A 446681-nucleotide genomic window follows, 5' to 3' on the forward strand; every position below is an offset into this window, starting at 1 on the left:
CCGAGCCGGTCGCGGTCGTCGGGGTCGGCTGCCGGCTGCCCGGCGGGGTGCACGGCCCGGACGGCTACTGGCGGCTGCTCAGCGAGGGCGTCGACGCGATCCGGCGCGTCCCGGAGGACCGCTGGCGCGACTTCACCGCCTTCCCGCCCGCGGACGCGCACCCGTACGGCGGCTATCTCGACGACATCGCCGGGTTCGACGCGGACTTCTTCCGGATCACCCCGCGCGAGGCCGCGGTGATGGACCCGCAGCAGCGGATCCTGCTGGAGGTCGTCCACGAGGCGCTCGACCACGCCGCCGTACCGGCCGGGTCCCTGGCGGGCACCGCCACCGGCGTGTTCGTCGGTGTCTCCGCCCCTGAGTACGGGCAGCTCACCGGCGCCGACCCGGCCGCCGTCGATCCCTGGGCGCCGGCCGGGGGTGCCCTGAGCGTCGCCGCCGGGCGGCTCGCCTACGTCCTGGACGCCCGGGGGCCCAGCATGGCCGTCGACACGGCCTGTTCGTCCTCGCTGGTCGCCGTGCACCACGCCTGTGTCAGCCTGCGCACGGGCGAGAGCGACACGGCGATCGCCGCCGGGGTCAACCTGCTGCTGTCACCGGCCGTCTCGGTCGCCTTCCGGCGAGCGGGCGCCCTCGCGCCGGACGGGCGGTGCAAGCCGTTCTCGGCGTCGGCGGACGGCATCGGGCGCGGCGAGGGCTGTGCCGCCGTGATCCTCAAGCGGCTGTCCGACGCCGAGCGGGACGGCGACCGCGTCCTGGCCGTCGTCCGCGCCACCGTCGTCAACTCCGACGGCCGCTCGAACGGCCTCATGGCACCCAACCCGGCCGCTCAGCAGGCGTTGCTGCGGAGCGCGTACGCACGGGCGGGGCTCGCCGCGGCGCACGTCGACTACGTGGAGGCGCACGGCACCGGCACCCCGTTGGGCGACCCGATCGAGGCGGGCGCGCTGGGCGCGGTGCTCGGTGCTGACCGTGACCCGGACCAGCCGCTGCTGCTGGGTTCCGTCAAGGGAAACCTCGGTCATCTGGAGTCGGCCGCGGGGATCGCCGGCCTGGTGAAGACCGTGCTGGCCCTGCACCACGACAGCATCCCGCCGTCCCTGCACTGCGCGGAAGGCAGTTCCCTCGCAGATGACCGGCTGCGGGTGGTGACCGAGGCGGAGCCCTGGCCCCGCTACGGCGGCACCGCTGTCGCGGGGGTCTCCGGGTTCGGCTTCGGCGGCACCAACGCGCATGTGGTGCTGGAGGAGGGGCCACCCGGCCTGGTCCCGGCCCGGCCGGCCGAGGAACCCTCGGCCCGCCTGCACCTGCTCTCCGACCTCGACGCCGAGCGCCTCCGCGACACGGCGGGCCGACTGGCCGGCTGGCTGCGCGAAAGCGCCGCGCACCCCGCCGACGTGGCCCGGACCCTGGCGGGGCGCACGGGCCGGGGCCCCGTACGCGCCGCCGTGGCCGCCCGGGACCGTGCCGAACTGGCCGATTTTCTTGGGGCGTTGGCGACTGGGTATCCGGACGCGCGGGTGGTGACCGGTGACCGCGACCGCGTCGGGCACGGCACGGTATGGGTCTTCTCCGGCTACGGCAGTCAGTGGCCGGGCATGGGGCGCCGGCTGCTGGCCGAGGAACCCGCGTTCGCCGCCGCCGTCGAGAAACTCGACCCGCAGCTCGCCCCGGAGTGCGGCCTGTCGCTGTACGACCACCTGTCGTCCGGTGCCGGTCTCGACCGCCTGGAGGTCGCCCAACCCGTGCTGTTCGGGCTGCAATTGGCGCTCGCCGAGCTGTGGCGTTCGTACGGGGTGGAGCCCGCCGCGGTGATCGGGCACTCCATGGGCGAGGTGGCGGCGGCCGTCTGCGCGGGTGCGCTGGACGTGGCGGAGGGGGCGCGGGTCATCGCCGTACGGGCCCGGCTGCTGAGCGGGCTGAGCGGCGGCGCGATGGCCGTGGTGGACCTGGACGACGCCGAACTGCGATCTCTGGAGCGGGACTTCCCGGGTGTGCACGTCGCCGTGCACACCTCCCCCCGGCAGAAGGTCGTCACGGGCGAGGAAGCGGCGGTTGCCGGGCTCGTGCGCCGGCTGGAGGGGCAGGGCCGGGCGGCACGGGCCATGCGGGTCGTGGGTGCCGGACACTCGCCCCAGGTGGACGGGCTGCTGCCGGAGCTCGTCGACGCGCTGGCCGGTATCCGGGGGCGGCGGCCAACGGTCCCCGTCTATTCCACCGTCCTCGACGACCCGCGCGGCGACTGCGGGTTCGGCGCGGACCACTGGGCGGCCAATCTGCGGCGGCCCGTGCGTCTGGACCGGGCGCTCGCCTCGGCCGCGGCCGACGGTCACACGGCGTTCGTCGAGATCTCGCCCCACCCGGTCCTGACGGGGGCCGTCGCCGACACCGTGCCCGGTGCCCTCGCCCTGGCCACCCTGCGCCGGGACGCCGACGGTTCGGAGGCGTTCGCGGGACAGCTCGGCGTCCTGTACGTCGCGGGCCAACGGCTGCCCGTGCCGCCCGGCCGGGTAGTCGACGTGCCCCTGCCCCGGTGGCGGCACGTACGGCACTGGTGGACGGACGGCCGGGCACACACCGAGCCGGTCACGGAAAAACCTCCCGTCGAGGTCGCGGAGCCCTCTTCGGTCCTGGCCCGCCTGATCCATCACATCGCCGCCGTCACCGGTCACCCGCCCACCCGGGTCACCCCGGGCACCGCCCTGGCCGGCCTGGGTCTGGACTCGCTGATGGCCGTCCGCGTCCGTACCGCGGTGGAGCGCGAGTTCGGCATCGCACTGCCCCTGCGCGACCTGTTCGCCGCCGTCACCGTCGAGGACGCCGCCGACCGGATCCGCCAGGCCCTCCCCCGCGAGGACACGCCGCTGCGCCCGCTGCGCCCGCTGCGTGCCTCCGGTTCGCGGCCCCCGCTGTTCCTCGTCCACGCCGCCGGCGGGCCGGTCACCGTCTACCGCACGCTCGCGGAACGGCTCGGGGACGACCGGCCGGTGTACGGGCTGGAGCGGATCGAGGAGGCCCGGACCGTGCCGGAGAAGGCGCGGCGCTACGCCGAGGCGATCGACGCCGCTCACCCCGACGGGCCCTGTGTACTGGGCGGCTGGTCCTTCGGCGGCTTCGTCGCCCAGGAGACCGCGCGGCACCTGACCGCCGCGGGGCGGGAGGTGCGGCTGGTCGTGCTCATCGACTCCGTACGCCCTCTCCCCCGGCCGGGACTGACGCGGGCCGATCGGATCCGGGCGCATTTCGAGGGCTTCACCCGCCACGTCGCCGACACCTACGGCGTGCGGCTGGAGTTGCCGTACGACGACCTGGTGGCCATGGACGACGACGGGCCCCGCATCGACACCGTGCTGCGGGCGCTGCGCGAGGCAGCCGACCTGCCACCCGCCGCGCTGGAGCATCAGCGGGCCTCCTACCTGGACCTGGGCATCGGGGAGTCGCACCGTCCCGGGGACCACGACGGGCCGGTGGTTCTCTACCGGGCCACCGAGCCCGCGCCGCACACCGTGCGCGACCCGGCGTACGAGCGGGACGACGAGGCGCTGGGCTGGGACGAGGTGTGCCCGCGCCTGGAGGTCGTGCCGGTGCCCGGTCACCATCTGTCGCTGCTCGACCCGCCGCACGTCGACGAGATCGCCGCCCACCTGAGCCGGGTGCTCGCCGAGCGGGCCCCCTGAAACCGGAACCCGAGGAGCCGCCATGTCCGACCTGTCGCCGAAGCCCGCTGCCGGAGTGTCCCGGCGCACCGTCGCCAGAGCGACGGCCGCCGCCGGCCTCGCCGTCCTGTTCGGGGCCGCGAGCGGCACGGCCCGTGCCGGGGCCGCCACCCGGCTCGGGCCGCGCACCCTGGACGTGTCCGTGCCCTCCGCCGCGCTCGGCCGGAGCGCGCCCGTCCGGCTGATCCTGCCGTCGGACTTCGGCACGCGGCCCGAGCGGACATATCCCGTGCTGTACCTGCTGCACGGCGCCCACGACGACTACACGTCCTGGACCCGCGAGACGGACATCGAGGCCTTCACCGAGGGCCGCGGCCTGATCGTGGCCATGCCGGACGCCGGCCCCACCGGCATCCCCACTGTCTGGCGCGGCGGCCCCGACTACGAGACCTTCCAGGTCAAGGAGGTGCCGGCGCTGCTCGCCCGGGACTACCGGGCCTCCGGCGTACAGGCGGTCGCCGGGGTCTCCACCGGCGGCTACGGCGCGATGGCCCACGCGGCCCGCCACCCCGGCGCGTTCAAGGCCGCGGCCTCCTACAGCGGCATCCTCGACACCACCGCCCCCGGTGTTCCCGCCATCATGGACGCCATCGTGGCCCGGGAGAACCTGCCGGCCCGGTCCCTGTGGGGTCATCCGCTGCTCAACATCCTGACCTGGCGTGACTTCAACCCGCGGACCCGCGCCACGGGGCTGCGCGGCACCGCCCTGTACGTGTCGCAGGGCAGCGGAGTGGGCCCGGGCAGCGGCGGCGATCCGCTGCCCGGGGTGCTGGAGAGCGCCCTGTGGCCCTCGGCCCAGGGCTTCGCCCGCGCACTCCCCCTCCTGGGCATCCAGGCCACCACGCACTTCTACTCGGGAGGAGGACACGACTGGCCCTACTGGAAGCGGGAGTTCACCGCCTCGTGGCCGATGCTCGCCCATGCGCTGGGCGTGCCGGAGTGACGGGGGTGCCGTCGGGGCACGGAACGGAGCGGAGGGGACGTCCGTCCAACACAGGACGTCCCACTCTTCCCACTGGCAACAGCCCGCGGGTGAGCCGCTTCCGGTCGAAAGGAGTGTCCGTGATGGCTGTGCCCACCCCGCACGGCGTGCCGGACCACCCCGGCATGCCACCGGTGCCGCCCGAGCTCGCGGAGCTGCTGCGCGCCCAACTGGCCTCCGTCGCCGACCTGGTGGAGGAAGAGGTCTGCCGTCAGGTTCCCGAGTACGCGCGGCCCGCCGACGGGACGTACCGCAAGAACCTGCGGTCCGGGGTGGTCCAGGCGCTCACCCTGTTCGTCGACCACATCGCCGACCCGCGCGACGACGGAGGCGCGATCGCGGCGACGTACTACGAACTCGGGCGCGGCGAGGCCCTGGAGGGCCGCAGCCTGGACGCGTTGCAGTCCGCCCTGCGGGTGGGCGGGCTGCACGCCTGGCGGCTGATGGGCTCCACGGCGGAGGAACTCGGCCTCGACTCCAGCGTCGTCGCCGCGCTCGGTGAGCTGGCGTTCCGGACCGTGCACGAGGTCGCCGAGGCGGCCGCGGCCGGCTACGCGGAGGCCCAGCTGCGCAGCACCGACGAGCTGGAGCGGCGTCGCAGGCGGTTGCTCGACCTGCTGCTGGAGGACGGCCCGGTGGCGCTGGAGGCCGTGCAGGATCTGGCCCACGCCGCGCGCTGGCCGGTGCCCCGGACGGTCGCCGTGGTGGCGCTCGCGGCGGGGCCGGACCGGCGGGAGGAGGACCGGCCGCTGGCGGCGGCGGGCGCGCTGGTGGACATGGAGTCGCGGCCGCCGCGCATGCTGGTGCCCGACCCGGACGGCTCCGGCCGCTTCGGCCGGGCGTTCACGCTCGCCCTGCGCGGCCGGCCCGCCGCGATCGGCCCGACGGTAGCGGTCACGGAGGCGGCGCGATCGCTGCGCCTGGCCACCAGGGCGCTCGGGCTGATGGGGCGCGGCATCCTGCCCCGCCAGGGCGTCGAGCACTGTTCCGACCATCTGTCGACCCTTCTGCTGTACGGCGACGAGCCGCTGCTGAAGCGGCTCCAGGCGCGGGTCCTGACGCCGCTCGACACGGTCTCGGCGGGGCAGCGCGACCGGCTCGCCGAAACGCTGCTGGCCTGGCTGCTCAGCGGCAGCAATGTGCCGGACGTCGCCGCGCGGCTGCACATCCACCCGCAGACGGTCCGCTACCGCCTGCGCCAGCTGGAGAAGCTCTTCGGCGACGCCCTGCACGATCCGGGCACCCGCCTCGATCTCATTCTCGCGTTGCGCGCGGAATCCCTGCACACACGGCCGAGCTGACTCCCGCATTCAGCGGCGTACTCAATCGGCGACAAAAAACCGCGGGGATTCCATAATCCCGTCCATAACTCCCGGCGGGAGAAAGCGAATACGTTCGGGCCGTCCTTTTTCGCAGGCGCTCGACGCGCCTCACACGCGGAGGATCCCCCATGCGTATCCGTTTGTGTCTCGCCGCGCTCTCACTGGTCGGCGGGGCCGGGCTTGCCACCCTCTCCTCTTCCCCGGCTTCGGCCGCGGCCTGCTCCGACGTGGAACTCGTCTCGGCACGCGGCACCTTCGAGCCCGGGACGCTCGGCTTCATCGTCGGCGACCCGGTACTTTCCGCGCTGCAGAAGAAAGCAGCGGGCAAAAGCCTGTCCAGCTACAAGGTGAATTATCCGGCAGACCTCTCGCCGACGTCCGCGGCGCAGGGCAATCTGGACCTGGTGAACCATGTGAAGAGCCAGGCCGCCGCCTGCCCGAACCAGAAGTTCGTTCTCGTCGGCTATTCGCAGGGCGCGAACGTCGTCGACAACTCGATCGGCATCAGCAGCGCGGGCGCGGTGGTCGGCAGCCCCATCGTGGCCACGCTGCCCGCCGCGCTCGAGCCGAAGGTCTCCGCGGTGCTGCTGTTCGGCAACCCGATCCGAGCCCTCGGCAAGAGCGTCACCGGCACCTACCAGAGCCGCACCCTGGACCTCTGCGCCAAGGGCGACCCCGTCTGCGAGAACGGCGGGGGTGACGTCGGGGCGCATCTGAGCTATCGCGACAACGCCGACGCGGCCGCCGCGTTCGCCGCGGGCAGGCTCTAGTCCGGCGGCACACCAAGGGGCCCGGGAGGATCTCCTCCCGGGCCCCGTTCCGGTGTCTAGCGGGGTGAGCGGGCGAAGCCGGCGAGGCTGGTGGAGACGATCTCGGGCCTGCCGTCGTTCTGCGTGGGCGCGGCGGTCAGTACGTCGATGTGCTGGTAGCCGTCGGCGACCACGGGACGCAGCTCCGGCGGCACCCGGCCGGCCAGCAGTCCCTCCCCGGCGAGGACGGTGAGCACCGGGTTGGCGGTGAGACCGCCCGGATGGGCGACGAGCTTCCTCACCTGCGGCGAGGTGCCCAGCTGGATGTCCGTGACCAGTTTGGTCGGGAAGTACTGCTCGGTGAAGTCCAGCGGCTGCTCGGCCAGACTGCGGGCCAGTTGCCGCACGTCGGTGACCTCCTCGCCCGCACCGGTGAACGGCGTGCCGTCGGCCGACCGGTAGCCGGGGTCGTCGGGGTCACCGACGCGGTCGTAGGTGCGCCAGGTGTAGAGCGGGCCCTGGGGCCGTTCCGGGATGGCCTTGTACGCGGTGCCGTACAGACCGGGCTGCCGCGCACCGCCGTTGGCCACGGGAAAGCTCTTGTCGGCGATGGGCCCGCCGTCGAAGAAGCCGATGCTGGTCTGCAGGAACGCCAGCGGTACGGAGTTGTCGTCCAGCAGCGCTCCGAGCACCGCCCCGTTGGTGAGCCGGAAGTCCTTCACCGACGGCGAGCCGCTGAGGAACGCGACGGTGTCCTTGGCGAACAGGAAGCGGTTGGTGGCCTCGACGTTGAGGTTGGAGGGCAGATAGCGGGGCAGGTCGGCCTCACCCTCCAGATCCTTGAGGGCGCCGAGGCCCGCGATGCCGAGCAGGGTCATGGTCTCGGGGTTGAGCAGCACCGGCGCGGACAGCGTGCGCGACAGCAGTCCGCTGTCGAGTCCGGCCTGGACCACACCGTAACCGAGGCCGATGTCGGGCAGGTTGGTGTCGTCGGGCAGGTTGCCACTGAGGTCGGCGAGCGAGGTGGAGACGGTGGTGTCGAGGGCGAAGTAGCCGGCGCACTGGTTGTACCCGGCGTCCGCCGTGGTGGCCCGGTCGCCGTCGAAGTCGGCGGCGGCGAAGTACCCGGTGATGACACCGCCCAGCGAGTGCCCGCCGCACAGCACCTTCCGCTTGCGCTGCGCCTGGTCGGGCAACTCGGCGGTGAGCAGGTCGTACTGGTCCCGTACGGTCTGCTCGATCCCGAGCTTCGCCATCCAGCCCAGCTCTGCGTTGCCGGCGTAGCCGTCGAATTTCCGGCCGTCGACCTGCTTGCCGCGGTAGTAGTAGTCGACGGCGCTGTGCTGGTCGCCGGAGGCGATGCCGGTGCGGTCCTCCAGGCAGTTGGAGCGCCGGTCCAGCGCCCAGAACTCGATGTGCGCGCCCTGCTCGGCGGCCCTGGTGACAGTGTTGCGGGCGACGCTGTCGAACGCCCCGGCCCCTTCCAGGATGCCGGGCTGGGCGATGAGGATCCGGTCCGCGCCGGCCGACGCGGCGGGCCCGTCGGCCGAGCGGTAGCGCAGGTACGACAGCCAGTCGCACGCGGCCGGACGAGGCCCGGCCGACTCCGGCAGCGGTACCTTCACCCGTACGACCGACTCGGTCACCCCGGTGACGGGTGACGTCGACGCGACAGGCGTCTCGGTCCGCGCCTCGTCGGCCCGGGCCCCCGGGGCGGCGGCCGTGAGTGTCCCGGCGGTCAGCAGTACCGCGAGCGCGGCACCGCGCCACTTCCCTCTGCTCCTACGGTTCATGTCCATGCCACGGACGCTAGGGTTGTGGCCGGAGAGCTCTCAGGGGGTGCTGACGAGAATTCAGTTTCCCGGTCACGCCTTGTCACCGGCGCACAGAGCACCCGGCGCCGCAGGCTCGGACCCCTGGGCCGTACCGGTTCGTCCCGCGTATGGTCGAGGCCGAGCTGCGAACCGCCCGTTTCGGAGGCATGGTGGGGCTATGGACGGTCAACCCCCCGTGGTCGTGCAGCCGCCCGCGTCGGACGGCGGACGGCTGGTGACCATCCACGGCGAGCGCATGGGCGTCGCCTACAGCCTGTTCGACGTACTGGACCTCCTGCACCGCGAGGGCCTGCCCACCGCCGACACGGCCGTCGACGACACCGAGCTGATCGAGTGGCGCGGCGGAGGCCCGTACGACTGGAACAACGGGGAGTCCGGGTCCGACGAGGCGTGAGCAGCGGCGATACCTGGTGGCCCTGCCTCGGTCCACCCGGGTTTCGAGACAGGACTCCGCCTGGTTTCAGGGCACGGCTCCGCCTACTCCGACCCTGATTCCGCCCGTGTCCCCTCGGCCAGCCGGTCGAGGCGGTCGCGCTGGGCGGGCGTCAGGCCGAGGTCCGCCGCGGCGAGGTTCTCCTCCAGGTGCCCGATCCGGGCCGTACCGGGGATCGGCAGGACGACCGGTGCACGGTCGAGGAGCCAGGCGAGCGCGACCTGCGTGGGCGTGGCCCCGAGGTCGGCCGCCACCGCGGTGATCTCGGCCTCGGCCCCCGCCTTCCCCCACGCCACGGGCCGCCACGGCAGGAAGGCGATGCCGGCCGCCGCACACGCCGCGAGAACGGGCTCGTGCTCGCGGTCGAGCAGGTTGTAGCGGTTCTGCACGCTCGCGACGTCGACGATCTCCCGGGCCTCGGCCAGCTCGGCGACGGTGACCTCCGACAGCCCGATCCGTCCGACCAGGCCCTCGGCCTGAAGCTCCCGCAGCGTGCCGAGCTGGTCGGCGAGCGGCGTGTCGGGATCGATGCGGTGCAGCTGGAGCAGTTCGATTCGCTCGACCCGCAGCCGGCGCAGGGCCTGCTCGACCTGGGCGCGCAGGATCTCGGGCCGCCCGTCGAACTTCCACTCGCCTCCCGGGCCGGTACGCGCGACACCGACCTTGGTGGTGATCAGCAGCCCCTCCGGGTAGGGGTGCAACGCCTCGGCGAGCAGCTCCTCGTTGGCTCCCTCGCCGTACAGGTGCGCCGTGTCGATCAGCGTGACGCCCAGCTCCACGGCCCGCCGGGCGACCGCGAGGGCGTTCTCCCGGCCGGGCCCGGGCTCGACCGGCAGATGCATGGCTCCGAAACCGAGCCGGCGTACGTCCAGATCCCCGCCGATGCGGAAGGTGGTCGTTGTCATGAGCTGTCTCCGTCCCCCTCTGCTCAAGGGCCCACGCTAACAAGTCGGTTGGCGTCCACTCCGGCCTTCCGGCGCCCGCCTCGCACCCCGCTCCCCGCCCCCTGCGCGGCGCGCTCGGCGAGCCGTTGTCAGTGCCCGGCGCTACGCTGCGCGCAAATGACCCTTTTGCCCCTCCTGGAGGTTCACATGGTCACGCGCCTCAATCCGTACCTCACCTTCAACGGCGAAGCCCGGCAGGCGATGGAGTTCTACAAGGAGGTCTTCGGCGGCAACCTCACCCTCAACAGCTACGGCGACTTCGGCCAGGCGGACGCCCCGAACGCCGACAAGATCATGCACGGCATGCTGGAAACCACCAGCGGCTTCACCCTGATGGGCGCCGACAACCCGCCGGGCATGGAGTCCGCGCCGGGCAACCCCTTCTCCGTGAGCCTGAGCGGTGACGACGACGCCGAGCTGCGCGGCTACTGGGAGAAGCTGTCCGAGAACGGCTCGGTGTCGGTGCCGCTGGAGAAGCAGATGTGGGGCGACGAGTTCGGCATGTGCACGGACCGCTTCGGCACCCCATGGATGGTCAACATCGGCGGATCGGAGAGCTGAGCAGGACCGTCCACCAGGGTCGCCCGTACTACGCCGTCCACCGCCGGCTGTACGGGCGGCCCTGTTTTGTTGGTACGTCCTGACAAAGCTGTTGACATCCCCAGAAGGCGGCCGCATAGTACCTGCCACTAGAGCGCGCTAGTAACGCGCTCCAGCCACCGAGTACGCAGGGGTCCGTACCCTCCCCGGCCCGGGCGCGGCACCCTCTCCCCGCACAGTGAGGTGCATCCGACATGCGCAGACACCACAGACCCGCCGCTCTGACCGCCGCCGCCCTCGTGGGCGCGCTGCTCGCCGCCGGCTGCTCCAGCGGCACCGGCGGGAAGCAGTCCGAGACCGGGGGCACCGACGCCGCGGCGGGCAAGGCCGCCACCCCGCGGATGACCGTCGCCATGGTCACCCACGCGGCACCCGGCGACACCTTCTGGGACCTGATCCGCAAGGGGGCGCAAGCCGCTGCCGCGAAGGACAACATCAAGCTCGTCTACTCCAGCGACCCCGTCGCGGGAAACCAGGCCAACCTGGTGCAGAACGCCATCGACCAGAAGGTCGACGGCATCGCGCTCACCGCTGCCAAGCCCGACGCCATGAAGGGAGCGGTGGCCAAGGCCAAGGCGGCCGGCATCCCCGTCGTCGGCTTCAACTCCGGCCTGGACAACTGGAGGGACCTCGGCATGCTCGAGTACTTCGGCCAGGACGAGAACATCGCGGGCCAGGCCTTCGGGGAGCGCCTCAACCAGCTGGGCGCCGAGCACGCCGTCTGCGTGGTCCAGGAGCAGGGCCAGGTCGCGCTGGAGGCACGCTGCGCCGGGCTGAAGAAGGGCTTCAAGGGCACCACGGAGAACCTGTACGTCAACGGCACCGACATGCCCTCCGTGAAGTCGACACTGACCGCCAAGCTCCAGAAGGACTCCACCATCGACCAGGTGGTCACACTCGGCGCCCCGATCGCCCTGACCGCCGTGCAGTCGGTACGGGACGCGGGCAGCGAGGCCAAGGTCGCCACCTTCGACCTCAACAAGGACCTCGTCGCCGCCGTCCGGGGCGGCGACATCGAGTTCGCCGTCGACCAGCAGCCCTACCTCCAGGGCTACCTCGCCGTCGACGCACTGTGGCTGTACAGGACGAACGGCAACTTCAGCGGCGGCGGCACGGCTCCGGTACTCACCGGGCCGGCGTTCATCACGAAGGACAACGCCGACACCATCGCGGAGTTCGCGAAGAAGGGGACGCGCTAGAGCGGCCTTGAGCGGCCGGGGCGGCGTGACTGCTCCGCCGGGGCCGGGCCGCTGGTCCCCCGTACCACCAGCTTCGGATCCAGCACCGCTTCACGCGGCTGCAGTTCCCCGTTCTCCAACCGCTCGACGGCGAAGCGGACGGCGTGTTCGGCCATCAGGACCGCGTCCTGGCGGACCGTGGTCAGGCCGATCGGCATCAGGTGGGAGAGGTGGCTGTCGTCGTAGCCGACGACGGACAGATCGCGCGGGACCTCGATGCCCGCCCGGGTGAGGGTCATCAGCAGACCCATCGCACAGCGGTCGTTACCGGCGAGGACCGCTGTCGGCAACGGCCGCCCGCCGTCGCGCTCGGCCAGGAGCAGACGGCCGGTCTCGACACCGGAGTCCTCGGTGTGATGGCCGGGAATCACCCGTGCCTGGTCCTCCAGCCCGTGGCGGCGCATCGCGGCACGGTAGGCGCGCCGCCGCTCCGCCGAACCGGGACCGCGTCCACCGTCGATGTGCACGATCCGGCGGTGCCCCAGCTCCACCAGGTGGTCCATGGCCTGCCGGACGCCCTTCCCCTCGGCGGAATGGACGAAGTCGACATGGGCCTGGGGCACGCGGCGGCTGACCGAGACGGCGACCGTGCGCTGCCCGAGCTCGCCGAGGTAGCCGGGCTGGGCGTCCGGGCCGAGCAGGATCACCGCCTCGCAACGGTGACTGAGCAGCGCCTCGACCGCCTTGGCCTCACTGCGCCCCTGGGTGGAACCGGAGAGCAGGACGTCGTACCCGAGCCGCTCGGCCTCGGGATAGATGCCGGTGATGAGATCCGTGTGGAAGGTCTGGTGCACGGTGAACATCACACCGAGCGTGCGACTGCGGCCACGGGCCAGCAGCCGGGCCGCGCTGTCGGGCCGGTAACCGATCTCGTCGGCCACGCGCAGGACCCGCTCCCGCGTCTCCCGGCCGGCTCCCGCCTGGTTGCGGAAGATGATCGAAACGAGCGCGCGGGAGACGCCCGCCTTCTCGGCGACGTCCGCCATCGTGGGCCGCTGCCTGCCCGATGCATCCACCTGTGAACCCACCCTCCGACGGCGCCCACCTTACGGGGTGCCCCACGCGGGGATCCGGCGATGGGGCCCCGCAATCTCCCGGCAACAACCTATTGACATGACATTTGGACAGGGGTCATCGTACTCGACTAGAGCGCGCTAGTAGCGCGCGTCACATCGCTCAGGCACCCTCCCCTCTCCCCTCAAGGACACTGACCATGGCAACGGCGCCAGTCCCTCTCCGTACCACCGTCGGCAACCTGTGCCTCGGCTCCGCCCCCGACTCCTGGGGGGTGTGGTTTCCCGAGGACGAGCACCAGGTGCCGTACCCCCGTTTCCTCGACGAGCTGGTCCAGGCCGGCTACGAGTGGCTGGAGCTCGGCCCGTACGGCTATCTGCCCACCGACCCGCAGCGGCTGAAGGCCGAGCTGGACGCCCGGGGGCTGAAGGTCTCCGGCGGCACCGCGTTCGGCGCGCTGCACCGGCCCGAGGCATGGGACGAGACGCTCGCCCATGTCCGGCGGGTCGCCGCGCTGACCGCGGCCGCGGGGGCGCATCATCTGGTCCTCATTCCGCCCATGTACCGGGACGAGAAGACGGGCGCGTTCACCGAGCCGCCCGAGCTGACCACCGAACAGTGGGCCGGGTTCGGCCGGGCCGCCGACCGGCTGGGCAGGCTGCTGCTGGAGGAGTACGACGTACGGCTGGTCGTCCATCCGCACGCCGACAGTCACCTCCAGACCCAGCCGGAGATCGAGCGGCTGCTGAACGCGTCCGACGGCCGCTACACCAACCTGTGCCTGGACACGGGGCATGTCGCGTACGGCGGTGGGGACAGCGTCGACCTGATCCGCCGGTTCGGTGAGCGGGTCGGCTATGTGCACATCAAGCAGATGGATCCGGAGATCCTGGCGCAGGTCGCGGCCGAGGACCTGTCCTTCGGTGAGGCCGTGCGGCGCGGGGTGTGCGTGTCGCCGCCTGCCGGGGTGCCCGATCCGGCCGACGTGGTGGGCGAACTGGCCGGGCTCGACGCCGAGTTGTTCGTGATCGTCGAGCAGGACCTGTACCCGTGCGCTCCCGACGTGCCGCTGCCGATCGCGGTCAGCACCCGCGAGCACCTGGCCGGCTGCGGTCTTTCGGGTACCCTCCGCCCGGCCATCGACAGGTAAGGAGCGGCCATGGACGTCAGGGACGACACGACACCAGCCTCCGACCCGGCCCCGGCCACCGGCGTCGCGGACGATACCCCGCCGGCGGTCTCCCGGCGGCTGCGGATGATCACCATCATCGCCACGTTCGGTGGTCTGCTCTTCGGCTACGACACGGGCGTCATCAACGGCGCCCTGCCCTATATGACCGACGACCTCGGCCTGACCCCGGTCACCGAGGGCATGGTCACCAGTTCGCTGCTGCTGGGTGCCGCGCTGGGCGCGGTGACCGGCGGCCGGTTGTCGGACGCGCGCGGCAGGCGGCGCAACATCCTGCTGCTGGCCGTGCTGTTCTTCGTCGGCGCGCTCGGCTGCACGCTCGCCCCGACGACCGAGGTGATGATCGTCGCGCGCTTCGTGCTCGGTCTCGCGGTCGGCGGTGCCTCGGTGACCGTGCCGGTGTATCTCGCGGAGGTGTCGCCCGCCGAGCGGCGCGGTGCCCTCGTCACCCGGAACGAGCTGATGATCGTCTCCGGTCAGCTGCTGGCGTTCACGTCCAACGCGATCATCGCGCGGCTCGGCGGCGAGTCCGGCGGTGTGTGGCGCTGGATGCTGGTCATCGCCACGCTGCCGGCGGTGGTGCTCTGGTTCGGCATGCTGGTGATGCCGGAGAGCCCGCGCTGGCTGGCCTCCCAGAGCCGCTTCGGCGAGGCCCTCGAGGTGCTCAGGCAGGTGCGGTCGCGGGCCCGGGCCGAGGCCGAGCTGAAGGAGGTCTCCGCACTCGCCGTCAAGGACGAGCGGGAGAAGCTCGGCGGCTGGCAGGACATCAAGAGCACGCCGTGGGTGCGGAAGCTGATGTTCGTCGGGTTCGGCATCGCGATCGTGCAGCAGATCACCGGCGTCAACACGATCATGTATTACGGCACGCAGATCCTCACCGACGCCGGTTTCGCCGCCGACAGCGCGCTGACCGCGAACATCGCCAACGGTGTGATCTCCGTCCTCGCCACCTTCGTCGGCATCTGGCTGCTCGGGCGGGTCAACCGCCGGCCGATGCTGATGACCGGCCAGCTCGGCACGACCGTGGCCCTGTTGCTGATCGGCGTGTTCTCCCTGGTGCTGCCGTCCGGTGATCCGCGGGCGTTCGCGGTGCTCGCGATGACGGTCACGTTCCTCGCCTTCCAGCAGGGCGCGATCTCGCCGGTGACCTGGCTGATGCTGTCGGAGATCTTCCCAATGCGGATGCGCGGCTTCGGCATGGGCGTCGCGGCCGTGGTGCTGTGGCTGACCAACTTCGTGATCGGTCTTGTCTTCCCATCCCTGGTCTCCGGGATCGGGATCTCCAACACCTTCTTCCTGTTCGTGGTGGCGGGCCTGCTGTCCCTCACCTTCGTGAAGCTGTACGTCCCCGAGACCAAGGGCCGCACCCTCGAGACGCTCGAGGCGGAGCTCCGGGCGCGCTTTTCCTGACCTCTTCTAGGAGTTCACCATGACCGTACGTGTAGGCGTCATCGGCGCCGGGATGATCGGCCAGGACCACATCCGGCGGCTCACCGAGGTCGTCACCGGGGCGAGGGTCACGGCCGTGGCCGATGTCGACACCGAACGTGCCGCCGAGGTGGCGGCCCGGCTCGGTGCCACCGCGCTGCCCACCGGCGCGGATCTGGTCGCCTCCCCCGACGTGGACGCCGTCCTCGTCACCTCGTGGGGGCCGACCCACGCCGAGCACGTTCTGAACGCGATCGCCGCCGGCAAGCCGGTGTTCTGCGAGAAGCCGCTGGCCACGACCGCGGAGGACTGTCTGCGGATCGTCGACGCCGAGCGGGCGCACGGCCACCGGCTGGTGCAGGTCGGCTTCATGCGCCGTTTCGACGCCGGGTACCGCCAGATGAAGGAGGTCCTGTCGACCGGCTCGCTCGGGGCCCCGCTGATCGTGCACTGCGCCCACCGCAACCCGACCGTCCCGGAGTCGTACCACTCCGCGATGGCCGCTCAGGACACGGCCGTGCACGAGATCGACGTGCTGCGCTGGCTGCTCGACGACGAGATCGTCTCCGCCCAGGTGGTCACCCCGCGCGCCACGAGCAAGCGGTTCGGTCACCTGAAGGACCCGCAGATCATGGTCTTCGAGACCAGCGAGGGCGTCCGTATCGACCTGGAGGTCTTCGTCAACTGCCAGTACGGCTACGACATCCAGTGCGAGGTCGTGGGCGAGGACGGTCTGGTCCGGCTGCCCGACCCGGCGGCCGTCGGGATCCGCACCGCGGCCCGGCACGGCACGGGTGTGCTGCAGGACTGGAAGGACCGGTTCGCGGAGGCCTTCGACACGGAGTTCCGCGAGTGGGTCGCCACCGTGGCCGCCGGCACCGAGCCCACCGGGCCGTCCGCCTGGGACGGTTACGCCGCCACCGTCATCTCCGACGCCGCCGTCCGGTCCCAGGAGGCCGGCGGCGGAGAGATCGTCACCGTCGACATCAAGCCCCGTCCCGCGTTCTACGGAGGCACCGCGTGAAGATCGCCCTCGACCCGTACATGTTCCGTGCCCTGCCGATCGACGAGATGGTGCGCACGGTCGCCGAACTGGGCTACGAGCACATCGAGTTGTCGCCGCGTGCGGACTTCATGCCGTTCTTCCTGCACCCGCGGGCGGACGACGCGCGGGTGGCGGAGCTGAAGGAGTCGCTGCGCAGGTACGGTGTGCGGCTCTCCTCGGTACTGCCGCTGTACAAGTGGTCCTCGCCGGACGAGACCGAGCGGCAGACGGCCGTCCGCTACTGGAAGCGGATGATCGAGATCACCGTGGATCTCGAATGCCCCCTGATGAACTCGGAGTTCAACGGCCGGCCCGAGCGCGCCGCCGAGAGCGAGTCCGCCTTCTGGCGTTCGCTGGAGGAGTTGCTGCCGGTCTTCGAGCGGGAGGGCATCGCCCTGAACCTGGAGGCCCACCCGGACGACTTCTGCGAGGAGAACACCCCGGCCGTCGATCTCGTCCGCGCGATCAACAAGCCGTGGGTGAACTACCTGTACTGCGCCCCGCACACCTTCCATCTCTCGGGCTCCGACCCGACGGCGGACATCGCGGCGATGATGCGCTACGCCGGTGACAAGCTCCAGCACGTGCATGTCGCGGACTCCTTCAACCACAAGGGCTCCAGCGGTCTGCGGTACATCCTCAACCCGCCGGGCACGCCGGCCCGGATCCATCAGCATCTCGACATCGGTCAGGGCGAGGTCGACTGGGACACCTTCTTCGGCACACTGCGCGAGCTGGGCTTCGACGGTGTCGCCACGGCCTGTGTGTTCGCCTGGGAGGAGCGGGCCCGGGAGTCGTCGGCGTTCATGCTGGACCGCATCCGGAAGGAGCTCGCGGGGTCGTGAGGATGACGAGCTGCCGGGTCGCCCTGGTCATCGCGACATAGCGGTCGACCGCTCCTTCGACGCCGGTGCCGAAGTCCTCCGGGTCGACGAGGACGACCAGGTCGAACTCCAGCCCCTTCGACAGCTCCGGGGTCAGCGACCGGACGCGGGACGAGGGGGGCTGGAACGCGGGATCGCCGATGACACAGGCGATCCCGTCGGCATGGGCGGCCAGCCAGGTGCCGAGGACCGAGCTCAGCTCCGCGACCGATCCGTGGACGACGGGGGCGCCGCCGCTGCGGATGGAGGTCGGCACGTTGGCGTCCGGCAGCACGGTCCGGATGACCGGCTCGGCCTCCGTCATGATCTCCTCGGGCGTCCGGTAGTTGATGCTCAGGGAGGCGAGGTCGATGCGGCCGAACCCGACCCGTTCGAGCCGTTCCCGCCACGACTCCGTGAACCCGTGCCGGGCCTGGGCCCGGTCCCCGACGATGGTGAAGCTCCGGGACGGGCAACGGAGCAGCAGCATCTGCCATTCCGCGTCGGTCAGTTCCTGAGCCTCGTCGACGACGATGTGTGCGAAGGGGCCGGCGAGCACGTCCGGTTCGACGGTGGCCAGTTCGGCCTCGTTGACCAGGCTGACCTGGGCGTCCTCGCCGCGCAGCATGGACACCAGGCCTTCGCCCTCGTCACCGTCGGCGCCCGAGTTGGCCGTGGCCTCGATCAGGGTGTCGACGACGCGCCCCATGTGCTCGCGCTGGTCGGCGAGGATGGCCTTGTTCCGGCGCTTGCGCCGGGCCGCCTCCAGGTCGCCGAGCCGCTGCCGTGCGGCGTCCAGGATCGGCAGGTCGGGCACGGTCCAGGCCTGGGCGTCCGCGCGCTGCAGCTTGCGGACCTCGTCGCGGCTGAGCCAGGGAGCGCACATCCGCAGGTAGGCGGGCACCGACCACAGGTCCGACACGAGGTCGGTCGCTTCGAGCAGCGGCCACGTGCGGTTGAACACCGTGCGCAGTTCCCTGTTCTGCGACAGCGATCTGCGGAGCAGGCCGGCCGGCACGTCGCCGTCGTGCTTGTCCTGAAGGATCGTGAGCAGTTCCTCCCAGACCTGGTCGCGCGCCTCGTTGTGCGGAGTGCCGGGCTCGGCCGCTTCGAAGGCCACGGCCCAGTCCTGGGCGCTCAGGTGGATGTCGGACCAGTGGGTCGTGACCGTCATCCCCTCGGCTGGCGGCTCCTCGTAGAACCTGACGGCCTTCTCGATCGCCCGCACCATGTCCGCGGACGACTTCAGGCGTGCCACGTCCGGGTCGGCCTCGGCCCTCGCCGCGGCGCCCTCGGTGACGAGGTCCCGCAGGATGCACGTCTGCACGCCTTCCTCGCCGAGGCTGGGCAGGACGTCGGAGACGTAGGACAGATAGGGCCGGTGCGGGCCGACGAACAACACGCCCCCTTTGCGGTGCCCGAGGCGCGGGTCGGAGTAGAGGAGGTAGGCGGAGCGGTGCAGGGCGACGACGGTCTTGCCGGTGCCCGGCCCGCCGTCGACGACGAGGGCGCCACGGGAGCCCGCGCGGATGATGGCGTCCTGGTCCGCCTGGATGGTGCCGAGCACATCCCGCATCCGGGGCGAGCGGTCGGTGCCCAGGCTGGCGATGAAGGCGGACTGGTCGTCGAGCGCGGCATGCCCGGAGATGCCGTCCGCACTGAACATCTCGTCCCAGTAGTCGCTGATCCGGCCGCCGGTCCAGCGGTATCTGCGGCGGCTCGCCAGGCCCATCGGGTTGGCGTGAGTGGCTCCGAAGAACGGCTCGGCTGCGGGGGAACGCCAGTCGACCAGCAGTCGGCGCCCCTCGCTGTCGGTGAGGCCGAGTCGTCCCACGTAGACGGGCTCGGAGTCGTCGGCAGCGACCATGTGCCCGAGGCACAGGTCCAGTCCGAAGCGGTGCAGGGCGCGCAGGCGGGTGGTCAGCCGGTGGATCTCCGCGTCCCGGTCCATCGCCTGCCTGCCTGTGCCGCCGGGCGCCTTGCGCTCGGCCTCGAGACGGTCGGACAGTTCGGCGATCGACTGCTCGAGGCACTCGGCGATGGCCGCGAAGTGCTGATCGTCGCCGCCGATCAGCGCAGGGTCGGCCTTGTGGGAGAGACGGTCGGGAAGATCGAACGCGCTGGTGGTCAGGGGGGTCAACGTCATGCTCCCGTTTCCGCAGGTCCTAGGCTTAGGCCGGACAGTCTGCGGCACCATGGGGGCCTTGCCGCAAGGCCCCCTGTGCGCTATAAGTTGAGAGTGGCAAGGAGACAACTCCTTGCCTTTCTTGTTGTGTGGCCCTCCCGGTCGCCGGTCCCTGGCGTGTGGCACTCTCTTCGTTCAGGCACCGTGGAGAGGCGGCGGCATGCGGATAGGACTGCTGGGCACCGGACCGTGGGCGCAGATGGCCCACGCGCCCGCACTGAGCCGGCACGAAAAGCTGGACTTCGCCGGGGTGTGGGGCCGCCGCCCCGAGGCCGCGAAGGAGCTGGCCGAGCGGCACGGCGTGCGGACGTACGACGATGTCGACGAGCTGTTCGCCGACGTGGACGCGGTCGCGGTGGCGCTGCCTCCTCAGGTGCAGGCCGGGCTTGCCGCGCGTGCGGCGCGGGCCGGGTGCCATCTGCTGCTCGACAAGCCTCTCGCCCCGACGGTGGAGCAGGGGCGGGCCGTGGTCGAGGCCGTCGAGGAGGCGGGTGTCGCCTCGGTCGTGTTCTTCACGACCCGCTTCCAGCCCGAGCCGGAGGCGTGGATCACCGAGCAGGCGGGGGTGCCGGGCTGGTTCACGGCCCACGCGCACTGGCTGGGGGCGGTGTTCACCAGCGAGAGCCCCTTCGCGACGCCGTGGCGGCGGGAGAAGGGCGCCCTGTGGGACGTCGGGCCGCACGCCCTGTCCGTGCTGCTGCCGGTGCTCGGCGACGTGCGACGCGTGGCGGCGGCCGCGTACGGTCCCGGGGACACGGCGCATGTCGTCCTCGACCACGCCGACGGCGCGTCGAGCACCCTCACCCTGAGCCTGACGGCACCGCCCGCCGCTTCCGGTGCCGCACTGGAGCTGCGGGGAGAGGCCGGGGTCACCGCCCTGCCGGAGAGCTCCGACGGGGCGGTTCCCGCCCTGATGCGGGCCGCGGACGCCCTGCTCGCCTCGGCCCGGACCGGCAGCCCGCACCCGTGCGACGCGGCGTTCGGCCTGCGTGTCACGGAGATCCTCACGGCGGCCGATGACCTGCTGAACGGCGGCGCACGCTAGTTCCCGTCGTCGCTGAACGGCTCGTCGCTCCAGCGGAACCAGGCCCGGTCGCCCTGGATGTGCAGGAGGAACTCGGCGACGGGACCGTCCGGGGAGGAGAGGGAGACGCGTCGCCCGATCTCGGCGTAGACCCGCTCCCACTCCTCCCAGTGGCCCTCGTCGTCCCGTTCGGCGAGAGCGAGTTCGCGGGCGAACAGGCCCCGGACGGCGCCGAATCCGGGACCTGCGGTGAAGCGGCCCGAGAGCCACGGGAAGTCGGCGTCGTCGATCAGGATCTCCCCGACCGGTCCCCCCGCGCTGTGCACGCGCCAGACCTCGCCCTCGCACCCCACGGTCCCCTCCGTCTCCCGTCGCCGGTCACTGTCCCCCACAGCCTGCCACCCCGGCCGGGGACGTTCCGGCTGCTGCACCGGCGCGGTTACCGCACCGGGTGGAAGTTGAGCCGTTCCTTGACCACCGGGAAACCGGCCTTGGCGAAGTTCGCGGCCATGGGGAAGTTGCCCTGGTCCGTGGCGGCGGCGACGAACTCCGCCCCCTGTTCGACCAGGAAGTGGGTGCACTCGGCCAGGAGGTCGTAGGCGTAGCCGTGGCCTCGCTGGTCCGGCAGGACGCCGATGAAGCCGATGCACGGGCCCGACGGGTTGCGGGCCGGGATGTGGATGCCGACGGGCTCGCCCTGCGGTGTGCAGGCGACCTGCCACCACTCGCGTGGCGAGGGGCACCAGTGGAAGAAGTCGAGTTCCTCCTGGGCCGCCCGGTCGAGTCCGCCCTCCTCGATGGCCTTGAGCGCGTGGGCGTCCAGGGTGACGGAGTGGATACGGCGCAGCGCGTCGAAGAACACGGCGTCGTCCGGTTCGGCGCGGAACACCAGGCGCCCGGGCCGTTCGGGCAGGCCGTGCTCGGGGGTCCACCGGTACAGGAAGCGTTCGACCAGGAGGTCGTAGCCGGCCTTCCGCGCGGCGGTGAAGCGGGTCTCGGCGGCGGCGCGCAGGGCCGGGGCGTCGCGCCAGCCGGAGGGCAGGTTCAGTTCGAGTTCCACCTGCCAGGGGGCGGAGCGCAGGAGTGCGGCACCTGCTTCCTCCTCGCCTTCCGCCACGTCGAACCAATTGAGGCTGAGGGGCTCGGTGTCGTCGGGGCCGCCCCACCAGGCGCCGCGGGCGACGACCCTGCCGTCGCGCAGGGCCACCCGTTTCCAGTCGGGGCGGTGCCGGGTCAGCCGGTGGCCCTCACGGGCGCCCAGCGGGTCGGGCAGGGTGTCGAAGAGATCGGCGTCGCTCGAGTCGAGCGCGCGGATGACCACATCGGTCATGGAATTCCTCCGGGACGCATGCTGCGAAAGAGCGCTCCCGGTCAGGTCAGTCGAGGCACGCCGGGACGGTAGGCAGGGAGCGCTGGAACGGTGTGAACTGCACGGCTCCGCCCTCCTTCCACGGGTCTCGGGGCGTGGCTCGCCACAGGCTACGGGATCACGAAAGGGGCCGTCCATCGAATTCCCGGCACGGCTCAAGTGGCCCTTGAGGTCCCGGAGTTCGCGCGGCTCGTGGTGGACGGCACGCAGATCACCGCCCCCGGCCACGGCTTGGACGCCGGTCTGTTCGCGAGGACTGTTTCGCGCCCTCCATCGACGAGGCAGGCCGTCCACCCGGGACGTGCTGTTCCGCGACGGTGCCCTCGCCGCCCCCAACGACGGAACGACCGGGCCGGTCGCCGCCGTGCTGGGCGCCGGATTCAACCGCTCGACGCTGGGGAGCTCCGCGGCCCAGCCGACGACCGACGCCGCGTCCTTCTCGCCGGTTCACGGGCACCCGCGCGGGCCCGGCGTGCGGCGCCCGGCCGGGCGTAGCAGCGTGGTGGTGTGAGCAGTGTGCGCGGCCGGCTGCCGCGCCGGGACCGGGACCGGCGCGGCTGGTTGCGCGGCGCGCCCCCGCCGGGCTGGGCTCGGGTGCTGCCGTCCGCGCTGCTGGCGGGCGTGTGCGCGGCGGAGCTGATCAGTCCGGAACCGCTCGACATCGGCTTTCTGCTGGGCGCCATCCCGCCGCTGGCCGTGCTCGCACACGGTCCGGTGGCCACGGCGGTGCTCGGCGCGCTGGTGGTGGTCGTGCTGAGCGTCCCGGTCTTCAGCCTGAACGACCCCGGCAGCACCGATTTACTGACCGTGTGCTTCGTCGCGGTGCTGAGCGTGCTGCTGTCGTTCGTCCGCAGCAGGCGGGACGCCCAGCTGGTCACCGAACGGGCGGTCGCCGAGGCCGCCCAGCGGGCCGTCGTGCCGCCACTGCTGGAGCGGGTCGGGCCGGTACGGTGCGCGGGGCTGTACCGGGCCGCGCAGAGCGGGACGCTGGTCGGGGGCGACTTCTTCGACGTACGGGCGGGCCCCTACGGCGTACGGGCGGTCATGGGCGATGTTCAGGGACACGGGCTGTCTGCCGTCGCCACGGTCGCGTCGCTGCTGGGGGCCTTCCGGGAGGCGGTGCTGGACCAGCCGGATCCGGAGGCGGTGGCGGTCCGGCTCGACCGGAGGCTGGTGGTGGACTCGGCGGGCGAGCCGCACGCCGAGTTGTTCGCGACGGCGGTGCTCCTCGATTTCTCCGCCGACGCCGGTGTGGTGCGGATCGTGGCGTGCGGGCAGTCAGGTCCGCTGCTGCTGCGTGACGGGCGTGCCGTCGAGCTGGACATCGAGCCGTGCACCCCGCTCGGTCTCGGCCTCGCCGAGGCCACCGCGCCCCGGGTCGTCTCGGTGCGGCTGCGCGCCGGTGACCGGCTGTTCCTCGCGTCCGACGGCGTCACCGAGGCCAGGGACGCCGACGGGGCCTTCTACCCGCTGGCCGAGCGGCTGCCGGGCTTCGCCGAGGAGGCCCCGGCCGCCCTGGCCGAGCGGGTGTGGGCCGACCTCGTGCGGCACTGTCCGGACGTACGGGACGACGTCACGATGCTCGTGCTCGCGCCCTGTCCGCAGGGCGGGCCCTGACGGCGGCCGGCGGCGGCCCGCGATGCTTCGCGGACCGCCGCCGGCGGGGCCGTACACCGGTGCGTCAGTCCTTGATCGAGCACCTGTTGCCGATCGCGGGGTTGAACGCGCCGATGAAGTTGACCGAGTTGCCGCAGATATTGGCATCGATGTCGATGGGGACCTGTACGACGTTGCCGGAGAGGACGCCGGGACTGCCGATGGCGATGGCTTCGGCCTCCGCGTCGGCGCTCGCCGTACCGGCACAGGCCAGGAGGGCGGCGCAGGCCAGGCCGAACGCGGCGGTCACACGTGTGCGCATGGGAAAGCTCCTGTCGGTTGCGGGGACACGTGTCTCCACCGTCACCCGGGGTACGGGGACGCGACATCGGTGAGCGTCCGAACGGGGTGCCGGGGTCTGCCCGGCCCGCGTCCGCGCTCTCCGGATGCACGCCGCGCTTCCGCGGTGAATGGTGATAGCGGACCCGTTTTTCAGCACCGGGGCCGCACCAGCGATCCGGACCCTAGGAGCAGAGAACATGTCGACGTCAGAGCCCCACGCGTCCCGGCCGCCCGAGGACCGCGCCACCCCGGACCGCCTGCTCCACGCCCGCACCGGCACCGACGTGTCACCCGAGGACCTCGTCCTTGCCTCGGGCAAGGACCTCACCCCGCACAACCTCGAATGGGCCAGGCGCAAGCTGGCGGCCGAGGGCCCGGCCGCGCTCGAGAAGCTGCTGCCGTAGCCGACAGCCACACGCGAGGCCACCGGCCCGGCGCGGGCGCGCGACGGGTGCGGTGGCCTCGCGTGTGCGGGCGCCGGCCTCGGTTCAGGCCCTGTCGTCCTCCTCGAGCAGCGTGTCGTCGTCCTCCACCACGTGTACGGCGGCCTCCTCCGCTCCGGCCGCTCCGCCGTCGATGCCGATGTCGGTCGCGACGGTCTCCTTCGTGGTGTCGGGATGGGCGCCCTCGTCCGGGGCGACCAGGCGGCCGGCGCGGGCGGTGCCCGCCTCGGGGTCCACCGGTTCGCCGTCGCTGTCGGGGCTGTCCCCCACGCCGTCCCCGCCAGGCTCGGCGGACACGTCGGGCACCTCCTGGGACAGCCGCTCGTCGAGGGTCTCGCCCTCGTGCTGCTCGGCGGCGGTGGTGCCGCTCTTGGTGACGCCGAGCGGCTTCTCCGGCGGGGAGTAGCCCTCGTCGAGGGTGTCGTCGTAGGTACGTTCGCCGACGGCGTCCTGCAGATCCAGCGGCGCGGCGTCCGCCTGCTCCTCGTTGGTCCCGGTGGGCTGGTACGCGTCGTCCGCCATCGGTTCGGGGCGCATCGGTTCCGTGCCCATCACTTCTGCCTCCCTGTCGCGCTGCGTCGACTCGTTCGTCTCAGGTGCCCGTTCCGCGTTTCCCGTTACGCGCTCTCTAACCTCGGCGGTTGCGGAGATCACCCACCGTTAATCTTGAACCCTCAATGAGTGGTATCCGCCGGAGCTGCGGCTGGGCGCGCGAGGTCTTTCAGTCCGCGGTCCGGTCCGCCGGAAGCAGGCCGGTCGTCCACTTCTCCTCGATCCGCCCGAACCTCCACACCATCAGCGCCACCACCCAGGTGGCGACGAAGAGAGCGACGACGGCGTAGCCGAGGATGTTGAGGTCGAGGCCGGAGATCCAGTCCCAGAAGGGGCCGTGCAGGCCGAACTTCTCGGTGAGCAGGCCGAGGAGTTCGACCGTGCCGATGAGCAGGGCCACGGCGACGGACAGGCCGGTGATCGTGAGGTTGTAGTAGACCTTGCGGACCGGCTTGGAGAAGGCCCAGCCGTAGGCGAAGTTCATGAAGGAGCCGTCGACGGTGTCGAGGAGGCACATGCCGGCGGCGAAGAGGACGGGCAGGCACAGGATCGCGTACCAGGGCAGGCCGGAGGCGGCGCCGGAGCCGGCCAGGACGAGCAGGGCGATCTCGGTGGCGGTGTCGAAGCCCAGCCCGAAGAGGATGCCCAGCGGGTACATCTGCCAGGGCTTGGAGACCGACTTCATGACGCGGCCCAGCAGGCGGTTCATGAAGCCGCGCTTGTCCAGTTGCTCCTCCAGGGCGGCCTCGTCGTAGCGGCCCGAGCGCATGGCGCGGAACACCTTCCAGATGCCGGCCAGGATGACGAGGTTGACGCCCGCGATGAGGTAGAGGAACGTCCCGGAGACGGTCGTACCGATCAGGCCGGTGACGTTGTGCAGCGCCGATCCGTCGTGGCGGACCGGGCCGGCCAGGGTCTTCACGCCGAGGGTGAGCAGGAAGGCCAGGACGAAGACGACGCTGGAGTGTCCGAGGGAGAACCAGTAGCCGACCGACAGCGGCCGCTGCCCCTCACCCATCAGCTTGCGGGTGGTGTTGTCGATGGCGGCGATGTGGTCGGCGTCGAAGGCGTGCCGCAGGCCGAGCGTGTACGCGGTGACGCCGATGCCGACGCCGAAGGTCTGTGTGCCGATGGCGCGGTGCTCGGGGGCGACGATCGCGACGAGGATGAACCAGCCGATCACGTGCAGGGCCAGGGTGAACGCGGCCATCCCCCCGACCCTGATCCACTCCTGCCGCGTCATGGAGGTACGGACGCGGTGCCAGGCCGTGCGCTGGGCGGCAGCCGGGGCGGGGAGGGGCGGAGTGGACTCAGGAGCGGCCGTCATCGGGGGGATGGTCTTTCTGTCGGGCTGGACGGCTGCACCGCACAGCCTTGTGCCATCCTCGGGTACTTGCAACTGGCGTGCAGTAAAGCCCGCGGCAGGTCTTGTCCACGGAACCGAAAACTCCGCACGGCCCGGGGCCCCGCGGCCGGTGTCACACCGCGGCGTTCGGCCCGTCCGGCCGGCTGCGGCGCTGCTCGACCATCTCGCGGCTGAGCTCCTCCGTCTCCGTCTCGGCCAGCCGCTCGAAGCCGTCCTCGGTGATGACGGCCGCGATGGGGTAGATGCGGCGGGTGATGTCGGGGCCGCCGGTGGCCGAGTCGTCGTCCGCCGCGTCGTACAGCGCCTGGAGGGCGGCCAGGGCCGCCTCGCGCCGGGACATGCCGGGGCGGAACAGCTTCTTCAACGCGCCCCGGGCGTACGGCGAGCCGGATCCCTCGGCGTGGAAGCCGAACTTCTCGTAGCGGCCACCGGCGACGTCGAAGCTGAAGATGCGGCCCCGCCCGCCCTCGGGAGCCGCGGGGTCGTAGCCGGCGAGCAGCGGGACGACGGCGAGGCCCTGCATGGCCTGGCCCAGGTTGTTCCGGATCATGGTGGCCAGCCGGGTCGCCTTCCCGGCGAGGGTCATGGGGACGCCCTCGACCTTCTCGAAGTGCGTCAGCTCGACCTGGTAGAGCTTCACGAGGTCCACCGCGAGCCCGACGGTACCCGCGAAGGCCACCGCGGTGAGGTCGTCGGCGGGGTGCACCTTCTCCAGGTCACGCTGGGCGATCAGGTTGCCCATCGTCGCCCGCCGGTCGCCCGCGATCAGCACGCCGTCGCGGTAGGTGAGCGCCAGCACGGTCGTGCCGTGCGGGGCGCCCTCGACGCGGACGCCGTCCGGGAGGATCCGGCGGGTGCTCAGCAGTTCGGGGCGGTGAGCCGCCAGGAACTCCGTGAAGGAGGAGGAGCCCGGAGTGAAGAACTCCTCCCCCAGCCGGCCCTCGTGATCGCCCGTCACCATCCGGCTTCCCCCCTCGTCCGTGACCGTCAACCGACTCCTACCTGAACGGGGCTCACGGGAAACGCCGGTGGGGGCAGGAGCCCCGCGTGGGGTCAGGGGCCGTCCCGCTGCGGCCGAGGTGCGACACGGACGTCCAGGTCCGAGATCCGGTGGACGGGCCAGGTGCGGGCGTAGCGGGGCGGAGTGCCGTCGGCCGGTGCGAGGTGGGCGACCGGTAGACGGTCCGCGGTGCGCAGGATGTCTCCCACGGTGGTGTTCTCGTTGTTGCCGGACGTCGCGCCCGAGGAACAGCCGGTGTAGTAGCCGATCGGGATGGACTCGTGGCCGGTGAGCAGGCAGGGCGGGCGGACGCCGAGCCGGTGCAGTGCGCCGGCGGTGCGGTCCCAGTCGCGGCGGCTCTCTGTGTTGCGGGACACGGCGCCCTCCAGGACTGCCATCTGCACCGCGAGGTGCGCGGCCAGACCGAGTGCGACCAGCACGGCGCCCACCGGCCGCCATTTCCCACCCGGCTTCCTGACCAGGTGCCACAGGGCGTCGGCGACCGGGATCGCGAGCAGCGCGTAGGCCGGCTGGAGGAAGCGGGGCGCCGCGTAGCCGATCATGAACAGGTACGGCAGTGCGGCCGTGGCGGCGCAGGCCAGCGGAACCAGGGTCCGTCCCAGGCGCCGGGCCCGGCCCGCGACGACCAGCCCGAGGCCGGCCAGTACGGGCAGGACGAACCACCAGAGCATGACCAGGGGGTTGGGCATCGGCCCGGTGCACGGCCGGCACAGGGCCCGGCCGCCCAGGCTGCGCAGCTGGTCGTCGACGGCGATGTGCCAGCCCAGCCCGCCCTGGATGCGCGAGGCTTCCGACAGCCGCTCCCCCAGGCCGCCGTGGCCGACGTAGGCCTCGATCACCCAATCCACGGCGCCCGCCGCGAGGCCTGCCGCGAGCACGAGGAGGAGTCGCCAGTGGCGGCGCACCAGGGCGAAGACCAGCAGCGGGACGGTCACGTAGACCGCGTCGGTGGGCCGCATCCACGCCATGAGCGCGGCTCCTGCGGCGACACCCCACAGGGCCGCTCGGGCGGAACGTTCCTCCCTGACCCGCAGGAAGCAGCCCGCGCAGATCAGGGCGCCGATCGCGACCCAGTAGTTGGGCATGGCCTGCGGACCGTAGAAGAGGGTCACCCACAAGGAGGCGAACAGGGCGCCGCCGACGACCAGGACGCGGGTCGGGAACAGGCCCCGCCAGGCCCGCAGGGCCAGGTAGAGGGCGAGGCCGGACAGCACGGCGAGGTAGACGCGCAACAGCGGGACGGACGACGACCAGGACGCCACGGGCGCCACGAGCAGCGAGACGCCTCGGGAGCGCGGTGCGCTGAAGAAGGCCGCCGGAGTGTCGGAGGTGACCTGGCTGACGTAGACGATCTCGTCCCAGCCGAGGCCCAGCACGGGCCGGACGAGGACGAGCTGCGCGAGGGTGAACACGCCGGCCACCGCGGCGAGCGCCCGGTCGCCACGGGCTCCGCGGAGCGTGCCCGACGCGGCCGTCTGCTCGCGTCTTCGCCTGCGAACGAGGATGGCGTTCGCGCCATCGACCATGTTCCGCCCCTTAACTCTGATGATCAGAAAACACGATCAAGCTAACCCGTGGGGCGGGGGTATGCAGGGCGAAATACAGCCAATTGCCTGATTCCGGGTGAGCGTCAGCGAGCGTTCGGGGCGCGGTGCTGGGGCTGGCTCGGGGCCGGGCGTTGTGTCAGCGAAGGAATGGGGCGGTCCACGGGGGCGCCTTCACTGACCGTCAGCTCGGTGCCGTGGTGATGGAGCGTCAAGGGGGGACCGGAGCTCAGGGTGTAGGTGGCGCGGTCGGCGGTCAGCTCCACGCGCAGGCACCGGCCGAGGAACCCTACCGTGAAGGCCAGCCGGCTGAACCTCTCGGGCAGGCGCGGCGCGAACCGCAGGGTGCCGTCGGCGCACCGCATGCCGCCGAACCCGGCGACCAGCGCCATCCAGGTTCCGGCCAGCGAGGCGATGTGCAGTCCGTCGCGGGTGTTGTGCTCCAGGTCCCCCAGGTCCATCAGCGCGGCTTCGGCCGTGTAGGCGTAGGCCAGGTCCAGGTGACCCGCGCGGGCGGCCATGACGGCCTGGACGCACGCCGACAGGGAGGAGTCCCGCACGGTCAGCGGCTCGTAGTAGGCGAAGTTGCGGGCGATCTGCTCCTCGTCGAAGAACTCCTCGAAGAAACTGCCGCAGGTGTACATCGCCAGCACCAGGTCCGCCTGCTTGATCACCTGCTTGCGGTACAGGTCGAAGTAGGGGAAGTGGAGCATCAGCGGGTACTGGTCCGGGCCCGTGCGGGCGAAGTCCCAGCGCTGGTAGCGGGTGAAGCCGGCGTGCTGTTCGTGCACGCCGAGTTCGTCGTTGTAGGGGACGTGCATGGCCTCGGCGGCGTCCCGCCAGGCGGCGCTCTCCTCCTCGTCGGCGCCGAGCCGGGCCGCCTGGTCGGGGTGGCGTTTGCAGGCGTCGGCGGCGGCCAGCAGGTTCGCCCGGGCCATGAGGTTGGTGTACGTGTTGTCGTCGGCGATCGCGCTGTACTCGTCCGGTCCGGTGACGCCGTCGATGTGGAAGGCGCCCCGGTCGTCGTGGTGACCGAGGGAGCGCCACAGCCGGGCGGTCTCCACCAGAAGCTCCACACCGACCTCGCGTTCGAACCTCTCGTCGCCGGTGACCGCCACGTACCGCACGACGGCGTCCGCGATATCGGCGCCCACATGGAAGGCGGCTGTGCCGGCCGGCCAGTACGCGGAGCCTTCCGAGCCCTCGATGGTGCGCCAGGGGAACGCGGCGCCGCGCAGGCCGAGTTGGGCCGCGCGTTCCCGGGCGGCGGGCAAGGTGTCGAGGCGCCAGCGCAGTTCCTCGGCTGCGGCTTGCGGCGCGGTGAAGGTCAGCAGGGGCAGGACGAACGCCTCGGTGTCCCAGAAGGCGTGGCCGTCGTAGCCGGACCCGGTGAGCCCCTTGGCGGGGATGGCGCGCTGTTCGGCGCGGGCGCCGGCCTGGAGGACGTGGAAGAGGGCGAAGCGGACGGCCTGCTGGATCTCCTCGTCGCCGTCGATCTCGACGTCGGCGCGTCCCCAGAAGTCGTCGAGGTAGGACCGCTGGTCCTTCAGCAACCCCCACCAGCCGCTGTGCGCGGCCGCCGCCAGCGCCGCCTCGACCTGGTCGCTCATCGCGGGCCGGGAGCGGACGCCGGACCAGCCGTGTGCGACCAGCTTCTCCACGCGCAGCCGCTCTCCCGGTTCCAGCACGGAGGTGACGGTCAGCCGGGCCACGTCCACGTTGCTCTCACTGCCCGTCGTGGTCCGTTCGGGGCCGGTGACGACGTGGTCGGCGGCCACGGCGACCCTGAGGCCGCTGCGGCGGGTGCGGTGGACCAGGCGCAGCCGGCTGCCCGAGGCGGCATCCTCCTCCGGTTCCAGTGGCGACTTCAGCGCCTTGGCGGCGCGCGGGTCGCCGTCCGGCTCGGGCAGGCTCTCGTTGGCGACCAGCTCAGACTGGACGACGACACGGGTACGGCTGTCGACGGGCTCCACCTCGTACGCCACGGCGGCGATCGCCCGCTGGGTCAGGGACACCAGCCGCGTGGAGCGCACCCGGACGGTCGAGCCGGCCGGGGAGGTCCACTCGCAGACTCGTTCCAGCACGCCCCGCCGTAGATCCAGGGTCCGCTCGTGGGTGACGAGCCGTCCGTAACGCAGGTCGAACGGCTCGTCGTCGACCAGGAGGCGAAGCACCTTGCCGTCGGTGACGTTGATGGACGTCTGGCCCGACTCCGGGTAGCCGTACCCGGCCTCGGCGTACGGCAGCGGATGCAGTTCGTGGACGCCGTTGAGGTAGGAGCCGGGCAGGCCGTGGGGTTCGCCCTCGTCGAGGTTGCCGCGCCAGCCGATGTGGCCGTTGGACAGGGCGAACACGGACTCGCTCTGTGCCAGGACGTCGAGGTCGAGTTCCGTCTCGCGCACGGTCCACGGCTCGACCGCGTACGTCCGTTGCTCGATCACTCCCGGCCTCCCAGCTCGTCGAGGTCCTTCACGACCACGTCGGCGCCGTGCGCGTACAGCGCGTCGGTCTGTCCGACACGGTCGACGCCGACGACGTATCCGAACCGGCCCGCGCGGCCCGCGTCCATGCCGGCCAGGGCGTCCTCGAAGACGGCGGCCGCGGCCGGTTCGACTCCCAGGTCCCCGGCGGCGGCCAGGAACGTGTCGGGGCGCGGCTTGCCGGGCAGCTCACGCTCGGCGGCGACCACGCCGTCGATCCGTACGTCGAAGAAGTGCTCGGCGCCGATCGCGCGCAGCACGTCCCGGCAGTTGGCGCTGGAGGAGACGATGGCGGTGCTCAGGCCGTGGGCGCGGACCGCCTCCAGATAGCGCAGGGTGCCGTCGTAGGCCTCGACCCCGTCGGTGCGGATCTTCTCCAGGACCAGCTCGTTCTTGCGGCTGCCTAGCCCGTGGACGGTCCGGGCGCCCGGTGGGTCGTCCGGGTCGCCGTCGGGCAGGTCGATGCCCCGTGAGGCGAGGAACGTGCGCACACCGTCGGCGCGTGGCCGGCCGTCGACGTACTCGTCGTAGTCGGACGCCGCGTCGAACGGCCGGTAGTCCTCGCCGTCGCGCTCGCGCAGGAAGGCGTCGAACATCTCCTTCCAGGCGGCCGCGTGCACGACGGCCGTCTTGGTGACGACGCCGTCGAGGTCGAAGAGGCAGGCGTGGATGTCTTCGGGAAGACCGAGCTGCGTCATACAAGTCCGGTTCCCCGACCGGCGATGTCCAGTGAGTGGCGCACGCCACAAGCACGAGGTGACACACTCTGCCGTGTGCCGCTCGCCTTCGACGAACTCGTCCACCGCGCCCGCGCCCTCCCCCGGGGCGGCCGGCGCGCGATCCTCGGCATCGCCGGCAGCCCCGGCGCGGGCAAATCGACGCTCGCCGAGCACCTGGTGCGGGAACTGAACGGATCCGGCGAACCCTGGGTCGCGCACGTCCCCATGGACGGCTTCCACCTCGCCGACACCGAACTGGAGCGGCTCGGCCGCAGGGACCGCAAGGGCGCGCCCGACACGTTCGACGCGGCCGGGTACGCGGCCCTGCTGGGGCGGCTGCGCGAGGAGAGGCACGACGACGTCGTGTACGCGCCCGGCTTCGAACGGGTGCTGGAGCAGCCGCTCGCGGGGGCGATCCCGGTCCCGCCGTCGGCCCGTCTCGTCGTCACCGAGGGCAATTACCTGCTCCTGGACACCGACGCCTGGGCCCGGGTCCGCCACCGGCTCGACGAGGTGTGGTTCTGCGAACTCCCCGAGCGGGAGCGCGTCCGCCGGCTGGTCGCCCGCCACGAGCAGTTCGGCAAGTCCCACGCGGAGGCGGTGGCGTGGGTGTCGCGCTCGGACCAGCCCAACGCCGAGCTGGTCGCAGCGACCCGGGGCCGGGCCGACCTGGTGGTGCCGGAGTCGGCGCTGCCGCGCGTGGAGACGTGACCATGGGCCTGGACCTCACGGTGCTGGCGGTCGACTGGGAACGGCTCGAGAGGACGCCGTTCGAGGAGCGGTACGCGCTGCTCGAGGATGCCGCGATGCCCGAGGACGAGCTCGACCGGTACGCGGAGCCGCAGCGGGGCTGGGTGTGGCCCGCCGCGTCGAACGTCCCGTGGTGCGGCCGGTACGAGTTCCACAGCACCCCCGGCTCCTACAAGCCGCACTTCTGGGCGGGGCAGGCCTGGGAAGACGTACGGGGGCATGCCGGCCCGGAGTCGCGTGAGCGCCTGGACGCGTTCCTGCGGGAGCTGATCTGGGACACCGACACCGAGGACGCCTCGGTCTCCGGCCTGTTCCCCGCGGACCCCGACCCCTGGCACCGTCGGCTGCTCCTCGTCTGCCCACCCGCGACCGTGTCCGCACTGGCCGGGCACTGGGCACGAGCCGAGCCCCTGCTGGAGGACCTGCGCGTGCCGTACGGCACGCATGCCGCGTGCCCGGGGCGGTGGATCGAGGACTTCGACGAGTTCTCGGTGCTGCTGCGGGAGTGGGGCGTGGTGGTGACCGAGGCCGAACGGCGCGGGTGGGGGCTGGTCGGCCTGCCCCTGTGAGGCCTGGGCCGCCTCACGCGGACAGCGTCAGCTCCGGTTCCCCCGCGGCGTCGCCCGCCGTGTCTCCGATCACGGCCGTGAACGCCTCGGTGCGGATCCTGAGGCCCGTCCCGGCGCGCTCGAACACGGGGGTGAACGCGTCGTCGCCCGGGCCGTATCGCACGGCGAAGACATGCAGGTCCTCGGGGGCACCGGGGGCCGGTTCGGCCTCCAGGGCGGTCGAGGTGAGCAGGTGACTCCAGCCCTCGTCGGGGTTGCCGTAGCCGCGGGGGTCGGCGGCCAGGGCGAAGGCGGCCCGCTCCTGGGTGAGGTCCGTGCGGGCGTCGAAGTGGTGCGGGTCGCCGGGGGCCGGGTGGGTCAGGCGCAGGTCCGCCGCCGCCGTGGCCCGGGGTTCGGCGGTCCTGCGGACCCTGTCGCCGTCGTCCGTGGCATACGGCAGGCCGGCCAGCAGGTACGGCGTGCCAGGGAGGCGCTCCACGGCCACCGTCGTCCACAGGTTCGTGCCGTCGGTGACGTACAGGGACCGGACGTGGCGCAGGACGTGGTCGCGGCCGACGACCGGCTTGGTGACCAGCTTGGCCGTCAGCCCGCCGGCGCGGACGTCCCGTACGCGGACCTCGCCCATCGGGCGGCACATCAGGAAGCCGTCGGTCACCGGACCGAAGCCGTGCTGGCGGCCCACGGCTGCCGGCAGGTAGTAGGTGCCCGCGGCCTCGACCAGTGACGGGGTCATGCGGCTGTCGAAGGCCACCGACACCGTTCCGGCGCGCAGTTGGTGACGGGCCGGGGTCGTCGAGGGGGTGCGGTACCAGCGCGTGGGGTCCTGGATCTGCCAGACCAGCATCCAAGCGAAGTGGCCGTCGACCCCGCCGTCCGCCTTGCACGCGTGGCGGGCCCAGCGGCTGTCGCCCCGGTAGCGGCCGAGGTCGGAGCCGATGCGGGCACTGAAGTAGCGCAGGCCCAGCACCGACTCGAAGGCGGAGTGCTGCTCGCTGTAGCGCGGGCCGCCGTTGTCGAAACCGCCGTTCGTCAGGCGGGCGTCGAGGTAGCGGGCGAGCGCGTCGCCGTCCTCGGCGAAGATCTCCTCGCCGCTGACCCGGTGGGCCTGGGCCAGGAAGGACAGCGAGATCGGACCGTAGTTGTTGTCGTAGGCGCCGCCGTGCTCGGGCGGCAGAAGCGCGCCCCGGTCGCGGACCCGGTGGGCTCGGATCTTGTCCTCGTAGAGCTCTATGGCCTGGCGCCGCAGCGACTCGCCGTCCGGGGAGGGCAGGTGGCGGGCCAGCATCAGGCCGCCGACGATACAGCCGATGGCCTGGTTGCCGGCCTCCTGCGGGTTGAAGAACGTCGCCTCCGTCAGCCAGCGCCAGTAGCCGTGCGCCACGTCGAGGAGCCGGGTGCGCTGTTCGTCGTCGACGAGGCCGTCCGCCGCGTCCAGGACGTTGACCGCCTGGAGCAGGGCCCACACCGTGCTCGGCCAGTCGCCGATGGGGTGCGCTCCGGCTGCCAGGGTGTATCGGGCGTACGGCAGGCCGGAGTCGCGTACCCGCAGGTTGGGGTAGCCGGGGTTGTCCTCGGTGTACACCCGCTCGTCCAGGTGGAAGGCGAGGCTGCGGCGTACCGCCTCCGGCAGGCGGGGGTCCTTGCCCCGCTGCCAGGCGAGCGCCAGCAGGGCGGTGATGCCCAGGGAGGTGTCGCCGATGTCGTCGACACAGTCGGGGTGCTCGAGGTTGCCCTCCGGCGTCATGCGGGCCAGGGCCTGCTCGGTGACGTCGGCGAGGACGGCGTCGTACGCCTCCGGGGTGTCCGGGAGGTCGTGCAACGGGCCGCGCTGGTGAGGGAGGTGCACGGGTGGGTCAGCCCTTCATGCCTGAGGTGGCCATGCCGTGGGTTGTCGGGGTCAGTCTTTCAGTCCGGCGTTGATGTCGGCGTTCATGACGTAACGCTGGAAAACCAGGAAGACGACGATCAGAGGGATCATGGAGATGACCGATCCGCCGAGCACCACCGACCAGTTGATGTTCTGCGCCCCGACGAGGCTCTGGATGCCGATCTGCACGGTGAACTTTCCGGGGTCGTTGAGCATCAGCAGCGGCCAGATGTAGTCGTTCCACCGCCACTGGAACGACAGGATGGCGAGCGTCAGCATGATGGGCCGGGAGATCGGCACCATGATCCGCAGGAAGATCGACAGTTCGCGGGCGCCGTCGATGCGGGCGGCCTCGATGAGCTCGTCGGGGACCGTCAGGAAGAACTGGCGGAACATGAAGCACCCGGTCGCGGTGAGTACGGCCGGGAGGATGATGCCGGCGAGCGAGTTGTAGAGGCCGAGGTCGCGGACCACCAGGAACTGCGGGGCGAGCATGACCTCGGACGGCAGCATCGTGGTGGCCAGAATGCCGATGAAGAAGACCTTGAGCCACTTGTTGTCGTACTTGGCCAGCGCGTACCCGGTGCAGCAGCTGACTCCCACCGTGAGGATCGTCGCGATCACACACACGATGGTCGTGTTGATGAAGTACTGGGAGAAGTTGGCGCTGTCCCACGCCGCCTTGTAGCCCGACACGGTGGGGTTTTGCGGAAACAGCGTCAGCGGAAGGGAGAACAGGTCTCCCGCCGGCTTGAAGGAGCTGAGTACGAACCACAGCACCGGCAGCCCGTAGAGGGCCGCCAGGACCCAGAGCAGTGTCGTCGCGGGCACCGCGCGCCGAAGCCCACCGCCGACCGCGCCGCGGGGCCGCTTCCTGGGAACAGCCCGTCCGGGCTCGGAGTCGACCGGGCGTGGCATGTCTGTGGTTTTCATCGGTTCTCCACCCGCCGGTTGACGATCAGCTGCATGAACGCGACGGCCATCAGGATGAGCATGAGCACGAACGACGCGGCGCTCGCGTAGCCGATCTGGCCCGACTTGAAGCCGGTCTGGTAGATGTACTGGACAAGCAGGTTGTTCGACGTGCCGGGGCCGCCGTTGTTGAGGGAGGCGAACAGCGGGTATTCCTTCATCCCGTGGATCGTGTTGAGCAGGATGACGATGAAGGACGTCGGCGCGATGCTCGGCAGTGTGATGCTGATGAACTGGCGCCACGGACCGGCGCCGTCGAGCGCGGCCGCCTCGTAGTACGACGTCGGTACGTTCTTGATCGCCGCGATGAACAGCAGCATCGAGAAGCCCGTCCAGGCCCAGGATGCCGCCACCACGACCACGATCAGTGACAGGTCCGCGTTCGACTGCCACGGAACGGCGCTTCCGCCGACCTTCTCGATGAGGTAGTTGACCAGTCCGAAGTTCTCACCGAACAGCCACCGCCACAGGACACCCACGACGATGGGCGACAGAAGCCACGGGATGAAGAAGAAGACGCGGGCGACCGACACGCCCTTGGCGTGCTTGCTCACCAGCACGTTGGCGATGAGCAGCGAGAACACGAAGTTCAGCGGCACGAAGAGCACGGTGTACAGCAGCGTCCGGGTCAGCGCGTCGAAGAAGATGGAGTCCCCGAACAGGTGGCTGTAGTTGTCCAGTCCGACGAACTGGAACGCCCCTACGCCCGTGTAGTTCGTGAAGGAGTAGACGAGCCCGATCACCGCCGGCCAGACGAAGAACAGCGCGAAGAGCACGGCGTTGGCCGCGATGAGGACGAGCGGCGCAAGGGTGTACTTACTGCGGCTCCTGGGCGGGCTCGCGGACACGTCCGGGGCGCGTTTGGTCATCTTCCTGACTCCGTGCTGGTGGAATGGGTTCCTGTGGGCTCAGGCCATGAGCCCGGCATCGCGGGGGTCCCGAGGGCCTGTCCGGCCCTGGGCCGGGCGGCGGTGTCTCGACCCCGCCGCCCGGGCCTGTCGGCCTGCGCTCAGCCGCCGACCTGCTGGTTGTAGCCGGCCACGATGTTGTCCAGCGCCTTGTCGACCGACTGCTGGCCGTTGATCGCCTTGCCGAGCTCCGTCTTGGTCGGGTCCTCGGTGAGGCTCTTGCCCTTCAGCACCCAGTTCGTCTGCGCGGTGTTGAAGTAGCCGGAGATCGGGGCGTACAGCGGGATCGACTCGTTGTACAGCTTGAACGCCGCCTGCGCCGCCTCGGACTTGAAGGGGTACTTCGGGTTCAGACCGCTCTCGACGGGCAGGAACCCGGACGCCTCGCACAGCGCCTGGTAGTGGGCCGGCTCGTACAGCCAGGACAGGAACTTCGTCGCGGCGGCGGCCGCGTCGCCGTTGTTGTTGAAGCCCACCGTCATGCCGCCGCTGTTGACGTCGCTGGCCTGCACCGGCTCGGCGGGAGTCGGGACGCTCGCCCAGTCGAACTTCTTGATGCTCTCCGCGAAGGCGGGCACCTGCCACACGCCGGACCAGTAGGCGACCACGTCACCGCTCTGGAACATGGCCGACGGGTCGGCGCCGCTGGTCCACACCGACTTCGGCATGGTCTTGTCGTCGTTCATCTCGACGAAGCTCTTCACGGCCTTCTTGGTCGCGGCGTCCACCGAGAACTTGCCGGAGGAGTCCGCGTGGACGTACTTCCCGCCGAGCTCGTACACCATGGCGCGGAGCCGGGAGGGCGACTGGTCGAACGTGAGGGAGTACTTGGCGCCGGTCTTCTCCCGGACCTTGTCCGCCGCCTTGATGAATTCGGTCCAGGTCCAGGTCTTCTGGGGCGAGGTCGGGACGGAGACGCCGGCCTTCTTGAACAGCGTCTCGTTGATGAACAGGCCGGACGCGGTGATGTCCGAGGGGATGGACAGCACCTTCCCGGACGAGTCCTTGGCGATGAAGTTCTTGTTGATCTTGTTGCTCTTCTTGTTGGCGATGGAGCCTAGGTCGATCAGCTTGTTCGCCCAGATCGGGTCCAGCTTCGGCACCGCCGCCACGTCGGGCAGGGAGTTCGCCTGCGCGGCGTTGCGCAGCTTCGCGTCGTAGCCGTCGTAGGGGATGTTGACGAGGTTGACCTTGACGCCGGTTTCCTTCTTGTACTGCGCCACCATCTTCTTCCAGCCCGCGTCCTGCCCCGGAACCGTGGAGATCCAGAACGTCAGCGACTTGGAGGTCCCGCCCGAGCCGGAATCCGACCCGCAGGCGGAGAGCAGAAGGGCACCTGCCGTGGCCACGGCAGCGAGGGGAACAACGCGGCGTATGCCGCCGCGGCCGAGCCGGCGGGAGCGCCGCACACCCAGACTGGTCATCTTCAATCCCTTTTCGTCGTAGCGGAAGAAGCACGGCGCCAGCCGAGGCGGCACGGGTGCGTTTTGCGGGAAATTTCGCTTTCCGGGGGCACGGCCTCGCCCGGCCGCGTCGCCTTGACGGGTGGGGTCCCCGGCCATGACGGCCGACGTCGCACAAGCACGCCCTCGTGCGACTGCCGTACTTCGTGTACGGGCGGGAGGCTCACCCGGAGTCGGCGTCCCGGCCGACTCAGAAAGCGCTTGTCCGGACATTGGCAGACCGATGGCGCAGCCGTCAATGCTTCGCCCGCACAGCTCCGGTCACGGTTTGAATTCCATGGGCGACCGCGAGCCTGCCGGCGCCCGCGACCGTGCCGGTGTCCCCCACCACGCTGCTGACCACCTCGGTGGGCCAGCTCAGCCGGGCCAGCTCGGCCCGCACCCCGGGCAGGAGCTGCGGATCCGCGCCGGTGGCGCCGCCCAGCACGATCAGTCCGGGGTCCATGACGGCGACGACGGCGGCGGCGAGCCGGCCCACGTCGGCGGCGTGCGTGTCGAGGACGGCACGGGCCGTGGCATGCCCCTGCCCGGAGAGGGTGAGGAGCCGCTCGGCGGTGCGCGGGCGGGGGCCGTCGGTGTCCTGCCAGGTCTCGGCCGCCCGGCGGAGCAGGGTGCGCGATCCCATGCGCTGTTCCAGGCCTTCGTAGTGCGGGGCGCGGCTCTCGTCCCAGGGGTAGGGCAGCCGGGCCACCTCGCCGGCGGCGCCGTTCGCACCGCGCAGGACCCGGCCGCCGATGACGACGGCGAGGCCGATGCCGACGCCGATGCGCAGGTAGCCGAAGGTGTCGCGGCCGACGGCGGCGCCCTCGTGCAGTTCGGCGAGCGCGGCGCAGTTGACGTTGTTCTCCAGGTGGACGGGCACGCCCTCGGGCAGGGCGACGGCCATGGCGTCGAAGACGGGGCCGGCCTTGGCGGTCGCGGGGCGTTCCCCGGCGCCCTCCCCGTCGCGCGTGGTGACATCACCGACGGCGACGACGACGGCCCGCAGCGGGGCGCCGGCGGGCAGCGCGTCGAGGACCTCGCGGACGGTGCCGGCGGCCTCCTGCCGGGAGCCGGTGCCCTCGGCGAGCAGCGTGCCGTCCAGCGCGCAACCGCGCACCCGCGTCTTGGCGGGTCCCAGGTCGACGGCGAGCACGGCACCGGCGGCCGGGCCGAGGCGGTAGACGGCGGCGCTGCGACCGGTGCCGCCGGAGGCCCGCCCGGAGTGGGCGGCGAGCTCGACGGCCTCGAGCTCGGCCACGGCGGTCGAGACGGTCGGCTTGGAAAGGCCCGCACCGGCCGCCAGCTGGGGGCGGGTGGCCGTGCCCGCCTCGGCCAGTACGTCGAACACCACACGGGCACTCTCACTCAGGTGCATGGTCTCCCCAGGTCGTGCTGCGGCCGTGCTGGGCGGTCGCAAGGGTGGCGCGGCATCGGGAATTCCGTGCCTCTTGACGCACCCTACTTCGTTAGTTAACTTCCTAACGAACTTCACGGTACTCGCCTGCCGTGGTCGGCAGAAGCCCGTCCCGGGGCTTCCCTACCTCTTCAACTGCCGTGGTCCGACGGATACTTCGCCTGCCGTCCGCCGTGACCGCGCAACGACGAAAGAGGCTCCGTGCAGGACTCCACGCCTTACGCGGTCGGTATCGACGTGGGCGGCACCAAGACGCATCTGCGCGCCTTCGCGGGCGGCGCGGACGTCGTCGATCATGTCCGCAGCAGTACGGGATGGCGACCGCACGACCCCGGGGCCGCCGCCGACTGGCTGGCCGGCCTGATCGCCGACGCCCTGCCTTCGCCCCTGGGCCCGTCCGCTCTCGCCGTGGGCGGTCACGCCTGCGAGACCCCACGCCAGTGCGCGGGCATCCGGGCCGCTCTTCAGGAGCGGCTGGGGGTGCCCGCGCTCGTCGTGGGCGATGCCGAACTGCTCGTCCCCGCCGCGGGGCTGGACAAGGGCGTCGGTCTGGTCGGCGGTACCGGTTCGGTCGCGGTGGGGCGGTTGCCCGACGGCGGTCCGGTCCAGGTCGGCGGCTGGGGTGCCGTACTCGGCGACGAGGGCGGCGCGGCCGGCCTCGTCCGCGAGGCCGCGCGGGCCGTCTGGGCCGCGCACGACCGCGGCGAGGAGCCCGACGCGCTGGCCGCCGGACTGATCACCGCCTTCGAGGTGGCCGAGGTGCCCGCGCTCGGCGCGGCGCTGGAGGCCGCCACGGACGTCTCCGCCGAGTGGGGCCGGCACTCCCCCGTGGTGTTCACCGCCGCCGAGTCGGGCTCGCCGCTCGCCCGGGCCGTGATCACCGAGGGCGGCCGCGCCCTCGCCGCGCTCGTCGTACGGCTCGCCCGGCGCGGGGTCGCGGTGGACGACGTGGTGGTGGCGGGCGGCACGGTGCTGGCCCAGCCCGCGCTGTACGAAGCCTTCACCTCCGCTCTCGCCGAAACCCTGCCCGCAGCCCGGCCGCACCCCCTGCGCGTGCCGCCGGTCGAGGGCGCGGTGGCGCTGGCCCGTTCGCTCCTGTGAGCCGGGCGGCCGCCGTTCATGTTCCGGACACCGGCCCGTGGCCGTTCCCTCTGCGAAGGGTCACAACACGGCCGTAGATCTTCGCTCGTACGCAACAGGTGCCACAGAAGTCGTCAGAGGCACCCTTTGTCGCACACGCAGCATCACCTCCCGGCCGTACAGCCGAAGCACCCGTCGCAGAACTCAAGAGAGAGAGGCGCACCCATGCCGTCACCGGCCGGGCACCGCACCACCGCAACCGTCGACAGGCGGGGCTTCCTCAAGACCTCCCTCGGGACCTCGGCGGGCCTGCTCGCCGCGCCGACTTTCGCCACGTGGCTCACCGCCGCCGATGCGAAGGCCGCCACCGGTCCCGCCGCGTTCGTCGACGACTACAAGTCGAACGTCACGACGAACCCGACCCCCGAGACCAACGCGGTCGTCCGGATCCTGGGCGGCATGGCGAAGGTGTGGAAGACCGGCGGCGTCTGGGACACCGGCCGGGTCCTGGACCGCGAGGTGCTGCGCGCCAACATGCGCTACTGCGCCCGGATCACGACGGCCCGCACCGAGGCGCAGGCGAAGGAGGCCTTCCTCTACGACCGCCAGCACCAGAGCTACGCCATGATCGCCGGTCTCGGCCCGCTCGCCGAGCTGTACAAGAACGGCTCCAAGGCAGTCACGTCGATCACGAGCGCCCCGGACGGCACGCCCGCCGGCAAGATCAACGACGCCGTGCCCGCCGATGCCCCGGCCGGATCCGCGCTCGGCGCGGGCTCCTACGACTCGGAGCTCGGCAAGGTGGCCAAGCTGGTCGACACCGTGCGCGGGCCGTTCGCCTCGGGCAACCCCGCCAAGTTCGCCTTCCAGTACCCGCGTCCGTGGCGGATGAACGAGGACAGCGAGGTCGTCGACACCGGGAAGAAGGACGCCCTCGGCTACCCGGTGTACGACTCGGAGGTGGTCGTCGCCACGCAGCTGCTGCGCCAGCGCTCCGAGGACCCCAAGGAGGACGGTGGTTTCCCCAGCGGCCACACCAACGCCTTCCACCTGGCCGGACTCGCCTACGCCTACGCGGTGCCCGAGCGGTTCCAGGAGCTCGTGACGCGGGCGTTCGAGCTGAGCCACACCCGGATCATGTCGGGCATGCACTCCACCGTCGACGTCATCGGCGGCCGGATCATGGCCACCGCCCTGACCGCCGCGACGCTGGCCGACCCGGCGAACGCGGAGCTCAAGGCGGCGGCACGCGCCCAGGCGCTGGCGTACTTCACGCAGAAGACGGGCACGACGCCGGACACGCTGTACGACTTCGCACACGCGGACGCCGGTGACGGGTACGCCGACCGTGAGGCCAACGCGCGTACCGTCGGTCCCAAGCTCACGTACGTCTTGCCCCGGCGCGGCCGCAAGGACCCGCTCACCGTGCCGAAGGGCGCGGAGGCACTGCTGGAGACGCGGCTGCCCTACCTGGACGCGGCCCAGCGGCGCGAGGTGCTGCGGACGACCGCATTGCCCTCCGGGTACGTCCTGCTGGACGGCTTCGAGCAGTGGGGCCGGCTGAACCTGTTCGCCGCCGCGGACGGCTACGGCGCCTTCGACCGCGACGTCGCCGTGACGCTGGACGCGGCGGCCGGCGGCTTCCACGCGGCCGACACCTGGCGCAACGACATCGAGGGCGACGGGGGGCTGACCAAGCGGGGCACCGGCGCGCTCACCCTCACGGGCCACAACCGCTACCACGGCGGGACCGTCGTCGAGGACGGCGTGCTGGTCGCCGCATCGCCGGGCGCCCTGGGGCAGGGCGACGTCCGGGTCACGGGCGGCACGCTCCGCGCGGGCGAGGTCCTGCGGGTGCGCGGCTCCTACGTCCAGGAGGACGAGTCGACGCTGGAGCTGCCGCTCCGCAAGAACCACGGCCCGGCGCTCACGGTGAGCCGGCGGGTCCTGCTGGACCGGGGCAGCGTGCTGTCGCTGCGGCTCGACACCGAGCGCCCGCCGGTCGCGGGGACGACCGTCCCGGTCCTGTCCGCTCCGGCACTGCGGGGCGGGTTCGCCCGCGTCGAGCTGGATTCCGACACGCTGCGGGCCGTGCCCGTGCACACGTCGGAGGGACTGTCGGTACGACTCGTGCGGCGGTAACGCCGTGCGCGGCGGGGGCTGATACAGAGTGGGTCCATGAGGGACCTCCGGTTCGCTCCCGCCGTCCCGCGGCCGCTGTCGCTGTCGCCCCCGTCACCGGCGGGGGCCACGCGTAGGCCGGCCGGACGGTGGCCGGTGCCGCTCCTGGTGGTCGTGCTGCTCGCGCAGATGGCCTTCGCGATGGTCACGACCGCCGTGCGGCAGACCCCGACCATCGACGAGCCGGTGTACGTGGGCGCGGCCGCCGAGTACACGCACGAGCACCGGTTGCGCCACAATCCCGAGCATCCGCCGCTCGGCAAGCTGGTCATCGGCGTCGGGGTGGCCCTCGCGGATCCGCGCATCGACCCCTCCTTCACCGGAGACCAGGGCAGGCTGGGACGGCACCTGCTCTACGAGTCGGGCAACGATCCGTGGCGGCTGATGCTGTGGGCCCGCCTCCCCGTGATCGCGCTGACGCTGCTGTTCGGTCTGGTCGTGTTCTCCTTCGCCCGTGAACTGGCCGGGGCGGCAGGGGCGTTGACCGCGCTCGCGTTGTACTGCTTCTCCCCCGACGTCATCGCCCACGGCTCACTAGCGACGCTCGATGTGCCGGCCGCTGGTTTCGTGCTCACGTCGGCGTGGCTGCTGTGGCGGGCCCGCCACAGACCCCGGCTGTACGTACCGCTCGCCGGGGTGGCGCTGGGGGCTGCCCTGGCGACGAGGATAAGCACGCTCCCCGCCGTACCGGTGTGCATGGCGCTGGGGGCTGTATCGGTGTGGCACGCGTCGGCGGGCAGCCGGGGCCGGGCTCTGGCGCGGGCGGTGGCGGGCGCGGGTGTCGTGGCCCTGGCCGCGGTCGCGGTCGTGTGGGCCACGTATGTGATGGTCGATCCGCGGCTGCGGTGGGCTCCCGAGCAGCATGTGCCGACCGTGCGGGGGGTGCGAGGGCTGCTGGTCGAGATGTTGCCGTTCCCGGAGGCGTACCGGGACGGGATGCGGGTCCAGTTCGGTCTGGAGAACCGTCCGTGGCGGGGCTTTCTCTTCGGCCGGCTGTACTCGGGCTCGCTCTGGTACTACCTGCCGGCCGCGCTGCTGGTGAAGACGCCGCTGGGGATGCTCGGCCTGTGGGTCTGCGGTGCGGTGGTGGTGATCGCGGTGCGGCGGCTGCGGCCGGCGGCGCCGTATGTGCTGGCCGCTCCTGTGGTGCTGCTGCTGGTGGCCATGCAGGGGGCGCGGGACTTCGGCACGCGGTACGCCGTCTTCCTGCCGCTGTTTCTCGCGGTGGCGGCGGGTTGCGTTCTCGTGGTGCGACGGCTGTGGGTGTCCGGTCTGGCGGGGGCGCTGGTGGTGTTCGTCGCGGTCAGTTCGGTGCGTACGTTTCCCTGCTATCTGCCGTACTCCAACGAGGCGTTCGGCGGACCGGGCAGGACGCGGGAGCTGTTGCACGACTCCAATGTGGACTGGGGGCAGGATCTCGGACGGCTCGCGGAGCGGTTGCGGGAGGAGCGGTATGCGGGTGAGCGGGTGTGGCTGGTGTACAAGGGCAGTGGGGTTCCGGCCTTCTACGGGATCGAGTCCGCCGATCCGCGTCGCCTGCCCGTCGGTGAGGTGCGGGGGTTGCTGGTGGTGTCGGACTCCGCGGCCGCGAAGGCTACGGGGCGGCTGGCCGGGTTGATCCGCAGCAGCCGCCCCGTTGACGATGTCGGGCACTCGATCACGATCTATCGCCGTTGAGCGTGCGTCCAGTTCTCAATGTCCGCGGCATTCTCAATGTGCCGCGTCGAAGAAGCCGTCGACGCTCACGTGCTCCAGGACGCGACTGGCCACTCGGTAGCGGCCGTTGGGGACCTCTGGGCACCTGGCGACGTGTACCGCCAGCGGGCCCGCGAACTCGTAGCCCTTGCGTTCCGCGTGGCGAGCCAGGCTGTCGGTGAGGGCCTGGCACACGTGGGTGCTGTGGCTGGCCAGTCGGTCGTGCACCTCGTCGGCGAGTTCCACGTCGTAGGCGTTGGGGACCATGACGCGGCCCTGCCCGCACACCACGGTGTTGTCGTCGCACTCGCGTCGCAGGGCGTCGACGACCTCGACCGGGTCCTTGTCGAGGACCCGCGCCCACAGGGCGTCCCAGCGATTTTCCAGTGTCTCTTCCAGCGCACTCAGCGCGCCCATACGGTGTCACCTGCCGGAGCTTCGTCGGTTCGGTCGGAGTGGCCGGGGGTGGTGCTACCGCTCGTCGTAGTCGTCGGGGCGCACCTCCGCCTCCTCCAGGGCCTCGCGCAGCGTGCGGCCGGTAGCGCCCGGCGGCCGGGACGGGTTCTCGTCCCGGTGCTCCAGGAACTCGTCCGTGGTCTGCGTCTTGGGCCGGTTCTCCTCGGGGACGGTCATGCTGGTGGCTCCTTTCGGGATCTTCTGTGGCGGCGGGTTCCCGCGCCGCCTTCGGGTATCCACGCGCCGGGCATCTCATGTGCTGTCCGGAGAAGCCCTGGTCACCACGGTGCGTGGGCTATGTTGAACGCAATGGGAGACGAAGGAGGCGCACCGGTGCCATCGCCGCAGCAGGCACGCGCACAGGCATCCGCGATCACCTCGGGGAAGGCCGCACCCGAAACGGAGGTCTCCCCGTCCTCCCAGCTGCGAACGCTCTTCGACCGTCCCCGGCTGTCCCCGGGCCAGCGGCGCATCGCCCAGTACCTGATCGAGCACATCACCGAAGCGGCGTTCCTGTCGATCACGGATCTCGCCGACCGGGTCGGCGTGAGCCAGCCCTCGGTGACGCGGTTCGCCTCGGCCGTCGGCTTCAGCGGGTACCCGGCGCTGCGGGAGAAGCTCCAGTCGATCGCGCTCGGCACCCTCGCGGGCGGCCCGGCCGAGGAGATCCGGGGCAACGAGCTGCAGGCGGCGGTCGACGCCGAGATCGAGAACCTGGAGAACCTGCGGCGGGACCTCGCCGATCCGAACCTGGTGATCGACATCGGCCGTCAGCTGTCGTCGTCGACCCCGCTGACCGTTCTCGGCCTGCGCATCTCCGTCTCGCTCGCCGAGTACTTCGCCTACGCGGCCCGGCGGATCCACCCGGACGTACGGCTCGTGACCCGGGGCGGCAGTGTCGCCTACGACGCGCTGCTGCAGTCGCGTGAGGCGGGCGGTACCTGGGTGCTGGCGTTCTCCATGCCCCGGCACGCGCAGGAGACCCTGACGGCCGTGCGCGTGGCACGGGGTGCCGGGCTCAAGGTCGCCCTGATCACCGACCTGGCGCTCGGGCCGCTCGCGGACGAGGCCGATGTCGCCTTCGCCACCGGCACCGGATCGCGCCTCGTCTTCGACTCCTACGCGGCCCCTGGCGTGATGTGCTCGGCGCTGTTGCAGGCCATGACGGACGCGGACCCGGAGCGGACGCAGGCCCGTCTGGAGGAGTACGAACAGGTCGCCGACCAGCACCATTTCTTCCTCAGGGACTGAGGGACAGGCAGCGGGACCAGACAAAGGGGCCATCCACAACAAAGCGCGCATGAATGTTTTCATGCTCCTTGCAAACCGGATGGCATATATAAATACTGCTCACGGATCGCGACCCGGCCCTTCCGGATCCGTTCCGCACCCGAGGAGGCCGGGGCCTACCCACTCCGGCGTCCCGGGTTCCGTGGCGGCCCCGGCCATCCCCTAGGCCGGGGCCGCCCCGACCCGTCGTCCACCCTCACGACGCCGCACACCCGGAAGCGATGATCATGCCCTTGACGTCCACGCGCATCAGCCCGGACTGGCCCTGCCAGGTCAAGACCCCCGGGAGCTACGACTGGGAGCGCTCGGCGGCCAGGTGGCTGCGCGAGCTGGTGCCCACGCGCTACGGCGGCTACCCCGTGTTCATCCGCCACCCCGTCCTCCTCGCACGGCACGCCCAGATCCAGGTCCAGCAGGAGATCCGGGTGGCCCGGACCGCTCTGCAGACCGCCCGCGCCGACCTGCCCGGTCTTGGCCTGCACGAGGGCGTCATCGAGCACACGATCAAGCTGTACGCGGCCGAGGTCATGCAGTTGCAGCACATCGCGCGCAGCGTCCGGGCGGTCACCCAGGCACTGGTGGAGGCGAACCGCCAGCCGTGACCCGGGGGCATGACCCGCGTCGTGCGTGGCACACGTGAGGGAATGAGCACCACCGACGTCCGGCGCGTAGAGCCGGTGACCACGGTCCTGACCTGGCAAGTGCGCCCCGGCCATGAGCGGGAGTTCGAGGAGTGGACGCGTGGCATCACCCGCTGCGCCAGGCAGTTCCCGGGCAACGAGGGCGTCTCCTGGCTGACACCGGAGGACGGCCACCGCTATCACGCGGTGCTGCGCTGGTCCGACCAGCACCGGCTCGCCGCCTGGCTGGAGTCCGAGGAGCGGGCGCACTGGCACCGCAAGATCGAGGACATCGCCACCGAGGTCAGCAGCGAGCGCCAGTCGACCACCGGGATGGAGACGTGGTTCAGCCTGCCGGGCACCACGGTGCAGGCCCCGCCCCGGTGGAAGATGGTCCTCACGACGTTCCTCGGCGCCTATCCCTTCACGCTCCTCATCCAGTGGCTGGTGACGCCGCAGACCACCGGCTGGCCGCTGCCGCTGCGGGCCGCCGTGTTTCCCCTGATACTGCTGCCGGTGCTGACCTACCTGGTGATGCCGCGGCTCAGCCGGCTGCTGCGGCTGTGGCTGTATCCGCGCGACGGCCACTGACCAGCGCGGGGAGTCGGCTGTGACGGGCAGGACGCCGCGGACCCTACGGCGGTCCGTGCGCACAAGACGGTCTTCGAACAGGCCCGGGTGTGCGATGCTCAACGCGTGACGAGCGAGCCTGTGACGCCGACGCAAGCCGGTGCCGCACCGGACCTGGTCGAACTGGCCAAGATCGTCGCCAGGCAGCGCGCCGAGCTGGACCGGCTGCGCGACCAGGCGGCGATGTCCGCTGTCGTTGAGCGGGCCACGGGCGCGGAGATGGCGCTGACCGGGTGTTCCGCGGACGCGGCCGGCGAACAGTTGCTCCAGCGGGCCAAGGCGGCCCGTCACACCCTGCTGGAGGAGTGCTGGATCACGCTCGGGAGTCTGGCGCCGGCCTCGCCCGGCCCGGGCGAGGCGGCCGGTCCCGTCGGCACCGGCACCGTGGGCCCCGGGTCCGGAGCCCCGGAGGAGACGGCCACGCCGGACGACGTCGCCGCCGCCCTGGCCCGCCTCGGCCAGACCCTCGTTCGGGTGACGACACCGCACGACCTCGCCCGGTGTCTGCTGGAGCACCTCGCGCCGGACCTGGCGGCGGACGCGATCATGCTCTACGCCCGCAGGCCCGACGGCGGCCTCGAACTGATCGGGCACGCCGGCATCGAGGACAAGCTGGCCGCCCAATGGAGCCAGGTGCCGCCGCTGACCGGGATCGCGGCGCTGGACGCGCTGCGGGCGGGCGAGCCGCGCTGGCTGGAGGACTTCGCCTCGGACTCCCGGCGGTACCTGCTGATCGGGGAGCCTCCCGAGCAGTGGCGGTCGTGTGCCTGGCTGCCCGTGACCGCGGCCGGCTCGGCCGAGGTCTGCATCGGCGTACTGCGCGGCCGAGCCGGGTCGTTCACCCCACGCGACCGCGCTCACCTGCACGGCGTCACCGGGCTGTGCGCCGGTCGGCTGCGCGCCTTCGACGCACCGCCGGAGCGGCCCGCCGACGCCGCCACGGACGTGGTGCAGACGCTGTTCGACGCGCTGCCGCTCGCGGCGATGCTGCTCACCCCGCTCAGCTCCGCGCCGGGTGAGACCGAGGACTTCCGGGTCGAGGCCGCGACCGTTCAGGCGGGCGACCTGCTGGGCCGTCCCGGTGAGGAGCTGGCCGGGCGGCGGCTGCTGGAGTTCCGGCCTGCCCTGGTAGGCGAGCCGCTGTGGCGGGGCTGCGTGCACACGCTGACCACCGGGGAGCCGTACGAGAGCGAGCCGTTCGCGCACGAGGAGGTCCTGGCGGGCATCGCCGAGCTGTCCACGTACTCGGCACGGGTGGCACGGCTGGGCGACGCGCTGGTCGTCAGCTGGGTCCGGCACGGCTCCTCCGACCGGCAGGAGCAGCGGCTGGCGGATCTCCAGCGGCTGGGCAACCTCGGCTGGGCGAACTGGAACCTGGCCACGCTGGAGGCCTCCTGGTCGACCCAGGTGTTCGCCATCTTCGGCCGCGACCCCGCGCACGGCCCGGTGGGTCTCGCCGGTCTTCCGGAGCTCGCGCTGCCCGAGGACGCGCCCGCGCTGACCCGCGCCGTCCGCGCACTCGTCCAGGACGGGCGGGCATTCGACCTGCCGTTCCGCATCAGGACGTCCGGCGTCATCCGGCACCTGCGCCTGGTGGCCGAGACCGTGGCCGACATGCACGGCACGCCCGTCGAAGTGCACGGTGTCGTGCAGGACTTGACCGACCGGCGGCGGGCGGAGCTGGCCCTGGTCGAGAGCGAGCAGGCGATCCTCACGCAGAACGACGTACTCCGGGCCGAGCGGACCCTGGCGTCCCGGCTTCAGCACGCGCTGCTGCCGATGGCCAACCGGCCGGTGCAGCTGGCGGGACTACGCGTCGAGGTCGCCTATCTGCCCGCCCAGTCGGGTGTGCACGTCGGCGGCGACTGGTTCAGCGCCGTGGAACTGCCCGACGACGGCGCGCTGCTGGTGGTCGGCGATGTCGCCGGGCACGGCGTCGGCGCCGTCGCCACGATGGCGCAGCTCCGCTTCACCGCGAAGGGCATGGTCATCACCGGCTCGTCGCTGACCGGCGCGCTCGCCCGGCTGAACACGCTGCTGCTGCACTCCCGCGACTCCCATGCGACGGCCACGATGGTGCTGGCCCGCTACAACCCCCGGCAGCGGCGCCTGGTCTGGGCCCAGGCCGGGCATCCCCCGCCCCTGCTGCTGCGGGACGGCGAGGCGCGGTATCTGCGCCGGCCCCGCGGCATGGTGCTCGGGGCGACCGCCACGCCGGTCTACGAAGAAGCGGAGTGCCGCCTCGAACCGGGCGACCGGGTCATCCTCTTCACCGACGGCCTGGTCGAGCACCCTCCGGAGAGTATCGACCGAGGTCTGGAGCGGCTCGCCGAGGCCGTGGCGGCTCCGCACACCGACGGGCCCGGGTCGTTGGGACCGTTGCTCGCGCGGATGCTGCCGGACGAGCGGCGGGACGACGTGTGCGTCGTGGACGTCCGGGTGCCGAGGGTGCCGGAGCGGTAGGGCATACGCGAGATCAGTCGACCGGGTGCCCGGGCGCGATGGTGTGGGCGTCGGACAGGCGCAGCAGGGGACCGTCGTGCGCCTCGTGTCCGCCCCATTCGACCGGGTCGAGAACGAAACCGATGTGGTCTCCGCCGCCGGTACGCGTCACGATCCGGCCGACGAACCAGGCCGGCACATCGTCCAGGACGACCGCCCCGCCGTACGCCTCCCGCGATCGCAGTCCCTGGAACTTGTCCGTCCGGTCGCCGGTCTGACCGCCGAACAGCTCGGCGAGGCCGCGCTGTTCACGGTCGAGCAGATGCACGGCCAGCACCTCGGCGTTCCGGGCCACCCGGAACGTGTGGTTGAGCTCGGACAGCCACACCACGAACCGCACGGGCCGGATCGAGCACTGCGAGGCGAACCCGACCAGACAGCCCGCCCGTTCACCCCCCGCGACGGCCGTGACCACGCACATGTCGGGATCCAGCCGACCGACGAACGCGTCCATGCCCACACCACTACTCCTCCACCACCGTGGCTGATGCCCCTCGGCATCACCTCACCATGCCGGGGGTGGGGGTGCCATCCCGGGACACGGCCCCGCCCGGGCACGGTGCCGCCCGGGCGGGGCCGATGCCAGCCGACGGCCGACGCGGTCGGATGATCGGCGCCTGCCTGGCCGATGGCGTCGCGAGGCCGGCGCCCTGCCGGCCGCGAGGCAGTCTGGCCGGCCGACGCTGCCGACCGGGTGGGCAGGCGCCATCAGGCGGGCGGGCCGCTCTGGGCCGAAACCGGCCGGCGAGCACCCCAACCAGCAGGCGGGCCGCCGGACGGCGGCACCATCCAGCACCTGCCCGGTCGACCGGCAAGCCACGGGGCGGACGACGCGGAAGACGCCATTCGGCGAGCAGCCTCGCCGGGCGGACCCTCTCAGGCGAGCAGCCTCGCCGGGCGGACCCTCTCAGGCGAGCGGTCTCGTCGGCGGGCCTTCGCACGGGCGGCACCCCCGGCCACGCGGGCCGACCGACCGGCGACCCGCCCAGGGACGACGCCACCGAGCGGCGAGCGCCACCCGACGAGCGGCCTGACCGACCAGCGGTACCGGTTGGCCGGTGCTCGGTCCGACCGCCGAGTGCCCCGACTGAGGCGAACGGCCGACCGGCCACCCAGGCCTCGCCGGCGGACCCTCTCACGGGCGACATCCCCGGCCACGCGGGCCGACCGACCGGCGACCCGCCCAGGGACGACGCCACCGAGCGGCGAGCGCCACCCGACGGACGGCCTGACCGACCAGCGGTACCGGCCGGCCGGTGCTCGGTCCGACCGCCGGGTGCCCCGACTGGGGCGAGTGGCCGACCGGCCACGAGGGAAAGACGCCGCGAGGTAGGCGATGTCATCGGGCACGCGACCCGACCGCCGGGGTGCTCGCGGCCCCCGGGCAGGCCCGGCGATGCCTGTCAGCTCGTGTTCGGTGCTGTGCGGGACTCCAGCGCCGTGCGGGTGTCGTTGCCATAGACGCCCGTTTCGTCGCCGCGGATGCCGTACCAGAGTTGGAAGCGGGCCACCGCCGCGGTCAGGGTGGGGTCGTAGCTGCCGCTGGTGGAGCCGTCGCGGTAGACGTCCGGGATGCGCAGGAGGCGTTCCTGGAGTTCGGTCACTTCGGGGCCGCTGGCTCCCTCGCGGAGGGTGCCGGGACCGTCGGGGTCGACCGGGGCCGCGGCGGGTGGGGTCGGTGTGGGGGTGGGGGCGGGGGCGGACGCGGTCGGGCGGGGCGCGGGGGCCGTGTTGTCCTCGGTCTTCTCGCCGCGGAGCAGCAGCGCACCACCGAACCCGATCACCGCCGCCGCGACGACCGCCACCGCGATGGCGGCGCGACGCAGTCCGGATCCGGGGCGTGCGGCATGGCTGTCACGGTGGGAGCGGGCGACCGGCGGGAGTTCCTGCGTCAGGGCCTCGGAGCCGGGCGGCTGTCCCGGCAGAGCGAAGGATTCGTAGCCGCCGGACTCAGGACCGCCGGATGCGGGGGAGGTCTGCTCCCGGTACTCCCGCATCAGTTCCGCCAGCGCATCGGTGCGGCGGGGCCGCAGGACGCGGATGGGTTCGAGGGCCGGGCCGTCGTGCGGCTGCCGGGGCTCGGACGGTGTCGACACGTTGCTCTCCTTCCGTCCGGGCTCGGAGGCGCCCGTCTTCGAGGATCTTTCCGCCGCTAGATACGCGGCTGTGGCGTCAGGAGTTCAGAGAGCACTCAGTTCCTCCCTGTGACAGCACTGAGTGCCATGAGCGGCCTTTCGGGTGCTACGTTCCAGCCCATGAGCTCCGAGAAAGCCGACCTCGGGAACGGAAAGCCGCCCATGCGGGACGCCCTGGTGGCGGCGGCGTTCCAGCTGTTCCTCGAGCGGGGGTACGAGCAGACCACCGTCGACGACATCGTGGCGCTCGCCGGCGTCGGACGGCGCTCGTTCTTCCGCTACTTCCCCTCCAAGGAGGACGTGGTCTTCCCGGACCACGAGCGATGCCTGGCCGACATGACGGCCTTCCTGGCGGAGGGCTCCGATGACGACGAGCCCGTGCGGCGGGTCTGCGACGCGGCCCGGCTCGTGCTGCGGATGTACGCCGAGAACCCGACGTTCTCCGTGCAGCGCTACCGCCTGACCAAGCAGGTCCCCGGGCTGCGCGCCTACGAACTCTCGGTGGTGTGGCGCTACGAACGTGCCCTGGCCGAGTACCTTCGGCGGCGTTTCGCGGTCCGCCGGGACGGGACCCTGCAGGCCGACGTGATCGCGGCGGCGGTGGTCGCGGCACACAACAACGCGCTGCGCTCCTGGCTGCGTTCGGACGGACAGGACGAGGCGAGCGCCACGGTGGACCACGCGCTGGCGTACGTGCAGTCCGCGTTCGGCGACGCGCCGGCGCCCCTTGCGGAATCGCAGCCGGAGGACGTGGTGGTGGTCGTCTCGCGGCGCGGAGCACCTCTGTGGCGGGTCGTGCAGGAGATCGAGTCGGCCCTGGGCCGGGCCTGAAGGTCCGCACATTTGAGGGTACGGAGTGCCTTTACGAGTGGCACTGAGTGCCATACGCTGTGCTGCGTGCACGGTGGCACGGCCAACCGGGCACGCGTGTGCGCGGGGGACCGCGCACCCGGGATTCCGGCCGAGTGCAGGGAGTTGACCAGCGTGTACCACCACTCAGGAAGCGTCGCTCAGACAGCCGGCTCCTCGACGGGTCTCCTCGACCCGAGGGGCCAGGACACGGATGCCATCCTCTTCCAGCGCTGCACCTGGTGCGGCACCGCCATGTTCCACCGCCTGCTGTGTCCGGTCTGCCGGGGCAGTGACCTGCGGACGGAGCGCAGCGAGGGCACGGGCACGGTGCGCCACTCCACGGTGGTGCACCGCAACACGCCCGCGGCGCGCAATGTGTCCATGATCGAGATGGCCGAGGGGTTCGTCGTGCGCGGCCGGGTGATGGGCCCCCCGATCGGCATCCACAGCGGGGACCGGGTACGGCTGTCCACGGCCAAGGACCCGGTACGGAGCGAGCCGGTCTTCCAACTGCTGGACGAGCCGTACCGGGCCTGGAGCTGACCGCCTTTCAGCCAACGACTGCTACGTCCCTTCAGTCTGCGATTCCGACGCCCCTTCGGCCTGCGAGCAACTCGTCCGTGCGCACCGGCCGTCCCGTCTCGAAACTTCGGTTGGCCGCCAGACCGACCGCCAGCGCCCGTGCCCCGTCGCGTTCGGTGGCCGTCGGATGGTCCGCCACCGCGGTGTCCGCGGAGCGGGTGGGGTCGATGGGGCCGAACAGCGCGTCGAGCATGCGCGGGTCGCCGCCGCCGTGGGCCTCGTGGGCGACCGCGAGCGGCACGTCCACCGGAGGCTGCCACAGCGGGCGCAGCGTGAGGCGGGCGCCGCCCGCGTGCTCGGCTGCCGTGTCCCCGTGCAGGGCTCCGGCGGCCGACGTGACCCGGGTGAGGGCCGGCTGCCACCGGCTCTCCTCGACCTCCAGCTCCAGCCGGCCCGCGCTGCCGTTGAACATCACCCGGTAGCCCTCCCACGGGGAGTAGGCGGTCAGGTGGTACGTCATCGTCGCGCCGCGCGAGTAGCGCACGAGGACGGACATGTCGTCCTCGATGCTGATCGGCCCGTCGAAGACGTTCCGGTCGCGCAGGTATCCGTCGTCCCGCTCGGCATCCAGGTAGAGGGCGCGCAGGGTGTCGTTGGCCGCGAGGTCCAGGGCGAAGGGGTCGTCGGCGGCCCGGTCGGCGCCGTGGGCACGGTCGTACTCCCGGCGCAGTCCGTGCCGCTCCCCCGCCGCACGGCCGTAGAAGCCGAGCCGCCCGTAGCCGAAGGCCTCCCGGGGTTCGTCGGCGAGCCACCAGTTCACCAGGTCGAAGTGGTGCGACGACTTGTGCACCATCAGGCCGCCGCTGTGGTGTTTCTCGCGGTGCCAGCGGCGGAAGTAGTCGGCGCCGTGGCGTACGTCGAGCAGCCACTCGAAGTGGACCGACAGCACCTCGCCGATCGCGCCCTCGGCGAGCAGGGCGCGGACCTTCTCGTGCACGGGATTGAAGCGGTAGTTGAAGGCGACGGTCAGGGAGTTGCCGGTCTCGCGGACGGTGTCGAGGATGCGGGCGCAGCGCTCGGCGTCGACGGTCATCGGTTTCTCGGTGACGACCCGGCAGCCCGCCTTCAGGGCCGGGACGATGTAGCGGTCGTGCTCGGCGTCGACGGTGGTGACGACGACCTCGTCAATGCCCTCCTTGGCCAGCAGGTCGGTGAAGCGCTCGGGCTCCCACGGGGCGGCGGCCGGTTGTCCGGCCTCGGTCAGCAGGCGGTTGTGAAAGGCCATCCGGGTCGGGCTGGGGTCGCACAGCGCGGCCACGACGTGGCCGGGGCGTTCGGCGAGGCCCCCGGTGAACAACTGGGCCCGGTGGCCGGTGCCGACGACGGCTGCGCGCAGGACGGGAGTTCGGCTCATGGCAGGTGGCCTTTCCCGGGGAGGGGCCGTCCACTCCCCCGGCGCCGAAAGCGCTTACTGAAACCGGGGCCGGCGAGTGAAGCCGGGGTCAGCGAGTGAGGGTGACGCGGATGCCCACGGTGCCGTCCAGGCCCCGGCGCAGCCGGCTGCCGAGCAGGGTGAGCCGGCCCGTGAGGCCGTACTTGCGGGCGATCAGCTGCCGGTAGCGGGCGGTGGTGGCCGGGTCGCAGATCTCCGCCGTCGCGGGGACCTGGTCGCCTGTAGGGTTGCCGCGCAGGTCACAGGGGCCGACCAGGACGTTGGCGCGGTTGCGGATCCGCTTCACCTTCCAGGAGTCGGCGGGCGTCCAGGCGCCGAGCGCGTCCCCGTCGCGTACCACCCAGACCGGGGTGGCGACCGGCGTACCGTTCCTGCGGTAGCTGGTGATCAGCAGGTACTTGCCCGCGCCCAGGTCGTCCAGCGCACTGTCGTCCATGACGGGCAGTGTACGAGCGCGACCCGCGCGGCGGGCGCCCCCGGGTCAGCGCAGCGCGGCGGCCATTCTCCGTACCGCTTCCGTGATCACCTCGGACGAGGCCGCCAGGTTGAGGCGGACGTGCCCGGCGCCGCCGGTGCCGAAGGGCAGGCCGGAGTTGAGGGCCACGCGGCCGCGGTGCAGGAAGACGTCCGCCGGGTCGTCGCCGAGGCCGAGCGCGCGGCAGTCGAGCCAGGCGAGGTAGGTGGCGTCACCCGGGCGGTAGCGGATCGCGGGCAGGTGCTCGGCCAGCAGGTCCGCGAGCAAGCGCCGGTTGGTCTCGAGGCCGCCCAGCAGGGCGTCCAGCCAGGCGCCGCCGTCGCGCAGGGCGGCGGTGTGGGCGATGATGCCGACGTGGCTCGGACCGTGCCCGACCTCCTCGGGCATGCGCGCCAGGTCGGCGGCGGCCGCGGGCCCGGCGATCGCGAGGGCGGCCTTGAGTCCGGCGAGGTTCCAGGCCTTCGAGGCCGACATCAGCGACAGGCCGCGCTCGGCGCCCGGCACGCTCAGGTACGGCACGAAGTCCGTGCCCCCGACCACGAGCGGCGCGTGGATCTCGTCGGCGACGACCCGCACGCCGTACCGATCGGCGAACGCGGCGACGGCGGACAGTTCCTCCGCCGTGTGGACGGCGCCGGTCGGGTTGTGGGGGCTGCACAGCAGATAGGCGGCCCGGCCCCCGGCCGCGACGACCTGCCGGAACGTCTCCTCCAGGACACCGAGGTCGATGCGCCCGTCCGCCCCGAGCGGGGCCTCCACCACGCGCCGGTCCATGTGCGCGACGAACTGGAAGAACGGCGGGTACACCGGCGGATTCACGACCACCGCGTCCCCGTGCCCGGTGACCAGCTCGATCATCTCGACGACGCCCAGCATGACGTCGGGCACGATCGCGGTGCGCTCCACGGCGAGCCCGTCCCAGTTCCACCGCTTCTCGGCGAAAGCGGCCAGCGCCTCCGCGTAGGCCGTGCCTGCGGGGTAGCCGGTGTCCCCCAGGTCGAGGGCGTCGGTGACGGCCCGCACGACGGGCTCGGCGAGCGGCACGTCCATCTCCGCCACCCACAGGGGCAGCACGTCCTCGGGGTAGGTGCGCCACTTCATGCTCGTGCGGCGGCGGAGGCGGTCGAGCGTGAGGGCTTCCAGGGGATTCGGTTCACCGGACGTCTCGTGCGGGATCCTGGTCATGGGCACACGATAGGGGGCTGTGCGGTGAGCGGGAATCTTGCGGACGGGGTGCGGGGAGGGCCGGCGGGCCCGTTCCTGGAGATCGCCTGCGACGAGTCGGGGTCGGACGGCGAGAACCTCACCGGCGGGAACACGGACGTGTTCGCGCACGCCAGTGTCTCGCTGTCCGAGGCGTCGGCCGCGGCGGCCGTGCGGGAGATCCGGGACCGCATCCGTTCGCCCGCGGAGGAGTACAAGGCGAACCACCTGCTGCGGGAGAAGCACCGCGCGGTGCTGGAGTGGCTGCTCGTGCCTCAGGGGCCGATGCACGGGCGGGCGCGGGTGCATCTCATGGAGAAGACGTTCTTCGTGGTGGACCGGGCGGTCGGCCTGCTGCTGGGCGACCCGGCCGCGGCCGTCGTCCTGTTCCGCGGGGGACGCCGGACCTTCGGGGAGGAGGGCTGGCGAGCGTTCCTGGAGGCGGCCAATCAGTTGCTGCGGGTCCGCAACAACGGAGAGCCGGGCGCCCCCGTCGAGGGGTTCTACGACACGGTCGACGCCCTGCGGCAGGCGCATCCGCGTACCGACGCGGGGAGGGTCCTGACCCGGCTCGCGGCGACCCGGTCCCGCGCGGTGTCCTATCGGGCGGACTTCCTGGACGGACCGCCCCTGATCCCGGTGCTCAACCCGCTGCTCCCGGCGATCGTGCGGACGGCCGCGCTCTGGAGCGGGGACGGGCACAAGGTCCGTCTGGTGCACGACCGGCAGAACATGCTGACGCCCGACCGCATCGCGTGGATCGAGGAGGCGGCCCGGCGGACGGGGGCCGGCCTGGCCGGGCTGCGGCTCGTCGTCGCGCGCGAGGACGCGCGGGTGCAGGTGGCGGACTTCCTGGCCGGGATCGCCCGCAAGATCGCCTCCGACGAGCTGAACGGACGCGGGGACCCCGCGCTCACCGCCCTGCTGCGGCCCTACGTCGATCCGGCCTCGGTGTGGGGTGACACCCGCAGCCTGGCCCTGCTCGCCGCCCCGGCCGCTCCGGTCACCGGCCGGCGGTGAAGAGATCCCGCGCGCACTGAACGCGGCACGGCTCCGCTCCGTATGGAGAACAGGGCGCTCAACTCAAGGAGGGCCCCGCGGTGTTCGCACCGCGATGTTCGGGTTCGGGAGCCATGCATGAGGCACGCACGACGACGGGTCGTCCGGCGAGTGACACAGCTGGCGGCCGTCGGCGGACTCCTCCTCGGAGGAACGATGGTCACCAGCGCTGTGGCGAGCGAGCCCCCCGACCCATCCGTGGGCGTCCCCTACTCGGCGAAGCCGGGCACGGGCATGGGCACCGACCTCGTGTCCCGGCTCGGGACCTCCCGCACGGCGGGCAGCTGGGTCGACTCGTCCGGGCGGCCGGTCGTCGCGGTCACCGACGAGGAGGCGGCCGCCGAGGTCAAGCGCGCCGGTGCGCAGGCGAAGATGGTGGCCCACAGCATGAGCGACCTCAAGTCCGCGACGTCGACGCTGCGTTCGGCGCCGCGGGTGTCCGGGACCTCCTGGTCCCTGGACTACCAGAGCAACCAGGTGGTGGTACGGGGCGACAGCACGGTCTCCTCCTCGGACTGGTCCCGGATGACCGAGGTCGCGGAGAGCATCGGCGGCTTCGTGCGCATGGAGCGCACCGAAGGCACGTTCACGACGCGGATCAACGGCGCGGAGCCGATCCTGTCGACTGCCGGGCGCTGTTCGGCGGGCTTCAACGTGACCGACGGGACGACCGACTACATCCTCACGGCAGGACACTGCGGACCCGACGGTTCCGTCTGGTTCTCCGACGACCGGGGCCGCGATCAGGTCGGCACATCGCTGAAGGGGAGCTTCCCCGGCGACGACTACTCCCTGGTGAAGTACGACAGCGGCAAGGCCGGCAAGGGCGCGGAGGTCGTGGCGGTCGGCGAGGACGAGGGCGTGCGGATCACGGGTGTGGCCGATGCCGAGGTCGGGGAGAAGATCTTCCGCAGCGGTAGCACCAGCGGGCTGCGTGAGGGTGAGGTGACCGCGCTGAACGCGACGGTCAACTACCCCGAGGGCACGGTCACCGGGCTGATCGAGACGAACGTGTGCGCCGAACCGGGCGACAGCGGTGGCCCGATGTTCGCCGACGGCATCGCGCTGGGCGTGACCTCGGGCGGCAGCGGGGACTGCGCGGCGGGGGGTACGACGTTCTTCCAGCCGGTGACGAAGGCGCTGACCGAGCTGGGAGTCAAGCTGATCGTGGCCAAGCAGGCCGGTGGTGCCGCGCCGGCGCCGTCCCAGGGCGCCGCCTCGCCGGGCTCGTCGGCGCCGGTGACGGGCGAGGACGTGTCGGGCCTGCTGACCCGCGTCACCGACCCGCGCAACGTCGGCCCCGGCCTGCTGGTCATCGCGGGCAGCCTCCTCGCCCTGGTGGCGACCCGCTGGATCCGCACGGAGCAGGACCGCAAGGCGTATCGGCAGTACTACTCGGCCACTTGGGGGTGACCCCCGCCCGCGGGAGGGGGCGTCGGCGAGTGTCCCTCTCAGCCCAGCGTGAGCAGCACTGTCGCAACTCCCGCTCCCAGCAGCCCCATCGCCTGGCTGCGACTGATCCGTTCGTGCAGGAGGGCCACGCCGAGGATGACGGGCAGGGCCGGGTAGAGGGAGGCGAGGACGACGGCGACGGCCAGCAACTGCCGCTGGGCAGCGAGCAGATACAGCACGAGGCCGAGGGCCGCCCCGGCCCCGATGAGGAGGGCCTGCGCGCAGCGGACAGGCGGCAGCTTCAGCCGGCGGGCATGGCGTGCGGCGTCCGGCAGGAGGACGAGGACTGCGGCGACACGGCCCGCGGCGACGGGCCACAGCCCGCTTCCCGGGCCGGCCTGTCCCAGGGCGAGGTACTGCACGGCCACGCCCGCGCTGGCGAGCAGTCCGTCCGCCGCCCCCTTTCCCGCACCGGCCGCGCCTCCGCTGACGAACCACAGCGCGGGTACCGTCACGGCGATGCCGAGCCAGGCCAGGGCGCCCGGGCGGTCACCGAGGACGAGCACCCCGCACAGCACCGACAGTGCGACGCCGGTGACGGCGCTCACGGGCACCACGACACTCATCGCGCCCGTGCTCAGCCCGCGGTTGAGGAACCGCATGGCGACGCCGCTGCCGACGCCGGACAGGGCGCCCCACAGCAGGTCGGTGGAGTCGACGGCGGCGGGCATGAGGAGCGCGGCGGCGCAGGCGAGCAGCAGCCCGCCCACCTGGCCGAAGAAGGTGACGGCGGTGTGGTGGATGTGCCGGGACAGCAAGCCGCCGGCGAAGTCGACGATGCCGTAGCAAATGGCCGAGGTAAGTGCGAGAAGGGCACCCATTCGATCAGGGGTGCCCCGGGACGAGGGTCCGATGCGTCAGCGGACCTATGGTGCACAGGCCGCCGGCACGGACTGCGGGGCCGCGGCGGCCCACTCCAGGACGAGCCGCCGGTACTCCTCACGCTGCTCGACGCTCAGTGTCCCGCCCGACCGGCGCCACAGGGCCCGGATCTCCTCGTTGACCTCGTCAGCCGATCGCTCGGATGAGGATTCAACAGTGGTGGACATGATGTGAAGCATACGGTCCCGGACGTGAAGGCGATGTGAGTAATCACGAGCCAAACGGGCATTCCGGACAGTGTTGCTGATCACGTCCATCTCCCGGTAAACGTGAGGCTGTTCACGCTTCGGCCGATCCCAGGACCAGCACCTTGATAGCCAACACTGCCGCGCCGCGCGCCCAGTCGTGAAAATCGGACACCTTCGTCTCGAGGTCGACCGGTGCGGCCAGGGGATGCCGGTTGTCGCGGATGGCCTCCTCGACCGTCTTGCCCGCCACATCCATCAGCCCGACCCCCTCCCCCGCGAGCAGGATCCTCTGCGGCATCACGAAGTTGGAGATCTGGGCGACGAGCGTGCCCAGCGCGCGTGCGGCCTCACCGATGACCCGGGCGGGCATCGGGTCCCCGGCGGCGGCCAGCGCGAGGATCTCCTCGTAGGTCCGGTCGCGGCCGGTGGCGGCCTGGACCTGGTAGCGGATGTTGGGGATGGTCAGCAGCGAGACGGCGCTGCCGCGCCGGCCGTCCGGGGTGAGCGGGCCGCTGGGGTCCACGATCCAGTGACGGCCGAAGCCGCGGTCCTCCTCGGCACAGGACACCCGCTTGCCGCCCAGGACGAGCCCGTAGCCGATGCCGGCGCCGATGGTGAGGACGGCGAAGCGGTCCAGGCCGCGTCCGGCGCCGAACCAGGTCTCGGCCTCGACCAGGGCGGCGACGTCGTTCTCGACGACCACGGGCAGTCCGGTGCGCTCCTCGACGAGGTCGGCGAGGGGGACATCCCGCCACAGCAGGAAGGGGGACTCGCCGACCACGGCACGGTCCTGGACGAAACCACCGACTCCGATGCCGATCCCGGCGAGCCGAGGGTGCTCGGCGGCCAGTTCGGCGGTCATCTCGCCGAGCATGTCGGCGACTTCGGCCGGGTCGTGAGTGGTGAGGGGACGGTCGTGGCGGGCGACGATGTGGCTGCGGAGCGTGGTGACGACACAGTAGACCGTGTCCTCGGTGATCTTGAAGCCGAGGAAGGACCCGGAGTCGGCGACGACGTCCAGCGGCTGTGAGGGGCGGCCCTGGCGGGCCTCCGTCGGCGCTCCCGCCTCGGCCACCTCGATCAGCAGGTTCGACTCGATCAGCGGCTTGGTCAGCCGGGTGAGACTGCCGGCCGACAGACCCAGCCTCCGGGCGAGCTCGGTGCGCGAGAGCGGGCCGTGAACGAGCACTTCGATCGCCACCGAGCGCTCCCCCGCGCTCAACGGCAGCCAGCCGGCGGTGCCTGCGGTCATGTACGTCCGACTCCCCTCGGCCTTTTTTTCGCACTGAAACCAACATGACCACTCTAAGGCGATGATGGTTCCTGGGAAAAGATGTTTGCGCACCCCTTGACGCAGCAATTGTTTCGCACCAAAAGTAAGTCCCGCCAGAGGACGAGCCGCCGTATGCGAGGGAGTCGCCCGATGACCATCGCCTCCAGCAGTCCTCCGTCGCGTCTGCCCGCGGGCGACGCCGCGGAGGCACGCAGCAAACCCAGGACACGCCGGACCGAGGTGGGGGACAACCGGGGAGACGGACGGCTGGCCGCGGTGTTCATCGCGCCGGCACTGCTCGGCTTCGTGGTCTTCCTGCTCTGGCCCACGCTCCGGGGCATCTATCTGAGCTTCACCCGCTTCAACCTCCTGACGCCGGCGGAGTGGGTGGGCCTGGACAACTACGTCCGCATGGTCAACGACCCCATCTTCTGGGACTCGCTGTGGGTCACCGTCGAGTACGTCGTCATCAACATCGGCGTGCAGACGGTCGCGGCGCTCGCCATGGCCGTCCTGCTGCAGCGGCTGACCCAGTCGGCGATGCTGCGCGGGATCGTGCTCACGCCGTACCTGATGTCGAACGTCGTGGCCGGCCTCGTCTGGCTCTGGCTCCTCGACACGCAGCTCGGCATCGGCAACGAGATCATCAGCGCTCTCGGCGCCGACCGCATCCCGTTCCTCGCCGACGAGACCTGGGCGATCCCGACGATCGCGCTCATCAACGTGTGGCGGCACGTCGGGTACACCGCACTGCTGCTGTTCGCCGGTCTCCAGGCGATCCCGAGCGACATGTACGAGGCGGCCAGGGTGGACGGCGCGAGCGAGTGGCGGATGTTCTGGCGGATCACCATGCCGCTGCTGCGGCCGGTGCTCGCGGTCGTGCTGATCATGACGGTGATCGGGTCGTTCCAGGTGTTCGACACCGTGGCCGTGACCACGGCGGGCGGCCCGGCGAACGCGACCAACGTGCTCCAGTACTACATCTACGGCTCCGCCTTCGGACGCTTCCAGTTCGGCTACGCCTCGGCCATGTCCGTCGCCCTGCTGGTCGTGCTGAGCGCGATCACCGTCCTCCAGTACCGGCTCACCCGGGCCGGCCGGACCGACCTCGGCTGACGGGAAGGGAGACACCGACATGGCTACCGTGACGACAACGACGCCCACAGCCCTGCGACCGGTCCGGCGCAAGTTCCCCTTCGGGCGGGCCGCCGCCTGGACCGTGATGGGTCTGATCATCCTCATCACCCTGCTGCCGTTCTACTGGATCCTGCGCACCGCGCTCTCCACCAACGCGGGCCTGAGCGCCGACCCGACCAATCCGCTGCCGGTGGACCTCACCACGAGCGGCTTCCAGCGCGCCCTGGGGATGCAGTCGGCCGAGGAGGCCGTCAAACAGGGCGGAGCCGGCGGCGGGCTCGACTTCTGGCGCTACCTGCTCAACTCGGTGCTGGTCTCGACCCTGATCACCGGCTGTCAGATCTTCTTCTCCGCGATGGCCGCGTACGCCTTCTCGCGGCTGCGCTGGCGGGGCCGGGACAAGGTGTTCGGGCTGTTCCTGGCCGGGATGATGGTGCCGGCCATCTTCACGCTGCTGCCGAACTTCGTGCTCATCAAGCAACTGCACCTGATCGACACGCTCCTCGGTATCGCGCTGCCCACCATGTTCATGACGCCGTTCGCGGTGTTCTTCCTGCGGCAGTTCTTCATGAACATCCCCCAGGAGGTCGAGGAGGCCGCGCTGCTCGACGGCGCCGGGAAGATCAAGATCTTCTTCCGGGTGGTGCTGCCCATGGCGTCCACGCCGATCATCACGCTGGGCGTGCTGACGTACATCACCTCCTGGAACGACTACTTCTGGCCGCTGATGGTCTCCTACAGCGACAGCTCGCGCGTGCTGACCGTGGCGCTGGCGGTCTTCCGGGCGCAGACCCCGGCGACCGGCGTCGACTGGTCCGGGCTCATGGCGGCGACGCTGATCGCCGCGCTGCCGATGCTCGTGCTGTTCGCCTGCTTCGCGCGCCGCATCGTCAGCTCCATCGGCTTCACCGGGATCAAGTAAGGGGACTGTGATGCGAATTCGTACGCTCGTCGCGGCGACCGGAGCGCTGGCGCTGTCCCTGGTCAGCGGATGCGCCCAGGGCGGCGCCGCCGGATCCTCGGCGAACACGGTCACGTACTGGCTGTGGGACGCCAACCAGCTGCCCGCCTACCAGGCCTGCGCGAAGGGGTTCGAGAAGGAGAACCCCGGACTCAAGGTGAAGATCACGCAGCTGGGCTGGAGCGACTACTGGACCAAGCTCACCGCCGGGTTCATCGCGGGCACCGCGCCGGACGTGTTCACCGACCACATCCAGAACTTCGGCCAGTTCGCCGATCTGAAGGTCCTCGAACCGCTCGACGACCTCGGTATCAAGAACTCCGACTACCAGCCGGGCCTCGCCGCCAACTGGATGGGCAAGGACGGCCATCGCTACGGCGCTCCCAAGGACTGGGACACGGTCGCACTGTTCTACAACGGGAAGATGGCCAAGGACGCCGGGCTCACCGCCGAACAGCTGGGCGACCTCTCCTGGAATCCGAAGGACGGCGGCACCTTCGAGAAGGCCATCGCACATCTCACGATCGACAAGAAGGGCAAGCGGGGCGACGAGCCGGGCTTCGACAAGAACAACGTCAAGGTGTACGGCCTGGCCACGGGCGGCGGCGGCTTCGGCGACGGCCAGACGCAGTGGAGCCCATTCACCGGCTCCGCCGGGTGGAACTACCTGGACAAGGCGCGCTGGGGCACGAAGTACCAGTACGACAGCAAGACCTTCCAGTCGGTCGTCAAGTGGTACTTCGGCCTGGCGAAGAAGGGCTACATGCCGCCGCTCTCGGACTACAACATCCAGTCCAACCAGCAGAACACACAGATCGCGGCGGGGAAGGCGGCCACCGCGTTCGACGGGGCCTGGATGATCTCCACCTACACGGGCTTCAAGGGCCGGGACATCAAGACCGCCCGGACGCCGGTCGGGCCGACCGGCAAGCGCGCCACCATGATGAACGGCCTCGCCGATTCCGTCACCAAGTCCTCCAAGAACAAGGCGGGAGCCAAGAAGTGGGTGGCGTATCTGGCCTCGGACCAGTGCCAGACCGTCGTCGGCAAGTACGGCGTCGTCTTCCCCGCCACCGCGGCCGGGACCGAGGCCGCCGTCGCCGCGTACCGGAAGAAGGGCATCGACGTCTCGTCGTTCACCGAACCCGTGGCCGACAAGAAGCACTCCCGGACCTTCTCGTACCCGATCGCCAGCTACTCGGCGGACATGACGGCGCTCATGCAGCCTGCGATGGAGGACATCTACGGCAACGGAAAGCCCGTGAGCAGCCTCGACCAGACCAACGAGCAGATCAATCTCATCCTCTCCCAGTGAAGGGCACGCGCTCCATGACCTTCTCCATCGGTATCGTCGGCGCCGGCCAGTTCTCTGGCCAGTTCGCCACCCTGTTCCAGGCCCACCCCGGCGTCAGCGACGTCTACGTGACCGACCTGCTGCCCGACAGGGCCGAACAGCTCGTCGCCGCGCAGGGCCTCGCCGGCGCCTTCCCGTCGTACCAGGCCATGCTGGAGTCGGAGGACGTCGACGCGGTCGCGATCTTCACCCAGCGCTGGACGCACGGCCCGCTGGTGCTCCAGGGCCTCAACGCCGGCAAGCACGTGTACTCCGCGGTCCCCATGGCGATCAGCACGGAGGAGATCGCGGCGATCATCGACACGGTCAAGGCCACCGGCCTGACGTACATGATGGGCGAGACCAGCGAGTACAACCCGGCGACCGTCCACGCCCGCAACCAGATCGCCGAGGGCGCCTTCGGGCGGCTCTTCTACGCCGAGGGCGACTACGTCCACGACATGGATCTGGGCTTCTACGAGGCCTACCAGTACAGCGGCGGCGAGAACTGGAAGGCCACCGCCAGCTATCCCCCGCTGCTGTACCCGACGCACGCGATCGGCGGGGTGCTGGGCGCCTGGCGGACACACGCCGTCAGCGTGTCGGCGATCGGCGTCGTCGACGACCGGGACGACGGCGTCTTCGACCAGGACATCAGCCAGTTCGGCAACGACTTCTCCAACGCCACCGCGCTGTTCGAGGTGGCGGGCGGCGGCTCGTTCCGTACGAACGAGTTCCGGCGGGTCGGCTACCCCTCGCACATACGGGAGTCACGCTTCCGCTTCTTCGGCACCGAGGCGAGCATGGAGCAGCTCGCGACGTTCGCTCTGTGGCAGGACAAGCAGGGGGTGAAGGACATCAGCGAACTGCTGGAGCCCAAGCCCACCATGGCTCCCGACGACCCGTCGCTGCAGCACATCGCGCCGGAGCTGCGGGCCGCGTTCACCTCCGGGTCGGCGCCCGTGCACGACCGTGCCCGGCTGCCGAGGGAGTTCGACAACCTCCACAACGGCCACGAGGGCAGCCACCACTTCCTGGTGGACGACTTCGTGACCGCCGTCAACTCGCGCACCCTGCCGTCGGTGAACGCGTGGGTGGCCGCCCGGTACACCTTGCCCGGCATCATCGCGCACGAGTCCGCGCGGCAGGGCGGGGTACGGCTGGAGATCCCGGACTTCGGGGACGCGCCGCAGTAGGGGGCGGTGCGGAGCCGGGTGCCTATCAGGTGCCCGGCTTGCGGCCGTACACGAAGACGTCGTCGTTCTTCTTCAGCAGCGACCAGTACTTCTTGGCGTCGGTCTTGGTCATGTTGACGCAGCCGTGCGAGCCCGGCGGGTTCCACATGCTGACGCCGACCGAGTGGAAGGCCTGGCCGCCGTCGAAGAACTGGGCGTAGGGCATCGGCACGTCGTAGATGGACGAGACGTGGTCGATGTTGCGCCAGTAGACCTTCTTCAGGCCGGTGCGGGTCTCGTACCCGTCGCGGCCGGTGCGGACCGGGACGGGACCGTAGACGAGCTTCTTGCCGTCCTGGATCCAGCTCAGCTGGAGGGTCAGGTTCACGCAGGCTATCCGGCCCTTGTTCACCGGGCACTTGCCGTCCTTGTTGGGGTTCGTCCCGACGGCCTTCTGCTTCTGCATCAGGTCCATCACGCCCCAGGTGACGGGCCCGGCGTAGCCGATGTTCGGGGAGATCCCGTGCTTGGTCTGGAAGGCGCGGATCGCCTTGCAGTCGGTGGCGGACTGCTTGCCGTCGACCGGACGGCCGAGGAACTTCTCCACCTGCTTCTGGTACGGGCCGGTCTGCGTGGTGCAACTCGCGGCCTGCGCCGGCGTAGCGCCGAGCGCGAGTGTGAGCGGTGCCACCAGGCCGGTGATCCCGAGTGCGACGGCTCCCCGTCTGCGTACGTCCCCCATGGCTGGTCAGCCCTTTCGCGGAGTTTGGTCTGCGGTGTTCTGCCAGCTAGACGGGCGAAGGGCGGCTTCGGTTGTGCGGGGAGTCGGCCTGCGACGAAACGGTGACATACCTCACCGCACAGCCGACCGGGCGGAAGGCGCTGCTGCGAGGGGCCGGCCCCCTCTATGGACGCAGGGCGTCGTGAAAACCCGTGTTGACGGCGGTGAGGCCGCCGCGAGGCCCCCTGTTCGCCGACCCGGCCCAGGGGGTAGAGCCGGCGCAGCGCTTCCAGGTCCTCGTCGCGGCGCCTGCGATCAGGCCCTCGTCCCGCAGCGCCCGCGCGGCCTGAGCCGGGTCCTGGTCGCCGACCAGGACCCGCGCTCCCTCCCGGGCGAAGCGCCGGGCGGTGCCAGCGCCGATGCCGCGTGCCTCACCGGTGAGGAGAACCCCGTACCGTTCCTGTGGGCTCAACCCTGGGGCGGCGACACGCATCCCGTGCGTGATCCGAGCCCGGGAGGCCGGTTCCCTTTGCGACCTGGCCACATGGGTATGGCCAGAGGCGACGGGGTGCCCTGAACCATCGCTCCGGTGGAGCAGGGGCCCCGCTCGCCGGCGCCGTACCCGGCTCCCAGACCGGCCGACCGTTCCGCCCCGGGGGTGGCTCAGCGATAGCCGCTCGTGTCGGCCGGCTTGCCCGCGTCCTGGACCTCGACCACGTAGCGCCAGGCGTCCGGACGGCTGCCGTCGAGGTCGGTGAAGCCGTACACCTGGGCGAGGCCGCCGCTGGAGAGGGACTGGCCGTTCCAGCGCGCCACGTCCGGGTCGGCGGCGAGCGCGGCCACGGCCCGGCCGACGTAGCGCGGGGTCTCCGAGATGGCGAAGTGGGGGACGCGCTCCAGGGCGTCGCGCCAGTTCTCCTCCTGTACACCGAAGCCGTCCAGCATGATCTCCGAGCGCATCCAGCCGGGCGTGAGGGCGACGGCCGTGGCACCGCGTGGACCGAGCTCGTGGCCGAGGGCGAAGGCCATGCGCAGGACGGACGTCTTGGCGAGGTCGTAGAAGAAGCTGTTGCGGTAGGTGTCGCGGTTGTAGTCGGCGGTGCCGTCGGTGATCTCGACGACCAGGCCGCCGGGGTTGCGCAGCAGCAGGGGCAGGGCGTGGTGGCTGGTGATCGCGTGTGTCTCGACGGCGAGCCGGAGCAGGTGCAGGCCGTTGTCGAGGTCGTGCTCCCAGACCGGGACGTCCCACCCGAAGAGTTTCTCGCCGCCCCAGATGTCGTTGACGAGGACGTCGAGGCGGCCCTGTTCGCCGTCGATCCGCTCCACGAGAGCGCGGACCTGCGCCGGGTCGAGGTGGTCGGCGGGTACGGCGATGCCCTGTCCGCCGGCCTCGGTGACCAGGTCGGCGGTGTCCTCGATGGTCTCGGGCCGGTCGTACTCCGAGCGGCGGGTGCGCGTGCTGCGTCCGGTGACGTAGACGGTGGCGCCTGCCGCGCCGAGTTCCACCGCCATGCCCCGTCCGGCGCCCCGGGTCGCACCGGCGACCAGTGCGACCTTGCCCTTCAGCGGAGCTGACATGTCCGACCTCCCGTTGCAGTGAATGCGTCGTGCTTCGAGGGTGACGGGTAAGCCGGACATCTTCTGTCTTCTTTTCCTGACGACATGCCGTCAGTGGCCGCGGGCGATCCACTCCTGCAGATGCGGGGCCTCCGCGCCGATGGTCGTGGGGTCTCCGTGACCGGTGAGGACCTTCGTCTCGGGCGGCAGCGCGAGCAGCCGGTCGCGGATCGAGTCGATGATCGTCGGGAAGTGCGAGAAGGAACGGCCGGTGGCGCCGGGGCCGCCCTGGAAGAGGGTGTCTCCGGTGAAGACGGTGGCCAGCCCGGGGTCGTACAGACACACCGCGCCGGGCGCGTGCCCGGGGGTGTGCAGGACCCGCAGGTCGGCGCCGCCGGCCTCGATCGTCTGGCCGTCGACCAGCCAGGCGTCGGGCTCCCGGCCCGGGTGGGTCTGCTTCCACAGCGGCAGGTCGTCATGGTGCAGCCAGATCGTGGCACCGGTCCGCTCGGCGAGGGCGGGGGCGGCGTCGATGTGGTCGTTGTGGGCGTGTGTGCACACGATGGCCGTGAGCCGGCGGTCTCCGACGGCCTCGGCGATGGCGTCGGCGTCGTGGGCGGCGTCGATGACGATCGCCTCGTGGTCGTCGCCGACGATCCACACGTTGTTGTCGACGTCCCAGGTGCCGCCGTCGAGGCTGAACTGGCCGGAGGTGACGAGGTGTTCGACGCGCGTGGTCATCAGAGCACCACCACCGAGCGCAGCACGTCACCGTGGTGCATCCGCTCGAACGCCTTCTCCACCTCGTCCAGCTGGATGGTCTCGGTGACGAACGCCCCGAGATCCAGGCGCCCTTGCAGATGCAGGTCGATCAGCATGGGGAAGTCGCGGGAGGGCAGACAGTCGCCGTACCAGCTCGACTTGAGCGATCCGCCGCGGCCGAACACGTCGAGCAGCGGCAGTTCGAGCTTCATCTCCGGGGTGGGCACGCCGACGAGGACGACCGTGCCGGCGAGGTCGCGGGCGTAGAAGGCCTGCTTGTACGTCTCCGGGCGGCCGACCGCCTCGATGACGACGTCGGCGCCGAATCCGCCGGTGAGCTCGCGGATCGCCTCGACCGGGTCGGTCTCGCGCGAGTTGACGGTGTGGGTGGCGCCCATCGACCGGGCGGTCTCGAGCTTGCGGTCGTCGATGTCCACGGCGATGATCCGCGCCGCTCCGGCCAGCTGCGACCCGGCGACGGCCGCGTCACCGACGCCGCCGCAGCCGATGACGGCGACCGTGTCGCCACGGCCGACAGTGCCGGTGTTGATCGCGGCGCCGATGCCCGCCATGACGCCGCAGCCGAGCAGCCCGGCCACCTGGGGGGCGACGTCCGGGGCGACCTTGGTGCACTGCCCGGCCGCGACCAGCGTCTTCTCGGCGAAGGCGCCGATGCCGAGAGCCGGGGAGAGCTCCTGGCCGGTCGAGGCGAGGGTCATCTTCTGCTCGGCGTTGTGGGTGTCGAAGCAGTACCAGGGCCGCCCGCGCAGACAGGCCCGGCACTTCCCGCACACCGCACGCCAGTTGAGGATCACGAAGTCGCCGGGCTCGACGTCGGTGACGCCGTCGCCGACCGCCTCGACGACGCCCGCGGCCTCGTGGCCGAGCAGGAAGGGAAAGTCGTCGCTGATGCCGCCCTGCTTGTAGTGCAGGTCGGTGTGGCACACCCCGCAGGCCTGGACGCGCACGACCGCCTCTCCGGGGCCGGGGTCGGGCACCACGATCGTCTCGATCCGCACCGGCTCGTCCTTGCCGGGTGCGATCACACCGCGTACTTCCTGCGCCATGGCGCTGACTCCTTCGTCGGCCGGGGTCCGTCCTTCCGACCCTACGCGCGACTGATCGGTAAGGGGCACGGATCGGCCACCTCAGGCGCATGATCACGAGTTCGCCCATCGCCGAAAGGCGGGCACCGTACGAGGCCGGCGCCGTAGCCTGAACGCTCCACCCGACGCCCAAGGAGCGACGTGAGCATCGCAGAGACCGAGACCGCCGCGCCTCCCTGGCGGCTGCTCCTCGGATACGTTCGGCCGCATCGCTGGTCCCTGGTCGCCGGTGCCGTGCTCTCGCTGGTCACCGGGGCGACCGGGCTGCTGCTGCCGCTGGTGGCCAAGGGCCTGATCGACGATCTGTCCCACGACCGGGCCATCACCGGAGCGCTGCTGGCGATGTCAGCGCTGGTGATGACCAACGCCGTGGTGGGCGCGCTGGGTTCGTACGTGCTGCAGCGCACCGCCGAGTCGGTGGTGCTCGGCGCGCGGCGCGCCCTGTCGTCGTATCTGCTGCGGCTGCGGATCACGGCCGTGGACCGCAGCGAACCCGGGGACCTGATGGCCCGCATCACCTCCGACACCACCCTGCTGCGCCAGGTCACCACCAACTCGCTGGTCGGTCTGGGCACGGGCGGTCTCACACTCGTCGCGACGGTGGTGATGATGGGCCTGGTGGATCTCGTGCTGCTGGGCGTCACCCTGGCCGTGATCGCGGGTGCGGGTGTGATCCTCGGCGTGATCGTGCCGCGCATCAACAAGGCGAGCCGGCGGGCGCAGGACGCGGTGGGTGTCATGGGTGCCTCGCTGGAGCGGGTCCTCGGCGCCCTGCGCACCGTGAAGGCGTCCGGTGCCGAGCACCGGGAGGAGAACACGCTGCACGAGGCGGCGCACGAGTCCTGGCGGCAGAGCGTGCGGGCCGCCAAGTGGTCGGCGGCCGCGGGCAACACGGCGGGGCTCTCCATGCAGATCGCCTTCATCACGGTGCTCGCGGTGGGCGGTGCGCGCGTCGCGACCGGCGCCGTCGACGTGGGCACGCTGGTCGCGTTCCTGCTGTACGTCTTCTACCTGATGTCGCCGATACAGCAGGTCGTCGGCGCCATCACGCAGTACCAGACGGGCGCCGCGGCCCTCACCCGCATGCAGGAGGCACTGCTCCTGCCCGCCGAGCCGTCCGCCCGTTTCGCACCGCTGCCCTCCCCCGGCGCCCAGCCCGCCGCCCTCGCCTTCGACGACGTCCGCTTCCGCTACGCCGACGACCTGCCGTACGTCCACCACGGCGTGACGTTCGCCGTGCCGGCCCAGGGCATGACGGCGTTCGTGGGCCCGTCGGGCGCCGGCAAGACCACCGTCTTCTCGCTGATCGAGCGGTTCTACGACCCCGACTCCGGCGTGATCACGCTCGACGGCCGGGACCTGGCCGACTGGGAGCTGCCCCAACTGCGCGCCTCGATCGGCTACGTGGAGCAGGACGCCCCGGTCCTGTCGGGCTCCCTGCGGGACAACCTGCTGCTGGGCAATCCGGAGGCGGGCGACGACGCCCTCGCGCGGGTGCTGAAGACGACCCGTCTCGACGGCCTGATCGCCCGGCTGCCCGCAGGGCTCGACACGCTCGTCGGGCACCGTGGCACCAAGCTGTCGGGCGGTGAGCGGCAGCGCGTCGCCATCGCCCGCGCCCTGCTGCGCCGCCCCCGGCTGCTGCTGCTCGACGAGGCCACCTCGCAGCTGGACGCCGTGAACGAGGCGGCGCTGCGTGACACCGTCGCGGACGTGGCCCGTACGACCACGGTCCTCGTCGTGGCACACCGGCTGTCCACGGTGACGATGGCCGACCGGATCGTGGTGATGGACGCGGGCCGGGTCCGGGCCGTCGGCAGCCACCGCGAACTCGTGACTTCCGACCCGCTCTACGCGGAGCTGGCGGCGACCCAGTTCCTGGCCGCGGCCGACTGAGCCGTCGTGTCGGGGCCGGTGGCCCGGCTGCGCTTGCCGAGCCCGGCGGGCGGGAGGACTCTCGGGAGAGAGACTTCTCGCGGCCCGCTCCCTGTCGGGTCGCGGCCCCTCGAAGGAGGTCATCATGGGAACCGCGGCAGACCCCGCCTTCGACCGAGACACCCTGCGCCGGGGCGTGGAAGGACAGACCCCGGACATTCTGCTTTCCCTCTACGCCGACGACGCGGAACTCCGCATCGTGGACCGCACGACCCAGCCCAGCCACCCCAAGGTCCTGCACGGCCGGGACGAGATCGGCCGGATGCTCGAGGACGTCTACAGCCGCGACATGACGCACAAGATGGAGCGGTGCGTCGTCCAGGGCGACGAGGCCGCCTACAGCGAGAGCTGCGAGTACGCGGACGGCGTGCGCGTCCTGTCCGAGTCCATGATCTCGCTGCGGGGCGGCAAGATCACCGAACAGACCCTGATCCAGGCCTGGGACGAGTAGTCGACGAGCGGGCCGCGCTGCTGGAGCAGACCGGGAACGCCGCAGCCCGGCAGCTCGGTCTGCCCGGGGTGTGATCAGCGCATCCAGGCGCTGTACGACATGACGGCTCCCTTCTCCACCCCGTACTGGGGGTCGGGGCGTGTGAGGGTGCTCTCCAGACCGAGCACGGCGCCGGTGACCGGGTCCATGATCAGCATCCGGCGGAGGCCCCGCGTGTCGTTCACGTAGGCCTGGCCGCGCCGGCCCAGCCGGTCGGTCACCTGGCCGACCGGCCGCAGCCCCTCGGCGTCGGCGAGGAGCCGGGCGAGCGTCGCGCTCTCCCTGGCGCCGAGGGTCCAGTGGTCCAGCAGGGTCGCCATGGCGTCCAGCAGCTCGGGCGTGGTCAGCGGCGTGTCGGTGAACCGCGCCTCCGTCAGGTAGGCGCGCAGCCGGGCCGGATCCCGCGGCGGGGGTGAATGGGGCGGTGCGTCGCTCCAGCTCGGCGGGTAGGTCCGGTCGCTGATGACGTGCCCGTCATCGACGAGGTGTGGCTCGCCGCCCGCGTCGGAGAGGACCGGGCGGCCCGGGTGCCTCGGGTCGGTGGCCACGACGAGCTCGGTGTGGCCGGCATCGGCCCGCCAGCGCACGATGCGTTCCTCGGGCAGGGTGATCGGGGGCTTGTCGTCCGACATGCCCAAGCTCCAGGACTGCACGTGCGTGCCCTTGCGCAGCCGGGGCGAGCCGTCGGCCGCGGCCTGCTCGGCACGTTCGGCCAGCCGGCCGAGGGGCACGGGGGTGGAGCCGGTCTGCACCACCAGCGGGCGGGGTGCGGCGACCGCCGGTGTGGTGTCCGGGCCGCTCAGCACGAGGGTGAGGGTCAGGGCGGCGACGACGGCCGTGGCCACGAGCCCCCAGGCCAGCCGGGGCCGGCCCGGGCCCGGCAGCAGCCGGTCCCGCAGACTGCGGAAGGGCCGCTCACGCAGCAGACTCTCGAGGCGGCGCTCGGCGTCGTGGTCCAGAGGCCCGTCGCCGAAGTGGGGGCGGGGGTGCGGCACCGGATTGGCGCTGCGCAGCAGTTCGAGTTCGTCAGCCATGGCCGTGTTCCTTCGGGGCGGTCATGCGGGCGGCGGGCAGGGGGTACCGGGCGCGGCGTCGCCCGCCGTGAGGGCCGAGGCACCGAGGCGGATCCCACCGGCCGTCACTTCCCCGCTCCTGAGGCAGGCTCGGGCGGCGCAGGTGCGGCGTGGCGGGCGGGGGCCGCCGGTCGTCGCGGAAGACGCGTCAGTCATCGTCCCGCCCTCCCAGGGAGTGTGCGTCGGCCTTGGCGCGCTCGGGGGCCATGCGGTCGATCTCGGATCTCAGGCGGCGGCGGGCCCGGTGCAGCCGCATGGCGGCGGCCCGGCTGCCGCAGCCGAGGGCCACGGCCACCTCGTCGACGCCGAGTTCCTCCCAGGCCGTCAGGCGCAGCACCTCCTGGTCGGCCGCGGAGAGGCGGGACAGTGCCTCATGGACCCAGGCGCCGGGTGTGTCGGCCTCGGGACCTACCGCGATGTGCCGCCCGTGGGCCGTGTCGTCGTTGCCGAGCCGGTCGACGAGCCGGCGGCGGCGTCCGTGGCCGCGTACCGCGTTGGCGAGGCAGTTGCGTGCCACGCCGTACAGCCAGGGAAGCGGGGAGTGCGGCAGGTCGGCCCGGCGCCGCCAGGCGACCGTGAACACCTCCGCCACCACTTCCTCCACCTCACCGGCCCGCCCCTCCAGTCGCCGTGCGACATAGCGGCTGACCGCCCAGTAGTGCTCGCGGTAGGCAGCGGCGAAGATCTCGTCGTTGCTCATGTCCCGTTCGTGTCCGGCACCTTGTAGATCGTCACACCCGTTTTCGTGATTCTCGTCGCGTCCGTGCAGTGTGACGTCCGGGCGGGGCTCGGACACAGGCGGGGCATGAGGCACCTCAAGTGGCTGACGACCACAGATCACAAGACGATCGGCACGCTGTACCTGGTCACGTCGTTCGCGTTCTTCGTCATCGGTGGCGTGATGGCGCTGTTCATGCGCGCCGAGCTGGCCCGGCCGGGTCTGCAGATCATGTCGAACGAGCAGTTCAACCAGGCGTTCACGATGCACGGCACGATCATGCTGCTGATGTTCGCGACGCCGCTGTTCGCCGGCTTCGCGAACTGGATCATGCCGCTGCAGATCGGCGCGCCCGATGTGGCGTTCCCGCGGCTGAACATGTTCGCCTACTGGCTGTACCTGTTCGGTTCGCTCATCGCGGTGGGCGGCTTCCTGACGCCGCAGGGCGCGGCCGACTTCGGCTGGTTCGCCTACAGCCCGCTCTCGGACGCCGTCCGCTCCCCGGGTATCGGCGCCGACATGTGGATCATGGGTCTGGCCTTCTCGGGCTTCGGCACGATCCTCGGCTCGGTCAACTTCATCACCACGATCATCTGCATGCGCGCTCCGGGCATGACGATGTTCCGCATGCCGATCTTCGTGTGGAACGTGCTGCTGACCGGTGTGCTGGTCCTGCTCGCCTTCCCGGTCCTCGCGGCCGCGCTGTTCGCCCTGGAGGCGGACCGCAAGTTCGGCGCCCACATCTTCGACTCCGCCAACGGCGGCGCGTTGCTGTGGCAGCACCTCTTCTGGTTCTTCGGGCATCCAGAGGTGTACATCATCGCGCTGCCGTTCTTCGGCATCATCAGTGAGGTCATTCCGGTCTTCTCCCGTAAGCCGATGTTCGGTTACACGGGTCTGATCGGGGCGACGATCGCGATCGCGGGTCTGTCCGTGACGGTGTGGGCCCACCACATGTACGTCACCGGCGGTGTGCTGTTGCCGTTCTTCTCCTTCATGACCTTCCTGATCGCGGTACCGACCGGTGTGAAGTTCTTCAACTGGGTCGGCACCATGTGGCGCGGAAGCCTGTCGTTCGAGACGCCGATGTTGTGGGCGATGGGCTTCCTGATCACGTTCGTGTTCGGTGGGCTCACGGGTGTGCTGCTGGCCTCGCCGCCGATCGACTTCCACGTCTCCGACTCGTACTTCGTGGTCGCGCACTTCCACTACGTCATCTTCGGGACGGTCGTGTTCGCGATGTTCTCCGGCTTCCACTTCTGGTGGCCGAAGTTCACCGGCAAGATGCTCGACGAGCGCCTCGGCAAGATCACCTTCTGGACGCTGTTCATCGGCTTCCACGGCACGTTCCTGGTCCAGCACTGGCTCGGCGCGGAGGGCATGCAGCGGCGGATCCCCGACTATCTGGCGGTCGAGGGCCTGACGACGCTCAACACGGTGTCGAGTATCTCCTCGTTCCTGCTCGGCATGTCGATGCTGCCGTTCTTCTACAACGTGTGGAAGACGGCCAAGTACGGCGAGCAGGTCACGGCCGACGACCCGTGGGGCTACGGCCGTTCCCTGGAGTGGGCCACCTCCTGCCCGCCGCCCCGCCACAACTTCCTCGCCCTCCCCCGGATCCGCAGTGAATCCCCGGCGTTCGACCTGCACCATGCGGACGTCGCGGCGGCGGAGAAGGAGCTGACGCTCCGGTGACCGCGAGGGAGGGTCTCCCTGTGGACCTGCGGGCGTTCCATCACGAGGTCGAGGGCCACCTGCTCGCCGCCGCCGCGCGCGAGGAGGCCCGTACGGCCGCCGAACGCTTCACCGCCGGGCTCGACTGGCTGCCGGAGACGCAACGGCGGGAGGTGGAACGGTTGTTCACGGTGGAGCACCTCGCCCTCGCCCGCGCCTCGTGGCAGCGAACGGCCCGCCGCGGGGAGGAACTGCGGGGCGAGTACGAGGCGGTGTACCGGGGGCTCCGCGCGCGGCTGCTGGCCGCTGTGCTGCTGGGAGGCACCCTGGTCGTGGCTGTGAACCTCGTGGTCTGGGTGTCGGGCTAGCCCGCTCAGTCCCGCGCCGGGGGTCGCAGTACCTCGATCAGGCTGGCGTAGCTGTCCTGTCCGTGACCCGCCGCGCCGGCCTTCTCCATCGCGGCCTTCAGCAACTCGGGCAGCGCGTTGTCGATGCCCCGGGCCGCCGCAGCGTGGATCAGGTGGTCGATGGCCGCGATCTGCACATCGACGGTGGCGTCGTCGCCCGGGTAGCGGCCGGCGTCCACCTGGGGCGCGTAGGTGGTGAGGAAGCCCGCCACGGCGGTCAGCCAGCGGGTGGCGACGGGGGTGAAGTCGGTGGCGGGTGTCCCCTCGGCGCCGACCAGCGCCGTGCCGTGCAGCCAGCCGGTCATGGTGGACCACATCAGACCGAGCAGCGCGGCGTCGTAAAGGGAGGCGAGGCCGGGGTCGGTGCCCAGGTACAGGGGGTCGCCGAGGGCCGTCAGCGTGGGGCGGTGGGCTTCGAAGACCTGCTGGGAGCCGCTGTAGAGGAACATCATGGCGGGGTCGCCGACGCCGGGCGGGGTGGTCATGATGGCGCCGTCGAGGTAGTCGGCCCCATGGGACCCCGCCCACTTGACGGCCTCGTGGGCCTGCTCGGGAGAGCCGGAGGTGAGATTGACCAGGGTTCTGCCCGCGAGGTCGCCGGCCGCCGGGTCGAGGACGGTGTGCAGCGCCTCGTAGTCCAGAACGCAGGCGATGGTCAGCGGGGAGGCGGCGACCGCCTCCTGGGGTGTCGCGGCCAGGTGGGCGCCCCGGTCGACCAGAGGGCGGGCCTTGTCCGGGGACCGGTTCCAGACGGTGGTCGGATGGCCCCGGTCCAGCAGTGCGGCGGCCAGTGCCGATCCCATCGAGCCCAGTCCGATGACGGTGACGGCCCGGTGTTCTGCGTTCATGCCCAACTCCTCGTGAAGCGTGCGTAGGTGATGCGTGATCACGTACGGCCACGTTCGCAGGGCGTGAAGATCGGGAACAGTGACAGTGCTGACGGCGTCCACCAAATTCCTGCCATACGCTTCTGGGTATGGGTGCTGGTTCTGTCGCCGTGGTCGTGACCGAGGAGATCGGGGTCCCGTCGTGGGATCTGTACGAACTGAGCATCCCCTGCACGGTGTTCGGCAAGCCGCAGCCGGATCTGGCCGATCCCTGGTACGACCTGCGGCTCTGCGGGACGGGAGCGGGGACGCAGGAGGGTACGGAGGGCCACGGGCTGACCCTGCGGACCCGCTACGGACTCGACGACCTGGCGGACGCGGACACGGTCATCGTGCCCTCGGTGCCCGACCCCTGTGTCGACGAAGGCAGGCCGCTGCCGGAGGGGTTGGTCACGGCCCTGCGTCGCGCCCATGACGCGGGTGCCCGCATGGTCTCCCTCTGTACCGGTGCCTTCGCGCTCGCCGAGGCGGGGCTGCTCGACGGACGCCGCGCGACCGCCCACTGGCTGCACACCTCCCAACTGGCCGAGCGGTACCCGAAGGTGCACGTCGACGAGTCGGTGCTGTACGTGGACGACGGCGATGTCCTCACCAGCGCCGGGCTCACCGCCGGCCTCGACCTGTGCCTGCATCTGGTGCGGCGCGATCTGGGCGCGCACGTCGCCAACCAGCTGGCGCGCCGCATGGTGGTGCCCGCCCACCGGCCGGGCGGGCAGGCGCAGTTCATCGAGTTGTCCGTGCCGCCCAGCGACGACGAGGGGCTGGCTCCCGTCCTGGAGTGGGCGAGGGCCAACCTCGACCGGCCGCTGACCGTCGCGGATCTGGCCCGGCGGGCCTCGATGAGTCCGCGTACGTTCTACCGACGCCTCCAGGCGGCCACCGGCACGACTCCTCTTCAGTGGCTCCTCGACCAGCGGCTCGGGCGCGCCCGGTCACTGCTGGAGTCGACGGACCTGCCGGTCGAGAAGGTCGGGGAACTGAGCGGTCTCGGCACGGCCAACAATCTCCGTCACCACTTCCTCAAGCACCTCGGGGTGTCGCCGAGCGACTACCGGCGGGCCTTCCCCGGGGCGCCCACCGGCGGACGCGGCCGGACGCGGGTCTGACTCACCTCGGGGGGAGTCCATCCCGGCGGCCGCAGGATCCCCAGCAACTGCCGGACCAGTTCCTCGACCACGTCGTCCAGGGTCGCGTCCACCCACCCCGCGCTCCAGTCGTGCAGCAGGCCGTTGACGCTGCCGATGAAGCCCGTCGCCGCGAGGCGGTAGTCGCGGGGTGCGGCCTCCCCGCGCGCGGCGGCCGCGTCGGCCTCGGCGCAGATGAGGCCGACCCAGCCGGCCCGGCGGGCGAGCCGCTGTTCCTCCAGGCGCGGGCTGACTCCGATGATCTCGACGAAGGTGATGCGGATCCGGCGCGGGTCGGCGGCGACGTTCCCGGCGTAGGCGCGGAAGATCGCGGTCGCGCGCTCGACGAGCGGCAGGTCGGCCGCGCCGGCGGCCGCCTCCAGGACCGCCGCCTCGGCCCAGTCGTTGACCTGGAGGTGCAGCGCGGCGAGCACGTCCTCGAGGGCCCGGAACTCCTCGTAGAACTGGCGGGTGGACAACCCGGCCGCCTCGCTGAGCGCCGCGACCGTGGTGGAGCGGAAGCCGGGGGTGTCGCCGAACAGGTGGAGCGCGGCGTCGAGGAACCGGCGGCGGCGCTCGGCCTGCCGTTCCTCGGCTGTCTTGCCGCCGTAGCGGCCGGTCGGCGCTCTGAGTCTGCCCGGCACCGGCTCTCCCTTCGTCGTTCGAACACCGATTTTGTCGTGCACGCGGTCTTGTGGAGAAGGCCACCCCTTCCTTACTTTGCAGTAAGTTATTTCTGAAAGCACGCGTGTTCAGATTCCACGCGCTCAGTCTTGGCATGTCCCACTCACACACCCCGATGCATCGCAGAGGAGGGAGCAGTCATGCCCGTCTTCCGACGACGGCACCTGTGCTCCGTAGCCGCCGGCCTCGCCCTGACCTTCACCGTTCCCGCGACCGCCGCCCACGCGGACGCCCCCGACGCCTCCGCCGCGCTGCGCGAGGTGCTGTTCGTGGGCAACAACTGGGAGGGCACGGCCGAAGTCATCAAGTCCACCGGTGACTTCGCGAAGATCGGCCGGATCAACGTCGTCCCCGACAAGGACGAGCGGATGGCGGAGATCAACGCCGACCCGATCAGATGGATCGCCTTCATGACGATCCGCAACAGCGTCGGCGAGGGCCACGACCAGTTCGTCGACGACATGTACTCCACGCCGGACGGGAAGTCCGTGGTGGTCTCCCGGCCGAGCTTCGCCGACGTCGTCTCGATCGACCTCGCCTCCGGGCGGATCAACTGGCGTTTCCCGGTGTCCGGTTACCGCGCCGACCACATGGCGATCTCTCCCGACGGCAAGCGGGTCGCGGTGTCCGCGTCGACCGGCAACACCGTGCACGTGCTGGACATCGAGACCGGCAAGCAGCTCGGCAAGGCGGCCACCGGCGACAAACCGCACGAGAACATCTTCACCAAGGACGGCAAGTACATCTACAACATGTCGATCGGCGAGGTGAACACGCAGACCGACGCCCCGTGGCTGGACTGGACGAAGGGCGACCGGCGCATCACGGTCATCGACGCGACCACGTACCAGCAGGTCAAGGTCATCGACATGCGCCCGCGCCTGGACGCGATCGGTCTCAAGGACTACTCCGACGCGGTCCGGCCGGCCGTGTTCTCGCCGGACGAGTCGAAGCTGTACTTCCAGGTGTCGTTCTTCAACGGCTTCTTCGAGTACGACCTGGCCTCCGACAAGATCACCCGCACGAAGACCCTGCCGAAGAATCCGGCGACCAGCGACGACCGCACCACGTTCGTCAACGACTCCCGCCACCACGGCCTCTCGATGAGCCCGGACGGCAAGAAGCTGTGTGTCGCGGGGACCATGGACGACTACGCCACGGTCGTCGACCGCGCCACCCTCCAGGAGGGCCCGCTTGTCACCGCCGCCAAGCCCTACTGGGCCACGGTCAGCGGTGACGGGAGGCAGTGCGTGGTCTCCGAGAGCGGCTCCGACCAGGTCACGGCCATCGACTTCGCCACCGGGAAGAAGGTCGCGTCCGTGCCGGTCGGGGACCACCCGCAGCGCGTCCGGCTCGGTCATGTGGAGGCCGGCTGGACGAGCCCGTCCGCTAGCTGACCTCCTTCGCCGCCCACGCCGCCAGCTCGGAGCGGGCGGCGTTCAGCAGATCGGCCGAGGGAGCCGTCGCCCCGTTGGTCACCAGCGCGTAGTGCAGGACTCCCGAGTCCTGCGCGGTGAGCAGCAGGCGGCGGCTTCCCGTGCCGCCCGGCTCCTGGGCCACGCCGACCGGGGTCGTCGAGGTGTACGCCGGCGGGCCGTGTGCCGCGCCCAGGTCGGAGACGACCGTGGTGGACGAGGTCGGGAAGCTCGCCGGCAGGTGCAGTTCGGTGGGCGCGGAGCCACCGTCCGAGCGCCACAGCAGCAGCCCGTACTGCCCCGACCCCACGAGCCGCCGCACATTCGGCAGCGCACTCGGCACCGGGTTCCAGGTCAGCGTCGTCGAGCCGTCCCGGGAGCGGTCCTCGTAGGTGAAGCCGACGGTTCTGCCGGCCGTGGCGCTCGGGTAGAGGCGGTCCAGGAGCCGGGCGTCCTGGCGCAGCACGGGCTTGCCCGAGTCGTCGAGACGTACGGCGGACAGGTCCTCGTCGTTCCAGGCGTCACCGGCGGTGAGCACCTTGTCGGGGTTGCCGTTCATCGGCTCGCGGTGACGGCCGTTGTAGATGTCCCACTGCCATTGCGAGCCGGAGAGCACGGACCCCGAGGCGGCCGGGTCGGACCACCAGTCGGCCCCTTTCAGGCGTGAGTCGAGGGCCTGGTACATCCCCTTGAGGACGGTCGGCGCCTTGTCGGAGACGTTGCCCGCCAGCGGATGCCCGAACTCGCTGACCACGGCGGCGGTCTGCGCGGAGGCCGCGCGGTCGCGGACGGTGCGGAAGTCGTTCGCGTACTGGCCGTCGGCCGCCTTGCCCCACATGAAGACGCCGGAGATGGCCTTCTGGTCGTAGAAGTGGGTGTTGAACACATAGCGCGGTCCGAGTGTGCCGGCGTCCAGCAGGCCGCCCTCCTGCTTCTGGAAGTCGAGGTTGGCGTTCCAGAAGAGGTTCGGCTCCACGAAGGCGGGCTTGTCCCGCCAGCCGGCCGTGTCCATGCGGGACCGGAACTTCTCGTAGAACGGCCACAGCACGTCCTTCTCCCAGGCGCGGCTGGTCTGCCCGGAGTCGTAGACGCCCGCGTGCGGCTCGTTGTAGGGGTCGAAGCCGGCGATGCCCTTGAAGCGGTCGGCGCCCAGGTGCTGCCGTACGTACGCCATGGTCTTCTCGGCGGTGGCGAGGAAGGCGTCCTGTACGCCGTGCGCGTTGTGCCAGAAGTCGTAGGACGCCCGCTTCACGGCCTCGTTCTGGGTGATGTTCTGCCCCCAGAAGAGGCAGATCCCGCAGGACTCGTCGGGATAGTTCCCGGCGTCCACCGCCCACTTGGGCGCGCCGTCGCCGGTGTACCAGCTGTCGGCGTCGAACAGGTGCCGGGAGTAGAGGTCCTGGTGGAAGTCGGGGTAGACGCGGATGCCGGCGTCGAGGAAGGCCCGCATCTGGTCGGTGGCGGCGGCCAGGTAGGCCGTGTCGACCTGGCCGCGCTCGGGCTCGGCGTAGGCCCAGGAGAGCAGGAAGCGGACGGTGTTGCCGCCGCCGAGGGCGCGCAGGGCGTTCGCCGACTTCTTCGCGTCGGCGACCGAGGCGAAGGGCAGGCCGCCGTTCTCCGCCAGCTTCGTCTCGCCGGAGACGTTGTAGCCGCGGAGCACGATCTCGCGGCCGGAGGCGTCGGTGAAGCGGCCGTTCCGCACGGTGACGGTCGGGTCGTCGAACCAGAGCGAGCCGGGAGGGGGCGCGGCGGTGGCTGGCGGGACGCCCGCCACCGTCACGGAGCCGAAGAGGACAGCCAGGACAACCAGGAGACGTGCCCGAATAGTTGGCATGTCCACTACAGTCCGGCCATTTCAGGACACCGTCAACACCCCTGACTCTGGAGTAAGTTCCCTCTCTGCCGGCCCGCACACGTCATCCGCCCATCCTTCGTGTCACATTCAACAAGTACTCCTTCCTGTTCAGCGGGTTGTGGTCGGTGCGCGAGCGCATCGGAACCGTGCCGTAAGTGACGGGCGCGTAGTGGTCGAAGACGCTCTCCAACTCGCCCTCGCCGCGGGTGAGCCCGGGCAGCCGCTGTTCCAGTTCGTGCACCCGGCCCGCGGGCACCGTGCCCGCCAGGATGCATCCGGCGCCCCGGGTCTCGGTCGTCTGCGGTACGGCGGCGAGTGCGGCCAGCACCGGCAGCAGCGCGCCGAGGGTGTCCGCCGGGGCTTCGACACGGAAGCGGTGCATCGGCTCGTGCACCCGGGTCCCGGCCCGCCGCAGCGCTTCGACGAGCACCAGCGGGGTCAGACCGCGGAAGTCGGCGCCGGTGCTCGACATGCTCTTGTCGAAGCCCTGATGGGCGTGGCTCTGGCGGGGCGAGTAGCCGCTGTGGGTCATGGTGACCGTGCAGTCGGGGACCTGCCAGCCGTGCAAGCCCTGGTCGAGGGTCTCGCGCACGGTGTCCTCGACGGCCTTGAAGAAGGCATACGGCATGGAGCCGAGCTCCACCTCCAGCCGGAAGCCGACGCCGGAGCCGACCGGTGCGGGGTCGACGCGCAGGCCGACCGTCGCGAGGAACGGGTTGGCGTCCTTCTTGTTGAACTCCACGGCCTGCCCCGTGCCGACGAGCCGTTCGACGCACAGGGGCGTGGTCTCACGGAAGGTGACGCCGAGTCCGTACTCCTCGGCGAGGGTGGCCTGGATGACCTCCTTCTGCACCTCGCCGTACAGGGACACGGAGGTCTCCTGCCGCCGTTCGTCGTGGCGCAGGCCGATCAGCGGGTCCTGTTCGGCCAGTTGGGTGAGCGCGAGGTGCAGTGCGCCGCTGTTCACGTCCGGGCCCGGGACGACGACGGTCTCCAGGGTGGGCGGGGCGAAGAAGTGCTCGTACGCCTTGTGGGGTTCGCCGATCGCGTCGCCGATCCTGATGTCGCCGAGTCCCCAGAGCCGGGCGATCTGTCCGGCGACGACGGTGTCGCCCCGGGTGTCCGTCCCGTGTCCGAAGACGCTGATCGCGGTGATCCGCCCTTCGGCGCCGTCCGTTCCGAACGGAATCCGGTCGCGGGTGCGCAGGGTGCCGGAGAACAGCCGGGCGTAGGCGGCCTTCTCCCCCGCCGGGCCCCGCTCGACCTTGAACACGGTCCCGGAGAGCGGCCCGTCAGCGTCCCCGTCGGCCGGGGGCAGCAGGTCCCCGATGCCCGCCAGGAGCGCGTCCACACCGGCGCCCGTGGCGGCGGAGCCGAAGAAGACGGGGTGGACCAGGGCCTCCCGGGTCTGAGCGACGAGGGAGGTGTGCAGCAGGGCGGCCGTGACGGTGTTCTCGACGTACGCGGACAGCAGCGTGTCGTCGTGGCCGGCGAGGACGTCGAGCGCGGCCGGGCCGAGACCGGGCGTGAAGCGAGCCCGGCGCGTGCCGAGGCCGGTGGCGGTTCCCATCGGCACGATCGCGGGTGTCAGCCGGGCCGAGATCGCCCGCAGCACCTCCTCGTACCGTGCGCCGCGCCGGTCGATCTTGTTGACGAAGAGCAGGGTCGGGATGCGCAGCCGCTGGAGCGTGCGCATCAGCACCCGCGTCTGTGCCTGCACCCCTTCGACGGCGGAGACGACGAGCACGACGCCGTCCAGCACGCCGAGCACGCGCTCCACCTCGGCGATGAAGTCCGGGTGACCGGGAGTGTCGATCAGGTTGACCGTCACACCGTCGAGGGGGAACGAGACGACGGCGGACTTGATGGTGATGCCGCGCTGGCGCTCCAGCGCGAGGGTGTCGGTACGGGTGTTCCCGTCGTCGACGCTGCCGATCCGGTCGATCACCCCGGCCGAATGGAGCAACCGCTCGGTCAGGCTGGTCTTACCGGCGTCGACATGGGCGAGGATTCCAAGGTTGAGCACGTGCACGAAGCGTCATGTCCTTCGGAGAGAGGTCCGTTCCTGGCTGGGGGGACATGAACGCAGTGCGCATCTGCTGCTCCTCGGGACTCGGTGACGTCGCTGTCCAGTGCAGTGCAGCAGAAGGGCCCGAGGGGCCACAACGGGAATAGGGGCCTTCCGGGGTACCCGGTGCGGTGCGTGGAAGGAGCGGATCGTGCGTGACATCCTCCCGGCGCTGGGCCGCTGGTACGCGGCCCGGCTTCCGTTCGGCCTCGCGACGGTCGTCGAGGTCAGCCGCAGCGCGCCGCGCGACCCCGGCGCGGCGATGGCGGTGGGCCCGGACGCGGAGGTCGTGGGGAGTGTGTCCGGCGGCTGTGTCGAGGGTGCCGTGTTCGAGCTGGCGCGGGACGTCGTGACGAGCGGCGAGGCGCGTCTGGAGAGTTTCGGCTACAGCGACGAGGACGCCTTCGCCGTCGGGCTGACCTGCGGCGGCGAGATCACGCTGCTCGTGCGTCCCGTGACCCCCGAGCGGGACCCCGCCTTCGGCGTGGTCGCCGACTCCGTCGCCGCGGGTGAGCCGGTCACCCTCGCCACGGTGACCGACGGCCCGGCGCCGCGCGGGGCGACGCTCGCCGTCCGGCCGGACCGGGTCTCGGGCACGCTCGGCGCGAGCGGCCTGGACGCGGCCGTCACCGCCGACGCCCGCGGCGAACTCGCCCTGGGCGCCACTGGACTACGGCACTACGGGCCGCAGGGGCAGCGCCGTGAGGACTCCGTCAGCGTGTTCCTGGAATCCTTCGCGCCGCCGCCGCGGATGCTGGTCTTCGGCGCGATCGACTACGCCGCGGCCGTGGCCCGCATCGGGGACTTCCTCGGCTACCGGGTCACCGTCTGCGACGCCCGCCCCGTCTTCGCCACGTCCCGGCGCTTCCCCGAGGGCGTCGAGGTGGTCGCCCAGTGGCCGCACCGCTATCTGCGCGACACGGACACCGACGCGCGCACGGTGATCTGCGTCCTCACCCACGATCCCAAGTTCGACGTGCCGCTGCTCCAGGAGGCACTGCGCCGGCCGGCCGCGTACATCGGGGCGATGGGCAGCCGCCGCACCCACGCCGAACGGGCGCAACGGCTGGCCGAGGCCGGCCTCACGGAACACGAGCTGTCCCGGCTGCGCTCGCCGGTCGGCCTCGATCTCGGGGCCCGTACCCCCGAGGAGGTGGCGGTGTCCGTCGCCGCCGAGATCGTCGCGCTGCGCTGGGGCGGCAGTGGCGCGCCGCTGACCACCACGGAGGGGGCGGTGCACCCGCACCGCTCCTCCTGACCCGCGCCGCTGCCGCGCTGAGCTGCTCGTTCACGACGACATCGCGGTTGAGTGCCGGCACGCGTCCCTGTAGTCCTGGAAGAGCGCCCGCTCGCGCCGTCCGCCATGACCGCGACGTGTCCGGTGTCGTGGGGTCCACAAGCCGGCACCGGCAAGCCGTGTTCGTACGATCGTGTCGCCATGAGTTCTGTTTCCGACGGCGCGGCACCACGCAAGCACAGCCCGCCTGACACCTCAGCGAAGGGAACCCCATGATCTTCATCACCGCCAAGTTCCGAGTCCGTCCCGAGCACGCCGACCGCTGGCCCGAGATCACCGCTGACTTCACCCGGGCGACGCGCGCCGAGCCCGGCTGCCTGTGGTTCGACTGGTCGCGCAGCGTGGCCGAGCCGACGGAGTACGTCCTGGTCGAGGCCTTCCGCGACGACGAGGCCGGGGCCGCACACGTGCAGTCCGCGCACTTCAAGGCTGCGCAGCAGACCCTGCCGCCCCATCTGGTCGAGACGCCGCGCATTGTGAACGCGACGATTCCGCAGGATGACTGGGCGCTTCTTGGGGAGATGGCGGTCCCAGGACAGGAGTAGCGCGGGGGCGTACCGAACGGCCTCGTTGCCGAACCGCAGCGCGGTGAGAGTGGCAGGCGATACGGGGCGCGAGTGGGGGCGGCCCCGCAGGAGCCGTACATCGCACCGGGTCCCCTCTTGTCTCGGACGGCGCGGCACCCGTACGCTCCCCTCGCATACCGACTAGCCGGTATGTGCCGTGGACATGTCGGTACGTGCGTGACGACAGCAACCTTCGGCCGTGCCGACCGCCGAACCAACGCCACCGTCGAAGGAGCCGCCGGAAATGAGCACAGTCAACCGCCAGGTGCGCCTGGCCGCACGTCCCGTGGGAGAGCCGCGCCCCACCGACTGGGAGCACGTCGAGGAGCCGGCCGGACAGCCGGGCGACGGGGAGTTCCTGGTGCAGGTGCTCTGTCTGTCGATCGACCCGGCGATGCGCGGCTGGATGAACGCGGGCCGGTCCTACATCCGCCCGGTGGAGATCGGCGAGGTGATGCGCGCCGGCGCGGTGGGAAGGGTGATCGCCTCCCGGCACCCCGGATTCGCGGTCGGCGACCATGTGTCGGGCTCGTTCGGCGTGCAGGAGTACTGCGTGTCGGACGGACGCGACGTGACCAAGGTCGACCCGGAGGCCGCCCCCCTGCCGACGTATCTCGGCACGCTCGGCATGTCGGGCCTGACGGCCTACTTCGGCCTGATCGAGGTAGGGCGTCCCGAGCCCGGGCAGACCGTCGTGGTCTCCGGAGCGGCCGGGGCCGTCGGCAGTGTCGTCGGGCAGATCGCCAAGATCCTGGGCTGCCGGGTCATCGGTATCGCCGGCGGCGAGGCCAAGTGCCGGCTGGTGGTGGACGAGTTCGGGTTCGACGCCGCGATCGACTACCAGACAGAGGATGTCCGCAAGGCGCTGCGCGAGCACGCCCCCGACGGTGTCGACGTGTACTTCGACAACGTCGGCGGAGACGTTCTGGACGCCGTGCTGCTGCGGCTGGCGCGCGGTGCCCGCATCGTCGTGTGCGGCGCGATCTCCCAGTACAACAGCACCAAGCCGCAGGGCCCCGCCAACTACCTGTCGCTTCTGGTGAACCGCGCGTCCATGACGGGCATCGTGGTGTTCGACTACGCCGAACGGTACGCCGACGGCATCGCACAGATGGCCACGTGGCGGGCGGAGGGCCGGCTGAAGTCCCTGGAGGATGTGGTGTCCGGCGGAGTCGAGGCCTTTCCCGAAACCCTGATGCGGCTGTTCCGTGGTGACAACCACGGCAAGCTGGTGCTGAAGATCGCGGACTGACCGGGCAGAGGGGAGGGAGAAATCCGATGAAGGCACTGACCTACCACGGCCGTCACGACATCCGCTACGGCGATGTCCCCGACCCGGCCGTCACCAGCCCCACCGGCGCGGTGGTGCGCGTGACCGCGGCCGGCATCTGCGGCAGCGACCTGCACATCTACCACGGCAACGCGTTCAGCCCGGAACTGGGCTACACACCGGGACACGAGTGCGTCGGCGTGGTGGCCGAGACCGGCGGCCAGGTCACCCGATTCAAGCCCGGCGACCGGGTTCTGGTGCCCGCCTCCGTCGGCTGTGCGCACTGCCGGTCGTGCGCGGCCGGGTTCACCGCCCGGTGCGAGCACGCCAAGTCGAGCACGGAACTCTGCTACGGAGTGAGCCCGCAGCTCCCGGGCAGCCAGGCCCAGGCCCTGGCCGTGCCGTACGCCGACGTCAATCTGGTGCACCTGCCCGAGGACATCTCCGACGAAGCCGCAGTCGTCCTCACGGACAACGCCCCCACCGCCTGGTACGGCTGCCGTCGAGCCCGCATCCAGCCTGGCGAGACCGTCCTGGTCGTCGGCCTCGGCCCGGTCGGCCTCATGGCCGCCCAGTCCGCCTTCGCGATGGGCGCGGCGCGGGTACTGGGCGCGGACCTGGTCGCGGAGCGCCGCGCCTTCGCCGCCGGCCTGGGTGTCGAGCCGGTCGAAGGCGATGACGCGCGAACGGCCATTCGGGACATGACAGGCGGACGCGGGCCGGACGCCGTGGTGGAGGCCGTGGGCTCGGACGCCACCATCGAGCTCGCCCTCAAGGCCGTCCGGCAGGCCGGCCGGGTCAGCGTCATCGGAGTCAGCCAGAGCAAGGCGTTCCCTTTCCACATGGGGCTGGCGCAGATCAAGGAACTGGAGTTCGCCATCGGGCTGTGCTCGGTGCACTACGAGCTCCCTCCCCTGATCGCCCTCACCCGTGCCGGCCGGATCCAGCCCGAGGTCGTGGTCTCCCACCGCCTCGCCCTCTCCGAAGGCCCTGCGGCCTACGAACTGTTCGCAGGCCGATCCGACGGCGTCCGCAAGATCCTTCTCGATCCGGCCAACTGATCACCTCGCGCATTCACTTGCTGCGCGTTCAGCCAGTCTCCTAGGGTGAGCCCCTCGGACACTGGAGGTCGCCATGTCACAGCGCGACGAAGCCGCCCGGCGGACCCGTCCGCGGCTGATGCCGCTCCCCGAAGCACAGTGGGATGCACGGACCCGAGAACTGCTGGCCACCGCGATTCAGGACCCTGGGGGCCGGATCCCGAACATCTTCACCACGCTCGTGCGCCATCCCGATCTCTACGAGCAGTTCATGCCTTTCGGCGGCCAGTTGCTTCTCAGGGGCCGACTGCCGGAAGAGCTGCGCGAGTTGCTGATCCTGCGCACCGCATGGAACACCGGCGCACGGTACGAGTGGGGACGGCACCTTCCCCTGGCCAGGGCAGCGGGCGTCACGGATGCGGACATCGACCGCATCGCCGAGGGGCCGGAAGCACCCGGCTGGACGGACCTCCAGAGGCACCTGATCCGGGCGGCGGACGAGCTGAACCGCGAGGCAACGATGTCCGACGCGACCTGGGAGGCTCTGGCCGAGCACTTCGGCGACGCCGAGCTGATCGAGATCGCCATGCTGGTGGGGCAGTACCACATGGTGGCCTTCTTCCTGAACGCCACCGGTGTGGAACTGGACCCCGGTTTCGAGAGCACTGGCTTCGCGGAGGGGGAAGGAAACCACGAGTGAGGGGCGCCTGGTGACGCCACGCGGCCTGTTCGCTCACCCGCCACGTCGCCGAAATCACGGGCCAGGGCATGGTGGTGGTCGGCGGGCTCAGTGCCGTATGACGCGCGACCGGGAGATCAGTCGTCGCCCCGCGTCGACGTGAGTCCGAGCACCAGCGTCTCGTGGGCGGCCCGTGCGATGTCCGCCAGGCGGGTGCGGGCGGAGTCCAGTTGATACTGCAGGAGCACGCCGCGAGCGACGCTCTCCACCAGGAACGCCTGCGCGACCGCATCCAGGTCCGGGCGGATGCTTCCGTCCGCGATCCCCCGACGGATGTCCTCCTCGACGCCGGTCCGCACGAGGCTGAGATGCTCGGCCATCACGCCCTTGATCCCGTCGGCGCTGCCGACCGCCTCGACGAGGAGCACCAGCAACGCGCGCGCCCGTAGCCCCGGCTCGGGCTCGGCCAGATGGACGAAGAACTGGTCGACCTTGGCCAGTACGGCTTCGAGCCCGCTCATCCGCGCGTATCCGGGCCGGGCCCGGAGCACGTCGATGAACGTCTCGCGGATATCGGCGACCACGGCCTCCACGAGCCCCGCTTTGGAGGTGAAGTGGTAGTTGACCATGCCTCGGCTGACGCCGGCACGGTCGCCGACCTTCTTCACCGTCAGACCGCGGTAGCCCTCCTCCGCGAGGATCTCCACCGCCGCCTTCAAGAGCCCGCGGCGGGAGGCTTCTCGCTGCACATCACGCTTGGTCACGGGGCGTGCGGCCGCCTCGGTTGGTTCGCTCATCGGACCAGCAGTATGCCATTGCCGGTTCGGCTCCCTGCCCCGTGGCCGTGGCGTCCCCATTCGGCCATTCCCGGGTCCGTCGGTGGACACAAGGCGGTCTGAATGGAACGCTCCCTCCAGACCGTCGGCGGTACCGGAGAGGCGCGCCGCCGGACGCGCCGAAGCCCGTTCCCCGTACGAGCCGCGCATCGCTCACCAGCACGAAGTCCTCGCAGAAGCCGAGTCCTGGTACGCCCGGATGCCTCGCCGAGAGGGGTTCCACATGAAGTGCACAGCCGTCACGGCCGCAATCGCCGTCGTCCTCCTCGCCACCGCCGCACATCCCGCCGCCCCTGCCGCCGCTCCCGTGGCCTCCGGGCCCGCGGAGTTCACCGTGGACACCACGTCCGACGCGGTCGACGCCGACGGGGCGGACGGCCGGTGTCTCACCGCCTCGGGCGGGTGCAGCCTGCGTGCCGCGGTGATGGCCGCCAACGCCCGGCCGGGCAGTACGATCACGCTGCCTCCCGGCCACTACCGGCTGACGATCCCGCCCGACCCGCGGCTGATCATCGGCGACCACCCCGACCCCACCACGGGCGACCTGAACGTCGCCGCCCCCACCACGATCAAGGGCGCCGGCGCACGGACCACCGTCATCGACGCCAACCGCCTGGACCGGGCCTTCCGCATGCAGGGGGACACCCGGCTGTCCGATCTGACGATCACCGGCGGGGTGACCAGGCAACGCGAACTGCCCATCACCGACACCGGTGGGGGCGCGATCGCCAACGGACATCACATGACGCTGCGACGGGTCACCGTGACCGGGAACTCCGCGGGTTACGGCGGCGGCATCTTCAACGTCCCGGACTCCCACCTCGACCTGATCGAGAGCACCGTCAGCGGGAACGTCGCGGGAGAGGCCGGCGGCATCAGGTTCGACGACACCGGCACCGTGACCAACTCGACGATCGCGGACAACCGGGTGACGAACCCCGGCGACCGCCCCGGCAGCCTCGCCGGTTACGGCGGAGGCATCGACATCAGGGGGACGGGGCCCGTGAAGATCCTCAACTCGACCATCACCGGTAACAGTTCCAGCGACGGCGGGGGCGGGATCAACATCGCCCCCGCCTACCTCGACAGCCTGCCCTCACCGATTCCCGACATCGTCGATCTGCCCCTCGGGCGCATGACGCTGCGCAACTCCGTCATCGCGAACAACACCGTCGACGGTGCGCCCGCGAACTGCAAGAGGGCCTTCGCCACCATCACGTCGCAGGGCCACAACCTCGACGGCGACGGAAGTTGCCGGCTGACCGCCGCGGGCGATCTGCCCAGCCGCACGCCCCTGATCGGACCGCTCTCGGACAACGGCGGCCCCACCGACACCGTCGCGCTGCTGCCCGGCAGCCCCGCCCTGGACGCGGCCGACGGCTGCCCGGCCACCGATCAGCGCGGCGTCACCCGCCCCCAGGGCGCCACCTGCGACATCGGCGCCTACGAGCACACGTCATGACCCCGCGCCACAACCCCTGCCCGCGCCGGGCAGCGGGCACGGCCGCCCGGGGCCCGTTCCCGCGCCGACGGGCGCGGCCGATTTCGCGCTACGGCAGGTACCGGGGCGTCATTGCCTCTTCGTGACGCCCCGCACGGGAACGCCGTGGTGGGTCGCCAGCGCCAGCAATGCCACGCGCAGCGGTTCGGTCTCCAGGACCGCGTCCGGCTCGAACCAACGGGCCACCGCGGTTCCGCTCGTCATCCTCAGCGTGAAGCGCGCCAGTTCGTCCGCCACCTCGGGGCGGTCACGCAGTGCGAAGACCGAGCTCACGGAATCCCGGGCCCAGGCCACCAGCGCATCGCGGTAGTGACGCACCTCGGCCACAGCCGCCGCACTGGCGTCCTTCTGCACCATGCCCAGCCCCAACAGCAGCTTCACACCTCGCGGGTGGCGCCGGAACGCGCCCGCGAGCTCTGTGAGAAAGGTGTCCAGACGCTGCGCGACGTCGGCGCCCGGCACCTCGGCCGGGGGCAGGGCCGCCAGCAGTACGGTCCTGGCGCGCTCCAGCACCGCGACGTAGATCCCGTCCTTGCTGCGGAAATGCCAGTAGATCGAACTGACCGGCAGACCGCATGCGGCGGAGATCATCGAGATGGACGTGGCGGCATAGCCGTGGCGCGACATCAGCTCGCCGGCGGTGTCCAGTATCGCGTCACGGGACCGCGCGCCACGGTCCAGGGCCGGTGCCTCCGTCATAGGGCCGACTCTAGAGGAGGCACCGGCCGACGGTGCCTCGAGTTCAGCTCTACGCGAGACCGGAAAAGACGACTGGCCGCCTGGATCAGGGCTGCGAGCCGTCGCCGACCGGCCGACGGCCCCACGCCGAGATCATCGGGGAGGTGGCGAGGTCGAGGCGCCCGGCCGCGATGTTGGCCAGGTGCCGCTCGATCTCCTCCTCCGTGGCGAGGCCCTCTGTGACGAGTTCGTCGCGTACCTGCTGGACGGTGGCCGTCTCGAGGACGTCGCACGCGGGCGAGGTGATCGGGAAGTAGGCGTCGGCCTCGACGTCGGCCAGGCCGGCCTCGCGCAGCAGGCGCGGCAGCCTGCGTCCATAGGAGAGGTCGGCACCACGCTGCCGCAGCAGCCGGCGGAAGCCGGTGCGGAGCCGGTTGGCCAGCTCCTGCTCGGGGCCGTGCTCGTCGGGCAGATCAGCGGTTGCAGAGCGGGGTCGGCGTCCTCGACCAGCAGCCACCCGCCGGGGCGCAGCGCCCGGACCATGGTGCGCAGCGCGGCATCGCGCTCGGCCACATGGACCAGGACGAGACGGGCGTGGACCAGGTCGAAGAGCCCGGCCGGGGGTGCGTCGCGGCCCACGTCGTGGCGGACCACTTCCACTCCCCCGGTGGCGGCGGTCTCCGCCCAGGAGACATCGATGTCGGTGGCGAGCACGCGCCCGCGCGGCCCGACGCGTTCACGGAGCCACGCGGCGACGCTCGGCCCGCCGGCCCCGACCTCCCAGCACCGCCATCCCTCGTCGATCCCGACCGTCTCGAAGTGCCGGAACGCCGAGGCGTCGAAGAGGGCCGCCAGCGCCTCGAAGCGGGTACCGGCCTCGACCTGCCGGTTGTCCAGGAGATATCCCTTGTCCCGCCCCATACGCCGATCATGTCACGGCCGTTCCCGGAACGATCGGGGGCAGGCCCGGTCTAGCGCGGCGGCAGGCGGTGCAGTTCCACATCGGTGAGCCGGCCGTCGGCGGCCGTGGCGGTCATGTAGGTGCAGTGGGGCTGGCGGCGGCGGTCCGTCGGGGAGCCCGGGTTGAGCAGGCGCAGGCCGGTGGGGGCCGTGGTGTCCCAGGGGATGTGGCTGTGGCCGAAGACCAGCACGTCGAGCTCGGGGAAGCGGGCGGCGCAGCGCTTCTCCCGGCCCTGGGCGGGGCCCGTCTCGTGGATCGCCCCGAAGCGCAGCCCGCCCACTTCCGCGTACACCACCTCGGGCAGCCGGGCCCGCAGGTCCGGTCCGTCGTTGTTGCCGTACACGGCGACGAGCCTGCGGCAGCGGCTCTCCAGCAGGTCGAGGGTGGCCGTGTCGACCCAGTCCCCGGCGTGGAACACGACATCGGCGTGCGGAAGTTCGGCCAGCAGCGGTGCGGGCAGTTCCCTGGCCCGTTTCGGCAGGTGAGTGTCGGACATGAGAAGAAGACGCACGCCCTCAGCCTAGAGGCAGCGGCCCGCTCCACCCGGGAATCGACTTGACCGCGAACAGACAGACCGTGCAGCTCAGTTGTCGTATCGACGCAGATGATCACGGCCAGGTCTCGAAAGGTGAGGCAGCGTTGTCTACCGGGTTAGCATCGGGCAACACGCAGTAAGACAGGACGTCTACGGCAAGCGACCCGAAGGGGCCCGGAAACCCGATGCCGGTCAAGGTCAGCGTCATCATCCCCGTCTACAACCCGGGGATCTACATCGAGGACTGCATCACCTCGCTGCAGAGGCAGTCACTGCCTCCCGAAGAGTACGAGGTGATCTTCGTCGACGACGGCTCCACCGACGCCACCCCCGCCCGGCTCGACGCGCTCGCCGCCGAGGACCCCCGGATGAAGGTCATCCACCAGGAGAACTCCGGCTGGTCGGGCAAGCCCCGCAACGTCGGCATCGCTGCCTCCCGGGGCGAGTTCGTCATGTTCGTCGACAACGACGACTACCTGGGCGACGAGGCCCTGGAGCGGATGTACGACTACGGCGTGGCCAACGGTGCCGATGTCGTCGTGGGCAAGATGGCCGGCAAGGGCCGCGGCGTGCCGGTGGAGCTGTTCCGCCGCAACCACCCGCGTGCCACCGTCGAGAACGCCCCGCTCATCGACAGCCTCACCCCGCACAAGATGATCCGCCGTGCCTTCCTCGACCGCACCGGGCTGCGCTTTCCCGAGGGCAGACGGCGCCTTGAGGACCACGTCTTCATCGCCGAGGCGTATCTGCGCGCGGAGAACGTCTCCGTGGTCAGCGACTACGTCTGCTACTACCACATCCGGCGGGACGACAGCTCCAACGCCGGGTTCGTACGCTTCGATCCCGTCGGGTACTTCAAGAACCTCCGCGAGGCCCTCGACGTCGTCGAGCGGTACACCGAGCCCGGCCCGGTGCGTGACAAGCTCTTCCGCCGCTGGCTGCGCGTGGAGATGGTCGAGCGACTGCGGGCCCGGCGCTTCCTGAACCTGCCGGATGACTACCGCAAGGAGCTGTTCGGGGAGATCCACGAGGTCGTCGTCGAGCGGTTCGGTCCCGGTGTCGCGGACGGGCTGCAGCCGACGCAGCAGGTCGTCGCCGCGCTGGCCGCGGCCGACCGGTACGACGACGTCGTGTCCTTCGCGGAATGGGAGGCCGGCATCGCCCCCAAGGCGGCCCCCGGGCACGTGGAGTGGCGGGACGGCTCCCTCAGCATCGGCTTCACGGCCGAGTACACGTCCGGTGGCGAGCCGATGACCTTCCCCGCCGACGCCGAGGCGGCCCCGCTGAACGACGTGCCCAAGGACGTGACCGAGGCGGTGGAGTGGGTGGCCTCGGAGACCGCCGCCCGTTTTGGGCAGGCCACGGCCGATCTGCTGCTGCGCGAGCGCTCCAGCGCCGCACAGTATTTCCAGCCGGTGAAGTTCACGCGCGAGACCGTGTCCGTCGGGGACGGCGAGGAGGTCCGGCTGGTGCTGCGGGCGACCGCCACCGTCGACCCGGCCGGCCTGCCGGGTGACGGCGTCTGGGACGCGGTCGTGCGGGTCAAGCTGGGCGGCTGGACCAAGGAGTGCCGCCTGGGCCCGGCGCCGCGGGCGTCCCGGCCCACGCCGGACGTGGGACTCGTCGGCGACAGGCCGGTTCTGCCGTACTGGACGGAGCCGCACGGCAACCTCTCCCTGGAGCTCGGCGCGCGGGGCAAGCGGCTCGGTCTGGGCAGCGTGCAGCCGATGGATGTCACCGTCTCCGGGGACCGTTTCCGTGCTCCGCTTCCGCTGCATGTCGAGGGCGACAGCGAGGTGCGGCTGAGGTTCGTCTCCTCGAGCCGGATCCTCGACGCGTCCGGCACGCTCTCCCCCGCCCCGGACGGGCGCGGGGCGGTGCTGGAGGCGGCGATGCCCGCCAAGGACCTCTCGCGTGACACCTGGCGGGTGGCTCTGTGTCTGGCCCCGGGCGCCGACCGGCCCCGCTTCACCGGGCTGCCGTTCGCGCTGCGCGCCGCCGACGGTCAGGTGCTGGTCGTGCCGGCGCCGGGGCCCGGTGTCGCGCTGCGGCTGGCGCGGCGGGCGCGGCGGGTGGTCGGTACCGCGCGTCGGAAGGTGGTTTCCCGTATCAGGATCGGAGGGCAGTGACAGCATGCGACCACTGGGGATAGAGGGCGCCTGGATTCTGGAGCCCAAGATCTTTCCGGACGACCGGGGCAGCTTCAACGAGTGGTACCGCGGCGAGGAGTTCCGTGAGGCCACGGGCCACGATCTGGCGCTGGCCCAGGCCAACTGCTCGGTCTCCCGGCGGGGCGTGCTGCGTGGTGTGCACTTCGCCGATGTGCCGCCCAGCCAGGCCAAGTACGTCACGTGTGTGCGCGGTGCCGTCCTGGACGTGGTGATCGACATCCGAGTGGGCTCCCCCACCTACGGCCAGTGGGAGGCCGAACGACTCGACGACGACACCCGCCACGCGGTGTTCCTCGCCGAGGGGCTGGGCCACGCGTTCATGGCACTCACCGACGACGCCACGGTGGTCTATCTGTGCTCCACCGGCTACGCCCCGGAGCGCGAACACGGCATCCACCCCCTCGACCCGGCCCTCGGCATCGCCTGGCCCGAGGGGATCACCCCTCTCCTCTCCCCGAAGGACGAACAGGCCCCGACCCTGGCCGAGGCGGAACGCCAGGGTCTGCTCCCGTCGTACGAGACCTGCCGTGCGTACTACGAGGAACTGAGGGCCGGTCGGGGAGACGGCTGACGCCCGAGTGATGCGGCGGGTGTGCCGGGCGCAGCGAACCTGGGCGCGGCGCACCCGCCGCCGCTCAGGTCCGGCAGGCGCGCTGCGAGCCCGGGCCTGCCGGGAGGCCAAGCCGGACAACCGCCGCCCATCCCAGCCGACCGGCCTACGGCCCAGAAGAATGAAGCACTGAGGGGCAGCGGCCCGGTCGGAACCCACCGCACTGCGAGCCCGGGCCCGCCGGGGGGCTGAGGCCGACAACCGCCGCCCAGCCGAGACGACGGGCCTGGCAGCCCAGGGGGCTGAGCACTGAGGGGAGCAGCGGCCCGAGGCCGGAACCCGCCCCACTGCGAGCCCGGGCCTGCCGGGGGGGAGCCGGACACCCGCCGCCCAGCCGAGACGACCGGCCTGGCAGCCCAGGGGGCTGAAGCACTGAAGCGGTGAGGCACGCTCCGCGCACGGGGACGCGCAACGCACCGGACAGGTGCCCGTGGCACGCCCGGAGACTGACCGCGACGCACAGCGAGTGCTGACACACCCGCCACCTGCGCGCCCCGCGCCGGGGGAACCACAGCGGGCTCGGCGAGCAGCGGCGCACGACCGGTGCCCGAGGCTCGCCGCAAGCGCAGCCCCGCACCGTCCCGGCCCCGCCGCCCGCAGCGGCCCCGAGACTGATACCGCCACACACCGGGAGGCAGGCACCGCGACACGTCGCAGGCTCGTTCGCGCCCGGGGCCGGTGACGCCGACCCGGGAGAAGGTGGCGGCGCCGGTCGCCCCCGGGCGGGCCGGCGCCGTGGGGTCAGCGGCTGACGCCCACCTGTTCCAGGGACTTGCGCAGGGGCTCCCAGCCGATTCGGCGGGGCAGGCCGCGGTTGCGGGCCTGGGTGAGGGGGCGCCAGAAGCCTGCTTCCACGAGGGCCTCGGGGCGTACCGCGCCGGCCCGTTCGAGGATCGCCTCGGGGACCTTCTGCGGGTCGGGCACCTTGTACTCGGCCATGATCTCGTCGTACTTGTCGTGCAGGACCCGGTTGTTCGGGTCGGCGCCGAAGACGACGAGCTGGCCGGTGGGCGCCGTGTCCACCTGGATCGTGACCAGGTCGGGGCGGTAGCGCGCCAGCACCTCGGTGATCTTGTAGACGTCGCCGGTCCAGGCGTTGGTGTGCCGGTCCCGGGCCGCCTCGTCCACACTGCGCGGCAGCATGTCGTCGAAGACGATCACGCTGGACCAGTCGGAGTGCTTCTCGACGTTCATGAAGTCGCGCAGGGCGTACTCGAAGATGTGCATGCCGTCGATGAACGAGAGATCCAGCGTGGTGCGGCGCCAGTAGCCGATGGGGCTGCGGCCGCGACGCAGGTTGCGCAGCGGGTGACGGCCGCCCTTGAGGTGCTGGAGGGGGTTGTCACGGGCGAAGAAGTCGTCACTGGTGGCCTTCACCAGGTGGACGTCGCACTTCAGCTCCGAGACCACCTTGAAGGCGGGGTCGATCGCGATGCTGGGGACGCGGGACAGGCGCAGGCTGCGGCCGTCGTTGACGCCGATCTCCAGGTAGTTGCGATTGGCGCTGACCTTGTGCAGTTCCCGGAGGAACTCATGGCGTTTCACGAAGGGGGACCTTCCTTGCGGATGCGGGGCAGTGCTTCGTGCAGGGCGGAGCGCCACTCGCGCGGCAGGGGCAGGCCGATCTCCTGCCACCGGCCGTGTGCGAGCGCACTGTACGCCGGGCGGGGCGCGGGCCGGGGGAAGGCCGCGCTGCTGGTGGGGCGCACCCGGTCCGGGTCGGCGCCGAGAAGGGAGAACACCTCGCGGGCCAGCTCGTACCAGGTGGCCTCGCCGGAGTCGGTGGCGTGGAAGACACCGTGCGCGTCGGGACCGAGCCGGGGTCCGAGGTCGGCGATCCGCTCGGCGACGTCCGCGCTCCAGGTGGGCTGCCCGCGCTGGTCGTCGACGACGTCGAGGGTGTCGCGGCGGGCTTCGAGACCGATCATGGTCCGCACGAAGTTAGTGCCGTGCACCCCGTAGAGCCAAGCCGTGCGCACGACCGCGCTCGCCCCGGGAAGCTCCTCCAGCACGGCCCGCTCGCCGGCCAGCTTGGTGCGGCCGTAGGCGGTGCGCGGTGCCGGCGGATGGTTCTCCGGGTAGGGGGTGGTACCGGCTTCGCCGGAGAAGACGTAGTCGGTGGAGACGTGGATCAGCCGGGCGTCGTGCGCCGCGCAGGCCCGGGCCAGCAGACGCGGTCCGTCGCCGTTGATCTCCAGGGCGCGGGCCTCGTCGGTCTCGGCGTCGTCGACGGCCGTGTACGCGGCACAGTTCACGACCAGGTCGGGGCGGTGCTCCCGCACCGCGGCGTCGACGGCCTCAGGACGGGTGATGTCCAGGGCGGAGCGGTCCAGGCCCACCACGTCCTCGCCGCGCCAGGTGAGTTCCTCGACGACGTCGTGGCCGAGCATTCCGCCCGCGCCGGTGATCAGCCACCTCATGCGCGCTCCTGGGCGACGCGCCGCTTCAGGGGCTCCCACCAGGCACGATTGTCGCGGTACCAGGCGACGGTCTCGGCGAGGCCGGTGGTGAAGTCGTGGGCAGGGCGGTAGCCGAGTTCGTCGCGGGCCTTGCTCCAGTCGACGGAGTAGCGCAGGTCGTGGCCCTTGCGGTCCTCGACGTACTCCACCCGGTCCCAGTCCGCGCCGCAGGACTGAAGGAGCAGGCCGGTGAGTTCCTTGTTGGTGAGTTCGGTGCCGCCGCCGATGTTGTAGACCTCGCCGGGCCGGCCCTGGGTGCGGACGAGGTCGACGCCCTGGCAGTGGTCGTCGACGTGCAGCCAGTCACGGACGTTGCGGCCCTCGCCGTACAGGGGCACGGTCCCGCCGTCGAGGAGGTTGGTGACGAACAGCGGGATGACCTTCTCGGGGAACTGGTGCGGGCCGTAGTTGTTGGAGCAGCGGGTGACGCGCACGTCCAGGCCGTGGGTGCGGTGGTAGGCGAGAGCGAGCAGGTCGGAGGAGGCCTTGGAGGCCGAGTACGGCGAGTTCGGCTGCAGCGGGTGGTCCTCCGGCCACGAGCCGGATTCGATGGAGCCGTAGACCTCGTCGGTGGAGACGTGCACGAACGGGCCCACGTCGTAGCGCAGGGCGGCGTCCAGCAGGGTCTGGGTGCCCAGCACGTTGGTGCGGACGAAGTCGGCGGCGCCGGTGATCGAGCGGTCCACATGCGACTCGGCGGCGAAGTGCACGACCTGGTCGGCATCGGCCATCAGCTTGTCGACGAGTTCGGCGTCGCAGATGTCGCCCTGGACGAACTCCAGCCGGGGGTGGGTCAGTTCGAGGTTGTCGAGGGTGCCGGCGTAGGTGAGCTTGTCCAGCACGGTGATGCGCGGCGCGTCGGGCGCGTCCGGGGCGAGCAGCGCACGGACGTAGCGGGAGCCGATGAACCCGGCGGCACCGGTGACGAGGAGGTTCATGAAGTGATCTGCACCTTGCTGTGGTCTCCGAGGACAAGTCGGTGGGCGCTGGGGACGCTGGGGGCCGGGGTCACCTCGACATGCCGCCCGATCAGCGAGGACTCGATCCGGCCGACGCCCCGGATCGAGGAGTCCCGCAGCACGATCGAGAATTCCAGTTCGCTGTCGGTGATCCGGCAGTTCTCCGCGATCGAGGTGAAGGGGCCGACGTAGGAGTCGCTGACGAGGGTTCCCGCGCCGATGACGACGGGCCCGACGATGCGGGAGTTGACGATCCGGGCGCCCTCTTCCACGACCACCCGCCCGATGGTCTCCGAGGCGTCGTCCACGGCGCCGTCGATGCGGCGCTCCATGGCTTCGAGGACCGTACGGTTCACCTCGAGCATGTCGCCGACGTTGCCGGTGTCCTTCCAGTAGCCCTTGATGACCGTGCTGCGCACGTCGGCGCGGGAGTCGATCAGGTGCTGGATGGCGTGGGTGATCTCCAGTTCGCCGCGCCACGACGGTTCGATGGCGCGCACGGCCTCGTGGATCAGGGGCGTGAACAGATAGACGCCGACCAGGGCGAGATCGCTCTTGGGCTGCTCGGGTTTCTCCTCCAGGCCGGTCACCTGGCCGGACGGGTCAAGTTCGGCGACACCGAAGGCGCGTGGGTCGGCCACGCGCGTGAGCAGGATCTGGGCGTCGGGCCGGCTGTCACGGAACTCGTCGACGAGGTCGGTGATGCCGCCGACGATGAAGTTGTCGCCGAGGTACATCACGAAATCGTCGTCGCCGAGGTAGTCCTGGGCGATCAGTACCGCGTGGGCCAGCCCGAGGGGCCGCTCCTGGGGGATGTAGGTGACCTTCAGGCCGAACTTCGACCCGTCACCCACCGCTTCCTCGATCTCGGCGGCCGTGTCCCCGACGATCATTCCCACGTCGGTGATGCCGGCCTCGGCGATCGACTCCAACCCGTAGAAGAGCACAGCCTTGTTGGCCACTGGCACCAGTTGCTTGGCCGACGTGTGTGTGATCGGCCTCAGTCTTGTTCCTGCGCCGCCGGACAGCACGAGAGCCTTCATTCGGTTCACCTTAGTCGTGATCCGGCGGATGTGAACATCACTTCTTTTGGTTGTCGATGCGCGGAGTTACTCGGCTCGTCACCGCGCGGCCTTCCGGGGAGCGGTCAGTCCTCGCCCCTGACGATGTTCCACTCCGCCCCGGAGCGTGTGATTCCGGGAGTGGCCCGGTTCTCGACGGCGGGGAGGCAGGTCCGCAGCGCGGCCTTGCCGCGCAGGCGGCGTGCCTTCGACCAGCCGGTCTCCGGCCGACGGACGGCGGGCTTGTCACTCAGGTCCATGGACGTCACGACTCATCATCTTCCTTCTGGGTCCGCTGCTGTTCGGGTATCCAACGGGAAACCGAACAAACGCGCGTCGTGACGCCTGGACCGAGGCTCTCAACTCGTCTGCGCGGCAGAGCTGTTCACACCTGTCACGTGTTGGGACGGGCGGCGCTGATGTCGCCCAGCGCGGACTCCGGGTCGCGCTCCATGGCCATGTCGCCCAGGGAGACGATGCCCACGGGGTGGCCGTGGTCGACCACCGGGATACGGCGCACGGAGTGCTCACGCATCAGCTCCACCGCGTGGACCAGGTCCTCGTCGGGGCCGATGGTGACCAGGTCGTCGCTGCACGCTCCGGCCACGGTGGTCCGCTCCGGGTCGCCGCCCTCACTGACCGACCGGATCACCAGGTCACGGTCGGTGACCAACCCGCGCAGATCGTCGCCTTCCGTCACCAGGACGACTCCGAGGTCCTCGTCGCGCATGATGCGGGCCACCTGGGCGACGGAGGTCTGCGGCTCGACCGTGGCGGGATCACCGGTCATGATGTCGCGGACATGCTGAGCCATGATGGGCCTCTTTCCTCGGCTCGTGGCGGTTCTTCCTTCTAGGGTCGCTCCGGGTACCCGGTGAACCCGAGCGGTCACAAGGAACTCGCGGCTGCTCAGCGCCCCAAGGCCAACTCCGCCCACACCTGCTTGCCGCCGCTGACCGGCAGTGTGCCCCACGTCGCGGAGAGTGCCTCGACGAGGAGGACGCCCCGGCCGCCGGTGGCCTCCCAGCCGATGCTGGCCGGTCTGACCGGAGAGCGCGGTGAGGCGTCGGCGACGGCGACGCGCAGACGGTCGTTGACGAGGGTGAGGTCCATGCGGACCTGGCCGTCGGTGTGGACGAGAGCGTTGGTGACGAGTTCGGAGACGACGAGGAGGGCGGCGTCGAAGTCCTCGGTGACGCCCCAGGAGCGCAGGGTGCGCCGGGCGAAGCGGCGGGCGTGCCCGACCGCCTGCGGCACGCGCCACACCGTCCAGCTCTCCCGCAGCGGGCGCAGGTCCATGCCGTCGTAGCGCAGGAGGAGCACGGCGACGTCGTCGCTGCGCTGGGCGCTGCCGAGGAGGGCGTCGGCGACGAGCCCCAGGTCGACGGGGGCGGACGCGGCCAGCTGGCCGGCGAGGCGTTCCATGCCCTCGTCGATGTCGGAATCGGGCGTCTCGACGAGCCCGTCCGTGACCAGGGCGATCAGGGTGCCGGGCGGGAGCCGGAGCGGGCTCATCGGGAAGTCGGCCTGGGTGATCACCCCGAGGGGCGGGCCGCCCTCGGCCTCCGCGATCTCGGTCGTACCGTCCGGGTAGCGCAGCACCGGCGGCAGGTGCCCGGCGCGCACGCACCAGGCGGAGCCCTCCTCCAGGTCGATGTCGACGTAGGCGCAGGTGGCGAAGAGGTCGCTCTCCATGTCCATGAGCAGCCGGTTGGCGTGGGAGACCACCACGTCCGGCGTGTGCCCTTCGACGGCGTAGGCCCGCAGGGCGGTGCGCATCTGGCCCATGAGGGTGGCTGCGGCGGCGCTGTGGCCCTGGACGTCACCGATGACGAGGGCGACGTGGTTGTCGGGCAGCGGGATGACGTCGTACCAGTCGCCGCCGAGCTCCAGCCCTGCCGTGCTGGGCAGATAGCGGGTGACGGCCTCGGCGCCCGGCAGGCGGGGCAGGCGGCGGGGCAGCAACTGGCGCTGGAGCATGCCGACGAGTTCGTGTTCGGCGTCGAAGGCGCGGGCCCGCATCAGGGCCTGTCCGGCGAGGCCGGCGCAGGCGGTGAGCAGGGCGCGTTCGTCGGAGCCGAAGTCGTGCGGCGTGTCCCAGCCGATCAGGCAGGCCCCGGCCATGCGGTTCCCGGCGGGCAGCGGAAGGACGGCGAGACCGCCGGGGCCGACCTCGGACAGGCCGCGTTCCAAGGCGCTGCCGGCGGGCCAGATCCGGGCGCGGCCCTCGCGCAGGGCGGCGGCGAGGGTGGGCATGGCGCGTACGGGCGCGTCGGGCCATTCGGTGCGCCACTCCCGGCGCCACAGCTCGGGCCAGGCCTCGGGTTCGGGCGGGTCGAGGACGGTGACGACGAGCCGGTCGCTCTCCAGCTCGGCGAGCGCGATGCGGTCGGCTCTGAGTGGCCGGCGCAGGGCGGCGACCACGGCCTTGCCGACGTCGCGGACGGTGACGGCGGTGGCCAGCGCGGTGGCCAGGCGCTGGACGCGGGCCACGTCGGTGACGTCGGAGCGCAGCGTGGAGGCGTCGTCGACGGTGCCCACGAGCCGTGCGGAGTGGCCCACGCCGCCGGGCAGGAGGCGCCCGCGCAGCCGGATCCACTTCGGGGGTCCGGTGGGCTGGAGCACCCGGAACTCCAGCTCCCGGTCGCCGATGGACATGTGGTCGGCCTCCACCACGGACATCAGGGAGGGCAGGTCCTCCGGCACGGTCAGGCCGAGCAGGGTCTCGACCCGGCCGTCGAACTCCACGGGGTCCAGGCCGAACAGGTCCAGCAGGTCGTCGCCGGCCCGGACGCGGCCGGTGTCCATGGCGAGGCTGAACGCGCCCGGCGGCAGATCACCGCCCTCGGCGGGCGCGGCCGGTGCGGGGAAGGCGACCGCCTCGGAGATGAGGTGCAGGCACTCGCGGTCCTCGGTGTCGAATCCGTCGGGGCGCTCGCACACGGCGAGGAGACAGCCGCCGCCGTCCCCGTGGACGGGCAGGGCCGTCAGGAAGAAGTCCCGGTACGGCACGCGCCGGGCCTGGACGTGCTCGGCGAGTTGCGCTGGGCCCAGCGAGACGGGGCGTCCGCCGCGGTGAGCCTCGGCGACGGGGGAACGCCCGGTGCGCGGATAACTGTCGCGCAGTCCGTACAGCGTCCTCGGCGCCCCGGCCGACTCCACCAGGCGCAGCAGCTCGCCGTCCTGGCCGGGTGTGTACAGGGCGGCGAACGCGGCGCCGGCGAAGACGAGTGCCTGTTCGAGGACACGGTGCACGCGTTCCGGCGATTCCTGATCGACCGCGATCGCTTTGAGGGCACCTTCGACACGCAGCGTTCGCGTTCTGCGTTCTTGGGGTTCTCGGGCGCCCTCACTGACCACGTTGGCCATTACAGCGCTTATGCGACACCTGCGCAGCCCCTGTGAGCGTTCCGTGGGCCGGCCCGACCGGGTGCTCGAACGGAACCGAACATGTCTTTACCTATGCGTTCCGCACGCTGTTCTCGTGACAGCCGTGACTGTCCTGGCCCGGCGCGTGGCTGGAAGGCTCGGTGCCGATCACGGAGGGGGACGCATGGACAAGCGGTACGAGGTGTACGCGCTGGCCGACCGGCACTTCTACGAGACACCGGACCGGCTGGCGCGAGACGGGCAGGAGGCCTCGCAGGGGGCGGCCGCGCACCTCTATGAGACGGCCCGCCGGCCCGTGCCCGAGGGCTGGGAGACGGCACGGATCGGGGACTGGCTGACGATGACGCCGCCCGGCCCGGACGGCGAGCCGCCGCAGGGTCCCGCGCAGGGCTGGAAGATCCACGCCTCGGCGACCCGGGCGAACGCGGAGAAGATCGCCGGGATCGTCTGGGACTACTGCGTCGAGCGGCGCGTCCCCTTCAAATTCGTGCCCGGCCCGCATCTGCTGCACCTGCGCAACACCAAGTACGCGCCCCGCGACGGCAGCGGCAAGTTCGTCACCGTCTATCCGGCCGACGAGGAGCAGCTGCACGAGGTGCTGCGCGAGCTGGGCGCGCTGCTGGAGGGGTTCGAAGGCCCGTACATCCTCACCGACCTGCGCTGGGGCGAGGGTCCGCTGTACGTCCGCTACGGCGCCTTCGCGCGCTCGTTCGTCGTGGACGAGCGAGGCTCGCTGGTGCCGGCGGTGCGCGACGGCGCGGGGGAGCTGGTGCCGGACCGGCGGACGCCGTCCTTCCAGGTGCCGGAGTGGGTGACGCTGCCGGCGTTCCTCCAGCCGCATCTCGACGCGCGGAACAACACGACGACGGGCGAGCTGCCCTACCGCATCGAGAAGGCGCTGCACTTCTCCAACGGCGGCGGCGTGTACGCGGGCACCGACACCCGCGACGGTCGCAAGGTCGTCCTCAAGGAGGGCCGGCCGCACGCGGGACTCGCCTCGGACGGGGCCGACGCGGTCGCCCGGCTCGAGCGGGAGAAGCGGGCGCTGGAGCAGGTCGCGGGCACGGGCGTGGTCCCGGAGGTGCGCGACTGGTTCGAGCTCGGCGGCCACCGTTTCCTGGTGATGGACTTCCTGGAAGGCCGTCCGCTCAACTCTTTCTTCGCCGAGCGGCATCCGCTGCTGGCCCAGGATCCCGACACGGGGGCCGTCGCCGCCTACACGGCGTGGGCGCTGCGCATCCACCGCGAGGTGGAGGAGGCCGTGGCGGCGGTGCACGCCCGCGGCATCGTCTTCAACGACCTGCACGTCTTCAACATCATGGTCGCGCCGGACGAGGAGTCGGTCTTCCTCCTCGACTTCGAGGCAGCGGCACCGGCCGAGGAGAACGGCCGCCAGGTCGTCGCCCACCCGGGCTTCTTCGCGCCGCCGGACCGCCGGGGCGCCGATGTCGACCGCTATGCGCTGGCCTGTCTGCGCCTTGCCCTGTTCCTGCCCGTGACGACACTGTTCGTGGTCGACCGCGGCAAGGCGGCGCATCTGGCCGAGGTGATCTCGGAGCAGTTCCCTGACGTGCCGCGGGAGTTCCTCGACGAGGCGGTCACGGAGATCACGCGGGAGGTGTCCGGCCGTACGCCAGCCGCTCCCTCCGCACCGGTGAATCCCGGTGACTGGCCGTACAGCCGCGACTCGATGGTCAAGGCGATCCTCGCCTCGGCCACCCCGGAGCGCGACGACCGGCTCTTCCCCGGCGATGTCGCCCAGTTCTCCGACGGCGGCGGGCTCGGGCTCGCCCACGGCGCCGCCGGGGTGCTGTACGCGCTGGACGCGACCGGTGCCGAGCGCTACGAGGAGGGCGAGCGCTGGCTGCTCACCCGGACGGCACCGGCCCCGGTCGGTACGCCGCTCGGCCTGTACGACGGGCTCGCGGGCGTCGCCCTGGTCCTGGACCGGCTCGGGCACCGGCAGCGGGCGCTGGACCTGGTCGAGGGCATCCTCGCCGAGCGGTGGCAGAACCTCTCCTCCGACCTGCACGGCGGACTGGCCGGACTGGGGCTCGTCCTGGGCCGGCTGGTCGAGACGACGGGCGAGACGGAGCTGCGCGACCGGGCCGACGAGGCCGCGCGGATCCTCGTGCAACGGCTCGCCGAGCCGCTCCCGGCCACGCCCCGGCGGCGCGCCGGACTGCTGCGGGGCGCGACCGGGCCGGCGCTGTTCCTGCTGCGGCAGTACGAGTGGACCGGCCGGGCCGTATGGCTGGAAGCCGCGGCCGTGGCACTGCGCCGGGACCTGGAGTCCTGCGCGACCCGCGAGAACGGGTCACTGGAGGTCGACGAGGGCTGGCGGACCCTGCCCTACCTCGGCGACGGCAGCGCGGGCCTCGGCATGGTCCTCGACGACCTCGTGACCCACTCCCCCGGCCTCGCCGGGGAGTTCGAGGCGGCCCGCTCCGGCGTCGTCACCGCCGCCACCTCACGCTTCTACGCGCAGCCCGGGCTCTTCCAGGGCCGCGCCGGAATGATCCTGCACCTCAGCCGCACGACCACGCCGGGCGCGACCGCGGACCGGCTGGCCGGACAGATCGCCGGGCTCGGCTGGTTCGCGATGGCGTACCAGGGCCAACTGGCCTTCCCCGGCCACCAGATGATGCGGCTGTCCATGGATCTCGCCACCGGAACGGCAGGGTGCCTGCTGGCGCTCGGCGCGGCCCTCGACCCGGCGACCGACGCCCATCTGCCGTTCCTCCCGCCGCCGAACCGGCGGCCCCACTGACGCGGTTCCGCGATCCCGCGGAGTCGTGACACCACCCCGTCCCCACGGATGACCACGGACGGACACCCAACGGAAGGACACACCATGGCACTTCTCGACCTGCAGACGATCGAGTCCGAGGAGCGGACCGACGGCGGCGGCAACAGCACGGTGAGCCTGCTCTCCTGCATCAGCGCGGCGAGCGTCCTGCTCTGTCTCTGACCGCGTCCGCGGTACGGCACCGGGCGGCCTTCTCCCTTCGGGGACGGGGCCGCCCGGGGTCCCTCCCGTCCCACGAAAGGCCCCTATGAGCACGCGTGGTGACGAGGACCCGGCGACCGGACACGCCCGCACACTGCTGCGTACGGCCACCCGGTACAGCTGGACCCGATGCGTGGCCCTGTGCCTGGTGAGCACCGCCGCGACCGGCGCCGGTCTGCTGCTGCCGGCCGCGCTCGGCCGGGCCCTCGATCTTCTGCTGGCGCAGGCTCCGGCGACCCGCTGGGTGCTCTACTGCGCCGGCCTCGTGCTGCTGCTCGCCCTGCTCGACGCGGCGCAGACCGTCCTCACCGGCACCGTCGACGCCCGCAGCACGGCGTGGCTGCGCCGCCGGCTGACCGGGCACGTCCTGGGCGTCGGCCCGCGGGCCGCAGACCGATTCGGCTCCGGTGACCTGGTCGCGCGCCTGGTCGGCAACGCGGCCGAGGCGGGAACCACGCCCGCGGCCCGTGCGGCGCTGCTGGCCGCGCTCGCCGGCCCCGTCGGCGGCGTCGTCGCACTCGGCCTGATCGACTGGCGGCTCGCGGCCGTCTTCCTCGCCGGAGCTCCCGTCCTGACTCTTCTGCTGCGTGCCGTCTCCCGTGGCACCTCGCAGAGCGCGGCCCGGTATCAGCAGGCCCAGGGCCGGATCGCGGCCGCGCTGGCGGAGGCCGTCGAGGGCGTCCGTACCGTCCGGGCGGCGGGTACGGAGGACAAGGAGACCGCCCGCGTCCTGCGCCCGCTGCCCGATCTGTCCCGGGCCGGACACCGCATGTGGCAGGTGCAGGGGCGGGCCGCCGCGCAGGCGGTCGCCGTGGCGCCGCTGCTGCACCTCGGGGTCGTCGCCGTGGCCGGTGTGCTGCTCACCCGGGACCGGCTGTCGGTGGGGGACGTCCTCGCGGCCTCGCGGTACGCGGTGCTCGCGACGGGCGTCGGCGTCCTGGTCGGCCGGCTCGCGGGCCTGGCCCGGGCCCGGGCGGCGGCCCGGCGTCTCGGGGAGGTCCGGGCCGAGCCCGCGACCGGGTTCGGCGTGCGCAGGCTTCCCGACGGGCCCGGCCGGCTGGAGCTGCGCGGCGTGACGGCCCGGCGCGGCGGACGCACCGTGCTCGACGGAGTGGACCTCGTCGTGCCGGGCGGCACGACACTGGCCGTGGTCGGCCCGTCCGGCGCGGGCAAGTCGCTGCTGGCCGCGCTCGCCGGGCGGCTGGCCGACCCGGACGCGGGCGAGGTGCTCCTCGACGGGGTGCCGCTGCGCGACCTGCCGCACGCCGACCTGCGCCGCGCCGTCGGCTACGCCTTCGCCCGCCCGGCTCTCCTGGGCGGCACGGTCGAGCAGGCGATCGGCCTCGGCCTGCCTGCCCCCTCCCCCGCCCGCGTCCGTGAGGCGGCCCGCACGGCACTCGCCGACGACTTCGTCCGCCGTCTCCCCGACGGATACGACACGGCCGTGGCCGACGCACCGCGCTCCGGCGGCGAGTCCCAACGGCTCGGCCTCGCCCGGGCGTTCGCCCACGGTGGTCGGCTGCTGATCCTCGACGACGCCCTCTCCAGCCTCGACACGGTGACGGAACGCCACATCACCGACGCCCTCCTCGGCGACGGCCCGGGCGGCACCCGGCTGCTGGTCGCCCACCGCAGCGCGACGGCGGCGTGCGCCGACGCGGTGGCCTGGCTGGACGACGGTCGGGTGCGGGCGGTGGGACGGCACGAGGAGCTGTGGCGGCTTGCGGCGTACCGGGCGGCGTTCGGGGAGGGGGCGGCTTCGGCGAGTACGGGTGCGAGTGCGGAGGGGGGTGTGCCGGCATGACGAACCGGATCCGCGCGGACGGCCGGCGTGGGCAAGAGGCCCCCGGGCAGGACGGAGCGCCCTCCGACGCCGGCCTCCCCGCCCGGGGCCTGCGCTTCCTGCTGGCCCGCCGGCGGGTCCTGCTCCGCCTGGCCGCCTGGTCCGTGCTCGAGACCGGGCAGACCTTCCTCATCGGCTACGGTCCCGCCCGCGCCCTTGACGAGGGGTTCCTGCGCGGGCGGGCGGATGTCGGGCTGATCTGGCTGGCGGTGACCGGGCTCGGTGTGCTCGTCGGCGCGTGGGGGACCGCGCGGGTGTACGCCGCCGTCGCCGCGCTGGTCGAACCCCTCCGGGACCGGCTCGTGGAGCGGGTCGTCTCCCGCGGGGTGCGGACCGGTGACAAGGGGTCGTTGTCGGGGCTCACGCAGCAGGTGGAAATCGCCCGGGACACCTTCGCCGGACTGGTGATGGTCTCCCGCTCCTTCGTGTTCACCGCCGCCGGTGCCCTGGCCGGCCTGTTCGCCCTCGCCCCGCCGCTGCTGCTCGTCGTCGGGCCGCCCCTCGCCGCCGGAGTGGCACTGTTCGCGGCGACACTGCGGCCGCTCGCCCGGCGGCAGGAGACGTTCCTCGTCGCCGACGAGGCGCTGGCCGGTGAGCTGGGCGCCGTCTGCCCTGGCCTGCGGGACATCACGGCGACCGGCGCGGAGGCGCACATCGCCGCCGGGACCGGCGAACGGGTCGAGGCGGAACTGCGCGCGGCGCGTGCCCTGGCCCACTGGGGTGTGCTGCGCGTGGCGTCCCTGGCGATCGGCGGCCAGCTGCCGATCGTGCTGCTGCTGGCCGCCGCCCCGTGGCTGCTGGCCCGCGGCGTCACCACGGGCGCCCTGGTCGGTGCCCTCGCCTACGTCACCCAGTCCCTGCTGCCCGCCCTGCGCAATCTGGTCCACGGCCTGGGCACCAGCGGCTCCCGTCTGACGGTGGTGCTGCGCAGGCTGGCCCGGGCGGACACCGGCATGCCCACGAGGCAGCCTGGCCCCGGGCTCCCCGCGCCGGAACCCACCGAAGGCACTCCCCCGGCCTTCTCCCTCACCTCCGCCACCTTCGCCTACGGCCCCGCCAGTACCCCCGTGGTCCAGGACCTCGACCTCACCCTCCCGGCCGGCTCACACCTGGCCGTCGTCGGCCCCAGCGGCGCCGGCAAGTCCACGCTCACCGCCCTGGTCGCCGGGCTCCTCACACCGGACCAGGGGACGATCACGGTGGGCGGGCACAACGTGCCCGGACCGGAGGCGGCCGCCGCACGCGTGCTCATCCCGCAGGAGGCGTACGTCTTCGACGCCACCCTGGCCGAGAACCTCGCGTACCTGCGGCCGGACGCGGTGCCCGAGGAGGAACTGCTGGCCGCGGCGGAGGCGGTCGGCCTCGCCCCGTTGGCCGAGCGGCTCGGCGGTCTCGGCGCGCGGGTCGACCCGGCGGCCCTGTCAGCCGGTGAACGGCAGCTGGTGGCACTGACCAGGGCCTATCTGTCGTACGCACCGCTCGCCCTGCTCGACGAGGCGACCTGTCACCTGGATCCGGAGACGGAGGAGCGCGCGGAGCGGGCCTTCGCCGCGCGGCCGGGCGGGACCCTGGTGGTCGTCGCCCACCGCATCAGCTCGGCCCGCCGCGCCGGCCGGGTGCTGGTCATGGACGGCAGGAACACGGCGTACGGCGAGCACGAGGAGCTGCTGCGGACCTCGGCGCTCTACCGGGACCTCGTCGGCAGCTGGGCGCCCGGCCCGTCCCGGCGGCGGTCAGAGCCAGCCCTGTCCCTGCGAGATGCGGATGGCGTCGATGCGGTTGCGGGCCCCGGTCTTGCGGGTGATGGCCGCCATGTAGTTGCGCACGGTCCCGTGGGACAAATGCAGGCTCCCGGCGATCTCCGCGATGGAGGCTCCCTCGGCCGCGAGGGTTAACACGCTCAGCTCTCTGCGGGTCAGCGGCATCTCGGCCGCCCTGAGGAAACCGAAGCCCAGCGAGTCGTTGACGAAACGTTCCCCCTGAGCGACGCGGCGGATTCCGCGCAGCAGGTTCTGCGGCGAGCTCTCCTTGTCGACGTAGCCGAGCGCCCCCGCCTCGACCGCCCGTTTCAGCAGTCCGGGTCTGTTCGCGGTGGAGAGGACGAGTAATCGCGGGCGGGCCCGGTCCGGGCCCGGCCGGCACAGCTCGCCCAGCGGAGGGATGCCGTAGGAGTCCGCACACTCCAGGTCCGCCGCACAGACGTCCGGGCGCACGGACCGCACCAGGGCCGGGGCGCCGCGCCAGGGCGTGTCGTGCACCGCCAGATCAGGCTCCCCCCGCAGCCACTCCGCCAGGACCGATCGCACCAGACACTCGTCATGCACCAACAGCACCCGGATCACTGCCACCCCCTCGGCTCGCCGTACGCCCCCCTCGTCGTGTTGAGCGTCTGCCCCATTGTTCGTGACGGTGACCCTGCGTGGGCGCGAAGATCCAGCCATCAAGGTGCGTGGGGGCGCACGTGCGGAGCCCGTACGCCCGGCCGCGCTTCGACTTCGGCGGCATGGGACACGGCGGTCGGGGTACGCGCGTTCCCTCGACGGAGCCGGAAGGCTGTAACCGACGGTAACCGTGAGACCGTCCCGGCGCCGCTCGTCGTGCGCGACGGGCCGCCAGGGTGGAGATTTGTTCCTGAGCCCGGGAGATTCGTTCCTGAGCCCGGTCGCGCGGCCGTGCGAGGAGGTGGTCGGCGTGTCCGACGCGCAGTCGTCCGCGCAGGCGCCGGCATCCGCCAGGACGCCGGTCGGCCGTCCGCTGTTGTCCCTGGCGCTGGCCTCGATGATGGACGAGGTGCATGCCCACTCCGGCGCGGTGTACCTGATGGCACCGGATCAGCCGGTGCTGGAGATGGCGGTGATGGCCGGGCTGCCCCGCGCGTTCGCGGCGCCCTGGGAACGGGTGGGGCTGAGCGCGCCGATCCCGGTCGCGGACGCGGCGCGCGAGCGGCGGCTGGTCTGGGTCGGCGGCGAGGAGGAGATGGCCCGCCACTATCCGCGCATCGCCGTGGTGCTGCCCTATCCGTTCGCCCTGGCCGCGGTGCCGGTGGCCACCGCGTCCACGGTCTACGGCGCGGTCTTCGTGACCTGGCCCGGCGCGCATCCGCCAGACCTGTCCGACCATGAGCGCGAGCATCTGACCGCCGCCTGCGGCCGGCTCGCGGTCCGGCTCGAGCGGGCGGCCGAGCTCAGCATCCCGCCGCACCCCGAGACCGACATGCTGGCCTCGCCCCTGGTGAGCGGGATCGCCGGCACGCTCGGCACGGTCGAGGCGGCCCGGATGGTGAGCCGGCTGCCGTACGGGCTGGTCTCGCTGGATCTGCACGGGCGGATCGGCTTCGTCAACGCGGCGGCGGCCGAGCTGCTGAACGTCCCGGTCAGCCGGCTGCTCGGCACCCAGCTGTGGGCATCGGTGCCGTGGCTCAACGACCCGGTGTACGAGGACCGTTACCGGGCCGCGCTGCTGAGCCAGCACATCACCTCGTTCGTGGCGCTGCGGCCGCCCGGCGAGTGGCTGTCGTTCCGACTGTATCCGAGCACCACGGGCCTCAGTGTCCGGATCACCAGGTCGAGGGCCGTGTCGGAGATGAACCGGGCGGCACCGCCGTCCGACGGCAAGCCGTCCCGGCTGGTGACCATGTCGCAGGTGCTGGACCTGGCCAGCGCCCTCACCGAGGCGGTGGGGGTACAGGACGTGGTGCAGCTGGTGGCGGACGAGATCGCCCCGGCCGTGGGCAGCCAGGCCCTGGTCGTGCTGGGCTCGCGGGCGAACCGGCTGCGCGTGCTCGGGCATCGCGGGTACCGGGACGCGCACGTGGTGGAACGGTTCGACGGGATGCCGCTGACCGAGCCGATGCCCGGCACGCAGGTGCTGCGCACGGGCGTGCCCGCGTTCTTCGAGTCGCAGGAACAGCTGGAGCGCCTCTACCCGGCGCGGCTCGCCACCCCCGACGGGTTCGCTGCCTGGGCCTATCTGCCGTTGATCGCCCAGGGACGGCCGGTGGGGACGTGCGTGCTCTCCTACACCGAGCCGCACCACTTCCCGACGGAGGAGCGGGCGGTGATGACCAGCCTGGCCGGGCTGATCGCCCAGGCGCTGGAGCGGGCGCTGCTCTACGACGCCAAGCACCGGCTCGCGCACGGCCTCCAGGAGGCACTGCTGCCGCACTCGCTGCCGTCGCTGCCGGGGATCGAGGCGGCCGGCCGCTATGTGCCGGCCACTCAGGGCATGGACATCGGCGGCGACTTCTACGACCTGGTGCGCACCCAGGGGATGGCGGCCGCGGTGATCGGGGACGTGCAGGGGCACAACGTCACGGCGGCCGGGCTGATGGGGCAGGTCCGCACCGCGGTGCGCGCGTACACGACCGTGGGCCAGGCGCCGGAGGAGGTCATGCGCAGCACCAACCGGCTGCTGCTCGACCTGGGGGCCGAGCTGTTCGCCAGCTGCCTGTACCTGCGGCTCGACCCGGCGCACGGCCGGGCCGTGATGTCCCGGGCGGGTCATCCGCCGCCGCTGCTGAGGCGGCCGGACGGGCGGGTGCGCGTCCTGGACCTGGCCGGGGGCCCGCTGCTGGGCATCGACGCCTCGGCGGTGTACCCGACGACGGAGGTCGCCCTCGCCCCCGGCTCGCTGCTCGTCCTCTACACCGACGGCCTGGTCGAGTCCCCCGGCACTGACTTCGAGGAGGCCCTCGCGGACCTGGGCCGGCACCTGGCCGACGCCGGCGACCAGCCGCTGGACGAGCTGGCCGACAGTCTCATCCACCAGGAGCGGCGCCACCGGGACGGGGAGGAACGGCTCGACGACATCGCCCTGTTGCTGCTCAGGGCTGTCGGCTAGGGGAGGCCGCGCGCGGCATGCGGACGGGCCGGTCCTCTCGCGGGAGGTCCGGCCCGGTGCACCGCCGGGCGGTGGTCGAAAGCGCCGGTGGGCCGGCCCGGTCCCGCCAGGAAGGGGGCGGAACCGGGCCGGCATCGTCGGACCGGCTCCGACGCTTTCAGGTCAGCGGGACTCGGTCAGACCCGAGTTGTCCTCGACGCCCTGCCCGGCGTCCTGACCGGCACCGGCACCCGCACCGGCTCCCGCTTCCTCGCCTCCGGCCTGCTCGCCGGCACCAGCACCGGCCTCTTCACCGGCACCGGCTTCCTCACCAGCACCCGCACCAGCACCGGCCTCTTCACCAGCACCCGCACCAGCACCGGCCTCTTCACCAGCACCCGCACCAGCACCGGCCTCCTCGCCCGCACCGGCCTCTTCACCGGCACCGGCACCGGCGCCCGCGCCGAGGGTCGCGCCGACCGCCTCCAGGGCGGTGGTCACCGGCTGGAAGAACGTCTCGCCGCCGGCCGTGCAGTCGCCGCTGCCGCCCGAGGTCAGACCGATCGCGAGACCGTCCTGGGTGAACAGCGAGCCACCGCTGTCGCCGGGCTCGGCGCAGACGTCGGTCTGGATGAGGCCGGTGACGGTGCCCTCCGGGTAGTTCACCGTGGCGTCGAGTCCGAGGACCTGGCCGTCGTTGAGCCCGGTGGTGCTGCCCATCCGGATGACCTCCTGGCCGACGGTCGCCTCCGCGGCCTCGGTGATCTGGACGGTCTGGTCGCCGGTGTTGACCTCGCTGGGCGCCTCGGTCGCCGGGTCGTCGTACTTCACGAGCGCGAAGTCGCCGTCGCCCGGGAAGGTGGACTGGTCGACCGTGGCGATCGGCTGGCCGCCCTCCGCGTCCGACCACTCGTTGCCGCCGAGGGTGCAGTGGCCGGCGGTCAGGAAGGCGGGCGAGCCGTCGCCCGCGGTGACGTTGAAGCCGAGGGAGCAGCGCGAGCCGCCCGCGAAGATGGCGTCGCCGCCGGAGACGAACGGCTTGAAGGTGCCCGCGGACTTCGTGAGGGTCGCCATGCCGGTACCGAGGCTCTTGACCGTCGATTCCAGTCTGTCCCACTTGGCACCGGTCACCGTGCTGTCGGCGGTGACACGCAGCTTGTTCGTGCGCGGGTCGATCGACCACGAGGTGCCCGCGATGGTCGCGTCGGACTTCAGGGTCTGCGAGCCGCTCTGCAGCTCCGACCAGCTGTTGTCGACCTCGCGGACCTTCGCGCCGGCCGCCTTCGCCTGCACGATCACGTTGTTGTTGTCGCCCGGTACGACGTTGACCACGAGCTGCTGGCTGTCGCCGTCGTAGTAGGAGCCGCCGAACGCCTCACCGAGGAGCCCGGAGAGCTGCGAGGCGAGATCCGAGGCGTCGCCCGCCTTCAGTGTCTTCGGCGCGGCGGCCGCGTCGTCGGACGAACCGTCCTGTGACGCGTTGGCGTTGGGGAGCAGGATCGCGGCCGCGCCGAGCGCCACCACGCCGCCCACCGCTATCGCGGCCTTGCGCTTCGGAATTCGCTTGTGACTCAAACTTCTCTCCTCCTGGGGGGACGGAGCCTGTGCCGCCGTCCGGCGGCTTGGGGGGCGCCTGGATGGCTGTTGGTACGCACGGGCCGCGTGGGGCGTTCAATCGCGTTTGCAAGTGATCCCTTCGCATCGCGGATTCAGCCAACTCCCGCTGCCCGCGCACCGACCACTCGGTCTGCGCCCGGCCTGGTCACGGCGACGGGACCAAGAGGAGGTGCCCCGTCCGCCCGCGGAGGTCCGTGGCCGGATGACGGCGTTTCAAAAACGGGCCTCGTCCCAGCCCACCGAACCAACACGATCCGTATCCGACCGGAAACGATCTGTTGCGAACACCGAGTCGAATCCCGACTTCAGCGAATCTGCACACCGAATGCTCAACCCAGTCACCAAGCGGAGGGTTATCCACAAGCGGGAGGTGTCCGACACGCCTTTGGGGCGGGAGTGCCGGATTCGCCGCCCTGGGGAGCAAGGCGCCGGATGAGTCGATGCCGTGACGCATGTGAAGAACTCGCCAGCGAGTCGTGCCCACTCCTGCACGGATGGGTGCGGTTGGGGCGCAAGTTGCCTGGTGAGACGGCTGGTTGATTGGAAGCACGTACCCGCAGCGTGCTTTGATCCATCGCATCGCGGGAGCCGCCAAGGGCACTCCGGAAACGGGTGCCCGGCGCTCGCGGTCGCGGCCGTCATCTGTCCCCAGAGGGGGCCGCTCCCCCCTTGTGAGATATCCATATGAAGGGAAGTTCCATCATGAACTCCACCCCCCAGGTTGAGACCGTCGAGATCGCTGACGCCCAGCTCGACGCCATCTCCGGCGGCCTGTCCGTGAACGCCGTGAACACCGTCACCGACACGGTTGACGGCATCGCCCCGGTCTCCGGCGTGGTCGACACGGCCGTCGGCACCGTCGAGGGTGTCACCGGCCTGAACACGGCCCCGGTCACCGGCCTGGTCTCCGGCCTCTGATCGAGCCTTGTGCCGTTGACTCCCGGAACCGCAGCCGGCGGTTCCGGGATCTTCGGGTGCCGTGACCCTTTCCCTCACGGCGACAAGAACCTCTTCTACGGGTGAGGGAAGTTCCTTGCAGTTCCGCCAACAGGCCCTCGCCAAGCTCCAGTCACCGGAGGAACTCGACCTCCCGGTGCGTTTCGCCCGCCCGCAGGGCTGGCTCGTGCTCGCGGTGACCGTGGTCGCGATGGCGGCCGCCTCGGTGTGGGCGGTGACCGGCTCGGTGGCCTCCACCGTCAGCGCACCCGCCATCCTCACGCACGGGCAGGGCAGTTACCTCCTCCAGAGCCCCGTCGCGGGCCAGGTCACCGCGGTGCTCGCGAAGCAGGGCGAGCAGGTGACCGCGAACTCCCCCGTGCTCAAGGTCCGTACGGCCAAGGGCGAGGTCGTCGTCCGCGCGCTCGACGCGGGCCGTGTCTCCGGGCTCGCCGCGACCGTCGGGCAGATCATCCAGACCGGCGCGAACGTTGCCGCCGTCGAGAAGGTCGCCCACACCAAGGACGCGTTGTACGCGACCGTCTACGTCCCCGCCGAGAACGCCGCCTCCATTCCCGACGACGCCTCCGTGGATCTGACCGTGCAGTCGGTGCCGACCCAGGAGTACGGCGTGCTGCGCGGCCATGTGAAGTCGGTGGACCGCGCCGCCCAGTCTTCGCAGCAGATCGCCGCGTTCCTCGGGGACAGCCAGCTCGGCGAGCAGTTCACCAAGAAGGGCAGGCCCGTGGCCGTGACGGTCCGGCTGGACAAGTCGTCCGGCACGAAGAGCGGATACAAGTGGTCGTCCGCGGACGGGCCGCCGTACAAGCTGACCTCGATGACGATGGCCTCGGGTTCGATCCGGCTCACCGACCAGCGTCCCGTCGACTGGCTGCTGCCATGAGCGCCACCGCACAGGAGCCCCGGAGCAGGCGCCGCGCGGCCCCGCCGAAGCGTAAAGTGCCCAAGGCCGCCGCGAAGACCGTCCGCACGCCCACCGTGCTCCAGATGGAGGCCGTGGAGTGCGGCGCCGCCTCCCTGGCGATGGTGCTCGGCCACTACGGCAAGCACGTCCCGCTGGAGGAGCTGCGCATCGCCTGCGGCGTCTCCCGCGACGGCTCGCGCGCCAGCAACCTCCTCAAGGCGGCCCGCAGTTACGGCCTGACGGCCAAGGGCATGCAGATGGACCTGGCCGCCCTCGCCGAGGTGAAGTCGCCGGCCATCCTGTTCTGGGAGTTCAACCACTACGTCGTCTACGACGGCATGGGCCGCCGCTTCGGCCGCCGCGGCGTCTACATCAACGACCCCGGCAAGGGCCGCCGTTTCGTCCCCATGGAGGACTTCGACGGCAGCTTCACCGGTGTCGTGCTGGTCATGGAGCCCGGCGAGGACTTCGCCCGGGGCGGCCGCAAGCCCGGCGTCCTGGGCGCGATGCCCGCCCGGCTGCGCGGCACCGCGGGCACGATGCCCGCGGCGGTGCTGTCGAGCCTGCTGCTGGTGGCGGTCGGCGCGGCGGTGCCCGCGCTCAGCCGCACCTACATCGACGAGTTCCTGATCGGCAACCAGACCTCGCTGCTCAGTGTGCTGTTCGCGTCGATGGCGGCGTGCGTGCTGCTCACCGTCGTGCTGACCTGGCTCCAGCAGGCCAACCTGCTGCACGGCCGCATCATCTCCTCCACCCTGTCCAGCGCCCGCTTCCTGCGGCATCTGCTGCGGCTGCCGGTGACGTTCTTCTCCCAGCGCAGCCCGGCCGACCTCGTGCAGCGCCTGCAGTCCAACGACGCGGTCGCCGAGACGCTGTCCCGCGACCTCGCGTCGGCGGGCGTGGACGCGATCGTGGTCGTCCTGTACGCGGTGCTCCTGTACAGCTACGACCCGCAGCTGACCTTCGTCGGCATCGGCGTGGCGCTGCTGAACATCGTGGCCATGCGGGTGGTCGTACGGCTGCGCGCCACCCGTACGGCGAAGCTGCGCGCCGACACGGCCCGGCTCACCAACACCGCCTACACCGGTCTTCAGCTGATCGAGACGATGAAGGCGACCGGCGGCGAGGACGGCTACTTCCGCAAGTGGGCCGGGCAGCACGCCACCACGCTGGAGGAGCAGCAGCGGCTCGGCGTGCCGAGCGCCTGGCTGGGCGTGGTCGCGCCGACCCTGGCCACCCTCAACAGCGGGCTCATCCTCTGGATCGGCGGCATGCGGGCGGTCGAGGGCCACATCTCGGTCGGCCTGCTGGTCGCCTTCCAGGCCCTGGTCGCCCGGTTCACCGCCCCGCTGACCCGGCTCAACGGCGTCGCGGGCCGCATCCAGGACTTCGCGGCCGACGTGGCCCGGCTGAAGGACGTGGAGAACTTCAAGGCCGACCCGCTCTACGGCCGGCCCGACTCCGGCGAGTCGACGCGCCGCCTCCAGGGCCACGTCGAGCTGGAGAACATCAGCTTCGGCTACAGCCCGCTCGACAAGCCCCTGCTCACCGGCTTCGACCTGACGGTCGGCCCGGGCCGGCAGGTCGCGCTGGTCGGCGGTTCCGGCAGCGGCAAGTCCACGGTGTCGAGGCTGATCTCCGGCCTGTACGCGCCGTGGGAGGGCGTGATCCGCATCGACGGACAGCGCATCGACGACATTCCGCGCGGGGCACTGGCCGCCTCCGTCTCCTTCGTCGACCAGGACGTGTTCCTCTTCGAGGGCACCGTCCGCGACAACGTGGCGCTGTGGGACCCGTCGATCCCGGACGACGCGGTGGAGGACGCGCTGCGGGACGCCGCCCTGTACGACGTGATCACACGCCGCCCCGGCGGCATCCACAGCAAGGTCGAGCAGGACGGCCGCAACTTCTCCGGCGGGCAGCGCCAGCGGCTGGAGATCGCGCGGGCGCTGGTGCGCCGGCCGAGCATCCTGGTGCTCGACGAGGTGACGAGCGCCCTGGACGCGGAGACCGAGCTGGTCGTGATGGACAACCTGCGCCGGCGCGGCTGTGCCTGCGTGGTGATCGCGCACCGGCTCAGCACCGTGCGCGACAGCGACGAGATCGTCGTCCTCGAGCACGGCACGGTCGTGGAGCGGGGACGGCACGAGGAGCTGGTGGCGTGCGGCGGCGCGTACGCCACGCTGGTCAGGGAGCGGTGAGATGACGGCCGTTCAGGGACATGAGGGTGACCTCGTCCTCAACGCGTTCGGGCAGATGGGCTCGCGCATCGACTGCGCCGGGTTCAACCGTCTCGACCTGGAGGGCCCGCAGGTGCTGTGGCTGGTCGCGGCGGGTGCCGTCGACCTGTTCGCGGTGGACGCCGGCCAGCAGGGCCACTGGCACCATCTCGGCCGTCTGGAAGCGGGCTCGCTGGTGCTCGGACCGGTGCCGGGCCCCCAGCACACCCTGGTGGCCCGCCCGCTGCGGGACTGCGTGGTGCACCGGATCGGCCTGCGCGAGCTGTACCAGCCCGCCAACACCGCGACGTGGTCGTACGACGAGTACGGCAATCCGCAGTACGTGCCTCCGACGACGAGTCCGCTGGAGTACGCGCTCGCCCTCGGCGTCGGCCGCAGCCTGTCCATCCTCTTCCAGGCGCCGATGGCCACCGAGCGGGCCGCCGCGCCCACGGACGACGACGTGTTCTGGATGCAGGTGCCGCCGGGCAGTGTGCAGTACGGCTCGCTGTACGGCGCGGAGGCCGCGGCCGACCTGCTGATGGACCCGGGCCTGTGGCAGAGCATGGTCGACCAGCAGTACCGGCTGCTGACCACGCTGGACCGCTGGATCGAGCAACTGGAGCGCACCCACGAGACGCGCACGGCCGAGGGCATCAAGGCCGGTGAGGCGGTACGCGCCCAGGCCGACCAGACGCTGCTCGCCTCCATCGGCAAGCGGTCGTCGAAGCGCACCACCTCGGCCGATGCCGACGCCTCCTACGCGGCCTGCAAGCTGGTCGGCCAGGCGGCCGGGATCAGACTCACCGAGCCCACGCAGAAGGGCACCGGCGGCGATCGCCTCGACCCGGTCGAGCAGGTCGCCCTGGCCTCCCGCGTCCGCACCCGGGCCGTGCGCCTGGACGGCCGCTGGTGGCGGGACAACGTAGGGCCGCTGGTCGGCCACCGGGCCCTGTCGGGTGCGCCGGTGGCGTTGCTGTGGCGGCGCGGCGGATATGTCGCCGTCCATCCGTCGACCGGCCGTGAGACGCCCATCGAGAAGGCCAACGCCGACGAGTTCGAGCCGCGTGCGGTGATGTTCTACCGCCCGCTGCCCGAGCGGGGGCTCAGTCCGCTGGGGCTGCTGCGGTTCTGTATGCAGGGCATGCGCGGCGACCTGACCGGTCTGCTGCTGAGCGGCCTGGTCACGGTGGCGATCGGCGCACTGGTGCCCGTCGCCACCGGCAAGGTGCTCGGCGAGTTCGTGCCGAAGGCCCAGACGGAACTGATCGTGCAGGTGTGCCTGGCGGTGATGCTCAGCAGCGTGGTGGCGGCGGCCTTCATGCTGTTGCAGAACCTCACCATCCTGCGGATCGAGGGCCGGATCGAGGCCACGCTCCAGCCGGCCGTGTGGGACCGGCTGCTGAGACTGCCGACGCGGTTCTTCACCGAGCGCTCCACCGGCGAGTTGGCCAGCGCGGCCATGGGCATCAGCTCGATCCGCCGGCTGCTGGCGGGGGTCGGGCCGACGGTCGCCCAGTCCGTGACCATCGGGGCGATGAACCTGGGGCTGCTGCTGTGGTTCAGCGTGCCGATGGCGATGGCCGCGATCGGCATGCTCGTCGTCATCGCGGCCGTGTTCCTGGGGCTGGGACTGTGGCAGGTGCGCTGGCAGCGGCGGCTGGTCGTGCTCTCCAACAAGCTGAACAACCAGGCGTTCCAGACCCTGCGCGGCCTGCCCAAGCTGCGGGTGGCCGCCGCCGAGAACTACGCGTACGCCGCGTGGGCGTCGGAGTTCGCGCGCAGCCGTGAGCTCCAGCAGAAGGTCGGACGCATCAAGAACCTCTCGACGGTGCTGGGCGCGGTGTATCTGCCGCTGTGCACGCTGCTGATGTTCATGCTGCTGGCCGGCCCGGCCCGGGGCTCGATGTCGGCGGCCGCGTTCCTCACCTTCAACACCTCGGTGACGATGGTGCTGACCTCCGTCACCCAGCTGACCGGCTCGTTCGTCTCCGCGGTGGCCGCGCTGCCGTTGTTCGAGGAGATCAGGCCGGTGCTGGACGCCACACCGGAGGTGCGGACGGCGAGCACCCGGCCGGGTCCGCTGTCCGGCGCGATCGAGGCGCGCCGGGTGTCCTTCCGGTACTCGGACGACGGTCCGCTGATCCTGGACGACGTGTCGTTCGAGGTGAAGCCGGGCGAGTTCGTCGCGGTCGTCGGTCCCAGCGGCTGCGGCAAGTCGACGCTGCTGCGCCTGCTGATCGGCTTCGACCGGCCGCTGTCGGGCAGTGTGCTGTACGACGGGCAGGACCTTGGGGCCCTCGATCAGTCGGCGGTGCGCCGCCAGTGCGGTGTGGTGCTCCAGCACGCGCAGCCGTTCACCGGCTCGATCCTGGACGTCATCTGCGGCACCGAGCCGTACACGCCGGAGGAGGCGATGGCGGCGGCCGAGATGGCGGGCCTCGCCGAGGACATCAAGCGGATGCCGATGGGCCTGCACACCATTGTCTCCTGCAGCGGTGCCGTCTCCGGTGGTCAGCGCCAGCGGCTGATGATCGCGCAGGCGCTGATCCGCCGGCCGCGCATCCTCTTCTTCGACGAGGCGACCAGTGCTCTCGACAACGAGACCCAGCGCACGGTCATCGAGAGCACCAAGGCCCTCAACGCGAGCCGGGTCGTCATCGCGCACCGGCTGTCCACCGTGATGGACGCCGACCGGGTCGTGGTGATGGAGGACGGCAAGGTCATCCAGCAGGGCGCGCCCGACCTGCTGCTCGCCGACACGAACGGCCGGCTGCACGAGCTGGTGCGGCGCCAGATGGCGTGACGGGTCACTCCAGCCCGGGCACCGGGGCGCCGGAGGGCACCCCCGCCGCGACGTAGGCGGCGTAGAGCTCCTGCCAGGGCGCGTCGGACCCGGCGTGCGGACCGGCGACCTGCTCGCCGCGCGCCCTGGCGTCCAGCGTGGTCAGGCACACCTCCCAGCCGGCGCCGTTGCGGGCGGCGGTGTCCTCGGCGGTGAGGACGTTGGTGAGCGTGAGGCGGGTGCGCTTGTCCTCGGTCTCCTCCAGGTCGAAATGCAGTTCGTCCCCGCCCCACTCGAACGACAGGTGCCGGGGCGCGTCGACGGCGATGACCCGGCCCGTGGAGTCCGCCATGTACGGGTCGCCGCTGAACCTGACCGTGCCGCCGGGGCGCAGCTCGATCTCGGCGCGGGACGGGAACCAGCGCTCGAGTTCGTCCGGATCGGTCACGAACTGCCAGACGCGGTCGACGGGATGGTCGTAGGTGCGGCTGAAGCGGACGGCGGAGCGGCCGTCGTCCAGGGTCAGATAGGTGCCGGTGGGTTCGGCTGCCATGGTGGATCAGTCCTTCGGTGCGGGTGGTTCCGTGGTCTCCGGCGTCTCGTCGAGGCGGCGGCCCAGCGCGTCGAGGCTCTCGTTCCAGAGCTTGCGGTACGGGGCGAGCCAGGCGTCGAGTGCGGCGATCGGGCCGGGGTCCAGGGCGTAGACACGGCGCTGCGCGTCCTGCCGTACCCGGACGATGCCTGCCTCCCGCAGCACTTTCAGGTGTTTGGAGGTGCTCGGCTGGCTCAGTCCGCACGCCTCGACGATCTCACCGACGGCCCTGGGCCGCTCCAGGAGCAGCGCGACGATGGCCCGCCGATGGGGGTCGGCCAGAGCGGTCCAGAGGGCGGCGTCGGACATGACTTCAATATGCCTCAGCCGTTATATGCCCGTCAAGGAATATTCTTCGGAGGTGCTCTGTCCGATGGCGCGTCTTCGCCGTACTCCGCGAGCCGCTCCGTTGCTCCGGGGCGTAATTGGGTACCCACGCCGCATGCGAATCAGCGTGGTGGACGTGGGATCGAACACGGTCAGACTCGTGGTCTCGGACGCGGAGGACGGTGTACCGCTGCCGGTGCACACCGCCAAGTGGCGACTCAGGCTGTCCGAACAGGTCACACCGGGGGGACCCATCCCTGAGCAGGCCGTCGGGCAACTTGTCGACGCGGTCGCCGAGGCGAGCAGGACCGCCACCCGGTGGGGCGCGGCCGGTCCGCTGGCGTTCGCGACCGCCGTGGTGCGCAACGCGCCGAACCGGCACGAGGTGCTGCGCACCGTCCGGGCCCGCACGGGCGTCGACCTGTGCACCCTGCCGGGTGAGGTCGAGGCCGAGCTGACGTTTCTGGGGGCACGGCGCTGGATGGGCTGGCGGTCGGGACCGCTCGCCCTGCTCGACATCGGCGGCGGATCACTCGAAATCGCCTTCGGGCGCGGGAGGTTGCCCGACTTCGTGGCGTCGTTGCCGCTGGGCGCGGGGCGGCTCACCCACGAGTTCTTCGAGGACCAGGACCCGCCGTCGCCGGAGCGGGTGCGGGCGCTGCGCCGCAGGGTCCGCCATCAACTGCGGGACGTCGCGGCGCGGATCCGCTGGGAGGGCCCGCGCACCGCGGTCGCCACCTCCCGCACCTTCCAGCAACTGGGCCGGCTGTGCGGCGCCGCGCCCGGACGCCACGGCCCCTTCGTGGACCGGGAGTTGCGCCGCGTGGAGCTGCGGGAGGCGATCACGACGCTGGCCGCCCTGCCCGCCGCCGAACGCGCCCGCCTGCCCGGCATCTCCGCGCCGCGGGCCGCGCAGAGCCTGGCCGGCGCGGTGGTCGGGCACACCGCGCTGAAGCTGACCGGCATCAGGTCCGTCACGGTCTGCCCCTGGGCGATCCGCGAGGGCGTGCTGCTGCGCCACATCGAGGACGGCCCGTCCTGGTGGGCGGAGGTCACCCGCCGCAACGAGGAGGCAGCCCCTCCTGACCCGGTGCCGCTGCGCATCGCCACCGCCGCGGCCAACTGAGCACGGCGGACGGAACCGACGTACCGAACTGAGGAAGGAGACTCCCGTGTCCCAGAACAACAACCGCGACGCCTCCGACAAGCAGCCCGAGACGGCGCTCGAGGAGGTCCTGCGCGAGATCGAGGACGCCGAGAACCGCGCCGAGGACCCCGCCGAGCAGCGACGCCACCGGGGCGAGGCCGGCGATGCCATCACGCCGAACGAGCGTGCGCAGGAGGAGTCCGAGGGAGAGTGACGCGGGCGGGTGACCTGGCCCCGCCCGGGTACCCGGCGCGCATGGAGCACGACCACGACGAACCGCCCCTGCCCACCCCGCGGGGCCCACTGAGCAGGGGTGTCGAGGAGTATCTGCGGGGGGCGGGCCGGCTCCCCCGCCCCGAGGAGATCGCCCGGGCCCAGGTGTACGGCGACGACCTCCAGCTCGCCCTGTACCTGTGCTACGAGCTGCACTACCGCGGATTCGCGGGCGTGTCCGCGGAGCGCGAGTGGGACCCCGACCTGCTGCGCACCCGGGCGGCCCTCGAGCACCGCTTCCTGTCCGCGCTGCGCACCGACGCCCGGGTCCACGACAGCGTGGACGAGGCACTGCGCGGCCTGCTGGTCGAGCCCGTCCACGGCACGGGCGTCACGCACTTCCTGCGTGACGAGGGCGAGCTGTGGCAGGTGCGCGAGTACGCGGCCCAGCGCTCCCTGTACCACCTCAAGGAGGCCGACCCGCACGCCTGGGTGCTGCCGCGGCTGTGGGGCCGGGCGAAGGCGGGGATGGCGGCCGTGGAGTTCGACGAGTGGGGCGGCGGCCGCGCCGACCGCGTGCACGCCCAGCTGTTCGCCGACCTGATGACGGACCTGGGCCTGGACACCACGTACGGCCGCTACCTCGACGCGGCGACCGCCGAGGCCCTGGTCACGGTGAACCTCATGTCCCTCTTCGGCCTGCACCGGGCCCTCAGGGGCGCCCTGGTCGGCCACTTCGCGACGGTCGAGATCACCTCGTCACCGGGGTCGCGGCGGCTCGCCGAGGCGATGCGCCGCACGGGCGCCGGGCCCGCGGCCGAGCACTTCTACGACGAGCACGTCGAGGCCGACGCGGTCCACGAGCAGGTGGTGCGCCACGACGTCATCGGCGGCCTGCTGGAGCGGGAGCCGCACCTGGCCCCCGATGTCGCCTTCGGGATCGACGCCACCGAGTTCGTCGAGGACCGCTTCGGTGCCCGGCTGCTCGGCGACTGGCACGCGTCACGCTCGTCACTGTATGCGCCGCTTACTCCTGAGATGACCCATACCTCCTGATGGCCGGGGTACCCGAGCAGCGTGAATCCATTGGCACCCCCGGGCGTCTACGCCCCGCAGGACGACACCGAGCTGCTGGCCGGCGCCCTGTCCGACGAGCCGCTGCCCCCGGGCGCGGAGGTCCTCGACGTGGGCACCGGGACCGGCGCCCTGGCCCTCGAGGCCGCGCGCCGCGGTCTCCGGGTGACCGCTGTTGACGTGTCCCGGGCCGCCGTGTGGGCCGCGCGGCTGAACGCCCGGCTGGCGGGACTCCCCCTCCGCATCCGGCACGGCAACCTCTTCGATCCCGTGCGCGGAGAGTCGTTCGATCTGATCCTGGCCAATCCGCCGTACGTGCCGGCGCCGGCGGGCGACAGGGAGCCGCGCGGCCCGGCCCGTGCCTGGGACGCGGGCGGTGACGGGCGGCTGGTCGTCGACCGGATCTGCCGGGAGGCGCCCGGCCTGCTGCGTCCGGGCGGGGTGCTCCTGCTCGTGCAGTCGGTGCTGAGCGACCCGGAGCTGACCGTCGGGCAACTGCGTGCGTCCGGCCTGAAGGCCGCGGTGACCCGCCGGCACCGGATCGCGTTCGGGCCGGTGCTGCGCGGCCGGGAACGCTGGCTGCGGCAGCGCGGACTGCTGCCCGCCACCGAGAACAAGGAAGAGCTGGTGGTCGTCCGTGCCGAACTCCCCGTCTGACCGGTCCGCGCCGCCGCGGCGCGTCACCGTCCAGCGCAAGGGTCCGCTCCTGGTGGAGGGCCCGGTGGAAGTGGAGCTGGAGGACGGCTCCGTCGTCCGCTCCGACCGCTTCCGCGTGGCCCTGTGCACCTGCCGCCGCAGCCGCCGCTACCCGTGGTGCGACACCAGCCACCGCGACCGGGCGTGACCCGGGGCCCGACACCTGCGCAACGCCCAGGGGCCGACGGGCGGCCCCACTCCGCCCGCCGGCCCCCTTGTACGAGATCGCACATCCCCGCGACGGCAACCCGGCTCCCCAGCAACGGGCCGCCTGCTTCACGGGAACAACGCGATCCCGGTCTCAGAACGCGAAGAGGCCCGAACCGTGGGCGTTCTTCACGCACTCGTTGGAGAAGGTGCGCTCATAGGAGACCCTCTGGCCCTGCCAGACACCGTCGACGGTGATGACCACGGGGTCGTACTGCTTGGTGCACATCACTCCGTCCCTGGCGCTCAGGGCGTCGATGTTCCCGCCGACGCCCCACAGTTCCGCACAGGCCGAGCCGGCGGCCGGGTGCGTGCCGCTGGGCCTCGGGGCACAGGTCAGGGTGACCGCGCGTTCCGGGGTCACGGCGATCGCGCTCTCACCGTGGCCCACCGTGAGAACGAGGGCCGACGGGGCGTAGAGCGCGGTGGGGGCCTGACCCGGACTGGCGAGCGCGGACCCGGTGAGGGGTCCGCAGACGGCGGTGGCCGTCAGGCCGAGGGTCATGGCCCAGCGCGCGGTGTTCCGCATTGTGTGCATCCTTCCGCTCGATTACAGGGTGTGCCGACCCATGCTCGTTCGGTGCCGGATCGGCGAGCGCGAGTCTGCCGAGTCCACCGCCGGAACACACATCGACCCCACCGGTTTCAGTAACATTGCGTATTGAATCAGTGGCGTGAAGTTACGGAATTCGGACGGAAGAAGCCCGTAACCGCACGGCCTCCGGGGATGCGATGCGGCCAGATGGCTGATTTCCGGCTGCTCGTTAATAGGCCTGAAACATTCCGATTTCGCTCTCGGCCGACCACTTCGCAGCCCCTTGTGTTCATGCTCAGGCCGAGTAATCATCATTACATGATTACGAATGAGCAGAGAGAGAAGCTGCGCGGCTGGTTCGCCGGCCGTCTTCCCGACGACCTCTTCGAGGAACTGACCGAGCTCACGGTCGACCGCGAGGAGATCACCGTGATCGGCCGCATTCCCGAACCCCGGCTGGCGGAGGACGCTTCGGACGCCGAACGGGAGGCGGCCCTGGAAAGCCGGGTGCAGGAGTTCCGGGAGCGCACCCGCGAGGACCGGATGGCCGTGGCCCGGGACGCCGAGCACCGGTTCCGCCGGAAGGTGTCGTGGGGTGTGGAGTGCGGCGGGCGGCGCGCGCTCTTCACACACGTGGCCGCGCCCGTCATGACGCGCCTGCGCCAGCCGGAGCGCCAGGTCCTCGACACCCTGATCGCCGGCGGCGTCGCCCGCAGCCGCAGCGACGCGCTGGCCTGGTGCGTGCGTCTGGTCCAGCGTCATACGGACGACTGGCTCGCGGAGTTGCGCGACTCCCTCGAACACGTGCAGCGGGTGCGGGCCCAGGGGCCGGACGCCGAGATGGACCACACACCGCCCGCGGACGACGAGGAGTGACCGAGGAGTGGAGGAATCATCCAGCGACAACGCCGAGAGTGGATGAACCGTCCTCTGGCGTCGCCCGCCCGTGATCATTTACGGTCGGCAGACCCCATGAGGACGGCATCCGCTCGCCGCCGCACACCCAGGCGTCCGGTGAGCGGCCGTCCGCCCCACGACCGCGCCACGCCGCGCTCCACAGACCCGTCCCCGCTGGAGCCCTCTTGCCCTCGCCGGCCGAACGCCCCGCAGACGCCCAACGCCCCTCCCCCGCCGCGTCTCCCCCGTCCCTGACGGAGGTCGAGACGCACGGCGTCGACCGGATCCCCGACGCCGAGCGCTCCGCGACCCCGCTGGACCTGTTCCGGCTCGCCTTCGGCGGCGCCAACACCTTCTCCACCTGCGTCCTCGGCGCCTTCCCGATCCTGTTCGGCCTCTCCTTCTGGCAAGGCCTCGCTGCCACCCTCCTCGGGGTCGTGGCGGGCGCGCTGATCCTGTGTCCGATGGCGGTGTTCGGCCCGGTCAACGGCACCAACAACGCCGTCTCGTCGTCCGCGCACCTCGGCGTGCACGGCCGGGTGGTCGGCTCGTTCCTGTCCCTGCTGACGGCCGTCGCGTTCTTCTCCCTCTCGGTGTGGAGCTCCGGCGACGCCCTGGTCGGCGGCGCCCACCGGCTCTTCGGACTCGCCCGGGACGACCTGTCCTACGCCGTCGCCTACGCGCTGTTCGCGGTGCTGGTCCTCGCCGTGTGCGTGTACGGCTTCCGGTTCATGCTGTTCGTCAACAAGATCGCGGTGACCTCGGCGAGCGCCCTGTTCCTGCTCGGCGCGGTGGCGTTCGGGGGTGACTTCGACCCGTCGTACGCGGGCGTCTTCACCGACTCGGCGGACGCGGCGACGACGGCTCTGTTCTGGCCGTCGTTCATCGGGGCGGCGCTGATCGTGCTGTCGAACCCCGTGTCGTTCGGGGCGTTCCTCGGCGACTGGTCGCGCTACATCCCGGCGAGTGCCCCGCGCCGTAGGGTGGTCGGGGCCGCGTTCCTGTCGCAGATCGCGACGCTGCTGCCGTTCCTGTTCGGTCTGGCCACCGCGAGCGTCATCGCGGACAAGGCGCCGGAGTACGTCGATCCGGCGGCACCCGACTTCGTGGGCGGGCTGCTCGCGATCTCCCCGGGCTGGTTCTTCCTGCCGGTGTGCCTGCTGGCGCTGATCGGCGGCATGGCGACGGGCACGACGGCGCTGTACGGCACGGGGCTCGACTTCGCGTCCGTGTTCCCGAGGCTGTCCCGGGTCCAGGCGACGCTGCTGGTCGGCGCGCTGTCCATCGCGTTCATCTTCGCCGGCCGGTTCGGGCTCGACCTCGTGCGCTCCATCTCGACCTTCGCCACGATGATCATCACGTGCACCACACCGTGGATGGTCGTGATGATGCTGGGCTACTGGACGCGGCGCGGCTGGTACGACCCGCAGGCGCTCCAGGTCTTCAACCGCCGTCAGCGCGGAGGCCGTTACTGGTTCGCGCACGGCTGGAACTGGCGGGGCATGACCGCCTGGTGGGTGTCGGCGCTGCTCGGCGTGCTCTTCACCAACATCCCCGGGCAGTTCGTCGGCCCGCTCGGTGACCTGGCAGGCGGTGTCGACATCAGCCTGCCGCTGTCGCTGGTCGTGGCGGCGGTGCTGTTCCTGACGCTGCTGTGGCTGTTCCCCGAGCCCCGGGCGGTATACGGGCCCGAGGGCTCCCGGCTGGCCCGGACGGTCGAGGTGCCGGTGCCACCGATCACGGGGCCCGGCGCCGAGGGGGCGTTGTCAGACCCCTCGGCTAAGTTGCCGGCATGACCGATTTCGTGCTGGTGGCAGGGACTTGGCTCGGGGCGTGGGCGTGGGACGAGGTGGCGGGCGAGTTGCGCGCGGCCGGGCACGACGTGCATGCCGTGACGCTGTCGGGCCTCGCCGAGAAGCAGGGGCTGCCCGCGGGGCAGCAGACGCACGTCCAGGACATCGTCGACGCGGTCGAGCGGCTCGGTCCGCGGGACGTGGTGCTGGTCGGGCACAGCTACGCGGGCGTCCCGGTCGGGCAGGCCGCAGAGCGGATCGGCGATCGGCTGGCCCGGGCGGTGTTCGTGGACGCCATGGTCCCGGTCGACGGCGAGTCGGCCCTCTCGGGATGGCCGAGCGGACCGGTGCGGGAGGCGATTGCCGCGAGCGGCTTCTGGCCGCCGTTGACCGCGCCCGACTACGCGGGACAGGATCTGACGGACGAGCAGATCGCCCGGATCGTGAACGGCTCGACCCCGCACCCGGGCGCCACGGCGACCGAGCCGGCCGTGCTGCGGGGTGACCTCGGCGAGCTTCCGGTGACGTACATCAAGTGCCTGCTCGACGGCGACGAGCCGATGCCCGTGGTGGCGGAGCTGCTCAAGAGCGACCGCTGGGAGCTGATCGAGATGGACACCGGCCACTGGCCGATGTTCTCCAGGCCGCGCGAACTGGCACGCGTCCTGCACGAATCGGCGACCCGAACCTGATTACTCCCGTCCTGCCTACCGGTCGGTATGGTCGGCGTACTGCGCGTTCTCAGCGACGAGAGGCGGGACGGACGACATGGCGAAGCACTGGGCGGACTTCCAGTACGAGATCTATCTCCACGGGATGACGGGTGCCGTGCCGCGCCTGCCCACCGATCTGACCCGGCTGGAGGAGCTGACCGAACAGCGGCTCGGGCACGGCCCGGTCGGCTACGTGGCGGGCAGCGCGGGGAACGGCAGCACCGCCCGCGCCAACCGGCAGGCCCTGGAGCGTCGCCGGATCGTGCCGCGCATGCTGCGGGACGTGCACGAACGGGATCTGTCGGTCGAGGTGCTGGGCCGCGCCCTGCCCGCCCCGCTGGCGCTGGCCCCGGTCGGCGTGCTGTCGATCATGCACCCGGACGCCGAACCCGCCGCTGCCCGGGCCGCCGCCGCGCAGGGCGTGCCGTACATCCTGTCGTCCGCGTCGAGCACGCCCATGGAGCAGGTAGCCGAGGCCATGGGCGACGCCGAGCGGTGGTTCCAGCTGTACTGGCCCAAGGACCCGGAGGTGGCCCGCAGTTTCCTGAGCCGGGCGAAGGCGGCCGGGTTCAGCGTGCTCGTCGTCACCCTGGACACACCGCTGCTGTCGTGGCGTCCCCGCGATCTCGACCAGGCGTACCTGCCGTTCCTGCACGGCGTCGGCACGGCCAACTACTTCTCGGACCCGGCCTTCCAGGCGGGTCTGGCCAAGCCGGTGCACGAGGACCCGAACGCGGCCGTGATGCACTTCGTCGGGATGTTCTCCGACCCGGCCAAGTCCTGGCCGGACCTGGCGTTCCTGCGGGAGAACTGGGACGGCCCGATCGTCCTCAAGGGCGTCCTGCACCCGGACGACGCGCGGCTGGCCGCCGAGGCGGGCATGGACGGCGTCGTCGTCTCCAACCACGGCGGCCGCCAGGTGGCGGGGTCCGTGGCCGCCGCCGACGCGTTGCCCCGCGTCGTGGACGCCGTCGGCGACCGGCTCACCGTCCTCTTCGACAGCGGCGTCCGCACCGGCGACGACGTCTTCAAGGCCCTCGCGCTGGGCGCGCGGGCGGTGCTCGTCGGACGCCCGTACGTCTACGGTCTCGGCCTCGACGGGCAGCCCGGCGTCGAACACGTCATCCGCTGCCTCCTGGCCGAACTCGACCTCACCCTGGCCCTGTCGGGCCACGCCACGCCTGCGACGCTCGGTCCGGCCGACGTGACGGAGGGGCCGGACTGAGGCGTGGGCGGGGACGAGGCCGAGTTCACCGCTCGGTCGTTCAGCCGTTCGGCGCTGTCACCTGCCGTGCGGTCGGGGCGTCCTCCTCCGCGATCGACAGGGAACCCGCCGCCGTGGGCACGGGTTCCGCCTGCCAGCGCTGTTCGTCGGACCGGTCGCGGACCTTGACGACGATGTCGGCGTCCGGGTCGTCGTTGGTGGAGGTGAGGGCGAGCCGCTCGTCCCAGCGGGGCAGCAACTCCCCTTGCACGGTGAGGTCGTAGCGCACGTCCTCGCCCCGCTCGGCGTCCTCCTCGGCGCAGGTGCCGAGCACGACGACGCCGGCGTCCTTGTGCGAGTCCAGGCACAGCCCGGGATCGGCGACGCTGCGCAGCAGCCCGTCGTTCTCGTACGTCCACTGCTGGGTCCACGCCGTCGAGCACGAGGCCAGTTTCGCCCCCGAGCCCTCCTTCGGCAGGTCCCGGATGTCGAGGCACAGGTCGGCGCCCGCGTTCCGCAGCCGGGTCACGCCCGGGGCCGTGGGCAGCCCGGCCGTGTCCGGCGGTGTCACGGAGCCGGTGCCGTTGCCGCCGGCGGCGCTGTTGGAGCCGGCCGGGTCGGCCTGGCCGCCGTCGTACGACGAGGCGCTGATGATGAGCACCGTCGCCAGCACTCCGGCCGACACCGCGCCGATGCCCGAGAGCAGCGCCCGGGAGGACCGCAACGCGTCCGGGATCCGGACGCCCGGGACCCGGCGGGCGGGCATGGGGATCCGGGACAGCAGACGGTGGCGTGCGTTTCCGGACCGGCCGCCGCCGCGCCGGCCGCCGCGACTGCCGCGCGTACCGTGTGAGGCCCGGCCCGGACGCGAGTCGAGGTAGCGGCGCGCGCCCCAGCCGAGCACCGCTTCGGCGATCAACGGGCCAAGACCGCCCTCGAAATGGCTCAGTTGTTCGGCCGCGTTCCGGCAGTAGCGGCACTCCGCCAGATGCTGCTGGACGTCCGGCAGCAGTGCGCCGCCCCGACGGATCGGGACGTCGAGGAGGCGGTTGTAGAACCGGCAATCATGGGTCGGCGCGAGTTCACGGTGGGCATGTACACACCCCTCGCGGAATTTGTCACGCGCCTGTTCGAGTGCGGCCGACGCGATGTCGGTATCCATGCCCAGCAGGCCGGCGGGGACGCTTAAAGGATCTGCCTCGACGTCGACATGCCAGAGCAAACAGCGCGCGGCGGCGGGAAGTGCCTGGAATGCCCGCTCCGCGAGTACCCGATTTTCGGGCGTCATGGACGTTGCCGCGCGCAGCCCCCGCCCTCCGGCCGGTTTCTGCAGCGCCGGCAGTACGGCGGATATTCGATCGTCGCCGGACCACTCGCGGATCGTGTCGCGCACGGTCACCAGAAGGACCGGGCGCAACGCGACGGCTGAGTCGCCGAAGGCGACGCGGTTGAGGGTCCGGTGGAACGCGGTCCCGGTGACCATGGCGGCGACCTGCGCCGATGAGGCGAGACAGATGACCGCGTAGTCGTACACCGGCTGCCAGTGCCGCGCCATCAGCAGCGCGACGGAATGGGCGGCGACCTCGCCCTCCGGGCTGCCTCTCAGCGGGGCGGCGAGTGATTCATCGGATTCCCCGGGATCCCCGCCGGGCGGGGGATACGGGGGACGAGGGGGGTGGGGGGTGGGCACTGAGATGGTTCCTTCCCACGCGCAGGTGACACACAGAAGTCCTGCCGCCGAAAAGGAGCCCGGTTGGTGCGAACCTTTTCTGGCGCTGCGCGGGAGGTGCGAATTCATCGGTGGCGAATCAGACCCGGTCTGCAAATCACGTGCGACACCCGGCCATTCCCCCCGCACGTGTGTTTCACTCTTGCACAACCCCCACACGACCAACAAGGCGCCCGTGCAACATCCGGCCCATTGACAGAAAGTCAGAAACAGGGAACGCGCGTACGCCTATCGCACCCGTTTTCGACATTTCCGTGCGCCCTGTGTGAATCGGGTCAGATCTGCCAGGACCGCAGCCGGTCCGCCGCGCCGTAGACGTCGGTCGTGTTGGACATCAGGTCGCGGGCGAGGTCGACGAGGGCGCCGTAGGGCGGGTCGATGCCGACGCCACTGACGAACATGTACGCCACGGCCGTCGCGCAGGCGAAGCGGGCGTTGGCGGTGGGCAGCGGCCGGAGCACGGCGAGGGTGTGCAGCAGCGCGGCGGCCCGCCAGGCCGGGTCGGAGTTCACCCCGAGGCGCGGCGGGTCCACGCGGTGCCGGGCGACGGCGGCAACCAGCGCGGAGAAGTCGTTGACGGTGGGCTGGTCCGGCAGGACCTCCTCATGGCGCTGCAGCAGCCAGGGCACGTCGATATGGATGACGGGTGCCATCGGTCAGGCGGCCCGCCCTTCGTCGTTCGCGGGCGGTTCGTCGTCGGGGAAGGCGGCGGCGAACTCGTCGGCGTGGGTCGCGAAGAACCTGCGGAAGGCCGCCGCGCCCTCCTGGAGCGCCCGGTGGCGCGCTATGTCGGCCGCGGCGGCCTCCCGCACGAGCGCCTTCATCGACGTACCGCGCTCCTTGGCGATCTGCCTCAGGTCCTCAAGTTCGCGGTCGCTGAACTCCACGTTGAGAGCTGGCATGCCTTCACGGTACCGCTCGGGTACTGACTCGTAAATACACCCAGGTCAGAGAGGTAATCAGACGGTACCGGCAGCGGTGCGCCGCCGATCGGCCGCCGAAACCCGCGTCACATGGCACGCCGGCGATGTCACATTCCGGGGCCCCCACGGGGTCCCAGTGGTGAGTCGTCTCTGGGAGGCCCACGTATGACCGAGATCACCGCACCCGGCACCGACGCCCCGATCGACGAGGCGACCGGGGTGTTCGTCGACCATCGCGAGCTGCTGTTCGGCGTCGTCTACAACATGCTCGGCAGCGTCGCCGACACCGAGGACGTCCTGCAGGAGACCTGGCTGTCCTGGACGGCCCGCGGCGGCGGCGCTCCCCTGGCAGGCGTCGACAACCCCCGCGCGTATCTCGTGCGGGTGGCGGTCAACCACGCGCTGCGCCGCCGTGCCACGATCTGCCGCAGGCGGGAGACATACGTCGGCCAGTGGCTGCCCGAGCCCCTGGTCGCCGAGGGCGAGGCCGAGACCGCCGAGGGGCCCGCCCTGCGCTCCGAGTCGGTGTCGCTGGCGATGCTGGTGGTCCTGGAGTCGCTGACCCCGCTGGAACGGGCCGTGTTCGTGCTGGGCGAGGTGTTCGGCTACCCGCACGCCGAGATCGCGGAGGTCATCGACCGATCCCCCGCCGCCGTACGGCAGTTGGCGCATCGGGCCCGGGAGCATGTGCACGCGCGGCGGCCGCGGTACGACGCGCATCCGCGGGTGCGGCGGGAGGCGACCGAGCGGTTCGTGCGGGCGGCGCTCGGCGGGGACATCGCCGCGCTGATGGAGGTCCTCGCGCCGGACGTCACGGCGTGGACGGACGCCGGCGGCAAACGCAGGCCGGCGAGCCTGCGCCCGGTGCACGGACGGGACAAGGTGGCCCGCCTGCTCACGTCCGGGCGCGGCGGTCCGCGCAACCCCGTCTGGCGCTACCGCCGCGTCAACGGCGACGACGCCGCCGTGCTGTTCGACGGGGACGCGCCGTTCGCCGTCCTGGTGCTGGACCTCACCCCGGAGGGCGACCGGGTGCGCGGCATCTATGTCGTGGCCAATCCGGACAAGCTCGCCCACGTGCCCAAGGAGGAGGCGTGAGCGGCCGGGGCCGGTCCGCTCAGGACCGGGCGCGGCAGAACTCCCGGACGGTCCGGTTGAAGGGCTCCGGGGCTTCGATGTTGCTGAGGTGACCGATGCCCGGAAGCACGACCAGCGTGGCGTGCGGGATCGCCGCCAGGAACGGGTGGGCGACCTGCTCCACCGGGGAGCGCTTGTCCAGCTCGCCCCACAGCAGGAGCGTCGGCACCTTGATCCTGGGCAGCAGGTCGCGCTGGTCGGCCTCGGCCATGACGGTGAGCTCGGTCCGCATGCTCTGGCGGCGCGTGTCGGCCGACATCACGGACAGCAGGCGTACGGCTTCGGCGGGGGGCGCGCCCGCGAACAGGCCCGGCATGGTCGGCGCGAAGTCCTCGGCCGGGACCGCGAGCATCCGCTCGGCCCCCTCGACCCGTGCCCGTACCTCCGCCGCGGGCAGCGAGCCCTTCCAGCCGGCGTAGGTGTCGACGAGGAGCAGCGTCCTGACGAGATCGGAGTGGTGCCGGTAAAGCTCCAGCACGATGGTCCCGCCCCAGGACAGGCCGAGGACATGGGCCGGGCCGAGGCCCACGTCCTTGATGACCGCCGCCAGACAGCGGGCGTAGTCGGCCAGGGTGAAGGAGGGCGGTACGTCGGAGGAGCGGCCGGCTCCCGGTTCGTCCCAGGCGACCACGGTGAACGCGTCGGCCAGGTCGGCGACCTGGCCACGCCAGAGACGGGCGTCCGTGGTGGCGCCGTGCACGAGCACCAGAGGCGGGCCCGAGCCCACCCGGTCGTAGGCGATCTCGATGCCGTCTACCCGCACCGCGTGCATGGGACCAGGCTACGCGCGGGTGCCGGGGGCGTCCTGTCGGCGGACTCCCCCGGCACCGGACACGTTCCCTACCCCTGGTCCGCCACGAAGGCGGCCATCCGGGTCAGGGCGGCGTTCCAGTTGATCGTGTGTTCGTTGGTCGACCAGGACTGGATGTCGTCGATGTAGCAGAACTGTCCGACGCAGCCCTGGAGTTTGCTCTGTGCGTAGGGGTCCTGGATGCTCGAGTTCGGCCCGCCGGCGAGGGTGCCCTTCGGCGGGTTCGGCAGGTCGGGGTCGAGCTGGCGGGCGTACCAGCGGCTGTGCTGGTTCTCGGAGCTGACCTCGCCGTAGCCGGTGACGTAGGAGATGTTCAGCGCGTTGCGGCCGAGGATGTAGTCCATGCTCTGCAGCGCGCCGTCCCGGTACTTCGAGGCGCCGGTGATGTCGTACGCGGTGGCGAGGACGACCGCGTTGTTGAGCACCTGGTGGCTTGAGCCCCAGTCGTACGTGTTGCCGTCCGGCGCGTACGGCATGCCGTAGGGGTGTGCCTTCAGCGTCGCCAGGTAGCGGTCGGCGCCCTTGACGACGGACTGGCGGACTTTGTCCCGGCCGGGCAGCTTGTTCGGCACCGTGGCGAGGTCGAGCCGTCCCGCCGCGCCGGTGCGTGCCCAGTCGAAGCCGATGGGCTTGAAGATGTCGGCCGTGTGGACCGGGGACTTCAGGACGTGGTCCTCGAACTGCTTCTCCCCCGTGCTGAGATACAGCTCGGCCGCCGCCCAGTAGAAGTCGTCGGTGACGTCGCTGTCGGCGTAGGCGCCGCCGCCGATGCCGTCGCTCTCGGAGGCGTGGCGGTCGGGGTGGGCGAGCGCCGCCGACCAGGCCTTGCGGGCGGCCGCCAGCGCCCTGTCGGCGAACGCCTTGTCGTGGGACCGGTAGAGGCGGGCCGCCTGCGCGGCCGTGGCCGCGAGGTTCAGGGTGGCCGCGGTGGACGGCGGGTGCAGCTCCCGCTTCTGCGGGTCGTCGCTGGGCAGCAGCGGCAGCCCGGTCCACTGCTCGTCGTGCATCTTGTGGTGGGCCATGCCGGCCAGCGGCTTGCCGTCGGGCACCTGCATCTTCAGCAGGAACTCCAGCTCCCAGCGGGCCTCGTCGAGGATGTCCGGGATCTTGTTGCCGCTCTCGGGGATGGCGAGCGTGCCGTCGCCGAGCTTGCCGGCGTCGCCGGTGCGGGCGTGCAGCGCGCGTTCGTGCGTGCTCAGCACCTCCCAGGTGGAGATGCCCCCGTTGACGACGTACTTGCCGTGGTCGCCGGCGTCGTACCAGCCGCCGCTGACATCGAGCGTGTAGTCGCACACACCGGGCTGGCACGGCACGGCGGTGTCGCCCTGGTTGGGGGCCACGCCCACGTGCCCGGCCGGGCGGCCGTACCCGGGCCGCAGGTCCTCGCGGATCTCGATGCCGCTGCGCTGGGTGTAGTAGTACTTCGCCGAGTCCAGCCGAAGTCGTTCGTACGCACTCGCGCCGACGTCGAAGGGGCGGCTGGTCTCGCCGTCGGTGACCAGGGTGAAGCCGGTCCCCTTCTTGCGGTACGCGCCGAAGTCGATCGAGTGGACGTTCTGCCCGGACGAGGCGTCGACGCCCCGTGGCACGGTCGTGCCCCGGGCGACCACGGCACCGCGGGCGTTCTTCAGCTCCCAGGGCAGTTTCGCCGTGGCGTCGGTGACCAGGGTGGCGTTCTTCGGCCCGGCGGGCAGGTAGCCGACCTGATTGACACGGACCCGGGGGCCGGTGTCGGGCTCGTACGGCTCCGGCGCGACGCCGCCCAGCAGCGAGACGTCGTCCATGCAGAACCGCCAGGCGTCCGCGCTGCCGCCGAGCTGGAAGCCGACCTGGCCCTGGGCGGTGTCGACGGGCGAGGTGAAGGTGTAGGAGTAGCTGTCGCCGGAGACGCTGAGCTGCGGTGTCACCTCGTAGTAGGTGTCGTACGGGGACACCGACAGGCCTACGATCGCCCGCACCACGTGCCCGGCGGGCGTGCCGGTCGCGCTGAAGGAGAAGCGGTACGACTCCCCCTTCACGAGGGTGATGTCGTTCTGCCCGACGGCGGCGTCCCAGCGGTTGGTGGTGCCGCCGGGCACGTCGGCGCAGAGCCGGCCGTCGGACAGACCCCCGGTGACGTTGCTGGTCGTCCACCAGGGGGCGGTGGTGGTGTCGAAGGTACCGTTCTTGACCTGTTCGAGCTCTTCGGCCCCGGCCGGTGCGGAGGGCAGCGCGGTGAGCGCGGCCGCCAGGAGGGCCGTCAGGGACAACAGGGCGGTTCTGCGTCGTTTCACGTCTGGGCTCCTCTGGAGAGGTGCGGGTGGCGCTCGTCGTGGGAGCGCTCCCAGATGCGGGTGCCGCCATGGTTGTTGCTGATGTGACACCCCGTCAACGGTCCGGACGGGACTGGCTGTCCGCCACCCGTCCGGACCGGTGCGGTCTAGAGGGTGTCCAGCCGGCTGATGCGGATCGCGCCCCGCGCCTCGTCGGGGTGGCGGCTCGTCAGGGTGAGCCGGATGCGGGAGCCGCGGACCGCCTTGAAGGTGATCACGGTGGGGGCGTCGGAGGCGGTGGCCCAGTCGATCGCGGTGTCCCGCACGGCCCGCCACGCCCGGCCGTCCCACACCGCCACCCCGATCGCCGCGGGCAGGCTGTGCGTGGCGTCCACCGTGAAGAAGACGTCCACCCGGTCGAAGCCGCGGATGCGTCCGTGGTCGACCGAGACCCAGTCCTCGGAGCGGGCCCCGTCGAAGGCGGGCAGCAGAGCCGTGGCCTGCTTGAAGAAGCCGTTGGACCAGCCGGTGGCCGGATCGCCGTCGAGCATGGCGGCGGGCAGGGTGTCCGGACGGCCGGAGTAACTGGCGTCCGCGTGCGGGTGGTCCACGGGCGCCGGGTGCTCCGGCTTGAACACCGGCGGGGCCGTCTCGACCCGGTCGCCGGCCCGGGTGGCGCGAACGACCGCCGTCCCGGTGCGCAGGCCGTCGGCGCGGGCGGTCACCTTCACCGTGCCCGTCCTCGTGCCGGAGCGGACGATGGCGAGTGCCTTGCCGTGGTAGGCGGTGCGGGTGCTCGCCTGGTAGCGCTCGGCGCTCTCCTGCCGGCCGTTGTCGAGCCCGGCGAGGGAGCCGCCCGCCACCTCGAAGGAGATCAGGTGCTCAGCGTCGGGCACCACCACACCGCGCCGGTCGACCACCTCGGCGGTCACGAAGACCAGCGAACGGCCGTCCGCGGCGAGGGACTTGCGGTCCGGTGTCAGGCGTATCACGTGCGGGGCACCGGCGGTGCGCAGCACGTCGGTGGCGACCGTCCTGCCGTCCTTGCGCGCGACGGCCTTCAGCACGCCCGGCTCAAAGGGCACCTTCCAGGTCAGGTGCAGCTTGCCGGCGCTGCCGTTCGGACTGGTGTAGCTGCCGGGATAGGGGCCGTCGGTGAAGGTTTTGTCGTCGCCTGTCGCCTCGGTGGTCTCCAGGTAGGCGCGGCCGTCGACGGTCTTCTTCGTGTCGAACCGCCGCACGCCCAGCGACTTTCCGTTGAGGAACAGCTCGACGGTGTCGACGTTGGCGTACGCCCAGACCTCGACCGTGTCGCCCTCGGCGTGGTTCCAGGTCATCGGGAGCAGGTGGACCATCGGCTTCTCGGTCCACTGGCTCCGGAAGAGGTAGTACATGTCCTTCGGGAAGCCCGCGGTGTCGACCGCGCCGAAGAAGGACGCCTTGACCGGGAAGACGTCGTACGGCGTGGGCTCGCCGATGTAGTCGATGCCCGACCACAGGAACTGCCCGGCGAACCGCTTGCGGTCCCGGTCCTTCTTGTGGCCGTACTCGCCGCTCATGGTCCAGGAGGCGAGGTTGTTGTCGTAGGAGGAGGTCGCGCGCCGGCCGGGCGTGTAGTTCTCGCCGGTGTTGAGGTGCTCGGGCTCCTGGTAGGCGCCGCGGGTGGAGGTCTCCGAGGAGGACTCGGACTCGAAGAGGAAGAGGTGCGGGTAGGCCGCGTGCAGCTGGTCCACCGACTTGGCGGTGTTGTAGTTGAGGCCGAGGCCGTCCAGCTTGGCCAGCATCAGGTCGGCCGCGGAGCCCTTGGCGGGGAGGCGGCGGTACTTGTCGGAGCCGATGATCAGTGGACGGGTGTCGTCCACGGCGCGGATCGCCTCGATGATCCGGTCGGCCATGGCAAGGCCGGCGGTGGAGGTGGAGTCCGGGACCTCGTTGCCGATGGACCACATCAGCACGGCGGGCGAGTTGCGGGCCGCCAGCACCATCTCGGTGGTGTCCTTCTCGCCCCACTCGTCGAAGAACCGGCCGTAGTCGTAGGGGTTCTTGCCGGTGCGCCAGCAGTCGAACGCCTCCACCAGCATGACGATGCCCAGCTCCTCGCAGACCTGGATCACCTCGGGCGCGGGTGGGTTGTGAGAGGTGCGCAGGGCGTTGACGCCCATGGACCGCATGATCTCCATCTGCCGGTGGATGGCGTCGATGCTGACCGCGGCGCCGAGTGCGCCCAAGTCGTGGTGGAGGTCGACGCCCTTGAGCTTGTAATGGGTGCCGTTGAGGAAGAAGCCCTCGTCCGGGTCGAAGCGGAAGGTGCGGAAGCCGAAGGGCGTGCGGTAGGTGTCGGTGGTCCGGCCCCCTACGCGCAGTTCGGTGTGCAGGGTGTAGCGCTGCGGGGCGTCGATGTCCCACAACTCGGGTCGCCGAACGGTGAGTTCGTGGGTCTCGGTCGTCTCGTCGGTGACGGCGACCGTGGAGGAGGTACGGGCGACCGTCCGGCCTTTACGGTCGACGATCCGGGAGACGACCTCGACGTCCGCGCCCGCGCCCGACTCGTCGACGACCGAGGTGTCGATCCGTACGACGGCCCGCTCGGCGGAGATCTCGGGCGTGCGGACGCGGGTGCCCCAGCGGGCCACGTGCACCGGCTCGGTGATCACCAGGCGGGCCTCGCGGTAGATGCCACTGCCCGAGTACCAGCGGCTGCTGGGGAGCCGGTTCTGGACCTTGACCGCGATCACGTTCTCGGTGGTGCCGTCGGTGTGCACCAGGTCGGTGAGGTCGAAGGCGAAGCCGGTGTAGCCGTAGGGGTGGCGGCCGGCCTCCTCGCCGTTGCAGTAGACATGGGAGTCCATGTAGACACCGTCGAACTCCACCGAGATCCGCTTCTTCGCGAGGGCGGGTGGCAGGGTGAAGGCGAGGCGGTACCAGCCGAGGCCGCCGGGCAGGAAGCCGGTGCCGCTGGTGGTGCCGTGCTCGGTGGTGGGGGCCTGCTCGATGCTCCAGTCGTGCGGGACGGCGACCTCACGCCACCGGGAGTCGTCGTAGCCGGGAAGCGCGGCGTCGGCATAGGCGCCGGTCGGGTCGGTGATGCCGCCCGGGTTGACCAACGCGAAACGCCAGCCGTCGCGCAGGGCGACGGTGCTGCGGCCGGACGCGCCGCGCGCCTCCTCTGCGGCCCACGCCTCCGGGGTGCCGAGCAGCGCTCCGGCCGCGGGCGCGGCCGCGGAGGCGAGCAAGACCGATCTGCGCGTGACCGACATGACGGCTCTCCCTCATTAAGGCCCAGAAGTACTCACAACTGATCGTGAACAAACAGATTCTGTCGAGGTGTCACACAGGGCCGTCAAGGGTGCGGCAACATCCTTCTGTCCCAGGCGTCACATCGGCCGGAATCGGCGCCCCGACCCCACACAGCCGGGCGCCGCCGGGGTTACCGGTTCACGTCGGGCGCCTACGGACTAGGCTGGAACTCAAGCGACCTCTCTGATAACTGTGAGTGTCCGTATGGAGTGGCGACGATGATCCCGGACGAGCCGTTGGACGATGGCGTGGCCGCCCGTGCCGTCATCGCCGCCGACGGCACGCTCACCGAGTGGAGCGAGGGTGCCCGCCGCCTCCTGGGCCACACGTCCGCCCAGGTCGTGGGCCGTCCGGCCGCCGAGCTGCTGGCCGACGACGCGGACGCGCCCCCCGCGCCCCACGATGCCCGCTGGAGCGGCACGCTCGCGCTGCGTCACCGCGACGGCCGTACGGTGTCCGTCTGGGTGCTCGCCCACCGCAGACCGCCGGAGGGCGAGACGGCCGAGTGGTTCGCCGTGTCCCCGCCGGAGGCCGCCGGTACGGAGCCGTCGGACGACCCGCTGGTGCGGGCGGCCCTCACACAGTCACCCTGCGCCACAATGATCTTCGACGAGGGGCTGAGACTGCGCGGCGTCAACGACGCCATGGCGGACCTCCTCGGGATGCCCGCCGGCCGCCTGCGGGGTCTGAGACCCACCGACATCGGCAGCCGGCCGCAGAACACCGAGCTAGAGGAGAATCTGCTCCGGGTGCTGAGCACCGGCCGGCGTCAGGACATGCAGACGTACATGAAGGCCAGCGGCGAGACCCGGGGCGCGCACGCCTGGCTGGCCCGGATCGCCCCGCTCACCGACGCGTCCGGCCAGGTGCGGGGCGTGTGCGTGACCGCCCACGACTTCAGCGACCAGTACCGGTCACGGGAGCGGCTGCAGCTCGTCAACGAGGCGAGCGTGCGCATCGGCACCACCCTCGACGTCACCCGTACGGCCCAGGAGCTGGCGGACGTGTGCGTCCCGGCGCTCGCCGACTTCGTCAGCGTCGACCTGCTCGACACCCGGGAGCACGGCGGCGAGTCCGCAGGGCCGCCCGTCCCGCCGGTGAGTCTGCGCCGGGCCGCCCACCAGTCGGTCAACTCGGGCAGCCCCGAGGCCGTCGCCAAGCCGGGGCAGGTGGAGATCTACCCGGCGTCCTCCCCGCAGGCCGCCTCGCTGATCGCGGGCCACGCGGTGGTGGCCTCGGGTTCGGAAGAGGACCTCGAGCGGTGGCTCGCCTGGGACCCGGCTCGCTTCCGGCGGGTCCGCGAGTACGGCATCCACTCCACGATGTCCGTCCCGCTCCAGGCCAGGGGCACCATCCTCGGGGTCGCGGTGTTCACCCGCTTTCGGCGCGCCGAGAACTTCACGGACGACGATGTGCTGCTGGCCGAGGAGGTCACGGCCCGGGCCGCCGTCTGCATCGACAACGCGCGCCGCTACTCCCGCGAGCGGGAGACGACCCTGACCCTGCAGCGCAGCCTGCTGCCCCGCCACCTGCCGCACACCGCCGCGGTGGAGGCGGCCTCCCGCTATCTGCCCGCCACCCGCTCCGGTGTGGGCGGCGACTGGTTCGACGTGATCCCGCTGTCCGGGATGCGGGTCGCCATGGTCGTCGGGGACGTCGTCGGCCACGGCATCCAGGCCTCGGCCACCATGGGCCGGCTGCGCACCGCCGTCCGCACCCTCGCCGACATCGACCTGGCCCCCGACGAACTGCTCACCCACCTCGACGACCTGGTCGTCCGGCTGTCCCAGGAGTCCGGCGGCGAAGAGGCGGCCGGCACCGGGGAGGTGGGCGCGACCTGCCTCTACGCGGTGTACGACCCGGTGTCGCGGCGGTGCACTCTGGCCAGGGCCGGGCACCCGCAGCCCTTCCTGGTGCCACCGGACGGCCCGGCCCGGCAGCTCGACCTGCCCTCCGGTCCCCCGCTCGGTGTCGGGGGGCTGCCGTTCGAGAGCGCCGAGGTGGAGCTGCGTGAGGGCAGTGTCCTGTCGTTCCACACGGACGGGCTGCTCGCGAGCCGCGAGCGGGACATCGACACGAGCCAGCGGATGCTCGGCGACTCCTTGTCGGTCCCCGCCGGCTCACTGGACGAGATCTGCGACCGCGTGCTGCAGGCGCTGCTCCCCTCGGGCGGCTCCGCCGACGACGTGGCCCTGCTGCTCGCCCGCACCCGGGGTCTGCCTTCCTCCCAGGTCGCGACCTGGGACATCCCGGCCGACCCGGCCCTGGTGGCCCCGATCCGCAAGCAGGTCGTCGAACAGCTCGAGCGCTGGGCGCTGACCGAGGCCACGTTCACCGCGGAGCTGGTGGTGAGCGAGCTGGTCACCAACGCCATCCGCTACGGCGCCAAGCCCATCCGGCTGCGGCTGATCCACGACGCGGCCACGCTGATCTGCGAGGTGTCCGACACCAACCACACGGCACCGCACCTGCGCCGGGCCAAGGCCTGGGACGAGGGCGGACGCGGTCTGCTCCTGGTGGCCCAGCTCACCGAGCGCTGGGGCAGCAGGCACACCCCCGAGGGCAAGACCATCTGGGCCGAGCTGACGTTGCTCGACGCGCTGTGACCGGACGGTGAACTCGGTGGCACCGCCGGCCACTCTCCGGCGCGGGCCGTAAGAAAGCCCGGGCACAGGTTCTTACCGGAGCCTGGTTTCATGGGCGGGCACCGCCTGCGTACGCCCCCGGAGGACCCCGCCCTGAACACCCCGCTCGCCGAAGTCCTGTCCGTGGCGCTGCTGGCCGCTGTGCTCGTCTGGGCCGTCGTCCGCCCGAAGGGGCTGCCCGAGGCCGTACTGGCGGTTCCGGCCGCCGGGCTCGCCGTCGCCGTCGGAGTGATCTCGCCCGCTCACGCGTGGGAGGAGATCCAGCGGCTGGGGCCCGTGGTCGGTTTTCTCGCGGCCGTGCTGGTGCTCGCCCACTTCTGCGACGTCGAGGGGCTGTTCACGGCGTGCGGGGCGTGGATGGCCCGCTGGGCGGCGGGGCGTCCCGGGCGGCTGCTGACAGCGGTGTTCGCGCTGGCCTCCGTCATCACGGCCGTGCTCAGCCTGGACGCCACGGTCGTCCTGCTGACACCGGTGGTGCTCGCCACCGCCACCAGGATGGGCGTCCAGGCCCGGCCGCACCTCTACGCGTGCGCGCACCTGTCGAACACTGCCTCGCTGCTGCTGCCGGTCTCCAACCTGACCAACCTCCTCGCCTTCACGGCGAGCGGACTGAGCTTCACCCGGTTCACGGCGCTGATGGCTCTGCCCTGGCTGGTCGCCATCGGCGCCGAGTATGTGATCTTCCGGCGTTTCTTCGACCGTGAACTGGACGCCCCTCTCCCCTCCGTCGACCCCGCGCGGACTCCCGAGCTGCCGCTGTTCGCCCTGGTCACGGTGGGCTGCACGCTGGCCGGATTCGTCGTGGCCTCCGCCCTCGGGATCGCACCGGCGTGGGCCGCGCTGGCGGGTGCGCTGGTGCTGGCCGGGCGGGCGCTGCTGCGGCGGCGGGCCACCCCGCTGACGGTGGTGCGCTCCGCGGCACCGGCCTTCCTGGCGTTCGTGCTCGCGCTCGGCGTCGTCGTGCGCGCGGTCGTCGACAACGGGCTCGCAGACGCGCTCCACCGTGTGCTGCCCGGCGGCTCGGGCCTGCTCGCGCTGCTGGGCGTGGCCGCGCTGGCCGCCGTCCTGGCGAACCTCATCAACAACCTGCCCGCGGTGCTGGTGCTGCTGCCGCTGACCGCCGGGGCCGGTCCCGGTGCCGTGCTGGCGGTGCTGCTCGGCGTGAACATCGGCCCCAATCTGACCTACGCCGGATCGCTGGCGACCCTGCTGTGGCGGCGGATCGTGCAACAGCACGGGCACCGCGTCGAGCTCGGGGAATTCACCCGGCTCGGGCTGCTCGCGGTACCCGCCGCGCTGGTGCCGGCCGTGGTGGCGCTGTGGCTGTCGCTGGGGGTCGTGGGGGTCTGAGTCGCGCCCGGTCAGCGGCCGCGACCGCCGTAGCCGTCGCCGTGGCCGTAGCCATCGCCGTAGCCGTCGCCGTGGTCGCCGTTCCAGGAGCAGTAGTAGCCGTAGTAGTGGCACGTGGTGCTGGGCGAGGGGCTCGTGGGCGCCGGCTGGGACGTCGTCGGAGTGGCGGTCGGGGTGGGGGTCGGCTCGGGTGTCCTCGACGGTGTGGGGGTGGGGGTCGGGGTGGGCGTGGGCTGCGGCACCGGAGCGGCGGCTTCCCAGTTGACGACCTCCATCTGGAGATCGGCCTTGGAGGTGTCGATCACCCAGCGCTGGACCTCGTCGTCCGCCCGGGTCTTGAGGACCAGGGTCCCCGAGCCGTCGGTCGCGGCCGGGGCCAGGGCGAGCTCCTGGTCCCGGCGGGGCACCAGGGCGCCCTGGAGGATGAAGTCGTAGCGAATGTCGTTGATGTCGGGCCGGGACGGACCCGTGCAGGGGGCCAGCCGCACCGAGTAGCCGAGCCGTGAGTCCAGGCACAGGTCGGGGGCGGCACCGTTGCGCAGCAGCCCGTCGGTCTCGTACGTCCACTGCTGGGCGGGGGCCGAGGAGCAGGCGGTGAGTTCGGCTTCCGCGTCCTCGACGGCCTTCTTGCCCTCGACGCCGACGCACAGGCCCGAGGCGACGTTGTGCAGCCGGCCGCGCAGAGCGCCCTTGCGGGGCTCGCCCGCCCCGACCCAGGACGGGTCACCGGTCGGCTTGCCCGCGCCCGGGCCTGGTGCCTCGGAGGGCCGGTCGGAGCCGGCCGGTGGGGCGACGTCGCCGGTGTTGCCGATGGACCACATGACCAGCGGGAGGACGACCAGGCCGCTGGCGGTCAGGACGCCCACGGTGAGGTTACGACGGCGGGCGGCACGGCGGGCCGCCTTGTGGGCGGATCTGCGCGAGGCGGTGCGGGGGCCCACGGCGTCCGGGCCGGTGGCCGTTCCACCGGCCGGTGCCGGCGCGCCGGGTGGGGTGGTGGGGAATGCCTCCTGGGCGTGGGCCAGGGCCTGCGCCTGGTCCTGCGTCCGGACCCGGACCTGCGGTGGGGCACCCGCTTCCCCTCCGGCTGCGGGGGCAGGTGGCGCGGCCACCGGGTCGACGGGGTCGGTGAACGACTCCCCGACCGCGCCGGCGAGGGCGACGGGGTCCGGGAACGCCGCACGCGCGGCACCGGCCGGTTCCGTGCCGGCCATGTCCCCGGGAACGCCGCTCTCCGGGGAGGCCTCCACGGCGCCGCTCGACCGGCTCTCCACGTAGTCCTGCCCGCCCCAGCCCAGCACCGCCTCCGCCAGGGCGACGCCGAGCCCGTGGTTGAACCGGTCGAGTTGGTCCGCGGCGACGCTGCAGTGCCCGCATCCCTCGATATGCGCGCGTAGATCGGGGTCGAGGTCGAGGGCGCCACGTCGATACGTCACATCGAGCAGGCGCAGGTAGCGCCGGCATTCCTCGTCGGGGGCGAGTTCGCGGTGCAGCTGGAGGCACTCCTCGCGCATCCGGTCGCGGGCCCGGGCCAGTTCGACGCGGGCGCCCTCCTCGTCCAGGCCGAGCAACCCGGCGGGAGCCGTGAGCGGTTCGGCCTCTACCTCGATGTGCCACAGCAGGCAGCGGGCCGACTGGGGCAGCCGCTGAAAGGCCCCGGACAGCAGGCGCCGGTGCTGCGGCGGCAGCAGCCGTGCGGCCGGCCGCTCCCCGTCACCGGCCCCGGAGAGCAGATCCGGGTGGAGCATGTCTCTTCGGTGGTCGGTGGCCCACTCGGCCGCGATCCGCCGTACGGTGACGAGCAGTTGGGGCCGCCAGGCGGATGTCGGACCGTTCTGGCGCAGGCTTTCACCGAAGAGCCGGGTGAAGGCGGCGGTGGTGAGCATTCCGGCGAAATGCGGACCGCCTGTGCACAGCCGGGCGTAGGCGAAAGCCGCCTCCCAGTGCCGGTCCAGCAGCTCGCCGACGGGATGAAGTGCGGGCGTCGCGCCCGTCCACTTCCTGAGCTCGGCACTCAGTTGCTCGTCCGTCGGGCCGAACCTGCGGGCCGGGGCCGGGGAATTCGACGGACTTGCGTCGTTCACGGCTGCATTCCTCTCAAGGACATGCGGAATAAAGTCCATACCAAGGGGTATGCCAGCACGGCGGCTCGCGCATACGAAAGAACGGCGCGCTGTCCGCACGCCGACAGGGCACACCTTTGCACAGGTCAGCGACAAGGAACAAGGGATCTCGCGGTTTCGTGCATTACGTAGGCGGCCAGAACTTTTTGACAAAATGTCAATCAGCGCTCCGAAAGGGATTTCCGGGCTCCCCGCTCGGTTTTTATGGCAGGTATTCGCCCGGTTCCCGTCGCCGTCCGGAAACCGCTGGGCCGGACGGGTCGCCGTACTTTGTCCGGTACGCCCCGGGCGGCATCCCGTAGCGCTCGCGGAAGACGCGGTTGAAGTGGAACGGGCTGGCGAAACCCGAGGCAGCGGCCACACGTTCCACGGGCAGGTCGGTGCCCTCCAGCAGCCGCGCGGCGTGCCGCAGCCGGGCCTCACGCAGGGCGCGCATGGGCGACTGGCCGAGCTGCCGGCTGAACAGATGGGCGAAGCGGGACGGCGACAGGGCGACGCCCTCGGCGAGCGAGCGGACGGTGTGCGGGGCGCCCGGGTCGGCGGCGATCAGCTCCTCGGCCCGGCGGATCCGTGCGTCGAGACCGGGGCGGGGTGCCACCGGCCGGGCGCCGGCGGTGGTGAGGAGGACGATCTCCTCCAGCGCGCACAGGGCGAGTTCGCGGGCCGCGCTGCCGTGTGCGACGGCGACCTGCCCGTCCGGGGCGGCCGGTGCGGCCGGTGCCTCCGTCCCGGTCCAGCGGGCGTCGGTGTGCATCCGCCGGAACGCCGACTCGACGCGGCCGTGCACACCGGCCGGGGCGGCTGCGACCACGTACACCCCGTCGCCGGCGTCGTACGGCCGCAGCCACCCGGCCCACGACGGGCGGGCCTGGCAGTGCGTCCACCAGAACCGCCAGTGCCGGGCGCCGGGCTCGACCGCGTAACCGTGCGGGACACCCGGCGCGAGCACCACGAGGTCACCTGCGCCGACCGAGGTCTCCACGGCGCCCTGCCGCAGCCGGCCCCGGCCTCCCGTGGTCCAGGTGAAGAGCCAGCTCGCAGAGCCACGCGGACGGTTGACGGCGTAGCCGGGCGGCTGGTCGAAATGGCCGAGCACGACCAGGCCGGGCGGCGGGGCGGAGACCCCGTCGTTCCCGTTCTCAGCAGGCCCGGGCAATCCGTCAGCACGCACGGGCATCCTCCTCGACGACAGGGCGACCTAGTGTCGGACCGTGGACACCCGACCGAGGAGTGCGCTCATGACAGTCACGGGCAACGGCGCCGCCGACGCTCCCATCCTGGACCCCGCCGGGCTCCGGCGGTACCGGGAGGGGTTCGAGGAGAACGGTTTCACGGTCGTACGCGGGCTCTTCGGGGCCGACGAGATCGAGCGGCTGTGCGGCGAGTTCGCGGCACTGCACGCGGCCGGCCCGGTTCCCGGGCACTTCGAGCCGCGTGCGGCCGGGCCGGACGCCGATCCGCTGCGCGTCTGGCCGCGGGTGATGCACCCGCACGAGATCAACGGCCTCGCCCGGGACGTCCTGCTGGACGCCCGGCTGCGCACGGTCCTGGAGGTGCTCCTCGGGGAGGAGGTCCTGGCCGCGCAGAGCATGTTCTACTTCAAGCCGCCGGGCGCCCGGGGCCAGGCTCTGCACCAGGACAACTTCTATCTGCGGGTGGAGCCGGGCACGTGCGTGGCCGCGTGGCTGGCGTGTGACGTGATCGACCGGGAGAACGGCGGGCTGGAGGTCGTGCCGGGCACGCACCGGATGGAGGTGTTCTGCCCGGAGGAGGCGGATGCGGGGGTTTCCTTCGCCCGGGAGTATGTTCCGCCGCCGCCCGGGCTGGCGCCCGTGCCGGTGGACATGTCGCCGGGGGATGTTCTGTTCTTCAACGGCAGCCTGGTGCACGGGTCGCAGCCGAACCGTTCGGGTGATCGGTTCCGGCGGTCGTTCATCGGGCACTATGTGGGGCGGTCGGCGGAGCGGATCGGGAGGTTCTACCGGACGTTGTCGATGAGTGGGGGGCGGGTGGCTCTGCCGGAGAGTGAGGGGGCGGGGCCCTGCGGGACGGAGTTCGCGCCGCAGGGGCCCCACTGACCGCTCCGCGGGAAGGCTGTGGTTCGTCTGCGGCGCCGTTGTGGCTTGTCGCGCAGTTCCCCGCGCCCCTAAAAAGGCAGGGCGATTCAGTGTCCCGCGATGGGATGGGGCGTGTAGGGACGCTCCAGCTCCTCGAGCTCCTTGTCCGTCAGCTGGAGTTCCACGGCTGCCAGCGCGTCCTCCAGATGCCGGGGCTTCGACGCTCCTACGATCGGCGCTGTGACCGTGGACTGGTGGAGCAGCCAGGCCAGGGCCACCTGGGCGCGGGGGACGTCGCGGTCGGCCGCGATGCGGGTGACGGCCTCGACGATGGTGCGGTCGCCCTCCTGGTACAGGTTGCTCCCGAAGGTGTCGGTGGCGCTGCGCTCGGTCGTGGTGTCCCAGTCGCGGGTGAGACGGCCGCGGGCGAGCGGACTCCAGGGCAGCACGCCCACACCCTGGTCCGCGCACAGGGGCAGCATCTCGCGCTCCTCCTCGCGGTAGACGAGGTTGTAGTGGTTCTGCATGGAGACGAAGCGCGTCCAGCCGTTCAGCCGGGCGGTGTACTGGGCTTTGGAGAACTGCCAGGCGTACATCGAACTGGCCCCGATGTAGCGGACCTTGCCGGCCTTGACGACGTCGTGCAGGGCCTCCATCGTCTCCTCGACCGGGGTGTACGGGTCGAAGCGGTGGATCTGGTAGAGGTCGACGTAGTCGGTGCCGAGGCGGGTCAGGCTCTGGTCCAGCTCGGTGATGATCGCCTTGCGGGACAGTCCGCCGCCGTTCGGCCCGGGCCGCATGCGGCCGTGCACCTTCGTCGCGAGCACGATCTCGTCGCGGCGGGCGAAGTCGCGCAGGGCACGGCCGACGATCTCCTCGCTGGTGCCGTCGGAGTAGACGTTGGCCGTGTCGAAGAAGTTGATCCCCGCCTCGATCGCCTGCCGGATCAGCGGGCGCGAGGCCTCTTCGTCGAGGGTCCACTCGTGACGGCCACGGTCGGGCAGGCCGTAGGTCATGCACCCCAGACAGATCCGGGAGACGTCCAGGCCCGTCGAACCGAGCTTCACGTACTGCATCGTTGCTGCTCCTGCCTTCGGGAGGGGTTTCCAGGGGGAGCGTACGTGCTCGTGTGCGCTCGAAGGCAGGGTGCGCCGGACCGGCTGACGGGCCGTCATCGTTGCTGCCCCCAGGTGACCGGACGGCGTGGGAGCGGCGAGGCGGCGGGGCCGCTGCCGCATCCTCGGCGCAGGTGACCGGCGCCCGGCCGGTCGGCGGCGTACGGGAGAACGCGTGGCGGCACGACGGAGGACACTCAGGATCCTGACCGGGGCGGCCGCGGCGTCCCTCGCCCTGGTCTCGACCGCCTGGAGCCGGCCGGACCCGCCCGGACACGAGGTCCGGGCCCAGGCTCCGGCGGCCGAGGGACCGGCGACGCTGTGCGCACCCGCGGGCGTCCTGCGCGGCGCGGACGGCGAGCGGGCCACGGTCAGCCTGTGCGCGGGCAGCGGCACCCCGGTGATGGCGGTCTCGGCTCCTGCGAACTGCAGCCGTCCCGGCACGTCCGTCCGGTACGCCTGTCTGACCTCCGGTACCTGGACGGCGAAACGCCAGGGCAGGACGGTCGCCTCCGGGACACTGCCCGGTTCGCAGCCGTACCCCGGCCCTGGGGTCTACGACGTCACGGCCACCGTGCACGTCCGCTCCACGCCGGGCGGTGTGGACCTGCGCGGCACGGTCCGGGCCGTGCTCACCCTGAGCGCGCCGAAGCAGCGGCCCACGCACCGCGTCGAGGTCGACCGGACCGCCCTGCGTCGCGGGGCCACCACCACGCTGACGTACCGGGTGTACCGCGACAGCGAACAGGGCGACGGCAGTGCCCGCTTCGGTCTGATCGGCGAGGAGAGCACGGGGGTGCGGATCAGCACGGCGGACGCCCGGTGCGTCAATCCGCTCATCGGACGGGCCCCGTCGAAGGCCAGGCTGACGTACTCCGTGGACTGTGCGCTGACCGATCTCCAGCCGGGCCGTCCGGCCACCGTGCGGGTCCAGGTCACACAGGGGTCCGCCTGCTCGACGGTGGTCTCGAAGCTGGGCTACTGGATGCCGCGCGGGCAGGCGCTCTACACCGGCGGCATGGTGGAGGGGCCCACGGTCGGCTGCGGCTGACCGTCAGCCCTGTTCGACCAGGTCCAGCGCCCGTTCCCACCCGAACTCCGGCCGGCCGCCGTCCTCGCCCGGCTCTCCGGTGTACGGCTCCCCGAACCGCACGCCCATCCCCCGCAGCCGTTCGAGGCTGTCCCGGTAGGCGGGGTGGGCGGCCAGCGCGTCGGCCACGCACGGCAGGACGGCGATCGGCACGCCGAGCCCCGCGGTCTCGCACAGGGTGCCCAGCGCGAGGGTGTCGGCGATGCCGGCCGCCCACTTGTTGACGGTGTTGAAGGTGGCGGGTGCGACGACCACGGCGTCGGGTGCCGGGAACGGGCGTGGATCGCTCGGGGTGCGCCACGCCGAGCGGATCGGTCGGCCCGTCTGGGCTTCGACGGCGGCGGTGTCGAAGAAGCCGTTCATGGCTACCGGCGTCGCGATGACTCCGACCTCCCAGTCGCGCTCCTGCGCGGCGGTGATCAGTTTGCTGACGTCCGCGGCGATTCCGGCGGCGCAGACGACGACGTGGAGGAAGGGTTTGCGGGCGGCCTGGTCGGTCATCCCGGAAACCTTAGCGACTCCCCCGGGGTCACCGGAGCGGGAAGGTGTGACCGCGCTCCGGTTCCGGCCGCGGTCCGAGGATGCGGCGCTCGTTCTCCTCGATCGGTACGTCGTTGATGCTCGCCTCGCGGCAGGTCATCAGGCCGTGCTCGTCGAACTCCCACAGCTCGTTGCCGTAGGAGCGCCACCACTGTCCCTCGGCGTCCCGGCACTCGTACTGGAAGCGGACGGCGATGCGGTTGCCGTCGAAGGCCCACAGGTCCTTGCGCAGCGCGTACTCCCGCTCGCGCTCCCACTTGCGGGTCAGGAATTCCACGATCCGGGCGCGGCCGGTGACGAAGGTGTCGCGGTTGCGCCAGACGGAGTCCTCCGAGTAGGCGAGGGCGACCTTGTGCGGGTCGCGGGTGTTCCAGGCGTCCTCGGCGGCCTGGACCTTCTGTGCGGCGCTCTCGCGGGTGAAGGGCGGCAGGGGCGGTCGGTCCGTCATTGATTCTCCCTGGTCACAGCGGGGAACGAGCGTTCTCCCGGTGGCTGCTACGGTAGGAGAACGTTCGTTCTCTCGCCAAGGAGTGGTGGTCCATGGACAGCGCGGTGGCCCGGGAGCGGGCGCTGGACGCGGCCGAGGAGCTGTTCTACGGGCGCGGCGTGCAGTCCGTCGGGATGGACGACGTCCGCGGCACGTCCGGGGTCTCGCTCAAGCGGCTCTACCAGCTGTTCCCGGGAAAGGAGCAGCTGGTGGAGGCGTATCTGGAGCGGCGCGACGCGCGCTGGCGCGGGCAGCTGGCCGAGTACGTCGAGCGGCACGGGGAGCCCCGGGAACGGATCCTGGCCGTGTTCGACTGGCTCGGCGGGTGGTTCGGCGAGCCGGACTTCCGCGGCTGCGCGTGGCTCAACGCCTACGGTGAGCTCGGCGCCACGTCCGCGCGCGTGGCCGGCCAAGTGCGTGCGCACAAGCGGGCGTTCCGGGACTACCTCGCCTCGCTCGTGGACGCGGCGGGGCTGCCCGACGCGCTGGCCGGGCAGCTGTTCCTTCTGGCCGAGGGTGCCATGGTCACGGCGGGTGTCACCAGGAGCGCCGAGCCCGCTGCCGAAGCGCGCGAGGCGGCCCGGCTGCTCCTGCGGACCACGTGAGGCCGGGCTTCAGCTCACCCTCTCCGAGACGGTGATTGCGCTCACCGGACAGGCCCGGGCCGCCTCCCGCACCAGCGGGCTGCCGCCGCCGTCCTCCTGTCCGGGCAGCAGGGCGCTGTAGCCGTCGTCGTCCTGGGTGAACACCTCCGGGGCGGTCAGGGCGCACTGGCCCGCGCCGATGCAGACGTCCGTGTCGATCTCGATGTCGATGTGCATGGCGGAAGCCTCTTACCAGGTCACGGGGAGTTCCAGCATCCCCTGGATCGTGTCGCCCGGCTTGAAGGGGATCTCGTCGGCCGGGGCGGCCAGGCGCAGGCCGGGCAGCCGGTCGAAGAGGGTGTGCAGGGCGATCTCCAGTTCGGCGCGGGCGAGGTTCTGACCGAGGCACTGGTGGATGCCGAAGCCGAACGCCACGTGGTGCCGGGACGGGCGATTCCAGTCGAGCGTGTCCGGCTCGGGGTAGACCGTCTCGTCGCGGTTGATGACGGAGGTCGCGAAGACCACGCCCTCGCCCTTGCGGATCGTCGTCCCGGCCACCTCGATGTCCTCGACGGCCAGGCGCAGCATGCCGTCCGCGATCGACAGCATCCGCATCAGCTCCTCGACCGCGGTCGGCAGCAGCCGCGGGTCCGCGCGCAGTTCGGCGAGCCGCTCGGGGTGCTGGAGCAGGGTGAAAGTGCCGAGCGAGATCATGTTGGCGGTCGTCTCGTGGCCCGCGACCAGCAGGATGAGAGCCATGGCGATCAGGCCCTCGCGGTCGAGTGCGCCGTCGCTCAGCTGCCGGTGGACCAGGTCGTCCAGCAGACCGGTGCCTCGGTCCTTCTGCTTGCGGTCGATCAATTCACCGAAGTACGCCTCCAGCCGGTCGCGGGCGTCCAGCACGTCGGCGGTCTCCGGGCCGCGCAGCAGCCGCCGCGACTGGGTCTCGAAGAAGTCGTGGTCGGAGTACGGGACGCCGAGCAGGGCGCAGATCACCATGGACGGCACGGGCAGCGCGAAGGCGGTCACCAGGTCCGCCGGCGGGCCCTGGGCGATCATCGCGTCGAGCCGTTCGTCGACGATCTGCTGGATCCGTGGCCGGAGTTCGGCGGCCCGCTTGAGGGTGAAGTCCCCGACGACCATGCGCCGCTGGGTACGGTGTTCGGGATCGTCGACGCCGAGCAGGGCCGTTCTGCGGTTGCGGATCCCGGCGAACCTCTTGGTCGGGGCGGGGAAGCCGGGCCGGTCGCGGTTGGACGACAGGCGCGGGTCGGCCAGCAGCGCGCGGGCGATCGCGTGCCCGCTGACCAGCCAGGCCTCTCGGCCGTCGAAGAGGGTGATGCGGGTGAGGGGACGCTCGGTGCGCAGCGAGTCGTAGGCGGCGGGCGGGTGGTAGGGGCAGGTCCGGCTCTGGGGGAAGGCGACGGGTGCGGTCGTTTCCGTCATGAAGACCTCGCAGACGAGTAGTGCGTCGTGCCGATCATCATTAGATGCCCCGGGCACCTATAGGGCGACGCGAAGTTCGGCCAGATCGGTGGCGGCGGCAACATGGCCGGGGAATGCCGTCTTCACGTTCGAAATCCGGGGCCTAGGCCTGTGGTGCGCTGCCATGGCCCCTGCCGGGAGCCGGAGGCTCCGGGGACGTCATGGCGGCGATTCGAAAACCGGTTGTCGATGCGGCGGGACAGGACCCAGGATCCAGCCATGGCTAAGTTCGATGTCCTTCCGCCGTCGCTGCCGCTGTCCGTCGCCGCTTCTGCCGCGCGCCGACAGCAGCGGTCCGGCCGCCGTGGAGGGCCGACGCCGACGCCGTCATGACGGCCGCGCTCGTCGCGGGGCTGCTCGCCGGGTACGGCATCGCCGTCCCCGTGGGCGCGGTCGGGACCTACCTCGTCTCCCTCACCGCCCGCACGTCCCTGCGGACCGGTGTCTGCGCCGCGCTCGGCGTCGCCACCGCGGACGGGCTGTACGCCCTCGCCGCCACGCTCGGGGGCACGGCCCTGGCCGCCGCGCTGCGGCCGGTGCTCGGGCCGCTGCGCTGGGTCTGTGTCCTGGTGCTGCTCGGGCTGGCCCTGCGGGGCGCGGTCACCGCCGTGCGCGAGTACCGCGGGCACCGGCTCGCCACGCGGACGGCTCCCGCTCCCCCGAGTCCCGCCCGGGCCTACACAGTGCTGCTCGGCATCACCCTGCTCAATCCCACCACCGTGATCTACTTCGCGGCGCTCGTGCTCGGCTCCCAGGCCACGGGTCCGGCCGGGCCGATGGAACAGGGTGTGTTCGTCCTGGCCGCCTTCGCCGCCTCCGCCGGCTGGCAGGTGCTGCTCGCCGGGAGCGGAGCCCTGCTGGGCCGGGCGCTGACCGGTCACCGGGGCCGGCTGGCGACTGCGCTGGTGGCGAGCGGGGTGATGACGGCTCTGGCCGTGCGGATGGCCGTTTCTCCAGGATGATTCCCGGGTGTACCGGTGTTGAGGGCTGGTACCAGTTACCAGTCGGCCTCTGACACGACGATGGGACGGATTGCCATGCCTCTCGAAGGCGAGTACGAACCCAGCACGACGCAGTGGGTGCGCAAGCAGGTGGAACTGTACGAGAGCTCCGGCGGCACGGAGGGGACGACGCTGCAGGGCTCCAAGATGCCGGTGGTGGTCCTGACCTCACGGGGCGCCAAGAGCGGCAAGCTGCGCAAGACACCGGTGATGCGGGTGGAACACGAAGGGCGTTACGCCGCTGTCGCCTCCCTCGGCGGTGCGCCCAAGCACCCGGTCTGGTACTTCAACCTCAAGTCCGACCCGCATGTGGAGCTCCAGGACGGTCCCCGGAAGCAGGACATGACCGCCCGTGAGGTCACGGGCGAGGAGAAGTCCGAGTGGTGGGACCGGGCCGTCGCGGCGTATCCGGCGTACGCGGACTACCAGAAGAAGACGGACCGCGAGATCCCGTTGTTCGTGCTGGAGCCGGCCGAGGGCGGGTGACGCGGAGCCGACCCGCCCGACTCCCCGGGAAAGGCCACCGGGCAGAAAATTTCTGCCCGGTGTGCATGAACCGTCGGGGTCGGGGCACGCGTGGTTCAGGCCCCGCCGCGTTCCCCCGTCGCGGCGGGGCTTTCTGCTGCCTCGTGGGCGCGGTGGTCCGTGACGTCGAGGAAGATCTGGTGCGCCTCGGGCACCGTCCGGGCGATGGAGCGCTTGATGCGGACGGCGACGTCCTCGACGTGCTCGCTGTCCAGGCCGGGCACCAGGTCGACGCGGGCGGCCACGAGGGCCGAGTCGAGGCCCGTCTTCATCGTGAACAGCGCCTCCACGCTGTCGATCTCGGGCTGCGCCCGCAGCAGCGCCTGGATCCGCCCGCTCGCCTCCGAGTCGGCCGCCTCGCCGATCAGCTGGTCGCGCGCGTCCCGGCCCAGCCGGAAAGCGACGTAGACCAGCAGGGCGCCGATCGCGAGTGAGGCGGACGCCTCCCACACCACCTGGCCGGTGACCATGTGCAGTGCCATGCCCACCATGGCCAGCGAGACACCGAGCACCGCGGTGCCGTCCTCGGCGACTACCGTCCGCAGGGCCGGATCGCGCAGCCCGGCTCGCGTACCGCCCTGCCGGCGCACCTGATACAGGGCGCGCAACAAAGAACCGCCCTCCGCGAGGAGGGCGATGCCGAGCACGATCAGGCCGGCGACATAGCCGCTGAGTTTCTCCTCCGATCCGCTCGCGAGTGCCTCGAAGCCCTGGAAGAACGAGAAGCAGCCGCCCATGACGAAGATCCCGACCGCCGCGAGGAGCGACCAGAAGAATCGCTCCTTGCCGTAGCCGAAGGGATGACGCCGGTCGGCGGGGCGGCGGCTGCGGCGCAGCGCCGCCAGCAGGAACACCTCGTTCAGGCTGTCGGCCACCGAGTGGGCCGCCTCCGACAGCAGTGCGGGTGAACCCGCCAGCAGGCCGCCGACGGCCTTGGCGACCGCGATCACCAGGTTGGCCGCGAGCGCCACCAGCACGGTGACGCGTGTCCTCCGATCAGATCCTTGTTCAGTCACCCACGCCGATTGCCCCGGTCGGCGGTGCTCACACCGTGCCGTCGGCGGAAAAAGGGGAACGCGTTCACCAGGGCACTCGCACGACCAGCAGGTCACGTACGACAAGGAGGTCACCGCCATGAGCCGCGACGACGGCGACGGCAACAGCGCCTATGGCAGGAGGACGTTCAAACGGTCCAAGGCGCATTTCGCGGACCGGATCACGACGGACGGCCGGGACGGCTGGCCGGTGGAGGCAGGCCGCTACCGTCTGGTCATCAGCCGCGCCTGCCCGTGGGCGAGCCGGTCACTGGTCTCCCGGCGGCTGCTCGGCCTGGAGGACGCGCTGTCCCTGGCCGTCGCCGATCCGATCCAGGACGACCGCAGCTGGCGCTTCACGCTGGACGAGGACGGCCGCGACCCGGTCCTCGGCATCCGCTACCTCTGCGAGGCCTACGACCGGCGGGAGACCGACTATCCCGGCGGTGTCAGCGTGCCGGCGATCGTGGACGTGCCCAGCGGGAAGCTGGTCACCAACGACTACCAGCAGCTCACGCTCGACCTCGCGACCGAATGGACGGCCCTGCACCGGGAGGGTGCACCCGACCTGTACCCGGATGCGCTGCGCGACGAGATCGACGAGGTGATGGCTGACGTCTACGAGGACGTCAACAACGGCGTCTACCGGGCGGGGTTCGCCACCGAGCAGGAGGAGTACGAGAGCGCCTGTGCGGGCGTGTTCCGGCGGCTGGAGCTGCTCGCGGGCCGGCTGGAACGGCAGCGGTACCTCGTCGGCGACACGATCACCGAGGCGGACATCCGGCTGTTCACCACGCTGGTCCGCTTCGACGCGGTCTACCACGGCCACTTCAAGTGCAACCGCTGGAAGCTGACGGAGAACCAGGTGCTGTGGGGGTACATCCGTGACCTGTACCAGACGCCCGGGTTCGGCGACACCGTCGACTTCGACCACATCAAGCGCCACTACTACCAGGTGCACACAGGCATCAACCCGACCCGGGTCGTGCCGCTGGGCCCGGACCTGTCCGGATGGCTGACCCCGCACCACCGCGAGGAGCTGGGCGGCCGGCCGTTCGGTGACGGCACGCCGCCGGGGCCGGTCCGCGCCGAGGAGCGGATCCCGGCCGCGCACACCCCCTGACCATTTCCATCCACCCCCCTGAGCGACCAAGGAGACCCACGTGGCGAAGAAAAAGAAGATGCCCATGGCCTACCAGCCCCTCGGCTTCGTGCTGGGCTGGTCGAGCGGCTGGCTGGCCGGGCTCGCCTTCCGCAAGACGTGGATGGCGATCCGGCACGAGGAAGACGCGCCCGACGCGCTGGACCGGGACCGCGGCTGGGGCGAGATCTTGCTGGCCGCCGCGGTCCAGGGCGCCATCTTCGCGGTGGTGCGCAGCGCCGTGGACCGCGCGGGCGCCAAGGCCATCGAGCGTTCGACCGGCACGTGGCCGGCCGACGAGAAGGGCGGCAGGGACTGACAAAGGCCCCGGCCCCGCCCGGCCTGTGCGGCGGGCGGGGCCGGCCTGTGCCCGCAATCCGCTCAGCCGTCCACCTTGATCGTCTTCATGGTGAGGTGTGACTCGAGGCGCAGGACGGCGGGCAGTCCGCTGAGCTTGCCCATCATGAAGGCCTCGTAGGCGGCGTGGTCGGCCACGGGTGGAGACCCTCCGGCCAGGGCGTCACCAGCACCGTCCTGCACGACCTCACCGGCCCCGTCGGGCACGCCCAGCAGATCCTCGCCCTCCGGCCCCTGCCGACGGCGTCCTGAACGGCGCCGGGGGAACGCCGCCTTCAACCCTGCTTGGGTGCCGTCGGCGCGGTGCGGCGCAGGGTGAAGGAGTGGCCTGCCGGGTCGGCGTAGCCGCGTTCCTCCAGGGGGCCCGAGGCGTCCTTGGCCTCCAACGGACGTCCGCCCAGGCTGATGACGCGGCGTTCCACCGCATCGAGGTCGTCCACCACGAACTCAAGGTGGGCCTGGAGCGAGTTCTCGGGGCGCGGCCAGCTGGGCGGGGTGGCGTTGACGTCCCGGCGCAGGGCGATCCGGAAGCCGTCGGCGCTCTTGATCTCCACCCGGTTGGCCGTCGCGTCCGACTCCTCCCCTTCCAGCAACTCCTTGTAGAACACGGCGAGCTTCTCGGGCTCGGCGCAGTCGAGCACCAGAACACCCGCTTTCACCAGGGCCATGTCTCCTCCGCAGGATTCCGGCCGCGGGGCGTGCTGCCCCGCTGCCTCGTACTGTGCGGTTATCCCGGTACGGCCGATTCAGTCGGCCGTCCACCACCGTCCGTCACGCATGAGTTCACGTCCGTCCAGTTCGTCGGCCTCCCGCCAGGCCTGCACCCGCCGCGGTACGACGCGGAAGTAGAGGTACGGCGTGGCCAGCCGGCGGGGATCGAACCCGGTCTTGGCGGCGAAGAGTTCGGCGTCCTGTTCCGTCAGCTCGCCGGGCTGGACGGTCTCGACGGTGCCCTCGACGAGGACGACGTCACGGGTCGGCCCGATGCCCACCCGGGCCCGGCCGGTCGCGGTCAGGTTCCGTCCGGTGGGGCTGGACGCGGGCGTGGCGAACAGCAGATAGGAGCCGTTCCAGAGGAAGGACAGCGGGACTAGGTACGGCGTCCCCGACGCGGTGCCGGCCGTGGCGACCCAGGCGTCCACGTCGTGGTCCAGACGGTGCAGGGTGTCCTTCTTGCGCAGCTCAGCGCTGCGTACGGGTGGGGACGTCATCGTCGGTGCGCCTCCTGAAGAGTCGTCAGAACGGACGGGGTCCAGTGTGACGCCACGAGGCTGGGGAGGCCCGGCGGAGGGGCCGAGCAAGGTGAGGGACGAGGGAGACTGGGCGCTGACCACCGGCCGCTACGCCGCGGCGAAGGAGGGCCCGGTGGCCATGGCCGAGCAGGCCGGGCGGGGCTCGGTGGACGACCTGCTGGCCGTGTGACCACGTGCTGGTGCCCGGCCGGACGGCCGGGCACCGCCGTTATACGGCGAACTCGACCGGCAGGCTGTCCAGCCGGGACTCCCACGTGGAGGCGGTCGAGGTGAGCTCATCCGGCGGAGCGGCCAGGCTCAGGCCCGGCAGGCGGTGCAGCAGGACGTCCACGGCGATCGCGATGATGGACTGGCCGATGCTCTGGCCGGGACACTCGTGCGGACCGGAACTGAACGCCAGATGCGCCTGGTTGCCCTGGACCGAGACATCGGTATCCGGCCGGACGTCGGGGTCGAGGTTGCCCGCCGCGAGGCCCAGCAGCAGCAGGTCGCCCTCCTGGATCTGGTGACCACCGAGTTCCAGGTCGCCGGCGGCGAACCGGCCCGGCAGCACGGCCAGCGGCGGGCTGTTCCACATGACCTCCTCCACCACGGCGGAGATGTTCAGCTGCCCGCTGATCAGTCCGGAGAGCCGGGCGGTGTCGGTGAGGACCAGCTGGAGGACCCGCGCCAGCAGGTTGCTGGTCGTGGTGTGCGCGGCGATCAGCACGAGACGCAGATGGCTGACCACCTCCTCCTCGTCGAGCCCGGCCGTGTGCTCCAGCAGAGCGGTGGTGAAATCACCGCCGGGTTCGGACCGCTTGCGCTCGGCCAGTTCGCCGAGGATCACCATGATGCGCTCGTTGTGCGCGAGGGCGTCCTCACCGCCCTTGAAGACCTGGGCGCAGGACTCGACCAGATCCCGGCCCTCCGCCTCGGGAAGCCCGAGGATGCGGGAGAGGACGAGCATCGGCAGGTACTCGGCGTAGTCCTTCACGAGGTCGGCGCGTCCGGCGTCCGCGAACGCGTCGATCTGCTTGTTCGCGAAGTGGGTCGCGTGGCGTCGGATGCCCCGGACCGCGGCGGCCTGGAGTCCGTCGGTGACGGCGGCCCGCAGTCTGCGGTGCGGTTCTCCGTCCTGGGACACGCAGTCCGGCCGCCAGCCGAGCATCGGGATCAGGGGCGAGGTCTCCTCCACGCGCCCCTCCGCCCAGTCCCGCCAGATGCGCGCGTCCCGGCTGAACTGGCGGGGGTTGTCGAGCACCCGCCGGTTGTCGCGGTAGCCGAGGACCAGCCAGGCGGGCACGTCGCCTTCGAGCAGGACGGGCGCGATCGAGCCGTGTTCCTTGCGCAGCCGCTCGTAGATGCCCACCGGGTCGGTCGCCGCCTCCGGCCCGTACAGCCGGGCCAGGTCGGCCCCGTGATGGGCGACGGGGCAGCCGCGCGGGGCCTGAACGGCGTTTTCGGTCTGATCGTTCATCGGGGCTCCAGGGCCACGGCCGAGCGTTCCTTCAGATGGTGGATCAGGGCGACGAGGACGTCCCGGCTGGAGGCCCGGTCGCGGGCGTCGAAGGCTATGACCGGGGTGTGCTCGGGGATGTCCAAGGCGTCCCGGATCTCCTCGACCGGGTAGTTGCTGGAGTCGGGGAAGACGTTCAGGGCGACGACGAAGGGGACTTCCTGCCGCTCCATCTCCTCGATCGCCCGGAAACTGGATTCCAGGCGGCGGGTGTCCACCAGGACGATCGCGCCGAGGGCCCCTTTGAACAGCCCGTTCCACAGGAACCAGAACCGCTCCTGGCCCGGCGTGCCGAACAGGTACAGCACCAGGCTCTCGTTGATGCCGATCTTGCCGAAGTCCAGGCTGACGGTGGTCTGCGTCTTGTCGGCGACGCCGATGAGACGGTCGACGTCGGCACTGGCCTGGGTGAGCGTCTCCTCGGTGGTGAGCGGCTTGATGTCGCTGACCGACCGGACCATGGTGGTCTTCCCGGTGCCGAACCCGCCGGCGATCATCACCTTCACCGAGCGGGCGTCCCCGCCCGCCCGCCCTCCGGGTTGGTCAAAGCCTTTCAAGTCCACTGAGTACCTCCTCAAGGAGCGCGAGGTCGGGCCCGCGGCCGGCGTCGTGTGCCGGGATGGGGTTACGGGCTTCGACGCGACCTGCGACCAGCAGGTCCGACAGCAGCACCGCGAGAATGTTGAAGGGCAACCCGAGGTGAGCGCCGAGTTCGGCGACCGACAGCGGATCGCGGCAGCGGCGGAGAATCTCCTCGTGCTCGTGCTGCATGCCAGGTAACGGGGCGGCGCGGGCGACGACAAGGGTCGCCACGTCGAGGCTCGACGCCGAACCGCCCGGTCCGCTGCGTCCTCCGGTGAGGACGTAGTAGCGCTCGAGACCGGACGGGTCCGACGGTCTGCGGGGAGCACTCATCCAGAGTGCTCCTCCAGGCGCGGAGTGGTGCCGAGGAGCTCACCCATCCTGCGGGCCAGGTCTCTCATCTGGTGCCCGAGCAGGCCCTGGTCGAGGCCTTCCCTGGCGAGGACACCGAGGTACGTCTCCACACCGGCACGGACCACGAAGAGGTGACCGCCGTCGACTTCGATCATCGCGAGGCGCAACTGCCCGGCGTACTGGGGGAACTGCTCGGCGACCGGCTGGGCGAGGGCCTGCAGGCCGGCCACCACGGCGGCGAAGCGGTCGACGTCGTCGGGGTCTTCTGCGCCGTAGGAGGTGATGGCCTTGCCGTCGCTGGAGGCCACGAGGGCGAAGCGGATCTCCTGGATGCTCTCGACGAGATCGCGGAGCGCCCAGCTCACATCGGTTCCTTGTTGCGTCATGAGGACTAGTCGCTCTCTTCGGTGCGGTGCTCGGTGGACTCGCGTCCGGCGTGGGGGTCGCGGTCGCCTGCCGCCCGGTACGCCTCCTCGGCGTCGCGTCCGGCGGTGGCGAAGGCGGCGAGACCGGAGAACGAGGCGTCCGGCGGGACGGCGGCGACGGTGCTCCTGTCGCTCCGCTCGGCCTGCCCGGTCTCGGCCGCTTCGTTCCGCTTGCTGCGGCGCCGGGGCAGTCCGCCGGGCGTGGTCTCCGCGGCCTCGGCCGGTGCCGGTGCCGGTGCGGTGACCGTCTCGCGCGCCGGGGCCGCGCTGGCGGTGCGGACCTCCGGGGCGGGCGCGACCGGTGTGGCGGCGACCGCGGGCAGGGGGCTGAAGTACTTGTGCGGAACCACGACCACCACGGAGGTGCCGAGCCACGGGGAGTCCGCGAAGGTGACGCGGATCCCGTAGCGACGGGCGAGGGCACCGACGACGCGCAGACCGATGTTCGCGTCCTCGGTGATACCGCCGAGGCCCGCTCCGGGAGCGGTGCCCGCGAGGGCGTGCTCGGCCTCGCGCTTCTTCTCCTCGCTCAGGCCCTTGCCCGAGTCCTGGATCTCGATGCCGACGCCGTTGGGCACCTCCTTGCCGGAGATGAGCACCGGCTCGGTGGGCGGCGAGTAACGGGCCGCGTTGTCGAGAAGGTGAGCGAAGATCAGCGTGAGGTGGTCCACGAGACCGCCGTCGACGCCGAGTTCGGGCAGGTGGCGGACCTGGATCCGGTGGAAGTCCTTGATCCGTCCGATGCCGCCGCGCGCCACGCTCAGCAGCCGCTGCGGCTCCTGCCACTGCCGGCCGGGCCGGTCGGAGCCGCCGAGCACGCCGATGCTGGCGGCGAGACAGTCGGCGGGGCCGATCTCCTGGTCGAGCTCCATCAGGCCCCGGGCGACGGCCGGCAGCCTGCCGTGCTCGCCCTGCATCTCGTGCAGGCGGCCGCGTAGCTTGCTGGTCAGCACGTGGATGCGGTTGCCGATGCTGATGACGGCCTGCTCGGCGGAGGTGGAGCGGTCGAACTCCGACTCGAGGCCGATCAGGGAGGTCCGCAGCACCTTGCGCAGCTCGGCCTGGAGGTCGGCACTGACCTTGGCGCACTGATTGACGGTGGGCAGGACGTCGTCGATGGCGTCGCCGGAACGCAGCCTCGCCATCGCGTCGGGGAGCTGCTCGTCGGCGAGCCGGGCGACCGCGGCGAGCTGGTGGGAGAGTTGTTCCTGCCAGACCTCGGCCTGGTCGGCGAGCTGGGCCTCGTACGACGTGGCCTGCTCGGTCAGCCGTTCCTCGTAGGCCCGGGAGGTGTCGGAGAGCTGCGTCTCGTACGTGGCGCTCTGGTCGGCCAGGCGCCGCTCGTAGGTCGCGTTCTGCTCGGTGAGCTGGGACTCCAGGGTGGCGCGCTCGGCGGAGAACTTCCGTTCCAGGCCGGCCACATGCTGCTGCCACTGCTGGTTGTGCTCGGCCTGCGTGGTACGGAAGGAGTTCTCCGCCCGGTGCAGTTGTGCCCGGGTGCGCAGCAGCAGGCGTACGCACAGGGTGCCGGCAGCCGTAGCCGCGAGACCGGCGACGGCCGCGGTTATTCGCTCCGAGCTCATGAACGTGGCGGCAACGGCCCCGCCTCCCAAGCCCAGCGGCATCAACCACCAGCTGTACCAGGCGACAGGGGCCCGCGCCGCCGGTGGCGGAGTGGCGAGTTCCATCTGCATCCTTCGAAGCAACACGAATGAACAGGGGGGTGTGGACCGCACTCATGAGTACGCACCGCGAGCCGACCGGACGCGATCGCGTCAACTCGCAGCGCCGATCGGAACCTTATCGGGTTTAGACCCGAAAGGATCAAACCCGTCGGTCTGCGGACGTGAGGGTTCCGTCACGCTTCGACAGAAGGCAACAGGTCGACAAATACCTTTGCTGGCTTCGGGAGTTGGCCGCGTACAAGGCCGCGGGATGTCAGCGTGCGGTCTGGAAGGTGCGGCGGTACGCCTGCGGGGACACCCCGATCGCCGCTTGGAGGTGCTGGCGCAGGGACGCGCCCGTCGCGAAGCCCACGCGGCCGGCGATCTGGTCCACCGTGAGGTCGCTGGACTCCAGCAGATGCCGGGCCCGGGCCACGCGCTGCTGGATCAGCCAGCGGCCGGGGCTGAGGCCGACCTCGTCGTGGAAGCGGCGGGCGAAGGTGCGCTGGCTCATCCGGGCGTGACCGGCGAGGTCGGCCAGAGTCAGGGGTTCGCCGAGGCGTTCCAGAATCCAGGCGCGGGTGGCCGCGGTGCTCGCGGCGCCCTGTTCGGGGACGGGCTGTTCGATGTACTGGGCCTGGCCGCCGTCCCGGAACGGCGGGACCACGCAGCGGCGGGCGACGGTGTTGGCCAGCCGGCTGCCGTGGTCCTTGCGGACCAGGTGCAGGCAGACGTCCACGCCGGAGGCGGCTCCGGCGGAGGTGAGGAAGGGGTGGTCGTCGACGAACAGCACGTCCGGGTCGAGGTCGACGAGCGGGAACATGCGCCGGAACCGGTCGGCGACCTGCCAGTGGGTGGTCGCCCTGCGCCCGTCGAGGAGCCCGGCGGCGGCGAGGACGAAGGCGCCGGTGCAGATGGAGACGATGCGCGTTCCGGGCCGGATGAGCGCGAGGGCGGTGAGGACGTCGTCGGGCACCTCGTCGGTCAGGTGGGCCGGCGCGACGGGCGCGATCACCACGGTGCCTGCCGTGGCCAGGGCCTCGGGGCCGTGTTCCACGGTGACCCCGAAGTCCGCGTTGGTGCGCACCGGACCGCCGTCGACCGAGCAGGTCAGCACCTCGTACCGGCCGTCGGCGGCGCCGAGGATCCGGCTGGGGATGCCCAGCTCGAAGGGGTACACCCCGTCCAGGGCCAGGACCACCACTCGTTCACGTCGCATGGCACGATCCTATCGAAGGTTGGCAATCTTGCCATTGGCGAGTCGGGTGTGAACCGGCACGCTGGATGACCATGAGCACACAGAACACGATGCGAGCCATCAGTCAGGACGTCCTCGGCGGTCCCGAGGTCCTCAAGGAAGTCGAAGTCGAGCGCCCGGTACCGGGGCCGAACCAGGTGCTGGTCCGGGTGCGGGCCGCCGGGGTCAATCCGACCGACTGGAAGCACCGCGCGACCGGCGGCTTCCTGGGCGACGCGCCCTTCGTCCTCGGCTGGGACGTCTCCGGGGTGGTGGAGGCGGTCGGCATCGGCGTCGTGGCCTTCGCGCCCGGTGACGAGGTCTTCGGCATGCTGCCGTATCCGTACGGGCACGGCTCGCACGCGGAGTACGTCATCGCCCCGGTCCGCGCCCTCACCCGTAAGCCGGCCGGCATCGACCACGTCCAGGCGGGCGCGCTGCCGCTGGTCTCGCTCACGGCGTGGCAGGCGCTGGTCGAGCACGCGGACGTGCGGCCCGGGCAGCGGGTGCTGATCCACGCCGCCGCGGGCGGGGTCGGGCACGTGGCGGTGCAGATCGCCAAGGCGCGCGGCGCCTACGTGATCGGCACCGCGAGCGCGGGCAAGCACGAGTTCCTGCGCGGGATCGGCGTGGACGAGACGGTGGACTACCGGGAGACGGACTTCACCGAGGCCGTGAAGGACGTCGACGTCGTCCTGGACACGATCGGCGGCGACAACGCCTTGCGCTCACTGCGCGTCCTGCGCCCCGGCGGTGTCGTGGTCTCGATCCTCCCGGGCGGCTCGAACGACTTCTACGAGGAGGCCGAGCGGCTCGGCGTCCGGGGGCTCCGCATGCTCGTCGACGCCGACCGCAGCGACATGCGGTCGATCGCGGAACTCGCCGGGACGGGCAAGCTCCGCGCCACGATCGCCGGCACCTTCCCGCTGTCCGCCGCGGCGGAGGCCCACGCCTCGGGCGACACGGGCCGGACGACGGGGAAGCTGGTGCTGGTGAACGACTGAGCCGGGCCGGCCGGCGCACCTTCCGCCCGGCGTGTGCGGGCCCTGGCCGGGCGCCGTCCGGCGGCACGCGATCAACCGCGCCCGGTGCGTGCCGGCCGGCGCCGTGCGCTCGAGGCGGCTGGTGAGGCCGCAGGGGCTCCGCAGGGCCAGGCGTCGGGGCGGACCGGGCGTGCAGCGGCCGGAGAGACCCCGGCCCGGCAGGTCCCCACCCATCCGGCCGGCCCTCGGGCCACGCCCCTGCCCCTGTCGACCAGCCTGCAGGCGGCGGGAAGGGGGGCGAACCATCAGGTCCCGCCCGGCCACCGTCCAGACCCGCACCAGCCACTCGGACTCCCGACCACAGCCCGGCCGGCGGGGCCGTCTGCCGGTCCGCCCGGCCCGGCCGACCGCGTCAGAAGGTCAGCACCGGCTTGATCGTCTTGCCCGACTTCATGTCCTGGACCGCCCGGTCGATGTCCCCGAAGGGATACGTGCTGATCAGACGGTGCAGCGGCAGGCGGCCCTCCTTCACCAGGCGGACCAGGGCGGGGATCATGGTCTGGGTCTCGCTGTCGCCCAGGGTGAGGCCGACGATCCGCTTGCCGCCGAGCAGGCCGTTGACGTCCAGGGCGACCTCGGTGCCGAAGGGCGGGGCGCCCACGACGACCAGGGTGCCGCGGGCGGCGAGCGCGTCGACGCCCTGGCGCAGGACGCCGACGTTGCCCGTGGTCTCCACGACACCGTCCGCGCCCTGGCCGCCCGTGATGCCGGCGAGGGCCTCGGCCAGGTCGTTCCGGCTGGTGTCGACGGTGTGCGTGGCACCCAGCTCCGTCGCCAGGGAGAGGCGTTCGGCGACGCGGTCGACGGCGACGATCCTGGTGGCCGGGGTGAGGGCCGCCGCCATCACGGCCGACAGGCCGACCGCTCCGGCGCCCAGGACGACGACCGTGCCGCCCGTGCCGGGCTTCAGGACGTTCCACACGGCGCCCACACCGGTCTGTACGCCGCAGCCCAGCGGGGCGATCGACTCCAGCGGCACGTCCGGGTCGACCTTGACCAGGCTGCGCTCGTCGGCCAGTGCCCGCTCGGCGAAGGAGGACTGGCCGAAGAAGTGGCCGCCCAGGGCCTCGCCGTCCCGGCTGATGGTGTTCGACCCGTCGGCCCGGCTGCCGCCGAGCAGGTTCAGCGGCAGCCAGGTCGCGCAGTACGCGGGGTGCCCGCCGCGGCAGTTGCGGCAGTCTCCGCAGGAGGTGAAGGAGAGCAGGACGTGGTCGCCGGGCGCGACGCCGGTGACGGCGGAGCCGACGGCCTCGACGACGCCCGCGCCCTCGTGGCCGAGGACCCCGGGCAGCGGGAAGGGCAGTCCGCCGCTCGCCACCCCGAGGTCGGTGTGGCACAGGCCGGTGGCGACCATGCGGACCAGCGCCTCATGGGGGCCGGGTTCGTCGAGGACGACGTCGGAGAGGGTGAAGGGCGCGCCGCCGGACTCGACGACCGCGGCACGGGTGGTGGTGGGCATCGCAAGAGCTCCTTGACGGTGTCTCAGTCGAGCGAGACGACAACGGACTTGACCTTGGTGTAACCGGCGAGGGCCTCGGGCCCGTACTCGCGGCCGTAGCCGGAGTCCTTCACACCGCCGAAGGGCACGGCGGGGTCGAGCATCGCCCAGTCGTTGATCCAGACGATGCCGGCCTGGAGCCGGCCGGCGACCCGGTGGGCGCGGGCGAGGTGGCTGGTCTGGATGCCCGAGGCCAGGCCGTAGGGCGTGGAGTTGGCGAGGGCGACGGCCTCGTCCTCGTCGTCGAAGGGCTGCACGGTGAGGACGGGGCCGAAGATCTCCTCCTGGATCACGCGGGAGTCGTTCGACAGGTCGGCGATGACCGTGGGCTTGTAGTAGTAGCCGCCGCCGAGGTCGAGCCGCTCGCCGCCGCAGACGATGCGGGCGCCCTCCTTGCGGGCCAGGGCGACGTACTCCTCGACCTTCTTCAGGTGCTTCTCCGCCGCCATGGGGCCGATGACCGTGGCCGGGTCGCGCGGGTCGCCGATCGGCACGCCAGGCACGGCCTCGGCGAGGATGCCGAGCAGCGTCGGGTACACCGAGCGGGCCACCAGCAGGCGCGGGCCGCCCATGCAGAACTGGCCGGTGTTGAAGACGAAGCCCTTGATCACGGCGCCGACCGCCTTCTCCAGGTCGGCGTCCTCGAAGACGATGTGGGCCGCGTTCCCGCCGAGCTCCATGGTGACGGGCTTGAGCGCCTCGCCGGCGACGCTCGCCACGTGCCGGCCGATCGCGGTGGAGCCGGTGAAGGCGACCTTGTCGACACCGCGATGGCGCAGCAGCGCCTCGCCGGCCACCGGGCCGCTGCCGGTCACGACATTGACCACACCGTCGGGTACGCCCGCCTCCTGGAAGAGCCGGGCCATGTACAGGGCGCTGAGCGGGGTCTCGTCGGCGGGCTTGTGGACGACGGTGTTGCCGGCCGCGAGCGCGGGGCCGAGCTTGGAGCCGGCGAGGATCAGCGGAAAGTTGAACGGGGTGATCGCGGCGACCACACCGAGCGGCTCGCGCCTGGTGTAGGCCAGGGCGTTCATGGGGGTGTCGCGCAGGGCGCCGTCCTGGCTCTGGGCGAGGTTCGCGAAGTACTCGTAGTCGTTGGCCGCGTTCGTCACGTCGACCGCGCCGCACAGCGTGATCGGCTTGCCGACGTCCAGGCTCTCCAGGGCGGCCAGCTCGTCGGCGTTCTCGCGGATCAGCCGGGCGACGCGGTGCAGCACCCGGCCCCGCTCGCGGCCGCTCAGTCCGGACCAGGCGCCGTCTTCGTAGGCCTCGCGGGCGGCGCGTACGGCCGCGTCGACATCGGCGGCCCCCGCCTCCGCGACGGTGGTGACGACCGCGCCCCGGGACGGGTCGACCACCTCGGTACGCGCCCCGTCGGCGGCCTCGCGCCACCGGCCCCCGATGAACAGCTGTCCGGGGTCCCTCTCGAAGGTGGTCATCGCCGCTCCTCAGCGTCGTCGCCAAGATTTCAACAAACAGGATTCCTGTTGGTTCGCAGTCTCTTTACAGACAGGTTTCCTGTCAATGCTCTAGCCTGCATCCATGCTCGACACACAGGTGACCAAGGCGCCCCCTTCCCTGCTCTACATGGTCAAGCAGGTGGAGCTCGTCGTGCGCTCCCACCTGGACGAGCTGGTCAGACCGTCCGGGATCACCGCTCTCCAGTACACCGCGCTGACCGTCCTGGAGCGACACGACGGACTGTCGGCGGCCCAGCTGGCGCGCGACTCCTTCGTCACCGCGCAGTCCATCGCCGATCTCGTCCGCTCCCTGGAGGGCCGCGGGCTGGTGCGCCGGGAGCGCAACCCCCGCAACCGCCGCGAGCTGCTGATCCTGCTCACCGACGACGGCCGGGAGCTGCTCGCCCGGCACGCCGGGCCGGTCCGGGAGCTGGAGGAGCGCATGGTGCGCGACCTCACGGCACACCAGACCGAGCAGTTCCGCCAGGCCCTCACCAAGGCCTGGCACGCCCTGTCGTAGTCCGGAGCGCACGCCGTCGTAGTCCGGCGCGCACGCCTGGAATCGCGCCGGCGCTCACGCCCGCGCACTCCCCCGCGCGAACCTCGGCCAACTCGCCCGCAATTCAGAGACATATGTCAATCGAACATGCTCAAATTCACTCGTTGGAGGGTAACTTGCGGGGCGGGGAACGGTTTTGAGGACCGTGGCCCCTCCCCACGCACGGAGCAAGCTGGAGGCGATCTCGTCGTGCGGCAGGAACCTGCACCGCTCACCCGGCATCTGCGCGTCCGCCAGGAACGGGGGCACACCGTGCTGGAGTTCCGCGGCGAGATCGACCTCGCCGCGGCCACGGAGATCGCCCCGCACCTGGACCGGGAGACGAACCGCCGCGCCGCCCGGGTCGTGATCGACCTCAGCAGGATCGAGTTCTTCGACTGCTCGGGCCTGCGGTTGCTGTACCGGGCCAGGAGCCGGGTCCTCGACCGGGACGGTCAGGTACTCCTCGTCTGCGCCCACCCCCTGACCCTGCGGGTCCTGCGCATCACCGGCCTGTCCCGGCTGCTGCCGCCGCAGCCGACGCTGGACGCGGCCCTGGAACAGCCGGAGGCCACGTCCGGCTCGATGTGACGCCCGGGCACACCGTCCGTCCTTCCCTCCTTCCCTACGTCCCTTCCTGTCCGTGTGCGCCCTTTCGTGCTTCTGCCGGAGTCGTCCCCTCCTCAACCGGCCGGTCTGGCAGGGGATGTGGCGGGCATCCGGACAGTAGGAAGGAGGGCCGTCGCATGACGACTCCCGTCAAGCACCTCCCCAGGCGCATGCCCGGCTGGGCCAAGGTGGTGGGCGCGCTCGTACTGGTGCTCGTCGTGTTCTTCGCCGGGATCCGGCTCAGCGTGATCCCGGGCCTGAAGGACCTGTTCGGTACCGACACCCACGACCGGTCCGGCCCCGCACTGCTGAAGTCCATCCAGGACATCAGCCGTTACGACGCCGCCTCCGGCAACTTCCAGGTCGTCGTGGACCTGGAGAAGGACGCCAGGTTCCTGCCCGACGCGATCCGCGGCACCCGCACCCTGTACGTCGGTGCGGGGACCGTCGACGCCTACGTCGACCTGGGCAAGGTCGGCGAGAACGACGTGCGGGTCAACGGCGACCGCACGTCCGCCACGCTCCGGCTGCCGCACGCGCGACTGGGCAAGCCGGCCCTCGACCCCGACCGCTCCTACGCGGTCTCCAAGCAGCGCGGTCTCTTCGACCGCCTCGGCGACCTCTTCTCGGACAACCCCAACGGCGAACAGGCCGTGCAGAAACTCGCGGTACGGCACATCGGCGACGCGGCGAAGGAGAGCGAACTGACCGCACGCGCCGAGAAGAACGCCACCGGCATGCTCGAAGGCCTGCTGCGTTCGCTGGGCTTCAAGGAGGTGCGTGTCTCGTACGGGAACTGATCAGCCGCCGAGGACCCCGGGCAGGGCGAGCGCGCCCAGCAGGGTGGTGCCCACCAGGAGCCACGCGACGTAGTCCCCGACGTGCCCGGACTGCAGGCGCCGCAGCGGTTGTGCCCGGTCCGGGACGGCAAGGAGCCGCGGCCGGGTGACGGCCACGGCCGCGAGGGCGAGTCCCAGGGCGGTGGAGGCGAGGCCGAGCAGGACGCCGACCGGGGTCCAGTGCACGGAGACGTGCACCAGACCGCCGGTCCGGCAGCAGCGTGTTCGCCAGGAAGGCGGTGCCGCCGAGCAGCGCGGCGACGCCCGTGACGAGGTAGGCGCAGACGGCGACCGCGTCGCCCACCTCGTACAGGCCGAGGGGCCGGACGCGTTCCAGGGCGCGGTAGTCGGCGCCCAGGTACAGCAGGTGCAGGGCGGTCGCGGCGACCACGCCGCCCTGGAAGCCGCCGCCGGGGCTGAGCTGCCCGTGCGCGACGACGTACAGGCCGGTGAGCAGGGCGACGGGCAGCACGAGCAGGGCGTAGCGGCGGACGGGTGGGGCGACCTCGGCGGGTTCGGGCGCGGCGCGGTGTTCGTCGCGCGTCTGCCGGAGCAGGACGACGCAGCCGAGCACGGCGGCGAACAGGATGCTCACCTCGCCGAGGGTGTCGTAGGCCCGTTGGTCGAAGTTGACGGAGGCGATGGTGTTGGCGGTGCGGTGCGCGAGGGACTCCTGGACGGCCCGGTCGCCGTAGGGGTGGCGGTCGCCGCCGAAGGCCGGCAGGGCGAGACAGGCCGCGACGAGCAGCGCGGCGAGGCCCGCGCCGCCCACGGCCACCAGCCACAGCCGCGTGCGGGGGCTCATTCGTCGCTCCCCTGGCGCTGCCGACGGCGTTTCACCTTGCGGACCGTCAGCAGCAGCAACAGCGGCGTCAGCGCGGAGCCCACCGCGAGCTGCGAGAGGCCGACGTCGGGTGCCTGGAGCACGGTGAACAACACGGCCAGCACAACACCGAGGACGGCCAGGACGAGGGCTTGGCGTGCGGGGTCGCGGGTGGCCACGGCGACCGTCGCGGAGGCGGCGACCAGCACCAGGGCGACGGCGATCAAGGCTTGTTCCACGGCAGCGGTCCTCTCCCCCACGCGCCGGGCTCTCCCCTCGCGCCGGTCAGCGCGCGCGAGGCCACGACGTTGCCGCCGGTCAGCAGGGCGCCGGTCACCAGGAGCTTCGCCATCTCCCGGCCCGGTCCCGTGACGGCGCACAACGCCAGGACGACCACGGCCCCGAGGCCGGCCGCCGCCCAGGTGACGCCCCGGGCGCGGGGCGGGTCTTCGGCCAGTTCCGTGGCGAGCAGCTGGGCGAAGACGAGCGTGCCGACGGGTCCGAGCAGGGCGAGGACCAGGGCGACATCGACGTAGGCGGGGCGGTCGTAGCCCTGGGCGAGGAGCAGCATGCCCGGGCAGGCGACCGCGGTGGACAGGTTCTGTGCGACGACGCGCCGCCGCAGCGGTCCGCCGGCGACGCCCCACAGGGCCGCCGCAAGGCCCACAGCGAGGGTGAGCGCCGCGGCGAGGAGCCAGCCGTTCACCGCCAGGCCACCGCCCGTCGCGCGGCCCGCGCCGCGAGCGCGCCGAGGAGGGCGGCGCCCCCGCCGACCGCGAGTTCCAGCGGGTCGACGGTGCTCACGAACACCAGCCACAGCGCGGCGAGCGCGGCCCACCAGAGCAACACCTCGGCCACCGCGAGGAGCGTCGTACGCCGGTCCACGCGCCACCTCCACGGACACTGATCATTGTGGCGGTCATCCAAGCACCGCCCCGTCGGTGGGACGTGGCGGCGCGCTGCTGCTGCCAAGCCGGAGTGCCCCGGCACAACGCGGGGAAACCGAGGGTGGGTACGGGCGGCGCCGGCATCGTCGGCGCTTCCGTGGGTAACCGCCCTGTCACGCAGGGCAGTTGAAGACTGGAGGACAGAATGGCCAGTGCAGCCTCACGTCCCAGGACCGCGGGATCGGGGAGCGAGCGACGCCCGCTCCCGTGGCCCGTCCGGCTGCTGGCGACGCTGTGCGCCTTCACGTTCATGGTCGCCTTCGCCGTGGTGCTGGCGCGGCTGACCCTTGAGCCCTCGCCCGCCTCGGAGGCCCTGACCCACACCAACCTGCGGCCCGGCGATTCCCTGAAGGCCTATCTCGACCAGCCGGAACTGCGGGACGCCGTCCGGCAGATCGGCGGCAACATCCTGCTCGGTGTCCCCTTCGGCATCCTCGTGCCCGTCGTCGCGCCGCGCACGCGCGGTATCCTGCGCGTCCTGCTGATGACCGCGATCGTGATGCTGCTGGTGGAGTTCGCCCAGGGCGCGCTGGTCACCGGCCGCGCCTTCGACATCGACGACGTCATCCTCAACACGACGGGCGCGCTGATCGGCTACCTGCTCCTGGGCCGCCGCCTGAGCCGGGCGGTCCACGCGCGCAGGCCCGGGCGCGGCCGGGCGGACAGGAAGCCGTCGGCCGAGAAGGCTTAGTGCAAGGTCCAGGTGTACTTGTCTCCGCCCACCCAGCGGACCACGTCCGGATCGTCCATGTCGTGGACCGTGATGCCGAACGCGGCCGCCGCCGTCAGGACGTCGGTGGCGGCCCTGGCCTCCCCGACCACCTGGCCGTCGATCTCCACGATCCGGAACGGCGGTGTGCCCGGCTGCACCCCGAGCACCAAGATCCGCGGGTGGGATATGTACGGGCTCGCGCTTTCGGTCATGCATCGAGCGTAGAGCGCGACCGGCGGTAGCGCGGGGTGCAGTCGCCGGCCGGGCCGCTCAGGGCCGTCGCCAGTCGTCGGCGGTCAGGTGGGAGCCGGCCTGGGGGCCCATGCGGAGCATGCCGCCGTCGACACTCCAGGAGGCGCCGGTGACGTACGAGGCGTCCGGGCCGGCGAGGAAGGCGATGACGGCGGCGACCTCGCGGGCGTCACCGGGACGGCCCAGAGGCACGCCGGGGCGGCTCTCGGTGTGCGGGTCGGTGTCCTCCTGGCCGGTCATGGGGGTGGAGATCTCGCCGGGGGCGACCGCGTTGACGGTGATGCGGTGCTCGGCGAGCTCGAGGGCCATGACCTGGGTGAGCAGGCCGAGACCACCCTTGGCCGCGCAGTAGGGGGCGGCGCCCACGCGCGGCTGGTGCTCGTGGACGGACGTGACGTTGACGATGCGGCCCCCGTCGCCCTGCCGGATCATGTGCCGGGCGGCCTTCTGCCCGCACAGGAACGGCCCGACGAGGTCGACGTCGAGGACCTCGCGCACGGTGGACAGCTCCAGGTCGAGGAAGGGCGTCATGGTGCCCGTACCGGCGTTGTTGACCAGCACGTCGACACGGCCGAGCCGCTCGCACAGCTCGTCCACGGTGTCGGCGGCGGCGGGCAGCCGGGTGAGGTCCATCCGGGCGACCTCGGCCCGCCGCCCGTGCGCCCGTACCTCGTCGGCCGTCTCCTCCGCCCCCTGCTCGTCGCTGTGCCAGGTGATGCCGAGGTCCATGCCCGCCTGGGCCAGGCGTACGGCAGTGGCCCTGCCGATGCCGGAGTCGGCGCCGGTGATCACGGCGGCCTTGGTGCGGGGCTCGGTGCGGGCGGACATGGCGGGCCTCCTCGTCGACGCGGGCGGGGCATCGCAGTACCCGGGCGGGGCGCGGGCAAACCGGCCGCCCGTCGTGCGGCCCGCCGGGCGCTGGGGAACCCTTGGGGTGGAGGTGGCGATGGATCCTGTCGAGGCACTGGACCGGATCGCTTTCCTGCTGGAGCGGTCCCTGGCACCGACGTACCGCGTGCGCGCCTTCCGTACGGCGGCCCGGGTGCTGAAGGAGCTGGGCGACGACGAGGTGCGCCGGCGGGCGGCGGACGGTTCGCTGGAGTCACTCAAAGGAGTCGGTCCGAAGACCGCGCAGGTGGTGCGGGAGGCGCTGGCCGGGGAGGAGCCCGGTTATCTGCGCACGCTGGAGGGCGAGGCCACGGAGTGGCCCGCCGTGCGGGGCGGCGAGGCGCTGCGGGAGCTGCTGCGCGGGGACTGCCATCTGCACTCCGACTGGTCGGACGGCGGCAGCCCGATCGAGGAGATGGGCCGGGCCGCGGCGGCGCTGGGCCACGAGTGGGCGGCGCTGACCGACCACTCGCCACGGCTGACGGTGGCGCGCGGCCTGTCGGCCGAGCGGCTGCGGGAGCAGTTGGACGTGGTGGCGGAGCTGAACGAGACCTGGGCACCGTTCCGGCTGCTGACCGGCATCGAGTGCGACATCCTCGAGGACGGCTCGCTCGACCAGGAGCCGGAGCTGCTGGACCGGCTCGACGTCGTGGTGGTGTCGGTGCATTCCAAGCTGCGTATGGACGCCCGGTCGATGACCCGGCGGATGGTGGCCGCCGTACGTGATCCGCACTCCGACGTGCTCGGGCACTGCACGGGGCGGCTGACGACCGGGCGGGGGCGGCCCGAGTCGGAGTTCGACGCGGACGAGGTGTTCGCGGCGTGCGCGGAGACCGGCACGGCCCTGGAGATCAACAGCAGGCCGGAGCGGCTCGACCCGCCGCGGCGGCTGCTGCGCCGGGCCGTGGACGCGGGGGTGCTGTTCTCCGTCGACACCGACGCGCACGCGCCGGGGCAGCTGGACTGGCAGATCAACGGGTGCGCGCGGGCGGAGGAGTGCGGGGTGCCGCCGGAGCGTGTGGTGACGACGTGGTCCCTTCAGGAGCTGCTGGCCTGGACCCGCGAGCGGCGGGTTCCGCCCGGCGTGGCGGGCGGCTGAGGTGGTACCCGGGCGTGCCGGAGAGTGAAGGGAACGCACCTATGGGAAGCGCGGAACGGGCGGCCGTGTTCGACGTCGACGGCACGCTGGCCGACACCAACCACCTGCACGTCGTGGCGTGGTGGGAGGCCCTCCGGCAGGCCGGCCAGCAGGTGCCGATGCACGCCGTTCACCGGGCCGTGGGCCTGCCCTCCACCGACCTCGTCGCCCATCTGCTCGGCGACGACCGCGACAAGGACCAGGACGCCGGGATCAGCGCCGCCCACAAGGCGCTGTACGGGCAGTACTTCGACCGGCTGCCCGCGCTGCCGGGGGCCGGGCCGCTGCTGCGGCGACTGCACGGGAACGGCTGGACGGTGGTACTGGCCACCTCGGCGGGCGGCGCCGAGCTGAGCGCGCTGCGCCGGGCCATCGACGCGGACGACGCCATCACCGCCACGGCGAGCGCCGACGACGTCGACGAGGGCAAGCCGGCACCGGAGCCGGTCGAGCACGCGCTGGAGCTGGCCGGGGTGCCGGCGGAGCGGGCGGTCTTCGTCGGCGACACCGTGTGGGACATGCTCGCGGGCAGCCGCGCGGGGGTGCGCTGTGTGGGCGTGCTGTGCGGCGGCATCCCGCGCACCGACCTGGAGAAGTCCGGCGCGGACGCGGTCTACGCCGACCCCGCGCACCTGCTGTCCTCCCTCCGCGACAGTCCGCTGGCATGAGGCCCGCATGAGGCGGTATGAAACCCCCGGCCACGCGGATACTCGCAGCGCATGACGCGAGTGACGAGTGCGGTACGGCGGACGGCTCGCGCCTTCCGCCCGGGGAGGGACAGAGGTACCTCGGCCGGTGAGGGGCAGGGACGGATCCGCGCACTGGAGCAGGGCGTCCGCGGTACACGGCCGGTGGATACCGTGCGGCGGGAGACCCGGGCCGGCTGGGACGCCCTGCGTGCCGCCTGGAACGAGCCCGGGCGGGAACGCGATCTGGTCGTCCAGTCACTCAAGGCCGCCGCGGCGGCGGTGCTCGCCTGGGCGGTGGGCGGCGTCTGGATGGGAGACCCGCTGGCGCTGATGGCGCCGTGGGTGGCACTGGTGCTGGTGCAGGCCACCGTCTACAGCTCGCTGGTGCAGGGCGCACGGCAGTTCGGGGCGATCTGCGTCGGCACCGTACTGGCCTCGGCCGCACAGGCGATCACCGGCGACACGACGGGCGCGCTCGCCCTCTCCGTCCCGGTGCTGATGCTGCTCGCGAACTGGTCCCGCTTCGGCGACCAGGGCATCTACGCGGCGACCACCGCCCTGTTCACCCTCACCGCGGGCTCCGTGAGCATCTCCAGCGTCGGGCACCGTGTGGGGCAGGCGGCGCTCGGCGCCGTGATCGGGGTCGCGGTCAACGCGCTCGTCCTGCCGCCCGTCCACCTGCGGGACGTACGGGAGAACCTCGCGGCCCTCGCCCGGGAGGCGGGCGATGTCCTGCGCACCGTCGCCGCCGACCTGCGCGAGGGCGAGTGGGACGCGCAGACCGCCGCCGGCTGGCTCAGCGCGTCGTCCCGGCTGGACCACCGCCTGGAGGCGCTGCGCTCGGCGCGCCGGTGGAGCCAGGAGAGCCTGCGCCTGACCTACGGCCCGCTGCGGCGCCTGCACCGCGTGCCGCACGGGGGCGCTTTGCCCCCGGTGGACGAGGACGAGCGGTTCGGCCGGGTCACCGGGCACGTGGCCGCGCTGACCCGGGCCCTGGCGGTGTCCGTGGACGACAACCGGACGCCCGCCCCGCCCCAGGGCCCGGCCCTCGGCGCGTACGCGCGGCTGCTGGAGCTGATCGGGGAAGCCTGCCACACCGAGGCCGACAGTCTGCTCCACGGCAGCGTGCGGCCCCGTCTGGACAAGGAGACCGAAGAGGCGATGCGGGAGCTGCACCAGGAGTTGCAGGAGAAGCTGCGCCGGCACGCCGGGGAGGGGGCCGCGCACACGGCGGTCCTGGGCACGCTGCTGCTCCAGGCGGAGAACCTGTGGGCCGAGACCGTGCCGGACGACGGGGGGCAGTGACACACCGGACGGAAGGTCCGAGCGCGGAACACCCAGCGATGGTTGCCCGTTGAACAAGGTGTGGGCCGGTGCCCACACCCTGAGCCGCCCCGGCCGTGATTCCCCCGTCCGGCCGGGGCTTCCTTCTGCCCACCTCCGCCCACGCGCGGTGGACCCGCCCACGTGCAATCCGCACAGCGCCCGGGTACTCGGTCACCGCTCGCGGAACCACGCGGCCGAGAGGAGCGGAAGGTGAACAGCACAACCGGCAAGAGGATCGTCGTCACGGGCGCCACCGGCAATGTGGGCACCAGCGTGGTGCGCCTCCTCTCCGAGGATCCGGAGGTCGCCTCCGTGCTGGGCCTGGCCCGGCGGATCCCCGAGTGGTCACCGCCGAAGACGGACTGGTCCGCGGTCGATCTGGCCTTCGCGGAGTCCGACCTCGTGGAGCGGTTCACGGACGCCGACGCGGTCGTCCATCTGGCCTGGGCGTTCCAGCCGACTCACGACCCGGCGGCGACCTGGCGCACCAATGTGCTCGGCAGCATGCGGGTGTTCGAGGCGGTGGCCGCCGCGGGGGTGCCGACGCTGGTGCACGCCTCGTCGGTCGGCGCGTACTCGCCGGGTCCCAAGGACCGGACGGTGGACGAGTCATGGCCGACGCACGGCTGGCCGGACGCCGCGTACTGCCGGGAGAAGGCCTACCTGGAGCGTGCGCTGGACACGTTCGAGCGCGATCACCCCGAGACGCGGGTGGTGCGGATGCGGCCCGCCTTCCTCTTCCAGCGGGAGTCCGCGAGTGAGCAACGCCGTATTTTCGGCGGGCGTTTCCTGCCGGGCCCGTCGGTCCGTCCGGAGCTGCTGCCCTTCCTGCCCGACATCGCGGGGCTGCGGGTGCAGGCGCTGCACACCGACGACGCGGCGCACGCGTACCGGCTGGCGGTGCACTCCGACGCCCGGGGCGCGTTCAACCTGGCGGCCGAGCCGACGGTCGACGCGGAGCTCCTGGGCAGGATGTTCGGTGCCCGCCCGGTGCGGCTGCCGCGCACGGCGGCCCGTTCGGCGATCGCCGCCGCCTGGGGACTGCACCTGCTGCCCGCCTCACCGCACCTGTTCGACGCGGTGCTGCGGCTGCCCCTGATGGACTGCGCACGCGCGCGTACGGAACTCGGCTGGCAGCCGGAACACACGGCGCCGGAGGTACTGGAGCAGTTCCTGCAAGGACTCCAGCAGGGTGCCGGGGCGCGGACGGAACCGATGCAGGGACACAAGGTGGGCTGACCCCGGGCCCCAGGCCACTCCGCACCCCGCACCCCGCACACAACCGATGCGCCCGCAGACAACCGATGGCCGCAGCCGGCCCCCACGGTCGGCTGCGGCCATCGGCGCTCAGGGGGTGCTCAGCCGGCGGGCTCGTCCGGCACCGGATGCTCGGGGTGCACCGTGTCCTGTCGCGGCGACTTCCCCTGCCGGCCCGTTCCCGCCTCGTCCGTGTCGGGGACGTCGTCGGCGGACTCGTCGGCGTGGTCCTTCCCGGCCCCGTCGTCCTCGCCGGTGCCCGTGAAACGCGGGGCGACCTCCCACGGGTCCTCGCCGGTGTCGGCCTGCTGGTCCGGCATGTCCCGCGGGACGGGCTCACCGTTCTCGCCGGGTCCTTCGAGGCGGTGGTCGGTCACGGCGTACTCCCTTCGTGGTCCGGGCGCCACGCGAGTACCTCCGCCGTGACCTGCGAAACCTCAGCGCGGTGCCCGGTCCTGAAGCGCCGTGCGCCACGCGGGGAGCGGACTCTCCGGTGCCGGATCGGGCCGCCGTCCGCCGCGCGCGAAGAAGTCGGCGAGCGGCAGGATCGCGGCACCGACCGTGACCGCGTCGGGCCCGAGCCGGCCCAGCTCGACGGTCACCTTCCCGGCCGGGTGGCGCAGGGCATACGCCCTGGCGTAACGGCGTACGGCGGGCAGGAAGCGGGCGCCGAGCGCCAGGCCCGCCCAGCCGCCGATGAGGATGCGCTCGGGCTGGACGAGGTTGATCAGGTCGGACAGACCGGCGCCCACGTACTCGGCGGTCTCCTCCAGGACGGCCAGCGCGACCGGGTCGGCCTCGCCGTCCCCGGGCGGGTACGCGGCGGCGAGCATCGCGGTGAGCGCGGACTCCTCGTCGGTACCGTCCTGGCCCCGGCCGCCCTCCTCCCGCCAGCGGGCGAGCAGCGACTCGGCGCCCGCGTAGGCCTCCAGGCAGCCGAGCGCCCCGCAACGGCAGCGGCGGCCGCGGACCCGGACGGTCAGGTGCCCCCATTCGACCGCCCGGCCCTGCTCCACCTCGGGGGTGACGAGGCTGGCGCCGACGCCGGAGCCGAGGAGGACCACCACGGCGTTGTGCGCGCCGCGTCCGGCGCCGAACCACATCTCAGCCTGGCCCAGCGTCCTGGCGCCGTTGTCGATGAAGTACGGGACGGTGTCCGGCAGCGGGGTTCCGGTGCGGAGCAGGGCCTCCAGCGGTACGGCGTCCCAGCCGATGGTCTGCCCGTGCACGAGCACGCCGCGGTCGGGCGTGCGCTCGACGATGCCGGGGACGCCGATGCCTGCGCCGAGGAGGCGCTCGGGCGCGAGGCCGGCGGTGTCGAGCACCTCGGCGATGCCCTGGCGGATGTGGTCGACGATGACCTCGACCTCGTACCGCTGGACGGCGAGCGGGCGCTCGACGCGGGCCAGCTCGGTGAGGGTGAGGTCGAACAGTTCGACACGCACCCGGGTCTCCCCGACGTCTACGCCGATCATGTGGCCGCTGCCGGGCGCGACGCGCAGCAGAGTGCGGGGGCGGCCGCCGTCGGAGTCGACGCTGCCGGCCTCCTCGACCAGCCCGTCGGCGACCAGATCGGCGACGACGTTGCTGACGGAGCCGGAGCTCAGTCCGGTCGCCGGGCCGAGTGCGAAGCGGCTGAGCGGGCCGTCGAAGTAGAGCCGTTGCAGCACGGCCGTGCGGTTGGCCCGCCTGAGATCGCGTACCGTGCGCCCGTTCCGCCCCGCCATGTGACTCCTTCCGCCCCTTGTGCGACCTGCAACATACCGCCGGGGCAGGCTCGGCGCGATTTTCCTCCAGCCCTTATTTCACGCCGTGAGATTTCTTGCCGAGGAGTTCCTCGATCTCGTCCAGGGCCGCGACGAGTTCCGGGGCGACCGCCTCCTGCACCCAGCGCTCCTGCTCCTCGCCGACCTCGCGCGGAATCGTCTCGGTGAGCATGATCAGCTACAGGTAGGCGCGGTACAGGGCGAGGCGGAGGCGGGCCGGGGCGTCGAAATCGGCCCGGCCGCCGGATTCCCGGTAGCCCGCCAGGAACGCCTCGTCCTTCTTGATGTCCCCCAGCAGCGCCAGGGAGACGAATTCGGCGAGTGGGTCGCCCCAGAACATGCGCTCCCCGTCGATGAGGCCGCCGATGCGGGCTTCTCCGGCCGAGCGGTCGACGAGGATGTTGCCCCGCCACAGGTCGAAGTGCACGAGGCAGGGGACGGCGACCTCGTCGAGGGCGCCGTACGCGGAGCGGGCGGTACGGGCCACCGCGTCGACCGGGCGGGGCAGCCGGGCCCCGTAACGCCGGGCGTCGTCGAGGACGGCGTCGAACATCGTCGTGAACGCGGTCCGCCAGTCGGGGGCGAGCGGGCCGAGGGCGCCGGAGGGATAGCCGAAGCCGGGGCCCGTCACGCGGTGCAGACGGGCCGTCTGGCGTCCCAGCTCCGTACGCAGCGCGGTCTGCTCCGCGGCCGTGAGGGAGTCGTCCCAGGAGTCGCCCGGGCAGGCGGTCATCAGCAGGAAGTCGTCCCCCATGGACACCAGCCGCGGCGTGTGGACACCGGCGTGGGCGGCCGAGCGGTAGAACTCGGCCTCCGACACGAGCAGTCGGCGCTCGTGCCGGAGGCCGGGGACGACGGCGGCGGGCGGGATCTTCAGCACGTAGCGGGTTCCGTCGGTGAGGCGGAGTTCCTCGACGGTGTTGTACGTGCCGCCGGTCAGCGGGCGGAGGTGGGCGAGGCGGCCGGGGTCCAGGCCCGCCGCCTCCAGGATGTGCCGGGCCCGTTCCCAGGAGTCCACCACCGTGCGCCCACCCCTCCCCTACGGCTTCGGTCAGCCGGCCGCGTACACGTCCTCGACGTAACGCCCGTCCGCGATCAGCCCGTCGAGCCACTGCTCGGCGGCGCTCTCGTCGGCGCCGTCGACGGCCTGCGTGTGCTTGCGGTACAGGGTACGGAACGCCTCCCGCACCCCGGGCGCCATCCGCGAACCGTCGCCGCACACGTACACCCGTGCTCCGGCGTCCAGCAGGCCCCAGACCTCCTCGGCCTCGGCGGCGATGCGGTGCTGCACGAACCGCACCTCGCCCTCGGGGGTCTCGCTGAAGGCGGGGCGCAGCGAGACGGCCCCGGCGGTCTCCGCGGCGCCCAGTTCGTCGGCGTGCATGAAGTCGGCGTCGGGCGCGTCGCAGCCGAAGTAGCAGACGGCGGGGGCGAGTTCGGCGCCCGCCGCGAGGGCGGCCGTGCGGTCGGCGATGGCGCCGCGGAACGGGGCGAGGCCGGTGCCCGCCGCGACCATGACGACGGGTGCGGCTCCGCCGGTGGCGTCGATGCGGAAGGCCTCGCGGCACGGCTGCACGCGCGCGTAGACCGTGTCGCCGGGCTCCACCGTGTTGAGGTGGCCGGATCCGGTGCCGCGGTAGACACCCTTGCCGGAGCGGGCGGGTGCCTGCAGCAGCGAGACCATCAGGTCCACGTGGCCGGGGTCGACGGCGGGAGAGGAGGAGATGGAGTAGTGGCGGGGACGCAGCGGGGTGAGGAGGTCGAGGAGCCGCGGCCAGTCCAGGGCGCCCCGCAGGGCCGGGTGGTCCTCGAGGATCTCCACGAGGGTGCGCGGGTCGTCGGTGAGGTCGGCCAGGGCCATGCGCTCCGGCGGGCACGGGTTGGCGGCGGCGAGCGCGGCCAGCTGCCCGGCGCTCGGGCGCTCCTGCAGCTCCACGTGGTGGGTGAGGAGCTGCCGTACCGTCACGGGCCGGTCGACGGCGATGCCGTCGCGGCGCGGGCGGGTGGCGCGGATGTCCAGGACCGTGTCGAGGTCGAGGCCGAGCGCGGTGGCGGTGCGGGTGACGAGGTCCGGGTCGTTGGCGGGCAGCACGGTGAGGTGGTCGGCCGTGCGGTAGGTGACGCCATCCGGGAGGGCGACGCGGAGGAACCGCTTGCGGCGCGCGTAGCCGGGCGCGGTGAGGTCGTAGGCCTCGGTGACCCGCATGGGGACGAGGTCGTGCCGCTCGGCGAGGGCGTCCAGCGGGCCGCCGGTCAGGGTGCGGACCTCGTAGGCGGCCGTGGGCTCGAGGTCCGGGGTCGTGGCGTCCGGGTCGCCGTACTGCCGCAGGAGGGCGGTGCGCAGGGCGGTCGTGAACTCCCGGACGGTGCCGGTGAGGTCGCCGGAGGCGTCGGCGGCGGCGCGCTCCAGCAGCCGGGTCGCGCCGGACTCCGCGAGCCGCTCGTCGATCCGGGTGGGGACGTGCTGGTAGGTGGCGGCCCAGTTGCGGTCGCCGACTCCCAGGACCGCGTACGTCACGCCGGAGAGGTCGTGGTCCTCTTCGAGGCGGGCGGCGAAGGCGGTGGCGTCGTCGGTGGGGCGGCCGTTGTAGGAGGCGGCCGCGATGACCACGGGCCGGTCGGTGGGCAGGCCGCCGGCGTAGGCGTCCAGGGACGCCACCTGGGTCTCGCAGCCGACGGCGGCGGCCTCGTCGGCGAGCTGGGCGGCGAACTCGCGGCAGGTGCCGTAGTTGCTGCCGTGCAGGAAGAGGGCGGCGGTGCCGGGGCGGACGCGCGCGGGCAGGTCCTGCGGCTCGGCCGCGCCGGTGTCCTGGAGCGGGGCGGCGCCGGGCAGCGGCGTGTGGACGCGGTCGGCGGAGGTGCGCGGGGTCAGCGCGAGGGTGAAGCCCTCGGGCTTGAGGGTGAGGGTCTCCTTGATGTCGAGCCGGTAGTCGGCGTGGTCGCCCAGCCGGTAGCGGTGCACGAGCATGGCCAGCAGCATGGTCGCCTCGTGCAGCGCGAACTGGCGTCCGATGCAGGCGCGCTCACCGGTGCCGAAGGGCTTGAAGGCGTGCACCGGGCGCTCCGCCTCCGCCTCGGGCGTGAAGCGGGAGGGGTCGAACAGCTCGGGGTTGTCGCCCCAGACGGGCTGCCGGTGCAGCATCGGCGTGAGCACCAGGGCGGAGTCTCCGGCGCGCATCGGGATCCGGCCGCCGAGCAGCGTGTCCTCACGGGCCTGCCGGGCGAACACGGCGGCCGTGGGCCAGAGCCGGAGCGCCTCGTTGAGGACCTGGCGGGTGTAGGTCAGCCGGCCGACCTCGTCGTACGTCGGCTCGACGTCGGCCGCGTCGCCCCACAGCTCGTCGACCTCGCGCTGCACCAGCTGGAGCGCGGCCGGGTGCTTGGCGAGGTAGTACAGCGCGAAGGACATGGCGCCGGAGGTGGTCTCATGGCCCGCGATGAGGAAGGTGATGACCTGGTTGCGGATGTTGGCCGTGTCGAGGGTGGTGCCGTCGGCCGGGTGCTCGGCGGTGAGCATCAGGCCGAGGAGGTCGTCGGCCTGGCTCTGGTCGGTGCCGGTGCGGGCGGCGATGACCTCGTCGACGACCTGGGCGAGGTAGGCGGAGTCGTCGCGGAAGGCCGCGTCCCGCGCCGAGTAGTCCTCGCCCGGGACGCGGGCGAGGCGGGTCATGCTCCATTCGAGGCAGCGGACCATCGACTCGACGAAGGGGTGCGGCTCGGCCCGCTCGAAGGAGCCGAAGTCGTATCCGAAGCCGGCGAGTCCGATGGTGTCGAGCGTCATGCGGGTCATGTCGCCGGGCACGTCGACGGGCTTCCCGGCACCGGCGTCGCGGTCCCAGGACGCGATGAGCCGCTGGGCGACCCGCAGCATCACGGGGTGGTACGTCCGCATCGAGCCGAGCGCGAAGGCGGGCATGAGGATGTCGTGCGCCTTGGCCCAGTTGGGCTCGTCGTTGTAGGCGGTGAACAGGCCGTCGGCGGCGAACTCGCGGACGTTCTCCAGACCGGGCCCGATGTGCTTGGCGAACCGCTGCTCGTCCGCGAGGTCGGCGACCAGGTCCAGATCGCCCACGAACAGGGTGTCCCGCCCGTACAGCCGCCGGACGAACGCGGGCCCGCGCTCGCGCATCAGGTCCATGGCCTGCTGGATGGGCGCGGGGCCGGGGCCGGTGGCGGTGATGTCGGCGACGGGGAGGTCGTCGCGGGTGTCTGCGGGGCGGGAGGTCTGTCCGGTGGGGGGCATGACGCGGCAACTGCCTTTCGCGGTACGGAAGTACTGCGATCCAGCGTGATCCACGGGGCCCGGCAGGCGATGCCGTACCCCTACATGATTGTGTAGTGCAAGCAGATGCGTCGCTCTTGCGCGGGAGCGGCCCGGCGTGGCAGGAGATGCTCGTGGACCTGGTCCGGCAGGAGGCCGTGATCTGGCGCAACCGCGCCCTGCTCCTCTTCGACCGGGTCGCGATGCCGGTCGCGGTGTGCGACGTGTACGGCGCGGTGCTGCTCGCGAACCCGGCGATGGCCGCGGAGTGCGGTACGACGCCGGGGCAGCTGCGCGGCCGTGACGTGCTGGAGCTGTTCAGCCCGCGGGAGGCGACGCAGGTGGAGCGGATCGCCGAGGCGCTGCGACTGCGGCATCGCTCGCGGTACCAGGTGTCCGTGCGCTGGCGGGCACCCGGCGGAGCGGAGCGGTACGGGGAGCTGACGGCGGACCCGGTGAGCGACACGGTGGAGGAGACGCCCGCGCTGCTGGTGATGCTCCGGATGGACGGCGAGCACGAGGCCCGTGGCACCCCGCCCGGCGAACGGGTCACCCCGGCGGAGGCCCGCATCCTGGCCCTTCTGGCAGCGGGCGCCACCACGGCCCGGGCCGCCCGCGAAACCGGCCTCACCACCGACGGCGTGACGTACCACCTCCGCCGTCTGTCCTCCCGCTGGCACGCCGCCAACCGCACGGAACTGGTGGCCCGCGCCTACGCACTGGGGGTACTGGCCCCAGGGGTGTGGCCGCCGGAGGTCTCGGCGGCGGAGCCGGGGTGAGACGGCCTTCCGGAAATCCGCTCGCCCCGTTCGTCGCGGCTGTCTAACCTGACCTGGCACCCAAAACCTAGGACCCCTAGGTTTGGCCGGAGACAACCAGGAGCCCTCCCATGAAACCGCTCACCGAGCAGGACATCCGCACCTCGTTCATCAACTGCTCGAAGGGAGAGGCCAAGCGTCTGGCCGTCCCCCGGGACCTCGGGGAACGGCCCTGGGACGATCTCGACTTTCTCGGGTGGCGGGATCCGGGTGCGCCCGATCGGAGTTATCTCGTGACCGAGCGGGAAGGCCGGCTCGTCGGGGTGACGATGCGGTTCCAGCCCGCGCGGCGAGGGCCCCTGCAGCGCAGCATGTGTTCGCTGTGCCTGACGACGCACCCGCGGGGCGGGGTCTCTCTGATGACCGCGCGGAAGGCGGGGGCGGCCGGGCGTGAGGGGAATTCCGTCGGCGTGTACATGTGCACCGACCTCGCCTGTTCCCTCTACGTACGCGGGAAGAAGGTGCCGGAGAGCGGGTCCCGCCTCGAGGAGAGCCTCACCCTGGCGGAGCAGATCGACCGGACCACGGACGGGCTGGCCGCCTTCCTCGACAAGGTGCACGCCTGAGCGTCCACGGTCGCCCCTGTTTTCCCGCGGCGTTAACGTCCTTCATGGATGCCTTCGATGCGCCAGGGGAAGGGGAAAAGCCCGAGGATGCGAGAGGTACGTGAGTGGACGGCGCGCGCCACGCGGATCATGCACAAGCGCCGGGATCCCGTGGTCGTCCAGACGTTCCGGTCCGCGACCGCGGCGACGATCGCGTACGTCATCGCGCTCCGGCTGAGCCCCGAGCCGGCGGCCGCACCTCTCACCGCTCCCCTGACCGCGCTGCTGGTCGTCCAGGTGACGCTGTACGCCACGCTCACCAACGGCTTCCGCCGGGTGAACGCCGTGGTCACAGGAGTCCTCGTCGCCATCGCGTTCAGCATGCTGGTGGGCCTGACCTGGTGGAGCCTGGCGATGCTCCTCGTGGCCGCGCTGGTCGTGGGACGGCTGGTCCGGGTGGAGGAGTACGTCCCCGAGGTGGCGATCAGCGCGATGCTGGTCCTCGGGGTCACCACCGTCGGGAACACCGCCTGGGCCCGGGTGGTGGAGACGCTGATCGGCGCGAGCGTCGGGCTCGCCTGCAATCTGCTGCTGGCTCCGCCGGTGTGGGTGGAGGAGGCCGGCGAGTCGATCGAGGATCTGGCCCGCCGGCTGCGGCAGCTGATGCTGCGCATGGGCGAGGAGGCCGCCGGCGGCACGCCCGTGGACCGCGCGGCGGAGCGGCTGCACGAGGCGCGGCGCCTGGACCACGACATCGTCGAGGTGGATGCCGCCCTGAGGCAGGCCGAGGACAGTCTGCGGCTCAACCCGCGTGTGCAGGACAGCGTGCTGCACCGGGTGGTGATGCGCACGGGCCTGGACACGCTGGAGATCTGCACCGTCGTCCTGCGCGTGCTCGCGCGTTCCCTCACCGACCTCGCGAAGGAGCGCGAACCCAAGCCGCTGTTCGAGGCCGAGACCGGCGCCGCCCTCGAGCAGCTGCTGTCCGAGATCGCCGACGCCGTGGTGAGCTTCGCGGTGCTGGTCACCACGCACCTCAGCACGAGCGCCGAGTCGGCCGAGGAACGTCTCGCCGCGGAACTGCGCACCGCGGCGGGCACCCGCGACAAGCTGGCCATGCTGCTGCGCGAGGAGGCCGAGCGCGACCCTGGGCACTGGCAGCTTCCGGGCGCCGTCCTGACGGAGGTCAACCGCATCCTCGACGAGCTCGACACCGAGCACCGCACCCGGCGCCTCTTCGAGGAACTGGACCGTGTGTCGCGCGAGCAGCGCGCGCGGATGCCCCGGCTGACGCGACTGCGTGAGCGGCTGGGCGTCACGGAACAGCTGTGGCGGAACCGCGCCGGGTTCGACGGGCGTTCTCGCTGAGGGGACGCCGGCAGGGGGCCGGCACCGGATGCGAGGGAGCGGGCCGATGGCCGACACGACCGTACGGATCGACGGGAACACCCTGCGGCTGCCGGGCGGTGTGACCGTGCGGTTCATCCGCACCCTGCGGCTTCCGGAGACGGGCACGCATCCGTTGCCGCCCGGCCTGGGCGAGTTCCCGGTGCGGCGGGTCGCGGACTACGGGGACCGGGTGCCCGAGGCGTGGCGGGCGCGCGGCGGTGTGATGCTGCCGGTGTATCTGCGCGAGGCGATGTGGCTGAGCTTCGCGGGCACGTCGGAGCCGGCCGCGCTGCAGGTCGGCGTCGGCAAGGTGTGCGCGGTCTCGGGCCGGCCCTGGAGCGACCGCCCGGCCAGGGGCCCGCAGAACTATGTGGTGCTCCCCCGGCAGCCCTGGCTGGACGGCATCAACTCCGGCACGGGCACGGTCCGTCAGTTCGTCGCCGTCCCGCTCGGCCTGGGCGCCACGGTCGAGGGCCAGGTCACGGGCGAGGAGGTCTGGGGTGGCGTACAGCTGCAGTCCTTCCCGCTCAACGACCGGGAGCTGGCGCGCTGGCGTGCGGAGGAGCGCCGGAGGGCGGAGCGGACCCGGGGGATGGCCCCGGCGGGCGGTTACGGTGCCGCCGTGCCGGGTGGTTTCGCTGCCGCGATGCCGATGGCGGCGCCGCCCGCGACCGGTGCGCCCCCGGCACCGTCCACGCCCGGATCCGTCCCGGCGCCTCCCGCATACGGCGCGGCCCCCGCGCCCGCCGCCGGAGCCGCTCCCTCGGCTCCCTCCCGTGCGCCCGCGGCGATGGGGCTCGGCGTCGGCGGATCCATGCGGCAGGAGGTCTTCCAGGACGACCGGCCGCTGTCGGACTGGGCGGAGCGGCCGGCGGGGCGGATCTTCGTGCACCTCGTGACGCCGCCGGAGTGGCGCCGCATCACCGGCGAGGCGCCGCCGCCCTCTCCGGTGGACCGGGCCGCGTACACCCGAGCGGGCCTGCCCTGGTTCGACTACTACGACCAGGACGCGGAGGACCTCGCCCCCACGGACACGCTCCAGGCCGTCAAGCCGGCCGGCGACTGGCTCGGGGACGACCACGAGCCCTGGCAGGAGCCCGCGCCCGGGCAGGTGCGGCAGCTCAAGGACGAGCCGGGCCGGCCGGTCGAGGACGGGGACTGGTAGCCGGGCGAGGCGCGTTGCGTCTCGCGCAACGCGCGGTGCCGTTGTTGCACCCGGTGGGTGATCCACGCCAAGGTGGCTGTCGCGACGGGGACGAGTGACGACCTGAGGGGCGACATGGGCAGTGCTGGCTGGAGCAGGCGCCGGTTCGTCGGCGCACTGGCAGGAGGATCCGCCGCGGCGGCGCTCCCGGCCTGTGACAACGCGCCCCCGCCCTCGGCCTCGACGACCCCGTCGGCTCCCGAGTCGAGCCCGTCCGGCCAAGCCCGGCGGCCGTCCGGGCCCCGCCCCCTCTACCTCGGCACCTACACCTCCGTCGAGGGCGGCGGCAAGGGCGTCGGCCTGGCCACCTACGACGCGGCGACGGGCCGGATCACCGGCACCGGCACGGTCACGGGCGTCGGCGACCCGTCGTACCTCGCGATCCACCCGGACCGCCGCACGCTGTACGCGGTGAACGAACGCGAGGACGGCGCCGTGACCGCCGTCCGGCTGTCCGACCGGAAGGTCCTGGGCAGCCGGAGTACCGGGGGCGCGGCCCCCTGCCATCTGTCGGTGCATCCGGGCGGGCGCTGGCTGCTCAGCGCGAACTACGGCGCGGGCAGCGTGGCCGTGCATCCGATCGACACCTCGGGAGCCCTCGGCGAGCGCACCGACCTCGTCCGGCACACCAGCCCGCCGCCCGGGCCGGGCCAGGACGGGCCGCACGCCCACCAGATCTTCACCAGCCCCGACAGGCGGCACGTGCTCGCCGTCGACCTCGGTACGGACACCGTCTACACGTACCGTCTCGACGAGAAGGCCGGCACGCTCACCGAGGTGTCGCAGGCGCGGACCCGGCCGGGCGCGGGACCGCGTCACCTCACGTTCCACCCCGGCGGCCGGTACGCCTACCTCGCCGACGAGGTCGACAACACGGTGGCCGTCTGCTCGTACGATCCGGCCTCCGGCCGTGTGACCGTCGGCGAGGCGCAGTCCACGGGCACGGGGTCGGGCACGAACTATCCGGCGCAGATCCTGGTGACGGCGAACGGCCGGTACGCCTATCTCGCCAACCGCGGCGCCAACAGCCTGACGCGCTATGCGATCGAGGCGGATGGTGCCCGGCTCAGACTGCTGGACACCGTGCCGGTGGACGGGGACTTTCCCCGCCAGATCGCCTTCTCTCCGGAGGGCACGCTGCTGTTCGCGGCGAACCAGAAGTCCGGCACCGTCACCGTCTTCCACGTGGACGAGACGAACGGTGCGCTGCGGCGCGCCGGCGAACCGTTTCCCTCACCGGTCGCCGTCTGTGCGCTGCCGCTGTAGGGCCCGAGGACAGGACGCGGCACTCGCCTGGGTGAGCAGGACGTGCATGCGCTCGGTGAGCTGCGCGACGTCGTCGGCGGGCGCGTGGAACGCCAGGCGTACATCGCCGTGGCCGCGGGCCCGTTCGATGCGCAGCGTCAGTCCGTGCCGGTCCACGGCGAGCGGCTGGACGCGCACCGCGCCGTGCAGGCTGTCGTGCTCGACGAGCCGGGTGAGCCGCTCGACCGCGTCGGCGTGGCAGTCGGCGAGGTGCGTCAGCAGCCGGGCCTCGGCCGTGGTGAGCGGGTCGGGCACGGCGGCGGCGAACTCGTCGAGGTCCACGACCACGGCACCGGACGGCTGCCGCAGTACGACCCGCGTGGGCCGGAAGGCCAGCTGCCCCTCCTCCACGGCGAACCAGCCCGCGAGCCACAGCCGGGCGCGGATTCGCTTGCGCAGGGGGACGGGCGCGACGTCGGCGAACTCCAGCACCGCGGACGGCTCGCCGCGGGGCGCGCAGATCGCGGCCGCGAGCAGGGCGCTGTCCTCCGGCACGTTCACGAGCACCCTGCCGTCCTCGGTCACCGTGTGCGCACCGACCAGCTCCTCCCGCGTGCCCTCCGCGGTCACCGAGCAGGACCACGCGGCGGCGAGCACCGAGCGCGCCTGTTCCGCCGCGGCAGGGGCCGCCGTCCAGCTTTGGCTGTCGTCACCCATCCCGAACCTCCTTAGGTAAGCCTCACCTAACCTACCGAAGATCGGGGTGTGAGCCAACCACGTCACGTGATCTTTGCGAGGCCTTTCAGGGGGTGAGCACACCCAGCAGGGCGCGGGCGCACAGCTCGCGCACCTGTTCCCGGCCCAACTCCGTGCCGCGCAGCCACTCCAGACAGACGGCCGTGGTGAACGCCAGCCAGCCGCGCACGGCGAGCCGCACCTCCGGCCGCTCCTCGAAGGCCGGGCCGAACTCGGGGTCCGCGGCGAGCGCGGCGAGGATCTGCCGCTCCTGCGCGGCCAGCGCCCGCTGATAGACCCGCCGCACCGCCTGGTCCGCGGCCGCGTCGGCACGGTGGAAGGCGCGGTAGCCGTGCGCGTGGGCCCGGACGTACTCCAGGAACGTGTCGAGACCGGCCGCGAGTTGCTCGCGCACCGGGACGCCCGGAACCGCCGCCGTCATGCGCAGCATCCGCTCGCTCTCGCGCTCGACGACCGCCGCGAAGAAGTCACGCTTGGCCGGGAAGTAGTGGTACAGCAGCCCCCGCGACACCCCGGCGAGCTCGGCGACCTGCTCGATCCAGACGTCGTCGTACGGACTCTCCGAGAACAGCCGCGCCCCAACCGCCAGGAGCTGCTCCCGGCGCTCCTCGGTGCTGAGCCGGCGGCGTGTGCGCCCGCCCTGGTTCGCGGCCATGCCGGCACTTTACTTGACGCCGGTTCAACAACGGGACCAGACTGAACGGCGCTATTGAACCCACATACAACATGTGCGAACCCGCCGCCGGATCAAGGGAGATCGCGTCATGACGGAGGCGCCGATACGGGCTGCAGGGCCCAAGGGGTTCCGCAGTGCCGAGCTGGGCTGGCCCGAGCTGGACCGCATTCCGCATCCGCCGCGCCGGCTCCCGCTGCTCGGTGATGTGGTGGGCGTGAACCGGCGCACTCCCCTGCAGGACTCACTGCGGTACGCCCGGCAGCTGGGGCCCGTCTTCCGGCGGAAGGCCTTCGGCAAGGAGTTCGTGTTCGTGTGGGGCGCCCGGCACGTGGCCGATTTCGCGGACGAGTCACGGTTCGCCAAGCACGTGGGGCTCGGCATCGCCAACCTGCGGCCGGTCGCCGGGGACGGCCTGTTCACGGCGTACAACCACGAGCCGAACTGGCAGTTGGCACACGACGTGCTCGCTCCGGGGTTCAGCCGCGAGGCCATGGCCGGCTACCACCCGATGATGCTGGCTGTCGCGCGGCGGCTGACGGAGCACTGGGACCGGGCGGCGGCGACGGGCCGGTCGGTGGACGTGCCCGGCGACATGACCAAGCTGACGCTGGAGACGATCGCCCGGACCGGCTTCGGGCACGACTTCGGGTCGTTCGAGCGCTCCCGGCCGCATCCCTTCGTGACCGCGATGATCGGCACGCTGACGTACGCGCAACGGCTCAACACCGTTCCCTTCCCGCTGGCCCCGCTGCTGCTGCGGAGCGCGAGCCGCCGCAACGCGGCCGACATCGCCCACCTCAACCGCACGGTCGACGAGCTGGTCCGGGCCCGGCGTGCGACCGGCGGCGGCGAGGGCGACCTGCTGGACAGGATGCTGGAGACGGCTCACCCGGAGACCGGGGAGCGGCTCTCGCCGGAGAACGTCCGCCGTCAGGTGATCACCTTCCTCGTCGCGGGCCACGAGACCACCTCGGGCGCGCTCTCCTTCGCCCTGCACTACCTCTCCCGGCACCCCGAGGCCGCGGACCGGGCCCGCGCCGATGTGGACCGGGTGTGGGGCGACACGGCGGAACCGGCCTATGAGCAGGTGGCCAGACTGCGTTACGTCCGGCGGGTGCTGGACGAGTCGCTGAGGCTGTGGCCCACCGCGCCCGCCTTCGCCCGGGAGGCACGACAGGACACGGTGCTGGCCGGGGAGCATCCCATGCGGCGCGGGGCGTGGGCGCTGGTGCTGACGCCGATGCTGCACCGGGACCCCGAGGCGTGGGGCGCGGACGCCGAGCGGTTCGACCCGGACCGCTTCGACGCACAGGCCGTACGGTCCCGGGCGCCGCACACCTTCAAGCCGTTCGGGACCGGGGCGCGGGCGTGCATCGGGCGCCAGTTCGCGCTGCACGAGGCGACGTTGGTGCTCGGTCTGCTGCTGCGCCGCTACGAGCTGCGGTCCGACCCGTCCTACCGGCTGCGCGTCACGGAACGGCTGACGCTGATGCCGGAGGGTCTGCGGCTGCACCCGGAGCGGCGGACCCCGGTGCGGGAGCCCGCCTCAGACCTGCGCTGTCCAGTGCCCGGGGCGGGTGACTGACTCCGGCAGCCGGGTCCCGGCGCTCCCCCGGGCCGCGTTCAGCTGGGGCTGGGTGAGGAAGAGCGCACCGGTCAGGTCGGCGTTCGTGAGGTCCGCGTCGCGCAGGTCGGCACCGATCAGGTCGGCGCCCCGCAGGTCCGCGCCGGTGAGGTCGGCGGCGATGAGGTAGGCGCCGCGAAGGTTGGCACCGCGCAGGTCGGCGCCCTTGAGGCGGGCGCCCATGAGGTCCGCGCCCCGGCGGTTCTTCTTGCGGCCCTTGGTGCCGGCCCTGGCCAGTTCGCTCGTCCTCAGCAGCAGGACGTTGATCTCCTGGCGGTGCGCCGCCACGTCCAGCTCGGCGAGCTCCTCGGGGCTCCCGTCGGTGAGCTCCTCGGTCTTCTCCAACGCCGTGCGCAGATCGGCGTGGATCGGCCGGGCCGCGGACAGGGCGAGCGCCTCGGTCAGGTACCACAGCAGCTCGTGCAGCTGACGGACGACCGGGAACACGTCGAACATGCGGCGGGCCTGCTCGGGCGGCTCGGACCGCCAGTCCCGGCCGCCGAAGGTGATCTGCGAGACCTGCTGTCCGGCGCCGAAGCAGTCGTAGACCGTGCAGCCGGTGAACCCTTTCTGCCGCAGTCTGGCGTGGATGCCGCAGCGGTGGTCCTCCTGGAGGTTGCGGCAGGGCGTACCGGCGTCCTTGTCGACCGCGAAGTCGGCCGATCGCGCGAAGGGCAGGGCGACACAGCACAGCCCGAAGCACCGCTCGCAGTCGCCGCGCAGTTCCGCTCGCGCGGCCTTGTGATCTCGCATGCGTTCAGCATACGAAACGACAACTCACCTGGTCGTGGCCGCCTGAGTCACCCCGTGAGCCCGGGCGTCTCCAGGCGCTCCAGCCGCTCTGGGTCCGCCAGGATGTACATGCCGGTGATCCGGCCGTCGGCGATCGTGACCCCCATGACCGACTGCACCCGTCCCTCGGGCGCGTGGACGACGCCGACCGAGCCGTTGACCAGCACCAGCCGCGCGGACCGCGCGTACCGGGCGAACATGAGCGCCTGCTCCGCCACCGTCTTCGCGCCCTGGACGACCTTGGAAGCGGCCGCGCCCCGCACGAGGGCACCCGAGTCGGCCCGCAGCACCACGTCCGGGTGCAGCAACGCGAGCAGCGCCTCGAAGTCGCCGCCGCGCGAGGCGGCCAGGAAGGCGTCGAGCACCTCCTTCTGCCGGCCGAGGTCCGGCTCGGCCGAGGGCGTGGCGCCGCGCACCCGGCGCCGGGCGCGGCTCGCCAGCTGCCGGGTCGCGGCCGGGCTGCGCTCCACGACCGGCGCGATGTCGTCGAACGGCACGGCGAACATGTCGTGCAGCACGAACGCGAGCCGCTCGGCGGGCTCCAGGTTCTCCAGGACGACCAGCAGGGCCAGTCCCACCGAGTCGGCCTGGAGCACCTCCTCCGCCGGGTCGAGGTGCGACAGGGGCCTGAGCACCAGGTCCGGGACGAAGGCGTCGCCCATGGGCTCCTCGCGGCGTGCGGTGCGCGAGCGCAGGAGGTCGAGGCAGATGCGGCCGGTCACCGTGGTGAGCCAGCCGCCGAGGTTCTGGATGTCGTCCGGGGCGGTGCGGCTCAGCCGCAGCCAGGCTTCCTGGACGGCGTCCTCCGCCTCGGTCAGCGAACCCAGCATGCGGTACGCGACCGCTCGGAGGTGCCCGCGGTGTTCCTCGAACCGGTCGGCCAGTTCCTCGCTGCCCGTCATGCTCTCCCCCGTCGTCCCTCGTCCGTCCTCTGTCGTCTGTCGAGTCATCTGCTGAACAGTTCGAACGCCACTGCCGGCCTGCCCCCGAACCGCTCGCCCGTGGCTTCGGCGTGCTGGGTCAGGAAGCCGCGGACGTATGTCTCCGGGTCCTGGTCGGTCAGCGCCTCGATGTACGTGCGGTGTTCGAGCAGTGAGAGCACTGCCCGTTCCAGGCCGGACGTCGCGTCGACGGCGTGGGTGGGTGTGCTGGAACCGGCGACGGCGACCCAGCGCACTCCGTCCCACGGCTCGAGGCCCTGCTCGACGAGTTCCGGGAAGATCCACCGGTTGCCGGCGTCGCCGGCCGCGTCGAGCGTGGCGCGGCCGACGGCCACGTGGTCCGGGGTGTTCCAGGCGACGCCGCCCCAGGTGTCCCGGTGGTTGAGCGTGATGACCAGTTCGGGCCGGTGCCGGCGGATGGCGGCGGCGATGTCACGGCGCAGGGCGGTGCCGTACTCGATGACGCCGTCCTTGTGGTCGAGGAACTCCACGGCCGAGACGCCGACCACCGCCGCGCTCGCCCGCTGCTCGCGCTCCCGCAGCGGGCCGCACTCGCCCGGCTCCAGCGTGTCGATGCCCGCCTCGCCGCGGGTCGCCAGCACATAGGCGACCTCGCGGCCCCCGTCGGTCCAGGCAGCGATCGCCGCCGAGCAGCCGTACTCGAGGTCGTCCGGGTGGGCCACGACCGCGAGGGCACGCCGCCAGTCGCCGGGCATGGGCTGGAGTTGAGTGGTCGTCATGTCGGCAGACTAGTCCGGGCCACCGGCCTCAGGCCTCGTCCCGCGCCATCGCCAGCAGCCGGTCGAGGACGCGGGTGCCGCCGGTCCGTACGCCGTCGTGCTCGAACTCGTCCGTGATCCAGGTGCGCAGGCCGCGGATCGTGCGGGCGGTCCGCAGGGAGTGGGCCGTGTCGACGTACATGTCGTCGTGGTAGACGGCCGCGACGACCGGCACCTTGTTGGCGGCCAGGCGGGCCGCGTCGTACAGGGGCGTCCAGTCGGTGCGGGCGGCGAGCAGGCCGGCGGTGTCGCGCAGGGGGCGCAGGGCCGGGTCGCAGTCGAACATCCACGGGTGGATCGACTCTCCGGTGAACAGCAGCGGCTCGTCACCCGCGAGTGCCTTGGCCGCGTCGAACTGCGGGAACTCGGCCCGGACCCGCTCGGCCGACCAGGCGGTGGGCCGGCCGTCCTGGCCGTAGATCGCCTCGTGGACGAGGGCGTACAGCGGGTGGCGGGCGTAGGACAGCATGCCCTGCACCTGCTCCTGGAAGGCGTCGGACAGCGTGAAGCCCTGCGGGGTGCGGACGAAGGCGTCCTCCAGGAGGTAGTGGAGGCGGTGGGTGCCGTCACCGGTGCCGAGAAGGATGCCGAGGGACTGGAACGCCTCGACGGTGAGCCGGTAGCCGTTCGGCAGGACCACGTCGTGTGTCAGCAGGTGGTCGGCGATCCGGCGGGCGCGTTCGGCGTCGTGTGGGTAGCGGGCGTAGTGGGCGGCCACCTTGCGTTCGATGCGCGGGAAGGCGGCCCGGTAGACATCGTCGGCGTGGGCGTCCAGTGCGGGCAGCCCGCCGGTGATCACGGCGGTGGCCAGGCCCTCGGGGGCGAGGGAGAGGTAGCTGGTCGCGCAGAAGCCGCCGAAGCTCTGGCCGAGGACGGTCCAGGGCGCACCGCCCGTGACCAGCGGGCGGATGGCCTCGCAGTCGCGGACGATCGAGTCGGCACGGAAGCGGGTGAGGTAGTCGGCCTGTTCGGCGGGGCCGCCGCGCAGCGGGAGCGTCTGCCGGTTGGCGGGCGTGGAGTGGCCGGTGCCGCGCTGGTCGAGGAGCAGGACGCGGAACTCCTTCAGGGCCCTGCCCAGCCAGCCGGGCCTGCCCACGGAGCGGTCCGCGCCGAAGCCGGGACCGCCCTGCAGATAGAGCAGCCAGGGCAGGTCCTGGTGGGCCTTGTCGCTCGCCACGACCTCGCGGGCGTACAGCTCGATCGTCTCGCCCTCGGGGTGGTCGTGGTCGAGGGGGACGGTGAAGCGGCGGTCGGTGAGGACGACTCCGGGCTGGCGGTAGCTGACGGTCAACAGGGCTCCCGGGGACGGACTGATATTCGGACCGCGTCCCAGTTCATCACAGGGAACGTCCGCGGGTGGGCTCTTCGGATCATGAAACCTTGCTGAACGGCCGTTCAGGCTTTCAGCGGGCGGACAGACTGGAGCGGCGGACCACCAGCTCGGGCTGGAGGACGACCCGTCGGTGCTCGTGCGGCTTCACCGCGCCCTCCGCCTCCGTCTCCTCCAGGAGCAGATCGGCCGCCATGGCGCCCATGGTGACGGCGGGCTGCCGTACCGAGGTGAGCGGGACGGCGGCGGCGGCCGCGAACTCGATGTCGTCGTAGCCGACGATGGCGAGGTCGTCGGGGACACCCACGCCCGCCGCATACATGGCCTGCAGGACGCCGAGCGCGAGCAGGTCGTTGGCGCAGAACACGGCGGTGGGCCGGTCGGCGAGGCCGAGCAGCCGGGCTCCAGCGTCGCGGCCGGCGGCGACATCCAGCCGTTCGGTGGGCAGCTCGCGCAGCGCGTCGGGGCCGAGCCCCGCCTCGGAGAGCGCTTCGAGGGCGCCCGTGCGCCGGTCGCGGACCTGGTTGAGGCCGGGCGGCCCGCTGACGTAGGCGATGGAGCGGTGCCCGGCGTCGACGAGATGGCGCACGGCCAGGGCGCCGCCCGCGACGTCGTCGACGGAGACCGAGCACTCCGTGGTGCCCTCGGCGACCCGGTCGACCAGGACGAACGGGATGCCGTGCCGGCGGAACGTCTCGATGTTGCGCCCCGTCGCGTCGGCGGGGGTGAGCAGCACGCCGCGTACGCGCTGCTCGGCGAAGAGCGACAGATAGTCGGCCTCCTCGCCCGGGTTCTGGGCGCTGTTGCAGACCATCACGCCGAGCCCGGCCTGGCGTGCGGCGCGCTCGGCGCCGCGTGCCACGTCGACGAAGAAGGGGTTGCCCATGTCGAGGACGAGCAGCCCCATGATCCGGCTGCGGCCCGCGCGCAGTTGCCGCGCGGACTCGCTGCGGACGTAGCCGAGCCGGTCTATCGCGGACTGCACGCGGGCCCGGGTCTCGGTCGCGACCGTGTCCGGGCGGTTGATCACGTTCGACACCGTGCCGACGGAGACTCCGGCGGCGCGGGCGACGTCCTTGATACCCACCGACTGGGACATCGGGCAGGGACCTCCAGGGGGAGATGAGGGGGCGGCGGCCGGAGCGGCTTCACATTACCGGCATGCCGCCCCGGCGACCGGGTCCGGTCAGGCGGGCAGACGGAAGTCGACGACGTGCAGCGCCGAGGGCGTCGTACCGCTCGATTTCTCCTGGTACATGAAGGACAGCACCCCGTCCTGCCCGACGCGTGTCTCGTCGATGACGACCTCGCCGAAGGCGTTGAGGCCACTGCCGTCGAACAGGATCTTCCAGTCGGTGTACCCGGAGGCCGCGGAGGCGGCGGCGATCCGGCCGAAGGGGAAGACGGCGTACGCGTTGTCGTACTTGTCCAGGATGAGCTTGGTGCGCTGGCTGGAGTTCAGCGGGACCGGGATCTCGGTCTTCTGCCAGGTGCCGGAGGCGTTCCTGCGGACGTGGAAGGCGCGGCCGTTGGCGGTCCGGTTCGCGACGTAGTTCGTGGTGCACTGCCCGAAACGGCCGGGGACGTAGGAGATGATCGCGTGCGGCCGGCCCGCGGAGTCGGTGAACTGGCTCTCCTGGTTCATCAGGGAGTGGTCCGGGTTCAGCGGGTCGACGACCAGACCGGTGTCGTTAACGGACACCTTGTCGGAGCCGCCGGTGACGCCGACGACGGTGCCGGCGTTGTTGCGCCAGGTGCGGCCCCGGTCGTCGGAGTAGACGTAGCCGGTGTCGTGGTTGCTGATGCCGCCGCCGTTGCACATCACGGCGCCGTTCTGCTCGCGCCAGGTGAAGAAGGAGTGCAGGCGCCCGTTCCGGTCGTAGTCGATGCCGTGCAGGTACATGTTCCGGGCGGTCGAGGAGCCGTGTTCGCTGGTGTACGTGCCCGTGGAGGCGGACCACTCGCCGAGGTCGGTCCACTTGGTGCCGTCGTACTCGGCGAGCGCGTTGCGGCCGTTGCCGGAGACCGCGACGCGATAGCTCAGCTGGAGCTTGCCGTCGGGCGTGGAGACGAACTGCGGGTAGGTGAACTGAGAGGTCAGCGCCAGGCCGTCCAGAGTGGACTGGGGCGCTCCGAAGCGGGCGGCGGTCCAGCTCAGGCCGCCGGGGTTGTCCACGAGCCCGGCGACCGACTTGACGTAGGTGAAGCCGTCGCTGTGGGAGTCCATGTTGAGGTGCAGGCGGCCGTCGGCCTTGGAGAGGCCCATGGAGATGACGTTGTGGGAGTCGTTGTACCGCAGGGTGTGGCCGACCTTGACGGTGGACCAGGTGCTCGCGCCGAGGGCACGGCGGCCGACGACGGCGTTGCGGTCGGCGGTGTACCAGACGGCGTACTGGTAGCCCTTGTAGGTCAGCAGGCCGTTCTTCTGGAACGCGTTGTTGTTGACCAGTCCGTCGTACGAGACGAAGAAGACGGCCTGGCTGTCGAGCGTGGTCGTGCCGGTCCGGGTCACGGAGGGCCCCGGGTCGGCGGCCCGGGCGGTGCCGGAGGCGAGGGCGGGGGTCACCACGGCTCCGGCGAGGGCGGCGGCCAGCAACGTACGTCTGTGCATCTCGTGGACTCCATCGTCATGCGAGGTGGAACACTTCCGTGAGCGGTTTCATGGCCTCGTCGGGCCGGGCGCCGTCCAGCGACTCGAAGAACGGCGCCATCTCCGCCTGCCAGCGGGCATTGATGTCGGTGGCCTCCATTCCGGCCTGGGCGGCGGCGAAGTCCTCGGTCTCGAGGTAACCGACGAGCAGTCCGTCCTCGCGCAGGAAGAGCGAGTAGTTGTGCCAGCCGGTCTCCGAGAGTGCCTTGAGCATCTCGGGCCATACCGCGGCGTGCCGCTCGCGGTACTCGTCGAGGCGGTCCGCCCTGACCTTCAGCAGGAAGCACACGCGCTGCATCAACAGCCCTTTCGGTGATCGTGAAGCGGTGATCAGAAGTTGAACTGGTCGATGTTCTTGGCGTCGAACACGGTCGGCTTGCCGAGGCTGATCACGCCGTCCTTGCCGATGGTGTACTCGCCCATGGAGCCGGCCTTGAAGGTCTCGCCCTCCTTGCCGGTGATCTGCCCGGAGGACAGGGCGACGGCGGTACGGGCGGCCAGCTCGCCGAGCTTGGCCGGGTCCCACAGCTCGAACGCCTCGACCGTGCCGTTCTTGACGTACTTGCGCATGTCGTTCGGGGTGCCGAGGCCGGTCAGCTTGACCTTGCCCTTGTACTTGGAGCCCGACAGATACTGGGCGGCGGCCTTGATGCCGACCGTGGTCGGGGAGATGATCCCCTTCAGGTTCGGGTGCTCCTGGAGGAGGCCCTGGGTCTGCTGGAAGGACTGCTGGGCGTCGTCGTTGCCGTACGCGGTCTTCACCAGCTTCATGTTCTTGTACTCGGGCTTCTTCAGCTCGTCCTTCATGAAGTCGATCCAGGTGTTCTGGTTCGTCGCGGTCTGCGCGGCGGACAGGATCGCGATCTCGCCCTTGTAGTCGATCTGCTTGGCGAGCAGCTGCACCTCGGTGCGGCCCAGGTCCTCGGCGGACGCCTGCGAGACGAAGGCGTTGCGGCAGTCGGCCGTGGTGTCGGAGTCGTAGGTGACGACCTTGATGTCGTTCTTCATGGCCTGCTTGAGCGCGGTGCACAGGGCGCCCGGGTCCTGCGCGGAGACGGCCATCGCGTCGACCTGCTGCTGGGTGAGCGTGTTGACGTAACTGACCTGCCCGGCGGTGTCGGTGGCGCTGGACGGACCGACCTCCTTGTAGCTGGAGCCGAGCTCCTTCAGGGCCTTCTCGCCGCCCTTGTCCGCGGAGGTGAAGTACGGGTTGTTGACCTGCTTGGGCAAGAAGCCGACGGTGAGGCCCTTCTTGGTGGCGGCGTTGGGGTCGGCCTTGCCGGCGGTTGCGGCGGAACCGCCTTCGTTCGCGACGTCCTTCTTGGTGGTCCCGCCGCAGGCGGTGAGGGCCAGGGCGAGGGAGGTGGCGGTGGCGAGCGCCGCGCAGCTGCGGCGGAGGGTTGACTTACGCATGACGGTTTCCTTTGAACGAGGTTGAGGGATGCGCCCTGCTTTCAGGGGCGCGGGGCTGTTTCGATTTGCGGCTCCGCCGCGTGTGCGCGACCAGCCACAGCGAACGGTCAGCCGGACGATTGAGCCCGAACAACGGCGATTTGCCGCGCCACCCGCGGCCCAAGAACGGAAAGCACGAGCAACACACCGGTCACGACGATCTGCGACTGCGCGGAGACGTCCTGAAGGCTCATGACGTTCTGGAGCGCCCCGAGCAAGAAAACCCCGGCGATCGCGCCACCGAGCGTGCCCTTGCCGCCGTCGAAGTCGATCCCACCGAGCAACACCGCGGCCACGACCGACAGTTCGAGCCCCGTCGCGTTGTCGTAGCGGGCGCTGGCGTAGTGAAGGGCCCAGAAGATGCCGGTCAGCGAGGCCATCAATCCGGTCAGCGTGAACAGGAGCAGCTTCTGCCGCTTGACGCGGATGCCGGCGAACCGCGCCGCCTCCTCACTCGCCCCGATCGCGAACAACGACCGCCCGAACGGGGTGGCGTGCAGCGCGACCACGGCGATGGCCAGCAGGACGAGGAACGGCAGGAAGGCGTACGGGACGAACGTGTCGCCGAGGCGCCCGGCCGCGAAGTCCAGGTACTGCGTGGGGAAGTCGGTCACCGCGTCGGACCCGAGCACGATCTGCGCGATGCCCCGGTAGGCGGCGAGCGTGCCGATGGTGACGGCGAGGGACGGCAGGCCGAGCCTGGTCACCAGCAGACCGTTGATCAGCCCGCACACCACGCCGAGGAGCAGGCAGATCGGGATGATCGTCTCGATGGCCATGCCCTGGTTCCACAGGGCACCCATCACGGCACCGGACAGACCGGCGGTGGACGCCACCGACAGGTCGATCTCCCCGGACACCACCAGCAGGGTCATCGGCAGGGCGATCAGCGCGATCGGCAGCGTGTTGCCGATCAGGAAGGACAGGTTGAGCGCGTTGCCGAAGCCGTCGACGAATCCGAAGGAGAACAGCAGCACCACGATGAGCAGGGCACCGACAACCGTGTCCCAGCGGACCGCTCGGCTCAGGGAGATGTCAGCCATGGCGGGCGTTCCTCTTCTTCAGGGCGGAGGCCACGCGCAGCGCGACGACCCGGTCGACCGCGATCGCGAGGATGAGCAGGATGCCGTTGATGGCGAGCACCCAGACCGAGCTGACACCGAGGGCGGGCAGCACACTGTTGATGGAGGTCAGCAGCAGGGCACCGAGGGCAGCGCCGTAGACGCTGCCGGAGCCGCCGGTGAAGACGACGCCGCCGACCACGACCGCGCTGACCACGGTCAGTTCGTAGCCGTTGCCGGTGCCGGAGTCGACGTTGCCGAACCGGGCGAGGTACATCGCGCCGGCGAGTCCGGCGAGGGCGCCGCAGAAGGTGTACGCGGCGAGGATCCGCTTGCGGACGGGGATGCCGGCGAGCCGGGCGGCCTCGGGGTTGGAGCCGAGGGCGTAGAGCTCGCGGCCGCTGCCGTAGTGCTTGAGGTAGTACGCCGTCGCCACCAGTACCGCCAGGGCGATCAGCGCCAGGTACGGCACCGCCCAGATGCCGCCGGAGCCGAAGTCGACGAAGCCGCCGGGCAGATCGGCCGCGGTGATCTGGCGGGAGCCGACCCAGATGGAGTCGATGCCGCGGATGATGTAGAGCGTGCCGAGGGTGACGACGAGCGCGGGCACCTGGCCGAGGCTGACGAGCAGTCCGTTGAGCAGTCCGAAGCCGATGCCGAGCAGGACGGCCAGCGCGATCGCCACGACCGGGTTGCCCCCGCCCTGGAGATACGTTCCGGCGGCGAACGCGCTGATGCCGAGCGTGGAGCCGACGGACAGGTCGACGTTCCTCGTGATGACCACCAGGGACTGACCCGTGGCGACCAGTACGAGGATCGTCGCGTTCAGCAGCAGGTCCTTGATGCCCTGCTCGGACAGGAACTCGTTGTTGCCGGCCTGGGTGACCGCGATCATCACCAGGAACACGACCAGGATGGCGAGTTCGCGCATCTTGAAGACGCGGTCGGCCAGCCGCGTGCCGCTCGACTTGGGCACGTCGGCCACGGGGGCCTCTCGGGGAGTGACGACCGTCATGCGGCGGCCCTCCCGGTGGCTGCGGCCATCACGGTTTCCTCGGTGGCGTCGGAGCGCGGGATCTCGGCGGTGAGGCGGCCCTCGTGCATCACCAGCACGCGGTCGGCCATGCCGAGGATCTCGGGCAGGTCGGAGGAGATCATCAGGACGGCCACGCCGTCGGCGGCCAGCTGGGACAGCAGCCGGTGCACCTCGGCCTTGGTGCCGACGTCGATGCCCCGGGTCGGCTCGTCGACGATCAGCACCCTGGGGCCGGTGGCCAGCCACTTGGCGAGCACGACCTTCTGCTGGTTGCCGCCGGACAGGGTGTTGACGGTGTCGGCGATCCGGGCGTACTTCACCTGGAGCTTGACGGCCCAGTCGAGGGAGCGGCTGCGCTCGGCGCCGCGGTCCACGAGCCCGGCCCTGACGGTCGTACGCAGCCCGGTGAGGCCGATGTTCCGCTCGATGGACATGTCCATCACCAGGCCCTGGGCGCGCCGGTCCTCGGGGACCAGGGCGAGTCCGGCGGACATCGCGGTGGAGGGGGCGCCGTTGACGAGGGCCTTGCCGTCCACGGAGACCTCGCCCGCGTCCCAGCGGTCGATGCCGAACACGGCCCGGGCGACCTCCGTGCGGCCGGCGCCGACGAGCCCGGCCAGGCCGACGATCTCGCCGTGCCGGACGTCGAAGGAGACGTCGGTGAACACGCCCTCGCGGGTCAGGCGGCGCACGCTCAGGGCGACCTCGCCCGGCGCCACGTTCTGCTTGGGGTACAGCTCGTCGAGGTCGCGGCCGACCATGCGGCGCACGAGGTCGTCCTCGGTCATGCCGTCCAGGGGCTCGCTGGCGATCCAGGCGCCGTCGCGCAGGGTGGTGACCCGCCGGCAGATCTCGAAGATCTCCTCCAGCCGGTGGGAGATGAACAGCACGGCGGCGCCCTGGTCGCGCAGGGTGCGTACGACGCCGAAGAGGCGGGCGACCTCGCTGCCGGTGAGGGCGGCGGTCGGCTCGTCCATGATCAGGACGCGGGCGTCGAAGGAGAGCGCCTTGGCGATCTCGACGATCTGCTGGTCGGCGATGGACAGGCCGCGGGCGGGCCGGTCGGGGTCGAGTTCGACACCGAGGCGCTCCATGAGGGCGGCGGTCGCGTTGTGCGTGGCCTTGTGGTCGATCCGGCCGAGGGCGCGCTTGGGCCTGCGGCCCATGTAGATGTTCTCGGCGATCGACAGATCGGGGAAGAGCGTGGGCTCCTGGTAGATCACGGCGATGCCGGCGTCGCGGGCGTCGCCGGGACCGTTGAAGACGACGGGCGCACCGTCGAGCAGCACCTGGCCGGCGTCCGGCCGGTGCACTCCGGCGAGCGCCTTGATGAGGGTGGACTTGCCGGCACCGTTCTCACCGGCAAGGGCGTGCACCTCCCCGGGGAACAGCTCCAGGGAGACGTCCCGCAGTGCGCGGACCGCGCCGAAGGACTTGGACACGTCCCTCAGCGCCAGAACCGGGGCCGAACCCGTGGTGGACGGGTGGGTCATGAGGGCTCCTCGACGACGCCGGCGGGAGGCCCTCTCGGCGTCGTGAAAGGTTTCAACTGGATTGCCGGGACGTTAGGCGGGCCGCGCATGTCACGTCAATGGGTACCGGTCGAAAATATTTCGAGGATAGAAGGTCACGCGCTGGTCACGGGAAACCGTGTGAGCCGGAGGGGTTGACACCCCTTCGGGGGGCCCATAGCTTCGCGTTCTGAATCGTTTCATTAGTGGTCGCTACGACCCGATGCCTCAGGAGCCCTGACGTGACCGAGCTCGCCGCGGCGAAGACCGCTCTCAAGACCCAGGCCGTCGAGACGCCGTCGTGGGCGTACGGGAACTCGGGCACCCGGTTCAAGGTGTTCGCGCAAGCGGGTGTGCCGCGCAATCCCTACGAGAAGCTGGACGACGCGGCGAAGGTGCACGAGTTCACGGGGGTCGCCCCGACCGTGGCCCTGCACATTCCCTGGGACAGGGTCGATGACTACGCGGCGCTGGCGAAGCATGCGGAGCAGCGTGGTGTCCGGCTCGGCGCGATCAACTCCAACACCTTCCAGGACGACGACTACAAGCTGGGGAGCATCTGCCATCCGGACGCGGCGGTGCGGCGGAAGGCCGTGGCTCATCTGCTGGAGTGCGTCGACATCATGGATGCGACGGGGTCGACGGATCTGAAGCTGTGGTTCGCCGACGGGACGAACTATCCCGGGCAGGACGACATCCGGGAGCGGCAGGACCGGCTGGCCGAGGGCCTCGCTGAGGTCTACCAGCGGCTGGGCGGGGGGCAGCGGATGCTGCTGGAGTACAAGTTCTTCGAGCCGGCGTTCTACACGACGGATGTTCCGGACTGGGGGACGGCGTACGCCCACTGTCTGAAGCTCGGGCCGAAGGCTCAGGTCGTGGTCGACACGGGGCATCACGCGCCGGGGACCAATATCGAGTTCATCGTGGCGACGCTGCTCCGGGAGGGGAAGCTCGGGGCGTTCGACTTCAACTCGCGGTTCTACGCGGACGACGACCTGATGGTGGGGGCCGCGGATCCGTTCCAGTTGTTCCGGATCATGTACGAGGTGATTCGGGGTGGGGGGTTCACGCCTGACGTCGCGTTCATGCTCGATCAGTGTCACAACATCGAGGCGAAGATTCCGGCGATCATTCGGTCGGTGATGAATGTGCAGGAGGCTACGGCGAAGGCGTTGCTTGTTGACGGGGATGCGCTGAGTGCGGCGCAGGCGTCCGGGGATGTTCTTGAGGCCAATGCCGTGGTGATGGATGCGTACAACACGGATGTGCGGCCGTTGCTTCGGGAGGTGCGGGAGGAGATGGGGTTGGATCCCGAGCCGATGGGGGCGTACCGGCGGTCCGGCTGGGCGGAGAAGATCGTTGTCGAGCGGGTGGGTGGGGAGCAAGCCGGTTGGGGGGCGTGAGCGTCTGCCGGGTTCTGTTTGATTCGGGCTGCGGGCCGTTTGTGGTTGGTCGCGCAGTTCCCCGCGCCCCTAGGTAAGTCAGTCACACTCCCTCCCTTGAAAGGAACTGGCATTCATGGCACCCCATCCCGAGGCCGCTGATCTGCTCGCTCGTTCGCATCGGCTCGGTGCCGATCCGCGTAACACCAACTACGCCGGGGGCAACGCCTCCGCCAAGGGCACCGAGGTCGATCCCGTCACCGGGGGTGATGTGGAGCTGATGTGGGTCAAGGGGTCCGGAGGGGATCTCGGGACTTTGACCGAGGGCGGACTGGCCGTGTTGCGGCTGGATCGGATGCGGGCGCTCGTCGATGTGTATCCGGGAGTGGAGCGCGAGGACGAGATGGTCGCCGCGTTCGACTACTGCCTGCACGGGAAGGGCGGGGCAGCTCCCTCGATCGACACCGCCATGCACGGGCTGGTCGAGGCCGCTCATGTCGATCATCTGCATCCCGATTCCGGGATCGCGCTCGCCTGTGCCGCCGACGGGGAGAAGCTGACCGCCGAGTGCTTCGGGGACAGTGTGGTGTGGGTGCCCTGGCGGCGGCCCGGGTTCCAGCTGGGGCTGGACATCGCCGCCGTGAAGGAGGCCAATCCGCAGGCCATCGGGTGTGTTCTCGGCGGGCACGGGATCACCGCCTGGGGTGACACCTCCGAGGAGTGCGAGCGGAACTCGCTGCACATCATCCGGACCGCCGAGACGTTCCTCGCCGAGCGGGGGGAGGCCGAGCCCTTCGGGCCGGTGATCGAGGGGTATGCCGCGCTGAGTGCCGGTGAGCGCCGGGAGCGGGCCGCCGCGCTGGCGCCGTACGTCCGCGCCCTCGCTTCCCAGGACCGGCCTCAGGTCGGGCACTTCAACGACTCCGAGGTCGTTCTCGACTTCCTCGCGAGCGCCGAGCATCCGCGGCTGGCCGCGCTGGGCACCTCCTGCCCGGACCACTTCCTTCGGACCAAGGTCCGGCCCCTCGTCCTGGACCTGCCGCCGGCCGCTCCGCTCGACGAGGCCGTCGCCCGGCTCAAGGAGCTGCACGCCGAGTACCGCGAGGAGTACGCCGCCTACTACCAGCGGCACGCCCTGCCCGACTCCCCCGCCATGCGCGGCGCCGATCCGGCGATCGTGCTGGTCCCCGGCGTGGGCATGTTCAGCTTCGGCAAGGACAAGCAGACCGCCCGGGTGGCCGGGGAGTTCTACGTCAACGCCATCAATGTGATGCGCGGGGCGGAGGCCGTCTCGACGTACGCGCCGATCGAGGAGTCGGAGAAGTTCCGGATCGAGTACTGGGCGCTGGAGGAGGCCAAGCTTCAGCGGATGCCGAAGCCCAAGGCACTGGCCACGCGGATCGCACTCGTCACCGGTGCGGGCAGTGGGATCGGGAAGGCCATCGCGCAGCGGCTCGTGGCCGAGGGCGCGTGTGTGGTCGTCGCGGACCTCAACGGCGAGAACGCCCAGGCCGTCGCCGAAGAGCTGGGCGGTGCGGACAAGGCAGTCGCCGTGACGGTGGACGTCACGTCCGAGGAGCAGATCGCCGAGGCGTTCCGGGCGGCCGTGCTGGCCTTCGGCGGAGTCGATCTCGTCGTCAACAACGCCGGCATCTCGATCTCCAAGCCGCTGCTGGAGACCTCCGCCAAAGACTGGGACCTGCAGCACGACATCATGGCGCGCGGGTCCTTCCTGGTCTCACGTGAAGCGGCCCGGGTGATGATCGCGCAGGGGCTCGGGGGCGACATCGTCTACATCGCGTCGAAGAACGCCGTGTTCGCCGGACCCAACAACATCGCCTACTCGGCCACCAAGGCCGACCAGGCCCACCAGGTGCGGCTGCTCGCCGCCGAGCTGGGCGAGCACGGGGTCCGGGTCAACGGGATCAACCCGGACGGGGTCGTGCGCGGGTCCGGGATCTTCGCCGGGGGGTGGGGCGCGAAGCGGGCCGCGGTGTACGGGGTCGAGGAGGAGAAGCTGGGTGAGTTCTACGCGCAGCGGACCATCCTCAAGCGCGAGGTGCTGCCCGAGCATGTGGCCAACGCCGTCTTCGCGCTGACCGGCGGGGACCTGACCCACACCACCGGGCTGCACATCCCGGTCGACGCCGGCGTCGCGGCCGCCTTCCTGCGATGAACGCGGCTGTGAAGTCGTATGCCGCGGTCGACCTCGGCGCGTCCAGCGGGCGCGTCATGGTCGGCCGCGTCGGCTCGGACTCGCTGGAGCTGAACGAGGTCCACCGCTTCCCGAACCGGCCGGTGCGCGTGCCGGAGGGGCTGCGCTGGGACGTGCTCGGGCTCTACGCCGGGGTGCTGGACGGACTGAGGGCGGCCGGGCGGGTCGACTCCGTCGGCATCGACAGCTGGGCCGTGGACTACGGCCTGCTGGATGCCGACGGGGCGCTGCTCGGCAACCCGGTGCACTACCGCGACAGCCGTACCGAGGGCGTCGCGGAGAAGGTGTGGGCGACCGTGCCCGCCGAGGAGCTGTACGCGGCGACGGGTCTTCAGTACGCGCCCTTCAACACCCTGTATCAGCTGACCGCCGCCCGTTCCACGGACCGACTGGCGCAGGCCCGACGACTGTTGCTGATGCCGGATCTGCTGACGTACTGGCTGACCGGTGAGCAGGGCACGGAGCTGACCAACGCCTCGACGACCCAGCTGATCGATCCGCGCACCCGGGACTGGGCGTACGGGGTCGCGGAGCGGCTGGGCATCGACCTCGGGCTGTTCGCGCCGCTGCGGCAGCCCGGGGATCCGGCCGGTGTACTGCGGCCGGAGGTGCTGGAGGAGACCGGGCTGACCGGTCCCGTGCCGGTGACGGCCGTCGGGTCGCACGACACCGCGTCGGCGGTCGCCGCCGTACCGGCGTCGGGCGATCGGTTCGCGTACATCTGCACCGGCACCTGGTCGCTGGCCGGTCTGGAGCTGGACGCGCCGGTGCTGACCGAGGAGAGCCGGGCGGCCAACTTCACCAACGAGCTGGGGCTGGACGGCACGGTCCGCTACCTGCGCAACATCATGGGGCTGTGGCTGCTCCAGGACTGCGTGCGGGCCTGGGGCGAGACGGATCTGGGCGCGCTGCTGCTGGAGGCCTCCAAGGTGCCGGCGCTGCGGTCGGTCGTCGATGCCGGTGACGCGGCGTTTCTCGCGCCGGGGCGGATGCCCGAGCGGATCGCCGAGGCGTGCCGGGCCTCGGGGCAGCCCGTGCCCGAGTCGCCGGCCGAGGTGACGCGCTGCATCCTCGACTCCCTCGCCCTCGCGCATCGCAAGGCGGTGCAGGACGCGCAGCGGCTCGCCGGGCATCCGGTCGACGTGGTGCACGTGGTGGGCGGTGGCACGCGCAACGCGTTGCTGTGCCAGCTGACCGCCGACGCCTGCGGGCTGCCGGTGGTCGCCGGGCCGACGGAGGCGGCCGCCCTGGGGAACGTGCTGGTGCAGGCGCGGGCGCACGGTCTGGTCGGTGACCTGGCGGGGATGCGGCGGCTGCTCGTCCGTACGCAGCCGCTCACGCGGTACGAGCCGCGGGGCGGGACCGAGCGGTGGCGCGCCGCGCAGGCCCGGCTCGCCGGGGACTGACGGGGTCTCCCCCGCGTCCTGTCCCCGGACTACTCCCCCACTACGCTGAACGCGTGTGGGTGGTGCCCCCAGCACTCATCCGATGATCAACCACAAGGAGCCGCGATGCGTGTCGCCCTGTTCCTGACCTGCGTCAACGACACGCTGTATCCGGACACCGGGCGCGCCGTGGTGAAACTGCTGACCAGACTGGGCGTCGACGTCGACTTCCCGATGGCGCAGACCTGCTGCGGACAGGCGCACTACAACACCGGATACCGTCACGAGGCCGAGCCGCTCGCCCGGCATTTCTCCGATGTCTTCGGTGAGTACGAGGCGATCGTGACGCCGTCCGGGTCGTGCGGGGCGATGGTGCGCGAGCTGTATCCGCGGATGGGCGAGCGGGCCCGGGCGGAGGGGCGTGGGGACACCCTCGCGGCCACGCTGGCGCCGGTGGTGCCGAAGACGTACGAGCTCACGGAGTTCCTGGTGGACGTGCTGGGCGTGACGGACGTCGGGGCGTACTACCCGCACAAGGTGACGTACCACCCGACCTGTCACGGACTGCGCGGACTCGGGCTCGGCGACCGGCCCCGGCGGCTGCTCCAGGCCGTGACGGGGCTGGAGCTGGCCGAGCTGCCGGGGGCAGACGAGTGCTGCGGGTTCGGCGGCACCTTCGCCCTGAAGAACGCCGACGTCTCGGCGGCGATGGGCACCGACAAGGTGCGCAACGCCGAGTCGACGGGCGCCGAGGTGCTGTGCGCGGCCGACAACTCCTGTCTGATGCACATCGGCGGGACGATGACCCGACTGCGGACCGGCATGCGGCCGGTGCACATCGCGGAGATCCTGGCGAGCACGGAGGAGGAACCGGCCGTATGAGCGGGACGTTCGTCGGCATGCCGGCGTTTCCGGAGGCCGCGCGGGAGGCCGTGGGCAACGAGACCCTGCGCGGCAATCTGCGCCACGCCACACACACCATCCGCGCCAAGCGGGCGAAGGCCGTGACGGAGGTGTCCGACTGGGCCGAGCTGCGCGAGGCGGGCAAGCGGATCAAGGACCACACCCTGCGGCATCTCGACCGCTATCTCGAGCAGTTGGAGGAGTCGGTCACGGCGGCGGGCGGCATCGTCCACTGGGCCGCCGACGCGGACGAGGCCAACGAGATCGTCACCCAGCTCGTGAAGATGACCGGCGAGTCGGAGGTCGTCAAGGTCAAGTCGATGGCCACGCAGGAGATCGGGCTCAACGAGGCGCTGGAGGCCGAGGGCATCCACGCCTATGAGACCGATCTCGCCGAACTGATCGTGCAGTTGGGCAAGGACCGGCCCTCGCACATCCTCGTCCCGGCCATCCACCGCAACCGGGGCGAGATCCGGGACATCTTCGCCCGTGAGATGAGCGAGTGGGGCCGCCCCGCTCCCGAAGGCCTGACGGACACACCGGCCGAACTCGCCGAGGCCGCCCGCCTCCACCTGCGGGAGAAGTTCCTGCGTGCCAGGGTCGGCATCTCCGGCGCCAACTTCATGGTCGCCGAGACGGGCACCCTGGTGGTCGTGGAGTCGGAGGGCAACGGCCGGATGTGCCTGACCCTGCCCGAGACGCTGATCTCGGTCGTCGGCATCGAGAAGATCGTGCCCACGTGGCGGGACCTGGAGGTGTTCCTGCAGACCCTTCCCCGCTCCTCCACGGCCGAGCGTATGAACCCGTACACCTCGACGTGGACCGGCACGACGGACTCCGGAACGGCCGACGGGCCGAGCACCTTCCATCTGGTGCTGCTGGACAACGGCCGCACCGACACCCTCGCCGACGAGGTCGGCCGGCAGGCGCTGCGCTGCATCCGCTGCTCGGCGTGTCTCAACGTCTGCCCGGTATACGAGCGGGCCGGGGGGCACGCCTACGGCTCGGTGTACCCGGGCCCGATCGGCGCGATCCTCAGCCCCCAACTGCGGGGCACCGCCAGCGAGATCGACGCCTCTCTGCCGTACGCGTCCTCGCTGTGCGGGGCGTGCTACGAGGTGTGCCCGGTCGCCATCGACATCCCCGAGGTCCTGGTGCATCTGCGGGAACGGGTCGTGGAGGGCGGTGAGGTCACCCGGGAGGGCAACAAGGTGGTGCTGCGGCCCGCGAAGGGACATGCCGCCGAACGTGCGGCCATGCGGGCGGCCCGCTGGGCGTTCACGCACCCGGGCGCCCTGCGCACCGGCCAGCGTGCCGCCTCGCGGACCCGTCGCTTGCATCCCCGTACGCTGCCGGGGCCCGGCCGGGCCTGGAGCGGCACCCGGGATCTGCCGCCGGTGCCCGCCGAGCCGTTCCGGGACTGGTGGCAGCGCACGCGCGGCGGGAAGGACGGGGCCAAGTGAACAGCAGGGAACGGATCCTGGGCCGGGTGCGGCGCGCGCTGGCGGACGTACCACGGGACGACACCCCCTACGAGCAGGCGGTGCCGCGTGGCTATGTGCGCGAGCACGGGGACCGGAGTGTCGAGCAGACCGTCGAGCTGCTGGCCGAGAACCTGGCGGACTACCGGGCGATCGTCCACCGCACGGATGCCGAAGGGCTGGCCGGGCTGCTCGCGGGGCTGCTCGACAAGCGCGGGTCGGCTTCGGTGCTGGTGCCGCCCGGGCTGGACCCCGCCTGGCTGGAGCGGACCGGGGTGACACGGGTGGCGGACCGGGCGGAGAGCACTCCGGACGAACTCGACCGGGTGGACAGTGTCGTGACGGCCTGTGCGGTCGCGATCGCGGAGACCGGCACGATCGTGCTGGACGGCTCGCCCGACCAGGGCCGGCGCCGGATCACCCTCGTCCCCGACCACCACATCTGCGTGGTCCGCGTCCCCGGGCAGGTCGTGTCGTCGGTGCCGCAGGGCCTGGAGCGCCTCGACCCGGCACGCCCGCTGACCTGGATCTCCGGACCGTCGGCGACCAGTGACATCGAGCTGGACCGGGTCGAGGGGGTGCACGGTCCGCGCACGCTGGAGGTGATCCTGGTGAGCGACGCCTGACGCGCGACCGGCTCAGGGCAGGATCGAGTCGACGTAGCCGCCGTCGACGCGACGATCGGCGCCGGGGGCCTCGCCCCGCATCCGGTCCACGGCCTCCCGTACCCGCCCGGGCGAGCGGCCGTTGACACCCACCCTGGCGCCCGCCCGGGCCAGGCCCGAGGCGATCGCGGCGCCGATGCCCCGCGTGGAGCCGGTCACCAGCGCGGTGCGGCCCTGCAGATCGATCCGCATGCCGTGTCAACCCTTCGGTGCTGGTGTGATCGGGTACCCCCGGGGTGTCGCTGAGTACACCCCCGATACGGGCTCTGCGGCCAGTGTGGTCACGTCACCTTCTCCGTAGCGTCGAGGACGAGACACAGGGCGTGTCGGACGAAGGGGGACGACGATGGTACGCACGAGCGGCCCACGACAGGACCAGGACCCGGGACCCGCGGCCGAGGCGCTGCGGCTGGTCAAGGTCACCAAGACGTACGGGAGCGCCGACAGCGCCGTGACCGCCCTGGACGGTGTGACGCTCGGCCTGGCGCGTGGCACGTTCACGGCGGTGATGGGGCCGTCCGGTTCCGGCAAGTCGACGCTGCTGCAGTGCGCGGCGGGTCTTGACCGGCCCGACAGCGGGATCGTGCAGGTCGACGGCACGGAGCTGACGGGCGGCGGCGAGGCCGAGCTGACGAAGTTCCGGCGCGGCCGGATCGGGTTCGTGTTCCAGCAGTACAACCTGCTGGAGACGCTGACCGTCGCTCAGAACACGGTGCTGCCGCTGAAGCTGGCCGGTCGGCGGGTGGACCGGCAGCGGGTCCGCGAGATGCTTTCGGCGGTGGGGTTGGGTGACCGGCTCGGGCACCGGCCCGATCAGTTGTCGGGCGGTCAGCGCCAGCGGGTCGCGATCGCCCGGGCGCTCGTCACCGAACCGCGGGTGATCTTCGCGGACGAGCCGACGGGCGCGCTGGACACGCGCAGCGCGCGGGACGTGCTGCACCTGCTCCGGCAGGCGGTGCGGGCGCACGGCCGGACGGTGGTGATGGTGACGCACGACCCGGTCGCCGCCTCGTACGCCGACACCGTGCTGTTCCTGGCGGACGGCCGGCTCGCGGGCCGCATGGACGCGCCGACGGCCGACGCGGTCGCGGAGCGCCTGGCGCACCTGGGCGACGACGTGAAGGCGGGGGTGTGAACCGTGTTCGTCCTCGCGATGCGGTCCATACGGCAGCGGCCCGGGCGGTTCCTCGCGACCCTGCTGTCCGCGTTCCTCGGTGCGGTGATCGTCATGACGTTCAACTCGATGCACGACACGGCCGGGCAGCCGGGCGTGGACCCGGTGAGCAAGGAGACCCTGTCCACCGCGGCGGGCGTGGTCGGCGGCTACGGCACCCTGCTGGTGTTCTTCGCGGTCGCCTCGACGCTGACGGTGAACGTGCGTCAGCGGGCCGCCGAGATGGAGCTGTTGCGCTGCTCGGGGGCGACTCCGGCGCAGATCAAGCGGATGGTCGTGGGTGAGGCGCTGGCCGTGGCCCTGGTGGGCGCGGCGCTGGCGATCGGCCCGGCGCTGCTCGGCGGCCGGGCGCTGCTGGAGGTGTTCCAGGACAGCGGTCAGGTCGCACGGTCCGTCGACCACTCCTTCGGTCCGGTGGCGCTTTCGTCCGGTATCGGCATCACGCTGTTCGCCGCCGTGGGGGCCGCGTTCCTCGCCGTGCGGCGCGCGACGGGCGGGAGCCGGCAGCGGGGCCGGGCGCGGACGGTCCTCGCCTACACCGCTCTGGTGGCCGGTGCCGCGTCGGCCACCTCGACGTTCGTGTTCTCGGCGACGGACGCCGCGCTGATGGCACCGCCGGCGTACGGGGCGATCCTGCTGTCCGTCGGGTGCGCGCTGCGGGCGCCGCGGCTGCTGGCGGCCGTGCTGGACCGGCTGCCGCTCGGCGGCGCGAGCGGCTGGCTGGCGGTGCGCAATCTGCGCGAGCGGGCCGGGCGGCTCGCCGGGATCCTGATGTCGCTGATCCTTTTCACGGCGGTCGCCACGGCGACGCTGACCATGCAGGCGGTGGAGAGCGACGCCGTCGAGGCTTCGGGGGCGGTCAAGTCGGTCGACGCGAAGAACCTCGAGACGCTCAACTTCACGGTCGTCGGGATCATCGTGGTCTTCGTGTGCGTCATGCTGGTCAACTCGCTTTACGCTGCGACCAGTTACCGGATCAGGGAGTTCGGGCAGCAGCGCCTCGCGGGGGCGACTCCGGGGCAGGTGCTCGGGCTGGTGGGGGTCGAAGGGCTGATCCTGATGGTCACGGGGGTGTTCTTCGGCGCGCTGGCGGCGCTGGCGGGGGTCGTCCCCTTCACCGTGACGCGCACCGACGAGGTGGTGCCGGGCGAGTTCTTCGGCATCGGCGCGGCGGTCGTCGCGGTCGCGGCGGTGGTGACGCTGGGCACGAGCCTGGCCACGGCCCGGCGGACGCTGCGCACTCCGGCTGTCGGGGCGGTCGCGGTGGCGTGATGAACAGGACGGTTGCTAGGGGCGGTCGCGTCGGCGGCCGCCCCTTCACCGCATGCCGGACGCGTCCAGCAGCGCGGTCACGGTCGCCGTGGTCAGGCCGTCCAGGGTCTCGATCCCGGCCCCGGCCCGGGCACCGGCCCCGTCAAAGACCAGCCTCACCCCGGGAAGCGGGGAAACCGATCGGTCTACCACCTTCCGGTGCACGGAACCCCCGTGACATCCTGACTGAACAAGCGCTTAGATAGTGCCCCTGACCACCGCCGCCGCCCTGGAGGCCCCGTTGTTCACATCCGTCGACGACGTCTCCGCACGTCTGGCCGAGACCGGGTATCTCCCCTCGCCCGCCGTCGCCACGACCGTCTTCCTAGCCGACCGCCTGGGCAAGCCACTGCTGGTCGAGGGCCCGGCCGGAGTCGGCAAGACGGAGCTGGCCAAGGCCGTCGCCGAGGTCGCGGGCGCGCGGCTGGTGCGCCTCCAGTGCTACGAGGGGGTCGACGAGTCCCGGGCCCTGTACGAGTGGAACCACGCCAAGCAGCTCCTGCGCATCAGCGCGGGCCGCGACGAGTCGTGGGACGAGACGCGCACGGACATCTTCAGCGAGGAGTTCCTGCTCACCCGGCCGCTGCTGACCGCCATCCGGGGTGACGACCCGAAGGTGCTGCTGATCGACGAGACCGACAAGGCGGACGTCGAGGTGGAGGGCCTGCTCCTGGAAGTGCTCAGCGACTTCCAGGTGACCGTGCCCGAGCTGGGCACCATCACGGCGACGCGCCGCCCCTTCGTCGTCCTCACCTCCAACGCGAGCCGGGAGCTGTCCGAGGCACTGCGCCGCCGCTGCCTCTTCCTCCACATCGGCTTCCCGGACGAGGCGCTGGAGCGCCGGATCGTACGGCTGAAGGTGCCGGGGCTCGACGAGGCGCTGGCCCGCTCGGTCGTCCGGGTCGTGGGCGCGCTGCGGGCGATGGACCTGCGCAAGGTGCCGTCGGTCGCCGAGACCATCGACTGGGCGCGCACGCTGCTCGCGCTGGGCGCCGACACCCTGGACGAGACGGTCGTGCGGGCCAGCCTCGGCGTGCTCCTCAAGCATCAGGAGGACGTCCTTAAGGCGAGCGCCAAGCTCGACCTGGACGCCCTGTGACCACCCCGACGGGCGCGGGCGTCGCGGAGCGGCTGACGTCCCTGGTCGGGGCACTGCGCGCGCACGGCATCCGGATCGGCACCGGCGAGACAGTCGACGCGGGGCAGGCGATCGAGGCGCTCGGCCTCACGGACCGGGAGCTGCTGCGCGAGGGGCTGGCGGCGACGCTGCTGCACGGCACCGGGCAACGGCAGGTGTTCGACCCGGTCTTCGACCTGTACTTCCCGCGCGGCGTCGGCGGCCCGGAGCAGAAGGCCGTCGGCCGGGAGGATCTGCGCGACCGGCTGGCAGCCGCCCTCGCCGCCGACGACCAGGCGCTGCTGGGCCGGCTGGCGGTCGAGGCGGTCGACGGTTTCGGTGGCTACGGTTCCTCGCCGGAGTCGGACGGCTGGTCGTCGTACCAGGCGCTCGAACGGCTGCGCCCGCAGACCCTGCTCGCCCGGGTCCGCGACGACGTGCGGGGGCAGGGCGGCAGTTCGGGGTTCGCCGACCGGCTGCTGGAGGACGAGATCCGGCGACGGATCGAGAGCTTCCGCGCATTGGTGGCCACCGAGGCGCGGCGCCGGGTCGCCGAGCGGCGCGACCGGGACGAGATCGCCCGGCGGGCGGTGGCTCCGACGGCCGACCGGGTCGACTTCCTGTTCGCCGGGAAGGCCCGGCTCGCCGAGCTGCGCAGGGCGGTTCAGCCGCTCGCCCGCAAGCTCGCGACCCGGCTCGCGGCCCGGCGCCGCCGCGCCTCCCGGGGCACGATCGACCTGCGGCGGACCCTGCGCGGTTCGCTGTCGACGGGCGGGGTGCCGATGAAGCCGGTGTTGCGCAGGCGCCGCCCCGCCCGGCCCGAACTGGTGCTGCTGTGCGATGTGTCGGGGTCGGTGTCCGGCTTCTCGGACTTCACGATGCTGCTGGTCCAGGCGCTGCACGACCAGTTCAGCAAGGTGCGGGTGTTCGCCTTCGTCAACCGGATCGACGAGGTGACCGCGCTCCTTCGGCACGGCACCGCGGACCCGGAAGGGCTCAGTGCCCGCATCGGGGCGGAAGCAACCCTCACCGGCTGGCACGACAGCAGCGACTACGGCATGGCGCTGGGCGAGTTCGCCGAGATCTACGGCGACGCGGTCGGTCCGCGCACGACCGTGTTCGTCCTCGGTGACGCCCGTACGAACATGAGCGACCCGAACCTGCCTGCCGTGCGGCAGCTCGCCGAACGGGCGCGCCGCGTCTACTGGTTGAACCCCGAGCAGCGCTCCCGCTGGGGCACGGGCGACTCCGCCGCGCCGGTCTATGCCGAGCTGGTCGAGATGCACGAGTGCCGCAATGTCCGACAGCTCAGCGCGCTGGTGGCGCGGCTGCTGCCGGTGTGACCAAGGGCGTGATCAGGCGACGGCGAGCTGCGGGTAGAGAGCGGCAGGGTCGGCCGCCAGCCCGGCCTTGACCTGCCGGGAGATGTCATCGGCCAGGACCTCGTAGGCGCCCGACGCGATCCCGTCGAGGGCCTGGGCCGCGACACTCTCGGCCGTGGACTTCGGAGCGTCGACGGCGGCGGTCAGATCGGTGTCGACGTACCCGACGTGCAGCCCGGTGACCTCGATGCCCCGCGGCTTCAGGTCGAGTCGCAGCGAGTTGGTCTGCGACCAGAAGGCTGCCTTGGAGGCGCTGTAGGAGCCGGCGAGGCCGATCCACGACAGCACGGAGTGGACGTTGAGGATGTGGCCGCCGCCGTTGCGTTCGATGACGGGGACGAAGGCCCTGGTCACCAGGAGCGGCCCGTAGAAGTTGGTCTCGAACTCCCGGCGGACGTCCTCGACGGGCGAGTCGAGGAAGTTCGCGTTCACCGACGCGCCCGCGTTGTTGAGCAGCAGGGTGACGTCCTGCGCCTGCTCGGCCGCCGCCGTGACGGACGCGGGGTCGGTGACCTCCAGCGCGAGCGGCACGGCGTCGGGGTGCGTGACGGTGCGCGGGTCGCGGGCGGTGGCGTACACCTTCTTCGCACCCCGCTCGTACAGGGCCTCGACCAGGGCCCGGCCGATGCCGCGGCTGCCGCCGGTGACCAGCGCGACGGAACCTTCGATGGCGGTCATAGGGGTCTCCCTCATGTTCTCCACATAGGAAACCGATCGGTTTCCCTTGAAGGGAGCATAAACCGATCGGTTTCCGTAGAGCAAGGCGATACTACTTCTTCGCGAACTCCCTCGCCGTCTGCCCCTGGAAGTCGTAGACCACGGCCTGCTCGTCGCCCACGACCCAGGCGTCGTGTCCGGGCGAGACGACGTAGACGTCGCCGGGGCCGACCTCGACCTCGCCGCCGTCGTCCATGCGGATGCGCATGCGGCCTTGGAGGACGTAGCCGTTGTGGTGCATCTGACAGGTGCCGGTGCCCGCGAGCGGGGCCACGGACTCGGTCCAGCGCCAGCCGGGCTCGAAGGTCGCCACGGCGAAGTCGAGGTCCGTCATATGGACGGCTTCGAGGTGACCGCGCGGGAAATCACGCCGCTCGTCCGGCTTGTCGAGCGTCTTCACTTCCAACATGACGCGCTCCCTTCCGGCCGCGACGCACCGCGGCCGGGGCCGGTCTCCCCGGCGGCCCTGGACACCGCGCGTCGACGGCCGGCCTCCTACCCTCCATCGTCCGCCCGCCCCTCCGGGACCGCCAACCAGGGAACGCCCGCTCAGGCGTGCTGTCCGCAGAGCTCGGCGAAGCGTCCGGCGTCGATGTTGCCGCCGGAGAGGATGACACCGACGCGGCGCGGGAGACGGCCCGCGCGGCCGGTCAGCAGTGCGGCGAGCGGGGTGGCGCCGCTCGGCTCGAGGACGATCTTCAGGCGTTCGAAGGCGAACCGCATCGCGTCCCTGATCTCGTCGTCGGTGACCAGCGCGATCGCGTCGACGAGCCGCCGGTTGACGGAGAAGGTGAGTTCGCCCGGTGTGTGCAGGGCTTGTCCGTCGGCGATGGTGTGCGGCACCGGGATGCTGATGCGCCGCCCCGCCTCCAGCGAGCGCTTGGTGTCGTCCCCGGCCTCCGGTTCGACGCCGATCATCCGGATGCCCGGGTGCAGCCCCTTGGCCACCGTGGCACTCCCGGCCATCAGCCCGCCGCCACCGACCGGTGTCACTATCGCCCCCAACTCCCCCGCCTCTTCGAGGAGTTCGAACGCGGCCGTGCCCTGCCCGGCCATCACGTGCGGGTGCTCGTACGGCGGGATGACGGTGAGACCCCGCTCGGCGGCCAGCGCCTCGGCGATGGCCACGCGGTCGCCGGTGTAGCGGTCATAGGTGACGATCTCGGCGCCGTAGCCGGCGGTGGCCGCCCGTTTCGACGGCGGGGCGTCCTCCGGCATGACGATCACGGCGGTGGTGCCGAGTTCGCGGGCGGCCAGGGCGACGGCCTGGGCGTGGTTGCCGGAGGAGTAGGCGGCGATTCCCCGGGACAGTTGCTCGGGGGTGAGGCGGGAGGCGGCGTTGTAGGCGCCGCGGAACTTGAAGGCGCCGACGCGCTGGAAGTTCTCGCACTTGAGGTGGACCTCGGCACCGGCGAGCGTGTCGAGGGTGCGGGAGCGCAGCACCGGGGTGCGGTGGGCGACGCCCTTGAGCCGGGCGGCGGCGTCCCGGACGTCGTCGAGGGCGACCGGTGGGGTGGTGGTCGTCACGCGGGTCCTCCGGTGGAAGTGTCGTGGGCGGCCCGGGCCTGGGAGAGGTAGTTGTAGGCGGAGGCGCGGGAGATGCCGAGCCGGGCGGCGACCTGCTCGACCGCGCCGCGCACGGCGAAGACACCGCGCGTGTCCAGCCCGCCGAACAGCTCCAGGCGCTCCGCGCGGTCCAGTTCCGCCCAGCTCCCCCGCTGCTTCGACTGGTGGACGTCGACGAGGGCGTCGACCACGGAGTCGATGTCGTTGCCGAAGGTGGTGGTCGGCAGCTCCGCCGGCTCAGGACGGATTCCGGCGAGTGCGCCGAGCAGGCCGTGGACCTGGCTGACGGCACTGACGTCCAGGTTGACGCAGAGCGCGCCGAACACGACCCCCGTGGGATCCCTCAGCACCATCGTGGAGGACTTCACCAGCGCTCCGTTCCGGGTGCGGGTCACGTAGTTCAGTTCGTCGGCCGCCTCGTCACCGCCGGCGAGGACGCGCATGCCGATCTCGCTCATCGCGCCGCCCACCGTCCGCCCGGTCACCGATCCGGCGACGGCGACGACCGACTTCTCCGGGTTCCGGTAGTCGTGCAGCACGACTTCACAGAGCGGACCGAAGGTCGCGGCGATCCCTTCGGCGACCGGTGTCAGCGCGGCGAGGATCGCATCCCGTTCCGCGGTCAGAGTCTCTCGCATGGATTTAGACTACTCGTCCAATGATTGGATTTCTAGTCCAGAGCACTCCAGACCTCCGGTTCAATAATTGGCAATGGTTTTCACATGGCTTCGGCCAGGACCCGCTCTTGACATTCATTCCCATCTAGCGTGGCGGCTGCCAAGTACCCCCTGTGCACGTCCGTCATGGAGGAGCCAAGCCATGCCCCTGCCCACGTCCCGCCGCCTGGCGCTGCTGACCAGCGCGTCACTGGCCCTTCTCGCGGGCTGCGGCAGCTCGTCGGACTCCACCGCCGCCAAGAGCACACCGGCCCGCGTCGCGGTGGTCGCCTCCACGGACGTCTACGGCGACATCGTGCGGCGCGTCGGCGGCGACAGAGCCGATGTCACCTCGGTCATCAGCGACCCCGACCAGGACCCGCACTCCTACGAGGCCGACCCCCAGAACCAGCTCGCCCTCTCCAAGGCCGAGGTCGTCGTCGAGAACGGCGGCGGCTACGACGACTTCGTCGACCGCATGCTGAAGGGCGGCCACAACGACTCCGCCCAGGTGATCAACGCGGTGAACGTCTCCGGCAAGACCGCACCGAAGGGCGGCGAGCTGAACGAGCACGTCTGGTACGACTTCCCCACCGTCGCCAAGGTCGTCGACCGGATAGCCGCGGCCCTCACCAAGGCCGACCCGTCCGACGCGAGCGCCTTCGGAAAGAACGCAGCCGCTTTCAAGGCGAAGCTCGCGCCCCTGGAGGCGAAGGAAGCCCGGATCAAGAAGGAGCACGGCGGAGCGGGCGTGGCGATCACCGAGCCCGTGCCGCTGTACATGACCGAGGCGAGCGGCCTGATCAACCGGACGCCCGCCGAGTTCAGCGAGGCGATCGAGGAGGGGGACGACGTCTCCCCGCGGACCCTCCAGGAGAACCTGGCGCTGTTCAGCGGCAGGAAGGTCCGGGCCCTCGTCTACAACGAGCAGACCTCCGGCCCGCAGACCGAGAAGACCGAGGCGGCGGCCAAGGCGGCCGGCATCCCCGTCGTGCCCGTGACCGAGACCCTGCCGAAGGGCAAGGACTACCTCGGCTGGATGACCGCCAACGTCGACGCGCTCGCGAACGCGCTGGCCAAGTGACCCCGATATCCCGACAGGACGGCGCCGCCCCTGTCATCAGTCTGCGCGGCGCGGCCCTTTCGTACGGCGCCCGCGAGGTGTGGAGCGGCCTCGATCTCGACGTACGGCCCGGGGAGTTCCTGGCCGTGCTGGGGCCGAACGGCGCGGGCAAGACCAGTTTCGTACGGGCGTTGCTGGGCCGCCGGCCGCTGTCCGCCGGGACGCTGACCGTCCTCGGCCGTCCCGCGCGCGACGCCGCCCGGGACGTCGGCTACGTCCCACAGCAGGCCGCGCTGTCCGCCCAGGCCTTGCTGCGTGCCCGGGACCTCGTGCGGTTCGGCATCGACGGGCACCTCTTCGGGCCACGGCTGCGCACCGGCGGGGTCCGCCGCCGGGTGGACGAGATCCTCGAGTCGGTCGGCGCCTCGGCCTACGCCGATGCCCCGCTCGGGATGCTGTCCGGCGGCGAACGGCAACGCGTCCGCATCGGGCAGGCCCTGGCCACCGACCCGCGCATCCTGCTGTGCGACGAGCCGCTGCTGTCCCTCGACCTGAACCACCAGCGGGCCGTCACCGAACTGATCGACGCCCGGCGCCGCGCCCACGGCACGGCGGTGGTCTTCGTGACGCACGAGATCAACCCGGTGCTGGGGCTGGTCGACCGGGTGCTGTACCTGGCCCCCGGCGGCCACCGCGTCGGCACCCCGGACGAGGTGCTGACGTCCGAGTCGCTGTCCCGGCTCTACGGCACGCAGGTCGATGTCGTACGGGTGCGCGGCCGGGTGGTGGTCGCGGGAGCGCCCGACGAGTCGGCCGCCCCGGCGCACCATCCCGAGCAGACGCACGAGACGGACGGAGTGCGCGCATGACACTCGCCGACGGGATCTGGCACCAGATCTTCGACTTCACCGACTACGGCGAACTCCTCGCCCTGGTCCGCAACTCCCTCGTCGCGGGCGTGGCGCTGGGGCTCGTGGGCGGGCTGGCCGGGGTGTTCGTGCTGATGCGGGACCTGCCGTTCGCGGTGCACGGCATCAGCGAACTGTCCTTCGCGGGCGCCTCGGCGGCGCTGCTGCTGGGCGCGAACATCGTGGCGGGCTCGATCGCCGGCTCGCTCCTCGCGGCCGGGGCCATCGGGGTGCTGGGGTCCCGGGCCCGGGACCGCAATTCGGTGATCGGCATCATCATGCCGTTCGGGCTGGGCCTGGGCGTGCTCTTCCTGGCCCTCTACAAGGGCCGGGCGGCCAACAAGTTCGGGCTGCTCACCGGGCAGATCGTGGCCGTGGACACGCCGCAGATGTCATGGCTGCTCGGCACGTCCGTGCTGGTGCTCATCGCCCTGGCGGTCATGTGGCGTCCGCTCACCTTCGCCAGCACCGACCCGGACGTGGCCGAGGCGCGCGGGGTGCCGGTGCGGGCGCTGTCCCTCGCGTTCATGCTGGTGCTCGGGCTCACGGTCGCCCTGTCGGTGCAGGTCGTCGGCGCGCTGCTGGTGCTCACCCTGGTCGTCACCCCGGCCGCTGCCGCCGCCCGCGTCACCGCGTCGCCGGTGCTGCTGCCCGTGCTGAGCGTGCTGTTCGCCGTGGCCTCGATCGAGGGCGGCATCCTGCTCGCCCTGGGCAGCAGCATCCCCATCAGCCCCTACGTCACGACGATCTCGTTCGGCATCTACGCGGTGTGCCGGGTGGCCGGCGGGTACCGGACCCGGCATTTCGTCAACGGCATCAAGAAACTGCCGGTGGAGGTCACCCTGGTCTGACTTCCGCGGTCCAGTAAACGCTTGCCGCAGGGGGGCGGGGGCCCTCCGGACATGCATCGCCGCGCGGTCGGCGGGAGGCTGGTGATAGCAGCACGGTCACGCGTCCCGAGGAGATCGTCATGAACAGCGCCACCCTGGAAGACATGCGGACCACCCTGCGAGGACCGGTCATCGGCCCGCCGGACGCCGAGTACGACGACGCCCGCAAGATCTACAACGCGATGATCGACAAGCGCCCCGCCGCCATCGTGCGGTGCGCGGAAGCCGCGGATGTCATGGCCGCGGTCACCTACGTCCGCGATCACGGTCTGGAACTCGCCGTGCGGGGCGGCGGGCACAGCGGCCCGGGCCTGTGCCTGGTGGACGACGGCGTCACCATCGACCTCTCGCCGATGCGCGGGGTGCGCGTCGACCCGGCGGCGAAGACCGCGCAGGCCGACGGCGGCGCTCAGCTCGGCGACCTGGACCATGCCACGCACGCCTTCGGCCTGGCCACCCCGACCGGCATCATCTCCATGACGGGGGTGGGGGGCCTGACCCTCGGTGGCGGGCACGGCTATCTCACCCGCAGGTACGGCCTGACCGCGGACAATCTGATAGCCGCCGACGTCGTGCTGGCGGACGGCAGTTACGTCACCGCGAACGCGGACGAACACCCGGACCTGTTCTGGGCCCTGCGGGGAGGCGGCGGCAACTTCGGCATCGCGACCTCCCTGACCTACCGGCTGCACCCGGTGGACACGGTCGGGGCCGGGGTGACCGTCTGGCCGGTCGAGCACCTCCGCGAGGTGCTGGGGTGGTATCGGGAATTCCTCCCGCAGGCGCCCGAGGACGTGTACGGCTTCTTCAACGTCTTCGTCGTCCCGCCCGGCCCGCCCTTCCCCGAGGAACTCCACCGGCGGAAGGTGTGCGGCATCGTGTGGTGCCACACCGGCGACCTGGACCGGCTCGACGAGACGCTCTCCGTGGTGCACGAGGCCGGGCCGCCGGCCTTCCACTTCACGACTCCGATGCCGTACGTCGGGCTGCAGAGCATGTTCGACGATCTGATCCCGGCCGGCTACCAGTGGTACTGGCGCGGCGACTTCTTCGACCACATCCCGGACGCCGCCCTGGACGTGCATCTCAAGTACGGCGAGAACAACCCCACCCAGCTCTCCCTGATGCACCTCTACCCGGTCGACGGGGCGGCCCACCGGGTGGGCCCGGACGACACGGCGTGGAGCTACCGGGACGCGGTCTGGTCCGGCGTCTTCGCCGGTGTCGATCCCGATCCGGTCAACGCCGGGGCCATCAGGCAGTGGTGCGTCGACTACCAGGAGGAGCTGCACCCGTACTCCATGGGCGGCTCGTACGTGAACTTCATGGGTACGGGCGAGGGCCAGGAGCGGGTCCGGGCGACGTACCGCGACCACTACGACAGGCTCGCCCGGGTCAAGCGGACCTACGACCCGGACAACCTGTTCCACGCCAACCAGAACATCGCGCCCGCGCGAGGGTGACGACCACGGTTCCCTGCTCCGGGAGGCGGCCATGGGACAGATGATCGACACCGGCGGCGTGGAGCTCTGGGTCGAGCGACGGGGCCGGGGACCCGAGGTCCTGCTCATCTCAGGGCTCGGGGATCCCGCCGAGGCGTGGCAGGCGCAGCTCGACGGGCTCGCGGACCGCTACCGGCTCACCGCCTTCGACAACCGCGGCGCCGGGCGTACGCCACTGCCCGAGGGGCCGCTCACCATGCCCCGGATGGCCGACGACGCCGCCGCGCTGCTGCGCACGCTCCAGATACCGGCCGCCCACGTGACCGGTTTCTCGGGAGGCAGCTTCATCGCCCAGGAGCTGGCGCTGAGGCATCCCGGCCTCGTCCGCAGCCTGGTCCTGATGAGCACGACGGCTCGCCCGGATTCCTACTTCCGCGCCATGACGCGCTTCTGGGAATGGATGGTGGAGCGGGCCCCGAGCGAGCGCGCCATGCTCGAGGCGTTCTACCTGTGGATCTACACACCGCGCGCCCACGCCGACGGTCTGGTCGACCGCCTCATCGACGAGACGCTGGCCTTCGAACACCCGCAGTCCGCCGAAGCCTTCCAGCGCCAGCTCGCGGCATTCAGCCGCCATGACACGTCCGACCGCCTCGGCGGCATCACCGCGCCGACTCTCGTCCTCGCCGGCGAACTCGACCTCGCGACGCCGCCCCGCCTGGGCCGTGAGGTCGCGGAGGGCATCCCGGACGCCGAGTTCGAGGTGCTGCCCGGAGAGGCTCATCAGCCGTTCCAGGAGGTGCCGGAGGTGTTCAACGCGCGGGTCGAGGCGTTCTGGCGCACGGTGGAGGCGGAAGACTGACGGCTCGTCACTCCTCGAGCCGGCGCAGCCGTTCCGTGTCGCAGGTGCGGGGGCAGGTGCCGCAGGCCTCGTCGGGCCGGATGGCGTAGTAGAGGCAGCAGCCGGCGCGGGTGCGTGTCGTGTGACGGCGGCCGTCGGTGCCGGTCAGCAGGCGGAAGTCCGCTCCCGAGGGGTACGGGCTGACGGGTTCGGGGAGCAGGGCGGTCGCCGCGCGTACGGCGTCTTCCTCTTGGCCGAGGGTGCGGCCCAGGTACCAGATGCCGGAGACGAGGTCGTCGCCCACCATGCCCCACAGGGCGCGCGGTCCGCGGCGCACGGCGGGGCCGAGGGCGGTGAGCAGCGGGCGCATGTGGTCGGCGACCGCGGCGCGCAGCTCGGCCCGCAGGGCCTCCTCGCCCGCGACGGTCACCGCGCCGGGCAGCGCGGCGACGGGGTCACCGGGCAGGCAGGCGACGCGGGGCTCGGGCGTGATCGTGTACGCCCCGGCCGCGAGGTCCAGGCGCACCGACTGGGGCCGGATGCGCGGCACCCGGCGCTCCAGGTACCAGACGCCGCTCATCAGGAGGGCGATCGACCAGGCGTAGTCGTGCAGGGCGCGTGACGCGGTGACGTGGGGGCGGGGGGTGTGGGCGAAGCGGGTGTGGATGCGCGTCGCCTCGGCGTCCAGGAAGGCGTCGAGAGCGGACTGGTCCGACATCAGTTCGGCGCCGGTGAAAGCCTGTTGATCGTAGGCCGTCCGGGTGTCCGCGACCTCGACGGTCAGGGCCTCGCAGCTGCCGGTCAATCGCCGGTAGGCGGTACCGAGGACGGAGGCGAGGGTCGGCGGTGACTCCAGGACAGTGCGCATCGATCACTCCTACGGGCAGTTGCAACCCGCGATTGGATAGGTAAGGCTAACCTAAGGTATCGTCGGACGCGCTCGTGAACGCCCTGCCGATCAAGGGCCGTCCACGTCACGGGGGTCTCGCGCGGGCTGTCCGCCGCCGCCCCCACTCACCAATGGAAGACCGCCATGCGCCTGTACCTGCTCGCCCTCAATCCGACCGACTCCGTCACCGAGGGTTTCCTGCCCGCCGCCGCCCGGCTGGGCCTGGACGTCACCGTCCTCACCGACCAGCCCGACGCCCACCTCAGAACCTGCCCGGACGTCGAGGTCCTGGAGTGTGACGTGCGGGACTTCCGGGCCGTCGTGTCGCGGATCTCGACCCAGGACCCGCCTGATGCCGTCTTCACCAACAGCGACCACCTCCAGACCCAGGCCGCCCTGGCGGCCGCTTACTTCGGCCTGCCCGGCAAGGACTGGCGGGCCACCCTGCGCTGCAAGGACAAGGCGGAGATGCGCCGCCGGCTGGCCGCCACCGGAGGGGACACCGTCTGGTCGGCCGAACTCACCACACCGGCCCCGCCGGCCGCGCCCTACCCGTGTGTCGTCAAGCCCCGTGAGGGCGTGGCCAGCGAGGACGTCGTACTCGTCGACGGCCCCGAGGACCTGGCGATCCGCACCAAGGAGATCCTGGAGCGCCGGCCGGGCGCCACCCTGGTGGTCGAGGAGTACCTCCCCGGCGAGCTGTGCACGCTGGAGACCCTGGGCGACGGCAGGGTCCGCCACGTCCTGGGCGGTTTCCGCACCGAACTGTCGCCGCCACCGCACTTCGTCGAGCAGCGCCTCACGTTCGTCCCCGCCCACCCCGAGCCGGTCGTCGCGCAGGTCCTCACCCAATTGGACGCGCTCGGCGTCGGATTCGGCGCCTGTCACACCGAGTTCGTGGTGCACGAGGGGCGGGCACGGATCATCGAGGTCAACTACCGGGCCATCGGCGACCAGTGCGACCTGCTGCTCGAACGGCTCCTCGGCATCCCGCTGTTCGAGCACATCCTCTGCACCCACCTGGGCGAACCGCTCCCGGCCGATCCGGTTGCCCGCCGCGACCGGGCCGCCCTCCTGGAGTACCCGTGCGCCGACAGGGCCGGCACCCTGACCGACGCCCCGGCCGCCACCGAGGTCAGCGTCGACGGAGTGTGTCTGACGTACCGTCCGCTGCGGGAGGTGGGCGAACGCCACGAGCTGTACCGCACCAACCGCGATTACCTCGGCGTCCTGCGGGCCACCGGCACCGACCAGGACACCGTGGACCGCGTGGCCGCCGGCTTCCTGGCCACCCTCCGCTGGGAGATCCAGGCGTGACCGTACTCCACCCACGCGGGACATCTGCGCGGCCGAGCTGCGGCGAGGGGCTGGCCCGGCTCACCGAGGCGCGTCCGGGGCTGACGCTGCGGATCGAGCCGGGGCGGGCGCTCACCGCGTACTGCGGCTGGTACGCCACGGAGGTGCTGGACGTGAAGCACAGCCACGGCGAGGAGTTCGCCGTCGTCCGGGGCGGCACGCACCATCTGCGCACCCCGGCGACGAAGGGACACGACCAGCCCTGCTCGGTCCTGCCGGTGGACACCTGGCCGCACCCCTGGCCCCGGCCGGCGGCGAAGAGCGGGCCCGTCACGCTCGCGGGGCAGTTGTGCACGCCGAAGGACGTGCTGTCCCGCCGGGTACCCGTACCGGAACTCAGGGCCGGGGACCGGGTGGTGTTCTCCCTGGCGGGTGCCTACGCCTGGAACATCTCGCATCACGACTTCCTGATGCACCCCAGGCCCGGGTTCCACTTCCTGGACGACGACACCCAGGCTTCCTGAGCCGCTCGCGGGCGGGCGGTGCCCGCCGGACGGAGCCGGCGGGCACGGAGGGCCGGCATACGTCAGGCCGCGGCCAAGGCGGGTGACGGCGGCGGCGCCGGTGTCGCCGGTTCCTCCGCCTCGGCCAGCAGGGCCATGAGCGTGGCCCGGGCACGGGCCACCCGGGAGCGGACCGTGCCGACCGGGCAGTCGCTCAGCGCGGCGGCCTCCGCGTACGGCACACCGAGCAGCTGCGTGAGGACGAACGCCTCGCGCCGCTCCTGAGGCAGTCCGTCCATCAGCTCGAGCAGTGCCACGCCGTCGTCGAAGCCGGGCAGGCCGCGCGGCTGGGCGAGTTCGGCCGCCAGCTCCCAGTCCGCCAGATCGGCCGGGCGGGGGCGCACGGCGGAGTACCGGAAGCTGTCCGCCACCGCACGCCGGGCGATGGCCAGCATCCAGACGCGCGCCGAGGAACGGCCCTCGAACCGGTGCAGACTGCCGAGCGCCCGCAGGAACGTGTCCTGCGCCAGATCGTCCACGGCCTGCGGATCGGCGCACAGGTGGGCGACGTAGCGGATGACGTCACGGTGCAGGGCGCGCACGAGGTGGTCGACGGCGGCGGAGTCGCCGCCGCGGGCGGCCAGCGCCCAGGCGGTTATCGACTCGTCGGCCGACGGGCTTCTCTCGGATGAAAGGGGCAGGGCAGGAGTGATCACCTGGTGTCCTTCTCGGGATTCCGGGAGCACGCGCACGCGCGTGCGGCCCGGTGAGCGGGGATACGGCCGCATCCGTACGGCGCGAGGTACGGACGTACGACCGAGACCGGGGCGCGCGGAGTGCTGCCCCGGGACTGCCGGCTGCCGTCAGGCGGCAGCGGCTCCCACGGGCGGTCCTCGAGAGGTGATCGCGTGGACGAGAAGGAGAAGGCGCGGCGCGCGGTCCGAGGACCGGCGCCGAACGCGCACGGGCGGGGGTGGCGGCGCGGGGAGGGCGAACAGGAGCCGCAGCGGCGCGGCCAGCCGGCTGCCCACGGCGCGCAGCAGACGGAAGACGGCCCGTTCGCCGTGGCCCAGCCACAGACCGCACAGCAGCGCGGCCAGCAGGTGGGCGGCGAGCATGCCGAGGGACGAGTCACCGCCCGAAGCGTGTCCCGTATGCCCCATGTGGTGAGCCATGGAGCCCATTTCGAGCCCCGTGGCACCTATGCCGTGGCTCATGGATCCCATGCCATGCCCCATGGAGGACATGTCCATGGAGTCCGCGCCACCCACTGCCCCGGCGGCCGGTGCCGGCACGAGCGAGAACGCCGAGTGCAGTCCCGTCTGGACGGCCACGGCGACGGCGACGACCAGCCGGAGTCCGCGCTCGCGGCCCGCCAGGCACCAGCCCGCCACACCCGTCACGGCCCAGCCGGCCACCAACGTCGCGGGGGGCACGTGGTCGCCGGACATCATGACGTGCCCCAGGGCGGCGAGCACGACACAGACGGCCGCGAACACCGCGGCCCGTGTCGTGCGAGCGCACCACCCAGCTGTCATGGCGCCTCATCTTCGCATCCGGCCCCGCCCCGTCACCCATGGGTACGGAAATCGCCCGGCCCTGACACTCAATCCGTGACATGTGATCCAGGCCACTGCCCAGGAATCGATGCTCTGTCGATGCCTCCGGGCAGGCGACGGCAGAATCCCTGGCGTGGACATCACCGCGCAGGAGCTCAACCGGGCCACCCTCGGCCGACAGTTGCTGCTGGGCCGGGAGGTGATGGAGGCTGGGGAGGCCGTGCGGCGTGTGGTGGCGCTCCAGGCGCAGCATGCCGCTTCGCCGTACGTGGCGCTGTGGAACCGGCTGGCCGGCTTCTCTCCGGCCGAGCTGGACGACGCCTTCGCGCGGCGTGCGGTGGTCAAGGCGACTCTGATGCGGATCACGCTGCACGCGGTCCACGCGGACGACTACCAGGTGTTCCGTGAGGCGATGCAGCAGACGCTGTACGCCTCAAGGCTCGGCTTCCGCTTCGCCGCCGCGGGGCTCACACCGGCCGACGGCGAGGCACTCGTCCCGGAACTGCTGGACTTCGCCGACCGGCCGCGGACGGCCGCGGAGCTTCAGGCATGGCTGGAGGAGCGGGTCGGCGCGGACAAGAAGGCCGGCGCGTGGTGGGGGCTCAAGGGGTACGCGCCGCTGCTCCACCTCCCGACCGGCGGGCCGTGGTCGTTCGGCACCCGGGCGTCGTTCGTCGCGGCGCGTACCGGTCCCGTGCCGACGGGCCGGGAGCCGGCGGCGGAGGCGCTCGGACAGCTCGTCCTGCGCTATCTGCGGGGCTTCGGGCCGGCATCGGTCGCGGACGTGGCGCAGTTCGCGATGCTGCCGCGGCAGCCCGTACGGCAGGCGCTGCTCGCCCTGTCCGACGCGGTGGAGCAGTTGCGCGGACCGGACGGGACGGTCCTGTTCGACGTACCGGACGCCCCGCGCCCACCGGCGGACACTCCGGCGCCGCCGCGGCTCATGGCCATGTGGGACAGCGTCCTGCTGGCCCACGCCGACCGCAGCCGCGTGATCCCGCCGGACTATCGCCGTCTGGTGATCCGCGTCAACGGTGACGTGCTGCCCACCCTGCTGGTCGACGGCCGGGTCGCCGGCGTGTGGCGCGCGGTCGACGGCGGCATCGAGGCCACGGCGTTCCACGACCTGCCACGCACCGCGTGGGAGGGCCTCGCCGCGGAGGCAGCGTCGTTGACACGGCTGCTGACCGGCCGCGACACCGAGGTCTACCGCCGCTATCACCACTGGTGGCCGAAACTCCCCGACGGGCACGTCCGACTGCTCACCGGCTGGTGACTCTCCTCGGAGTCAGTGGTGGGCGTGCACGACGGCATGCCCCTTGCCCCGGCCGATCATCCACTTGTTGACCGGGGTCGTGATCACGAAGGCGACCGCGAAACCGCCCAGCAGCGCGGACCAGAACAGTCCGTCCGTGAGGTGGGCCTCCAACGCGCCCGGGGTGAGCGCGATGATCGCGTTGTCCACGAGTTCCATCACGGCGATCGAGATTGTGTCCGCGGCCAGCGCGACCTTGATCGCGGCCTTGAGACCGAGGCCGGCCCGCAGGACCGCGAACAGGGTGAACGAGTAGCCGAAGAGGAAGGCGAGCCCGATCGCCAGAACCATGGTGGGCACGTTGCCCCACGCGAGCGCGGTGCCGATGACCATGCCGAGGATCTCGCCGATCGCACAGCCCGTCAGACAGTGCAGCGTCGCCTTCACGGCGGTCCCCCAGGACGCCGTCCCGCGCGGGTGCCGTTCGGGGTGGTGAGGGGTGTGGTCCATGACGTTCCAGTATGCGTCAGCCGCGTCTTCCGGCGGGCATGGACGGGCCGGGCTGCCACCCTGTCCCACCGACTCCCCCTGTGATCCATCCACTTAGAGTGTCGGGTCATGACGACACAGGCCACCCGGTCAACGCAGACGTATCTCTCCGAGTTGTTCTCCCTGGACGGCCGCGTCGCGGTGGTCACCGGCGGCAGTTCCGGCATCGGCCGCGCCATCACCGGCGCCCTCGCCCGCGCCGGCGCGAGCGTGGTGGTCGTGGCCCGCGGCGAGGCCGGACTGACCGCGACGGTCGACGAGCTGACGGCTCAGGGCTGCCGCGCCGCGTGGGTCAGCGCGGACCTGAGCACGCGCGAGGGTGTGCGGACGGCCGCCGAGCGCGCGGTCGAGGCGTTCGGGGAGCCCGACATTCTGGTCAACAGCGCCGGGATCAATCTGCGCCCGCCGATGGACGAACTCACCGAGGACGTCTGGGACCTCACGATGGCCGTCAACCTCGAGGCGCCCTTCCTGCTGGGGCAGCGCTTCGGCCCGGGCATGGCGGAGCGCGGATACGGGCGGATCGTGCACATCAGCTCGCAGCAGGCGCATCGGGCTTTCGTGCAGAGCGGCGCGTACGGCGCCTCGAAGGGCGGTCTCGAGTCGCTGGCGCGGTCTCAGGCCGAGGCGTGGTCGCCGCGGGGCGTCACCTGCAACGTCCTGGTGCCGGGTTTCGTCATGACAGCGCTCAACGAGCGTCTGTCGTCGGATCCGGAGAAGGTGGCCGCCCTCGCCGCCCGCACGCTGATCGGGCGGAACGGCCTGGCCGAGGACTTCGCGGGCGCGGCCGTCTTCCTGGCGAGCCCGGCGTCCGCCTACGTCACCGGACAGTCGGTCTACGTCGACGGCGGTATGTCCGTCCACTGACGCGGCAACCTGATCAGGCGTTCGAGTCCTTGCGCCATACGAAGACCTCCGTGCTCGGTGCCCGCTCGGAGAACCGGCCCGACTGCGAGGCCTCGCGCAACAGCAGCCGCAGATCCGTCTCGAAGTCGTCCCGGCGCCCTTCGAAGAGATGCGGTGCCGAGAACGACATGGAGAACACCCAGGCGACGACATCGTCGAAGGTCCGCTCCAGCACCTGCCCGCCGGGCACGACGAGACGCCGGGGGCCCAAGAAGCCCGCCCGGGCGAACACCTCGTCCTCGGCGCCCGGTGTCCCTTGCGCCAGCACCCCGCGGCCCGCTCGTCGCACGGGTCCCAGGTACCGCTTCACCAGGTCGTCCACCCCCGCGTAGGGGACCGTCGGGTACGGCATGCCGTCGACGGTCCGGGGCTCCGTCTTCAGGTCGGCGATGTGCGCCAGTGCCCCGCCGGGCCGGAGCATGTCCCGGACGGTCGCGGCCACCAGGTCGCGGTCCATCCAGTGGAAGGACTGACCGAAGGTGGCGACGGCGAACGTTCCGAGCCCCGCGGGCAGGGCTTCGGCCCGAGCCCGGACCCACCGGGTCTTGGCGCCCAGTCCCCGGTTGGTGGCCCCGCGCCCGGCTTCGGCGATCATCCCGCTGTCGGGGTCCACTCCGACGATCTCGCCGAAGAGATGCGCGAGGCTCAGGGCAATGGTTCCGGGCCCGCAGCCCACGTCGAGGAGGCGCCCCTCCCCGTCGAGCCGCAACTCCTCGGCGAGCGCGTCCGCCAGCCCGGCGGCGTAAGGCAGCCGCCCCCGCTCGTAGTACGCGGCGGTCCCCGAGAACAACGTGTCGTCCCACTCCCAGCCGTGCACCACGCCCGCCCACCACCCTCACCGCACAGAGCTCCGCGACCACCCGACCGGTCGACGAACCCGATGATTCCACGGCCGGACCACCCGCCGGGGATCACCACCGGGCAGCGCAGGGCAGCACCGGACACCTGCGACCGGGGGTCCCCCATCGGAGAGCGGCCGACGGGCGCTTGTCAGTGCCCGGTGTCACGCTGGGCACACAGGACCTGCGGAAGGGAAGCATCGCCATGATCACCACGGAGTTCGCCCCCGGTTCCCCCTGTTGGCTCGACCTCGGCGCTCCGGACGTCCGGGCCGCCGCCGCCTTCTACGGCGCCGTGCTCGGGTGGGACTACGAGTCCATGGGCGAGAGCGAGGACTTCGAGGGCGGGATGTTCCGGAAGGACGGCAAGATCGTCGCCGGCATCGGCAAGCTCACCGAGGAGGGAGCGCGCTCGGCCTGGATGCTCTACTACAGCGTCGCCGACGCGGACGCCACGACGAAGGCCGTGGAGCAGTCGGGCGGCAGCGTGCGCGTCGCGCCGATGGACCTCGAGGAATGGGGCCGGATGGCGCAGTACACCGACCCCCAGGGAGGCCAGTTCGCCGTCTGGCAGCCGGGGACGACCAAGGGCCTCGATCTGGTCGACCAGCCGGGTTCGCTGTCCTGGACCGAGCTGTACACGAGCGACGCGGCGGCCGCGAAGGAGTTCTACGGCGGACTCTTCGACTGGCAGTTCAGTGACATGCCGCTGCCGGGCGGCGGGGGCACGTACACCCTCATCACTCCCGCCGGACTGCCCGAGGAGCGGATGCACGGCGGCCTCATGGAGGTCGGCAAGAAGGACCTGTCGCTGGCGAACGGGCGGCCGTACTGGCACCCGGTCTTCGCCGTCGACGACTGCGACGCCGCGGTGGCCAAGGTCAGGGAGAACGGCGGCAGCGTGCAGATGGGTCCCGAGGACGCGGAGGGCGTCGGACGGCTGGCCGTCTGCCTCGACCCGGCCAACGCGGACTTCGTGGTGCTCACCCCGGCCCAGGGCTGAATCTGACCCGCCGCCCGGCGAACGGGTGCTGCGGCCGGCTCTGGCGTCGGGGGTGTCCCGGCAGTTCTCCGCTCCCTTGGCCCGGATCCCGGTGGTCGCCGCCTCTACCGACTACGGCGACCGGCTCGGCCGCGGACCGGCCGGTTGCCATCCCGGTGGCGCACACCCCGGCTGACGTGTCCCCCGGCCGGGTCAGTCACCACCACCGGTGGCTGTCCCCGGCGATGCGCCGCTTCCCGAGTGGCTGCACCTCGCGGGCGTTGCCCTCGGGAAAGAGGCCCCGGTAGTGCTCCAGCGCGGCGGCGGACGCCTGGACCGGATGGGTCAGGACCGTCCAGCGCACCCCGGTGGTGTACGGGCAGGTCGTGGTGGACCCGAGGTAGCGGTAGGACTCGGTGCAGGGCGGCAGCAGGGTGTCGATCTCCACGTCGGGCACGTCCCAGGGGTCTTCGCTCCGGCGGGCGGATTCCAGCAGCCGGTCCAGGGCGCCGTTGCCGTCGCCCGGGTGGACGAAGACGGCGAGCACCGCGTACTCCTTCGCACCGGCCACGGTCGCGTCCCCGTCCCCGTCCCTCCTCCCCCTCCCCGATCGTCCGTGCGTACTTCAGGTGCTGTTCCATCGGGAACGCCACCCCGCCGACGGTGTGCTCGGACGGCGTGTGCCAGTGGATGTCCTCCAATTGGTAGGTGGCGTCGCCGACGCTCATCAGGCAGTCCTGTCCGCGCGGCGGCTCGGCCTTCACCGAGCCCTCCTCGGCCCGGGCGCAGTCGGGCCGATGCCGCTTCGGACGCTCGAAGCGCAGACGCAGGGCGAGCCGCGCCGGATGCCGCAGGCGCGGGGGTGGCAGGGCCGAGACGTCGGTGGCCTGCGGACGGATGTCGACCGGGCTCTGGGACTGCTGAGCGGTGCCGACGGCGGACTGGGCGGGGGCGGTCAGGGACACGGGGGATCACCTTCGGTCGACGGGCGGACGGCCGGGCAACGACGACCGCATCCTTTTCCCTCGGCGGCGCCCGGGACGCGCGAGGTCACCCGGACCGCTGAACACCCCGGATCGCGGCCTTGACACGCTACGGTCGCGCCATGAACCAAGGTCCCGACGCGGCAGCTCAGGAACCCGGCGAGGACACCGTCCGCGAACTCGCCGGTCTGGCGCGGGACTGGGCGGCGGCGATCGTCGCCAACGACCCCGCACGCATCGCGGGCTTCATGGCGGACGAGTGGGTGATCGTCTCCGAGTCGGGGATCGACCCGAAGGAGAGGTTCCTCTCCCTCGTCGAGTCCGGGGAGCTCACCCACTCCGCGATGGACCTCAGGACCCGGCCCAGGGTCCGCGTCTACGGCGACACAGCCGTGGTCACCGGACGGGTCACCAACACGGCCCACTACCAGGGCGAACGCTACGACGCCGACGAGTGGACAACGGATGTGTTCGTGAAGCGGGACGGGCACTGGCGGTGCGTGCTGACCCACATCACATCAGCCGCCCCCGAGATCACATCAGCGGCCCCTGAATGAGCCTTCATGTGATTTGCATATGATACGCAAATGCATGACTACAGCATCAGGGAAGCCACGCCCGCGGACATCGACGGGGCGCGGGTGGTGATGCTGGACGCCGTGTACCGCGACTTCGGCACCGGCTATGTGCCGCACTGGCACGCCGACATCATCGACCCGGTGCCGTTCTACGTCGAACCGCCGCGGCACACCCTCCTGGTGGCCGTGGACGAGCGGGACGGGACGGTGGCGGCCACGGGGGCGCTGGACGCGCGCGGGCCGGCGCATCCGCCGAATCCGCGCTGGCTGGCCGAGCGGTACCCCTCGGGCGAGACCGCACAGCTGCGGCGGTTGTACGTCGGCCCCGCACACCGGCGGCGCGGACTGGCCCGGCGGCTGGTGGCAGGCCTGGTCGACTTCGCCCGGGCCGACGGTGGTTACCGGTCCGTGTATCTGCACACGTATCCGCACTCGCCCGGTGCGATGGGCCTGTGGCGGACGCTGGGCAAGGTGGTGTGCGACGAGCGGGAGGAAGTGCCCGGCGGGGGCAGCGGCGCGGTGCACTTCGAGCTTCCCTTCGCCTGAGCACCACGGGGACGACACTGAACACCTCGAACTCACCCCTGGCCAAGGGCCTCGCCGCCCTGCGCGTCCTCGCGCGGGGCGGTGGCCCGACGCTGCTGTGGCGGGCCGTGCTCATGGCCGCCCTGGTGGGCGCGATCGGCCTGCTGCCGTGGCTGTCGCGCACCGACCCGGCGCTGACCGTGCTCAAGGCCCGCTCGGCGGACCGCGACCCCACGCCCGAGACACTGCGCGCCATCCGCGGCCAACTCGGCCTGGACGACGGCCCGCTGGTGCTGCTCGGCCGCTGGCTGGGCGGTCTGCCGCACGGGGACGCGGGCACGTCGTGGGTGTCCGGCGGCCAGGTGCTGCCCGGCGTCGTGCAGGCGCTCGGCGCGTCGCTGCTGCTGATGTCCGGGGCCCTCGTGGTCGCGGCGGGCACGGTGGCCGCGGTGTGCGCCCGCACACTCCGGCTCGGCTCGCGGGGGCGGCTCGCCGCACGCGGCCCCGGCGGCACGGCGTCCGCCGTGCTGGCCGCACTGCCCGAGTTCCTCGTCGCCTCCGTGCTGGCCTCGGTGATCGGCGTCCAACTGGGCTGGCTGCCGGCTCTCGGCTGGTACGGGCCGCAGTGGATGGTGCTGCCCTCGCTGGCTCTCGGTCTGCCCGCCGGGGCGATCCTCGGACGGATGCTGGACGACCTGCTGCCCAGCGCGTTCGCCGAACCGTGGGCCCTGGCGGCCGCGGCACGCGCCGTCCCGCCGAGGTCCGTCGCACGGCAGGCGGTGCGCCGCTGCGTGCCCGGACTGCTGCCCAACCTGGGCCTGTTCGTGGTCGGCCTGACCGGCGGCTCGGTCGCCGTCGAGCAGATCTTCGACATCCCGGGCCTGGGCCGGCTCACCCTGCAGGCCGCCCTCGCCCAGGACCTGCCCGTCCTGCAGACCGGCACCCTCGCCCTCGTCCTGGTCGCGGCCGTCGCCGGGGTCCTCGCCCGGCTGTCGGCCCGGCTGCTCATCGGGCCCGCGCTGCGCGACGGCGCCCTGCACTCCCTGCACCGCCCCGGCCCGTCCGCGCCCCGCGCCCTGCCCCTGCTCTACGGGGCCCTGCTCGCCGCCGTCATCGGGTTCGGCCTGCCCCGCGACGCGCGCACCCTGGACGCCCTCGCCCGGCTGCGGGCCCCCTCCCTGGCGCATCCGTTCGGGACGGACGCGCTCGGCAGGGACGTACTCGCCCGGGTCTCCCACGGCGCGCTGACCACCCTCGGTATCGCCCTCGCGGTGAGCGCCGCCGCACTCGTCGCGGGGCTGCTGCTCGGGCTGCTGCCGAGGCTCTCCGGGCCGCTGGTCGACACCGTCAGCGCCGTGCCGCCCGTCCTGGCCGGCCTCCTCGTCGCCGGCGTCGCGGGCAGCGGGCCCTGGACGCCGGCGTTCGCCGTGGGCGTCGTGGCCTGGTCCCCGCTGGCCGCCCACACGTCCTCCCTGCTGCGGCAGGAGCGCGCGACCACGCACCTGGCCGCGACCCGCGCACTGGGCGCCGGTCGCTGGTATCTGCTCTCGCACGAACTGCTGCCCGCCGTGCTGGCACCGGTGGCCCGGCACGCCCTGCTCCGGCTGCCCGGCATCGCGCTGAGCCTGGCCGCCCTCGGCTTCCTCGGCCTGGGCGCCCAGCCGCCGTCCCCCGAGTGGGGGCTGCTGCTCGCCGAGAACCAGCCGTACGCCGAGCGCGCCCCGTGGGCCGTCCTCTTCCCCGCCGCCGTACTCACCCTGCTGGGGGCGCTCGCGGTGACGGCCGCGGGCGGCGTACGGCTGCCCCGGCGGCGCAGGCGGCCCGCGAGCCCGGCCGGTCCCCCCATGGAGCGGATCATGCCCTCGCGGCAACAGCGGAACAGCCCCGACGCCCTCCTGGCCCCTGTGGCCACCTCACCGACAGAAGAACGATGACCGACCTCATCTCCCGCGTGCTGGCCCGCCGTTCCGCCCGCATGCCCAAGACCCCGCGCGAGAGCACCTGGCGGCTCTGGAAAGAGCTGTCGCCGCTGCTGCGGCTGCTGATCCTGACCCAGCTCGCCTTCAACGTCGGCTTCTACGCCGTCCTGCCGTTCCTCGCCGAGCACCTCGGCACCGCGATCGGCATGGCGGGCTGGCTGGTCGGCTTCGTGCTCGGACTGCGCACCTTCAGCCAGCAGGGGCTGTTCGTGGTCGGCGGCTGGCTTGTGGACCGGTTCGGGGTGCGGCCGGTCGTGCTGGCCGGCTGTCTGCTGCGGATCGCCGGGTTCGCCTGGCTCGGGTACGCGGAGGCGAGCTGGGCCGTGATCGGCGCCGTGCTGGTGATCGGTTTCGCCGCCGCGCTGTTCTCCCCCGCCGTGGAGTCCGAGGTGGCCCGCCAGGCGGTGGTGTGGGAGGGGGAGGGACGCGGCTCGCGCACACGTCTCCTGGCGCTGTTCAGCGTCGCGGGCCAGGCCGGGGCCTTCGTCGGACCGCTGCTCGGCGGGTTGCTGCTCGCCGTCGACTTCCGCACCGCGTGCCTCGCTGGCGCGGCGGTCTTCGTGCTCGTCCTGGCCGGGCATCTTTGGCTGATGCCGCAGCACATCCCGGGCCGGGTCCGTACCCGGGAGCGGGGCGGGGCGCGCGTGCTGCTGCGCAACCGCCGCTTCCTGGCCCTGTGCGGCGCGTACGGCTCGTACCTGCTCGCCTACAACCAGCTGTATCTGGCGCTGCCGGACGAGGTGCGGCGTGCGACGGGCTCCCAGGCGCCGCTGTCCTGGCTGTTCGCCCTGTCCTCGGTGCTGGTGGTGTTCACCCAGCTGCCGGTGACCCGCTGGGCGGGCGACCGGCTGGACCTGCGTCGCTCCATGACGGCCGGGCTGCTGCTGATCTCGGCCGGTTTCGTGGTGGTGGCCGCGGCGCGCCCCGCCGGCTGGACGGGAGTCGCCGGGCTGCTGCCCGCCGCGGGCTTCGTCGTGCTGCTCACGGTGGGGCAGATGCTGGTCGTGCCCGCTGCCCGGGCCTGGGTGCCCGACCTGGCCGAAGAGGGCCGGATCGGACTCTACATGGGGGCGCTGTCCTCCGTCTCCGGCCTGATCGTCCTGGCCGGCAGCGCGGCCACCGGCTCCCTGCTCGACCTCGGCCTCCCGGCCGCCGTGCCCTGGCTGGTCCTCGCGGCCGTACCGGCCCTGACAGTCGTTCTGCTGCCGCGCCGGGAGGAACGGGCGGAGGGGGCGGGCGAGACGGCCTGACCCGGCACGTCAAGGCACCACTGGACGACCACGGCGGCCCGATCCGGCGCCCCGAGGCGCGCGAAGGCACCCCGGCAACCACGCGCACCGCACCGTCACCCCACCGGGCGACGGCTCCGCTCCCGGATTTCCGGGACCGTACCGTCCCTCGACACCGCTGCGGAGATCAGGAGTCACGCGGCGCCAGTATCCTGGGACGGCTGCGACGTCCCTCACCAACCCCCGTGTCAAAACGGGGAGTTCGGCATGCGGCGACGTACCTTCCCACACGCATGAGACGAGGACGAGTGCTGCTAGCGGGCCGCTACCGGCTGGATGTTGAGATCGGGCGCGGTGGAATGGGAGAGGTCTGGCGCGCGTACGACGAGACGCTCGCCAGAGCGGTGGCCGTCAAGCTGCTGCTGCCCCAGGACACCGACGTCACGGCGGCCTCCCGGTTCCGTCTGGAGGCCCAGACCGCCGGGCGTCTCAACCACCCCAATCTGGTCGGTGTCCTGGACTTCGGCGAGTACGACAACCGGCTGTACCTGGTGATGGAACTGGTCGAAGGCGACAGCCTCGCCGGGGTGCTGGCCGCCTCCGGCGCGCTGCCCGCCGAGCGGGTGGCCGATCTCGCCGCGCAGGCCGCCTCCGGGCTCGCCGCCGCACACGCGCAGGGCATCGTCCACCGTGACGTCAAACCCGCCAACCTCCTGCTGGACGCCCACGGCACCCTGAAGATCGGCGACTTCGGCATCGCCCGCTTCCTCGACGACCCCGGCGCCGCGCTCACCGCCACCGGCCAGATCGTCGGCACCGGCCTCTACCTCGCGCCCGAACGCGCCCTGGGCCAGCCCGCCGGCCCCGCCTCCGACATGTACTCCCTGGGGTGTCTGCTCTACCAACTCCTCAGCGGCCGACCGCCTTTCCAGGCCGACACCGCCGTCGCGCTCCTCCACCAGCACCTCGATTCCGCGCCCGTACCGCCCCGCGAGCTCGGTGTCGCCGGACTCCCGCCGGCCTTCGAGAACTACCTGCTCGGCCTGCTCGCCAAGCAGCCCGAGGACCGGCCCACCGCCCAGCGGACCGCCGAGTGGTTCGCCGGCGGTGCCTGGCGAGGGCTGCCCGAACCGCTGCCGGAGGCCGCGCCCCCGGTGACGTCCGCCACGCCGAGGCCGTATCCGGCCGCCGAGACCCGCAACCCGGCCACGTACGCGCTGCCCGGCGCCCCGGGGCTGCGCACCGGACGCACGGCCCAGGCCGGGCGTTCGCGTCGCGCCGCGCCTCGGGGCGGTCCCGGCAACCGGCGCAGAGCGGCCGCGACGGTCGCCGCGGCGGCACTCTTCGCCGCCGCGATGCTCGCCGGCATGCTGTGGTTCTCGCCCGACGACACCGCGACGGAGGGCACGGAACCCGACGCGTCCCCCTCCGCGAGCAGCCCCGCCGCCACGCCGCCCGCCGGCTCCGCCTCGCCCCTCTCCTCCGCTCCGGCGGAGGACACGACTCCGGCCGCCGGCACTCCGGCCGCCGGCACAGTGGCCGATATCACCCCGTCCACCACCGCGCCTCCTCCCCCGACCCCCGCCGAAGCGACACCCAGCCCCACGACCCCGGCGCAGGAGACGGCCGACCCACCGCGACAGGCGGAAAATCCCCAGCAGGAGAAGCCCCGTCAGAACTGGGAGAGCGGGGACGACGATGACGACGGGGGCGACGACTGAGCGGCCCTGCGCCGGTGTGCGAGCGGACGCCCCCTCGCGCGCCCCCTCGGGTGGCTTGTCATCGTCCTTATCTCGGCACTACTGTCACCACGCCTTGGTGAACGGGAAAGCCGGTGTGATGCCGGTGCGGCCCTCGCCACTGTGAATCGGGAAGTCCGGCTCCGGCCCTCACGGGCAGCCACTGGGTCCTAGGGCTCTGGCTCCACATTCCCGTCTGCCGTGCGACGCCTGGCACGCACGCTCGCCGCGTTGCCGAACCGCCCACGTGGCTCCGCCACGAGGGCGCTCCGGCGCCTTGCGATCGCACGCGCCAGACGCCGCACGGCCCGCCCTCCGGGCGGACGACGGGAATGTGGAGCCAGAGCCCTTGCCCCGGGAAGGCGGAGTACGGGCGGTGGTACCCGTAAGCCAGGAGACCGGCCAAGGCGCGTCAACCATCCACGAGGTGCTGGAGAGGGTCTGCTGAGCCATGCACATAGCCGAGGGTTTTCTGCCGCCCGCACACGCGGTCGCCTGGGGCGTCGCGTCGGCGCCGTTCGTCGTCCACGGGGTCCGGTCGCTCACCCGTGAAGTGCGCGAGCACCCCGAGAGCACCCTGCTCCTCGGTGCCTCCGGTGCCTTCACATTCGTTTTGTCCGCCCTGAAACTGCCGTCGGTCACCGGCAGTTGCTCCCACCCCACCGGGACGGGCCTGGGAGCCATCCTGTTCCGGCCACCCATCATGGCGGTGCTGGGCACCATCACCCTGCTCTTCCAGGCGCTGCTGCTCGCACACGGCGGTCTGACCACGCTCGGCGCCAACGTGTTCTCCATGGCGATCGTCGGGCCCTGGGCCGGATACGCCGTGTACAAGCTGCTGCGGCGGTACGACGTGCCGCTGATGGTCGCGGTCTTCTTCGGGGCGTTCTTCGCCGACCTGTCCACGTACTGCGTCACCAGCGTGCAGCTGGCGCTCGCCTTCCCCGACCCGGGCAGCGGGTTCGTGGGGGCGCTCGGCAAGTTCGGCACCATCTTCGCCGTCACCCAGATCCCGCTCGCGGTGAGCGAGGGGCTGCTGACGGTGCTCGTGATGCGGCTGCTGGTGCAGTCCAGCAAGGGCGAACTGACCCGGCTGGGCGTGCTCCTCGCCAAGAAGCAGTCCGTGACCGAGACCGAGGTGGCAGCCCGATGAAGAAGAACACGAAGATCAACATCCTGCTGCTGCTCGCCGTGGTGGCGCTCGCCGTACTGCCGCTCGCGCTCGGCCTCGGCGACCACAAGAAGGAGCCGTTCACGGGCGCCGACGGTGAGGCGGAGACGGCGATCACCGAGATCGAGCCGGACTACAAGCCATGGTTCTCGCCGCTGTACGAACCGCCGTCCGGTGAGATCGAGTCGGCTCTGTTCTCCCTCCAGGCGGCTCTCGGCGCCGGTGTCCTCGCCTACTACTTCGGTCTGCGCCGCGGCCGGCGGCAGGGTGAGCGGCAGGCGCGGGAGCGGGACGCCGAGGAGTCCACGGCCGAGAGGGCCTGAGCCGCGTGCTGCCGATCGACGCGGCGGCGCACAGCAGTCGCTGGCGCCGCCGTCATCCCGTGGACAAGGCCGTGCTCGGTCTGGGACTCACCGTGCTGGCCATCTCGCTGCCGCCCTGGCCGGGCGCGGCCCTGGTGCTCGTGACGGCCGTGTCGCTGCTGCTGGGGCCGGCCGGTGTGCCCGGCCGCCGGCTGTGGCGGGCCTACCGCGTGCCGCTGGGCTTCTGCGTGACCGGCGCGGTCACGCTGCTCGTGCAGGTCGGCGGGCCGGAGGGCTTCGTCTCCCTCGCGGACGACGGGCCCCTGCGGGCCGGGGAGTTGCTGCTGCGCACCTCGGCGGCCTCCCTGGGGGTGCTGCTGTTCGCCTTCACCACGCCCATGTCCGACCTGCTGCCGCGCCTGGTCCGGGCCGGCATCCCGGCGCCGGTCGTCGATGTCGCACTCGTGACGTACCGCATGAGCTTTCTGCTGCTGGACTCCGTGCGCCGGATCCGCGACGCGCAGGCCGCCCGGCTGGGGCACATCACGCGGGCCGCCGCCTGGCGTTCGCTGGGCGGGCTCGGCGCCACCGCGTTCGTCCGGGCCTTCGACCGGGCGGCCCGCCTCCAGGCCGGGCTCGCCGGGCGCGGCTACGACGGCACCCTGCGTGTCCTGGTGCCCGAGGCCCGCGTCTCCGTCCGCTTCACGGTCGCCAGTTGCGCGCTCCTCGCGGCACTGGCCGTCCTCACCTTCGTACTGGAAAGGCCGCCGACATGAGCGAGCCCGCCCTCGTCGCCCTGCGGGGCGCGTCCTTCGCCTACGAGGACGGCCCAACCGTGCTCAGCGGCCTCGACTTCGATATCCGCGAGGGGCGGGCGCTCGCGCTGCTCGGCCGCAACGGCAGCGGCAAGACCACGCTGATGCGGCTGCTCAGCGGCGGACTGCGGCCGAACGACGGGCGGTTGACGGTCGACGGGCAGCGGGTGACGTACGACCGCAAGGGCCTGACCCGGCTGCGGACGACCGTCCAGCTCGTGGTGCAGGACCCGGACGACCAGCTGTTCGCGGCGTCCGTCGAGCAGGATGTGTCGTTCGGGCCGCTGAACCTCGGACTGGCCGATGCGGAGGTACGGGCGCGGGTGGCGGAGGCGCTCGCCGCCCTGGACATCACCGCCCTGGCCGGCCGGCCCACCCATCTGCTCTCCTACGGGCAGCGCAAACGGACCGCCATCGCGGGGGCGGTCGCCATGCGGCCCCGTGTCCTCGTCCTCGACGAGCCGACGGCCGGACTCGACCCCGACGGCCAGGAACGGCTCCTCAGCACGCTCGACGGACTGCGAGCGAGCGGCACCACGGTGGTGATGGCCACCCACGACGTCGATCTCGCCCTGCGCTGGGCCGACGACGCGGCGCTCCTCACCCCGGACGGTGTGCACATCGCTCCCGCGCCCTCGGCACTGGCACGGACCGATCTCCTTCGGCAGGCGGGACTGCGGTTGCCGTGGGGTGCCGCCGCCGCGGATCTCCTGCGCGCGCAAGGGCTGTTGACCGCGTCGGCGCCCGGTCCGCGCACCCCGGACGAACTGGCCGCCCTCGCGGCGGGGCGGCCGGTGAGCGGCGGCTGAGGGTCGCTTCCCCGGCCTTCCCGTGTATAGGCTGGCGGTGCAGCTGGTTCGCCCCGTCAGCCAGGCGGGACGCGTCGCAAGAGGGAACCCGGTGGGAATCCGGGACTGCCCCGCAGCGGTGAGCGGGAACGACCGCCGTCATACGCACTGGGCCCACGAAGGGCCCGGGAAGCGACGGCCAGTAGGTGTTCTCAGATGGTGAGAACGTGCCCGCGAGTCCGAAGACCTGCCAACTGCCCGCGCGCGGACGATGCGTGCGCGGACATTCCGGTGACCTCGAGGGCGGGTCGGCGTACCTACCAGGCGGATTACCGCGCTGTGCCGCGCGAGGTCATCTCCGTCCGGTTGGTCACCCCTTCGCGCTCTCGTCCCGTCGCCGGGATCTCAGGGATTCGTCTCGCGAAGGAGATCTCCGTGACCACCAAGCCCGCAGCCGCGGCAGCACGGGCCACCGTGTACGGCTACCCCCGCCAGGGACAGAACCGGGAACTCAAGAAGGCGATCGAGGGCTACTGGAAGGGCCGCGTCACCGCCGACGCCCTCCGGGCCACCGCCGCCGGCCTGCGCGCCTCGAACTGGCGGCAGCTGGCCGACGCCGGCATCGACGAGGTCCCGACGGGCGACTTCTCGTTCTACGACCACGTCCTGGACACCACCGTCATGGTCGGCGCGATCCCCCGCCGCCACCGGGACGCCGTCGAGGCGGACGCCCTGGACGGCTACTTCGCCATGGCACGTGGCACGCAGGACGTGGCGCCGCTGGAGATGACGAAGTGGTTCGACACGAACTACCACTACCTGGTGCCCGAGCTGGGTCCGGACACGGTGTTCACCACCGACTCGTCCCAGCAGGTCGCCGAGTTGCGCGAAGCGCTGGCGCTCGGCCACACCGCGCGCCCCGTCCTCGTGGGCCCCGTCACGTATCTGCTCCTCGCCAAGCCCGCTCCGGGTGCGCCCGCGGACTTCGAGCCGCTCACGCTCCTGGACCGGCTGCTGCCCGTGTACGCCGAGGTCCTCGCCGACCTGCGCGCGGCGGGCGCCGAGTGGGTCCAGTTGGACGAGCCGGCCCTGGTCCAGGACCGGACCCCGGCCGAGCTGAACGCCGCCGAGCGCTCCTATCGGGACCTCGGAGCCCTCACCGACCGGCCGAAGCTGCTGGTCGCCTCGTACTTCGACCGGCTCGGGAACGCCCTGCCGGTGCTGGCGAAGGCGCCGGTCGAGGGACTCGCGGTGGACTTCACGGAGTCGGCGGCGGCCAACCTGGACGATCTAGCCGCGGTGGGCGGTCTGCCGGGCAAGCGGCTGGTCGCCGGTGTCGTCAACGGCCGCAACATCTGGATCAACGACCTGGCGGCCTCGCTCTCCCGGCTCGGCACGCTCCTCGGCCTGGCCGACCGGGTCGACGTCTCGGCCTCCTGCTCCCTGCTGCACGTCCCGCTGGACACGGCGGCGGAGCGGGACATCGAGCCGCAGGTCCTGCGCTGGCTCGCCTTCGCGCGGCAGAAGACCGCCGAGGTCGTCACCCTCGCGCGCGGGCTCGCTCGGGGTACGGACACGATCGCCGCGCAACTCGCCGCGAACCGGGCCGACCTGTCCTCCCGGGCGAACTCCCCGATCACCCGCGACCCGGCCGTCCGCGCCCGCACGGCCGCGGTGTCCGAGGCGGACGCCCGCCGCTCGCTGCCGTACGCCGAGCGGACCGCCGCCCAGCGCGCCCGGCTCGGTCTGCCCCTGCTGCCGACCACCACGATCGGTTCCTTCCCGCAGACCGGTGAGGTGCGTACCGCCCGGGCGGACCTGCGCGCGGGCCGTATCGACACGGCCGGCTACGAGGAGCGCGTCAAGGCCGAGATCCAGGAGGTGATCTCCTTCCAGGAGAAGGCCGGACTGGACGTCCTGGTACACGGCGAGGCCGAACGCAACGACATGGTCCAGTACTTCGCGGAGCAGCTCACCGGGTATCTCGCCACGCAGCACGGCTGGGTCCAGTCCTACGGCACCCGCTACGTCCGCCCGCCGATCCTGGCCGGCGACATCTCCCGCCCCGAGCCGATGACCGTGCGCTGGACGAGGTACGCGCAGTCCCTCACGCACCGTCCGGTCAAGGGCATGCTCACCGGCCCGGTCACCATGCTCGCCTGGTCCTTCGTCCGCGACGACCAGCCGCGTGCCGAGACGGCCCGGCAGGTCGCTCTCGCCCTGCGCGACGAGGTGAGGGACCTGGAGGCGGCCGGGACGTCGGTCATCCAGGTCGACGAGCCCGCCCTGCGCGAGACGCTGCCGCTGCGTGCCGCCGACCGGCCGGACTATCTGGGATGGGCCACGGAGGCCTTCCGGCTCAGCACCGGCGGCGTGCGGCCGGACACGCAGATCCACACGCACATGTGCTACGCCGAGTTCGGCGACATCGTGCAGGCCATCGACGACCTCGACGCGGACGTCATCAGCCTGGAGGCCGCCCGCTCCCATATGCAGGTCGCCCGCGAACTCGCGGCGCACGGCTATCCGCGCGAGGCGGGGCCGGGTGTCTACGACATCCACTCCCCGCGGGTTCCCGGCGCACAGGAGGCGGCCGACCTGCTGCGCACCGGACTGAAGGCCATCCCCGCCGAACGCCTGTGGGTCAACCCCGACTGCGGCCTCAAGACTCGCGGCTGGACCGAAACCCGCGCGTCCTTGGAGAACCTGGTCGCGGCGGCCTGGTCCGTCCGCGGCGAACTGGCCGGGGAGCACCCCGCCCGCACGTGACGACCGGGGGCCGGGGGCTCGGGTCCCCGGCCCCCGGCCGGTTCGGATCCCGGGCCGACGGGCGCGGGCCAGGACCGGATCGCGACCTCCACAGCCAGGCCAACCCGCAACAGCCTCGGCTCACTCGGCCGCGGCGGCCTCGGCCGGGACGACCCACGGTGCGGCGACCGCCCCCAGGGTCAGATGGCGGCGGCCACAGGCGGGTCACCCCACGGCAGCCGTGGCAGGCTCAGCCGCGTCAGTCCACGGTCGCGGCCGTCTCGGCAGGACAGTCCATGCTGCCGCGGCCTCGACCACGGCCGGACCGCGGCAGCCACGATCGCGCAACGCACAGCCACGGGCCCGGAGAGCTCGGACTCCGGGCAGAACGGGACGACGATCGTGCCGTCGAGTTCGCGCGTCGCCAGTCCGCGTTCCAGGCCGGTGTCCGACCGGTCGATCTCGAGCTGCCACGCGCCGTTGAGGTTCAGCCACGCGTCACGGACGAACTGTGGCCTCGGGTATTCGGGGCGGGGCACGTCCATGGGGCATGGGATTACATCGATGTAAACCCGCCGGACGGCCCGATGAGCGGAGTCGGTACGATCTCGGCAGTCGGAAGGAGGGGACAGCGTGGCGGCCAGACCCAGGATCAAGGACGTGGCGGAGTACGCCGGCGTCTCCCCCAAGACCGTCTCCAACGTGATCAACAACTTCGAGCATGTCTCGGAGCGGACCCGAGCCGCCGTCCAGGAGGCCATCGAGGCCCTGGGGTACCGCGTCAACATCGCCGGGCGGCAACTGCGCCAGGGCCGCACCGGCGTGATCACCCTGGCGGTCCCGGAGCTGGACGTCGCCTACTTCGCCGAGCTGGCCAAGCACGTCATGGCCGAGGCGGACCGGCGCGGGCACACCGTCCTGCTGCACCAGACCGGGGCGGTGCGCGAGCGGGAGCTGGCGGCGCTGCACGGTTTCGACGCGCAGTTCTCCGACGGCGTCATCCTCAGTCCGCTCTCCCTGCAGCCGCGCGATCTCGCCGTCCGCGACCGGCGCCTGCCCGTGGTCCTGCTCGGCGAGCGTTCCGCCGAGGGCGGCACCGACCATGTCGGTATCGACAACGTGCGCGCGGCGCGCGAGGCCACCGAGCACCTCCTGTCCCGGGGCCGCCGGCGCATCGCGGTGGTCGGCGGCGCCCTGCACGGCCGCCAGGGCACCGACCGGCTGCGCACCGACGGCTGCCGCGAGGCCCTCGAAGCGGCGGGGCTGCCCTTCGACCCCGGCCTGGTGGTGCGGGTGGACGCCTATCACTGGCAGGACGGCGCGCGGTCCGCCGTCGCGCTGATGGAACGCGCCCCCCGCCCGGACGCGCTGCTGTGCCTGAACGACCATCTCGCCCTGGGCGCGCTGCGGGCCCTGCACGAGCTGGGCCGTTCCGTGCCGGGCGAGCTCGACGTGGTCGGCTTCGACGACATCGAGGCCTCCTGTTTCAGCGTCCCCACCCTGACGACCGTCGCCCCCGACAAGCAGGAGATCGCCCGGGCCGCCGTCGCCCGGCTGCTGGCCCGGATCGACGCCCCGGACACCGCGCCGCCGGGCGACCATGTGGCCGGGCACCGGCTCATCGTGCGGGAGAGCTCGGGCGGCTGAGGTACGGGAGGGCGATCTACCTCGCCCGGGCGAGACGCGCACAACCGGCCGCATCACCCTTTCGGATGGCCGATGCCGGCACGGTCACGGCACATGACGTCGTCCGCGCCCGGCGAAGACGACCATGGCGCTGACCGGCCTGCCGTCGAAACGAGCACTGCCCACCCCCGGCGGCCTACTGGTCGGCGTCCTGCCCGACGCACCGATCAGCACCGTGGAGACGGTCCTGGCCGCCGGGGACACCATCGTGCTGTACACCGACGGTCTCACCGAGGCCCGCACCGGCCCCGGCCGCGACGACCTGTACGGCGAGGACGCCCTGCGGGTGTTCGGCGCCGGCCTCGCTCCCGCCGCCCCGGGTGAGGTGATCACCGCACTCACCGGGCTGCTGGACAGCTTCGGCGACGGGCTGAACGACGACACCGCCCTGCTCGCCCTCGGCGTCCCCGCCGACTCCTCACTCATACGCCCCGCGACGAGCCTCCCCTCATGAAGACGCTGACCATAAGCCACCGCGACACCGCGACCGGACCCGTTCTGCACGTGGCCGGCGAAATGGACTACGACCAGGCCCCCGAACTGCGCCGCCAGGTCGACCAGCTCCCCCTGACACCGGGACAGTGCCTGGTCCTCGACCTCTCGGGCCTCGAGTGCTGCGACTCCACCGGCATCACCGCCCTGCTCGCCGCCCGCCAGCACGCCCTGGCCGCCGGTGCCGGCATCGTCCTGGCCGGCGTACGGCGAACCTGCTGCGTGTCCTCACGCTCGTGGGTCTCGACCAGGTCTTCACCCTGCGCCCGGACACCAGTCCTGCGTCATGACCCGCCCGGCAGGTCCGCACCGTCGGTCCTGACGAAGACCGGCTTGAGGTGCTTCTCCGGCAGCGCGGCCGGCAGGTTACCTGGAACATTGAGGACGGGACGTTTCGAGAAGGAAGGGATCCGCCGACCATGCCACTCGCTCGCGTTCACAACTTCTCCATTTCACTCGACGGCTTCGCCACCGGTGAGGGTCTGAGCCGTGCGGCGCCGTTCGGCCATGCCGGCGAGAGGCTGCACGAGTGGATGTTCGCCACCCGGTTCTGGCACGAGATGACCGGCCGCCCCGGCGGGAGCGGCGGCCTCGACGACGCCTTCGCGCGGCAGTTCACGCCCGGGATCGGCGCCGAGATCATGGGCGCCGGGAAGTTCGGCTATCCCGGATGGCACGAGGACCCGGAGTGGAAGGGGTGGTGGGGGCCCAACCCGCCGTTCCACACACCGACCTTCGTCCTCACCCATCACCCGCGACCGCCGATCGAGATGGAGGGCGGCACGACATTCCACTTCCTCGACGTTTCGCCCGCCGAGGCGCTCACGACGGCCCGCGAGGCCGCGGGCGGCCAGGACGTACGCATCGGCGGGGGACCCACCGTGATCCGCGACTTCCTCGCCGCAGGGCTCATCGACCACCTGCACGTCACGGTGGTCCCGATCCTGCTCGGCCGCGGCGTACGCCTCTGGGACGGACTGGAGGACCTGGAGAAGGGCTACGAGGTCGAGGCCACCTCCTCGCCCGGCGGAGTCACGCATGTGACATTCACCCGAGCGGGCCTCTGAGAGGCCGCCGGCGCCGGACTTGCCGCTCTGGCGCGGGCCGGCACCGGTCCCCCGCTCCCCTCCCCCCGCCGCACCCCTAGGCGCTCCCCGCGCACCACCGCCCGGCCGGAAAACGCTTGGACACCGCGGTCGCTGTCGCGGGACACTGCCGGACTCGACCGAAATCCACACATTCGTTGCGGCGATGGCCCCTGCCCGCGTCAGCGCGTGGCGGGCGGCCACAGGACGACACAGGGGTGGGATGGAAACGCCTGATTCTCGCAGGGTCCAGCCGGGCAAGCGCTCGGTCTTACTCGCACTTCGCCACTACGGACGGGAGTTGGCGCGGCTGCGCCGGCTGACGGTACCGGCGATGCTGCTCATGGCGCTGGGCAACATCGGAATCAACTACGTGGCGCCGCTGATCGTCGCCAAGCTCGTCGGCGACATCGCCGGGGACAAGGACGTCACGGTCGACTCGGCACTGCCGTACGTCCTCGGATTCGCCGGTGTCCTGCTGCTCGCGGAGGCACTGTGGCGCGTCGCCCTGCACTGCCTCTTCCGTCTCGAAGCCCTCGGCATCGAGCATCTGTACGTGATCGGGATGGACGAGCTGTTCGCCAAGGACGCCGCGTTCTTCCACGACAACTTCGCCGGTTCGCTGACCAAGCGGGTCCTGAGCTTCGCCTCGCGTTTCGAGCAGTTCGTGGACACGGTGACGTTCCAGGTCGTGGGCAGCTTCGTGCCGCTGGCGTTCGGCGCGGTGGTGCTGTGGCGCTACGAACCGCTGCTCGTCGTCGGTCTGCTGGTGATGATCGCGCTGACGGCGGTGCTGGTCGTGCCGCTCATCCGTCGCCGCCAGCGGATCGTCGACCAGCGTGAGGAGGCGATCGCCCGGGTGTCGGGCCATGTCGCCGACAGCCTGATGAACATGGACACCGTACGGGCGTTCGCCGCGGAGGAGAGTGAGGCGGCCGAGCACCGCTCCCGGGTCGCGGTGTCGCGCCGGCTCACCGTGCGGTCGTGGGACTACGGGAACCTGCGCATCGACACACTGGTCGCGCCGATGTCGGTGCTCACCAACGCGATGGGCCTGCTGCTCGCGATCACGCTCGCCGGGGGCGCGCACGGTGTGGAGGCGATCGTGGTCGCGTTCGCCTACTACGGCAACGCGACCCGGATCATGTTCGAGTTCAACCAGATTTACCGCCGGCTGGAGAGCTCGATGACGGAGGCCGCGCAGTTCACCGAACTGCTGCTGACGCCACCGACGGTGCTCGACCCGCGGTCGCCGGAGCCGCTGCGGCCCCGGGCGGCCGATGTCCGCTTCGAGAAGGTGACTTTCGCACACCGTGGCGGCCGACCACTGTTCGACGGGCTGGACCTCGCCGTGCCGAGCGGGGCGAAGCTCGGCCTGGTCGGCAGGTCAGGCGGCGGCAAGACCTCGCTCACCCGGCTGGTGTTGCGGATGACCGACATCGACGCGGGCCGCATCCTGATCGGCGGTCAGGACATCAGCCGGCTGCGCCAGGCCGATCTGCGCAGTCGGATCGCCTATGTGCCGCAGGACCCGGCGATGTTCCACCGCACCCTGCGGGACAACATCGCCTTCGCCCGGCCGGACGCCACTGACGCCGAGATCCGCCAGGCGGCCGAGGCGGCCCATGTCACCGAGTTCGCCGACGCGCTGCCGGACGGCTTCGACACCATGGTGGGCGAGCGCGGCATCAAGCTGTCCGGTGGTCAGCGCCAGCGTGTCGCCCTCGCCCGGGCGATCCTGCGTGACGCGCCGATCCTGCTGCTCGACGAGGCGACCAGCGCCCTGGACTCCGAGAGCGAGCTGCTCGTCCAGGAGGCGCTGTGGCGGCTCATGGACGGGCGGACGGCGCTCGTGGTGGCGCACCGGCTGAGCACGGTCGCCACCATGGACCAGCTCGTCGTCCTTGACCGCGGCCGGATCGTCGAGCAGGGCACGCATCAGGAGTTGCTCACGATCGACGGCACCTACGCGAAGTTGTGGCAGCACCAGTCGGGCGGCTTCCTGGACGACAACCCGGGGCGGGCCGAGGTGGTGTGAAAGGGGGCGCGGCTTTCCCCTGCCGTGCAGCAGGGGAAAGGCCGTTCAGGATCCGCTGGAGGTGCATGGCCTGCCGGTCGCTGAGCCGGCCGCAGCGGGCGGCGCACCGGTTTCAGCGGTGGGAGCGCCGGCCCGCCGGAGCCCGGGCCGTCAGGGCCTCCAGCAGGAGATCCACCGCCTGCTCGAAGGAGCTGTCCGCCATTCCGGGAAGCTCGGGGCGGACCGCGGTGAGGGACGGGTAGGTCTCCGGGTCCAGGTCCTGGTAGACGTCCCGCCATGCCCGGTGGTCGGCCTCGCGCTGGTGTCGCGGCAGGGCGTGGAACGCCGCCTCCGTTGCGGCGTGGCTGAGCACGGTGTCGATGAAGGCCAGGTAGAGCCGTGCGGCGTCGGCCGGTGCGAAGCCCGCGGTCAGCAGCAGGCCGATGCCGGTGTCCACGGCTCGGATCTCGTTGTGGCGCCGGGTCACGCGGTGTGCGGCCATGGCGGCCGCCCGGGGATGCGTGAGGTATCCCGCGCGCACCCGCAGGGCGAATTCACGCAGCGAGGCCGCCCAGTCGTCTCCGGGGACGAAGCCGGCCATCGCGTCGCCGATGATCCGGTCGGCGATGGCGAGCACCAGGTCGTCGGTGCCGTGGAAGTAGCGGTACAGAGCGGTCGGGTCGCAGCCCAGCGCCGCGCCCAGCCGGCGCACGCTCAGCGCCTCGGGGCCGTGCTCCCCGATCAGACGCAGGGCGGTCTCCACGATCAACTGCTCCGACAGCACGACCCCGGAGCGGGTGGGCCGGCGGCGCTTGCGCTCCTGCGGGACACGAGTGGTCATGACCGGTTTCCTCTCCTCCCCTGCTGACTCCGTTCAGTGAAAGGCCCGTCCTCGTCTTACGTCAACAGGGTTGACCCAATGTGAGCACCGGTTGTTCCATCACATTCCCGCGCGGCTCTTCCCACCCTGTCCCCGAGGAGCCCTTTCATGTCGTCCGCACCGCCACCACCGCCACGCCCCGCCCTGCGCCGTTCCCTCGGTGTCGTCGACGGCGTCGCCATCGCCGCGTCCAGCACCGCGGCCACCACCAGCATCGCCATCGGCATGGGCACGATCGCGACCATCGTGGGTCTCCAGGCCCCGGCGCTCCTGCTCCTGGCGTTCCTGCCGGTGCTCGGCATCGCCACCGCCTACGCCCGCCTCAACCGCTCGGAGCCCAACTGCGGCAACGGCTATGTCTGGGTCAGCAGATCCCTCGGCCCCTGGCCCGGCTTCCTGACCGGCTGGGTGACGCTGGTCGGCTCGGTCATCTTCTGCGCCTACACCAGCGCGATCATGGGCTCGGTCGTCCTGCTCTTCGCCAACAAGGCCGGCCTGACCAGCCTCGCCGGCATCGCCCTCGATCCGACGTCCACCGGCGTCAGCACGGCGGTCGGGCTGGTGATCCTCCTCGCCCTCACGGCCCTGGCCGTCACCGGGATGCGGGCCGCCACCCGGTTCCAGTTCGTCCTGCTGGTCTTCGAGTACGCGGTGCTGCTGGGCTTCTGCGGCTGGGCCCTGGTCACCGGCGACCACGCCTTCTCCCTCTCCTGGTTCAACCCGTTCGAGATCTCCAGCGGCACCAGCTTCGCCCAGGGCATGGTCCTCGCGGTGTTCTTCTTCTGGGGCTGGGACGCGGCCTTCAGCGCCACCGAGGAGACGAAGCGCCCGGGCGACGCGGCCCGCGGCGGTCTCATCGCCCTCTTCGCCATGCTCGGCCTGTTCCTCTTCGCCTCGGTCGCCTTCCAGCGGGAGATGAGCCTGGCCGAACTCGTCCGCAACGGCCCCCAGGCCCTCCCCTACCTCGGGGCGAAACTGGCCGCCGAACCCTGGGCCACCCTGCCCCTGGTCGCGCTGATGTTCTCCGCCGTCGCCTCCGTGCAGGCCACCCTGATTCCCACGGCACGCGGACTGCTCGCCATGGGCCGCGACCGCACCATGGGGCCGCTGTGGACCCGGATCCACCCCCGGTACGGCACGCCCGCCGTCGGCACGGCCGTCGTGATGACCGTCGCCGCCGTGATCGCCCTGCTCGCCTTCGCGATCCCCAAGCTGAGCGACTTGCTGCTGGCCGCCGTCAACGCCATCGGCCTGATCGTCGCCCTCTACTACGGCCTCACCGCGCTCGCCTGCGCCGTGCGCTTCCGCTCGGCGCGTCACGACGGACCGCGCGAGGCGCTGCTCGCCGTCGGCGTGCCCGCCGTGGCCGGGCTGGTGCTGCTGGGCCTCGGCGGTTACCTCGGATACTCGTACCTGACCATGAGCGATCACTTCGAACTGAGCCCGGACAACGGCTGGTTCATGTTCTCGCTGCCCGCCGTGATCGTGCTCGCCGGGCTGGGCATGGCGGCCGTGGCCAAGTACGTCCGGCGCTCGCCGTACTTCACGACGGGGCACGGCACCGACGCCGATGCCCTCACCCTCCCGATGGACCGCACGGCGGTCTGAACCCACCCCCATGGAGTTCACCCTCATGTCGCACCCCCACGCCACGGGACCGGCCGACCTCGTCTTCACGGGCGGCCCCGTGCACACCGTCGATCCCGCCCGCAGCCGCGCCACCGCCGTGGCCGTGCGCGGCGGGCGGATCGCCGCCGTCGGCCACGACGAGGTGCGCGAGCTGATCGGGCCACGCACCGAGGTCGTCGACCTCGCGGGGAAGCTGCTGCTGCCCGGCTTCCAGGACGCCCATGTCCATCCGCTGGGCGCGGGCATCGAACTCGGCCAGTGCCATCTCGGCGACACCGTCGACCCGGCCGAGTACCTGCGCAGGATCAGGGCGTACGCCGACGAGTACCCGGACGTCGAGTGGATCACCGGGGGCGGCTGGTCCCTTGAGGCGTTTCCCGGCGGCTCCCCCACCGCCGCCGCCCTCGACGCGATCGTCCCGGACCGCCCCGTCTTCCTGCCCAACCGCGACCATCACGGCGCCTGGGTCAACAGCCGGGCCCTGGAGCGCGCGGGCATCGACGCCCGTACGCCCGACCCCGCCGACGGCCGCATCGAGCGCGACGCCGGGGGAAACCCCACCGGGATGCTCCAGGAGGGCGCGGTCCACCTGGTGGGCCGGCTGGTGCCGAACCCCTCGCCGGAGGGACAGCTCGCCGCTCTCCTGCGGGCCCAGGCCGTGCTGCACTCCCACGGCGTCACCGCCTGGCAGGACGCCATCATCGGCACGTACGCCAACATGACCGACCCGGCGCCCGCCTACCGGGCCGCCCTCGACCGGGGCCTGCTCACCGCCCGGGTCGTCGGCGCGTTGTGGTGGGACCGCGAGCGCGGCGCCGAGCAGATCGCCGAACTGGCGGCTGCCCGGGACGAGTTGAGCCGGGGCCGGTTCCGCGCCGGCACGGTGAAGATCATGCAGGACGGCATCGCCGAGAACCACACCGCCGCGATGCTCGACCCCTACCTGACCGGCTGCGGCTGCTCGTCGGACAACAGCGGGATCAGCTTCGTGGAGCCGGGAGAGCTGCGGACGTACGTCACCGAGCTGGACGCGCTCGGCTTCCAGGTCCACTTTCACGCGCTCGGCGACCGGGCGGTGCGTGAGGCGCTCGACGCGGTGGAGTCCGCCCAGGGGGTCAACGGCCATCGCGACACGCGGCACCACCTCGCGCACCTCCAGGTCGTCCACCCCGACGACCTGCCGCGTTTTCGCACCCTGGGCGCGAGCGCCAACCTGCAGATGCTGTGGGCCGCGCACGAACCGCAGATGGACGAGCTGACGCTGCCCTTCCTGGGCGCGGAGCGCGGCGCGTGGCAGTACCCGTTCGGTGATCTGCTGCGCGCCGGCGCGACCCTCGCCGCGGGCAGCGACTGGCCGGTCAGCAGCCCGGATCCGCTCCAGGCCATCCATGTCGCCGTCAACCGGATCTCGCCCGACGCCCCCGGGGGCACCCCTGCCTTCCTTCCGGAGCAGCGCCTCGACCTGGGCACGGCCATCGCCGCCTACACGGCGGGCAGCGCCTATGTGAACCACCTCGACGACACCACCGGCAGCATCACCGCCGGGAAGTCGGCCGACCTCGTCGTCCTCGACCGCGATCCGTTCGCGGGTCCGCCCGAGGAGATCGCCACGACCCGGGTCCTGGAGACCTTCGTCGAGGGCCGTCGCGTCCACACCGCCGGGTAGCGGGGCTGGGCAGGGACCCGCAGGCGTGTTCCAATGCGCCTGCGGGTTCTGCGCTGAAGCTGAATTGCGGGGGATGAGGCACGGTGGGGACGTCGGGAGGCAACACGCTGCGGTGCGTTCTCTGGTTGTCGATCGCTGTCGTGGCGCTCGTCTTCGGTGTGGCGTCGGCCCTCGAGATCCGGGGAGCGCTGGAGCGGGAGCGGGAGTTCCGTGCCGCGCCGGCCTGCGCCTCTGTTCCGGTACGGGCGTCGGGGTGCGTGTGGGAGCAGGAGTTCACGGTCCGGGAGGCCGACACGAACCGTGGTGAGCGGAACGCGTCCCCGGAAGCGGAGCTGGTCCTGCCGTCCGGCAAGCCGTGGAAGGTGACGTTCCTGCGGGCCGATCCCGTGGTCTCCGAACTGGAGCCGGACGACAAGGTCATCGGCCTGATCTGGCACGGGCGGGTCGTCGAGGTTCGGGACTCCGACGGGCGGCGGCAGCAGACGTCCTCCGGGCCGGTGGGGTGGCCCGAGGACCGTCTGGGCGGCGCGCTGGCCTGTGTGTCGTTCGGCCTGACGGCCCTCGTGGGAGGGCTGTGGCCGCTCCTCGCGCGGGGCGACCGGCGTCACGCGAGAGCGGGGATGGTGGTGCGGTGGCACGGCGTCGGCCTGGGCGCCACCGCGATCCTGACCCTCTGGGCCCAGTCGGCCAATGACTGGCCGATGTGGGCGATACCGGCGATCTGGGGGCCGCTCGCGCTGCTCATCCTGGCCTCCATGACGGCCTTCGCCCTCGCCGCCGTCCGCGGCGACCTGGGCGACGACGCGCCGCGGGAAGCTCAGCCGCAGACCACGTGAGGCCCGGCCGCGTGCGCCTCAGGTCTGCCGGGCGTGCACCGGGCTGTTGGCGACATCCTCCGGGCAGGTCCCGTGCGCCTGCCCGCTCCGCCGGTCGCGCCGCCAGTCGAACGTCGCGAGGGTCAGGGCGGCCGCCATGCCGACGAGTGCGGCGCCCAGCGCGACGACGAGGGCACCCCGGTAGTCGTCGCTCCCGCCGAGCACCAGATAGAAGAGGCCGGGCAGGGCGGCGGTGCCCACGGCGGCGCCCAGCCGCTGTCCTGTCTGCAGAGCGCCGCCCGCCGCACCCGCCATGTGCACCGGCACATCGCGCAGGGTCATGGTGATGTTCGGGGAGATCACGCAGCCACTGCCGACGCCGCCGAGGAACAGCAGCGGTGCGGCGACCCAGGGCGCGATGTCGAGGGGCGCGAAGCGGAGCAGCAGCGCGGTGCCGCCCAGGCCGACGATCACAGCCGTGAGGCCACCCACGGTGAGCATGCGCCCGACCCGGTCCACCAGCCGCCCGGCGCCCGCGGCCCCGCAGGCCGAGCCGAGGGCGAAGGGGGTCACGGCGAGGCCGGACCGGAGCGGGGAGAAGCCCAGGCCGTCCTGGTAGAAGAGCGCGAAGACCAGCCAGACGCCGCTGAAGCCGACGAAGTAGAGCGTGCCGACGCCGGCACCGACGGCGTAGCCGCGCACGGTGCTGAACAGGCGCGGATCGAGCAGCGGCTGGGCACCGCGGGCCACGAGGCGGCGCTGCCGTCGGGCGAAGGCGACGATGAGCGCGGCACCGGCGAAGAACAGCCACCACAGTCGGCCGAAACCGCCGGAGCCCGCCTGGACCAGCGGAAACATGAGCGCGAGGACACCGAGGCCGAGGAGCAGGACCCCGGGCACATCCAGGTGTCCCCGGCCGGACCGGCGGGTGCGCGGCAGCAGGCGGCGGCCGAGCAGGAGGGCCAGGATGCCGATGGGGACGTTGACGTAGAAGACCCACCGCCAGCCCTGGGCGCCGTCGGCCAGGGCGAGGATCATGCCGCCGACGAGAGGGCCGACGGCGGAGGAGATACCGACGGTGGCGCCGAAGAACCCGAAGGCGCGGCCGCGTTCGGCGCCGCGGAACATCTGCTGGATGAGCGCGGAGTTCTGGGGCGCCATGAATCCGGCTGCCAGGCCCTGGGCGAGCCGGGCCGCCACCAGCAGCGTGATGCTGGGTGCCGCCCCGCAGGCCGCGCTGAAGACCACGAAGCCGCTGAGGGCCAGCAGGAAGATGCGGCGGCGGTCCAGCGCGTCACCGAGACGGCCCGCGGTGACGAGCGCGAGAGCGAAGGCGAGAGCGTATCCGGACACCACCCACTGCACCTGTGCGGGAGAGGCGTGCAGGCCGCGCTGGACGGAGGGCAGGGCGACCACCACGATCGAGACGTCCAGCAGGCTCATGAAGCCGGCCACCAGAGTGACCCACAGGGCCCGCCACCGGCGCGGATCCGGCTCGTACCCGGCAGCCTCCTGTGCCGACGTTCTCACCTGGGCTCCTCTCACCGGGCCCCCACCTGCCACCCGGGGGAATCACGTTCCCCCACCAGGGGACGGGCACACGTCACAGCCCGCAAGCGGACAGAAGATCGTCTGTGACGCGGAAGAACGTTTGAGCACGCGAGAACTGTGCAGGCGTGGTGCTTGGGAAAACGACCGGCGAAAGGAACGACGTAATGGCGGCGCCCGACAATGACGAGTCGGTGGATCCCGCGGCGGTGAGACGACACCGGATGCTGTTCCGGGCGATCGAGAAGCGCCGCCACCCGAAGCTGCGCCGCAGCGACATCACCGTGACCGACGACGCGGCGGTCAAACGCGCCACCAAGGCCGCCGCCCTCGGCAACGCGATGGAGTGGTACGACTTCGGCATCTACAGCTATCTGGCCGTGACCATCGGGAAGGTCTTCTTCCCGTCCGGGAGCGACACGGCCCAGCTGCTCAGCTCCTTCGCGACGTTCGCGGTGGCCTTCCTGGTGCGTCCGCTCGGCGGCATGGTCTTCGGGCCGCTGGGTGACAAGGTCGGCCGCAAGCGCATCCTCTCCCTCACCATGATCATGATGGCGGTGGGTACCTTCGCCATCGGCCTCGTCCCCTCGCACGACGTCATCGGCCTGTGGGCCCCGGCCCTGCTGATCTTCTTCCGGCTGGTGCAGGGCTTCTCGACCGGCGGGGAGTACGGGGGCGCCTCGACATTCATCGCGGAGTACGCGCCCGACAAGAGGCGCGGCTTCTTCGGCAGCTTCCTGGAGCTGGGCACGCTCGGCGGCTATGTCGGGGCCTCCGGCCTCGTCGTCGTCCTCAACACGGTGCTCAGCGCGGACGAGATGCTGGCGTGGGGCTGGCGCATCCCCTTCCTGGTCGCGGCGCCGCTCGGGTTCATCGGTCTCTATCTGCGGCTCAAGCTGGACGAGACGCCCGCCTTCCAGAAGCTGGAGGGCGGCCAGGTCAAGGCGAGCGAGGCCGCCGAGGCCGTGGAGACCTCGGCCACCGGTGACCTCGGCAAGATCTTCACCCGGTACTGGCGGCCGCTGCTGCTGTGCCTCGCGCTCGTCGCGGCGTACAACATCAACGACTACATGCTGTTGTCGTACATGCCGACGTACCTGTCCGACGAGCTGGGTTACGGCACCAATCACGGGCTGCTGATCCTGCTCCTCGTGATGGTCCTGCAGATGTGCGTCATCAATTACGTGGGGCGGCTCTCCGACCGTTTCGGGCGCAAGCCGCTGCTGATGACGGGGATGCTGGGCTTCCTCTTCCTCTCCGTGCCGTCCTTCCTGCTCATCCGGCAGGGCAGTGTCGTCCTCATCGCCCTGGGACTGCTGCTGATGGGGCTGTCCCTGGTGATGATGCTCGGCACGATGTCGGCGGCGCTCCCGGCGATCTTCCCCACCCACGTCCGCTACGGCTCCCTGTCGGTCGCCTACAACCTGGCCACGTCGCTCTTCGGCGGCACGACGCCTCTGGTGATCACCGCTCTGATCAGCGCCTTCGACTCGACCCTCATGCCGGCGTACTACGCCACGGGCGCCGCCGTCATCGGCGTCATCGCCGTCCTGTGCATGCGGGAGACCGCCAACAAGCCGCTGGCGGGCTCGCCGCCGTCCGTGGAGACGGAGGCGGAGGCCACGGAACTCGTCCAGGCGCAGTCCCCCCAGCCCAAGTTCTGACCGACGCGAAAAGGCCCCGTCCGCGTGGTGCGGGCGGGGCCTTTTCGCGGTTGGGGCCGGGCAGGCCGGGAACGCGGTGCGCTGTACGCCCCCGAAGCGAGGCAGGTACCGCGATGACCGAGTACGAACGTTCACGCACGATGCCCGCACAGCCCGAGCATGTCTTCGACGAGGCCGCGAACGTCGGCCGGCTGGACACCTGGCTGCCGGAAGCCCTGCATGTGCGGGCCGAGGAGCTGCCCGCCGTCACCGTGCACGAGGACCGCACGGACGAGGACACCTCCGCCCTGCTGCGCGCCCGGCGCGATCAGATGCGGATCGAGTGGGGCACCCGGGACCAGGGCAGCTACGCGGGGTGGCTCCAGGTCGCCGGCCTCGGCAGCGGAGCCAGTGAGGTGACGGTGCACCTGTCGTTCTTCGACGGCGGCCACGATCCCGGCGAGCGGGCCGTCGGCGACGCGCTGGACACCAGCCTCGAGCGGCTGGAGGAGCAGGTGCGGCTACGCGTCGACCACGCGGCCGGCTGACGGGTGGCACGCGCTGTGGCTCGCGTCAGGCAGTACGCCGTCGCCGCGTCCGGACAGTGGACCGACGAGGAGGAGGGCCGGCACCGTCTGCCCTCCGGCGAGGTGCACGCCTGGGAGCCGGGCCGCAACGAGACCGTCTGCGGGCTGTCCCTCAGCCGTTCCCGGCTGATCCGCTTCCCGCACGTCGGCTGGAAGGACACCTTCCCGGAGTCCGGCGGCGCGGCGGACCGGGTACAGCGCCAGTGCCCGCGCTGCGCCTCGGCCGCCGGACGCCGTGGCGACGACGCCCGCCCACGGTGGCACCGCACCAACCCTCGGCCGTGAGTGGTGTTCCGCCGATGCCGGGGGCTGCCGAAGCCGTGCCCGGCCGGACGACCGGCGTCATCACGGCGCGGGCTCGCCGAACGCGGATGCCGGGCCGTCGCTCGCCGGGGCCGTGCCACACGCCGCCGTCCGGGCCCGGATGGGGACGCCGTTGGAGCGCAGCACCTCGCGGACGTCCAGGATCAGGGAGAACACCTCGTGATTGCGGTCCTCGCCCTGCTCGTCCCAGGCCCGCTGCTCGGCTTCGACGGCCATGCGGTCCTCGGCGAAGACGCGCTCGGTGAAGCGCCTGATGAACGGCCAGGCCAGCTGTAGCGCGCCGGGAACCCGGGGCTTCTCGATCATCAGCAGACCGTAGGTGTGGCAGACGCGCTGCTCGGCGTCCTCGGGCACATAGGCGGCCCAGAGGCGGAAGGCCGGACGCTCGGCGTTCTCCGGGACCAGGTCGAGTGTCTGGTACGGGTACGCGGTGCGGATGGTCATGACGTCGCTGGAGTCGCTGCCCCTGATGCCCTCGGCGGCCAGCAGACTCGCGCCGCGGTTCCGCTTCCCCCCGGCGTGGGTGAACAGGTAGCGGGCCTCCACCGACCGTGCGTCGGTCCGGTGTTCCAGCAGTTCGGGGTGGAGCCTGCCGACGACGCCGCGGTGGAGGAACTGGTGGTTCATGTCGAGCAGGTTCTCGTGCATGAACGAGTAGTGGCAGCGCACGGTCCGGGAGTAGGTCATGGTCCTGTACCGCGGGGAGCCGAAGGCCGGCAGCTCGGGCAGGGCGGTGCCGGCCGCCTTGTCCGGGTCGCCCGGGAACACGAACACCAAGCCGTAGGCCTCGCGGACGGGGTAGCCGCGCACGCCGCGCGGCGGCCGGCCGTCGTCGCGGGACAGGTACGGGATCTGCGAGATGCGGCCGTCGCCGCGATAGGCCCAGGCGTGGTAGCAGCAGCGGAGGGTGTCGCCCTCCACGACGCCCATGCTCAGCGGCACCTGCCGGTGCGCGCACCGGTCCTCCAGGGCGTGCACGGTGCCGCTCTCTCCGCGGTACAGCGCGATGCGCTCACCCGCGAAGGCGGTCGCGACCACCCGCTTGCTCCTCACGCTCCGGGACAGTGCGACCGGGTACCAGAAATCGGGATGCGCGCCGACGCGCCGGAGGTCGGCCGTGCCGGTAGCCGGGTCGGGGTGCGGGGAGGGCCGGCTGTTTCCGTCCTCGGCAGGGAAGATCCTGGCCCTGTCGGTCTCGGTCATATCTCTCCCTCGCACGCACACGGCTGTCCCGGGCTCCTCCATCCTCAAGGGCGCGTCCCCGCCACGCCTTGCCCAGCGCATGCGGACGGGTGAGTTCCGCGTTCAGTGGGCGAAGGGCGGCGAGAAGCAGCCGCTCTCCGGGTACGGGCCGTTGGCCACCGCCGAGAAGTTCGTCTTCTGTACGAACGCCATGACGCAGGCGTCGTCGTGAACGCGCAGGGCGACTTCCGCCCCCTCGGGCGTCACGTAACCGTCGTCCTTCCAGCGCGAGGACATCTTGGTGACGGTGAGCGTCCCGCCGAGCCGCTTGCCGTCCCGTGTGACGCGCTCCTCCTCGTAGCCGAGCCGGAGCAGGGCCTCGCGCACCGTCGCGGGGTCCCACGTCCGCCGCTTCCACAGCCGTTCGAGCACCGGCCTGATGCGATCGGCCTCCCGCTCGGCATCCTTCGCGTGGGCCGGAGACATCTCTCCCGGACGGCGGTGGCCGTTGTTCTCGTTGTAGTGCGGGGCCCCGTCACCGGCCCCGGGCTCCACATACGGCGAGGCTCCGAGGGCAGTGGGCGAGGGTCCGGAAGTACTGGGCGAGGGCCCGGCAGTACTGGGCGAGGGCCCGGCGGACCTGCCGGGAGCGGCCCCGGCCGTCGCGCCCGAGGCGTGCAGATCACCGCAGGCGGTGAGGGTCAGGGTCGCGACGAGGACAAGCCCCGCAGCGGCAACAGGGCCCCGGCGGGCGGCGGTTGAGGAGGACATGCAGCACACCCTCTCATCGCGACCGGCCGACCGGATCGGTGTTTTCTCGGGCCTCACTGAGTACGCGTACTCATGACGTCGTGGATTCGAGAGGCACGGCGAGCTCGCCCAGGACCCGGGCCGCCGGCGCCGGGTCGACCAGCCACTTCAGGTGGCTGCCCTCCAGGGTGCGGACGTCGTACGGGTTGTCCGGCGTCAGCCGGTCGCCCTCGCGGATCAGCCGGTCCTGCAGGGCGAGCGGCATGCTCGCGTCGTCGGCCAGGCGGACGAAGGTCTTCGGGACGCGGCCCCAGGTCGCGGCCTGTGCCCGGTCGGTGGCGGAGCCGGCGTCCAGGTTCTCGTCGGGCTGGAAGGTGTTCAGGAAGGTCAGGAACTCCTCGTCGGTGCCGTCGGCGAGGAAGGCCGCCTTGAACCCCGCGAGCGCATCCGGGTCGGCGGTGCGGAAGTTGACGCGGAGCAGGCCGAGTTCGGCGGGGTCACCGGCCATCGCCGCACCCAGCGCGGCGACGTCGACCGTGGCCATCTCCGGCTCGGCGTAGTAGGCGCCGACGTCGAGATCGACCGGGCACCAGGCCGCGACGTAGACGATGCGGTCGATCAGGTCCGGCCGCGCGTTGGCCGCGGCCGTGGCCGTGATGCCGCCGCGGCTGTGGGCGACGAGAATCACGGGGCCGTGGCGCTTGGCCCGCTCCAGGATCCCGATCAGGTGCGCGGCGTTGTCGGCGAGCGTCACACCCTTGATCGAGCCGGGTGTGCCGGCGAGCCCTTCGAGATCCTGCGGCGCCTGATAGGCGCGGGTGTAGGTCGCCCCGAATCCGTGGCCGGGCAGGTCGACGGCGACCGAACGGTGTCCGAGGAGGCCCAGTTCGGCCTGGAGCGGTGCGAAGGAGAAGGAGTTCGCGAAGGCTCCGTGCACCAGCACGAAGGTCGGCTGTCGCTGTCCGCTCATGTCAGGGCCTCCTCGACCGTGGAGTGGCAGGCGACGACGGCGTCCAGGCCGACGAGCTGGACAACCCGCATCACCGATCCCCGGATCCCGGCCAGGCGCAGCCATCCCTGTGCGGCCTCGGCACGTTGATGGGTGTGGATGAAGACGTTGATGCCGCTGGAGTCGATGAAGGTCACGCCGCTGAGGTCCGCCACGATCCGGGGCGCCCCGACATCGCCGTCCCGGGGCGACAGGGCTTGCTGCAGTGCGTCCTTGACTCCGTGGTCGATCTCGCCGCGCAGGGTCACGACGCGGATGCCGTCGACGGTGGAGTCTTCGATGGACAGCCGGTCCGGCCGGCTCGTCCCCTGGTTGTCGGTCACCGTCTCCTCAACTGCGCCTGGGCTGCCCCGTGCAACGTCTGTGCCGACGATTGTGCCGCACTCTCCCGGCCGGACGCATCCAATCCACTGTGCCGAACAACACGCCCGTGGCATGCATGACAAAGTGAGGGGTACACGCACGCGCGTGAACGGGGAGTAGAAGGACGATGCTGTTGGAGCCGCAACCCGACGGGGACCGTAGTGAGCCCGGCGCCCACCTGACGCAGGTCGGCTACGCCCTGGGCGGCGACGACGGCTGCATCGCCCGGGCCCGTCACCACGCCGCCGACTTCCTCACCCGGCTCCGGGACGAGCACGACCTGGACGTCTCCCCGCGTGCCATGGACCTGACCCAGCTGGTCGTCAGCGAGCTGGTCACCAACTCCCGCAAGTACGCCCCCGGTCCCGTCCTCATGGAGCTGCGCGTCACGGGCGCCGCGGTGGAGGTCGTCGTGTGGGACAGCGACCCCGCCGTGCCCGCGGCCCGGCCCGCCGACCCCGACCGCGTCGGCCAGCACGGCCTGGAGATCGTCAAGGCCGTCACCCAGGGCCTGGACATCGAGCGGCAACCGGTCGGCAAACGCATCACCGCCCGCATCTCCCTGACCGACACGAGGCCCTGACCGACACGCCCCCCCGGCGGCTACTCCTCGATCACCAGCCCCTTCGCCGCGAACAGCGGCTCGAGATCGCAGATGTCGATGACGGTCCTGCCCGCTCGGTACGCCCGAGGAGACACGGCATCTGATCTCCGCCCGCGAACTGGCCGCGATGAAACCCACGGCCACACCGGTCAGCACCTCCCGCGGCGGTGTCGAGGCCGGGCCGACGTGAGGAGCCGCCGTCCCTGACGGCGTGGGTGCAGCGGTCAGAGGGCCGTGAACGTCCACAGCAGGTTGCTGCTGCTGTTGTACGTCCACTGCTTGGTGACGGAGCCCGAGGGCACGGTGCCACCGCCGTCGAGGACCAGGCCGGTGGTCCGGTTGGCGAGGGAGTAGCGGCCGTCGCCCCGGTGGGTGATCGTCCACTGCTGGTTGTTTCCGCCGTTCCAGGCAGCCTGCCGGGCGGCGGAACCGTCGGTCGTGGCGCCCCAGCCGTCGGCCACCATGCCGTTGGTGCGGTTGACCAGCTTGTAGTAGCCGCCTCCGACCTCCACCGCCTGCCACTGCAGATTGGTGCTGCCGTCCCAGGTCCACTGCTTGAGGTCGGCCCCGGAGGCGACGTCGCCGCCGCTGTCGAGGGCCAGGCCGTCGGTGACGTTGGTGATGCGGAAGTATGCCGAGGGCCTGAACCGGACCTTGAGCGAGGCGACCCGGTCGTTGCCGCCGGTGCCCCGGAGGTCGGCGTTGTCGGCGGTGAACGTCAGGGAGGTGCCGGTGAAGTTGTCGCCGGACCAGCCGGTGACCTGGTAGCCGGGGGCCAACCGCAGGGAGGAGAGAGTGCGGGTGCCCAGTCCGGCCGCGGTCAGTTCGTCCGCGGTGTAGTCGCCGAGAGGGAGCACGGCGGCGCCGCCGGAGTAGTTCACGTCCCTGTAGCCGACGGCACCGGTCAGCGGACGCAAGCCGGGGACCCGGCCGGAGAAGGCGAGCTTCAACACGTAGGCATCGGCGCTGTAGGGCGCCGAGGACGGCAGGGTGACCGTCAGCCCCGACGCGTCCTGTGTCGGCTTCGGCAGGCCGGTGTAGGTGCCGGCGGTGGAGCCGAGCAGCTTCACCGAGGTCAGCGACGAGAGGTCGATCCGGTCGGCGCTCAGCGTTCTGATGGTCAGTGAGCTGCCGGGCCAGCCGAGCACGGTGGCGTACAGGACGGTGTTCGCCTTGTTGCGCGTGAAGCGGATGTCCTGCGCGGTGCCGGCCGTGGGCCGGGTGAAGGAGCCGCCGCCCATCTTCGTGGGTCCCTCGCCGTACGTGGTCCACGCACGGGTCGAGTACACCGACTCGCCGAAGCGCTTCAGGTGGTCTCCGATGCCGAGCAGGATGTCCTTCTGGACCTCGGGGATGGTCCCGTCTTCCATCGGCGCGATGTTCAGCAGCATGTTGCCGTTCTTGCTGACCCGGTCGATGAAGGAGTGCAGCATCTGCTGGGTGCTGTAGTAGCCGATGTTCTGGGTGTAGCACCAGCTGTTGCTGGAGATGCTGTCGTCGGTGAGCCAGTACGGCGCGGTGAGGTCGGCCGGGCCGCCGCGTTCGTAGTCGAAGACCTCGCCCTTGCCGTTCATGCCGTCCTTGTACGTGGCGACGACCTCGCGGCCCCAGCCGATGGCCTGGTTGTAGTAGTACGCCAGGAAGTTCAACCGCTGCGTCTCGTCGACGGCGTCCAGGTTGAAGTCCTGCCAGAGGATGTCGGGCTCGGCCCGGTCGATGACCTCCTTGAGCTTGTCGTACCAGAGCTGGTTCTCCTCCGTCGCGCCCAACTGCCCGTACAGCTTCTTCAGGCTGGGGTCGGTCTGGGCGGGCGCGTGCTCGTAGTAGCCGGTGAAGTTGTACGCGTGGTGCATGGCCACCAGCAGCTTGAGGCCCTTGGCGCGGATGGCCGTGGTGAAGATCCGCAACAGGTCCAGCCCCGGGCCCTTGTCCACGGAGTTCCACTCGTTGACCTGGCTGTCCCACATGGAGAAGCCGTCATGGTGCTCCGCGACGGGTCCGGCGAACCTCGCGCCCGCGTCGACGAACAGCTGCGCCCACTCATCGGGGTCGAAGTTCCCGCCCGCCGACTTCAGCTTCGGCGCGAACCGCACGGTGTTGCCCGCCAGATCCCGCGCGCCGTCGATGAAGTTGTGGAACGGCCACGCCGACGGGTTGCCGTAGGTCGCGATGTGGTGCTTGTTCGCGTTGCTGCCGCCCTCGTACATGTTGCGCGGGTACCACTCGTTGTCGTAGGCCGGAACACTGAAGGCGCCCCAGTGGAAGTAGACGCCGAACTTGGCGTCCTGGAACCACTCCGGGGCCGGCGGGTGCCGGTCCACCGAATCCCAGTCGGGCGTGTACGTCCGGGGCGCCGCCTGCGCGCTGCCGGCACCGAACACACCTGCGGCGCCGGCCGCCGCGGCCACGCAGGTGGCGCTGGCCAGGAACTGGCGTCTGTTGATCGAAGACCTCGGCATGAAGACATCCCTGGTATGAGGGGGCAGGAGACGTTACGCACGAAGATCGCGCCTGAGTCATGGGATGTCAACGGGTGGGACGGGGCGAAAGATGCGAGCAAACTCTGCGCGGCACCTGGCATTTCGTCAGTTACCATAACTTTCCGAACAGGCAGACATGGTATGTTTCCCGGCACTATCCAGCTGGTGAGGAGTTCGCGATGTCGCTCACGGACAAGGCCATCGAGCAGATTCGCGAGCTGATCAGGACCGGCGCCCTGCCTCCCGGTTCGAAGCTCCCTCCGGAGGCGGACCTGGCCGCCCAGTTGGGCCTGTCACGCAATCTGGCGCGTGAAGCCGTCAAGGCACTGGCCGTCGCGCGAGTGCTGGAGGTCCGGCGGGGCGACGGCACGTACGTGACCAGCCTGCAGCCGAGCCTGCTCCTGGGAGGGCTCGGCGGTGCGGTGGAACTGCTGCAGGGCGACTCGGCCGCGCTCCAGGACCTCATGGAGGTACGGCGACTCCTCGAACCGGTCGCCACGGCGCTGGCCGCCACCCGGATCTCCGACGCCCAACTGGCCGAGGTGAAGAGGCACTTGGATGCCATGCGCGAGGCCCGCGACGATGTCGAACGACTCAACGCCCATGACGCCGCCTTCCATCGCGCCGTCGTCTCGGCCACGGGCAACGAGAGTCTCCTCACTCTGCTGGAGGGCATTTCCGGCCGCACTCTGCGCGCCCGCATCTGGCGCGGCCTGGTCGACGACCGGGCCGCGGGCCGGACTCTCGCCGAGCACGAGGCGATCTTCCATGCCCTGGCCGCCCGTGACGCCGCCCTCAGCCAGGCGGCGGCACTGCTCCACGTGAGCAACACGGAGCAGTGGCTGCGGGAACACCTGGGCTCGGGCGCGGCCCTCCCGGGCTGAGGCGGCAGTTCAGGGCGCGGGAGGCAGGTGGACCGTCATGATCAGGTCGCAGGGTCCCGCGCCGGAGCCGCGGTAGGTGTGCGAGGCGTCACCGTCGAACGTGGCGGTCTGCCCGGCTTCCAGGGTGTGTTCCGTGCCGTCGACGATCAGCGTCATGCGGCCCGAGGTGACGCTGACGGTTTCGACGACTCCCGCCTGGTGGGGGTGGCTGGGGTATTCCTCGCCCGGCTCCAGACGCCAGCGCCACACCTCTACCGGGGCCGGGCCCGAGGTCGTCAGCATGAGCCGGGCCTCGCTGCCCCGCTCGCCGGTCCACAGGGGTGCCACGGCGTCGGCGGCCACGACACGGACACGGCCTTCGGGCGGCCCCTGCATCAGGGCGGACACCGAGATGCCGAGAGTGTCGGCCAGTCGGACCAGGGTGGCCAGATTGGGGTTGCCCTGGGCTTTCTCCAGTGCGACCAGGGCCCCCTTGCTCACCTGGGCCCGGCGGCCGAGCTCCTCCAGGGACAGGCCGGCCCGGGTGCGCGCCGCCCGGACGTTGTACGCGACCGTCCGCAGGGCCGCGGCTGTCTCGACCATCCGATCTCCCTCCTCGCCATCGACCATTCCACTGCACCGCACGGTCGTTTGGTTGACATTGTCCGGTCGTTGCGTTGTACGGTCTGGTCGTTCCATTGAATGGTAAGGGACGTGCTGTGATCGCTCTGCTGGAAACGGAAACCCGCCCATGACCTCCTTCCACCTCTCCCCCGCCGTCGCGGACGCCTTCCCCGGCACCCTCATCGCCCTGGTCACCGCCACCGGCCTACGCGGCCGCGAGCCCTGGCCCCGGACCAGCGCGGCGCTGGAGGAGTTGGAGCAGCAGGTCGCCGCCGGCACCTGGCACCCGGCCGACGACACCGACCCCCGCATCGAGGCCTGGCACACCGCCTACCGCTCCTTCGGCACCAATCCCCGTCGTATCCGCCCCAGCGTCGACGCACTCGGCCGTCGCTTCGCGAAGAAGGGAACACTGCCGCGCATCAATCCGGCCGTCGACTCCTACAACGCCGTCTCCGTCCGCCACGGCCTGCCCGCCGGCGCCTTCGACCTGGACCACGTCATCGGCGACGTCGGCATCCACCACGCGGACGGCACCGAGTCCTTCACCCCGCTCGGCCAACCCGACACCGTCGAGCACCCCAAGCCCGGCGAGATCATCTACGCGGACGCCACCGGGGTCCTGACGCGGCACTGGAACCACCGCGACGCCCACCGCACCCGCGTCACCGAGGACTCCACCCAGGTGGCCTTCATCCTGGAAACCCTCCACGCAGAGCGCGACGGCGATCTCCTCAAGCTCGCGGCCGACCGACTACTGGACCTGCTCGCCCCGCACGCCACGCGGACAGCCGGGCACTACCTCACCCCGGCCCGGCCTGAGGCCACCGTCTGAGGTCGCACGTCCTGGCCGGGGCGAGCGTGAAACACACGTGTGCGGGCGTCATCGCCCGGGCATGCCCCGCCGTCCCGGGTCAGTTGTCGCCGATGGCGTGTCCTTCGCCCCCGGCCCCGGCATTCCCGTCGGCGTCCACCGGCGCCGGGTCCAGCAGGACCTCGATGCCCGCTCGAAGGTAGCGCTCCAGCGTGGCGTCCGGCGCCGAGGCCAGGGCGGGTGGGCGGATCTCCGATCGCATCAGGCTGGTGCCGAGCATCCAGGCCGCCAGGAGTTCCGCCCGCAGGTCCGCGTCGGGGCCGCCGAGCCGGGCGGCCAGGCGATGGGAGAACACCTCTGTGAAGTCCGCCCGCAGCCGCGCCACCGCCTCGTCCCGTCCGGAAGAGCGCAGCACGGACAGCACCGGATGCGGGAAGTCGCCCTCCCTCGGCGGGCCCATGAGCAGCGCGCAGAACCAGTCGGGTATCCCCTCCACCGGCTCGTCCAGCAGCGGCTCGAATATCTTGCCCGTACCCGACACGTCGTTGAACAGCGCTTCTTTCGAGCCGAAGTAACGGTAGACGAGGGCCGCGTCCACACCGACGTCGCCCGCGATGTCGCGCACGCTGGTGCCCTCGTACCCGTACTTGCCGAAGCGGAAGGCCGCGGCGGCCCGCAGCGCGGTACGCGTCCCCGACGCCGAGCGCTTGTGGGCGGGCCGGCAGGCCGCCGCTTTCGACGCCTCGCCCTTGTGTACTCCGGTCACGTACCGCACCTCCGTGGTCCACGGCCCTTCGGCCATCCGCCCATGTTCCAGTCTGCGGCGGCTGTCTCAAAGTCACCGACCGATGTCATCAAGCGTTGACTTATGTTCTTACCGCATGTCATACCTGACTCAGGTCAACGATTGGTGACTTGAGTCCTCGCTGTGCCCGGGCCGTACGACGGAGTCGGCCCTTCCAGGTCTGCCCGCAGGACGCGACGGCGCACGTCCCGAAGCCGTCGCACGCGGGCACCCCCACCGACCGGAAAAGGTGATTCTCTGTGCCTGCTCGACGCGTCGCCGTCATCGGAACCGGCTACGTCGGACTGACAACCGGCGCCTGTCTGGCCTCTCTCGGGCACTTCGTGGTGTGCGCGGACGCCGACCCGCACAAGGTCGAGCGGCTGCGCGAGGCCCGGGTGGACATCCTGGAGCCCGAGCTGCCCGAGGTCGTCCGGGGCGCCCTGGACGCGGCACGGCTCGACTTCACCGGCGACACCGCGGCCGCCGTCGCCGAGGCCGAGGTGGTGTTCCTGTGCCTGCCCACGCCCATGGGGGCGGGCGGGGCCGCCGATCTCGCGGCCGTGGAGGCCGTCGCCGCGCAGATCCGCGATGTGCTGCCGCCCGGCTCTGTCGTCGTCAACAAGTCGACGGTGCCCGTCGGCACGTGCGAGCGCGTCGCCGCACTGCTCGGCCGGGACGACGTGGCCGTGGTGAGCAACCCGGAGTTCCTGCGTGAGGGCCGCGCCGTCCACGACTTCCTGCACCCCGACCGGATCGTCATCGGTGCCACCGACCGGGACGCCGCCCGGCGCGTGGCCGAGCTGTACGCCGAACTGGACGCGCCGCTGGTGCTCACCGACGCCGCCAGCGCCGAACTGACCAAGTACGCGGCCAACTTCTTCCTCGCGATGAAGCTGTCCTTCGCCAACAACCTCGCCACCGTCTGCGAACGCTTCGGCGCCGACATCGCCGATGTCACCGAGGGCATAGGGCGGGACCCGCGCATCGGTTCGGCGTTCCTGCGGCCCGGGCCCGGCTGGGGCGGCTCCTGTCTGCCCAAGGACACCCACGCCCTGCTGACCGTGTGCGATCTGGCCGGGGTCGACTTCCCCCTGCTGCGCGCCACCATCGAGACCAACGTCGCCCACCAGCGGCAGCTCGTCGATCGGGTCGCCGCCGCGTGCGGGCGCGCCAAGGACGGCTCGCTGGACGGCGTGCGGCTCGCCCTGTACGGCCTGACCTTCAAGGCCGGCACCTCCGACCTGCGCGACTCCCCCGCGCTCTCCGTCGCCCGCCTGCTGCGTGAGCGGGGCGCCGAACTCACGGCGTACGACCCGGCGTTGCGCGCGGAGCGGCCCGATCTGAGCGATCTGGTCGAGCTCGCCGACGACCCGGTGCGGGCGGCGGAGGGGGCGGCGGCCTGTCTCGTCCTCACCGAATGGCCGGAGCTGCGTGACCTCGACTGGGCGGCGATCGCCGCGCGCATGGCAGGCCACGAGGTCCACGACTTCCGCAACCTGCTGGACGCGGACCGCCTCGCGCGGGCCGGACTGAGCTGGCAGGGCATCGGGCGCGCGGAGGCGCCGACGCGGGTGGCGTGACATCTGGGCGGGGCGACCGGCGCGCCCTGCCCTCTCCTCCCCGCCGAAGAAGAATCCCGAGAGAAAGGCTCACCCCATGCGGGTTCTGTGCACCACGCTCGGCAGTCCCTCCCACGGCCGTGCTCAACTGCCGCTGCTGCGCGCCCTGTCCAAGGCCGGGCATCAGGTGCTGGTGGTCACCACCGATGCCCTCGCCCCCGTCTTCCGTGACGACGACGTACAAGTGAACGCCGTTTTACCGGAGTTCGATCCGCTCGCCGCGATGGGCCCATACCTCGCCGAGCTCCAGGAGACCGCCGACCTCACGGAGCCGACGGCCGCACTGACCCGGCTGCTGATGCGCCACGTGGCCGGGCCGGGAGTCAAGCCGCACCTGGACGTCCTGCTCCCCCTCGCCCGGGACTTCCGGCCGGATGTGATCCTGCGGGACGGCATGGACATGAGTGCCGTGCTGACCGCCGAACTGCTGAGAGTGCCGCAGTTGCCGACGCCCTCGGGGTTCAGCAACATCCTGGACCCCGTCGAGGTGCTGCCGCAGCTCAACGAGCGGCGCGAGGAGCTGGGACTGCCCGTGCGGGACGACCCCCTGTCCCTCGTTCCGCACGGCCGCGTCGACTACGTGCCGCCCGCCTTCTCCTTCGCCCGACATCTGCACCAGGCGTGGGCCTACCGGCAGACGGTGGACGTCGAGCGAGGCGGCGTGCTGCCGGAGTGGGCGGCCCGGCTGCCCACGGACCGGCCCCTGGTGTACGCCGCGATCGGCACCGCCCTGCCGGTGATGCGGGAGCGCATGGCGGACCGGGACACGCCTCTGCCCGTGAAACTGCCGGACCCCACCGAGAGCCTGAACGCGATCCTGGGGGCCTCGGCCGGGCTGGACGACTGCACGGTGGTCGTGTCGACGTCCGGGATCCCGGTGGACACGGAGGGGCTGCCCGGGCACATCCATGTCGCCGAGCGGGTGCCGCAGCCGCTGCTGCTGGAGTCGGTGGATCTGTTCGTCACCCATGGCGGCTTCAACAGCATCCGCGAGGCCATGCGCACCGGCACGCCGCTGGCGGTGCTGCCGCACTTCGGCGACCAGCCCGCCAACGCGGACCGGGTGCAGGAGTTGGGGCTCGGCCGTCACATCACGGACAGCAGCGCGGTCGGCATCGCCGACGTGTGCCGGGGACTCCTCGCCGATCCCGGGCCCCGGGCACGGGCCCGGTCGGCCCGACTGGCGATGCTGACGCTGCCGGAGGTCGATCAGGCGGTCGGTGATCTGGCGAAGATCGCCGGCTAGCCGCCCGGTCCCCCGAGTGCGGGCCGCTCCGGAACCCCGGGGCGGCCCGTGCCCGTGCGTTGCACCCGCTCCCATCCCAAGGACGACACGTGACCTTCTCCGACACCCAAGAACAGGGCGCGTCCGGGGACATACCCCCGCGGCTCAGTCACCGGCAGATCACCACCGTCATGTCCGGGCTGGTCCTCGGCATGTTCCTGGGGGCGCTGGACCAGACGGTGGTCTCGTCCGCGCTGCGGACCATCGCCGACGACCTGCACGGGCTGACGGCCCAGGCGTGGGTGACGACCGCGTATCTCATCACCGCCACCCTCGCGACGCCGCTCTACGGCAAGCTCTCCGACATCCACGGCCGCAGGCCCGTCTACCTCGCCGCGATCGCCCTGTTCACCGTCGGCTCACTGCTGTGCGGATGTGCCACGTCGATCTATGAACTCGCGGCGTTCCGCGCCGTTCAGGGGCTCGGTGGCGGCGGGCTCATGTCGCTGGCGATGACGATCATCGCCGACATCACCTCCCCGCGGGAGAGGGGCCGCTACCAGGGCTACTTCATGGCCGTGTTCGGCGGCGCCAGCATCGTCGGCCCGCTGGTGGGCGGTGCGTTCGCGGACCGGGCCGATCTGTTCGGCATCGCCGGCTGGCGCTGGATCTTCCTGATCAACGTGCCGCTCGCCGCCGCGGCCGCGGTGACGATCATGCGTGTGCTCCGCTTCCCGCACCGGCGGGTGCGGCACCGGCTCGACTACGCCGGGGCGCTCGCCCTGGCCGTGGGCCTCGTGCCACTGCTGACCGTCGCGGAGCAGGGCCGTGCCTGGGGGTGGGGCTCGCCCCTGGCCCTGTCGATGTACGCGATCGGTGTGGCAGGTCTGGTCGTGTTCCTGGTGGTCGAGCGGAGGTCGGGCGACGCCGCCCTGCTGCCGCCCCGTCTGTTCCGCATCCGGACCTTCCGGCTGGGCGTCGGGCTGCACTTCGTCGTCGGCATCGGCATGTTCGGCGCGATGACGACACTGCCGCTCTACTTGCAGCTCGTACGCGGCATGAGCCCCATCGCGGCGGGCCTGGCCACCCTGCCCACGGTCGCCGCGAACCTCGCGGTCACCCTGCTGACGGGCCGGATGATCGCCCGGACCGGCCGGTTCAAGGTCCATCTCGTGGCCGGTGTCGGCTCGTTCACCGCGGCGATGCTCGTCTTCGCCACGCTACGGGCGGACAGCCCGCTGTGGCATCCGGCGCTCGGCATGGCCCTGATGGGTGCGGGACTCGGCGCGTCGATGCAGACGCTCACCACGCTCGCGCAGTGCGAGGTGCCCCGTACGGACATGGGCGCGGCGACGGCGTCGGTCAACTTCTTCCGCTCCAACGGCGGCACGGTGGGCACCGCGGCTTTCCTGTCGATCCTGTTCACCACGGCGGCCGGCAGCATCGCCGACCGGCTGGCCGAGGCCCGCCAGGACCCGGGCTACCGCCGGCTGCTGGCCCAGCCCGACAACGCGCACGCCCTGACGGGAGTGCTCCGCCCCGACGGCGGCGTCGGCCTGGAGGACTCCGCGTTCCTGCGCGCCCTCGACCCGAGCGTGTCCCTGCCGTTCCTGGAGGGCTACGTCGCCTCGATGCGCATCGTCTTCCTCACGGGCGCCGTGGTGTCCCTGGCCGCCTTGGTGATCGCGGCCTGGCGGGTCCCCGACCTCACGCTGTCCGACGAGTAGCCGGTGTCCGGGTGCCGCACCGCGTCGGACCTCAACGCCGGGCCAGTGCCAGCACGCTCAGACCGAACATCAAGACGCCCAGGGGGAAATGGACCGACGGCACGTGCGCGATGCCGAGCACGACCTGGGCCGAGGCGAGAACCAGGAAACCTGTGGCGTGCCAGACAGGCCGGGTCGAGCCGCCGCCCGGCTTCCACGCCAGCACCGCCGCGAGCAGGTACAGCATCGACGCCCCGTACATCACCCGGGCTCCGACATCATGCAGCATCGCCCCGTAGGACGAGGTCACCAGCAGTCCGGCCGAGACCGCCTGAAGGAAGACGGTCAGGGTCTGCAGGGCGATCGCGATCCGCAGGAACGAGGAAGTGCGCTGTGCGTTCGCCGTATCCGTCACCGTCACCTGAGTGGCCATGTCACAGTCCCCTTTGCCCGCCGTCGGGCGGTAGATCGATAAGGTCTCACCAGACCGACGACGCGGGCCCGCGAAAGGTAAGGCGAGGGGGCGGCCGGAAGCATGGGGACTGTCGGGGCCAGGACGGATGAGATAGCCGGCGAGCGGCGCCGACTGATCAATGTCGCTTACCGGTTGCTCGGTTCGATGACCGAGGCGGAGGACGCCGTACAGGATGCCTACGCGCGCTGGTACGGGCTGTCGCGAAGCCGGCAGGAGGAGATCCTGTCCCCCGGCGCCTGGCTGACGACGGTGACCAGCCGCATCTGCCTGGACCTGCTCGGCTCGGCACGAGCGCGCCGTGAACGCTATGTCGGCGCGTGGCTGCCCGAGCCGCTGCCCGACCGCACCGAGTGGGACCACGCGGGTGGCGCCGACACCACCGGCCCAGCGGACCCCGCCGACCAGATCGTCCTGGACGAGTCGGTGACCATGGCCTTCCTCGTCGTCCTGGAGTCGATGACGCCCGCCGAGCGGGTGGCGTTCGTCCTGCATGACGTCTTCCGCTACCCGTTCGCCGAGATCGCCGGCGTTCTCGGCCGTACCCCGGCCGCCTGCAAGCAGCTGGCGGCCACCGCCCGCCGGCGGGTGAGCGTCGCGCGCGCTCCGGTGCCGGCGACCGGCCGGGCCGACGTGGTGAGGCACGTCAAAGAGGCATGGGAGACCAAGGACGTCGCGGCCCTCGTCGGACTCCTCGACCCGGCCGCCGTGATGACCGCCGACGGCGGCGGCATGGTCGGCACCGTCCTGCGCCCGGTCGAGGGCGGCGCACGCATCGCCCAGTACATGGTCGCCATCGCCGACAAGGCTCCCGGGCTGGAACTCCTGGAGCGGTCGGTCAACGGTGCGCCCGGCCTGGTGGCCCAGCGCGCCGGCGTCGTCATGACCGTAGCCGCGTTCGATGTCTCCGACGGACGCGTCACCCGCATCTGGGCGGTCCGCAACCCGGAGAAACTCCGGCCGTGGGCACGGGAGGACTAGCCGTTCCTCGCTTCCCCCTGTGGGGGCCGGCTGTGTCGTCCGGGCAGGTGGGTGACGCGGCTGGCTGGGGTGTGGCCGCCGATGCCGGTGTGGGGCCGGTGGTGAGCCCGAGGGGGCGCCGTTCCGGTCGGGACATGCAGATCGCCGTCCCGCAGCCGGCCGGTCGCCCACACACTGACCAGTCCGGTCAGTGCCAGATAGCCGCAGGCCCACCACGGGCTGCCCGAACCGAGTGCCAGCAGGGCGGTCATGATCAGCGGGGTGACGCCGGACGCGAAGATGCCGGACATCTGGTAGACGAAGGACATGCCCGTGTACCGGACCGGGGTGGGGAAGAGGGGGGCGAACAAGGTGCCCTGGGCACCGTAGAACCAGGCGTGCACGACCCCGAGTGTCACGACCAGCGCCGCCGCGAAGGCCCAGGTCCCGCCGGTGCCGAAGAGCCAGAACGCCGGGAAGACCGAGGCCGAGAACGCGGCCATGCCGGTGACGTAGACCCGGCGGGCTCCGCGGCGGTCGACCACCGCCCCGGACACCGGTATCAGCACGGCCATCACGAGTGCCGCGGCGGTGACCGCGAGCAGCACCGGCGTACGGTCCAGCCTGAGCGTTCCGGTCGCGTAGGTGATGGCGAAGACGGCCCACGTGTTGAAAGCGGCCCCCTCGCCCCACCGGGCGAGCATCCCGAGCAGGACGTGCCGACGTGCCTGCGGCGCACGCATCAGCTCCACCAGAGGCGCGGAACGCGGCAGTTCCCGAAGGCGGCGTACGGCACGGAACGCCGGCGTCTCGTCGATCTTCAGCCGCACGGCCAGCCCGACCACCACCAGCACCAGACTGACGAGGAAGGCGATCCGCCACCCGTAGGCGAGGAACGCCTCGTCGCTGAGGGCGTCGCTCAGCAGCGCGAACACGCCGGTGCCCAGCGCCAGTCCGAGAGCCAGCCCGATCTGCGGGCAGCTGCCCAACCGGCCCTTGCGGCCGTCGGGCCCGTACTCCACGGCCAGCAGCACCGCCCCGGCCCACTCCCCGCCCAGCGCCACGCCCTGCGCGACCCGCAGGACCAGAAGCAGCGCAGGCGCGAGGATGCCGACCTGCTGATAGGTGGGCAGCAGACCGATCAGGGCGGTGGAGACGCCCATCAGCCCCATGGTGAAGGCCAGGGTGTGCTTACGGCCGATCCGGTCTCCGATGTGCCCGAAGAGCAGACCGCCCACGGGGCGGGCGACGAAGCCCACGGCGAACGTCGCGAAGGACAGCATCGTGCCGACCGTGCCGTTGGATGTGGGGAAGAACAGCTTGTCGAAGGCGAGCCCGGCAGCCGTGCTGTAGAGGAAGAAGTCGTACCACTCCACGGTGGTGCCCAGCAGACTGGCGAGCACCACGGTCCGCAGCCGGGAAGGAGCAGGGGCATCCTGTTCCGGCTTCTGGGCTTCCGGCGTCCCCGACGGTACGGGGGCGGCGCTCATCGGGCACCACCGCCCTGGTCGGCCGTCCGGCCGAGGAGGTCGGCGGAGACCCGGCGGCGGTCGCCCGTTGTGGGCGGGAACAGGGAAAGGGCATGCGCGGACATGTGACTCCGAGTGGGGTGCGGAGACGGCGTGCGGGCATGCCGGCGCGGTGACGTACGTCAGGGACGCGTCGGGGCACGCAAGGGCGCGTGAAAGGGGATGGCCGCAGCCTTGACCGGTGCGCATGGTGCTGTGGGGGACGCGGAGGCACGAAGGCTGACGACCCGGTGGCCCTACGCCGCCGGGGAACTCATGGGCTCTTGGTCGTCAGCCGCGACAGGTCGCGCTGGACTGGCGGCACAGATCGACGTGCAGTCGTCCCACGAGGATGTCGGCGGCAGCGGTCATGCCAGGCATTGTGCGTGAGTTGCCCCGCCAAGCTCAAGCGGGCGGATCACGCGTTCGTTCCCAGGGCGAGGTGCTCCAGGACGGTGACCAGTCGGCGTCGGGCGTCGGGGGGCAGGCCCCGCAGTGGCAGCGGGAGATTCGGCTCGGTCGCGAGGCCCAGATGCGAGGCGGCCGCCGACATCACACGCAGGCCGCCGTGCTGGCGGATGAGCTCCCAAAGGGGCTCCAGCCGCTCGGAGTGAGCCGTGGCTCCAGCCGCGTCGCCGGCCTGGGCGGCCCGGGTGAGGGCGAGGGCGGTGGCAGGGAAGAGGCCGCCCGTGACCGAGTACCACGCGTCGCATCCGGCGTTCAGTCCGGTGGCCGCCGCCCAGTCGCCGCTCACACCGACGCTGACCGTGTCCGGGAGCAGCGCCCGCAACGCCGCGACGCGCTGTCGCGCGGCTGCCCGGTCGTCGGGCACCGGCGGAATCTTGACTGCGGCCACGTTCGGCAACTCGGCGATACGGCCGTGGAGTTCGTCGGTGAGGTGGACATGGGTGGTGCGGGGGTTGTCGTACACGCACAGCGGCACTGACAGCTCACGGGTGACGCTCTCGTACAGGCCGAACACCTCGTCGTCGGTGAGGGCCTGATAGGTCATCGGGGCGAGCAGGACCGCGGACACGCCCGCCTTCTGCGCGTCCTCGGCGACGGCGAGTACCTGCGAGGTGCGCAGTGCCCCGATGCCGGCCATGACCGGGACACCGTCGGCGGCTTCGACCGCCAGCCTCGCCACCCGGGCGCGCTGCTCGCGTGTGAGATAGGCGTAGCCGCCGGTGGAGCCGAGGGCGCCGATGGAGTCGACGCCCGCGGCGGCGAGACGGGAGACGAGGGCGCCGAACGCCCGCTCGTCGATGCCCTCTTCCGTCGTGGGCGTGAGAGGGAAGGCGCTGAGGCCGCGGAACATGGAAGGACTCCTCGGTATGGGTTGCTTCATCACGTCGTGAGCGGAGGGTTCTCGCGCAGCCAGGCCAGGACCTGCCGGGCGTGCTCGTTCGGCGGGAAGACCGGGTAAAAGGCGTGCTCGATCACGCTGTCGCGGACGACAAGTGTCAGTCGCTTGAACAGTCTCGTCCCGTCGGCCTCGAAGGTGGGCAGTTTGAGGTGGTCGGCGAGACCGAGGGCGGGGTCGGAGAGCATGTCGAAGGGCAGACCGAGCCGCTCCACGACCTCGTTCTGGTAGTCGGTGTCCTGGCTGGACAGTCCGTAGACGCGGCCGGCGCCGGCTTCGAGGAGGTCCTGGAAGTGGTCCCGGAAGCCGCACGCCTCCGGGGTGCAGCCACGGGCGCCCGGGATGGAGTTCCAGCCTTCCGGCAGGTCGGTGCCGGGGCGTCCGGTGAGGGGGTAGATGTAGATCACCGTGCGCCGAGGCCCGAGCGTGTCCAGCCGGATCGCTCGGCCGGCGGTGTTCAGCAGCGCCAGGGGCGGCATCCTCGTGCCGGGCAGGTGGGCGGCGGCACCGTCGTCCTCGGGGACGGGCAGCTCCGCGGGCAGGGTCAGGTGGCTCCCACCCGCTGTTCCGGCCTTCTCCGGCGGTGCGGCCCCGCTGCCCCGGTGGGCCGCGATCTGCAGGTTGGTGATCAGCGTCGCACGGCGGGCGCTCAGTGCCTCGATCCGCTCGGTGAGTTCGTCGATGGCCTCCCGGTAGGCGGCGAGTGAGGCGGGGCAGTCGTCGGCGTGCCGGCTCCCGGCGGCCAGGCACTCGAGGAAGGGCCGGGTGCGCTCGACCGGGATGCCCAGTCGGTGCAGGGCCCTGATCTCCCGCACGAGACGTACGTCGTCTTCGGCGTAGTCCCGATAGCCGTTGCCGAGACGCCCGGGCGTGATCAGCCCCAGGGACTCGTAGTACCGCACTGCTTTCGTCGTCACGTCGGCCCGACGCGCGAGCTCACTGATCCTCATCTCGCTCACCTCACTGCTCGCACGCTAAACCCTGCCCCGGAGGGCAAGGTCAAGCGAGGTGGCTGCCCGCTGCGCTGCTTGATCAGGCAGGAACTTCAAAGATGAGTTCGAGGCCGTCTTCCTCGTCCCATTGCTCTCCGACCTCCACGAAGCCGAACCCGGAAATCGTTGCCAGGGATGCGGTGTTGTCCGGACTGATCGTCGCCCGCACGGTCCTGACTCGGGCTTCGGCAGCGGCCCGCCGCACCAACGCGGTCAGTATCGCCCTGGCGTAGCCCTGACGACGGTGGACGGGGACCACCGAGTAACCGAGCTCCACCATGCCCACGTCGTCCGGCGGCCCGTGGAACCCGGCATACCCCACGACGGCACCCTCCGGCTCGGCTACCACCGCCTGCGTGAGCCACCCCGCGCAACTCGGGTCCGAGCTCAGCTGATTCACCCGATACCGCCACACCCACTTCGCCCTGTCGGTGACGAAGTACTCGGTGAGTGCGACACCCGCTTCGGCACTGGCTTGAGCCAGATCGTCCTTCAGCAACGCGATCATGGCTGTGCTCGACAACTCAACGAATCGCACGGCCTTCGTGCTCGTGGGGACTGAGGTCCGGCGTTCGGCTTCGTCTGTCACAGCGCGAATAGTCATGGAGAGCCCAGGACGTGTCCAACTGTTTTCGCAGCGGCCGGTTCCGGTTTCAGGCAGAGGTGGGTGCGGAGCCCACTGCTATGGTGCGCCGATGTCATCGATCAAGCAGTTCCAAGTCACCTTTGACTGCGCGGAACCTGAGCGCGTCGCTCGTTTTTGGTGCGAGGTGCTGGGGTACGTCGTACCGCCGCCACCGGAGGGGTTCGCCACTTGGGACGCTTACGATCGTTCGCTGCCGCCTGAGCGTCAGGGTGCATGGTTCGCGTGCGGTGATCCCTCAGGTGTGGGCCCGCGACTGTATTTCCAGCGCGTCCCCGAAGGCAAGGCCGTCAAGAATCGGGTGCATCTTGACGTGCGGGTCGGCACCGGGCTCGTGGGCGAAGAGCGCCTGGCCGCACTCGAGGCCGAGTGCGCACGACTGGTCGCGCTCGGCGCGGTACACGTGCAGACACTGCGCGCCGACGGCGTCAACGAGTCGTGCATCCCGATGCAGGACGTCGAGGGAAACGAGTTCTGTCTCGACTGAGGGACCTTCGGAGCGAGGAGCCGGATGCCCGGCTGCCGCCGCTCCCCACCCTCCCCGGCGGGCCCCAGCAGTGTGCGCCGTGTCACGCATGGCAAAAACCACCTAAGTTGCCCAGATCACAGCGTAAATGTCCATTTAGCGTCCATTCTCGAAACGGACGCAGAAGCACGAAGTAGAGCGCATCGCCATTGACTTGGATGCGCCGTGCCTAAGTGATCCATGACACAGCCTTCGTGATGTTCTGCCTCGTTCCCCGTAGAAAGGTGCTGACCATGGCCGCATACCTGTGCCCGCCCGCCGTGATACACGGCGAGCACACCGTGAAGACCAGCCAGATCGTGGCGGAGGTCCGCGACCGGCACCCGCACGCCGCGTGGACGCCGCGGATCGACGGCATCGCGGCCAGTACGGGCATCGAAACCCGCGGGTGGATGCTGCCGCTGGAGACCGCCGTCGCGCCTGGCAACGGGAGCACCCTGCCGGCTGCCGGCATCGGGCCGGCCCGAGAGGCTCTGGCCGGCGACGGGTTCACCGAGCAGGACGTGGATCGCGTGATCGCCGCCCTTGAGGCGATACCCGCGCCGCAGACCGTCCAGGAGCGCACCGCGCCGGCCTGGGCGGCCGTGCGGTCCTGCGGGGAGCGTGCGGCGCGCGGGGCCCTGCAGATCGCCGGGCTGGACGCCGCCGACGTCGACTGCTTGATCACCAGTCACTCCACCACCCCAGCACTGCCGGGGCTGGACGTCGCCCTGGCCAACGAGCTCCCGCTGCGCAACGACGTGATGCTGCTGCCGGCCACGCAGTGGGCCTGCGTCGCCGGGACCCGCTCCCTGGCTCTGGCGGCGGATCTCGTGGCCGCGGACCCCGACCGGGTGATCCTGGTCGTGATCGCGGAGGCACTGAGCACGACCTACCAGCCCGCGGACGACACTCTGGAGTCCTTGATCGTCCGGTTGCTGTTCGCGGACACCGCGGTCGCCGCGGTGGTCACGGGCCGCCCGAGGCCCGAGTCGGTGCTGCGGCTGGACGCCGCCTGGCACCACACCCTGCCCGGCACCCAGGACCTGCACCGCCTGGAGACACGGGAGGACGGCACCCACTTCGTGATGGACCGGCGCGGGCCGCGTGCCGTACAGGAGACGGTCAGCGCGATGTGGGAGTGGTTGCGCCTCCGCTACCAGGACGACCCCGGCTCCTGGCACCCCGACGTTCTGCTCGCGCACCCCGGCGGGACGCGGGTGCTGGAGTACATGGAGCAGACGATGCCCGACGGGTGGCCTTCGGGGCTGCTGGACTACAGCCGGGACAGCTACACCAGCGGCAACCGCGGAGGCGCCGCCGTCTTCGACATCCTGCGGAGAGCGCACGACGCCGGGCAGGAACGGGGCAGTCGCGCCGTCCTGTACGCGGCGGCCCCGGGCCTCACGGCCACCGCCCTGGCAGGGGAGTGGCTGTAGCGCGAGCTCGCGCCACGGCCGTGCCGGAGACAGCCGCCCGTACCACCGGTGACTCCGCCCGGCCTGCCCTCTCCTCAGCCGCGTCACCTCGCGGCTGTCGCCACTGACGCCCAGACCACCTTGCCGGTGTCCGTCCACCGCACCCCCCACCGGGTGGTGAGTCCATGCACGACGTGCAGTCCACGACCGCCGTCGTCGAGGAGCCCGCCCCGGCCCAGCCGGGGCCTGCCGTTGCCGGTGTCGCCCACCTCGCACAGCAGCCCGTGACCGGCCCTGATCAGCCGTACCGTGATGGGTCCGTCGGCGAAGCGGACCGCGTTCGCGACCAGTTCGCTGACCACCAGCAGCACGTTGTCCCGGGTGTCGTCTCTGGTGTGCCATCGCCCCAGCAGCGCGGAGACCAGCGTGCGGGCCCGGGCGGCCGCGTCCCCCCGGGCGGGCAGACGCCAGGTCGCGGTGTCCCCCTTCCGGTAGCCGATCATGCGCGCGAGCAGGAGGGTCACGTCGTCGCGCCGGCGCACGGGCGCCAGGTCGGAGACCAAGCGCCGCGCGGCCTGCGGCAGGGCATCCCAGGGATGCACCGTGGACACGGCGTCCGCCAGCCTGCCGATGCCCTCGTCGATCGACAGGGCGGGATCCTCCACCAGGCCGTCGGTGTAGAGGGCGAGCAGCGAGCCCGGGGGTACGGCGAACACGTGCACGACGAACGGCTCCCGCAGCGCGAACTCGGCGCCCAGCCCGGGGTGGGGGCGTACTGCGACAGGGCCGGCGGGCCCGTCCGGGGGCACCAGGACCGGGGGGAGGTGGCCGGCGCTGGACAGCGCCACGTGGTGGCTGACCGGGTCGTAGACGGCGATGCAGCAGGTCGACCCGAGTGCGCTGTAACCGGCCGCCAGCCCGGACTCCGTGTCGTCCAGCAGCGTCACGGTCTCGTCCAGGTGCTCCAGCACCTCGTTGGGCGCCAGCCCCGCGGACAGCAGCGCGCGGGCCTCCATGCTCAGCTGTCCCATGGTCGCCGCGGCTCCCAGACCGTGCCCGACGACGTCACCGACCACCAGCGCGGTACGGCCGTCCGGCAAGGGAAAGCTGTTCACCCAGTCACCGCCGACGCCCGCGCTGTCGGGGGTGGCGGGCTGGTAGACACTGGCGGTCTCGATGGTGTCGCCGCCGGACCGCGGCAGCAGCCGGCGCTGCAACGCCAGCACCTGCGTGTGCTCGCGCTGGTGCTGACGGGCCAGGTCAACGTGGTGAGAGGTCCTGGCAACCAGCTCCTGCAGGTCGAGCAGCTCGCCGTCGTCGAAGGGGCGGTCCGCCCGCCGCCAGATCTCCGCCACACCCAGAACGACGGGCGGCGCGCCGTCCAGAACCAGGGGTATGTACGCCACGCCCGCCGCTCGGTCACCGGGCACCAGGGCACGTACCAGCCGCGCACTGCCGAGTACCTGCTCGATCGCCGCCCGGTCGGGTATGACGATGGCTTGCGCGGCATCGTCACGCCGCACCGCCTGCGACAGCAAGCGGCTCGCATCGCTGGGAAGATCGTCGCCGGGAGTCACGTAGCCATCGGGCCACGCCCGGTCCGGCACCAGGGCCGCTCGCCGCAGCCGGATACGCCGTTGCGGCTGCTCCGTGACCACCTCGCCTGTCCACACAGCCAGATCGAGGTCGATGGCGGCCACGTCTCCCCAGGCCAGCAGAGACTCCGCCAGCGACTGTGCGGTCTCGCCGATGTCCAGCGAGGTGCCGATCGCGGTCTCGGCGGCGTACAGGTGCAGCCTCCTGGCCATGGCGATCAGGGAGACGGTCAGGCCCTCCTGAGGCGCCGCGGCTGCCAGGATGCTCATCGAGACCACCAGCTCCGACCCGTCACGGCGCCGCAGCCGCTGGACCCGGGCGACGTGCGGCTCACCGCTCTCGAGGACCTGCCGCAACCGCCGGGTGACCGTCGGTACGTCCCAGGGAGGCAGAAGATCGACGAAAGAGCTCCCGGTCACGGCCTCCACCCCCGCGAAAACGGGGGCGTCCAGATTGGAGCGGGTGATTCTCAGATCCCGGTCAAGGTTGACCGCGCCGAGAATTTGCTCCTGACGGCCGGAGGCCGGATCGGCGTGTACGCGCTGGCGGACCGCACTGTCACCCTGCGGGGCGGCAGAACCGGCGGCCGCTGCCGCTCCGCCGCGTGGGATGTACTGCCCCAAAGCGCCGCTGACCATGTCGAACGGCGACGCGGACGATGGGGACGGGGTGGAGTCCATGCGGCTCTCTCAGCTCGCTCGCCAACCCCGGCACAGCGCCGGGGCCGTACCAGAACCCGGGCGACAGGGCCCCGAGATTCCTGACCGCACACCTCATTCAATAACACCCGCGGCCGCTTCAACACCCGGGGCCGCTTCGCCTACGCCTGCCTCGCTCTTGAGTCGATCCTCAAGACTCTGCAGCCAGACGCACCCCCAGTCCCACCAGGAGTGCCCCGAACACCTGTTCCATACCACGCTGAACGGACTGTCGTCGCAGCACTCCTCCCACACGTCCGGCCAGCCAGACCAGCGGCAGGTACCAGATCAGGTCGATCACGGCCCAGATCAGCGAGAAGGCGAGCAGCGTCGGAAGGACAGGCGCTCCCTGCGGAACGAACTGCGGCAGGAAGGAGACGGCGAAGACGCCGGCCTTCGGATTGGCGACGTTGGTGACCAGGCCCTGCCAGTACGCCCGCCGAAGCGATACGGGGGCCGTCTCCCCTGGTCCCTCATCCGGCGGGCCCGCTCGCCTCGCCTGCCACAAGGCACGCGTCCCCATCCACACCAGCACCGCGGCGCCGGCCATCCGGATGATGTCGTAGGCGACCTGCGAGGCCAGCAGCAGGGCCGAGAGACCGAAGGCGGCGGCGAGGCCCCACATCAGCACCCCGCACTCATTGCCCAGGACCGTGGCCATGCCGGTCCTCCGGCCGTTCACCACGGCTCGGCGCAGGATCACGACCGTGCTCGGCCCCGGGACCATGGCGATCAGGAAGGCCGCACCGACGAACGCGAAGACGGAAGTCATCATCCAGGCAGCATCGTGAAGCGTGTCGATGCCCCACAAGGCCCTTCTCGGCACGGCTGCGCACGCCTTCCCCGCATCATCCGTCAAGGCCAAGCCCACGGTCGGGCTCACGCCGCGGGGAAGGCGCGGAATTCGCTGGACACGGCTCGGCACGGTGGCCGATGATCTCCGGCATGATCCGGGCCGCCACGATGGACGACGTCGCCACGATCCGCGCGATGATCCGCGAACTCGCCGCATACGAGAGGGCCGTTGAGCAGGCTCGAGCGACCGACGAGCAGCTCCGCGAGGCGCTGTTCGGACAGCATCCCGCCGCGTTCGCCCTGATCGCCGAGGACGACGAGACGGGCGAGGCCGTGGGCTTTGCCCTGTGGTTCCCCCGTTTCTCGACCTGGACCGGCACGCGCGGCATGCACCTGGAGGACCTCTACGTACGGCCGCACGCCCGAGGTGGAGGACACGGCAAGGCTCTGCTCGCGTCCCTTGCCACGGTCTGCCGGCGGAACGGGTACGAGCGCTTCGAGTGGTGGGTCCTGGCCTGGAACGAGCCGACGATCGACTTCTACAAGTCGCTCGGCGTGGACTTCCTCGACGAGTGGAGGGTTTGCCGGCTGAGCGGTGAGCCTCTCAGAGAGCTCGCTGCGCAGGCCCCGCCAGTCCTCGACCAGACCCCGGCCCTGTAGGGCAGCCGGTCATGCACCCTCCTGTCGCAGCAGTGCTCGAAGCCCACCGGACACTGGAAAGGCTCGTCGCCGAACTGAACGACCAGCAGGTCGCCTCGGCATCCGCGCTTCCGGGCTGGTCACGCGGCCATGTCCTCGCTCATCTCACCGACAACGCGCGCATGTTCGCCCGTATCGCGGAGCATGCCCTGCGCGGTGAACTCGTAGCGGGCTACGACGGCGGGGTGGACGAACGCAACGCCATCATCTCGGCCACGGCGGGCCGCAGCGCCGCCGAGCACCGCGCGGAACTCGCCGCGCACACGACCGGGCTCGAGGCGGCCTGGGCACGCGCCACCGACATCGACTGGAGCCGCCCGGTCACGTTCCGCAACGCGGACCTCGCCGCCACCGTCTTCGCACGCTGGCGCGAGGCATGGATCCACATGGTCGACCTGGAACTCGGCGTGCGGCCGGACGACTGGCCCGAGGAGCTGGCCGCGCATGCCATCGGCTTCCTCCTCGGCCGCCTTCCGGCAGGAACACGCATCCGTGCCCAGGACGGGTGTCGCCAGTGGTCCGTAGGCGGCGGACCGCCGGGCACGGTGGTCACCGGACGCGTGCGCGACCTGGCGGCCTGGCTGGCCGGACGTACGCCTACGGTCTCACCGGTGGCGGTGGAGGGACTGCCTGCTCTCGGGCCCTGGCCGCCCCACCCGCCACAGCGGCTGGACCGCGTGTGACGTCGTCACCGGGCAGGGTGTGAGGGACGTGCCGGCCTTGGTCCGAGCAGCGGGCATCGACGGCTGCGCTGCCGTCGCGCCGTGACCGCGTCCCCGTGGCCCGCCCGACAGCGGGATTCCGTTCTCGAAGGGAAGGTCAACGACATCGTCGCCGACGCCATCTCTCTGCGGCGGCCGCGGTGAAGCTCTCGGCTCGGGAGACGGCCGCTTGAATTGATGCGCTGATCGCATGGACAGATCTCGGTTTGATGCTGGACAGGGATCCGGTAGTGCTCCGAAACTCTCGCGTATACCTCGGCCCGTCCCCGCCCAGCTCCCGCCCACTGCCGCCGAGGGCCGTCCCCGAGAAAGCGAGCGCCGCATGCTGGCAGCCCTGGGCTTCGGCACGATCGCCGTCTTACCGCTGCCCGCCATGACCGAACGCGCCTCGGTTCTGGTCGCTCTGATCCTGCTTCCGGCGCTGGCTGCGCTCATCGGCGGGTCCGCGGGCGATCTGGGCGGGTTGATTCTCGGTGGGCTGTCCAAGGTGACTTCCGTCCGCTCCCGTGAGTTCGGAGCCGGACGACCGGATCCACACACCACGGCACCCGGTCCGGGTGCCCCACCGAGCGAGACGAGGACGCATGAGATCGATCCCCAGACGTACGGTGCTCGCCGTCACCGCGGGTGTGGTCGCGGCGCCGACGGTGAGCACGGCGACCGCGGCGGCCGCCGACGCCACGACAGCCCCGTCCGAAGGACGGCCTGCGGTCTCCGGACTCAATCCGGTCCTGCGGACGGACCTCCTCACACGGGTGACGCCGAGGAACAACTGGCTGGTGACAGCCGTCGCCATCCAGTACGCGCATCGCATCGATCTACGCGGCGGGGCGGTCCCGCCCGCCGCCTTCCAGGTGCAGGCCACCGTGGGCGGACGGACAGCGGCTCGCACGGTGACCCGGGTCTACTCCAACGCCTCCGCCGAAGTGGACGACCGCTCTCACCCCGGACGACCGGGGGACCGCCTGATCGTCGAACTCGATCCGGACGACTCCAACGCCCGGGCGGCCGGCACCGATCCCCTTCCGCTCGACCGTGCCTACTCCGTCAGACAAGTGGCGGACGTGCGCACCCCGGAAGGCGAACTGATACTCAGGGCCGGTCCGTTCGCGAACCGGAACGACGACGTCATCACTCCCGTGGCCGACGACTTCGCCGCCGGTTCCTTCACCGACTCCGCAGGTTCTGAACTGGACTTCCGGCTGTACCAGCCTGCGGGGTACTTACGGAACCCGCAGACCCGCACGCGGTACCCGCTCGTCGTCACCCTGCACGGCGGTGGCGAAGTCGCCGACAACAACATGACCCAGCTCACTTCCAACCGGATCGCGGTGACGTTCGCCAAGCCGGAACGACAGCGCCGCAACCCCGCGTTCATCCTCTCTCCGCAGATCCCCCTGCCCCGTCCCATGGACGGACCCGACGGCACGGACTGGACCGACCCGAAGGTCCAGGCCGCGCTGATCGAACTCATCGACACCTTCGTGCGCGAGCACTCGCGCAACGTGGACACCGACCGGGTCTATCTGGTCGGTCTGTCCTCAGGCGGTCGCGGCATCTACGGTTTGCTGGCCAAGCGACCCGAGGTGTTCGCGGCTGCCCTGCCCACGGCCGGCTGGGGCGACGCGGCCACCATGGAAAGGATCACGCACATCCCGATCTGGGCCGACCACTCGGTCGACGACCCGGTCGTCCCCTACCGGGAGGGCCGGTTCGGCAACCCCGGCACCTGGACCCTGATGAACGCGCTGGAGACCGCCGGTGCCCGGGTCAGCCGTGGGGAGTGGGCCAACGACCTGCCGAAGGCACAGTTCGAGGCCCGGTCACGGGCCCTCCTACGGCAGGCCCGGGCCACGCGCAGCCACGTGCTGTTCACGAGTTACACGGCCGGAACGACACCGGTGAGCCCACACCTCTCGTGGGCCCAGACGTACGAGAACGACGTGGTCATCGACTGGCTCTTCGCCCAGTCCCGGTAGCCGGCCGTTCGCGGCGGTCACCCCGCGCACATCACTGTCCGGTTACCGCGCTCTCATCGCCTTCCGGAGGTAAAGCAATGCGTCCACGCAGTCGTTCGACCGACACCACCGCGCCGTTACGGACCCGATCCCGACCCATGACGGCACTGATCGCACTGGCGACCACCATCGGCCTGGCGCTGACTCTGCTGACGGCCACCGCCGCGCCGGCAGCCGCCGCCGACTTGCTGTCGCAAGGCAAGCCCGTGACCTCCTCGTCCACCGAGAACACCGCCACCCCCGCGTCCGCGGCGGTGGACGGCAACACCGGGACGCGCTGGTCCAGCACGTTCAGTGATCCGCAGTGGCTGACGGTGGATCTGGGCGCCACCGCCACCCTCAGTCAAGTGGTGCTGCGCTGGGAGGCCGCGTACGCACGCTCTTTCCGGATCCAGACCTCCGACAACGGCACCGCCTGGACCACCATCCACTCGACCACCACAAGCACCGGCGGCGCGCAGACCCTCGACGTGAAAGGCAGCGGCCGGTACGTCCGCCTCTACGGCACCCAGCGCGGCACCGCCTACGGCTACTCGCTGTGGGAGTTCCAGGTGTACGGCTCCGGTGAGGGCACCCCTCCGGGCAACGGCATCCCGGACCCAACGACCGCTTCCCTGGAGGCCGCCAACGGGCCGCTGACCACCGCCACCTACACCGTCCCCAGCCCGAGCGGGTACGGCTCAGGCACGGTCACGTATCCGACGGCCAGTGGCCCGTACCCGGGCATCGTGCTGATGCCGGGCTATCAGGGCACACAGCAGAACCTGCAGTGGCTCGCGCCCCGCCTCGCTTCCTGGGGCTTCGTCGTCATCAACGTCGGAACGAACACACTCACCGACGATCCGGAGTCGCGCGGCCGCCAGATCACCGCCGCCGGCACCCAGTTGCTCGCGCTCGGCGACGCTCCCGGCAACCCGCTGTCGGGGAAGCTCAACGGCACCTTGGGCGCGACCGGTCACTCCATGGGCGGTGGTGGCGTCATGGCCGCCCTCCGGGACGACTCGCGCTTCCGGGCGGGCGTGCCGACTGCCCCGTACCACCCGAACGGGAACTTCTCCGGAGTCACCGAGCCCACCTTCTTCCTGACCTGTCAAAGCGACTCCGTCGCCCACGGCAACACCTACGCGATGCCCTGGTACAACTCCATGTCCCAGGCCGAGAAGCTCTACATCGAAGTTCCAGGCGACCATCTGTGCCCGATGACGGGCTACGGCGACAAGGCCAAGCAGGGCAAGTGGATGGTGTCGTTCTTCAGCCTCTGGCTGCGCGCCGACACCCGCTTCAGCCCGTTCCTGTGCGGTCCCGCTCGTGACGCCGACAAGAACGACACCTCCCTGGTCACCCGCTGGAAGGACACCTGCCAGTTCTGACCGGCTCGCTCGGAGCGCTCCGCGGCCCGCCGACGCAGCGCTCCGAGCCCGCTCCCTGCGCCGTCTCTGCCATGCGGCCGTCCGGGATGCGCAGGATGAAGCTCCGGTTCTTTCCGCCGCTCCGGATGGTGTGTACCGCTCGTCAGAGCGGTGGCCTTGCCCATCCGGGGTCGTTGGAACATCGGCCGGAGCGGGGTGTCACACGTGGGTCCACTTCTGGTTGGCCTGGCCGTTACAGGTCCACAGGACCAGCGGCGTTCCGTTGGCGGTGCCGGCCCGGTCGGCGTCGAGGCACAGCCCGGCGTGGACGTTGCGGATCGACCCGTCGGAGCCGACGGTCCACTTCTGGTTGTTCTGGCCGTTGCAGGGCCAGGTGACGACACGGGTGCCGTTGGTGGTGCCCCGGTCGTAGGCGTCCAGGCACTTGTCGCCGAAGACGCGGATCTCGCCGCCGGCCCACGTGGTCCACAGCTGGTTGGCGGCCGTGTGGCAGTCCCAGATCAGCACCGTGGCCCCGGCCGCGGTGGAGGCGTTGTCCACGTCCAGGCAGCGGCCCGAGCCGTTGCCGCGCAGCCGCGAGGTGGTGGCGGCCAGCGGGCTGCCACCGCTCACCCGGAACACGGCCACGCCGTGCGCGGGGACGCTCGCCGAGATCTGCCCGGACGTGTTCGTCGTACCGCCGGTCCACAGGTCCGTGAGAGTGAACGACCCGCCGGACAGGCCGACTTGGGCTGCTGTCGTGGTCACCGTCGCAGTGCCGCCTCCCCGGTTGAACAGGCCCACCGCGACCGAGCCGTCGGACAGGGGCTTGGCGAACACCTCGGTGCCGCCGTCGTCGCGCACCCTGCGCCCGCCCGCGCCCAGCGCATCCTGGTTCACTGACAGCAGACGCGGATTGCGCAGGATCGCGCTCACGTCGGCGGACATGGTGCGGATGTCGTTGCCGGCCATGAGCGGGGCACCCAGCAGCGCCCACAGGGCGAAGTGGGAACGGGACTCGGTCAGTGACAGACCGGGACGGCCGACGACCAGCATGTCGGGGTCGTTCCAGTGCCCCGGGCCCGACTGCGCCGCCAGCGGCGCTGTGACGTCCAGGACGTTGCCGACGCCCATCGGATAGCTGTTGGTGTTGCCGTTCTGCCAGATGTCGAGCAGGTCCTCGGTCGTCCGCCACAGGTCGGCGACCTCGCCCCAGTTGTATGTGGCGCCGGTGGGGGCGTGGAAGCTGTTGGGGTTGATGCTGTAGACGATCGGCCGCCCGGTGGCGCGCAGGGCGTCGCGCATCAGCGTGAACCGCGCGACCTGCTCGTCACGCGTGCCGCTCGAGGAACACCAGTCGTACTTGAGGTAGTCGACGCCCCACGAGGCGAATGTGGCGGCGTCCTGGGCCTCGTGCCCCTTGCTGCCCGTGGACCCCGGGTAGGTCCCCACGGTCTGCGCGCAGGTGCGCTCGCCCGGCACCTGATAGATGCCGAACTTCAGGCCCTTGCTGTGGATGTAGTCCCCGAGCGCCTTCATCCCGCTGGGGAACTTGGCCGGATTGGCCCGCAGGTTGCCTGCCGCGTCGCGCTGCGGGTCGAACCAGCAGTCGTCGACCACCACGTACCGATAGCCGGCGTCCCGCATGCCCGAGGACACCATCGTGTCGGCGGCCTGACGCACCTGGGACTCGGTGATCCCGCATCCGAAGCTGTTCCAGCTGTTCCACCCCAATGGTGGGGTGAGCGCCGGACTGCCGGGCGCGGCCGAGGCGGTGGAGTGAGCGGAGGTCGTGATGGATGCAATGACCGTCAGTGCGACGGCCGCGAGAAGGTGGAGCGGTCGTCTGCGTGATCGTCTGGACACCGTGGAACTCCTCGGCTCGGCGGGTGATGCGATCGTCGGCGGGCCGTGCGGGGCGCGGTGCGGGCAGAACGCGACAGGAGGGGGCGCACCGGCGCCCGCCAGACATGGGATGTCAGCTGCGTGCGGGCAGCTCATGTCGTGCGTGCGGCACGTGCGGGTTGTTCGAAATTTAGGTCTGATTTCGGATCGCCGACGTCACGGAGTGTTGGAGAGACTGCTGAACATGTCAACAGCACACGGCCGGTCAGCTGCTCATCGCCACCCCGCCGACCGCCGACCGCCACAGATCGGAGCGTCTTCGGTGATCTGTAAGCCCACTCGAGCGTCGAAAGATTTCGCTGCCAGTATCGAATCATGCGGGGCATATTGACGGGAGCTGTCGACCTCCTATCATCCAGGAAGCCCGATGAGTCGATTGGCGTTCGCGCTCTCGAACGCTGGGGGATCGACCCGCCATCCAAGCGCTTCCCTCGTAGAGAGAACGACACATGGATATGTCATGCTCTCAACAACCCGTGGGCCGCCGCCGGGCGCTGGCCGCCGCCACCGGCCTGGCCGCCGGCGCCTTGCTTCCTCTGACCGGAGCCTTCCGCGCCGCCGCCTCCGCTCCCGCCCGGGAGTCGGCCCTCACGGCCGCCGCGGAGTACATGAACCCGGTCATCTGGCAGGACTTCGCGGATATCGATGTCATCCGCGTCGGCGGCACCTACTACGCCTCGGCCTCGACGATGCACTACTCGCCGGGCGCCCCCGTCCTGCGCTCCTACGACCTGGTGAACTGGGAGATCGCCGGTCATTCGGTGCCCGTCCTCGACTTCGGCGCCAAATACGACCTGAACGGTGGCCGTGGCTACGTCCGCGGCATCTGGGCGTCGTCGCTGGCCTACCGCCCGAGCAACAGGACCTTCTACTGGCTCGGCCAGATCGACTTCGCCAGGACGTACATCTACACCGCCACCGCCGCCGAAGGCCCCTGGAACAGACTCACCACGATCAGCACGCCGTACTACGACGCCGGGCTGCTCGTCGACAGCGACGACACCCTGTACGTGGCGTACGGGAACACGACCATCAGCGTCGCCCAGCTCTCGCGCGACGGCCGCACCCAGGTCCGCACGCAGCAGGTGTTCAGCACCCCATCGAGTGTCGGCACCCTGGAGGGAGCCCGCTTCTACAAGATCAACGGGCAGTACTACATCTTCCTGACCCGCCCGGCCAACGGCCAGTACATCCTGAAGTCGTCGAGCGGCCCCTTCGGTCCGTACACCATGCGGCAAGTGCTCCTCGACCTGCGCGGACCGATCCCCGGCGGCGGCGTCCCGCACCAGGGCGGGCTCGTGCGGACGCAGAACGGCGCCTGGTACTACCTGGCCTTCGTGGACGCGTACCCCGGCGGCCGGATGCCCGCCCTGGCACCCGTCACCTGGACCTCGGACGGCTGGCCCGTGGTGCAGCTCGTGAACGGCGCATGGGGCACCTCGTATCCCCTTCCGGCCGTGCCCACTCCGCCCCGCCAGGTCACCCCCCTGGTCGGTGTCGACACCTTCGACGGCACAAACCTCAAGCCGAGGTGGGAGTGGAACCACAACCCGGACAACACCAAGTGGTCGGCCGGCAGCGGACTGACCCTGCGGACCGCGACCGTCACCAACGACCTGTACTGGGCCCGCAACACGCTCACCCACCGCATCCAGGGGCCCACCTCCACGGCCACGGTCGACCTCGACTTCTCGGCGATGCGCGACGGCGACCGGGCCGGGCTCGCGCTGCTGCGTGACTCCTCCGCCTGGATCGGGGTCAAACGCGAAGGCGGCGCGACGCGGGTGGTGATGGTCAACGGGCTGACCATGGACGGGAACTGGAACACCACCGGCAGGGGCACCGAGGTCGCGAGCGCGGCCGTGTCCGGCAGCCGCGTCCGGCTGCGCGCGGCCGCGGACATCCGCCCCGGCGCGGCACGCCCCGGAACCTTCTCTTACAGCCTCGACGGCATCAACTTCATCCGCCTCGGGCCCGCCTTCTCCATGGGTAACGACTGGCGGTTCTTCATGGGCTACCGATTCGCCCTCTTCAACCACGCCACGCAGGCGCTCGGCGGCGCGGTCCGCGTCACGCGGTTCGAACTGTCCACGCCCTGAACGACGGCATGGATCGCACCACCCAACCCCCCAATGCGAGGAGAACCATGAACCCGCTGAAACGGCTCGGCCTTCGCCGAGCCTCCGTCTTAGCCCTGCTGGCCACGGCCGCGCTGGTGACGCCCGGGACCGCGACCGGCGCACCCGACGGCGTCCAGGCCGGCACACTGGGTGCCCAAGCGGCCCAGTCCGGACGGTACTTCGGAACCGCCGTGGCTGCCGGCAGGCTCGGCGACGGCACGTACACCGGCATCCTGGACCGCGAGTTCAACTCGGTCACACCCGAGAACGAGATGAAGTGGGACGCGACCGAGCGGTCCCGCGGACAGTTCACCTTCGGCGCCGCCGACCAGATCGTCAACCGCGCGGCGGCCCGAGGCCAGCGCGTGCGTGGCCACACGCTGGTGTGGCACTCCCAACTCCCCGGGTGGGTCAGCTCCATCAGGGACGCGAACACGCTGCGCAGTGTGATGAACAACCACATCACCACCGTGGCGAACCGCTACAAGGGCCGGATCCACTCCTGGGACGTGGTCAACGAGGCCTTCGCCGACGGCGGCAGCGGCCAGCTGCGCAGCTCGGTCTTCCGGGACGTGCTGGGCAACGGGTTCATCGAGCAGGCGTTCCGCACGGCTCGGTCGGCCGACCCGGCGGCCAAGCTCTGCTACAACGACTACAACATCGAGGACTGGAACGCCGCGAAGACCCAGGGTGTCTACCGCATGGTGCGCGACTTCAAGTCGCGCGGCGTGCCCATCGACTGCGTCGGCCTCCAGGCCCACTTCGGCGCCGGCGGCCCGCCCGCCAGTTTCCGGACTACGCTGTCGAGCTTCGCCGCCCTCGGCGTGGACGTACAGATCACCGAACTCGACATCGCGCAGGCACCGCCGAACGCGTACGCCAACACGGTGCGGGCCTGCATGAACGTGCCGCGCTGCACCGGAATCACCGTCTGGGGCATCCGCGACAGCGACTCCTGGCGCAGTGGGGAGAACCCCCTGCTGTTCGACCGCGGCGGCAACAGGAAACCGGCCTACGCGTCAACGCTCACCGCACTGGGCGGCACCCCCACAGCGCACAAGGCATGAACCCCAGCGCCAGCGGCGACTACAACTCCCTCCCCTGGCGGCTGGGCCTGCTCACCCAGACCAACTCCACCTGCTGACGACGTGGGCCCCGACGCTCGTCCGGGGCCCACGCCCACATGGCCCGTCAGGCGCTTGAGCGGGTGACCAGGCGCGTGGGCAGGATCAACGGGGTGGGGTCGTGTCCGTTGATGAGCGTGACGAGCATGCGCGCCATCTCCCGTCCGAGAGCCGTTATGGGCTGATGAACGGTGGTGAGGGGCGGATCGGCGACCTGGGCAACGGTCAGGTCGTCGAAGCCCACCACAGCGACGTCGGCGGGGACCGCCCGGCCGGCCGCGCGCAACGTGCGCAACGCCCCCGCCCCCATGTTGTCGTTGGCAGCGAACACCCCGTCCAAGTCGGGGTGGTTGGCCAGCAGAACGGCCATGGCGGCGGCTCCGCTGGGCTCCGTGAAGTCCCCCTCCTGCGGCGGCAACGGATCGAGGCCGGCCGCCAGCAAGGCGTCCCGGTAGCCGCGATACCGGGCGCGCCCGGCCCCGGTGTCCAGACGCCCGCAGATCGCAGCCACGCGAGTCCGGCCGCGCGCAACCAGGTACTCGGTCGCCTCGCGCGCTCCGCCGACGTTGTCGACGTCCACGTACCACCGGGGAGCCGAACCGACCGGGCGCCCTCCGAACACGACAGGCATCTCCGCCTCCTCGGCCATGCCGGCCAGCGGATCGTCCTCGCGCAGCGCCATCAGCATGACGCCGTCGGCACCCTTGGACCGGAAGAGCTCCTCAACTCGCTTGCGGCCCCGGTCGGAAGCGGCCAGGCACAGCATCAGATGCAGATCGGCCTCCTCCAAAGCGGTCGACGCCCCCACGATCACCTGGGCGAAAAACGGATCCGCGAAGATCGACGGATCCTCTCCCGAGACGACCAGAGCGGCCGCTCCTGTCTGACGGGTGGCCAGAGCACGGGCGGTCGGATTGGGCACATAACCGAGTTGCCGGACAGCCCGTTCCACCGCCTCCCGTTTGGCACGGCTGACATGTGGCGCGTTGTTGAGGGCACGGGAGGCCACGGAGCGGGAGACACCGGCGCGTTCGGCCACCTCGTCGAGCGTCGGCTGCCGACGCGGCACACCTTCTGCCATGAACCACGAGCCTTCCCCCACGACCGGACCTCCGCAAGGCTGGAACCGCTTCCACTTTCGTGGTCGTTGAGGCTTGTTCTCGCCATCCGAATCGCGTTGCACATCGGCCCTTGACAGTTCAACTACCCCGCAACACCATACCGAACAGCCCCCGAACGATTTTCCAGTGCTGTTGGGACCGCTTCCAGTGGGAGCGCTCCCAAGATCAGGTCGTAACACCGCTCTTGCTCAGGTCGCACGCTCGGGACCCAGAGCGTGCGACGCCCCCCTGCCAGGAAATCGAGGTTCAGTCATGCGCCGCAGACTCCGCGCCTTGGCCGCAGCGTTCTTAGCTCTGCCGCTGGCGCTCGCCGCCGCACCGTCCGCCCACGCCGCTGACCCGACCACCATGACCAGTGGGTTCTACGTGGACCCCGAATCCAGCGCGAAGAGGTGGGCCGCCGCCAACCCCGGCGACGGCCGAGCCGCCGCCATCAACGCCTCCATCGCCAACACCCCGATGGCCCGCTGGTTCGGCTCCTGGAGCGGCACCATCGGCACCGCCACGGGCGGGTACGTGGGAGCGGCGGACCGCGTCGACAAGCTGCCCCTCCTCGTCGCCTACAACATCTACAACCGCGACTACTGCGGCGGGCACTCCGCGGGCGGCGCCGCCTCGCCGTCCGCCTACGCCGACTGGATCGCCCAGTTCGCCGGCGGGATCGCCAACCGTCCTGCCGTCGTCATCCTCGAACCGGACTCCCTCGGGGACTACGGCTGCATGACCCAGGCGCAGATCGACGAACGCGAGGGAATGCTCACCGGCGCCCTCGCCCAGTTCAGCCGTCAGGCCCCCAACACCTGGGTCTACATGGACGCCGGCAATCCGCGCTGGGCCGACGCGGCGACCATGGCCCGGCGCCTCCACGAAGCCGGCGTCCGACAGGCCCACGGCTTCTCGCTCAACATCTCCAACTACGTCGCCACCGCCGAGAACACCGCCTACGGCAACGCCGTCAACCGTGAACTGAGCTCCCGCTACGGCTACACCAAGCCGTTCGTCGTGGACACCAGCCGCAACGGCAACGGCTCCAACGGCCAGTGGTGCAACCCCTCGGGCCGCCGCATCGGCACCCCCACCCAGCTGGGCGGAGGCGCCGAGATGCTCTTGTGGATCAAGGTTCCGGGCGAATCCGACGGCAACTGCGGCGTCGGAGGCGGCTCCTCGGCCGGGCAGTTCCTCCCCGAGGTCGCCTACAAGATGATCTACGGCTACTGATCCCGGACTCCCGTGGCCTGGTACGCCCCGCCCCACGACCGGGCCACGGCGCCGCAGTCCACCACCGGACAGGAGCAGCCATGCATCACGTATGCCATACCGCGCCGCGCGGCCACCTTCACCGCGGCCCTCACCGCGACGCCGGCGCAAGCCACGCTCGCACAGGACGGGGCCACCCTGAAGCTGCATCAGGCGGCGGCTACCACCGGTTGAAGGCACACCACTCGGCAAGGCGCAGGACACGCGGGGTACCGCCCGGCCCCGACGACGGCCTCACGCTCGACGCGCCGCGGTGCGCCGGACGTGCGTGCCAGGAACGCCCCTAGCGCCGACCGCGGCCCCGGGAGCAGCCACTGCGCGGAAGCGGCGGCGGGTTTTCCCATCGCTCCGAGCAGGCCGGGGCGCCGTGGAGCGGGGGCGGATCTAGGCTGGAAGGAGCCGCTGGAAACCAGCCCTGGCGGGATGGCTGTCCGGACGGAGGCTTGACGCGTGGAAATGGCCGGCACAAAGGACGCCCCCACTGCCGCGGTCGTCGTGGACCCGGACGGCGTGGTGAGTGGCTGGAGCGAGGGCGGGCGGCTGCTGCTGGGCTGGACGGCGAAGGACACCGTCGGGCGTCCTGTGGCCGACCTGCTGGTCGATCCCCCACCCGCCGGCTTTCCCGAGGGCTACGGCGCCGGCCCCACGGGGTTCATTGCCCTGCGCCACCGGGACGGTTCCACGGTGGACGCCGTGCTGGCGGCGCAGCCGCTGTTCGGCCCCGACGGGCGGCCACTGGGTCACGTGGTGACCGTCCAGCGCTGGGGACGCCGCCCGGTGATCGCCGACCGGGCCTTCGAGCAGTCCCCCTTCGCTCTGGGTGTCTACGACCCTGAACTGCGGTTCCTGTGGATCAACGCCTCCTCGGGCCGGGTGATAGCGCACTCCGAGGAGCAAGTGCTCGGTAAGAAGTACCGCGAGCTCTTTCCCGAATTCGACCGCGAGCTGTTCCCCGAAAGGGACGACAAGCCCTACACCGACCAGCTCTCCGAAGTGGCGAGGACGGGCAAGCCCGCGCGTCTCATCACCGTCTTCCGCCCGCTCGGCAGCAACTACGCCAACGCCTGGGCCACCAGCATCTGGCCCGTCCGAGATGCCGAGGGAAGGGTCCGCGCGGTCGCCAACTGGGGATTCGACATGAGCGCCGAGTACTGGGCCCGGCAACGCCTGCTCATCCTCAACAAGGCCAGCGGCGGCATCGGCCGGACACTCGACGTGATCGGCACCGCCCAGGAGCTGGCCAGGACCCCGGTGCCGGGATTCGCCGATCTCGTCAGCGTGGATCTCTTCGACGAGGTGTTGCGTGGAGAGGAACCGCCCTCCGCGTCCGCGTTCACCCGCGGCGAGCCCATCCCGCTCAGCCGTGCCGCCCAACACAGCGCGAGGGGGGACACCGACCGGGCCCTCGGGCCCATGATTCCGGTCAGCCACGCTCCCGGTTCCGTAGCCGCCCGCTGCATGGCCACTGGCAGCTCCACCGTCGAGCTCGCCGCTGAGCCCGGCCAGGGAGGCGAATGGGCCTTCGGGCCCGGGCTCGCCGCCGACCCGGCCCACTGGCCACCGGGCAACCCGTTGATCGACGGGTCCATCGCCGCGGACGGGCTGACCGGCCGGATCACCGTGCCGCTCCGGGCGCGCGGCGCGCTGCTCGGCGTCGTCGCGTTCTCCCGCAGCGACCGGCCCGAGGCCTTCACCGCCGACGATCTGATCCTCGCCGAAGAACTGACCGCCAAGGCAGCCGTCGCCATCGACAACGCCCGTCGGTACTCGCGCGAACGCACGACCGCACTGACCCTGCAACGCAGCCTGCTGCCGCAGGGGCTGCCGAATCAGGAGGCGGTCGAGGTGGCATCCCGCTACCTGCCCGGCGGGGCCGGCGCCGAAGTGGGCGGTGACTGGTTCGACGTCATTCCGCTGTCCGGCGCCCGGGTCGCCCTGGTCGTCGGCGATGTAGTCGGCCACGGCCTGCACGCCTCGGCCAGCATGGGCCGGCTGCGCACGGCGGTGCGCACCCTCGCCGACGTCGACCTGCCACCGGACGAGCTGCTGACCCACCTGGACGACCTGGTCCTCCACCTCGCCAGCGACCTCCAGCCCGCCGACCACTTCCAGCCGGCCGGCGAGTCCGGGGCCACCTGCCTGTACACCGTCTACGACCCCGTCTCCCGGCGCTTCACGCTGGCGAGCGCCGGCCATCCCCTGCCCCTGATCATCTCCGCGGACGGCACCAGGACACCGGTACCCGCCCAGCCGGGACCACCGCTCGGTATCGGTGGGCTGCCTTTCGAGGCCACCGAGCTCGGGCTGCCCGAGGGCAGCCTGCTCGCCCTCTACACCGACGGACTGGTGCGAAGCCGCAAGCGCGACGTCGACGAGAGGATCGCCGAACTGCAGCGGATCCTGAACCACTCGGCCACCTCACTGGAGATCCTGTGCGACACGGTGATGGACGCCATGCTTTCCGAAAGCCGCACCGACGACGCCGCGCTGCTGCTCGCTCGCACTCACGCCCTGGATCCCCACCACGTCGCCGACTGGGACGTCGGACCCGACCCCGCGCAGGTGCCGGGCGCCAGGAAGTTCGCCGTCGACCAGGTGGACGCCTGGGGCCTGGAGGAGGCGGCCTTCGTCACCGAACTGGTCGTCAGCGAGCTGGTCACCAACGCCATCAGATACGGCGAGCCGCCGATCAGGCTGCGGCTGATTCGTGATACGTCCCTGATCTGCGAGGTCTCCGACGCCAGCAGCACCGCCCCGCACCTACGCCGGGCCCGTGCCTTCGACGAGGGCGGCCGGGGCCTGTTGCTCGTCGCCCAGCTCACCCAGGGGTGGGGCACCCGGCACACCACCAGCGGCAAGACGATCTGGTGCGCGCAGGCCCTCCCCTAGCCTGAGCCGCGCCCGGCTCCGAGCCCCGCGGGGCGTCGCGGCCTCGCGGTGGCCTTCTCCACCGGTGCCCGAGCCGCGGAGAACGCGCGGTTGACCGTGCGCTCGGTCGGCGAGGGTCGCGCCGTTTGGCCGGGCGCCTGACCAGCCGCCCGGGCAGCTCCTCGGCCCTCGCGAGCCGTTCGACCTCGCCGAGCCCCGGCTCCGGCATCCCGATCAGCACCCGAGCCGGCACGGCGGCGTGCACGCGGGCGATGTCGCCGTCGCGGCCGTGGAAAGACCCCGCGTCGTCCTCCGCGGCTCGGCCGGCTCAGCCGAGCAGGTGCGCGCCGCTGCTGTTCGGTGTTGAGCTGCACCTGGAGCTCGAAGGATGGTCCCGTTCCGCGGCGGCGACCAGGGTGCGGCGAAACGCCTCGTTGTCCGCCCGCCGTCCACGATCTGGTGCGTGAGAGCGGCCAGGCACTCGGCCGTCGGCACGGTACGGATCTTGGCGGTGCGATCGCCGTACCGGAAGACACCCATGCTGTTGTAGGTGTACGACAGCAGGCAGCCCTGGTAAACCCCGCCCGCCGCAAGACCTGGATGGCGGAGTGTGACCTTCCGTGGGTGGTGCGGACTACCCGGCCGACGGCCTCGCGCTCGACCGATGTGCCGGTGCGCTGCGCCACCTGTGCGACCACTGCGTCATGCCGCTCACATCAATTCCGAAATGTGACCTACGGCAGACTTACAGGCATTCCAACCAGTCGGTATGGTGCGCCGCCTGAAGCGTCCTTTCCCGTTCACCTCACGGATCCGAGCCGTAGTGGAAGGCCAGGCGATGACATACGCCGACGAGAACCGGTACCCACCCTCAGCACAGCCCTATGGGATCCCCCCTCGACACGAGACGTACGGACAGAACCCGTGGCCGGAGCCGTACGGGCACGACGCCCCGGGATACGACTCATACGGGCGGCAAGCCCCATGGGACGCCCCCTACGCGCACGAGGCCCATCGAGACGACGCCGACCTCGCCGCCCTCCGCTCGGCCTACCGCCTGCTCCGCCGGATCTCCACGCTCACCGCACTCGGCTCCTTCGTGGTGTATGTCGTGCTGTCCTGCTACGCGCCCGGTCTGATGGGATCCAAGGTCACCGGAGAGCTGAGCCTGGGCATGGCCCTGGGCATCCTCCAACTCGTCGTCACCTTCGCGGCGGTCTCCTGGTACGGACGCAGCGCACGACGCTCTGTGGATCCGCTGGCCCGCGCCGTCAGGGAGCGGGCAGTCCCGGCCGGCCGGCACGCGGGGATGGCGAGATGAACGACTTCAGCTCCGGGACGCAGGCCCTCGTCCTGGTTCTGTTCACCACGCTGGTCACCGTCACGCTGCTGATGTGCGTCATGGCTGGACCGGACCGCGACGACCTGACGAACTTCTACACCGGCTACCTGTCGCTCACCCCGCTCAAGAACGGCCTGGCGATCGCGGGCGACTACATCTCCGCGGCCACGGTGCTCAGTACCACCGGGATCATCGCGCTCACCGGATACGACGGCTATGTCCTCGCGGTCAGCACCGCCCTGTCCCTGGTGCTGCTGATGTTCCTGCTGGCCGAACCCCTGCGCAACGCGGGCAGGTTCACCATGGGCGACGTCCTGGCCCGCAACATGCCCGGACGGGCCGTGCGTATCGCGGCCTGCCTGGTGACGCTCTCGGCGACCCTGCCTTTCCTGGTCGTCCAGCTCTCCGGAGCCGGGTCGCTGCTCACCTTCATCCTCGACATCCCGCACGCGGCGGGCGCCAGGACGGCGTCCATCGTCATCGTCGGCACTCTGATGATCATCTATGCGGCGATCGGCGGTATGCGGGGCACAGCGCTCATTCAGATGATCAAGATCGTGCTCCTGCTCGGCACCAGCATCGCCGTCGCCGCTCTCGTACTCAACCGCTTCGACTGGAGCCCCGGCGACATCCTCCGGGCCGCCCAGCACGGCAGCGGCGCGGGCCCCGCCTACCTTCAGCAGGGTCTACAGCTCGGCACTTCCACCGGTGGCCGGCTGGACTTCGTCGGTTTCCAGATCACCGTCATCCTCGGCGTGGCCTGCCTGCCCCACATCACGATGCGCCTCTACTCCGCCCAGGACGTACCGGCCGTGCGTCGCTCCATGTCCTGGGCAGTCGGCACGGTCACCGCGTTCTGCCTGCTCGTGATCATCATGGGTACGGGCGCGGCGGCCCTGGTGGGATCGCAGCACATCACCGCGGCCGACCCGCACGGCAGGACGTCGGTGCTCATGCTGTCCCAGATGCTCGGCGGGGCCCCCGGCTCCGCGGGCGCGGCGATCCTGTACTCGGCCGTGGCAGGCATGGTGTTCATCACCCTGCTGTCGTCGGTCGCGGGGATGACCCTGGCCGCGGCTTCGTCACTCGCCCACGACCTGTTCGCTCATGCGGTGCGGCGGGGACGGGCCGAGCCCCGTACCGAGATGACGGTGGCGGCGTGGACGAGCGTGGCCGTGGGGATCGTCGCCATCGGGCTCGCCACCATGGTGCAGTACTGGGACGCCGGCGTGCTGACCACGCTGGCCATCTGCATCGGGGCATCGGCGGTGGCACCCGCGCTCACCTACTCCCTGTTCTGGCGAGGGTTCACGCGCACCGGCCTGCTCGCCACCCTCTACGGCGGCGCGGCCTGCGCGTTGCTGCTCATGGTCTTCTCCAGGGCCGTTTCGGGCACGCCGTCCGCCGTCTTCCCGCATGCCGACTTCGACCTGTTCCCCATGCAGTCCACCGGGCTGGTCTCCATCCCATTCGGCTATCTCGCGGGCTGGCTGGGCAGCCGTCTGGACCACCGTCTCCGTGCCGCCGACAGCCGTGAGCAGCGGCGCCTGTACGAGGAGAGCGAGGCACGGCTTCTCGCCGCAGCCGAATGACCACGGCGGCGCGGGTGGGCCGGCCCCAGGCGGCCTCCCGCGCCGGCCGCGGCCCGGGACGGTCAGACGGGCGGGCCGGTCAGCGGTTGTTCGGTCCACACGGTCTTGCCCTCGCGTGTGTAGCGGGCACCCCAGCGTTCGGTCATCTGGGCCACCAGGAACAGGCCGCGCCCGCCCTCGTCGGTCGTACGGGCGTGGCGCAGGTGCGGTGAGGTGTGGCTGGTGTCGCTGACCTCGCACACCAGACACTGCTCACGGATCAGCCGCAGGGTCGCGGGGCCGCCGGCGTAGCGATAGACGTTGGTGACCAGTTCGCTGGCGACCAACGCGGTGGTGAACGCCAGGTGCTCCAGACCCCACTCGGTCAGCTTGGCCGAGGTCAACGCCCTGGCCCGGCCGGCGCTGGCGGGCTCCGGCGGCAGACGCCAGGAGGCGACACTGTCCGGTGGCAGCATGCGGGTGCGGGCGATCAGCAGGACGACGTCGTCGCTGGGGCGCGAGGGCACCAGCGCGTCGACCACCGCTTGGCAGGTGCGCTCCAGGGCGCCCGCAGGGCGGGCGAGCGCTGCGCACAGCTTCGTCAGGCCGACGTCGGCGTCGATGTGGCGCTCGCCGATGATTCCGTTGGTGTACAGGCTCAGCAGGCTTCCCTCGGCCAGTTCGATGTCCCGGGCCTCGAACGGCAGGCCGCCCAGGCCGAGCGGTGGGCCGGCGGGCAGGTCGAGAAGCGCCACCTGTCCATCGGGAGCGGTCACCACCGGCGGCGGATGACCGGCGCGGGCGACGGAGCAGCGTCCGGCGACCGGGTCGTACACGGCGTACAGGCACGTGGCGCCGACGACCTGCTCACCCACGGGCCGCTCGCCGACTGCCTCCTGTTCGGCCGCCAGCAGGTTGACCAGGTCGTCGAGGCGGGAGAGGACCTCGTCCGGTTCCAGGTCGAGGCTGGCGAGCGTATGGACGGCGGTGCGCAGCCGGCCCATGGTGGCGGCGGCATGGATACCGCGTCCCACCACGTCGCCGACGACGAGGGCGACCCGGGCCCCGGACAGGGGAATGACGTCGAACCAGTCGCCGCCCAGACCCGGGCCCGCGCTGGCCGGCAGGTACCGCAGGGCCACCTCGACGGCCGACTGGTCCGGAACCGCCCGGGGCAGCAGGCTGCTCTGCAGGGTGAACGCGGTCTGCTGCTGCTGGGTGAAGCGCCGGGCGTTGTCGATGGCGACGGCGGCGCGCGAGGCGAGTTCCTGGGCGAGGGTGAGATCGTCCGTCTCGAAGGCATCGGGGCGGCGCGAGCGCCACAGGGTCATCACACCGAGCACCAGGCCGCGCGCGGCAAGAGGTACCACGATCAGGGAGTGGGCGCCCAGGTCCGGAGCCTGGGCCCCCTGACGGCCTGCCGCCGCGACCCAGTCGGGCGGGAGAACCGGCTCCAGGACGGGCCGGCCCTCGGCCAGGCATCCGGCCTGCGGTGTGCCGGGCCCGAACTCCACGGGCTCGCCCTCGGGGTGCGGCGGGCCGGGTTGCTGGGCACCGACGCCGCAGGTCCCCAGCCGGACCACGGGCCCTGCTGCCACGGCGCGGGTCGGTTCCTCACCGCGCGTCACCGCCTGAAGCAGGTCCACCGACGCATGGTCGGCGAGGTGGGGCACCATCACTTCGGCCAGTTCCCGCGCGGTCTCGGCCACGTCGAGCGTGGTTCCGATACGGCTGCCCACCTGGTCGAGGAGCGCGAGCCGGCGCTGGGCCCGATGGCGGTCGGTGATGTCCTCGATCATCTCGGCCACACCCAGGACGCGGCCGGAGGGATCCTCCAACCGGAAGGACGAGACCAACGCGACCCGTTCCCGTGCCGGATCCTGCTCCAGGCGAACGAACTGCTCGGAGTAGACCAGCGGTCTTCCCGTCTGCATCACCTGGCGCACACGGTCCACAGCCTTGCGCGCGTCGTCGGAGAGGAGCATCCGGCCGGTGGACATCCCCTGAAAGTCCGCTGCCGGGACGCCGCTGAACCGTTCGATGGCCCGATTGACCCGGAGGATCCTCTGGTCGGGACCGTGGACGACCAAGCCGATCGGGCACTGGCGGTACAAACCGTCGAGAACCGCGCGGTCCCGCTGCCACTCGAGGACGTCACCCGCGAGTGCCCCCGCAAGAAACCACTCACGGCCCCGGTCACCGCGTGACAGCTCATGGGCCCTGAGCCCCAGCTCCACGAGCTGCCCGTCGCGGTGGCGCAAGGGGAGCACGCCGAACCAGCCACCGGCTCTCCTGCAGTTCGCCGCGGCCTCGGTGACAGCCGGGAGATCACCAGGAGCGACAAGGACCTCGATCGCCGGACGACCGATCACGGCTGTGTCCGGATGGCCGAGCAGCTCCTGAGCCCGCCGGTTCCATCCGACCACCACGCCCCGGTCGTCGAGCACCACCACGGCAGCGAGGTGCGGGGCGAACGGATCGTCGTGGCTTTCGCTGAGCTCCGTCATCGGCTTCTCCACCGCTGGACACCACCGTGTACTCGGTCGCCGATGTTCAGCCTATTGAAACCCGGCGGAGGCCGCGGCCTTGTCCGGCGCGCGGCGCGGCGTGGCGGGCAAGAGGGGTTATGACGGGCTGCGGGGCCGGTCCCCAGGGGTCGGTGCCTCGACCGCCTGGGCCCCGGCCCCGCAGGCTCACTTCGCCAGCGGGCCGAACTCCTTGCGGGTGTCCACCGGCTTGCCGAACAGCTGCCACCGCTCGCCCTTGAAGCGCATCAGCTGCATCGTCTCGATCGGGAAGGCGTCATCGGACCCGGTGGAGAGGGTGACACCGGGGAGCAGCATGTCCACCTTGACGTCCTTGAGGTTACGCACCGCGTCCCGCAGTCCCTCCCTGGTCGGGCACTTCATCGCGTCCAAGGCCTTGTGCAGGCTGGAGGCGGCGGCCCACCCGTAGGCGTTGAACTGGTTGGCCGGGTCGGATCCGGGCGCGTGCTTGCGCAGCGCTTCCCGGTACGTCTTCATCTCCGCGTCGTCCGCCCACTGCGGGTCGGCGGGGTCCTTGAAGTAGGTCGCCGAGACTACTCCCTGGACGTTCTTGAATCCGACGGGCTTCAGCACGGTGGCGGACGAGGACACGTTGTTCACGATGTGCAGCGGGTTCCACTTGGTGTTCTTGGCATCGGCGGCGAGGGCCTGGCTGCCGAACTTCGGCGTGGTGATGTTGAGCAGCACATCCGCCTTGGACCGGGCGAGGCTCGTCATCTGCGCCGAGACGGAAGGGTCGGTGACCTCGTAGCTCTCCTCGGCGACCACCTTGATGCCGCTGTCACCGAGGGCCTCCTCGAACCCGCCGAGAAGATCCTTGCCGAAGTCGTCGTTCTGGTAGAGGACGGCGACCTTGGCCTTCGGCTTCTCCTCCTTGAGGTATTTGGCGTACACGCGTGCCTCGGAAATGTAGTTCGGCTGCCAGCCGGTGGTCCACGGGTGCTTGTCGTCCGTGCCCCAGACGGAGGCGCCGGTGGCGACGAAAGGCTGCGGCACCTTCCGCTTGTCGAGGTAGTCCCACACGGCGGCCGTGGACGGGGTGCCCAGGGTCTGGAAGACGGCGAAGACCTTCTCCTGCTCGACGAGTCTGCGGGCCTCCTCGACCGCCTTGGGCGGCTGGTAGCCGTCGTCGCGGACGATGAACTCGACTGTGCGGCCGTCGATGCCGCCCTTGTCGTTGACCTGCTTGAAGTAGGCGCTCACGCCCTTGCTGATCGTGCCGTACGCGGAGGCCGGTCCCGACAGTGGGTAGATGCCGCCCAGCTTGATGCTCTTGTCGGTGATGCCGGTGGTCTGCTGGCCCTGGCACGCGCCGTCGGCGGCGGCGTCCTTGTCGTCCTGCCCGCGCTGACTGTTGCAGGCGGTGGCGAGGAGCAGGGCGGCGGAAGCGGCCGCGGCCGCCCGCACAGTGGTCTTTTTGCGCATGTGATTCATTCCTTTTCCGTGCGGGGCGGTGCGCCCACGGGTTCGGCATCGGCAGGGGCGGGATCCGCCGGGGTGGGGGGCGCGGAGGGTTCGGGGTCGGACGTCCGGTCGTCGTCGGCGGAGGGTTCGGGGTCGGACGTCCGGTCGTCGTCGGCGGAGGGTTCGGGGTCGGACGTCCGGTCGTCGTCGGCGGCGGGGGTGGTGGTGCGGGTGAGTCGACGGGTGGCGGTGCCCCGGACACGGCCAGCCAGTCCGGCCAGTCCCGTCGGCGCCACGAACATCACCGCGATGATCAGCAGGCCGAACACCACACCGGGTGCCGCCTCGCTGATGTCCTGGGCCACGCTCGGCACGTACATCACGAAGGCCGCCCCCAGCAGCGGTCCGTACAGCGAGGCGAGCCCTCCGACCACCAGGCCGGCCAGCAGCGTGATGGACAGGACGAAGCTGAACGAGTCGGGTGAGACGAAGCCGATCACCCAGGTGTAGACGCACCCGGAGACGCCCGCGAACAGCGCGCTCCACGCGAAGGCGAGCGTCTTGTGCAGGGACAGCCGTACGCCCATGACCTCCGCGGCGCTCTCGTTGTCCCGCACGGCGAGCAGCGCCCGGCCGATGCGGGACCGCAGCAGGTTGCGGGCGAGCAGCAGGGCCACCGCGGTGACGGCGAGGACGACGTAGTACGTCCACTGGTCCTCGGCCAGCCCGCTCCACGCGGGCGGTTGCGGCTTGTCGACGGTCAGGCCCATGGAACCGCCCGTCACCGGCTCGAGCCGTTTGAGCAGCGGCGGCAGGAACACCGCGAAGGCGAGCGTGACCAGGGCCAGGTACAGCCCCCGCAGCCGCAGGGCGGGCACCCCGAAGCCGAGGCCCAGCAGGAAGCATCCGGCGGCCGCGACGGGCAGCGTGGCCAGGTGGCCGGTGTCGTACCGGTCGAGCATGACCGCCGCCGTGTAGGCCCCCGCCGCGAAGAACGCGCCGTGCCCGAGAGAGATCTGCCCGCCGAATCCGACCAGCAGGTTCAGTCCGGCCAGCGCCACGGCGTACAGCAGCACCATGGTCAGCTGGAAGACCTGGAAGGGGGCGAAGTAGAACGGTGCGCACACGGCGACGGCCGCCACGAGCAGCGCGGTGAGCGCGGCCCTCAGACGCCGGGCGCGGTCGGTGCCGAGTGTTGCGACGATCGTGCTCATGCGCGCTCCACCGCCGCCCGTCCGAACAGGCCCTGGGGCCGCACCAGCAGCACCGCCAGGATGATCACCAGGGGTACGCCCACCTTCAGATCGGCTCCGACCACGTCCACGTAGGCCCCGGCCAGCGTCTCGGCGACGCCCACGCACAGGCCGCCGACGACCGCGCCGACCGGGCTGTCGAAGCCTCCGAGGGTGGCCGCGGCGAACGCGTAGATCAGCACTCCGCCCATCATGTTGGGCTCGAGGAAGAGCAGCGGGGCGACGAGCACGCCCGACACGGCGCCGACCGTCGCGGCCAGCCCCCAGCCGAGCATCAGCACGCGGCCCACCCTGATGCCCGACAGCCGGGCGGAGGCGGGGTTGCAGGCGACCGCACGCATCACCAAGCCGCTGGAGGTGTGCTGGAACAGCAGGTACAGCAGGCCCATCACGGTGGCGACGACCGCGATGATCCCCAGGGTCGACCAGTCCACGCGTACCCCGGCCAGGTCGATCCCGCCGCCGGGGAACGGCTGCGGGAAGTCCTTCACGGTGAACGACCAGATCAGACCTGCCATCGCGTTGACGAAGATGAACAGGCCCACGGTGACGATGACCATCGTCAGCTCGGGCGCGTTCCGCACGGGACGGATGACGATCCGCTCGACGAGCATGCCGCCGGCGAAGGACACCGCCAGGGTGACCGGCAGCGCGAGCCAGAAGGACATCCCGGACGCCACGAGCTGCCACGCCACGTACGTGGAGATCATGGCGAGCTCACCCTGCGCGAAGTTCACGATCCCGGTGAACCGGTGGATCAGCACCAGGGCCAGCGCCAGGCTGGCATAGACCGCGCCGGAGCCGACCCCTTCCACCACTTGCTGGAGCAGTTCGGTCACGGCGCTCCCCCGTCCTTTCCGGAGCGGACGGAGACACCGAGGTACACCTCGGCGACCTGCCCGTCCTCGCGGATCTCCCGGGACGGCCCGGACAGCACCAGGCGGCCGGCCTCCAGTACGTGCGCCCGGTGCGCGAGATCGAGTGCGAGCTGGGCGTTCTGCTCTACGACGACCACGGTGGTGCGTTCCTCCTCGTTGACGGCACGGACGATCTCGAACAGCTCCCGCGTGACCAGCGGCGCGAGTCCCAGCGACGGCTCGTCCAGGAGCAGCAGGGCGGGCCGCAGCATCAGCGCCCTGCCGATGGCGAGCATCTGCTGTTCGCCGCCGCTGAGGCTGCCGGCGGCCTGGCGGGACCGTTGGCGCAGCTTGGGGAAGTAGCCGTAGATCCGTTCCAGGTCGGCCGCCACGGCCGCCCGTTCGGCGCTGCCCCGCCGCCACCGCCCGGTGCGCACGTGGGCGCCGATGCGCAGGTTCTCCTCGACGGTCAGGTCGTTGAAGGTGCCGCGGCCCTCGGGTACGTGCGCCACGCCGAGACGGGCGGTCTGCTCGGGCGAGCGGCCCAGCAACTCCGTGCCGTTCAACGTCACCGAGCCGCGTCCGCGGACCATGCCGCACAGGGCCCGCAGTGTTGTCGTCTTGCCCGCGCCGTTGGGCCCGAGGATCGCGCACACCTCGCCGCGTGCGACGGCGAAGTCGAGCCCCTGGAGCACGCGGGCCTGGCCGTATCCGGCATGCAGCCCGGTGACCTTCAGGAAGTCCGGCTCCGCGTTCGCCTGCCCGGCCTCGGTGCTGTCGGTGGTGGGTTCGGTCATGCCGCCACCCCCAGATACGCCTCGATGACCGCCGGGTCGCGCTGGATCTCCTCCGGCGAGCCCTCGGCGATCTTGCGTCCGAAGTCGAGGCAGACCACCTTGTCGCACAGGCCCATCACGAAGCCCATGTGGTGTTCGACCACCACGAGCGTGAGGTCGAACTCCTGACGCACCGACCGGACCAGATCCGCGAATTGGCCGACCTCGCCGTGGCTGAGCCCGTTGACGGGTTCGTCGAGCAACAGCAGCCGGGGGCGTACCGCGAGCGCCCGGGCGAGTTCGACGCGTTTGAGCGTGCCGAACGGCAGCCCGGAGGCGGGGTGGTCTGCGACCTCCGCCAAGCCGAGACGCCGTAGCAAGTCGTCCGCCTGGTCACGTAGTTCCCTCTCCTCCCGCCGGACGCGGGGCAGCCGGAGCGCCGCGGCGAGGTGTCCTGTGTGCCCCCGGCTGTGGGCGCCGACCATGACGTTCTCCCGGACCGTGAGCAGCGGGAACAGACCCAGGTTCTGGAAGGTGCGGGCGATGCCGCGCCCGGCCACGGAGTGCGGCGGGAGGGCGAGCAGGTCCTCGTCCTCGAACCGCACCGTCCCCGCATCGGGGGTGCAACGCCTGGTGAGGCAGTTGAACAAGGTGGTCTTGCCGGCTCCGTTCGGTCCGATGAGCCCCACGGCGGTGCCCGGCTCGACGGTGAACGCGACACCGTCCAGTGCCGTGATCCCGCCGAAGCGCACGCTGATACCGTCGACCGCGAGCATGAGTGACGCCCCTTCCGAGGTGCTGGGGGGTGGGCGAGCGTCACAGTAGGTGGGGGCCTTCCGAGCGCACATTGGGCGCGAGCACCCAAGTTCGAGGCCACCGACTTGTGCGCCGCGCCCAGCTCCCCCGGTATGTCGCCCTCCGAGCCTGTTGACGGGACACGAGGAGGGCAGCGACGATCGGCGCCATGTCTCGCGGACCCGCCCTGGGCACCCCCGCACTCTCCGACCCGCTCAGCCGGGAGCGGCACCGGATCCTGCACGCCGTGCAGGACCGGCTCGAGGACGTGGCGAAGAGCGCTGTCGCGGTCATGCGCACGGAGATCCCGTCGTACGCGCTGCAGGACGAGCGGTTCTTCGACGACGTACGGGACCAGGTCCTCACGCATTACCGGATGCAGCTGGCGGCGCTGGCCGGCGGCCGGGACATCGCCCCCGAAGACCTGGTCTTCAGCCGCGCGGCGGCCATGCGCAGAGCACGCGCGGGGTTCGCCCTGGAGGACTGGATCAGTGCCTTCCGGGTCGGGCGGCAAGTGTTGTGGGACGTGCTGCTGGACTGTGCGGGCACGTCCGCCGAGGCGCAGCAGGCCGCGCTGTCCCTCGTCACACCGCTGATGCGGTACGTCGACTTCGCCAGCACCCATGCCGCGCAGGCCTATGTCGAGTACCAGCAGCACGTGGTCGCCGACGCGGACCGGGAGCGCCGGGACCTCCTGGACCAGCTCCTGGCCGGCGCGTCACCGACACGCGGACCGTTGCTCGCCGCGGCGCAGGCGTACGGCATCGGGCCGCACTCGCCGATGATGGCGGTCGTGGCGGTGTGCGTCGGCGACACCCGCACCGGCGACCTCACCTCGGCCGAGCACGGCTACGCGACCAGCGCGTCCATCGGCATCGCCGGGCCCTGGGCCGGCCGGACCCTGGTCGTCGTGCGCCACGGCGAGGTGGTGGCCGTGCCGGTGGTCCGCACCGGCATGGACGAGGAGGACATCTGCACCCACTTCGAGGCGGTGCAGCGGCGGCTCGCGCGCGAGGGAACCATGCTCTCCATGGGCATCAGCACGGTCTCCGAGGGCGCCGGCGAACTGCCGCGCGCCTACGAAGAGGCACGGGCCGCCCTCGACCTCGTGCCGAGCGGGGGCGGGGTGGCGGCACTGCCGCGCCTGTCCCCCTTCGACTACCTGGCGCTGCGCGCCGACGACCTCGCCCGCCAACTGGTCGATCCCCGCGTGCGTGCGCTGCTGGTGGAGGACCGCAGACGCGGCGACACGCTGGCGGCCACCGTACGGGCCTTCGCGGAGGCCGACCTCAACCTGCGGCTGGCCGCCGACCGGCTGCGGATACACCACAACACGGCGCACTACCGGTTGCGCCGGATCGAGGAACGCACGGGGCGCAATCCGCGCCGGATCGCCGACCTCCTGGAACTACTGGTCGCCCTCGCCATCCGCGACGGGGCCGGGGAAGGTGGGGATCACCAGTGAGCGGCATCGTGGAGTCCGCAGGGACCGAGGAGGCACCCGCCGGGCAGAACCGAACGGTCCGGAGTGCGCTTCTGGACGCCGCGCTGGAGGTGTTCACCGAGCGCGGTTACGCCGACGCCGGCCTCGCCGAGATCGCGGCGCGCTCCGGCATCCCGGTGGGCAGCCTCTTCCAGCACTACGGCGGAAAGCGAGGGCTTTACCTCGCTCTCTGGGAGGAGTTCCGGGAGGAACAGGAGCGCCGGACCGCAGCCACGCTGACCGCCGAGCGAGGCCGTGGCGTGGACGACCCCATCGCCCTTTTCGTGGCGGGGGCCAGGGCGTACCTGGAGGGCGCCTGGGCCAACCGGCGGTTCGGCAGGCTCCTCGTGGAGGATGACGGCCCCACGGGCTTCGACGCGCTGCGCCGCCAGTGGGACCGCGCGTGGGTACGCCGCAACGCCCGGCTCCTCGAGGTGGACGAGAAGCGACGCGCCGGCCGGGTTCGGGTGAGAGTGCTCACCACGGTGATCGGCGGGGCGGCACGCGAGCTGGGCGACTGCGGGGACGAGACGGAGGCCCAGGAGATCGTGGACGAGGTGTGCGGCATCCTGATCCACCTGTCGGCACCGCCCGGCTGAGACGCCCGGCGCCTGCGTCGTCCGACGCGGCGGTCGGCGCTGCGGCCTCGATCAGGTGGTCTCCTGCGTGTCCTCGGGGTGCAGGCGCCCCAGTAGCTCGTAGAGACCGCGGCGCCCCTCCTCGTCCAGACGCGCAAATGCTTCCGAGGTGCCCCGCATGTCGGCGCGGATGAGACGGACTGCCTCCCGTCCCTCTTCCGTGGCGACCACGTTCTTGATCCGCCGGTCGGCCGCGTCGGCGTGCCTGGAGACCAGTCCGCGCGCCTCCAGCCGGTCGACGAGTCCGGTGATGTTGGAGGCGTCGCAGGCCAGCCGCCCCGCGAGGGCGCGCATGGGCAGCGGCTGCCGAAGCAGGATGAGCATCTTGGCCTGCGTCATGGTGAGCCCGTGCAGTGCGGCCGCCGCTGTCAGGTCCCGGTAGTAACCGGCAGCGGCACGTGCCAGGCGCTCCATGAGCGCGTCGTGGTCAGGGGCGCTGCCCTGCGCGGCGGAGCGTGCGGCGGGCGGGGCGGTGGTGTGGGCCATGCCTCAAGTGTAGGCGAAGCTCAATGTTTGACGTTCTCAACCTTTGAGGTTTACCGTCTCCTTTATTGCTTGGCTGCATCAAGCATCTAAACCTCGGCCAGCCCCGGTCGGGTTCCTGTACACAAGGAGTCACCATCATGAAGGCCATCACTTACCGCGCCTACGGCGGCCCTGAGGTCCTGGAGTACGGCGATGTACCGAACCCGAAGGTCGGCGTGGACACCGTGCTGGTCCGCGTGAAGGCCGCCGCCGTCAACCCGGTCGACTGGAAGATCCAGGCGGGGTACCTGGACACCGTCATGGACGCCGTCTTCCCCGTCATCCCGGGCTGGGACGTGGCGGGCGTCGTCGAGGAGACCGGCGTCGGAGTCACCGAGTTCGCTCCGGGCGACGAGGTGATCGGCTACGTCCGTGAGGACTTCGTCTCCCGCGGGACCTTCGCCGAGTACGTCGCCGCCCCGGTCCGTACGCTCGCCCGCAAGCCCGCCGGCCTCTCCTTCGAGGAGGCTGCCGGTCTTCCGCTGGCGGGCCTCACCGCATACCAGGCGCTGACACGCTCCCTGCGGGTGCGGGCCGGCGAGACCGTGCTGGTGCACGCCGCGGCGGGTGGCGTCGGCTCCCTTGCCGTACAGATCGCCAGGTCGCTCGGCGCCCGGGTCATCGGCACCGCCAGCGAGTACAACCACGCCTACCTGCGAGGACTGGGAGCTGAGCCGGTCGCCTACGGCGAGGGCCTCTCCGACCGTGTCCACGCCCTCGTGCCGCAGGGCGTGGATGCCGTCCTCGACCTCGTCGGCGGGGACGCCCTGAAGGTCTCGCCGGGGCTGCTTGCCGAGGGCGGCCGCCTGGCCTCGGCTGTGGACGGCGCCGTGCTCGGTCTCGGTGGCGGATACGTCTTCGTGCGACCCGACGCCCGGGACCTGGAGGCTCTCACCGAACTCGCCGAGCGCGGGGAGCTGCGGGTGGACGTGGCCGCCGCGTTCCCCCTGGAGCAGGCCGCCGACGCCCAGCGCCTCAGCCGCGAGGGCCACACCCGCGGCAAGATCATCATCACCGTCGCCTGAACCACCGCTGGCGCCGCCCCATCACCGGCACCCCAACGGACAACACCCCCACCACCGCGCGACCCGCGCGCACCTTGAAGGAGACAGCTGTGACCGCAGTTCTGTTCGTCGTCACCGGCGCCGACCACTGGACGCTCGCCGACGGCACCCTGCACCCCACCGGCTACTGGGCCGAGGAACTCGCCACTCCGCACCGGCTGCTGCGCGAGGCCGGGTTCGAGGTCACCATCGCCACACCCGGCGGCGTGGCTCCGACCGTCGACGCCGTCAGCCTCGCCGCCGAGTCCACCGGCGGCAAGGAACAGTCCGATGCCATCGCCGCGTACCTGACTGCCATCCGCGCCGACCTGGAGCACCCCGTCAGGCTCGAAGAGGTCGACCTCGACGCGTACGCCGCCGTCCTCTACCCCGGTGGCCACGGCCCCATGGAGGACCTCGCCGTGGACGACGGCTCCGGCCGCCTGCTCACCGCGGCGCTGGACTCCGGCAAGCCGCTCGCGGTGCTGTGCCACGCACCGGCGGCCCTGCTCGCCGCCCGGCGCGAGGACGGCAGCTGGCCGTTCGCCGGTTTCCGCATGACCGGCTTCACCAACACCGAGGAGACCGCAGCCGGCTTCGCCGACAAGGCCAAGTGGCTGCTCGAGGACCGCCTGGTGGAACTGGGGGCCGACTTCCAGGCCGCGGCCCCGTTCAGCGAGCACGTCGTGGCGGACCGCAATCTGCACACCGGGCAGAACCCCGCCTCCTCGGCGCGGCTCGCCCGGAACCTCATCGACGCCCTGAACCGCGGCTGATCCCCCGTTGACGCCCCCTTCCGCCCTACCGCACCTGTGAGGGAACCATGAACAACCCCGCGCCCGAGCAGCCCGCCGAGCTCGTCGCCCGGCTGCGCGCCACCTTCCGCGCCGGCGAGACCAAGCCCGTGGCCTGGCGCACCGAGCAGCTGAACCGGATGCGTACCCTGCTCACCGAGCAGGGGGAGACCTTCGCCGCGGCGCTCCACGCCGACTTGGGAAAGAGCTCCGCCGAGGCTTACCGCACGGAGATCGACTTCGTCATACGCGAGATCGACCACACCCTGGAGCATCTCGACGGGTGGCTGCGCGCCGAACCGGCCCCCGTCCCGGCGTTCATCGGCGAGGCGAGTGCCTGGACGCAGTACGACCCCCTGGGGGTCGTACTGGTCATCGCCCCCTGGAACTACCCGGCGCAGCTGCTGCTGGCCCCGGTGGCCGGTGCCCTGGCCGCGGGCAACGCGGTGGTCGCCAAGCCCAGCGAACTGGCCCCGGCCACCTCCGCCGCCCTCGCCCGCCTCGTGCCGCAGTACCTCGACACCGACGCGGTCGCCGTGGTCGAAGGCGGGGTCCCGGAGACCACCGCCCTGCTCGAGCAGCGCTTCGACCACATCCTCTACACCGGCAACGGCACGGTCGGCCGCATCGTGATGGCCGCGGCCGCCCGGCATCTCACGCCCGTCACCCTCGAACTGGGCGGCAAGTCCCCGGTGTTCGTGGACCGGGACACCGACCTGGACACCGTCGCCGCCCGCCTCTCGGCCGGTAAGTTCCTCAACGCCGGGCAGACCTGCGTCGCGCCCGACTACGTCCTCACCGACCCCGAGACCGCGCGTGCTCTGGAAACCGCCCTGGCCAAGGCCGTCGAGGGGCTGTACGGGTCCGACCCCGCCGCCTCCCCGGAGTACGGCCGTATCGTCAACGAACGCCACTTCGACCGGCTGACCGCTCTCCTGGGCTCCGGCCGTCAGGCCACCGGCGGCGCGTACGACCGCGAGTCGAAGTACATCGCGCCGACCGTCCTGGCCGAGGTGTCACAGGACGCACCCGTCATGCAGGAGGAGATCTTCGGCCCGATCCTCCCCATCGTCGAGGTGGGCGGGCTCGACGAGGCCATCGACTTCATCAACGACCGCGAAAAGCCGCTGGCGCTGTACGCGTTCACCGACTCCGACACCACCCGGGAGCGGCTCGCCGCCGAAACCTCCTCCGGCGGCCTCGGGTTCGGCCTGCCGCTGGCCCATCTCACCGTCTCCGACCTGCCGTTCGGGGGCGTCGGGGAAAGCGGCATGGGCAGCTACCACGGCCGCTACTCCATCGAGACCTTCAGCCACCGCAAAGCCGTCCTCGCCAAGCCCCTGTGACGAACGGGTGGTCAACGCGGGTCGGGGACAGCCGGAGCGGGCGGCGACAGGGACGCTTCTCTGTCGCCGTCCTCCGTCGGCCGGGGCCGGTCGAAGCGCATGAGTCCCTCCTGCGCGACGGCGGCCACCAAGCGCCCGGCCGTGTCGAACAGCCTTCCGCGGGTGAGCGCCCGGCCGTGCTCGGCCGAAGGGGAGACCTGGTCGTACAGCAGCCACTCGTCCGCGCGGAAGGGGCGCAGGAACCACAGCGAATGGTCCAGCGACGCACCCTGTACGGCGGTGGGGGGATGTGGCAGCCGCGCGGAGCCCAGCAGCGCCATGTCGCTGAGATAGGTCAGTGCGCAGGCGTGGACGGCTCCGTCGTCCGGCAGCGGATGTCCGTACCTGATCCACACCCGCTGGCGGGCCGGTGCCCCCGGGACGTGACCGGTCTCGCCCCCGGGCACCCAGCGCATCTCCCAGTGGCACCATTCCGCGGGCCGCGGCATGCCCCAGCCGTTGATGCGGTCGGACTCCGGGATGTCGTCAGGCGCCGGCACCGCCGGCATGGCCACCTGGTGAGAGAACCCTTCGTCCCCACGATGGAACGACGCCGTCACCGTGAAGATCGCCTCCCCCTCCTGGACCGCGGTCACCCGGCGGGTGCAGAAGCTGCCGCCGTCGCGGAGCCGCTCGACCAGATGGTCGGTCGGCTCGTGCGGACGGCCGGGCCGCAGGAAGTACCCGTGCAGCGAGTGAGCCTCGACCGACCGGTCGAGGGTGCGCGCCGCGGACATCAGGGACTGGGCGGCGATCTGGCCACCGAACGTCCGCGCCCACTCGCTGGGGATCGGGCCGGACCGGAACAGGTCCGGCCCGATCTCGTCGAGGTCCAGGACCTCTGGCAGGCCGGCCATGCTTCGGCTCCTCTTTCCGCTGTGTGTGAGTGTCGAAGTCCTGCGGACAGGCGATCGGTTCAGATGCCCGCCGTGTCCGCGACTTCGTGGGCCTTCGTCACCAGTGCGTCGATGCGCTCCGCGGTCGGCGTCCCGGACGCGGCCTTGTTCCGCGGATCGTCCATCGCGCGGCGCATGACGCCCTCCGCGATGATCGCGACCTTCCACAGTCCCAGCGCGTGCCAGTAACCCAGCGCCGTCAGGTCGCGTGCCGACGCCGTCGCGTAGGCCGCCACGAGTTCCTCGCGGTGCGGGAAGCCGTCGAGAGCCGTCGCGACGAAGTCGCCCAAGGTGTTCTCGCCCTTGGCCGGCCAGTAGGCCAGCAGACTGCCCATGTCCGCCAACGGATCCCCCAGCGTCGACAGCTCCCAGTCGAGCACCGCCGTCACCTCCCCGCTGTCGTGGGAGGTGATGACGTTGCGCAGATGGAAGTCGCCGTGCACGAGCGTCAGTTCGCGCTGCTCCGGCACGGCCGCCACGAGGCGCCGGGTGAGGTCCTCCAGGGCGGGCAGCTCGCGGGTCCTGGACCGCTCCCACTGGGCCGACCACCGCTTGAGCTGGCGCTGCGCATACGGCTTGTGGCTGGCCAGACCGGTCAGCCCGGTCGCTTCGAGATCGACCGCGTGGATCTGCGCCAGCGTCCGCGGCAACGATAGTCCGATCGCCCGGCGGCGCTCGGGCGTCAGCGACCGCGCGATCGACATCGAGTCGACGACCTCGCCGTCCACGAACTCCATGAGCAGCAGCGGGACGTCGGTCACGGCGGGATCATCGGTCAGCCCGAGCACCCGCGGGGTCGGGACGGCGGTGCTCTCCAGGGCGGCCAGAATCCGCGCCTCGCGGGCCACGTCGTGCGCCGACGCCAGCAGGTGACCCAGCGGTGGGCGCCGCAGCACCCAGCTGCGGCCGTCCTGATCCCGTACGAGATACGTCAAATTCGACTGGCCCAGCCCGATCCGCTCGAAGGCCAAGGGCCCGGCGAAGTCGACGCCGAGGGTGGCGAACCAGCGGCTCACGGCCCCGGCGTCGATTCCGATGATGTCCGCGCTAGACACCGATGCCGGCTCCTTGCCTGAACGGGAGCGCGTCGCCGAGCAGTTGCCCGCCGTCGATCACCATGGTCTCGCCGGTGATCCAACTCGCGGCGTCCGAGACGAGGAAGGCGACGGCGGAGGCGATGTCGGCGGGCTCCCCGATGCGGCCCAGCGCCATCGAGGCGGACACGGTCTGCTCGTGCTCCTTCCACAGAGCCTCGGCCAGCTTGGTGCGCACCACACCCGGTGCCACCGCGTTGACGCGGACCTTCGGCGAGAGTTCCAGGGCCAGTTGCTTGGTGAGATGGATCAGTGCGGCCTTCGACGCGTTGTACAACCCGATGTTCGCCTCGGAGGCCATGCCGCCCACCGACGCGGTGTTGACGACGGCCCCGCCGTGCTCCCCCATCCAGGCCCGCGTGGCCAGACCCGTCCACAGGACGGGCGCCCACAGGTTCACGTCGAAGGTCTTCGCGAACCGGCCGTGGTCCTGGTCGATGACTGGTCCGAAGGCCGGGTTGGTCCCCGCGTTGTTGACGAGGATGTCCAGGCTGCCGAAGCGCTCGAGCGTCAGATCCACACAGCGCCGGGCCGCCTCCTCGTCGACCGCGTGTGCACCGACGCCGACCGCTGTGCCCTTGACCTGGGCCGCGGCGGCGTCCGCCGCCTCCTGGGACCGGGAGGTGAGGACGACGTTCCCGCCGGCCTCCGCGATGGCCTGGGCGATCGCCAGGCCGATCCCGCGCGATGCCCCGGTGACGACGGCGGTGCGACCGGTGAGATCGAGTCCCGCCATCTCAGCTCACCGCCGCCGTCGCCACGTCGCGGTACTGCCGCAGCTCCTGCCTGGCGATGGCCCGCTTGTGAACCTCGTCGGGACCGTCCGCCAGCCGCAACGTCCGCAGGTGCGCGTACATCATGGCCAGCGGGAAGTCGTCGGTCACTCCCGCTCCCCCGTGCACCTGGATCGCACGGTCGACGATCTTCAACGCGATCTCGGGGGCGGCCACCTTGATGGCCGCGATCTCGGTGCGCGCTTCCTTGTTCCCGACCGTGTCCATCAGATATGCGGCCTTGAGCGTGAGCAGGCGGATCATCTCGATGTCGATGCGCGCCTCCGCGATCCAGTCCTGGATGTTGGACCGTTCGGCCACCGGGCTGCCGAAGGTCACCCGTGACTGTGCGCGCCGGCACATCAGTTCCAGCGCCCGCTCGGCCGCGCCGATGGCCCGCATGCAGTGGTGGATACGACCGGGCCCGAGCCGGGCCTGGCTGATCGCGAAACCCTCACCCTCGCCCTTGAGCACGTCCTTGGCGGGCACCCTGACATTCTCGAAGATGATCTCCGCATGGCCCTCGCGATCCGCGTACCCGAACACCGGGAGGTTGCGGACAACGGTGACCCCGGGGGCGTCGATCGGGACGACCATCATCGACTGCTGACGATGCGGGGCCGCCGTGGGGTCGGTCTTGCCCATCACGATGAGCACCTTGCAGTTCTTGTGCATCGCGTTCGAGGCGAACCACTTGCGGCCGTTGAGCACGTACGCGTCGCCGTCGCGCTCCATCCGCAGCTCGATGTTGGTGGCGTCGGAGCTGGCCACACGCGGCTCGGTCATCGCGAAGGCCGAGGCCATCGTCCCGTCGAGCAGGGGCTTGAGGTACTTCTCCTTGTGCTCGTCGCTGCCGAACAGCGTGAGCACCTCCATGTTGCCGGTGTCGGGCGCGTTGCAGTTGCACGCCTCAGAGGCGATGTGGCTGCGGCCCATGATCTCCGCCAGCGGCGCGTACTCGAGGTTCGTCAGACCGGGGCCCCACTCCGAGTGCGGGTGGAACAGGTTCCACAGTCCACGCCTGCGTGCCTCCGCCTTGAGCTCCTCGAGGATCGGCGGGTGGAAGTGCGGGTCACCCGACGCGCGCATCTGCTCGTGGTACACCGCCTCGGCGGGGTAGATGTGCTCATCCATGAACTCGAGCAGATCCGCCTGGTACTTCTTGGCGCGGTCCGACATCTCAAACAGGGACATCCGAACTCCTGACAGGTAGGGAGGGAAAGTCGGGCGGGCGCTTGTCCAGGTGACTGGCCACGCCTTCGACGACGTCGGACCCGCGGAAGGCCTGGAGCATGAGGCCTTCCGCCCGGGCCACGGAATCGGCGTAGGTGCCGTCCGCGTCGTTGCTCAGTTGGCTCTTGATGGTGGCCATGGATGCCGGGGAGCAGTGCCTCGCCAGATCGGCGGCGTAGGCGACAGCGGCATCCACCACGCTGCCGGTGGGGACCAGGTGGTCGAGGAGTCCGATACGGAAGGCCTCCTCGGCATCCACCATGCGACTCGACAGCAACAGGTCCGTTGCCCGACTTTGCCCCACCAGCCGGGGCAACAGCCAGGAGATCCCGTACTCGGCGATCAGCCCGCGTTGCGCGAATGCCGTGGTGAACCGGGCCGGGGGCGAGCCGAAGCGAACGTCGCAGTAGAGGGCCTCCACCATGCCCAGGCCGGCGGCCACCCCGTTGATCGCCCCGATCAGCGGTTTGCGCAGGGTCCGCGGAACGTCCCGCGGACGGCGCGGTGCCCGGTCCGCCTCGGAGACCTCGCCGACCGCCTGCAGTTGTCGCAGGTCGGCTCCGGCGCAGAATCCGCGTCCCGCGCCGGTGACCACGACGGCACGTACGTCCGGGTCGTCCTCGGCGGCGTCGAGCAGCGCGAAGTAGCGGTCCTCGAGTTCGTCGGTCCAGGCGTTCAGCTTGGCGGGCCGGTTGAACGTGAGCACCAGCACCGGCCCTCGGTGTTCGGCGAGCACGAGCTCGCCCGGCGCGCCGGTCATGCCTGTTCCAGCAGGGAGCTCTGGTACCGGCGCATTCCGCGCAGCCACCGGTCGTAGTCCGAGCCCTTCTGCCGGTACATGTCGAGAACGTCTTCGTGCGGCAGGATGAGGAAGCGCTCGTCCTCGACGGCGGCCAGGACGGCGTCGGCGACTTCGGCCGGCTCCAGGACGTCACCGGCGGAGGTGACGGCCCGCGTCGCGGCTCTTCCCAGTGTGTCCCCTGAATCCTCCCCGGAGAACAGCAGCTTGGTGTTCACGCCCATCGGGCACAGACAGCTGACACGGACCCCGCGATCGCCGTAAGTGACACTCAGCCACTCGGCGAAGGAGACGGCCGCGTGCTTGGTGACGGCGTACGTGGCGGAGCCGATCTGGGTGAGCAGTCCGGCCGCCGAGGCCGTGCTGACGAAGTAGCCCTCACCGCGCTCGAGCCACCCCGGTACCAGCAGCTTTGCCGCACGGATGTGGGCTCGCAGGTTGACGTCGATCGAGCGGTCCCAGTCCTGCTCGCTCGCGTCGAGGCCGGGCGCCCCGGCGATGCCCGCGTTCGCGAAGTAGAGATCGACCGGACCGAAGGTGCTTTCCGCCAGGTCTACCAACCGCTGGATCTGCTCGGTGTCCGACACGTCCGCGCCGGCGCTGACGGTGCTTCCCGGGCGGTCGGCGTTGACTGCCTCCGACACCGCCCGCGCGCTGTCCGCGTCGAGATCCGCGACGACGACCCGGGCGCCCTCGCGAGCGAGCCGTGCGGCCAGCGCGCCGCCGATGCCTGCGCCACCACCAGTGACGATGGCGACTCTTTGTGCAACGTCCACAGCGAACCCTCTCCGTTACGGGGTGTGCGATGCGTCCGATCTTTATAATTGAATCCGACGTCAAGTTCAATAGCTGCCTTCACGGAACCACATGCAGAAAGCCGCCCACCCCAGAGGGATGAGCGGCTACACGCAGGAGGATCAGCGGTGGTCGGGGAAGCGGAGGGCGTTCGCCCAGAGCCGGGTCACCGTGGACACGAGCTCCTCGAAGTCCACCGGCGCACCTTCTTCCTGCCGTTCGCCGAGCACGAAGGCGTTGTAGGCCATGACGCTGACCATGCCCGACAGCGCACGGGAGGCCATCATCGGATCGACCTCACGGTCCGCGACACCCCGCGCCTGCAGGTCGGCGATGCCACGGGCGTTGCGGCGGATGAACGCGTCGGCGCGCCGACGCCGGAAGTCACGGAACTCCGGCTCCACCTGGGCGACCTGCTCGAGCAGGCCCATCAGCTTCGCGTTCCGCTTGTACGCCTCGAGGTACGCGCGATTGCTCGCCTCGAGTACCGCATGGGGATCGTCGGTACCCTCCACCCGGGCCATGCCGGGGTGCATCATGTCCTCCTGCGCCTCCAGGAGGACGGCGGCAAGCACCTCTTCCTTGTTGGCGAAGTAGGTGTAGAAGGATCCCGCCGCGCACTGAGCCTCTTTGGTGATGTCGGTGAGGCGGGTGTCGAGGTAGCCGTCCCGTTCGAACACCTTCCGTGCCGCCTTCACCAGAGCGGCCCGCGTCCGTGCTCCGCGCTTCGTCGTGGGGGGCTCACGAAGGTGCGTCAGGGGCGCCATGGGCGGTGCCTGCTCGCCGTCGATCTCCTCGGCCGCAGTGGTCTCCATCCCGGAAACTGTACTTGAATCCGACGCCACAATCACAAACCCGGAAGGCGGGGCTCAGTGGCGGCGGGCGGCGGGAACGTCGGCGGGCGCCCTGTCGCGGGTCAGAGCCGTACGGTCGATGGACCCTTGAGGATCTTCCCGGTCGGGCCCTTGGGCAGCGCGTCGACGAACCGGACGATGCGCGGGATCTTGTAGGCGGACAGCCGCCCCCGTGCCCAGCTCGACACCTCGGCGGCGCCGAGCTCCGCACCGGGCCGGGCGGCGATGAGCGCGGCGACCTCCTCGCCGTAGTGCTCGTCGGGAACGCCGATCACGGCTGCCTCGACGATGTCCGGATGCTCGTAGAGAACTTCCTCGACCTCACCGGGGTAGACGTTGTAACCGCCACGGATGATCAGGTCCTTGATGCGGTCGACGATGCGAAGGTCGCCGTCCGCGTCGGTCTCGCCGAGGTCGCCGGTCCGGAACCAGCCGTCCGACGAGAGGGTCGCGGCGGTGTCCGCGGGGCGCTTCCAGTAGCCGCGCATCACCGTGGGCCCCTTGATGTGGACCTCGCCGACACTCCCCGGCGGGCACTCCTTGCCGTCGTCGTCACGCACCTGAACCCGCGTCCGCGGCACCGACCTGCCGGTGTACCCGGTCTTGCCGCCGCGGTCGAGGTCGTTGAAGGTGCCGAACGCGGTGGTTTCGGTGAGCCCATACCCTTCGAGGATGGTGCAGCCGAAGCGGGCCTCGAAGGCCCGGGCGATCTCCCCGGGAAGCGACGCGCCGCCGGAGACGGCGACGCGGAGCCCGGCGAAGTCCGCCGGGCTCGCGTCACCCGCCGCGTGCAGGAGCGCGTTCCACATGGTCGGCACACCGGCCATCATGGTGAGCCGGTCGCGGCGCAGCATGTCCAGCATCGACGCCGGGTCGAATCGGGCCAGCAACGACATCGAGCCGCCCACGGTCAAGGTCGCCATCATGACCGAGGCCTGGCCGAACACGTGGAACAGCGGGAGGCCGGTGCCGGTACGGTCGGCGCTCGTCGCTCGGCTGCACTCGGCGCCGATTTCCCCGGCGGACAGCAGGTTCCCGACGGTGAGTTGGGCACCTTTCGGCCGTCCGGTGGTTCCCGAGGTGTACAGGATGGCCGCGGTCTCGTCGCGGTCCCGGTCGACTGCGCCGACCGGGGCAGCGGTTACCGACGCGCCCGGGGACAGCGTCCAAGAGGGCACCGAGAGTGCCGCTGCCGCCTCCGCGACAGCGGGGCCCAGGGCGTGCCATGCGATCGCCAGTGAGCATCCGGCGTCGCCGAGAACGTACTCGACCTCGGCCCGGGTGGACATCGTGTTGACGGGCACCACGACACAGCCCGCGGCCTGAATCCCGAGGTAGGCCACCACGAACTCGGGCACCGAAGGCGCCGCGAGCAGCACCCGGTCCCCCGGGGAGAGTCCCGCGGCGACCAGGGCGCCCGCGTACCGCAGGCTCGCGTCCCGCAGTTGCAGGTAGGTCCACTGGTCCGTGGCGCCGCGCAGTGCGATGTGGTCGGGGGTGGCGGCCGCGTGGCGGCACACGGGATCGAAAACGCTGGTCATGGGCGGTGCCTTCCGGGATGTGAGCAGGTGATGGTGTGGTTCGCACCCTCGTCGATGTGGTGACTTGGCCCGGCTTCGGCATCAAGTCCTCGGACGGTGCGGCCGGATGACCGGCCTCACCGCGTCCGTCGGTGGATCGTCAGGTGGTGATCCCGAAGCGTTCGGCGAGCTGACGGCGGGTGTCGGCGGCGCTGGTGTGCAGTACGCCCCCGATTCCGATCCGTGCCGCTCCGTCGAGGTTCTGCCGCAGATCGTCGATCATGACCGCCTGCTCGGGGTCGATGCCGAGGCGTTCACACGCGATCGCGTAGATCCGCCGGGAGGGCTTGCGGATCCCCACCTCGGCGGAGATGACGACCACATCCGCGACAGCGGCGAGTTCGACGCCGTCGTAGGTTCCGGTACCGAACGAATTGGACACGAGCGCGACGGGACGGCCGGCGGCCCGGAGGTCACCGAGCAGCGCGAGCATGTCCTGGTCGATCGACATTCCCGCCTGCATGCGGGCCGTGAGCCCCTCGGCCGCCACGTCGGCGCCGTGGGCACGGAGCCGCTCAGCGAACCCTCGCTCGAAGGCTTCGGCGTCGATACGGCCGCACTCGTGGTCGACCAGGAGGGTGCGTGCTGCTTCGTCCCGGCGGAGGAGGTCCAGCGGCAGGCGCGGATCGACGCCGAGCGAGGCGCCGAAGTCGGTGAAAGCCCGCAGCACACTGGAGGTGATGACACCCCCGAAGTCCACGAGGACCGCGGTTCGCGCCTTGTCCGTCACGCTCGACACCTCAGGCGACCTCGAACAGTCCGGCTGCGCCCATGCCGCCACCGACACACATCGAGATCACCACGTACCGGGCGCCTCGGCGCTTGCCTTCGATGAGGGCGTGCCCCACCAGCCGGGCGCCGGTCATTCCGTACGGATGACCGACCGAGATGGCCCCGCCGTTGACGTTGAACCGCTCCGGGTCGATACGCAGTTCGTCCCGGCAGTACAGCGCCTGGGAGGCGAACGCCTCGTTGAGTTCCCACAGGCCGATGTCGTCGATGGAGAGGTCGTGCTGCTTCAGCAGCTTCGGAATGGCGAACACCGGACCGATGCCCATCTCGTCCGGCCCACAACCGGCAACGGTCATACCCCGGTAGACGCCCAGCGTTTCCAGTCCGCGGCGTTCGGCCTCCTTCGACTCCATCAGCACCGACGCCGAAGCCCCGTCCGACAACTGCGAGGAGTTGCCCGCCGTGACGCTGGAACGCGCGCTCACCTCACCGTCGGACAGCACCGGCGCCAACCCGGCCAAGCCCTCGAGCGTCGTCGACGCGCGATTGCCCTCGTCGCGGGTCAGGGTCACGGCCTCGTCCCGCACCTCCCCTGACTGCTTGTCCAGAACCTTCTTGACGCTGTCCAGCGCCACGATCTCCTGGTCGAAGCGGCCGGCCTCCTGCGCCGCCGCGGTGCGCTGCTGCGACACCAGCGCGAACTCGTCCTGGCGTTCCCGGCTCACGCCATAGCGTTCGGCGACGATCTCCGCCGTGTGCAGCATCGGCAGGTAGATGCCCGGCTTGTGCTCGGCCAGCCAGGGATCCGCCATGCGGTGGGTGTTCATGTGGTCGTTCTGCACCAGGGAGATCGACTCGACACCGCCGCCGACAGCGACCTGCATGCCGTCCGCGACGATCTGCTTAGCGGCCGTCGCGATGGCCATGAGGCCCGACGAGCACTGCCGGTCGATCGTCATCCCCGACACGATGTCCGGAAGTCCGGCGCGAAGAGCGGCCTGACGAGCGACGTTGAAGCCCGAGGACCCCTGCTGCACGGCGCAGCCGAAGATCACGTCCTCGACCTCACCTCCCTCGAGCCCGGCCCGCTGCACCGCGTGCGAAAGGGCATGGGCGGCGAGTTCCTGCGCCTGAGTGTCGTTGAACGCGCCGCGGTAAGCCTTTCCGATCGGCGTGCGTGCCGTCGAAACGATGACTGCTTCCCTCATGTCGCCTCACTGCTTCCTGTTGGCCCGGATCGTCCGGGTGGAGCCGGGGGCCGGCCTTCCGCCGGTTATAATTGAATCCGGCGTCAGGTTCAACCATGACCAGCTCTTGACAGTCCGCCCCCTTGCCTGAAAGGTACCGACCAGTCGGTACGAAGGGGTGGGGTCGTGACTCAGGTGAGCATCTCCACGGGTGCGGGCGTGTTCGACGCGATCGCGGCAGGTCCGCCCGAGGGCCGCCCTGTACTGCTGCTGCACGGCTTTCCGCAGACGAGGCTGGTGTGGCGGCGGCAGATCGAGGCGCTGGCCGCGCACGGCTACCGGGTGGTGGCCCCCGACCAGCGTGGATACTCCCCCGGCGCCCGCCCCCAGCGACCCGAGGACTATCACATCAGTCTTCTCGTGGACGACGTGGTCGCGATCAGCGAGGAACTGGGCTGGGCGGCGTTCGACCTGGTCGGCCATGACTGGGGAGGCGCGGTGGCCTGGTGGACCGCGCACTCCCACCCCGGCCGCGTCCGCACGCTGACGGTGGTCTCGACCCCGCACCCCGGCGCTCTGGCCACCACCCTGCGCACCGACGAGGACCAGCGCCAGCGCTCCCACTACATGATCGACTGGCGCGACACACCCGCGACCGAGAAGCGCATGCTCGCCCACGATGCCCAGGAGCTTCGCGATTTCTACGCCGGGAAGGTCCCGCAGGACAGTGCCGACGCCTACGTGTCGCACCTGTCCCAGCCGGGCGCTCTCACCGCGGCGCTGAACTGGTACCGGGCCGGCCGACCCGAGGGCGCGATCGGGGTCATCGATGTGCCCACCCTGTACGTCTGGAGCACCGAGGACAGCGCGTTCGGTCCGGCAGCCGCACAGGAGACCGAGCAATGGGTCAGCGGGCCGTACCGGTTCGAGACCCTCCAGGGCGTCAGCCACTGGATCCCCGAGGAGGCGTCCGAAACACTGAGCCGCCTGCTGCTCGAACACCTGCAAGCGCACGGCGAGTAGTTGACCCGTAGCGAATGTCGCGTTCGTCTGTCTTGTTCGTCTGTCCTGTTCGTCTGTCCTGTTCGTCGACTCTCCGAAGAGGTGACCCGATGCAGACTGCCCGCCCAGCCTGGCGCCGTCTCGAGCCCGTCCACGGCATGATCTACTTCGTTCCCGAGGCAAGGCGACGGTACGCGGACCTCGGCCTGAGCGGTCGCGCCGGGTACTTCACTTCCAGGAGCGCCGCATTCGGCCAGGCAACCGCCGAGTTGGTCATCTCGACCTTCTACAACTTCAACCCCGATGTCGTACGGCAGGCGGTCGACGGGGCCTGGGACACGACGACGCCACAGCAGGTGCTGGACGCACGGTACGCCGCGGCGGGCGAAGCCCTGCGACGGGCAGGAATCCACGAGTTGCCGAACCTGGACGAGGTGCTGGCGCTGACCCGCCGGGCTGCCGAGGCGGCCTGCGAACACGCGCAGGGCCGCCCGCTGTTCGCGGCACATGCCGCACTGCCGTGGCCGGAGGAGCCGGTGCTGCGGCTGTGGCACGCCCAGACCCTGCTCCGCGAGTTCCGTGGAGACGGCCATGTCGCATGCCTGCTGAGCGAGGGTGTCGGAGGTTTGGAGGCGCTGATTCTGCACGCCGCGACCGGTGAGGTCCCCGTCGACTTCCTCAAGGCGAGCCGTGCATGGCCTGAAGAGGAGTGGGCCGGTACCCAGGAACGCCTGCGCGAGCGAGGTCTCCTGGACGGCGACTCCCTCAGCCCGGAAGGCGAACTCCTGCGCCGGCACATCGAGGACCGCACCGACCGCCTCGCCCTTCCCGCCTACACCGCCCTGGGTGACGCCGGCTGTGAGCGTCTCGCCGAACTCGCGAGCCCCTTCGGCCGTGCCGTGGTCGAAGCCGGCCTTCTCAAACTGGGCTGACCGGGCCCTCATCTCACCGTCTCGCAGGGTGAGCAGGAGAATCAGCCGCCCACCTCATGCGACGTGAGCCATCCGACGCCAGCGGCACCTGAGGCGGCAGCGCCAGCCCGGGCGGCACCGTCAAGTTCAACAACCTGAAGATCTGTGTGAAATCGGTTTCCGGTAACAAGGCCAAGCTCCAGCTGTTCCCCACTCGGTACCGAGCCTGTGGTGAACCCCGGCGCGGTCGTCTCGCGCCGGGGTTCGCCGTTCCCCACGGCGTTTCGCGCGGCCGGAGTGCTGGTCCGCTCCGGCGCCGCGCGCTGAAGATTTCTCACGCCAGCTCCAGCCGTCTTCGGGAAGATGCCCCTACCGGGACCCCCGCTGCTGCCGTATCCCGCCCCGATCCCGCTTGATGAGAAGCCGTACTACTCCGGAAAGCACCGACTGGACCACGCCCGGAACCGCTGCCGCGGCGAACGCGCCGTCGCCGCCCCCAACCCTCACGACCTGGAAATCCTGACCAAGCCGCGCCACAGCCCCTCCCGGACGACCGCACGACCCGAGTGATGAGTTCTCGCGCCCGCACCCGTCATACCTGCGACGGGACACGACGAGACGGAAGGACGACGTGATGAGTGCGGACACGCGGCTGGAGGAGCTGGGCGGGAGCGGGCTGGGCTGGAGCGGGCTGGGCGAGGTCGACGAGTCGGCGTTCTCGGGGCTGGCGGAGCCGCACCGGCGAGAGCTGCACGTGCACTGCTACCGGATGCTCGGGTCGTTCGAGGACGCCGAGGACACCGTGCAGGAGACGTTCCTCCGTGCCTGGCGACGGCGGGAGACCTTCGAGGGGCGGTCGACGTTCCGGGCCTGGCTGTACAGGATCGCCACCAACGCCTGCCTGGACCTGCTCGCCAAGTGCCGCCCGGAGCCTGCGACCGGTGGCGAGGTGTTGTGGCTGCAGCCCTACCCGGACCGGCTGCTCGACGAGCTGCCCGCGGGTGACGCGGACGAGCCGGAGACCGTCGCCGTCGCGCGGGAGACGATCGAGCTGGCCTACATGGTCGCAGTCCAGCACCTCGCGCCGCGCCCGCGGGCCGTGCTGATCCTGCGGGACGTGCTCGGCTGGCCGGCGAAGGACGTCGCGAAGCTCCTCGGGGACTCCGTCAACTCCGTGAACAGCGCGCTGCAGCGGGCCCGCGCGGGCATGCGGGAGCACCTTCCTGCGGAGCGGCAGGACTGGACCGGCGGCGAGGAGGACGCCGGGACGCGCGAGCTGGTGCGCCGCTATACCGACGCCAGCGTGGCCACGGACGTCGACGGGCTCGCCGCACTGCTGCGGGACGACGTCCGCTGCTCGATGCCGCCCACGCCAGGCCTGCACGTCGGCCGCGACGCGGTGGTGAACGACTGGGTCGAGAGCGGCTTCGAGGGCATGAAGGGCCTGCGCGCCGTCCTCACCTCCGTGAACCGGCAGCCCGCCGTTGCCTTCTACCTCTGGCTGAAGCGGGAGGGCGCGTACCTGCCGCTGACGATCGACGTCCTGCGCGTCACCGGAGAGGCGATCACCGAGATCGTCACGTTCCACGACGACCAGTTCCCGCGGCTCGGGCTGCCGGAGCGCCTGCCGGCGGACGGCACGGAGTAGTCCCTGTGCGGACGCTCGCGCTGCGCGGAGGCGCACGGGTCGCGGCGGTCTCGGCGGTCGCGGCGGTCGCGGCGGTCGCGGCGGAGGGTACGACGCGTTCGGCGTCACCCGCGGGCGGGTGCGGCTGGAGCCGCGCGAGGGCGAGCCCGGGCCGGTCCTCGGAAGCGACGCCTCACTCCTCGTAGTGCGGGAGGAGGTCGCCGTTCTTGACGTAGGTGAGGGTGGCGGTGACGTCGTAGGTGTGGATCGCGGAGACCAGCGGTGCCAGCTGGTCGGACAGGTCCCGGATCACGTTGCCGGTGAAGAAGGCGTCCCGTGCTGCGGTGTCGGTGAACCCGAGAATGAGGGAGGCGTGGAAGCGCTGGTCGTGGGGGTTGTCGTGGGCGACGTTCGGAGTGTCCCAGAGCTTTTCGACCCAGGGCAGGAACGTCTGCGTACGCAGCTCATTCAGCACTCCGCTGCCGGCGAGTGCGGGGACGAGCCGCTTCTTGAGGAACTTCCGGAACTCACCCGCGCCGGCCCCGTCCCTGCGGCGCAGGTAGACCAGGAGGCGAGCACCGGCCTTCTCCCCCGGGCCTGCGACGTCATACCAGCGGGATGAATTCGGCGGGCCAGCGTAGAGCAGGGTACGGCGGAACACGTTGATCTCGTCCGCGTAGGCCGGCTTCGTCTGCTTGCGCCCCTGCGAGGGAGCAAGCGCCGAAGCCTGACGGTCGGCGCGTCGGCGTTACCGGGACCGGCCGGGGGTGTCGGCGTTCTTGTCCTGGCGGTCGGCTTGGGTGGCGGGTGCACCCTGGTGCGTAGCAGGGGTGGCCGCCCAGCTGGCGAGGAGCTTGAGCCGGTCTTCGTGGGGGGTGCCCGGCTCGGCGGTGTAGATGGTCAGGGAGTGCGCTTCGCGGGCGGACATGGGCAGGTCCAGCGGCTGGTAGGTGAGTTCGAGAAGGCCGGCGTCGGGGTGGTGGAAGCGTTTGACGCCGCCGTGGTGGATGCGCACGTTGTGGGCGGCCCACCGGGTGCGGAATTCGGTGCTGACCGTGGACAGTTCGCCGACGAGCTCGCGCAGGGCCTTGTCGTTGGGGTATCGGCCGGCTTCGGCGCGCAGCAGCGCGACGGTGATGTTGGCGGCGCCGTCCCAGTCATCGGCGAAGTCGTGGGAAGCGTCGTCGAGGAAGTAGTACCGGGCGAAGTTGGGGCGACCGCGTTCGTCGCTGGTGCTGCTGTCGAATACCGGCGCGAACAGCGCGCGGGCGAGTGCGTTGGTGGCCACGATGTCCAAGCGGCCGTTGCTGACGAATGCCGCGGACAGCGTCATGGAGTCGAGCAGCCACTGGACGCGGGGCGGAACATCGACGGCCTTGCGGCGGCCTCGGGTCGTGTGGCGGGGATGAGCGGCTTTGGCCAGGTCGAACAGGTAGGTGCGTTCGTCCTCGTCCAGCTGCAGGGTTCGGGCCACCGCGTCGAGGACATCGTCGGACACTCCGCTGATGTGGCCTTTCTCCAGCCGCGTGTACCACTCGGTGCTCACCCCGGCGAGGACTGCGACCTCCTCGCGGCGCAGCCCTGGCACCCGGCGCCGGCCGCTGGTGGGCAGGCCGACCTGCTCGGGGGTGAGCTGGGCGCGGCGGCGGGCGAGGAAGTCACGGATGTCGGCGCGGTTGTCCAAGCGGCGTTCCATGCTCATAACGCTACGGCCCGCAACCGTGGGGAGGGGGGTTGAGCTTGTACCCCCGATAAACGCAGCCTCCCGCGCTCGCGGTGGAGGTTGTTTCGTGGGATGCGCACCACGTTCTCGATCCCCTGCGGAGACGATGTATGACCATGCGAGGAGGGACCCTCCACGCCCCCGCCGACGGCCGTGCCGGTCACCGCGAGCTTCCGCCCGACCGGCTTCCGCTCGTCGTGTACGTGCTGGCTCTCGGTACCTTTTTGATGGGCACGACCGAGTTCGTGGTAGCGGGCCTGCTGCCGGAGATCGCGGGCGACGTGCAGGTCAGTGTGGCCCGGGCCGGGCTGATGATCACCGTCTTCGCGGTAGGGATGATCGTCGGCGCGCCGCTGATGGCGATGCTGACACTGCGGCTGCCGAGGCGCCAGACACTGATCATCGCGCTGGGCATCTTCGCTGTCGGGCATGTCATCGTGGCACTCGGCTCCAGCTTCGCCCTGCTGCTGGCCGCGCGGTTCCTGACGGCGCTGGCGACCGGAGCGTTCTGGGCGGTGGCCAACGTGGTGGCCGCGCGCGCTGCTGGTCCCGCCGCAAGCTCCCGCGCCCTGGGCGTCGTGGGCGCCGGAGCGATGCTCGCCAACGTCGTCGGTGTGCCGCTGGGCGCTTTCGCCGGGCAGCTCATGGGCTGGCGGGGACCGTTTTGGGCACTCGCTGTCCTCGGAGCGGCCGCTATGGCAGTCATCGCCTCCAAGGTTCCGTCCGATAGCGACAGCGATCAGGCGATCTCGGTCCGATCTGAGCTGTCTGCTCTGCGCTCGGGGCGCCTGTGGCTGGCCCTGGCGGCCTGCGCGACCACCACCGGCGGCGTGCTGTCGACGTACACCTACATCTCGCCGCTGCTGACCGACCGGGCCCATCTGGCCGCCGGCCTCGTGCCGCTGGTCCTGGTCGGCTTCGGCGTCGGCGCCCTGGCGGGATTCCTCGTGGGAGGCCGCCTGGGGGACCACCGCCCGCACACGACGACGATCGTGGCCCCCGCGGTGACCACGGTCCTGCTGCTGGCGGTCTGCCTGCTGTCCGGCCACGCTGTGCCCACGGTTGCGCTCATCGCCCTGCTGGGGCTGTTCGGGCTCGGCGCCAACCCGGTGCTCATCTCCCTGGGGGTACGTTTCGCGGGTCAGGCACCCACTCTGGGGTCCGCGCTGACCGTGTCGGCGTTCAACCTCGGCACCGCCATCGGCTCCTGGATCGCCGGTCTCGCCCTTGAATCCCCTTTGGGGGCCACGGGCCCCGCTGCTGTCGGCACCGGCATCGCCGCGCTGACCCTGATCCCCACAATCACCATCGCCCTCATCCAGCGCCGCCGTCGGGCGGCGCGCATCTGGGCCGCTACGGCGTGACGCCCCGACCGATCCGCCCTTCCCCCGGGGCAGGCGCGAGATGCGCATACCGACGCGGAAATGCCGCGCCTTCCGCAAAACCCCACCGGCGCCAAAGGCGCCGCGCACAGAAAAAGGAGACCCATCCATGCGTGGAGTAGTCATGCACACAGCCGGTGACGTCCGGGTGGAAGAGCGTGAAGACCCCAAGATCATCGAACCTACTGACGCGATCGTGAAGCTGACCGCGACCTGCATCTGCGGCTCCGACCTGTGGCCGTATCGCGGCATCGAGCCCGCCGACCACACGCTCATGGGCCATGAGTACGTGGGCGTGGTCGAGGAAGTCGGCTCCGAGGTCAAGACCGTCAAGGTCGGCGACTTCGTAGTCGGATCGTTCGTCATCTCCGACAACACCTGCGAGATCTGCCAGGCCGGGTTCCAGTCCAAGTGCGTGCACGCCGAGTTCGTCCACGCGGGGATCGGCACCCAGGCCGAGAAGGCCCGTATCCCGCACGCCGACGGCACGCTGGTCGCCACCCCGGGCCGGCCCGATCCCGAGCTGATCCCCGCACTGCTGGCCGCCTCCGACGTGCTCGGCACCGGCTGGTACGCCGCCGTCGCCGCCGAGGCCGGACCCGGCAAGACCGTCGCGGTCGTCGGCGACGGCGCGGTCGGCCTCATGGCCGTCCTCGCCGCCGAACAACTCGGCGCGGAACGCATCATCGCCATGTCCCGCCACCCCGAACGGCAGAAGCTGGCCCGCTACTACGGGGCCACCGACATCGTCGAAGAACGCGGCGAGGAGGGCATCGCGAAGATCAAGGAACTCACAGGCGGGCTCGGCGCGCACTCGGTCATCGAGGCGGTCGGTACCCAGGAGTCGTTCATGCAGGCCGTCGGCGCCACCCGCGGCGGCGGGCACCTGGGCTACGTGGGCGTGAACTACGACGTGACCATCCCCGGAATCGAGCTGTTCTTCGCCGGGATCCACACCCTCGGTGGCCCGGCCCCGGTGCGCCGGTTCCTGCCCGACCTGATCCAGCTCATCTGGGACCGAAAGATCGACCCCGGCAAGGTCTTCGACCTCACTCTCCCCCTCGACCGGGCCCCGGAGGGCTACAAGGCCATGGACGAGCGTCGTGCCACCAAGGTCCTGCTCACCCTCTGACGCGCTCTCAGGCACAATCGTCGGGGCAGAGGCTGCGAGCCCTGCCCCGACCGTGCTGTCCTCCCGCTGCAGACAGCTGATCTGCGACAAACCCTCGTTTTCTGAAGATCGCCCTGCGGGGCCACCCCGCCCCTCATGGCCTTCAAAACCGATCAACAACCTGGGTCATGCAACAACTCCGAACCACTCGAGGGTCGGTTCTCGCCACCCACGACACACTTTCAGGCGTCGATGGACGGGCAGCCGAGCGGCAGCTGAGGGATCTTCAGACGGCTGCCGCGAGCTTGGTCGGGGATCGCCTCGGGACAGAAGATGCCGCGGTTCCGTGCGCCCTGGTGCTTGTGAACCGCGGTCGCGCTTCCAGCGCCCCCCTCACGGGCGGTTTGGCATCCGGAGCAGGTCAAGGCCTGCCACAGGCAGTGACACTCGGATGGCTGCGGAGGGATGACCTGACCGTCGGGGGCGGGAACCGTCCGCATGCCTTCCGTCGACCAAGGGAGAAGCATGGCGAACGAGCTGAAGTACGGCGACCAGGTCCACCTGCAGAACGGCTACAACAGCTGGGCGGGCGGGTACCTGGACACCAACGGCCACAGCAGCGACGGCGGGGCGAAGTACGGGGTGTCGACGGCGGACTCGCCCACGCGGGGAGAGGGCACCGGAACCTGGCAGATCCTCTCCGCCACTGGCAAGGCCGTTGGTGCCAACGTGGTCAGCGGGGACCTGGTCTACCTGCGGAACCTCTACGGCGGTGACGGCGGCTACCTCGACACCAACGGGCACGCGACCGCCGACCAGAAGAACAGCGGCGGCAAGTACAACGTCTCGACGTCCAAAGACCAGGACCGCGCCCCCGGCACCGGCCGCTGGCGCCTGTTCACCCAGGCGTCCAGCCCCGGTGACCAGCATGTCCGGCCCGGCGACGTGATCCACTTGTGGAACACCTACGGCGACAACGGCGGCTTCCTGGAGACGAACGGACACGGAACCGCCGGCGGCAGCAAGTACGACGTGTGCACCAACGCCTACTACAACCGGGCCCAGAACGTCGGCGACTGGAAACTCCACCGCGCGTAAGCGGCACCGGCAGCATCGCTCACCACCGTGGCCCCGTCCGACACCTCTCAAGGGCCGCGCCGAACCCGCCCTGGACCTCACGGACCAGGGCGGGTTCGGATCTGCGACCACCTGGGATGCCCGCGTTGGAGAGTCTGCTTCCACAGCTCGTGGTCGTCCGGGTGGAGCAGGACCGGTGCCCCGGTCCCGCGGCGAGTTCCGAGGCCGCTCCCACGTGGTCGTCGTGGGCGTGCGTGCACACGATGGCCCGCAGCACGCGGTCCCCCAGCGCCCGCGCCATGGCCTCAGCGTCGTGGGCGGCGTCGATGACGATCGCCTCGGCGTCGTCGCCGACGATCCAGACGTTGTTGTCGACCTGTCCCACGTCGGGGATCCGGCCGCAGACGTCCGCTCCCTGGATGCGCGGGAACTCAAGGGCCTTGCCCGACCATGTGGCGTCCACGTCGTCGATGGCGTCGAACCCGCCGCTGACGCTCGAAACTCTCCAGCAGATCGCCCCCGACTTCCTCGAACGCGAGGTGCTGCGGACCCGCCCCCTACATGGCCGCCGTACACCGCATGCTCTCGGACGCCGGCCTCGACATGGACCACTACCACCAGGAGAGCTTCACGTTCGAGACCCAGGTCGCGGCGGCCGAGGCTTCGCCCACAGGCGGAACCGGGGCAGGCTTCAAGATCGAGTTCACGCGCAGTGGGCGCACGATCGAGTGTGACGCCGACACCGCGGTCCTGGCCGCGGCGTCCCGAGCCGGGCTCAGCCTGCCGGCCTCCTGCGCGCAGGGCATGTGCGGCACCTGCAAGGCGACCCTGCTCAACGGCTCCGTCGATATGCGTCACAACGGAGGCATCCGGCCACGCGAGATCGCCCAGAACAAGGTCTTGCTCTGCTGCTCGAAACCGCTGGAGGACCTCGTGATCGATGCATGAGGTCGGAAGCGGGCGATGAAATGCCCACGGCGAAGGGACCTCGATTGACCTGCAGATCGTCGTGTGGGAATGAGGAGCCGCCGCCCACTCAGCAGTCACAGCACCGCGAGCATTCCAGCAGGTCAGCGCACTCTTCCCCGCGGCTTCAACGGCACCGGCGGCAGCTCCGGAGCAGCTAGCGGATCACCGTCGTACCCCTTCACCTCCCCGAACCGTGTCCCTTCCATCCAGTCCTGGCGCGCCTGTACGATCTCTTCCTGAGATCGCCCGATCCAGTTCCAGAACATGATCAGCTCCTCCTCGAACGGCTCGCCGCCCAGGAGCATCAGGGCCGCGTCCGACTCCGCCCGCAGGGGCAGTTCGCTGCGGCCGCAGCCGAGGTAGAGCATCGAGCCGGGCAGGACCGGGACGCCGTCGACGTGGGCCTCGCCGGACATGGACAGGACGGCGTACTCGAAGTCCGGTTCCAGAGGGAGGCGTACGTCCGCGCCTCGGGTCAGGGCCAGGTCGGCGCCCACGATCGGGGTGTACGCGGTGCCGGGCGAGGTCGCGCCGTCGAGGTCGCCGAGGATCAGCGTGGCCTTGACGCCGGGTGCCGTGACGACCGGCAGATCGGCGTGGTGTTCGAAGCGCGGGTCGGTGTGGCGGTGGCCGTCCGGGAGGGCGACCCACAGTTGCGCGCCGTGCAGGAAACGGGCATGCGAGCGGGGGCTCTCCTCGGAGTGGCTGATGGCCCGGCCGGAGGTCATCAGGCCCAGTTCGCGCGGGCGGATCGTCTGGAGGCTGCCGGTGGAGTCGCGGTGCAGCACCTCCCCCTCGTGCAGCCAGCTCACCGTCTGCAGCCCCATGTGGGGATGCGGCGGCACCTGCATACCGGGTTCGTCGGCGATGTCGTCGGGGCCGTAGTGGTCGACGAAGCACCAGGCCCCGACCATACGGCGCCCGAGGTTGGGCAGCAGCCGGCGGACCTCGCTGGACTCGCCCAGTTTGACGTGCCGAGGGCTGAGGAGTTCACGCACCGGCTCCGCCACCACGAAGCCCCGGCCACCGCACAGAGCGGGGGCCGGCTCGCGCTCAAGATTGCTCATGGCCACAACCTAGTCCGGCGGGAGGCCTTGCGTCAGTGCGTCACTGCGCCACCGCGTCATCCGGGCTGCCGTCCCCGGGGCACCTCTCGAGCTGTACGGCATGCGGCGTTCGGGTGACCGGCCCAGTCAGCGCCGCCTCGCCGACCGCACCGGACTCGAGCCGCTGTACGCATCGCCGCACTGCTGCTTGCCCCGGACGAGGTACCGGGCGTGCGGATCACGGATGCCGGGCGGGAGCTCTACTGAAGGACCTCCGGCGAGACGGCGCCCGTCACCTGCCGGATCTACGGGGCGTTCCGGCGGAGGACATGGCTGTCGCCGGCCGGGTGCTGAGCCTGATCACCGAGCGGGCCGACGCCGAGCCGGCGGCCCTGGCCGAGTAGCGGCCTGCCCAGGTAGTGGAATATTGAACCAACCGGCCCGGTTGTCGGCCTCGAAGGAGGCCCCGAGTGAACACGACCTACGACGCCACGTACTACGCCCATGGAACACCCGCGGAGCGCTGGGAGCGGGCGCAGTTGTTCTTCGACGCCAAGGACTACGCCGCCGCCGCGCGCGTCCTGGTCGGGCTGGTCGAGGAGGTGCCCGAGCAGACCGGGCCGCGGCTGCTGCTGGCGCGCTCCTACTACCACTCGGCCCAACTGTGGCGTGCGGAGACCGAGTTGCGGACCATCGTCGAGCGCGACCCCGTCGAGCACTACGCCCGGCTGATGCTCGGCCGCACGCTGCAGCGGCAGGGGCGGCACGAGGAGGCGGAGTCGCACATGCGTATCGCCTCGGCGCTCGCGGGGGACTTCGAGCAGCGCTGACCGTCAGTGGCACGGACGGTGCCCGGCTCTGTGTGGAGCCGGGCACCTGTGTTGGCTGGCCGTGCACTACCGGGACGGCGTTCCGGCTCCGTACGACCGCCGTCCCCGCCGGTGGGCGATCTCGCCCAGCAGGATGTCGACGGCGAGGAAGGCGGCCAGCGGGATTCCGAACAGCGGCAGGAAGTAGCCGAGCACGGCGACCCCGGCGAGCAGCGGGACCAGGATCTGCGGCGGTACCTGCTGCCAGGCACCACGCGGGATCGGCCGGCCGAAGGCGGAGCCGCGGCCGCGCTGCCACCACATGCGGTAGCCCCACACGATCAGCAGGATCAGCGAGAGCGTGAGCAGCATCAGGACGATCTGGTTGGCCAGGCCGAACAGGATGCCCGTGTGCAGGTCGATGCCCCACCGGGTGAGCTTCGCGAGCACGGGGTAGTCGGCGAACCGCAGCACGTCCATGACCTCGCCACTGGCCGGGTCGATCGCGACCGAGTCCTGCTTCTCGGGCCAGCTGCGCTGCACCTGCTTGACGACGTACGCCGATGTCGCGTCGGCCGGCGGCACGATCTCCACCGGGTCGCCGAGGCCCTCGGCCCGCGCCGCCGCCAGGACCTTGTCCAGGCCCACGCCGTGCGCGGCGTCTCCCGCCTGACCGGCCGCGGAGCCGTGGCCGGCGTGTTCGCCGCTCGCCGCCGACACCGACGGGGTGGCGTGGCCCAGCGAGGTGCGCAGCTCGTCGATGTTGGCTCCGGCGTAGGCCGACCAGGTGAGACCGGTCGCCGAGAGGAAGAAGAACCCGGCCGCCGCCCACACGCCGACGCTGCCGTGCAGTCCGAGCGTGCGGCGCCGTCCGTTCGTCCCGCGCACCTTGCGCAGGGCCCGGCGGCGTGCGAACCACAGCACCAGCCCGCCGGCCGAGATCACCCACAGCCAGCTGGCCGCCAGCTCGCTGTAGAGCCGCCCTGATTCGCCCAGGTGGAGGTCCCGGTGGAACTCGTCGATCCAGGTGCGCAGCGGCAGCGCGCCGGTCGAGCCGTATTGCTCGAGGGAGCCGCGCACCTTCGCGGTGTAGGGGTCGACGAACACGGCGAGCGCGTGGCCCTCGTCGACGCCCGGAACGCCGGACAGCATGACCCTGGTCGTGGCGTCCGCCTCGGGCGAGGGGCGTACGGCCGAGATGGTGCCCTCGGGGTGGGCCTTGCGGGCGGCGGCCACCTGCTCGCTGATCGGCAGCTTCCGCTCGCCGACGGGGACGGTCAGTTCGTGGTCGTACACGATCTTCTCGGCCTGGAAAGAGGCGGCGTACAGCAGGCCGGTGACGGCGGCGACGAGGAGGAACGGCGCCACCAGCACCCCGGCGTAGAAGTGCAGGCGAAGGACCAGCGGGCGCAAGGGGGCCCAGCTGCTCTTCGACGGTGCCGGGGTGGCTGGTTGCGGGGCCTCGTCCGTGGTGGTCGAGGGAGCGGTGGTCATCGGCGGCTTCTCCGGGGGACGTCTTCTTGGCCGTTGCGGTGGTCGTCGTGTGCGGTGCGGGGGTGGTGTTGCGGTGCAGTAGTCGGAGCGGCGGGGCGTTCAGTTCCCGACGAGCGCATGTGACGTGCATCACACATACGGGGAGGGCGTCGTGCCATCCTGACGCGATGGGAACTCCGAGTGATCGCACGCCGCTGGCCGAGCGGGTCGAGGAACTCCTCGCGGACGGCGTCCCGTTGACCATCGTCGCGGCGGGGGACCCGGTGCTGCGGCGGGGCACCGAGCCGTACGACGGTCAGCTGGAGCCCGCGCTGCTGGCCCGGTTCGTCGAGGCCCTGCGGGTCACCATGCGCGCGGCGCCTGGGGTCGGTCTGGCGGCACCCCAGGTCGGTGTGCCGCTCAGGATCGCGGTGTTCGAGGATCCCGCTCCGGTGCCGGAGGAGGTGCGTCTCGCACGCGGGCGGGTGCCGCAGCCCTTCCGGGTGCTGGTCAATCCCGCCTACGAGCCCGTCGGCGGTACGCGGGCCGCGTTCTTCGAGGGCTGTCTGAGCGTTCCGGGCTGGCAGGCGGTGGTGGCGCGGCACGCCGAGGTGCGGCTGACCGGGCAGGACGAGCACGGGCGCGCGCTGGACGAGGTGTTCTCCGGCTGGCCCGCACGGATCGTGCAGCACGAGACGGACCACCTCGACGGCGTCCTGTATCTGGACCGGGCCGAGCCGCGTTCGCTGTCGTCCAACCTGGCGATGGCGGAGCGCTGGGCGCAGCCGACGCCGGAGGAGGCCGCGCGGGCACTCGGCTTCGAGCTGCCGTAGGGCACGGAAAAGCTGAGGCGCCCCGCGGGGCGCCTCAGCTACCGTGGCCGCCATGTCTACGCCCCGAATTTCCTAGCCGAGGACCCGCTTCCACGCCACCCGTGTGTCCTCTTGCTTGTTCGGAATGCTTTTTCGGAGCGTTTTCATGATCACCGTTCGTGACGTCGACGTGCGCGTGGGCGCGCGTCTGCTGCTGTCCGGCGTCTCCCTCCACGTCTCCCCCGGCGACCGCGTCGGCCTGGTCGGCCGCAACGGCGCGGGAAAGACCACCCTGTTGCACACCTTGGCGGGCACCCTGCGGCCCGCTGCCGGAACCGTCGCCCGCACCGGCGACGTCGGCCATCTCCCGCAGGACTCCCGCGCGGCCGACCAGTCGGTCACCGTCACCGACCGGATCCTGTCCGCACGCGGCCTGGACCGTGCCGTACGGGCGCTGCGTCGCGCCGAGGCCGCGATGGCCGACGGCGCGGAGCGGTCGATGAACGCCTATGTGCGGGCCGAGACCGAGTTCCAGGCACGCGGCGGCTACGCGGCCGAGGCGGAGGCCGCCCGGGTCGCCGCCGGGGTCGGGCTGCCGGCGGCCCTGATGGACCGGCCGCTCGGCGCCCTGTCGGGCGGTCAGCGCCGGCGCGTGGAACTGGCCCGCATCCTGTTCGCCGGGCACGGCACCCTGCTGCTGGACGAGCCGACGAACCACCTGGACGCGCACTCGATCACCTGGCTGCGCGCCTTCCTCGCGAGCCATCAGGGCGGGCTGGTGATGATCAGCCATGACACGTCCCTGCTGGCCGGCACCGTGAACCGGGTGTTCCACCTGGACCCGGGACGGGCCGCGCTGGACATCCACAACACCGGCTGGGACGCCTATCTCGCCCAGCGGGACGCCGACGAGCGGCGACGGACGCGCGAGCGGGCGAACGCCGAGCGCAAGGCGGCGTCCTTGCACGCCCAGGCCGACCGGATGCGGGCCCGGGTGGCGACCGCGGTGGCCGCCCGGAACATGGCCCGCCGCGCCGACCGTATGCTCGCCGACCTCGAACCGGCCCGGCGCGCCGAGAGGACGGCCAGGATCCGGCTCCCCGAGCCGGCGCCCTGCGGCCGGATCCCGCTCGGCACCGTGAGCCTGACCAGGTCGTACGGCGGGCAGCAGGTCCTGCGGGGGGTGGATCTGGCCGTCGACCGGGGCAGCCGTCTGGTCGTACTCGGCCCCAACGGTGCGGGAAAGACGACCCTGTTGCGCATCCTCGCGGGTCAGGACGCGCCCGACAGCGGCCGGGTGGTCCACGGGCACGGGCTGCGGCTCGGCTACTTCGCCCAGGAACACGACACGCTGGACCCGGAGCTGACGGTGCGTGAGCACCTGGCCGGTGCCGCCCCGCACCTCACCGACGGCGAGGTCCGCCAGGTCCTGGGCTCGTTCCTGTTCACCGGCGACGACACGGGCAAGCGCGCCGGCGTCCTCTCGGGCGGCGAGAAGACCCGGCTCGCCCTCGCCGGCCTGGTGCACTCGGGCGCCAACGTCCTGCTCCTCGACGAGCCCACCAACAACCTGGACCCGGCCTCCCGCGCCGAGGTTCTGGCCGCGGTGGGCACCTACCCGGGCGCGATCGTCATGGTCACCCACGACGAGGGAGCGGTGGACGCGCTGCGGCCGGACCGGGTGCTGTTGCTGCCCGAGGCGGAGGAGGACCTGTGGAGCGACGACTACCGGGAGTTGGTGGTGCCCGCGCACGCGTGAGCCGGTCCCGGCGCCCAGTGGCCTCTGGGCGGGCCCGCTGCCCGCCCATGCCCAGGCCGGTCAGGAGTCCCGGTAGGCCTCCAGCAGCCGGAGCCACACCTCGCTGATCGTCGGGTAGGACGGGACCGCGTGCCACAGGCGGCTGACCGGGACCTCGCCGGCGACGGCGATCGTCGCGGAATGGATGAGTTCGCCCACGCCCGGGCCCACGAGGGTCACTCCGCGGAGGATCTCGGCCTCGACGTCGACGACCATGCGGGCGCGGCCCTTGTAGCCGTCGGCGTACAGGCCGGCGCCGGCGACGGTGGACAGGTCCACGTCGACGGCCTTGACGCGGTGCCCCGCCTGTTCGGCCTCGGCCAGGGACAGACCCACCGCCGCCGCCTCCGGGTCGGTGAAGACGACCTGGGGGACGGCGGCGTGGTCGGCGGTCGCGGCGTGGGCGCTCCAGGGCTGGGCGAGGAGGGTTTCTCCCGCGGCCCGCGCGGCGATGGCGGCGCCCGCGATGCGCGCCTGGTACTTGCCCTGGTGGGTGAGCAGGGCGCGCTGGTTGACGTCGCCGACCGCGTACAGCCAGTCGTGGCCGGTGACACGGAGACTGTCGTCGACCGGCAGCCAGGAGCCGGGGTCCAGGCCGATCGTCTCCAGGCCGATGTCGTCGGTGCGCGGCGCGCGGCCGGTGGCGAAGAGGATCTCGTCGGCCTCGATGCGGTCGCCCGTGCCGGTGACGGCCACGACGGTGTCGCCCTCGCGGGTCACCGACTCGACCGACGTGCCGGTGCGGACGTCCGTGCCGGCCTCGGTGAGCGCCTCGGCGATCAGTTCCCCGGCGAAGGGCTCCATCCGGGGAAGCAGGCCCTTGCCGCGGACCAGCATGGTGACCTCGGAGCCGAGGGCCTGCCAGACGGTCGCCATCTCGGTGGCGACCACGCCGCCGCCGACCACGATCAGCCGTCCGGGCACGCTCCGGGAGCTGGTGGCCTCCCGGCTGGTCCACGGCCGGACCTCGTCGATGCCGGGCAGCTCGGGCAGGGACGCGCGGCTGCCGGTGCAGACGGCGACGGCGTGCCGGGCGGTCAGGACGTGCTCTGCACCGTCGGGGCCGGTGACCGTCACCGTGCGGGGGCCGGTGAGCCGCCCGTGGCCGCGGTACAGGTCGGCGTCGATGGAGTCGAGCCACCCGACCTGACCGTCGTCCTTCCAGTGGGAGGTGTAGTAGTCCCGGTGGGCAAGGACCGCGGCGGCGTCGAGGGGCCCCTGCACCGACTGGCTCAGGCCGGGTACGCGGCGGGCGTCCGCCCGGGCGATGACCGGCCGCAGCAGGGCCTTGCTGGGCATGCACGCCCAGTACGAGCACTCGCCGCCGACCAGTTCGCTCTCCACGACCGCGGTGGTCAGACCGGCCGCGCGGGCGCGGTCGGCGACGTTCTCCCCCACGGGCCCGGCCCCGAGCACCACGACGTCGTACGCGTTGGTTTCCGTTTCCGTCATGGGGTCAGTCTGGTGGGTGGTGTGCGCCCTGGCCACACGGGTAGGGGCGCGGAATACGTACCAGGTCGGCCGTGTTGTGCCGACGGTTTGCCCCCACACCAGGAAGAGGGATTTACACCATGAGCAGCACCGTGGAGCTCACCAAGGAGAACTTCGACCAGACGGTCACGGACAACGAGTTCGTTTTGATCGACTTCTGGGCGTCCTGGTGCGGGCCGTGCAAGCAGTTCGCCCCGGTCTACGAGAAGGCGGCGGAGGAGAACCCGGACCTCGTGTTCGGCAAGGTGGACACCGAGGCGCAGCCGGAGCTGGCCGCGGCCTTCGGTATCCAGTCGATTCCCACGTTGATGATCGTCCGCGACCAGGTCGCCGTGTTCGCCCAGCCGGGCGCCCTGCCCGAGGCCGCCCTGACCGACGTCATCGGCCAGGCCAGGGGCCTGGACATGGACGAGGTCCGCAAGGCCGTCGCCGAGCAGCAGGCCCAGCAGCCGCAGGGGAGCGAGTAAGCCGCCCGGGGGCGGGCCGACGCCCCCGAGCGCCCGCCCCGGGCCTGCCGGGGCGGGCCGGGTCCGGCCTGGGCCGGGTCGCGCCCTAGGACACGGCCTAGAAGGGGTACGGGGCCACGTCTCCGCGTACCGTCGTCCACCGCAGTTCGGTGAAGGCCTCCAGATTGGCCTCACCGCCGAAGCGGGCGCCCGTGCCGGAGGCGGCCACCCCGCCGAACGGCGCCACGGCCTCGTCGTTCACGGTCTGGTCGTTGATGTGGACGATGCCCGTCGGTATGCGGTCGGCCAGGTCCAGGCCGCGGGCCGGGTCCCGGGTGACGATGCCCAGGGAGAGGCCGTACGGGCTCTGCGCGGCCAGGGCCGCCGCCTCGTCGGTGGTGGTGAAGGGGCGGACGGGCGCCACCGGGCCGAAGACCTCCTCCGTGTACGCCGGGGTGTGGTCGTCGACATGGGCGAGGACGGTGGGCCGGTAGAAGAGCCGGTCGTGCGTGCCGCCCGCTGCGATCTTGGCGCCCGCCGCCCTGCTGGACTCGACCAGGCCGCTGATCTTGGCGAGCTGGCCGGCGTCGATGATGGGGCCCAGGTGGACGTGGTCGCGGTACGGGTCGCCCACGGCGAGGGAGTCCGCCTTGGCGGCCAGCCGCTCGACGTACTCGTCGTACAGGGACGCGTGCACCAGGTGGCGTCCGGTCGTCATGCAGATCTGGCCCTGGTGGAAGAACGAGCCCCAGGCGGCGGTGGAGATCACCGCGTCGAGGTCGGCGTCCTCGAGCACGACCATGGCCGAGTTGCCGCCCAGTTCCAGGTGCGCCCGCTTGAGGTGACGGCCGGCGGCCTCGCCGACAGCCCGTCCGGCGACGGTGGAGCCCGTGAAGGAGATGACCGGCACGCGCGGGTCGGAGACCAGGGCCTGTCCGGCGTCCGGGCCGCCGGGGAGCACATGCAGCAGATCCTGCGGCAGGCCCGCGGCGGCGAGGACCGCCGCGAGGGACAGTCCTCCGCAGACGGCGGTGCGCGGGTCCGGCTTCAGGAGGACCGCGTTGCCCAGGGCTAGGGCCGGCGCGACGGAGCGGATGGACAGGATCAGCGGGGCGTTGAACGGTGAGATGACGCCCACCACCCCGGCCGGGACGCGGCGCGTGTACGACAGGCGCGGCGCCTCGCTGGGCAGGACCTGGCCGGCCGGGCGGGAGGCGAGCGCGGCGGCCTCGTAGCACTCCTGGGCGGCGACGTGCAGTTCGAAGTCGGCCTTGCCGGGGACGGAGCCGGACTCGCGGACGAGCCATTCGCGCAGTTCGGCGGCGTGCTCGGTGAACAGGTCGCCCGCCTTGCGGAGTACTGCGGCGCGGGCGAAGTGCGGGGCGCGGGCCCACTCGCGCTGGGCGGCGGCAGCCCGCCCGGCCGCGGCGCCGACCTCCTCGGGGGTGGCGAGGGCGAGGGTGCCGAGGGCTTGGCCGGTGGCGGGCTCGGTGACGGTATACCCGGGCCCCGCCAGGGCGTAGGGCTGCCAGGTCCTGGTGTCGAGCAGCGGCATGACGGCTCTCCGATCGATCGGTCACCGGCGTACGGGGGAGGGAACTCCCGCTGGAACGTGGCCGGTTCGGCGGTCACAGGGCGGGGCGCGGCGATCCCGGGGCAGCCGTGTGGGCTGCGGCCGCGTTCGCACGCGCCCCCATTTTGTTGATGATGCAACATCCTAGTCATGCGCTGGGGCGCTGACCGGCGCCGCCTGTGCCGGCCGGACAAGTCCGGCCGTCTGCCGCGGAGTCGTCTTCCGGCGGGTCAACTCGAGTCGCGGTGCAGCACCGTCGCGCCCAGCACCTTGTGCGTCTCGGGCTCGGTTCCGGGCTTGCGCACGGCGCGGTCGACCAGTTCGGCGAGTTCACGACCGGAGGGCAGCTCCAGGTGGACGGTGCTCAGCCGCGGCCTCATCAGCCGGCCGAGCATCAGATCGTCGGCGCCGACCACGGCCGTCTCCTCCGGGATGCGGATGCCCTCGTCCTGCAGGGCCCGCATCAGCAGCATGGCGTACTCGTCGTTGTAGGTGAACACGGCGTCCAGACCGAGGGTCCGCCAGCGGGCGGCGAGGCGTGCTGCGGCCTGTTCCTCGTACGCGAGGGGCAGTTCGGTCACCGTGGCGTCGGTGCCCCGAAGCGAGTGACGCACACCGTCGAGCCTGGGCGCGGAGAACGCCTCGAGGCCGGGTTCCTGCGGGACGACGACGCCGATCCGGCGGCGGCCGCGGTCGTAGAGGTGAGCACCCGCGCTGTAGCCGACGACGTCGTGGTCCATGAGCAGGGCGTGCGCGCCCTCGATGGTCTCGGGGCCGAGGGTGACCACGGCCCGGGCCCCGGAGCGCTTGAGCACGGCCACTCCGCGCGGACCTAGTCCGGAACCGGGCACCAGCACGGCCACGGGCCGCAGTTCGGCCCAGGCGCGGGCGGCGTCGTCGCCGTGCGGGCCGCCGGTGCCGTACTGCACGACCGTGTAGTCCAGGCCGCCGAGCGCGACCTGGAGGTCGGTGAGGAACCGGCTGTAGAGCGGGCCGACGGGGAAGGTCGGCGCGGGGATCAGGACCATACGGCTGTGCCCGGCGCGCAAGGAGCGAGCTGCCGCGTGCGGCACGTACCCGAGTTCCTTCGCGGCCTCGTGGACGCGGCGGCGCGTGGGCTCGCTGATCCGTACGGCGCTGGTGTTGTTGAGGACGTAGGAGACGGTCGCGCGCGAGACGCCGGCCAGGCGGGCCACATCGGCGCTCGTGGGCACGGAGCGCATCGGTGCGGGGGACGGGGGCGCGGGCGTTTTCGGTATCTGCACCATGACGTACGGCATCTTGGCAGAAGCCTCAATGCGCGCTTCCGGCGGGGGAGTTGTGACGAAGCCGTGAGCGTTCACGGGGGGGCGGCAGGCGCTCCTAGTGCCTCGACAGGCCGCTCCTTGACGGGCAAACGTTGCCTGCCGGGGCACTAGCGGGTGGATTCCGCGCCCGTCAGTCGGTCGACCAGGTCGGTCCACCCCTCCTCGAGGCGGGCCAGGGGTATCCCGCACTGCTTGGTCAGGTGGTGGATCAGGGCCGGGTCGAGCTGGCCCATCAGCGTGTGGGAGAGAAGTTCGCAGTCCGCGTCGGGGACCGCCTGCCGCAGGAGCATGGCCACGTGGTGGCGCAGTACCCGGCGGGCCGGGACGACGAACCGGCGGTTCGCACCCGGCTCGGCCGCCAGCTGCAGCTCCAGTTCGTCGACCGACCGGCGCAGCATCGCGCGGCCGAACGCCCGCAGCCGCTCCACGGGCGGCGCGCCGGGTCCGAGCGGCGGAGGGCCACTGAGGAACGCGGCCTGGAACTTCTTCTCGGAATGGTCGAGCAGCGCCGTCAGCAGGCCGGTGCGGTCGCCGAACCGGCGGAAGACCGTGCCCTTGCCGACGCAGGCCGCCGCCGCCACCGCCTCCATCGTGACGGCGTCCGCGCCGCGCTCCGCCACCAGCCGCCCGGCGGCCTCCAGCAGCCGGGCCCGATTGCGCGCGGCGTCGGCCCGCAGGCAGGGCTCGTCGGCCTCCGGGGCGGTGTCGAGCTGGAGCAGCTCGGGAAAGGCGACGGGCTCCTGGGGCGTCGGGAAGGGGGGCGGAGCGGTGGACATGAAGCCAGCGTAAAGCATCGGGAACAAAACTGGACCGCGGTCCGGTTAGGGTGCTAGAACATTAAACGGACCTCGGTCCGGATCGTAACGGCTGTGTTTCGCAGCAGTCTTTCTCTACGTGGGAGTCAGCATGTCTGTTCGCATCCTCGCGCTCGTCGGCAGCCTTCGCGCCGGGTCGCACAACCGCCAGCTCGCCGAGGCGGCTGTCAAGCTCGCCCCCGAGGGTGCCGAGGTGGACCTGTTCGAGGGCCTCGCCGAGATCCCCTTCTACAACGAGGACATCGACGTCGAGGGCAGCGTTCCGGCCGCCGCCGTGAAGCTGCGCGAGGCCGCCGACGCGGCCGACGGCCTGATCCTGTTCACGCCCGAGTACAACGGCACCATCCCGGCCGTCCTGAAGAACGCCATCGACTGGCTGTCCCGCCCGTACGGCGCCGGTGCGCTCAGCGGCCTGCCGGTCGCCGTGGTCGGCACCGCCTTCGGCCAGTTCGGCGGTGTCTGGGCGCACGACGAGACCCGCAAGTCCGTGGGTATCGCCGGCGCCAAGGTGCTGGAGGACGTCAAGCTGTCCATCCCCGGCTCGCTGACCCGCTTCGCCGAGACGCACCCGGCCGACGACACCGAGGTCGCCGCGCAGCTGACCGAGGTCATCACCCGTCTGCACGGCCAGGCCACGGAGCCGGCCGCCGCCTGACCCGTCACACCACGGTGCCGGAGAGGGGCCGCAGCCGTTGCCGGCTGCGGCCCCTCCGGCGTTTCTCGACCGTGTCAGACCGCTTGGGGCAGCTGCTCGGTCCGGTGGATCGGGGTCCCCGAGCCAGTGAGCGGCAGACCCGTTCCGCCACGCCGTGCCGCGACGATCTCCGCCGCGATGGACACGGCGGTCTCCTCGGGCGTACGAGCGCCCAGGTCGAGTCCGATCGGCGACCTCAGCCGGGCCAGCTCGTGCTCGCCGACGCCCGCTTCCCGCAGGCGCCGGTTGCGGTCCTGGTGGGTGCGGCGGGAGCCCATGGCACCGACGTAGGCGACCGGCAGTCGCAGGGCCTCCGTCAGCAGGGGCACGTCGAACTTCGCGTCGTGGGTGAGCACGCACAGCACCGTGCGTCCGTCGGTCTCCGTCGCCCTCAGATAGCGGTGGGGCCAGTCCACGACGATCTCGTCGGCGTCGGGGAAGCGGGCCCGGGTGGCGAAGACGGGGCGGGCGTCACACACGGTGACGTGATGGCCGAGCAGCTTCCCGGCCCGCACCAGGGCCGCCGCGAAGTCGATCGCACCGAAGACGATCATGCGGGGCGGCGGCACGGCCGACTCCACGAGCAGGGTGAGACCGCCCGGGCACTGCGAGCCGTCCTCGGAGAGCTCGACCGTGCCCGTGCGGCCGGCGTCCAGCAGGGCGCGGGCCTGGCTGATCGCCGCGCGGTCCAGGTCCGGGGTGCCGCCGAGACCGCCTTCGTGCGAGCCGTCGGGGCGTACGAGCACCGCCCGGCCGAGGAGGTCGGCGGGCCCCCGGGCCACCCGGGCGAGAGCCACCGGTTCGCCGCGGGCGGCCGCCGACAGCGCGGTGGCCGGGGCCGTCCGGCCGGCGTCGTACGGGGTGATCATGACGTCGATGGTTCCCCCGCAGGTCAGACCGACGGCGAAGGCGTCCTCGTCGCTGTAGCCGAACCGCTCGACGAGCGTCTCGCCCTCCTGGAGAGCATGGAGGCAGAGGTCGTACACGGCTCCTTCCACGCAGCCCCCGGAGACCGAGCCGATGACGGTGCCGTCGGCGCAGACGGCCAGGGCGGCGCCGGGAGGGCGCGGGGCGCTGCCGCCGACGGCGACGACCGTGGCGACGGCGAACTCCCGGCCCTCCTCGATCCACTCGTGCAGCTGCCCGGCCAGGTCAAGCATCGCCGCCCGCCATCAGGACACGGTCGGGCCGGATCGGCAGGTTCCGGTGGCGTACGCCGGTCGCGTGCCACACGGCGTTGGCGACCGCCGCGGCGGCACCCACGATGCCGATCTCACCGATGCCCTTGATGCCGACCGGGTCGTCCGGGTCGGGGTCGTCGACCCAGTCGGCCTCGATGTGGGGCACGTCGGCGTGCGCGGCGACGTGGTAACCCGCGAGGTCGGCGCCGTAGAGGCCGCCGCTGGCCCGGTCCCGTACGGCCTCCTCGTGCAGGGCCATGGAGATGCCCCAGGTCATGCCGCCGACGAACTGGTTGCGGGCGGTGAGCGGGTTGACGATCCGGCCGGCCGCGAAGATGCCCAGCATGCGGCGTACGCGGACCTCGCCGGTGGCCGGATCGACGGCGACCTCGGCGAACTGCGCCCCGAAGGAGTGCCGCTCCTTCTGGGCGAGGGCACCGATGGCCTCGGACGTGTCGGACCGTACGGTGATGCCCTCCGGCGGGATGTCGGCGCCCGGCGCGAGACTCCGGCGCAGCTCGTCGGCGGCGGCCGTGACGGCCCAGGCCCAGGAGCGGGTACCCATCGAGCCGCCGGCGATCATCGCCGGGCCGAGGTCGCTGTCCCCGATGTGTACCCGGACGCGGTCCGTCACCACTTCCAGCGCGTCGGCGGCGACCAGCGTCAGCGCGGTCCTGGCGCCGGTGCCGATGTCAGCGGCGTTGATCCGCACCGTGAAGGTGCCGTCCGCCTCCGCGGTGACGGCCGCCGTGGAGGGCATGGCTCCGGCGGGGAAGGAGGCGGCGGCGGTGCCCGTGCCGAGCAGCCAGCGGCCGTCGCGGCGCACCCCCGGCCGCGGGTCCCGCTCCGCCCAGCCGAACCGGCGGGCGCCCTCCCGGAAGCAGGCGATCAGGTTGCGGCTGCCGAACGGCAGCCCCGACACCGGGCCCACCTCGGGCTCGTTGCGGATGCGCAGCTCGATCGGGTCGAGGCCGCACCGCTCGGCGAGTTCGTCGAGCGCCGACTCCAGCGCGAACGAGCCCGATGCCTCACCCGGGGCGCGCATCCACGTCGGGGTCGGTACGTCGAGCCGCACGAGCCGGCTGGCCGTGTGGTGGGCGTCGGCGGCGTACATGGACCGGCCCGCCGCGGCGCTCGGCTCGACGAACTCGTGCACGGTCGAGGTGAGGTTCAGGGACCGGTGCTCCAGCGCGCGCAGCCGCCCGTCCGCGTCCGCGCCGAGCCTGACCCGCTGGGCCGTGGGGCTGCGGTACCCGGCGAGCGAGAACATCTGCCGGCGGGTCATGACGACCCTGACCGGGCGCTGCAGAACGGTCGCGGCCATCACGGCGCCCACCTGGTGCGCACGGACACCCTTGCTGCCGAAGCCGCCGCCGACGTGCTCGGACCGCACCCGCACGGAGGCCGGGTCGAGGGAGAACAGGTTGGCGAGCTCACCGGCGACCCAGATGGTGCCCTGGTTGGAGTCGACGACTTCGAGCCGGCCGCCCTCCCACCGGGCCGTCGCCGCGTGCGGCTCCATCGGGTTGTGGTGTTCCTCCGGAGTGGTGTACTCCGCGTCCAGCACGACGGCGGACGCCGCGATCTCGGCCTCCAGGTCGCCCTTCTCGACCACGGCCGGCATGTGGCCGTCGAGCGCGTACGCCTCGGTCTGCCGCTCGGCGGAGAACGCGACGTCGTGCGGCTCCTGGTCGTAGTGGACCAGGAGGGACTCGGCGGCCTCCCGGGCCTGTTCGGACGTCTCGGCGACGACCAGCGCCACCGGCCAGCCCAAGTGGGCCACCCGGTCGTGCTGGAAGAGGGCGATGCTCGGGTCCGGGGCCATGCCCATCAGTCCGGCGTAGTCGGTGTCGAGGCGCGGGGCGTTCTGATGGTGGAGCACGGCGAGGACACCGGGCATTCCGAGCACGGCCTCGGTGTCCAGGGCGCGGACCCGGCCGCGGGCGACGGTGGACAGCACCAGCCAGCCGTGGGCGAGTTCGGCGAACGGGATCTCGCCGGCGTAGCGGGCGGCGCCGGTGACCTTGTCGCGGCCTTCCACGCGGGTGTGCGCGGAGCCGACGGAGCCCCTGGTGGCGGTCGTCATCGGGTGGCCTCCTCGGCGAGTTCGCTCAGCACGGCCACGACGAGGTTGCGCATCAGGGTCACCTTGTATCCGTTGTGGGGCAGGGGCCTGGCGGCGGCCAGTTCGAGCTCCGCGGCGGCCGCGAAGGTCTCGGCGTCGGCGGGTGCGCCGCGCAGGACGCCCTCGGCCGCACGGGCCCGCCAGGGCCGGGAGGCGACGGCCCCGAAGGCCAGGCGCACGTCGTGCACGACGCCGTCCCGGACGTCGAGCGCGGCGGCGATCGAGCCGATGGCGAAGGCGTACGAGGCGCGCTCGCGGACCTTGCGGTAGCGGGAGTGGGCCGCGACCGGGGTGGGCGGCAGGGTGACACCGGTGATCAGCGCGCCCGGCGGCAGGGCGGTCTCCAGATGCGGGGTCTCCCCCACCGGCAGATAGAAATCGGCGAGCGGCACCTCCCCCGGCCCGTCCGCCGTCTCGTACGACACGGTCGCGTCGAAGGCGGCCAGGGCCACGCCCATGTCGGAAGGGTGGGTGGCCACGCAGTGGTCGGAGGCGCCGAGGACGGCGTGGTTGTGGTGCTCGCCCTCGATCGCGGGGCAACCGCTGCCCGGGCTGCGCTTGTTGCAGGGGGCGGTGACGTCCGCGAAGTAGCCGCAGCGGGTGCGCTGGAGCAGGTTGCCGCCCACGGTGGCCATATTGCGCAGCTGCCCGGAGGCACCGGCCAGTACGGCCTGTGCCAACGCCGGGTAGCGGCGCCGGACCTCGGGGTGCGCCGCGAGGTCGCTGTTGGTGACGGTCGCCCCGATGCGCAGCCCGCCGTCCTCGGTGGGCTCGATGCGGTTCAGTGGCAGTTCGCGTACGTCGACGAGGAGGGCGGGTCGCTCGACGCCCGTCTTCATCAGGTCGACCAGGTTGGTGCCGCCGCCCAGGAAACGGGCTTCCCGGTCGCCTTCGAGCAGCGCCACGGCGCCGGAGACGTCGTACGCCCGCTGGTAGCCGAACTCCCTCATGCCGCCGCCCCCTTGGACTCGGCGGCCCGGGCCACGGCCTGGACGATCGACACGTACGCGCCGCACCGGCAGAGGTTGCCGCTCATGCGCTCCCGTATCTCCTCCGGCGTCAGGGGTGGTGGTCCCGCCTCGGGCCGTACGTCGTCGGTGGCCGCGCTCGGCCAGCCGGCCGCGTGCTCCTCGATCACCGCGATGGCCGAACAGATCTGTCCCGGCGTGCAGTAGCCGCACTGGAAGCCGTCCAGTTCGAGGAACGCCTGCTGCACCGGGTGCAGCCGGTCGCCCTCGGCCACGCCTTCGATGGTGGTGATCTCGCGCCCTTCGGCCGCCACGGCCAGCTGCAGACAGGCGACGCTCCGGCGACCGTCGACCAGGACGGTGCACGCGCCGCACTGCCCCTGATCACAGCCTTTTTTCGTGCCGGTCATATCGAGTCGTTCGCGCAGGGCGTCGAGCAGCGTGGTGCGGTGGTCGACGGTCAGCGTGTACTTCTCGCCGTTGACGGACAGGGTGAGGTCGCTGGACGTCGATGGGGGCATGGAAGCCTTCTCTCGTGTCGCGAGGCCAGGAGACGGGGGCGCTGCGGGTGGCGGTGCCGGTTCGTGACCGGGCAGGATGCGGGCGGGTAGGCCGGGGCCGCGGCCGTCGCGGGCTGTCCGCGCGGACGGCACACCGATACGATGGGGCAAGCGGACAGTTGTCCGTTACCCGGAAACGTAACGGACAACTGTCCGGTTAACAAGGGCCGGGTTTCGGCCATAGGACCGCGAGGAGGGCGAGTGCGGCAGAAGAAGGACGCTCCTCTGCGCTCGGACGCGCAACGCAATCGCGAGCGCATCCTGGAGGTGGCGCTGGCCGAACTGACCCGTTCGGCGGACGCGCCGCTGAGCACGATCGCCAAGAAGGCGTGCGTCGGGCAGGGGACCTTCTACCGCCACTTCCCCAGCCGTGAGGCACTCGTCCTGGAGATCTACCGCCACGAGATGCAGCAGGTCGCCGACACCGCCGAACTGCTCCTCGAGAGCCGGGAACCCGACCGGGCGCTGCGCGAGTGGATGGACCGGCTCGCGCGGTTCGCCATGGCCAAGGCGGGCTTGGCCGACGCCATCCGCCAGGCCACCAGCGCACCGGGGCAGCCCGCGAAGCCGGGACACGCCCCGGTGACGGAGGCGGCCGAACTCCTGCTGCGCGCCGCCGAGCAGGCCGGCACCATCCGCCCGGGGGTCACCGCGGACGATCTCTTCCTCACGATCGGCGGCCTCTGGACGATCGACCCCCACACCGACTGGCAACCACGCGCCACCCGACTCCTGGACCTGGTCATGGACGCGCTGCGGGTGGGGGCGCCGGGACGCTGAGGGCCCGCCCCTCGGGCGATGCCCGACGCAGGCGACCGCGGGCGGTCAGGCGACCGCCGTAGGGGCCAGTTCGCGCAGTTCCCGCAGGGCCGCCGTGACCGCCGGGCGGGCGTGGCCGCCGCCACGGGTGCAGGTCAGGAGCTTGCGGTGGGGGTTGCCTGTGCAGCGGACCCGGGTGATCGGGAGGTGTGGGGTCAGGTGGGCCAGGCGCGGGACGAGGGCGACGCCGAGCCGGTGGGCGACGAGGTGGGCGGCGACGTTCCAGTCGAGGGCGTGGTGGACGACCTCGGGGGTGAATCCTGCCGCGCCGCAGGCGGACAGGACGTGCGGGCGGCAGGGGCTCTCCTCCACCGGCGCGATCCACGTCTCGCGCGCCGCCTCGGCGAGGTCGACCCGGGTCCGCCCGGCGAGCCGGTGCCCTTCGGGGACGACCAGGTCGAACGGGTCGTCCAGCAGCGGCTGCTGGTCGAACCGCGTGTCGCTCAGCGGCGGGTTGAGCGGGGTGGCCTCGACGATCGCGAGGTCGGTCTCCCCCTCGAAGAGCAGGTCGAAGCTCTCCGGGACACCCACCTCGGCGATCCGTACGGACAGCCGCGGATGCCGCTCGCCCAGCCGGGCCGCCATCGGGGCCAGCAGCACCGAGATCGCCACGGGGAAACCGGTCACACGCAGCACCCCGGACGGCGCTCCGTGGTCGGCCCGTAGATCGAGTTCGGCCAGATCCCAGCGGGCCTGGATGGCGTCGGCGTGCGCCAGGAGGCTCTCGGCGGCCGACGTGAGGCGCACCCCGCGCCCCTGGGGCTCCAGCAGTTCGACGTCCAGGTCACGGGCGAGCTGCCGGATCTGCTGGGAGGCGGCGGACGGGGTGAAGTGCAGGGCCCGGGCCGCCGCCGTGACCGTGCCGTAGTGGGAGACCGCCCTGAGGACGTGCAGCCTGCGCAGGTCAATCATGTAGGCCACGCTTCACAATGTCGTCCACAAAGTCAACCTGGACGTGTACGGAGATCTCGACGCACCCTGGCTGTGTCGCGACGGTCAACCAGCCACGACGTACGAGGAGTCAGTCATGACCAGCACCCACGCCACCGCCTGCCCGCACTGCGGCTGGCCGGACGGGGGCGAGCCGTTCCAGGTGCTGTCCCGGCACACCACCGCCACGGGCCGCACGGAGTGGACGCGCTGCGGCTGCGGCTCACTGCAGGTCCGGGTCGTCGACGGCTGCGGGACCCGCGTCGTCTCCCGCGGCGGGCCGGCCTCCGGCTCCGCTCCGGCGCGCTCGGGCACGGCGAGCCGCTGAGCGCTCAGGCCCCGCCGTGCCGCGCCAGCCGCTCCCCCAGCGGGCTGCGCCGGTAGAGCACACGGCGGCCGTCGCGGGCCCGGGTGACCAGGCCCGTCGCGTGCAGGACTCGCAGGTGCTGGGACACGGCGCTCGGGGTCACACCCAGGCGCCGGGCCAGCTCCACCGTCGGGAGCGGATCGGCCAGCAGCCGCAGCAGCGTGGTGCGGGGCGCGCCGAGCAGGGCCGCGAGGGCGGGGGCGTCCGGCTCGGGTTCCGGCTCCCACAGGGTCCCTGCGCCCCGGCTCGGGTAGGCGAGCATCGGCGGTTCCGCGGCGCTGACCGGGGGCGCCGGCTGGTGCGCGAACAGGGAGGGGACCAGGCGCAGGCCCCGCCCCGAGCCGTCCACGTGGTGGCGTCCGCGCATCCGGTCGATCCGCAGGACACCGTCGTCCTCCCAGCGCAGGTTGCGGTGCAGGTCGGAGAAGAGCAGCCGGGCGCCGCCGGTAGCCAGCCGCCGTGCCCGGTGGGTGATGTCGGCCTCCAGGACGAGCCGCATCCGGGGCCAGGACGGCAGCAGCGCGGACTCCCAGTAGCGGCGCAGGAGTGCGCACAGCTCCTCCAGCAGCTCCGCGACCGGCGCGTCACCGGGCGCGGTGACCGCCCGCAGGACGTCCGGCAGGGGCCCGGGTGCGTGGGCGGCGAGCAGGTCGCGGCGCACGGTCTCCTCGGGTGTGGCGCGTACGACGGTGAGCTGCTCGTCGAGGGTGGGCGCGAAGGATGTCGGCCTGGGGGTCAGGAAGTCCGGCAGGGCCAGGGTGTCACCCACCAGGGCCGCCAGCAGCCGGGCGTCGGCCGGGTCGAGTCCCTGGAGCACGGCGGCGCGCCACCGGACGTGCAGCGGGTAGAGGGCGGGGGCGCGCAGAGCGCGCAGGCTGCCCATCACCTCGCGCAGGGGCGAGATCGCGAAGCGGGTGTCGGCGAGGTCCTCGACGTCGAGCCGGAAGCTGATCATTAAGGCCCCCGCTACATCCTTTGGCAACCGCCCGGCCATGGCGTGGACTTCGGCCCATGACGGATCACGACCACCGGCAGCGTACAGCGCACCCGGGCGCGAGCCCCCGGCTGATCCTGGTGCTGGCCCTCGTCTGCGGCGCGGCCGTGGGCAACGTGTACTTCCCGCAGGCCATCAGCCCGTTGGTGGCATCCGGTCTGCACGTCTCGCCCGACGCGGCCGGCGCCGTCGTCACCGCGACCCAGTTCGGCTACGCGGCCGGGATCTGCCTGCTCGTCCCGCTCGGCGACCGCCTTCCGCACCGTCCGCTGCTGGTCACGCTCCTCACGGTCACCGGCTTCGGGCTGCTCGCCGCGAGCGCCGCGCCGGGGCTGGTACCGCTGGTGGGGCCAGTGCCCTGGTAGGGGTGACGACGGTGGTCGCGCCGCTCGCCGGTCCGCTCGCGGCCCGTCTGGTGCCGAAGGAACGGCTCGGCGTCACCGGCGGCACACTGCTGAGCGGCTCCCTCGCGGGCATGCTGCTGTCGCGCACCGTCGGCGGTGCCCTCGGTGACCGGCTGGGCTGGCGGGCGCCGTACGTCCTGGCCGCCGTGCTGTCCCTGGCGGTGGCCGCCCTGTCGGCCCGCCTCCTGCCACGGACGCCCCCGCCCTCCGCCCAGCGCTACCCGGCGCTCCTCGCCGAGCCGCTGCGTCTGCTGCGCACGGAACCCGGGCTGCGCCGCTCCTGCCTGTACCAGGCCCTGGTGTTCGCCGGTTTCTCCGCCGTGTGGACAGGGGTGGCCCCGCTGCTCACGGGTCCGGCGTACGGCATGGGCGCGGGGGCCGTGGGACTGCTCGCCCTGGTCAACGCGGTGACCATGGTGTGCACGCCCGTCGCGGGCCGCCAGGTCGACCGGCGCGGGCCGGACGCGGTCAACCGGGTGTGCTTCCTGGTGGTGGGCGCCTCGGCCGCGGTGCTGGCGCTGGGCGGTCTCGGCGGTGCGGTGGGGGTGGCGGCCCTGGTCGTGGGCACGCTGCTGCTCGATGTCGGCATGCAGTCCGGGATGGTGGCCAACCAGGTGCGGATCCAGGCGCTGCGGGCCGAGGTGCGCAGCCGGCTCACCACCGCGTACATGACCTGCGCGTATCTTGGTGGCGCCGTCGGCTCGTGGCTGGGCATGCGTGCGTACGGCCGCTTCGAGTGGCCGGGCGTGTGCGTGCTGGTCGCCGCGCTCACCGCGGTCGCCCTCACCCATCACATGAGCGCCACCCGACGCCGGAGCGCCACCCGCCGTACGGCGGGCAGGTTCCGCCGCTCGGCGGCGTCCGCGACCGGGGCGTCTGGACCGACCATGACAGCACGAGCCGCCGTGACCTCGCGTGAGGAGACGCCATGACGCACGTTCCGCCGCCGTTCGACCCCGAACTCGCCGGGGCCCTGGAGCTGATCAAGGGCATGATCAGCCCGGGTCTCACCCTGGACGAGATCGCACCCGGTCGGGTCGTCACGAAGCAGGACGGGGCAGAACCCGGCACGGGTACTGCGGAGCATGCCGGGCCGGCGCCCGGCCAGGCCATCGCAGGGGACACCGGGGCCACCCCCAGCCAGATCGACGCGAAGCAAGCCGGCGCCGCACCCGGCGTGGCCATGGTCGTCACGAAGCAGGGCCGGGCAGAACCGGGTGTGGTCATCGCGGAGGACACCGGGGCGGCACCCGGCCAGGTCGTCGCACAGCGGACCGGAGCCGCACCCCGCACCGTCGTCGCGGAGTCCGCCGCGCCCGTGCTCGGTGTCGTCGACGCGGTGATACTCGAGCGCGCCGCCGTTGCCCTGCGGCTCGTTCTCGACCGTACTCGTGGCCGGGCCCCGGCCGATGACCCGGCGTTGGTCGAGACCCTCCTCGACGCCACGGCGCCGGAACAGGCCCGCCTGTACGCCGCCCGTCGGCTCGGCCTGGACGCCACGGCACCGGCGCGGGTCCTCGCCCCGCTGAACAACCGGCCGCTGGTCGTATCCGCCGGGAGGGAAGGCGCCTCGCACGGGGGCCCGGGCGTCGCGGAGTCCCGCCCGGCTGCCCCGGATGCCCGCTTCGCTGCCGGCCGGCTCGGCGTCGGGCCCGCCGTGCCCGTGCTCGAACTGCCCCGGTCATGGGCGGAGGCCCGTACCGCCCTGCGGTTCACCTCCGAGGGCACCCCGCAGGACCCGGGGCCGCGAGTCGTGTACGCCGATGAGCTGGGCGGGATCGCCCTGCTCGCCGACCTCGTCGTACCCGGCGCCGAGCCGCCGCCCGACGTCCGTGCCGTGGAAACGGCCGCGGCGACCGCGCCCTGGTTGCCGGCCACTCTGCACGCGGTCGCGTCCACAGCGAGCCTGCGGGCGGCGGCCGCGGGGATCAACGTCCATCACTCCACGCTCCAGGACCGGCTGACGCACGCGGAGCACCTGCTCGGCTGGCCGGTACGCACCCCGCAGGGTCGGCTCCGGCTCCAACTGGCCCTGGCCATGCGGCGCCTGGCCCGCCCTTAGGGCCTGTCGTTCGGATCAGGCCGCAGACGCGGGGCGGCGCTGACAAGGTGCGGCCGATTCCCTGCGACCTGACCCACACGGCAGGCCCTGGCCGACCGGCCGCGCGAGGACCACCCCGTTGTGATACGACCCGCCGTGATCCAGATCGCGCCCATGGCCCGTGCCACGGCCCGCCGCCCGGGAGAGACTGTCCGGGCGCCGTCCGTACGAGGTTCAGGAGCATGAGGCATGAGCGTGCAGCGCTATCCCCTGTCCGGGGTCACGGTGGTCAGTGTGGAGCAGGCCGTGGCCGCGCCCTACGCCACCCGGCAGCTCGCCGACCTCGGCGCTCGTGTGATCAAGGTCGAGCGGCCGGGCGGCGGCGACTTCGCCCGCCGTTACGACACGACCGTGCACGGCCACTCCAGCTATTTCGTGTGGCTCAACCGGTCCAAGGAGTCCCTCACGCTGGACCTCAAGGACCCCCGCGGCCGCGAGATCCTGCACGACCTCCTCGACGGCGCCGACGTGTTCGTGCAGAACCTCGCCCCGGGCGCCGCCGGCCGTCTCGGCCTGGACCCGGCCACCGTCACGAGCCACCGCCCCGGCCTGATCCCGTGCACGATCTCCGGCTGGGGCACGACCGGCCCCTGGGCCGACCGCAAGGCCTACGACCTGCTCGTCCAGTGCCAGACCGGGCTGGTGTCCCTGACGGGAACCCCCGAGGGCACCGCCCGGACCGGGATCTCCGTGGCCGACATCGCCGCCGGGATGTACGCCTACAGCGGCGTCCTCACCGCCCTGTACACCCGCGCCACCACCGGCGAGGCCCATCCGGTGGAGGTGTCCCTGTTCGAGGCGCTCGCGGAGTGGATGGGCCAGCCCGCCTACTACACCCGGCACGGCGGCATCCAGCCCCCGCGCCTCGGCACCCAGCACGCCACCATCGCTCCGTACGGGACGTACACGGCCGCCGACGGCAAGGAGGTGCTGTTCTCCATCCAGAACGAGCGGGAGTGGGCGGCCCTGTGCACGGAGTTCCTCGGCCGGCCGGAGCTGGTCGACGATCCCCTCTTCGCCACCGCCTCCGACCGGGTCGCCCACCGCGAGGAGCTCAACACCGTCGTCGCCGGCCGTTTCGCCCGCTCCGGCTCCGACGAGATCCTCAAGGACCTGGAGCGCATCGGCATCGCCTGCGCCGGGGTCAACGACGTCGCCGCGTTCCTGGACCACCCCGTGCTGGCCGACCGCGGCCGCTGGGCCGAGGTCGCTGTGCCGGGCGCCACCGTCGACGCCCTGCTCCCGCCCGCCGACCTCGCGGGCCTGCCCGCGCGCATGGACCCCGTGCCGGCGGTCGGCGAACACACCTGGGCGATCCTCACCGAACTGGGCCGCACCGACGAGGAGGTGTCGGCCCTGCGCGCGGACGGCGTCGTCTGACGCACCGACCCGTGGGAGGACCTACCGCGACTCGGCGGCCCGCCGCGCCTCCTCCTCCGCCTCCTCGGCCTCCTGCTTCTTCGAGGCCCGCAGGCTGGTGATCGTCGTGACGGTCAGGACCAGCACGATGAAGCCCAGCGAGAAGGGGATGCTGATCTCGGGCACATGGACGCCCGACTCGTGCAGGGCGTGCAGCACCAGCTTCACGCCGATGAAGCCGAGGATGATCGACAGGCCGTAGGAGAGGTGGACCAGCTTCTTCAGCAGGCCGCCGATGAGGAAGTACAGCTGACGCAGGCCCATCAGCGCGAAGGCGTTCGCGGTGAACACGATGTACGGGTCCTGCGTCAGGCCGTAGATCGCGGGGATGGAGTCGAGGGCGAACAGCACGTCGGTGGAGCCGATCGCGAGCATCACGACCAGCATCGGGGTCATGATCCGCTTGCCGTTCTCGGTGATGAACAGCTTCGTGCCGTGGTAGCGGTCGGCCACCCCGAAACGCTTCTCCGCCATCTTCAGCAGCTTGTTCTCCTGGTACTCCTCCTCGTGCTGGTCCTTGCGCGCGTCCTGGACCAGCTTCCACGCGGTCCAGATCAGGAAGGCGCCGAAGAGGTAGAACACCCAGGAGAAGGCGGAGATGATCGCCGCGCCGGCCGCGATGAAGACGGCCCGCAGCACCAGGGCCACCAGCACGCCGACCATCAGCACCCGCTGCTGGTACTGCGAGGGCACCGCGAACTTCCCCATGATCAGGACGAACACGAAGAGGTTGTCCACGCTCAGTGACTTCTCGGTGATGTACCCGGCGAAGAACTCCCCTGTGGGCCCGCTCCCACCGAAGTACCAGAGCCCCAGCCCGAACAGCACGGCCAGGACGATCCACACCACCGTCCACGTCCCGGCTTCCTTGATCGACACGTCGTGGGGCTTGCGGCCGACGAAGAAGTCGACGGCGACGAGCACGCACAGAGCTGCCACGGTCAGCAGCCACACGGAGAGCGAGACGTTCACTGTTGCTCCTGATGCAGGTGTGGGGTTGGGACATCGTTGTCCGCTGTGGCTGATTTCCGCCACACCTGCCAGGTGAACAATTGGTCAAAGCTGCACGTGGAGCGCTTCCAGGACGTCCTGGTCCGTCAGTTGGTCGAAGTTCTCGTACCAGAGACCCACGGCCATGAACGCGGCCGGCTGGTGCAGACAGAGCACCTCGTCGGCCTCGGCGCGCATCAGCTCCGCCGCCTCCGGCGAGCACACCGGTGCGGCCAGCACCAGCCGTGCGGGCGCCTGACGGCGTACGGAGCGCAGGGCGGCGCGGGCCGTGGAACCGGTCGCCAGGCCGTCGTCGACGACGATCACCGTCCGTCCGCGCAGGTCGGGCGCGGGGCGGCCCTGCCGGTACAGCCGCTCGCGGCGGCGCAGTTCCGCGCGCTCCCGTTCGATGACGGGGGCGAGGGCGGCCACCCCGAGGCCCAGGTGACGCAGGGCGTCCTCGTCGAGGAGCGGCACCTCGTCCCCGGCCATCGCGCCGACGCCGTACTCCTCCTGGAAGGGCGCCCCGATCTTCCGTACGACGAGCACGTCGAGCGGGGCGTCCAGCGCCGCCGCGACCTCGCTCGCCACGGCGACCCCGCCGCGGGGCAGGGCGAGGACGATCGGACGGGGCAGAGCCCCTTCGTCCTGCCGGGCGCGCAGCTTCTCGGCCAGTTCCCGGCCTGCCTGCCGGCGATCGCGGAACCGCATGACGGTCACCTCTGCTTCCCGCACGGAGAGGGCCCTCGGCCGGCCCGGCCTCCGCGTACCCCCTGCCCGGCGGCCGACGCACCGGCGGCCGGGTCCGGCCGGTGTCAGCCCGCCGGGGTGCTCAGCCGCTCGTCGCACCACTGCCGGGCCGCCTCGGTGACCCGGTCCAGCGTGCCCGGCTCCTCGAACAGATGGGTGGCGCCGGGCACCACGTGGAGGGTGTGCGGGGCGTGCAGCCGCCGGGCCGCTTCCTCGTTGAGCCGCAGCACGTGCTGGTCCCGGCCGCCCACGATGAGCAGCACCGGGGCCCGGACGGCGTCCAGGGCGTCGCCCGCCAGGTCGGGCCGGCCGCCGCGCGAGACGACCGCCACGACCCGGCCGGGCCGTTCGGCGGCGGCGACCAGGGCCGCGCCCGCGCCGGTACTGGCGCCGAACAGCACGACGGGCAGGTTCTGGGTGCCGTACCACTGCTCCAGCCAGTCGATGGCGGCCACCAGCCGGCGTCCCAGCAGGGGGATGTCGAAGCGGAGTTCGGCGGTGCGCAGGTCCTGCCGTTCCTCCTCCTCGGTGAGCAGGTCGATCAGCAGGGTGCCGAGTCCGGCGGTGCGCAGGCCGGCGGCGACCTCGCGGTTGCGGGGGCTGTGCCGGGAGCTGCCGCTGCCGTGCGCGAACAGAACGACCGCGCGGGCGTCCGGCGGCAGGTTCAGATCACCGGTGAGCGCGGCGCCGCCGGCGGGCACGGTGACCGTCTGGGTGATCATCGGAGGTCTCCTCTCCCCCGGTTCCTTCGGTTTCCCCCGGTTCCCTCGGTGGGTCCTGCCGTCCGCCTACCCACGCCACGGCAGGCGTCCCGCGTGAGGCATGGCGCGATCTGTGGGATGCGTGTCGTTGACGCCATGACCCGGACGCGTGGAGCGTGGACATGTGACTCCGCGAGTGACTTCACGTCGTATCGTCTTTGTCGTTTTCGACGGCTTCCAGCCGCTCGATCTCACCGGCCCGCACGAGGTGTTCCACAGCGCGGGCGACTACGCCTGCGAGATCGTGGCGTCCCGGCCGGGACCGGTCAGGTCGGCCAGCGGGCTGCTCGTGCACGCCGCGCACGGCGTGGCGGACCTCGACCCGGCCGCGACGGACACCCTGGTGGTGGTCGGCGGCCAGGGTGTCGACCGGGCCAGGGAGGACGCGGCGCTGGTGTCCTGGATCGCCGCCGCCGCGGCCGGTGCCCGGCGCGTCACCTCGGTGTGCAGCGGGGTGTTCCTGCTGGCGGCCGCGGGGCTGCTGGACGGGCGGCGCGTCACCACGCACTGGGCCCGGGAGGAGCAGCTGGCCCGGGAGCATCCCGAGGTGCGTGTGGACTGCGACCCGATCTTCGTCCGGGACGGGCGGGTGTGGACCTCGGCCGGGGTGACCTCGGGCATGGATCTGGCGCTCGCCCTGGTGGAGGACGACCTGGGCCGGGACGTCGCGCACGCGGTGGCCCGCCGGCTGGTGCTGTTCCTGCGCCGTCCGGGCGGCCAGTCGCAGTTCAGCGTGGCGCTCTGGTCGCGGCAGCCGGCGACCGACCCGGTGCGGGCCGCCGTCGGCGCGATCCACGCCGATCCGGGCGCCCGGCACGACATCGCCGGCCTCGCCGCGCACGCCGGGCTGAGCCCGCGTCACCTCCAGCGCCGCTTCACCTCGGAACTGGGCGTGCCGCCCGCCACGTATGTCGAGCGGGTGCGCGTCGAGGCCGCCCAGCGTGCGCTCACCGAGGGGGACGAACCGGTCGAGGCGATCGCCCGCCGCTGCGGCTTCGCCACGGCCGAGACCCTGCGCCGCACGTTCCACCGCCGGCTCGGCGTCGCGCCGTCGGACTACCGCGCCCGGTTCCGTTCCACCACGGGACCCGCCGGCGCCCACCATGTCTCAGAGGAAGGGGAAACCGCATGACGACCTACGGACTGCTGGTCTTCGAGGAAGCCGAGGAGCTCGACTTCGTAGGGCCCTGGGAGGTCTTCAACGTCTCCGCCCGACTGCGCGACAGCGCCGACACGGCTGTGCTCGTCGCCGAACATCCCGGCCCGGTGCGCTGCAACAAGGGCCTGCGCGTGCTGCCCGACCACACCCTGGACGATCATCCGCCCCTGGACGTGCTGCATGTGCCGGGCGGGCGGGGCGCGCGTGAGGTCCAGCTCCACAACCCGGTGGTCACCGACTGGATCGGGAGGACGGCGGAGCGGGCCGCCTGGGTGCACGGCGTGTGCACCGGCACCTTCCTGCTGCACGCGGCGGGGCCCGCCCGCGGACGCCGGGTGGCCACGCACTGGAGCCAGGAGGACGCCCTCGAGGCGCGGGGCGACGTGACGGTCGTCAGGGACGCCCGCTATGTCGTGGACGGCAACCTGGTCACCAGCCAGGGCGTCTCGGCCGGCATCGACAGCGCGCTGTGGCTCGTCGGCCGGCTGCACGGCCGGGACCACGCGCGGGCCGTGCGCCGCTACATCCAGTACGACCCGGCTCCGCCGTACCTCGCGGACGAGCCCCTCTGACCGCTGCGGGCGGCCGACGCTGCATGGGTGGGCCGGTGTCGGGCAAGCGCAGTCCATGGGCGGTGACACGGGTGACGGCGGGCAGGGACGGCAGCCGGGCGAGTGCGGGCACCGGGCGGTGCCGCATCCGGGTGACGTCCGGATCGAGGCGTGGGCGGCGTGCCGGGAGCATTGTCTGGCTGAGGCCGTCCTGGCGTTGGTGGAGTGCTTCGCGGACGTCTCCGGGGTGCGGGCCACCGCCGTGGACCGAGTTCGGCTGGCCGAGGCCAGCGACGACGACCTGCTGGCCACGCTGCTGGACGAGGTCATCTTCCGCTGGGAGGAGTACGGCCAGGTGCCCGTGGACGTGGAGGCGGACGAGGCCGACGGCGGCCTGGACGTGCGGCTGGCGGTCATCGGGCTCGCTGACGTGCCGATCACCGGGTCGGTCCCGACGGCGGTGGCGTGGGAGGAGCTGCGGATCGGGCCGGATCCGTACGGGTGGTCGTGCGCGGTGAGGGTCGACGCCTGAGAGGCCTGAGCGGCCTGAAAGGCCTGAGCGGCCGTCCTACCGTGGAGGTGTGGGCGGCGACATCGTGACGCTGTTCCTGTGCGGTGACGTGATGCTCGGGCGCGGCGTGGACCAGATCCTGGCGCACCCCTGCGATCCGGCACTGCGGGAGGCGTACGTCGAGGACGCGCGGTCCTATGTCCGGCTGACGGAGTCGGTGCACGGCCCGGTGCCCGCGCCCGTCCCGCCCTCCTGGCCGTGGGGCGAGGCGCTGCGCGTGCTGGAGCGGTCCGCCCCGGACGCCCGGATCGTGAACCTGGAGACGTCGGTGACGAGCGGCGACACGTTCGCGCCGGACAAGGAGATCCACTACCGGATGCACCCGGCCAATCTGCCGGCCCTGGCCGTGGCCCGGCCCGACGTGACCGTCCTCGCCAACAACCACGTCCTGGACTTCGGCCGCCCGGGCCTGCTGGAGACCCTGGACGCGCTGGCCCGGGCGGGCCTGCGGACGGCGGGTGCGGGGCGTGCCGCCGACGCGGCGTACGCACCCGCCGCGGTCCCCCTCCCGGGTGGCGGCCGACTGCTGGTGTTCGCCCTCGGGGCACGCTCCAGCGGGATCCCGTCCGGCTGGGCGGCGACGGCGGAGCTGCCGGGGGTCGCGTACGTACCCGAGTTCTCACGCGCGGCGGCCGACGCCGTGGTGCGGCACATCCGGCGGGCCGGACGGGCCGGTGATCTCACCGTCGTGTCCCTGCACTGGGGCTCGAACTGGGGCTTCCGCGTACCCCGGGAGCAGGTCCGCTTCGCGCACGCCCTGGTGGACGGCGGTGTCGACGTCGTCCACGGGCACTCCTCGCACCATCCCCGCCCGCTGGAGGTGTACCGGAACCGGCTGATCCTCTACGGCTGCGGCGACTTCGTCGACGACTACGAGGGCATCTCCGGCTACGAGGAGTACCGCGACGACCTGCGTCTCGCGTTCCTCGTCTCGGTCGAGGCGGACGGCGGACGGCTGGCCGGGCTGCGCATGGTGCCGCTGCGTGCACGGCGGATGCGACTGGAGCCCGCGTCCGGGACGGACCGTGCCTGGCTGCGCATGACGCTCGACCGGATCAGCGGCGGGGTGGGCGTGACATTGGAACCCGACGGATCACTGGCATGGGCGGGCGGATGATCCGGTGACCGCTCCCAGCCGCTCAGCCGGCCGGGCGATCGGGCTGCCGGGCGATCGGTCCCGAACCGCATGTCCGGGTCCCGCAGGGGTACCCCGGGCCACATGACCGGCATCGAACTCAGCAGTGACGCGTTCAACGACCACTCCTTCATCGCGCGCCGGTACTCGTACGAGGGACCAAACGTCTCCCCGCCGCTGGCCTGGAGCGGCGTACCGGACGACGCGGCCGAGCTGCTCCTGCTCTGCGAGGATCCCGACGCCCCGTCGGGCACCTTCGCGCACTGGGTCGTGGTCGGCATCGACCCGCACAGCGGCGGCGTCGAGGCCGGGCACTGCCCGCCGGGCGGCACGGAGCTCGTCAACAGCTACGGGCAGCAGGGCTGGGGCGGTCCGCATCCCCCGCCGGGTGACGACGCCCATCACTACTTCTTCCGGCTGTACGCCCTGTCCGAACCGTGCGTCCTGCCCGACGCGCCCGGCGCGGACCAGGTGCACCAGGAGGTCGAGCGGCGCCGGCTCGCGGACGGGACGCTGGTGGGGCTGTACCAGCGCTGACTCGCCGAGCACAACGGCTGGTTGTGGCTCGGGTGAGGGACGGTTGTTTGCTTGCCCGGCCCGGTCCTCGCTTGGATGGCTCCCGGTCAACACCGGGTTGTCCGCGGGAGCTGGGAGTGTGCGCCGGGTATGGCGGACAGGCGGGGCTGGGGCGGCGGTTCGGGTGGCTGTGGGGTGCGTACGCGGTCAGCACGGCCGGTACATGGCTCGCGTTCGACGCGTTCGCCCTGATCGCGGTCCTCGCGCTGCACGCCGGTCCGGCGCAGGTGGCGCTGCTGGCCGCGGCGGGACCGGCGGTCGGCGCGGTGGTGTCGGTGCCGCTCGGGCCATGGGTGGAGGTCCGACGCAAACGGCCGGTGATGATCGCGACGGACCTGGTCCGGTGCGTGGTGTTGCTGAGCGTCCCCGTGGCGTTCGCGCTGGGCCGGCTGAGCTTCGGTCAGTTGCTGCTGGTGTCGGTGGCCGTCGCCGCGGCCGACATCACCTTCAACGCGGCGGCCGGGGCGTTCCTGAAGGACTTGGTGCCCTCGCCGGACCTGCTCGTCGCGAACGGGCGGTTCGAGGCGACGAACTGGACCGCGAGTATGGTCGGGCCGCCGCTGGGCGGGGCCGCGATCGGGATGTTCGGTCCGGTGACGAGCGTGGTGGCGAACGCGGTGAGCTACCTGCTCTCGGCGTTCGGGATCGGGGCGATCGGCGGCGGCGAGAAACCGCCTCCCCCGCCCCTGTCCGCCGAGACCCGGCCCCGGGCGGGAGACCTGCTCGACGGCTGGCGTTACATCCTGGCCGATCCGGGCCTGCGCCCGCTGTTCTTCAACACGGTCCTGTTCAACGCCCTGGTCATGGCGGCCTCGCCACCGCTCCTGGTCCTATGGTCGACCACCTGGACTTCGCCCCCTGGCAGTACGCCCTCGCCTTCGCGGTGCCCTGCACCGGCGGCCTGCTCGGCTCCCGGCTGGCGCCACGGCTCGTCGCGCGGTTCGGGCGGCACCGGGTCCTGCTCATGGCCGGGGTGCTGCGGGCGGGCTGGTCGCTCGGACTCGCCTTCGTCCGCCCCGGCGCGGCCGGGCTGGCGCTGGTCATGGTGGTCGAGTTCGGGCTGATCACCTGCTGCGCCGTGTTCAACCCGGTGTTCGCCACGTACCGCCTCGACCGGACCCCCGCGGGCCGGGTCACCCGCACCCTTTCCGCCTGGTCGGCCACCGGCAAGGCCACCCTCGCGGCCGTGACCGCGCTCTGGGGCCTGCTGGCCGGCCTGACCGGCCCCCGCACGGCCATCGCCCTCGCCGGTGCCCTCCTCCTCACCACCCCGTTCCTGCTCCCCCGCCGGGACCGGACACCGGACATCGGCCCCGAGCCGACTCGCCTGCCGCTCGAGGCGGACGGCGGCTGACCGGGGCCGACAGGGTGGTTTCCGGGTCGGCTCAGACCGCCCCGGGCACGTCCTCAGTGACGCCGTTCAGCGGGGAGGACGGGTCGGTGCCGTACGGGCGGGTGATGATCTCCAGGCCGTGGCCCGCAGGGTCGAGGAAGTACACGCCCCGGCCCCCGTCGTGGCGGTTGATGCGGCGCGGCTGATTGCCGTGCGGGTCGGCCTGGATGGGGATCCGGGCCGCGACGAGACGGGCGAGGGCTTCGTCGAACTCTTCCTCGGAGACGAGGAACGCGTAGTGCTGCATGGGTATGTCGGCGTCGATGGTGAGAAAGTCCAGCGTGACGCCGTTGGCGGTCGTCACCGGCAGGAACACCCCGGCCGGTGCCCCGACCTCGAGTCCCAGGATCTCCGCGAGAAAACGAGCGGACTTCTCCCGGTCTCGGGACAGGACGATGGTGTGATTGAACTCGACTGACACTGGTCAATGCCTCCACGGGCATCTCCGCGGCGCCTCCATGCCTCACCCGGTCGGTGACCGGCACGCGATGCCGCGCCGTGGATCGTAGACAGAGGCGGTGAGGGGCGTCGAGCGGTTTTCGGCCGCATCCGGCAGGGTGGCCGAACGCCCTCGTCCCCGCCGTCCCGGACAACCCTGACAATTGTCAGGGACCGCGTCGCCCCAGGTCTCCCTACAGTGCTGAGCGTCGGCCACGAGCCGTACCGCTGCACATCAGTTCAGGGGGAACTCGACATGTCCACTCGCATCTTCGCCAGGGCCGCGCTCGTCGGCGCCGGGGCGCTCGCGCTGCTCGGCCCGCTCACCGCGGGAACCGCCGCGGCGTCGGCCGCCGGCCAGGAGGGCGGCGCCCGCGTCAAGGCGGCGCCCTACGCGGTCGTGCCGTACGAGAACATCAACGTCCGCTACGGACCGGGCACTTCCTACGGCAAGATCACCACCAGCCCGGCGGGTCAGCCGCTCGGCGCCTACTGCTGGACCCGCGGCGAGACCATCCGCGACAACGGCTACACCAACGACGTCTGGGTGAAGCTCCTCGAGGGCTACGTCAGCGCCGTGTACCTCAAGGGCAACGAGTACGGCGGCCTGCCGGCCTCCGCGCGCTGCTGACCCACATCATGACCACTCCCGACCACACCATCGTCCTACGGGGGACAGACACATGAAGCGACTGATCAGCCGTACCGCCATGGGCCTCGCCGCGACCGCGCTCGTCGTCGGCTCGCTCGCCGGCACCGCCCAGGCGGCCCCGGCCGCCGCGGCCAACAGCGGCGACCCGACTCTCACCGACGTCTACATCTGGGCCACGGACGTCAACCTGCGCCAGCAGCCGACCACCGACTCCCCGCGTCTCGCGGTCCGTTCGAAGTGGTGGGCGGACGCCGTGTGCCAGACGCAGGGCCAGACGGTGCACGACCCGGCCGTGGGCACCAACAACTGGTGGACCGCCGTCATGGAGTTCTCGGGCAGTGACATCGCCTGGGTGAACAACCTGTACATCCGGGGCGGCGAGAAGATCGCCGGAGTCCCGGACTGCTGACGCGCCATCGCTCCACACGCCTGCGGCGGGTCACCGGGAGATCGGTGACCCGCCGCAGGCTCGTGCCGGTCAGCAGTAGCCCATCGGGCCCATGTCCGTGTAGTAGACATAGTCGACCTTGACCCACCCGGTGACATTGCCCCGGTGGGCCGTCAGGTAGATCCAGTGGCCGTCGCCGTTCCAGCAGTGCGCGGTGAACGTTTCGCGGAAGTACCCCTGGCCGTGGACCGTGCCGTCCACGGGCCTGCTGCGGATGTTGACGCCGTCACCGAGGAAGTAGCCGCCTCGGGACCGCACTTGCTGCGTGGACGTGTCCGAAGCGGGTGCCTGCTCCTGGGCGTGGGCGGTGACGGGCGACAGCATCAGGGCCGCGCCCGCCAGGGCGATACACGCGGCGCGCCGGATGTGTCTGCGCATGACTGACTCCTTCTCGTCGTCCTGCGTGGTGTGTGTGGCTCAGTACCAGCCGGTCGAGGTCAGATCGTGGCCGTCGCAGGAGAGCAGCGCGCGCGAGACGCGGCCGCTGAGGTTGTTGCCCATCTGCGTGTAGGCGTAGTTGATGCCGGAGTCGACGGTCTCGGAGACCCAGCCGTCGACGCGTCCCGTGCCGTTGTTCGAACGCTGGAGTACGGCGGCGCAGTTGGCCCGGGAGTTCTCGATCCGGGCGAAGGAGCCGCACTTGTCGGAGTAGAAGTACTTCAGGGCCATGCCTTCGGCGTACTTGGTGGGCCCGATCTGCCGGAACGTGCCCGAGCAGAAGGAGGTGGTGGGGTACTGCCCCTCCATCCCGTAGGCCCCGTAGTTGCCGCCCGAGTACGGCGCGGCCTGGGCGGAGGTGGGGAGGAGCGCCATCACCGCGGCGGCGCCCCCGGCGGCCAGCAGTGTCCTGAGCGATCGGCGGCTCATGAGTTCTCTTTTCGTTGTCGACGGGTGGTCTGGTCGTGACCGTACGGGGCGTCACCACATCCACGACACCTGACACTTATCAGGGTCGAACCCCCAGGTCGTGTCGTATCGGGGGCTCCCTGACATACGTCAGGACCGCCCGCACCTCTCCGGCTCCTAGTGTGGCGGCGCGGGGCAGGGGCCCCGCCGGACACTCGGGCGACCATGAAGGGCAACCATGCGCACACTCCTGCGCGGCGCCGCCGCGCTCGCGACCGTCGTCACGATCGTGTCGCTTCCGGGCGGCGCGACGGCGGTTCCCCGGCCGGCCACGGCCGTTGAGGCCGGCCGGAGCGCCGAGGCCGCGCAGATCCCGGACGGCGTCACCGCCGGGGTCGCGGTCTTCGACCGCCGCACCGGCACCTTCACCGAACAGGTCGACGAGAGCGCGCGGTTCCGGTCCGCCTCGGTCGTCAAACTGCTGCTGGCCCTGGACTTCCTGTGGGACCGCGGGCCCGACCACACCGTCCCCGAGGCCGACCGGGCCCTGCTGGAACCGATGCTGCGCAGCAGTTACGACGATGCCGCGGACCACTACTGGTCGACGTACGGCGGCCCGGCGATCATCGACCGGATGTCCGCCCGGCTCGGCCTGCGCGACACCGCGCCGCCGCCCGCCGGGTACGAGGGCTACTGGGGCTACACCGCCCTGTCGGCCCGCGACACCGTGGCGACCTACCGCTACCTCCTGGACAGGGCGCCCGCGCCCGTCCGTGACTTCGTCATGGACAATCTGCGCCGCTCCACGCGCTGCGCCTCGGACCGCTTCGACCAGCACTTCGGGATCGCCGGGTCGTTCGAGCGTCCCTGGACGGTGAAGCAGGGCTGGTCCGGGAAGTACGCGAAGGGGACGTGCGGCGCCTCGGGAACAACGGCACAGGCAGAGCCGACCGCTGCTCCCACCACCAAGGCCGCCGCGGACGTGGATCTCATCCGTCCCGCGCTGCACACCACCGGCACGGTGGGCGCGGACGACCGGGCGATCGTGGCCGTGCTGACGCTGCATCCGGTCGGGACGTCCTACGGGAAGGCCTACACCGACCTCGGCCGGCTGACCCGCTCGCTGAACGTGCCGGGCGGGGTGCAGCCCTCCGGAACGTGGTTCGGCACCTGGGGCGAGTTCGTGAACGTCCGCAAGGGCCCTGCCACGGGCGATGCCCGGGTCACGCAACTCCCCGCCGGGGTGGAGGTGCTGGTGGGCTGCCAGGTCCGGGGGCAGGTGGTCAGCGTGCCGCCCTACACCAACGAGTGGTGGGCCTACTTGCCCCAGTACGGGGGCTACATCTCCAACATCTACATCAGTTCGCCGGACAACCGGCTGCCGAACGTCCCGGAGTGCGGCTCACCGCGGCCGTGACGGGAACGGGGGACGAGCGGTGGGCGGGGCCCTGACGGGTCCGGCCCACCGCTCGCGTACGCCCGGGGGTCACTGTTCGTAAGCGGCGAGGTAGCGCAGCACCTTGTCCACGTGCGGCCGTACCCGAGCCGGGACGCCGCCCTCCTCGATGACCGTGCGGTCGCTGGTGCGGTAGCCGGCCGCGACCAGCGCGGGAAGGTCCTTCTTCGGCAGCCCGGCCTGTTTGAAGCGCTGGTCGAGCCAGCACACGTACAGGCTCATCGTGGCGATCGCGTCCGGTGGCGACATGTGGTCCTTGTCGCCGTCGCCGTCCCCGTCCACCGCCCAGGCGCGGAACACCGACGGGGTCCACATGGCGATGCCGTACTCCTCGCTCTGCGGACGGGCGGCGTCGGCGTCGAAGCCGCTCTCCGCCTTGATCAGCGCGGCGAGCAGGACGGGCGTGATCTCCTCGTCGGTGCAGCGGTGGGCGGCGCGGGCGATGACGGGGCGCAGCGCCTCGGGTACGTCGGAGTCCGCGGGTATCTCGCCCGGCACCGGTCTGCGCGCGTCGGTGACGGTGGCGGAGGCGCCGCCGTCACGGTCGTCGTCCCGCGTCCCGACGCCGCCGCCGAGCAGTGCCACCCCGGCGACCGCTCCGGCGGTGAGGACGACGAAACCGGCCGCGACGGCCGGCACCAGGCGTCGCCGGCGGCGGCGCGGACCGCCGGTGATGTCCTCGATCCGGGCGGCGATGCCGCGCGCGGTGTGCGGGAGGCGGGTGGTGTGGTCCGGTGCCAGGCAGTCGGCGATCAGCCGGCGCATGTCGTCGGCGAGGCCGGCGTCGAGCCGCAGGGGCGCGGTGCCGCGGGCGTAGGTCTGGGCGGAGAGCGAGCGGGCCCGGGCCGTCGCGCCCGGGAAGGGGTGGAGTCCGCCGGTGAGCACCTGGTGGGCGAGGACGCCGAAGGCCCAGATGTCGGCGGTGGGCCGGACGACGGCGCCCTGGGTGCCGGTGCGCTGGGACCACCACTCGGGCGGCAGATGGTCGAGGGTGCCGAGCGGCGGCAGATGGGCGTGGGTGCCGTCGAGTTCGGTGGCCAGTCCGAAGTCCGCCAGCCATACCTGCCCGCCCGGGCCCAGCAGGACGTTGGCCGGTTTGAGGTCTCCGTGCACCCAGCCGGCGTCGTGCATATGGGCCAGTCCGGCGGCGACTCCGCGCAGGACGCGTTCGGCGCCGTCGATCGGCCGGCCGCTCCCGGCGGCGTCCAGTACGTCCTTCAGGCTCGCCTCCGCCCGGTCCATCACCAGTGCGATCGCACCGTCCAGGGCGGGCAGCTCCGGGGCCTCGACCGTGCACACGGCGTGGGTCCGGACGAGGTGGGGGTGGTCGGCCTCCGCGCTGAAGCGGACCTCGCGTGCCACGAGTTCACCGAGCGCGGCGCGCTGGCCGGGGCCCAGGGCACCGGTCGGCAGCACCTTCACCGCCACGGGCGTGCCGTCGGCGACCGTACGGGCCTCGTACACGGTTCCCCAGCCGCCGGAGCCGATGACCGCGCCCAGTTCCCAGCCCTCGATCCGGAAGCCCTCGGGGAGGCGGGGGCGAGGCGCCTCGAGGTCGTCGTCCTGGGGATCCCGGGCGTCGGGTGTCGTCATGCGCCGGCCTCCTGCGGGGCGAGGCGGCCGGCGCTGCGGGGCGGCAGCAGGCCGAGGTGCTCTTCGCGCACCAGGCCGAAGCGCAGGGCGACCGAGGCGAGCCGGGTGCGCTTGGCACCGGTGCGGCCGCCGTCGGCTCCGGCAACGGCCTCCTCGCCCAGTTCCAGGCGCAGTTTGGCGAAGGCGAGATAGTCGATGTGGTAGTTGACCGCCGAACGGGTCAGGTCCCGGCAGCCCTCCAGTGGCCGCAGCCGCTCCACGATCTGTCCGACGCCGGGCAGCGCCGAGTCGGAGGGATCGCGCAGCCTGGGCTCGCACAAAGCCACCAGGACGAGGAAGTACTTCGACGTGGGGTCCAGGGCGAAGGGATGGACGGTCTGTTCCCCACCGCCCGGCGCTGACCGCTCACCGAGGTAGGCGTGCTGGGGTGCGAACACCTTGAAGGCGGCATCGCCCGACAGGGCCGGGAGCACCACCCGGGAGAACTCGAAGGGCACGGGCGCACCGAGGCGCCCGGGAGCGACGGTGAGGTACTCACCGGCTCCCTCCAGGTTCTCCACGACGTACGACACGCTGCGGCTGAAGTTGGACAGCCGCCAGTAGTCCCCGGCCGCCTCGAGCTGCCCGGCGCGGCGGGAGATGCCGGGGTCGGTCAGGGTGATGCGCACCCCTGTGCCGCCGGGCAGTCCACGTCCGAAGTCGGCGATGTCCCCGGGCCCCAGGTGGATCAGTTCGGGACTGCCCGTCTCGTCCGCACTCCACTGTGCGGGACCGGGCAACTGCACGATGATCGTTTCCACAACGGATTTCCCCCGATGCTGACGGCCCCCGATTTGGTCGCGAGGATTGTACGGGCGGATTCCGGTTGCGCGGAGCCGGCGAGGCCGTCTCAGTGGGCGGTTTCCGGACGTCGCGCGACGAACACGAACTCCCTCCCCGGCCGGTCGGGCGCCTCGCGTACGTCGTCCACCACGAAGCCCCGCGCGACGAGTTCCGTCTCGATCTCCCGCCGCTCTCGGAAGCGCAGCGTCGACTCCGAGGTCAACACCTGTCCGTCCGCGGCGAACCGATAGACCTGACGGAACGTCACCAACGGGCCGGACACGTCGAGCAGTTCGACCCAGTACTCGACGGCACCGGTTCCGGGGACGTCCGTCACGGCATACGTGGCCTCGCGGTTCCACTCCTCCCAGGCGCGGCGAGCCGGGATCCGGGTCTCGAAGACCAGGCGACCGCCCGGCCGCAGAGCCGCTCGGGCCCCTCGCAGGAACGCGTGCCAGTCTTCGGGGCCGGTGATCTCCTGCGCGGCGTTGCCCGTCATCGTCGCGAGGTCGGCGGCCAGCGGCGGGAGGGCCGTCGCATCGCCGTGGATCCACCGCACCCGATCACCGCCCGGCTTGCCGCGGGCCACGGCCAGGGACGCCCCGGCGGGATCGACGCCGACGACCCGGAGGCCGCGTGCGGCCAGGCGCAGCGCGAACACGCCTGTTCCGCAGCCGATGTCGAGCACCTGACACGCCCCGAACTCCCCCGTCATGCGCAGGTACGGGTCGAGGTCGCCGCGGTCGGGGTCGAGCGGGTCGTAGACCGCGGCGAGCCGCGGATGCCGGAAACACTCGTCAGCCATGCGCCCGAAGGTACGAGGAGCGGGCCGCGGGCGGCCACCGGTTTCCGGCGACCGCCCTCTCGTCATCAGCCCAGGCAGATGACGAGCAGGCAGAGTTCCTTCGAGTTCGAGTTCGAGTTGGAATTGGAGTCCGACGGAGAGGTGGGAGTGGGGCTCGCCGCGGGCGGAGGTGTCGCGGAGTCCGCGGGCTGTTGCGAGTTGGCACCGCTGTCGGACGCGGGTGGTGTCGTCTGCTCGGTGTCCTTCGACGTGGACGTACCGGCGCCACCGGTGATCGTGTCGACGGTGCTCGGGACGGTGGTTCGCTGCCGCGGGGTCGTCAGCGGCAGCTCGCGGGGTGTGGTGGCCGCGTCCGTCCGGGTGTCCGCCGGCGTGCTGCGGGGAGCGGCGGGCCGGGTCTGCTCGCGGTGCGAGGCCTTGCCGGTCTGCTCTCCGGTGCTGGGCGTGGGCGAGGAACGCGGGGCGTCGCGCTGGGTCGACGTCGGTTCGGTGTACGTCGGCGCCTCTCCCCCGGCGCCGCCCATGGTGGTGTCCCCCGGCGTCGTGGCCGCCTGGACGCCGGGCTTCGAGTCGCCCTTCATGGCAGCGACGGTCAGACCGCCTCCTACCAGCGCGACGGCGGTCGCCACCACGGCCCGGCGCTGGTTCTTCTTCCAACGCGCCATCTGACGACGCCGCGCCGCCCGTCCCTGCTGCGGGACCTGGTAGTCGTCGGCCGCGGCGGTGTCCGCGGTCCCGTGGCCGCCGGAGGGGTCCGTGTCCGGGAGCTCGTGGTCACCGGACGGGTCCGTGACCGGGGTCTCGCGGAAGCCGGCCGGCCCGGTGTACGCGAGGTGGAGCTCCCGCGTGCCTGCGCGGGTCTCGTCCCACACGGTCCGGTCGTCCCACACGTTGCCCTCACGCCACGCGAGGGGCGCGGCCGGGTGCGCCCCCGCGGCAGGGCCGGTACGGCCGTCGGCGGCAGCGGGGTCGATGTCCGGGGCGTAGGCGCCGCACCCCGGGCAGACCAAGGCGCCGTTGAGGTGCCGGCGGCACGAGGAGCAGTAGTCCATGTGTGGTCTTCCCGATCTGGCTGGCTGTGTCGGCGGCGCGCCGGCCGCAGCCTGGTCACGTTCGCGCATGGGATCGAGCCGTAACGCTAACGAGACTTTGAAAGGGCCGTGTGCAGCCTGTGTGACACCCCTGCGCAGATCCTCTGCACTTCGCGTGCGTCATAAGTAACCCGTGAGTAAGGCCGGAAGAGGCTGGGCACACTCGGGCATCCGCCCCCGGAGCTTCCGGCCCGGTCGGCCACACGGACCGGATTCTCGCTCGCGCTCTCCACATCTCGCCTGAATTTCCCGCGAGTTGGCGCACAACCCTTTGGATCCCCTGCGGGTCACACCATGCAGGAGCAACCACCTCGAAGAGTTGCAAGGGGGAAATATGAGATTCATCCGTTCCGTCCTGGCCGCGTCCGCCGTCGCCGCGCTGTCGGCAGGGACCATGACCGCCCTGGCGTCGCCCGCCTCCGCCGCGCCCAACACCACCCCGCAGAAGGTCTGTGGCAGCGGCTACAAGACCGTGAACTCGGCGGCCGTCGGCTCGCTCGGCACGATCTACCTCACGTACAACGCGTCCAACGGACACAACTGCGTCACGACCATCCGCAACAACCCGGGGACCGCCGTGGACATGTCCGCGTATGTCTGGGTCCCCGACACCGAGGAAGGCGACTCGGACGCCGGGCTCTTCAAGTCGTACGCCGGACCGACCTACGTCCGCGGCAAGGGCCACTGCGTCGACTGGGGCGGCAGTATCGCCAACGTGTACGTCCAGGTGGTCGGCTCCAACTGCGGCTCCCTGAAGGAGCATCGGACCACCTTCACCCGCTGACCCCCTCCAGCCGGGTCACCACGCCCCCTGCCGCGCGCGTTCGCGGGGGACCGTGGTGGCCCGGTTCTTCACGCGACCCCTTGAACCAGGCGCCTGCACCGCGGCACCGGAGAACGCCAACGCGCTCACCCCGTTCGACCAGATCATCGGAGACCCGGACAGCTCGGTGTGATGCGGCTCGATCCCCGCACGGGTGACGCCGGGGACCTCAAGGCGCTCCGGAGATGACGTGCGCGGGCCACCCGGACGACGCGTCCCCTCAGCGGCTCGGCAGCATGCGGACCGACGAGTCGACCACGGCCTACGCGGGCCGGGCCGTCGGCAGGGCGGAGACCTGGGGGCGGCTGCCCCGCGCTTATCTCCGCTTCGGCAAGGACCGATCGCCGAAGCCGATGCGCTGACACCTCACGACCCCTTCCGGGTCCACGACTTCCCCACCTCTCCGCACAACGGCCGGCTGGACCCGGCACCCGTGGCGCTCCCGCGGGTGGCGGGACCTGATCCTGGGCACACGGTGGAAATGATCTTCCCACCGGCCCCATCAGGAGGCATGCCGTGACCGCACCTGCGCGTCGTACACCGCCTGCGAACCGTCGGCCCGGGTTCGACCTTCGCTCGACCGCCCTGTTCTTCGTCCTTCTCGCCGGGGTCGTCACCGTCCTGGGCCTCACGGCCCGCATGGTGGCCGACGCTGCCGAGCGGCGTCCCGCCTGGGTGTTCGTCCTGGTCGTCGTAGGTGTCGCGGGCTGCTTGGGCCTGCAGCGCCGGGTGCACGTGGCGAGGGCGGCACGCCGGGCCGCGGCAGCGCTCGACGAGGCGGCGAGGGAGGCGGCCGACGAGCTGGATCCTCCCGCGATTCCCCGTCAGCACCCGGCCGCTGAGGCCACCGCCGGCTACGACGCCCTGACGCCCGAGGAGTTCGAGGAGGCGATCGCCGCCCTCTGCGAACGCGACGGCTGCTCCGCCGTCGACGTCGCGGGAGGCGCCGGCGACCTGGGCGCCGACGTCGTGGCCGTGACCCCCGACGGGCACCGGGTCGTCATCCAGTGCAAGCACTTCGGCGACGCCCACTCCGTCGGCTCGCAGGATCTTCAGCGCTTCGGCGGCACATGCTTCACCGTTCACGAGGCCGACATCGCCGTCCTGGTCACCACAAGCGACTTCACCACACCGGCGCTGGAGTACGCCGGCCAGGGCGGGATCGTCTGCGTGGACCGGGAGTCCCTCCAGGCATGGACGGACGGCACCGGGCCCCGCCCATGGGAGTCCGCCGCCCTGGCAGGCGAGGCATAGATCCAAAAAATATCTCGCAAGATGTGTTAACTAAGCCGACAACATCTGCTAACAATGCTCTCCACCGGCAATCGGCGTCGGCCTCCCCCGAGGACGGCAGACCCGGCCAAGGGTCACCACCCACCACTCCCTCGACGAGAGGACCTCAGCCATGCCAACGACCAGATCCACCGTGATCGCGGGCGCCGCCGCCGTCGCCCTGATGGCCACCGGGTGTGCCGGGGCCGGGGGCAGCGGCAGCGACAGCGGCGGCAAGAGCATCAGCGTGCTGATGGTCGGCAATCCGCAGATGGAGGACATCGCGAAGCTGACCAAGGACACCTTCACGAAGGACACCGGCATCAAGGTGAACTTCACGGTCCTGCCCGAGAACGAGCTGCGCGACAAGGTCACCCAGGACATCGCCACCCAGGCCGGCCAGTACGACGTCGCCACCATCGGCGCCTACGAGGTACCCATCTGGGAGAAGAACGGCTGGCTGCACGAACTCGGGTCCTACGCCGACAAGGACCCGAGCTTCGACAAGGCCGACCTGCTCAAGCCGATGGTGCAGTCGCTCTCGGGTTCCGACGGCAAGCTCTACGCCCTGCCGTTCTACGGCGAGTCGTCCTTCCTCATGTACAACAAGGACGTCATGAAGGCGAAGGGCATCACGGTGCCCGCACACCCGACCTGGCAGCAGATCGCCGGCATCGCGGCCGAGGTCGACGGCGCCGAGCCCGGCATGCGCGGCATCTGCCTGCGAGGTCTGGCCGGCTGGGGCGAACTCGGCGCGCCGCTGACGTCCGTGGTCAACACCTTCGGCGGCACCTGGTTCACCAAGGACTGGAAGGCCCAGGTCGACAGCCCGGCGTTCAAGAAGGCGACCAACTTCTACGTCGACCTGGTCAGGAAGCACGGTGAGGCGGGAGCCGCGCAGGCCGGGTTCACCGAGTGCCTCAACGCCATGAGCCAGAAGAAGGTCGCGATGTGGTACGACGCGACCAGCGCGGCCGGGTCGCTGGAGGACCCCAGCTCCAGCAAGATCGCCGGCCACGTCGGCTACGCCTACGCCCCTACCGTCGAGACCAAGCGCAGCGGCTGGCTGTGGAGTTGGGCGTGGGCCATGCCCAAGACCACCAAGAAGGCCGACGCCGCCTCGCGGTTCATGCTGTGGGCCTCGAGCAAGAAGTACGAGAAGCTCGTCGGCGAGAAGCTCGGCTGGTCGCGGGTGCCGGCCGGCAAGCGGGCCAGTACCTATGAGATCCCGCAGTACCGGAAGGCAGCCGGTTCGTTCGGCGACATCACCCTGAAGTCCATCGAGGGAGCCGACCCGTCCGACCCGGGCGTCCAGCCCAGGCCGACCGTGGGCATCCAGTACGTGGCCGTCCCCGAGTTCCAGGATCTGGGAACCAAGGTCACCCAGGAGATCTCCGCCGCCATCGCCGGAAAGACCAGCGTGGACAAGGCGCTCGACGACGGCCAGAAGCAGGCCGAGGAAGTCGCCGAGAACTACCGGAAGTAGCCCCTCAGCGCTCGGCCGGCCCCCTGGTCGGCCGGGCACTGGCTGCTCTGTCCGCTCTCCCCCAGTGCCTTGAGGGCCTGGGACGTACCCCCTCCGGCGGAGGAAGGCCCATGACCACACTCACCGCTCCCCCCAAGACGGCGTCGCCGCCCGTCGGCCCACGGACGCCCTCCGGTATCGGCAAGTGGCGGCGGCGCATCCCGCTGCTGCCGGCGCTGATCTTCACCATCGTCGTCACGCAGCTGCCCTTCGTGGCCACGCTGGTGATCTCCACCTTCCAGTGGAACATCCTCAGACCGGGCGACCGGCACTTCACCGGCCTGTCCAACTACGCGTTCGTGTTCACCGACGAGCGGCTGCGCGCGGCCGTGCTGAACACCGTCGTCCTCACCGCCTCGGTGGTGCTCATCAGCGTGCTCCTCGGCCTCGGCCTGGCCATGCTGCTCGACCGCGGGTTCCCCGGCCGCGGGCTGGCACGCACCCTGCTCATCGCCCCGTTCCTCGTCATGCCGGTCGCGGCGTCGCTGCTGTGGAAGCACGCCATCTACAACCCCGACTACGGACTGCTCAATGGCACCCTCAACGCCGTCTACCGGTTCTTCGGCGCCGACCACGGCCCCACGGTCGACTGGGTGTCCACCTACCCCATGCCCGCCGTCGTGATCTCGCTGGTCTGGCAGTGGACCCCGTTCATGATGCTCATCCTGCTGGCCGGTCTGCAGGCACAGCCCGGCGACGTACTGGAGGCGGCCCGCGTCGACGGGGCGTCTGCCCTTCAGACCTTCCGCCACATCACCCTTCCGCACCTGCGCCAGTACCTCGAACTGGGCATCCTGCTCGGCACGATCTACGTCGTGCAGACCTTCGACGCGGTCTACACCATCACCCAGGGCGGCCCTGGCAAGCAGACGACCAACCTGCCCTACGAGATCTACCTGACCATGTTCCGCAAGTACGAGTACGGCGAGGCGGCCGCCGCCGGTGTCGTCGTCGTGCTCGGCTCGATCGTGATCGCGACCTTCGCGCTGCGCACCATCGCGTCGCTGTTCCGCGAGGAGGTGTCCCGATGACCGCACGGCTGTCGCCCCTGTGGACCTTCGTCGCCTGGCTGGCCACGCTCGCGTTCTTCGCGCCGGTGGCGTGGATGGTGCTCACCTCCTTCCACCAGGAGGCCGACGCGGCGACCAACCCGCCGAGCCCTTTCGCCCCGTTCACCTTCGCGCAGTACGAAACGCTGTTCAGCCGGGACATCACCCCCTTCCTCCTCAACTCGGCCATGGCCAGCGTCATTTCGACGCTGCTGGTGCTCGCCCTGGCGGTGCCGACGGCCTATGCGCTGTCCATCAAGCCGGTCGAGAAGTGGACCGACGTGATGTTCTTCTTCCTGTCCACGAAGTTCCTCCCGGCGATCGCGGCCCTGCTGCCGGTCTACCTGATCGTCAAGGACGTCGGGATGCTGGACAACGTCTGGACCTTGATCGTCCTCTACACCGCCATGAACCTGCCGATCGCGGTATGGATGATGCGCTCGTTCCTCGCCGAGGTCCCCAAGGAGATCCTGGAGGCGGCCGAGGTCGACGGGGCCGGTCTGCTCACCGTGCTGGTGCGGGTCGTCGCGCCGGTCGCCATGCCCGGACTCGCCGCCACCTCGCTGATCTGCTTCATCTTCAGCTGGAACGAGTTCATGTTCGCCGTCAACCTCACCGCGACGCAGGCCTCGACCGCGCCGGTGTTCCTGGTCGGCTTCATCACCAACGAGGGCCTGTTCCTCGCCCGGCTGTGCGCGGCGGCCACGCTGGTGTCGCTGCCGGTCCTCATCGCCGGGTTCGCCGCCCAGGACAAGCTGGTCCGCGGCCTCTCCCTGGGAGCCGTGAAGTGACAACGGCGCCGCCCGACCGCACCCGAAACGGAGCACGAGCCATGTCCCAGCAGATCCGCCGCGTCCTCGTCCGGTCGATCGACGACATCACCGTCGAGCACGTCCCCGCGCCCACCGCCGACGAGGGCGAACTCCTCGTCCGCACCGCCGTGGTGGGCGTCTGCGGCTCCGACACCCACGCCGCCCAGGGCCGCCACCCGTTCATGTCCCTGCCCTACCACCCAGGACACGAGGCGGTCGGCGTCGTCGCGGCCACGGGCCCGGGCGTCGACGGATTCGCCCCGGGCGACCGGGTGGTCGTCGAGCCGAACCTCTTCTGCGGGCAGTGCCCCCAGTGCCGTACCGGCCGGTACAACATCTGCCAGGAGCTGAAGGTCTTCGGCTGCCAGACGCCGGGCGCCATGACGGATCTGTTCACCATCCCAGCCGACCGCGTCCACCGCGTTCCCGCCGGCATGACCGACCTCGAGGCCGCTCTCGTCGAACCGCTGGCCACTCCGGTGCACGCCGTGGCCAAGGCCGGTGACCTCACCGGACGTGCGGTCGTCGTCCTCGGCGCCGGACCCATCGGGCTGCTCGTGCTCGCCGCCGCCCGGCACGCGGGCGCCGCCGCGATCGCCGTCACGGACCTGCTGCCGGGCAAACGGGACCGGGCCCTGCGCCTCGGCGCCGACGCCGCCCTGCCCGCCGACGCGGCCGACCTCACCGAGCAGGCCAGGCAGACGCTCGGCGGACCGGTCGACGTGGTCTTCGACTGCGTGGCCCGCGAACAGTCCATGGCCCAGGCCACCGATGTGGTCACCAAGGGCGGCCGGATCATCGTCGTCGGTGTCGGCGCGGCCGGAACCACCCCCGTACGCCTCGACCTGATCCAGGACCGCGAGATCAGCGTCGAGGGCACGCTGATGTACACCGCCGAGGACTACCGCACCGCCCTCGCCCTGATCGGCTCGGGGGCCGTCGACACCGACGAGATCGTCACCGCCACGTTCCCCCTGGAAGAGGCGGCCAAGGCCTTCGCCGCCTCCCTCGCCCCGGAACACGTCAAGGTGCTGGTCACCGTGGAAGCGCCCTAGTGGCCGCCCTGGCTTCGCCCCACCCGTGTGCGAGACTTCGAGGTCGAAACGGACAAGGAGAGGGAGAGCCCCTAGTGGCCGCCAGGACTCGGTCGTCGCAGGCCGCGGTGGAGGAGCGGCGTCAGGCCATCCTGCGCCATGTCGTGGAACACGGCGAGACCCGCACAGACGAGCTCGCCGATCACTTCGGCGTCAGTCTGATGACGATGCACCGCGACCTCGACGACCTCGCTCAGCGATCCCTGCTCCGCAAGGAACGCGGCCGGGCCGTGGCCTACCCGGCGGTCACCATGGAAACCGCGACCCGCTTCCGCGAAAGCACCGCGCTCTCGGCGAAAGCCGCCGTCTGCCGCGCCGCGATCAGCCGCATCAAGCCCGGCAGCACGGTCGTCATGGACGACTCCACCACCCTCTTCCCCCTCGCCCCCGCCCTCGCGGAACTCGACCGGATCACCGTCGTCACCAACTCGGTGGGCCTGGCCCAGCGGCTCGGGTCCGCTCCCGGTGTGGAGGTCGCCCTGCTCGGCGGGCGGTATCACGGCGACTTCAACTCCTGCACCGGCCCGGAGGTCACCCGCACCCTCTCCCGCATCCGCGCCGACCTCGCCCTGATGTCCGCCACCGCCGTCCTCTCGGGCCGGCTCTTCCACCCCTTGAGCGAGTACGTCGAGGTCAAGCTGGCCATGCTCGAATCCGCCGAGCGGGCCGTGCTCCTCGTGGACCACTCGAAGTTCGGCAAGACCGCCACCCACGCGTACGGCACGGTGGCCGACTACGAGGCCGTCATCACCGACACGGCCACCCCTGAGACGGAGATCGCGGCCTTGAGAAGCCTCGGTGTGCCGGTCGAGACAGCCGACCCCGGAGACCACCCGCAGTGATACACGCCCTGTTCGAAACCCCCAGCGCCTACCGCCCCACCCCCGCGCAGATGGCCGCACCCGTCCCGGCGGTCGAAGCCGTCCTCTTCGATTTCAGCAACACGATCTTCCGGATGATCGACCTGGAGACGTGGCTGCACCGGGTCGGCGTGGCTTGCGGCCGTGCGGCCGTGCTGGACGAGGACGGCGCCGTGCCCGAGATCGCGCGGCAGTTGCGGGACGCCTTCCGACTGCCCGGCGTCGCGGCCCTCCAGGAGGGCCGCGACCTCTCCTCGCAGCAGCACCGCCGCGCCATGCGGGGCTGGTGGGAGCACGTGGACTTCCTGCGGGGCGTCGAGGAAACGGCCTACCGGGAACTCACCGCCCCCGACGCCTGGCTGCCCTACTCCGACACCCGGCCCACACTCCGTGCGCTGCGCGCCCGCGGACTGCGCATCGGCATCGTCAGCGACTTCGCCTGGGACCTGAGGGTCCACCTCGCCCACGCCGGGCTGGAGGACCTGATCGACGGCTGTGTCATCTCCTACGAGCAAGGCCGTGAGAAGCCCGATCCGCAGCTGTTCCTCAAAGCCTGTGCCGACCTCGGCGCCGACCCCCGCGCCACCCTCATGGTGGGCGACAACCCGGTACGCGACGGCGCCGCCACCGCCTGCGGTCTGCGTGCCTACATCCTCCCGGCCGAACAACGCACCGGCGACCGGGGCCTGGCCGAAGTCCTCCGCCTCGTGGCCTGACCCACCACCCCCGTGGGAGCTCCTCAGGTGCGTGACGTGAGGATGCTGAGTGAGTTGGCGGCCACGATGGCCGCGACGGCGGCCGACTCGGTCCAGCCCAGGTCCTGGCCGAGGACGATCCAGCCGACCACGGCGGCCAGCACGGGGTTGACACTCATGAAGAGCCCGAAGGTCTGGGCCGGGACGCGGCGCAGGGTGAGCAGGTCCGCCAGATAGGGGACGGCCGAGGACAGGACGCCGGCTGCGAGGGCGTAGGCAACGGACCCCGCGGTCGGCGGATGCTCGACGACGAGGACCATGCCGACCGGCAGGAACATCAGGGCGGAGACTCCGGCCGCGGCGGCCGATCCCTGCACTCCGGGGACGCGTCGGCCGACGGTGCGGTTGAGCAGGATGTACGACGCCCAGCAGACGGCGGCCAGCAGCCCGAGGCCCATGCCCAGGTAGTCGGTGGAGGGCTGCGGGCGCATCAGGGTGACGACGCCCGCCGCGGCGATCAGCGCGCAGCACGCGTCCACACGGCGGCGTGAGGCGGCGAGGGCGATGCTCAGAGGCCCGAGAAACTCCAGGGTCACCGCGAGGCCGAGACCGATGCGGTCGATGGCGCTGTACAGGGACAGGTTCATCGTCCCGAACACCAGGGCCAGCAGCAGCACCGGCCACCACTGCCGCTTGGTGAAGGTACGCAGACGGGGGCGGCCGACGGCCATCAGGACGATCGCGGCCACGTACTGGCGTACGGCGACGACACCGACCGGTCCGAGGACGGGGAAGGCCAGGGAACCGATCGCGGCGCCGGTCTGATTGGACAGACCGCTGCCGAACATGGTGACCACACCGGCCAGGCGTTTTCCGCCGGGGTCCGGGGCGCCGAGATCAGGGGCGGAGGACGCCGCGACGGTTCCCTGCGCGGGTGCCGGCGTCGGTGCGGAGGCTGCGTGCATGACCCGATCCTGAGATCGCACGGGGCATGCGCAAAATGCATCCGGTACTCCATCTATACGCTTGAGTCATGGATGTGGAACTGCGGCAGTTGCGCTGCCTCGTCGCGATCGTCGACGAGGGCAGCTTCACCGACGCCGCCATCGCGCTCGGAGTCTCCCAGGCCGCCGTGTCCCGCACCCTGGCCTCCCTCGAACGCGCCCTCGGAGTAAGGCTGTTGCGGCGTACCTCCCGTGAGGTGAGCCCGACCGGAACGGGACTGCGCGTGCTGGCGCATGCCCGGCGTGTGCTCGGCGAGGTGGACGATCTGGTCCAGGAGGCCACCTCGGGCCATGCCTGCCTGCGGGTCGGTTACGCCTGGTCGGCCGTGGGCCGCCACACGCTGGCCTTTCAGCGCCGCTGGGCCGAGACGCGCCCGGAGACGGAGCTGCGGCTCGTCCGCGTCAACTCCGCCACCGCCGGCCTCGCGGAGGGCGCCTGCGACCTGGCCGTGGTCCGCAGACCACTGGACGACCGCCGCTTCGACTCCGCGATCGTGGGCCTGGAACGGCGCTTGTGCGCGATGGCGTCCGACGATCCCCTGGCCCGGCGCCGCTCCGTGAGACTCGCCGACATCGGCGGACGCACGCTGCTGATCGACCGGCGGACCGGCACCACCACGACCCAACTGTGGCCACCGGACTCCCGTCCGGCCACCCGGGCCACCCACGACGTCGACGACTGGCTGACCGCGATCTCGCTGGGCCGGTGTGTGGGGATGACGGCCGAGTCGACCGCACACCAGTACCCGCGTCCCGGCATCGTCTACCGGCCGGTGCGCGACGCCGAGCCGATCGCGGTGCGCCTCGCCTGGTGGCGGGACGAACCGCATCCCGCCGCCCAGGCCGCGCTCGAACTGCTCACGACGCTGTACGGCACGGGATGACCCCGGTTGTACGTCACGCCGGCGTTCGATCGTGGGCGTCCGGCATCACTGGCACCGGCGGCCGGTGTTGATGCACTTGACCATCCGGTTCATCAGCCGCTCGTCGAAGACGTTGACGAAGTCACCGTGGTCCGTGATCGGTTGGTGCATCTGCTCCGGGAAGCCGTCCACCGCGTAGAACGGGCTCGACCGTCCGTCGTCGTTCAGGCTGGGTGCGTCCACGTCGTAGACCAGACGCTGTACGAGCTGCGGAATGGCCTTGAAGCCACGCGGGCAGGCGCCCGTTTTCGGATCGGCGAACGCGACGTGGGCGCGGTGGTTGGCGCTGTCGGTGTTCCGGCCGTCCCAGCAGCTCTGGAACTTGGACGTCCGGACCAGGTCGCTGCCCTCGGGACAGACCGGGTACTTGTCCGTCACCTGCCGGTCCTCGAAGCCGGTGCAGCTCCATGCCGCGTTGGCGTTCGCGGTGCCGTTGGTGAACGCCTTGGCATCACCGGTGATGATCCGCAGGAACTTGGGCATGGCCACGACCTTGCCGCTCGCGTTGCCCACATAGTCCAGGGTCACCTCGGACGCGGTGAGGATCTTGCCGGTATTGCCCTCGGCTCCGCCGCCCTGCTGCTCGGCGTCGAATTCCTCGGTTCCGTCCTGCAGCCGGAGAACCGGCCAGTAGTAGGAGGACTTGTCGTCCTGGTTCCGGCAGGTCGTCTCGCCGCCCGCGAAGTCGTCGTTGTCGGCGAACGCGTCGTTCGCCTGGTTGCCGACGTAGTCATGCGTGTGGTGAGCACCGTTGTCCACACCGGGCGCGACGATGACGTTGTCGCTGTTGTACAGCTTGTTCTCGTTCACACCGCACTGGGTGGTGAAGGTCCCCCGGGAGGCCTTCCGCGACTCTCGGGGTGCTGTCACATTCGGGCGGACCGTGGTGATGTCGACGAAGTCCGCAGCGACAGGCCCGTTGCCGGCGTCGCTCTGGTTGCCGGCGGCGCGCAGCGTGCAGGCTGCCAGCGACTCGAGGCCCCGCGGCCTGTCGCCCGCCCTGCCGATGGCCAGGGCGATCCGGTCGATCGTCGCGACCCGCTTGTCCTTCAGGGGGCCCATGATCGCGTTCTCGGCGAAGGCGCTGTCCTGCTGTATGGCCCGGGTCGAACTCCGCAGCCTCTGATAGGCCTCGGAGATCTGGCTGTCCAGCAGAGCGAGTTGCTTGTCGACCTCCGCCCTGGCCTGGCCCGGCACCTGCCGCAGCCGACTGCCTACATCGGGGCAGCCGATGGTCGAGGCGTCCGAGGCCGAGGCTTGGCCGGTCCCGCCTGGAGACGACCGTTTGACGGTGTTTCCGCCCGATGTCTCATGGGCGGAGGCATACACATTCACGACCACCAGCCCGCCGCCCCCGAGTATGAGAGCAGCGGCGGCCGCAATGACCTTGCCGCCCCGGGACTTCGACCGTTTGCGCGTGTTGCGCCCCATGGTTCTCCTCCGAGCTCTGCTCCGTCGAAACCTTCGTTCGGGAAGCAGAGTTGTCCATGGGGCTGCCGCACCGGAGGAATTGGCTCTCCACGTCAGGTTCTCGTAAGAACTCGCCGCACCAGTCGATGGCTGATCTTACGAACCCATGACACGGCGGATGCCGGCGACTTCACGCGCCTACGCTCGCCGCATGCCGAGCATCCGCACCACCGCCATCGTCGTCGCCGCGCCACTGGTCCTGGCTTCGGCCGGCCTCGCGCACCCGCACGGCCTGTCCAGGTCGACCTCCACCGACTGGACCGAGCTGCACATCGCGCTGCTGCCGGTCTTCCCACTGCTCACCCTCGGCCTCCTGGTCCCTCTTTGGCACCGGCCACGCGCCGACCTCGCGGGCTTCGCCACGGTTCTGGCCTGGGCAGCCGCCTTCGTCTACGCGGCCTTCTACACAGGGCTCGACGCGGTCGCCGGCATCGCGGCCGGAACGGCGGTCGGGAACGCCCCGGATTCGGCGCGGCTGGGACCGCTGAAGCAACCGTTGTACGACATGGGAGAGACACTGGGGAACATCGGCGCCTCCGCCCTCCTCGCCGCCGTGGTGGCCTCAGCGGTCGCCCTGTACCCCCGCCACGGCATCCGAGTCCTCCCCGGCACAGCTGTCCTTCTCGTGGCGGGCTGGTCCTTCATCGACAGCCATGTCTTCTGGCCCCGCGGCGTCTTCACCATGCTGGGATTCGCCATGGGTTTCGCTCTCCTCAGCTGGGCGACGAGTACCCGCGACGACCACAGGGTCAGTCGGCGGCAAGCGACTGCTCCGCCCAAATGATCTTGCCGTTGACGGTCTGACGGGTACCCCAGCCCTGGGTGAGCTGAGCGACGAGAAGCAGCCCACGTCCGCCTTCGTCGAAGGTACGGGCCCGGCGCAGGTGGGGCGCGGTCGTGCTGCCGTCGGACACTTCGCAGATGAGGGTGCGGTCGTAGATCAGTCTGAGCTCGATGGGAGGTCGCCCGTACCGGATGGCGTTGGTGATCAGTTCGCTGACGACCAGCTCGGTGACGAACACGGCATCGTCCACGCCCCACTCGGACAGTTGCCGGCAGGCGGCTTTGCGCGCCTCGGCGACCGCGGCGGGGTCCGACGGCACCGGCCAGGTCGCCACGTGCGAGGCGTCGAGGGCACGGGTGCGGGCTACGAGGAGCGCCACATCGTCGGTGGGGCGGTCCACGAGCATGGTGCGCAACAGGGCGTCGCAGGTGGCCTCCAGGTCCGGGGCCGGTCGTCGCAGCACGTCGCGCAGAGCGGCGGTCCCTTCGTCGGTGTCCCGGCCGCGGCCGTCGACGAGCCCGTCCGTGTAGAGGACGAGCAGGCTGCCTTCGGCCAGCTCCAGGTCGATCGACTCGAAGGGCATGCCGCCCAGGCCGAGGGGGAGGCCTGCCGGAACATCGAGCCGCTCGACGGTGCCGTCGGGTGCCACGAGGACGGGCTCGGGGTGGCCCGCGCGGGCGACAGTGCAGTGGCGCGAGACCGGATCGTAGACGGCGTACAGACAGGTGGCGCCGATGTCGCCGTCGAGCAGGGCCATGGTGTCGGCCCCGCCGGCCAAGTGGCTGACCAGGTCGTCCAGGTGGGTCAGCAGCTCGTCGGGGGGAAGGTCGACATCGGCCAGCGTGCGTACGGCGGTGCGCAGCCGCCCCATGGTCGCCGAGGCCTGGATGCCGTGGCCCACGACGTCGCCGACGACCAGGGCGACCCGGGCGCCGGACAGCGGAATGACGTCGAACCAGTCGCCGCCGACACCCGCCCGGGTGCTGGCGGGCAGATAGCGGGAGGCGACGTCCAGGGCCGCCTGCTCGGGAAGTCGTTGCGGCAGCAGGCTGCTCTGCAACGCGAGGGAGGTGTCGCGCTCGCGGGTGTAGCGCCGGGCGTTGTCGATGCACACGGCTGCGCGGGCGGTGATCTCCTGGCCCAGCAGCAGGTCGTCCTGCTCGAAGCGCTTGGGCCGGCGGTGGCGGGAGAACGTGGCCACGCCCAGGGTGAGGCCACGCGCACGCATGGGTACCGCCAGCACCGAGTGGAACCCGAACCTCCGCATGCGTTCGGCCCGCTCGGGTGCGGTCCGGTCCAGGTCCTCCAGGGCGGCGGGCGTGAGGTGCTCGATGAACGGCCGGCCCGCGGCCAGGCACTCCGCCGCGGTGGAACCCTCTGGGTAGGCCGCCACCGTGCCGTGCGGCACCACGGCTTCGGGGCTGCCCTCCAGAACCGACTGAGAGGCGACCCGGCGCAGCATCACCGGATCGTGCGGGGAGCCCTGCGGCGGATCCTCACCTCCCTCGATCGCCGGCAGGAGATCGACCGTGACGAAGTCCGCGAACCGTGGGACGGCCACGTCGGCGAGTTCCTGAGCGGTACGGGGCAGGTCCAGGGTGCTGCCGATCCGCAGGCTGGCGTCGTTGACCAGGACGAGCCGCTGCCGTGCAAGGTGCTGCTCGGTCACGTCGTGTGCCGACAGCAGGACACCTTCGAGTCGCCCGTCGGAGTCCCGCACCGGGACGAGGGACACCGACCAGACGCTCTCCCGCTCATGGCCGGCGAGGTGCAGTGCGGCGCCGAGCTCCTGGAGACGCCCGGTCTCCAGCGCGGCGCGCATGCCCTCCTCGGTTCGTTCGCTCTCCGGGTCGAGGACGATCTCCGTCACCCGCAGGCCACGCATCTCCGCCTCGGACAGGCCCATCACCCGTTCCATGTCCGCGTTCGCCCAGCGCAACCGCAGCCCGATGTCGTACAGGGCCATCGCGGAGGGAGCCTGGGCGAAACTGCGCCGCACGAACGTGTCGTCCTCGGGGGTCGGGGACGGCCGGGTCACCGGTGACACCAGCAGCCAGTCGTCCCCGCCGCTCTCGCGGCGATGGGCCAGCAGCCCGACGGTGAGGCGGTGGCCGTCCCGGTGCAGCAGCTTGGCCGTCCCGCTCCACCTCGGCAGGCCGGTCAGCGAGTTCAGCACCTCCGTCGGAGCGGGGTCCGCGAGAAGCGCGGCCGCGTTCCAGCCGATCACCTCGGGGGCCCGGTGACCGAGCAGCCGCCGGGCCCCTTCGTTCCAGCCGGTCACGACACCGTGACCATCGACGACGACCCTGGCCGTGGCCGCCTCGTCGACACGTTCCTGCGACCACCCGCTCGGGCCGTCGTCCCGGGCGGACGCGGATCCGATCATGACGTCATCTCGCCTCACTCCCGCCCTGGGGCCGTCCGCCCGGGAGCGCCCTGAACCCAAGGTGCGCCGAACCTCCTTTTATTACGACACTAGACAACAAGAGTGACATATGAGCGTAAACGGGTCCTCGTGGCAGGACGGCGACACCGACCCGGACGGAGGGCGGCACCCATGGCTGGCAACGGCGAGAGGTGGCCGGACCGGGCCGAGTGGGCCGGGAAGATCTTCAGCGCGGGCTGGCGCGAGTCCGAGGGCGGCACCCGCCAGGTGATCGAACCGGCCTCGGGGCAGGTGCTGGCCGAAGTCGGCGTCGCCTCCCCCGCGGATGTCGCCCAAGCCGGTGCACGAGCCGCACGGGCGGCCGGGGACTGGGCCGCGGCAGTTCCCTCCGACCGCGCCGAGATCCTGCTGCGCGCGTCCTCCGTCCTGCGTGAGCACCGGGATACGTTCCGCGACTGGATCGTCCGCGAGTCGGCCGGCGTCCCCGCCAAGGGTGACTACGAGATCATCGCCGCCCTCGCCCAGCTGACGCACGCCGTCGGACTCGCGTCCCAGCCTCGGGGTGAGGTTCTGAACCCCCAGGCCCCCGGTGGAACGAGTCTGGCGTGGCGGGTGCCGCTCGGCGTCGTCGGTGTCATCAACCCCTGGAACGCGCCGCTCCTGTTCGCGATGCGAGCGCTGGCGCCCGCCCTCGCACTGGGCAACGCCGTGCTGCTCAAGCCCGACCCGCTCACTCCGGTGTCCGGGGGTGTCCTCGTCGCGCGGCTCTTCGAGGACGCCGGGCTGCCCGACGGGGTGCTGCACGTGCTGCCGGGCGGTGCGGAGACCGGGCGGGCGGTCGCGGCGGATCCTCATGTCGCCATGGTCTCGTTCACCGGCTCCATCGAGGCCGGACGTGCCGTGGCCCGGGTGGCGGGTGAGGGACTGAAGCGGGTCTCCCTGGAGCTCGGCGGCAAGAACTCGCTCGTCGTGCTCGAGGACGCGGACGTGGCGGCGGCCGCCCTGGCCGGAGCCGTGAGCACGTTCGGCTACCAGGGACAGGCCTGCGTCGCGGCCGGCCGCCATCTGGTCCATGCCGACGTGGTCGAGGCGTACACCGACGCGCTGGTCGGGCACGCGCGGAGCATGCGTGTCGGCGACCCCCGCGTGGAGGGCGTCACCGTCGGCCCGGTCATCAGCGCGCGGCAGGCCGACCGGATCGAGCGCATCGTCGACGAGAGCGTGGCAGGCGGGGCGCGGGTGCGTACGGGCGGGCGACGTGAAGGCCTCTTCTACCCACCCACCGTCCTGGACCACATCGACCGGGCCATGCCCGTGTTCACCGAGGAGATCTTCGGTCCCGTCGCCCCCGTCCTGCCCTTTCACAGCGATGCGGAGGCCGTCGAGCTCGCCAACGACACCGCGTACGGTCTGACGGCTGCCGTGCACTCCGGCTCCGTACCGAGGGCGACCGCTGTTGCCGGGCAGCTGCGCACCGGCATGGTCCACATCAACGACGTCTCCGCCAAGGACGCCGCGAACGCCCCCTTCGGAGGCCTGGGCATCTCCGGCAACGGCTCCCGCATCGGCGGTACAGCCAGCCTGGAAGAGTTCACCCAGTGGCGCTGGATGACGGCACCGGGACCGGTGTGACTGCTGTTCGGCCGCCTGCCCGGGGCGAGGGCGGGGTCCGTCGCCGGGACGGCGGGCATCGGCTCCGGTTATTCAGTGTTCCGGCCGTGGTCCGTCCGGGCGGCACCGGGGCGCGCTGCCGCGGGTGCGGCCACTCACCCGCGATAGGACGGGGCTGTTTCCTCCCCCACCTCTGGGTGCCGTTTCCGCGGCTCCTTCGGCCGCCGTGCGCCGCACCCGGGAAAGGACCCGCTGGTGTCTGTACCCCAGAGCATCGATCACTCCGTCACCGGATACAGCCTTTCGCACGCCTACTGGATGGCCAAGGCGTCCGACCTGGCCTACAAGGACCGGTCCACCATCGAGCAGCAGGCGCGGAAGTGGGGGTTCGACCGGGTTCTCCATCACGAGACGCGGTTCACGCCGCCGTTTCCGCTGGAGGACACCCAGGCGTACACGATGGCCAGTGACAGGATGATCATCATCGGTTTCCGCGGCACGGAACCGGTGCAGATCCGCGACTGGCTCACGGACGCCGTCACGCCGCCCGTACCGGGCCCGGCGGGCACCGGATACATCCACCACGGCTTCGGCGAGGCCCTGGAGTCGATCTTCCCCCCGGTCCGGGACGGGCTCGCCGATCTGCGCGACCAGGAGCAGTCGGTCTGGTTCACCGGCCACAGCCTGGGCGGGGCACTCGCCATGCTGGCCGGCTGCCGGATGTACCTGGAGGAGCCGCGGCTGCGGGCCGACGGCGTCTACACCTTCGGCCAGCCCCGTACCTGCGACCGGCTGCTCGCCAAGGCCTGCAACAAGGGCTTCAAGGACCGGCTCTACCGGTTCGTCAACAACAACGACATCGTCCCGCAGATGCCCCCGGAGCCGGCCTTCACCCACGTCGAGGCCCTGCGGTACATCGACTCCCACGGCAAGGTGCACACCACACTGCCCTTGGTCACCGGGTTCGTCGACCGTGTCGGGCGGCTTGACCACCGACGCCTTCGCCCCGGCGAGCGACGGCGTGCGCGACCACTTCATGAACAACTACGTCAGGGCTCTCGAACGCAACCCGGCCTGAACGGCGGGGACATCGGACGCCGGTCCCGCCCTCAGTGCCCCAGCCCGGCGCCGCCGTCGACCGGGACGACGGCGCCGCGCACATACCCGGCACCGGCCAGGAACGCCACCGCGTCGGCGACCTCCTCGGGGCGGGCGAGGCGTCCGGCCGGGGTCCGGCGCAGCAGACCCTGGCGCTGCCGGTCGCTGAGCGCGCGGCTCATGTCCGACTCGGTGAGGCCCGGCGCCACCACGTTGCAGGTGATGTCCCTGGGTCCGAGTTCGTGGGTCAGGGACCGCGCGAATCCGACCAGCCCCGCCTTCGCCGCCGCGTAGTTGGTCTGCCCGGGGGCGCCGTGCAGCGCCGACGTGGAGGAGACCAGCACGATACGGCCGTGGCCTTCGCGGAGCATCCCGCGCACGGCTCGCCGGGCGACCCGGAAGGCACCCGTGAGGTTGGTGTCGATGACGGAGGTGAAGTCGGCCTCGCTCATCCGCACCAGCAGGCGGTCGTTGGCGGCGCCCGCGCCCGCGACCAGGACGGTGACCGGACCGTGGGCCGACTCGGCCTCCGTGAAGGCCCGGTCCACCTGATCGCTGTCCGTCACATCGCACCGTACGGCGAGGAAGCCCTCGGACGCGGGCGGCTCCTCACCTCTGTGTGTCACCGCCACCCGGTCTCCCGCCGCAGCGAAGCGGCGGGCTATGGCCAGCCCGATCCCCCTGTTTCCCCCGGTGACGAAGACCGAACGGGTCGTTGTCCGCGCCGGCATGACTTCCTCTCCTGTCCTGCTCCCGTGCTGTGGACTCTCAAGTGGATTGCGCCGACTCGTCCCGTGCCCCTCGTTCCGGGACGCTCCGCGGTCGTGGTGCTCGGGTACGCAGACCCACGACGGCCACCGCGCAGCCGACGAGGGCCAGTGCGGCGACGGCGAGGGTGGCGGCGTACATCGCGTCGAGGAAGGCCCGGTCCGCCGTGGCCACCAGTTCGGGCAGGCGCAGTGAACCGGCCAGTGAGCGGGCCGCCTCGGCGGAGGCCCTGGCCCGCTCCTCGGCGGCCGGGGACAACCCCTGCGCGGTGCCGGGCAGTTCGGCGTCCGCCATCCGCTCCCGGTACACGCCGGAGAGGATCGAACCGGCCATCGCCACCCCGAGCGTTCCGCCGACCTGCCGGGTGACGCTGTTGACGGCCGAGCCGGCGCCCGCGAGATGGGGTGGCACCCCGCTCATCATCGCGGCCGTGACCGGCGTTCCGACCAGGCCCATCCCGAAGCCCTGGATCCACAGCAGCGCGACGATGAACCCGACCGGGGTATGCCCGTCGAGCCAGGCGTAGGCGACGTAGGTGGCCGCCGTGGCCAGGACGCCGGCCGCGACCGTCCACCGGGCCGACAGCAGCCTGCTCAGCGCCGGGGACACCTGACTGCCCAGGACGATGCCGACCGCGGCGGCGAGCATCACGGTGCCGGCCTCGGCGGGGGAAAGCCCACGGGGCCCCTGGAGATAGAAGGCCGCGTAGAACAGGTGCCCGGCCAGCGCCATGAACGCGATCAGCAGCACCACGCTCCCGGCCGTGAACCCGGGCAGCCGGAAGAGCCGCAGATCCAGGCTGGGCGCCGGGGACTTGCGCTGACCGGTTACGAAGGCGCAGAGCAGGGCGCCGCCCAGGGCCAGCGGGAGGAGGACGTGCGGCCCGTACCAGGCCTGTCCGTCCCCGGCTTCGATGATCCCGTAGACCACGCCGCCGAGGCCGGGCACCGACAGGGCGAGGCCCGGGAGGTCGAGCGGCCTGCGCCGGGGGCCCTTCAACTCGGGTACGACGGCCGCCACTCCGGCCAGGCACAGGGCGACGATCGGCACGTTGACCAGGAACACCGATCCCCACCAGAAGTTGCTGAGCAGCGCCCCGCCCACCACCGGGCCGACGGCCACGCCCAGACCGCTGGAAGAGCTCCAGATGGCGATCGCCCGGGTGCGTTTCGCCTCCGGGGTGCTCTGCACGATCACTGACAGGGTCGCCGGCATCAGCAGCGCGCTGCCCGCGCCCATGAACGCGCGCGCCACGACCAGCCACGCCGGGCTCCCCGCGAACGCACCGGCGGCGGAGGCCGTGCCGAACAGCGCCAGTCCGGCGAGGAGGGTGGCCCGGGGGCCGAACCGGTCGGCCAGCGCGCCGCCCGCGAAGAGCCCGCCGGCGAAGACCAGGGTGTAGGCGCTCGCCACCCACTCCAGCTCGGCGGGCGTCGCGCCCAGGCCCTCGGCCGGATCAGCCAGGGTGGTGACGGCGACGTTGAGGATCGAGGTGTCCAGCCAGATCAGCATCTGGGCGCAGACCACGACCAGGAGGACGGCCCACGGCCGCGACGGGACGGCCGCCGGCTCGCCGGACCCGGTCATCGCGCGCCCAGCCCGTCACGCCAGCTCGGCCGCAGCGGCTTCCAGCCCAGCGTCGTACGCGCCCGGCCGTTCGACGCGCCCCGCGCCGCGGTGAGCTGATGGGCCGTGAACCAGCCGAGCAGCCGGGGCGCCATCGCCGCCGGAACCGTGCGCGGGGCAGGGGCGCCCAGCGCACGGGCGTAGTGCGGCAGCCACTCAGCGGCCGTGGCCGGTTCGTCGTCCGTGATGTGGAGGAGCCCGGTGGCCTCCGACTCGACAGCGGCAACGGCCGCTCCCACGGCGTCCTCCACATGCAGGAACGAGGTGATCCCCGGCCCGCCCCCGGGCAGCGGGAGCTTCCCGGCCAGCACCCGCTGCCCGGTCCCGCCGGTACGGGCGTACGCGGTGCCGGGGCCGTACAAGGTGCCGTACCTGAGGACCAGGCCGCTCAGGCCCGCACCGCTCAGCACCTGCCGTTCCAGCTCGGCGACGGCCCGTACGGTGGCGGCCCAGCCGGGGTCCGGGGCGTCCACGTACAACGGTGCGTCCTCGTCGAGGACCGGATCCCCGGCCGGGGCCGCGGCGAAGGCGATGGACTGCGCGACCAGCCGCCGCGCGCCGGCCGCCCGGGCCGCCTCGACCAGGTGGGCGGTGCCCTCGGTGCGCAGCCGCGCGGTCTGCGCGAAAGCGCCTGCGGGGTCGTCGCGCAGCAGCCGCAGCGCCGTCAGCTGGTGCACGACCACGTCGGGCCGGGCGGCCGAGACCGCCGGCAGCAGGGACGCGCGGTCGAGGGCGTCGGCGACCACGGCCTCGTCCGCCTCCGGGGCCCGGGCACCGTCCCGTACCAGTGCGCTCACATGGTGCCCCCGCGCCCGCAACGCGCCCACCAGCGGATGTCCGACGACTCCGGAAGCACCGGCGACAAGTACCCGCACCGCTCAGCCCTCCGTACCCGGGGCGACCCGCATCAGCAGGCGGCACGCCTTGTCGCCGTCGCGCAGACAGCTCTCGGCCCGGTTCTCGGACAGTGTCACGCCGAGCCCCTCGGACCAGCCCGCGTGGATGTCGGTGCAGGGGCACCGGTAGCCCTCCAGCGAACCGGCCATCCGCACCATGGTGATGGCGAAGTTCCGCCGCAGCGTGAGGACGATTGCGTCGTCGCCCTCCACCTCGGTGGAGGCGTTGCGCAGTTCCGGCGGGAACATGCGGTCGCCGCACTCGTCGTAGCGGCGGCGCAGTTCCTCCAGGTCCTTGCCGGTGTCACCGCTGTCGGGCAGCGGGCCCGACCGGCGGGCGACGCGCTGCCCGACGTGCACGGCAACCTTGCGCATCGCCTCCGCGTTGATCTCGTTCGCGGCCTCCTGCCCGAAGCGCCCGGCCACGCCCTGGTACCAGTGGGCGTCGTGCTGCCACCACAGTCGGTACGCGTCCACCGTCTGCGCGCGGTGGTTGGTCTCGTCGCTGCTCACACGTGCCCCCTGGTGGCGAACCGGTCGCGCATCACGCGTTTGAGGACCTTGCCCGTGGCACCCTTGGGCACATCGTCGGGTTCCATCCGCAGGGCCCGGGCCACCAGGGGGAACCCGGCGGCTGCCAGGACCGTGTTGACCCGCTCGGTCCACGCCTCGCCGTCGCCGGCCGGGGCGTCCTCGTCCGCGAGTTGGAGCAGCGCGTACGCCTCGGCCTCTCCCCCGCCGTCCCAGTCCGCCCGTACGCCCTCGGGGGCCACCCCGACGACCGTGCAGTCGGCCAGTTCGGGCAGCTCCCGCAGGAGCAGTTCTTCGGTCCGGGTGCTGAACAGGATCCCGTCGCGGGTCCGGATCGCGTCCGGCGCCCGGTCGAGGTGGTAGAAGTTGCCGTCCTCGTCCTGGTGGGCGAGATCCCCGGTGAGCCAGTAGCCGCCCAGCCGCATCCGGTTCCAGGTCAGCGAGTCGTTCCAGTAACCGGGCGTGAGGGTCGGTGACTTCAGACCGAGGCGGCCGATCCGCCCGGGCGGCAGCGGGGTGCCGTCCTCGGCGAGCACGGCGGCCTCGGCGAAGCTGATCGGCTTGCCCACGCAGCGGGAGTAGGCCGAGGTGTCCTTGGTGTGCCGGTTGTGGAAGACGGAGTAGCCCGCTTCGGACGAGCCGAGCCCGTCCACGAAGACGGAGCCCTCGACGCGCGTACGGCGCAGATCGCGCCCGATCTTCTCGTGGCTGCCGTACCGCACCAGTGCCCGGATGTGCGCCTCGTGCGCCGCGTCCCCGGTGTTGAACCACACCTGGACACTGGAGAGGTGACGCTTCGTCAAGTCCTGCGCGGCCATCTCGCCGAAGGTCCCGGCGAAGGCCAGCACCGTGGTCGGCCGGAACTCCTCGATGGCGTCCAGCACATCGGTGCCGCGCCGGCTGGAGAGCAGCTTGATGTCCGTGCGGAGCAGCAGGCAGTACAGCAGTGTCGCCACCATGGCGTTGTGCGCTCCCGGCAGCCCCACCAGGGTGCGCTCCATGTCGGTTCCGGTGGAGTAGCGCAGCCGGTGCAGCTGCGCGTACATGAGCGTCCGGTGGGTGTGCGGAACACCCTTGGGCATGCCGGTGGTTCCGGACGAGTGCGAGATGAGCACCGGGTCGGAGGTGTCGTGCCGGTACGGGTACGTCGGCGGCAGGGCCGCGCGGTCCCCGGGGCGGATGCCGGCGGCGGTGACGCGGAAGCCGAGCCCCGATCCTGACAGCACCGCGTGATGCTCCCGATCCGTGAAGGCGCCCACCGTCCCCTGTCCGCGTACGTACTCCCGGGCGGTCTCCGGGGCCAGGTCGCCGTTGACGAACGAGGGGACCGCGCCGAGGGACGTCAGCGCCAGGAAGTTCACCGCGAACTCGGTGCTGGAGTGGGAGTGCACGGCGACCGGGTCGCGGGGCCGCACTCCCCGGGCGGCGTACCAGCCGGCGTAGGTCTCGACGGCCTCGGTCAGCTGCCCGAGTGTCAGCACCCGCGGACGGCTGCCGTCCGGAGCCCGCCAGCTGCCGTCCGTCCGCAGCACCGGCTCGTCGAGCGGACGGCCGTACGCCGTCAGGCGCGCCAGGACGTTGCCGGCGCCCAGTTCGGTGTCGGAGCAGATCCGGGCGCGCTCCTGCCTACTGATGAGCATGGGTCTCCGTCTCCTTCCTTGCCTCGGAGTCGGCCGTGAGGATGAACGCGGGCGCCTGCGGCTGCGTCGCCAGACGGTGGCTGCCGCCGTCCCGCGACAGTCGCCGGTGGGCGGAGGCCAGATCGAAGAGGCCCTGGATGCTTCCGGGGCAGGCGGCGGTCCCGGTATCCGAGTCGTTCGTCCGGTCGGCCCGGACCGTGACGGGAGCCCCGGCGCCGGGACGGGCGAGCAGCAGCGCCGCCGCCCTGCCGGCGTTCGCGGGAAGGCCGGCCAACGGGTGGCTGTCGACGGCCAGTTCACGGTAGACGGCGGCTGCCCGCTCGCCGCCGCCCAGCTCCACGCCCAGCACCAGCACCCGGTCCAGCTCCGGGTCCTCGAGCAGGAGATCCGCCATGGCCAGCAGTTCGGTCAGCGAGTCGTCGAGGGTGGAGAGGCTGAACATCTGCCCGGTGATCCGGAACTCCCGGCTCATGTGGCCCAGTACGGAGTTGGGGGTGGCCTGCATGAACAGCAGCGGGTTGTGGACCCGCCCGGCGACCATACGGCGGCTGGCCAGATCCGCTGTGGTCGTGTCGCCCATCAGGCCGGCCAGCGCCACGGCGGTCCGGGAGCCTCCCCCACTCTCGGCTTCGCTCGCGCGGGGGGACCCCCATGAGCGGGAGGTGCCGCCATCGGGCCGTTCGGCGAGGCACTGTCTGACGACCTCGTACGCCAGCGGGCTGAACGCCGACTCCACGAAGCCGGGCAGCCTCGGCAGCGCGATGTCGTCCGGACCCCCGGTGCCGTGGGTCGCGGTGGCGCTCGCCAGGATGCCGAGCGGGGAGCGCGGTACGGGCTTGTCCGTCGTCACGGCCGCTCCAGCACGAGTGCGGTGTTGGCGCCCCCGAAGGCGGCGTTGATGGTGAGGGCCCGGCGCGGGTCGGCCCGGCGCGGCCGGTTCGGCACGTAGTCGAGGTCGCATTCCGGGTCGGGCCGGGTGAACCCGGCGGTCGGCGGCAGCACACCGTCCGTCAGGGCCAGCATCGTGATGACGAACTCCACGATGCCCGCCGCCTCCAGGAGGTGCCCGGTGGTGCTCTTGGTCGAGCTCACCGGGATCGACCCGGCCCGCTCCGCGAGGGCGGCTCGCAGCCCCCGGGTCTCGGCGCCGTCGTTGTACCGGGTGCCGGTGCCGTGGGCGTTGACATAGCCGAGGGCCGCCCCGTCCGGGTCGCCGGCCAGCCGCAGCGCCTGCCGCGTGGCCTGGGCCAGGCCGGCCCCCTCCGGATGCGGCTGGGCGATGTGGTGGGCGTCCGTCGCCGCGCCCCAGCCCGGCACGGACGCCAGTGGCCGGGCACCGCGCCGCCGGGCGTGCTGGGCGGACTCCAGTACGACGGCCGCGACTCCGTCGCCGAGCAGCAGCCCGCTGCGGTCGGCGCTGAACGGGCGCACCATGCCGTCGCGGGAGAGTGCCCGGCCGGAGTCGAACTTGCCGAAGGTCTCCTCCTCCACGAGGTATCCGCCCGCGCAGACCGCGACATCGATCCGGCCGGAGGAGATCAGCCGGCAGGCGTGGATGATCGCGGCGGCGGAGGCGACACAGGCGTTGGTGAAGGTGAGCCGGGGACCGGTCAGTCCGAGGTGGCCGGCCAGCACCTCGGCGAGCCGCGCGGGCACGGCGTCGGCGAGCCGCGCCGCGGCTCCACCCGGATCGGCACCCGGACCGCCTGTGAGCACGACGCCCGGGTTCCGGCCCGTGTCCTCGCCCCCGGCGCCGTTCACCACCACCGCGTTCCGGACTGCGTCCTCACCGGCAGCGCCGTTCGGGACAACGCCCCCGGTCCGGCCCGCGTCCTCGCCCGGGGCCATGTCCGATTTCCGGGCCACACCGTCACCGGCAACGCCGTACGCGAAGACGTCCGCCTTCCGGCCCGCGCCCTCACCGGCAACGCGGCCTGACACCACATCCGCGTTCCGGGCCACACCCTCACCGGCAACGCCGTTCAGGACAACGCCCCCGGTCCGTTCCCCCGCCCGCTCAGCGGTTCGGCCGGCGTCCGTTCCCGGCCCGCGCGCCGCTACGGACGCGGCCTCCTCCGGCCGACTCCGCCAGTACCGCGTGACGCTGGTGTGGTCGCCGGCGACCCCGAGCAGGACCGCCGCCTCCGTGCCCGGGCCGAGGCCGGCCATGTCGAGGGCTTCCGCCCCGCAGCGGGCGAGCGCGTGGCGCAGCGCCCAGTCCTCCACCGCGTCGGGTCCGTCCGGAGCGGCGGCGGCCATGGGCGTGCGGTACGGGCCGGTGTCGAACCGCGTGGTGGGGCGGAACGCGGGGATCCCCGCGAAGACCCCGCGCCGGAGGGCGTCGGCGCCCGTGCCGAACGCGGTGCGTATGCCGAAGCCGGTGATCGTCACGTCACCCCTCATCCCGGCCGCTCCCTTCCGCCCGGTCCGTCTGTGCCGCACGCAGGTATCCGGTGAGCCGCCGCAGTGAGGTCAGCCCGGCGATGTCCTCGTCGGTCGGCTCGACGACCAGGCCGTAGCGCTCCTCGACGACGTGGAGCAGCCACACCAGCCCGAGGGAGTCCAGCACCAGTTCGGCGTCCTCGCCGAGGTCGTCGGGCAGTCCGGGGAAGACCTTGCGGTCCGACAGCAACTGCCGGACGGTGTCGGTGGTGATGGGGGCCGGCGAGGCTTCCGTGCTCATGCCCGCGCACCGCGTCGGACGACCTCGGCGACGAGTCCGCCGAGGGTCAGGGAGGCCAGCGGCTCGATGTCGGTGTCCGGGATCTCCACGCCGAACCGGGACTCCAGCCGCATCGTGAGCTCGATCAGGCTGAGTGAGTCGACGTCCAGCCCGCCGACGGTCACCGGGCTGTCGTCGGTGATGCCCTCGCGGCTGGTCAGGATGTTCATCTCGTCGATGACCGCGGTCAGGACGAACTCGCGGATCTCTTCTTCCAGGGTTGATGTGCTCATGGTCGGAAAACTCCATTGAGAGGTACTGGTGGGGAGTCGTTCGAAAGGTGTTCGGGCAGCTCAGGCCGGTCTACGACGCACCGCTCGCCGCCGCCTGCAACGCCGCCGCCTGACGCAGCAGCTTCCCGTTGGACGTACGCGGCAGGGTGTCCAGCAGCCGGATCACCCGCGGCAGCTTGTAGTCGGCCAGCCGCTCCCGGCACCACCGCAGGAGTTCCTCCGCGGACGGTTCCTCGGCATCGGCGGCCACCGCGACATACGCCTCGGTCACGCCCTCGTGGACCAGGACCGCCTGCTCGACCGCGGGGTGCTCGCGGAGCACGTGCTCGACCTCGGTGAGATCCACCTTCAGACCGCCGATCACCACGAGCGAGTCGGCTCGGCCGTGCACGCTGACCGCCCCGGTGTCGTCCACGGTGGCCCGGTCCCGGGTGTGCAGCCAGCCGTCCGTGTACTGCGTACCGCCCGAGTCGAAGAGATACGGGGACTCGGCCAGCGCCACGTCCAGTTCGCCCCGGTACTGCCGTAGCACCACGCCCGGGGCGGCCCGGCCGACGGAGGGCCGCAGCGCGCCGCCGACGTCGATGGCGACGATGCCGGTCTCGGTGGTGCCGTAGGCCTCGCCGACCGGTACGCCGTACCGTTCGGCGAACCGCGCCGCCACCCGCGGGGGCATCAGCTCGCCGCCCGACACCGCGATCCGCAGCTCGGGCAGGGCAGGCGGATCGAGGGCGGCCGCGAGCAGGTCGAAGTGCATCGGCACTCCGAACAGGGCGGTGACCCTCTGGTCCTTCGCGGTCCGCAGGATGTCGCGGGCCGAGACGCGGGGCGCGAACACCACGGAGACGCCGGCCGCCAGCGAGTACAGCAGCCCGCCGATCAGACCGAAGCTGTGGGCCGTCGAACTGAGCAGCAGCAGCCGGTCGCCCTCCCCCGGCATGCCGGGAACCGAGGCGAAGGCGTCCACTTCGGCGGCGAGCGACCGGACGGTCCTGCCGATCACTTTCGGCCGTCCCGTGGAGCCCGAGCTGAACTGCACCAGCCGGTGCCGGGTGGCGGCCGGCCGGCCGGTCCTGCGGCACTCGGTGGTGACCTCGTACTCGGGCCGGAAACCGAACGCCGCCCGGACGTTGGACCCGGCGCCGACCAGGAACTGCGGCCGGCAGACCGCGCAGAGAGCCTCCACCTCGGCCGGCTTGAGCCGGAAGTCGAACAGCAGCACCTGGGCACCGAGCCGCCACAGCGCGAGCAGCACCTCCACCTGGGTGAAGCTGGACGGTGTCCGCAGGCCCACGGTGCTGCCCGGGCCGATGCCGTATCCGGCGAACACGGCGGCCTGCTTGGCCACCCGCTCACGTAACTCCGCGCGGTTGACCATCTCCTGTCGGTGTATCAGGAACGGCGGGCCGTCGTCCCGGGCGTCGAGCAGCCGCTGGACGAGGTACCCCATCGAGTCGGCCGGGTCGGTCGCGAGTTCGCCCATGAGGCCTCAGACCTCCTTGCAGAACTCGCCGATGGGCAGGCCGACATGGCGCTTGTCCGTGGCCAGGTAGCCGAGCAGTTCGTCACCGGTCCGCAGTTCGGTGACGTTGAGGACCTTCCCGCCCGGGCCGAGCACCCGTACGTGCCAGTCGTCCTGCACGGTCAGACTGACCAGCCGTCCGTCCTCGGCGTGGGTGCGGATCTCCAGCAGCGGCCGGGACTCCAGCTTGGCGCGGCCCACGACGACCCGCCGGGTGCGGCCGTCGGCGCCGACCGCCAGCAGGACGCTGCCGGAGCCCACCTCGCTCAGGTAGTTGGTGCGGTTGTCCGGTCCGAGCGTGTACGAGTGCAGGGCCCCGGCGTTGACCCGGAACGGCCGGGTCGGCATGTACGGCAGCGGATGGGTCTCGCTGCAGCACAGGACGAAGCCGGAGGAGTACGAGCCGACGAGGATGCCCTCGTCCTCCTCGAAGTGGGAGCAGGTGTCCACGCAGACCCGGTCGCCGAGTCCGACGTGCCGGATGCTCTCCACGGTCAGCGTGGACAGCTCCAACTGGGGTGTGGTGGCCTGCAGCAGCCGTGCCAGAGCGAACACCTCGTCGGCGCTGCGGGGCGCGTACAGGATGCCGTCCGAGCCGCGTTCCAGCACGTCGAAGACGATCGCCGCCTCCTCCAGGTCGTCGACGACGGTCACCAGCTTGCCGTCGGCGGGCTCCGCCGCGGCCAGCACGATCTCCAGCGGGATCTTGGTCGGGTCGGCGAAGTGGATGACGGTGTACGGCAGCTTCATGGCACCCGCGCACGAGAGCTGAAGCGTGCGGTCGTCCCGTACGTCGATGAGGCCGGCGGCGGGTGTGCCACCGGCGGCGCGGTTGCCGGCGGCGAGGGCGTCCAGCTCGCCCTCGGTGCCGAACCTCCGCAGCAGGACGTCGATTCCGTCGGCGGCCGGGGAGCTTCCGGACCGGGACGAGGGCCCGGCGTCGGCGGTGTCCTTCGCCGCCTTGGCGCCGGTGCCCTTCTCCGCCTTGTCACCGGGCTTCTTCGGGTCGGCCGGGCCTTGGCCCCCGGCCGCCAGCACCCGGGTGACGGTCGGGGGCAGCGTCGCGAGCAGCTCCGCATCGGCAGCCACCACTCCGCCCATCCGGGCGTGGACGGCCGCGTCCACCACCGCCTGGAGCTGCCGGCCCGGGACTTCCCGCAGATCGATCCATGCGAACCTCATGCGACTCCTGCCACGAACGTCGAAGGACTGGTCATGCTCATGCCATTTGAGGCGCCGCCGTCGCCGTGCACGACCGCGGCGAGGCGAGCCACCAGAGAGGCGGGCGAGGGGGCCGAGAAGATCCGGCGGCCGACCGCCAGTCCCCGGCAGCCGGTGGCCATCACGGCGGTGCCGTACTCGACGAGGTCGGAGCCGTCCGGCGGACCCCCCGCCGCGAGGACGGGGATGGGGCTGCCCGCCACCACCTCCGCCATCCGCTCGACCGGCAGGGCGACGGAGGTCTTCACCATGTCCGCGCCCAGGTCCGCGGCGACGTTGGCCAGGTGCGCGAGCAGGGCGGGATCGCGCGGGTCCTCGATCCGGGGGCCGCGAGGGTAGACCATCGCGATCAGCGGCATGCCCCACGCGTCGCAGGAACGGGCCACCGCCCCCAGGTCGGAGAGTTGCCGCGCCTCGGTGTCCGAGCCGATGTTCACGTGGACGCTGACCGCGTCCGCGCCAAGCCGCAGGGCCTCCTCGACATCGGCGACCAGCACCTTGGCGTGGACGTCGGCGGAGCAGGCGGTACTGGCGCTCAGGTGCACCACCAGCGCGCAGTTCCTGAGGATGTCCGGCGCGAAGGCGCGGGCGCGTCCCTTGTGGACGATGATCCCGTCGGCCCCGCCGTCCACCAGCGCCCGGAGCAAATCGTCCCACTCGCCCGCGGGGACGATCGGGCCGTCCGAAACGCTGTGATCGAGGGGAACGAGCAGATGCCGGCCGTCACCCGCCAGCGAAAGTCTTCTCAAGCGTAATAACTTGCCGGTTTTCAGCATGGGTAATACGCCTCCCCAGCCGGTGGTCGCATTAAAGTCCGAAAAACGATGGTCGTAGAACTTTCAAGTTGCGCCGTTGTGAGCATTTCCCGTGCGACGGCCCGTTGGCAAGGTGCGATCACCGGTCAATTTTTATGCGGGATTGGGAATTATTATTGACAGCAATGTGACAGGTGCTGCGGGATTGACGACCGCATGGGGTGCTGTTCGTGCACTCTATGCGCGTTGGTGCGGTCTGCCCCCGCCCGTGGCCGCATCGGGCGCTTTGTTGTGGATGCCACGTGTAAACGGTCGGCTATTCTTCCGCCGCCCACGCGGTCTCGTTCGACAATTCGGACGACGGGATTTCCATGACGCTCCCTCGGACGCTTCCTTGTCGAATTCGAATTTGCGGGCCTAGGGTGACTTCTTATGCCCGAATCACCGTCCAAGACCGGTCCCGAGACCGCCGGCCCCGGAGCCGCCGCGTCACCACCCTCGGCGGAGAAACCCGCCGCGCGGACCGAGGCCCCGCGGGTCGCCGCCGCGAGCCTGGTCGGCACCACGATCGAGTACTACGACTTCGCCGTGTACGGCACGGCCTCCGCGCTCGTCCTCGGCCCCGCCTTCTTCCCGTCCGGCAACCCCACCGTCTCCTCCCTCGCCGCGTTCCTCACCTTCGCCGCCGCGTTCCTGTCCCGTCCCCTCGGCGTCGTCCTGTTCGGCACGATCGGTGACCGGCTGGGCCGCAGACAGGCCCTGGTCGCCTCCCTTCTGCTGATGGGCGTGGCCACCGTCGGCGTCGGACTGCTGCCCACCTACGAGACCGCCGGACTCCTCGCTCCCGTCCTGCTGGTGACACTCCGTCTGCTCCAGGGCCTCAGCATGGGCGGCGAGTGGGGCGGGGCGGTGCTGCTCGCCGCCGAGCACGCACCGCCCGGCCGCCGCGCGCTGTACGCGTCCGTCCCGCAGGCCGGCCCTTCGCTCGGCTTCCTGCTGTCCAGCGCCGTCATCCTGCCCACGCTCCACATCGCGGGCCGGGACGGCTTCGCCGACTGGGCCTGGCGCATCCCGTTCCTGCTCAGCACCGTGCTCGTCGTGATCGGCCTGTGGGTGCGTACGACGGTCTCCGAGTCACCTGTGTTCCGCGACGCGGCTCATCGCACCGCGCAGGCACCGGCTCCGGCACCGGAGTCCCGCTTTCCGCTGGCCACGCTCCTCAAGCGGTATCCCGGCCGGCTGCTGCTCGGCACCGGCGCGGCGATCGGCGGTTCGGCCGTCTACTACCTGACGATCGTCTACAGCCTCTCGTACGGCCCGAAGCAACTGGGCATCCCCCAGAACACGATGCTGACCGCCGCGAGCATCGGCGCCGCGGCCGGCATCGCCATCACCCTCCCGGTCGCCAGGCTGTCCGACCGGATCGGCCGCCGCCCGGTGATGCTGGCCGGAGCCGTCGGCTGCGTGCTGTGGGCGGTGCCCATGTACGCCTCCCTGAGTTCGCGCGACGCCTGGCTGATCACCGGCGCCTACACGGTCGGCCTCATGCTGCTCGCGCTCATGTTCTCCCCGGTGGCCGCGTTCCTCCCCGAACTGTTCCCCGCCCGGCTGCGCTACAGCGGAGCCTCCGCGGCCTTCATCCTCGCCAACACCCTCGGCGGCGGCTTCGCCCCGCTGGTCGCCACCTGGCTGAACAGCCGCTGGGACTCCCCGCTCGTCCTGGGCTTCTACACCGGCGGCCTCTGTCTGCTGAGCCTGCTGTGTCTGCTGGCCCTCCCGGAGACCCGCGACCACGAGTTCGACACCTGACGGTTCGCGTGTTCCCCGGCCCTCGGCAGGACTGGCCACTGTCCGATGCGGCTATCTATCGTTAGCCACCCTGCCCTGCACCTCGATCCAGCATTCTGGGCTCAACCCTTGACATCCAGACCCGCCCCCTCTGTGATGGCTAATACCCAATAGCCGATGTCAGGGGTCAACGTGTCGATCGGGTTCGAGACCGACGAGAAGGTCGCCGACATCGCGCGGCGCACCACCGAATTCGTCCGGGACGTCGTGCTGCCCGAGGAGCAGGCATGCGACGGGAACGTCCATGACGGGCCGGAGCCACTGCGGCGTCGGTTGCATGAGGCGGCCCGGGCCGCAGGGGTGTTCGCTCCTCATGTGGGTGTGGAGTGGGGCGGGCTCGGGCTCGATCTCTGCGGCCAGGCAGTGGTGTTCGAGGCGGCCGGATACTCGCTGCTCGGTCCCCTCGCGCTCAACTGCGCGGCGCCCGACGAGGGCAATACGCATCTGCTCGAAGTGGTCGCCACCGAGGAACAGAAGGAGCGGTATCTGCGCCCGCTGGCGGCCGGCGAGGTGCGCTCCTGTTTCGCGATGACCGAGCCGGCACCGGGCGCGGGATCCGACCCTCGTGCGCTGGCGACCACGGCGACGAGGACCGGTGACGGCTGGCGGCTCGACGGCCGCAAGTGGTTCATCAGCGGCGCCGACGGCGCCGGCTTCGCCATCTGCATGGCTCGCACGAGCGGCGTCCCGGGTGACGCGGGCGGCGCGACGATGTTCCTCGTCGGCGCCGGCAACCCGGGCATGAAGGTCGTCCGGAACATCGACACCCTGGATCAGGGCCTGTTCGGCGGGCACAGCGAGGTCGTCTTCGACAGGTGCGAGGTCGGCGACGGCGCCGTGCTGGGCGAGGTGGACCAGGGCTTCGCGTATGCCCAGGTGCGTCTCGGGCCCGCGCGCATGACGCACTGCATGCGCTGGCTCGGCGTGGCGCGCCGGGCGCAGGACATCGCCCTGGAGCGCGCGGTGGATCGCACGGCCTTCGGTAGACCGCTGGCCGAACTGGGCATGGTGCAGCAGCTGCTGGCGGACTCCGAGATCGACATCGAGACCGGTCGCGCGGTGCTGCTGCGTGCCTGCTGGGAACTGGACCAGGGGCGATCGGCCGCCCAGCACACCTCGATCGCGAAGACGTATGTCTCGGAGGCGGTGAACCGCGTGGTCGACCGGGCCGTGCAGGTGTGCGGCGCACTCGGGATCTCCGGGGACGCCCCGCTGTCCCGGCTGTACCGGGAGGTGCGTCCGTTCCGGATCTACGACGGCCCGTCCGAGACCCACCGCTGGGCCATCGCCAAGCGCGCGGTGCGGGCGGCGCGGGAGCGGAGGGCGGCACGATGACCACATCGGACGGCTCACCGAAGGCCACGGCGACGGCACCACGGCGTGCGACCACGGCCGCGGCGGACACGGACGTGGTCGGCATCGACGGCCCCGCCCTGCAACGCTACTTCGAACAGCATGTGCCGGAGTGCTCGGGTCCGTTGAGGGTGGAGTTGCTGCACGGTGGGCGCTCCAATCTCACCTATGAGGTGACCGACGGGACACACCGGTGGGTGCTGCGCCGGCCACCGCTGGGCGTTCTCACGCCGACCGCGCACGACATGGACCGCGAGTACCGCGTCGTCGCCGCGCTCGGCGGCACCGGAGTACCGGTGGCCCGGGCCGTGCTGTCGTGCACGGACCCGGCGGTGATCGGGGCACCGTTCTGCGTCGTCGACTTCGTGGAGGGCGCCGTACTGCGCGACGGTGACGAGGCCGCCGCGCTGCCTCCGGCCGACGCACGGCGCAGCGCCGATGCGCTGGTGGACGCCCTGGTGGCACTGCACTCGGTCGACGTCTGCGCTGTCGGACTCGGCGGCTTCGGCCGTCCCGACGGCTATCTGGAGCGCCAGGTGCGGCGGTGGCGCGGCCAGTGGGACAAGGTCGCCACCCGCGATCTGCCCGACATCGAAGCGCTGCACCGGCTGCTCGCCCGCGCCCTGCCCGTGAGCGGCACGGCGACGATCGTGCACGGCGACTACCGCATGGACAACACCATCCTGGAACCCGGTGACTTCGGGCGGATCGCCGCGATCGTCGACTGGGAGATGGCCACGCTCGGTGATCCCCTCGCCGACCTCGGGATGCTGCTCATGTACTGGGACCCGGTCTGCGAGCCGGTGCTCGGGGCCCGCCACGTTCCCACGGCCAACCCGGGCTTCCCCGCGGGCCACGAGCTGGCCGCACGGTACGCCACGCGCTCCGGCCGGGACATCGAAGCCCTGCCCTTCTACCAGGCGCTGGGCTGCTTCAAGCTCGCGGTCATCGCCGAGGGCATCCACGCCCGCTACCGCGCGGGGCAGACCGTCGGCACCGGATTCGAGCGGGTCGGCTCCGCGGTCCCGGCGCTGCTGCGCTCCGGGCTGGACCTGCTGTCCTGACCGAGCCACTCGACCCACTTGGCCAGCGCCACTGACGCACTCGACGAGAACCGAGGAGGACCCGTGCGAGACCGGCTGTCCGGAATGATCGCCCTGGTGACCGGCGCGACCGGTGGCATAGGAGACGCCGTCGTACGCCGACTGGCAGCGGAGGGTGCCGCGGTGGCGGTGACCGACGTGGACGCCGGCAGGTGTGAGGCACTGGCGAAGGAGCTGACCGACGACGGGGCCCGAGCGATCGGCCTGGCCCTCGACGTCAGTGACGAGGAGGCGTGGCGCCGCGCCGTCGAGTCGGTGGTCGCGGATCTGGGCGTGCTGTCCGTGCTCGTCAACAACGCGGGCATCGCCGAGATGCGAACGGTGGAGACGGAGACCCGGGAATCCTGGGACAAAGTCATCGGCGTCACGCAGACCGGTGTGTGGCTCGGCATGAAGTACGGCGGGCCGGCGATCGAGCGCTCCGGTGGTGGCTCGATCGTCAACATCGCCTCGATCTTCGGAACGGTCGGCGGCTTCGGGAGCCAGTTCTCGTACCACGCGGCCAAGGGCGCGGTCCGGTTGATGACGAAGAACGCCGCGCTGCACTGGGCCACGCGCGGGGTGCGCGTCAACTCGATCCACCCCGGCTTCATCGAGACGGCCCGCTCCCGCGAACTGTGGTGGGGCACGGAACGGCACGCCGCGATGGTCGAGGGCACCCCGTTGGGGCGGCTGGGCCGGCCCGACGAGGTCGCGGGAGCGGTGGCGTTCCTCGCCTCACCCGACGCGACGTTCGTCACCGGCTCCGAGTTGTACGTGGACGGGGGCTGGACGGCACGCTGACCCGGGAGCCGAAGAAGGAGAGGCACTCGGCCGGCCGGTGCCCCTCCTTCGCCGATGAGGTCATCGCACCCGTGTGTACTGGTTCACGCCGCCCACCGACGCCACGGTGGCCCGTCCCTGAAGCACGAGCACATCCAGGTGCGCCGCCGTCTCGTTGACCGCGAGCATCTGGTTGAAGACACTCAGCTCGCCGAACGCCACGGCCCGGCGCGTCCATCCGAGCTTGCGCGCCACCGCGTGTGCGTCGAGCGTGTCGTCGCCCAACGCTGTCAGGCTCTTGGCCAGCCGGTCGTCGTGGTGGGCGAGCAACTCGGCGACCCGGGTGTGGGTGCTGTCGGAGACCGGGCCGTGCGCGGGCAGCAGGCGGGAGTCCGCGTACCTGTTCATCAGCCGCAGCGAATCCAGGTAGTCGGCGAGCGGCCGGCCATCCGGGTCGGACAGTTCGAAGCCGATGGACGGAGTGATGTGCGGCAGGACGTGGTCCCCGGAGAACAGCAGGCCCCGCTGCTCGTCCAGGAAGACCACATGTCCCTTGGTGTGTCCCGGAGTCGGTACGACGCGCAGCTCGCGGTCGCCGAAGCGGAGGGTCTCGGCGGCGAGCCAGCGGTCAGGGGCCTCCCACACGCTCGGGTCGAAACCGCCGTGGTCCATCGCCCGGATACGGCCCGCCAGTTCGCCGGCGCCTGCCCTGGTCAGGGTCTCCAGTGAGCTCACGGGTACGTCGCTGCGCAGCCGGCCGAGCATCTCCAGGCCCGGTCGCTCCCCGGAACCGAGGTAGACGCGCGAGCCCAGCAGCCGGCGCAGTTCCACCGCCTGCGTGTAGTGGTCGCGGTGGATGTGGGTGACCAGGATGTGGCTGAGGTCGCCGAGGTCGCGGTCGATGGCGGACAGGGCTTCCTCGAGCGCCTTGCGCGCCTCGGGGATCGCCCAGCCGCCGTCGATCATGACGATCCCCCCGTCGTCGGCGAGGTCCTCCAGCAGGTAGACGTTGACCGCGTGCAGGCCGTCGTTGGGAAGAGGCAGAGGAACGCGGTGCACCCCGGGCTGTACGGTCTGCACTCCGGCTGCGGCCCACGGGCCCTGGTCGAACCGCGCTGTCATGATCCTCCTTGGTGGGTGCCGCCCCGGGATCATGCCCGTGGGCACGCGTGACGGCACGGTCGTGCGAATGGTCGCCTCGTCAGGCGTGGTCGTCGGTCGTCCAGGCATGCAGTGTGACGGCCAGGTCCCGGGCCCCCCTCCGGTCGAGCTTGCCGACCTTGGTCTGGGGCAACTCCTGGATGCCGTAGACGAATTCGGGCCATTTTGTCTTGGACAGGCCTACGCTCTCCAGGTGCCCGGTCACCTCGGCCAGGCCTATGCCGCCGCCGTCCTCGGTGACGACGAGCAGTGCCACGCGTTCCCCGAGCACGTCGTCGGGAACCGCCGCGACACAGGCCCTGGCCACGCGGGGGTAACTGGCGACCGCGCGTTCTATCTCGGTGATGTCGATGTTGCGGCCGCCGCGGATGATGATGTCCTTCTCCCGGCCCATGATGCTGATGGTGCCGTCTTCGTGGGTCACCAGCAGGTCGCCGGTGGGCAGGTAGCCGTCCTCGGACAATGCGGCCGGCGCCACCTCGCCGTCGCGGGCGTAGCCGAGGAAGAGGGATGGCCCGCGCACCTGGGCCCGCCCGGTCACGCCCGGCCCGGCGGTCCGGCCGTCGGGGGTGAGCGCGCGTACGTCGGTACCCGGGAAGGGGCGGCCGTCTCTGCCGAGCCGGATCTCCTCAGGGTCCTCGGGGCTGGGTGAGGTGTGCCCGAGGCACTCGGACATGCCGAAGACGCGCAGGATCTTCGTGCCCAGGGACTCCTCCGCCCGGGCCAGCGCTCCACGGTCCATCGGCCCACCGCCGACGGTGATCGACCGGACTCCGCGAAGGACACCGGAGCCGGCCGCCTCGGCGCCCATCTGCAGCGCCATGGTCGGTACGCACATGGTCCAGCGGACATCGGCGTCGGCCATCCGCCGCAGGGCGACGGCCTTGTCCCACTTCCCCGTCATGACGAGCGGCCCGCGCAGCAGGAGGGAGAGGTAGACACCGAAGCAGTACGCCGCCGTCGACGACAGCGGCACGATGGCGGCGACGGCGTCGCCGGGCGCCAGGCCGTTGACGGTGATGGTGCTCGTGGCGGCATAGCGCAGGGCCGACTCGGACTGTACGACGCCTTTGGGACGCCCGGTCGATCCGGAGGTGAGGCCGATCAGGGCGCCGCCCGACCAGCGTGACACCCCACGTGTGTGGGGCGTGGCCAGGCACGTCCAGCCGTCGAGCACCTGCCGCGGCGGGCCCGGCAGCCGGTCGGCCACCGCCCATTCGTCCATCGCGGAGGGCTCGGCGACCACGGCGTCCGGGCGGATGTCCTCCCAGGCCGCGGTGAACTCGGCGTGTGTGGTGTGCCGGTTGACGACCGCGATGACACCACCGCTCAGGCCGACGGCGAGGGTGGCGGCGACAGTGCGCCATGAGTTGTCGGCCTGGACCATGACGGTGCCGCCCGCTCCGTCGGCCCTTCCGGTGGACAGCGCCGCGGCCAGCAGCGTGGCCTCGTCGAGCAGTTGCCGTGCCGTATGGCTTCCCGCGTCGTCGATGACGGCGACGAAGTCCGCCTCGTCCGCCTTGTGTTGGTACTCCCGCACTACCTGTCGCATCCTGTCCCTCACTGCGCTGTGCCGAACGTCAACGTCAGGCGGCGAACATCTCCGCCTCGTGCCCCATGACCGCGATGCGGCGGCCCTTCATGTCGCCGACCTGTGCGACGGCCTCGGCCCACTCGGGGCTCGCGAGGGCCTTCCTCAGGTCCTCCGGGGAGTCGAAGCCGAGCACGGAGATCCCGTCCCAGCCTTCGGAGCGCGGCTCCAGAGCGGCGTCGATCTCGGTGTGCCGCCAGGCGCGCAGTCCTGGCAGTCGGTAGGTCAGCTCCGCGTGGTCGCCGCGCCACCACGCGATGAACTGCTCGTGCGTCCACTCCGGAGGCCGAGCTGCCAGCAGGACGAGGTTGTACATGACGGTTCTCCGTACATGGTCGCGTACATGGTCGGTCGTGCGCTCAGGTGAAGCGGATCTCTGACGAGCGGCCGATCAGCAGGCGCTGCAGCCGGCCCTCGTCGTTCACCCGCCCGGCGGCGACGAAGGTCGCCTCGGGGACACCCGCGCGTCGGACCTCGCCCAGGAAGAGCTCGTCCTGGCCGAGCGTGGTCGCCGACAGCCGGTGGTGGGTGCGGGTGCCCCTCTCGCGCTGTTCGAGGTAGCCCACGAGGGCGGCGCGGTCGCCGGCGAAGTCGGTGGCGTTGCCGTCGCCGGTGGAGAAGAGGATGGACAGCGAGAAGTCGTCGCTGATCAGGTCGAGGATCCGGGACGGCTCGTCCCCGTCGAGGATCTCGAACCACGCGGTGAGGAAGGGGGCCGCGGTGGAGGTGTCGGTCATGCCCGGCTCCTGTCGGTGGTGGCCTGTCCGGCCCATTCGACGAGCTCGAAGGACGTGGTGAAGAAGGACTGGTAGCGGGCCAGGAGTCCACCGGGCGAGATCACCGCGGCCGAGAGGAAGGATCCTTTGTACCGACCGCCCTCCGTCACCACTCCGTAGACAGTCTCGAGGTCGCCGTCCCGGCTGTACCGCAGGATCTCGTGCGACCGGTCCACGGCATCGCGGCCGGCGATGTACGCCGCGAAGTCCTCTTTGGACTTGCCGGCGACCTCCTTGCCCGGCAGGGCGATGAGGAAGCGGAAATCGGGTTCGAGCAGCTCCAGCGTCCGCTCCGGATGCCGACTGTCCATGCTGGCCATGTATGCGCGCAACGCCATGAGTGAGCCCTTTCGGTCGGCGGCGCTTCCCTGATGATCAACCTGAGTCAAGTTCAATTCAGTTGGGATGGTAATCCGGTGGAAACACGCCTGGCAATAGCAAAGCCCCCGACGGAATCCGTCGGGGGCCGGAAGACCGGGACGCTCAGGGCGTCACGTGGCGACCATCCGCACGCAGGCACCCTCGATCAGTTCGCTGACCTCCGACAGCGGCGTCGGCCCGGACGGCCGGTACCACCGCCAGACGCTGACGATCAGGCCCAGCACGCTCGCACCCAGCAGCTGCGCGTCGCGCAGCGGGAACGCGCCCTGGGACATGCCCCTGACCAGCAGGTTCGTCCAGTCCCGCTCGACGACTTGGACAAGCTGGCGGGCCGCGACGCGCTCGGCCTCCTCCCGCTTGGACTTGCGCGGGCCGGAGAGCAGGTCCATGTGGTTCTGCAGGATGCGCATCTGCAGAACCTCCTGGTCGGAGACGTCGTAAGCAGCGCGAACGGCCGCCCGCAGTGCCTCCACCGGCTCCGCGACGTCCTCCGTCGCCTCCGTGAACTTGTCGTGGGAGCGCTGCAGCTCCAGCCGCATGATGGTGAGCAGGCAGTGGGTCTTGGACTCGAAGTAGTGATACAGGGCGGTCTGCCCGATGCCGACCCGCTCCGCCACCGTGGACCACTTGGTGGCCTCGAAGCCCGCCTCGCCGAAGTGGTCGACGGCGGCCGCCAGAATGGCGGCGCGCTTGGACCTCGGGCCCGCTTCCGGTTCAACGATCTTTGTCGCCATGCCTGACCTGTCTCCTGGCTGCCGCCCACCTCGTGCGTACCCGAGAGTAGCCCCAAGCTGAACTCAGTTGCCAATCGACTTCCGGTCAAAGGCGCTCCAGCACGATCGCGTTGGCCATGCCGCCGCCCTCGCACATCGTCTGCAGACCATAGTGTCCGCCGGTCCTGCGCAGTTGGTGGACGAGCGTGGTCATGAGCCGGGCGCCGGTGGCGCCGAGCGGATGCCCGAGCGCGATGGCCCCGCCGAAGGCGTTGACCCGTTCCGGGGCGGCGCCGATCTCCTTCTGCCAGGCGAGGACGACCGAGGCGAACGCCTCGTTGATCTCGACCAGGTCGATCTCGCCGATCGACAGCCCAGCTTTCTTCAGGGCCTTCTCGGTGGCGGGGATCGGGCCGGTCAGCATCTGGATCGGGTCGGAGCCGACCACGGTCATGGTGTGCACGCGGGCCAGCGGGGTCAGACCGTGACGGCGCACCGCCTCCCCGGAGGCGATCAGCAGGGCGGCGGCGCCGTCGGAGATCTGGCTGGAGACGGCCGCGGTGAGCTGGCCGCCCTCGGTGAGGGTCTTCAGGCCGGCCATCTTCTCGAGGGTGGTGTCGGCGCGCGGACCCTCGTCGGCGGCGAGCCCGAAGGCCGGGGTGATCTCGTCGTCGAAGACGCCGTCGGCCTGGGCGGCGAGGGCCCGCTGGTGGCTGGTGAGCGCGAAGCGTTCCATGTCGGTACGGGAGACGCCCCAGTTCTCGGCGATCAGCTCGGCCCCGCGGAACTGCGAGACCTCCTGGTCCCCGAAGCGCTCGCGCCAGCCGTCCCCCGCGTACGGGCTGCCCATGCCGGCCTGCTCACCGACGAACATCGGGCTGGCGATGGGCACCAGGCTCATCACCTCCACCCCACCGGCGACCACCAGATCGGCGGCGCCGGAGCCGACCGCCTGCGCGGCGAAGTGCACGGCCTGCTGGGAGGAACCGCACTGACGGTCGATGGTGGTGCCGGGGACGTGCTGCGGCAGCCCGGCCGACAGCCAGGCGGTGCGTGCGATGTTCCCGGTCTGTGCGCCGAGCTGGCTGACGCACCCGAAGTACACGTCGTCGACGGCCTCCGGGTCGGCGCCGGTGCGTTCCAGCAGCGCGCGCAGCACATGAGCGCCCAGGTCGGCGGGGTGCACGCCGCTGAGCATGCCCTTGCGGCGGCCGACAGGGGTACGGACGGCTCCGACGATGAATGCTTCCGACACGGTGTGCTCCAGGGTTCGGTACGGGATCAAAGACGGGGCGGGACACGCGTGAAGTCGGGCGCCCGCTTGCCGAGGAAGGCGGCGACGCCCTCACGGCCCGTCTCGGAGGCGGCCGCGGCGGCGAGTGCAGTGGCCTCGCGGTCCAGTTGCGGCCCGAGGTCCGCGGTCAGTCCGGCGGCGACGAGCCGACGGGTGGTCCCGAAGGCGGTGGTGGGTCCCCTGCGCAGAACCTCAGCCGTGCGCTCGGCCTCGGCGGCCAGCCGCTCGGGGGCCACGGTACGGCTCACCAGCCCGATCGCCGCGGCTTCGGCCGCGGGGATGCGGCGGTTGGTCAGCAGCAGGTCAAGGGCCCGCTTGGGGCCGACGAGACGAGGCAGGAACCAGCTGACTCCGGCGTCCGGTGAGTAACCGATGCCGGTGTACGCGGCGGTGAACGAGGCATCGTCGGCGGCGAGCGTCACATCGGCGGCCGCGGCCAGGCCGATGCCGGCGCCCGCCACCGCACCCTGCACTGCGGCCACCACGGGCGCGTCGCTCGCGGCGAACGTACGCAGGGCGTCGTGCAACGCGTCGGTCACCGCGGTCAGGTGCTTCTCCAGCGCCTCACCGGACAGCCGTGAGAACTCCCTGAGGTCGCCGCCGACGCAGAAGGCCCTCCCCTCGCCGGTGAGCAGCACGGCCCGTACGGCCTCGCGTGCGCAGGCCCGCGCCGCCTCCAGCAGTCCGCGCGCCAGGTCCAGGTCGATGGCGTTGCCCGCCTCGCCCCGGCGCAGGGTGACGCGGGCCAGGCCGGCGTCGTCGATCTCGATGCCGACGCTCGCCGCTCCGGCCGTCATCGGGCCGTCCATCCGCCGTCGACGGTCAGCACCTGTCCGGTGCAGTACGAGGAGGCGTCCGAGGCGAGGAACAGCAGCGCGCCGTCGAGTTCGTGGCCGTCGCCGCCGCGCCCCAGCAGGGTGTTGCGCTCGACCCAGCGGCTGGAGCGCTCGTCGCCGAAGAGGTCCGCGGTCATCTCGGTGCGGAACCAGCCCGGGGCGAGCGCGTTGACGCGTATGCCGCCGCGGCCCCACTGTCCGGCCAGCTCCCGGGTCAGGCCGATCAGTCCGGCCTTGGACGCCGAGTAGCTCGCGCCGCCCAGGGGGGCGGCGGTCACCAGGCCGAGGATGGAGGAGACGTTGATGATGCTCCTGCCGCCCGCGTCGCCGGGTGCCTCGGCGGTGAGGCGGGCCAGGTGGTAGGGCGCGGTGAGGTTGACGCCGAGGACGTCGGTGAACGCGTCCGGCGACTCGTCCTCGGCGCGGGTCTCGCCGGAGGTGGCCGCGTTGTTGACCAGGACGTCGAGCCGCCCGGTGGCGGCCAGCGCGGTCTCGGCCAGCCGCGTACGGTCGTCGGCGAGCGAGACGTCGCAGGCGACGGGGTGGATACGTGCGTCGGAGTCGGCGAGTTCCTTCAGCCGGTCGATGCGGCGGGCCGCGGCGAACACGGTGGCGCCGGCCTGCGCCAGGACCGCGGCGAAGCGTGCGCCGAGCCCGGCGGAGGCGCCGGTGACGACGGCTGTCCTGCCCTCGAGCGAGAACAGCTCGGCGGTTGACCGCGGCGCGCTCACTCGTCCACCCCGATCGGCAGGGCGGTCGCTCCGCCGTCGAGCACCAGGGTCTGGCCCGTCATCCAGGAGGACGCGTCGGAGGCCAGGAACAGCGCCGCGTTCGCCACGTCCTCCACCGTGCCGAGGCGCCGCAGCGGCAGCTTGGCCGTGAGGATCGGCTCCCGGACCTCCCACACCGCCCGCGCCAGTTCGGTCTTGATCAGCCCGGGGGCGATGGCGTTCACCCGGACCCGCGGCCCGAGTTCGTAGGCGAGCTGCCGGGTCATGTGCAGCATGGCGGCCTTGGTGGCGTTGTAGTAGCCGATGTGCGGATCGACGATCAGCCCGCCTACGGAGGCGATGTTGACCACCGCTCCCCCGTGCTCGGCCATCCAGGCCCGCCAGGCGGACCGGGTCCAGGCGATCATGCCGTACTGGTTGACGCGTACGGTCTTCTCCGCGCGCGGCAGGTCCAGGTCGAGCAGGTCGCCGTGGTACGGGTTCGTGGCCGCGTTGTTGACGAGGATGTCGACCCGGCCGAAGCGGGCCATGGTCTCCTCGACGCAGGCTTCGGCCTGCTCGGGTTCGCCGGCGTTGGCCACGACCGTGTGCAGGTCGCCGTCGCCCTTGACGCGCAGCAACTCCTCGCGCGCCTCGGCGAGTCCGGCCGCCTTGCGGGCCGCGATCACCACGTGCGCGCCGGCCGCTCGGTAGGCGGTGGCGATGCCGAGCCCGATGCCGCGGGATCCGCCGGTGATGACGGCGACCTTGCCGTGGAGCGGGTGGGCACTGCCGTCGAGGGTGTTGGCGCTCACGCTGCCCCTGCCTTCGTGTCGGTCTTCTTGTACTTGGCGAGTTCCTGGCGGGCCACCGTCCGCAGATGCACTTCGTCGGGGCCGTCGGCGATGCGCAGTGCTCGCGTGATGGCGTACAGCCGGGCCAGTACGGTGTCGTCGCTGACCCCCGCCGCGCCGTGGGCCTGCACCGCGCGGTCGACCACCTTGTGGGCGACCTCCAGTGCCGCGACCTTGATCGCGGAGACCTCCATGCGGACGGCGGCGTTGCCGACGGTGTCCATCAGCCAGGCGGACTTGAGGACGAGGAGGCGCAGTTGCTCGATCTCGATGCGGCTGCGGGCGATCCATTCGCGCACCACGCCCTGGTCGGCGAGCGGTCCGCCGAAGGCGGTGCGTTCGGTGACGCGCTCGCACATGAGCTGAAGGGCACGTTCGGCGAAGCCGACAGCGCGCATCGCGTAGTGCATCCGCCCCGGACCGAGCCGTCCCTGGGCGAGCGCGAAGCCCTCTCCCTCGCCCCGGAGGATGTTCTCCACGGGCACGCGGACGTCCTCGAAGAGCACGTCACCGTGTCCGAGCCGGTCGGTGTAGCCGAACATCGGCAGGTCGCGCAGGACCGTGACGCCCGGGGTGTCCCGGGGGATGAGCAGCATGCTCTGCTGTCGGTAGGCGGGCGCGTCCGGGTCGGTCTTGCCCATCAGGATGATGAGCTTGCAGTCGGGGTCGAGGATCCCGGAGGTGTACCACTTGCGGCCGTTGACGACATAGCTGTCGCCGTCGCGGGTGATACGGGTACGGATGTTGCGCGCGTCGGAGCTGGCGACCTCCGGCTCGGTCATGGCGAAGCAGGAGCGGATCTCCGCGTCCAGCAGGGGCCGCAGCCAGCGTTCCTGCTGCTCGGGCGTGCCGTACAGCGCGAGCAGCTCCATGTTGCCGGTGTCGGGCGCCGAGCAGTTGAACACCTCGGGGCCGATGATCGAGCGGCCCGCCAGCTCCATGAGAGGCGCGTATTCCAGGTTGGTGAGCCCCGCGCCCCGGTCGCCGTGCGCCATGAAGAGGTTCCACAGGCCCTCGGCGCGCGCCTTCTCCTTCAGCTCGCGCATCACCGGCGGCAGCGCGTGCGGGTCGTCCGCCTCGGCCAGCTGCCGGTCGTACACGACCTCCGCAGGGAAGACGTGCTGCTCCATGAACGACCGCATGCGGTCCTGGAGTTCACTCGCGCGGGGCGAGAATCCGAAATCCACGATTGCTCCTGTCCGGGGGCGGGGTTCCGCGGTTCGTGTGGTCGGTCCGGATCAGCCGAGGATGTCGCGTGCCGTGCGGATCATCGCGGCGATGGTGGGCGGCAGTCGCTCCTGGTCCGGGTCGTGGTGCTTGCCCTCACGGTGCCGGCGCAGGTTGTGGCCCATGATCGCGGCCATCTTCATGCGGCCGAGCGCCCGGAACCAGTCCATCGCGGGCAGCGCGGGCCGGCCGTCGAGGTAGGCGTCCAGCAGTTCGGCCTCGCCGGGCAGGCCGGGCACGGCACGCCCCAGCCGGGGGAAGTTGCGGTGATCGGCGAAGAGCAGGAACCAGCCGAGGTCGATGCGCGGGTCTCCGACGCTCCAGATCTCCCAGTCGACGACGGCCACCGCACGCTCGTCGACGCACAGCACATTGCCGAGCCGGAAGTCCCCGTGCAGCAGCACCGGCGGGAGGCCGCCGGGCACATCACGGGCGAGACGTACGAGCAGCTCCTCACCGCCTGGGCGCAGTTCGGCGGGGACGGCGTGCAGGGTGCGGCTCCACCGCTCCAGCTCCCCCGCCGCGTCGAGCGGTTCGGGCGGATCGAGCCCGGGTGTGTGGGTGTCGGTGGCGTGCAGCCGCCGCAGCACGGCGGCAATCTCCAGCATGCGGGCGCGGGCCGTCGCGGCGGGCACCTCGGGGGCGTCGAGTACCGGCTCGACGGCCTCCCCGGCCGCGAAGTCCATGGCGAACCAAGCCGGTTGTGTCTCGTCGACGGCGGCGACGCCCGGCACCGGCACCGCGGACCCGGCCAGCGCGCTCAGCACCCGCGCTTGGCGCAGCACGTCGTTGCGCCCGACGGGCCGCTGCCCCGGAGGCACCGCCTTGACGACGTACCTGGCATCCCCCGCGGTGACGGAGTACGTCAGCCCCGAGTGGCCGCCCGGCAGCACCTTCAACTCGCCGGCCGGGGCGCCCGGATGGAAACGGGCGAGCCGCTCACGCACCCGGTCGGCCAGCTCCGACACCTGCGTGGCCGTGCTCATCGGACGGGCTCCTTCGGCAGGCCGAGCACGCGTTCGGCGAGGATGTTGTGCTGGATCTCGTCGGTGCCGCCCGCGATGCTGTAGCCGGGGGCGCCGAGCAGGTGCTCCGTCCAGGCGAAGGTGCCCCACTCCCCCGTGTCCGCGACCAGGCTCGGGCCCAGCAGCTCGGAGACCAGGTCGCTGGTGCGCCGCATGGTCTCGGTGGCGTAGAGCTTGCCGACCGAGGCCTCCGCGCCGGGCTCGCGTCCGGCGACGAGGGCGGCGGTCACGCGCAGTCCGATGAGCCGCTGGACGAGGGTGCGGATGTGGAGGTCGGCGGCCCGCTGCTGCTCGCTGCCGGTGAGCGGGCGGGGCAGGTTCCCGGCGAGTTCCAGCGCCCGGTCGGCGTTGTCCAGGCCGAGGTTGCCGGAGTCGAGCCGTTCGGCGGCCAGCACGCTGAGCGTGACCCGCCAGCCCTCGCCGACCGGCCCGAGCCGGTCGGTGTCGGGCACCACCACGCCGTCGAGGTAGACCTCGTTGAAGCTGGTGCCGCCGGTCATCTGCTGGATGGGCCGTACGGTCACGCCCGGTGCGTCCATGCGCACCAGGAAGACGGTGATGCCGGCGTGCTTGCGTACGTCCGGATCGGTACGGCACACCGCGACGCCCCAGGTCGCGACGCGAGCCCCGGAGGTCCACACCTTGTGCCCCTGGAGCACCCAGTAGTCACCGTCACGCACCGCCCTGGTCCGCACCGCGGCGAGGTCGGAGCCGGCCTCGGTCTCCGAGAACAGCTGGCAGGCGAGTTCGTCGGTGCGCAGCATGGGCCGCAGCCAGCGCTCCTTCTGCTCCTCGGTGCCCCAGATGCCGATCGCGGGGGCGACGAGCTGCTGCGTCACCGGGAAGACCTCGGTGCGGTGCGGCACGTCGAAGGCCGCCTCTTCGGTGCGGTAGAGCTGCTCGTAGTACGCGGGCAGGCCCCGTCCCCCGTACGTCTCCTGCCAGTTGAGCGCGCCCCACCCGTGGTCGTAGCGGGTGCGTTCCCACTCCTGGATGCGGGCGGTGTGTTCGTGCTCCTGCTCCTTTGTCCAGTTCTCGAACACGGCGACGGAGTCGGAGCCGCTGCCCCACTCCCCGTCGGCGGTGCGCAGCCGGGCGACCGTGGCGAGCCACTGCCGGGCCTGTGCGCGGAACTCCTCGGGTTCCGGGATGGCGCTCATCTCTTCCTCCACCTCCATTCAGCGGGACAGCACGGTGCAGGCACTCACGCCCGGGGCGCCGTACACATGGGTGAAGCCGACCCTGGGTTCGCCGGGGACCTGGCGTTCGCCGGCCCGTCCGCGCAGTTGCTGGACGATCTCGTAGACCTGGCGCAGTCCCGAGGCTCCGATGGGTTCACCGTTGGCGATGCAGCCGCCGTCGGTGTTGACCGGCAGGGTGCCGCCGATCCCGGTGGCTGCGGAGGCGACCAGCCGCTCCTGCTCGCCGTCCTCGCAGAACCCGCATTCGGCCATGTGCATGACCTCGGCGCCGCTTTCGGTGTCCTGAAGCTGGCAGACGTCGACGTCGCCGGGGCCGACCCCGGCTTCCTCGAAGGCGGCGGCCGAGGCATCACGGCTGACGCTATTGAGCCGGCCGCCGGGGATCGAGGGGCTGAACACCTCGAACGAGCCGAAGCGCCGCGTGCGTACCGCCGCCGAGCGCAAGGTGACCGGCGTGCCTTCCAGGGTGCGTGCGGCCTCCGGTGAGCACAGCACCAGCGCGGCCGCGCCCGCTCCCGGGGAGCAGAACATGTAGCGGGTCAGCGGATCGCTGACCATGCCGGAGTCGAGGATCTCCTCGGCAGACACGGGCTTGCGGCGCCACGCCTCGGGGGTCAGACCACCGTTGCGGTACGCCTTCTCGGCGACCAGAGCGAGGGTGCGCGAGGTGATTCCGTGGTCGTGCATATAGCGCTGGATCTTCATGCCGAAGAACTGGGTGGTGACCATCAGCCCGTCGCTGCCGTACTCCGCTCCCAGCCCCCAGTCCTCGGGCCTCGGGTCGAAGGCGCCGCGCGGGTGTTTGTCGAAGCCGACGGCGAGGACGACGTCCGCCATGCCGGAGCGGATCGCGTTCACGGCGGAGACCAGCGCGCTGCCGCCGGTGGCGCAGCCGTTCTTGACGTTGACGAACGGCAGTCCGGTGAGGCCTAGCTGGGCCACCAGTGTGTCGGCGAGGCCGGCGCTGTCGCTGCCGCCGAACGCGGCCCGCACCCGCGACCACTCGATCCCGGCGTCCGCCAGCGCGGCGTTCACCGCACCGACGGCCAGCTGCCGGCCACTGGCCTCCGACCGGCCGAACGGGGTGCGCCCGGCGCCGCAGATCAGGACATCGGTACTCATGAGCCCTCCTCTGCGGGGGTCGTGGGCCTGGCCCGTGGGACGCCGCCGCCTGCGGTCACGGTGAGGGGCATGCCGATGCGGATGTCGTCGAGGTCGTCGACGTCGAGTACGGCGGCCACCCGCACGCCTTCCGCGAGCTCGACGTAGCCGAGCGCGAACGGCTCGAAGCCGCCGGGCGGTGCTTGATAGGGCGGCGACTTGGGGGCGTACCGCTGCACCGTCCAGGTCCACAGCGCGCCGGTGCCCTGGAGGACGGCACCGTCGGCCGGTCCCCCACAGCGCGGGCACACGTCGTCCGCGGGATAGACCGTCACCGCGCAGCCGGAGCAGCGTGAGCCCTGGAGCCCGACGGCGACGGCCGGACTCCGCGGGTCCGTGGCCATCCGGATCAGCGCCCCGTCCACTTGGGTTCACGCTTCTCCAGGAACGCCGACACGCCTTCGTTCGCGTCCTCGGAGTTGAGCGCCACGCCCACGGCGAGGTGCTCCATCACCATCAGCGACTGGGTGTCGGCGTCCAGGCTGCGGTCGATCGTCATCTTCGTGAGCCACATCATGAAGGGGCTCTTGTCGACGAGGTCCCCGATGAAGTCATCGACCGTCGCGTCCAGCTTGTCCGCCGGTGCGGACTTGTTGATCAGCCCGAACTCGGCGGCCTCGACACCGGAGAGGAGCTTGCCGGTGAGCATCAGCTCCTTGGTCTTGCGGATGCCGATCATGCGCGGCACCCGGTAGATCGGCCCGGCTCCGCCGAACAGCGCGCGGCGGATGTGGAAGTCGCCGATCTTGGCGTCGTCCGCGGAGATGGCGAAGTCGCAGGAGATCATGATCTCGAAGCCGCCGGCGGTGACGTGGCCCTCCAGGACCGCGACCGAGGGGGTCTTCATCGAGTAGAGGCGGTCGCACACCTTCGCGGACTTCACCGCGACGTCGATCGCGTTCGACTTGCCGACGTACTCCGCCTTCAGGCTGTCGAGGTCGAAGCCCGAGCAGAAGGTGCCACCGCGGCCGCGCACCACCAGGACCCGCAGCTCGGGATCCTCGTCGACCTCCGTGATGATCTCGTCGAGCCGGTCCAGGATCGGCACGGTGACACAGTTCTTCTTCCACGGGCGGTTGAGCCACACACGGGCGACGTGGCCGTCACGCTCGAACTGGATCTCGTCTTCCACTGCCATCTTCCAACCCCTCCGAACTGAACTGAACTGAATTCATTACGAGTCTGGAAGGGCTGCGAAGACCTGTCAAGCCCTCCAGTCAAACCAAACCGAATCCGATTCAGCTCTTGATGCGCAGACCTGCTTCGGTTCAAATGGCTGAGGTTCACGACCGCACTCAGGAAGGACCTCCATGTCCGGCATCTCCCGTCTCGGTGTCGTCGGCTGCGGGCTCATGGGCTCCGGCATCGCCGAGGTAGCCGCACTGCGCGGTCTCGATGTGACCGTCGCCGAATCGACCCCCGAGCTGTCCGCCGCCGGCCGCGACCGCGTCGCCGCATCCCTCGACCGCGGCCTGCGGCGCGGCAAACTCACCGAGGCCGACCGCGACCAAGCCCTGGCCCGGCTCTCCTTCACCCACCACCTGGGCGAACTGGCAGACCGGCAGTTCGTCGTCGAGGCCGTGGCCGAGAACCGGGAGGTGAAACTCGAGGTCTTCCGTCAGCTGGACAAGGTGGTCACGGACCCGGAGGCCGTCCTCGCCACCAACACGTCCTCGATCCCGGTCGTCGACCTCGCCGTGGCCACCGGCCGGGCCTCCCATGTGGTGGGCCTGCACTTCTTCAATCCCGTACCGGTGCAGAAGCTGGTCGAGGTGATCCCCGCTCTCACCACCGGCGCCGACACCCTGGCCCGCGCCCGCGCCTTCGCCGCCGAGCAGTTGGGCAGGACGGTCGTCCAGGCACCCGATCGCTCCGGCTTCGTGGTCAACGCGCTGCTGGTGCCGTATCTGCTCTCCGCGATCCGCATGGTCGAGTCCGGGGCGGCGCGCGTGGAGGACATCGACAGCGGCATGGAGCTCGGCTGCGCCCACCCGATGGGTCCGCTGCGGCTGCTCGACCTGATCGGCCTGGACACGGCACAGGCCGTCGCCGAGTCGATGTACGAGGAGTTCAAGGAGCCGCTGTACGACGCTCCCCCACTGCTGCGGCGCATGGTGGCCGCCGGTCACCTCGGCCGCAAGAGCGGCCGAGGCTTCTATGCGTACGACAGCTGACCGGTGCGGTCGGACTGTGCGGTCGGCGGTGCGGTGCGGTGCCGCCGACCGTCAGTCTTCGTGTCCCAGCTGGTCCGCCCAGCGCTCGGCCATCATCATCACCGTGGTGTTGGTCGGCACGGCCGGGATGTCCGGCATGGTGGACGCGTCGACGACGTACAGCGCGTCGACCCCGTGTACCTTGCCGTCCTGGTCCACCACCGCTGCCGGGGTGCCCTCCCCACCCATCGCGCAGGTGCCCACCGCGTGGCAGTAGGTGTTCTTGCCCTGGAGGACGGCTCGGGTGAGGTCGGCGTCCGTGGTCGCCTCGGGCCCCGGCCACGTCTCGGCACGGACGTACTTCTCCAGTGGACCCGAGCCCATGATCTCCCGGACCTGCCGGATGCCGGCCACCATGCGCCGTACGTCGTCGGGGTGGTCGAACAGCCCCAGCCGGATGCTCGGGTCGGCCTCGGGAGCGCGTGAGGTGATCTCCACCCTGCCCAACGAGTACGGGCGGACCACAGCGAGAGGCACGAGCATCACCCCGGGCTCCATGGTGAACGGCAGCGCGTGCAGATCGACTTCACCCTCGCTGCCGGCTCCCGCCGAGGAGAACGCCAGGGCGGTCTGCAACGGCGGCTTCAGCTCCCCGACCGCCTCCTCGTCCACGGCGTAGGTGAGGTACACCATGGGGTGGTCACGGAGGTTCCTGCCGACGCCTTCGAGGGACTGGATCTCGGGGATGGACAGCTCTTCGAGCACCCTCCGCGGGCCGATGCCCGAGCGCATCAGGATGGCGGGGCTGCCGATGGCTCCGGCGGAGAGGACGACCAGGTCGGCTTCGAGAGTGGTGCCGTCGGCGAGGATCACCGCACGGGCCGTCCCGCCCTCGGTGAACTCCACGCGGTCGACGGCCCGTCCGCCCAGTACGGTCAGGTTCTCGCGGTGGCGGGCCGGGCCGAGGTAGGCGATGGCCGAGCTCTGCCGGATGCCGTCCTTGCGGTTGAAGGGAATCGGGCCCGCCCCGCGCCGACGGGCGCCGTTGAGGTCCTGGTGGACGGGGTGGCCGGCCTGCGCACAGGCCTCCAGGAACGCGGACATGACCGGGCGCAGCCCGTTGCCCTCGGTGAAGCGCTCGATGTGCACGGGGCCCCCGGTGCCGTGCAGTTCCCCGCCGACCGGGTCGTCCTCCAGCTTCTTCAGATACGGAAGCACCTGGTCCCAGGACCATCGGTCGTTGCCCAGTCCGGTCCAGCGGGCGAAGTCCTCGGGGGTGGGCCGCAGGGCGTTGGCGCCGTTGACGGACGACGAGCCGCCGATGACCTTGCCACGAAGGACGGGCACGATGCCCTGCTGGACGATCCCGAACATCGGGATGCTGTCGGCATCGACGACGTGGTCGGCCGATTCGTAGCCCCAGTCGTGGGTGGTGAACCCGAACTGGTCGGCGTCGAGCACCTCCGTGGCGGTCTCCTCCGGGGTGCGGTAGTCCTGACCCGCCTCGACCAGCGTGACGGTGTTCGCGGGGTCCTCGCTGAGCCGGGCGGCCAGGACACCACCGGCGGAACCTCCACCGCAGACCACTATGCGACGTGCCATGGTTACCTCTCTTCTTCTCTTCGTCGAGTTGAGATGAGGCTCTTCTTCGGGATGAGGCTCTTCTTCGAGACGAAGCCGTTCCTCAGCCCAGAGGCGCGCCCGACAAGGCGATCGACTTGGGTTCGAGGAAGTCGTCGAGGCCTTCGGGGCCGTTCTCGCGGCCGATGCCCGACTTCTTGCTGCCGCCGAAGGGCGCGTTGATGTCGAGCGTGTAGGCGTTGATGCTGAAGGTTCCGGTGCGCACGCGGCGGGCGATCCGCAGGGCGGTTTCCTCGTCCTGGGTCCAGACGGTTCCGGAGAGCCCGTACGGCGAGTCGTTGGCGAGTTCGACGGCGTGGTCGGCCCCGTCGTGCGGGATGGCGACGACGACGGGGCCGAAGATCTCCTCCTGCGCGATCCGCATGTCGTTGGTGACGTCGGTGAAGAGGGTGGGTTCGAGGTACCAGCCGGTGCTCAGGCTCGCGGGGCGGCCTCCGCCGCAGGCCACGGTGGCGCCTTCCTTCCTGCCGAGGGCGATGTACTCCTCGACGCGCGCCCGGTGCGCCTCGGTGATCATCGGTCCGATCACGGTCGTGGGGTCGGCCGGGTCGCCGATGGGCAGGGCGCTCATGTGACGGGCCAGAGCCTCGGTGAACTCGGTGTAGCGGGAGCGCGGCAGCAGGATGCGGGTCTGGGCGGTGCAGATCTCGCCCTGCATGAAGGCGGCGCCGCAGCCGACGAGTGCCGGGACGACGGTGTCGATGTCGGCGTCCTCCAGCACGATCGCAGCCGATTTCCCGCCCAGTTCCAAGGTCACACGACGGATGTCGCGGCCGCAGGCCTCGGCGATGCGGGCGCCGACCGCGGTGCTTCCCGTGAAGCTGACCTTGTCCACACCCGGGTGGGAGACCACGTACTCGCTCTCCGCGGCATCGGCGGCGAACAGGCCGATGACACCCTCGGGGACGGCCGATTCGGCGACGACCTCGGCGAACACATGGCAGGCGAGCGGATCCTGCACCGGCACCTTGACGATGACCGAGCAGCCGGCCATCAGGGCGGGGGCGATCTTCTGGGCGGTCAGCGGGAGCGGCCCGTTCCAGGCGGGGATGGCCGCGACGACGCCGACAGGCTCGCGGACGACGAGGGTGCGGCTCGGTCCGTTGACCCGCTCCTCCTCGAAGACGTGTCCCTCGGCCAACGTGGCGTAGAAGCGCAGGTAGTGGGAGGGGGCGACGGCGAAGTACCCCTCGGCGAAGCCGCGCGGGCAGCCGGTCTCGGCCATGGCCAGTCCGGCGAGTTCCGACGCACGCGTGTCGAGGCGGTCGGCGAGGTCACGCAGGGCTGCGGCGCGCTGCTGAACGCTCCACCTCGGCCAGGGGCCGGCGTCGAACGCCTGACGGGCCGCGGTCACGGCGTCGTCGACGTCCACCGTGGAGGCCAGGGGGACGTGGCCGATGACCTCCTCGGTGCTGGGTGAGACGACCTGCGCAACGCGATCGGTGGAGGGGGCGGTGAGCCGCCCTCCGATGAGGATGCGGTCGTAGTGGTGTGCCATGCGGGGACTGCCTCTCTGCGAAACGCGGAACGCGGAAACGCTGCGGAGGAAAGCGGATCGCCGCCCGTCCCTGGATCGTCACAGCGGCCTCGCGGCCCGCGCGGCCAGGACCTCAGCGGCCCGTGCCGCCAGGGCCTCCGCTGCCGCGCGCCCCTCCGCCACGGCGTGCGCGATGCGGCGCGGCACGACGCAGTCGCCGACCGCGCGGACGGTCTGGTGGGCGGCCGGGGAGAAGTCGGGGCGGTGAGGCACGCGTTCACCGACGGTGACCAGGACATCGGCGGCGAGGGACGTCTCCCGACCGTCAAGGACATGGCGCAGGAGCACGCCGTCGGCGGTCGTCGAGAGCACGCTGCTCAGCGTGACGACGCGCAGGGGCGCACCGGTGAGCCGGTTCATCAGCTGGGTGCGGTTCTCCGGCGACAGGCCGGTCGCGAAACCGGTGCCGGGGGTGATGAAGGTGACCTCCCGGGCGCCGGCCGTCAGCGCGCTCTCCACGGCACTGATGCCCTGCCACCAGCCGAAGCCGTCGTCGAGGACGGCGACGACGGGCGCGTCCGGTACGACGTCCCCGTACCGGCGCAGGAAATCGGAACTCGTGAGGGTCCGAAGCTCGCCCGGCACGGAGACGGACGCTTCCCGCGCGCCGGTGGCGAGCACGATCTCGGCGTACTCCCCCAGCTCGTCCGGCCCCGGCGAGCTGCCCAACAGCACTCGGACGCCGAGGTCGGCCAGTTGCTCGCGCTGGTAGTCGGCGAACTTCCGCCACCCAGGGCGGTGCGGAGCGAGGGAGGCGAGGCGTGCCTGACCACCGGCTTGCCGTGCCGCGTCGAAGACGGTGACCTCGGCGCCGGAGCGAGCCAGCGTCAGCGCGCACTCCATGCCGCCGGGACCCGCTCCCAGGACGGCGACAGGGCCGCTGCGGGCGGCGCCCGGCCGGGTCAGCGACAGCGGAACGGCCGGGCGGGTGGCGGCTCCCGGCGGACCGAGCTCGGGGTTCACCGAGCACGAACCGGTGGGCTCGAAGGTCCGGCAGCCCTCGTTGCAGCCGGTGCAGGGGCGTACGGATCGCTCGTCGCCCGCGATCACCTTGCGGGCGAAGTCGGGGTCGGCCATGTACGGCCGGGCCATCCCGACCAGATCGGCCCCCGAGTCCAGCGCCCGCTCGATGTCCGCCACCGACCGGAAGCCCTGACTGACCAGGAGCGGCAGCGCGAGCGCCGAGCGGAGCCGGGCCACGGACTCCAGCAGGGGCGGGCGGGTGGTGGCCATACCGGGGACGTAGGTGTTGCGGACGCCGGTGGTGACGTTGACGTACGCGAAGGGCGCGGCGGCGCACAGCCGTGGAAGCAGCTCGGTCAGGTCGTCGAGGCCGAGTCCGGAGTCCTCGCCGGGCTCCGCCGACACCCGTACACCGACGGGGAGTTCACCGATCTCGGTGCGGATGGCGTCGATCACCTCGGCCAGCAGGGCGATACGGTCGCCGTACGCGTCGGCGCGGGTGTTGGTGGCCCGGGAGAGGAACTGGGCGAGCAGATAGCCGTGGCCGGCGTGCAGTTCCACACCGTGGAAACCAGCCTGCACGCTGTTCGCCGCGGAGATACGGAACGCGTCGACGACACCGCGTACTTCTTCTGTGCCCAGCGGGCGGGGCGCGGTCGCCTCGCGGGGCGAGCGGACGGCCGCGGCGGAGACCGGCGCGTAGTAAGTGCCGGCGCCCAGGGTCTCCCGGCCGAGGTGGACGAGCTGCGCGACGGCCACGGCGCCCTCGTCGGTGATGGCCTCGGCGCGGCGGCGTACGGCGTCCTTGATCTCGGGGCGCCACGCTTCGGTCAGATAGCGCTGCGGCAGCGTCGACTCGGGGGCCACGGCGGTGCCTCCGGTGATCACCATGCCGGCGCCGCCCTGGGCCAGCCGCCGCCAGTAGGCCGCGTCGGCCCCGGTGGGAGCGCCGTCGCTGACGGCGGCGGTGGCGTGGGCGGTGGCGACGAGGCGGTTGCGGAGGGTGAGGCCGCCGAGTGTGAAGGGTGCGGCGAGGGCCAGCGGAAGGCGTGGCGTCGGTGTCATACGGCTGCGGCTCTCTCCTTGTCCCTGCTCCTGCCTGGTCAGGCGGCGGAGGCCGTGGCGAGCCCGATGAGTTCGGCGAGCCGGGCCCGGTGTCGGTCCGTCGTGCCGAACAGGGCCTCGGCGCTGCGCGCGCGGCGCACATACAGATGGGCCGGATGCTCCCAGGTGAAGCCGATGCCGCCGTGCAGTTGGACGTACTCGGCCGTCGCCAGACGGAAGGTCTCGGAGCAGACCACGGCGGCGGCACAGGCGGCCATGGGCAGTTGCGGCGAGGCGAGGGCGGCGCAGGTGGTCGCGTACGAGGACGCGGAACGTGACGCTTCCAGCGCGACCAGCACGTCGGCCAAGCGGTGCTTGACCGCCTGGAACGAACCGATGGGCCGCCCGAACTGGTGGCGCTGTTTGACGAATTCGACGGTGGCGTCCAGTGCGTGTCCGCTGCCACCGACCTGCTCGGCCGCAAGCGCGGCCCGCCCGGTGTCGAGGGTCGCCGCGACGGTGCTTTCGGTACCCTCCGCCGTGCCCACCGTGGTGGCCGGCGCCCCCCGGAACTCCACCAGCGCCTGGCGCCGCGTCTCGTCCAGGACCCGGCGCGGAGTCCGCCGGCTGGTGTCGGGCGTGGGCTCACAGGCGAACAGCCTTGGCCCGGCAGGAGTTTGCGCCCTTACGAGGATCAGGTCCGCGCCGGCCCCGTCGAGTACGAAGTCCGCCTGACCGCGTAGCACCCAGCGCGAACCACTCTGTTCGGCCGTGACCTCTGGTTCGGAGGACGAAGCGGCCTCGAACCCGGTCACGGTCGCGGTCAGCGTGCCGTCGGCGATCCGCGGCAGATAGCGCTCGCACGCCGTGCGGTCGCCGCTGTACAGCAGGGCGTGAGCGGCGAGGACCACCGTGGGCAGCAACGGCGCGCAGTACAGGGCGCGCCCCGCTTCCTCCAGGGCTACGGCCAGTTCGGCGAACGTGAAGCCCGCCCCGCCGTACTCCTCGGGGACGGCCAGCCCGTGGACCCCGATCTCCCCCGCGAGCCGCGCCCAGAGCTGCTCGTCGTATCCGCGCGGGGTGGCCAGATGCTTGCGGACGTCCTCGGGACCACTTGTCTCGGTGCAGAAGTCCCGCAATACGGCCCGAAGCTGCCTCTGCTCGTCTGTTTCGGACAGCGACTGGGGGTCGATCTCGGGGTGACGACGGTGCATTGGGAGCTCCTCACAAAACTGAACTCAATTCATTGACCGTAGGCGCAGGGAATCCAGCCGGGCAAGACCCGTGCACGAGTTGATGCCGTTCAGGCGGTGAACCTGCCGCCGTTGGCGAGCAGCACCGCACCGACGACGTTCGCCGCGGCATCGCTCGCCAGGAAGAGAGCGATGTCGGCGATCTCCTCGGAGGTCGCGTACGGGCGCACCCTCGGGTCGGCGAAACCGGCCCTCAGCACCTCGGGCGTGCGCGCGGCCATCCCCGTCTCCGTGGGCCCCGGGGCCACCACGTTCACCCGGATTCCGGACGCGATGACCTCTTTGGCCACGGCCTGGCTCAGCGCGTGCACAGCGGCTTTGGAGGCGGCGTAGTGGGGGTATCCGACGGGGGTGTCGAAGGCCGACGACGAGCCGATCACCACGATCGCCCCGGCCTCGAAGGGGCGCATGGCCCGCACCGCGGCACGCAGCACATGGAACGTGCCGTCCAGGTTCGCCCGCATGACGCGCCGCCAGGCGGCATCGCCGAGAGAACCCGTCACCTCGACCGGTCGCCCCTCCACCAAGGCGTCCGCGATCCGCGCTTTGGCCTCGGGGTCGTCGACCCCGGCCGCATGCACCAGGACGTCGAGCCGTCCGTGCCGCCGCAGTACGTCCTGGACCGCGCCATCGACCTGAGCGGCGTCCCCCACGTCGAGTGCGACCGCCCGAGCGGCGGGCAGCTTTTTCGCGACGGCCTCCGCCCCATCGCCGTTCAGGTCCACCAGGACGACGGCCCGCGCCCCTTCCGCCGCGAGCTTCCGGGCGGCCGCCGCACCCATTCCGGAGCCGGCGCCCGTCACCATCGCGACCTTGCCCGCGAACCTGTCCGTCCGCCTGTCCGTCCCGGTCAAGACAATCTCCCCTTCGCCACGCTGGCCATATTGAACTGACTTCATCTCTGTTATCGTGGCGGCTGCTGGACTGACAAGACCCGGGACGGTGAAGATGAGGGCACTGCGGCTGACGGCGTGGGGCGAGCCACCGGCACCGGTCGAGGTCGAGCGGCCCGCCCCCCGCGGCGCCGAGGTACTGGTACGGGTCGAAGCCACCGGCCTGTGCCACTCCGACCTGCACGTCATGGGAGCGGTTCCGGGGGCTCTGCCCTACCGGCTCCCTTTCACGCTCGGCCACGAGGTCGCCGGGCGGATCGCGGCCCTGGGGAGCGACGCCGGCGGGGTGCGGGTCGGCGACCGCGTGGTGCTCTACGGACCGTGGGGCTGCGGCGCCTGCGACCGGTGTGCGACGGGTTGGGACAACTACTGCGACCGGCGCGACACCCTCGCCTGGCACGGGGCGGGACTGGGCCGGGACGGCGGAATGGCCGAGTACGTACTCGTCCCGTCCGCCCGCCAGCTGGTGCCGACCGACGACCTGCCCGCCGATCAGGCGGCTCCGCTCTCGGACGCGGGCCTGACGTCCTACCACGCTGTGGCCGGGCTCCGGCACGCACTCGGGAAGGGCGCCACCACCGCCGTCATCGGCGTCGGAGGGCTGGGCCACCTGGCCGTGCAGATCCTTCGCGCGACCACCGGGAGCCGCGTGCTGGCGGTCGACGTCCGGGAGGATGCCCTGGCTCTCGCGGACCGCTCCGGCGCGGACTTCGGCACCCTGGTGCGGGCGGACACCGCCGATGTTCTGCGGGCGCGGACCGGTGGCGCGGGCGTGGACGCCGTGCTCGACTTCGTCGGCACCACGCAGACGCTGGAACTCGCGGCCGGTGTCCTGCGGCCGGGCGGCGAACTCGCCGTCGTCGGCAGTGGAGGGGGACGTCTGACCGTCTCCAAGCCGGGTGTTCTCCCGCCGGGCTTCAAGCTCTCCCTGCCCTTCTGGGGTACGCGCCCCGAACTCGCCGAGGTCGTCGCACTGGCACGCTCGGGCGCGATCCACGTCGAGACGGAACACTTCCCGCTGTCCGCCGCGCCGGAGGCGATCGACCGGCTTCGCCGGGGCCGGGTGCGCGGGCGGGCCGTACTCGTCCCCGACTGACCAGGCGCGGACCCGAATGACCGGGCGCGGACCCGACTACCCAGGCGCGGACCCAACTGCCAGGGCGCAAACCCGACTGCCAGGGCGCAGACCCGACTGCCAGGGCGCAGACCCGACTGCCAGGTTCAGACATATACGCACACGCGGAGGGGAAGTTCAGGATGCGCTTCGACGGAAAAGTCGCGATCGTCACCGGTGGGGCCCGGGGCATGGGTGCCGCGCATGCCCGCGGGCTGGCCGCGGAAGGCGCCCGGGTCGCCGTCTGCGACCTGCTGGACGACGAGGGAAAGGCCCTGGCCGAGAGTCTTCCCGGCGCGCGGTACCACCACCTCGACGTGACCGACGAAGAGGCGTGGCAGTCCGTCGTCCGCACCGTCGAGGACACCCTCGGTCCCGTGGACATCCTGGTCAACAACGCGGGGATCGTTCACTTCGGCGGCGTGGAGGAGCAGTCGCCCGAGCACTTCCGCCGGATCCTCGACGTCAACGTGGTCGGCACCTTCCTGGGCATGCACACCGTCCTGCCCGGTATGCGCGGCCGCGGGCGCGGGGCGGTGGTCAACATCTCCTCGGCCGCCGGCCTCATGGGCTTCGCCGACGGCATCGGCTACGTGACGAGCAAGTGGGGGATCCGCGGAATGACCAAGGCCGCCGCACTGGACATGGCGGGCACCGGGGTGCGCGTCAACTCCGTACACCCGGGCGTCATCCGCACGTCCATGGGTGAAGGCGCCGCACCCGCGCTCTTCGCCGATCAGCCGGTGCCGCGCATCGGGGAGCCCGAGGAGGTCACGCGCATGGTGCTCTTCCTCGCCGGCGACGACGCCTCGTACACCACGGGCGGCGAGTTCCTGGTGGACGGTGGCCAGACCATCGGCCATGTCGGTCACGCCCGCGGCAAGGCAGCGGGATAGCGCGTCGCGGTGACCGCCGGGCTCCTGGCACCGGCGGTCACCGCGACGGACGTCTCAGCCGACCTTCGCGCCCACGTCCTTGCGAACGGTGAGCAGGGCCCCGATCCCGATCACGCAGACCGTCATGACGAAGAACGCAGGGGAGAGCTGGTTCCCGGTCCGCTGGACGAGGAAGGCCGCGATGTACGGGGCGGTACCGCCCGCGAGGACGGTGCCGATGTTGTAGCCGATCGCCATCCCGGTGAACCGGACCCGGCGTTCGAACAGGTGCGGCCACAGGCTGGCCGCCGGGACCTGCACGAACGCGCTGCTCAGCATGAACAGCAGGTAGGCGGCGCCGGCCAGGGCCAGGTTGTGCCGGTCCATCAGCATCATCGCGGGATAGGCGGTCACCAGGAAGCCCAGCAACCCGAACATCAGGATGCGACGGGAGCCGAACCGGGCGGCGAGCCAGCCCGCCGGCACCATGAGCAGCACGGTGACGAGCACGACGCCCGCGCTCAGCCAAAGCACCTGCGTGGAGTCGTACCCCAGGTCGCTGGTGAGGTGGATGCCGATGTACGTCAGGCCGAGGAAGATGGCGCCGCCCTGCGCCATGGACAGGCCGATGGACTGCAGCAGCGCCGCGCGGTGCGTGGACAGGACCTCCCGGATCGGAGCGGTGGGGATGTCGGCACGCCGTGCGGCCTCCTCGAATTCGGGGGTGTCCTCGATCCGCAGCCGTGCCCACAGGCAGAACAGGGTCAGCGGCACGGCCATGAGGAACGGCAGCCGCCAGCCCCAGTCGGCCATCTGGTCCTTCGTGGCAAGGGCGGAGATCACCCCGGCCGTGGCAGCCGCGAACATGAACCCGAGGTTGGACCCGATGGGCGTGACGGCACCGAGGAAGGCCCTGCGCCCAGGCGGGGCCGACTCGTAGATGTAGGTGTAGGCGCCGACCGACTCGCCCCCCGTGGAGATGCCCTGCATCAATCGGCACAGAAGGAGCAGCACCGCGGCGGTGACGCCGATCTGGCTGTAGGTCGGCAGCAGTCCGGTGGCGCTGCTGGCGACTCCCATGCACAGCACCGAGGAGACCAGCGCCTTGCGGCGCCCCCATCGGTCGCCGAGCCATCCGAAGAAGACGCCGCCGACCGGCCGCACCACCAGTCCGGTGGCGAACACCGCGAGCGTCGCCAGGAGCGCGGCCGCTGGCTCCTCGCTCGGGAAGAACTGCGGCGCGATCACCACGGCGAGATAGCCGTAGACGCTGAAGTCGTAGTACTCGATCAGGGTGCCGAGGCTGCCGGCGAGCATCGCGCGGCGCACCGTACGAGGCTCGTACGTCGCCGACTCCGCCCCTGATGTGGCGGAACGCTGAGTAGCACTCATGCTCCGACTCTCCTTCCCGGCACGGTCCCGTACCTGCCGACGCCCGGGACGCTACAGAACTGAACTCAGTACAGCTAGCCCGGTGCGGAGATTTTCTTGAGGTGAGGGTCGAGAACCGGAATGGAGGCTGAGCACGCGATGCGATTGACCTGCAGTGACTTCAAGCGGTACCACCACTCGGGTCACCGACATACCGCGCGGCACGGTCACCGCGACGACACAGCGTGGCCACTCATAATTTTGAACCGGATTCGGTTCACGCGGAGTGTGCTCCGCTCGAACGGGCACTCTCCATCGCGTCAGCGCGCGCCGGCCAGCCGCAGGGCGAAGTCGCCGTACTGGTAGACGACCTGATCTTCCGTCAGGTCACCGTCCTCGCGATACCAGACGGGCACGCCCATCCCGAGATCCAGGATCGCGTAGGAGGTCAGCTTCACCGTGGTGACACTGAAGCGCCCGGCCTGCACGCCTTCGCCGAGCAACGTCCGGAAGGCCTGCTCGTAGGCGGCACGCCGCTCAAGGACCTCCGTACGGTGGGGCTCCTCCAGGCTGCGGATCTCCCGGGTCCCCACGAACGCTTCGAGGCGGTGCCGGGCGTGGTACCGAACATGAGCCTCGGCGGCCCGGCGCAGCCGCTCCACCACGTCCTCACATCCCGCGACGGCGGCGCGGTGATTCCGCAGCAGGTCGTCCATCGTGCCGGTCATGATCTGGGTGAGCAGTTCCTGCTTGGACCCCACGTGCTTGTACAGACTCGGCCCGCGCATCCCCACCGCTTCGCCGATGTCGGCCATCGTGGTGGCGGCGTACCCGCGCTCGGCGAACAGGACGAGGGCAGCGTTCCGGATCTCCACCGCACGCGGACCCGGAGCCCGACCGGCCGCCGTACGACCCCGGGCGGCTACCGCCGACTGATTTCCGCGCTGTGACGTCACGCTTCCCCTGCCTTGTCCACTGGCCAGCGGCGCGTAGCCGCATGCCGCCATCTACTCCGCCCAGCTCACCGTAAGTCATCCGAGGCCGACCCCTCCCCGGGAGTACCGCGTGCCGACGCGGGGCGAGAGTAATTACTTGGCTAGCCACATGTTTGCTGTTACGTTGATTATGTGTCCAGCCACCTAAATGAGTGGCGACACGAGAGGAGTCGTCATGAAAGCCATCCTGTTCGACCGTTTCGGAGGCACGGAGGTGCTGCGCGAGGCGGACATCGAGGTCCCGCGGCCCGGCCCCGGGCAGATCCGCGTCCGTGTCAAGGCAGCCGGGCTGAACGCGCTGGACGGCAAGATCCGCTCCGGGGCACTGGAGGCCGTGTTCCCCACACCGCTCCCCTCCGTCCCCGGTCACGAGCTGGCCGGCGTGGTGGACGCCCTGGGCGAGGGCGTGCGGGACGTGCGGGTCGGCGACGAGGTTCTGGGCTGGTCGGACACCGGCTCGTACGCCGAGTACGCGCTGGCCACCACCGTGGCCCCCAAGCCCGCCGGCCTCGACTGGCAGCACGCGGTCGCGCTGCCGGTGGCGGGCGAGACGGCCGAGCGGGTCCTGAACCTGCTGGGCGTCACCGCCGGGGAGACCGTGCTGATGCACGGCGCGGCCGGAGCGGTCGGAACCCTGGCGGTCCAGGTCGCCGCAGCCCGCGGAGCGCGTGTCATAGGCACCGCCGGCCCCGCCAACCAGGAGTACCTCACCTCGCTCGGCGCCACCGCGACCGTTTACGGCGAGGGCCTGGTCGAGCGGGTCCGGGCGCTCGCCCCCGACGGCGTGGACGCGGTGTTCGACCTGGCCGGGAAGGGAGCCCTCGAGGACTCCATCACCCTGCGGGGCGGGACCGAGCGCATCGTCACCATCGCCGACTTCCGCGCGCACCAGCTCGGCATCACCTTCGCCAGCGGTGGCCAGGAACGCTCGGCCGCCCGCCTGGCCGCGCTGGCGCAGGATGCCGCGACCGGCAAGGTCGTCACGACCGTCACCGCCTACCCGCTCGACCAGGCCGCCACTGCCCAGCAGGTCAGCGACGCCGGGCATGTCCGGGGCAAGCTCGTCCTCACCCTCGACTGATCACGCCCGCCTTTCCCTCCTGTTTCGATCATCACTCGGCCGTCACCAAACCGAAGGACCACTCATGCTGAACGCCCTGTGGACACCGACCACCATCGGTGACATCTCCCTCCCGCACCGCCTGGTCATGGCCCCCATGACCCGTGACCGCTCCACTCCCGAAGGCGTACCGACCGAGCTGAACGCCGAGTACTACGCCCAGCGGGCCTCGCACGCGCTGATCATCACCGAGGGAACCCAGCCGTCCGCCGACGGCCAGGGCTACCTCCTCACCCCGGGCATCCACGATGACGAGCAGATCGCCGGGTGGCGCAAGGTCACCGATGCCGTGCACGCGGCCGACGGCCGGATCGTCATCCAGCTGATGCACACCGGCCGCATCGCCCACCCCGACAACACCCCCCACGGGCGCCGGCCGGTCGCCCCCTCGGCCATCCGGCCGCAGGGCACGATGTTCACCGCGTCCGGGCCCCAGGAGATGCCGACGCCCCGTGCTCTGTCGACGCAGGAGGTGGCGGCGACCGTCGAGGACTTCCGCCGCGCAGCGGCTGCTGCCGTCGCGGCAGGTGCCGACGGAGTGGAGATCCATGCCGCCAACGGCTACCTGGTGCACCAGTTCCTGTCCGGCAACACCAACCAGCGCACCGACCGCTACGGCGGTTCCCTCGACAACCGCATCCGCTTCGCCGTCGAGGTCGCCGCTGCCGTGTCCGACGAGATCGGCGCCGACCGCACCGGCCTGCGCATCTCCCCCGGCAACCCCTACAACGACATCGCCGAGTCCGACACCGCCGAGCTGTATCCGGCGCTCCTGCGTGCCCTCAGCCCGCTCGGCCTCGCCTACCTCCACGTCCTCCACGCGGGCGACGACGCGCTGCTGGGCACCCTGCGCACGCTGTGGCCGGCCACGCTGATCCTCAACCGGGCCGGCACCGACCTGCCCACCCGCGCCAAGGACATCGACCACGGCACGGCCGACCTCGTCTCCGTCGGCGCCCTCGCGCTGGCCAACCCGGACCTGGTCGAGCGGCTACGCTCTGACGCGCCGCTGAACACCCCCGACCCGGCGACCTTCTACGGCGGCGGAGTGGCCGGCTACACCGACTACCCCACCTACACCGTCTGAGGAACCGAACCATGCCCGCCCCCACACCCCGCATCCCCGCCACGGCCAGCGAGGGGCCGATGAGCTACGCGATCTTCCAGCTCGCCCGCGCTCACCGTGCCCGCGCCGCCGCCATGCTCCGCGAGATGGACCTGCATCCCGGACAGGAACTGCTGCTGATGCAACTCCTGGACCGGGACGGCCAGACCCAGTCCGAGCTGCTCGAAAGCGTCGGCCTGGACCACTCCACCGTCTCCAAGTCCCTGCGCCGCATGCAGGACGCGGGCCTGCTCATCCGCGAGCCGGCCGAGCACGACCGGCGTGTCATGGTCGTCCACCTCACCGACAAGGGCCGTGCCATGCGCGAGCCCCTGGCAGCCATGTGGCGGGCCCTGGAGGAGACCTCCGCGCTGAACCTGTCGGCGCAGCAGGCAGAGACCTTCGTCCGCACCGCCTACGCCATCGCCGACGCGATCAACAGCCGCGCTCTTCCGCGGGAAGAGTCCGAGTAACTCCCGTTGGCTCCCCCCCCGTTCCGGCCTGGAACGCACATCGTTTCCGGTGTTCCCGCGAAGTGGACTGTGCCGCGGCACAGTCGGCCCACGAGGGCCCGGGCGAACGGGCGGTTGCGGGGCCTCAGCGACATGGGTGAGCGCGAGCGGTCCCGGTGCGGGCAGGCGGAACTCGTCCGGGCCCCCCATTACTGACCTGATTGGAAAGTGAGACCCCCATGACCACCACTCTCCCGGTCCTCGTCGTCGGCGCGACCGGCTCCCTCGGGGGCAAGGTCGTCGACGAACTGCTGAGGCGCGGCAAGAACGTCCGCGCCCTGGTCCGGCCGACCACCGACGCGAGCAGGCTCGAAAGCCGGGGTGTCGAGATCGCCCGCGGCGACATGCTCGACCTCGGCTCGCTCGTCGCCGCCATGAACGGCGCCGATGCCGTCATCACCACCGCTGCCGGCTACACCCGCGGCGGCAAGAACGCGCACGACATCGACACCGTCGGCAACGCCAACCTCGCCGAGGCCGCCCACCGCGCCGGCATCCGGCGGTTCGTCCTGACCAGCATCCTCACCAGCGACCAGACGCCCCAAGTCCCGCACTTCTGGCACAAGAAGATCGCCGAGGACAAGCTCGAACAGCTCGGCGTCCCGTTCGTCGCACTGCGCCCTGGGGCGTTCGTCGACCAGGTCGCGAGCATGGCGGGCGACCCGATCGACAAGGGCCGCCTGATGTGGATCGGCAAGGCCACCGCCTCGCTGACCTTCGTCCACACCTCCGATCTCGCGGCGTACCTGGCGGCCGCCGTCGACGCCGAGGCCGACAGCGGTGAGCGCATCGACATCGGCTGGGACCGTCCGGTCAGCATGCGCGAGGTGGCCGACCTGATGGGCCACCGGGCCGGAAAGAAGATCAAGGTGTGGGCCGTCCCTTCCGCCGTCGCCCGCGCCGTGGGAGCCGTCGCCGGCCGCTTCATGCCCCTGGTCAAGGACATGGCCGCGATGTTCGCCTGGTTCGACAGCGGACGCTACGTCGCCGACCCCCGCCGCCAGGAGCAGTTGTTCGGCCCCGCCCCCACGGCCGAGGAGGCCCTGGCCCGGTTCACCGACGAGCTGGGCACAGCGCAGCACCAGTGAGGAGCCGGGCCGGGACTCCCGGGAAAATCAGGGAAGCAGAGGGAGGTTCCGTATCCCTCAGCACAATTGCCCAGCTCAAGGCGCCGCCTCGCCACGCTGACCTTGTTCCGAGACCTCCAGCTTCTTGAGGCTGCGCTTCATATCGACTGTCCGCACCGCTGCGGCCTCCACGCTCCGCAACCACACCTCACAGACCCTGCCCTCCACGCCCCCTGCGATGGCGCAACACCAACGCCGCCATCCAGACGTCCTCGCAGCCCGACGTCGTGAACGTGCCCGGATCCACGGTGAGAAGGGCATCCGCTGGGGCGGCAGGCCCCTGCAAGCAGCAGCCTGACCCAGCCCGGCGAACCCAGGCGGTCACAGCACTAGCTGCGGCTGCGGATCATCGACATCAGCAGCCCGTGGGTCTCCTTGTCGGCGGCGACCACAAGCCCGCGGCCTGTCTCACCGATCGGAGCGCCGTCGATCCCCGTGACCGTGCAGCCGGCAGCCCGGCACAAAGCGATGCCAGCGGCGAAGTGCACGCTCTTGGAGAGGTCGCCGCCATCGGTGACATACGCGGCGCGCTTGCCGGCAGCGACCCAGGCCAGGGCCAGGGTCGTGGACACGACCCGCGGCCGGAAACGCTCGACGAACTCAGGGTGGGCCAGCAGATCCACGGCCCGGAAGCCCGGCGCACTCGGGAACGGCGGATCCAGGTTGACGTCCACCAATCGGGTGGCCGGCGTAGGCGTCAGCAGGGCGTCGTCGGCCCTGTCATGCCGCACCCAGGCGGTCTCCCCGTCCGTGAAGAAGACCTCGCCGTTGAACGGATCGGCCACCGCTGTTGCCCCATCGCGCAGCGCCACGTTGACGGCCACCAGCATGTTGCCGACGGCGTAGTTCAGCGTGCCGCACAGGGGGTCCACCAGCCACTGGCGCACAGCGTCGGCGGCGCCCTTTTGCCCGCCTTCCTCGCCGAGCACCGCGTCATCGGGCCGGGCGGCACGGATGACGTCGAGGATCACCTCCTCGGCCTCCACATCGGCGGCGGTGGCG

At 71.5% G+C, this 446681-nt stretch carries 408 protein-coding genes, 15 pseudogenes and 2 riboswitches (2 of these 425 running past the window's edge); of the genes and pseudogenes, 209 read left to right on the forward strand and 214 right to left on the reverse strand.

Going from position 1 to position 446681, the window contains the following annotated elements; translation table 11 throughout:
• The 4 genes from OG542_RS02095 to OG542_RS02110 all read left to right on the forward strand — a co-directional run.
• Positions 1–3677 carry the 3' portion of a type I polyketide synthase gene (locus OG542_RS02095; protein ID WP_328407666.1) on the forward strand. 307 nt of this gene lie to the left of the window's left edge, so 3677 of the gene's 3984 nt are visible here — the last part of the coding sequence; the start codon falls outside the window, past its left edge; it ends in the stop codon at positions 3675–3677.
• Between the two features lie 22 nt (positions 3678–3699).
• Positions 3700–4659, forward strand: a complete 960-nt coding sequence (locus OG542_RS02100; protein WP_193482676.1) for an alpha/beta hydrolase — start codon at positions 3700–3702, stop codon at positions 4657–4659.
• A gap of 122 nt (positions 4660–4781) precedes the next feature.
• Positions 4782–5999, forward strand: coding sequence for a PucR family transcriptional regulator (locus OG542_RS02105; RefSeq protein ID WP_328407671.1), 1218 nt, complete (start codon positions 4782–4784; stop codon positions 5997–5999).
• A gap of 149 nt (positions 6000–6148) precedes the next feature.
• Positions 6149–6790 (forward strand): cutinase family protein, encoded by a 642-nt coding sequence (locus OG542_RS02110; protein WP_328407673.1) that lies wholly within the window; start codon positions 6149–6151, stop codon positions 6788–6790.
• 56 nt (positions 6791–6846) lie between these two features.
• On the opposite strand, the gene OG542_RS02115 is transcribed toward OG542_RS02110, so the two are convergent.
• Positions 6847–8568 (reverse strand): hypothetical protein, encoded by a 1722-nt coding sequence (locus OG542_RS02115; protein ID WP_328407675.1) that lies wholly within the window; start codon positions 8566–8568, stop codon positions 6847–6849.
• Between the two features lie 193 nt (positions 8569–8761).
• On the opposite strand from OG542_RS02115, the gene OG542_RS02120 reads away from it, so the two are divergent.
• Positions 8762–8998 (forward strand): hypothetical protein, encoded by a 237-nt coding sequence (locus tag OG542_RS02120; protein ID WP_184586858.1) that lies wholly within the window; start codon positions 8762–8764, stop codon positions 8996–8998.
• Positions 8999–9081: 83 nt separating this feature from the next.
• Here the strand turns inward: OG542_RS02120 and OG542_RS02125 are convergent, their stop codons facing one another.
• Positions 9082–9942 (reverse strand): aldo/keto reductase, encoded by an 861-nt coding sequence (locus OG542_RS02125; RefSeq protein WP_328407677.1) that lies wholly within the window; start codon positions 9940–9942, stop codon positions 9082–9084.
• A gap of 186 nt (positions 9943–10128) precedes the next feature.
• Between OG542_RS02125 and OG542_RS02130 the strand changes: the two genes are divergently transcribed.
• The gene (locus OG542_RS02130) at positions 10129–10542 is read left to right on the forward strand and encodes a VOC family protein (RefSeq protein ID WP_261682260.1); all 414 of its coding nucleotides are present in this window, start codon (positions 10129–10131) and stop codon (positions 10540–10542) included.
• A gap of 233 nt (positions 10543–10775) precedes the next feature.
• Positions 10776–11780 carry a substrate-binding domain-containing protein gene (locus tag OG542_RS02135; RefSeq protein ID WP_328407679.1) on the forward strand — a complete coding sequence of 335 codons (1005 nt, stop codon included), beginning with the start codon at positions 10776–10778 and terminating at the stop codon, positions 11778–11780.
• Here the strand turns inward: OG542_RS02135 and OG542_RS02140 are convergent.
• Positions 11777–12805 carry a LacI family DNA-binding transcriptional regulator gene (locus OG542_RS02140; RefSeq protein ID WP_328417716.1) on the reverse strand — a complete coding sequence of 343 codons (1029 nt, stop codon included), beginning with the start codon at positions 12803–12805 and terminating at the stop codon, positions 11777–11779. The genes OG542_RS02135 and OG542_RS02140 overlap by 4 nt on opposite strands.
• Before the next feature lie 227 nt (positions 12806–13032).
• Between OG542_RS02140 and OG542_RS02145 the strand changes: the two genes are divergently transcribed.
• The 4 genes from OG542_RS02145 to OG542_RS02160 are packed head-to-tail and all read left to right on the forward strand — an operon-like array spanning position 13033 to position 17340.
• Positions 13033–13983, forward strand: coding sequence for a TIM barrel protein (locus tag OG542_RS02145; RefSeq protein WP_328407681.1), 951 nt, complete (start codon positions 13033–13035; stop codon positions 13981–13983).
• A gap of 9 nt (positions 13984–13992) precedes the next feature.
• Positions 13993–15432: a sugar porter family MFS transporter gene (locus OG542_RS02150; RefSeq protein ID WP_328407683.1), complete on the forward strand. Its 1440-nt coding sequence runs from the start codon at positions 13993–13995 to the stop codon at positions 15430–15432.
• A gap of 19 nt (positions 15433–15451) precedes the next feature.
• The gene (locus OG542_RS02155; RefSeq protein ID WP_193482662.1) at positions 15452–16474 is read left to right on the forward strand and encodes a Gfo/Idh/MocA family protein; all 1023 of its coding nucleotides are present in this window, start codon (positions 15452–15454) and stop codon (positions 16472–16474) included.
• Positions 16471–17340: a sugar phosphate isomerase/epimerase family protein gene (locus OG542_RS02160; protein WP_184586878.1), complete on the forward strand. Its 870-nt coding sequence runs from the start codon at positions 16471–16473 to the stop codon at positions 17338–17340. The genes OG542_RS02155 and OG542_RS02160 overlap by 4 nt, the downstream gene beginning before the upstream one ends.
• On the opposite strand, the gene helR is transcribed toward OG542_RS02160, so the two are convergent.
• Positions 17300–19498 (reverse strand): RNA polymerase recycling motor ATPase HelR, encoded by a 2199-nt coding sequence (helR, locus tag OG542_RS02165; RefSeq protein ID WP_328417718.1) that lies wholly within the window; start codon positions 19496–19498, stop codon positions 17300–17302. The two genes, OG542_RS02160 and helR, sit on opposite strands and share 41 nt — an antisense overlap.
• A gap of 205 nt (positions 19499–19703) precedes the next feature.
• Here helR and OG542_RS02170 point away from each other — a divergent pair, with 205 nt between their 5' ends.
• Positions 19704–20588 carry a Gfo/Idh/MocA family protein gene (locus OG542_RS02170; protein WP_328407686.1) on the forward strand — a complete coding sequence of 295 codons (885 nt, stop codon included), beginning with the start codon at positions 19704–19706 and terminating at the stop codon, positions 20586–20588.
• Here the strand turns inward: OG542_RS02170 and OG542_RS02175 are convergent.
• Together OG542_RS02175 and OG542_RS02180 are read right to left on the reverse strand one after the other, a co-directional pair.
• The gene (locus tag OG542_RS02175) at positions 20585–20920 is read right to left on the reverse strand and encodes a hypothetical protein (RefSeq protein ID WP_328417720.1); all 336 of its coding nucleotides are present in this window, start codon (positions 20918–20920) and stop codon (positions 20585–20587) included. The genes OG542_RS02170 and OG542_RS02175 overlap by 4 nt on opposite strands.
• A gap of 86 nt (positions 20921–21006) precedes the next feature.
• Complete coding sequence (locus tag OG542_RS02180; protein ID WP_328407688.1) at positions 21007–21897, reverse strand: GNAT family N-acetyltransferase; 891 nt, start codon at positions 21895–21897, stop codon at positions 21007–21009.
• A 207-nt stretch (positions 21898–22104) separates the two neighbouring features.
• Here OG542_RS02180 and OG542_RS40645 point away from each other — a divergent pair.
• Positions 22105–22375 (forward strand): annotated as a pseudogene (locus tag OG542_RS40645) (beta-1,3-glucanase family protein); the annotation flags it as partial.
• A 68-nt stretch (positions 22376–22443) separates the two neighbouring features.
• Positions 22444–23553, forward strand: a complete 1110-nt coding sequence (locus OG542_RS02190) for a PP2C family protein-serine/threonine phosphatase (RefSeq protein WP_328407692.1) — start codon at positions 22444–22446, stop codon at positions 23551–23553.
• Between the two features lie 64 nt (positions 23554–23617).
• On the opposite strand, the gene OG542_RS02195 is transcribed toward OG542_RS02190, so the two are convergent.
• Complete coding sequence (locus OG542_RS02195; protein WP_328407694.1) at positions 23618–23854, reverse strand: chaplin; 237 nt, start codon at positions 23852–23854, stop codon at positions 23618–23620.
• 217 nt (positions 23855–24071) lie between these two features.
• On the opposite strand from OG542_RS02195, the gene OG542_RS02200 reads away from it, so the two are divergent.
• A complete protein-coding gene (locus OG542_RS02200; RefSeq protein WP_193482657.1) occupies positions 24072–24278 on the forward strand; it encodes a hypothetical protein in 207 nt (68 codons plus the stop codon).
• Positions 24279–24362: 84 nt separating this feature from the next.
• Here OG542_RS02200 and OG542_RS02205 read toward each other — a convergent pair whose 3' ends face one another.
• The 6 genes from OG542_RS02205 to OG542_RS02230 form a co-directional block, all read right to left on the reverse strand.
• Complete coding sequence (locus tag OG542_RS02205; protein WP_193482769.1) at positions 24363–24854, reverse strand: DUF5709 domain-containing protein; 492 nt, start codon at positions 24852–24854, stop codon at positions 24363–24365.
• A gap of 184 nt (positions 24855–25038) precedes the next feature.
• Positions 25039–26196 carry a Nickel transporter NicT gene (gene nicT, locus OG542_RS02210; RefSeq protein WP_328407696.1) on the reverse strand — a complete coding sequence of 386 codons (1158 nt, stop codon included), beginning with the start codon at positions 26194–26196 and terminating at the stop codon, positions 25039–25041.
• Between the two features lie 151 nt (positions 26197–26347).
• Complete coding sequence (gene prcB, locus OG542_RS02215) at positions 26348–27196, reverse strand: proteasome subunit beta (protein ID WP_328407698.1); 849 nt, start codon at positions 27194–27196, stop codon at positions 26348–26350.
• 92 nt (positions 27197–27288) lie between these two features.
• A complete protein-coding gene (locus tag OG542_RS02220) occupies positions 27289–28782 on the reverse strand; it encodes a hypothetical protein (RefSeq protein WP_328407700.1) in 1494 nt (497 codons plus the stop codon).
• A 104-nt stretch (positions 28783–28886) separates the two neighbouring features.
• A complete protein-coding gene (locus tag OG542_RS02225; RefSeq protein WP_328407702.1) occupies positions 28887–31241 on the reverse strand; it encodes a glycoside hydrolase family 65 protein in 2355 nt (784 codons plus the stop codon).
• Entirely contained in the window at positions 31238–31978 is a 741-nt protein-coding gene (locus OG542_RS02230; RefSeq protein ID WP_328407704.1) for an HAD family hydrolase, read from the reverse strand. The genes OG542_RS02225 and OG542_RS02230 overlap by 4 nt, the downstream gene beginning before the upstream one ends.
• A 75-nt stretch (positions 31979–32053) precedes the next feature.
• Between OG542_RS02230 and OG542_RS02235 the strand changes: the two genes are divergently transcribed.
• Entirely contained in the window at positions 32054–32710 is a 657-nt protein-coding gene (locus OG542_RS02235) for a nucleoside/nucleotide kinase family protein (RefSeq protein ID WP_193482651.1), read from the forward strand.
• A gap of 2 nt (positions 32711–32712) precedes the next feature.
• The gene (locus tag OG542_RS02240; RefSeq protein ID WP_328407706.1) at positions 32713–33318 is read left to right on the forward strand and encodes a hypothetical protein; all 606 of its coding nucleotides are present in this window, start codon (positions 32713–32715) and stop codon (positions 33316–33318) included.
• 13 nt (positions 33319–33331) lie between these two features.
• On the opposite strand, the gene OG542_RS02245 is transcribed toward OG542_RS02240, so the two are convergent.
• From OG542_RS02245 to OG542_RS02265, 5 genes are all read right to left on the reverse strand, one after another.
• Positions 33332–35164, reverse strand: a complete 1833-nt coding sequence (locus OG542_RS02245) for a hypothetical protein (RefSeq protein WP_311129380.1) — start codon at positions 35162–35164, stop codon at positions 33332–33334.
• Positions 35165–35215: 51 nt separating this feature from the next.
• A complete protein-coding gene (locus OG542_RS02250) occupies positions 35216–36118 on the reverse strand; it encodes a carbohydrate ABC transporter permease (RefSeq protein WP_193482648.1) in 903 nt (300 codons plus the stop codon).
• Entirely contained in the window at positions 36115–37026 is a 912-nt protein-coding gene (locus OG542_RS02255) for a carbohydrate ABC transporter permease (RefSeq protein ID WP_311129378.1), read from the reverse strand. Before OG542_RS02255 ends, OG542_RS02250 begins: the two co-directional genes overlap by 4 nt.
• A 140-nt stretch (positions 37027–37166) precedes the next feature.
• Positions 37167–38489 carry an extracellular solute-binding protein gene (locus OG542_RS02260; RefSeq protein WP_193482646.1) on the reverse strand — a complete coding sequence of 441 codons (1323 nt, stop codon included), beginning with the start codon at positions 38487–38489 and terminating at the stop codon, positions 37167–37169.
• A gap of 274 nt (positions 38490–38763) precedes the next feature.
• A complete protein-coding gene (locus OG542_RS02265; RefSeq protein ID WP_311129377.1) occupies positions 38764–39885 on the reverse strand; it encodes an ROK family protein in 1122 nt (373 codons plus the stop codon).
• Positions 39886–40125: 240 nt separating this feature from the next.
• Here OG542_RS02265 and OG542_RS02270 point away from each other — a divergent pair, with 240 nt between their 5' ends.
• The 3 genes from OG542_RS02270 to OG542_RS02280 all read left to right on the forward strand — a co-directional run bounded on the left by OG542_RS02270 (position 40126) and on the right by OG542_RS02280 (position 44862).
• Positions 40126–41025, forward strand: coding sequence for an N-acetylglucosamine kinase (locus OG542_RS02270; RefSeq protein WP_328407710.1), 900 nt, complete (start codon positions 40126–40128; stop codon positions 41023–41025).
• A gap of 204 nt (positions 41026–41229) precedes the next feature.
• Complete coding sequence (locus OG542_RS02275) at positions 41230–43146, forward strand: phosphatase PAP2 family protein (RefSeq protein ID WP_328407712.1); 1917 nt, start codon at positions 41230–41232, stop codon at positions 43144–43146.
• A 168-nt stretch (positions 43147–43314) separates the two neighbouring features.
• Positions 43315–44862 (forward strand): phospholipid carrier-dependent glycosyltransferase, encoded by a 1548-nt coding sequence (locus OG542_RS02280; RefSeq protein ID WP_328417722.1) that lies wholly within the window; start codon positions 43315–43317, stop codon positions 44860–44862.
• A gap of 33 nt (positions 44863–44895) precedes the next feature.
• Here OG542_RS02280 and OG542_RS02285 read toward each other — a convergent pair whose 3' ends face one another.
• The gene (locus OG542_RS02285) at positions 44896–45297 is read right to left on the reverse strand and encodes a DUF3662 domain-containing protein (protein ID WP_328407714.1); all 402 of its coding nucleotides are present in this window, start codon (positions 45295–45297) and stop codon (positions 44896–44898) included.
• Between the two features lie 54 nt (positions 45298–45351).
• Positions 45352–45513: a hypothetical protein gene (locus OG542_RS02290; protein WP_328407716.1), complete on the reverse strand. Its 162-nt coding sequence runs from the start codon at positions 45511–45513 to the stop codon at positions 45352–45354.
• Positions 45514–45645: 132 nt separating this feature from the next.
• On the opposite strand from OG542_RS02290, the gene OG542_RS02295 reads away from it, so the two are divergent.
• From OG542_RS02295 to OG542_RS02310, 4 genes are all read left to right on the forward strand, one after another.
• A complete protein-coding gene (locus tag OG542_RS02295; protein ID WP_311129373.1) occupies positions 45646–46587 on the forward strand; it encodes a MurR/RpiR family transcriptional regulator in 942 nt (313 codons plus the stop codon).
• A 260-nt stretch (positions 46588–46847) separates the two neighbouring features.
• Positions 46848–47228, forward strand: a complete 381-nt coding sequence (locus OG542_RS02300) for a hypothetical protein (protein WP_184586931.1) — start codon at positions 46848–46850, stop codon at positions 47226–47228.
• 42 nt (positions 47229–47270) lie between these two features.
• The gene (locus OG542_RS02305; protein WP_328407718.1) at positions 47271–47837 is read left to right on the forward strand and encodes an antibiotic biosynthesis monooxygenase; all 567 of its coding nucleotides are present in this window, start codon (positions 47271–47273) and stop codon (positions 47835–47837) included.
• A gap of 105 nt (positions 47838–47942) precedes the next feature.
• Positions 47943–50339, forward strand: a complete 2397-nt coding sequence (locus OG542_RS02310; protein WP_328407720.1) for a SpoIIE family protein phosphatase — start codon at positions 47943–47945, stop codon at positions 50337–50339.
• A gap of 13 nt (positions 50340–50352) precedes the next feature.
• Here the strand turns inward: OG542_RS02310 and OG542_RS02315 are convergent, their stop codons facing one another.
• Positions 50353–50832 carry a flavin reductase family protein gene (locus OG542_RS02315; RefSeq protein WP_328407722.1) on the reverse strand — a complete coding sequence of 160 codons (480 nt, stop codon included), beginning with the start codon at positions 50830–50832 and terminating at the stop codon, positions 50353–50355.
• Positions 50833–51781: 949 nt separating this feature from the next.
• The gene (locus OG542_RS02320; RefSeq protein WP_328407724.1) at positions 51782–52474 is read right to left on the reverse strand and encodes a peptidoglycan-binding domain-containing protein; all 693 of its coding nucleotides are present in this window, start codon (positions 52472–52474) and stop codon (positions 51782–51784) included.
• A 159-nt stretch (positions 52475–52633) separates the two neighbouring features.
• On the opposite strand from OG542_RS02320, the gene OG542_RS02325 reads away from it, so the two are divergent.
• On the forward strand, positions 52634–53344 hold the full coding sequence (locus OG542_RS02325; RefSeq protein WP_408057710.1) for a TetR family transcriptional regulator: 711 nt from the start codon (positions 52634–52636) through the stop codon (positions 53342–53344).
• 153 nt (positions 53345–53497) lie between these two features.
• Positions 53498–53908, forward strand: coding sequence for a Zn-ribbon domain-containing OB-fold protein (locus OG542_RS02330; protein WP_193482767.1), 411 nt, complete (start codon positions 53498–53500; stop codon positions 53906–53908).
• 31 nt (positions 53909–53939) lie between these two features.
• Here the strand turns inward: OG542_RS02330 and OG542_RS02335 are convergent, their stop codons facing one another.
• The 3 genes from OG542_RS02335 to OG542_RS02345 form a co-directional block, all read right to left on the reverse strand.
• Entirely contained in the window at positions 53940–55301 is a 1362-nt protein-coding gene (locus OG542_RS02335) for a Gfo/Idh/MocA family oxidoreductase (protein ID WP_328407726.1), read from the reverse strand.
• An 88-nt stretch (positions 55302–55389) separates the two neighbouring features.
• Complete coding sequence (locus tag OG542_RS02340; protein WP_328407728.1) at positions 55390–55776, reverse strand: PPOX class F420-dependent oxidoreductase; 387 nt, start codon at positions 55774–55776, stop codon at positions 55390–55392.
• Between the two features lie 45 nt (positions 55777–55821).
• On the reverse strand, positions 55822–57000 hold the full coding sequence (locus OG542_RS02345) for a MalY/PatB family protein (protein WP_328407730.1): 1179 nt from the start codon (positions 56998–57000) through the stop codon (positions 55822–55824).
• Between the two features lie 24 nt (positions 57001–57024).
• On the opposite strand from OG542_RS02345, the gene OG542_RS02350 reads away from it, so the two are divergent.
• On the forward strand, positions 57025–58038 hold the full coding sequence (locus OG542_RS02350) for a hypothetical protein (RefSeq protein WP_328407732.1): 1014 nt from the start codon (positions 57025–57027) through the stop codon (positions 58036–58038).
• A gap of 117 nt (positions 58039–58155) precedes the next feature.
• Positions 58156–59490, forward strand: a complete 1335-nt coding sequence (locus OG542_RS02355) for a S1 family peptidase (RefSeq protein WP_328407734.1) — start codon at positions 58156–58158, stop codon at positions 59488–59490.
• Positions 59491–59528: 38 nt separating this feature from the next.
• Here OG542_RS02355 and OG542_RS02360 read toward each other — a convergent pair whose 3' ends face one another.
• From OG542_RS02360 to OG542_RS02370, 3 genes are all read right to left on the reverse strand, one after another.
• Positions 59529–60350 carry a DMT family transporter gene (locus OG542_RS02360; RefSeq protein ID WP_328407736.1) on the reverse strand — a complete coding sequence of 274 codons (822 nt, stop codon included), beginning with the start codon at positions 60348–60350 and terminating at the stop codon, positions 59529–59531.
• Positions 60351–60395: 45 nt separating this feature from the next.
• Positions 60396–60590, reverse strand: coding sequence for a hypothetical protein (locus OG542_RS02365; protein ID WP_261681634.1), 195 nt, complete (start codon positions 60588–60590; stop codon positions 60396–60398).
• 100 nt (positions 60591–60690) lie between these two features.
• Entirely contained in the window at positions 60691–61851 is a 1161-nt protein-coding gene (locus tag OG542_RS02370; RefSeq protein WP_328407737.1) for an ROK family transcriptional regulator, read from the reverse strand.
• Positions 61852–62022: 171 nt separating this feature from the next.
• Between OG542_RS02370 and OG542_RS02375 the strand changes: the two genes are divergently transcribed.
• From OG542_RS02375 to OG542_RS02390, 4 genes are read left to right on the forward strand one after another with little or no spacing between them, the layout of a single operon-like run.
• The gene (locus OG542_RS02375) at positions 62023–62988 is read left to right on the forward strand and encodes a carbohydrate ABC transporter permease (protein ID WP_328407738.1); all 966 of its coding nucleotides are present in this window, start codon (positions 62023–62025) and stop codon (positions 62986–62988) included.
• A 19-nt stretch (positions 62989–63007) separates the two neighbouring features.
• Positions 63008–63931 carry a carbohydrate ABC transporter permease gene (locus tag OG542_RS02380; RefSeq protein ID WP_328347294.1) on the forward strand — a complete coding sequence of 308 codons (924 nt, stop codon included), beginning with the start codon at positions 63008–63010 and terminating at the stop codon, positions 63929–63931.
• Positions 63932–63941: 10 nt separating this feature from the next.
• Positions 63942–65285, forward strand: a complete 1344-nt coding sequence (locus tag OG542_RS02385) for an ABC transporter substrate-binding protein (RefSeq protein ID WP_328407739.1) — start codon at positions 63942–63944, stop codon at positions 65283–65285.
• Positions 65286–65299: 14 nt separating this feature from the next.
• Complete coding sequence (locus tag OG542_RS02390; protein ID WP_328417727.1) at positions 65300–66499, forward strand: Gfo/Idh/MocA family protein; 1200 nt, start codon at positions 65300–65302, stop codon at positions 66497–66499.
• A gap of 25 nt (positions 66500–66524) precedes the next feature.
• Here OG542_RS02390 and OG542_RS02395 read toward each other — a convergent pair whose 3' ends face one another.
• From OG542_RS02395 to OG542_RS02415, 5 genes are all read right to left on the reverse strand, one after another.
• The gene (locus tag OG542_RS02395) at positions 66525–67220 is read right to left on the reverse strand and encodes a L,D-transpeptidase family protein (RefSeq protein ID WP_311129358.1); all 696 of its coding nucleotides are present in this window, start codon (positions 67218–67220) and stop codon (positions 66525–66527) included.
• A gap of 163 nt (positions 67221–67383) precedes the next feature.
• The gene (locus tag OG542_RS02400) at positions 67384–67692 is read right to left on the reverse strand and encodes an SDR family NAD(P)-dependent oxidoreductase (protein WP_328407741.1); all 309 of its coding nucleotides are present in this window, start codon (positions 67690–67692) and stop codon (positions 67384–67386) included.
• A 170-nt stretch (positions 67693–67862) separates the two neighbouring features.
• A complete protein-coding gene (locus tag OG542_RS02405) occupies positions 67863–68777 on the reverse strand; it encodes an SDR family oxidoreductase (protein WP_328407743.1) in 915 nt (304 codons plus the stop codon).
• Positions 68778–68867: 90 nt separating this feature from the next.
• Entirely contained in the window at positions 68868–69497 is a 630-nt protein-coding gene (locus OG542_RS02410; RefSeq protein WP_328407745.1) for an MBL fold metallo-hydrolase, read from the reverse strand.
• Complete coding sequence (locus tag OG542_RS02415; RefSeq protein ID WP_328407747.1) at positions 69497–70585, reverse strand: S-(hydroxymethyl)mycothiol dehydrogenase; 1089 nt, start codon at positions 70583–70585, stop codon at positions 69497–69499. The genes OG542_RS02410 and OG542_RS02415 overlap by 1 nt, the downstream gene beginning before the upstream one ends.
• A 180-nt stretch (positions 70586–70765) precedes the next feature.
• Here OG542_RS02415 and OG542_RS02420 point away from each other — a divergent pair, with 180 nt between their 5' ends.
• Together OG542_RS02420 and OG542_RS02425 are read left to right on the forward strand one after the other, a co-directional pair.
• Positions 70766–72520, forward strand: a complete 1755-nt coding sequence (locus tag OG542_RS02420; RefSeq protein ID WP_328407749.1) for an ABC transporter ATP-binding protein — start codon at positions 70766–70768, stop codon at positions 72518–72520.
• Between the two features lie 124 nt (positions 72521–72644).
• Complete coding sequence (locus OG542_RS02425; RefSeq protein WP_311129355.1) at positions 72645–73010, forward strand: nuclear transport factor 2 family protein; 366 nt, start codon at positions 72645–72647, stop codon at positions 73008–73010.
• 74 nt (positions 73011–73084) lie between these two features.
• Here the strand turns inward: OG542_RS02425 and OG542_RS02430 are convergent, their stop codons facing one another.
• Both OG542_RS02430 and OG542_RS02435 read right to left on the reverse strand, forming a co-directional pair.
• Positions 73085–74083, reverse strand: coding sequence for a CU044_5270 family protein (locus OG542_RS02430; RefSeq protein WP_328407751.1), 999 nt, complete (start codon positions 74081–74083; stop codon positions 73085–73087).
• Positions 74084–74270: 187 nt separating this feature from the next.
• Positions 74271–74822 carry an RNA polymerase sigma factor gene (locus OG542_RS02435; RefSeq protein WP_328407752.1) on the reverse strand — a complete coding sequence of 184 codons (552 nt, stop codon included), beginning with the start codon at positions 74820–74822 and terminating at the stop codon, positions 74271–74273.
• Positions 74823–74927: 105 nt separating this feature from the next.
• Here OG542_RS02435 and ctaD point away from each other — a divergent pair, with 105 nt between their 5' ends.
• Positions 74928–76535, forward strand: coding sequence for an aa3-type cytochrome oxidase subunit I (gene ctaD, locus OG542_RS02440; protein WP_328407754.1), 1608 nt, complete (start codon positions 74928–74930; stop codon positions 76533–76535).
• Positions 76532–76882 (forward strand): hypothetical protein, encoded by a 351-nt coding sequence (locus tag OG542_RS02445; RefSeq protein WP_328407756.1) that lies wholly within the window; start codon positions 76532–76534, stop codon positions 76880–76882. The genes ctaD and OG542_RS02445 overlap by 4 nt, the downstream gene beginning before the upstream one ends.
• Before the next feature lie 5 nt (positions 76883–76887).
• Here OG542_RS02445 and OG542_RS02450 read toward each other — a convergent pair whose 3' ends face one another.
• Positions 76888–77769, reverse strand: a complete 882-nt coding sequence (locus OG542_RS02450; RefSeq protein ID WP_311129350.1) for an NAD(P)-dependent oxidoreductase — start codon at positions 77767–77769, stop codon at positions 76888–76890.
• 149 nt (positions 77770–77918) lie between these two features.
• Between OG542_RS02450 and OG542_RS02455 the strand changes: the two genes are divergently transcribed.
• Positions 77919–78914, forward strand: coding sequence for a GlxA family transcriptional regulator (locus OG542_RS02455; RefSeq protein WP_408057848.1), 996 nt, complete (start codon positions 77919–77921; stop codon positions 78912–78914).
• Here the strand turns inward: OG542_RS02455 and OG542_RS02460 are convergent.
• The gene (locus OG542_RS02460; RefSeq protein ID WP_311129348.1) at positions 78857–79576 is read right to left on the reverse strand and encodes a TetR/AcrR family transcriptional regulator; all 720 of its coding nucleotides are present in this window, start codon (positions 79574–79576) and stop codon (positions 78857–78859) included. The genes OG542_RS02455 and OG542_RS02460 overlap by 58 nt on opposite strands.
• Positions 79577–79756: 180 nt before the next feature.
• On the opposite strand from OG542_RS02460, the gene OG542_RS02465 reads away from it, so the two are divergent.
• Positions 79757–81013, forward strand: a complete 1257-nt coding sequence (locus tag OG542_RS02465) for a YncE family protein (protein WP_328407761.1) — start codon at positions 79757–79759, stop codon at positions 81011–81013.
• Here the strand turns inward: OG542_RS02465 and OG542_RS02470 are convergent.
• Both OG542_RS02470 and OG542_RS02475 read right to left on the reverse strand, forming a co-directional pair.
• Positions 81006–82865 carry a cellulase family glycosylhydrolase gene (locus OG542_RS02470; protein ID WP_328407763.1) on the reverse strand — a complete coding sequence of 620 codons (1860 nt, stop codon included), beginning with the start codon at positions 82863–82865 and terminating at the stop codon, positions 81006–81008. The two genes, OG542_RS02465 and OG542_RS02470, sit on opposite strands and share 8 nt — an antisense overlap.
• A gap of 82 nt (positions 82866–82947) precedes the next feature.
• Positions 82948–84918, reverse strand: a complete 1971-nt coding sequence (locus OG542_RS02475; protein WP_328407765.1) for a translation factor GTPase family protein — start codon at positions 84916–84918, stop codon at positions 82948–82950.
• Positions 84919–85105: 187 nt separating this feature from the next.
• On the opposite strand from OG542_RS02475, the gene OG542_RS02480 reads away from it, so the two are divergent.
• The 5 genes from OG542_RS02480 to OG542_RS02500 all read left to right on the forward strand — a co-directional run bounded on the left by OG542_RS02480 (position 85106) and on the right by OG542_RS02500 (position 89827).
• A complete protein-coding gene (locus OG542_RS02480; protein ID WP_328407768.1) occupies positions 85106–86212 on the forward strand; it encodes an XdhC family protein in 1107 nt (368 codons plus the stop codon).
• A 251-nt stretch (positions 86213–86463) separates the two neighbouring features.
• Positions 86464–86796 carry a putative quinol monooxygenase gene (locus OG542_RS02485; RefSeq protein ID WP_184586999.1) on the forward strand — a complete coding sequence of 111 codons (333 nt, stop codon included), beginning with the start codon at positions 86464–86466 and terminating at the stop codon, positions 86794–86796.
• A gap of 265 nt (positions 86797–87061) precedes the next feature.
• On the forward strand, positions 87062–88069 hold the full coding sequence (locus tag OG542_RS02490; protein WP_328407770.1) for an NADP-dependent oxidoreductase: 1008 nt from the start codon (positions 87062–87064) through the stop codon (positions 88067–88069).
• Positions 88070–88095: 26 nt separating this feature from the next.
• Positions 88096–89148, forward strand: coding sequence for an alcohol dehydrogenase catalytic domain-containing protein (locus tag OG542_RS02495; protein WP_311129342.1), 1053 nt, complete (start codon positions 88096–88098; stop codon positions 89146–89148).
• A gap of 73 nt (positions 89149–89221) precedes the next feature.
• On the forward strand, positions 89222–89827 hold the full coding sequence (locus OG542_RS02500) for a carboxymuconolactone decarboxylase family protein (protein ID WP_328407773.1): 606 nt from the start codon (positions 89222–89224) through the stop codon (positions 89825–89827).
• A gap of 116 nt (positions 89828–89943) precedes the next feature.
• Here the strand turns inward: OG542_RS02500 and OG542_RS02505 are convergent, their stop codons facing one another.
• Positions 89944–90603 carry a TetR/AcrR family transcriptional regulator gene (locus OG542_RS02505; RefSeq protein WP_328407775.1) on the reverse strand — a complete coding sequence of 220 codons (660 nt, stop codon included), beginning with the start codon at positions 90601–90603 and terminating at the stop codon, positions 89944–89946.
• Between the two features lie 262 nt (positions 90604–90865).
• On the opposite strand from OG542_RS02505, the gene OG542_RS02510 reads away from it, so the two are divergent.
• Positions 90866–92104: a right-handed parallel beta-helix repeat-containing protein gene (locus OG542_RS02510; protein WP_328407777.1), complete on the forward strand. Its 1239-nt coding sequence runs from the start codon at positions 90866–90868 to the stop codon at positions 92102–92104.
• Between the two features lie 108 nt (positions 92105–92212).
• Here the strand turns inward: OG542_RS02510 and OG542_RS02515 are convergent, their stop codons facing one another.
• From OG542_RS02515 to OG542_RS02525, 3 genes and pseudogenes are all read right to left on the reverse strand, one after another.
• Complete coding sequence (locus OG542_RS02515; RefSeq protein ID WP_311129338.1) at positions 92213–92842, reverse strand: TetR/AcrR family transcriptional regulator; 630 nt, start codon at positions 92840–92842, stop codon at positions 92213–92215.
• Between the two features lie 85 nt (positions 92843–92927).
• Positions 92928–93742, reverse strand: a pseudogene (locus OG542_RS02520) (methyltransferase domain-containing protein).
• 50 nt (positions 93743–93792) lie between these two features.
• A complete protein-coding gene (locus OG542_RS02525) occupies positions 93793–94293 on the reverse strand; it encodes a metallophosphoesterase family protein (RefSeq protein ID WP_328407779.1) in 501 nt (166 codons plus the stop codon).
• A 209-nt stretch (positions 94294–94502) separates the two neighbouring features.
• On the opposite strand from OG542_RS02525, the gene OG542_RS02530 reads away from it, so the two are divergent.
• Together OG542_RS02530 and rfbC are read left to right on the forward strand one after the other, a co-directional pair.
• Complete coding sequence (locus tag OG542_RS02530; protein ID WP_328407781.1) at positions 94503–96446, forward strand: glycosyltransferase family 2 protein; 1944 nt, start codon at positions 94503–94505, stop codon at positions 96444–96446.
• A gap of 4 nt (positions 96447–96450) precedes the next feature.
• Entirely contained in the window at positions 96451–97059 is a 609-nt protein-coding gene (rfbC, locus tag OG542_RS02535; protein WP_311129334.1) for a dTDP-4-dehydrorhamnose 3,5-epimerase, read from the forward strand.
• Between the two features lie 780 nt (positions 97060–97839).
• Here the strand turns inward: rfbC and OG542_RS02540 are convergent.
• From OG542_RS02540 to OG542_RS02570, 7 genes are all read right to left on the reverse strand, one after another.
• Positions 97840–98643 (reverse strand): class I SAM-dependent methyltransferase, encoded by an 804-nt coding sequence (locus tag OG542_RS02540; protein ID WP_184587033.1) that lies wholly within the window; start codon positions 98641–98643, stop codon positions 97840–97842.
• Entirely contained in the window at positions 98640–99518 is an 879-nt protein-coding gene (gene rfbD / locus OG542_RS02545; RefSeq protein ID WP_328407783.1) for a dTDP-4-dehydrorhamnose reductase, read from the reverse strand. Before rfbD ends, OG542_RS02540 begins: the two co-directional genes overlap by 4 nt.
• Positions 99515–100495 (reverse strand): dTDP-glucose 4,6-dehydratase, encoded by a 981-nt coding sequence (gene rfbB, locus OG542_RS02550; protein WP_311129331.1) that lies wholly within the window; start codon positions 100493–100495, stop codon positions 99515–99517. Before rfbB ends, rfbD begins: the two co-directional genes overlap by 4 nt.
• Positions 100492–101559 carry a glucose-1-phosphate thymidylyltransferase gene (locus tag OG542_RS02555; protein WP_311129330.1) on the reverse strand — a complete coding sequence of 356 codons (1068 nt, stop codon included), beginning with the start codon at positions 101557–101559 and terminating at the stop codon, positions 100492–100494. The genes rfbB and OG542_RS02555 overlap by 4 nt, the downstream gene beginning before the upstream one ends.
• 104 nt (positions 101560–101663) lie before the next feature.
• Complete coding sequence (locus OG542_RS02560) at positions 101664–101846, reverse strand: hypothetical protein (RefSeq protein WP_193481523.1); 183 nt, start codon at positions 101844–101846, stop codon at positions 101664–101666.
• A gap of 125 nt (positions 101847–101971) precedes the next feature.
• Positions 101972–102391: a CBS domain-containing protein gene (locus tag OG542_RS02565; protein ID WP_311129329.1), complete on the reverse strand. Its 420-nt coding sequence runs from the start codon at positions 102389–102391 to the stop codon at positions 101972–101974.
• Positions 102392–102486: 95 nt separating this feature from the next.
• Positions 102487–104946 (reverse strand): SpoIIE family protein phosphatase, encoded by a 2460-nt coding sequence (locus OG542_RS02570; protein WP_328407786.1) that lies wholly within the window; start codon positions 104944–104946, stop codon positions 102487–102489.
• Between the two features lie 184 nt (positions 104947–105130).
• Here OG542_RS02570 and lanKC point away from each other — a divergent pair, with 184 nt between their 5' ends.
• The 4 genes from lanKC (at position 105131) to OG542_RS02590 (ending at position 111715) form a co-directional block, all read left to right on the forward strand.
• Positions 105131–107737: a class III lanthionine synthetase LanKC gene (lanKC, locus tag OG542_RS02575; protein WP_328407788.1), complete on the forward strand. Its 2607-nt coding sequence runs from the start codon at positions 105131–105133 to the stop codon at positions 107735–107737.
• Between the two features lie 84 nt (positions 107738–107821).
• On the forward strand, positions 107822–107938 hold the full coding sequence (locus OG542_RS02580; protein ID WP_184587041.1) for a SapB/AmfS family lanthipeptide: 117 nt from the start codon (positions 107822–107824) through the stop codon (positions 107936–107938).
• Between the two features lie 85 nt (positions 107939–108023).
• On the forward strand, positions 108024–109781 hold the full coding sequence (locus tag OG542_RS02585; protein ID WP_328407790.1) for an ABC transporter ATP-binding protein: 1758 nt from the start codon (positions 108024–108026) through the stop codon (positions 109779–109781).
• The gene (locus tag OG542_RS02590) at positions 109778–111715 is read left to right on the forward strand and encodes an ATP-binding cassette domain-containing protein (RefSeq protein ID WP_328407792.1); all 1938 of its coding nucleotides are present in this window, start codon (positions 109778–109780) and stop codon (positions 111713–111715) included. Before OG542_RS02585 ends, OG542_RS02590 begins: the two co-directional genes overlap by 4 nt.
• On the opposite strand, the pseudogene OG542_RS02595 reads toward OG542_RS02590, so the two are convergent.
• A pseudogene (locus OG542_RS02595) lies at positions 111638–112261 on the reverse strand (LuxR C-terminal-related transcriptional regulator); the annotation flags it as partial. The gene OG542_RS02590 and the pseudogene OG542_RS02595 overlap by 78 nt on opposite strands.
• A gap of 241 nt (positions 112262–112502) precedes the next feature.
• On the opposite strand from OG542_RS02595, the gene OG542_RS02600 reads away from it, so the two are divergent.
• Positions 112503–114659, forward strand: a complete 2157-nt coding sequence (locus tag OG542_RS02600; RefSeq protein WP_328407794.1) for a PP2C family protein-serine/threonine phosphatase — start codon at positions 112503–112505, stop codon at positions 114657–114659.
• 162 nt (positions 114660–114821) lie between these two features.
• Here the strand turns inward: OG542_RS02600 and OG542_RS02605 are convergent, their stop codons facing one another.
• Positions 114822–116213, reverse strand: a complete 1392-nt coding sequence (locus OG542_RS02605; RefSeq protein WP_328407796.1) for a S1 family peptidase — start codon at positions 116211–116213, stop codon at positions 114822–114824.
• Positions 116214–116957: 744 nt separating this feature from the next.
• Here OG542_RS02605 and OG542_RS02610 point away from each other — a divergent pair.
• The 4 genes from OG542_RS02610 (at position 116958) to OG542_RS02625 (ending at position 123141) form a co-directional block, all read left to right on the forward strand.
• A complete protein-coding gene (locus OG542_RS02610; protein ID WP_184587045.1) occupies positions 116958–117173 on the forward strand; it encodes a type A2 lantipeptide in 216 nt (71 codons plus the stop codon).
• Positions 117174–117288: 115 nt separating this feature from the next.
• Entirely contained in the window at positions 117289–118095 is an 807-nt protein-coding gene (locus tag OG542_RS02615; protein ID WP_328407798.1) for an HlyD family efflux transporter periplasmic adaptor subunit, read from the forward strand.
• A complete protein-coding gene (locus OG542_RS02620; protein ID WP_328407800.1) occupies positions 118092–120317 on the forward strand; it encodes an NHLP family bacteriocin export ABC transporter peptidase/permease/ATPase subunit in 2226 nt (741 codons plus the stop codon). Before OG542_RS02615 ends, OG542_RS02620 begins: the two co-directional genes overlap by 4 nt.
• Before the next feature lies 1 nt (position 120318).
• On the forward strand, positions 120319–123141 hold the full coding sequence (locus OG542_RS02625; protein ID WP_328407802.1) for an NHLP bacteriocin export ABC transporter permease/ATPase subunit: 2823 nt from the start codon (positions 120319–120321) through the stop codon (positions 123139–123141).
• A gap of 4 nt (positions 123142–123145) precedes the next feature.
• Here the strand turns inward: OG542_RS02625 and OG542_RS02630 are convergent, their stop codons facing one another.
• Positions 123146–123673 carry an SRPBCC family protein gene (locus tag OG542_RS02630; RefSeq protein WP_311129321.1) on the reverse strand — a complete coding sequence of 176 codons (528 nt, stop codon included), beginning with the start codon at positions 123671–123673 and terminating at the stop codon, positions 123146–123148.
• 6 nt (positions 123674–123679) lie between these two features.
• Positions 123680–124021, reverse strand: a complete 342-nt coding sequence (locus tag OG542_RS02635; RefSeq protein WP_328407804.1) for an ArsR/SmtB family transcription factor — start codon at positions 124019–124021, stop codon at positions 123680–123682.
• A gap of 133 nt (positions 124022–124154) precedes the next feature.
• On the opposite strand from OG542_RS02635, the gene OG542_RS02640 reads away from it, so the two are divergent.
• The 5 genes from OG542_RS02640 to OG542_RS02660 are packed head-to-tail and all read left to right on the forward strand — an operon-like array spanning position 124155 to position 127317.
• The gene (locus OG542_RS02640; RefSeq protein WP_328407806.1) at positions 124155–125165 is read left to right on the forward strand and encodes a Ppx/GppA family phosphatase; all 1011 of its coding nucleotides are present in this window, start codon (positions 124155–124157) and stop codon (positions 125163–125165) included.
• A gap of 46 nt (positions 125166–125211) precedes the next feature.
• On the forward strand, positions 125212–125400 hold the full coding sequence (locus tag OG542_RS02645) for a hypothetical protein (RefSeq protein WP_328407808.1): 189 nt from the start codon (positions 125212–125214) through the stop codon (positions 125398–125400).
• A 41-nt stretch (positions 125401–125441) separates the two neighbouring features.
• Positions 125442–126455 (forward strand): iron-containing redox enzyme family protein, encoded by a 1014-nt coding sequence (locus OG542_RS02650; RefSeq protein ID WP_328417729.1) that lies wholly within the window; start codon positions 125442–125444, stop codon positions 126453–126455.
• Positions 126456–126476: 21 nt separating this feature from the next.
• Positions 126477–127130, forward strand: coding sequence for a HemK2/MTQ2 family protein methyltransferase (locus OG542_RS02655; protein WP_328407810.1), 654 nt, complete (start codon positions 126477–126479; stop codon positions 127128–127130).
• Complete coding sequence (locus tag OG542_RS02660; protein WP_184587059.1) at positions 127111–127317, forward strand: CDGSH iron-sulfur domain-containing protein; 207 nt, start codon at positions 127111–127113, stop codon at positions 127315–127317. Before OG542_RS02655 ends, OG542_RS02660 begins: the two co-directional genes overlap by 20 nt.
• A 153-nt stretch (positions 127318–127470) precedes the next feature.
• On the opposite strand, the gene OG542_RS02665 is transcribed toward OG542_RS02660, so the two are convergent.
• Positions 127471–127905, reverse strand: a complete 435-nt coding sequence (locus OG542_RS02665; RefSeq protein ID WP_311129316.1) for a protease inhibitor — start codon at positions 127903–127905, stop codon at positions 127471–127473.
• A gap of 324 nt (positions 127906–128229) precedes the next feature.
• Here OG542_RS02665 and OG542_RS02670 point away from each other — a divergent pair, with 324 nt between their 5' ends.
• The 4 genes from OG542_RS02670 to OG542_RS02685 all read left to right on the forward strand — a co-directional run bounded on the left by OG542_RS02670 (position 128230) and on the right by OG542_RS02685 (position 132539).
• Positions 128230–128787, forward strand: a complete 558-nt coding sequence (locus OG542_RS02670; protein WP_328407812.1) for a hypothetical protein — start codon at positions 128230–128232, stop codon at positions 128785–128787.
• A gap of 206 nt (positions 128788–128993) precedes the next feature.
• Entirely contained in the window at positions 128994–130604 is a 1611-nt protein-coding gene (locus tag OG542_RS02675) for a purine-cytosine permease family protein (protein WP_328407814.1), read from the forward strand.
• On the forward strand, positions 130601–131293 hold the full coding sequence (locus tag OG542_RS02680) for an alpha/beta fold hydrolase (RefSeq protein ID WP_328407816.1): 693 nt from the start codon (positions 130601–130603) through the stop codon (positions 131291–131293). The genes OG542_RS02675 and OG542_RS02680 overlap by 4 nt, the downstream gene beginning before the upstream one ends.
• Before the next feature lie 76 nt (positions 131294–131369).
• Entirely contained in the window at positions 131370–132539 is a 1170-nt protein-coding gene (locus OG542_RS02685; RefSeq protein ID WP_328407818.1) for a lactate 2-monooxygenase, read from the forward strand.
• Positions 132540–132579: 40 nt separating this feature from the next.
• Here the strand turns inward: OG542_RS02685 and OG542_RS02690 are convergent, their stop codons facing one another.
• From OG542_RS02690 to OG542_RS02700, 3 genes are all read right to left on the reverse strand, one after another.
• The gene (locus tag OG542_RS02690) at positions 132580–134208 is read right to left on the reverse strand and encodes an RICIN domain-containing protein (protein WP_328407820.1); all 1629 of its coding nucleotides are present in this window, start codon (positions 134206–134208) and stop codon (positions 132580–132582) included.
• 314 nt (positions 134209–134522) lie between these two features.
• On the reverse strand, positions 134523–134900 hold the full coding sequence (locus OG542_RS02695; protein WP_193481257.1) for a toxin Doc: 378 nt from the start codon (positions 134898–134900) through the stop codon (positions 134523–134525).
• A 3-nt stretch (positions 134901–134903) separates the two neighbouring features.
• Positions 134904–135149 (reverse strand): hypothetical protein, encoded by a 246-nt coding sequence (locus OG542_RS02700; protein WP_193481258.1) that lies wholly within the window; start codon positions 135147–135149, stop codon positions 134904–134906.
• Between the two features lie 186 nt (positions 135150–135335).
• Between OG542_RS02700 and OG542_RS02705 the strand changes: the two genes are divergently transcribed.
• Positions 135336–136268, forward strand: a complete 933-nt coding sequence (locus OG542_RS02705) for a sigma-70 family RNA polymerase sigma factor (RefSeq protein ID WP_328407822.1) — start codon at positions 135336–135338, stop codon at positions 136266–136268.
• Positions 136269–136287: 19 nt separating this feature from the next.
• On the opposite strand, the gene OG542_RS02710 is transcribed toward OG542_RS02705, so the two are convergent.
• The 3 genes from OG542_RS02710 to OG542_RS02720 all read right to left on the reverse strand — a co-directional run bounded on the left by OG542_RS02710 (position 136288) and on the right by OG542_RS02720 (position 142627).
• On the reverse strand, positions 136288–137079 hold the full coding sequence (locus OG542_RS02710) for an alpha/beta fold hydrolase (RefSeq protein WP_311129309.1): 792 nt from the start codon (positions 137077–137079) through the stop codon (positions 136288–136290).
• Positions 137080–137147: 68 nt separating this feature from the next.
• Positions 137148–139391, reverse strand: coding sequence for a glycoside hydrolase family 9 protein (locus tag OG542_RS02715; protein WP_328407825.1), 2244 nt, complete (start codon positions 139389–139391; stop codon positions 137148–137150).
• Positions 139392–139537: 146 nt separating this feature from the next.
• Positions 139538–142627, reverse strand: a complete 3090-nt coding sequence (locus OG542_RS02720; protein ID WP_328407827.1) for a glycoside hydrolase family 2 TIM barrel-domain containing protein — start codon at positions 142625–142627, stop codon at positions 139538–139540.
• Between the two features lie 258 nt (positions 142628–142885).
• Between OG542_RS02720 and OG542_RS02725 the strand changes: the two genes are divergently transcribed.
• A complete protein-coding gene (locus tag OG542_RS02725) occupies positions 142886–145273 on the forward strand; it encodes a SpoIIE family protein phosphatase (protein WP_328407829.1) in 2388 nt (795 codons plus the stop codon).
• Positions 145274–145363: 90 nt separating this feature from the next.
• Positions 145364–146662 (forward strand): arsenic transporter, encoded by a 1299-nt coding sequence (locus OG542_RS02730; RefSeq protein ID WP_328407831.1) that lies wholly within the window; start codon positions 145364–145366, stop codon positions 146660–146662.
• A gap of 11 nt (positions 146663–146673) precedes the next feature.
• Here OG542_RS02730 and OG542_RS02735 read toward each other — a convergent pair whose 3' ends face one another.
• Both OG542_RS02735 and OG542_RS02740 read right to left on the reverse strand, forming a co-directional pair.
• Positions 146674–148746, reverse strand: a complete 2073-nt coding sequence (locus OG542_RS02735; RefSeq protein ID WP_328407833.1) for a ricin-type beta-trefoil lectin domain protein — start codon at positions 148744–148746, stop codon at positions 146674–146676.
• 241 nt (positions 148747–148987) lie between these two features.
• The gene (locus OG542_RS02740; protein WP_328407835.1) at positions 148988–149962 is read right to left on the reverse strand and encodes a helix-turn-helix domain-containing protein; all 975 of its coding nucleotides are present in this window, start codon (positions 149960–149962) and stop codon (positions 148988–148990) included.
• A 61-nt stretch (positions 149963–150023) separates the two neighbouring features.
• Here OG542_RS02740 and OG542_RS02745 point away from each other — a divergent pair, with 61 nt between their 5' ends.
• Positions 150024–150863 (forward strand): phytanoyl-CoA dioxygenase family protein, encoded by an 840-nt coding sequence (locus OG542_RS02745; RefSeq protein WP_328407837.1) that lies wholly within the window; start codon positions 150024–150026, stop codon positions 150861–150863.
• 86 nt (positions 150864–150949) lie between these two features.
• Here OG542_RS02745 and OG542_RS02750 read toward each other — a convergent pair whose 3' ends face one another.
• Positions 150950–151918, reverse strand: a complete 969-nt coding sequence (locus OG542_RS02750; protein ID WP_328407839.1) for an aldo/keto reductase — start codon at positions 151916–151918, stop codon at positions 150950–150952.
• Between the two features lie 214 nt (positions 151919–152132).
• On the opposite strand from OG542_RS02750, the gene OG542_RS02755 reads away from it, so the two are divergent.
• Complete coding sequence (locus OG542_RS02755; RefSeq protein ID WP_328407841.1) at positions 152133–153008, forward strand: hypothetical protein; 876 nt, start codon at positions 152133–152135, stop codon at positions 153006–153008.
• Positions 153009–153011: 3 nt separating this feature from the next.
• Here OG542_RS02755 and OG542_RS02760 read toward each other — a convergent pair whose 3' ends face one another.
• Entirely contained in the window at positions 153012–153548 is a 537-nt protein-coding gene (locus OG542_RS02760; RefSeq protein WP_328407843.1) for a flavoprotein, read from the reverse strand.
• A 28-nt stretch (positions 153549–153576) separates the two neighbouring features.
• Positions 153577–154035, reverse strand: a complete 459-nt coding sequence (locus tag OG542_RS02765) for a nuclear transport factor 2 family protein (RefSeq protein WP_328407845.1) — start codon at positions 154033–154035, stop codon at positions 153577–153579.
• 92 nt (positions 154036–154127) lie between these two features.
• Here OG542_RS02765 and OG542_RS02770 point away from each other — a divergent pair, with 92 nt between their 5' ends.
• Positions 154128–154679, forward strand: a complete 552-nt coding sequence (locus OG542_RS02770) for a TetR/AcrR family transcriptional regulator (RefSeq protein ID WP_328407847.1) — start codon at positions 154128–154130, stop codon at positions 154677–154679.
• A gap of 9 nt (positions 154680–154688) precedes the next feature.
• On the opposite strand, the gene OG542_RS02775 is transcribed toward OG542_RS02770, so the two are convergent.
• A complete protein-coding gene (locus OG542_RS02775) occupies positions 154689–154889 on the reverse strand; it encodes a ferredoxin (protein ID WP_372498772.1) in 201 nt (66 codons plus the stop codon).
• Positions 154890–154907: 18 nt separating this feature from the next.
• A complete protein-coding gene (locus tag OG542_RS02780) occupies positions 154908–156104 on the reverse strand; it encodes a cytochrome P450 (RefSeq protein ID WP_328407849.1) in 1197 nt (398 codons plus the stop codon).
• Positions 156105–156472: 368 nt separating this feature from the next.
• On the opposite strand from OG542_RS02780, the gene OG542_RS02785 reads away from it, so the two are divergent.
• Both OG542_RS02785 and OG542_RS02790 read left to right on the forward strand, forming a co-directional pair.
• Positions 156473–157105: a LysE/ArgO family amino acid transporter gene (locus OG542_RS02785; protein WP_328407851.1), complete on the forward strand. Its 633-nt coding sequence runs from the start codon at positions 156473–156475 to the stop codon at positions 157103–157105.
• 75 nt (positions 157106–157180) lie between these two features.
• Positions 157181–157630, forward strand: a complete 450-nt coding sequence (locus OG542_RS02790; protein WP_184587106.1) for a nitroreductase family deazaflavin-dependent oxidoreductase — start codon at positions 157181–157183, stop codon at positions 157628–157630.
• A gap of 95 nt (positions 157631–157725) precedes the next feature.
• Here OG542_RS02790 and OG542_RS02795 read toward each other — a convergent pair whose 3' ends face one another.
• Positions 157726–158646: a cation diffusion facilitator family transporter gene (locus OG542_RS02795; protein ID WP_328407853.1), complete on the reverse strand. Its 921-nt coding sequence runs from the start codon at positions 158644–158646 to the stop codon at positions 157726–157728.
• 157 nt (positions 158647–158803) lie between these two features.
• Between OG542_RS02795 and OG542_RS02800 the strand changes: the two genes are divergently transcribed.
• From OG542_RS02800 to OG542_RS02810, 3 genes and pseudogenes are all read left to right on the forward strand, one after another.
• Positions 158804–159826, forward strand: coding sequence for a glutathione S-transferase family protein (locus tag OG542_RS02800; RefSeq protein WP_328407855.1), 1023 nt, complete (start codon positions 158804–158806; stop codon positions 159824–159826).
• Between the two features lie 40 nt (positions 159827–159866).
• Positions 159867–160163: a DUF4235 domain-containing protein gene (locus OG542_RS02805; RefSeq protein WP_184587111.1), complete on the forward strand. Its 297-nt coding sequence runs from the start codon at positions 159867–159869 to the stop codon at positions 160161–160163.
• Positions 160164–160348: 185 nt separating this feature from the next.
• Positions 160349–160453, forward strand: a pseudogene (locus tag OG542_RS02810) (thioesterase family protein); the annotation flags it as partial.
• A 23-nt stretch (positions 160454–160476) separates the two neighbouring features.
• Here the strand turns inward: OG542_RS02810 and OG542_RS02815 are convergent.
• The 8 genes from OG542_RS02815 to OG542_RS02850 all read right to left on the reverse strand — a co-directional run bounded on the left by OG542_RS02815 (position 160477) and on the right by OG542_RS02850 (position 167196).
• Positions 160477–160869: a VOC family protein gene (locus OG542_RS02815; protein ID WP_184587117.1), complete on the reverse strand. Its 393-nt coding sequence runs from the start codon at positions 160867–160869 to the stop codon at positions 160477–160479.
• Positions 160870–160947: 78 nt separating this feature from the next.
• Positions 160948–161412 carry a pyridoxamine 5'-phosphate oxidase family protein gene (locus OG542_RS02820; RefSeq protein ID WP_328407858.1) on the reverse strand — a complete coding sequence of 155 codons (465 nt, stop codon included), beginning with the start codon at positions 161410–161412 and terminating at the stop codon, positions 160948–160950.
• A gap of 250 nt (positions 161413–161662) precedes the next feature.
• On the reverse strand, positions 161663–162913 hold the full coding sequence (locus OG542_RS02825; protein WP_328407860.1) for a cytochrome P450: 1251 nt from the start codon (positions 162911–162913) through the stop codon (positions 161663–161665).
• Positions 162910–163515, reverse strand: coding sequence for a GTP-binding protein (locus tag OG542_RS02830; RefSeq protein WP_311129290.1), 606 nt, complete (start codon positions 163513–163515; stop codon positions 162910–162912). The genes OG542_RS02825 and OG542_RS02830 overlap by 4 nt, the downstream gene beginning before the upstream one ends.
• Positions 163496–163867 carry a DUF742 domain-containing protein gene (locus OG542_RS02835; protein ID WP_215116839.1) on the reverse strand — a complete coding sequence of 124 codons (372 nt, stop codon included), beginning with the start codon at positions 163865–163867 and terminating at the stop codon, positions 163496–163498. Before OG542_RS02835 ends, OG542_RS02830 begins: the two co-directional genes overlap by 20 nt.
• Positions 163864–164274 (reverse strand): roadblock/LC7 domain-containing protein, encoded by a 411-nt coding sequence (locus OG542_RS02840; RefSeq protein WP_193481281.1) that lies wholly within the window; start codon positions 164272–164274, stop codon positions 163864–163866. Before OG542_RS02840 ends, OG542_RS02835 begins: the two co-directional genes overlap by 4 nt.
• A gap of 5 nt (positions 164275–164279) precedes the next feature.
• The gene (locus tag OG542_RS02845; protein ID WP_328407868.1) at positions 164280–166001 is read right to left on the reverse strand and encodes a sensor histidine kinase; all 1722 of its coding nucleotides are present in this window, start codon (positions 165999–166001) and stop codon (positions 164280–164282) included.
• Between the two features lie 250 nt (positions 166002–166251).
• Positions 166252–167196 carry a GlxA family transcriptional regulator gene (locus OG542_RS02850; protein ID WP_328407870.1) on the reverse strand — a complete coding sequence of 315 codons (945 nt, stop codon included), beginning with the start codon at positions 167194–167196 and terminating at the stop codon, positions 166252–166254.
• 71 nt (positions 167197–167267) lie between these two features.
• On the opposite strand from OG542_RS02850, the gene OG542_RS02855 reads away from it, so the two are divergent.
• Positions 167268–168218, forward strand: coding sequence for an NADP-dependent oxidoreductase (locus OG542_RS02855; protein WP_311129287.1), 951 nt, complete (start codon positions 167268–167270; stop codon positions 168216–168218).
• Positions 168219–168609: 391 nt separating this feature from the next.
• On the opposite strand, the gene OG542_RS02860 is transcribed toward OG542_RS02855, so the two are convergent.
• Together OG542_RS02860 and OG542_RS02865 are read right to left on the reverse strand one after the other, a co-directional pair.
• A complete protein-coding gene (locus OG542_RS02860) occupies positions 168610–169716 on the reverse strand; it encodes an NAD(P)-dependent alcohol dehydrogenase (protein ID WP_328407874.1) in 1107 nt (368 codons plus the stop codon).
• Positions 169717–169739: 23 nt separating this feature from the next.
• Complete coding sequence (locus OG542_RS02865) at positions 169740–171194, reverse strand: aldehyde dehydrogenase family protein (RefSeq protein ID WP_328407876.1); 1455 nt, start codon at positions 171192–171194, stop codon at positions 169740–169742.
• Positions 171195–171297: 103 nt separating this feature from the next.
• Between OG542_RS02865 and OG542_RS02870 the strand changes: the two genes are divergently transcribed.
• From OG542_RS02870 to OG542_RS02880, 3 genes are all read left to right on the forward strand, one after another.
• Positions 171298–171735, forward strand: coding sequence for a MarR family winged helix-turn-helix transcriptional regulator (locus tag OG542_RS02870; RefSeq protein ID WP_311129284.1), 438 nt, complete (start codon positions 171298–171300; stop codon positions 171733–171735).
• Between the two features lie 228 nt (positions 171736–171963).
• The gene (locus OG542_RS02875) at positions 171964–172344 is read left to right on the forward strand and encodes an anti-sigma factor antagonist (protein ID WP_261683310.1); all 381 of its coding nucleotides are present in this window, start codon (positions 171964–171966) and stop codon (positions 172342–172344) included.
• 155 nt (positions 172345–172499) lie between these two features.
• Positions 172500–173162, forward strand: coding sequence for a DUF4230 domain-containing protein (locus OG542_RS02880; RefSeq protein ID WP_328407878.1), 663 nt, complete (start codon positions 172500–172502; stop codon positions 173160–173162).
• Here the strand turns inward: OG542_RS02880 and OG542_RS02885 are convergent.
• From OG542_RS02885 to OG542_RS02900, 4 genes are read right to left on the reverse strand one after another with little or no spacing between them, the layout of a single operon-like run.
• Positions 173131–174006, reverse strand: a complete 876-nt coding sequence (locus tag OG542_RS02885) for an MnhB domain-containing protein (protein ID WP_328407880.1) — start codon at positions 174004–174006, stop codon at positions 173131–173133. The two genes, OG542_RS02880 and OG542_RS02885, sit on opposite strands and share 32 nt — an antisense overlap.
• Positions 174003–174263, reverse strand: coding sequence for a hydrogenase subunit MbhD domain-containing protein (locus OG542_RS02890; protein WP_311129280.1), 261 nt, complete (start codon positions 174261–174263; stop codon positions 174003–174005). The genes OG542_RS02885 and OG542_RS02890 overlap by 4 nt, the downstream gene beginning before the upstream one ends.
• Positions 174248–174730, reverse strand: coding sequence for an MrpF/PhaF family protein (locus OG542_RS02895; protein WP_328407883.1), 483 nt, complete (start codon positions 174728–174730; stop codon positions 174248–174250). The genes OG542_RS02890 and OG542_RS02895 overlap by 16 nt, the downstream gene beginning before the upstream one ends.
• Positions 174727–174909 carry a hypothetical protein gene (locus OG542_RS02900; protein ID WP_311129278.1) on the reverse strand — a complete coding sequence of 61 codons (183 nt, stop codon included), beginning with the start codon at positions 174907–174909 and terminating at the stop codon, positions 174727–174729. Before OG542_RS02900 ends, OG542_RS02895 begins: the two co-directional genes overlap by 4 nt.
• Before the next feature lie 207 nt (positions 174910–175116).
• On the opposite strand from OG542_RS02900, the gene OG542_RS02905 reads away from it, so the two are divergent.
• Positions 175117–175662, forward strand: coding sequence for a VanZ family protein (locus tag OG542_RS02905; RefSeq protein ID WP_311129277.1), 546 nt, complete (start codon positions 175117–175119; stop codon positions 175660–175662).
• Here the strand turns inward: OG542_RS02905 and OG542_RS02910 are convergent.
• Positions 175659–175895 (reverse strand): hypothetical protein, encoded by a 237-nt coding sequence (locus tag OG542_RS02910; RefSeq protein WP_311129276.1) that lies wholly within the window; start codon positions 175893–175895, stop codon positions 175659–175661. The two genes, OG542_RS02905 and OG542_RS02910, sit on opposite strands and share 4 nt — an antisense overlap.
• A gap of 58 nt (positions 175896–175953) precedes the next feature.
• The gene (locus OG542_RS02915) at positions 175954–176763 is read right to left on the reverse strand and encodes an SDR family oxidoreductase (protein ID WP_328407886.1); all 810 of its coding nucleotides are present in this window, start codon (positions 176761–176763) and stop codon (positions 175954–175956) included.
• 118 nt (positions 176764–176881) lie between these two features.
• Between OG542_RS02915 and OG542_RS02920 the strand changes: the two genes are divergently transcribed.
• The 4 genes from OG542_RS02920 (at position 176882) to OG542_RS02935 (ending at position 181215) form a co-directional block, all read left to right on the forward strand.
• Positions 176882–177922: a PHP domain-containing protein gene (locus tag OG542_RS02920; protein ID WP_328407888.1), complete on the forward strand. Its 1041-nt coding sequence runs from the start codon at positions 176882–176884 to the stop codon at positions 177920–177922.
• Positions 177923–177963: 41 nt separating this feature from the next.
• Positions 177964–178629, forward strand: coding sequence for an HAD family hydrolase (locus OG542_RS02925; protein ID WP_328407890.1), 666 nt, complete (start codon positions 177964–177966; stop codon positions 178627–178629).
• Positions 178630–178812: 183 nt separating this feature from the next.
• Complete coding sequence (locus OG542_RS02930) at positions 178813–179955, forward strand: aromatic acid exporter family protein (RefSeq protein ID WP_408057711.1); 1143 nt, start codon at positions 178813–178815, stop codon at positions 179953–179955.
• A gap of 231 nt (positions 179956–180186) precedes the next feature.
• Entirely contained in the window at positions 180187–181215 is a 1029-nt protein-coding gene (locus OG542_RS02935) for an SDR family oxidoreductase (RefSeq protein WP_328407892.1), read from the forward strand.
• 119 nt (positions 181216–181334) lie between these two features.
• On the opposite strand, the gene OG542_RS02940 is transcribed toward OG542_RS02935, so the two are convergent.
• The 4 genes and pseudogenes from OG542_RS02940 to OG542_RS02955 all read right to left on the reverse strand — a co-directional run bounded on the left by OG542_RS02940 (position 181335) and on the right by OG542_RS02955 (position 187242).
• A complete protein-coding gene (locus OG542_RS02940) occupies positions 181335–181610 on the reverse strand; it encodes a hypothetical protein (RefSeq protein WP_328407894.1) in 276 nt (91 codons plus the stop codon).
• A 60-nt stretch (positions 181611–181670) separates the two neighbouring features.
• On the reverse strand, positions 181671–182960 hold the full coding sequence (locus OG542_RS02945; RefSeq protein ID WP_328407896.1) for an ROK family transcriptional regulator: 1290 nt from the start codon (positions 182958–182960) through the stop codon (positions 181671–181673).
• A 73-nt stretch (positions 182961–183033) separates the two neighbouring features.
• A pseudogene (locus OG542_RS02950) lies at positions 183034–184020 on the reverse strand (phosphotransferase family protein).
• Between the two features lie 30 nt (positions 184021–184050).
• Complete coding sequence (locus OG542_RS02955) at positions 184051–187242, reverse strand: bifunctional cytochrome P450/NADPH--P450 reductase (protein WP_328407898.1); 3192 nt, start codon at positions 187240–187242, stop codon at positions 184051–184053.
• 146 nt (positions 187243–187388) lie between these two features.
• Here OG542_RS02955 and OG542_RS02960 point away from each other — a divergent pair, with 146 nt between their 5' ends.
• From OG542_RS02960 to OG542_RS02980, 5 genes are all read left to right on the forward strand, one after another.
• Complete coding sequence (locus OG542_RS02960; RefSeq protein ID WP_408057849.1) at positions 187389–188039, forward strand: PAS domain S-box protein; 651 nt, start codon at positions 187389–187391, stop codon at positions 188037–188039.
• A gap of 110 nt (positions 188040–188149) precedes the next feature.
• Positions 188150–188644, forward strand: coding sequence for an FBP domain-containing protein (locus OG542_RS02965; RefSeq protein WP_328407902.1), 495 nt, complete (start codon positions 188150–188152; stop codon positions 188642–188644).
• A gap of 87 nt (positions 188645–188731) precedes the next feature.
• Positions 188732–189991, forward strand: a complete 1260-nt coding sequence (locus OG542_RS02970) for an FUSC family protein (protein WP_328407904.1) — start codon at positions 188732–188734, stop codon at positions 189989–189991.
• 46 nt (positions 189992–190037) lie between these two features.
• Positions 190038–191177 carry a hypothetical protein gene (locus tag OG542_RS02975; RefSeq protein WP_328407906.1) on the forward strand — a complete coding sequence of 380 codons (1140 nt, stop codon included), beginning with the start codon at positions 190038–190040 and terminating at the stop codon, positions 191175–191177.
• Between the two features lie 114 nt (positions 191178–191291).
• Entirely contained in the window at positions 191292–192482 is a 1191-nt protein-coding gene (locus OG542_RS02980; protein WP_328417733.1) for a lactonase family protein, read from the forward strand.
• Here OG542_RS02980 and OG542_RS02985 read toward each other — a convergent pair.
• Positions 192450–193178, reverse strand: coding sequence for a DUF2470 domain-containing protein (locus tag OG542_RS02985; protein WP_328407908.1), 729 nt, complete (start codon positions 193176–193178; stop codon positions 192450–192452). The two genes, OG542_RS02980 and OG542_RS02985, sit on opposite strands and share 33 nt — an antisense overlap.
• Positions 193179–193263: 85 nt before the next feature.
• Positions 193264–193872 carry a TetR/AcrR family transcriptional regulator gene (locus OG542_RS02990; protein WP_328407910.1) on the reverse strand — a complete coding sequence of 203 codons (609 nt, stop codon included), beginning with the start codon at positions 193870–193872 and terminating at the stop codon, positions 193264–193266.
• A gap of 109 nt (positions 193873–193981) precedes the next feature.
• Here OG542_RS02990 and OG542_RS02995 point away from each other — a divergent pair, with 109 nt between their 5' ends.
• Entirely contained in the window at positions 193982–195478 is a 1497-nt protein-coding gene (locus tag OG542_RS02995; protein WP_328407912.1) for a cytochrome P450, read from the forward strand.
• Here the strand turns inward: OG542_RS02995 and OG542_RS03000 are convergent.
• From OG542_RS03000 to OG542_RS03050, 11 genes are all read right to left on the reverse strand, one after another.
• Complete coding sequence (locus tag OG542_RS03000) at positions 195440–196270, reverse strand: pentapeptide repeat-containing protein (RefSeq protein ID WP_328407914.1); 831 nt, start codon at positions 196268–196270, stop codon at positions 195440–195442. The two genes, OG542_RS02995 and OG542_RS03000, sit on opposite strands and share 39 nt — an antisense overlap.
• A gap of 47 nt (positions 196271–196317) precedes the next feature.
• Positions 196318–197211 carry an RNA polymerase sigma factor SigJ gene (sigJ, locus tag OG542_RS03005; RefSeq protein ID WP_328407916.1) on the reverse strand — a complete coding sequence of 298 codons (894 nt, stop codon included), beginning with the start codon at positions 197209–197211 and terminating at the stop codon, positions 196318–196320.
• A 44-nt stretch (positions 197212–197255) separates the two neighbouring features.
• Complete coding sequence (locus OG542_RS03010) at positions 197256–197990, reverse strand: PIG-L deacetylase family protein (protein WP_311129257.1); 735 nt, start codon at positions 197988–197990, stop codon at positions 197256–197258.
• Positions 197991–198018: 28 nt separating this feature from the next.
• Positions 198019–199320 (reverse strand): alpha/beta fold hydrolase, encoded by a 1302-nt coding sequence (locus OG542_RS03015; RefSeq protein ID WP_328407919.1) that lies wholly within the window; start codon positions 199318–199320, stop codon positions 198019–198021.
• 112 nt (positions 199321–199432) lie between these two features.
• Positions 199433–200458, reverse strand: a complete 1026-nt coding sequence (locus OG542_RS03020) for a LacI family DNA-binding transcriptional regulator (RefSeq protein ID WP_193481310.1) — start codon at positions 200456–200458, stop codon at positions 199433–199435.
• Positions 200459–200545: 87 nt separating this feature from the next.
• Positions 200546–201970: a BNR repeat-containing protein gene (locus OG542_RS03025; protein WP_328407921.1), complete on the reverse strand. Its 1425-nt coding sequence runs from the start codon at positions 201968–201970 to the stop codon at positions 200546–200548.
• 16 nt (positions 201971–201986) lie between these two features.
• On the reverse strand, positions 201987–202307 hold the full coding sequence (locus OG542_RS03030) for an L-rhamnose mutarotase (RefSeq protein ID WP_311129254.1): 321 nt from the start codon (positions 202305–202307) through the stop codon (positions 201987–201989).
• Positions 202308–202339: 32 nt separating this feature from the next.
• Positions 202340–203422, reverse strand: coding sequence for a rhamnose ABC transporter substrate-binding protein (gene rhaS / locus OG542_RS03035; protein WP_193481313.1), 1083 nt, complete (start codon positions 203420–203422; stop codon positions 202340–202342).
• A gap of 107 nt (positions 203423–203529) precedes the next feature.
• The gene (locus OG542_RS03040; RefSeq protein ID WP_328407928.1) at positions 203530–204504 is read right to left on the reverse strand and encodes an ABC transporter permease; all 975 of its coding nucleotides are present in this window, start codon (positions 204502–204504) and stop codon (positions 203530–203532) included.
• A complete protein-coding gene (locus OG542_RS03045; protein WP_328407930.1) occupies positions 204497–205537 on the reverse strand; it encodes an ABC transporter permease in 1041 nt (346 codons plus the stop codon). Before OG542_RS03045 ends, OG542_RS03040 begins: the two co-directional genes overlap by 8 nt.
• On the reverse strand, positions 205534–207051 hold the full coding sequence (locus tag OG542_RS03050) for a sugar ABC transporter ATP-binding protein (protein WP_328407932.1): 1518 nt from the start codon (positions 207049–207051) through the stop codon (positions 205534–205536). Before OG542_RS03050 ends, OG542_RS03045 begins: the two co-directional genes overlap by 4 nt.
• 260 nt (positions 207052–207311) lie before the next feature.
• Between OG542_RS03050 and rhaI the strand changes: the two genes are divergently transcribed.
• The 6 genes from rhaI (at position 207312) to OG542_RS03080 (ending at position 215061) form a co-directional block, all read left to right on the forward strand.
• The gene (rhaI, locus tag OG542_RS03055; protein WP_328407934.1) at positions 207312–208472 is read left to right on the forward strand and encodes an L-rhamnose isomerase; all 1161 of its coding nucleotides are present in this window, start codon (positions 207312–207314) and stop codon (positions 208470–208472) included.
• Positions 208473–208587: 115 nt separating this feature from the next.
• A complete protein-coding gene (locus tag OG542_RS03060; protein WP_328407936.1) occupies positions 208588–210627 on the forward strand; it encodes a bifunctional aldolase/short-chain dehydrogenase in 2040 nt (679 codons plus the stop codon).
• Positions 210624–212072, forward strand: coding sequence for a rhamnulokinase (locus tag OG542_RS03065; RefSeq protein ID WP_328407938.1), 1449 nt, complete (start codon positions 210624–210626; stop codon positions 212070–212072). Before OG542_RS03060 ends, OG542_RS03065 begins: the two co-directional genes overlap by 4 nt.
• Before the next feature lie 105 nt (positions 212073–212177).
• The gene (locus tag OG542_RS03070) at positions 212178–212933 is read left to right on the forward strand and encodes a (Fe-S)-binding protein (protein ID WP_328407940.1); all 756 of its coding nucleotides are present in this window, start codon (positions 212178–212180) and stop codon (positions 212931–212933) included.
• Positions 212930–214417, forward strand: coding sequence for a LutB/LldF family L-lactate oxidation iron-sulfur protein (locus tag OG542_RS03075; protein WP_328407942.1), 1488 nt, complete (start codon positions 212930–212932; stop codon positions 214415–214417). Before OG542_RS03070 ends, OG542_RS03075 begins: the two co-directional genes overlap by 4 nt.
• On the forward strand, positions 214414–215061 hold the full coding sequence (locus OG542_RS03080) for a LutC/YkgG family protein (RefSeq protein WP_328407944.1): 648 nt from the start codon (positions 214414–214416) through the stop codon (positions 215059–215061). The genes OG542_RS03075 and OG542_RS03080 overlap by 4 nt, the downstream gene beginning before the upstream one ends.
• Before the next feature lie 54 nt (positions 215062–215115).
• Here the strand turns inward: OG542_RS03080 and OG542_RS03085 are convergent.
• Positions 215116–215292: pseudogene (locus OG542_RS03085) on the reverse strand (SDR family NAD(P)-dependent oxidoreductase); the annotation flags it as partial.
• 154 nt (positions 215293–215446) lie between these two features.
• Here OG542_RS03085 and OG542_RS03090 point away from each other — a divergent pair.
• The 4 genes from OG542_RS03090 to OG542_RS03110 all read left to right on the forward strand — a co-directional run bounded on the left by OG542_RS03090 (position 215447) and on the right by OG542_RS03110 (position 220045).
• Positions 215447–216235, forward strand: coding sequence for an ABC transporter ATP-binding protein (locus OG542_RS03090; protein WP_328407946.1), 789 nt, complete (start codon positions 215447–215449; stop codon positions 216233–216235).
• Positions 216236–216238: 3 nt separating this feature from the next.
• Complete coding sequence (locus OG542_RS03095) at positions 216239–217546, forward strand: ABC transporter permease (RefSeq protein ID WP_328407948.1); 1308 nt, start codon at positions 216239–216241, stop codon at positions 217544–217546.
• Positions 217547–217826: 280 nt separating this feature from the next.
• Complete coding sequence (locus tag OG542_RS03105) at positions 217827–218684, forward strand: AAA family ATPase (RefSeq protein ID WP_328417735.1); 858 nt, start codon at positions 217827–217829, stop codon at positions 218682–218684.
• Positions 218681–220045 carry a vWA domain-containing protein gene (locus OG542_RS03110; protein WP_328407950.1) on the forward strand — a complete coding sequence of 455 codons (1365 nt, stop codon included), beginning with the start codon at positions 218681–218683 and terminating at the stop codon, positions 220043–220045. The genes OG542_RS03105 and OG542_RS03110 overlap by 4 nt, the downstream gene beginning before the upstream one ends.
• 12 nt (positions 220046–220057) lie before the next feature.
• Here OG542_RS03110 and OG542_RS03115 read toward each other — a convergent pair whose 3' ends face one another.
• The 4 genes from OG542_RS03115 to OG542_RS03130 all read right to left on the reverse strand — a co-directional run bounded on the left by OG542_RS03115 (position 220058) and on the right by OG542_RS03130 (position 223005).
• A complete protein-coding gene (locus OG542_RS03115; protein WP_328407952.1) occupies positions 220058–220762 on the reverse strand; it encodes an SDR family oxidoreductase in 705 nt (234 codons plus the stop codon).
• Positions 220763–220853: 91 nt separating this feature from the next.
• A complete protein-coding gene (locus OG542_RS03120; protein WP_328407954.1) occupies positions 220854–221210 on the reverse strand; it encodes a cupin domain-containing protein in 357 nt (118 codons plus the stop codon).
• 140 nt (positions 221211–221350) lie between these two features.
• Complete coding sequence (locus OG542_RS03125) at positions 221351–222328, reverse strand: pyridoxal-phosphate dependent enzyme (protein WP_328407957.1); 978 nt, start codon at positions 222326–222328, stop codon at positions 221351–221353.
• Positions 222325–223005 carry a helix-turn-helix transcriptional regulator gene (locus OG542_RS03130; RefSeq protein WP_328407959.1) on the reverse strand — a complete coding sequence of 227 codons (681 nt, stop codon included), beginning with the start codon at positions 223003–223005 and terminating at the stop codon, positions 222325–222327. Before OG542_RS03130 ends, OG542_RS03125 begins: the two co-directional genes overlap by 4 nt.
• 181 nt (positions 223006–223186) lie before the next feature.
• Here OG542_RS03130 and OG542_RS03135 point away from each other — a divergent pair, with 181 nt between their 5' ends.
• From OG542_RS03135 to OG542_RS03155, 5 genes are all read left to right on the forward strand, one after another.
• The gene (locus OG542_RS03135; protein WP_328407961.1) at positions 223187–224107 is read left to right on the forward strand and encodes a metal ABC transporter solute-binding protein, Zn/Mn family; all 921 of its coding nucleotides are present in this window, start codon (positions 223187–223189) and stop codon (positions 224105–224107) included.
• Positions 224104–224955, forward strand: coding sequence for a metal ABC transporter ATP-binding protein (locus OG542_RS03140; protein WP_328407963.1), 852 nt, complete (start codon positions 224104–224106; stop codon positions 224953–224955). The genes OG542_RS03135 and OG542_RS03140 overlap by 4 nt, the downstream gene beginning before the upstream one ends.
• Positions 224952–225845, forward strand: coding sequence for a metal ABC transporter permease (locus OG542_RS03145; protein ID WP_328407965.1), 894 nt, complete (start codon positions 224952–224954; stop codon positions 225843–225845). The genes OG542_RS03140 and OG542_RS03145 overlap by 4 nt, the downstream gene beginning before the upstream one ends.
• A 119-nt stretch (positions 225846–225964) precedes the next feature.
• Positions 225965–227347 carry an FAD-binding oxidoreductase gene (locus OG542_RS03150; RefSeq protein ID WP_328407967.1) on the forward strand — a complete coding sequence of 461 codons (1383 nt, stop codon included), beginning with the start codon at positions 225965–225967 and terminating at the stop codon, positions 227345–227347.
• Between the two features lie 31 nt (positions 227348–227378).
• On the forward strand, positions 227379–228188 hold the full coding sequence (locus OG542_RS03155; RefSeq protein ID WP_193481336.1) for an alpha/beta fold hydrolase: 810 nt from the start codon (positions 227379–227381) through the stop codon (positions 228186–228188).
• A gap of 7 nt (positions 228189–228195) precedes the next feature.
• Here OG542_RS03155 and OG542_RS03160 read toward each other — a convergent pair whose 3' ends face one another.
• Positions 228196–229035 (reverse strand): (2Fe-2S)-binding protein, encoded by an 840-nt coding sequence (locus OG542_RS03160; RefSeq protein ID WP_328407970.1) that lies wholly within the window; start codon positions 229033–229035, stop codon positions 228196–228198.
• Positions 229036–229200: 165 nt separating this feature from the next.
• Here OG542_RS03160 and OG542_RS03165 point away from each other — a divergent pair, with 165 nt between their 5' ends.
• Positions 229201–230373 (forward strand): ATP-grasp domain-containing protein, encoded by a 1173-nt coding sequence (locus tag OG542_RS03165; protein WP_328407972.1) that lies wholly within the window; start codon positions 229201–229203, stop codon positions 230371–230373.
• Between the two features lie 41 nt (positions 230374–230414).
• A pseudogene (locus OG542_RS03170) lies at positions 230415–230876 on the forward strand (type III PLP-dependent enzyme); the annotation flags it as partial.
• Between the two features lie 62 nt (positions 230877–230938).
• Here OG542_RS03170 and OG542_RS03175 read toward each other — a convergent pair.
• Both OG542_RS03175 and OG542_RS03180 read right to left on the reverse strand, forming a co-directional pair.
• A complete protein-coding gene (locus OG542_RS03175; protein ID WP_328407974.1) occupies positions 230939–231571 on the reverse strand; it encodes a sigma-70 family RNA polymerase sigma factor in 633 nt (210 codons plus the stop codon).
• A 147-nt stretch (positions 231572–231718) separates the two neighbouring features.
• A complete protein-coding gene (locus OG542_RS03180; RefSeq protein WP_328407976.1) occupies positions 231719–232393 on the reverse strand; it encodes a hypothetical protein in 675 nt (224 codons plus the stop codon).
• Positions 232394–232547: 154 nt separating this feature from the next.
• On the opposite strand from OG542_RS03180, the gene OG542_RS03185 reads away from it, so the two are divergent.
• On the forward strand, positions 232548–233690 hold the full coding sequence (locus tag OG542_RS03185; protein WP_328407978.1) for a winged helix DNA-binding domain-containing protein: 1143 nt from the start codon (positions 232548–232550) through the stop codon (positions 233688–233690).
• A 12-nt stretch (positions 233691–233702) separates the two neighbouring features.
• On the opposite strand, the gene OG542_RS03190 is transcribed toward OG542_RS03185, so the two are convergent.
• A complete protein-coding gene (locus tag OG542_RS03190) occupies positions 233703–234179 on the reverse strand; it encodes a DUF4396 domain-containing protein (protein ID WP_328407980.1) in 477 nt (158 codons plus the stop codon).
• Between the two features lie 108 nt (positions 234180–234287).
• On the opposite strand from OG542_RS03190, the gene OG542_RS03195 reads away from it, so the two are divergent.
• Entirely contained in the window at positions 234288–235085 is a 798-nt protein-coding gene (locus OG542_RS03195; protein ID WP_328407982.1) for an SDR family NAD(P)-dependent oxidoreductase, read from the forward strand.
• A 13-nt stretch (positions 235086–235098) separates the two neighbouring features.
• Here the strand turns inward: OG542_RS03195 and OG542_RS03200 are convergent, their stop codons facing one another.
• Positions 235099–235944: a class I SAM-dependent methyltransferase gene (locus OG542_RS03200; RefSeq protein WP_328407984.1), complete on the reverse strand. Its 846-nt coding sequence runs from the start codon at positions 235942–235944 to the stop codon at positions 235099–235101.
• Between the two features lie 224 nt (positions 235945–236168).
• Between OG542_RS03200 and OG542_RS03205 the strand changes: the two genes are divergently transcribed.
• Positions 236169–236966 (forward strand): VOC family protein, encoded by a 798-nt coding sequence (locus tag OG542_RS03205; protein WP_328407986.1) that lies wholly within the window; start codon positions 236169–236171, stop codon positions 236964–236966.
• Between the two features lie 196 nt (positions 236967–237162).
• Here OG542_RS03205 and OG542_RS03210 read toward each other — a convergent pair whose 3' ends face one another.
• Entirely contained in the window at positions 237163–237516 is a 354-nt protein-coding gene (locus OG542_RS03210; RefSeq protein ID WP_328407988.1) for a carbonic anhydrase family protein, read from the reverse strand.
• A gap of 534 nt (positions 237517–238050) precedes the next feature.
• Here OG542_RS03210 and OG542_RS03215 point away from each other — a divergent pair.
• The 10 genes from OG542_RS03215 to metE all read left to right on the forward strand — a co-directional run bounded on the left by OG542_RS03215 (position 238051) and on the right by metE (position 249823).
• Entirely contained in the window at positions 238051–238485 is a 435-nt protein-coding gene (locus tag OG542_RS03215; protein WP_328407990.1) for a nuclear transport factor 2 family protein, read from the forward strand.
• A gap of 30 nt (positions 238486–238515) precedes the next feature.
• On the forward strand, positions 238516–239052 hold the full coding sequence (locus OG542_RS03220; RefSeq protein ID WP_328407992.1) for a GNAT family N-acetyltransferase: 537 nt from the start codon (positions 238516–238518) through the stop codon (positions 239050–239052).
• A gap of 113 nt (positions 239053–239165) precedes the next feature.
• Complete coding sequence (locus tag OG542_RS03225; RefSeq protein ID WP_328417737.1) at positions 239166–240965, forward strand: ABC transporter permease subunit; 1800 nt, start codon at positions 239166–239168, stop codon at positions 240963–240965.
• A 41-nt stretch (positions 240966–241006) separates the two neighbouring features.
• Positions 241007–242260 (forward strand): MDR family MFS transporter, encoded by a 1254-nt coding sequence (locus OG542_RS03230; RefSeq protein WP_328417739.1) that lies wholly within the window; start codon positions 241007–241009, stop codon positions 242258–242260.
• Positions 242261–242532: 272 nt separating this feature from the next.
• The gene (locus OG542_RS03235; protein WP_408057712.1) at positions 242533–243960 is read left to right on the forward strand and encodes a serine/threonine-protein kinase; all 1428 of its coding nucleotides are present in this window, start codon (positions 242533–242535) and stop codon (positions 243958–243960) included.
• A 56-nt stretch (positions 243961–244016) separates the two neighbouring features.
• Positions 244017–244399, forward strand: a riboswitch (cobalamin riboswitch).
• A 30-nt stretch (positions 244400–244429) separates the two neighbouring features.
• Positions 244430–245131, forward strand: a complete 702-nt coding sequence (locus OG542_RS03240) for an energy-coupling factor ABC transporter permease (protein WP_184587271.1) — start codon at positions 244430–244432, stop codon at positions 245129–245131.
• Positions 245128–245472 (forward strand): energy-coupling factor ABC transporter substrate-binding protein, encoded by a 345-nt coding sequence (locus OG542_RS03245; RefSeq protein ID WP_328407994.1) that lies wholly within the window; start codon positions 245128–245130, stop codon positions 245470–245472. Before OG542_RS03240 ends, OG542_RS03245 begins: the two co-directional genes overlap by 4 nt.
• A gap of 5 nt (positions 245473–245477) precedes the next feature.
• A complete protein-coding gene (gene cbiQ / locus OG542_RS03250; protein ID WP_328407996.1) occupies positions 245478–246227 on the forward strand; it encodes a cobalt ECF transporter T component CbiQ in 750 nt (249 codons plus the stop codon).
• Positions 246224–247075, forward strand: a complete 852-nt coding sequence (locus OG542_RS03255; protein ID WP_311129217.1) for an energy-coupling factor ABC transporter ATP-binding protein — start codon at positions 246224–246226, stop codon at positions 247073–247075. The genes cbiQ and OG542_RS03255 overlap by 4 nt, the downstream gene beginning before the upstream one ends.
• A gap of 27 nt (positions 247076–247102) precedes the next feature.
• A riboswitch (cobalamin riboswitch) is annotated at positions 247103–247323 on the forward strand.
• A 166-nt stretch (positions 247324–247489) separates the two neighbouring features.
• Positions 247490–249823, forward strand: coding sequence for a 5-methyltetrahydropteroyltriglutamate--homocysteine S-methyltransferase (gene metE / locus OG542_RS03260; RefSeq protein WP_328407999.1), 2334 nt, complete (start codon positions 247490–247492; stop codon positions 249821–249823).
• 341 nt (positions 249824–250164) lie between these two features.
• Here the strand turns inward: metE and OG542_RS03265 are convergent.
• A pseudogene (locus OG542_RS03265) lies at positions 250165–250347 on the reverse strand (beta-galactosidase); the annotation flags it as partial.
• Positions 250348–250435: 88 nt separating this feature from the next.
• On the opposite strand from OG542_RS03265, the gene OG542_RS03270 reads away from it, so the two are divergent.
• From OG542_RS03270 to OG542_RS03290, 5 genes and pseudogenes are all read left to right on the forward strand, one after another.
• The gene (locus OG542_RS03270) at positions 250436–251449 is read left to right on the forward strand and encodes a LacI family DNA-binding transcriptional regulator (protein WP_328408001.1); all 1014 of its coding nucleotides are present in this window, start codon (positions 250436–250438) and stop codon (positions 251447–251449) included.
• Between the two features lie 157 nt (positions 251450–251606).
• Positions 251607–251942 (forward strand): annotated as a pseudogene (locus tag OG542_RS03275) (SpoIIE family protein phosphatase); the annotation flags it as partial.
• Between the two features lie 62 nt (positions 251943–252004).
• Positions 252005–252466 (forward strand): STAS domain-containing protein, encoded by a 462-nt coding sequence (locus OG542_RS03280; RefSeq protein ID WP_328417743.1) that lies wholly within the window; start codon positions 252005–252007, stop codon positions 252464–252466.
• Positions 252400–253047: a dihydrofolate reductase family protein gene (locus OG542_RS03285; RefSeq protein ID WP_328408004.1), complete on the forward strand. Its 648-nt coding sequence runs from the start codon at positions 252400–252402 to the stop codon at positions 253045–253047. The genes OG542_RS03280 and OG542_RS03285 overlap by 67 nt, the downstream gene beginning before the upstream one ends.
• A 241-nt stretch (positions 253048–253288) precedes the next feature.
• A complete protein-coding gene (locus OG542_RS03290; RefSeq protein WP_328408006.1) occupies positions 253289–255103 on the forward strand; it encodes an ABC transporter ATP-binding protein in 1815 nt (604 codons plus the stop codon).
• A 112-nt stretch (positions 255104–255215) separates the two neighbouring features.
• Here the strand turns inward: OG542_RS03290 and OG542_RS03295 are convergent, their stop codons facing one another.
• Positions 255216–255923 carry a TetR/AcrR family transcriptional regulator gene (locus OG542_RS03295; RefSeq protein WP_311129210.1) on the reverse strand — a complete coding sequence of 236 codons (708 nt, stop codon included), beginning with the start codon at positions 255921–255923 and terminating at the stop codon, positions 255216–255218.
• A 147-nt stretch (positions 255924–256070) separates the two neighbouring features.
• Here OG542_RS03295 and OG542_RS03300 point away from each other — a divergent pair, with 147 nt between their 5' ends.
• The 3 genes from OG542_RS03300 (at position 256071) to OG542_RS03310 (ending at position 260093) form a co-directional block, all read left to right on the forward strand.
• Positions 256071–257570 (forward strand): APC family permease, encoded by a 1500-nt coding sequence (locus tag OG542_RS03300; protein ID WP_328408009.1) that lies wholly within the window; start codon positions 256071–256073, stop codon positions 257568–257570.
• Positions 257571–257595: 25 nt separating this feature from the next.
• Positions 257596–259257 carry an amidohydrolase gene (locus OG542_RS03305; protein ID WP_328408010.1) on the forward strand — a complete coding sequence of 554 codons (1662 nt, stop codon included), beginning with the start codon at positions 257596–257598 and terminating at the stop codon, positions 259255–259257.
• A 125-nt stretch (positions 259258–259382) separates the two neighbouring features.
• Positions 259383–260093, forward strand: a complete 711-nt coding sequence (locus OG542_RS03310) for a hypothetical protein (protein WP_328408012.1) — start codon at positions 259383–259385, stop codon at positions 260091–260093.
• A gap of 18 nt (positions 260094–260111) precedes the next feature.
• Here the strand turns inward: OG542_RS03310 and OG542_RS03315 are convergent, their stop codons facing one another.
• Positions 260112–261602, reverse strand: a complete 1491-nt coding sequence (locus OG542_RS03315) for an MFS transporter (RefSeq protein WP_328408014.1) — start codon at positions 261600–261602, stop codon at positions 260112–260114.
• A 185-nt stretch (positions 261603–261787) separates the two neighbouring features.
• Here OG542_RS03315 and proP point away from each other — a divergent pair, with 185 nt between their 5' ends.
• From proP to OG542_RS03330, 3 genes are all read left to right on the forward strand, one after another.
• Positions 261788–263284, forward strand: a complete 1497-nt coding sequence (gene proP / locus OG542_RS03320; RefSeq protein WP_311129205.1) for a glycine betaine/L-proline transporter ProP — start codon at positions 261788–261790, stop codon at positions 263282–263284.
• A gap of 113 nt (positions 263285–263397) precedes the next feature.
• Positions 263398–263811 (forward strand): SRPBCC family protein, encoded by a 414-nt coding sequence (locus OG542_RS03325; RefSeq protein WP_193481371.1) that lies wholly within the window; start codon positions 263398–263400, stop codon positions 263809–263811.
• A 15-nt stretch (positions 263812–263826) separates the two neighbouring features.
• The gene (locus OG542_RS03330; RefSeq protein WP_193481372.1) at positions 263827–264135 is read left to right on the forward strand and encodes a hypothetical protein; all 309 of its coding nucleotides are present in this window, start codon (positions 263827–263829) and stop codon (positions 264133–264135) included.
• A gap of 60 nt (positions 264136–264195) precedes the next feature.
• On the opposite strand, the gene OG542_RS03335 is transcribed toward OG542_RS03330, so the two are convergent.
• From OG542_RS03335 to OG542_RS03350, 4 genes are all read right to left on the reverse strand, one after another.
• Positions 264196–265377 (reverse strand): aromatic ring-hydroxylating dioxygenase subunit alpha, encoded by a 1182-nt coding sequence (locus OG542_RS03335; RefSeq protein WP_328408018.1) that lies wholly within the window; start codon positions 265375–265377, stop codon positions 264196–264198.
• 102 nt (positions 265378–265479) lie between these two features.
• Complete coding sequence (locus OG542_RS03340) at positions 265480–266127, reverse strand: helix-turn-helix domain-containing protein (protein WP_328408020.1); 648 nt, start codon at positions 266125–266127, stop codon at positions 265480–265482.
• Between the two features lie 70 nt (positions 266128–266197).
• Positions 266198–267076 carry an alpha/beta fold hydrolase gene (locus OG542_RS03345; RefSeq protein ID WP_328408022.1) on the reverse strand — a complete coding sequence of 293 codons (879 nt, stop codon included), beginning with the start codon at positions 267074–267076 and terminating at the stop codon, positions 266198–266200.
• On the reverse strand, positions 267073–267438 hold the full coding sequence (locus tag OG542_RS03350) for an STAS domain-containing protein (RefSeq protein ID WP_328408024.1): 366 nt from the start codon (positions 267436–267438) through the stop codon (positions 267073–267075). The genes OG542_RS03345 and OG542_RS03350 overlap by 4 nt, the downstream gene beginning before the upstream one ends.
• 167 nt (positions 267439–267605) lie before the next feature.
• Between OG542_RS03350 and OG542_RS03355 the strand changes: the two genes are divergently transcribed.
• Both OG542_RS03355 and OG542_RS03360 read left to right on the forward strand, forming a co-directional pair.
• A complete protein-coding gene (locus tag OG542_RS03355) occupies positions 267606–268061 on the forward strand; it encodes an ATP-binding protein (RefSeq protein WP_408057713.1) in 456 nt (151 codons plus the stop codon).
• Positions 268062–268200: 139 nt separating this feature from the next.
• Positions 268201–268272: a hypothetical protein gene (locus OG542_RS03360; RefSeq protein WP_328417745.1), complete on the forward strand. Its 72-nt coding sequence runs from the start codon at positions 268201–268203 to the stop codon at positions 268270–268272.
• Between the two features lie 34 nt (positions 268273–268306).
• On the opposite strand, the gene OG542_RS03365 is transcribed toward OG542_RS03360, so the two are convergent.
• Positions 268307–270541, reverse strand: a complete 2235-nt coding sequence (locus OG542_RS03365; RefSeq protein WP_328408028.1) for an alpha-L-fucosidase — start codon at positions 270539–270541, stop codon at positions 268307–268309.
• 200 nt (positions 270542–270741) lie between these two features.
• Here OG542_RS03365 and OG542_RS03370 point away from each other — a divergent pair, with 200 nt between their 5' ends.
• Positions 270742–271446 (forward strand): FadR/GntR family transcriptional regulator, encoded by a 705-nt coding sequence (locus OG542_RS03370; protein WP_311129190.1) that lies wholly within the window; start codon positions 270742–270744, stop codon positions 271444–271446.
• Positions 271447–271455: 9 nt separating this feature from the next.
• On the opposite strand, the gene OG542_RS03375 is transcribed toward OG542_RS03370, so the two are convergent.
• Positions 271456–272028 carry a helix-turn-helix domain-containing protein gene (locus OG542_RS03375; protein WP_328408031.1) on the reverse strand — a complete coding sequence of 191 codons (573 nt, stop codon included), beginning with the start codon at positions 272026–272028 and terminating at the stop codon, positions 271456–271458.
• A gap of 148 nt (positions 272029–272176) precedes the next feature.
• On the opposite strand from OG542_RS03375, the gene OG542_RS03380 reads away from it, so the two are divergent.
• Complete coding sequence (locus tag OG542_RS03380) at positions 272177–272884, forward strand: B3/B4 domain-containing protein (protein ID WP_328408033.1); 708 nt, start codon at positions 272177–272179, stop codon at positions 272882–272884.
• A 79-nt stretch (positions 272885–272963) separates the two neighbouring features.
• On the opposite strand, the gene OG542_RS03385 is transcribed toward OG542_RS03380, so the two are convergent.
• A complete protein-coding gene (locus OG542_RS03385) occupies positions 272964–273629 on the reverse strand; it encodes a TetR/AcrR family transcriptional regulator (protein ID WP_328408035.1) in 666 nt (221 codons plus the stop codon).
• 278 nt (positions 273630–273907) lie between these two features.
• On the opposite strand from OG542_RS03385, the gene OG542_RS03390 reads away from it, so the two are divergent.
• The 3 genes from OG542_RS03390 (at position 273908) to OG542_RS03400 (ending at position 278221) form a co-directional block, all read left to right on the forward strand.
• Positions 273908–275230: a UDP-glucose dehydrogenase family protein gene (locus tag OG542_RS03390; RefSeq protein WP_328408037.1), complete on the forward strand. Its 1323-nt coding sequence runs from the start codon at positions 273908–273910 to the stop codon at positions 275228–275230.
• A gap of 76 nt (positions 275231–275306) precedes the next feature.
• Entirely contained in the window at positions 275307–276515 is a 1209-nt protein-coding gene (locus OG542_RS03395; RefSeq protein ID WP_328408039.1) for a glycosyltransferase, read from the forward strand.
• A gap of 89 nt (positions 276516–276604) precedes the next feature.
• The gene (locus tag OG542_RS03400; RefSeq protein WP_311129184.1) at positions 276605–278221 is read left to right on the forward strand and encodes an MDR family MFS transporter; all 1617 of its coding nucleotides are present in this window, start codon (positions 276605–276607) and stop codon (positions 278219–278221) included.
• Between the two features lie 31 nt (positions 278222–278252).
• Here the strand turns inward: OG542_RS03400 and OG542_RS03405 are convergent, their stop codons facing one another.
• On the reverse strand, positions 278253–278633 hold the full coding sequence (locus OG542_RS03405; protein WP_311129183.1) for a hypothetical protein: 381 nt from the start codon (positions 278631–278633) through the stop codon (positions 278253–278255).
• A 102-nt stretch (positions 278634–278735) separates the two neighbouring features.
• Between OG542_RS03405 and sigJ (OG542_RS03410) the strand changes: the two genes are divergently transcribed.
• Complete coding sequence (sigJ, locus tag OG542_RS03410; RefSeq protein WP_328408042.1) at positions 278736–279653, forward strand: RNA polymerase sigma factor SigJ; 918 nt, start codon at positions 278736–278738, stop codon at positions 279651–279653.
• Here sigJ (OG542_RS03410) and OG542_RS03415 read toward each other — a convergent pair.
• From OG542_RS03415 to OG542_RS03430, 5 genes are all read right to left on the reverse strand, one after another.
• Positions 279650–281122, reverse strand: a complete 1473-nt coding sequence (locus OG542_RS03415; protein WP_328408044.1) for an MFS transporter — start codon at positions 281120–281122, stop codon at positions 279650–279652. The genes sigJ (OG542_RS03410) and OG542_RS03415 overlap by 4 nt on opposite strands.
• 309 nt (positions 281123–281431) lie before the next feature.
• A complete protein-coding gene (locus OG542_RS40650; protein WP_106434236.1) occupies positions 281432–281521 on the reverse strand; it encodes a putative leader peptide in 90 nt (29 codons plus the stop codon).
• 37 nt (positions 281522–281558) lie between these two features.
• Positions 281559–282458 (reverse strand): dihydrodipicolinate synthase family protein, encoded by a 900-nt coding sequence (locus OG542_RS03420; protein WP_328408046.1) that lies wholly within the window; start codon positions 282456–282458, stop codon positions 281559–281561.
• Positions 282459–282487: 29 nt separating this feature from the next.
• Complete coding sequence (locus OG542_RS03425) at positions 282488–283453, reverse strand: MerR family transcriptional regulator (RefSeq protein WP_328408048.1); 966 nt, start codon at positions 283451–283453, stop codon at positions 282488–282490.
• 82 nt (positions 283454–283535) lie between these two features.
• Positions 283536–284003: a GNAT family N-acetyltransferase gene (locus tag OG542_RS03430; protein WP_328417747.1), complete on the reverse strand. Its 468-nt coding sequence runs from the start codon at positions 284001–284003 to the stop codon at positions 283536–283538.
• 187 nt (positions 284004–284190) lie between these two features.
• Between OG542_RS03430 and OG542_RS03435 the strand changes: the two genes are divergently transcribed.
• Together OG542_RS03435 and OG542_RS03440 are read left to right on the forward strand one after the other, a co-directional pair.
• Positions 284191–284625 (forward strand): VOC family protein, encoded by a 435-nt coding sequence (locus OG542_RS03435; RefSeq protein WP_328408050.1) that lies wholly within the window; start codon positions 284191–284193, stop codon positions 284623–284625.
• A gap of 272 nt (positions 284626–284897) precedes the next feature.
• Positions 284898–286082 (forward strand): type III polyketide synthase, encoded by a 1185-nt coding sequence (locus tag OG542_RS03440; protein ID WP_328408052.1) that lies wholly within the window; start codon positions 284898–284900, stop codon positions 286080–286082.
• 83 nt (positions 286083–286165) lie between these two features.
• Here the strand turns inward: OG542_RS03440 and OG542_RS03445 are convergent, their stop codons facing one another.
• Entirely contained in the window at positions 286166–288337 is a 2172-nt protein-coding gene (locus tag OG542_RS03445; protein ID WP_328408054.1) for an ATP-binding SpoIIE family protein phosphatase, read from the reverse strand.
• A 169-nt stretch (positions 288338–288506) separates the two neighbouring features.
• Complete coding sequence (locus tag OG542_RS03450; protein WP_328408056.1) at positions 288507–289130, reverse strand: LysE family translocator; 624 nt, start codon at positions 289128–289130, stop codon at positions 288507–288509.
• A 170-nt stretch (positions 289131–289300) separates the two neighbouring features.
• Between OG542_RS03450 and OG542_RS03455 the strand changes: the two genes are divergently transcribed.
• From OG542_RS03455 to OG542_RS03470, 4 genes are all read left to right on the forward strand, one after another.
• Entirely contained in the window at positions 289301–289810 is a 510-nt protein-coding gene (locus tag OG542_RS03455; protein ID WP_311129174.1) for a GNAT family N-acetyltransferase, read from the forward strand.
• 11 nt (positions 289811–289821) lie between these two features.
• A complete protein-coding gene (locus tag OG542_RS03460; protein ID WP_328408059.1) occupies positions 289822–290532 on the forward strand; it encodes a maleylpyruvate isomerase family mycothiol-dependent enzyme in 711 nt (236 codons plus the stop codon).
• A gap of 623 nt (positions 290533–291155) precedes the next feature.
• Positions 291156–292550: a prolyl oligopeptidase family serine peptidase gene (locus OG542_RS03465; RefSeq protein WP_328408061.1), complete on the forward strand. Its 1395-nt coding sequence runs from the start codon at positions 291156–291158 to the stop codon at positions 292548–292550.
• Between the two features lie 137 nt (positions 292551–292687).
• Positions 292688–293959, forward strand: coding sequence for a poly(ethylene terephthalate) hydrolase family protein (locus OG542_RS03470; protein ID WP_328408063.1), 1272 nt, complete (start codon positions 292688–292690; stop codon positions 293957–293959).
• Positions 293960–294157: 198 nt separating this feature from the next.
• On the opposite strand, the gene OG542_RS03475 is transcribed toward OG542_RS03470, so the two are convergent.
• The gene (locus OG542_RS03475; protein ID WP_328408065.1) at positions 294158–295804 is read right to left on the reverse strand and encodes a glycoside hydrolase family 27 protein; all 1647 of its coding nucleotides are present in this window, start codon (positions 295802–295804) and stop codon (positions 294158–294160) included.
• Positions 295805–296298: 494 nt separating this feature from the next.
• On the opposite strand from OG542_RS03475, the gene OG542_RS03480 reads away from it, so the two are divergent.
• Positions 296299–297942, forward strand: a complete 1644-nt coding sequence (locus tag OG542_RS03480) for a glycoside hydrolase family 43 protein (protein ID WP_328417749.1) — start codon at positions 296299–296301, stop codon at positions 297940–297942.
• A gap of 47 nt (positions 297943–297989) precedes the next feature.
• Positions 297990–299027 (forward strand): annotated as a pseudogene (locus OG542_RS03485) (endo-1,4-beta-xylanase); the annotation flags it as partial.
• A 127-nt stretch (positions 299028–299154) separates the two neighbouring features.
• Here OG542_RS03485 and OG542_RS03490 read toward each other — a convergent pair.
• Entirely contained in the window at positions 299155–300168 is a 1014-nt protein-coding gene (locus OG542_RS03490) for a LacI family DNA-binding transcriptional regulator (RefSeq protein ID WP_328408067.1), read from the reverse strand.
• A 292-nt stretch (positions 300169–300460) separates the two neighbouring features.
• Here OG542_RS03490 and OG542_RS03495 point away from each other — a divergent pair, with 292 nt between their 5' ends.
• The 4 genes from OG542_RS03495 to OG542_RS03510 all read left to right on the forward strand — a co-directional run bounded on the left by OG542_RS03495 (position 300461) and on the right by OG542_RS03510 (position 307267).
• Positions 300461–301426 carry a glycoside hydrolase family 6 protein gene (locus OG542_RS03495; protein ID WP_328408069.1) on the forward strand — a complete coding sequence of 322 codons (966 nt, stop codon included), beginning with the start codon at positions 300461–300463 and terminating at the stop codon, positions 301424–301426.
• Between the two features lie 495 nt (positions 301427–301921).
• The gene (locus tag OG542_RS03500) at positions 301922–304354 is read left to right on the forward strand and encodes a SpoIIE family protein phosphatase (RefSeq protein WP_328408071.1); all 2433 of its coding nucleotides are present in this window, start codon (positions 301922–301924) and stop codon (positions 304352–304354) included.
• Positions 304355–305171: 817 nt separating this feature from the next.
• A complete protein-coding gene (locus OG542_RS03505) occupies positions 305172–305654 on the forward strand; it encodes a DUF485 domain-containing protein (protein WP_328408073.1) in 483 nt (160 codons plus the stop codon).
• Entirely contained in the window at positions 305651–307267 is a 1617-nt protein-coding gene (locus tag OG542_RS03510; protein ID WP_328408075.1) for a sodium/solute symporter, read from the forward strand. Before OG542_RS03505 ends, OG542_RS03510 begins: the two co-directional genes overlap by 4 nt.
• Before the next feature lie 62 nt (positions 307268–307329).
• Here OG542_RS03510 and OG542_RS03515 read toward each other — a convergent pair whose 3' ends face one another.
• From OG542_RS03515 to OG542_RS03540, 6 genes are all read right to left on the reverse strand, one after another.
• Positions 307330–309753 carry a SpoIIE family protein phosphatase gene (locus OG542_RS03515; RefSeq protein ID WP_328408077.1) on the reverse strand — a complete coding sequence of 808 codons (2424 nt, stop codon included), beginning with the start codon at positions 309751–309753 and terminating at the stop codon, positions 307330–307332.
• 186 nt (positions 309754–309939) lie between these two features.
• Positions 309940–311217, reverse strand: coding sequence for an ABC transporter substrate-binding protein (locus OG542_RS03520; RefSeq protein ID WP_311129162.1), 1278 nt, complete (start codon positions 311215–311217; stop codon positions 309940–309942).
• Positions 311218–311222: 5 nt separating this feature from the next.
• A complete protein-coding gene (locus OG542_RS03525; RefSeq protein WP_328408080.1) occupies positions 311223–312410 on the reverse strand; it encodes a branched-chain amino acid ABC transporter permease in 1188 nt (395 codons plus the stop codon).
• Complete coding sequence (locus tag OG542_RS03530; RefSeq protein ID WP_328408082.1) at positions 312407–313288, reverse strand: branched-chain amino acid ABC transporter permease; 882 nt, start codon at positions 313286–313288, stop codon at positions 312407–312409. Before OG542_RS03530 ends, OG542_RS03525 begins: the two co-directional genes overlap by 4 nt.
• Positions 313285–314103 carry an ABC transporter ATP-binding protein gene (locus OG542_RS03535; protein WP_328408084.1) on the reverse strand — a complete coding sequence of 273 codons (819 nt, stop codon included), beginning with the start codon at positions 314101–314103 and terminating at the stop codon, positions 313285–313287. Before OG542_RS03535 ends, OG542_RS03530 begins: the two co-directional genes overlap by 4 nt.
• The gene (locus OG542_RS03540; protein ID WP_328408086.1) at positions 314100–314858 is read right to left on the reverse strand and encodes an ABC transporter ATP-binding protein; all 759 of its coding nucleotides are present in this window, start codon (positions 314856–314858) and stop codon (positions 314100–314102) included. The genes OG542_RS03535 and OG542_RS03540 overlap by 4 nt, the downstream gene beginning before the upstream one ends.
• A gap of 188 nt (positions 314859–315046) precedes the next feature.
• On the opposite strand from OG542_RS03540, the gene OG542_RS03545 reads away from it, so the two are divergent.
• Positions 315047–316342: a PucR family transcriptional regulator gene (locus OG542_RS03545; protein ID WP_328408088.1), complete on the forward strand. Its 1296-nt coding sequence runs from the start codon at positions 315047–315049 to the stop codon at positions 316340–316342.
• A complete protein-coding gene (locus OG542_RS03550) occupies positions 316339–316959 on the forward strand; it encodes a TetR/AcrR family transcriptional regulator (RefSeq protein WP_328408091.1) in 621 nt (206 codons plus the stop codon). Before OG542_RS03545 ends, OG542_RS03550 begins: the two co-directional genes overlap by 4 nt.
• Before the next feature lie 51 nt (positions 316960–317010).
• Here the strand turns inward: OG542_RS03550 and OG542_RS03555 are convergent, their stop codons facing one another.
• Entirely contained in the window at positions 317011–317484 is a 474-nt protein-coding gene (locus OG542_RS03555; protein WP_328408093.1) for a MarR family winged helix-turn-helix transcriptional regulator, read from the reverse strand.
• A 137-nt stretch (positions 317485–317621) separates the two neighbouring features.
• Between OG542_RS03555 and OG542_RS03560 the strand changes: the two genes are divergently transcribed.
• From OG542_RS03560 to OG542_RS03570, 3 genes are all read left to right on the forward strand, one after another.
• Positions 317622–318548 carry an NADP-dependent oxidoreductase gene (locus OG542_RS03560; protein ID WP_328408095.1) on the forward strand — a complete coding sequence of 309 codons (927 nt, stop codon included), beginning with the start codon at positions 317622–317624 and terminating at the stop codon, positions 318546–318548.
• An 89-nt stretch (positions 318549–318637) separates the two neighbouring features.
• A complete protein-coding gene (locus OG542_RS03565; protein WP_328408097.1) occupies positions 318638–319342 on the forward strand; it encodes a type 1 glutamine amidotransferase domain-containing protein in 705 nt (234 codons plus the stop codon).
• Positions 319343–319389: 47 nt separating this feature from the next.
• On the forward strand, positions 319390–320706 hold the full coding sequence (locus OG542_RS03570) for an aldehyde dehydrogenase family protein (protein ID WP_328408099.1): 1317 nt from the start codon (positions 319390–319392) through the stop codon (positions 320704–320706).
• Positions 320707–320717: 11 nt separating this feature from the next.
• Here OG542_RS03570 and OG542_RS03575 read toward each other — a convergent pair whose 3' ends face one another.
• From OG542_RS03575 to OG542_RS03620, 10 genes are all read right to left on the reverse strand, one after another.
• Positions 320718–321602: an acyl-CoA thioesterase gene (locus OG542_RS03575; RefSeq protein ID WP_328408101.1), complete on the reverse strand. Its 885-nt coding sequence runs from the start codon at positions 321600–321602 to the stop codon at positions 320718–320720.
• 59 nt (positions 321603–321661) lie between these two features.
• Entirely contained in the window at positions 321662–322696 is a 1035-nt protein-coding gene (locus OG542_RS03580; RefSeq protein ID WP_328408103.1) for a phosphotransferase family protein, read from the reverse strand.
• Complete coding sequence (locus tag OG542_RS03585) at positions 322689–323471, reverse strand: SDR family oxidoreductase (protein WP_328408106.1); 783 nt, start codon at positions 323469–323471, stop codon at positions 322689–322691. Before OG542_RS03585 ends, OG542_RS03580 begins: the two co-directional genes overlap by 8 nt.
• Before the next feature lies 1 nt (position 323472).
• Positions 323473–324702 carry an acyl-CoA dehydrogenase family protein gene (locus OG542_RS03590; RefSeq protein ID WP_328408108.1) on the reverse strand — a complete coding sequence of 410 codons (1230 nt, stop codon included), beginning with the start codon at positions 324700–324702 and terminating at the stop codon, positions 323473–323475.
• Positions 324689–325501, reverse strand: coding sequence for an enoyl-CoA hydratase-related protein (locus OG542_RS03595; protein ID WP_328408110.1), 813 nt, complete (start codon positions 325499–325501; stop codon positions 324689–324691). The genes OG542_RS03590 and OG542_RS03595 overlap by 14 nt, the downstream gene beginning before the upstream one ends.
• The gene (locus OG542_RS03600; protein WP_311129147.1) at positions 325498–326316 is read right to left on the reverse strand and encodes an SDR family oxidoreductase; all 819 of its coding nucleotides are present in this window, start codon (positions 326314–326316) and stop codon (positions 325498–325500) included. Before OG542_RS03600 ends, OG542_RS03595 begins: the two co-directional genes overlap by 4 nt.
• A 141-nt stretch (positions 326317–326457) precedes the next feature.
• Positions 326458–327150 carry a TetR/AcrR family transcriptional regulator gene (locus OG542_RS03605; protein ID WP_328408113.1) on the reverse strand — a complete coding sequence of 231 codons (693 nt, stop codon included), beginning with the start codon at positions 327148–327150 and terminating at the stop codon, positions 326458–326460.
• Positions 327151–327251: 101 nt separating this feature from the next.
• Complete coding sequence (locus tag OG542_RS03610; RefSeq protein ID WP_328408115.1) at positions 327252–328730, reverse strand: class I adenylate-forming enzyme family protein; 1479 nt, start codon at positions 328728–328730, stop codon at positions 327252–327254.
• Between the two features lie 139 nt (positions 328731–328869).
• Complete coding sequence (locus tag OG542_RS03615; protein ID WP_328408117.1) at positions 328870–329499, reverse strand: HAD family hydrolase; 630 nt, start codon at positions 329497–329499, stop codon at positions 328870–328872.
• A 10-nt stretch (positions 329500–329509) separates the two neighbouring features.
• Positions 329510–330709: an acetyl-CoA C-acyltransferase gene (locus OG542_RS03620; RefSeq protein WP_328408119.1), complete on the reverse strand. Its 1200-nt coding sequence runs from the start codon at positions 330707–330709 to the stop codon at positions 329510–329512.
• 165 nt (positions 330710–330874) lie between these two features.
• Here OG542_RS03620 and OG542_RS03625 point away from each other — a divergent pair, with 165 nt between their 5' ends.
• From OG542_RS03625 to OG542_RS03635, 3 genes are all read left to right on the forward strand, one after another.
• Positions 330875–331711 carry an alpha/beta fold hydrolase gene (locus OG542_RS03625; protein WP_328408121.1) on the forward strand — a complete coding sequence of 279 codons (837 nt, stop codon included), beginning with the start codon at positions 330875–330877 and terminating at the stop codon, positions 331709–331711.
• A gap of 89 nt (positions 331712–331800) precedes the next feature.
• Positions 331801–332622, forward strand: a complete 822-nt coding sequence (locus OG542_RS03630) for an SCO6745 family protein (RefSeq protein ID WP_328408123.1) — start codon at positions 331801–331803, stop codon at positions 332620–332622.
• Positions 332623–333235: 613 nt separating this feature from the next.
• Positions 333236–334249, forward strand: a complete 1014-nt coding sequence (locus tag OG542_RS03635; protein WP_328408125.1) for an RNA polymerase subunit sigma-70 — start codon at positions 333236–333238, stop codon at positions 334247–334249.
• 172 nt (positions 334250–334421) lie between these two features.
• Here OG542_RS03635 and OG542_RS03640 read toward each other — a convergent pair whose 3' ends face one another.
• Positions 334422–334889, reverse strand: a complete 468-nt coding sequence (locus OG542_RS03640) for a hypothetical protein (protein WP_328408127.1) — start codon at positions 334887–334889, stop codon at positions 334422–334424.
• 87 nt (positions 334890–334976) lie between these two features.
• Complete coding sequence (locus OG542_RS03645) at positions 334977–335924, reverse strand: helix-turn-helix transcriptional regulator (protein ID WP_328408129.1); 948 nt, start codon at positions 335922–335924, stop codon at positions 334977–334979.
• 143 nt (positions 335925–336067) lie between these two features.
• On the opposite strand from OG542_RS03645, the gene OG542_RS03650 reads away from it, so the two are divergent.
• From OG542_RS03650 to OG542_RS03660, 3 genes are all read left to right on the forward strand, one after another.
• Positions 336068–337315: an MFS transporter gene (locus tag OG542_RS03650; RefSeq protein WP_328408131.1), complete on the forward strand. Its 1248-nt coding sequence runs from the start codon at positions 336068–336070 to the stop codon at positions 337313–337315.
• Positions 337316–337442: 127 nt separating this feature from the next.
• Positions 337443–338465 carry a zinc-dependent alcohol dehydrogenase family protein gene (locus OG542_RS03655; RefSeq protein ID WP_311129128.1) on the forward strand — a complete coding sequence of 341 codons (1023 nt, stop codon included), beginning with the start codon at positions 337443–337445 and terminating at the stop codon, positions 338463–338465.
• A 504-nt stretch (positions 338466–338969) separates the two neighbouring features.
• Positions 338970–339542 carry a hypothetical protein gene (locus OG542_RS03660; protein WP_311129127.1) on the forward strand — a complete coding sequence of 191 codons (573 nt, stop codon included), beginning with the start codon at positions 338970–338972 and terminating at the stop codon, positions 339540–339542.
• Positions 339543–339673: 131 nt separating this feature from the next.
• On the opposite strand, the pseudogene OG542_RS03665 reads toward OG542_RS03660, so the two are convergent.
• A pseudogene (locus OG542_RS03665) lies at positions 339674–339942 on the reverse strand (MBL fold metallo-hydrolase); the annotation flags it as partial.
• Between the two features lie 140 nt (positions 339943–340082).
• Here OG542_RS03665 and OG542_RS03670 point away from each other — a divergent pair.
• Entirely contained in the window at positions 340083–340469 is a 387-nt protein-coding gene (locus tag OG542_RS03670) for a 2Fe-2S iron-sulfur cluster-binding protein (RefSeq protein ID WP_328408134.1), read from the forward strand.
• A 122-nt stretch (positions 340470–340591) separates the two neighbouring features.
• Here OG542_RS03670 and OG542_RS03675 read toward each other — a convergent pair whose 3' ends face one another.
• Complete coding sequence (locus tag OG542_RS03675; protein WP_328408136.1) at positions 340592–341557, reverse strand: pirin family protein; 966 nt, start codon at positions 341555–341557, stop codon at positions 340592–340594.
• A gap of 91 nt (positions 341558–341648) precedes the next feature.
• On the opposite strand from OG542_RS03675, the pseudogene OG542_RS40655 reads away from it, so the two are divergent.
• The 3 genes and pseudogenes from OG542_RS40655 to OG542_RS03685 all read left to right on the forward strand — a co-directional run.
• A pseudogene (locus OG542_RS40655) lies at positions 341649–341732 on the forward strand (MarR family transcriptional regulator); the annotation flags it as partial.
• A pseudogene (locus OG542_RS03680) lies at positions 341729–341940 on the forward strand (MarR family transcriptional regulator); the annotation flags it as partial. The pseudogenes OG542_RS40655 and OG542_RS03680, both read left to right, overlap by 4 nt.
• Before the next feature lie 66 nt (positions 341941–342006).
• The gene (locus OG542_RS03685; protein ID WP_193481448.1) at positions 342007–342366 is read left to right on the forward strand and encodes a tetratricopeptide repeat protein; all 360 of its coding nucleotides are present in this window, start codon (positions 342007–342009) and stop codon (positions 342364–342366) included.
• A 66-nt stretch (positions 342367–342432) separates the two neighbouring features.
• Here the strand turns inward: OG542_RS03685 and OG542_RS03690 are convergent, their stop codons facing one another.
• Positions 342433–343839, reverse strand: a complete 1407-nt coding sequence (locus OG542_RS03690; protein ID WP_328408139.1) for a PepSY-associated TM helix domain-containing protein — start codon at positions 343837–343839, stop codon at positions 342433–342435.
• A gap of 167 nt (positions 343840–344006) precedes the next feature.
• On the opposite strand from OG542_RS03690, the gene OG542_RS03695 reads away from it, so the two are divergent.
• Both OG542_RS03695 and OG542_RS03700 read left to right on the forward strand, forming a co-directional pair.
• Positions 344007–344651, forward strand: coding sequence for a peptide deformylase (locus OG542_RS03695; protein ID WP_328408141.1), 645 nt, complete (start codon positions 344007–344009; stop codon positions 344649–344651).
• A 145-nt stretch (positions 344652–344796) separates the two neighbouring features.
• Complete coding sequence (locus tag OG542_RS03700) at positions 344797–346389, forward strand: ABC-F family ATP-binding cassette domain-containing protein (protein ID WP_328408143.1); 1593 nt, start codon at positions 344797–344799, stop codon at positions 346387–346389.
• Positions 346390–346449: 60 nt separating this feature from the next.
• Here the strand turns inward: OG542_RS03700 and OG542_RS03705 are convergent, their stop codons facing one another.
• A complete protein-coding gene (locus OG542_RS03705; protein WP_328408145.1) occupies positions 346450–347880 on the reverse strand; it encodes a dihydrolipoyl dehydrogenase family protein in 1431 nt (476 codons plus the stop codon).
• A gap of 119 nt (positions 347881–347999) precedes the next feature.
• On the opposite strand from OG542_RS03705, the gene trxA reads away from it, so the two are divergent.
• On the forward strand, positions 348000–348386 hold the full coding sequence (gene trxA / locus OG542_RS03710) for a thioredoxin (RefSeq protein ID WP_184587485.1): 387 nt from the start codon (positions 348000–348002) through the stop codon (positions 348384–348386).
• A gap of 97 nt (positions 348387–348483) precedes the next feature.
• Here the strand turns inward: trxA and OG542_RS03715 are convergent, their stop codons facing one another.
• From OG542_RS03715 to OG542_RS03725, 3 genes are all read right to left on the reverse strand, one after another.
• Positions 348484–349920, reverse strand: coding sequence for a benzaldehyde dehydrogenase (locus tag OG542_RS03715; RefSeq protein WP_328408147.1), 1437 nt, complete (start codon positions 349918–349920; stop codon positions 348484–348486).
• Positions 349921–350168: 248 nt separating this feature from the next.
• Complete coding sequence (locus tag OG542_RS03720) at positions 350169–351218, reverse strand: LacI family DNA-binding transcriptional regulator (protein WP_408057714.1); 1050 nt, start codon at positions 351216–351218, stop codon at positions 350169–350171.
• Positions 351219–351352: 134 nt separating this feature from the next.
• Positions 351353–352021, reverse strand: a complete 669-nt coding sequence (locus OG542_RS03725) for a TetR/AcrR family transcriptional regulator (protein ID WP_328408151.1) — start codon at positions 352019–352021, stop codon at positions 351353–351355.
• Between the two features lie 130 nt (positions 352022–352151).
• Between OG542_RS03725 and OG542_RS03730 the strand changes: the two genes are divergently transcribed.
• Positions 352152–352715, forward strand: a complete 564-nt coding sequence (locus tag OG542_RS03730; protein ID WP_328408153.1) for an NAD(P)H-dependent oxidoreductase — start codon at positions 352152–352154, stop codon at positions 352713–352715.
• 74 nt (positions 352716–352789) lie between these two features.
• Here the strand turns inward: OG542_RS03730 and OG542_RS03735 are convergent, their stop codons facing one another.
• From OG542_RS03735 to OG542_RS03750, 4 genes are read right to left on the reverse strand one after another with little or no spacing between them, the layout of a single operon-like run.
• Positions 352790–353914 (reverse strand): XdhC/CoxI family protein, encoded by a 1125-nt coding sequence (locus OG542_RS03735; RefSeq protein ID WP_328408155.1) that lies wholly within the window; start codon positions 353912–353914, stop codon positions 352790–352792.
• Positions 353907–356021, reverse strand: a complete 2115-nt coding sequence (locus tag OG542_RS03740) for a xanthine dehydrogenase family protein molybdopterin-binding subunit (protein WP_328408157.1) — start codon at positions 356019–356021, stop codon at positions 353907–353909. The genes OG542_RS03735 and OG542_RS03740 overlap by 8 nt, the downstream gene beginning before the upstream one ends.
• Positions 356018–357010 carry an FAD binding domain-containing protein gene (locus OG542_RS03745; protein WP_311129106.1) on the reverse strand — a complete coding sequence of 331 codons (993 nt, stop codon included), beginning with the start codon at positions 357008–357010 and terminating at the stop codon, positions 356018–356020. Before OG542_RS03745 ends, OG542_RS03740 begins: the two co-directional genes overlap by 4 nt.
• On the reverse strand, positions 357007–357549 hold the full coding sequence (locus OG542_RS03750) for a (2Fe-2S)-binding protein (RefSeq protein WP_189722410.1): 543 nt from the start codon (positions 357547–357549) through the stop codon (positions 357007–357009). The genes OG542_RS03745 and OG542_RS03750 overlap by 4 nt, the downstream gene beginning before the upstream one ends.
• Positions 357550–357789: 240 nt before the next feature.
• Here OG542_RS03750 and OG542_RS03755 point away from each other — a divergent pair, with 240 nt between their 5' ends.
• A complete protein-coding gene (locus OG542_RS03755) occupies positions 357790–358368 on the forward strand; it encodes a TetR/AcrR family transcriptional regulator (RefSeq protein WP_311129105.1) in 579 nt (192 codons plus the stop codon).
• Between the two features lie 45 nt (positions 358369–358413).
• Here OG542_RS03755 and OG542_RS03760 read toward each other — a convergent pair whose 3' ends face one another.
• Positions 358414–359319, reverse strand: a complete 906-nt coding sequence (locus tag OG542_RS03760) for a LysR family transcriptional regulator (RefSeq protein ID WP_328417751.1) — start codon at positions 359317–359319, stop codon at positions 358414–358416.
• A 115-nt stretch (positions 359320–359434) separates the two neighbouring features.
• Between OG542_RS03760 and OG542_RS03765 the strand changes: the two genes are divergently transcribed.
• Positions 359435–359665, forward strand: coding sequence for a hypothetical protein (locus OG542_RS03765; protein ID WP_311129104.1), 231 nt, complete (start codon positions 359435–359437; stop codon positions 359663–359665).
• A gap of 4 nt (positions 359666–359669) precedes the next feature.
• Here OG542_RS03765 and OG542_RS03770 read toward each other — a convergent pair whose 3' ends face one another.
• Positions 359670–360659, reverse strand: coding sequence for an ArsR/SmtB family transcription factor (locus tag OG542_RS03770; RefSeq protein ID WP_328408162.1), 990 nt, complete (start codon positions 360657–360659; stop codon positions 359670–359672).
• A 56-nt stretch (positions 360660–360715) separates the two neighbouring features.
• On the opposite strand from OG542_RS03770, the gene OG542_RS03775 reads away from it, so the two are divergent.
• From OG542_RS03775 to OG542_RS03790, 4 genes are all read left to right on the forward strand, one after another.
• Positions 360716–361063, forward strand: a complete 348-nt coding sequence (locus OG542_RS03775) for an MFS transporter (RefSeq protein ID WP_328408164.1) — start codon at positions 360716–360718, stop codon at positions 361061–361063.
• Between the two features lie 2 nt (positions 361064–361065).
• Positions 361066–362034, forward strand: coding sequence for an MFS transporter (locus tag OG542_RS03780; protein ID WP_328408166.1), 969 nt, complete (start codon positions 361066–361068; stop codon positions 362032–362034).
• Positions 362031–363164, forward strand: coding sequence for a helix-turn-helix domain-containing protein (locus tag OG542_RS03785; RefSeq protein ID WP_328408168.1), 1134 nt, complete (start codon positions 362031–362033; stop codon positions 363162–363164). Before OG542_RS03780 ends, OG542_RS03785 begins: the two co-directional genes overlap by 4 nt.
• 228 nt (positions 363165–363392) lie before the next feature.
• Positions 363393–364583 (forward strand): CaiB/BaiF CoA transferase family protein, encoded by a 1191-nt coding sequence (locus OG542_RS03790; protein WP_328408170.1) that lies wholly within the window; start codon positions 363393–363395, stop codon positions 364581–364583.
• 21 nt (positions 364584–364604) lie between these two features.
• Here the strand turns inward: OG542_RS03790 and OG542_RS03795 are convergent, their stop codons facing one another.
• The 3 genes from OG542_RS03795 to OG542_RS03805 form a co-directional block, all read right to left on the reverse strand.
• A complete protein-coding gene (locus OG542_RS03795; RefSeq protein ID WP_328408172.1) occupies positions 364605–365594 on the reverse strand; it encodes a TerC family protein in 990 nt (329 codons plus the stop codon).
• 84 nt (positions 365595–365678) lie between these two features.
• Positions 365679–366323: a phosphoribosyltransferase gene (locus OG542_RS03800; protein WP_311129098.1), complete on the reverse strand. Its 645-nt coding sequence runs from the start codon at positions 366321–366323 to the stop codon at positions 365679–365681.
• Between the two features lie 104 nt (positions 366324–366427).
• Entirely contained in the window at positions 366428–367084 is a 657-nt protein-coding gene (locus OG542_RS03805; RefSeq protein ID WP_311129097.1) for a dienelactone hydrolase family protein, read from the reverse strand.
• Between the two features lie 175 nt (positions 367085–367259).
• Between OG542_RS03805 and OG542_RS03810 the strand changes: the two genes are divergently transcribed.
• The 6 genes and pseudogenes from OG542_RS03810 (at position 367260) to OG542_RS03835 (ending at position 372469) form a co-directional block, all read left to right on the forward strand.
• On the forward strand, positions 367260–368255 hold the full coding sequence (locus tag OG542_RS03810) for a GlxA family transcriptional regulator (RefSeq protein ID WP_311129096.1): 996 nt from the start codon (positions 367260–367262) through the stop codon (positions 368253–368255).
• Positions 368252–368854, forward strand: a complete 603-nt coding sequence (locus OG542_RS03815; RefSeq protein ID WP_328408177.1) for a DJ-1/PfpI family protein — start codon at positions 368252–368254, stop codon at positions 368852–368854. Before OG542_RS03810 ends, OG542_RS03815 begins: the two co-directional genes overlap by 4 nt.
• Positions 368855–368909: 55 nt before the next feature.
• Complete coding sequence (locus tag OG542_RS03820; protein WP_328408179.1) at positions 368910–369365, forward strand: archease; 456 nt, start codon at positions 368910–368912, stop codon at positions 369363–369365.
• 49 nt (positions 369366–369414) lie between these two features.
• The gene (locus OG542_RS03825; RefSeq protein WP_328408181.1) at positions 369415–370521 is read left to right on the forward strand and encodes a CapA family protein; all 1107 of its coding nucleotides are present in this window, start codon (positions 369415–369417) and stop codon (positions 370519–370521) included.
• 102 nt (positions 370522–370623) lie between these two features.
• Positions 370624–371076, forward strand: coding sequence for a YbhB/YbcL family Raf kinase inhibitor-like protein (locus OG542_RS03830; protein ID WP_328408183.1), 453 nt, complete (start codon positions 370624–370626; stop codon positions 371074–371076).
• A gap of 116 nt (positions 371077–371192) precedes the next feature.
• Positions 371193–372469 (forward strand): annotated as a pseudogene (locus OG542_RS03835) (MFS transporter).
• A 31-nt stretch (positions 372470–372500) separates the two neighbouring features.
• Here OG542_RS03835 and OG542_RS03840 read toward each other — a convergent pair.
• A complete protein-coding gene (locus OG542_RS03840) occupies positions 372501–372929 on the reverse strand; it encodes a VOC family protein (protein WP_189722425.1) in 429 nt (142 codons plus the stop codon).
• A gap of 273 nt (positions 372930–373202) precedes the next feature.
• On the opposite strand from OG542_RS03840, the gene OG542_RS03845 reads away from it, so the two are divergent.
• Together OG542_RS03845 and OG542_RS03850 are read left to right on the forward strand one after the other, a co-directional pair.
• On the forward strand, positions 373203–373577 hold the full coding sequence (locus tag OG542_RS03845; RefSeq protein ID WP_193481475.1) for an SH3 domain-containing protein: 375 nt from the start codon (positions 373203–373205) through the stop codon (positions 373575–373577).
• Positions 373578–373629: 52 nt separating this feature from the next.
• The gene (locus tag OG542_RS03850) at positions 373630–374007 is read left to right on the forward strand and encodes a peptidase M23 (protein ID WP_311129090.1); all 378 of its coding nucleotides are present in this window, start codon (positions 373630–373632) and stop codon (positions 374005–374007) included.
• A gap of 69 nt (positions 374008–374076) precedes the next feature.
• Here OG542_RS03850 and OG542_RS03855 read toward each other — a convergent pair whose 3' ends face one another.
• Positions 374077–374424 (reverse strand): hypothetical protein, encoded by a 348-nt coding sequence (locus OG542_RS03855; protein WP_328408186.1) that lies wholly within the window; start codon positions 374422–374424, stop codon positions 374077–374079.
• Positions 374425–374463: 39 nt separating this feature from the next.
• Entirely contained in the window at positions 374464–374913 is a 450-nt protein-coding gene (locus tag OG542_RS03860) for a hypothetical protein (protein ID WP_311129088.1), read from the reverse strand.
• Between the two features lie 217 nt (positions 374914–375130).
• On the opposite strand from OG542_RS03860, the gene OG542_RS03865 reads away from it, so the two are divergent.
• A complete protein-coding gene (locus OG542_RS03865; protein ID WP_328408188.1) occupies positions 375131–376309 on the forward strand; it encodes a hypothetical protein in 1179 nt (392 codons plus the stop codon).
• A 69-nt stretch (positions 376310–376378) separates the two neighbouring features.
• Here OG542_RS03865 and OG542_RS03870 read toward each other — a convergent pair whose 3' ends face one another.
• The 4 genes from OG542_RS03870 to OG542_RS03885 form a co-directional block, all read right to left on the reverse strand.
• The gene (locus tag OG542_RS03870) at positions 376379–377941 is read right to left on the reverse strand and encodes a serine/threonine-protein kinase (RefSeq protein WP_328408190.1); all 1563 of its coding nucleotides are present in this window, start codon (positions 377939–377941) and stop codon (positions 376379–376381) included.
• On the reverse strand, positions 377938–378741 hold the full coding sequence (locus OG542_RS03875; RefSeq protein WP_328408192.1) for a serine/threonine protein kinase: 804 nt from the start codon (positions 378739–378741) through the stop codon (positions 377938–377940). The genes OG542_RS03870 and OG542_RS03875 overlap by 4 nt, the downstream gene beginning before the upstream one ends.
• 89 nt (positions 378742–378830) lie before the next feature.
• Entirely contained in the window at positions 378831–379568 is a 738-nt protein-coding gene (locus OG542_RS03880; RefSeq protein ID WP_328408194.1) for a class I SAM-dependent methyltransferase, read from the reverse strand.
• Between the two features lie 65 nt (positions 379569–379633).
• Positions 379634–380620 (reverse strand): SCO2400 family protein, encoded by a 987-nt coding sequence (locus OG542_RS03885; RefSeq protein WP_328408196.1) that lies wholly within the window; start codon positions 380618–380620, stop codon positions 379634–379636.
• A 373-nt stretch (positions 380621–380993) separates the two neighbouring features.
• On the opposite strand from OG542_RS03885, the gene OG542_RS03890 reads away from it, so the two are divergent.
• From OG542_RS03890 to OG542_RS03930, 9 genes are all read left to right on the forward strand, one after another.
• Entirely contained in the window at positions 380994–381443 is a 450-nt protein-coding gene (locus tag OG542_RS03890) for a spore-associated protein (protein WP_193481484.1), read from the forward strand.
• A gap of 224 nt (positions 381444–381667) precedes the next feature.
• Positions 381668–381844, forward strand: coding sequence for a hypothetical protein (locus OG542_RS03895; protein ID WP_328408198.1), 177 nt, complete (start codon positions 381668–381670; stop codon positions 381842–381844).
• A 154-nt stretch (positions 381845–381998) separates the two neighbouring features.
• Entirely contained in the window at positions 381999–382736 is a 738-nt protein-coding gene (locus OG542_RS03900) for a restriction endonuclease (RefSeq protein WP_328408200.1), read from the forward strand.
• Positions 382737–382887: 151 nt separating this feature from the next.
• A complete protein-coding gene (locus OG542_RS03905; RefSeq protein ID WP_328408202.1) occupies positions 382888–384240 on the forward strand; it encodes an ABC transporter substrate-binding protein in 1353 nt (450 codons plus the stop codon).
• A gap of 110 nt (positions 384241–384350) precedes the next feature.
• Entirely contained in the window at positions 384351–385310 is a 960-nt protein-coding gene (locus OG542_RS03910; RefSeq protein WP_328408204.1) for a carbohydrate ABC transporter permease, read from the forward strand.
• Positions 385307–386119, forward strand: coding sequence for a carbohydrate ABC transporter permease (locus OG542_RS03915; protein WP_261680062.1), 813 nt, complete (start codon positions 385307–385309; stop codon positions 386117–386119). The genes OG542_RS03910 and OG542_RS03915 overlap by 4 nt, the downstream gene beginning before the upstream one ends.
• Positions 386120–386160: 41 nt before the next feature.
• Positions 386161–387195, forward strand: a complete 1035-nt coding sequence (locus OG542_RS03920) for a zinc-dependent alcohol dehydrogenase (RefSeq protein ID WP_328408206.1) — start codon at positions 386161–386163, stop codon at positions 387193–387195.
• 74 nt (positions 387196–387269) lie between these two features.
• On the forward strand, positions 387270–388076 hold the full coding sequence (locus OG542_RS03925; protein WP_328408208.1) for a DeoR/GlpR family DNA-binding transcription regulator: 807 nt from the start codon (positions 387270–387272) through the stop codon (positions 388074–388076).
• Positions 388073–388810 (forward strand): HAD family hydrolase, encoded by a 738-nt coding sequence (locus OG542_RS03930; RefSeq protein WP_328408210.1) that lies wholly within the window; start codon positions 388073–388075, stop codon positions 388808–388810. The genes OG542_RS03925 and OG542_RS03930 overlap by 4 nt, the downstream gene beginning before the upstream one ends.
• A gap of 23 nt (positions 388811–388833) precedes the next feature.
• On the opposite strand, the gene OG542_RS03935 is transcribed toward OG542_RS03930, so the two are convergent.
• Positions 388834–389754, reverse strand: coding sequence for an EamA family transporter (locus OG542_RS03935; protein ID WP_328408212.1), 921 nt, complete (start codon positions 389752–389754; stop codon positions 388834–388836).
• A 68-nt stretch (positions 389755–389822) separates the two neighbouring features.
• Between OG542_RS03935 and OG542_RS03940 the strand changes: the two genes are divergently transcribed.
• Positions 389823–390677, forward strand: a complete 855-nt coding sequence (locus tag OG542_RS03940; RefSeq protein WP_328408215.1) for a LysR family transcriptional regulator — start codon at positions 389823–389825, stop codon at positions 390675–390677.
• A gap of 45 nt (positions 390678–390722) precedes the next feature.
• Here OG542_RS03940 and OG542_RS03945 read toward each other — a convergent pair whose 3' ends face one another.
• On the reverse strand, positions 390723–392147 hold the full coding sequence (locus OG542_RS03945; protein ID WP_328408217.1) for a DUF1996 domain-containing protein: 1425 nt from the start codon (positions 392145–392147) through the stop codon (positions 390723–390725).
• A 190-nt stretch (positions 392148–392337) separates the two neighbouring features.
• On the opposite strand from OG542_RS03945, the gene OG542_RS03950 reads away from it, so the two are divergent.
• A complete protein-coding gene (locus tag OG542_RS03950; RefSeq protein ID WP_328408219.1) occupies positions 392338–392970 on the forward strand; it encodes a hypothetical protein in 633 nt (210 codons plus the stop codon).
• Here the strand turns inward: OG542_RS03950 and OG542_RS03955 are convergent.
• The gene (locus OG542_RS03955) at positions 392936–395356 is read right to left on the reverse strand and encodes a SpoIIE family protein phosphatase (protein ID WP_328408221.1); all 2421 of its coding nucleotides are present in this window, start codon (positions 395354–395356) and stop codon (positions 392936–392938) included. The genes OG542_RS03950 and OG542_RS03955 overlap by 35 nt on opposite strands.
• Before the next feature lie 171 nt (positions 395357–395527).
• Here OG542_RS03955 and OG542_RS03960 point away from each other — a divergent pair, with 171 nt between their 5' ends.
• Both OG542_RS03960 and OG542_RS03965 read left to right on the forward strand, forming a co-directional pair.
• The gene (locus tag OG542_RS03960; RefSeq protein WP_328408223.1) at positions 395528–396988 is read left to right on the forward strand and encodes an aldehyde dehydrogenase family protein; all 1461 of its coding nucleotides are present in this window, start codon (positions 395528–395530) and stop codon (positions 396986–396988) included.
• 234 nt (positions 396989–397222) lie between these two features.
• Positions 397223–398045: pseudogene (locus OG542_RS03965) on the forward strand (lipase family protein).
• A gap of 31 nt (positions 398046–398076) precedes the next feature.
• Here the strand turns inward: OG542_RS03965 and OG542_RS03970 are convergent.
• From OG542_RS03970 to OG542_RS04025, 12 genes are all read right to left on the reverse strand, one after another.
• Positions 398077–398796, reverse strand: a complete 720-nt coding sequence (locus OG542_RS03970; protein WP_328408225.1) for an SDR family oxidoreductase — start codon at positions 398794–398796, stop codon at positions 398077–398079.
• A gap of 37 nt (positions 398797–398833) precedes the next feature.
• Positions 398834–400420, reverse strand: coding sequence for an MFS transporter (locus OG542_RS03975; protein WP_328408227.1), 1587 nt, complete (start codon positions 400418–400420; stop codon positions 398834–398836).
• Positions 400417–401334, reverse strand: a complete 918-nt coding sequence (locus OG542_RS03980; protein WP_328408229.1) for an NAD-dependent epimerase/dehydratase family protein — start codon at positions 401332–401334, stop codon at positions 400417–400419. The genes OG542_RS03975 and OG542_RS03980 overlap by 4 nt, the downstream gene beginning before the upstream one ends.
• Before the next feature lie 3 nt (positions 401335–401337).
• Positions 401338–401868 carry a hypothetical protein gene (locus OG542_RS03985; protein ID WP_328408231.1) on the reverse strand — a complete coding sequence of 177 codons (531 nt, stop codon included), beginning with the start codon at positions 401866–401868 and terminating at the stop codon, positions 401338–401340.
• Positions 401865–403526, reverse strand: a complete 1662-nt coding sequence (locus tag OG542_RS03990; RefSeq protein ID WP_328408233.1) for a class I adenylate-forming enzyme family protein — start codon at positions 403524–403526, stop codon at positions 401865–401867. Before OG542_RS03990 ends, OG542_RS03985 begins: the two co-directional genes overlap by 4 nt.
• Positions 403513–404376, reverse strand: a complete 864-nt coding sequence (locus OG542_RS03995; RefSeq protein WP_328408235.1) for a hypothetical protein — start codon at positions 404374–404376, stop codon at positions 403513–403515. The genes OG542_RS03990 and OG542_RS03995 overlap by 14 nt, the downstream gene beginning before the upstream one ends.
• Positions 404373–405512: a beta-ketoacyl-[acyl-carrier-protein] synthase family protein gene (locus OG542_RS04000; protein WP_408057852.1), complete on the reverse strand. Its 1140-nt coding sequence runs from the start codon at positions 405510–405512 to the stop codon at positions 404373–404375. The genes OG542_RS03995 and OG542_RS04000 overlap by 4 nt, the downstream gene beginning before the upstream one ends.
• 406 nt (positions 405513–405918) lie before the next feature.
• The gene (locus tag OG542_RS04005; protein WP_193481498.1) at positions 405919–406209 is read right to left on the reverse strand and encodes an acyl carrier protein; all 291 of its coding nucleotides are present in this window, start codon (positions 406207–406209) and stop codon (positions 405919–405921) included.
• Positions 406206–406481, reverse strand: a complete 276-nt coding sequence (locus OG542_RS04010; RefSeq protein WP_031105264.1) for an acyl carrier protein — start codon at positions 406479–406481, stop codon at positions 406206–406208. The genes OG542_RS04005 and OG542_RS04010 overlap by 4 nt, the downstream gene beginning before the upstream one ends.
• Before the next feature lie 70 nt (positions 406482–406551).
• Positions 406552–407964 carry a class I adenylate-forming enzyme family protein gene (locus tag OG542_RS04015; protein ID WP_328408239.1) on the reverse strand — a complete coding sequence of 471 codons (1413 nt, stop codon included), beginning with the start codon at positions 407962–407964 and terminating at the stop codon, positions 406552–406554.
• 6 nt (positions 407965–407970) lie between these two features.
• A complete protein-coding gene (locus OG542_RS04020) occupies positions 407971–409185 on the reverse strand; it encodes a 3-dehydroquinate synthase II family protein (protein ID WP_328408241.1) in 1215 nt (404 codons plus the stop codon).
• Complete coding sequence (locus tag OG542_RS04025; protein ID WP_328408243.1) at positions 409182–410000, reverse strand: 2-amino-3,7-dideoxy-D-threo-hept-6-ulosonate synthase; 819 nt, start codon at positions 409998–410000, stop codon at positions 409182–409184. The genes OG542_RS04020 and OG542_RS04025 overlap by 4 nt, the downstream gene beginning before the upstream one ends.
• Before the next feature lie 411 nt (positions 410001–410411).
• On the opposite strand from OG542_RS04025, the gene OG542_RS04030 reads away from it, so the two are divergent.
• The 4 genes from OG542_RS04030 (at position 410412) to OG542_RS04045 (ending at position 415066) form a co-directional block, all read left to right on the forward strand.
• Positions 410412–411788, forward strand: coding sequence for an MFS transporter (locus tag OG542_RS04030; RefSeq protein ID WP_328408245.1), 1377 nt, complete (start codon positions 410412–410414; stop codon positions 411786–411788).
• Between the two features lie 156 nt (positions 411789–411944).
• Complete coding sequence (locus tag OG542_RS04035) at positions 411945–413162, forward strand: acyl-CoA dehydrogenase family protein (RefSeq protein ID WP_328408247.1); 1218 nt, start codon at positions 411945–411947, stop codon at positions 413160–413162.
• Complete coding sequence (locus tag OG542_RS04040; RefSeq protein WP_328408249.1) at positions 413159–414244, forward strand: phosphotransferase family protein; 1086 nt, start codon at positions 413159–413161, stop codon at positions 414242–414244. The genes OG542_RS04035 and OG542_RS04040 overlap by 4 nt, the downstream gene beginning before the upstream one ends.
• A 63-nt stretch (positions 414245–414307) precedes the next feature.
• Positions 414308–415066 (forward strand): SDR family NAD(P)-dependent oxidoreductase, encoded by a 759-nt coding sequence (locus tag OG542_RS04045; RefSeq protein ID WP_328408251.1) that lies wholly within the window; start codon positions 414308–414310, stop codon positions 415064–415066.
• 60 nt (positions 415067–415126) lie between these two features.
• On the opposite strand, the gene OG542_RS04050 is transcribed toward OG542_RS04045, so the two are convergent.
• The 16 genes from OG542_RS04050 to OG542_RS04125 all read right to left on the reverse strand — a co-directional run bounded on the left by OG542_RS04050 (position 415127) and on the right by OG542_RS04125 (position 429114).
• On the reverse strand, positions 415127–416167 hold the full coding sequence (locus OG542_RS04050) for an MBL fold metallo-hydrolase (protein ID WP_328408253.1): 1041 nt from the start codon (positions 416165–416167) through the stop codon (positions 415127–415129).
• A gap of 79 nt (positions 416168–416246) precedes the next feature.
• Entirely contained in the window at positions 416247–417758 is a 1512-nt protein-coding gene (locus tag OG542_RS04055) for a class I adenylate-forming enzyme family protein (protein ID WP_328408255.1), read from the reverse strand.
• A 34-nt stretch (positions 417759–417792) separates the two neighbouring features.
• Positions 417793–418113 (reverse strand): EthD family reductase, encoded by a 321-nt coding sequence (locus OG542_RS04060; protein ID WP_086846381.1) that lies wholly within the window; start codon positions 418111–418113, stop codon positions 417793–417795.
• A gap of 43 nt (positions 418114–418156) precedes the next feature.
• On the reverse strand, positions 418157–418534 hold the full coding sequence (locus OG542_RS04065; protein WP_328408260.1) for a hypothetical protein: 378 nt from the start codon (positions 418532–418534) through the stop codon (positions 418157–418159).
• Positions 418531–418911, reverse strand: a complete 381-nt coding sequence (locus OG542_RS04070; protein WP_328408262.1) for a nuclear transport factor 2 family protein — start codon at positions 418909–418911, stop codon at positions 418531–418533. The genes OG542_RS04065 and OG542_RS04070 overlap by 4 nt, the downstream gene beginning before the upstream one ends.
• 153 nt (positions 418912–419064) lie before the next feature.
• Positions 419065–419688, reverse strand: a complete 624-nt coding sequence (locus OG542_RS04075; protein WP_261677806.1) for a TetR/AcrR family transcriptional regulator — start codon at positions 419686–419688, stop codon at positions 419065–419067.
• Between the two features lie 85 nt (positions 419689–419773).
• Positions 419774–420922, reverse strand: coding sequence for an acetyl-CoA C-acetyltransferase (locus OG542_RS04080; RefSeq protein WP_328408265.1), 1149 nt, complete (start codon positions 420920–420922; stop codon positions 419774–419776).
• Positions 420923–420948: 26 nt separating this feature from the next.
• Positions 420949–421758 carry an enoyl-CoA hydratase/isomerase family protein gene (locus tag OG542_RS04085; protein ID WP_328408267.1) on the reverse strand — a complete coding sequence of 270 codons (810 nt, stop codon included), beginning with the start codon at positions 421756–421758 and terminating at the stop codon, positions 420949–420951.
• Complete coding sequence (locus OG542_RS04090; RefSeq protein ID WP_328408269.1) at positions 421755–422528, reverse strand: SDR family NAD(P)-dependent oxidoreductase; 774 nt, start codon at positions 422526–422528, stop codon at positions 421755–421757. Before OG542_RS04090 ends, OG542_RS04085 begins: the two co-directional genes overlap by 4 nt.
• Positions 422525–423322, reverse strand: a complete 798-nt coding sequence (locus OG542_RS04095) for an SDR family oxidoreductase (protein WP_328408271.1) — start codon at positions 423320–423322, stop codon at positions 422525–422527. The genes OG542_RS04090 and OG542_RS04095 overlap by 4 nt, the downstream gene beginning before the upstream one ends.
• Entirely contained in the window at positions 423319–424548 is a 1230-nt protein-coding gene (locus OG542_RS04100; RefSeq protein ID WP_328408273.1) for an acyl-CoA dehydrogenase family protein, read from the reverse strand. Before OG542_RS04100 ends, OG542_RS04095 begins: the two co-directional genes overlap by 4 nt.
• 51 nt (positions 424549–424599) lie before the next feature.
• The gene (locus OG542_RS04105; protein ID WP_328408275.1) at positions 424600–425574 is read right to left on the reverse strand and encodes a phosphotransferase family protein; all 975 of its coding nucleotides are present in this window, start codon (positions 425572–425574) and stop codon (positions 424600–424602) included.
• Positions 425571–426773 (reverse strand): acyl-CoA dehydrogenase family protein, encoded by a 1203-nt coding sequence (locus OG542_RS04110; protein WP_328408277.1) that lies wholly within the window; start codon positions 426771–426773, stop codon positions 425571–425573. Before OG542_RS04110 ends, OG542_RS04105 begins: the two co-directional genes overlap by 4 nt.
• 18 nt (positions 426774–426791) lie before the next feature.
• Positions 426792–427937: a thiolase family protein gene (locus OG542_RS04115; RefSeq protein WP_328408279.1), complete on the reverse strand. Its 1146-nt coding sequence runs from the start codon at positions 427935–427937 to the stop codon at positions 426792–426794.
• Entirely contained in the window at positions 427934–428320 is a 387-nt protein-coding gene (locus tag OG542_RS04120; protein WP_328417753.1) for a Zn-ribbon domain-containing OB-fold protein, read from the reverse strand. Before OG542_RS04120 ends, OG542_RS04115 begins: the two co-directional genes overlap by 4 nt.
• 5 nt (positions 428321–428325) lie before the next feature.
• Positions 428326–429114 carry an enoyl-CoA hydratase/isomerase family protein gene (locus OG542_RS04125; RefSeq protein WP_184587628.1) on the reverse strand — a complete coding sequence of 263 codons (789 nt, stop codon included), beginning with the start codon at positions 429112–429114 and terminating at the stop codon, positions 428326–428328.
• A 172-nt stretch (positions 429115–429286) separates the two neighbouring features.
• Here OG542_RS04125 and OG542_RS04130 point away from each other — a divergent pair, with 172 nt between their 5' ends.
• On the forward strand, positions 429287–430150 hold the full coding sequence (locus OG542_RS04130; RefSeq protein ID WP_328408283.1) for a 3-hydroxybutyryl-CoA dehydrogenase: 864 nt from the start codon (positions 429287–429289) through the stop codon (positions 430148–430150).
• Between the two features lie 51 nt (positions 430151–430201).
• On the opposite strand, the gene OG542_RS04135 is transcribed toward OG542_RS04130, so the two are convergent.
• From OG542_RS04135 to OG542_RS04155, 5 genes are all read right to left on the reverse strand, one after another.
• Entirely contained in the window at positions 430202–431731 is a 1530-nt protein-coding gene (locus OG542_RS04135; protein WP_328408285.1) for a GMC family oxidoreductase, read from the reverse strand.
• Positions 431732–431813: 82 nt separating this feature from the next.
• Positions 431814–433268, reverse strand: coding sequence for an aldehyde dehydrogenase (locus tag OG542_RS04140; protein ID WP_328408287.1), 1455 nt, complete (start codon positions 433266–433268; stop codon positions 431814–431816).
• Positions 433269–433346: 78 nt separating this feature from the next.
• Entirely contained in the window at positions 433347–435335 is a 1989-nt protein-coding gene (locus OG542_RS04145) for an oxidoreductase (protein ID WP_328408289.1), read from the reverse strand.
• Positions 435336–435373: 38 nt separating this feature from the next.
• Entirely contained in the window at positions 435374–436528 is a 1155-nt protein-coding gene (locus tag OG542_RS04150; protein WP_328408291.1) for an acyl-CoA dehydrogenase family protein, read from the reverse strand.
• A gap of 89 nt (positions 436529–436617) precedes the next feature.
• Positions 436618–437421 carry an SDR family NAD(P)-dependent oxidoreductase gene (locus OG542_RS04155; protein ID WP_328408293.1) on the reverse strand — a complete coding sequence of 268 codons (804 nt, stop codon included), beginning with the start codon at positions 437419–437421 and terminating at the stop codon, positions 436618–436620.
• A 94-nt stretch (positions 437422–437515) separates the two neighbouring features.
• Between OG542_RS04155 and OG542_RS04160 the strand changes: the two genes are divergently transcribed.
• Positions 437516–438556, forward strand: coding sequence for an NAD(P)-dependent alcohol dehydrogenase (locus OG542_RS04160; RefSeq protein ID WP_328408295.1), 1041 nt, complete (start codon positions 437516–437518; stop codon positions 438554–438556).
• Between the two features lie 161 nt (positions 438557–438717).
• Positions 438718–439470 carry an SDR family oxidoreductase gene (locus OG542_RS04165; RefSeq protein ID WP_328408297.1) on the forward strand — a complete coding sequence of 251 codons (753 nt, stop codon included), beginning with the start codon at positions 438718–438720 and terminating at the stop codon, positions 439468–439470.
• 54 nt (positions 439471–439524) lie between these two features.
• Here the strand turns inward: OG542_RS04165 and OG542_RS04170 are convergent, their stop codons facing one another.
• Positions 439525–440841, reverse strand: a complete 1317-nt coding sequence (locus OG542_RS04170; RefSeq protein ID WP_328408299.1) for an MFS transporter — start codon at positions 440839–440841, stop codon at positions 439525–439527.
• Between the two features lie 299 nt (positions 440842–441140).
• Entirely contained in the window at positions 441141–441695 is a 555-nt protein-coding gene (locus tag OG542_RS04175; RefSeq protein WP_184590081.1) for a TetR/AcrR family transcriptional regulator, read from the reverse strand.
• Positions 441696–441990: 295 nt separating this feature from the next.
• Here OG542_RS04175 and OG542_RS04180 point away from each other — a divergent pair, with 295 nt between their 5' ends.
• From OG542_RS04180 to OG542_RS04195, 4 genes are all read left to right on the forward strand, one after another.
• Positions 441991–442896 (forward strand): NADP-dependent oxidoreductase, encoded by a 906-nt coding sequence (locus OG542_RS04180; protein ID WP_328408302.1) that lies wholly within the window; start codon positions 441991–441993, stop codon positions 442894–442896.
• Positions 442897–442960: 64 nt separating this feature from the next.
• A complete protein-coding gene (locus OG542_RS04185) occupies positions 442961–444022 on the forward strand; it encodes an alkene reductase (RefSeq protein WP_328408304.1) in 1062 nt (353 codons plus the stop codon).
• A gap of 11 nt (positions 444023–444033) precedes the next feature.
• Positions 444034–444513 carry a MarR family winged helix-turn-helix transcriptional regulator gene (locus OG542_RS04190; protein WP_328408306.1) on the forward strand — a complete coding sequence of 160 codons (480 nt, stop codon included), beginning with the start codon at positions 444034–444036 and terminating at the stop codon, positions 444511–444513.
• 218 nt (positions 444514–444731) lie between these two features.
• Positions 444732–445640 (forward strand): SDR family oxidoreductase, encoded by a 909-nt coding sequence (locus OG542_RS04195; RefSeq protein ID WP_328408308.1) that lies wholly within the window; start codon positions 444732–444734, stop codon positions 445638–445640.
• Between the two features lie 368 nt (positions 445641–446008).
• On the opposite strand, the gene OG542_RS04205 is transcribed toward OG542_RS04195, so the two are convergent.
• Positions 446009–446681 carry the 3' portion of an inositol monophosphatase family protein gene (locus OG542_RS04205; protein WP_328408310.1) on the reverse strand. The gene runs 125 nt beyond the window's last position, so 673 of the gene's 798 nt are visible here — the last part of the coding sequence; its start codon lies beyond the right edge, outside the window — the gene reads right to left on this strand; the stop codon is at positions 446009–446011.

This window comes from Streptomyces violaceus, from assembly GCF_036014075.1.
GTDB classification, from domain to species: Bacteria; Actinomycetota; Actinomycetes; order Streptomycetales; family Streptomycetaceae; genus Streptomyces; species Streptomyces violaceus.

What these genes read in the sequence shown, in the direction of transcription:
- OG542_RS03020 (WP_193481310.1), bottom strand. Translation starts at nt 200,458, where the DNA reads ATGTCCCAGTCGGTGGGTATCAAGGACGTCGCCCGCGCCGCCGGAGTC.
- OG542_RS03050 (WP_328407932.1), bottom strand. Translation starts at nt 207,051, where the DNA reads ATGACCCACCCGTCCACCACGGGTTCGGCCCCGGTTCTGGCGCTGAGG.
- OG542_RS03870 (WP_328408190.1), bottom strand. Translation starts at nt 377,941, where the DNA reads ATGACGACACCCGACGCCCGGGATCCCCAGGACGACGACCTCGAGGCG.
- OG542_RS02965 (WP_328407902.1), top strand. Translation starts at nt 188,150, where the DNA reads ATGAAACCGCTCACCGAGCAGGACATCCGCACCTCGTTCATCAACTGC.
- OG542_RS02465 (WP_328407761.1), top strand. Translation starts at nt 79,757, where the DNA reads ATGCCCGTCTTCCGACGACGGCACCTGTGCTCCGTAGCCGCCGGCCTC.
- OG542_RS02285 (WP_328407714.1), bottom strand. Translation starts at nt 45,297, where the DNA reads ATGGGCGCGCTGAGTGCGCTGGAAGAGACACTGGAAAATCGCTGGGAC.
- sigJ (WP_328408042.1), top strand. Translation starts at nt 278,736, where the DNA reads ATGGGGACTGTCGGGGCCAGGACGGATGAGATAGCCGGCGAGCGGCGC.
- OG542_RS03145 (WP_328407965.1), top strand. Translation starts at nt 224,952, where the DNA reads ATGACACTCGCCGACGGGATCTGGCACCAGATCTTCGACTTCACCGAC.
- OG542_RS02960 (WP_408057849.1), top strand. Translation starts at nt 187,389, where the DNA reads ATGCTCGTGGACCTGGTCCGGCAGGAGGCCGTGATCTGGCGCAACCGC.
- OG542_RS03430 (WP_328417747.1), bottom strand. Translation starts at nt 284,003, where the DNA reads ATGATCGCGTTGCTGAAGGACGATCTGGCTCAAGCCAGTGCCGAAGCG.
- OG542_RS03395 (WP_328408039.1), top strand. Translation starts at nt 275,307, where the DNA reads ATGCGGGTTCTGTGCACCACGCTCGGCAGTCCCTCCCACGGCCGTGCT.
- OG542_RS02490 (WP_328407770.1), top strand. Translation starts at nt 87,062, where the DNA reads ATGAGCACAGTCAACCGCCAGGTGCGCCTGGCCGCACGTCCCGTGGGA.
- OG542_RS03440 (WP_328408052.1), top strand. Translation starts at nt 284,898, where the DNA reads ATGGCCGCATACCTGTGCCCGCCCGCCGTGATACACGGCGAGCACACC.
- OG542_RS02695 (WP_193481257.1), bottom strand. Translation starts at nt 134,900, where the DNA reads ATGGCACCCGTCATCCATATCGACGTGCCCTGGCTGCTGCAGCGCCAT.
- OG542_RS03910 (WP_328408204.1), top strand. Translation starts at nt 384,351, where the DNA reads ATGACCACACTCACCGCTCCCCCCAAGACGGCGTCGCCGCCCGTCGGC.
- OG542_RS03855 (WP_328408186.1), bottom strand. Translation starts at nt 374,424, where the DNA reads ATGCGCAGACACATCCGGCGCGCCGCGTGTATCGCCCTGGCGGGCGCG.
- OG542_RS02820 (WP_328407858.1), bottom strand. Translation starts at nt 161,412, where the DNA reads ATGACGTCCCCACCCGTACGCAGCGCTGAGCTGCGCAAGAAGGACACC.
- OG542_RS03960 (WP_328408223.1), top strand. Translation starts at nt 395,528, where the DNA reads ATGGCTGGCAACGGCGAGAGGTGGCCGGACCGGGCCGAGTGGGCCGGG.
- OG542_RS02860 (WP_328407874.1), bottom strand. Translation starts at nt 169,716, where the DNA reads ATGCCCACCACCACCCGTGCCGCGGTCGTCGAGTCCGGCGGCGCGCCC.
- rfbC (WP_311129334.1), top strand. Translation starts at nt 96,451, where the DNA reads ATGCGACCACTGGGGATAGAGGGCGCCTGGATTCTGGAGCCCAAGATC.
- OG542_RS02905 (WP_311129277.1), top strand. Translation starts at nt 175,117, where the DNA reads ATGGCCAGTGCAGCCTCACGTCCCAGGACCGCGGGATCGGGGAGCGAG.
- OG542_RS02745 (WP_328407837.1), top strand. Translation starts at nt 150,024, where the DNA reads ATGACAGTCACGGGCAACGGCGCCGCCGACGCTCCCATCCTGGACCCC.
- OG542_RS03480 (WP_328417749.1), top strand. Translation starts at nt 296,299, where the DNA reads ATGTCATGCTCTCAACAACCCGTGGGCCGCCGCCGGGCGCTGGCCGCC.
- lanKC (WP_328407788.1), top strand. Translation starts at nt 105,131, where the DNA reads ATGGACAAGCGGTACGAGGTGTACGCGCTGGCCGACCGGCACTTCTAC.
- OG542_RS02590 (WP_328407792.1), top strand. Translation starts at nt 109,778, where the DNA reads ATGACGAACCGGATCCGCGCGGACGGCCGGCGTGGGCAAGAGGCCCCC.
- OG542_RS02150 (WP_328407683.1), top strand. Translation starts at nt 13,993, where the DNA reads ATGGACGTCAGGGACGACACGACACCAGCCTCCGACCCGGCCCCGGCC.
- OG542_RS04055 (WP_328408255.1), bottom strand. Translation starts at nt 417,758, where the DNA reads ATGCGACAGGTAGTGCGGGAGTACCAACACAAGGCGGACGAGGCGGAC.
- OG542_RS02955 (WP_328407898.1), bottom strand. Translation starts at nt 187,242, where the DNA reads ATGCCCCCCACCGGACAGACCTCCCGCCCCGCAGACACCCGCGACGAC.
- rhaS (WP_193481313.1), bottom strand. Translation starts at nt 203,422, where the DNA reads ATGCGTAAGTCAACCCTCCGCCGCAGCTGCGCGGCGCTCGCCACCGCC.
- OG542_RS02530 (WP_328407781.1), top strand. Translation starts at nt 94,503, where the DNA reads ATGCCGGTCAAGGTCAGCGTCATCATCCCCGTCTACAACCCGGGGATC.
- OG542_RS02910 (WP_311129276.1), bottom strand. Translation starts at nt 175,895, where the DNA reads ATGACCGAAAGCGCGAGCCCGTACATATCCCACCCGCGGATCTTGGTG.
- OG542_RS02780 (WP_328407849.1), bottom strand. Translation starts at nt 156,104, where the DNA reads ATGACGGAAACGACCGCACCCGTCGCCTTCCCCCAGAGCCGGACCTGC.
- OG542_RS02200 (WP_193482657.1), top strand. Translation starts at nt 24,072, where the DNA reads ATGTCGACGTCAGAGCCCCACGCGTCCCGGCCGCCCGAGGACCGCGCC.
- OG542_RS02360 (WP_328407736.1), bottom strand. Translation starts at nt 60,350, where the DNA reads ATGGGTGCCCTTCTCGCACTTACCTCGGCCATTTGCTACGGCATCGTC.
- OG542_RS02815 (WP_184587117.1), bottom strand. Translation starts at nt 160,869, where the DNA reads ATGGCCCTGGTGAAAGCGGGTGTTCTGGTGCTCGACTGCGCCGAGCCC.
- OG542_RS04085 (WP_328408267.1), bottom strand. Translation starts at nt 421,758, where the DNA reads ATGACGGCCGGAGCGGCGAGCGTCGGCATCGAGATCGACGACGCCGGC.
- OG542_RS03700 (WP_328408143.1), top strand. Translation starts at nt 344,797, where the DNA reads ATGATCACCGTTCGTGACGTCGACGTGCGCGTGGGCGCGCGTCTGCTG.
- OG542_RS02450 (WP_311129350.1), bottom strand. Translation starts at nt 77,769, where the DNA reads ATGAACGCAGAACACCGGGCCGTCACCGTCATCGGACTGGGCTCGATG.
- OG542_RS03770 (WP_328408162.1), bottom strand. Translation starts at nt 360,659, where the DNA reads ATGATCAGCTTCCGGCTCGACGTCGAGGACCTCGCCGACACCCGCTTC.
- OG542_RS03815 (WP_328408177.1), top strand. Translation starts at nt 368,252, where the DNA reads ATGACGACCTACGGACTGCTGGTCTTCGAGGAAGCCGAGGAGCTCGAC.
- OG542_RS03570 (WP_328408099.1), top strand. Translation starts at nt 319,390, where the DNA reads ATGAACAACCCCGCGCCCGAGCAGCCCGCCGAGCTCGTCGCCCGGCTG.
- ctaD (WP_328407754.1), top strand. Translation starts at nt 74,928, where the DNA reads ATGAGGCACCTCAAGTGGCTGACGACCACAGATCACAAGACGATCGGC.
- OG542_RS02180 (WP_328407688.1), bottom strand. Translation starts at nt 21,897, where the DNA reads ATGACCGATGTGGTCATCCGCGCGCTCGACTCGAGCGACGCCGATCTC.
- OG542_RS04190 (WP_328408306.1), top strand. Translation starts at nt 444,034, where the DNA reads ATGCCCGCCCCCACACCCCGCATCCCCGCCACGGCCAGCGAGGGGCCG.
- OG542_RS03370 (WP_311129190.1), top strand. Translation starts at nt 270,742, where the DNA reads ATGTCGCTCACGGACAAGGCCATCGAGCAGATTCGCGAGCTGATCAGG.
- OG542_RS03860 (WP_311129088.1), bottom strand. Translation starts at nt 374,913, where the DNA reads ATGAGCCGCCGATCGCTCAGGACACTGCTGGCCGCCGGGGGCGCCGCC.
- OG542_RS04165 (WP_328408297.1), top strand. Translation starts at nt 438,718, where the DNA reads ATGCGCTTCGACGGAAAAGTCGCGATCGTCACCGGTGGGGCCCGGGGC.
- OG542_RS02970 (WP_328407904.1), top strand. Translation starts at nt 188,732, where the DNA reads ATGCGAGAGGTACGTGAGTGGACGGCGCGCGCCACGCGGATCATGCAC.
- OG542_RS02855 (WP_311129287.1), top strand. Translation starts at nt 167,268, where the DNA reads ATGAGCACACAGAACACGATGCGAGCCATCAGTCAGGACGTCCTCGGC.
- OG542_RS02835 (WP_215116839.1), bottom strand. Translation starts at nt 163,867, where the DNA reads ATGAGTGCTCCCCGCAGACCGTCGGACCCGTCCGGTCTCGAGCGCTAC.
- OG542_RS03180 (WP_328407976.1), bottom strand. Translation starts at nt 232,393, where the DNA reads ATGACAGCTGGGTGGTGCGCTCGCACGACACGGGCCGCGGTGTTCGCG.
- OG542_RS04125 (WP_184587628.1), bottom strand. Translation starts at nt 429,114, where the DNA reads ATGGCAGTGGAAGACGAGATCCAGTTCGAGCGTGACGGCCACGTCGCC.
- OG542_RS02570 (WP_328407786.1), bottom strand. Translation starts at nt 104,946, where the DNA reads ATGGCCAACGTGGTCAGTGAGGGCGCCCGAGAACCCCAAGAACGCAGA.
- OG542_RS02760 (WP_328407843.1), bottom strand. Translation starts at nt 153,548, where the DNA reads ATGACCGACCAGGCCGCCCGCAAACCCTTCCTCCACGTCGTCGTCTGC.
- OG542_RS02700 (WP_193481258.1), bottom strand. Translation starts at nt 135,149, where the DNA reads ATGCCAGCTCTCAACGTGGAGTTCAGCGACCGCGAACTTGAGGACCTG.
- OG542_RS02135 (WP_328407679.1), top strand. Translation starts at nt 10,776, where the DNA reads ATGCGCAGACACCACAGACCCGCCGCTCTGACCGCCGCCGCCCTCGTG.
- OG542_RS02415 (WP_328407747.1), bottom strand. Translation starts at nt 70,585, where the DNA reads ATGGCGCAGGAAGTACGCGGTGTGATCGCACCCGGCAAGGACGAGCCG.
- OG542_RS03195 (WP_328407982.1), top strand. Translation starts at nt 234,288, where the DNA reads ATGACGACACAGGCCACCCGGTCAACGCAGACGTATCTCTCCGAGTTG.
- OG542_RS03520 (WP_311129162.1), bottom strand. Translation starts at nt 311,217, where the DNA reads ATGCGCAAAAAGACCACTGTGCGGGCGGCCGCGGCCGCTTCCGCCGCC.
- OG542_RS03190 (WP_328407980.1), bottom strand. Translation starts at nt 234,179, where the DNA reads ATGGACCACACCCCTCACCACCCCGAACGGCACCCGCGCGGGACGGCG.
- OG542_RS02870 (WP_311129284.1), top strand. Translation starts at nt 171,298, where the DNA reads ATGCTCGACACACAGGTGACCAAGGCGCCCCCTTCCCTGCTCTACATG.
- OG542_RS03955 (WP_328408221.1), bottom strand. Translation starts at nt 395,356, where the DNA reads ATGATCGGATCCGCGTCCGCCCGGGACGACGGCCCGAGCGGGTGGTCG.
- OG542_RS03220 (WP_328407992.1), top strand. Translation starts at nt 238,516, where the DNA reads ATGCATGACTACAGCATCAGGGAAGCCACGCCCGCGGACATCGACGGG.
- OG542_RS02400 (WP_328407741.1), bottom strand. Translation starts at nt 67,692, where the DNA reads ATGCGTGTCGCCGCCCCAGGGTTGAGCCCACAGGAACGGTACGGGGTT.
- OG542_RS03940 (WP_328408215.1), top strand. Translation starts at nt 389,823, where the DNA reads ATGGATGTGGAACTGCGGCAGTTGCGCTGCCTCGTCGCGATCGTCGAC.
- OG542_RS03120 (WP_328407954.1), bottom strand. Translation starts at nt 221,210, where the DNA reads ATGTTGGAAGTGAAGACGCTCGACAAGCCGGACGAGCGGCGTGATTTC.
- OG542_RS03545 (WP_328408088.1), top strand. Translation starts at nt 315,047, where the DNA reads ATGTCTCGCGGACCCGCCCTGGGCACCCCCGCACTCTCCGACCCGCTC.
- OG542_RS02630 (WP_311129321.1), bottom strand. Translation starts at nt 123,673, where the DNA reads ATGGCAGCCGAACCCACCGGCACCTATCTGACCCTGGACGACGGCCGC.
- OG542_RS02395 (WP_311129358.1), bottom strand. Translation starts at nt 67,220, where the DNA reads ATGGGGGACGTACGCAGACGGGGAGCCGTCGCACTCGGGATCACCGGC.
- OG542_RS03590 (WP_328408108.1), bottom strand. Translation starts at nt 324,702, where the DNA reads ATGTCCCTGTTTGAGATGTCGGACCGCGCCAAGAAGTACCAGGCGGAT.
- OG542_RS03295 (WP_311129210.1), bottom strand. Translation starts at nt 255,923, where the DNA reads ATGACCACTCGTGTCCCGCAGGAGCGCAAGCGCCGCCGGCCCACCCGC.
- OG542_RS03655 (WP_311129128.1), top strand. Translation starts at nt 337,443, where the DNA reads ATGCGTGGAGTAGTCATGCACACAGCCGGTGACGTCCGGGTGGAAGAG.
- OG542_RS04185 (WP_328408304.1), top strand. Translation starts at nt 442,961, where the DNA reads ATGCTGAACGCCCTGTGGACACCGACCACCATCGGTGACATCTCCCTC.
- OG542_RS03500 (WP_328408071.1), top strand. Translation starts at nt 301,922, where the DNA reads ATGGCCGGCACAAAGGACGCCCCCACTGCCGCGGTCGTCGTGGACCCG.
- OG542_RS02335 (WP_328407726.1), bottom strand. Translation starts at nt 55,301, where the DNA reads ATGAGCCGAACTCCCGTCCTGCGCGCAGCCGTCGTCGGCACCGGCCAC.
- OG542_RS02765 (WP_328407845.1), bottom strand. Translation starts at nt 154,035, where the DNA reads ATGACGGACCGACCGCCCCTGCCGCCCTTCACCCGCGAGAGCGCCGCA.
- OG542_RS02880 (WP_328407878.1), top strand. Translation starts at nt 172,500, where the DNA reads ATGACGACTCCCGTCAAGCACCTCCCCAGGCGCATGCCCGGCTGGGCC.
- nicT (WP_328407696.1), bottom strand. Translation starts at nt 26,196, where the DNA reads ATGACGGCCGCTCCTGAGTCCACTCCGCCCCTCCCCGCCCCGGCTGCC.
- OG542_RS03255 (WP_311129217.1), top strand. Translation starts at nt 246,224, where the DNA reads ATGAGCGAGCCCGCCCTCGTCGCCCTGCGGGGCGCGTCCTTCGCCTAC.
- OG542_RS03865 (WP_328408188.1), top strand. Translation starts at nt 375,131, where the DNA reads ATGCGCACACTCCTGCGCGGCGCCGCCGCGCTCGCGACCGTCGTCACG.
- OG542_RS03760 (WP_328417751.1), bottom strand. Translation starts at nt 359,319, where the DNA reads ATGATTGACCTGCGCAGGCTGCACGTCCTCAGGGCGGTCTCCCACTAC.
- OG542_RS04150 (WP_328408291.1), bottom strand. Translation starts at nt 436,528, where the DNA reads ATGCACCGTCGTCACCCCGAGATCGACCCCCAGTCGCTGTCCGAAACA.
- OG542_RS04070 (WP_328408262.1), bottom strand. Translation starts at nt 418,911, where the DNA reads ATGGCGTTGCGCGCATACATGGCCAGCATGGACAGTCGGCATCCGGAG.
- OG542_RS04140 (WP_328408287.1), bottom strand. Translation starts at nt 433,268, where the DNA reads ATGGCACACCACTACGACCGCATCCTCATCGGAGGGCGGCTCACCGCC.
- OG542_RS02370 (WP_328407737.1), bottom strand. Translation starts at nt 61,851, where the DNA reads ATGACCGCAGGCACCGCCGGCTGGCTGCCGTTGAGCGCGGGGGAGCGC.
- OG542_RS02110 (WP_328407673.1), top strand. Translation starts at nt 6,149, where the DNA reads ATGCGTATCCGTTTGTGTCTCGCCGCGCTCTCACTGGTCGGCGGGGCC.
- OG542_RS03335 (WP_328408018.1), bottom strand. Translation starts at nt 265,377, where the DNA reads ATGACCGAGACCGACAGGGCCAGGATCTTCCCTGCCGAGGACGGAAAC.
- OG542_RS02375 (WP_328407738.1), top strand. Translation starts at nt 62,023, where the DNA reads ATGACCATCGCCTCCAGCAGTCCTCCGTCGCGTCTGCCCGCGGGCGAC.
- OG542_RS04180 (WP_328408302.1), top strand. Translation starts at nt 441,991, where the DNA reads ATGAAAGCCATCCTGTTCGACCGTTTCGGAGGCACGGAGGTGCTGCGC.
- OG542_RS04160 (WP_328408295.1), top strand. Translation starts at nt 437,516, where the DNA reads ATGAGGGCACTGCGGCTGACGGCGTGGGGCGAGCCACCGGCACCGGTC.
- OG542_RS03595 (WP_328408110.1), bottom strand. Translation starts at nt 325,501, where the DNA reads ATGACCGGCGCGCCGGGCGAGCTCGTGCTCGCCGAACACCGAGGGCCG.
- OG542_RS02670 (WP_328407812.1), top strand. Translation starts at nt 128,230, where the DNA reads ATGATTACGAATGAGCAGAGAGAGAAGCTGCGCGGCTGGTTCGCCGGC.
- OG542_RS02800 (WP_328407855.1), top strand. Translation starts at nt 158,804, where the DNA reads ATGAGCCGCGACGACGGCGACGGCAACAGCGCCTATGGCAGGAGGACG.
- OG542_RS02915 (WP_328407886.1), bottom strand. Translation starts at nt 176,763, where the DNA reads ATGTCCGCCCGCACCGAGCCCCGCACCAAGGCCGCCGTGATCACCGGC.
- OG542_RS03805 (WP_311129097.1), bottom strand. Translation starts at nt 367,084, where the DNA reads ATGATCACCCAGACGGTCACCGTGCCCGCCGGCGGCGCCGCGCTCACC.
- OG542_RS02945 (WP_328407896.1), bottom strand. Translation starts at nt 182,960, where the DNA reads ATGGCGGGGCGGAACGGGCGCACGGTACGCGATCTCAGGCGGGCCAAC.
- OG542_RS02710 (WP_311129309.1), bottom strand. Translation starts at nt 137,079, where the DNA reads ATGCACGCGGTGCGGGTAGACGGCATCGAGATCGCCTACGACCGGGTG.
- OG542_RS02920 (WP_328407888.1), top strand. Translation starts at nt 176,882, where the DNA reads ATGGATCCTGTCGAGGCACTGGACCGGATCGCTTTCCTGCTGGAGCGG.
- OG542_RS02410 (WP_328407745.1), bottom strand. Translation starts at nt 69,497, where the DNA reads ATGACCACGCGCGTCGAACACCTCGTCACCTCCGGCCAGTTCAGCCTC.
- OG542_RS02115 (WP_328407675.1), bottom strand. Translation starts at nt 8,568, where the DNA reads ATGGACATGAACCGTAGGAGCAGAGGGAAGTGGCGCGGTGCCGCGCTC.
- OG542_RS03305 (WP_328408010.1), top strand. Translation starts at nt 257,596, where the DNA reads ATGTCGCACCCCCACGCCACGGGACCGGCCGACCTCGTCTTCACGGGC.
- OG542_RS02275 (WP_328407712.1), top strand. Translation starts at nt 41,230, where the DNA reads ATGCCGTCACCGGCCGGGCACCGCACCACCGCAACCGTCGACAGGCGG.
- OG542_RS03560 (WP_328408095.1), top strand. Translation starts at nt 317,622, where the DNA reads ATGAAGGCCATCACTTACCGCGCCTACGGCGGCCCTGAGGTCCTGGAG.
- OG542_RS02850 (WP_328407870.1), bottom strand. Translation starts at nt 167,196, where the DNA reads ATGCGACGTGAACGAGTGGTGGTCCTGGCCCTGGACGGGGTGTACCCC.
- OG542_RS03990 (WP_328408233.1), bottom strand. Translation starts at nt 403,526, where the DNA reads ATGCTCATCAGTAGGCAGGAGCGCGCCCGGATCTGCTCCGACACCGAA.
- OG542_RS04060 (WP_086846381.1), bottom strand. Translation starts at nt 418,113, where the DNA reads ATGTACAACCTCGTCCTGCTGGCAGCTCGGCCTCCGGAGTGGACGCAC.
- OG542_RS03070 (WP_328407940.1), top strand. Translation starts at nt 212,178, where the DNA reads ATGCGTGTCGCCCTGTTCCTGACCTGCGTCAACGACACGCTGTATCCG.
- OG542_RS02300 (WP_184586931.1), top strand. Translation starts at nt 46,848, where the DNA reads ATGATCATGCCCTTGACGTCCACGCGCATCAGCCCGGACTGGCCCTGC.
- OG542_RS03920 (WP_328408206.1), top strand. Translation starts at nt 386,161, where the DNA reads ATGTCCCAGCAGATCCGCCGCGTCCTCGTCCGGTCGATCGACGACATC.
- OG542_RS03075 (WP_328407942.1), top strand. Translation starts at nt 212,930, where the DNA reads ATGAGCGGGACGTTCGTCGGCATGCCGGCGTTTCCGGAGGCCGCGCGG.
- OG542_RS03150 (WP_328407967.1), top strand. Translation starts at nt 225,965, where the DNA reads ATGAACAGCGCCACCCTGGAAGACATGCGGACCACCCTGCGAGGACCG.
- OG542_RS02205 (WP_193482769.1), bottom strand. Translation starts at nt 24,854, where the DNA reads ATGCGCCCCGAACCGATGGCGGACGACGCGTACCAGCCCACCGGGACC.
- proP (WP_311129205.1), top strand. Translation starts at nt 261,788, where the DNA reads ATGGCGGCGCCCGACAATGACGAGTCGGTGGATCCCGCGGCGGTGAGA.
- OG542_RS04030 (WP_328408245.1), top strand. Translation starts at nt 410,412, where the DNA reads ATGCCCGAATCACCGTCCAAGACCGGTCCCGAGACCGCCGGCCCCGGA.
- OG542_RS02725 (WP_328407829.1), top strand. Translation starts at nt 142,886, where the DNA reads ATGATCCCGGACGAGCCGTTGGACGATGGCGTGGCCGCCCGTGCCGTC.
- rfbB (WP_311129331.1), bottom strand. Translation starts at nt 100,495, where the DNA reads ATGAACCTCCTCGTCACCGGTGCCGCCGGGTTCATCGGCTCCCGCTAC.
- OG542_RS04010 (WP_031105264.1), bottom strand. Translation starts at nt 406,481, where the DNA reads ATGAGCACATCAACCCTGGAAGAAGAGATCCGCGAGTTCGTCCTGACC.
- OG542_RS03130 (WP_328407959.1), bottom strand. Translation starts at nt 223,005, where the DNA reads ATGCGAGAGACTCTGACCGCGGAACGGGATGCGATCCTCGCCGCGCTG.
- OG542_RS02980 (WP_328417733.1), top strand. Translation starts at nt 191,292, where the DNA reads ATGGGCAGTGCTGGCTGGAGCAGGCGCCGGTTCGTCGGCGCACTGGCA.
- OG542_RS03610 (WP_328408115.1), bottom strand. Translation starts at nt 328,730, where the DNA reads ATGACCAGCGTTTTCGATCCCGTGTGCCGCCACGCGGCCGCCACCCCC.
- OG542_RS02510 (WP_328407777.1), top strand. Translation starts at nt 90,866, where the DNA reads ATGAAGTGCACAGCCGTCACGGCCGCAATCGCCGTCGTCCTCCTCGCC.
- OG542_RS02975 (WP_328407906.1), top strand. Translation starts at nt 190,038, where the DNA reads ATGGCCGACACGACCGTACGGATCGACGGGAACACCCTGCGGCTGCCG.
- OG542_RS03660 (WP_311129127.1), top strand. Translation starts at nt 338,970, where the DNA reads ATGGCGAACGAGCTGAAGTACGGCGACCAGGTCCACCTGCAGAACGGC.
- OG542_RS03695 (WP_328408141.1), top strand. Translation starts at nt 344,007, where the DNA reads ATGGGAACTCCGAGTGATCGCACGCCGCTGGCCGAGCGGGTCGAGGAA.
- OG542_RS02340 (WP_328407728.1), bottom strand. Translation starts at nt 55,776, where the DNA reads ATGGACGACAGTGCGCTGGACGACCTGGGCGCGGGCAAGTACCTGCTG.
- OG542_RS03575 (WP_328408101.1), bottom strand. Translation starts at nt 321,602, where the DNA reads ATGGCCGGCCTGCCAGAGGTCCTGGACCTCGACGAGATCGGGCCGGAC.
- OG542_RS02385 (WP_328407739.1), top strand. Translation starts at nt 63,942, where the DNA reads ATGCGAATTCGTACGCTCGTCGCGGCGACCGGAGCGCTGGCGCTGTCC.
- OG542_RS03690 (WP_328408139.1), bottom strand. Translation starts at nt 343,839, where the DNA reads ATGACCACCGCTCCCTCGACCACCACGGACGAGGCCCCGCAACCAGCC.
- OG542_RS02515 (WP_311129338.1), bottom strand. Translation starts at nt 92,842, where the DNA reads ATGACGGAGGCACCGGCCCTGGACCGTGGCGCGCGGTCCCGTGACGCG.
- OG542_RS03230 (WP_328417739.1), top strand. Translation starts at nt 241,007, where the DNA reads ATGCCCAAGACCCCGCGCGAGAGCACCTGGCGGCTCTGGAAAGAGCTG.
- OG542_RS02100 (WP_193482676.1), top strand. Translation starts at nt 3,700, where the DNA reads ATGTCCGACCTGTCGCCGAAGCCCGCTGCCGGAGTGTCCCGGCGCACC.
- OG542_RS02365 (WP_261681634.1), bottom strand. Translation starts at nt 60,590, where the DNA reads ATGCTTCACATCATGTCCACCACTGTTGAATCCTCATCCGAGCGATCG.
- OG542_RS03470 (WP_328408063.1), top strand. Translation starts at nt 292,688, where the DNA reads ATGACGGCACTGATCGCACTGGCGACCACCATCGGCCTGGCGCTGACT.
- OG542_RS02120 (WP_184586858.1), top strand. Translation starts at nt 8,762, where the DNA reads ATGGACGGTCAACCCCCCGTGGTCGTGCAGCCGCCCGCGTCGGACGGC.
- OG542_RS02260 (WP_193482646.1), bottom strand. Translation starts at nt 38,489, where the DNA reads ATGACCAGTCTGGGTGTGCGGCGCTCCCGCCGGCTCGGCCGCGGCGGC.
- OG542_RS03000 (WP_328407914.1), bottom strand. Translation starts at nt 196,270, where the DNA reads ATGCGAGATCACAAGGCCGCGCGAGCGGAACTGCGCGGCGACTGCGAG.
- OG542_RS02580 (WP_184587041.1), top strand. Translation starts at nt 107,822, where the DNA reads ATGGCACTTCTCGACCTGCAGACGATCGAGTCCGAGGAGCGGACCGAC.
- OG542_RS03495 (WP_328408069.1), top strand. Translation starts at nt 300,461, where the DNA reads ATGCGCCGCAGACTCCGCGCCTTGGCCGCAGCGTTCTTAGCTCTGCCG.
- OG542_RS03740 (WP_328408157.1), bottom strand. Translation starts at nt 356,021, where the DNA reads ATGACGACCGCCACCAGGGGCTCCGTCGGCTCCGCGCACACCCGCGTG.
- OG542_RS03445 (WP_328408054.1), bottom strand. Translation starts at nt 288,337, where the DNA reads ATGGACTCCACCCCGTCCCCATCGTCCGCGTCGCCGTTCGACATGGTC.
- OG542_RS03515 (WP_328408077.1), bottom strand. Translation starts at nt 309,753, where the DNA reads ATGACGGAGCTCAGCGAAAGCCACGACGATCCGTTCGCCCCGCACCTC.
- OG542_RS03160 (WP_328407970.1), bottom strand. Translation starts at nt 229,035, where the DNA reads ATGCGCACTGTCCTGGAGTCACCGCCGACCCTCGCCTCCGTCCTCGGT.
- OG542_RS02555 (WP_311129330.1), bottom strand. Translation starts at nt 101,559, where the DNA reads ATGAAGGCTCTCGTGCTGTCCGGCGGCGCAGGAACAAGACTGAGGCCG.
- OG542_RS03135 (WP_328407961.1), top strand. Translation starts at nt 223,187, where the DNA reads ATGCCCCTGCCCACGTCCCGCCGCCTGGCGCTGCTGACCAGCGCGTCA.
- OG542_RS02425 (WP_311129355.1), top strand. Translation starts at nt 72,645, where the DNA reads ATGGGAACCGCGGCAGACCCCGCCTTCGACCGAGACACCCTGCGCCGG.
- OG542_RS03235 (WP_408057712.1), top strand. Translation starts at nt 242,533, where the DNA reads ATGAGACGAGGACGAGTGCTGCTAGCGGGCCGCTACCGGCTGGATGTT.
- OG542_RS03830 (WP_328408183.1), top strand. Translation starts at nt 370,624, where the DNA reads ATGACCGGCATCGAACTCAGCAGTGACGCGTTCAACGACCACTCCTTC.
- OG542_RS03895 (WP_328408198.1), top strand. Translation starts at nt 381,668, where the DNA reads ATGACGTGCGCGGGCCACCCGGACGACGCGTCCCCTCAGCGGCTCGGC.
- OG542_RS03585 (WP_328408106.1), bottom strand. Translation starts at nt 323,471, where the DNA reads ATGGCGGGACTCGATCTCACCGGTCGCACCGCCGTCGTCACCGGGGCA.
- OG542_RS02505 (WP_328407775.1), bottom strand. Translation starts at nt 90,603, where the DNA reads ATGAGCGAACCAACCGAGGCGGCCGCACGCCCCGTGACCAAGCGTGAT.
- OG542_RS04105 (WP_328408275.1), bottom strand. Translation starts at nt 425,574, where the DNA reads ATGAGCACGGCCACGCAGGTGTCGGAGCTGGCCGACCGGGTGCGTGAG.
- OG542_RS02240 (WP_328407706.1), top strand. Translation starts at nt 32,713, where the DNA reads ATGGGCCTGGACCTCACGGTGCTGGCGGTCGACTGGGAACGGCTCGAG.
- rfbD (WP_328407783.1), bottom strand. Translation starts at nt 99,518, where the DNA reads ATGAGGTGGCTGATCACCGGCGCGGGCGGAATGCTCGGCCACGACGTC.
- OG542_RS03010 (WP_311129257.1), bottom strand. Translation starts at nt 197,990, where the DNA reads ATGACGACCACTCAACTCCAGCCCATGCCCGGCGACTGGCGGCGTGCC.
- OG542_RS02865 (WP_328407876.1), bottom strand. Translation starts at nt 171,194, where the DNA reads ATGACCACCTTCGAGAGGGACCCCGGACAGCTGTTCATCGGGGGCCGG.
- OG542_RS03720 (WP_408057714.1), bottom strand. Translation starts at nt 351,218, where the DNA reads ATGCCGTACGTCATGGTGCAGATACCGAAAACGCCCGCGCCCCCGTCC.
- OG542_RS03630 (WP_328408123.1), top strand. Translation starts at nt 331,801, where the DNA reads ATGCAGACTGCCCGCCCAGCCTGGCGCCGTCTCGAGCCCGTCCACGGC.
- OG542_RS03240 (WP_184587271.1), top strand. Translation starts at nt 244,430, where the DNA reads ATGCACATAGCCGAGGGTTTTCTGCCGCCCGCACACGCGGTCGCCTGG.
- OG542_RS03950 (WP_328408219.1), top strand. Translation starts at nt 392,338, where the DNA reads ATGCCGAGCATCCGCACCACCGCCATCGTCGTCGCCGCGCCACTGGTC.
- OG542_RS03030 (WP_311129254.1), bottom strand. Translation starts at nt 202,307, where the DNA reads ATGCAGCGCGTGTGCTTCCTGCTGAAGGTCAGGGCGGACCGCCTCGAC.
- OG542_RS03280 (WP_328417743.1), top strand. Translation starts at nt 252,005, where the DNA reads ATGGACTACGACCAGGCCCCCGAACTGCGCCGCCAGGTCGACCAGCTC.
- OG542_RS03060 (WP_328407936.1), top strand. Translation starts at nt 208,588, where the DNA reads ATGGCACCCCATCCCGAGGCCGCTGATCTGCTCGCTCGTTCGCATCGG.
- OG542_RS02230 (WP_328407704.1), bottom strand. Translation starts at nt 31,978, where the DNA reads ATGACGCAGCTCGGTCTTCCCGAAGACATCCACGCCTGCCTCTTCGAC.
- OG542_RS04075 (WP_261677806.1), bottom strand. Translation starts at nt 419,688, where the DNA reads ATGGCGACAAAGATCGTTGAACCGGAAGCGGGCCCGAGGTCCAAGCGC.
- OG542_RS03490 (WP_328408067.1), bottom strand. Translation starts at nt 300,168, where the DNA reads ATGGCAGAAGGTGTGCCGCGTCGGCAGCCGACGCTCGACGAGGTGGCC.
- OG542_RS03605 (WP_328408113.1), bottom strand. Translation starts at nt 327,150, where the DNA reads ATGGAGACCACTGCGGCCGAGGAGATCGACGGCGAGCAGGCACCGCCC.
- OG542_RS03645 (WP_328408129.1), bottom strand. Translation starts at nt 335,924, where the DNA reads ATGGAACGCCGCTTGGACAACCGCGCCGACATCCGTGACTTCCTCGCC.
- OG542_RS02130 (WP_261682260.1), top strand. Translation starts at nt 10,129, where the DNA reads ATGGTCACGCGCCTCAATCCGTACCTCACCTTCAACGGCGAAGCCCGG.
- OG542_RS02470 (WP_328407763.1), bottom strand. Translation starts at nt 82,865, where the DNA reads ATGCCAACTATTCGGGCACGTCTCCTGGTTGTCCTGGCTGTCCTCTTC.
- OG542_RS03555 (WP_328408093.1), bottom strand. Translation starts at nt 317,484, where the DNA reads ATGGCCCACACCACCGCCCCGCCCGCCGCACGCTCCGCCGCGCAGGGC.
- OG542_RS02825 (WP_328407860.1), bottom strand. Translation starts at nt 162,913, where the DNA reads ATGAACGATCAGACCGAAAACGCCGTTCAGGCCCCGCGCGGCTGCCCC.
- OG542_RS03510 (WP_328408075.1), top strand. Translation starts at nt 305,651, where the DNA reads ATGAACGACTTCAGCTCCGGGACGCAGGCCCTCGTCCTGGTTCTGTTC.
- OG542_RS03850 (WP_311129090.1), top strand. Translation starts at nt 373,630, where the DNA reads ATGAAGCGACTGATCAGCCGTACCGCCATGGGCCTCGCCGCGACCGCG.
- OG542_RS02140 (WP_328417716.1), bottom strand. Translation starts at nt 12,805, where the DNA reads ATGGCGGACGTCGCCGAGAAGGCGGGCGTCTCCCGCGCGCTCGTTTCG.
- OG542_RS03375 (WP_328408031.1), bottom strand. Translation starts at nt 272,028, where the DNA reads ATGGTCGAGACAGCCGCGGCCCTGCGGACGGTCGCGTACAACGTCCGG.
- OG542_RS03705 (WP_328408145.1), bottom strand. Translation starts at nt 347,880, where the DNA reads ATGACGGAAACGGAAACCAACGCGTACGACGTCGTGGTGCTCGGGGCC.
- OG542_RS03750 (WP_189722410.1), bottom strand. Translation starts at nt 357,549, where the DNA reads ATGCCCCCATCGACGTCCAGCGACCTCACCCTGTCCGTCAACGGCGAG.
- OG542_RS03820 (WP_328408179.1), top strand. Translation starts at nt 368,910, where the DNA reads ATGGGCGGTGACACGGGTGACGGCGGGCAGGGACGGCAGCCGGGCGAG.
- OG542_RS03245 (WP_328407994.1), top strand. Translation starts at nt 245,128, where the DNA reads ATGAAGAAGAACACGAAGATCAACATCCTGCTGCTGCTCGCCGTGGTG.
- OG542_RS02255 (WP_311129378.1), bottom strand. Translation starts at nt 37,026, where the DNA reads ATGACCAAACGCGCCCCGGACGTGTCCGCGAGCCCGCCCAGGAGCCGC.
- OG542_RS03355 (WP_408057713.1), top strand. Translation starts at nt 267,606, where the DNA reads ATGCTGTTGGAGCCGCAACCCGACGGGGACCGTAGTGAGCCCGGCGCC.
- OG542_RS03505 (WP_328408073.1), top strand. Translation starts at nt 305,172, where the DNA reads ATGACATACGCCGACGAGAACCGGTACCCACCCTCAGCACAGCCCTAT.
- OG542_RS03215 (WP_328407990.1), top strand. Translation starts at nt 238,051, where the DNA reads ATGAACCAAGGTCCCGACGCGGCAGCTCAGGAACCCGGCGAGGACACC.
- OG542_RS03325 (WP_193481371.1), top strand. Translation starts at nt 263,398, where the DNA reads ATGACCGAGTACGAACGTTCACGCACGATGCCCGCACAGCCCGAGCAT.
- OG542_RS03975 (WP_328408227.1), bottom strand. Translation starts at nt 400,420, where the DNA reads ATGACCGGGTCCGGCGAGCCGGCGGCCGTCCCGTCGCGGCCGTGGGCC.
- OG542_RS02380 (WP_328347294.1), top strand. Translation starts at nt 63,008, where the DNA reads ATGGCTACCGTGACGACAACGACGCCCACAGCCCTGCGACCGGTCCGG.
- OG542_RS03730 (WP_328408153.1), top strand. Translation starts at nt 352,152, where the DNA reads ATGTCTGTTCGCATCCTCGCGCTCGTCGGCAGCCTTCGCGCCGGGTCG.
- OG542_RS40650 (WP_106434236.1), bottom strand. Translation starts at nt 281,521, where the DNA reads ATGCCTGGCATGACCGCTGCCGCCGACATCCTCGTGGGACGACTGCAC.
- OG542_RS02315 (WP_328407722.1), bottom strand. Translation starts at nt 50,832, where the DNA reads ATGGACGCGTTCGTCGGTCGGCTGGATCCCGACATGTGCGTGGTCACG.
- OG542_RS03970 (WP_328408225.1), bottom strand. Translation starts at nt 398,796, where the DNA reads ATGCCGGCGCGGACAACGACCCGTTCGGTCTTCGTCACCGGGGGAAAC.
- OG542_RS02990 (WP_328407910.1), bottom strand. Translation starts at nt 193,872, where the DNA reads ATGGCCGCGAACCAGGGCGGGCGCACACGCCGCCGGCTCAGCACCGAG.
- OG542_RS02640 (WP_328407806.1), top strand. Translation starts at nt 124,155, where the DNA reads ATGCGAATCAGCGTGGTGGACGTGGGATCGAACACGGTCAGACTCGTG.
- OG542_RS02885 (WP_328407880.1), bottom strand. Translation starts at nt 174,006, where the DNA reads ATGAGCCCCCGCACGCGGCTGTGGCTGGTGGCCGTGGGCGGCGCGGGC.
- OG542_RS02610 (WP_184587045.1), top strand. Translation starts at nt 116,958, where the DNA reads ATGAACTCCACCCCCCAGGTTGAGACCGTCGAGATCGCTGACGCCCAG.
- OG542_RS02680 (WP_328407816.1), top strand. Translation starts at nt 130,601, where the DNA reads ATGACCGATTTCGTGCTGGTGGCAGGGACTTGGCTCGGGGCGTGGGCG.
- OG542_RS02985 (WP_328407908.1), bottom strand. Translation starts at nt 193,178, where the DNA reads ATGGGTGACGACAGCCAAAGCTGGACGGCGGCCCCTGCCGCGGCGGAA.
- OG542_RS02295 (WP_311129373.1), top strand. Translation starts at nt 45,646, where the DNA reads ATGGGAGACGAAGGAGGCGCACCGGTGCCATCGCCGCAGCAGGCACGC.
- OG542_RS03025 (WP_328407921.1), bottom strand. Translation starts at nt 201,970, where the DNA reads ATGCACAGACGTACGTTGCTGGCCGCCGCCCTCGCCGGAGCCGTGGTG.
- OG542_RS02845 (WP_328407868.1), bottom strand. Translation starts at nt 166,001, where the DNA reads ATGGAACTCGCCACTCCGCCACCGGCGGCGCGGGCCCCTGTCGCCTGG.
- OG542_RS02485 (WP_184586999.1), top strand. Translation starts at nt 86,464, where the DNA reads ATGATCTTCATCACCGCCAAGTTCCGAGTCCGTCCCGAGCACGCCGAC.
- OG542_RS03890 (WP_193481484.1), top strand. Translation starts at nt 380,994, where the DNA reads ATGAGATTCATCCGTTCCGTCCTGGCCGCGTCCGCCGTCGCCGCGCTG.
- OG542_RS02305 (WP_328407718.1), top strand. Translation starts at nt 47,271, where the DNA reads ATGAGCACCACCGACGTCCGGCGCGTAGAGCCGGTGACCACGGTCCTG.
- OG542_RS04145 (WP_328408289.1), bottom strand. Translation starts at nt 435,335, where the DNA reads ATGACACCGACGCCACGCCTTCCGCTGGCCCTCGCCGCACCCTTCACA.
- OG542_RS04135 (WP_328408285.1), bottom strand. Translation starts at nt 431,731, where the DNA reads ATGGCACGTCGCATAGTGGTCTGCGGTGGAGGTTCCGCCGGTGGTGTC.
- OG542_RS03745 (WP_311129106.1), bottom strand. Translation starts at nt 357,010, where the DNA reads ATGAGGGAGTTCGGCTACCAGCGGGCGTACGACGTCTCCGGCGCCGTG.
- OG542_RS03420 (WP_328408046.1), bottom strand. Translation starts at nt 282,458, where the DNA reads ATGTTCCGCGGCCTCAGCGCCTTCCCTCTCACGCCCACGACGGAAGAG.
- OG542_RS02625 (WP_328407802.1), top strand. Translation starts at nt 120,319, where the DNA reads ATGACGGCCGTTCAGGGACATGAGGGTGACCTCGTCCTCAACGCGTTC.
- OG542_RS03450 (WP_328408056.1), bottom strand. Translation starts at nt 289,130, where the DNA reads ATGATGACTTCCGTCTTCGCGTTCGTCGGTGCGGCCTTCCTGATCGCC.
- OG542_RS03345 (WP_328408022.1), bottom strand. Translation starts at nt 267,076, where the DNA reads ATGAGCGGACAGCGACAGCCGACCTTCGTGCTGGTGCACGGAGCCTTC.
- OG542_RS03635 (WP_328408125.1), top strand. Translation starts at nt 333,236, where the DNA reads ATGAGTGCGGACACGCGGCTGGAGGAGCTGGGCGGGAGCGGGCTGGGC.
- OG542_RS03525 (WP_328408080.1), bottom strand. Translation starts at nt 312,410, where the DNA reads ATGAGCACGATCGTCGCAACACTCGGCACCGACCGCGCCCGGCGTCTG.
- OG542_RS03415 (WP_328408044.1), bottom strand. Translation starts at nt 281,122, where the DNA reads ATGAGCGCCGCCCCCGTACCGTCGGGGACGCCGGAAGCCCAGAAGCCG.
- OG542_RS03670 (WP_328408134.1), top strand. Translation starts at nt 340,083, where the DNA reads ATGGCCGCCGTACACCGCATGCTCTCGGACGCCGGCCTCGACATGGAC.
- OG542_RS02390 (WP_328417727.1), top strand. Translation starts at nt 65,300, where the DNA reads ATGACCTTCTCCATCGGTATCGTCGGCGCCGGCCAGTTCTCTGGCCAG.
- OG542_RS03905 (WP_328408202.1), top strand. Translation starts at nt 382,888, where the DNA reads ATGCCAACGACCAGATCCACCGTGATCGCGGGCGCCGCCGCCGTCGCC.
- OG542_RS03765 (WP_311129104.1), top strand. Translation starts at nt 359,435, where the DNA reads ATGACCAGCACCCACGCCACCGCCTGCCCGCACTGCGGCTGGCCGGAC.
- OG542_RS02145 (WP_328407681.1), top strand. Translation starts at nt 13,033, where the DNA reads ATGGCAACGGCGCCAGTCCCTCTCCGTACCACCGTCGGCAACCTGTGC.
- OG542_RS02620 (WP_328407800.1), top strand. Translation starts at nt 118,092, where the DNA reads ATGAGCGCCACCGCACAGGAGCCCCGGAGCAGGCGCCGCGCGGCCCCG.
- OG542_RS02995 (WP_328407912.1), top strand. Translation starts at nt 193,982, where the DNA reads ATGACGGAGGCGCCGATACGGGCTGCAGGGCCCAAGGGGTTCCGCAGT.
- OG542_RS04025 (WP_328408243.1), bottom strand. Translation starts at nt 410,000, where the DNA reads ATGCTGAAAACCGGCAAGTTATTACGCTTGAGAAGACTTTCGCTGGCG.
- prcB (WP_328407698.1), bottom strand. Translation starts at nt 27,196, where the DNA reads ATGGTGACGGGCGATCACGAGGGCCGGCTGGGGGAGGAGTTCTTCACT.
- OG542_RS03945 (WP_328408217.1), bottom strand. Translation starts at nt 392,147, where the DNA reads ATGGGGCGCAACACGCGCAAACGGTCGAAGTCCCGGGGCGGCAAGGTC.
- OG542_RS03915 (WP_261680062.1), top strand. Translation starts at nt 385,307, where the DNA reads ATGACCGCACGGCTGTCGCCCCTGTGGACCTTCGTCGCCTGGCTGGCC.
- OG542_RS02435 (WP_328407752.1), bottom strand. Translation starts at nt 74,822, where the DNA reads ATGAGCAACGACGAGATCTTCGCCGCTGCCTACCGCGAGCACTACTGG.
- OG542_RS03155 (WP_193481336.1), top strand. Translation starts at nt 227,379, where the DNA reads ATGGGACAGATGATCGACACCGGCGGCGTGGAGCTCTGGGTCGAGCGA.
- OG542_RS03465 (WP_328408061.1), top strand. Translation starts at nt 291,156, where the DNA reads ATGAGATCGATCCCCAGACGTACGGTGCTCGCCGTCACCGCGGGTGTG.
- OG542_RS02740 (WP_328407835.1), bottom strand. Translation starts at nt 149,962, where the DNA reads ATGCCCGTGCGTGCTGACGGATTGCCCGGGCCTGCTGAGAACGGGAAC.
- OG542_RS02170 (WP_328407686.1), top strand. Translation starts at nt 19,704, where the DNA reads ATGCGGATAGGACTGCTGGGCACCGGACCGTGGGCGCAGATGGCCCAC.
- OG542_RS02250 (WP_193482648.1), bottom strand. Translation starts at nt 36,118, where the DNA reads ATGAAAACCACAGACATGCCACGCCCGGTCGACTCCGAGCCCGGACGG.
- OG542_RS02155 (WP_193482662.1), top strand. Translation starts at nt 15,452, where the DNA reads ATGACCGTACGTGTAGGCGTCATCGGCGCCGGGATGATCGGCCAGGAC.
- OG542_RS02345 (WP_328407730.1), bottom strand. Translation starts at nt 57,000, where the DNA reads ATGACCAGGATCCCGCACGAGACGTCCGGTGAACCGAATCCCCTGGAA.
- OG542_RS04005 (WP_193481498.1), bottom strand. Translation starts at nt 406,209, where the DNA reads ATGAGCACGGAAGCCTCGCCGGCCCCCATCACCACCGACACCGTCCGG.
- OG542_RS03040 (WP_328407928.1), bottom strand. Translation starts at nt 204,504, where the DNA reads ATGGCTGACATCTCCCTGAGCCGAGCGGTCCGCTGGGACACGGTTGTC.
- OG542_RS02770 (WP_328407847.1), top strand. Translation starts at nt 154,128, where the DNA reads ATGGACAGCGCGGTGGCCCGGGAGCGGGCGCTGGACGCGGCCGAGGAG.
- OG542_RS02280 (WP_328417722.1), top strand. Translation starts at nt 43,315, where the DNA reads ATGGCCTTCGCGATGGTCACGACCGCCGTGCGGCAGACCCCGACCATC.
- OG542_RS03225 (WP_328417737.1), top strand. Translation starts at nt 239,166, where the DNA reads ATGGCCGCCCTGGTGGGCGCGATCGGCCTGCTGCCGTGGCTGTCGCGC.
- OG542_RS02495 (WP_311129342.1), top strand. Translation starts at nt 88,096, where the DNA reads ATGAAGGCACTGACCTACCACGGCCGTCACGACATCCGCTACGGCGAT.
- OG542_RS03405 (WP_311129183.1), bottom strand. Translation starts at nt 278,633, where the DNA reads ATGGCCACTCAGGTGACGGTGACGGATACGGCGAACGCACAGCGCACT.
- OG542_RS03725 (WP_328408151.1), bottom strand. Translation starts at nt 352,021, where the DNA reads ATGTCCACCGCTCCGCCCCCCTTCCCGACGCCCCAGGAGCCCGTCGCC.
- OG542_RS02720 (WP_328407827.1), bottom strand. Translation starts at nt 142,627, where the DNA reads ATGTCGGTCACGCGCAGATCGGTCTTGCTCGCCTCCGCGGCCGCGCCC.
- OG542_RS04050 (WP_328408253.1), bottom strand. Translation starts at nt 416,167, where the DNA reads ATGACAGCGCGGTTCGACCAGGGCCCGTGGGCCGCAGCCGGAGTGCAG.
- OG542_RS04020 (WP_328408241.1), bottom strand. Translation starts at nt 409,185, where the DNA reads ATGAGGTTCGCATGGATCGATCTGCGGGAAGTCCCGGGCCGGCAGCTC.
- OG542_RS03650 (WP_328408131.1), top strand. Translation starts at nt 336,068, where the DNA reads ATGCGAGGAGGGACCCTCCACGCCCCCGCCGACGGCCGTGCCGGTCAC.
- trxA (WP_184587485.1), top strand. Translation starts at nt 348,000, where the DNA reads ATGAGCAGCACCGTGGAGCTCACCAAGGAGAACTTCGACCAGACGGTC.
- OG542_RS04120 (WP_328417753.1), bottom strand. Translation starts at nt 428,320, where the DNA reads ATGGCCACGGACCCGCGGAGTCCGGCCGTCGCCGTCGGGCTCCAGGGC.
- OG542_RS04110 (WP_328408277.1), bottom strand. Translation starts at nt 426,773, where the DNA reads ATGAGCGCCATCCCGGAACCCGAGGAGTTCCGCGCACAGGCCCGGCAG.
- OG542_RS03455 (WP_311129174.1), top strand. Translation starts at nt 289,301, where the DNA reads ATGATCCGGGCCGCCACGATGGACGACGTCGCCACGATCCGCGCGATG.
- OG542_RS03885 (WP_328408196.1), bottom strand. Translation starts at nt 380,620, where the DNA reads ATGGACTACTGCTCCTCGTGCCGCCGGCACCTCAACGGCGCCTTGGTC.
- OG542_RS02785 (WP_328407851.1), top strand. Translation starts at nt 156,473, where the DNA reads ATGACGGCCGCGCTCGTCGCGGGGCTGCTCGCCGGGTACGGCATCGCC.
- OG542_RS02220 (WP_328407700.1), bottom strand. Translation starts at nt 28,782, where the DNA reads ATGGTCGATGGCGCGAACGCCATCCTCGTTCGCAGGCGAAGACGCGAG.
- OG542_RS03065 (WP_328407938.1), top strand. Translation starts at nt 210,624, where the DNA reads ATGAACGCGGCTGTGAAGTCGTATGCCGCGGTCGACCTCGGCGCGTCC.
- OG542_RS02195 (WP_328407694.1), bottom strand. Translation starts at nt 23,854, where the DNA reads ATGCGCACACGTGTGACCGCCGCGTTCGGCCTGGCCTGCGCCGCCCTC.
- OG542_RS02790 (WP_184587106.1), top strand. Translation starts at nt 157,181, where the DNA reads ATGCCTCTCGAAGGCGAGTACGAACCCAGCACGACGCAGTGGGTGCGC.
- OG542_RS04170 (WP_328408299.1), bottom strand. Translation starts at nt 440,841, where the DNA reads ATGAGTGCTACTCAGCGTTCCGCCACATCAGGGGCGGAGTCGGCGACG.
- OG542_RS03715 (WP_328408147.1), bottom strand. Translation starts at nt 349,920, where the DNA reads ATGCCGCTGCTCGACACCAGGACCTGGCAGCCCTACGCCCTGGCGGGG.
- OG542_RS02430 (WP_328407751.1), bottom strand. Translation starts at nt 74,083, where the DNA reads ATGGCTGACGAACTCGAACTGCTGCGCAGCGCCAATCCGGTGCCGCAC.
- OG542_RS03540 (WP_328408086.1), bottom strand. Translation starts at nt 314,858, where the DNA reads ATGCTCGCGGTCGACGGTATCAGCGTGCGCTTCGGCGGGATCACGGCA.
- OG542_RS02730 (WP_328407831.1), top strand. Translation starts at nt 145,364, where the DNA reads ATGGGCGGGCACCGCCTGCGTACGCCCCCGGAGGACCCCGCCCTGAAC.
- OG542_RS03380 (WP_328408033.1), top strand. Translation starts at nt 272,177, where the DNA reads ATGACCTCCTTCCACCTCTCCCCCGCCGTCGCGGACGCCTTCCCCGGC.
- OG542_RS03675 (WP_328408136.1), bottom strand. Translation starts at nt 341,557, where the DNA reads ATGAGCAATCTTGAGCGCGAGCCGGCCCCCGCTCTGTGCGGTGGCCGG.
- OG542_RS03800 (WP_311129098.1), bottom strand. Translation starts at nt 366,323, where the DNA reads ATGCGGTTCCGCGATCGCCGGCAGGCAGGCCGGGAACTGGCCGAGAAG.
- OG542_RS04195 (WP_328408308.1), top strand. Translation starts at nt 444,732, where the DNA reads ATGACCACCACTCTCCCGGTCCTCGTCGTCGGCGCGACCGGCTCCCTC.
- OG542_RS02585 (WP_328407790.1), top strand. Translation starts at nt 108,024, where the DNA reads ATGAGCACGCGTGGTGACGAGGACCCGGCGACCGGACACGCCCGCACA.
- OG542_RS03285 (WP_328408004.1), top strand. Translation starts at nt 252,400, where the DNA reads ATGCCACTCGCTCGCGTTCACAACTTCTCCATTTCACTCGACGGCTTC.
- OG542_RS02105 (WP_328407671.1), top strand. Translation starts at nt 4,782, where the DNA reads ATGGCTGTGCCCACCCCGCACGGCGTGCCGGACCACCCCGGCATGCCA.
- sigJ (WP_328407916.1), bottom strand. Translation starts at nt 197,211, where the DNA reads ATGACGGGCAGCGAGGAACTGGCCGACCGGTTCGAGGAACACCGCGGG.
- OG542_RS04065 (WP_328408260.1), bottom strand. Translation starts at nt 418,534, where the DNA reads ATGACCGACACCTCCACCGCGGCCCCCTTCCTCACCGCGTGGTTCGAG.
- OG542_RS03460 (WP_328408059.1), top strand. Translation starts at nt 289,822, where the DNA reads ATGCACCCTCCTGTCGCAGCAGTGCTCGAAGCCCACCGGACACTGGAA.
- OG542_RS02565 (WP_311129329.1), bottom strand. Translation starts at nt 102,391, where the DNA reads ATGGCTCAGCATGTCCGCGACATCATGACCGGTGATCCCGCCACGGTC.
- OG542_RS03165 (WP_328407972.1), top strand. Translation starts at nt 229,201, where the DNA reads ATGCGCCTGTACCTGCTCGCCCTCAATCCGACCGACTCCGTCACCGAG.
- OG542_RS03785 (WP_328408168.1), top strand. Translation starts at nt 362,031, where the DNA reads ATGACGCACGTTCCGCCGCCGTTCGACCCCGAACTCGCCGGGGCCCTG.
- OG542_RS03845 (WP_193481475.1), top strand. Translation starts at nt 373,203, where the DNA reads ATGTCCACTCGCATCTTCGCCAGGGCCGCGCTCGTCGGCGCCGGGGCG.
- OG542_RS03735 (WP_328408155.1), bottom strand. Translation starts at nt 353,914, where the DNA reads ATGCTTGACCTGGCCGGGCAGCTGCACGAGTGGATCGAGGAGGGCCGG.
- OG542_RS03935 (WP_328408212.1), bottom strand. Translation starts at nt 389,754, where the DNA reads ATGCACGCAGCCTCCGCACCGACGCCGGCACCCGCGCAGGGAACCGTC.
- OG542_RS04015 (WP_328408239.1), bottom strand. Translation starts at nt 407,964, where the DNA reads ATGGGCGAACTCGCGACCGACCCGGCCGACTCGATGGGGTACCTCGTC.
- OG542_RS03535 (WP_328408084.1), bottom strand. Translation starts at nt 314,103, where the DNA reads ATGACCGAACCCACCACCGACAGCACCGAGGCCGGGCAGGCGAACGCG.
- OG542_RS02325 (WP_408057710.1), top strand. Translation starts at nt 52,634, where the DNA reads ATGAGCTCCGAGAAAGCCGACCTCGGGAACGGAAAGCCGCCCATGCGG.
- OG542_RS03880 (WP_328408194.1), bottom strand. Translation starts at nt 379,568, where the DNA reads ATGGCTGACGAGTGTTTCCGGCATCCGCGGCTCGCCGCGGTCTACGAC.
- OG542_RS02705 (WP_328407822.1), top strand. Translation starts at nt 135,336, where the DNA reads ATGACCGAGATCACCGCACCCGGCACCGACGCCCCGATCGACGAGGCG.
- OG542_RS04040 (WP_328408249.1), top strand. Translation starts at nt 413,159, where the DNA reads ATGACCACATCGGACGGCTCACCGAAGGCCACGGCGACGGCACCACGG.
- OG542_RS04115 (WP_328408279.1), bottom strand. Translation starts at nt 427,937, where the DNA reads ATGAGTACCGATGTCCTGATCTGCGGCGCCGGGCGCACCCCGTTCGGC.
- OG542_RS02290 (WP_328407716.1), bottom strand. Translation starts at nt 45,513, where the DNA reads ATGACCGTCCCCGAGGAGAACCGGCCCAAGACGCAGACCACGGACGAG.
- OG542_RS02685 (WP_328407818.1), top strand. Translation starts at nt 131,370, where the DNA reads ATGGCGAAGCACTGGGCGGACTTCCAGTACGAGATCTATCTCCACGGG.
- OG542_RS02500 (WP_328407773.1), top strand. Translation starts at nt 89,222, where the DNA reads ATGTCACAGCGCGACGAAGCCGCCCGGCGGACCCGTCCGCGGCTGATG.
- OG542_RS03435 (WP_328408050.1), top strand. Translation starts at nt 284,191, where the DNA reads ATGTCATCGATCAAGCAGTTCCAAGTCACCTTTGACTGCGCGGAACCT.
- OG542_RS02925 (WP_328407890.1), top strand. Translation starts at nt 177,964, where the DNA reads ATGGGAAGCGCGGAACGGGCGGCCGTGTTCGACGTCGACGGCACGCTG.
- OG542_RS03365 (WP_328408028.1), bottom strand. Translation starts at nt 270,541, where the DNA reads ATGCCGAGGTCTTCGATCAACAGACGCCAGTTCCTGGCCAGCGCCACC.
- OG542_RS02665 (WP_311129316.1), bottom strand. Translation starts at nt 127,905, where the DNA reads ATGCGGAACACCGCGCGCTGGGCCATGACCCTCGGCCTGACGGCCACC.
- OG542_RS02650 (WP_328417729.1), top strand. Translation starts at nt 125,442, where the DNA reads ATGGAGCACGACCACGACGAACCGCCCCTGCCCACCCCGCGGGGCCCA.
- OG542_RS02840 (WP_193481281.1), bottom strand. Translation starts at nt 164,274, where the DNA reads ATGACGCAACAAGGAACCGATGTGAGCTGGGCGCTCCGCGATCTCGTC.
- OG542_RS03790 (WP_328408170.1), top strand. Translation starts at nt 363,393, where the DNA reads ATGAGCGTGCAGCGCTATCCCCTGTCCGGGGTCACGGTGGTCAGTGTG.
- OG542_RS02125 (WP_328407677.1), bottom strand. Translation starts at nt 9,942, where the DNA reads ATGACAACGACCACCTTCCGCATCGGCGGGGATCTGGACGTACGCCGG.
- OG542_RS03775 (WP_328408164.1), top strand. Translation starts at nt 360,716, where the DNA reads ATGACGGATCACGACCACCGGCAGCGTACAGCGCACCCGGGCGCGAGC.
- OG542_RS03425 (WP_328408048.1), bottom strand. Translation starts at nt 283,453, where the DNA reads ATGAGGATCAGTGAGCTCGCGCGTCGGGCCGACGTGACGACGAAAGCA.
- OG542_RS04130 (WP_328408283.1), top strand. Translation starts at nt 429,287, where the DNA reads ATGTCCGGCATCTCCCGTCTCGGTGTCGTCGGCTGCGGGCTCATGGGC.
- OG542_RS04035 (WP_328408247.1), top strand. Translation starts at nt 411,945, where the DNA reads ATGTCAGGGGTCAACGTGTCGATCGGGTTCGAGACCGACGAGAAGGTC.
- OG542_RS03340 (WP_328408020.1), bottom strand. Translation starts at nt 266,127, where the DNA reads ATGTCCTCCTCAACCGCCGCCCGCCGGGGCCCTGTTGCCGCTGCGGGG.
- OG542_RS02265 (WP_311129377.1), bottom strand. Translation starts at nt 39,885, where the DNA reads ATGCACCTGAGTGAGAGTGCCCGTGTGGTGTTCGACGTACTGGCCGAG.
- OG542_RS03300 (WP_328408009.1), top strand. Translation starts at nt 256,071, where the DNA reads ATGTCGTCCGCACCGCCACCACCGCCACGCCCCGCCCTGCGCCGTTCC.
- OG542_RS02405 (WP_328407743.1), bottom strand. Translation starts at nt 68,777, where the DNA reads ATGTCAGCTCCGCTGAAGGGCAAGGTCGCACTGGTCGCCGGTGCGACC.
- OG542_RS02750 (WP_328407839.1), bottom strand. Translation starts at nt 151,918, where the DNA reads ATGCAGTACGTGAAGCTCGGTTCGACGGGCCTGGACGTCTCCCGGATC.
- OG542_RS03205 (WP_328407986.1), top strand. Translation starts at nt 236,169, where the DNA reads ATGATCACCACGGAGTTCGCCCCCGGTTCCCCCTGTTGGCTCGACCTC.
- OG542_RS03090 (WP_328407946.1), top strand. Translation starts at nt 215,447, where the DNA reads ATGGTACGCACGAGCGGCCCACGACAGGACCAGGACCCGGGACCCGCG.
- OG542_RS03115 (WP_328407952.1), bottom strand. Translation starts at nt 220,762, where the DNA reads ATGACCGCCATCGAAGGTTCCGTCGCGCTGGTCACCGGCGGCAGCCGC.
- OG542_RS03290 (WP_328408006.1), top strand. Translation starts at nt 253,289, where the DNA reads ATGGAAACGCCTGATTCTCGCAGGGTCCAGCCGGGCAAGCGCTCGGTC.
- OG542_RS02635 (WP_328407804.1), bottom strand. Translation starts at nt 124,021, where the DNA reads ATGTCCGACGCCGCCCTCTGGACCGCTCTGGCCGACCCCCATCGGCGG.
- OG542_RS03045 (WP_328407930.1), bottom strand. Translation starts at nt 205,537, where the DNA reads ATGACGGTCGTCACTCCCCGAGAGGCCCCCGTGGCCGACGTGCCCAAG.
- OG542_RS03620 (WP_328408119.1), bottom strand. Translation starts at nt 330,709, where the DNA reads ATGAGGGAAGCAGTCATCGTTTCGACGGCACGCACGCCGATCGGAAAG.
- OG542_RS02355 (WP_328407734.1), top strand. Translation starts at nt 58,156, where the DNA reads ATGAGGCACGCACGACGACGGGTCGTCCGGCGAGTGACACAGCTGGCG.